General features: G+C 59.6%; 421 protein-coding genes, 12 tRNA genes, 11 pseudogenes and 1 riboswitch (2 of these 445 running past the window's edge). Of the genes and pseudogenes, 161 read left to right on the top strand and 283 right to left on the bottom strand.

The window, feature by feature from the left end; all coding sequences use genetic code 11:
* The 4 genes from NWV16_RS19855 to NWV16_RS19870 all read right to left on the bottom strand — a co-directional run.
* Positions 1-300 carry the 5' portion of a universal stress protein gene (locus NWV16_RS19855; protein WP_260520441.1) on the bottom strand. The gene continues 204 nt to the left of window position 1, outside the view, so the window shows 300 of its 504 coding nt (coding positions 1-300); it begins with the start codon at positions 298-300; the stop codon falls past the left edge of the window.
* A gap of 98 nt (positions 301-398) precedes the next feature.
* Complete coding sequence (locus NWV16_RS19860) at positions 399-1304, bottom strand: 5'-nucleotidase (protein ID WP_260520442.1); 906 nt, start codon at positions 1302-1304, stop codon at positions 399-401.
* Positions 1305-1335: 31 nt separating this feature from the next.
* Positions 1336-2289: a putative 2-dehydropantoate 2-reductase gene (locus NWV16_RS19865; RefSeq protein ID WP_260520443.1), complete on the bottom strand. Its 954-nt coding sequence runs from the start codon at positions 2287-2289 to the stop codon at positions 1336-1338.
* Positions 2289-2675, bottom strand: coding sequence for a co-chaperone YbbN (locus NWV16_RS19870; protein ID WP_260520444.1), 387 nt, complete (start codon positions 2673-2675; stop codon positions 2289-2291). Before NWV16_RS19870 ends, NWV16_RS19865 begins: the two co-directional genes overlap by 1 nt.
* On the opposite strand from NWV16_RS19870, the gene NWV16_RS19875 reads away from it, so the two are divergent.
* Both NWV16_RS19875 and NWV16_RS19880 read left to right on the top strand, forming a co-directional pair.
* The gene (locus NWV16_RS19875) at positions 2674-3117 is read left to right on the top strand and encodes a PilZ domain-containing protein (RefSeq protein ID WP_260520445.1); all 444 of its coding nucleotides are present in this window, start codon (positions 2674-2676) and stop codon (positions 3115-3117) included. The genes NWV16_RS19870 and NWV16_RS19875 overlap by 2 nt on opposite strands.
* Positions 3118-3246: 129 nt before the next feature.
* Entirely contained in the window at positions 3247-4323 is a 1077-nt protein-coding gene (locus NWV16_RS19880) for a 3-deoxy-7-phosphoheptulonate synthase (protein WP_260520446.1), read from the top strand.
* Between the two features lie 69 nt (positions 4324-4392).
* Here the strand turns inward: NWV16_RS19880 and NWV16_RS19885 are convergent, their stop codons facing one another.
* Complete coding sequence (locus NWV16_RS19885; RefSeq protein ID WP_007955658.1) at positions 4393-4674, bottom strand: GNAT family N-acetyltransferase; 282 nt, start codon at positions 4672-4674, stop codon at positions 4393-4395.
* A gap of 636 nt (positions 4675-5310) precedes the next feature.
* Between NWV16_RS19885 and oprI the strand changes: the two genes are divergently transcribed.
* On the top strand, positions 5311-5562 hold the full coding sequence (gene oprI / locus NWV16_RS19890) for an outer membrane lipoprotei OprI (protein ID WP_025113130.1): 252 nt from the start codon (positions 5311-5313) through the stop codon (positions 5560-5562).
* A 124-nt stretch (positions 5563-5686) separates the two neighbouring features.
* Here oprI and NWV16_RS19895 read toward each other — a convergent pair whose 3' ends face one another.
* From NWV16_RS19895 to NWV16_RS19905, 3 genes are all read right to left on the bottom strand, one after another.
* On the bottom strand, positions 5687-6658 hold the full coding sequence (locus tag NWV16_RS19895) for a L,D-transpeptidase family protein (RefSeq protein WP_260520447.1): 972 nt from the start codon (positions 6656-6658) through the stop codon (positions 5687-5689).
* A gap of 135 nt (positions 6659-6793) precedes the next feature.
* Positions 6794-7087 carry a hypothetical protein gene (locus tag NWV16_RS19900; RefSeq protein WP_065257112.1) on the bottom strand — a complete coding sequence of 98 codons (294 nt, stop codon included), beginning with the start codon at positions 7085-7087 and terminating at the stop codon, positions 6794-6796.
* A 57-nt stretch (positions 7088-7144) separates the two neighbouring features.
* Complete coding sequence (locus NWV16_RS19905) at positions 7145-7750, bottom strand: arylesterase (protein ID WP_260520448.1); 606 nt, start codon at positions 7748-7750, stop codon at positions 7145-7147.
* A gap of 10 nt (positions 7751-7760) precedes the next feature.
* Here NWV16_RS19905 and NWV16_RS19910 point away from each other — a divergent pair, with 10 nt between their 5' ends.
* Genes NWV16_RS19910 through greB form a run of 3 tightly spaced genes read left to right on the top strand, consistent with a single transcriptional unit; the run spans position 7761 to position 11480 of the window.
* A complete protein-coding gene (locus NWV16_RS19910; RefSeq protein WP_260520449.1) occupies positions 7761-8444 on the top strand; it encodes an ABC transporter ATP-binding protein in 684 nt (227 codons plus the stop codon).
* On the top strand, positions 8444-10948 hold the full coding sequence (locus tag NWV16_RS19915; protein ID WP_260520450.1) for an ABC transporter permease: 2505 nt from the start codon (positions 8444-8446) through the stop codon (positions 10946-10948). Before NWV16_RS19910 ends, NWV16_RS19915 begins: the two co-directional genes overlap by 1 nt.
* Before the next feature lie 34 nt (positions 10949-10982).
* Entirely contained in the window at positions 10983-11480 is a 498-nt protein-coding gene (gene greB / locus NWV16_RS19920; RefSeq protein WP_007964774.1) for a transcription elongation factor GreB, read from the top strand.
* 3 nt (positions 11481-11483) lie between these two features.
* Here greB and NWV16_RS19925 read toward each other — a convergent pair whose 3' ends face one another.
* The 3 genes from NWV16_RS19925 to NWV16_RS19935 all read right to left on the bottom strand — a co-directional run bounded on the left by NWV16_RS19925 (position 11484) and on the right by NWV16_RS19935 (position 14003).
* Entirely contained in the window at positions 11484-11792 is a 309-nt protein-coding gene (locus NWV16_RS19925) for a class I SAM-dependent methyltransferase (protein ID WP_260520451.1), read from the bottom strand.
* Between the two features lie 250 nt (positions 11793-12042).
* Positions 12043-12477 carry a DoxX family protein gene (locus tag NWV16_RS19930; RefSeq protein ID WP_260520452.1) on the bottom strand — a complete coding sequence of 145 codons (435 nt, stop codon included), beginning with the start codon at positions 12475-12477 and terminating at the stop codon, positions 12043-12045.
* A 107-nt stretch (positions 12478-12584) separates the two neighbouring features.
* The gene (locus tag NWV16_RS19935; RefSeq protein WP_260520453.1) at positions 12585-14003 is read right to left on the bottom strand and encodes a transglycosylase SLT domain-containing protein; all 1419 of its coding nucleotides are present in this window, start codon (positions 14001-14003) and stop codon (positions 12585-12587) included.
* Between the two features lie 236 nt (positions 14004-14239).
* Between NWV16_RS19935 and NWV16_RS19940 the strand changes: the two genes are divergently transcribed.
* The 3 genes from NWV16_RS19940 to NWV16_RS19950 all read left to right on the top strand — a co-directional run bounded on the left by NWV16_RS19940 (position 14240) and on the right by NWV16_RS19950 (position 17131).
* Positions 14240-15046 carry a TatD family hydrolase gene (locus NWV16_RS19940; protein WP_260520454.1) on the top strand — a complete coding sequence of 269 codons (807 nt, stop codon included), beginning with the start codon at positions 14240-14242 and terminating at the stop codon, positions 15044-15046.
* A gap of 118 nt (positions 15047-15164) precedes the next feature.
* Positions 15165-16646: a methyl-accepting chemotaxis protein gene (locus tag NWV16_RS19945; RefSeq protein ID WP_260520455.1), complete on the top strand. Its 1482-nt coding sequence runs from the start codon at positions 15165-15167 to the stop codon at positions 16644-16646.
* Between the two features lie 119 nt (positions 16647-16765).
* Positions 16766-17131 carry an Mpo1-like protein gene (locus tag NWV16_RS19950; protein ID WP_260520456.1) on the top strand — a complete coding sequence of 122 codons (366 nt, stop codon included), beginning with the start codon at positions 16766-16768 and terminating at the stop codon, positions 17129-17131.
* Between the two features lies 1 nt (position 17132).
* Here the strand turns inward: NWV16_RS19950 and NWV16_RS19955 are convergent, their stop codons facing one another.
* The 3 genes from NWV16_RS19955 to NWV16_RS19965 form a co-directional block, all read right to left on the bottom strand.
* Positions 17133-17927, bottom strand: coding sequence for an acyl-CoA thioesterase (locus NWV16_RS19955; RefSeq protein WP_260520457.1), 795 nt, complete (start codon positions 17925-17927; stop codon positions 17133-17135).
* 121 nt (positions 17928-18048) lie between these two features.
* Positions 18049-18816: a CHAD domain-containing protein gene (locus NWV16_RS19960; protein ID WP_260520458.1), complete on the bottom strand. Its 768-nt coding sequence runs from the start codon at positions 18814-18816 to the stop codon at positions 18049-18051.
* A 76-nt stretch (positions 18817-18892) separates the two neighbouring features.
* Positions 18893-19171, bottom strand: a complete 279-nt coding sequence (locus NWV16_RS19965) for a hypothetical protein (protein ID WP_041069470.1) — start codon at positions 19169-19171, stop codon at positions 18893-18895.
* A 218-nt stretch (positions 19172-19389) separates the two neighbouring features.
* On the opposite strand from NWV16_RS19965, the gene NWV16_RS19970 reads away from it, so the two are divergent.
* On the top strand, positions 19390-20427 hold the full coding sequence (locus NWV16_RS19970; RefSeq protein WP_065257124.1) for a patatin-like phospholipase family protein: 1038 nt from the start codon (positions 19390-19392) through the stop codon (positions 20425-20427).
* Here the strand turns inward: NWV16_RS19970 and NWV16_RS19975 are convergent.
* Genes NWV16_RS19975 through kdpF form a run of 6 tightly spaced genes read right to left on the bottom strand, consistent with a single transcriptional unit; the run spans position 20424 to position 28323 of the window.
* Positions 20424-21122 (bottom strand): response regulator, encoded by a 699-nt coding sequence (locus NWV16_RS19975; RefSeq protein ID WP_260520459.1) that lies wholly within the window; start codon positions 21120-21122, stop codon positions 20424-20426. The genes NWV16_RS19970 and NWV16_RS19975 overlap by 4 nt on opposite strands.
* A gap of 48 nt (positions 21123-21170) precedes the next feature.
* Positions 21171-23822: a sensor histidine kinase KdpD gene (locus NWV16_RS19980; protein ID WP_260520460.1), complete on the bottom strand. Its 2652-nt coding sequence runs from the start codon at positions 23820-23822 to the stop codon at positions 21171-21173.
* A gap of 28 nt (positions 23823-23850) precedes the next feature.
* Positions 23851-24396, bottom strand: a complete 546-nt coding sequence (gene kdpC / locus NWV16_RS19985; RefSeq protein WP_260520461.1) for a potassium-transporting ATPase subunit KdpC — start codon at positions 24394-24396, stop codon at positions 23851-23853.
* Positions 24397-24453: 57 nt separating this feature from the next.
* Positions 24454-26520: a potassium-transporting ATPase subunit KdpB gene (kdpB, locus tag NWV16_RS19990; protein ID WP_260520462.1), complete on the bottom strand. Its 2067-nt coding sequence runs from the start codon at positions 26518-26520 to the stop codon at positions 24454-24456.
* A 10-nt stretch (positions 26521-26530) separates the two neighbouring features.
* Complete coding sequence (gene kdpA / locus NWV16_RS19995) at positions 26531-28225, bottom strand: potassium-transporting ATPase subunit KdpA (RefSeq protein ID WP_260520463.1); 1695 nt, start codon at positions 28223-28225, stop codon at positions 26531-26533.
* 8 nt (positions 28226-28233) lie between these two features.
* Positions 28234-28323, bottom strand: coding sequence for a K(+)-transporting ATPase subunit F (gene kdpF, locus NWV16_RS20000; protein ID WP_007963673.1), 90 nt, complete (start codon positions 28321-28323; stop codon positions 28234-28236).
* A 365-nt stretch (positions 28324-28688) separates the two neighbouring features.
* Here kdpF and eat point away from each other — a divergent pair, with 365 nt between their 5' ends.
* Entirely contained in the window at positions 28689-30053 is a 1365-nt protein-coding gene (eat, locus tag NWV16_RS20005; protein ID WP_260520464.1) for an ethanolamine permease, read from the top strand.
* Positions 30054-30171: 118 nt separating this feature from the next.
* Complete coding sequence (locus NWV16_RS20010; RefSeq protein WP_065257130.1) at positions 30172-30339, top strand: DUF2897 family protein; 168 nt, start codon at positions 30172-30174, stop codon at positions 30337-30339.
* Between the two features lie 45 nt (positions 30340-30384).
* On the opposite strand, the gene NWV16_RS20015 is transcribed toward NWV16_RS20010, so the two are convergent.
* Positions 30385-31236 (bottom strand): urea carboxylase-associated family protein, encoded by an 852-nt coding sequence (locus NWV16_RS20015; RefSeq protein ID WP_260520465.1) that lies wholly within the window; start codon positions 31234-31236, stop codon positions 30385-30387.
* 176 nt (positions 31237-31412) lie between these two features.
* Between NWV16_RS20015 and NWV16_RS20020 the strand changes: the two genes are divergently transcribed.
* The gene (locus NWV16_RS20020; RefSeq protein WP_260520466.1) at positions 31413-31970 is read left to right on the top strand and encodes a TetR/AcrR family transcriptional regulator; all 558 of its coding nucleotides are present in this window, start codon (positions 31413-31415) and stop codon (positions 31968-31970) included.
* On the opposite strand, the gene fabF (NWV16_RS20025) is transcribed toward NWV16_RS20020, so the two are convergent.
* The 4 genes from fabF (NWV16_RS20025) to NWV16_RS20040 all read right to left on the bottom strand — a co-directional run bounded on the left by fabF (NWV16_RS20025) (position 31967) and on the right by NWV16_RS20040 (position 36725).
* Positions 31967-33241 (bottom strand): beta-ketoacyl-ACP synthase II, encoded by a 1275-nt coding sequence (gene fabF / locus NWV16_RS20025; RefSeq protein WP_260520467.1) that lies wholly within the window; start codon positions 33239-33241, stop codon positions 31967-31969. The genes NWV16_RS20020 and fabF (NWV16_RS20025) overlap by 4 nt on opposite strands.
* A 32-nt stretch (positions 33242-33273) precedes the next feature.
* Positions 33274-34068 carry an SDR family oxidoreductase gene (locus NWV16_RS20030; RefSeq protein ID WP_260520468.1) on the bottom strand — a complete coding sequence of 265 codons (795 nt, stop codon included), beginning with the start codon at positions 34066-34068 and terminating at the stop codon, positions 33274-33276.
* 216 nt (positions 34069-34284) lie between these two features.
* Positions 34285-34620, bottom strand: coding sequence for a ComEA family DNA-binding protein (locus NWV16_RS20035; RefSeq protein ID WP_260520469.1), 336 nt, complete (start codon positions 34618-34620; stop codon positions 34285-34287).
* A 110-nt stretch (positions 34621-34730) separates the two neighbouring features.
* Complete coding sequence (locus NWV16_RS20040) at positions 34731-36725, bottom strand: polysaccharide biosynthesis protein (RefSeq protein WP_260523556.1); 1995 nt, start codon at positions 36723-36725, stop codon at positions 34731-34733.
* A gap of 416 nt (positions 36726-37141) precedes the next feature.
* On the opposite strand from NWV16_RS20040, the gene NWV16_RS20045 reads away from it, so the two are divergent.
* From NWV16_RS20045 to NWV16_RS20080, 8 genes are all read left to right on the top strand, one after another.
* On the top strand, positions 37142-38119 hold the full coding sequence (locus NWV16_RS20045) for a glycosyltransferase family 2 protein (RefSeq protein WP_260520470.1): 978 nt from the start codon (positions 37142-37144) through the stop codon (positions 38117-38119).
* Positions 38120-38227: 108 nt separating this feature from the next.
* The gene (locus NWV16_RS20050) at positions 38228-39064 is read left to right on the top strand and encodes an ABC transporter permease (protein WP_260523557.1); all 837 of its coding nucleotides are present in this window, start codon (positions 38228-38230) and stop codon (positions 39062-39064) included.
* A complete protein-coding gene (locus NWV16_RS20055) occupies positions 39054-40466 on the top strand; it encodes an ABC transporter ATP-binding protein (RefSeq protein WP_260520471.1) in 1413 nt (470 codons plus the stop codon). Before NWV16_RS20050 ends, NWV16_RS20055 begins: the two co-directional genes overlap by 11 nt.
* A 4-nt stretch (positions 40467-40470) precedes the next feature.
* On the top strand, positions 40471-44352 hold the full coding sequence (locus NWV16_RS20060; RefSeq protein ID WP_260520472.1) for a glycosyltransferase: 3882 nt from the start codon (positions 40471-40473) through the stop codon (positions 44350-44352).
* 15 nt (positions 44353-44367) lie between these two features.
* Positions 44368-46827: a rhamnan synthesis F family protein gene (locus tag NWV16_RS20065; protein ID WP_260520473.1), complete on the top strand. Its 2460-nt coding sequence runs from the start codon at positions 44368-44370 to the stop codon at positions 46825-46827.
* A gap of 1 nt (position 46828) precedes the next feature.
* Positions 46829-47761: an NAD-dependent epimerase/dehydratase family protein gene (locus NWV16_RS20070; RefSeq protein ID WP_260520474.1), complete on the top strand. Its 933-nt coding sequence runs from the start codon at positions 46829-46831 to the stop codon at positions 47759-47761.
* On the top strand, positions 47758-48744 hold the full coding sequence (locus tag NWV16_RS20075) for a glycosyltransferase family 2 protein (protein ID WP_260520475.1): 987 nt from the start codon (positions 47758-47760) through the stop codon (positions 48742-48744). The genes NWV16_RS20070 and NWV16_RS20075 overlap by 4 nt, the downstream gene beginning before the upstream one ends.
* Positions 48745-48746: 2 nt before the next feature.
* Positions 48747-49976: a glycosyltransferase gene (locus tag NWV16_RS20080; protein ID WP_260520476.1), complete on the top strand. Its 1230-nt coding sequence runs from the start codon at positions 48747-48749 to the stop codon at positions 49974-49976.
* 98 nt (positions 49977-50074) lie between these two features.
* Here the strand turns inward: NWV16_RS20080 and NWV16_RS20085 are convergent, their stop codons facing one another.
* The 27 genes from NWV16_RS20085 to mtnA all read right to left on the bottom strand — a co-directional run bounded on the left by NWV16_RS20085 (position 50075) and on the right by mtnA (position 80782).
* Positions 50075-51151: an acyltransferase gene (locus NWV16_RS20085; protein WP_260520477.1), complete on the bottom strand. Its 1077-nt coding sequence runs from the start codon at positions 51149-51151 to the stop codon at positions 50075-50077.
* 135 nt (positions 51152-51286) lie between these two features.
* Complete coding sequence (locus tag NWV16_RS20090; protein WP_260520478.1) at positions 51287-53611, bottom strand: hypothetical protein; 2325 nt, start codon at positions 53609-53611, stop codon at positions 51287-51289.
* Positions 53608-54435, bottom strand: coding sequence for a glycosyltransferase family 2 protein (locus tag NWV16_RS20095; RefSeq protein WP_260520479.1), 828 nt, complete (start codon positions 54433-54435; stop codon positions 53608-53610). The genes NWV16_RS20090 and NWV16_RS20095 overlap by 4 nt, the downstream gene beginning before the upstream one ends.
* An 11-nt stretch (positions 54436-54446) precedes the next feature.
* On the bottom strand, positions 54447-54803 hold the full coding sequence (locus tag NWV16_RS20100) for an EamA family transporter (protein ID WP_312846908.1): 357 nt from the start codon (positions 54801-54803) through the stop codon (positions 54447-54449).
* A gap of 2 nt (positions 54804-54805) precedes the next feature.
* Positions 54806-55642 (bottom strand): sugar phosphate isomerase/epimerase family protein, encoded by an 837-nt coding sequence (locus NWV16_RS20105; protein ID WP_260520481.1) that lies wholly within the window; start codon positions 55640-55642, stop codon positions 54806-54808.
* Positions 55639-56433, bottom strand: a complete 795-nt coding sequence (locus NWV16_RS20110) for a pyridine nucleotide transhydrogenase (protein WP_260520482.1) — start codon at positions 56431-56433, stop codon at positions 55639-55641. Before NWV16_RS20110 ends, NWV16_RS20105 begins: the two co-directional genes overlap by 4 nt.
* A complete protein-coding gene (locus NWV16_RS20115; RefSeq protein WP_260520483.1) occupies positions 56426-57607 on the bottom strand; it encodes an FAD-dependent oxidoreductase in 1182 nt (393 codons plus the stop codon). The genes NWV16_RS20110 and NWV16_RS20115 overlap by 8 nt, the downstream gene beginning before the upstream one ends.
* Positions 57607-58632, bottom strand: coding sequence for a glycosyltransferase (locus tag NWV16_RS20120; RefSeq protein WP_260520484.1), 1026 nt, complete (start codon positions 58630-58632; stop codon positions 57607-57609). The genes NWV16_RS20115 and NWV16_RS20120 overlap by 1 nt, the downstream gene beginning before the upstream one ends.
* Positions 58633-59248: 616 nt before the next feature.
* Positions 59249-60631 (bottom strand): FAD/NAD(P)-binding protein, encoded by a 1383-nt coding sequence (locus NWV16_RS20125; RefSeq protein WP_260520485.1) that lies wholly within the window; start codon positions 60629-60631, stop codon positions 59249-59251.
* Positions 60628-61221 carry an adenylyl-sulfate kinase gene (gene cysC / locus NWV16_RS20130; protein ID WP_260520486.1) on the bottom strand — a complete coding sequence of 198 codons (594 nt, stop codon included), beginning with the start codon at positions 61219-61221 and terminating at the stop codon, positions 60628-60630. Before cysC ends, NWV16_RS20125 begins: the two co-directional genes overlap by 4 nt.
* Positions 61222-61327: 106 nt before the next feature.
* A complete protein-coding gene (locus NWV16_RS20135; RefSeq protein WP_260520487.1) occupies positions 61328-62341 on the bottom strand; it encodes a glycosyltransferase family 4 protein in 1014 nt (337 codons plus the stop codon).
* The gene (locus NWV16_RS20140; RefSeq protein ID WP_260520488.1) at positions 62338-63297 is read right to left on the bottom strand and encodes a UDP-glucose 4-epimerase family protein; all 960 of its coding nucleotides are present in this window, start codon (positions 63295-63297) and stop codon (positions 62338-62340) included. Before NWV16_RS20140 ends, NWV16_RS20135 begins: the two co-directional genes overlap by 4 nt.
* Positions 63294-64214: a glycosyltransferase gene (locus tag NWV16_RS20145; RefSeq protein ID WP_260520489.1), complete on the bottom strand. Its 921-nt coding sequence runs from the start codon at positions 64212-64214 to the stop codon at positions 63294-63296. Before NWV16_RS20145 ends, NWV16_RS20140 begins: the two co-directional genes overlap by 4 nt.
* Before the next feature lie 56 nt (positions 64215-64270).
* On the bottom strand, positions 64271-65161 hold the full coding sequence (gene rfbA / locus NWV16_RS20150; protein WP_260520490.1) for a glucose-1-phosphate thymidylyltransferase RfbA: 891 nt from the start codon (positions 65159-65161) through the stop codon (positions 64271-64273).
* Complete coding sequence (gene rfbD, locus NWV16_RS20155; protein ID WP_260520491.1) at positions 65158-66051, bottom strand: dTDP-4-dehydrorhamnose reductase; 894 nt, start codon at positions 66049-66051, stop codon at positions 65158-65160. The genes rfbA and rfbD overlap by 4 nt, the downstream gene beginning before the upstream one ends.
* Complete coding sequence (rfbB, locus tag NWV16_RS20160; RefSeq protein WP_260520492.1) at positions 66048-67124, bottom strand: dTDP-glucose 4,6-dehydratase; 1077 nt, start codon at positions 67122-67124, stop codon at positions 66048-66050. The genes rfbD and rfbB overlap by 4 nt, the downstream gene beginning before the upstream one ends.
* A 219-nt stretch (positions 67125-67343) precedes the next feature.
* Positions 67344-67583, bottom strand: coding sequence for a lipopolysaccharide assembly protein LapA domain-containing protein (locus NWV16_RS20165; RefSeq protein ID WP_065257155.1), 240 nt, complete (start codon positions 67581-67583; stop codon positions 67344-67346).
* A gap of 27 nt (positions 67584-67610) precedes the next feature.
* A complete protein-coding gene (ihfB, locus tag NWV16_RS20170; protein WP_003189779.1) occupies positions 67611-67907 on the bottom strand; it encodes an integration host factor subunit beta in 297 nt (98 codons plus the stop codon).
* A 139-nt stretch (positions 67908-68046) separates the two neighbouring features.
* Positions 68047-68325 (bottom strand): hypothetical protein, encoded by a 279-nt coding sequence (locus tag NWV16_RS20175; RefSeq protein ID WP_260520493.1) that lies wholly within the window; start codon positions 68323-68325, stop codon positions 68047-68049.
* 210 nt (positions 68326-68535) lie between these two features.
* Positions 68536-70218, bottom strand: a complete 1683-nt coding sequence (gene rpsA / locus NWV16_RS20180; protein ID WP_260520494.1) for a 30S ribosomal protein S1 — start codon at positions 70216-70218, stop codon at positions 68536-68538.
* A 120-nt stretch (positions 70219-70338) separates the two neighbouring features.
* Entirely contained in the window at positions 70339-71028 is a 690-nt protein-coding gene (cmk, locus tag NWV16_RS20185) for a (d)CMP kinase (RefSeq protein WP_260520495.1), read from the bottom strand.
* A complete protein-coding gene (locus NWV16_RS20190) occupies positions 71025-73232 on the bottom strand; it encodes a bifunctional prephenate dehydrogenase/3-phosphoshikimate 1-carboxyvinyltransferase (protein WP_260523558.1) in 2208 nt (735 codons plus the stop codon). Before NWV16_RS20190 ends, cmk begins: the two co-directional genes overlap by 4 nt.
* A 28-nt stretch (positions 73233-73260) precedes the next feature.
* A complete protein-coding gene (hisC, locus tag NWV16_RS20195) occupies positions 73261-74373 on the bottom strand; it encodes a histidinol-phosphate transaminase (protein ID WP_260520496.1) in 1113 nt (370 codons plus the stop codon).
* Positions 74374-74385: 12 nt separating this feature from the next.
* Entirely contained in the window at positions 74386-75480 is a 1095-nt protein-coding gene (gene pheA, locus NWV16_RS20200) for a prephenate dehydratase (protein WP_065257160.1), read from the bottom strand.
* Positions 75480-76565 carry a 3-phosphoserine/phosphohydroxythreonine transaminase gene (serC, locus tag NWV16_RS20205; RefSeq protein ID WP_260520497.1) on the bottom strand — a complete coding sequence of 362 codons (1086 nt, stop codon included), beginning with the start codon at positions 76563-76565 and terminating at the stop codon, positions 75480-75482. The genes pheA and serC overlap by 1 nt, the downstream gene beginning before the upstream one ends.
* Positions 76566-76628: 63 nt before the next feature.
* Positions 76629-79292: a DNA gyrase subunit A gene (gyrA, locus tag NWV16_RS20210; protein ID WP_260520498.1), complete on the bottom strand. Its 2664-nt coding sequence runs from the start codon at positions 79290-79292 to the stop codon at positions 76629-76631.
* Between the two features lie 413 nt (positions 79293-79705).
* Positions 79706-80782: an S-methyl-5-thioribose-1-phosphate isomerase gene (mtnA, locus tag NWV16_RS20215; protein WP_260520499.1), complete on the bottom strand. Its 1077-nt coding sequence runs from the start codon at positions 80780-80782 to the stop codon at positions 79706-79708.
* A 107-nt stretch (positions 80783-80889) separates the two neighbouring features.
* Between mtnA and NWV16_RS20220 the strand changes: the two genes are divergently transcribed.
* The 5 genes from NWV16_RS20220 (at position 80890) to NWV16_RS20240 (ending at position 85768) form a co-directional block, all read left to right on the top strand.
* A complete protein-coding gene (locus NWV16_RS20220) occupies positions 80890-82224 on the top strand; it encodes a TRZ/ATZ family hydrolase (protein WP_260520500.1) in 1335 nt (444 codons plus the stop codon).
* A gap of 58 nt (positions 82225-82282) precedes the next feature.
* Positions 82283-82981 (top strand): bifunctional 2-polyprenyl-6-hydroxyphenol methylase/3-demethylubiquinol 3-O-methyltransferase UbiG, encoded by a 699-nt coding sequence (ubiG, locus tag NWV16_RS20225; RefSeq protein WP_065257165.1) that lies wholly within the window; start codon positions 82283-82285, stop codon positions 82979-82981.
* Positions 82982-82985: 4 nt separating this feature from the next.
* Complete coding sequence (gene mupP, locus NWV16_RS20230) at positions 82986-83657, top strand: N-acetylmuramic acid 6-phosphate phosphatase MupP (protein ID WP_260520501.1); 672 nt, start codon at positions 82986-82988, stop codon at positions 83655-83657.
* 80 nt (positions 83658-83737) lie between these two features.
* Positions 83738-84478: a YciK family oxidoreductase gene (locus tag NWV16_RS20235; RefSeq protein WP_065257167.1), complete on the top strand. Its 741-nt coding sequence runs from the start codon at positions 83738-83740 to the stop codon at positions 84476-84478.
* A gap of 363 nt (positions 84479-84841) precedes the next feature.
* On the top strand, positions 84842-85768 hold the full coding sequence (locus NWV16_RS20240; RefSeq protein WP_260520502.1) for a GGDEF domain-containing protein: 927 nt from the start codon (positions 84842-84844) through the stop codon (positions 85766-85768).
* Positions 85769-85835: 67 nt separating this feature from the next.
* Here NWV16_RS20240 and NWV16_RS20245 read toward each other — a convergent pair whose 3' ends face one another.
* A complete protein-coding gene (locus NWV16_RS20245) occupies positions 85836-86630 on the bottom strand; it encodes a TenA family transcriptional regulator (protein WP_260520503.1) in 795 nt (264 codons plus the stop codon).
* Between the two features lie 46 nt (positions 86631-86676).
* A complete protein-coding gene (locus tag NWV16_RS20250) occupies positions 86677-89139 on the bottom strand; it encodes an EAL domain-containing protein (RefSeq protein ID WP_260520504.1) in 2463 nt (820 codons plus the stop codon).
* Positions 89140-89349: 210 nt separating this feature from the next.
* Here NWV16_RS20250 and NWV16_RS20255 point away from each other — a divergent pair, with 210 nt between their 5' ends.
* Complete coding sequence (locus NWV16_RS20255; protein ID WP_260520505.1) at positions 89350-93516, top strand: hypothetical protein; 4167 nt, start codon at positions 89350-89352, stop codon at positions 93514-93516.
* Here the strand turns inward: NWV16_RS20255 and NWV16_RS20260 are convergent.
* The 5 genes from NWV16_RS20260 to NWV16_RS20280 form a co-directional block, all read right to left on the bottom strand.
* Positions 93490-95319, bottom strand: a complete 1830-nt coding sequence (locus NWV16_RS20260) for an ABC transporter ATP-binding protein (protein ID WP_260520506.1) — start codon at positions 95317-95319, stop codon at positions 93490-93492. The genes NWV16_RS20255 and NWV16_RS20260 overlap by 27 nt on opposite strands.
* Positions 95312-95914, bottom strand: coding sequence for a DsbA family protein (locus NWV16_RS20265; RefSeq protein WP_260523559.1), 603 nt, complete (start codon positions 95912-95914; stop codon positions 95312-95314). The genes NWV16_RS20260 and NWV16_RS20265 overlap by 8 nt, the downstream gene beginning before the upstream one ends.
* A 35-nt stretch (positions 95915-95949) precedes the next feature.
* Positions 95950-96891, bottom strand: coding sequence for a rhodanese-related sulfurtransferase (locus NWV16_RS20270; RefSeq protein WP_260520507.1), 942 nt, complete (start codon positions 96889-96891; stop codon positions 95950-95952).
* A 116-nt stretch (positions 96892-97007) separates the two neighbouring features.
* Complete coding sequence (locus tag NWV16_RS20275; protein ID WP_065257175.1) at positions 97008-97307, bottom strand: BolA family protein; 300 nt, start codon at positions 97305-97307, stop codon at positions 97008-97010.
* A 12-nt stretch (positions 97308-97319) separates the two neighbouring features.
* Positions 97320-97838 (bottom strand): DUF2059 domain-containing protein, encoded by a 519-nt coding sequence (locus NWV16_RS20280; protein ID WP_260520508.1) that lies wholly within the window; start codon positions 97836-97838, stop codon positions 97320-97322.
* A 193-nt stretch (positions 97839-98031) separates the two neighbouring features.
* Between NWV16_RS20280 and NWV16_RS20285 the strand changes: the two genes are divergently transcribed.
* Positions 98032-99426 carry a class II fumarate hydratase gene (locus NWV16_RS20285; protein WP_260520509.1) on the top strand — a complete coding sequence of 465 codons (1395 nt, stop codon included), beginning with the start codon at positions 98032-98034 and terminating at the stop codon, positions 99424-99426.
* 122 nt (positions 99427-99548) lie between these two features.
* Here NWV16_RS20285 and NWV16_RS20290 read toward each other — a convergent pair whose 3' ends face one another.
* Positions 99549-100508, bottom strand: a complete 960-nt coding sequence (locus NWV16_RS20290; RefSeq protein ID WP_260520510.1) for a DMT family transporter — start codon at positions 100506-100508, stop codon at positions 99549-99551.
* 210 nt (positions 100509-100718) lie between these two features.
* Here NWV16_RS20290 and NWV16_RS20295 point away from each other — a divergent pair, with 210 nt between their 5' ends.
* A complete protein-coding gene (locus NWV16_RS20295) occupies positions 100719-100913 on the top strand; it encodes a DUF6316 family protein (RefSeq protein WP_260520511.1) in 195 nt (64 codons plus the stop codon).
* A gap of 136 nt (positions 100914-101049) precedes the next feature.
* Here the strand turns inward: NWV16_RS20295 and NWV16_RS20300 are convergent, their stop codons facing one another.
* Positions 101050-102234 carry a thiolase family protein gene (locus NWV16_RS20300; RefSeq protein WP_260520512.1) on the bottom strand — a complete coding sequence of 395 codons (1185 nt, stop codon included), beginning with the start codon at positions 102232-102234 and terminating at the stop codon, positions 101050-101052.
* 101 nt (positions 102235-102335) lie between these two features.
* Positions 102336-103850, bottom strand: a complete 1515-nt coding sequence (gene pap, locus NWV16_RS20305) for a polyphosphate:AMP phosphotransferase (RefSeq protein WP_260520513.1) — start codon at positions 103848-103850, stop codon at positions 102336-102338.
* Between the two features lie 173 nt (positions 103851-104023).
* Here pap and mnmC point away from each other — a divergent pair, with 173 nt between their 5' ends.
* On the top strand, positions 104024-106003 hold the full coding sequence (mnmC, locus tag NWV16_RS20310; RefSeq protein ID WP_260520514.1) for a bifunctional tRNA (5-methylaminomethyl-2-thiouridine)(34)-methyltransferase MnmD/FAD-dependent 5-carboxymethylaminomethyl-2-thiouridine(34) oxidoreductase MnmC: 1980 nt from the start codon (positions 104024-104026) through the stop codon (positions 106001-106003).
* Positions 106004-106023: 20 nt separating this feature from the next.
* On the opposite strand, the gene NWV16_RS20315 is transcribed toward mnmC, so the two are convergent.
* A complete protein-coding gene (locus tag NWV16_RS20315; protein ID WP_260520515.1) occupies positions 106024-110859 on the bottom strand; it encodes an NEL-type E3 ubiquitin ligase domain-containing protein in 4836 nt (1611 codons plus the stop codon).
* Positions 110860-111157: 298 nt separating this feature from the next.
* Between NWV16_RS20315 and NWV16_RS20320 the strand changes: the two genes are divergently transcribed.
* The 4 genes from NWV16_RS20320 to NWV16_RS20335 are packed head-to-tail and all read left to right on the top strand — an operon-like array spanning position 111158 to position 116208.
* Positions 111158-112930, top strand: coding sequence for an N-acetylglutaminylglutamine amidotransferase (locus NWV16_RS20320; protein WP_260520516.1), 1773 nt, complete (start codon positions 111158-111160; stop codon positions 112928-112930).
* Positions 112931-112933: 3 nt separating this feature from the next.
* Positions 112934-114676: an N-acetylglutaminylglutamine synthetase gene (ngg, locus tag NWV16_RS20325; protein ID WP_260520517.1), complete on the top strand. Its 1743-nt coding sequence runs from the start codon at positions 112934-112936 to the stop codon at positions 114674-114676.
* 60 nt (positions 114677-114736) lie between these two features.
* Complete coding sequence (locus tag NWV16_RS20330) at positions 114737-115921, top strand: osmoprotectant NAGGN system M42 family peptidase (RefSeq protein ID WP_260520518.1); 1185 nt, start codon at positions 114737-114739, stop codon at positions 115919-115921.
* A 59-nt stretch (positions 115922-115980) separates the two neighbouring features.
* Positions 115981-116208, top strand: a complete 228-nt coding sequence (locus tag NWV16_RS20335) for a YheU family protein (RefSeq protein ID WP_065257186.1) — start codon at positions 115981-115983, stop codon at positions 116206-116208.
* Between the two features lie 3 nt (positions 116209-116211).
* Here NWV16_RS20335 and csrA (NWV16_RS20340) read toward each other — a convergent pair whose 3' ends face one another.
* The 3 genes from csrA (NWV16_RS20340) to NWV16_RS20350 all read right to left on the bottom strand — a co-directional run bounded on the left by csrA (NWV16_RS20340) (position 116212) and on the right by NWV16_RS20350 (position 117747).
* Positions 116212-116397 carry a carbon storage regulator CsrA gene (gene csrA / locus NWV16_RS20340; RefSeq protein ID WP_065257187.1) on the bottom strand — a complete coding sequence of 62 codons (186 nt, stop codon included), beginning with the start codon at positions 116395-116397 and terminating at the stop codon, positions 116212-116214.
* Positions 116398-116534: 137 nt separating this feature from the next.
* Positions 116535-116867 carry a YnfA family protein gene (locus tag NWV16_RS20345; protein ID WP_260520519.1) on the bottom strand — a complete coding sequence of 111 codons (333 nt, stop codon included), beginning with the start codon at positions 116865-116867 and terminating at the stop codon, positions 116535-116537.
* A 64-nt stretch (positions 116868-116931) separates the two neighbouring features.
* Positions 116932-117747 carry an SDR family oxidoreductase gene (locus NWV16_RS20350; RefSeq protein ID WP_260520520.1) on the bottom strand — a complete coding sequence of 272 codons (816 nt, stop codon included), beginning with the start codon at positions 117745-117747 and terminating at the stop codon, positions 116932-116934.
* A 256-nt stretch (positions 117748-118003) separates the two neighbouring features.
* Here NWV16_RS20350 and NWV16_RS20355 point away from each other — a divergent pair, with 256 nt between their 5' ends.
* A complete protein-coding gene (locus NWV16_RS20355; RefSeq protein ID WP_169432680.1) occupies positions 118004-118162 on the top strand; it encodes a DUF3309 family protein in 159 nt (52 codons plus the stop codon).
* A gap of 59 nt (positions 118163-118221) precedes the next feature.
* On the opposite strand, the gene NWV16_RS20360 is transcribed toward NWV16_RS20355, so the two are convergent.
* The 10 genes from NWV16_RS20360 to NWV16_RS20405 form a co-directional block, all read right to left on the bottom strand.
* Positions 118222-120315 carry an LTA synthase family protein gene (locus NWV16_RS20360; protein WP_065257190.1) on the bottom strand — a complete coding sequence of 698 codons (2094 nt, stop codon included), beginning with the start codon at positions 120313-120315 and terminating at the stop codon, positions 118222-118224.
* A 314-nt stretch (positions 120316-120629) separates the two neighbouring features.
* On the bottom strand, positions 120630-121235 hold the full coding sequence (locus NWV16_RS20365; protein ID WP_085710898.1) for an START domain-containing protein: 606 nt from the start codon (positions 121233-121235) through the stop codon (positions 120630-120632).
* 41 nt (positions 121236-121276) lie between these two features.
* On the bottom strand, positions 121277-121531 hold the full coding sequence (locus NWV16_RS20370; RefSeq protein ID WP_260520521.1) for a YkgJ family cysteine cluster protein: 255 nt from the start codon (positions 121529-121531) through the stop codon (positions 121277-121279).
* A 165-nt stretch (positions 121532-121696) separates the two neighbouring features.
* Positions 121697-122176 carry a translation initiation factor 2 gene (locus tag NWV16_RS20375; RefSeq protein ID WP_260520522.1) on the bottom strand — a complete coding sequence of 160 codons (480 nt, stop codon included), beginning with the start codon at positions 122174-122176 and terminating at the stop codon, positions 121697-121699.
* 78 nt (positions 122177-122254) lie between these two features.
* Positions 122255-123694 (bottom strand): PLP-dependent aminotransferase family protein, encoded by a 1440-nt coding sequence (locus tag NWV16_RS20380; protein WP_065257194.1) that lies wholly within the window; start codon positions 123692-123694, stop codon positions 122255-122257.
* Positions 123695-123895: 201 nt separating this feature from the next.
* Positions 123896-124708: an OmpA family protein gene (locus NWV16_RS20385; RefSeq protein WP_065257195.1), complete on the bottom strand. Its 813-nt coding sequence runs from the start codon at positions 124706-124708 to the stop codon at positions 123896-123898.
* On the bottom strand, positions 124705-125034 hold the full coding sequence (locus NWV16_RS20390) for a DUF4398 domain-containing protein (protein WP_409519392.1): 330 nt from the start codon (positions 125032-125034) through the stop codon (positions 124705-124707). Before NWV16_RS20390 ends, NWV16_RS20385 begins: the two co-directional genes overlap by 4 nt.
* 36 nt (positions 125035-125070) lie before the next feature.
* Positions 125071-125907 (bottom strand): ABC transporter substrate-binding protein, encoded by an 837-nt coding sequence (locus NWV16_RS20395; protein ID WP_260520524.1) that lies wholly within the window; start codon positions 125905-125907, stop codon positions 125071-125073.
* A gap of 80 nt (positions 125908-125987) precedes the next feature.
* Complete coding sequence (locus NWV16_RS20400; RefSeq protein WP_260520525.1) at positions 125988-126917, bottom strand: electron transfer flavoprotein subunit alpha/FixB family protein; 930 nt, start codon at positions 126915-126917, stop codon at positions 125988-125990.
* A 2-nt stretch (positions 126918-126919) separates the two neighbouring features.
* Positions 126920-127669 carry an electron transfer flavoprotein subunit beta/FixA family protein gene (locus NWV16_RS20405; RefSeq protein ID WP_065257198.1) on the bottom strand — a complete coding sequence of 250 codons (750 nt, stop codon included), beginning with the start codon at positions 127667-127669 and terminating at the stop codon, positions 126920-126922.
* A gap of 525 nt (positions 127670-128194) precedes the next feature.
* On the opposite strand from NWV16_RS20405, the gene NWV16_RS20410 reads away from it, so the two are divergent.
* Positions 128195-129859 carry an electron transfer flavoprotein-ubiquinone oxidoreductase gene (locus tag NWV16_RS20410; RefSeq protein WP_065257199.1) on the top strand — a complete coding sequence of 555 codons (1665 nt, stop codon included), beginning with the start codon at positions 128195-128197 and terminating at the stop codon, positions 129857-129859.
* Positions 129860-129915: 56 nt separating this feature from the next.
* On the opposite strand, the gene NWV16_RS20415 is transcribed toward NWV16_RS20410, so the two are convergent.
* Positions 129916-130806 (bottom strand): AraC family transcriptional regulator, encoded by an 891-nt coding sequence (locus NWV16_RS20415; protein WP_074688074.1) that lies wholly within the window; start codon positions 130804-130806, stop codon positions 129916-129918.
* 190 nt (positions 130807-130996) lie between these two features.
* Between NWV16_RS20415 and NWV16_RS20420 the strand changes: the two genes are divergently transcribed.
* Complete coding sequence (locus tag NWV16_RS20420) at positions 130997-132049, top strand: NAD(P)-dependent alcohol dehydrogenase (protein WP_260520526.1); 1053 nt, start codon at positions 130997-130999, stop codon at positions 132047-132049.
* A 4-nt stretch (positions 132050-132053) separates the two neighbouring features.
* Here NWV16_RS20420 and NWV16_RS20425 read toward each other — a convergent pair whose 3' ends face one another.
* The 6 genes from NWV16_RS20425 to NWV16_RS20450 all read right to left on the bottom strand — a co-directional run bounded on the left by NWV16_RS20425 (position 132054) and on the right by NWV16_RS20450 (position 137877).
* Entirely contained in the window at positions 132054-132863 is an 810-nt protein-coding gene (locus NWV16_RS20425; RefSeq protein ID WP_065257202.1) for an IclR family transcriptional regulator, read from the bottom strand.
* A 60-nt stretch (positions 132864-132923) separates the two neighbouring features.
* Positions 132924-134234: an MFS transporter gene (locus NWV16_RS20430; RefSeq protein ID WP_260520527.1), complete on the bottom strand. Its 1311-nt coding sequence runs from the start codon at positions 134232-134234 to the stop codon at positions 132924-132926.
* A 180-nt stretch (positions 134235-134414) separates the two neighbouring features.
* Positions 134415-135563 (bottom strand): galactonate dehydratase, encoded by a 1149-nt coding sequence (dgoD, locus tag NWV16_RS20435; protein WP_007950849.1) that lies wholly within the window; start codon positions 135561-135563, stop codon positions 134415-134417.
* 48 nt (positions 135564-135611) lie between these two features.
* A complete protein-coding gene (locus NWV16_RS20440; RefSeq protein WP_260520528.1) occupies positions 135612-136232 on the bottom strand; it encodes a 2-dehydro-3-deoxy-6-phosphogalactonate aldolase in 621 nt (206 codons plus the stop codon).
* 19 nt (positions 136233-136251) lie between these two features.
* Complete coding sequence (locus NWV16_RS20445; RefSeq protein WP_260520529.1) at positions 136252-137241, bottom strand: 2-dehydro-3-deoxygalactonokinase; 990 nt, start codon at positions 137239-137241, stop codon at positions 136252-136254.
* A 153-nt stretch (positions 137242-137394) separates the two neighbouring features.
* A complete protein-coding gene (locus NWV16_RS20450; protein WP_039770630.1) occupies positions 137395-137877 on the bottom strand; it encodes a GNAT family N-acetyltransferase in 483 nt (160 codons plus the stop codon).
* 112 nt (positions 137878-137989) lie between these two features.
* Here NWV16_RS20450 and NWV16_RS20455 point away from each other — a divergent pair.
* From NWV16_RS20455 to NWV16_RS20470, 4 genes and pseudogenes are all read left to right on the top strand, one after another.
* Positions 137990-138642, top strand: a pseudogene (locus NWV16_RS20455) (HD domain-containing protein).
* 111 nt (positions 138643-138753) lie between these two features.
* On the top strand, positions 138754-139950 hold the full coding sequence (locus tag NWV16_RS20460) for an MFS transporter (protein WP_260520530.1): 1197 nt from the start codon (positions 138754-138756) through the stop codon (positions 139948-139950).
* An 82-nt stretch (positions 139951-140032) separates the two neighbouring features.
* Positions 140033-140371, top strand: coding sequence for a hypothetical protein (locus NWV16_RS20465; RefSeq protein ID WP_260520531.1), 339 nt, complete (start codon positions 140033-140035; stop codon positions 140369-140371).
* Positions 140372-140389: 18 nt separating this feature from the next.
* The gene (locus NWV16_RS20470) at positions 140390-140770 is read left to right on the top strand and encodes a Rho termination factor N-terminal domain-containing protein (RefSeq protein WP_260520532.1); all 381 of its coding nucleotides are present in this window, start codon (positions 140390-140392) and stop codon (positions 140768-140770) included.
* 96 nt (positions 140771-140866) lie between these two features.
* On the opposite strand, the gene NWV16_RS20475 is transcribed toward NWV16_RS20470, so the two are convergent.
* The 27 genes from NWV16_RS20475 to NWV16_RS20605 all read right to left on the bottom strand — a co-directional run bounded on the left by NWV16_RS20475 (position 140867) and on the right by NWV16_RS20605 (position 165292).
* Positions 140867-141796: a PfkB family carbohydrate kinase gene (locus NWV16_RS20475; protein ID WP_260520533.1), complete on the bottom strand. Its 930-nt coding sequence runs from the start codon at positions 141794-141796 to the stop codon at positions 140867-140869.
* The gene (locus tag NWV16_RS20480) at positions 141789-143255 is read right to left on the bottom strand and encodes a purine-cytosine permease family protein (protein WP_260520534.1); all 1467 of its coding nucleotides are present in this window, start codon (positions 143253-143255) and stop codon (positions 141789-141791) included. The genes NWV16_RS20475 and NWV16_RS20480 overlap by 8 nt, the downstream gene beginning before the upstream one ends.
* Positions 143256-143325: 70 nt before the next feature.
* The gene (locus tag NWV16_RS20485; RefSeq protein WP_260520535.1) at positions 143326-144324 is read right to left on the bottom strand and encodes an ADP-ribosylglycohydrolase family protein; all 999 of its coding nucleotides are present in this window, start codon (positions 144322-144324) and stop codon (positions 143326-143328) included.
* Positions 144321-145034: a GntR family transcriptional regulator gene (locus NWV16_RS20490; protein WP_260520536.1), complete on the bottom strand. Its 714-nt coding sequence runs from the start codon at positions 145032-145034 to the stop codon at positions 144321-144323. Before NWV16_RS20490 ends, NWV16_RS20485 begins: the two co-directional genes overlap by 4 nt.
* A gap of 185 nt (positions 145035-145219) precedes the next feature.
* Positions 145220-146188 (bottom strand): L-arabinose ABC transporter permease AraH, encoded by a 969-nt coding sequence (araH, locus tag NWV16_RS20495; RefSeq protein WP_260520537.1) that lies wholly within the window; start codon positions 146186-146188, stop codon positions 145220-145222.
* Between the two features lie 12 nt (positions 146189-146200).
* The gene (gene araG / locus NWV16_RS20500; protein WP_260520538.1) at positions 146201-147739 is read right to left on the bottom strand and encodes an L-arabinose ABC transporter ATP-binding protein AraG; all 1539 of its coding nucleotides are present in this window, start codon (positions 147737-147739) and stop codon (positions 146201-146203) included.
* Positions 147740-147771: 32 nt separating this feature from the next.
* Entirely contained in the window at positions 147772-148776 is a 1005-nt protein-coding gene (locus NWV16_RS20505) for a substrate-binding domain-containing protein (protein WP_065257217.1), read from the bottom strand.
* 143 nt (positions 148777-148919) lie between these two features.
* Positions 148920-149738, bottom strand: a complete 819-nt coding sequence (locus NWV16_RS20510; RefSeq protein WP_260520539.1) for an SDR family oxidoreductase — start codon at positions 149736-149738, stop codon at positions 148920-148922.
* Positions 149739-150008: 270 nt separating this feature from the next.
* The gene (locus tag NWV16_RS20515; protein WP_260520540.1) at positions 150009-150884 is read right to left on the bottom strand and encodes an SMP-30/gluconolactonase/LRE family protein; all 876 of its coding nucleotides are present in this window, start codon (positions 150882-150884) and stop codon (positions 150009-150011) included.
* Between the two features lie 25 nt (positions 150885-150909).
* On the bottom strand, positions 150910-151626 hold the full coding sequence (locus tag NWV16_RS20520; RefSeq protein ID WP_260520541.1) for a FadR/GntR family transcriptional regulator: 717 nt from the start codon (positions 151624-151626) through the stop codon (positions 150910-150912).
* 101 nt (positions 151627-151727) lie between these two features.
* Positions 151728-152288: a DUF1285 domain-containing protein gene (locus NWV16_RS20525; RefSeq protein ID WP_260520542.1), complete on the bottom strand. Its 561-nt coding sequence runs from the start codon at positions 152286-152288 to the stop codon at positions 151728-151730.
* A gap of 15 nt (positions 152289-152303) precedes the next feature.
* Positions 152304-152909, bottom strand: a complete 606-nt coding sequence (locus NWV16_RS20530) for a DUF4823 domain-containing protein (RefSeq protein ID WP_007950810.1) — start codon at positions 152907-152909, stop codon at positions 152304-152306.
* Between the two features lie 121 nt (positions 152910-153030).
* Positions 153031-153999 carry a GTP 3',8-cyclase MoaA gene (locus tag NWV16_RS20535; RefSeq protein WP_260520543.1) on the bottom strand — a complete coding sequence of 323 codons (969 nt, stop codon included), beginning with the start codon at positions 153997-153999 and terminating at the stop codon, positions 153031-153033.
* 137 nt (positions 154000-154136) lie between these two features.
* Complete coding sequence (locus NWV16_RS20540; RefSeq protein WP_007950805.1) at positions 154137-154775, bottom strand: TetR/AcrR family transcriptional regulator; 639 nt, start codon at positions 154773-154775, stop codon at positions 154137-154139.
* Between the two features lie 341 nt (positions 154776-155116).
* Entirely contained in the window at positions 155117-155902 is a 786-nt protein-coding gene (locus NWV16_RS20545) for a TatD family hydrolase (RefSeq protein ID WP_260520544.1), read from the bottom strand.
* Between the two features lie 14 nt (positions 155903-155916).
* The gene (locus NWV16_RS20550) at positions 155917-156273 is read right to left on the bottom strand and encodes a PilZ domain-containing protein (protein ID WP_085710925.1); all 357 of its coding nucleotides are present in this window, start codon (positions 156271-156273) and stop codon (positions 155917-155919) included.
* 42 nt (positions 156274-156315) lie between these two features.
* Entirely contained in the window at positions 156316-157299 is a 984-nt protein-coding gene (locus NWV16_RS20555) for a DNA polymerase III subunit delta' (RefSeq protein WP_260520545.1), read from the bottom strand.
* A complete protein-coding gene (tmk, locus tag NWV16_RS20560; RefSeq protein ID WP_260520546.1) occupies positions 157292-157924 on the bottom strand; it encodes a dTMP kinase in 633 nt (210 codons plus the stop codon). Before tmk ends, NWV16_RS20555 begins: the two co-directional genes overlap by 8 nt.
* A 19-nt stretch (positions 157925-157943) precedes the next feature.
* Positions 157944-159125: an endolytic transglycosylase MltG gene (gene mltG / locus NWV16_RS20565; RefSeq protein WP_260520547.1), complete on the bottom strand. Its 1182-nt coding sequence runs from the start codon at positions 159123-159125 to the stop codon at positions 157944-157946.
* Positions 159126-159128: 3 nt separating this feature from the next.
* A complete protein-coding gene (gene pabC / locus NWV16_RS20570; protein ID WP_260520548.1) occupies positions 159129-159944 on the bottom strand; it encodes an aminodeoxychorismate lyase in 816 nt (271 codons plus the stop codon).
* Entirely contained in the window at positions 159944-161188 is a 1245-nt protein-coding gene (fabF, locus tag NWV16_RS20575; RefSeq protein ID WP_065257229.1) for a beta-ketoacyl-ACP synthase II, read from the bottom strand. The genes pabC and fabF (NWV16_RS20575) overlap by 1 nt, the downstream gene beginning before the upstream one ends.
* Positions 161189-161296: 108 nt before the next feature.
* On the bottom strand, positions 161297-161533 hold the full coding sequence (gene acpP / locus NWV16_RS20580) for an acyl carrier protein (RefSeq protein WP_260520549.1): 237 nt from the start codon (positions 161531-161533) through the stop codon (positions 161297-161299).
* A gap of 196 nt (positions 161534-161729) precedes the next feature.
* Entirely contained in the window at positions 161730-162473 is a 744-nt protein-coding gene (gene fabG, locus NWV16_RS20585; RefSeq protein ID WP_085710930.1) for a 3-oxoacyl-ACP reductase FabG, read from the bottom strand.
* A 16-nt stretch (positions 162474-162489) separates the two neighbouring features.
* Positions 162490-163428 carry an ACP S-malonyltransferase gene (gene fabD, locus NWV16_RS20590; RefSeq protein ID WP_260520550.1) on the bottom strand — a complete coding sequence of 313 codons (939 nt, stop codon included), beginning with the start codon at positions 163426-163428 and terminating at the stop codon, positions 162490-162492.
* A 125-nt stretch (positions 163429-163553) separates the two neighbouring features.
* Entirely contained in the window at positions 163554-164564 is a 1011-nt protein-coding gene (gene plsX / locus NWV16_RS20595; protein ID WP_260520551.1) for a phosphate acyltransferase PlsX, read from the bottom strand.
* Between the two features lie 4 nt (positions 164565-164568).
* Complete coding sequence (rpmF, locus tag NWV16_RS20600) at positions 164569-164751, bottom strand: 50S ribosomal protein L32 (protein ID WP_003179396.1); 183 nt, start codon at positions 164749-164751, stop codon at positions 164569-164571.
* A gap of 13 nt (positions 164752-164764) precedes the next feature.
* Complete coding sequence (locus NWV16_RS20605; RefSeq protein ID WP_003204262.1) at positions 164765-165292, bottom strand: YceD family protein; 528 nt, start codon at positions 165290-165292, stop codon at positions 164765-164767.
* 106 nt (positions 165293-165398) lie between these two features.
* On the opposite strand from NWV16_RS20605, the gene NWV16_RS20610 reads away from it, so the two are divergent.
* Complete coding sequence (locus NWV16_RS20610) at positions 165399-165977, top strand: nucleoside triphosphate pyrophosphatase (protein WP_260520552.1); 579 nt, start codon at positions 165399-165401, stop codon at positions 165975-165977.
* Between the two features lie 48 nt (positions 165978-166025).
* Here NWV16_RS20610 and sppA read toward each other — a convergent pair whose 3' ends face one another.
* From sppA to rluC, 3 genes are read right to left on the bottom strand one after another with little or no spacing between them, the layout of a single operon-like run.
* On the bottom strand, positions 166026-167015 hold the full coding sequence (gene sppA / locus NWV16_RS20615) for a signal peptide peptidase SppA (RefSeq protein ID WP_260520553.1): 990 nt from the start codon (positions 167013-167015) through the stop codon (positions 166026-166028).
* Positions 167016-167039: 24 nt separating this feature from the next.
* Positions 167040-167702 carry an HAD-IA family hydrolase gene (locus NWV16_RS20620; RefSeq protein WP_260520554.1) on the bottom strand — a complete coding sequence of 221 codons (663 nt, stop codon included), beginning with the start codon at positions 167700-167702 and terminating at the stop codon, positions 167040-167042.
* On the bottom strand, positions 167689-168648 hold the full coding sequence (rluC, locus tag NWV16_RS20625; protein WP_260520555.1) for a 23S rRNA pseudouridine(955/2504/2580) synthase RluC: 960 nt from the start codon (positions 168646-168648) through the stop codon (positions 167689-167691). Before rluC ends, NWV16_RS20620 begins: the two co-directional genes overlap by 14 nt.
* 697 nt (positions 168649-169345) lie before the next feature.
* Here rluC and rne point away from each other — a divergent pair.
* Entirely contained in the window at positions 169346-172555 is a 3210-nt protein-coding gene (gene rne / locus NWV16_RS20630; RefSeq protein WP_260520556.1) for a ribonuclease E, read from the top strand.
* Between the two features lie 66 nt (positions 172556-172621).
* On the opposite strand, the gene NWV16_RS20635 is transcribed toward rne, so the two are convergent.
* The 12 genes and pseudogenes from NWV16_RS20635 to NWV16_RS20690 form a co-directional block, all read right to left on the bottom strand.
* A complete protein-coding gene (locus NWV16_RS20635) occupies positions 172622-173218 on the bottom strand; it encodes a nucleotidyltransferase family protein (RefSeq protein ID WP_260520557.1) in 597 nt (198 codons plus the stop codon).
* Entirely contained in the window at positions 173215-174192 is a 978-nt protein-coding gene (locus NWV16_RS20640) for an XdhC family protein (protein WP_260520558.1), read from the bottom strand. The genes NWV16_RS20635 and NWV16_RS20640 overlap by 4 nt, the downstream gene beginning before the upstream one ends.
* On the bottom strand, positions 174192-176513 hold the full coding sequence (locus NWV16_RS20645; protein ID WP_260520559.1) for a xanthine dehydrogenase family protein molybdopterin-binding subunit: 2322 nt from the start codon (positions 176511-176513) through the stop codon (positions 174192-174194). Before NWV16_RS20645 ends, NWV16_RS20640 begins: the two co-directional genes overlap by 1 nt.
* Complete coding sequence (locus NWV16_RS20650) at positions 176510-176980, bottom strand: (2Fe-2S)-binding protein (RefSeq protein ID WP_065257242.1); 471 nt, start codon at positions 176978-176980, stop codon at positions 176510-176512. Before NWV16_RS20650 ends, NWV16_RS20645 begins: the two co-directional genes overlap by 4 nt.
* Positions 176981-177225: 245 nt before the next feature.
* Positions 177226-178245 carry a UDP-N-acetylmuramate dehydrogenase gene (gene murB / locus NWV16_RS20655; protein ID WP_260520560.1) on the bottom strand — a complete coding sequence of 340 codons (1020 nt, stop codon included), beginning with the start codon at positions 178243-178245 and terminating at the stop codon, positions 177226-177228.
* The gene (locus tag NWV16_RS20660; RefSeq protein WP_260520561.1) at positions 178242-178706 is read right to left on the bottom strand and encodes a low molecular weight protein-tyrosine-phosphatase; all 465 of its coding nucleotides are present in this window, start codon (positions 178704-178706) and stop codon (positions 178242-178244) included. The genes murB and NWV16_RS20660 overlap by 4 nt, the downstream gene beginning before the upstream one ends.
* Complete coding sequence (gene kdsB, locus NWV16_RS20665) at positions 178706-179470, bottom strand: 3-deoxy-manno-octulosonate cytidylyltransferase (RefSeq protein WP_260520562.1); 765 nt, start codon at positions 179468-179470, stop codon at positions 178706-178708. Before kdsB ends, NWV16_RS20660 begins: the two co-directional genes overlap by 1 nt.
* The gene (locus NWV16_RS20670) at positions 179467-179652 is read right to left on the bottom strand and encodes a Trm112 family protein (RefSeq protein WP_003179363.1); all 186 of its coding nucleotides are present in this window, start codon (positions 179650-179652) and stop codon (positions 179467-179469) included. Before NWV16_RS20670 ends, kdsB begins: the two co-directional genes overlap by 4 nt.
* A gap of 24 nt (positions 179653-179676) precedes the next feature.
* The gene (gene lpxK, locus NWV16_RS20675) at positions 179677-180687 is read right to left on the bottom strand and encodes a tetraacyldisaccharide 4'-kinase (RefSeq protein WP_260520563.1); all 1011 of its coding nucleotides are present in this window, start codon (positions 180685-180687) and stop codon (positions 179677-179679) included.
* A complete protein-coding gene (locus tag NWV16_RS20680; protein WP_260520564.1) occupies positions 180687-181115 on the bottom strand; it encodes an ExbD/TolR family protein in 429 nt (142 codons plus the stop codon). Before NWV16_RS20680 ends, lpxK begins: the two co-directional genes overlap by 1 nt.
* Positions 181112-181747: a MotA/TolQ/ExbB proton channel family protein gene (locus NWV16_RS20685; protein ID WP_176704393.1), complete on the bottom strand. Its 636-nt coding sequence runs from the start codon at positions 181745-181747 to the stop codon at positions 181112-181114. Before NWV16_RS20685 ends, NWV16_RS20680 begins: the two co-directional genes overlap by 4 nt.
* A gap of 78 nt (positions 181748-181825) precedes the next feature.
* Positions 181826-184069: pseudogene (locus NWV16_RS20690) on the bottom strand (DNA internalization-related competence protein ComEC/Rec2).
* 135 nt (positions 184070-184204) lie between these two features.
* Here NWV16_RS20690 and NWV16_RS20695 point away from each other — a divergent pair.
* Positions 184205-184723, top strand: coding sequence for a DUF2062 domain-containing protein (locus NWV16_RS20695; protein WP_260520565.1), 519 nt, complete (start codon positions 184205-184207; stop codon positions 184721-184723).
* 54 nt (positions 184724-184777) lie between these two features.
* Here NWV16_RS20695 and NWV16_RS20700 read toward each other — a convergent pair whose 3' ends face one another.
* The 4 genes from NWV16_RS20700 to NWV16_RS20715 all read right to left on the bottom strand — a co-directional run bounded on the left by NWV16_RS20700 (position 184778) and on the right by NWV16_RS20715 (position 187944).
* Positions 184778-185557, bottom strand: a complete 780-nt coding sequence (locus NWV16_RS20700; RefSeq protein WP_065257251.1) for an ABC transporter permease — start codon at positions 185555-185557, stop codon at positions 184778-184780.
* Positions 185554-186486, bottom strand: coding sequence for an ABC transporter ATP-binding protein (locus NWV16_RS20705; protein WP_065257252.1), 933 nt, complete (start codon positions 186484-186486; stop codon positions 185554-185556). Before NWV16_RS20705 ends, NWV16_RS20700 begins: the two co-directional genes overlap by 4 nt.
* A 131-nt stretch (positions 186487-186617) precedes the next feature.
* Positions 186618-187241: a glutathione S-transferase gene (locus NWV16_RS20710; RefSeq protein ID WP_260520566.1), complete on the bottom strand. Its 624-nt coding sequence runs from the start codon at positions 187239-187241 to the stop codon at positions 186618-186620.
* A gap of 43 nt (positions 187242-187284) precedes the next feature.
* Complete coding sequence (locus NWV16_RS20715) at positions 187285-187944, bottom strand: transglutaminase family protein (RefSeq protein WP_260520567.1); 660 nt, start codon at positions 187942-187944, stop codon at positions 187285-187287.
* A 247-nt stretch (positions 187945-188191) separates the two neighbouring features.
* Between NWV16_RS20715 and NWV16_RS20720 the strand changes: the two genes are divergently transcribed.
* Both NWV16_RS20720 and NWV16_RS20725 read left to right on the top strand, forming a co-directional pair.
* The gene (locus tag NWV16_RS20720) at positions 188192-190639 is read left to right on the top strand and encodes an acyl-CoA dehydrogenase (RefSeq protein WP_260520568.1); all 2448 of its coding nucleotides are present in this window, start codon (positions 188192-188194) and stop codon (positions 190637-190639) included.
* Between the two features lie 74 nt (positions 190640-190713).
* Positions 190714-191121 carry a PA2817 family protein gene (locus tag NWV16_RS20725; RefSeq protein WP_039770706.1) on the top strand — a complete coding sequence of 136 codons (408 nt, stop codon included), beginning with the start codon at positions 190714-190716 and terminating at the stop codon, positions 191119-191121.
* A gap of 56 nt (positions 191122-191177) precedes the next feature.
* Here NWV16_RS20725 and NWV16_RS20730 read toward each other — a convergent pair whose 3' ends face one another.
* Entirely contained in the window at positions 191178-192173 is a 996-nt protein-coding gene (locus NWV16_RS20730) for a LysR family transcriptional regulator (RefSeq protein WP_065257256.1), read from the bottom strand.
* A gap of 90 nt (positions 192174-192263) precedes the next feature.
* Between NWV16_RS20730 and NWV16_RS20735 the strand changes: the two genes are divergently transcribed.
* From NWV16_RS20735 to NWV16_RS20750, 4 genes are all read left to right on the top strand, one after another.
* Positions 192264-192890 (top strand): alanyl-tRNA editing protein, encoded by a 627-nt coding sequence (locus tag NWV16_RS20735; protein ID WP_260520569.1) that lies wholly within the window; start codon positions 192264-192266, stop codon positions 192888-192890.
* Positions 192891-192979: 89 nt separating this feature from the next.
* Entirely contained in the window at positions 192980-193750 is a 771-nt protein-coding gene (locus NWV16_RS20740; protein WP_065257258.1) for a 2OG-Fe(II) oxygenase, read from the top strand.
* Position 193751: 1 nt separating this feature from the next.
* A complete protein-coding gene (locus NWV16_RS20745; RefSeq protein ID WP_260520570.1) occupies positions 193752-194390 on the top strand; it encodes a LysE family translocator in 639 nt (212 codons plus the stop codon).
* 195 nt (positions 194391-194585) lie between these two features.
* Complete coding sequence (locus NWV16_RS20750; protein ID WP_260520571.1) at positions 194586-196325, top strand: dipeptidase; 1740 nt, start codon at positions 194586-194588, stop codon at positions 196323-196325.
* A gap of 125 nt (positions 196326-196450) precedes the next feature.
* On the opposite strand, the gene NWV16_RS20755 is transcribed toward NWV16_RS20750, so the two are convergent.
* The 6 genes from NWV16_RS20755 to NWV16_RS20780 all read right to left on the bottom strand — a co-directional run bounded on the left by NWV16_RS20755 (position 196451) and on the right by NWV16_RS20780 (position 197075).
* Positions 196451-196526, bottom strand: a tRNA-Gly gene (locus NWV16_RS20755).
* 2 nt (positions 196527-196528) lie between these two features.
* A tRNA-Glu gene (locus NWV16_RS20760) sits at positions 196529-196604 on the bottom strand.
* 58 nt (positions 196605-196662) lie between these two features.
* Positions 196663-196738, bottom strand: a tRNA-Gly gene (locus NWV16_RS20765).
* A gap of 3 nt (positions 196739-196741) precedes the next feature.
* Positions 196742-196817 (bottom strand) — tRNA-Glu (locus NWV16_RS20770).
* Positions 196818-196921: 104 nt separating this feature from the next.
* A tRNA-Gly gene (locus tag NWV16_RS20775) sits at positions 196922-196997 on the bottom strand.
* Positions 196998-196999: 2 nt separating this feature from the next.
* A tRNA-Glu gene (locus tag NWV16_RS20780) sits at positions 197000-197075 on the bottom strand.
* Between the two features lie 388 nt (positions 197076-197463).
* Here NWV16_RS20780 and NWV16_RS20785 point away from each other — a divergent pair.
* The gene (locus NWV16_RS20785) at positions 197464-198222 is read left to right on the top strand and encodes a hypothetical protein (RefSeq protein WP_065261849.1); all 759 of its coding nucleotides are present in this window, start codon (positions 197464-197466) and stop codon (positions 198220-198222) included.
* A 461-nt stretch (positions 198223-198683) separates the two neighbouring features.
* Here the strand turns inward: NWV16_RS20785 and NWV16_RS27855 are convergent, their stop codons facing one another.
* From NWV16_RS27855 to NWV16_RS20800, 4 genes and pseudogenes are all read right to left on the bottom strand, one after another.
* Positions 198684-199565 (bottom strand): methyl-accepting chemotaxis protein, encoded by an 882-nt coding sequence (locus NWV16_RS27855; RefSeq protein ID WP_409519393.1) that lies wholly within the window; start codon positions 199563-199565, stop codon positions 198684-198686.
* A gap of 27 nt (positions 199566-199592) precedes the next feature.
* Positions 199593-200645 (bottom strand): annotated as a pseudogene (locus tag NWV16_RS27860) (methyl-accepting chemotaxis protein); the annotation flags it as partial.
* A 108-nt stretch (positions 200646-200753) separates the two neighbouring features.
* The gene (locus NWV16_RS20795; protein ID WP_260520573.1) at positions 200754-202154 is read right to left on the bottom strand and encodes a PLP-dependent aminotransferase family protein; all 1401 of its coding nucleotides are present in this window, start codon (positions 202152-202154) and stop codon (positions 200754-200756) included.
* A 194-nt stretch (positions 202155-202348) separates the two neighbouring features.
* Positions 202349-203110, bottom strand: a complete 762-nt coding sequence (locus NWV16_RS20800; RefSeq protein ID WP_260520574.1) for an SDR family oxidoreductase — start codon at positions 203108-203110, stop codon at positions 202349-202351.
* 223 nt (positions 203111-203333) lie between these two features.
* On the opposite strand from NWV16_RS20800, the gene NWV16_RS20805 reads away from it, so the two are divergent.
* Entirely contained in the window at positions 203334-204338 is a 1005-nt protein-coding gene (locus NWV16_RS20805; RefSeq protein WP_260520575.1) for an NADP-dependent oxidoreductase, read from the top strand.
* Between the two features lie 52 nt (positions 204339-204390).
* On the opposite strand, the gene pyrF is transcribed toward NWV16_RS20805, so the two are convergent.
* The gene (gene pyrF / locus NWV16_RS20810; RefSeq protein WP_260520576.1) at positions 204391-205089 is read right to left on the bottom strand and encodes an orotidine-5'-phosphate decarboxylase; all 699 of its coding nucleotides are present in this window, start codon (positions 205087-205089) and stop codon (positions 204391-204393) included.
* A 283-nt stretch (positions 205090-205372) separates the two neighbouring features.
* Between pyrF and NWV16_RS20815 the strand changes: the two genes are divergently transcribed.
* Both NWV16_RS20815 and NWV16_RS20820 read left to right on the top strand, forming a co-directional pair.
* Positions 205373-206134 carry a response regulator gene (locus tag NWV16_RS20815; protein ID WP_409519306.1) on the top strand — a complete coding sequence of 254 codons (762 nt, stop codon included), beginning with the start codon at positions 205373-205375 and terminating at the stop codon, positions 206132-206134.
* Positions 206134-207180, top strand: coding sequence for a cell wall metabolism sensor histidine kinase WalK (locus tag NWV16_RS20820; protein WP_260520578.1), 1047 nt, complete (start codon positions 206134-206136; stop codon positions 207178-207180). The genes NWV16_RS20815 and NWV16_RS20820 overlap by 1 nt, the downstream gene beginning before the upstream one ends.
* A gap of 78 nt (positions 207181-207258) precedes the next feature.
* Here NWV16_RS20820 and NWV16_RS20825 read toward each other — a convergent pair whose 3' ends face one another.
* The 9 genes from NWV16_RS20825 to NWV16_RS20865 all read right to left on the bottom strand — a co-directional run bounded on the left by NWV16_RS20825 (position 207259) and on the right by NWV16_RS20865 (position 215158).
* Entirely contained in the window at positions 207259-208314 is a 1056-nt protein-coding gene (locus NWV16_RS20825; protein WP_260520579.1) for an AI-2E family transporter, read from the bottom strand.
* Positions 208315-208383: 69 nt separating this feature from the next.
* The gene (locus NWV16_RS20830; RefSeq protein WP_260520580.1) at positions 208384-209190 is read right to left on the bottom strand and encodes a DUF4892 domain-containing protein; all 807 of its coding nucleotides are present in this window, start codon (positions 209188-209190) and stop codon (positions 208384-208386) included.
* 127 nt (positions 209191-209317) lie between these two features.
* A complete protein-coding gene (locus NWV16_RS20835; protein ID WP_260520581.1) occupies positions 209318-210172 on the bottom strand; it encodes an alpha/beta hydrolase in 855 nt (284 codons plus the stop codon).
* Positions 210169-210975 carry an alpha/beta fold hydrolase gene (locus tag NWV16_RS20840; protein ID WP_260520582.1) on the bottom strand — a complete coding sequence of 269 codons (807 nt, stop codon included), beginning with the start codon at positions 210973-210975 and terminating at the stop codon, positions 210169-210171. Before NWV16_RS20840 ends, NWV16_RS20835 begins: the two co-directional genes overlap by 4 nt.
* 116 nt (positions 210976-211091) lie before the next feature.
* Entirely contained in the window at positions 211092-211535 is a 444-nt protein-coding gene (locus NWV16_RS20845) for a hotdog fold thioesterase (protein ID WP_260520583.1), read from the bottom strand.
* Positions 211536-211566: 31 nt separating this feature from the next.
* Positions 211567-213222 carry an AMP-binding protein gene (locus tag NWV16_RS20850; RefSeq protein WP_260520584.1) on the bottom strand — a complete coding sequence of 552 codons (1656 nt, stop codon included), beginning with the start codon at positions 213220-213222 and terminating at the stop codon, positions 211567-211569.
* A gap of 81 nt (positions 213223-213303) precedes the next feature.
* Positions 213304-213756 (bottom strand): phosphohistidine phosphatase SixA, encoded by a 453-nt coding sequence (gene sixA, locus NWV16_RS20855; RefSeq protein ID WP_260520585.1) that lies wholly within the window; start codon positions 213754-213756, stop codon positions 213304-213306.
* On the bottom strand, positions 213753-214100 hold the full coding sequence (locus NWV16_RS20860; protein WP_065258876.1) for a DUF4389 domain-containing protein: 348 nt from the start codon (positions 214098-214100) through the stop codon (positions 213753-213755). The genes sixA and NWV16_RS20860 overlap by 4 nt, the downstream gene beginning before the upstream one ends.
* A 32-nt stretch (positions 214101-214132) precedes the next feature.
* Positions 214133-215158, bottom strand: a complete 1026-nt coding sequence (locus NWV16_RS20865) for an NAD(P)H-dependent glycerol-3-phosphate dehydrogenase (RefSeq protein ID WP_065258877.1) — start codon at positions 215156-215158, stop codon at positions 214133-214135.
* 256 nt (positions 215159-215414) lie between these two features.
* Here NWV16_RS20865 and NWV16_RS20870 point away from each other — a divergent pair, with 256 nt between their 5' ends.
* From NWV16_RS20870 to NWV16_RS20895, 6 genes are all read left to right on the top strand, one after another.
* The gene (locus tag NWV16_RS20870) at positions 215415-217478 is read left to right on the top strand and encodes a TonB-dependent siderophore receptor (protein WP_260523560.1); all 2064 of its coding nucleotides are present in this window, start codon (positions 215415-215417) and stop codon (positions 217476-217478) included.
* 1 nt (position 217479) lies between these two features.
* Positions 217480-218412, top strand: a complete 933-nt coding sequence (locus NWV16_RS20875; protein ID WP_260520586.1) for an ABC transporter substrate-binding protein — start codon at positions 217480-217482, stop codon at positions 218410-218412.
* Positions 218409-220313, top strand: a complete 1905-nt coding sequence (locus tag NWV16_RS20880; protein ID WP_260520587.1) for an ATP-binding protein — start codon at positions 218409-218411, stop codon at positions 220311-220313. The genes NWV16_RS20875 and NWV16_RS20880 overlap by 4 nt, the downstream gene beginning before the upstream one ends.
* 247 nt (positions 220314-220560) lie before the next feature.
* Positions 220561-221076, top strand: coding sequence for a 3-hydroxyacyl-[acyl-carrier-protein] dehydratase FabA (gene fabA, locus NWV16_RS20885; protein ID WP_065258881.1), 516 nt, complete (start codon positions 220561-220563; stop codon positions 221074-221076).
* 11 nt (positions 221077-221087) lie between these two features.
* The gene (gene fabB / locus NWV16_RS20890; RefSeq protein WP_260520588.1) at positions 221088-222308 is read left to right on the top strand and encodes a beta-ketoacyl-ACP synthase I; all 1221 of its coding nucleotides are present in this window, start codon (positions 221088-221090) and stop codon (positions 222306-222308) included.
* Positions 222309-222584: 276 nt separating this feature from the next.
* Positions 222585-222773, top strand: a complete 189-nt coding sequence (locus NWV16_RS20895; RefSeq protein ID WP_260520589.1) for a hypothetical protein — start codon at positions 222585-222587, stop codon at positions 222771-222773.
* Positions 222774-222889: 116 nt separating this feature from the next.
* Here the strand turns inward: NWV16_RS20895 and NWV16_RS20900 are convergent, their stop codons facing one another.
* The 7 genes from NWV16_RS20900 to NWV16_RS20930 form a co-directional block, all read right to left on the bottom strand.
* Positions 222890-223432: a DUF2058 domain-containing protein gene (locus NWV16_RS20900; protein ID WP_260520590.1), complete on the bottom strand. Its 543-nt coding sequence runs from the start codon at positions 223430-223432 to the stop codon at positions 222890-222892.
* A gap of 26 nt (positions 223433-223458) precedes the next feature.
* Positions 223459-224301, bottom strand: coding sequence for a nucleoside triphosphate pyrophosphohydrolase (mazG, locus tag NWV16_RS20905; protein ID WP_260520591.1), 843 nt, complete (start codon positions 224299-224301; stop codon positions 223459-223461).
* A complete protein-coding gene (gene relA, locus NWV16_RS20910) occupies positions 224298-226541 on the bottom strand; it encodes a GTP diphosphokinase (protein WP_260520592.1) in 2244 nt (747 codons plus the stop codon). Before relA ends, mazG begins: the two co-directional genes overlap by 4 nt.
* A 124-nt stretch (positions 226542-226665) precedes the next feature.
* Positions 226666-228018, bottom strand: coding sequence for a 23S rRNA (uracil(1939)-C(5))-methyltransferase RlmD (gene rlmD / locus NWV16_RS20915; protein ID WP_260520593.1), 1353 nt, complete (start codon positions 228016-228018; stop codon positions 226666-226668).
* Positions 228018-228920, bottom strand: coding sequence for a cysteine synthase CysM (gene cysM, locus NWV16_RS20920; protein WP_260523561.1), 903 nt, complete (start codon positions 228918-228920; stop codon positions 228018-228020). The genes rlmD and cysM overlap by 1 nt, the downstream gene beginning before the upstream one ends.
* A 139-nt stretch (positions 228921-229059) precedes the next feature.
* Positions 229060-230484: a sensor histidine kinase gene (locus NWV16_RS20925; protein ID WP_260520594.1), complete on the bottom strand. Its 1425-nt coding sequence runs from the start codon at positions 230482-230484 to the stop codon at positions 229060-229062.
* Positions 230471-231193, bottom strand: a complete 723-nt coding sequence (locus NWV16_RS20930) for a response regulator transcription factor (protein WP_260520595.1) — start codon at positions 231191-231193, stop codon at positions 230471-230473. Before NWV16_RS20930 ends, NWV16_RS20925 begins: the two co-directional genes overlap by 14 nt.
* 217 nt (positions 231194-231410) lie before the next feature.
* Between NWV16_RS20930 and NWV16_RS20935 the strand changes: the two genes are divergently transcribed.
* Complete coding sequence (locus NWV16_RS20935; RefSeq protein ID WP_065261674.1) at positions 231411-234164, top strand: response regulator; 2754 nt, start codon at positions 231411-231413, stop codon at positions 234162-234164.
* 83 nt (positions 234165-234247) lie between these two features.
* On the top strand, positions 234248-235237 hold the full coding sequence (locus NWV16_RS20940) for a 2-hydroxyacid dehydrogenase (protein WP_260520596.1): 990 nt from the start codon (positions 234248-234250) through the stop codon (positions 235235-235237).
* 4 nt (positions 235238-235241) lie between these two features.
* On the opposite strand, the gene NWV16_RS20945 is transcribed toward NWV16_RS20940, so the two are convergent.
* The gene (locus NWV16_RS20945) at positions 235242-235694 is read right to left on the bottom strand and encodes a hypothetical protein (protein WP_260523562.1); all 453 of its coding nucleotides are present in this window, start codon (positions 235692-235694) and stop codon (positions 235242-235244) included.
* A 133-nt stretch (positions 235695-235827) separates the two neighbouring features.
* On the opposite strand from NWV16_RS20945, the gene NWV16_RS20950 reads away from it, so the two are divergent.
* The gene (locus tag NWV16_RS20950; protein WP_260520597.1) at positions 235828-236262 is read left to right on the top strand and encodes a hypothetical protein; all 435 of its coding nucleotides are present in this window, start codon (positions 235828-235830) and stop codon (positions 236260-236262) included.
* A complete protein-coding gene (locus tag NWV16_RS20955; protein ID WP_260520598.1) occupies positions 236262-236666 on the top strand; it encodes an META domain-containing protein in 405 nt (134 codons plus the stop codon). Before NWV16_RS20950 ends, NWV16_RS20955 begins: the two co-directional genes overlap by 1 nt.
* Before the next feature lie 45 nt (positions 236667-236711).
* Here NWV16_RS20955 and NWV16_RS20960 read toward each other — a convergent pair whose 3' ends face one another.
* Positions 236712-237179, bottom strand: a complete 468-nt coding sequence (locus NWV16_RS20960) for a TlpA disulfide reductase family protein (RefSeq protein WP_260520599.1) — start codon at positions 237177-237179, stop codon at positions 236712-236714.
* A 114-nt stretch (positions 237180-237293) separates the two neighbouring features.
* Here NWV16_RS20960 and arsC point away from each other — a divergent pair, with 114 nt between their 5' ends.
* The 3 genes from arsC to NWV16_RS20975 are packed head-to-tail and all read left to right on the top strand — an operon-like array spanning position 237294 to position 238667.
* Positions 237294-237647, top strand: a complete 354-nt coding sequence (arsC, locus tag NWV16_RS20965; protein ID WP_260520600.1) for an arsenate reductase (glutaredoxin) — start codon at positions 237294-237296, stop codon at positions 237645-237647.
* Positions 237644-238240 carry an NAD(P)H:quinone oxidoreductase gene (wrbA, locus tag NWV16_RS20970; protein ID WP_260520601.1) on the top strand — a complete coding sequence of 199 codons (597 nt, stop codon included), beginning with the start codon at positions 237644-237646 and terminating at the stop codon, positions 238238-238240. The genes arsC and wrbA overlap by 4 nt, the downstream gene beginning before the upstream one ends.
* A 1-nt stretch (position 238241) precedes the next feature.
* Positions 238242-238667 carry a DUF2069 domain-containing protein gene (locus NWV16_RS20975; protein ID WP_260520602.1) on the top strand — a complete coding sequence of 142 codons (426 nt, stop codon included), beginning with the start codon at positions 238242-238244 and terminating at the stop codon, positions 238665-238667.
* Between the two features lie 51 nt (positions 238668-238718).
* On the opposite strand, the gene NWV16_RS20980 is transcribed toward NWV16_RS20975, so the two are convergent.
* Entirely contained in the window at positions 238719-239393 is a 675-nt protein-coding gene (locus NWV16_RS20980) for a DNA-3-methyladenine glycosylase I (protein WP_065261658.1), read from the bottom strand.
* Positions 239394-239539: 146 nt separating this feature from the next.
* The gene (gene ttcA, locus NWV16_RS20985) at positions 239540-240364 is read right to left on the bottom strand and encodes a tRNA 2-thiocytidine(32) synthetase TtcA (RefSeq protein WP_260520603.1); all 825 of its coding nucleotides are present in this window, start codon (positions 240362-240364) and stop codon (positions 239540-239542) included.
* 289 nt (positions 240365-240653) lie between these two features.
* Here ttcA and NWV16_RS20990 point away from each other — a divergent pair, with 289 nt between their 5' ends.
* Positions 240654-241256 (top strand): Yip1 family protein, encoded by a 603-nt coding sequence (locus tag NWV16_RS20990; protein WP_260520604.1) that lies wholly within the window; start codon positions 240654-240656, stop codon positions 241254-241256.
* Between the two features lie 157 nt (positions 241257-241413).
* Positions 241414-241908, top strand: coding sequence for a SprT family zinc-dependent metalloprotease (locus NWV16_RS20995; protein WP_007957760.1), 495 nt, complete (start codon positions 241414-241416; stop codon positions 241906-241908).
* 37 nt (positions 241909-241945) lie between these two features.
* Here NWV16_RS20995 and NWV16_RS21000 read toward each other — a convergent pair whose 3' ends face one another.
* Both NWV16_RS21000 and NWV16_RS21005 read right to left on the bottom strand, forming a co-directional pair.
* Positions 241946-243127 (bottom strand): CaiB/BaiF CoA transferase family protein, encoded by a 1182-nt coding sequence (locus NWV16_RS21000; protein WP_260520605.1) that lies wholly within the window; start codon positions 243125-243127, stop codon positions 241946-241948.
* A gap of 145 nt (positions 243128-243272) precedes the next feature.
* Entirely contained in the window at positions 243273-244607 is a 1335-nt protein-coding gene (locus NWV16_RS21005) for a dicarboxylate/amino acid:cation symporter (protein WP_260520606.1), read from the bottom strand.
* A gap of 353 nt (positions 244608-244960) precedes the next feature.
* On the opposite strand from NWV16_RS21005, the gene NWV16_RS21010 reads away from it, so the two are divergent.
* The gene (locus NWV16_RS21010; RefSeq protein WP_260520607.1) at positions 244961-245959 is read left to right on the top strand and encodes an AraC family transcriptional regulator; all 999 of its coding nucleotides are present in this window, start codon (positions 244961-244963) and stop codon (positions 245957-245959) included.
* Here the strand turns inward: NWV16_RS21010 and NWV16_RS21015 are convergent.
* The 3 genes from NWV16_RS21015 to NWV16_RS21025 all read right to left on the bottom strand — a co-directional run bounded on the left by NWV16_RS21015 (position 245907) and on the right by NWV16_RS21025 (position 249182).
* The gene (locus NWV16_RS21015; RefSeq protein ID WP_260520608.1) at positions 245907-247013 is read right to left on the bottom strand and encodes a hypothetical protein; all 1107 of its coding nucleotides are present in this window, start codon (positions 247011-247013) and stop codon (positions 245907-245909) included. The genes NWV16_RS21010 and NWV16_RS21015 overlap by 53 nt on opposite strands.
* A gap of 148 nt (positions 247014-247161) precedes the next feature.
* Entirely contained in the window at positions 247162-248508 is a 1347-nt protein-coding gene (locus NWV16_RS21020) for an ATP-binding protein (protein WP_260520609.1), read from the bottom strand.
* Positions 248505-249182: a response regulator transcription factor gene (locus NWV16_RS21025; protein WP_065261650.1), complete on the bottom strand. Its 678-nt coding sequence runs from the start codon at positions 249180-249182 to the stop codon at positions 248505-248507. Before NWV16_RS21025 ends, NWV16_RS21020 begins: the two co-directional genes overlap by 4 nt.
* A gap of 205 nt (positions 249183-249387) precedes the next feature.
* Here NWV16_RS21025 and NWV16_RS21030 point away from each other — a divergent pair, with 205 nt between their 5' ends.
* Together NWV16_RS21030 and NWV16_RS21035 are read left to right on the top strand one after the other, a co-directional pair.
* Positions 249388-250179 (top strand): dienelactone hydrolase family protein, encoded by a 792-nt coding sequence (locus tag NWV16_RS21030; RefSeq protein ID WP_260520610.1) that lies wholly within the window; start codon positions 249388-249390, stop codon positions 250177-250179.
* Positions 250180-250345: 166 nt separating this feature from the next.
* Positions 250346-251071, top strand: a complete 726-nt coding sequence (locus NWV16_RS21035) for a 4'-phosphopantetheinyl transferase (RefSeq protein ID WP_260520611.1) — start codon at positions 250346-250348, stop codon at positions 251069-251071.
* Positions 251072-251077: 6 nt separating this feature from the next.
* Here NWV16_RS21035 and NWV16_RS21040 read toward each other — a convergent pair whose 3' ends face one another.
* Together NWV16_RS21040 and NWV16_RS21045 are read right to left on the bottom strand one after the other, a co-directional pair.
* The gene (locus NWV16_RS21040) at positions 251078-252688 is read right to left on the bottom strand and encodes an ATP-binding protein (RefSeq protein WP_260520612.1); all 1611 of its coding nucleotides are present in this window, start codon (positions 252686-252688) and stop codon (positions 251078-251080) included.
* Positions 252685-253407, bottom strand: a complete 723-nt coding sequence (locus NWV16_RS21045) for a response regulator (protein ID WP_260520613.1) — start codon at positions 253405-253407, stop codon at positions 252685-252687. The genes NWV16_RS21040 and NWV16_RS21045 overlap by 4 nt, the downstream gene beginning before the upstream one ends.
* A gap of 771 nt (positions 253408-254178) precedes the next feature.
* On the opposite strand from NWV16_RS21045, the gene NWV16_RS21050 reads away from it, so the two are divergent.
* Complete coding sequence (locus NWV16_RS21050; RefSeq protein ID WP_260520614.1) at positions 254179-257073, top strand: ribonucleoside-diphosphate reductase subunit alpha; 2895 nt, start codon at positions 254179-254181, stop codon at positions 257071-257073.
* A 659-nt stretch (positions 257074-257732) separates the two neighbouring features.
* Here the strand turns inward: NWV16_RS21050 and flgE are convergent.
* The 6 genes from flgE to NWV16_RS21080 form a co-directional block, all read right to left on the bottom strand.
* Positions 257733-259064, bottom strand: a complete 1332-nt coding sequence (flgE, locus tag NWV16_RS21055; RefSeq protein WP_260520615.1) for a flagellar hook protein FlgE — start codon at positions 259062-259064, stop codon at positions 257733-257735.
* A 30-nt stretch (positions 259065-259094) separates the two neighbouring features.
* Positions 259095-259823 (bottom strand): flagellar hook assembly protein FlgD, encoded by a 729-nt coding sequence (gene flgD, locus NWV16_RS21060; protein ID WP_065258840.1) that lies wholly within the window; start codon positions 259821-259823, stop codon positions 259095-259097.
* 15 nt (positions 259824-259838) lie between these two features.
* Complete coding sequence (flgC, locus tag NWV16_RS21065) at positions 259839-260282, bottom strand: flagellar basal body rod protein FlgC (RefSeq protein ID WP_065258841.1); 444 nt, start codon at positions 260280-260282, stop codon at positions 259839-259841.
* Positions 260283-260285: 3 nt separating this feature from the next.
* A complete protein-coding gene (gene flgB, locus NWV16_RS21070) occupies positions 260286-260693 on the bottom strand; it encodes a flagellar basal body rod protein FlgB (protein WP_065258842.1) in 408 nt (135 codons plus the stop codon).
* A 240-nt stretch (positions 260694-260933) separates the two neighbouring features.
* Positions 260934-261761, bottom strand: a complete 828-nt coding sequence (gene cheR, locus NWV16_RS21075; RefSeq protein ID WP_065258843.1) for a protein-glutamate O-methyltransferase CheR — start codon at positions 261759-261761, stop codon at positions 260934-260936.
* Between the two features lie 47 nt (positions 261762-261808).
* On the bottom strand, positions 261809-262741 hold the full coding sequence (locus NWV16_RS21080; protein ID WP_065258844.1) for a chemotaxis protein CheV: 933 nt from the start codon (positions 262739-262741) through the stop codon (positions 261809-261811).
* Between the two features lie 82 nt (positions 262742-262823).
* On the opposite strand from NWV16_RS21080, the gene flgA reads away from it, so the two are divergent.
* From flgA to NWV16_RS21100, 4 genes are all read left to right on the top strand, one after another.
* Positions 262824-263585, top strand: coding sequence for a flagellar basal body P-ring formation chaperone FlgA (gene flgA / locus NWV16_RS21085; protein ID WP_260520616.1), 762 nt, complete (start codon positions 262824-262826; stop codon positions 263583-263585).
* Between the two features lie 160 nt (positions 263586-263745).
* Positions 263746-264072, top strand: a complete 327-nt coding sequence (gene flgM, locus NWV16_RS21090; RefSeq protein ID WP_065258846.1) for a flagellar biosynthesis anti-sigma factor FlgM — start codon at positions 263746-263748, stop codon at positions 264070-264072.
* 48 nt (positions 264073-264120) lie between these two features.
* Complete coding sequence (locus NWV16_RS21095; RefSeq protein WP_260520617.1) at positions 264121-264588, top strand: flagella synthesis protein FlgN; 468 nt, start codon at positions 264121-264123, stop codon at positions 264586-264588.
* A 95-nt stretch (positions 264589-264683) separates the two neighbouring features.
* Positions 264684-265430 carry a flagellar brake protein gene (locus NWV16_RS21100; RefSeq protein ID WP_260520618.1) on the top strand — a complete coding sequence of 249 codons (747 nt, stop codon included), beginning with the start codon at positions 264684-264686 and terminating at the stop codon, positions 265428-265430.
* Between the two features lie 75 nt (positions 265431-265505).
* Here NWV16_RS21100 and NWV16_RS21105 read toward each other — a convergent pair whose 3' ends face one another.
* The 4 genes from NWV16_RS21105 to NWV16_RS21120 all read right to left on the bottom strand — a co-directional run bounded on the left by NWV16_RS21105 (position 265506) and on the right by NWV16_RS21120 (position 270693).
* Positions 265506-266870 (bottom strand): MFS transporter, encoded by a 1365-nt coding sequence (locus NWV16_RS21105; RefSeq protein ID WP_065258849.1) that lies wholly within the window; start codon positions 266868-266870, stop codon positions 265506-265508.
* A 68-nt stretch (positions 266871-266938) separates the two neighbouring features.
* Positions 266939-268180, bottom strand: coding sequence for a glutamine synthetase family protein (locus NWV16_RS21110; RefSeq protein WP_260523563.1), 1242 nt, complete (start codon positions 268178-268180; stop codon positions 266939-266941).
* Positions 268181-268399: 219 nt separating this feature from the next.
* Entirely contained in the window at positions 268400-269092 is a 693-nt protein-coding gene (locus tag NWV16_RS21115) for a sensor histidine kinase (protein WP_065258851.1), read from the bottom strand.
* Positions 269089-270693 (bottom strand): tetratricopeptide repeat-containing response regulator, encoded by a 1605-nt coding sequence (locus NWV16_RS21120; protein ID WP_260520619.1) that lies wholly within the window; start codon positions 270691-270693, stop codon positions 269089-269091. Before NWV16_RS21120 ends, NWV16_RS21115 begins: the two co-directional genes overlap by 4 nt.
* A 222-nt stretch (positions 270694-270915) precedes the next feature.
* Here NWV16_RS21120 and NWV16_RS21125 point away from each other — a divergent pair, with 222 nt between their 5' ends.
* Positions 270916-272286 carry a lysozyme inhibitor LprI family protein gene (locus tag NWV16_RS21125; RefSeq protein WP_260520620.1) on the top strand — a complete coding sequence of 457 codons (1371 nt, stop codon included), beginning with the start codon at positions 270916-270918 and terminating at the stop codon, positions 272284-272286.
* 62 nt (positions 272287-272348) lie between these two features.
* Here NWV16_RS21125 and NWV16_RS21130 read toward each other — a convergent pair.
* Positions 272349-272425 (bottom strand) — tRNA-Arg (locus NWV16_RS21130).
* A 282-nt stretch (positions 272426-272707) separates the two neighbouring features.
* Here NWV16_RS21130 and NWV16_RS21135 point away from each other — a divergent pair.
* Together NWV16_RS21135 and NWV16_RS21140 are read left to right on the top strand one after the other, a co-directional pair.
* Entirely contained in the window at positions 272708-272938 is a 231-nt protein-coding gene (locus NWV16_RS21135) for a hypothetical protein (RefSeq protein WP_065258853.1), read from the top strand.
* Between the two features lie 20 nt (positions 272939-272958).
* Positions 272959-273138, top strand: a complete 180-nt coding sequence (locus tag NWV16_RS21140; RefSeq protein WP_065258854.1) for a PA3371 family protein — start codon at positions 272959-272961, stop codon at positions 273136-273138.
* Here the strand turns inward: NWV16_RS21140 and phnN are convergent.
* On the bottom strand, positions 273113-273682 hold the full coding sequence (gene phnN / locus NWV16_RS21145; protein ID WP_260520621.1) for a phosphonate metabolism protein/1,5-bisphosphokinase (PRPP-forming) PhnN: 570 nt from the start codon (positions 273680-273682) through the stop codon (positions 273113-273115). The genes NWV16_RS21140 and phnN overlap by 26 nt on opposite strands.
* A gap of 390 nt (positions 273683-274072) precedes the next feature.
* On the opposite strand from phnN, the gene NWV16_RS21150 reads away from it, so the two are divergent.
* Entirely contained in the window at positions 274073-274399 is a 327-nt protein-coding gene (locus NWV16_RS21150; RefSeq protein ID WP_003178899.1) for an Arc family DNA-binding protein, read from the top strand.
* A 115-nt stretch (positions 274400-274514) separates the two neighbouring features.
* Here NWV16_RS21150 and mgtE read toward each other — a convergent pair whose 3' ends face one another.
* Positions 274515-275957, bottom strand: coding sequence for a magnesium transporter (gene mgtE / locus NWV16_RS21155; protein ID WP_065258856.1), 1443 nt, complete (start codon positions 275955-275957; stop codon positions 274515-274517).
* A gap of 320 nt (positions 275958-276277) precedes the next feature.
* Between mgtE and NWV16_RS21160 the strand changes: the two genes are divergently transcribed.
* Positions 276278-276796, top strand: coding sequence for a cell envelope protein SmpA (locus NWV16_RS21160; RefSeq protein WP_260520622.1), 519 nt, complete (start codon positions 276278-276280; stop codon positions 276794-276796).
* A gap of 19 nt (positions 276797-276815) precedes the next feature.
* On the opposite strand, the gene NWV16_RS21165 is transcribed toward NWV16_RS21160, so the two are convergent.
* The 8 genes from NWV16_RS21165 to ltaE all read right to left on the bottom strand — a co-directional run bounded on the left by NWV16_RS21165 (position 276816) and on the right by ltaE (position 282934).
* Positions 276816-276892 (bottom strand) — tRNA-Arg (locus tag NWV16_RS21165).
* 72 nt (positions 276893-276964) lie between these two features.
* A tRNA-Arg gene (locus NWV16_RS21170) sits at positions 276965-277041 on the bottom strand.
* A gap of 72 nt (positions 277042-277113) precedes the next feature.
* Positions 277114-277190, bottom strand: a tRNA-Arg gene (locus NWV16_RS21175).
* Between the two features lie 107 nt (positions 277191-277297).
* A tRNA-Ser gene (locus NWV16_RS21180) sits at positions 277298-277388 on the bottom strand.
* 62 nt (positions 277389-277450) lie between these two features.
* Positions 277451-277639, bottom strand: coding sequence for a carbon storage regulator CsrA (gene csrA / locus NWV16_RS21185; protein ID WP_002554426.1), 189 nt, complete (start codon positions 277637-277639; stop codon positions 277451-277453).
* A 187-nt stretch (positions 277640-277826) separates the two neighbouring features.
* Positions 277827-279068, bottom strand: a complete 1242-nt coding sequence (locus NWV16_RS21190) for an aspartate kinase (RefSeq protein ID WP_065258858.1) — start codon at positions 279066-279068, stop codon at positions 277827-277829.
* Positions 279069-279158: 90 nt separating this feature from the next.
* The gene (gene alaS / locus NWV16_RS21195) at positions 279159-281783 is read right to left on the bottom strand and encodes an alanine--tRNA ligase (RefSeq protein ID WP_260520623.1); all 2625 of its coding nucleotides are present in this window, start codon (positions 281781-281783) and stop codon (positions 279159-279161) included.
* A gap of 146 nt (positions 281784-281929) precedes the next feature.
* Positions 281930-282934 carry a low-specificity L-threonine aldolase gene (gene ltaE, locus NWV16_RS21200; RefSeq protein WP_260520624.1) on the bottom strand — a complete coding sequence of 335 codons (1005 nt, stop codon included), beginning with the start codon at positions 282932-282934 and terminating at the stop codon, positions 281930-281932.
* Between the two features lie 197 nt (positions 282935-283131).
* Positions 283132-283303: riboswitch (FMN riboswitch) on the top strand.
* 102 nt (positions 283304-283405) lie between these two features.
* Here ltaE and NWV16_RS21205 point away from each other — a divergent pair.
* Entirely contained in the window at positions 283406-283915 is a 510-nt protein-coding gene (locus tag NWV16_RS21205) for a 6,7-dimethyl-8-ribityllumazine synthase (RefSeq protein WP_260520625.1), read from the top strand.
* A gap of 153 nt (positions 283916-284068) precedes the next feature.
* Here the strand turns inward: NWV16_RS21205 and astE are convergent, their stop codons facing one another.
* From astE to NWV16_RS21240, 7 genes are all read right to left on the bottom strand, one after another.
* A complete protein-coding gene (astE, locus tag NWV16_RS21210) occupies positions 284069-285079 on the bottom strand; it encodes a succinylglutamate desuccinylase (RefSeq protein ID WP_260520626.1) in 1011 nt (336 codons plus the stop codon).
* A 12-nt stretch (positions 285080-285091) separates the two neighbouring features.
* On the bottom strand, positions 285092-285382 hold the full coding sequence (locus NWV16_RS21215; RefSeq protein ID WP_065261776.1) for a topoisomerase II: 291 nt from the start codon (positions 285380-285382) through the stop codon (positions 285092-285094).
* A 62-nt stretch (positions 285383-285444) separates the two neighbouring features.
* On the bottom strand, positions 285445-286791 hold the full coding sequence (gene astB, locus NWV16_RS21220) for an N-succinylarginine dihydrolase (RefSeq protein WP_065261777.1): 1347 nt from the start codon (positions 286789-286791) through the stop codon (positions 285445-285447).
* Positions 286792-286955: 164 nt separating this feature from the next.
* Complete coding sequence (gene astD, locus NWV16_RS21225) at positions 286956-288425, bottom strand: succinylglutamate-semialdehyde dehydrogenase (RefSeq protein ID WP_260523564.1); 1470 nt, start codon at positions 288423-288425, stop codon at positions 286956-286958.
* Positions 288422-289447: an arginine N-succinyltransferase gene (gene astA / locus NWV16_RS21230; protein ID WP_065261779.1), complete on the bottom strand. Its 1026-nt coding sequence runs from the start codon at positions 289445-289447 to the stop codon at positions 288422-288424. The genes astD and astA overlap by 4 nt, the downstream gene beginning before the upstream one ends.
* A 51-nt stretch (positions 289448-289498) precedes the next feature.
* Positions 289499-290518, bottom strand: coding sequence for an arginine/ornithine succinyltransferase subunit alpha (aruF, locus tag NWV16_RS21235; protein WP_065261780.1), 1020 nt, complete (start codon positions 290516-290518; stop codon positions 289499-289501).
* A gap of 201 nt (positions 290519-290719) precedes the next feature.
* Entirely contained in the window at positions 290720-291940 is a 1221-nt protein-coding gene (locus NWV16_RS21240; protein WP_260520627.1) for an aspartate aminotransferase family protein, read from the bottom strand.
* Positions 291941-292244: 304 nt separating this feature from the next.
* Between NWV16_RS21240 and NWV16_RS21245 the strand changes: the two genes are divergently transcribed.
* Positions 292245-299975 carry a dermonecrotic toxin domain-containing protein gene (locus NWV16_RS21245; protein ID WP_260520628.1) on the top strand — a complete coding sequence of 2577 codons (7731 nt, stop codon included), beginning with the start codon at positions 292245-292247 and terminating at the stop codon, positions 299973-299975.
* A 50-nt stretch (positions 299976-300025) separates the two neighbouring features.
* On the opposite strand, the gene argR is transcribed toward NWV16_RS21245, so the two are convergent.
* The 7 genes from argR to acs all read right to left on the bottom strand — a co-directional run bounded on the left by argR (position 300026) and on the right by acs (position 307836).
* Positions 300026-301006, bottom strand: a complete 981-nt coding sequence (gene argR, locus NWV16_RS21250) for a transcriptional regulator ArgR (RefSeq protein ID WP_065261787.1) — start codon at positions 301004-301006, stop codon at positions 300026-300028.
* A 110-nt stretch (positions 301007-301116) separates the two neighbouring features.
* Positions 301117-301881, bottom strand: a complete 765-nt coding sequence (locus tag NWV16_RS21255; protein WP_003227281.1) for an ABC transporter ATP-binding protein — start codon at positions 301879-301881, stop codon at positions 301117-301119.
* Positions 301882-301904: 23 nt separating this feature from the next.
* Positions 301905-303017: a succinylglutamate desuccinylase/aspartoacylase family protein gene (locus tag NWV16_RS21260; protein ID WP_260520629.1), complete on the bottom strand. Its 1113-nt coding sequence runs from the start codon at positions 303015-303017 to the stop codon at positions 301905-301907.
* 1 nt (position 303018) lies between these two features.
* Positions 303019-303717, bottom strand: a complete 699-nt coding sequence (locus NWV16_RS21265; RefSeq protein ID WP_260520630.1) for an ABC transporter permease — start codon at positions 303715-303717, stop codon at positions 303019-303021.
* Positions 303714-304403, bottom strand: coding sequence for an ABC transporter permease (locus NWV16_RS21270; protein ID WP_065261785.1), 690 nt, complete (start codon positions 304401-304403; stop codon positions 303714-303716). The genes NWV16_RS21265 and NWV16_RS21270 overlap by 4 nt, the downstream gene beginning before the upstream one ends.
* Positions 304404-304494: 91 nt before the next feature.
* A complete protein-coding gene (locus NWV16_RS21275) occupies positions 304495-305268 on the bottom strand; it encodes an ABC transporter substrate-binding protein (RefSeq protein ID WP_065261786.1) in 774 nt (257 codons plus the stop codon).
* 612 nt (positions 305269-305880) lie between these two features.
* Positions 305881-307836: an acetate--CoA ligase gene (gene acs, locus NWV16_RS21280; protein WP_260520631.1), complete on the bottom strand. Its 1956-nt coding sequence runs from the start codon at positions 307834-307836 to the stop codon at positions 305881-305883.
* 393 nt (positions 307837-308229) lie between these two features.
* On the opposite strand from acs, the gene NWV16_RS21285 reads away from it, so the two are divergent.
* The 5 genes from NWV16_RS21285 to NWV16_RS21305 all read left to right on the top strand — a co-directional run bounded on the left by NWV16_RS21285 (position 308230) and on the right by NWV16_RS21305 (position 313145).
* Positions 308230-308490 (top strand): DUF2790 domain-containing protein, encoded by a 261-nt coding sequence (locus NWV16_RS21285; RefSeq protein WP_260520632.1) that lies wholly within the window; start codon positions 308230-308232, stop codon positions 308488-308490.
* A 542-nt stretch (positions 308491-309032) separates the two neighbouring features.
* Complete coding sequence (locus NWV16_RS21290; RefSeq protein WP_065259282.1) at positions 309033-310283, top strand: ribonucleotide-diphosphate reductase subunit beta; 1251 nt, start codon at positions 309033-309035, stop codon at positions 310281-310283.
* A gap of 347 nt (positions 310284-310630) precedes the next feature.
* Positions 310631-311161, top strand: a complete 531-nt coding sequence (locus tag NWV16_RS21295) for a Bro-N domain-containing protein (RefSeq protein ID WP_260523565.1) — start codon at positions 310631-310633, stop codon at positions 311159-311161.
* A gap of 114 nt (positions 311162-311275) precedes the next feature.
* Complete coding sequence (locus tag NWV16_RS21300) at positions 311276-311989, top strand: HNH endonuclease signature motif containing protein (protein WP_260520633.1); 714 nt, start codon at positions 311276-311278, stop codon at positions 311987-311989.
* A 169-nt stretch (positions 311990-312158) separates the two neighbouring features.
* Entirely contained in the window at positions 312159-313145 is a 987-nt protein-coding gene (locus NWV16_RS21305; protein ID WP_260520634.1) for a hypothetical protein, read from the top strand.
* A 3-nt stretch (positions 313146-313148) separates the two neighbouring features.
* Here the strand turns inward: NWV16_RS21305 and NWV16_RS21310 are convergent, their stop codons facing one another.
* A complete protein-coding gene (locus tag NWV16_RS21310) occupies positions 313149-314282 on the bottom strand; it encodes a hypothetical protein (RefSeq protein ID WP_260520635.1) in 1134 nt (377 codons plus the stop codon).
* Between the two features lie 63 nt (positions 314283-314345).
* Positions 314346-315161 carry a sulfite exporter TauE/SafE family protein gene (locus NWV16_RS21315; protein WP_260520636.1) on the bottom strand — a complete coding sequence of 272 codons (816 nt, stop codon included), beginning with the start codon at positions 315159-315161 and terminating at the stop codon, positions 314346-314348.
* Between the two features lie 110 nt (positions 315162-315271).
* Between NWV16_RS21315 and NWV16_RS21320 the strand changes: the two genes are divergently transcribed.
* Together NWV16_RS21320 and NWV16_RS21325 are read left to right on the top strand one after the other, a co-directional pair.
* The gene (locus NWV16_RS21320; RefSeq protein WP_260520637.1) at positions 315272-316072 is read left to right on the top strand and encodes a helix-turn-helix domain-containing protein; all 801 of its coding nucleotides are present in this window, start codon (positions 315272-315274) and stop codon (positions 316070-316072) included.
* A 60-nt stretch (positions 316073-316132) separates the two neighbouring features.
* Entirely contained in the window at positions 316133-316444 is a 312-nt protein-coding gene (locus NWV16_RS21325; protein WP_260520638.1) for a multiprotein-bridging factor 1 family protein, read from the top strand.
* Positions 316445-316483: 39 nt separating this feature from the next.
* On the opposite strand, the gene NWV16_RS21330 is transcribed toward NWV16_RS21325, so the two are convergent.
* On the bottom strand, positions 316484-317536 hold the full coding sequence (locus NWV16_RS21330; protein ID WP_260520639.1) for an MBL fold metallo-hydrolase: 1053 nt from the start codon (positions 317534-317536) through the stop codon (positions 316484-316486).
* 215 nt (positions 317537-317751) lie between these two features.
* On the opposite strand from NWV16_RS21330, the gene NWV16_RS21335 reads away from it, so the two are divergent.
* The 5 genes and pseudogenes from NWV16_RS21335 (at position 317752) to NWV16_RS21350 (ending at position 321689) form a co-directional block, all read left to right on the top strand.
* On the top strand, positions 317752-318360 hold the full coding sequence (locus NWV16_RS21335) for a TetR/AcrR family transcriptional regulator (protein WP_260520640.1): 609 nt from the start codon (positions 317752-317754) through the stop codon (positions 318358-318360).
* 145 nt (positions 318361-318505) lie between these two features.
* On the top strand, positions 318506-319558 hold the full coding sequence (locus NWV16_RS21340; RefSeq protein ID WP_260523566.1) for a diguanylate cyclase: 1053 nt from the start codon (positions 318506-318508) through the stop codon (positions 319556-319558).
* 265 nt (positions 319559-319823) lie between these two features.
* A pseudogene (locus tag NWV16_RS27865) lies at positions 319824-320507 on the top strand (PAS domain-containing protein); the annotation flags it as partial.
* Positions 320508-320615: 108 nt separating this feature from the next.
* A pseudogene (locus NWV16_RS27870) lies at positions 320616-321053 on the top strand (methyl-accepting chemotaxis protein); the annotation flags it as partial.
* Between the two features lie 93 nt (positions 321054-321146).
* Positions 321147-321689 carry a DUF1003 domain-containing protein gene (locus tag NWV16_RS21350; RefSeq protein WP_260520642.1) on the top strand — a complete coding sequence of 181 codons (543 nt, stop codon included), beginning with the start codon at positions 321147-321149 and terminating at the stop codon, positions 321687-321689.
* A gap of 7 nt (positions 321690-321696) precedes the next feature.
* Here NWV16_RS21350 and NWV16_RS21355 read toward each other — a convergent pair whose 3' ends face one another.
* Positions 321697-322638: a LysR family transcriptional regulator gene (locus NWV16_RS21355; protein WP_260523567.1), complete on the bottom strand. Its 942-nt coding sequence runs from the start codon at positions 322636-322638 to the stop codon at positions 321697-321699.
* A gap of 15 nt (positions 322639-322653) precedes the next feature.
* Here NWV16_RS21355 and NWV16_RS21360 point away from each other — a divergent pair, with 15 nt between their 5' ends.
* Together NWV16_RS21360 and NWV16_RS21365 are read left to right on the top strand one after the other, a co-directional pair.
* Positions 322654-323361 carry a CTP synthase gene (locus NWV16_RS21360; RefSeq protein ID WP_260520643.1) on the top strand — a complete coding sequence of 236 codons (708 nt, stop codon included), beginning with the start codon at positions 322654-322656 and terminating at the stop codon, positions 323359-323361.
* Positions 323358-323672 carry an antibiotic biosynthesis monooxygenase gene (locus NWV16_RS21365; protein ID WP_260520644.1) on the top strand — a complete coding sequence of 105 codons (315 nt, stop codon included), beginning with the start codon at positions 323358-323360 and terminating at the stop codon, positions 323670-323672. The genes NWV16_RS21360 and NWV16_RS21365 overlap by 4 nt, the downstream gene beginning before the upstream one ends.
* Positions 323673-323819: 147 nt before the next feature.
* Here the strand turns inward: NWV16_RS21365 and NWV16_RS21370 are convergent, their stop codons facing one another.
* Positions 323820-324146: a DUF2025 family protein gene (locus tag NWV16_RS21370; RefSeq protein WP_260520645.1), complete on the bottom strand. Its 327-nt coding sequence runs from the start codon at positions 324144-324146 to the stop codon at positions 323820-323822.
* Positions 324147-324361: 215 nt separating this feature from the next.
* On the opposite strand from NWV16_RS21370, the gene NWV16_RS21375 reads away from it, so the two are divergent.
* Together NWV16_RS21375 and NWV16_RS21380 are read left to right on the top strand one after the other, a co-directional pair.
* Positions 324362-325489 (top strand): glycerophosphodiester phosphodiesterase, encoded by a 1128-nt coding sequence (locus NWV16_RS21375; RefSeq protein ID WP_260520646.1) that lies wholly within the window; start codon positions 324362-324364, stop codon positions 325487-325489.
* A gap of 138 nt (positions 325490-325627) precedes the next feature.
* Positions 325628-325933 carry a PepSY domain-containing protein gene (locus NWV16_RS21380; protein ID WP_065259299.1) on the top strand — a complete coding sequence of 102 codons (306 nt, stop codon included), beginning with the start codon at positions 325628-325630 and terminating at the stop codon, positions 325931-325933.
* A 123-nt stretch (positions 325934-326056) separates the two neighbouring features.
* On the opposite strand, the gene NWV16_RS21385 is transcribed toward NWV16_RS21380, so the two are convergent.
* A complete protein-coding gene (locus NWV16_RS21385) occupies positions 326057-326500 on the bottom strand; it encodes a hypothetical protein (protein WP_260520647.1) in 444 nt (147 codons plus the stop codon).
* Positions 326501-326612: 112 nt separating this feature from the next.
* On the bottom strand, positions 326613-328415 hold the full coding sequence (locus NWV16_RS21390) for a methyl-accepting chemotaxis protein (protein ID WP_409519307.1): 1803 nt from the start codon (positions 328413-328415) through the stop codon (positions 326613-326615).
* 94 nt (positions 328416-328509) lie between these two features.
* Between NWV16_RS21390 and NWV16_RS21395 the strand changes: the two genes are divergently transcribed.
* From NWV16_RS21395 to NWV16_RS21410, 4 genes are all read left to right on the top strand, one after another.
* Positions 328510-329532, top strand: coding sequence for a transporter (locus tag NWV16_RS21395; protein ID WP_065259346.1), 1023 nt, complete (start codon positions 328510-328512; stop codon positions 329530-329532).
* Between the two features lie 217 nt (positions 329533-329749).
* On the top strand, positions 329750-331363 hold the full coding sequence (locus NWV16_RS21400; protein WP_260520649.1) for an inorganic phosphate transporter: 1614 nt from the start codon (positions 329750-329752) through the stop codon (positions 331361-331363).
* 178 nt (positions 331364-331541) lie between these two features.
* On the top strand, positions 331542-332408 hold the full coding sequence (locus NWV16_RS21405) for a hypothetical protein (RefSeq protein ID WP_260520650.1): 867 nt from the start codon (positions 331542-331544) through the stop codon (positions 332406-332408).
* A complete protein-coding gene (locus NWV16_RS21410; protein WP_065259304.1) occupies positions 332405-333127 on the top strand; it encodes a TylF/MycF/NovP-related O-methyltransferase in 723 nt (240 codons plus the stop codon). Before NWV16_RS21405 ends, NWV16_RS21410 begins: the two co-directional genes overlap by 4 nt.
* A gap of 67 nt (positions 333128-333194) precedes the next feature.
* Here NWV16_RS21410 and NWV16_RS21415 read toward each other — a convergent pair whose 3' ends face one another.
* Positions 333195-334091, bottom strand: coding sequence for a LysR family transcriptional regulator (locus NWV16_RS21415; RefSeq protein ID WP_260520651.1), 897 nt, complete (start codon positions 334089-334091; stop codon positions 333195-333197).
* A 120-nt stretch (positions 334092-334211) separates the two neighbouring features.
* Here NWV16_RS21415 and NWV16_RS21420 point away from each other — a divergent pair, with 120 nt between their 5' ends.
* A complete protein-coding gene (locus NWV16_RS21420; protein WP_085709691.1) occupies positions 334212-334967 on the top strand; it encodes an SDR family NAD(P)-dependent oxidoreductase in 756 nt (251 codons plus the stop codon).
* Between the two features lie 46 nt (positions 334968-335013).
* Here NWV16_RS21420 and NWV16_RS21425 read toward each other — a convergent pair whose 3' ends face one another.
* On the bottom strand, positions 335014-335451 hold the full coding sequence (locus tag NWV16_RS21425; RefSeq protein WP_260520652.1) for a multidrug/biocide efflux PACE transporter: 438 nt from the start codon (positions 335449-335451) through the stop codon (positions 335014-335016).
* An 88-nt stretch (positions 335452-335539) separates the two neighbouring features.
* Here NWV16_RS21425 and NWV16_RS21430 point away from each other — a divergent pair, with 88 nt between their 5' ends.
* Positions 335540-336394 carry a LysR family transcriptional regulator gene (locus NWV16_RS21430; protein WP_260520653.1) on the top strand — a complete coding sequence of 285 codons (855 nt, stop codon included), beginning with the start codon at positions 335540-335542 and terminating at the stop codon, positions 336392-336394.
* Between the two features lie 4 nt (positions 336395-336398).
* Here NWV16_RS21430 and NWV16_RS21435 read toward each other — a convergent pair whose 3' ends face one another.
* Complete coding sequence (locus tag NWV16_RS21435) at positions 336399-337235, bottom strand: LysR family transcriptional regulator (protein ID WP_260520654.1); 837 nt, start codon at positions 337233-337235, stop codon at positions 336399-336401.
* Between the two features lie 111 nt (positions 337236-337346).
* Here NWV16_RS21435 and NWV16_RS21440 point away from each other — a divergent pair, with 111 nt between their 5' ends.
* Positions 337347-338072, top strand: a complete 726-nt coding sequence (locus tag NWV16_RS21440; RefSeq protein ID WP_260520655.1) for an SDR family oxidoreductase — start codon at positions 337347-337349, stop codon at positions 338070-338072.
* A gap of 122 nt (positions 338073-338194) precedes the next feature.
* On the opposite strand, the gene NWV16_RS21445 is transcribed toward NWV16_RS21440, so the two are convergent.
* From NWV16_RS21445 to NWV16_RS21455, 3 genes are read right to left on the bottom strand one after another with little or no spacing between them, the layout of a single operon-like run.
* The gene (locus NWV16_RS21445; RefSeq protein ID WP_260520656.1) at positions 338195-339424 is read right to left on the bottom strand and encodes an RNA polymerase sigma factor; all 1230 of its coding nucleotides are present in this window, start codon (positions 339422-339424) and stop codon (positions 338195-338197) included.
* Complete coding sequence (locus tag NWV16_RS21450) at positions 339417-339761, bottom strand: YciI family protein (protein ID WP_065259310.1); 345 nt, start codon at positions 339759-339761, stop codon at positions 339417-339419. Before NWV16_RS21450 ends, NWV16_RS21445 begins: the two co-directional genes overlap by 8 nt.
* A 40-nt stretch (positions 339762-339801) precedes the next feature.
* Positions 339802-340227: an SgcJ/EcaC family oxidoreductase gene (locus tag NWV16_RS21455; protein WP_260520657.1), complete on the bottom strand. Its 426-nt coding sequence runs from the start codon at positions 340225-340227 to the stop codon at positions 339802-339804.
* Between the two features lie 141 nt (positions 340228-340368).
* On the opposite strand from NWV16_RS21455, the gene NWV16_RS21460 reads away from it, so the two are divergent.
* The 3 genes from NWV16_RS21460 to NWV16_RS21470 all read left to right on the top strand — a co-directional run bounded on the left by NWV16_RS21460 (position 340369) and on the right by NWV16_RS21470 (position 342758).
* A complete protein-coding gene (locus tag NWV16_RS21460; RefSeq protein ID WP_260520658.1) occupies positions 340369-340875 on the top strand; it encodes an N-acetyltransferase in 507 nt (168 codons plus the stop codon).
* Entirely contained in the window at positions 340872-341477 is a 606-nt protein-coding gene (locus tag NWV16_RS21465) for a pyridoxamine 5'-phosphate oxidase family protein (protein ID WP_260520659.1), read from the top strand. Before NWV16_RS21460 ends, NWV16_RS21465 begins: the two co-directional genes overlap by 4 nt.
* Before the next feature lie 222 nt (positions 341478-341699).
* The gene (locus tag NWV16_RS21470; protein WP_260520660.1) at positions 341700-342758 is read left to right on the top strand and encodes a hypothetical protein; all 1059 of its coding nucleotides are present in this window, start codon (positions 341700-341702) and stop codon (positions 342756-342758) included.
* 123 nt (positions 342759-342881) lie between these two features.
* Here the strand turns inward: NWV16_RS21470 and NWV16_RS21475 are convergent, their stop codons facing one another.
* Positions 342882-343163 (bottom strand): hypothetical protein, encoded by a 282-nt coding sequence (locus NWV16_RS21475; RefSeq protein ID WP_260520661.1) that lies wholly within the window; start codon positions 343161-343163, stop codon positions 342882-342884.
* Positions 343164-343500: 337 nt separating this feature from the next.
* Between NWV16_RS21475 and NWV16_RS21480 the strand changes: the two genes are divergently transcribed.
* The 5 genes from NWV16_RS21480 (at position 343501) to NWV16_RS21500 (ending at position 347927) form a co-directional block, all read left to right on the top strand.
* The gene (locus NWV16_RS21480) at positions 343501-344121 is read left to right on the top strand and encodes an MATE family efflux transporter (protein ID WP_260520662.1); all 621 of its coding nucleotides are present in this window, start codon (positions 343501-343503) and stop codon (positions 344119-344121) included.
* A gap of 77 nt (positions 344122-344198) precedes the next feature.
* A complete protein-coding gene (locus NWV16_RS21485; protein ID WP_260520663.1) occupies positions 344199-345251 on the top strand; it encodes a hypothetical protein in 1053 nt (350 codons plus the stop codon).
* A complete protein-coding gene (locus tag NWV16_RS21490; RefSeq protein ID WP_260520664.1) occupies positions 345248-346084 on the top strand; it encodes an inositol monophosphatase family protein in 837 nt (278 codons plus the stop codon). The genes NWV16_RS21485 and NWV16_RS21490 overlap by 4 nt, the downstream gene beginning before the upstream one ends.
* 23 nt (positions 346085-346107) lie before the next feature.
* On the top strand, positions 346108-347244 hold the full coding sequence (locus tag NWV16_RS21495; RefSeq protein WP_260520665.1) for a radical SAM protein: 1137 nt from the start codon (positions 346108-346110) through the stop codon (positions 347242-347244).
* The gene (locus NWV16_RS21500) at positions 347241-347927 is read left to right on the top strand and encodes a dTMP kinase (protein ID WP_260520666.1); all 687 of its coding nucleotides are present in this window, start codon (positions 347241-347243) and stop codon (positions 347925-347927) included. The genes NWV16_RS21495 and NWV16_RS21500 overlap by 4 nt, the downstream gene beginning before the upstream one ends.
* A 75-nt stretch (positions 347928-348002) precedes the next feature.
* Here NWV16_RS21500 and NWV16_RS21505 read toward each other — a convergent pair whose 3' ends face one another.
* The 3 genes and pseudogenes from NWV16_RS21505 to NWV16_RS21515 all read right to left on the bottom strand — a co-directional run bounded on the left by NWV16_RS21505 (position 348003) and on the right by NWV16_RS21515 (position 349980).
* Complete coding sequence (locus tag NWV16_RS21505; protein WP_085709682.1) at positions 348003-348491, bottom strand: GNAT family N-acetyltransferase; 489 nt, start codon at positions 348489-348491, stop codon at positions 348003-348005.
* 271 nt (positions 348492-348762) lie between these two features.
* Positions 348763-349248: pseudogene (locus tag NWV16_RS21510) on the bottom strand (GyrI-like domain-containing protein); the annotation flags it as partial.
* 69 nt (positions 349249-349317) lie between these two features.
* A complete protein-coding gene (locus NWV16_RS21515) occupies positions 349318-349980 on the bottom strand; it encodes a LysE family translocator (protein ID WP_260520667.1) in 663 nt (220 codons plus the stop codon).
* Positions 349981-350119: 139 nt separating this feature from the next.
* Between NWV16_RS21515 and alaC the strand changes: the two genes are divergently transcribed.
* The gene (alaC, locus tag NWV16_RS21520; protein ID WP_260520668.1) at positions 350120-351337 is read left to right on the top strand and encodes an alanine transaminase; all 1218 of its coding nucleotides are present in this window, start codon (positions 350120-350122) and stop codon (positions 351335-351337) included.
* A 178-nt stretch (positions 351338-351515) separates the two neighbouring features.
* On the opposite strand, the gene NWV16_RS21525 is transcribed toward alaC, so the two are convergent.
* Both NWV16_RS21525 and NWV16_RS21530 read right to left on the bottom strand, forming a co-directional pair.
* Positions 351516-352868: a GntP family permease gene (locus NWV16_RS21525; protein WP_065259318.1), complete on the bottom strand. Its 1353-nt coding sequence runs from the start codon at positions 352866-352868 to the stop codon at positions 351516-351518.
* Between the two features lie 82 nt (positions 352869-352950).
* Positions 352951-353484 (bottom strand): gluconokinase, encoded by a 534-nt coding sequence (locus tag NWV16_RS21530; protein ID WP_065259319.1) that lies wholly within the window; start codon positions 353482-353484, stop codon positions 352951-352953.
* A 216-nt stretch (positions 353485-353700) separates the two neighbouring features.
* On the opposite strand from NWV16_RS21530, the gene NWV16_RS21535 reads away from it, so the two are divergent.
* On the top strand, positions 353701-354732 hold the full coding sequence (locus NWV16_RS21535; RefSeq protein WP_065259320.1) for a LacI family DNA-binding transcriptional regulator: 1032 nt from the start codon (positions 353701-353703) through the stop codon (positions 354730-354732).
* 1 nt (position 354733) lies between these two features.
* On the opposite strand, the gene NWV16_RS21540 is transcribed toward NWV16_RS21535, so the two are convergent.
* Positions 354734-355606: a LysR family transcriptional regulator gene (locus tag NWV16_RS21540; RefSeq protein ID WP_260520669.1), complete on the bottom strand. Its 873-nt coding sequence runs from the start codon at positions 355604-355606 to the stop codon at positions 354734-354736.
* A 121-nt stretch (positions 355607-355727) separates the two neighbouring features.
* Between NWV16_RS21540 and NWV16_RS21545 the strand changes: the two genes are divergently transcribed.
* The 3 genes from NWV16_RS21545 to NWV16_RS21555 all read left to right on the top strand — a co-directional run bounded on the left by NWV16_RS21545 (position 355728) and on the right by NWV16_RS21555 (position 358437).
* The gene (locus tag NWV16_RS21545; protein WP_260520670.1) at positions 355728-356168 is read left to right on the top strand and encodes a PACE efflux transporter; all 441 of its coding nucleotides are present in this window, start codon (positions 355728-355730) and stop codon (positions 356166-356168) included.
* A gap of 125 nt (positions 356169-356293) precedes the next feature.
* Positions 356294-357718, top strand: a complete 1425-nt coding sequence (locus NWV16_RS21550) for an MFS transporter (protein WP_260520671.1) — start codon at positions 356294-356296, stop codon at positions 357716-357718.
* A 152-nt stretch (positions 357719-357870) separates the two neighbouring features.
* Complete coding sequence (locus NWV16_RS21555; RefSeq protein ID WP_260520672.1) at positions 357871-358437, top strand: hypothetical protein; 567 nt, start codon at positions 357871-357873, stop codon at positions 358435-358437.
* 61 nt (positions 358438-358498) lie between these two features.
* Here the strand turns inward: NWV16_RS21555 and NWV16_RS27875 are convergent, their stop codons facing one another.
* The 6 genes and pseudogenes from NWV16_RS27875 to NWV16_RS21580 form a co-directional block, all read right to left on the bottom strand.
* Positions 358499-359038, bottom strand: a complete 540-nt coding sequence (locus NWV16_RS27875; protein ID WP_371320920.1) for a methyl-accepting chemotaxis protein — start codon at positions 359036-359038, stop codon at positions 358499-358501.
* Positions 359039-359047: 9 nt separating this feature from the next.
* Positions 359048-359818 (bottom strand): annotated as a pseudogene (locus NWV16_RS27880) (PAS domain-containing protein); the annotation flags it as partial.
* Between the two features lie 515 nt (positions 359819-360333).
* On the bottom strand, positions 360334-361347 hold the full coding sequence (locus NWV16_RS21565; RefSeq protein WP_260520674.1) for an ABC transporter substrate-binding protein: 1014 nt from the start codon (positions 361345-361347) through the stop codon (positions 360334-360336).
* The gene (locus NWV16_RS21570) at positions 361344-361889 is read right to left on the bottom strand and encodes a sigma-70 family RNA polymerase sigma factor (protein WP_260520675.1); all 546 of its coding nucleotides are present in this window, start codon (positions 361887-361889) and stop codon (positions 361344-361346) included. Before NWV16_RS21570 ends, NWV16_RS21565 begins: the two co-directional genes overlap by 4 nt.
* A gap of 127 nt (positions 361890-362016) precedes the next feature.
* Positions 362017-362808 (bottom strand): phosphate/phosphite/phosphonate ABC transporter substrate-binding protein, encoded by a 792-nt coding sequence (locus NWV16_RS21575; protein ID WP_260520676.1) that lies wholly within the window; start codon positions 362806-362808, stop codon positions 362017-362019.
* 7 nt (positions 362809-362815) lie between these two features.
* A complete protein-coding gene (locus NWV16_RS21580; protein WP_260520677.1) occupies positions 362816-363757 on the bottom strand; it encodes a fatty acid desaturase in 942 nt (313 codons plus the stop codon).
* Positions 363758-363877: 120 nt separating this feature from the next.
* On the opposite strand from NWV16_RS21580, the gene NWV16_RS21585 reads away from it, so the two are divergent.
* Complete coding sequence (locus tag NWV16_RS21585) at positions 363878-364297, top strand: GNAT family N-acetyltransferase (RefSeq protein WP_260520678.1); 420 nt, start codon at positions 363878-363880, stop codon at positions 364295-364297.
* Here the strand turns inward: NWV16_RS21585 and def are convergent, their stop codons facing one another.
* From def to NWV16_RS21600, 3 genes are all read right to left on the bottom strand, one after another.
* Entirely contained in the window at positions 364298-364837 is a 540-nt protein-coding gene (gene def, locus NWV16_RS21590; protein ID WP_260520679.1) for a peptide deformylase, read from the bottom strand.
* 2 nt (positions 364838-364839) lie between these two features.
* Entirely contained in the window at positions 364840-365790 is a 951-nt protein-coding gene (locus NWV16_RS21595; protein ID WP_260520680.1) for a YihY/virulence factor BrkB family protein, read from the bottom strand.
* A 176-nt stretch (positions 365791-365966) separates the two neighbouring features.
* Entirely contained in the window at positions 365967-366158 is a 192-nt protein-coding gene (locus NWV16_RS21600) for a CsbD family protein (protein WP_260520681.1), read from the bottom strand.
* 196 nt (positions 366159-366354) lie between these two features.
* Between NWV16_RS21600 and NWV16_RS21605 the strand changes: the two genes are divergently transcribed.
* Positions 366355-366732: a hypothetical protein gene (locus tag NWV16_RS21605; RefSeq protein WP_065259334.1), complete on the top strand. Its 378-nt coding sequence runs from the start codon at positions 366355-366357 to the stop codon at positions 366730-366732.
* Between the two features lie 52 nt (positions 366733-366784).
* Here the strand turns inward: NWV16_RS21605 and fadD1 are convergent, their stop codons facing one another.
* Together fadD1 and fadD2 are read right to left on the bottom strand one after the other, a co-directional pair.
* The gene (gene fadD1, locus NWV16_RS21610; RefSeq protein WP_260520682.1) at positions 366785-368482 is read right to left on the bottom strand and encodes a long-chain-fatty-acid--CoA ligase FadD1; all 1698 of its coding nucleotides are present in this window, start codon (positions 368480-368482) and stop codon (positions 366785-366787) included.
* A 332-nt stretch (positions 368483-368814) separates the two neighbouring features.
* The gene (gene fadD2, locus NWV16_RS21615) at positions 368815-370503 is read right to left on the bottom strand and encodes a long-chain-fatty-acid--CoA ligase FadD2 (RefSeq protein ID WP_260520683.1); all 1689 of its coding nucleotides are present in this window, start codon (positions 370501-370503) and stop codon (positions 368815-368817) included.
* A gap of 249 nt (positions 370504-370752) precedes the next feature.
* On the opposite strand from fadD2, the gene NWV16_RS21620 reads away from it, so the two are divergent.
* Positions 370753-371697 carry an alpha/beta hydrolase gene (locus NWV16_RS21620; RefSeq protein WP_260520684.1) on the top strand — a complete coding sequence of 315 codons (945 nt, stop codon included), beginning with the start codon at positions 370753-370755 and terminating at the stop codon, positions 371695-371697.
* A 43-nt stretch (positions 371698-371740) separates the two neighbouring features.
* The gene (locus tag NWV16_RS21625; protein WP_003227420.1) at positions 371741-372211 is read left to right on the top strand and encodes a MaoC family dehydratase; all 471 of its coding nucleotides are present in this window, start codon (positions 371741-371743) and stop codon (positions 372209-372211) included.
* 68 nt (positions 372212-372279) lie between these two features.
* Here NWV16_RS21625 and NWV16_RS21630 read toward each other — a convergent pair whose 3' ends face one another.
* Positions 372280-372747 (bottom strand): ferritin-like domain-containing protein, encoded by a 468-nt coding sequence (locus NWV16_RS21630; RefSeq protein ID WP_065259338.1) that lies wholly within the window; start codon positions 372745-372747, stop codon positions 372280-372282.
* A gap of 206 nt (positions 372748-372953) precedes the next feature.
* Between NWV16_RS21630 and NWV16_RS21635 the strand changes: the two genes are divergently transcribed.
* Positions 372954-373190, top strand: coding sequence for a DUF3820 family protein (locus NWV16_RS21635; protein WP_260520685.1), 237 nt, complete (start codon positions 372954-372956; stop codon positions 373188-373190).
* Between the two features lie 24 nt (positions 373191-373214).
* Positions 373215-374396 (top strand): aminotransferase class V-fold PLP-dependent enzyme, encoded by a 1182-nt coding sequence (locus NWV16_RS21640; RefSeq protein WP_260520686.1) that lies wholly within the window; start codon positions 373215-373217, stop codon positions 374394-374396.
* Here the strand turns inward: NWV16_RS21640 and NWV16_RS21645 are convergent.
* From NWV16_RS21645 to zwf, 4 genes are all read right to left on the bottom strand, one after another.
* Positions 374393-375109 carry an intradiol ring-cleavage dioxygenase gene (locus NWV16_RS21645; protein WP_260520687.1) on the bottom strand — a complete coding sequence of 239 codons (717 nt, stop codon included), beginning with the start codon at positions 375107-375109 and terminating at the stop codon, positions 374393-374395. The genes NWV16_RS21640 and NWV16_RS21645 overlap by 4 nt on opposite strands.
* A gap of 176 nt (positions 375110-375285) precedes the next feature.
* Complete coding sequence (locus tag NWV16_RS21650) at positions 375286-375951, bottom strand: bifunctional 4-hydroxy-2-oxoglutarate aldolase/2-dehydro-3-deoxy-phosphogluconate aldolase (RefSeq protein ID WP_011335602.1); 666 nt, start codon at positions 375949-375951, stop codon at positions 375286-375288.
* 17 nt (positions 375952-375968) lie between these two features.
* Entirely contained in the window at positions 375969-376682 is a 714-nt protein-coding gene (gene pgl / locus NWV16_RS21655) for a 6-phosphogluconolactonase (protein ID WP_260520688.1), read from the bottom strand.
* Entirely contained in the window at positions 376669-378135 is a 1467-nt protein-coding gene (zwf, locus tag NWV16_RS21660; RefSeq protein WP_260520689.1) for a glucose-6-phosphate dehydrogenase, read from the bottom strand. Before zwf ends, pgl begins: the two co-directional genes overlap by 14 nt.
* A 228-nt stretch (positions 378136-378363) precedes the next feature.
* On the opposite strand from zwf, the gene NWV16_RS21665 reads away from it, so the two are divergent.
* On the top strand, positions 378364-379224 hold the full coding sequence (locus tag NWV16_RS21665) for a MurR/RpiR family transcriptional regulator (RefSeq protein WP_169842436.1): 861 nt from the start codon (positions 378364-378366) through the stop codon (positions 379222-379224).
* A 76-nt stretch (positions 379225-379300) separates the two neighbouring features.
* Here NWV16_RS21665 and NWV16_RS21670 read toward each other — a convergent pair whose 3' ends face one another.
* The 11 genes from NWV16_RS21670 to edd form a co-directional block, all read right to left on the bottom strand.
* The gene (locus NWV16_RS21670) at positions 379301-380155 is read right to left on the bottom strand and encodes a D-hexose-6-phosphate mutarotase (protein WP_260520690.1); all 855 of its coding nucleotides are present in this window, start codon (positions 380153-380155) and stop codon (positions 379301-379303) included.
* A 113-nt stretch (positions 380156-380268) separates the two neighbouring features.
* Positions 380269-381618 carry a carbohydrate porin gene (locus NWV16_RS21675; protein ID WP_260520691.1) on the bottom strand — a complete coding sequence of 450 codons (1350 nt, stop codon included), beginning with the start codon at positions 381616-381618 and terminating at the stop codon, positions 380269-380271.
* Positions 381619-381720: 102 nt separating this feature from the next.
* Positions 381721-382881: an ABC transporter ATP-binding protein gene (locus tag NWV16_RS21680; protein WP_260520692.1), complete on the bottom strand. Its 1161-nt coding sequence runs from the start codon at positions 382879-382881 to the stop codon at positions 381721-381723.
* 2 nt (positions 382882-382883) lie between these two features.
* Positions 382884-383729 carry a carbohydrate ABC transporter permease gene (locus NWV16_RS21685; protein WP_260520693.1) on the bottom strand — a complete coding sequence of 282 codons (846 nt, stop codon included), beginning with the start codon at positions 383727-383729 and terminating at the stop codon, positions 382884-382886.
* Entirely contained in the window at positions 383722-384630 is a 909-nt protein-coding gene (locus tag NWV16_RS21690) for a carbohydrate ABC transporter permease (protein ID WP_065258491.1), read from the bottom strand. The genes NWV16_RS21685 and NWV16_RS21690 overlap by 8 nt, the downstream gene beginning before the upstream one ends.
* A gap of 142 nt (positions 384631-384772) precedes the next feature.
* Positions 384773-386074: an ABC transporter substrate-binding protein gene (locus NWV16_RS21695; RefSeq protein WP_260520694.1), complete on the bottom strand. Its 1302-nt coding sequence runs from the start codon at positions 386072-386074 to the stop codon at positions 384773-384775.
* 118 nt (positions 386075-386192) lie between these two features.
* Positions 386193-387452, bottom strand: coding sequence for an AGE family epimerase/isomerase (locus NWV16_RS21700; RefSeq protein WP_260520695.1), 1260 nt, complete (start codon positions 387450-387452; stop codon positions 386193-386195).
* Positions 387453-387556: 104 nt separating this feature from the next.
* Positions 387557-388984, bottom strand: a complete 1428-nt coding sequence (locus NWV16_RS21705; protein WP_162803532.1) for an ATP-binding protein — start codon at positions 388982-388984, stop codon at positions 387557-387559.
* 31 nt (positions 388985-389015) lie between these two features.
* Positions 389016-389747: a response regulator gene (locus NWV16_RS21710; protein WP_260520696.1), complete on the bottom strand. Its 732-nt coding sequence runs from the start codon at positions 389745-389747 to the stop codon at positions 389016-389018.
* Between the two features lie 176 nt (positions 389748-389923).
* A complete protein-coding gene (locus NWV16_RS21715) occupies positions 389924-390874 on the bottom strand; it encodes a glucokinase (protein WP_260520697.1) in 951 nt (316 codons plus the stop codon).
* Positions 390871-392697: a phosphogluconate dehydratase gene (gene edd, locus NWV16_RS21720; protein WP_065258496.1), complete on the bottom strand. Its 1827-nt coding sequence runs from the start codon at positions 392695-392697 to the stop codon at positions 390871-390873. Before edd ends, NWV16_RS21715 begins: the two co-directional genes overlap by 4 nt.
* 221 nt (positions 392698-392918) lie before the next feature.
* Here edd and gap point away from each other — a divergent pair, with 221 nt between their 5' ends.
* From gap to NWV16_RS21760, 9 genes and pseudogenes are all read left to right on the top strand, one after another.
* On the top strand, positions 392919-393920 hold the full coding sequence (gene gap, locus NWV16_RS21725; RefSeq protein ID WP_260520698.1) for a type I glyceraldehyde-3-phosphate dehydrogenase: 1002 nt from the start codon (positions 392919-392921) through the stop codon (positions 393918-393920).
* 108 nt (positions 393921-394028) lie between these two features.
* The gene (locus NWV16_RS21730) at positions 394029-394547 is read left to right on the top strand and encodes an RNA polymerase sigma factor (RefSeq protein ID WP_260520699.1); all 519 of its coding nucleotides are present in this window, start codon (positions 394029-394031) and stop codon (positions 394545-394547) included.
* A gap of 123 nt (positions 394548-394670) precedes the next feature.
* On the top strand, positions 394671-395636 hold the full coding sequence (locus tag NWV16_RS21735) for a FecR domain-containing protein (RefSeq protein WP_260520700.1): 966 nt from the start codon (positions 394671-394673) through the stop codon (positions 395634-395636).
* A gap of 122 nt (positions 395637-395758) precedes the next feature.
* Entirely contained in the window at positions 395759-398344 is a 2586-nt protein-coding gene (locus NWV16_RS21740) for a TonB-dependent receptor (RefSeq protein WP_260520701.1), read from the top strand.
* A gap of 110 nt (positions 398345-398454) precedes the next feature.
* On the top strand, positions 398455-399051 hold the full coding sequence (locus NWV16_RS21745; RefSeq protein ID WP_260520702.1) for a biliverdin-producing heme oxygenase: 597 nt from the start codon (positions 398455-398457) through the stop codon (positions 399049-399051).
* 170 nt (positions 399052-399221) lie between these two features.
* A complete protein-coding gene (locus NWV16_RS21750; protein WP_260520703.1) occupies positions 399222-399617 on the top strand; it encodes a YbaN family protein in 396 nt (131 codons plus the stop codon).
* Between the two features lie 453 nt (positions 399618-400070).
* A pseudogene (locus NWV16_RS27885) lies at positions 400071-401078 on the top strand (HAMP domain-containing protein); the annotation flags it as partial.
* 333 nt (positions 401079-401411) lie between these two features.
* Positions 401412-401936: pseudogene (locus tag NWV16_RS27890) on the top strand (methyl-accepting chemotaxis protein); the annotation flags it as partial.
* Positions 401937-402118: 182 nt separating this feature from the next.
* Positions 402119-403465, top strand: a complete 1347-nt coding sequence (locus NWV16_RS21760) for a CoA transferase (RefSeq protein WP_260520705.1) — start codon at positions 402119-402121, stop codon at positions 403463-403465.
* Positions 403466-403597: 132 nt separating this feature from the next.
* Here the strand turns inward: NWV16_RS21760 and NWV16_RS21765 are convergent.
* Both NWV16_RS21765 and arcD (NWV16_RS21770) read right to left on the bottom strand, forming a co-directional pair.
* Positions 403598-403744 (bottom strand): annotated as a pseudogene (locus NWV16_RS21765) (DNA-3-methyladenine glycosylase 2 family protein); the annotation flags it as partial.
* Between the two features lie 27 nt (positions 403745-403771).
* Positions 403772-405199 carry an arginine-ornithine antiporter gene (arcD, locus tag NWV16_RS21770; RefSeq protein ID WP_260520706.1) on the bottom strand — a complete coding sequence of 476 codons (1428 nt, stop codon included), beginning with the start codon at positions 405197-405199 and terminating at the stop codon, positions 403772-403774.
* A gap of 437 nt (positions 405200-405636) precedes the next feature.
* Between arcD (NWV16_RS21770) and arcD (NWV16_RS21775) the strand changes: the two genes are divergently transcribed.
* The 12 genes from arcD (NWV16_RS21775) (at position 405637) to NWV16_RS21830 (ending at position 420145) form a co-directional block, all read left to right on the top strand.
* Positions 405637-407064: an arginine-ornithine antiporter gene (arcD, locus tag NWV16_RS21775; protein WP_260520707.1), complete on the top strand. Its 1428-nt coding sequence runs from the start codon at positions 405637-405639 to the stop codon at positions 407062-407064.
* Positions 407065-407098: 34 nt separating this feature from the next.
* Positions 407099-408355, top strand: coding sequence for an arginine deiminase (gene arcA, locus NWV16_RS21780; RefSeq protein WP_065258506.1), 1257 nt, complete (start codon positions 407099-407101; stop codon positions 408353-408355).
* Between the two features lie 84 nt (positions 408356-408439).
* Entirely contained in the window at positions 408440-409450 is a 1011-nt protein-coding gene (locus tag NWV16_RS21785) for an ornithine carbamoyltransferase (RefSeq protein ID WP_065258507.1), read from the top strand.
* Positions 409451-409657: 207 nt separating this feature from the next.
* Positions 409658-410587 (top strand): carbamate kinase, encoded by a 930-nt coding sequence (arcC, locus tag NWV16_RS21790; RefSeq protein ID WP_260520708.1) that lies wholly within the window; start codon positions 409658-409660, stop codon positions 410585-410587.
* A 64-nt stretch (positions 410588-410651) separates the two neighbouring features.
* Entirely contained in the window at positions 410652-411014 is a 363-nt protein-coding gene (locus NWV16_RS21795) for a DUF5064 family protein (RefSeq protein ID WP_065258509.1), read from the top strand.
* 199 nt (positions 411015-411213) lie between these two features.
* The gene (locus NWV16_RS21800) at positions 411214-412722 is read left to right on the top strand and encodes a sigma-54-dependent transcriptional regulator (protein WP_260520709.1); all 1509 of its coding nucleotides are present in this window, start codon (positions 411214-411216) and stop codon (positions 412720-412722) included.
* Positions 412723-413025: 303 nt separating this feature from the next.
* Positions 413026-413409 (top strand): glycine cleavage system protein GcvH, encoded by a 384-nt coding sequence (gene gcvH / locus NWV16_RS21805; protein WP_260520710.1) that lies wholly within the window; start codon positions 413026-413028, stop codon positions 413407-413409.
* Between the two features lie 10 nt (positions 413410-413419).
* Positions 413420-416272 (top strand): aminomethyl-transferring glycine dehydrogenase, encoded by a 2853-nt coding sequence (gene gcvP, locus NWV16_RS21810; protein WP_260520711.1) that lies wholly within the window; start codon positions 413420-413422, stop codon positions 416270-416272.
* Positions 416273-416347: 75 nt separating this feature from the next.
* Complete coding sequence (locus NWV16_RS21815; RefSeq protein WP_260520712.1) at positions 416348-417724, top strand: L-serine ammonia-lyase; 1377 nt, start codon at positions 416348-416350, stop codon at positions 417722-417724.
* Between the two features lie 93 nt (positions 417725-417817).
* On the top strand, positions 417818-418942 hold the full coding sequence (gene gcvT, locus NWV16_RS21820; RefSeq protein ID WP_260520713.1) for a glycine cleavage system aminomethyltransferase GcvT: 1125 nt from the start codon (positions 417818-417820) through the stop codon (positions 418940-418942).
* Between the two features lie 404 nt (positions 418943-419346).
* Positions 419347-419559, top strand: a complete 213-nt coding sequence (locus NWV16_RS21825) for a cold-shock protein (RefSeq protein WP_007951194.1) — start codon at positions 419347-419349, stop codon at positions 419557-419559.
* Between the two features lie 97 nt (positions 419560-419656).
* On the top strand, positions 419657-420145 hold the full coding sequence (locus tag NWV16_RS21830) for an RDD family protein (RefSeq protein ID WP_260520714.1): 489 nt from the start codon (positions 419657-419659) through the stop codon (positions 420143-420145).
* A 58-nt stretch (positions 420146-420203) separates the two neighbouring features.
* Here NWV16_RS21830 and nadA read toward each other — a convergent pair whose 3' ends face one another.
* The 19 genes from nadA to NWV16_RS21925 all read right to left on the bottom strand — a co-directional run bounded on the left by nadA (position 420204) and on the right by NWV16_RS21925 (position 435319).
* Entirely contained in the window at positions 420204-421262 is a 1059-nt protein-coding gene (gene nadA / locus NWV16_RS21835; RefSeq protein WP_260520715.1) for a quinolinate synthase NadA, read from the bottom strand.
* A gap of 267 nt (positions 421263-421529) precedes the next feature.
* Positions 421530-421605, bottom strand: a tRNA-Lys gene (locus NWV16_RS21840).
* 63 nt (positions 421606-421668) lie between these two features.
* Positions 421669-422361, bottom strand: coding sequence for a 7-cyano-7-deazaguanine synthase QueC (gene queC, locus NWV16_RS21845; protein WP_260520716.1), 693 nt, complete (start codon positions 422359-422361; stop codon positions 421669-421671).
* Between the two features lies 1 nt (position 422362).
* A complete protein-coding gene (queE, locus tag NWV16_RS21850) occupies positions 422363-423010 on the bottom strand; it encodes a 7-carboxy-7-deazaguanine synthase QueE (RefSeq protein WP_260520717.1) in 648 nt (215 codons plus the stop codon).
* A gap of 164 nt (positions 423011-423174) precedes the next feature.
* Positions 423175-424011, bottom strand: a complete 837-nt coding sequence (ybgF, locus tag NWV16_RS21855; protein ID WP_260520718.1) for a tol-pal system protein YbgF — start codon at positions 424009-424011, stop codon at positions 423175-423177.
* Between the two features lie 6 nt (positions 424012-424017).
* The gene (pal, locus tag NWV16_RS21860; RefSeq protein WP_003178634.1) at positions 424018-424515 is read right to left on the bottom strand and encodes a peptidoglycan-associated lipoprotein Pal; all 498 of its coding nucleotides are present in this window, start codon (positions 424513-424515) and stop codon (positions 424018-424020) included.
* 52 nt (positions 424516-424567) lie between these two features.
* Positions 424568-425848: a Tol-Pal system beta propeller repeat protein TolB gene (gene tolB / locus NWV16_RS21865; RefSeq protein ID WP_260523568.1), complete on the bottom strand. Its 1281-nt coding sequence runs from the start codon at positions 425846-425848 to the stop codon at positions 424568-424570.
* 17 nt (positions 425849-425865) lie between these two features.
* The gene (tolA, locus tag NWV16_RS21870) at positions 425866-426945 is read right to left on the bottom strand and encodes a cell envelope integrity protein TolA (protein WP_260520719.1); all 1080 of its coding nucleotides are present in this window, start codon (positions 426943-426945) and stop codon (positions 425866-425868) included.
* Complete coding sequence (gene tolR / locus NWV16_RS21875) at positions 426945-427397, bottom strand: protein TolR (protein WP_169432690.1); 453 nt, start codon at positions 427395-427397, stop codon at positions 426945-426947. The genes tolA and tolR overlap by 1 nt, the downstream gene beginning before the upstream one ends.
* A gap of 23 nt (positions 427398-427420) precedes the next feature.
* Positions 427421-428116, bottom strand: coding sequence for a protein TolQ (tolQ, locus tag NWV16_RS21880; RefSeq protein ID WP_065258522.1), 696 nt, complete (start codon positions 428114-428116; stop codon positions 427421-427423).
* Positions 428106-428573, bottom strand: coding sequence for a tol-pal system-associated acyl-CoA thioesterase (gene ybgC / locus NWV16_RS21885; RefSeq protein ID WP_065258523.1), 468 nt, complete (start codon positions 428571-428573; stop codon positions 428106-428108). Before ybgC ends, tolQ begins: the two co-directional genes overlap by 11 nt.
* Before the next feature lie 127 nt (positions 428574-428700).
* Positions 428701-429762 carry a Holliday junction branch migration DNA helicase RuvB gene (ruvB, locus tag NWV16_RS21890; protein ID WP_260520720.1) on the bottom strand — a complete coding sequence of 354 codons (1062 nt, stop codon included), beginning with the start codon at positions 429760-429762 and terminating at the stop codon, positions 428701-428703.
* Positions 429763-430371 carry a Holliday junction branch migration protein RuvA gene (gene ruvA / locus NWV16_RS21895; protein ID WP_007951205.1) on the bottom strand — a complete coding sequence of 203 codons (609 nt, stop codon included), beginning with the start codon at positions 430369-430371 and terminating at the stop codon, positions 429763-429765.
* A 114-nt stretch (positions 430372-430485) separates the two neighbouring features.
* Positions 430486-431010, bottom strand: coding sequence for a crossover junction endodeoxyribonuclease RuvC (gene ruvC / locus NWV16_RS21900; protein ID WP_065258525.1), 525 nt, complete (start codon positions 431008-431010; stop codon positions 430486-430488).
* A 158-nt stretch (positions 431011-431168) separates the two neighbouring features.
* On the bottom strand, positions 431169-431915 hold the full coding sequence (locus NWV16_RS21905; protein WP_260520721.1) for a YebC/PmpR family DNA-binding transcriptional regulator: 747 nt from the start codon (positions 431913-431915) through the stop codon (positions 431169-431171).
* 128 nt (positions 431916-432043) lie between these two features.
* Positions 432044-433819, bottom strand: a complete 1776-nt coding sequence (aspS, locus tag NWV16_RS21910) for an aspartate--tRNA ligase (RefSeq protein ID WP_260520722.1) — start codon at positions 433817-433819, stop codon at positions 432044-432046.
* A gap of 108 nt (positions 433820-433927) precedes the next feature.
* On the bottom strand, positions 433928-434149 hold the full coding sequence (locus tag NWV16_RS21915; RefSeq protein WP_065258528.1) for an FmdB family zinc ribbon protein: 222 nt from the start codon (positions 434147-434149) through the stop codon (positions 433928-433930).
* A 113-nt stretch (positions 434150-434262) separates the two neighbouring features.
* Positions 434263-434607 (bottom strand): ribbon-helix-helix domain-containing protein, encoded by a 345-nt coding sequence (locus NWV16_RS21920; protein WP_409519308.1) that lies wholly within the window; start codon positions 434605-434607, stop codon positions 434263-434265.
* A 241-nt stretch (positions 434608-434848) separates the two neighbouring features.
* Positions 434849-435319, bottom strand: coding sequence for a Dps family protein (locus NWV16_RS21925; RefSeq protein ID WP_065258530.1), 471 nt, complete (start codon positions 435317-435319; stop codon positions 434849-434851).
* Between the two features lie 307 nt (positions 435320-435626).
* On the opposite strand from NWV16_RS21925, the gene NWV16_RS27745 reads away from it, so the two are divergent.
* Positions 435627-436229, top strand: coding sequence for a cold-shock protein (locus NWV16_RS27745; protein ID WP_312846909.1), 603 nt, complete (start codon positions 435627-435629; stop codon positions 436227-436229).
* 69 nt (positions 436230-436298) lie between these two features.
* On the opposite strand, the gene NWV16_RS21935 is transcribed toward NWV16_RS27745, so the two are convergent.
* Together NWV16_RS21935 and NWV16_RS21940 are read right to left on the bottom strand one after the other, a co-directional pair.
* Positions 436299-436505, bottom strand: a complete 207-nt coding sequence (locus NWV16_RS21935) for a SlyX family protein (RefSeq protein ID WP_065258532.1) — start codon at positions 436503-436505, stop codon at positions 436299-436301.
* A gap of 3 nt (positions 436506-436508) precedes the next feature.
* A complete protein-coding gene (locus NWV16_RS21940; RefSeq protein WP_260520723.1) occupies positions 436509-436934 on the bottom strand; it encodes an HIT family protein in 426 nt (141 codons plus the stop codon).
* A gap of 879 nt (positions 436935-437813) precedes the next feature.
* Between NWV16_RS21940 and NWV16_RS21945 the strand changes: the two genes are divergently transcribed.
* Entirely contained in the window at positions 437814-439160 is a 1347-nt protein-coding gene (locus tag NWV16_RS21945; protein ID WP_260520724.1) for an OprD family porin, read from the top strand.
* A gap of 121 nt (positions 439161-439281) precedes the next feature.
* On the opposite strand, the gene NWV16_RS21950 is transcribed toward NWV16_RS21945, so the two are convergent.
* Positions 439282-440121 (bottom strand): mechanosensitive ion channel family protein, encoded by an 840-nt coding sequence (locus tag NWV16_RS21950; protein ID WP_260520725.1) that lies wholly within the window; start codon positions 440119-440121, stop codon positions 439282-439284.
* A gap of 139 nt (positions 440122-440260) precedes the next feature.
* On the bottom strand, positions 440261-440746 hold the full coding sequence (locus NWV16_RS21955; RefSeq protein WP_065258535.1) for a YajQ family cyclic di-GMP-binding protein: 486 nt from the start codon (positions 440744-440746) through the stop codon (positions 440261-440263).
* 140 nt (positions 440747-440886) lie between these two features.
* Between NWV16_RS21955 and NWV16_RS21960 the strand changes: the two genes are divergently transcribed.
* Genes NWV16_RS21960 through NWV16_RS21970 form a run of 3 tightly spaced genes read left to right on the top strand, consistent with a single transcriptional unit; the run spans position 440887 to position 444474 of the window.
* The gene (locus tag NWV16_RS21960; RefSeq protein ID WP_260520726.1) at positions 440887-441804 is read left to right on the top strand and encodes a putative 2-dehydropantoate 2-reductase; all 918 of its coding nucleotides are present in this window, start codon (positions 440887-440889) and stop codon (positions 441802-441804) included.
* 45 nt (positions 441805-441849) lie between these two features.
* Complete coding sequence (locus NWV16_RS21965; RefSeq protein ID WP_260520727.1) at positions 441850-443886, top strand: ATP-binding protein; 2037 nt, start codon at positions 441850-441852, stop codon at positions 443884-443886.
* 3 nt (positions 443887-443889) lie between these two features.
* Positions 443890-444474: a cob(I)yrinic acid a,c-diamide adenosyltransferase gene (locus tag NWV16_RS21970; RefSeq protein ID WP_260520728.1), complete on the top strand. Its 585-nt coding sequence runs from the start codon at positions 443890-443892 to the stop codon at positions 444472-444474.
* A gap of 137 nt (positions 444475-444611) precedes the next feature.
* Here NWV16_RS21970 and NWV16_RS21975 read toward each other — a convergent pair whose 3' ends face one another.
* The 4 genes from NWV16_RS21975 to secA all read right to left on the bottom strand — a co-directional run bounded on the left by NWV16_RS21975 (position 444612) and on the right by secA (position 450326).
* The gene (locus NWV16_RS21975) at positions 444612-445556 is read right to left on the bottom strand and encodes a Nudix family hydrolase (RefSeq protein WP_260520729.1); all 945 of its coding nucleotides are present in this window, start codon (positions 445554-445556) and stop codon (positions 444612-444614) included.
* Entirely contained in the window at positions 445553-446185 is a 633-nt protein-coding gene (locus tag NWV16_RS21980) for a glutathione S-transferase family protein (protein ID WP_260520730.1), read from the bottom strand. Before NWV16_RS21980 ends, NWV16_RS21975 begins: the two co-directional genes overlap by 4 nt.
* A 62-nt stretch (positions 446186-446247) precedes the next feature.
* Positions 446248-447465 carry a bifunctional glutamate N-acetyltransferase/amino-acid acetyltransferase ArgJ gene (gene argJ, locus NWV16_RS21985; RefSeq protein ID WP_260520731.1) on the bottom strand — a complete coding sequence of 406 codons (1218 nt, stop codon included), beginning with the start codon at positions 447463-447465 and terminating at the stop codon, positions 446248-446250.
* 122 nt (positions 447466-447587) lie between these two features.
* Positions 447588-450326, bottom strand: a complete 2739-nt coding sequence (gene secA, locus NWV16_RS21990) for a preprotein translocase subunit SecA (RefSeq protein ID WP_260520732.1) — start codon at positions 450324-450326, stop codon at positions 447588-447590.
* A gap of 309 nt (positions 450327-450635) precedes the next feature.
* On the opposite strand from secA, the gene NWV16_RS21995 reads away from it, so the two are divergent.
* Positions 450636-451091, top strand: coding sequence for a DUF721 domain-containing protein (locus NWV16_RS21995; protein ID WP_260520733.1), 456 nt, complete (start codon positions 450636-450638; stop codon positions 451089-451091).
* Between the two features lie 9 nt (positions 451092-451100).
* Here the strand turns inward: NWV16_RS21995 and NWV16_RS22000 are convergent, their stop codons facing one another.
* Complete coding sequence (locus tag NWV16_RS22000; RefSeq protein ID WP_260520734.1) at positions 451101-452588, bottom strand: DUF853 domain-containing protein; 1488 nt, start codon at positions 452586-452588, stop codon at positions 451101-451103.
* 188 nt (positions 452589-452776) lie between these two features.
* Between NWV16_RS22000 and NWV16_RS27895 the strand changes: the two are divergent.
* The 5 genes and pseudogenes from NWV16_RS27895 to NWV16_RS22020 all read left to right on the top strand — a co-directional run.
* Positions 452777-453808: pseudogene (locus NWV16_RS27895) on the top strand (cache domain-containing protein); the annotation flags it as partial.
* A 93-nt stretch (positions 453809-453901) separates the two neighbouring features.
* Positions 453902-454666 (top strand): methyl-accepting chemotaxis protein, encoded by a 765-nt coding sequence (locus NWV16_RS27900; protein WP_409519394.1) that lies wholly within the window; start codon positions 453902-453904, stop codon positions 454664-454666.
* A gap of 128 nt (positions 454667-454794) precedes the next feature.
* Entirely contained in the window at positions 454795-455907 is a 1113-nt protein-coding gene (locus tag NWV16_RS22010) for a glycosyltransferase family 4 protein (RefSeq protein ID WP_260520736.1), read from the top strand.
* Positions 455900-456676, top strand: coding sequence for a polysaccharide deacetylase family protein (locus tag NWV16_RS22015; protein WP_260520737.1), 777 nt, complete (start codon positions 455900-455902; stop codon positions 456674-456676). Before NWV16_RS22010 ends, NWV16_RS22015 begins: the two co-directional genes overlap by 8 nt.
* Positions 456673-457671 (top strand): lysylphosphatidylglycerol synthase transmembrane domain-containing protein, encoded by a 999-nt coding sequence (locus NWV16_RS22020; RefSeq protein ID WP_260520738.1) that lies wholly within the window; start codon positions 456673-456675, stop codon positions 457669-457671. The genes NWV16_RS22015 and NWV16_RS22020 overlap by 4 nt, the downstream gene beginning before the upstream one ends.
* On the opposite strand, the gene NWV16_RS22025 is transcribed toward NWV16_RS22020, so the two are convergent.
* On the bottom strand, positions 457655-457831 hold the full coding sequence (locus NWV16_RS22025; RefSeq protein WP_260520739.1) for a hypothetical protein: 177 nt from the start codon (positions 457829-457831) through the stop codon (positions 457655-457657). The genes NWV16_RS22020 and NWV16_RS22025 overlap by 17 nt on opposite strands.
* Before the next feature lie 87 nt (positions 457832-457918).
* Positions 457919-458767 carry a formyltetrahydrofolate deformylase gene (gene purU, locus NWV16_RS22030; protein ID WP_065258548.1) on the bottom strand — a complete coding sequence of 283 codons (849 nt, stop codon included), beginning with the start codon at positions 458765-458767 and terminating at the stop codon, positions 457919-457921.
* Positions 458768-459106: 339 nt separating this feature from the next.
* Between purU and mvaT the strand changes: the two genes are divergently transcribed.
* Positions 459107-459484, top strand: coding sequence for a histone-like nucleoid-structuring protein MvaT (gene mvaT / locus NWV16_RS22035; protein ID WP_260520740.1), 378 nt, complete (start codon positions 459107-459109; stop codon positions 459482-459484).
* Positions 459485-459583: 99 nt separating this feature from the next.
* Here the strand turns inward: mvaT and sbcB are convergent, their stop codons facing one another.
* Positions 459584-461014 carry an exodeoxyribonuclease I gene (gene sbcB, locus NWV16_RS22040; RefSeq protein WP_260520741.1) on the bottom strand — a complete coding sequence of 477 codons (1431 nt, stop codon included), beginning with the start codon at positions 461012-461014 and terminating at the stop codon, positions 459584-459586.
* A 180-nt stretch (positions 461015-461194) separates the two neighbouring features.
* Between sbcB and NWV16_RS22045 the strand changes: the two genes are divergently transcribed.
* On the top strand, positions 461195-461373 hold the 5' portion of the coding sequence (locus NWV16_RS22045; RefSeq protein ID WP_260520742.1) for an RDD family protein. The gene runs 547 nt beyond the window's last position; only the first 179 of its 726 coding nucleotides appear in the window; its start codon is at positions 461195-461197; its stop codon lies off the right edge, out of view.

Genomic DNA, 461373 nt, shown 5'->3' on the forward strand with positions numbered 1-461373 from the left:
CACTGAACAAATCCTTTGCAGATCCTGCTCGCCCTCATCCCCCAGTTCTTCGCGAAAGCTGTCGAGCACCCGCTGCTCGATATTGGCGATTACGGTCTGCAGCCCCTGACGTTGAAACTCGTTCAACGACTGCTCGTCGAGATAACTCTGCAATACCGATTCGGCGAACAACCCCAAGGGCTCCACCGCGTGCACCACATGCAAGTCGGCATCGAACGTTCGAGCCATCGCCAGGGCATGCTGCATCACTAACGGTGCGTACAGACCGAGGTCAGTGGCATACAGCATCGAACGAATCATATGACCTCCTTGCAAGCCAACATGGCGGAGATTTGATTCAGCTTAGCAGTGCCGAGACGAGTGCGACGGTCAGCGCAATGTCTTGAAGCACGAGGGCTTCAGACCGCCGATTCGTTGCTGATGCCATGGGGGACATGGCCGGTGGCGACCACTTCACGAGCCAGTTCGCAATGGCCGGCCTGATCGTCGAAGAACACATCGGCGGCAAAGGCTTCGAGGAAGGCGGATTTGGTCAGACCGCCCAGAAACAGCGATTCGTCCAGCCGGATGTCCCACTCACGCAAGGTGCGGATCACCCGCTCGTGGGCCGGTGCCGAGCGTGCGGTGACCAGTGCGGTGCGGATAGGACAGTTATCGTCCGGGAACTCACGCTGCAACAGATTGAGCGCCGCCAGGAAGCCCTTGAACGGTCCACCGCGCAACGGCTCGCGAGCGGACTCACGCTCTTTGGCCTGAAAGGCTTCCAGGCCACCGGACTGATAGACCCGCTCCGACTCGTCGGAAAACAGCACCGCGTCGCCGTCGAACGCGATGCGTAACTCATCGCTGGCGGCACGGCTGGCGCCACCGGAAAGAATCGTCGCCGCTGCGAAACCGTTGTCCAGCGCCGATCGCACGTCTTCGGCATGGGTGGAAAGAAACAGGTCGCAGCCGAACGCCTTGAGATACGGATAAGGACTGCGCCCGCCGACAAACGCCGCTCGGGAAATCGCCAGGCCGTAATGATCGATGGAGTTGAACACCCGCAGACCGGTATCGGCACTGTTGCGCGACACCAGAATCACCTCGACCCTGGCACGGCCGAGGTGAGCGTTGAGTTTCAGGAGTTTCTCTACCAGCGCAAAGGCATCGCCCGGCGCCAGGACTTCATCTTCGTGTTCGATCTGATATTGCCGATAGGCCTCAACGCCACTCGACAGGTACACCTTGTGGCTCTCGCTCAGGTCGAACAGGGCACGGGACGAAATCGCCAGCACCAGTTTGTCATCGATGTTCTTGGCCATGTCTTTCCCCCAATTCCCTCAACGAATCGACTCAGGTGTTACGCCGGTCAATGAATCCCAACGTGCGATACAGCGCCTCGATACGCGGCAGTTCACAGCCTGCCGCTTTTGCCGCCGCTAGAGGTCGAGCGTAGATGGCGTCCAGCTCCAGCGGTCGCTTGTGCAGAAAATCGTGATACATGCTCGGCCAATAGTCAGGCATCTTCTCGGTCATCATGAACAGGTATTCGGCGTAACCGGGCGGCATGTCATGCCCGCAGGCCTTGGCGCCCTGCACCACTTCAGCCATCAGCGCCTGGATCAATGCGCGGCTGTCAGCGTCGGCCATCAGCGGTGTCGTGCTTGCCCCGAGCAGCACCGAAAGACCGTTGTAAGGAATGTTCCAGACCAGTTTCTGCCACCGCGCCTGATGCAGGTTCGGCATCGCCTGAGAGTCGATACCGGCGGTGCGGAACAGGCCGGCGCCCTCTTCGACAATTGCAAAGCGCGCCGATTCATCGGTTGCGGGACCGCTGTGATAACCGACGTTGACTGCACCGAGCGCCTGATGGGTGATCTGCCCCGGGCCGTCGCGATGAACGCAAATCAGGCACAACCCGCCCAGCAAATGCAGGGACTCGGGCAGCAACGCGCGCAAACTGTCTTCGACATCCAGACCATTCTGCAACACCAGCACTCTGGCACCGGATTTCGCCGCCTGAATGATCGATGGCGCTAGCCCCGCATTACTGGTGGTCTTGGCGCCGACCAGCAACCAGTCGCAGGGTGGCATGTCCTCAGCGGACGAATACGCTTGCACCGGGTTCAGCGTCAGTGCGCCATGCACCGCGCTGTTCACCTGCAAGCCCCGCTCGGCGACTGCGGAAAATTCGCTGCGCAGCAAAAAGTGCACATCAAACCCGGCCCGCGCCAGCATCAAGCCGTAAAACCCTCCGATTGCACCGGTGCCGATAATCCCCACCACCGGTTTATTCGCTGCTCCCATCACGGCAACTCCTCTGCAATTCGACCCAGCGCTTGAGCCACCGCTGCATTCAGATCAGTGGCATTCAGGCGCGTGTGTACTGCCCCAAAGAACTCGCCGTCGCGCACCACGAACAGCGCCGGCAAATGAAAGACCTGATAACGCTCCACCAGACCGCCGTTGTTGCCGGCGTCGATCCAGCACAGACGATCGATTGCCAGATCCAGTCCGGGCAAGATTTCGCGGGCATAACGGCAACTGGCGCAACCGACACTGGTGAAAATCACCAGCGAAACGCCGCTCATCGCCAGCAGCCGTTGGTCGGCGTCGAAATCGGTCAGCTGCGATTCGAGCACTATACTGGGGGAAAAAATGTCAGATGGCCGACACAGGGAGTCTGTGCTCATGGGACGGTTTATTCCTCATCCGGATGATGTGCCCGTCGAATTGACGTTGCTCAAACCTGAGTGTATTTCGCGGCAACAGCTGCACACTATCAGCCTCGGCGGCATCGCTTGCAATTATCACCGTGCCTGGCGCCACGGCACTGCGCTGCAGGTGCGCATGCCGACCCTCAATGCCGATATCTGCTACCCGGGCTATGTGGCCTGGTGCCTGCGGCGCAAGAGAGGCTATCTGGTGGGCATCGCCTTCACCGACGAACAGTCCCTGTTCAGTGCGAGAATGGGTGAGCAGGTATGCCAGATCGAGCGCTACTGCCGCCTCAACGACGCCCATGACGATCTTCAGGACATTCAGGCGCTGGCGCTGCAATGGGTCGAACAGCACGCCGACGAGTTCTCCCACGACACTGTCCGCAAGGCTTTTGCACAACCTGTGCTGGACTGAACAGTTACTTGCCCATTGTCGACAGGCGCCCGACGCGCTAAGGTTCGGCTCCCCGACGCGCTCAAATCTGCTGTGCTCCGCCGCGCGGGGATCGCTGGCGGCCGGCATCCGTGACCTGACGAGTAAACGATGGCTGATTTACCGATCAACGACCTAAACGTCGCCTCCAACGAGACCCTGATCACTCCCGATCAGCTCAAGCGTGATATCCCTCTGAGCGACGCTGCCCTGCGCACCGTCACCAAGGGTCGCGAAGTCATCCGCAACATTCTCGATGGCACCGACCACCGCCTGTTCGTGGTCATCGGGCCCTGCTCGATTCACGACATCAAGGCCGCTCACGAGTACGCCGACCGCCTGAAAGCACTGGCGGCGGAAGTCTCGGACACCCTGTATCTGGTCATGCGCGTGTATTTCGAAAAACCGCGCACCACGGTCGGCTGGAAAGGCCTGATCAACGACCCGTACCTGGACGACTCGTTCAAGATCCAGGACGGTCTGCACATCGGTCGCCAGTTGTTGCTGGACCTGGCCGAGAAAGGCCTGCCCACCGCCACCGAAGCCCTCGATCCGATCTCCCCGCAATATCTGCAGGACCTGATCAGCTGGTCGGCCATCGGCGCCCGCACCACCGAATCCCAGACCCACCGCGAAATGGCTTCCGGCCTGTCCTCGGCGGTCGGTTTCAAGAACGGCACCGACGGCGGCCTGACCGTAGCGATCAACGCCTTGCAGTCGGTTTCCAGCCCGCACCGATTCCTGGGTATCAACCAGGAAGGTGGCGTGTCTATCGTCACCACCAAAGGCAACGCCTACGGCCACGTGGTATTGCGCGGCGGCAACGGCAAGCCGAACTATGACTCGGTCAGTGTCGCCCTGTGCGAGCAGGCGCTGAACAAGGCCAAGATCAAGCCGAACATCATGGTCGATTGCAGCCACGCCAATTCCAACAAGGATCCTGCGTTGCAACCGCTGGTGATGGAGAACGTCGCCAACCAGATCCTCGAAGGCAATCAGTCGATCATTGGTCTGATGGTCGAGAGCCACCTGAACTGGGGCTGCCAGGCGATCCCGAAAGACCTCGCCGACCTGCAATACGGCGTTTCGATCACCGATGCCTGCATCGACTGGTCGGCCACCGAAACCACCTTGCGCAGCATGCACGCCAAGCTCAAGGATGTTCTGCCGAAACGTCAGCGCAGCTGATCACGGTTTCGCGGGCATAAAAAAACGCCGGGCATTGCCCGGCGTTTTTCATGTGTGCTGCGAAATCATTCAGATCTTGGCGGTGCGCCGCTGATGACGCTCCATGTAGCGCTCCACATAGGAGCAGGAGGGGATGACCGTGTAGCCCATTTCATCGGCGTATTGAAGTGCCCGCTCGGTCAGGGCTGCCGCGATGCCTCGGCCACGCAGCGCATTGGGCACGAATGTGCGGTAGATATCCAGAGTCTGTTTCCCCAGATCCATATAGGTCAGGTAGGCACGATGACCGTCCACATTGGTCTCGAACTGATGACCAGCCTGGTCATGGTGGATGGACAACGCCTCGCTCATCACTACTCCTCGCGGGTCTCGAATCTGACCCCTACCTTACCGATGTTTTCCCGGCGAAGGAACATCTACGCCACCCCGTGCCTGATGGACACCGAGAAGAACCGCACCGATCTCGCGCAACCCGAGCACGTATCAAATAGTAGGCACCAATGCCGAAAATGCTCAAGGCACACTCGTCATCAGGCTGATTGACGGGGCAGTTCCGGTGGATTCACGACCGGTTCGGGAGAAGCTCCTCCCGCGTCGAAAGGTTGAACATCGCCGGATGTTGAGACTTAAGACGTACCGCCAGTTTTAAAGTCACCTGAACATGGACAAAGATAGGTGAACTGTCACGCAAAACCGGAACAAAAGTGTAGACGAATCCATATAGACGGGCACTCGCCAAGATGGGCGAAAGAGCACCAGGCAACGGGAACTTTTTCTCAATAACTCGCTCACGTCGGACCTTACAGTTGAATATTTTTTATACAACTGCGCCAAAAGTTGCTCGAAAAAGAATCAACGCCTACAATTTTTTTTGCTTCTTGCCTTACGTCAGTTTACTTACTACAAGTAATGGGTAGTATGTACGCCGGCTATTTCCTCAATCGGAGGAGACAGCCACTTAATTGAAAGTCCTTGAAGGGGAACACGATGAACAACGTTCTGAAATTCTCTGCTCTGGCTCTGGCCGCAGTTCTGGCTACCGGTTGCAGCAGCGCATCGAAAGAAACCGAAGCACGTCTGACCGCTACTGAAGACGCAGCTGCTCGCGCTCAAGCTCGTGCAGACGAAGCATACCGTAAAGCTGATGAAGCTCTGGCTGCTGCTCAAAAAGCACAGCAGACTGCTGACGAAGCAAACGAGCGTGCTCTGCGTATGCTGGACAAAGCCAGCCGCAAGTAATAATCCTTCGGGATTGTTATCAAGCCGACCCGTTTTTACGGGTCGGTTTTTTTTTGCCTGAAATTTTCTTCATGCAATAAAAAACCCGCCGACGCGCAAGCATCGGCGGGTTCTGTTCCCGGGCTTACTGTTGCAGGTCGAACGGTGCGCTCGACGCGACAGGTGCCGAGGTATTCGGGCTGCCGATCTCCGTAGGCAAGCCGTCTTCCGCCGCCACCACATCACGCACCACATCCCAGTTCATGCGCAGGTTGTTGGTGATGTCGTCACGCTTGAGCATCGCGTTGATCACTGCGGTGTGCTTGTCGACCACCGACGGGTTGCCCTTGTCGTCGATCGGCGTGTGCGCCTCCAGATAAACCTTGCCGCCGCTGCGACCGAACTTGTACGCATCGTTGATGATCCGCACCGAAGTCCCCACCGGCACCATGCTGGCCATCTCCAGCACGTTGTTGTTGAACATGCGGAAGCAGCCGTGGCTGGTGCGCATGCCGATGCCGAACTTCTTGTTCGAACCGTGGATCAGGTAGCCCGGCGTGCCCAGTGTGAACTTGAACGGCCCCAGCGGATTGTCCGGACCGGCCGGTACGACGTTGGGCAGCGGATCGCCATCGGCGGCGTGCTCGGCCTTGATCGAGGCCGGCGGCGTCCAGGTCGGATTCGGCGTCTTGGCGGTGATCGTGGTGTGGGCGATCGGTGAACCCCAGCCTTCACGACCGATACCCAGCGGGAAGGTGTACACCACGTTCTTGCCTTTCGGGAAGTAGTAGAGACGGTATTCGGCCAGGTTGATCACAATGCCTTCGCGCGGGCCCGGCGGCAGGATGAAACGGGTCGGCAGGATCACCTCGGTACCGGCGCCCGGCAACCACGCGTCGACACCCGGGTTGGCCGCGACCATTTCCGAATAACCCAGATCATAAGTGGTGCCCAGATCGGCAAAGGTGTCTTCGTACTTGGCCTTGATTACTTGCACCTGGCCGATGATGTCCTCACCAGGCGGTGGCAGGGGAAACTCCAATGCGGCAACGGGACCGGCCACACACAGGGCGGCAAGAGACAGGCAGCGGGTGACGGCAGGAAAGCGCGGCAACATCCGGAAAATCCTTCGCAGATCGACAAGGGTATAGGAGCGCGATTGTACACCGCGCCCCGGGAATTCGGGGAGATGCGCCGATGGACAGACGGCACTCTTCATGTTCGAGTCGCGACTGACTGCGAACCTGTGAACCTAGAGCTCGAAACGCAGCTCAGGCCAGATCGGTGAGGTCCCGCGCTTCTGCGATTCGAGAATCGCCCGGCACAGCGAACACAGGCGCTGATCCTGGAACACCCGGCGGTCCACGCTCGACCAGCGCGGTTGCGCCGGCAACAGACTGCCGCACAGGGTCCGGTCAACCGAACCACCGAGTTCCAGTTGACGAGTCACCAGATGCACCCGCACTTCCTGGCAGGCGAACAGATCCAACTGCTCATCAGGCTCGATCAGTTGGTAGGCAAACAGGGACCAGGCAGGGCGCGGCATCGGGTGCTCCATTTAGGGGGGCGCAACATTAGCCGAAAGCCTGCCGCTAGAAAAGCCTCACAGCAGCGGTTTCAGTGTCGGCCAGACATTTTCCAGCAACTTGCCCTGGGCCCCGGCTGCCGGGTGCAGACCATCGGCCTGCATCAACTCCGGGTGTCCGCCCACGCCCTCGAGGAAAAACGGCACCAGCGGGATCTTTTTTTCCTCGGCAAGTTTGCCGTAGACCTGAGCGAAGGCATCGGTGTAACGCTTGCCGTAATTGGGCGGTAACTGCATGCCGAGCAGCAACACCTTGGCACCGGTCTGGCGGGAGCTGTCGATCATCGAAGCAAGATTTTGTTGCAATTGCGCAGGCGGCATTCCGCGCAGGCCATCGTTGCCTCCCAGTTCGAGTATCACCAGCTCGGGCTTGTGCTCTGCAAGCAGCGCCGGCAGCCGCGCCTGGCCTCCGGCACTGGTGTCGCCACTGATGGAGGCGTTGATCACTTTATCGTCAAAACCTTCGGACTTGAGCCGCTGCTCGAGCAACGACACCCACCCCGAGCGGGTATCCAGTCCGAAACCGGCGCTGATACTATCGCCAACGATCAGGACTGTACCCGCCGCTGCGTTCTGGGCCATGCACATCAAGGCCAGGCCAGCACTCAAAAACCACACACGCATCGGATTCTCCATGGGCGCAAGCATTCTCACCGCGAAGAACCTTAGCAAAGTGGTTCCCAGCGCGGAAGGTGAACTGACCATCCTGCACGAACTCGGTCTGGAACTGAACAAGGGCGACAGCCTGGCCATCGTCGGCGCATCCGGCTCCGGTAAATCCACCCTGCTCGGCCTGCTTGCCGGCCTCGATCTGCCAAGCAGCGGCGAAGTCATCCTCGCCGGCCAGTCCCTGGGCAATCTCGACGAAGACCAGCGTGCGCGCATTCGCGCCGAACACGTGGGGTTCGTCTTTCAGTCATTCCAGTTGCTCGACAGTCTCAACGCCCTGGAAAACGTCATGCTGCCGCTGGAACTCGAAGGCCGCAAAGACGCCCGCAGTCGCGCCACCGAACTGTTGCAGCGCGTCGGCCTCGGCCAGCGTCTGACCCACTCGCCGCGCCAACTCTCCGGCGGCGAGCAACAGCGGGTGGCGATTGCCCGGGCCTTCGCCGCCGAGCCGGATGTACTGTTCGCCGACGAGCCCACCGGCAACCTCGACAGCCACACTGGCGAGCGCATCAGCGACTTGCTGTTCGAGATGAACAAGGAGCGCGGCACGACACTGGTGCTGGTGACCCACGACGAACGCCTGGCCCATCGCTGCCGGCGCCTGATCCGACTTGAAGCCGGCCTGCTGGTCGCCCCCCTGGAGCTTTGATGGCACGCCTGCCGCTGTTGCGCCTGCTCAGTCTCGCCCTGCGCCAACTCATGCGCGATGCCCGCGCCGGAGAGTTGCGAGTGCTGTTTTTTGCTTTGCTGGTGGCCGTGGCGGCAAGTACCGCCATCGGCTACTTCGGCGCCCGCCTGAATGGCGCGATGACGTTGCGCGCTACCGAGTTTCTCGGTGCGGATCTGGTCCTCGAAGGCAGCTCCCCCGCACGGCCGGAACAAATCAGGAGCGGCACCGAGCTACACCTCGACCATGCGCAGATCGTTGAATTCTCCAGCGTCATCGCCACCGACAACGGCATTCAGCTGGCGAGCATCAAGGCTGTCGACCGTGCCTATCCACTGCGCGGCGAACTGAAAAGTGCCCCGGCACAGTTTGCTGCCGAAGCGGCGGGTGGCGAACCGCAACCGGGCGAGGCCTGGGTCGAATCGCGCCTGCTCACGGCGCTGGACCTGAAGATCGGCGACAGCATCGACGTCGGTATGAAAACGCTGAAGCTGACCAGGGTGCTGACGTACGAGCCGGATCGCGCCGGCAACTTTTACAGCCTGACGCCACGGGTGCTGATCAACCTCGACGACCTCGCGGCAACCGGCGTGGTCCAGCCCGGCAGCCGCGTGAGCTATCGCGAACTGTGGCGAGGCGAACCCGGTGCGCTGGAAACCTATCGCCAACTGATCAAGCCGGGGCTCGCAGCCAACCAGCGGATTCAGGATGCCCGCGATGGCAACCGGCAGATTGGCGGCGCACTGGGCAAGGCCGAACGCTATCTGAACATGGCGAGTCTGGTCGCCGTGCTGTTGGCTGGCGTGGCGGTGGCACTGTCGGCGAATCGCTTCGCCAGCCGTCGCTTCGATGCCAGCGCCCTGCTTCGCTGCCTGGGACTGTCCCGTCGGGAAACCATGGTTCTGTTCAGCCTGCAACTGGCGGTGCTTGGCCTCTTCGCCAGCCTCGGCGGCGCCTTGCTTGGCTGGCTGGCTCAATTGGGTCTGTTCGCGCTACTGCATGACTTGCTGCCGACCGACGTACCACCGGGCGGCTTGCTCCCGGCGCTGGCGGGGATCGGCACCGGGCTGGTGGCGCTGGCCGGTTTCGCCCTGCCGCCACTGGCCGCATTGGGGCGCGTGCCGCCGCTACGGGTCTTGCGCCGGGACATGCTGCCGATCCCGTCCAGCACCTGGATGGTCTACGGCGCAGCGCTCGGTGCGCTCGGACTGATCATGTGGCGCCTGAGCCTGGATCTGTTGCTGACGTTTGCCTTGCTCGGTGGTGGCGTGGTCGCCGCCCTGATACTGGGCAGTCTGCTGCTATTGCTGCTCAATAGCCTGCGTCGACTGCTGGCGCGTGCCTCGCTGCCATGGCGACTTGGCCTGGGTCAGTTGCTGCGCCACCCGCTGGCGGCTGCCGGACAGTCACTGGCGTTCGGTCTGATCCTGCTGTCCATGGCGCTGATCGCCTTGTTGCGCGGCGAACTGCTCGACACCTGGCAGAACCAGTTGCCGAAAAACGCCCCGAACTATTTCGCCCTGAACATCCTGCCGGCAGACAAACAGGCCTTCACCGATCACCTGATCGACGTCTCGGCCCAGGCCGCGCCGCTGTACCCGGTGGTGCCGGGGCGGCTGATCAGTATCAACGGCGAAGCGGTGCAGCAGATCGTCAGCAAGGACTCGGCCGGCGACCGGGCGATACAGCGCGATTTGAGCCTGACCTGGGCCGCTGACTTGCCAGCAGGCAACAAGATCACAGCAGGTTCGTGGTGGAGCGGACAACCCTCGGACGAGATTCCAGGGGTCTCGGTGGAAAGCAAGGTCGCCGAAAGCCTCAAGCTCAAACTGGGCGATCACCTGGTGTTTAGCGTTGGCGGAGTCAACCGCGAAGCGAAAGTCACCAGCCTGCGCGAGATCAACTGGGACAACTTTCAGCCGAACTTCTTCATGATCTTCCAGCCCGGCACCCTGAAGGATTTGCCGGCGACCTACCTCACCAGCTTCTATCTGGCCCCCGGTCACGACCAGCAGATTGTCGAGTTGTCGCGAGCGTTTCCGGCCGTGACCATCCTGCAGGTCGAAGCCCTGCTCGAACAACTGCGCAGCATCCTCGCCCAGGTCACCCTGGCCGTGGAGTACGTGTTGTTGTTTGTGTTGGCGGCCGGGATGGCCGTACTGTTTTCCGGGTTGCAGTCGACGCTTGATGAACGTATCCGCCAGGGCGCGCTATTACGTGCACTGGGGGCGGAACGGCAGTTGCTGGTCAAGGCCCGTCGGATCGAGTTCGGTCTGTTGGGCGCGGTCAGCGGGTTGCTGGCGGCCATCGGTTCGGAGGTGGTGAGTCTGGTGTTGTATCGCTTCGCGTTCGACCTGCCCTGGCACCCGCATCCATGGTTGCTGGTGCTGCCGCTGATCGGTGCGGCCCTGATCGGTGGTGCCGGCGTGTTCGGCACCCGTCGGGCACTGAATGCGAGCCCGCTGACAGTGTTGCGCGAGGGTTGATAGACTCCGGCCCTCACTACCACATGAAGTTGCCATGAGCCGTTATCGCCCTCCCCGCACCGCTGGCACCGCGCTGATCACCCCTGAAGGTGAAGCGCGGATGCGCGCCGAATTCCATGAGCTGTGGCATGTACGCCGCCCCCAGGTGACCCAGGCCGTCAGTGAAGCGGCAGCACAGGGTGACCGCTCGGAAAATGCCGAGTACACCTACGGCAAGAAAATGCTCCGCGAAATCGACAGTCGCGTGCGTTTTCTCACCAAGCGTCTTGAAGCACTGAAGGTCGTCAGTGAAAAACCGAGCGATCCGAACAAGGTCTACTTCGGCGCCTGGGTGACCATCGAGGACGAGGACGGCAAACAGTCACGCTATCGAATTGTCGGACCGGATGAACTTGATCTGAAACTGGGTCTGATCAGTATCGACTCGCCGCTGGCCCGCGCCCTGATCGGCAAGGCGCTGGACGCTGAAGTTCGGGTCCAGACGCCAACCGGCGAGCAATTCGTTTACATCGTGGCGATCGACTATCCCTGAGGCTCAGCGTCGGGCAATCAGGCCCTGACGCGCAACGCGGGTCAGTTGACGGATCATTTCCGGGGCTTCTTCAGCGCTGGGCGATTGAATCACCGCCAGGTCGAAGCTGTCATCGGCAAACCGCGCCAGCGACTCACCGTCTTCTACAAACTGGATCAGGAACGCGGCAGGACCGCCGCTGCGACGCGGCCAGCCATCGAGATAACGCAACAGCGTCGGCTGGTGTTTGCCGCCAAGCAGGATCTTTGGGTTGCGCTGGGTGATATGTGCCGTGATCGGCGCGGGACGTGCTGGAGGGCGTAGTGCATTCATCGTGTCGTGTCTCTGCCTCAAAAGTCTGCATGGCAGGTGAGAGGCAACACCGAACCAGCGCTTTAGCGGTATTTCGAAGCCCTGTCCCGGCTTCTGACGGCAACTGAAGAATAGTCACCTGGCGCCCCGCAAGTAGCTGTTTAAATCGGCGCATGAGCGGCATCCTAGAGAACGTGACCGGCCAGTGTCAAGAATCGGCCGCAACAAAAAAGGCCCGCATGTTGCGGGCCTTTTGCTTGAGCCAGAGCGGTCAGCCGGCGATGGCGCGATCCACCGAAAGCTTGCCGGCACCTTCGATCAGCACCGCGATGCTGCCGCCGAGCAGCGCCAGGGCGAACTCGTATCCGTTGTTGGCCATGAACAGGCCGTTGCTGATGTGCACGGTGAAGATCGCCACCAGCGACAGGAAGGTCAGACCCAGAGCCGCCGGGCGAACCAGCAGACCGATGATCAATGCCAGACCGGCGAAAAACTCGGTACCGCCCGCCAGCGTCGCCATCAGGTAACCGGGAGTCAGGCCGACGCTTTCCATGTATTGGGCAGTGCCCGCCAGACCGTAGCCACCGAACAGACCGAAAAGTTTCTGCGAGCCGTGGGCCGCGAAGATCACACCGACGGCAATGCGCAGAAGGGTCAGGCCATAGCCGGCACGGGTAAACAGAACCTTGTTGATCAGAGTGCTCATGTTGCGTTTCCTTGTTGTCAGAAGTGCTTGTTGGTTGGCCGCCATATTAATCAGTTAAATTCATGTTAAAAGCGCAAATATTCCGCCATAACGATCAATTTATTTGATCATTTGCGTGAGACAACTTTCTGTCCCCGGGGCTCCAACGACTCCCGCTCCCGGTCGAACGCCAAGTAATACTTGTTCACACTATTAACATAGCTGACGGCGCCCATCCCCACCTGCTCCATGGCAATGCGCTCGACCTGGAAAAACCACTGATTAGGGTTCAAACCGCGGCGCCGGGCATCGGCGCGCATCCCTTGCACACGCTCCGGGCCGATGTTGTAGGCAGCCAGCGTGAACGCCATGCGCTCTCGCTCATTGAGCTTGGGACTGTTGAAGAACTTGCGGCGGATCATCGCCAGGTATTTGGCCCCGGCCTGCACATTCGCATCGAGATTCTGGATGTTGTTGACACCGACCCGTTGCGCGGCGGACGGCGTGATCTGCATCAGCCCGGTCGGCCCGGCACCGCTGCGGGCTGCGGGTTGCAAAGCCGATTCCTTGAACGCCAGCGCGGCCAGGTTGAGCCAGTCCATGTTCTGCGCCTCGGCATGTTTTTGCAGGGTCGGACGCAGTTTTTCCAGACGCTGTCGGTCAGCCTTGGCCAGCGGGTAGTGGACCTGATAGAGGCGACGATAGATTCGCAGAAACGCCGCATCTTCGTTTGACGGCGTCTTGTAGCCGGTGAGAAAGCGGTCGATGCTGGCCCGCAGCATCGAAGCATCGCGACGTACGAACCAGTACTCCTCGCCCGGTTCACTGATCGCCAACTGCCGGTCAAAACGCAGCTTGGGCAGGATCTTGCCCCAGCGCTCGGCAATCGGTTGCTCGACAATGGTCAGGTGGAAAATCCCGCCCTGGACCATTTCCAGCACGTCCTCGACCGCGAGCGTAGGGTCGACCCATTCGATCTTGATCGGCGCCAGTTTGTGCAGCGCCAGTTTCTGGTTGAGCTGGCTGACCGCCTCCCCTGCCGCACTGCCGGTGGGCAGGGCCAGAGTCTTGCCGGCCAGTTGCTCGACTTTGGTGTAGCGCTTCTCGCCCTTGATGCCCACCAGCACCAGCGGCACATTGCTGGCGATCGGTTCACTGCTGGCAACCGCGTGCCCCGGTTGCAGATCGAGCAGCTCGCCTGGCGCCACCAGATCACCTTCGCCCCGCTGTAATGCGCCGAGCAGTTGATCCTTGGCTTTGGGGATGATCTTGAGCGTGATTTCCTGGCCGTCGCGGGCGTGGCCGTTGAGGTATTGCTCGAACGCGCGCAAGCGGTGGTACTCGACGCCGATGGTCTGCCCCTGGACTTCACCGGAGCTGTTGCGGCTCTGGTTGACCAATACCCGCAGAACACGACTGCTGCGGATCTCGCTCAGGTCGCGAACCTTGGCGGACGGTACGGCTTGCAGCGGCCCGGGCAGCCGCGCGACCGCCGATACCGGCAGCAGCGACCCACACAGCAAGAGCAAAACCGAGGGACGAACCATCCACTCTCCGGAAAGAATACGGGGCGTTTTCACCGCTGAACGGTCGAAAAACACCGACGAAAACAGAGCGCCAGGAGCGCTGATAAAGTGCGAGGGACTGGCACAATGATTGCGATCGCGCCAATCCGTCCTGCCTCGCGGCCTCAACAGACAGTCATAAGCCGTTGTAGTTCTTGGCTTTTCTGATAAATCTACAGCTCTGATATGCTTTCCGGCCTTCGGCCCGAGGTAGCACCATGCAACTCATCGATATCGGCGTCAACCTGACCAACTCCAGTTTCGACGACAAACATCAAGCTGTGCTTGACCGCGCCTACGCCGCCGGAGTCTGCCAATTGGTGCTGACCGGCACCGCCGTCGACAGCAGTGAGCAGGCGCTGGAGTTATGCCGACAGCTGGATCCGGACGGTCAGCGACTGTTCGCCACCGCCGGCATCCATCCGCATTCGGCCAGTGACTGGAACGCTGACAGCGCACGGCGTCTGCGCAGTCTGCTGCAGGAGTCGAATGTGGTGGCCGTGGGTGAATGCGGGCTGGACTTCAACAGAGATTTCTCGCCGCGTCCACAGCAGGAAAGAGTCCTCGAAGAGCATCTGGCCCTGGCCGCCGAGCTGCAATTGCCGGTGTTCCTGCACGAACGTGACGCCAGCCAGCGTCTGCTGGACATCCTCCGAGACTTCCGCGACCGGTTGCCGGCCGCCGTGGTGCATTGCTTCACCGGCGATCAGAAAGCGTTGTTCAGCTACCTCGATCTTGACCTGCACATCGGCATCACTGGCTGGATCTGCGATGAGCGTCGCGGCACCCATCTGCATCCGTTGGTGAAGGAAATCAAACGCGGTCGCCTGATGCTGGAAAGCGATGCGCCCTATTTGCTGCCACGGACACTGCGGCCAAAACCGAAGAACGGGCGAAACGAGCCGGCGTACCTGACCGAAGTGTTGCGCGAAGTGGCGTTGCATCGGAGGGAGACAGAAGAAGATCTGGCGGCCCACACCACCGCCTGCGCCCGGGCATTCTACGGTTTGCCTGCCCTGCCCTGAATCGCTTCTGCACCAGGGAACGCGTCACTGGTTGACGCAAATCAAGATTCGGGCAACCGAGTAGCGGCACAATGCTGGCACCTTGCCAAAACTGTTTCCGCTATCAGAGAAGACCTCCATGGGTGCCTGGCTTAGCAATATCTCGCTGAAATACAAATTCTGGGCGGTCAACGCGGTCGCCTTCGTCACCACCCTGTTGTTGGTCCTGTATGCCGTGCAGCTCGAACAACAGGCCCGCAGCCACGTCGCGCAAACCTCGGCCCAGGCCCAGGCGCAGCTGCTCAAGGCCTGGCCGGCCGGACAGGCGCTGCCCAAATCCGATCAGGTGCTGACGTTCAAACGCGGTGAAGCCCCGCGCCTCAACGATCAGCCGCTGCTGGAGATCACCGATAGCAACGGCTGGATCGAGATCAACCACCTGCCGTTGTTCGGCGAAAACCCGCTGCTCGGCGCCGAGGTCTTCAGCCGTGCCGATGGCCAGCAGGTCGCCGCGATCGCCTACGCCCCCAGCCTCAGCCAGGTGTTCAGCGAACGCTTCGCCAACTACGCGGTGGCGGTGTTCATCCTGATGCTGGCAATGCTCGGCGCTTCGCAGTTGCTGATCCGCTTCCTGCTCAGCCAGCTCAATACGCTCAAGGACGTGATGCTGCATGTCGAAAAAACCGGCGACCTTTCGGCCCGGGTGCCGCTGGCCTGCAAGGATGAAGTCGGTCAGATGGCCAACGCCTTCAACGCGATGCAGGCCGGCTACCAGCGCGTGGTCACCACCGTGGCCAACACCGCACGGCAGCTGGACATCGGCGCGGCGCGACTGGCATCGAGCATGAACGAGGTGCGCCACGGCATGCTCGGCCAGCAGAGCGAAACCGATCAGGCAGCCACGGCCATCAATGAAATGACCGCCACCGTCTACCACATCGCCCAACACGCCGGCGCCACCCGTGACCTGTCACAGACCGCCGACGGGCTGGCCGGCAGCGGTCAGCAAGTGGTTACCCGCGTGCAGCATTCGATCGCCGGCCTGTCCAGCGGCGTGCAGCAGACTGCCGAAATGATCCAGCGCCTGGCCGAAGACAGTCAGAAGATCAACGGCGTGGTCAGCGTGATCCACAGCATCGCCGAACAAACCAATCTGCTGGCGCTCAATGCCGCCATCGAAGCGGCCCGCGCCGGGGAGATGGGTCGAGGATTCGCGGTGGTCGCCGACGAGGTGCGCAACCTTGCCAAGCGCGTGCAGACGTCTACCGATGAAATCACCACCATGGTGTCAGCGTTGCAGGCCGGTACCCGCGATGCAGTGGATTTCATGCAGGAGAGTTCGTACAAGGCCGACGACTGTGTACAGCAGGCTCAAGAGGCCGGCGAAGCACTGGCTGAAATCACCGGGGCGGTGGCGCAGATGCGCGAGAGCAATACACAGATTGCCGTGGCCGCAGAGCAGCAAAGTCAGGTGGCGGAGGAAATGAACCGCGCGGTGGTGAGCATCCGCGATGTGACCGAGAACACCGTGCAGCAGACGGTGGACTCAGCGACCACCAGTAATGAGCTGGCGACCCTGGCCGGTGAACTCAACAAGGCGATAGGTCAGTTGAAACTCTAGGGACACCATCAGGAATGGCCATTGTCCCTATCGGCGCAATAGCCAACCTTGATTCGCCGCCCTGTCCGCCCGGGCCTATTCTTCAACCATGAATCGAACATGGATTGAGGAGCAACAACATGGGCAAACGTCACCCCAACCTTCCCGCATGGCAATGGCGCGCGTACCCGGACAATCACCGGCACCCGACCAATCTGGTGCTGCACCTGATCGCCGTGCCGCTGTTCATTGTCGCGTTTCTGCTGATCGTCTCGGGCGTGTTCAGCCTCAGCCTGGCGAGCGTGGCGATTGGCGTGATCGGGATCGTCGCAGCGCTGGGTCTGCAGCGTCACGGCCACAGCCTGGAGGCGCAAGCCTCCGAGCCGTTCAGCGATCGCAAGGACGCCGTGTCACGCCTGCTGGTCGAGCAGTTTCTGACCTTCCCGCGCTTTCTGCTCGGCGGCGGCTGGTACCGCGCCTGGCGCGAGCGTCACCGCCGTCATTGAGTCAGGCGAAAATCGTCACTGTCTGCCGACTCATCGCAATCAGCTCACCTTGAGCGCTCCACAGTTTCGCGGCGACATGACCATAACCGTCGGCGGCATATTCGATGTCCGCCAGATACTGGCACCAGTCCAGCGTACTCAACGCCCGTAACGGCTGAACGAATTCGATGGTCCAGGTCAGCGTGCTGCCCGGCGCCGGCTTCTTCAGATACGGCAACAACGCAGGCGGCCAGGCATCGACCAGCGCCAGCAGGTGCGCCTCGTTGACCGGCTCTTCCTTCACATCCCCACGCAGCCGCACCCAGCCGCCCATCAACCGCGATCGGTTGCCGGTGAACGGCATGCCACCGACACTCCAGCGCATGGCCAGATGACGCATGAATTCCGGGGTGACGCCTTTGAGGTAAGGCAGCTCCGGGCACTCGTCCCAATGCTTCATCTCGGGTGCCGGATAGGCTTCGACCGCCACTTCCGAGGGGCGCGAAGCACCGAAGCTGCCTTGCACCATGGTCACCACCTGACCATTCTGCACGGCCCGCCCCAGCACCTGAATGACCGCTTTGCCTTCACGCAGGATTTCCACTTCAAAGCTCACCGGTACTCCGGGCTCGACGGGACCGACAAAGGTGATTGCCAGCGAGCGCACCGGCCGCTCCGTCGGCACCCGCGCGCGCATCACCTCGTATTGCAGCGCCGCCACCAGCCCGCCAAACGTCGCACGCCCCTGCCCCCATTCGGCCGGAATGACGACCTCCGGTTGGCGATGGACAGCATCGATCAGATCGCAAAAACGCATGGAAACCTCGGACACGAAAAAGGGAATGACCGGATCTTAACCAGCGCGGCAGAGCGGCGCAGCGTCCATTCCGGTCAAAGAGACTGACAGATAAGACACCTCACCGGGGCGTGAGATGGATTCAGGACTTGAAGCAGGTTGCGCTGAGTTTTTCCAGCACCCGATCAGCCTTGATCTCGGCCTTGATCATGGTCGCCTGCCAGGTGGCGACGCAGGGCTGCAGATCGGCCTCCTGCCCGGCTTTCGCCAGCCATTGCCAGCAATCATGCCAATCGCCCAGCGCGCCCTGCGCGGACTTCAAACGCGCCAGCGCCGGCTTCGGCAGACGATCGAGTTCGGGATAGGCTTCGATGCCATAACGCACACGCTTGATCAACAGACGCAGGCGGTGGCGGTCGTGGGCCGGGTCGTGCAATGCCACATCGAGATTTTTCCACTGTTTGCCCAGGCGCTTTTCGATGCGTTTGCCCAGTTTATCGAGCAAACCCTGACGCTGGGAGGCCCGCAGGAAACGCGGAAAGGCATCGAGGATCATCAGCAGCGCGGCCACTTCGGCGCTGGCCGCCAAGCTGGGGTACGCCTCGGCCATCTGCGCCATCCGCCGCTGTGCAGTCGCTGGCTGACCATGCTCGGTCAGCCAGGCCGCCAGCACTTCACGGTCACGCCAGGGCGTGGTCAGTTGCCCCACCGCAGCCGCCGCATCTTCCAGCTGTTCGACACCGGGCAAACCACGCAACGGCCGCAACAGGCTGCGCAAACGGCGCACGGTGGTGCGCAAATCATGCAGCGCTTCCGGATCGGTGCGCGCGGCCAGACGCGCCTGACAGGCCAGCAGCCTGACTTCCAGGCTCAGGACGTGAGCCACCAACCGGTCGACCAACGCAGACATGACTTGCTCCTGACTTCAATCCGTTACATGAGTGTGCGCCGGCATGGCTGGCCTGCCATTGCGCCACGTCAGCAGCTTAGCGCCCGGCGCGGGATTCGCGAATGTAGAAACGCGCTTTCTCGGCTTTTTTGCTGCAACCCTCAAAGCCCTCGAATTGTTGCTGGGTCTTGGCCGCAGTCAGCAACGACAGGGCCTTGGAGTAACTCACGGTACCGGCAAATCCCTCGGCCTTGGCCAGATCCAGTTCATGCCACGCCGCATCGAGCTGACTGCCACAGCTGTCGCGGTAGGCGGTCTTGCCGGCGCAACCGGCCAATGCCAGGGCAATCAGGGGCACACAGATCCAGGCTTTCATCATTTACACCTCAAGATAGGTCAACAGTCGTGCAGTTAAGACGTTCGGGCGCGGGAAAAGTGCCTTGTGCCCCGTGAATCCACCGCATGGCAAAAGATAACGCCAGCGGGTCACGAAGTATCGAAAAAACGACGCCAGCGCCGTCCCGGACGACTGCGGCGATTGTAGCCCGACCCTCGATGGGTGCATTGTGGAAACCTGTCGGGGGAGGAAGTCTGATGAAAAAACGTGTCGCACTCGTACTGGGTTCCGGTGGCGCCCGGGGCTATGCCCATATCGGGGTCATCGAAGAGCTCGAACGACGGGGTTACGACATTGCCTGCATCGCCGGTTGTTCGATGGGCGCGGTGGTCGGCGGAATCTACGCTGCCGGAAAGCTCGACGAGTACCGCAGCTGGATCGAAGGCCTGGATTACCTCGACGTGTTGCGACTGGTGGACGTGAGTTTCCGCCTCGGGGCGATCCGTGGCGAAAAGGTCTTCGGGCAGATCCGCAAGATCGTCGGAGAAATCAATATCGAAGAACTGCGCATCCCCTACACGGCGGTCGCCGCCGACCTCACGAACCAGCAGGAAATCTGGTTTCAGGAAGGCTGTCTGCATCAGGCCATGCGCGCCTCGGCGGCGATTCCCAGCCTGTTCACCCCGGTGATGCAGGGTAACCGGATGCTGGTGGACGGCGGCATTCTCAACCCGTTGCCGATCGTGCCGGTAGTGTCGAGCCACTGCGATCTGATCATCGCGGTCAACCTCAACTCGACCAACCAGCGTCATTACAAGCTGCCAGTGATCCAGCGCCCCGCCGCATTCCGTACGCGCTTCGACAGCCTGATCAATTCATTGGGATCGAAGATGCCGTTCCGTCGCAAACAGGCCGAGCAACTGTTGTTGCTGGAACAGGAAGCCTTGCGAGCAGAAGCGGCGGATATCAATCCGTGGGTAGAAGGTGCGGAACCGGAAACCCAGCAACCCGCCGCCGCTCCCGAGCGTGACGGCGCACCGAAATCCGCCACCGGATCGTTCATCGTCGACAACGTCGGGCCTGCGTCATTGCTGGATCTGATCAACCAGAGTTTCGAGGTGATGCAGACGTCCCTGGCGCAATACAAGATCGCCGGGTATCCGCCGGACATTCTGATCAACGTGCCGAAGCGGGTGTGCCGGTTCTTCGAGTTCTACAAGGCTCCCGAACTCATCGCACTGGGTCGCGAAATTGCCCGGGACACCCTCGACCGTTATGAGAGCGAGCAGAGCTAAACGCTGCTCTCGCTCAACAACCGATAACCGACACCTGCCTCGGTCACGATGAAACGTGGCCGGGTCGGATCATCCGCCAGTTTCTGCCGCAGATGGCCGACGACGATCCGCAGGTAGTGACTGTCCTCGGTATGGGTCGGCCCCCAGATGTCCTTGAGCAATTGCTGCTGGGTAATCACCCGGCCCGGATGCCGCGCCAGTTGCGCCAGCACCGCGTATTCCTTGCGGGTCAAGGCGACTTCGACGCCGTCAAGCAACACCCGGCGATAGGCCAGGTCCACGGTCAGCGGGCCGAAACTCAACGCGGCCTGCTGCGCTTCGCCGGCCGGCGCCTGACGCAACAACGCTCGCACCCGGGCGAGAAACTCCTGGATGCCGAACGGCTTGGTCACGTAGTCATTGGCACCGCCATCCAGCGCCTGGACCTTCTGCCCTTCGCCGGCACGCACCGACAGCACCAGTACCGGCGCCGTGGCCCACTCGCGAAACTCGCGCAGCACTTGCTGGCCATCCATGTCCGGCAGGCCGAGGTCAAGCACCAGCAAGTCAGGCTTGTTCAGCGCCGCCTGGGCCAGGCCCTCGGCACCGGTGCCGGCTTCCAGCACCTTGTAGCCTTGTGAAGCGAGGCTGATGCGCAGGAATTTGCGAATCTGCGGTTCATCGTCGATGACCAAAATGGTCGCAGTCTGGCTCATGGGTTCACATCAATACAAAAGAGTGGCAAGAGAGTAGCGCAGGCAGGATCAGGCTTCACCGTCCATCCCCGGTTGCGTCTGCAAAGGCAGGTGCAGGGTGATGCAGGTGCCGCGACCGTCGATGCCCTCGCCGACACTGATCCGCCCGCCATGGGCACCGACCATACCCTGACAGATCGCCAGCCCCAGGCCGGTGCCCTGTCCGCCACGATCACCCCGGGCGGCGGTGTAGAACATGTCGAAAATCTTCGCCCGCTCATCGACGGGAATCCCCGGCCCTTCATCGCTGACCGAGAAAAACACCTCGCTGTCATCCGCTCCGGCACGCAACTGCAGACGGCCATGGGACGGCGAGAAACGTGCGGCATTTTCCAGCACATTGACCAGCGCCTGCTCGATCAGTGCGGCATGGACAAACAACAAGGGCAATTCGGCCGGCACATCGGTGCTCACCTGCAGCGACGACAACACGGCGCGCAGACGATTGAGGGCACTGCCGACGATGTCCGCCGGCGACACCCAGTCCCGCGCCAGCTTCAGGGCGCCATGGCCGAGGCGGGTCATGTCCAGCAAGTTCTGGATGTAGCGGTCCAGGCGCTCGGCTTCATCGCGGGTGCCTTCCAGCAATTCACGGCGATCCTCCAGCGGGATCGCTTCGCCGAGCGCCAGCAGGCTGTCGATGCTGCCGCGCATTGACGTCAGTGGCGTGCGCAGGTCGTGGGACACCGAGGCCAGCAAGGCACTGCGCAGTTGTTCGGTTTCGCCGTGCAGACGCGCAGCTTCGAGATCGTCGGCCAGTTGCGCCCGGGCCAGTGCCTGAGCCAGCGGCTGGCTCAATGCAGTCAGCAAGCGGCGGCGTTGCCCGCTCAATGTCTGGCCCTCTTTGGCGCACACACCGAGCAGCGCCAGCGGCCCGTCCTCCACCGACAGCGGCCACCACCACCAGCGCCCGAACGGCAATGTACCGGTGCCCACACCCGCCGGTTGATCGTGTTGCCAGGCCCAGTCAGCGGCGGCGCGCTCGGATTCGGTGAATTGCAGCGGCCCACCGGTCTCGACTTTCCAGCCCCCCTGCCCGTCGCGATCGAGCAGGCACACTTGCAGGTCGCTCCAGCCATTGAGGTGCTGTGCGGCAGCGCTGACCACGGCCTGACGGTCGGTGGCGGCGGTGAGCTTGCGCGACAGGTCGAGCAGCTCGGTGGTCTCTTCCTGGGTATCGCGCAACGCCTGCAATTGCCGACGCTGACGCGCCGCCAGATTACCGGTGAGTGCCGCCATCAGCAGGAAGAACAGCAAGGTCAGCACGTCTTCTTCGCGCTGAATGGCAAAGGAAAAATTCGGCGGGATGAACAGAAAGTCGTAGGTCAGGAACGACAACGCTGCACAGGCCAGCGAAGGTCCCAGGCTGCTGCGCACCGCGACCAGCAGCACGGCGGCAAGGAACACCAGCGAGATGTTCGGCAGCGGCAATACGCTCGACACCGCCCACGCCAATGCGCTGGCCAGAACCGTGGCCACCAGCGCCAGCGCATAGTCGAACCACACCAGTGTCGGCGTGGTCCGCAGGCGAGGCGCGTGCTGCTCGTGATCGCTGTCCAGCACGTTGATTTCCAGGCCGTGGGACTGGCGCAGCAACCGTGCCGCCAGACCACCGCCGAACAAGCGTCGGCGCAGGCTCGGACGCGACTGACCGACCAGTACCAGGCTGGCGCGGCGCTCGGTGGCATGCTGGATCAGGGTCTTGGCCACTTCGCCGGCCCGCAGCAGCACCACTTCACCGCCAAGCCGTTCAGCCAGTTGCTGGGCGCTTTGCAGACGCAGACGCGATTGCTCATCGCGCACGCTGCCGTTGTCGACGTGCACCAGGCTCCACGGCAAATGCCGACGTTGGGCGACACGGCTGGCGTGACGCACCAGTCGTTCGGCATCGGCATTGCCGTCGACGCCGACCAGCAGGCGTCCGCGTACTGCCGGCGCCGCCTGGCCGAGCTTGCGGTAGCCCTGAGCCAGATCGTTATCGACCTGCGCCGCCGCGGTCTGCATTGCCAGTTCACGCAGGGCGGTGAGGTTGGTCTGGGTGAAAAACGCATCGATTGCAGCCCTGGCCTGCTCCGGCACGTAGACCTTGCCTTCGCGCAAGCGCTCCAGCAGTTCCCGGGGCGGCAGGTCGATCAGCAGCAGTTCGTAGGCTTCCTGCAAGACCCAGTCCGGCAGGGTTTCACGTACCTGCACACCCGTGATGCCGCGCACCTGATCGTTGAGGCTTTCCAGGTGCTGGACATTGACGGTGGTGTAGACGTCGATGCCGGCGGCGAGCAGTTCCTGAATATCCTGCCAGCGTTTGGCGTGACGGCTGCCGGGGGCGTTGCTGTGGGCGAGCTCGTCCACCAGCACCAGTTTGGGTTTGGCGGCGAGCAGGCCGTCAAGGTCCATTTCCTCCAGCGTCACGCCACGGTATTGCGAACGCACCAACGGCAGTTGCGGCAGGCCGCCGAGCAGCGCTTCGGTTTCGGCGCGGCCGTGGGTTTCGACCACACCCGCAATGACTTTCACGCCCTGGCGCAGCTGGCTGTGAGCGGCCTGCAGCATTGCGTAGGTCTTGCCAACGCCCGGCGCAGCGCCGAGGAAGACCTTGAGCCGGCCGCGTCCGTCGCGGGGCAGTTCTGCTAACAGCGCGTCGGCGCGGCCGGAGTCACTCATGCCTGAAACTCTCTTCCTGAAGGATTCATTACAGTTTTTCCAGCGCCATGTTCAACGCCAGCACATTCACCACCGGTGGGCCCACCAGCGGCTGTTCGATGTGCGCTTCGAGCAACTGCTGCAAGGTCGCCACCGGTACATTGCGCGCGGCGGCAACACGCGCCAGTTGATAGGCAATCGCCGCCGGTGGCAAGTGCGGATCGAGACCGCTGCCGGAGGTAGTCAGCAACGCCAGCGGCACCGGGCCCTGACCGGGTACCTGCAGCTTGTGGGCGTCATCGATCACCCGAGTCGCCAGCGCCGGATTGCTCGGCGACAGGTTGCTCGCGCTGCTGGAAACGGTGGCAAAGGCACCGGCCGAAGGACGTGGATGAAACCACGCATCGCCGACAAAATCCTGAGCGATCAGCGACGAGCCGCGCACCTTGCCTTCGGCGTCGCGCACCAGACTGCCGTTGGCCTGCTCGGGGAAGGCGACCTGGGCAACGCCAGTCACCACCAGCGGATACGCAACGCCGGTGACCAGGGTCATCAGCACCAGCAGGCTCAGGGCCGGACGTAACATTGTGGACATTTCAAAATCCTCGAATTCGTGCTTGAAGCGGTGTGCCCGGCACACCGCTGTTCAGGTTCAAACCAGATGCAACGCCGTCAACAACATGTCGATCGCCTTGATCCCCACGAACGGCACCAGAATCCCGCCCAGGCCATAGATCAGCAGATTGCGTCGCAGCAGCGCCGCCGCACTCGCCGCCTGCACCCGCACGCCACGCAGGGCCAGCGGAATCAGCACGACGATAATCAGGGCGTTGAAGACGATGGCCGACAGGATCGCGCTCTGCGGGCTGTTCAAGTGCATGATGTTCAGCACGCCCAGTTGCGGGTAGATCGCCGCGAACAGTGCCGGCAGGATCGCAAAGTACTTGGCCACGTCGTTGGCAATGGAAAAGGTCGTCAGCGCGCCACGGGTCACCAGCAGTTCCTTGCCGATCTGCACCACGTCCAGCAGCTTGGTCGGATCGCTGTCGAGGTCGACCATGTTGGCCGCTTCGCGCGCGGCTTGCGTACCGTCGTTCATCGCCATGCCGACGTCGGCCTGAGCCAGCGCCGGGGCATCGTTGGCACCGTCGCCGCACATCGCGACCAGGCGACCGTCGTTCTGCTCGTGACGGATGCGTGCCAGTTTTTTCTCCGGAGTCGCTTCGGCCAGTACGTCGTCCACACCGGCTTCGGCGGCAATCGCGGCGGCGGTCAACGGGTTGTCACCCGTGACCATCACGGTGCGAATCCCCAGCTTGCGCAGCTCGGCGAAACGCTCGCGGATGCCCGGCTTGACCACGTCTTTCAAATGGATGACACCGAGCAGTCTGCCGTCGGCGCAGACCAGCAACGGCGTGCCGCCGCTCTGGGCGATCTTGTCGATTTCACGGGACAGCGCCGGCGCCAGATCCTTGCGTTGTTGACCGAGGAACGCCAGCAGCGAATCCACCGCGCCCTTGCGGAATACACGGCCCTGATAGTCGACACCGGACAAGCGGGTTTCCGCGCTGAACGGAACGGCAGTCAACGCTTCAGGTGCAGGCTCCGGCTGCGGATTGGAACCGCGCAAATATTCGACGATGGACTTGCCCTCGGCGGTTTCATCGGCAAGCGAAGCGAACAGTGCACCTTCGGCCAGCTCTCGGGCATTCACGCCCGGCGCGGCATACACCGCACTGCAACGACGGTTGCCGAAGGTGATGGTGCCGGTCTTGTCCAGCAGCAGTACATGCACATCACCCGCCGCTTCCACGGCACGACCGGACTTGGCAATCACGTTCAGACGCACCAGACGATCCATCCCGGCGATACCGATGGCCGACAGCAGACCGCCGATGGTGGTCGGAATCAGCGTAACCAACAGCGCCACCAGGAACACCAGCGGCAGGCTGCCGTTGGCGAAGTGGGCGAAAGGTTGCAGGGTCACGACCACCAACAGAAAGATCAGGGTCAGGCCGATCAGCAGGATGTCCAGCGCCACTTCGTTCGGGGTCTTCTGACGTTTGGCACCTTCGACCAGTGCGATCATGCGGTCGAGGGTCGATTCCCCCGGGTTGGCGGTGATCTTCACCAGCAGCCAGTCGGACACCAGCCGGGTGTTGCCGGTGACAGCGGAACGGTCGCCACCGGATTCGCGAATCACCGGCGCCGATTCACCGGTAATCGCCGCTTCGTTGACTGCCGCGATCCCTTCAATGACTTCGCCGTCACCGGGAATCATCTCCCCGGCTTCGACGCGCACCACATCACCCTTGCGCAGGCTGGCAGCCGGCACTACCTGAAAGCTGCCGTTGGCCAGTTTGCGCCGGGCGCTCAGCCCTTCGCTGCCGGCCTTGAGACTGTCGGCGCGGGCCTTGCCGCGACCTTCGGCCAGTGCTTCGGCGAAGTTGGCGAAGAGCACGGTGAACCAAAGCCACAGCGCGATTTGCGCCGCAACGAAGGTCGGCACGATGGTGTCCGGAATAAAGCACAGCACGGTGGTGAAAATCGCGGTCAGCTCAACCACCAGCATCACCGGCGAGCGTACCAGTTGACGCGGGTCAAGCTTGACGAATGCTTGCACCAGCGCCGGACGCCACAGGGCGCTGATCGCGGTTTTGGGGGCTTCTGCCGACTTGGCGGCTACCGCCGGTTTTGAAGCGGGAACATGCATATTCATGATGAATTCCTTAGAAGCCCATGCTCAGGTGTTCAGCGATCGGGCCCGAAGCCAGGGTCGGCAGGAAAGTCAGGCCGCCGACCAGCAAAATGGTCACGGTCAGCAGGGTCACGAACAGCGGGCCGTGGGTCGGAAAGCTGTTCTGGCCGATCGGTGCGGTTTTCTTCATTGCCAGGCTGCCGGCCAGGGCCAGTACCGGAAGGATGTAGCCGAAACGTCCGATCAACATGCCCAGACCGAGCATCAGGTTGTGGAACGGGGTGTTTGCACTCAGGCCACCGAATGCCGAGCCGTTGTTGGCACTGGCCGAGGTGTAGGCGTACAGCAACTGGCTGAAGCCATGAGGACCGGGGTTGCTGATGGTGGCCGCCGGGCCAGGCAGGGCCGCGGCAATCGCGCCCAGTACCAGCACGCCGACCGGCATCACCAGCAAGGTCACGACCAGCAGTTGCACCTCACGGGCCTGGAGTTTCTTGCCGAGGTATTCCGGCGTCCGACCGATCATCAGACCGGCGAGGAACACCGCGATCAGCACGTTGAGCAACATGCCGTAGAGACCGGCACCGACGCCGCCGAAGATCACTTCGCCGACCATCATGTTGACCAGCGCCACCATGCCGCTGAGCGGGTTCAGGCTGTCATGCATGCCATTGACCGACCCGTTCGATGCAGCGGTGGTGGTCACCGACCAGAGCACGGTGGCGGTAGTGCCGAAGCGCGATTCCTTGCCTTCCAGCGGTGCAGTCTGTTCGACGGCCACGTTGTTCAGCGCAGGGTTTGGCTGATACTCGGCCCACAGCGAAGTGGCGCCGCCGATCAGGAACAGCGCGAGCATGCAACCGATGATGGCGCGGCTCTGACGCAGATCCTTGACGTAGTGGCCGAAGGTGAACACCAGCGCCACCGGGATCAGGATGATCGAAGACACTTCAAACAAATTGCTCCACGCGGTCGGGTTCTCGAACGGATGCGCCGAGTTGACGCCGAAGAAACCACCGCCGTTGGTGCCCAGTTGCTTGATCGCAATCTGGCTGGCCGCAGGGCCGAGCGGGATCACCTGATCGACGCCTTGCAGCGTCACCGCGTTCACGTATTGCGCGAAGGTCTGCGGCACGCCCTGCCACACCAGATACAGCGCCAGCACCAGGCACAGCGGCAGCAGACCGTAGAGGGTGGCACGGGTCATGTCGGCCCAGAAGTTGCCGAGGGTCTTGGCGGATTTGCGACCGATGCCGCGGCACAACGCGACCAGCACGGCGAGGCCGGTGGCGGCACTGACGAAGTTCTGCACCGTGAGGCCGACCATCTGGCTCAGGTAACTGAGGGTCGCTTCACCGCTGTAGGACTGCCAGTTGGTGTTGGTCATGAAGCTGACAGCGGTGTTGAACGCCTGGGTCCACTCCTGGCCCGGCAGGTTTTGCGGGTTCAGCGGCAAGTGATCCTGGAACAACAGGATCGCGAACAACAGCAGAAAACCCGCGAGGTTGAACGCCAGCAGCGCCAGCGTGTACTTCTGCCAGCCCTGCTCGTCCTGCGGATCGACCCCGGCAATGCGGTAACAGCCGCGCTCGACCGGGCCAAGAATCGGCGTCAGCCAGGTGCGCTGACCTTCCATCACCTTGTAGTAGAAGCGCCCGAGGAACGGCGCCGGCAGCAACACCAACGCGAAAAACGCGAGGATCTGCCAATAGTCATAACTGTGCATAACCGCTCCTAGTTCCGATCCGCGCGCAACAGCGCAACCAACAGATAAATGAACAGCCCCGCTGCCAGCAGCAGGGACACCCCGTCCAGAACGCTCATGGAAGATCTCCGTGTTACGGCGTATTGCCGCGTGTGGAGGCATTGTCGGAAAGGAGGCTGTAAAGGAACGAGACCGAGGGTGCGGGCGGCGCATAAAGAAAGCGTAAAGAGTGGCTTTACGCGGGCGTTACAGCAGAGTTTTGCGTCGTGTGGACGAGTGCATTTCTAAATGTGGGAGCGGGCTTGCCCGCGAAGACGGCAGCACAGACAACAGCGCACCCAACTGGCGCACAATTTTGTGGGCATTGAGCCGCGAACATCCCCGATACGACAGCTTTCAGCCCATTGCGACCCGACAATACAAAATGGCACGCGCACTGCACACGCCCTCCCCGGGCTTTCCAAACCGTTCAGGGAGCAAACGCATGAACACACAACTCAAACCCACGCTGGGTACGTTGCACCTGTGGGGCATCGCGGTGGGGCTGGTGATTTCCGGGGAGTATTTCGGCTGGAGTTACGGCTGGGGCGTCGCTGGAACACTGGGCTTTCTGGTGACCTCGTTCATGGTCGCGACCATGTACACCTGCTTCATTTTCAGCTTCACCGAACTGACCACAGCGATCCCGCACGCGGGCGGGCCGTTTGCCTACAGCCGTCGGGCATTCGGTGAAAAAGGCGGATTGATCGCAGGACTGGCGACGCTGATCGAATTTGTCTTCGCCCCACCTGCCATTGCCTTGGCAATTGGCGCCTACCTCAACGTGCAGTTTCCGGCCCTCGATCCGAAACACGCCGCTGTCGGCGCGTATATCGTGTTCATGGGGCTGAACATTCTTGGTGTGAAATTGGCCGCCACCTTCGAGTTGATGGTCTGCGTGCTGGCCGTCGCCGAGTTGCTGGTGTTCATGGGCGTGGTCGCTCCGGCCTTCAGTTTCAGCAACTTCGCCCTAAATGGCTGGGCCGGCGCAGACGTGTTCGGTGCACCGGCGATTGCCGGAATGTTCGCAGCCATTCCGTTTGCGATCTGGTTTTTCCTTGCGATTGAAGGTGCGGCCATGGCGGCCGAAGAAGCCAAGGATCCGAAACGCACGATTCCCAAGGCTTACATCAGCGGCATCCTGACTCTGGTGCTGCTGGCGATGGGCGTGATGTTCTTTGCCGGTGGCGTCGGCGACTGGCGCGCCCTGTCGAACATCAACGACCCGCTGCCACAAGCAATGAAAGCCGTGGTCGGCGACAACTCCGGCTGGCTGCACATGCTGGTGTGGATCGGCCTGTTCGGTCTGGTGGCGAGTTTTCACGGGATCATTCTCGGCTACTCGCGCCAGTTCTTCGCCCTCGCCCGCGCCGGTTACCTGCCCGCCTCGCTGGCGAAACTGTCGCGCTTCCAGACACCGCACCGGGCGATCATTGCCGGCGGCGTGATCGGCATCGCGGCGATCTACAGTGACGGCCTGATCAACCTCGGCGGCATGACGCTCACTGCCGCAATGATCACAATGGCCGTGTTCGGCGCCATCGTGATGTACATCATGAGCATGCTCAGCCTGTTCAAGCTGCGCAAAAGTGAACCGAACCTTGAGCGGACTTTCCGTGCGCCGTGCTACCCGTTGATCCCGTTCATCGCGCTGGTGCTGGCTGTGGTGTGCCTGATAGCGATGGCCTGGTTCAACGCACTGATCGGCTTGATTTTCCTGGGTTTCATGGCCGTCGGCTTCGGCTACTTCTTGCTCACGGGGCAATTGCGCGCGAACGCGCCGGCGGACGCCATGCTGACCGGGCTTTGACCGCCCCGGGCATAAGCGGCCTAGAATGGAACCACTGCGATTTCCCATCGCTCAAACGTGGTAAGCAGCATCGCCGGCAAAATCCTCGCCGACCGAGCTGTCATTAAGGAGAGCCGCTATGCCCTGGTATGCCTGGTTGATTCTGGTCGTTGCAATCGGCTCGATCGTGGGGGGGCTGATGATGCTGCGCGACACCGCCAACAAGGTCGAACTGACCGAAGAACAACGTCAACGCGTTGCCGAGCGCAATGCCGAAGCGGATATCAAGGACGCGCAGGACCGCTGAACGAAAAACCCCGCCAGAATCGGCGGGGTTTGTTTTTGACGGCGGTTATTGTTCCCACTCGGCCTTGGCAATGTGTAAACCATGCAGGCCTTTGTATGCCGCGCGTTCCGGTTGGCTCCAGCCTTCGAGCAGCTCATTGTCCAGACGATAGATCTCCACACCGAGCGGACGGCACACACTGAGCGGATCCTGCGCATCCGGCCCCCACATCGCCAGCGACAGATCACCGCCGGGACACGTCGACAATGCACACAGCAAGTCGATTTCCGCGAAGAACTCCAGGTAGTCGCCCTTCTGTGCCGGACAGGCCTTCATGAAATACAGGTCGTCGTGATTCAGGCCCGTGCACTGGAAGATGTTCAACACGTCGTGCACGTCGAATTCGGTCAGACCATGCGGTAGCACGGCACGGGTCAGATTGGAATGGCAATGATGATGGAAGTCTTCGCCGGTGAGCATTTTGTTCACGTACGGATCGCATCGTGTGCCGAGCAAGTCGTGCAGACGCCCACCGTGCTCGTCGATGCCGTAATCGGCCAGGCTGTCGTCGGTGATGGTCACCAGTGGCCGCAGAAACGGCAGATTCGACCAGAGGCGATCATGAGTGCTGACATGCGCACCTTGCAGTTGGCGGGTGCGCGCCGCCCACATCCGTTCGCAGGGATCGTGGGCATTCCACACATTGAAGTCGCCCACCTGCGGCCCCACCGGTGTGGTGACACGAAACACATGGCCCGCCGGAACATGCCAGGCGCGGCCGGTGCGGATCGGCACTTCGAATTGTTCGATCAGGGTTCGCGCCTCCTTTCTGTCGCGAATCTGTTCGTAGAACGGTGCATTGACCTGCAAGGCCGAGCCTTTACTGACCTGATAGGCGGCCGGATAGTCTTTGAACATGGTTCTCCTGCTCCTTCGGTGATGGCAACTTTGTGAGCTGCAACCACTATCCGTGCCAACCCGTTGCTGGCTGTTAGGAACTTGTTGGGTTCACCGGCAGGTTTTTTAGAAGTAGAAGTACAGTCACCATTCAATTTGCATTGGTTAAGATGGCGGTCTTGTTGCGGAGAGTCTAAATGCGTTACTCGCAAGATCATAAAGCCCAGACCCATCAGCGCATCATCAAGGAAGCGTCCGAGCGGTTTCGCAAGGACGGCATCGGCGCGACCGGCCTGCAACCCTTGATGAAAGCGCTGGGGCTGACCCACGGCGGCTTTTATTCGCATTTCAAATCCAAGGACGATCTGGTTGAAAAAGCCCTGCAAGCGGCCGGTGACCAGGTTGCAGGTTTGTGCGAGGAGCTGTTCGCTCAGGAGAAACCGCTGGAAGCCTTCATCGATACCTACCTCTCCGAGTGGCACCAGACCTCGCCTCATGAAGGCTGCCCGCTGCTGACCATTTCTTCGGAGCTGGGATTGCGCGGCCAACCGAGCCCGACCAGCGACGCCGTGCTCAAGGCGCGTCTGGATCAGATCCAGAACACTCTAGATGGCGAGAACGCGGCCGAGCGCAGCATCGTCATCATGGCAACACTGGCGGGCGCGCTCCTGCTCTCACGTAGCGTCGCGGATGCCGGGTTCGCCGAACAGATCCTCGACGTCACCCGCGAACACCTCAAGCGCTCCGAAGACTAAGCCTGCCAGCGCTTGAACAGCACGCTGGCATTGACCCCACCGAAACCGAAGCCGTTGGACAGCGCGTATTCGATCGGCATCGACCGCGCCTGACCGTGGACGATATCCACGCCCACGCTGGCCGGATCGGGGTTGTCCAGATTGAGGGTCGGCGGCACCGCCTGGTCGCGGATCGCCAACAGCGTGAAGATTGCTTCCAGGCCTCCCGCCGCACCCAGCAAATGCCCGGTCGCAGATTTGGTCGAGGTCACGGCGATTGAGTTTTTCGCTCCAAACACCGACTTGATTGCAGCCAGTTCACCCAGGTCGCCAACCGGCGTCGAGGTCGCATGCGCATTCAGATGCTGCACCTGATCCGGCGCGATGCCGGCCTGAGCCAGCGCCAACGTCATGGCTCGCCGGGCACCGCTGCCGTCTTCCGGCCCGGCGGTCAGATGATAGGCATCGGCGCTGGTGCCGTAACCGACCAGCTCGGCCAGTGGTTGCGCACCGCGTGCCAGTGCATGCTCCAGCGACTCGATCACCAGCAGACCGGCACCCTCGCCCATCACGAAACCGTCACGCCCGCTGTCGAACGGGCGCGATGCACGTTCGGGTGTATCGTTGTAGCCACTGGAGAGCGCCCGCGCCGCTGCAAATCCGGCAAGGCTGACCCGGTCGATGCATGCTTCCGCACCGCCGCACACGGCAATGTCGGCCTCGCCGGTACGAATCAGCCGAGCGGCATCACCGATCGCCTGCACACCTGCAGCACACGCGGTGACCGGTGCACCAAGCGGCCCCTTGAGTGCGTGCTGGATCGACACATGACCCGCCGCGAGATTGACCAGAAACGATGGAATGGTGAACGGCGACAAGCGTCGCGGACCACGGCTGTCAGTTGTGCGCACGGCATCGGCAATCGCGCCGAAGCCGCCGACACCTGAACCGATGATGGTGGCCGTGCGTTCCTGAGCTTGAGATTCCGTCGGGTGCCAGCCCGCCTGTTCAAGCGCCTGCCGTGCAGCCTCCATCGCGAACAGAATGAAACGATCCATTTTCTTCTGTTCTTTGGGCGGCGTGGCGCGATCCGGATCGAAACCCGCTTCGGCGTCCTCCTCCACCGTTGGCACCACGCCGCCGACCCGGGTCGGCAGATCGGCAATGACCGCTTCCGGCAGATTTCGCAATCCTGAACGCCCGGCCAGCAAGCGCTGCCAGACGACTTCAACATCACTGCCCAGGGGCGACACCAGGCCCATACCCGTGACAACTACTCGACGCTGATCCATATCGGGTTGACCTCTCACGACTCAAAAGTCTTTTACTTGTATCGGCTGGCCGCCGAGCTGTGGGACAGATTGGGCGCCATCACATGACGTGCAGCAACAAAGGCTTGCCATTCACCGGCATCGGGCAGCGAAGGAATCGTCACGAGTTCGCCCTGATCCAGACCCGAAAGCGCCGCATCCACCATCTCACCCGCCTCCATGACCATCTCCGCCGGAATACCGCTGGCATCGAAACCGGAGCGATCCCAGATTTCAGTGCGGGTTACCCCCGGCAATACTGCTTGAACCTTGACACCCGTACCTTCGAGCTCGGTATTGAGCGACTGAGTGAGGCTCAACACGTAGGCCTTGCTTGCACTGTAGGTGGCATTGAAGCGCTCGGGGAACAAGGCGACCACCGACGCGATATTGATGATCGTGCCACGCCCGGCGGTGGTAAATGCCGACGCCGCGGCGGCGGCCAGGCGGGTCAGGGTTGTGACATTCAACTGAATCAGTTGCTCCAGTGCCTCGGGATCGGCATTGGCCAGCAAGCCATTGACTGCCACCCCCGCATTGTTGACCAGGAGGCTGATGCTGGAATCGCTGCGCAGTCGCTGCTCAAGCTTGAGCACTTCATCCTTCTGCGTCAGGTCGGCCTTCAGCACTTCAACCTGAACACCGTGTGCTTCTCGCAGTTTGCTAGCCGCGGACTCCAGACGCTCCTGGTCGCGAGCCACCAATAACAGGTCAAAACCACGTGCCGCCAACCGCTCGGCGTACACCGCACCGATGCCGGAAGAAGCGCCCGTGACAAGCGCTGTACCTTGGGATTTCGGGGAATTCATGACGATACTCCTGGAGTGCGTAAGAGATGAGCGACCGCTGAAAAGCAGGTGGCTTCAGTGGCGACTGAAATTATTATAGGCATAATCTGAAAGCAATATGATAGTCGTAATTTTACATGTTCCGACGGAAAGACCCCCTGCCCCCTTGCAGCCCTTCAGGACCAGGAAGCAAAAAGGGCCGGTCAATGACCGGCCCCTTGGCGTTGAACAATCAGCTTAGTTCACTTCCAGCTTGTCGCGATTGCGATCCAGGATCGCCTTGCCGATCCCCTTCACTTCCAGCAATTCATCCACCGACGCAAACGGCCCATTTGTTTCACGATAAGCAACAATTGCCTTCGCCTTGGCCTCGCCCACGCCTGCCAGTTCCTTTTGCAGAGTGGCCGCGTCGGCACTGTTCAGATCAACTTTCTGATTTTCAGAAGCGGCTGAAGCGTCCATCACCACAGGCGCCTTGTTCGCTTCGGAAGACGCCAGGGGCGCAGCAATAGCGGCAATCGAAGCGCTGGTCAGCAAGGCAAAAATCAGGGAATAGAAATATCCGGTACGCATAAGTGACGCTCCATCATCAATTGGGAAAGCAGCTTTTCCGAAGCTGCTCTCCAAACTTAGGCGATGATGGGAGCCTGTCAAAAACGCGTCCGTTACAGGATGTGAAACAATCAGGGTTCGAGACGGCGCTGCTGATGAATCCAGTCGACGATCTCGCCGTCGGGGGTATAGCCGCTGACGGTTTCACGCAGAAGCTGGCGGACGCGAGAATAATCATCCGCGTCGACTGCAGCGAGCAATTCACCCAACCGGGATTTGAGAACATCCCATGGCAAGTGGTCCTCACTGGCAGTCATGATCATCGGATGCGGCGTCGCGGCGACGTTGTCGCCGATCAGCAGTTCTTCATAGAGCTTCTCACCGGGACGCAACCCCGTAAACTCGATGGAAATATCGCCCTGTGGATTGCGCTCGGAACGGATGCTCAAACCGGAGAGATGAATCATTTTCTCGGCCAGCTCCACGATTCTTACCGGCTCCCCCATGTCCAGCACGAACACATCGCCGCCCTGCCCCATGGAACCCGCCTGAATCACCAGTTGGGCGGCTTCCGGGATCGTCATGAAGTAGCGGGTGATCTTCGGGTGGGTGACCGTCAGGGGACCACCGGATTTGATCTGGCTGTGAAACAGCGGGATCACTGATCCGGAAGAACCCAGCACATTGCCGAAACGGACCATGGTGAAGCGGGTCTTGTTGACACGGGAGACGTTCGACTTGTCACCGAACAATACCGGCGCGACTTCACGACTCAACGCCTGAAGCGTGAGCTCCGCCAGACGCTTGGTGCTGCCCATGACGTTGGTCGGACGAACGGCCTTGTCGGTCGAGATCAGCACGAAATTCGAAACGCCCGACTGCAACGCCGCTTGCGCCGTGTTGAGCGTACCGATCACGTTATTCAACACGCCCTCGGCGATGTTGTGCTCGACCATCGGCACATGCTTGTAGGCCGCCGCGTGGTAAACGGTGTCGACCTTCCAGGTTTTCATCACATCCAGCAGTTTGTCCTGATGGCGGATCGAGCCGAGAATCGGCAGCAAACGAACAGGGGTCGACTCGCGACTGCCACGTTGTTCGAGCTCAGACAGAATGCTGTAGAGATTGAACTCGCTATGTTCGAACAGGAGAAGCGTCGTCGGCTGCAGCGAAAATATCTGCCGGCACAGTTCGGAACCGATGGATCCTCCTGCGCCAGTGACCATTACCGTCTTGCCCTTGATACAGCGCTCGAGCAAATCCGGCTGAGCCGGCACTGCATCACGCCCCAGCAGGTCGGCAATATCGACCTCTTGAATGTCCTCGACTTTTACCCGACCACTGGCCAGGTCAGTAAAGTTGGGAACGCTGCGAACGTGCAGCGGGAAACCTTCCAGGAAGTTGAGAATTTCCCTACGGCGGGCGCGAGTAGAAGAAGGCAGCGCCAGCAGAATCTCCTGTGCTCCCGTTACATCAATCATCTGCTGAATATGTTTGGGTTTATAGACCTGCAGACCCGAGATGGATCGATCGACAATACTTGCATCATCATCAATAAACGCCACGGGCCGCATCACACGCCCCATACGTAAGGCGGCAACCAATTGATTACCCGCCACGCCAGCACCATAGATGGCAACCTTGGTCAGACCGTCGTCACGGTTTGTGAACGGTACATGCTGAACACCAGTGAACCAGTCGCCCATGAAGTATTGACGCATGCAAAGGCGCAGGCCACCGATGATGACCAGACTCAACCACCAGTAATTGAAAATGATGGATCGCGGGACTACGGCCTCGTGATTGCTGTACCAGAAGACGACGAGTGCAAGAATCAATGAAGACAGACTGACAGCCTTGATGATGGCTATCAGTGCATCATTGCCGAAATAACGCATCACGGCACGATACATGCCGAAACGGATAAAGAGAGGAATTGCAATGGCTGGTGCAGACGCGAAAAGCCACAGATGAATTTTGAACGGGTTGTACATGTCGTCTATCCCTAGACGCACGATGAACGCGAGCCACAAGGCAACCCAGACCAAAACGATGTCTGTGGCCACCTGCAACAAACGCTTTCGACGCCGGGGCAACCCCAGCAGCCGTGTCTTCACTCTATCCATAAACTCTTCGCTCAATAGGTTCTCTCCCTTACCTGAAACATCGCAGCCTGATCCTGCCAGAGACGGGTGCCCCGGGTGCGCAGAAATCGATGCCTTGAAAAGTGCCATACCCGAATCAAGGTTCGACAGCGATAACGAGCCAATAATTCATGTACCTGAATGATGGCATACAGCTCAACACCCCCCAAGCATCACGGTCAAAAGAATTGCGAGTATAGAAAGCCAGTCTGCAGGTCAAAGGCCTCGCGACAAATGGGAGGAAGCGCAGGATAAGGGTACCACCCGTTTTTCCCTGGCGCCCGACCCGATCCGCATGCGAATTCGCGCCGTGTAAAACCTTGATAAACCCGGTAAACTAATCAGCTTCGTGACGATGTCCAAACCAATTCGCCACCATGGAAAGAGCGCTCAAACTTGTGTCAAATCAACCGCTGCCCGCCACAGTAACAACGCTGAGCAGCCCTGCAGAAGATGTCGGGGATGTGGCCATATTACTCTGCACTTACAATGGCGGACGCTTTCTCAAGGAGCAACTCGACTCTATTGCTGCGCAGACCCATCCAGACTGGACTGTCTACGCTTCGGACGACGGTTCTACGGACGAGACACTTGAAATCCTGCAACATTACCGCGAGGCATGGGGTTCGCAGCGGCTGAAAATAAGCAAGGGACCCGAGCGCGGTTTCTCGATCAATTTCCTTTCTGTACTCGGACAGGCTTGTGGTGAGCATACGTATTACGCGTTTTGTGACCAGGATGATATCTGGCACCCTGCGAAGCTGCAAAACGCATTGGACTGGCAGCGCCACCAACCCAGTGAAGTCCCATCCCTGTATTGCGGCCGCACTCGGATCATTGATACCACGGGACGGGCTATCGGGCTTTCTCCATTGTTCGCCAAGCGTCCAAGTTTCGAAAATGCGCTGATGCAGAGTCTGGCGGGTGGCAACACGATGCTGATCAATCAGGCGGCGTGTTCCCTGCTGGCGGAAACCCCCATTGATGCGCAACTGGTTTGCCATGACTGGTGGGCTTATTTGCTTATCAGTGGCTGCGGGGGAAGCGTCTTCTACGATCCGGTTCCGACCTTGGACTATCGCCAGCATGCTCAAAACGTTATTGGTGCCAACACTTCGTTTATGAGTCGAATGCGTCGCCTGACAAGCATGCTCAAAGGCTCGCTGCACGACTGGAACAACACAAACATTGCCGCGTTGAACAGACTTCAAAAGCGATTGACCGATCACAATCTGACAGCCCTCCATCGCTTTGAACAGGCTCGCAGCGCGCCGTTGACAACCAGAATAACGTTGATGTTGAAAAGCCGGTTTTACCGGCAAACCCTACTCGGTAATCTCGGTCTGGTCATGGCCGTTCTGTTCAGGAAGATCTAGCGATGGATTCAATCACCTTTGACGAAACTTCGCATCCTGGAACTCCCTGCAGGTAGTGCGTCACTTTTGCCTTCCAGCGTTCACAAATTCATTCTTTTGGGTATTTTAATGAGTGTTCCGCAAAAGACATCGAGCCTGTACGGCCTGTCCAAAAATCTGTTTTTGCACCGCCACTTGATCTATCAGATGACCAAGCGTGAGGTTATCGGTCGATACAGGGGCTCAGTGCTAGGTCTGCTTTGGTCTTTTCTCAACCCATTGATGATGCTGAGTGTCTACACCTTTGTATTTGCTGTTGTATTCAAGTCGCGCTGGGGTATCACTCCGGCAGGTACCGAAGAAAGCAAAACCATGTTTGCGATCATGCTTTTCGCCGGTCTGATCGTGCACGCCGTTTTCGCAGAGGTCATCAATCGCTCACCCAGCGTTGTGTTGAGCAACGTCAACTATGTGAAAAAGGTAGTTTTCCCGTTGGAAGTTTTGCCCATCATAACTTTAGGCGCAGCGCTTTTTCATGGATTGATCAGCCTGACTGTCCTCGTCCTTGCGTACTGTATTTTCCAGGGCATGCCTCATCTGACTACACTACTGGTTCCGGTCGTCATGCTGCCTCTGCTGATACTGACGCTGGGCCTCGCATGGGTACTGGCATCGCTGGGGGTTTATCTGCAGGACGTGGGCCAGACGACCGGGATTATCACGACTGTAATGCTGTTCCTGTCGCCAGTCTTTTTCCCGTTGCATTCCTTGCCCGAGCAATATCAGACCCTCATTTTGCTCAACCCCCTCACGTTCATCATCGAACAAATGAGGGAAGTTGTGATTTGGGGAAGATTGCCTGATTTCATGGGGCTTGGTGTTTACCTGCTTATTGCTCTATTAGTCGCCGCAGCAGGTTATGCGTGGTTCCAGAAAACAAGATCGGGTTTTGCTGATGTCCTCTGAATTGCTAGCAACGAATCCAACTGAAGCATCGGTGCCCGCATCGAATCTGGCTATTCGTGTTGAAAATCTGAGCAAATGTTTTCACATCTACGAACGCCCTCGTCAGCGCCTTCAGCAATTGCTTCTGGCCCCGATCAGAAACCGGCTTCAGGACGCCCACGTCAAGTACTATCGCGAGTTCTGGGCACTCAAGAACATAAGTTTCGAAGTTTCTCGCGGCGAAACCGTGGGCATTATCGGAAAAAACGGCTCCGGAAAATCCACGTTGCTACAGATCATCTGTGGCACGCTCACCGCTTCCGGAGGCACGGTTGAAGTAAATGGACGAATTGCCGCCCTGTTGGAGCTGGGATCTGGATTCAACCCAGAGTTTACCGGTCGAGAAAACGTTTATCTAAATGGTTCGATTCTTGGACTAAGCCGCCAGGAAGTCGATCAACGCTTCGCTGAAATCGAAGCATTTGCAGACATCGGCGAGTTCATCGATCAACAGGTCAAATCCTATTCCAGCGGTATGGCGGTGCGACTTGCTTTCGCAGTAGCCATTAACGCCGACCCGGAAATCCTTATCGTCGACGAGGCACTTTCGGTTGGCGACGAATTGTTTCAACGCAAGTGCTTTTCCAGAATTGAGGCCATTCGACAACAAGGCGCGACGATTTTGTTCGTGTCCCACGCGGGCAGCGCCATCGTCGAACTTTGCGACCGGGCAATCCTGCTCGACAGCGGCGACAAACTGACCGAGGGCGCACCGAAACAGGTCGTGGGCAACTATCAGAAAATGTTGTATGCCGCCGCAGACCGCCGGGCAATCATTCGCCAGCAAATTATTTCGGGGCAGGCACCCACAGGTATCGACCCTCAGACAGAGGAACTGGCGCCGCCAGAGCCCGAACAAGAGATTGAGGAGAGCTTCGACCCCGATCTCAAGCCCAACAGCACAATCGAATATGAAGACAAGGGTGCGCGCATTCGAGACGCTGGCATTTTTACCGAATCTGGTATCAAAGTGAACAACCTGGTTCGCGGACGCAGCTATCTCTACCGCTACATCGTCGACTTTTCTACCATCGCAGAACGCGTTCGGTTCGGCATGCTGATCAAGACCGTGAGCGGCGCGGAACTCGGCGGTGCGGTTTCCGCCCCTTCGGTAGCAGACTCAGTCGAGTGGGTCGAGGCCGGCAGCAGCGTACAGGTCCAGTTTCGGTTTTCCTGCAACCTGACACCCGGTATGTATTTTCTCAACGCTGGCGTCACCGGCATCTCCGATCAGGTTGAAACATTTCTACATCGTGCCCTGGACGTAGCGGCTTTCCGTGTCATCACGGAGTCCGGCTGTCTGGCCACCAGCATCGTAGACTTCCATTGCGTGCCGACGCTGACAATTTCCCAAGGCATCTAAATCAATGAATACCAAAAAAATCATCATTGTCCTGGGCATGCATCGCAGTGGCACCAGCGCCCTCACCCGAGGCCTGAGCACCATAGGCGTCGCCTTGAGCGACGATCTACATCCTGCCGGCCCTGACAATCCCACCGGTTTTTGGGAAGACAGCGATGTCATTGCCATCAATAACCGGATTCTCGGCTTGCTGGGCTCGGCACATGATCGCATGGGCGTGATCGACGCCAATGTTTTCGAATTGCCCGGGATTCAGGAAATTTATAACGCCGCCAAATCGCTGGTGACGCAAAAAACAACATCGACTTCAATGTGGGGAATCAAGGATCCGCGCATTACACGATTGCTTCCATTCTGGCAAAAGCTGCTGAACGAACTCGGCTTCGAAATCGGTTATGTCATTGCCTTGCGCAACCCGTTGAATGTTGCAGCATCACTGACCGCACGCAACCAACTCCCGCCAGTCAAATCCTATATCCTCTGGCTGGAACACATGCTGCAAGCCGTGGCATGCACCCATTCTGAAAGTCGATTGATTGTAGGTTATGACTATCTGCTGAGTGATCCAGGCAAGCAGCTCCTGCGGATATCCAGCACTCTGGGCCTGCAGGCGCCCACCCCGGAAGAGCTGGCGAGCTACTCAAAAGAGTTTCTGGACACCAACCTGCGTCATGGCCGACACGACGATGATGAACTGCTGAAGAGCCATATCGAGCCCGCCATTCTCGCGCAAACTTATGAGTTGCTGCGTGAATGTGCACTTGACGAGCTGTCCATCAACAGCGATGAATTCGAACAACAGTTTCAACCTCTGATGTCGGCACTACGACGGATGCAGCCGATGTTGCAACTTGTATCCCAAGCCGAAGCTGCAACTGTCGCTGCCAACGAAGAAATTGTGGCCAGGGATCGCCAGATTGAAGCCCTGAACACGCACATCCAGCACCTGAATTATAACAACGAGATCTATCTGGCGACCGAGACCGAGAAGTCTTCCAGTTTCGCCGCTCTGAAACATGAACAATCCTTACTCGAAAGTGCTCTGTCGGAGCAGACTGCCCGCAATAATGAACTGACGTCCGAACTCGGGCAGTGCCAGTCGGCACTCGAACTGGCCACAGCCCGTGAGGTATCGCTCAAGCAACATGTCGCCGATCTGACGTTGTCGCTGAATACCGTTCACAGCAACTTGCTGACGACCACCGAACAGGTCGATACGCTGAGCAATGCCTGGGCGACGTTCTTCGTATCCAGAACCTGGAAGCTGTTTCGCGTTTTCAATAAAAAAGCCACCAGACCGGTCATCCCGCTGCCCAATGGCAATCAGTTCGACGACCACTTTTATTTGAGGACGTACCCAGACGTGGCCGCCTCGACTCTAAGTGCACGGGAACACTTTCTGGGCGCAGGCCTTCGTGAGGGTCGCCAGGCGTCAGCCAGCCCGGTCCCCTCTGCCCTCCATGAAGCAACAATATTGCAATCATCAGCGCTCGTGGAAGTAAGCGGTGAGGAAGAGCGAGAGGTAGAAAAAGAAGACGTCGCATTTGACCGCGACTTTTATCTTGCCATGTACCCTGACATTGCCGACTGTGGAATTGAACCGGAACAGCATTTCCTGTTGCACGGTCGACATGAAGGCCGGATCGGAACCGTGCCGCAGGTCAAACTGAGTCGCCCGCTCAATAATGACGAACACGGCAAGCCGACTGTATTGCTCGTCAGTCATGAAGCATCGCGTACCGGTGCGCCGATTCTCAGCCTCAACGTTGCACAGCACCTGACACAGCGCTTCAATGTCGTCGCACTGCTTCTGGGACCTGGCAACCTGACTGAGGCCTTCCTCGAATCAGGAGTGATCGTTGCGGGCCCATTGGACCGAAGCAGCGCGACGGGCGCGTCCCTGGCAGTCAGCGAGTTTTTGAACACCCATAAAATCGACTTTGCGATCGTCAACAGCCTGGAATCCAATGTGGTGCTCAAGCCGTTGGCCGACCGCTTCATTCCCGCAGTCAGTCTTATCCACGAGTTTGCGATCTACACCCGCCCGCAATCCGCCATTCAAAATGCATTGCTGTGGGCAAGTCAGACGGTGTTTTCCTCACGAGCAACGTTAGACAGTGCGGTGCAAGCACTGCCGCAACTCGGCGACTGCAGCATTCCAGTGTTGGCACAAGGCAAAAGTATCGTGCCGGGTGAAGCACAGGACGAGAAATTCGTCGTCGCTGAAAAACTTCGACTCCAGCATGCCATGCGACCAAAGGATCAGGACGCCGATACTATCGTCATCCTTGGCGCCGGCCGCGTTCAATTGCGCAAGGGTGTCGATATCTTCATCGAATGCGCCACGCGGGTCATCAACTCCGCGATCGGTCACAAATGCCGTTTTGTCTGGATCGGCGATAACTATAATCCCGAGACCGACATCGCTTATTCGGTTTACCTGCTGGATCAGATTCAGCGCAGCGGCATTGCTGAACAATTTACGATCATCACCGAAACTGCACAGATCGAGGAGGTTTATGCCATGAGCGATATGTTGCTGCTCAGCTCACGACTCGATCCGCTACCGAACGTCGCTATTGACGCCATGCTGCACCGCCTGCCCGTACTATGTTTTGACCGGACCACAGGTATCGCCGAAATACTCAAGCGCAACGATCTTGAATCGGCGTGCGTGGCGCCCTACCTCGACACTGGCGACATGGCGGACAAAATCATTCGTCTGGCTTCCTCCAATAGCGTCAGAGCGGACGTGGGCGAGCGAGTGAAGGCTATCGCCACCCGCGAGTTCAACATGCCTGACTACGTTGCAAAACTGGTAGACATCGCCACTCAACTGGAAGCGTCGAGCCGTCAGGAACAGCAGGACAGTGCCACGATTTCCGAGGCAGGTGTACTGGACATCGATTTTTACACGCCCGCCAACGTGCACTTGAAGAATGCGGATGAGGCCGTGCGTCGTTATGTTCGCTCATGGAGTCGAGGCATACTTCGTCGCAAGCCATTTCCAGGTTTTGATCCGAGGCTCTATCAGGAACTCAATGCAGACGCGGTCGGTCAGCAAGACCCTCTTGCCCATTACCTTCGCGCGGGTCGTCCGCAAGGGCCGTGGAACCAGACTCATTTCGACTGGAAAAAACCTCACTCGGTGTTGGGGGACCGTGCAGTTCTTTTGTACCTCAGTGTCGAATCGCCTCAACACCTGCTCAATGCACTGGACAAGATTACGGTCTCAGGTGTCCGCGTGACCTTGATCGTACTGACCAGCGATGAAGCAATGCGAGTTGCGCTGCACAATATGCTTGAGACCGAGCGTAACCTGACACTCGATATCCGGGTGTACGAGCGAGGAAGTCTTTGGGCAATGCTTGAGCATTTGACCGAAGCCCGCTATCAAGACTACGACCTGATCGGCCATATCGATCTGCAAACAGACCCGGTGAACCCGGAATTCACCAGCCGCTCGGCCTATCATCACTTCCTGATGGAGAACTTGATCGACGGCAAACATCTGGCATTGAGAACCATTGCCAGTCAGTTGTCTGACCCCGACAGCGCCCATCCGATCGGACTTGTGTTCCCTGACGATCCAAACATAAGCCACCTGGCATCAGATGAAGCACTGCTCGCCAGCCTCTGCAAAGTTCTAGACATTCAAAAGGCAGATTACGAGTATCAGCCGTATCCGGTAAACGGGGCGTTCCTTGGAACTCCTGCAGCACTATCGCCGCTTGTCAACTCCTTGTCGGCGCTGAAATCGGCAACGAAGCAGATGCGCCTTTCACCGCAAGTGGAAAGTCGGATCATGGCTCGTCTACTGCCGCAAGCCTGCGCCAGCAAACGAATGCACATGAAAACCACAGTCGTTGCCGGTGTCACTTACTAATCAAATGCTGATCGAATGAACAAGTTGAAGACAAAAATGCGTAATAAAGGTCGCCAGATCAAGCAATTGGCGCTAGGTGTGGCTCAGGGCCTGTATGCTCGTGCCTACGTAAAAGCCAAGGGAGACTCTCTTAACTTCGACCCGGTTTTTTACCTGAACCAATACCCGGACATCAAGAATTCCGGTACAGACCCTTTTTCCCATTATGTGTTTCACGGACGCAAAGAGGGTCGCGTCGGTCATTCACCGGTGTTGGGGCAGAGCGGCGCCGAGCTCGCTCAGCTTGATCCTGCACGCGAGACCGTGATCGTTGTCAGTCACGAGGCTTCCAGAACCGGAGCACCAATTCTCAGCCTCAATCTGATCATGATGCTCAAGCGTCGTTACAATGTGATTGCAATCGTATTGGGCGGAGGTGAATTGACAGACGAATTCAAAAACTCCGGTACAGTATTTATTGACGCCACAGGAATGCGGTTCAACCCGGATCACGCCCGGGTGCTGATTGACAAGATCTGCAGCCAGACTCAGATAAAGTTTGCCCTGGTCAACAGCATAGAATCCCGTGTAATGCTCCAGGGGCTGTCGGCCAACTTCGTTCCAGCCATAAGCCTGCTTCACGAGTTTTCCGCCTATACCCGCCCGAAAACCGCGTTTCTGGAGAGTATGTTCTGGTCGACGCGTACGGTTTTCTCCTCCAAGGTCATCCATAAAAGCGCCATACAGGATTTCCCGAACCTGGGCAGCTTTGCAGCGGATATCCTTCCCCAGGGTCGCTGCGAAGTTACTTTTGCGAACGTTGACGAACATGAAGTTGCTCGGGAAGAGACGCGCCTCAGAAACATCTTCACCACGCTGAAGAAAGGCAATAAACGAATCGTGCTCGGCGCAGGACTAGTGCAACTACGCAAAGGCGTTGATCTGTTCATTGATTGTGCTGCCCGCGTTCTGGAAAACGGTGAAATGAACGACCTGCACTTCGTGTGGGTTGGCAAAGGATACGATCCGGAAAACGACGTCCAGTACTCCGCCTACCTTTTCGATCAGATTCGACGAGCCGGCCTTGAAGATCATGTGACCTTCATTTCTGAAACATCGGCGATCCAGGTCGTTTACGACGAGGCCTCAGCCGTGCTGATCACCTCGCGCCTCGATCCATTGCCGAATGTGGCAATTGACGTCATGAGCCTTGGACTGCCTGTACTGTGCTTCGCCGAAACCACGGGCATCGTCGATTTTCTTGACGAGTGCGGCTTGCGCGAAGCGTGTGTGGCACGCTATTTGAACGTGTCGGACATGGCCCGCAAGCTGACAGCATTGATGACCGATCCAGCCAGCATGACGACCATCGGCGAAACCCTGAAGTCGGCATCGGCCCATCGTTTTGCGATGCAGACCTATATTGACGGTCTGGAGTCCATCGCGATCGAAGCGATTGCCCAAGCGGCTCAGGAAAAGCTCGACTTCACTACGATCGAACAGGCAGCCGTCTACCGCAGCGATTTCATTCCGCGGTATCACAGAACAATTTCCGATTTCGACACATTGCGCATGCATGGACGTTCCTGGGCCAACAACATCAAAGAAAGAAGGTTGTTTCCCGGTTTCCATCCAGCCATTTTTGCCGAGCAGTCCAGCGATTACCGGGCTGGCCAGAATCCACTTGCCTGCTATCTGCGGGCCGGAAAACCGGATGGCCCCTGGATTGATGAAGTACTTACCCCGTCCTCCCCCGTCACAGCTGATGTGCAGCAGGGCCGGGTTGCGCTGCATGTTCACGTCTTCTATGCCGACCTGTTCGACGAGGTCCTCGATTGCCTGTCCATCAACAAGGTGCGTCCCGACCTGTTCCTCAGCGCACCCAATGATCAGGTCAAGGCAGAACTCGAAACCCTGAAGTCCAGGTATACCGGCAATGTGGTCGCCATTGAGGTTGTGCCAAACAGGGGTCGCGACATCGGCCCGTTTCTGACGTCTTTCAACCGAAGCCATTTGCGGGACTACGACGTCGTCGGCCACTTTCACACCAAAAAAAGCAAGGATCAGAGCAATCCCGAAGTCGGCAGTGTCTGGTACGAATTCCTGCTTCAAAACCTGTTGGGACGGGCCCATCCCATGGCGGACGTCATCATTTCCAGATTGCTAAGTGATCAACGCGTAGGCATGGTGTTCGCTGATGATCCGCATATTGTCTGCTGGGGCAAGAATCGTAGCTACGCCGAGGAGCTTCAGGTACGTCTTGGCCTTTCTGAATTACCGGAAAACATTGTATTTCCGGTGGGCAGCATGTTCTGGGCGCGAACCGAAAGCCTTCGCTCGCTGGACGCATTGGAGTTGTCCTGGGACGACTACCCGGCCGAGCCACTTCCGTATGACGGAAGCATGCTGCACGCACTGGAGCGTTTGTTCCCCCTTATCGTACAAAGCAACGGCTATGACATCGCGTTGACCAACGTTCAAAGCATTACGAGATAACATGAAAATACTAATTTTTGGTGGTGGTGGTTTTATTGGCTCGGCGATTGCCGACCGTCTGCTGGCCGACGGTCACTCGCTGCGCATCTTCGAGCGACCGAGGGTTGAAGCCTACCGAAAATTCGAAACAACCGAATCCGTCGAATGGGTCACCGGCGACTTGATGAGCAAACATGACGTCACTGAAGCGATCGACGGAATGGACGCAGTGCTGCATCTGGTCTCCACCACACTGCCGAAAACCTCTAACGACGATCCGATCTACGACGTCCAGAGCAACCTGGTCGCGACGCTGCAAATGCTGGAAGCGATGGTGACAAAGGGCGTCTCGCGCATTGTATTCATCTCTTCGGGTGGCACGGTGTATGGCGCACCGAACTATTTGCCAGTGGACGAAAAGCACCCTACAGACCCTCAGGTTTCGTACGGCATCACAAAGCTGGCCATTGAAAAATACCTGCTGATGTATCAACACCTTCACGGCATAAAAGCTACCGTGCTGCGGGTGACCAACCCCTATGGAGAACGCCAGCGAGTAGAAACTGCACAGGGCGCCGTCGGTGTGTTCCTCAGCCGTGCCCTGAAAAATGAATCGATTCAGGTATGGGGAGATGGCAGCGTCACCCGCGATTACATTTACGTGTCGGACGTAGCCGAAGCATTCGCCCTGGCCCTTAAATACGAAGGTCCTCACAGCGTTTTCAATATCAGCTCGGGCAAGGGTGTTTCCATCAATGAGTTGATTGAGCGAATCGAGACCGTGCTCGGCGGTGCAATAGACAAGCTTTATCTGTCAGGCCGATCGTATGACGTTCCGATAAACGTGCTGGATAACACGCTGGCGGCACAGGAACTCAACTGGACGCCGAAGGTGGGTCTGGAAGAAGGGTTGAACCTGACAAGTGCCTGGATGAAGAGAACACTCGGCAAATGATGGACTCTTGCAATATCAAAGTGTCAGTCGTCATTCCCACAAAAAATGGTGGTAGTCGCTTCCGCTCGGTCTTGAGAGCTGTTCTGGAGCAGAAGACGAACTGGCCCTTTGAAGTCATTGTGATTGACTCCGGCTCAAGCGATGAAACTCTGGCAATTGCCAGGGAGAATCCTGACGTTCGTATCATTACCATTGAAGCGAAAGATTTTCAGCACGGACGCACGCGCAACACCGCCATTGAGAATGCAAAAGGCGAGTTCATCGCCATGATGACTCAGGACGCACAACCGGTGGCGAATGACTGGCTGCACTGCCTGGTGAGCACGATCGAAGCTGATGAACAGATCGCCGGCGTATTTGGTCGGCATATTGCCTACGATGATGCGTCAATTTTCACCCGGGATGAGTTGGTTCAACATTTCTCAGGATTCGAGTCCCGCCCCGTGGTCCAGCTGACAGATCCAGAACGATACGCGCAAGACGCCGGCTATCGTCAGTTTTTGTACTTCTTTTCTGATAACAACGCGCTTATCCGCCGCTCGGTCTGGACACTTCACCCTTACCCGGAAGTTGATTTTTCCGAAGACCAGGCCTGGGCACGGATCATCATTGAAGCGGGTTACAAAAAAGCCTATAGCCGGGAAGCCGTGGTTTACCACTCGCACAATTACGGTCTATGGGAGCGCTTCCAGCGAAGTTTCGATGAGAGCATGGCACTCGACCATTTGTTCCACTACGACCAGCCGAAGGGCTTTACTGTGCTGTTACGCAGCTGGGTGGGACTGACTCTGCGGGATCTCAAGGCAGTACGCCAACACCTCCCCGCAATGGGCTGGAAGTTGATACTTCCAACGATCAGGATGCCAATCGACAACTTCATGAGAGTGTCCGGGAGCTGGCTGGGTGTTCAACATGGATTCAAATCCCCAGCACTTATCGCCTTTTGCTCTCGCGACAAAAAACTCAGCCGGGTGAAACGTTAACCGTGAATGCTCATCTACTCGCAGCGCAGATTAAAAAATCCCTGAATCACATCAGACAGGAAGGGTTCTCTTCCTTCCTCAACATACTGTCACGCCGGCTCAAAAGTTCACGCTCGCTGTTCACCAAGCCCGACGTGATGCACGCTTATCGTTTTCTGAAATTTACTCCCATCGTTCAGAAACCCGATGATGCCTTAAGCAACGGCGAAAAGACTGTCAACTGGTATATTCCGCCGATCGGAAAAGGCTCTGGCGGCCACTTGAATCTATTCAGATTCATGCAGCACATCGGAAATATGGGGTTCATTAACCGCGTTGTCATCGTTGAAGACGATGGCGAACAGTCCGTTGCCAAGGCTAAATCAACCATCCGAGCATGGTTCGACATCGACAATGTAGAGGTTTATTACATCAATGCAGATATACCCTCGGCAGCAGTAACCATTGCGACGTCATGGCAAACCGCATATGCCGTAAAAAACGTCAGCGCAACGACACATAAATGCTACTTCGTTCAGGATTATGAGCCGTGGTTCTACCCGGCAGGCACCGAGTATGCACTGGCGGAGCAGACCTATCGCTTTGGTTTCCACGGGTTCACCGCGGGGAGTTGGCTGTCCACGCTGTTAAATCGGGAATTCGGCATGTCGTGCACGGCGTTAGGGTTTTCCTATGAACGGGCACTCTACAAGCCATATCCAAAAGCCGTCACGACAGGCAACAAACGTGTGTTTTTTTATGTACGCCCCCCTACTGCCCGTCGGGCTTTTGATCTTGGTGTCCTGGTACTGTCAGAGCTGGCTCAACGGATGCCTGCCGTCACCGTAGTCATGGCAGGCTGGGATGTTCATCACTACGCATTTCCATTTGATTGCGAGCATGCAGGCCTGAAAAACCCTGACCAACTTGCAGAACTCTACAGCTCATGTGATGTGGCGCTGGTGCTGTCCATGACCAACCTGTCGCTATTGCCGCTCGAAATCATGGCCTGCGGTGTACCCGTTGTCAGCAACAGAGCCGAGTGTACGCAATGGCTTCTCAATGATGACATCGCAATGCTTGCCGAACCCACCGTCGAGGGTCTGGCGGATGCATTGGAGGAGATCCTGCGCTCACCGGAGCGCGCAGAACAAATCAAGGAGAATGCCTTTGCCTTTGCTGCATCGGCTTCCTGGTCAGCGGAAGGCGACAAGATGGGGCGACGACTGATGGAGATTCTGTCCGAATCTTGATTCTCGCCCGTGCGCTTTTCGGCCAGGCCGATTGCTTGCTCTCAGAAAGCATCGCAAATAAAAAACACCCGCAACTGCGGGTATTTTTATGCTTGTTTTCAGCCTTGCACAGGCACCTCAAGTTTTACCTTTTTTGTTCCCGCCCCCAGATAACGTCTCAATCCCAACGCTGGCTTCTCGATAAATCTCCAGGACAAATAAGCCAAAGGGATAACTATAAGACTCGCGTACAGCGCATTGACATAAGCACTCTGAGCGGGTGCCCAGACGAGTTGCTGAATGGGCCAAGCGTAAATGTAGACTCCATAGGAAATATCGCCAAACTTGTCCATATCAAAGTGAGGGAGGCGATAGGCAAGCATCAGCAAGGTATACATGAGCGCCGCGGAACACGCGTATGGGAACCAGCTCGTGCCGGAAAAATAAAATACCGAATACACCAACACTGCACACAACAACCAATTCAGGGGGATGTAACTGCGATTCACCCAGAAAAAACTACCGACGATAAAGTAAAGCAAAGGCTCATGAAACTGAGTATTGCTCCCAAACAATGGAACCATGGCGTAGTTATTCTGGACAAGCAACAATGCAAGAATCAAAGATATATTGGCTACTTCCCTCATCTTGAACAACCCGAAAAGCCCCAAAAGAAAAACTGCAATATAGCAGCGAAGCTCAGCGGGCAACGTCCAGGTAGAACCATTCGTCGATCCTGCAAAGGGTCGATCGCCGAACACATACGGCAAATTGTACTTCCAATCCCAAAGCGTCGCATTCCACAAGTTATTCCAAGGTGTACTGTGAAAATACTGAGCAAGACTGACACTTGTCGCGATGGGGCCAATTACAAAAACAGCGACCAATGAATATACAATAACAGCGGGATACAAACGCAATGAACGAGATACAACGAAATCTCTCAAGCTTCTATTTGATATCGAAGCAGTCACCAGAAAACCACTGATTGCAAAAAAACCTCCAACAGCAAGACTTCCGATCCACGCATGAGGAAGGATGAGCATTGTGAGAGGATCACTACCATTACCACTGATGGGAAATGAGTGCCCGAAAAGCACCGTAAACGCGAGTAGAAAACGCAGCACAGTGAAGTTGTTATCCCTGTGCCCATCATAATCACACAAACGATCTGTTCGAAAAATTTCTCTCAGCATAATGCTTCCGCACCCTCTCTATACCATAAGATCTTTTACAGCCGCACCTCAGTGCAGCTGTAAACTGACCCGTCCTGCCTTTCCATGCAGATATATCGACAAGAAAGACCCGGGTGCCCGACGCAATCAAGTGAACTACGGCTCAATCGTTACCGGTATTTCAAACTGGCTGCAACTACTGAACTCAGCACCTTGCACACCTCCCAAGCCTAACTTATAGCGTCCACGCAATGTCGAGAGATCAAGCAAGCCATTGAACCCGGAAACATTCAGAGCAGGTTTTTGATAGGCTGCACCTACATCAGCACGAGTCTCACGATTGGTCTCAATGAAAAACCTGCCGCCCTTCTCATCCGTAAGCGTCAGATATGTTGCATCGAACAGCGTGCCACTCTTGGTGGAGCTGGCAAGCCAGCCCTGCAACTTCAACCGATCTGTCGCGTGCAAGGTAGTCGCTGTCGCGCCCGCACCGTTCATCAAATCAATACTGCCCTCACACGCCACGACTGCATTTTTCCGCACACCGGAAATGGCCGTCGTACTGCGATTGAAGGCTATAGGCTTATTGTGAACATTCGGAACTTGCGAAGCCACCCACCGAGCGGAAAATTCCGGTTTGAAGTAGTGTGAAGACTCTGAAGAAAACATGATAGATTCAACAGCTTCGCCGGAAAACTCGAAGTTATCGATCAATGGGCTCACCCAGACGCCACTCTTCGAATTCAAGATATTCAAACGGTATTCGCGAATATCACCAGACACAAGCTTATATCTAATCTTCAAAATATCGCCACGAAATAGAAGATTTTTCAGACGAGCGTAGGCCGTGAGTTCAAAATCGGGAATGATTTTAACAACGTTTCCAGAGTGCTTTGGAACCTTATACCACTCATCAAACTTCATGACCGTTTCAGTCAGCAATTGCTCAGCAGCGTCAGCTTTTACGCTGTTAGCTTCGAGAAGTATAAGTGGTACACCTCCCTTACCCTTTGAAACTTCGACGACATGATAATTGAGCAGGATCGCGCCTACAGTCAGCGGATCCTCATTCAATGAGTATTTTCGATCGAACGCATCGAATACGTTGCAGTTTTCAGACACGCATGCAATACCTGCGCTCCACAATACAAATTTCGGTCGCGCCGCAGATTCAAAAAACGACTTATTCATCAAATCCAGGACGGGTGTAAGGGTCATGTAGTTCTGGAATGACGGACGGTGCGAATAGTTCAAGTCATTGGCAAACATATACTCATTGTTGTATGGATAGACATCAATGGTAGACTTTTTAATTTTGCTCAACAGTGCATTATCCAACCTGTAGTCCGCATACAGACTTTTCATCCGGGTTGAATAATCAGAATTGAAGTCTACGCCCGAAACCAGCGCGTCCTTAGTAGGAGCACCGGGATAACTTGGATTGATTGACAGGTAGTAGAGCCCCGCCAGGGCAATTACAAACATCGCCCGACCCAGACGAGATTTGTCAAAGACCATGGCGAGTGCCAGTGCAGCCGTTGGAATGACAAAATAGCCCAGATAGTGATCTGTACGACTGAAGCCGAGTTTAAAAAGCAGCAACAACAGAACATTCAGCGTTAGCAGAAGCGACCTTCGCTTCACTACCAAATACACATTGAGGGCAGCTACAACCAAGAAAACGGCCACAAAAGTATTTGGCGAATTGGCACTTTCCAGGGTCATGTCGACCGAATTGCCAAAGCTCAGGTTTTTGTTAATTACGAGATAGTTAACAATGCTCGCGACATTGTGAAAAATAATCAAACCAACCGCTATATAACTTAATGCTACGGCCGCAACAAAACAGATCAATCGCGATATTTTTCGCTCATTGAAGAGCCGGATAAAAAAATAAGAGCCGATCGTTGCCACGCCCACAAGGCCGTAAAAAAAACGAACGTAAAACAGGAAGCCTACCACGGCACCAAGTACTGCCATTCCCCACACACCGACAACAACCGGCTTATCCCTGGAGAACTCCAGATAAGCGACTGTTGCAAACGGCAAAAGATAAAAGGCTGCTGGAAAGGCCAAGCCACTAAAAAACAAAAAGAAGGCGACTGCGAGATACAGGTAAGAGCGCGCCTTGTGAACAAGGCTGAAAATCAGAGCCCAAAAAATCGCATACATTACGCTTATATATGTTATCGAGCCCCAATAAGCATAAATATTGTATTGCGTGGAACTTCCACCCACTAACCAATACAGTGGACCGTAGCTGAAAAGAAAGTCTCGCCCTTCGTAAAAAATTTGATTGGTTAAATTTACCCACTGCTCGACATTTCCATTGGAAACCGCTGTCGAGTACATCTTAGTAGATGAAAATACAATTACGAAAACACTTAAGAAAACTAAAAGCTCCGTCTTATATTTCCCACACAACGACTTCAGGCCATTTTCTGTCGCTTTTATATTTAAAGCACTAAAGACCCCACTCACTTGTCGCCATCCCCCTTGACGTTATAGTGTCCAAAACAGCTTTTCAGAAGAATTTTCAGTACTGAAAGATTACCCTTCACGCTGCTGATTTTGGTTGGCACTTCGCCTTTTGGATAACGTCTGACTGTTGCCAGCTCAACACACCGATAGCCCAATTTCGGAACTCGATAAGAAAGGTAAGCAAGCAATTCGTAAGTCATGAACACATCGCGAAAAGGCGCTACTTTTGGATCAAGCAACATTTTCCGACTATACGCGCGAAAGCCCTGCGTGGTATCCGTCCAGCCAAAGCCGGAGAACAGGCTCAGCATGGGTGCGTGAATGAAGCGGATAGCGAAATCGCGTGATTTCGGTGTGTTTTCGGCTACACCACCTGCCACGAAACGCGAAGCCTGGACAAAGTCGACTCCTTCTTTCAACGCCTCGATAAAACGCTCAATGGCGTCAGGGTCATCCTTGTCATTGCCATCAATGGTGACAATGCCTTCGTATCCCTGATCAAGTGCAAAAGCGTATGCACAACGCAGTTGAGCGCTCAACTTGCCAGCAGAAGTTTTGAGCAAGAGCCCCTTCACACCAACCTGTTTCAACGCCGGCAGCTCAAGAGAACCATCCGTAGTTCCCCCGTCTACAATAATGATGTCGGCGATATTGGTGACATTCACCGCTGCCATTCTGGAAAGCAGGTTTTTGATCCGCTCTCCCTCATTGATTACCGGAATAACAACACAATAGGAATGCTGGCGACCTAGCCACATTTTTGTGTCATAGGAAGGCACTTGCCACGCCTGACGAGCAGCAGGAGAAATATCGAGAGAAGTCATCAAATTCACCATCAAGCCACGCGAGCTGTAATCAGCCCAACGCCAGCAATCACCAATACGATCCCTGCACCAGTAGTCCAGTGGAAGGATTCGCGAAAAATTACGACTGAAAAAAGAGCGACAGTTGCCACGGCACCTGCCGTCAGAACCGGATGCGCCACGTTGAGAGGCAGACGTGCCAATGCAGCGGCATAAAGCAGAAACGCGGCACCATAAAGTCCGAGCCCAAGCCAGAACGGCCAATTGCTTAGTGCTGCCACAGGATCGCCAAGCGACGGAAATTTACGAGGAGGTATCATTGCCATCTTCACCAGAACGCTGGCGGAGGCATTGGAAAGAATGCCCAGGATCAGGATCACCCATTTCATGCTCATCTGCCCACCTCAACTTCAGCCATTCGATAATGCTGCACCGCCATTTGCAGTGAACGCTCAATGGATATCAAATGAGGTTCATTTTTAGTCGCAACCATTTCGATGGAAACAACGTGGTTCGGCAGATAACGTGCCACTGCCGCAGCCATTTCAGCGTGCGCAGTACCACCCTCTCCCAACGGTAACAAGTCGGGCTCACTGGCATGAACATGTCCGATCAATTCGGCATGCTGCTCGAGAATGGCCTGCACCTCCTCCTTGTTAATTGTGACGGCCCCGGTATCGAGCTGCATACGAATGGCTGGATGTGCCACCTGAGTTACCACGCTGGCAGTTTCAGCAGTGGCGGTCATGAAATTGGCGCCATAGCATTCAGGATTGGGTTCAAGGCAAATCGTCACACCTCTGTGTTGGGCGATATCTCCCAATTGCCTGAAGAATGGAATCGCGACTTGCAACGCCTCTTCATCTTTCAGTCCGGAACGGTCACGGTTCTTTGGAGAACCAAAAACCACCCGAGTGGCTCCGAGTACTTCACCAATGCGGCAAACAGCATCAAGATGCTTGAGTAACGCAGCTTGAGTATCGGTAGAGCCGAACACGTTCAGTCCTGATGTACCAAACAACAGAGCCTGCATACCGGTTATTTCGATTCCGCGCTCCGCCCACCAGTCTTTCACCCGACATATGTCTTCATCTGTTGCCTGGGTCGGTTCAGGAAAGTACTTACCAGGCGCTATATCGATCGCGTTGACGCCAAAGCGATTCAGCAGCTTTGCAACGTCCTCATCTTCAACGACATCCCAGGCAATATTGGAAATGGCGAGCCTCATACCGAAGCACCCGGCTGGTCTTTTTTTGTCAGGGGCTCGGATTGGGCATAAGCCCTGACAGCTTGAACTGTTTCGCGAGCACTGTATTGATAACGGCCCACGCCTCCAAAAACCTTGGCATGGATGCTTTGCAAGTCATATAAACTTGGCGCATTGCCAAGCTCGTTATCAAACGGCTTCCCGAAACCTTGCAGGGAAACATTCGCCACACTGACAGGTTCGGCAGTGAAGTGAACCAGTTTCAACCCGGCATTGAGCGCGAGTTGAATATCAGACCAGAGATTTACCATTGGGTAGAACTGGAATACTCCACGACTATCAATTGCCTGAATATTATTGTCGTTGAGGAAATCGAAAATTACATTCTTGCGCAGACCGGGACCAACCAGACCTGGTAAACGAACTATGAGATAGTTCGAAAAATGACTTTCAACGAATTTCTCCAGCAAACGCCGATGTAAGCCATACGCATGCAAGTCCGACTCGTCGACTGCCGAGTTTTCATCAACACCTACGGGTTTCTTAAAAACATCCACTGTACTGATAAGAATAAATGTTTTGCACTGAACCGTTTTCAAGTGCGAAATAAGCTCTTCAATCTTTAGCCGATCCGCTTGAGGATCGCGATTGGCGATCCACTTCTGTGCAGGTGCGCCGGCACAAACTACTGTATCAAATGTTTCGTTATCGATTTCGGCAATATTGGTCGAACGATAAAGCGACGAAAACGCCTGCTGCTTCAGAAGAGTACTGCCCACGAAACCTGAAAAACCAATAAGAGAACTACGCATTCACTACTCCACCTTTCGATTCTTCTTGACCATCAATTCGCGAAATATGCTCTTTTTCAAGCGTCTCGATGACGTCGTAGATATTGTCTATTTTCCCACCAAGAATGGAATAACATCCTGGCAACTCCATATGCCGTTCAAAAAGAATCGGTCGGCCGTCGTCGCCCTCATTCTTTACAAGTACTGTTTTGACTTCAAACAAGGAGTCGACATGACGAGCTTGCAATACGGCTGGAATATACCTTCCAACATCTCTGACCATTCGATCAACGCGACTTTCCCGGACGTAATGGTCCAACCTTGCATAAGGGTCAAAATCAGGCTGATCATTCCAGTGCAAATGAGGCGTATAGCGAACATGGGAAAGGGTATGCACTCCTCGAGCAGGGAATGGCATCGTCGAAAAGAACGGGCCATCCATCACTGTAATTCCCAAGCCTTCTAGAGACTCCGGCATTTGCATCAGGGCCATCTCGGTGATTTCTTGCTTAAGCCCGGCGCTCACGCCTGGGAAGTCACCAGCGAATTGATTCAACCCGCTGTAGGTGCAGTTGAACACATAGCGGCAATTAATAGCCTCACAATGCCCCTGCGCATTTTCGGCAATTACTGTCAGTGGTGAGTGCAGACCTCGGGATATGGCTGTTACGCGGCTTTGATAGCGGATCTTCACTCCACTTTCGTCCAGCTCACGCTTCGCCCAACTCGCCAACGTGGTGGTATCGAAAGCATACTCCTCGACAATGAACACATCCTCAATCAGCCGAGGTTCGAAAAGCTCCCGCAGTTCGGAAGTTGCAGGTTTGATATCAGCGCCAATATCTCTGCAAAAACGTTCAAATTGTTTGGCGGTGACCTTCGAATTTCTGCGGGCTATTGCATAGAGCTTCGTAAAATCGCGCTTCACCGCAGCCGGCCAGTCCGTCACGAACTTAGGCAGGTTAATCCGGCTTCTGTAAGCGGTGGTGAAACTCCGGGGATAGTGATAGCCGTTATGCACGCGTGCCTGATTGTTATAGGAAGCCCGCATCAATAGTGCAGGCTCACGTTCTATTAACAGTACGCGTTTCAACCCGCGCTGTCGGGCCAGGTAGACAGCAATGGCAGCGCCATAAAATCCGCCACCGATGACCACAGCGTCTTGGCTAGCCGGGTCCGTTTCATGCACAACCATCAGGAGGTCCGTTCACAAGCCGGGGCTGAGGTACTGACGCCCTCTGAAACCACTTTTTCGATGTTCAGCTTTTCACGCCGTGTCATGCGTGCGCTAGTGAACTCCTGGCCAACATGATAAAGCGGCCCTTCATTAGATAAGCTGGCCATGTTTAGGATGTATTCACCCAACACCAGCAGCACCAGAGAAATAAGGAAAAACATGCCGGACTGTTGCAACGAAAAACTAACCCACCCCGGAGCTACATCGGTTTTCCAGATGCCGATCGCCAGAACATAAACGCTGTATATCAGGTTGGCGATTGCACCGAAAAGCGAGAGCGACGTTACCAGCCTCATCGGCGCCCGGGTCGTAGACACCAGCAAGCGCATCCCTCGATCGATACTCTCCCCCAACCGCTTGGGACTGGAGGCTTTCGGGGTTGCACTGTAATTGAGATAGGCGCGCGCAAAACCACCTGTTGCCGGCAGATGACGGTAGGTCATCGACGGTTGCGGGTGTTGCAGGATGAAATTGATAACGCGCTTACTGAGGATTCGAAACTGAGGAGCGTCTTTAGCCAGATGAACACCATTAAAATGGTTGTAGATGCTATGGAACACGAAATTCGCAGCACGATATGCAACGCTCTGTGCTGGCTTATGCGAGTTGTTGGCAAACACCACATCCGCACCAGCGACTGCCTGGTCAAGCATCTCAGGCACAAATCCGATATTGTCGATCAATGGATCAATGACAGCGACAAAATCACCCAAGGCATTCTCCAACCCGACCCAAGAAGCCGTATCTGCATCCACCTCTTTGGTCAAGGCATACACCTGCAGATTGGCGAGGCCGCTATCAGAGGTCAGGCGTTTGAGCTGTAGAATGCTGTCGTCTTCAGAAGCGTTGTCAACCACGATCAGCTCATAGTCGCTGACCGTCGAAGAGATAACGGAAGCCGCATCAGACAGAATCTTTTCGATTTGCTCTGACTGATTACGAACGACAAAAACGACAGACAAAAAACAGGGAAAAAAAGCCATCTTAAATTCTCATGAAATCAGCGGTCTGCAAACCATGAATCATACGGTTTAGCTAAGAGGCCTAGCTGAAAAGTGACACTGTGATGTCAGCGGTCGGTCAGACGCTTTGAAAGTGGAAAACAGGGCAAGAATTCGCTGCGTTCCACGTTTCCAGTACCGCCACTCAAGCCAAATTCGGCGGAAAACTGATAAAAATAATGCCTCGACAAAAGGCAATAATTGGCGCGCAAAGTAGCATAAGTGGGCTCTAGCTACCAGTACCGAATCCGCCTGTCGCCTGCCGTCCAGCCTCTCCTGCCGATAAAGCGATAATGCTTACCACTGATATCGACGGGAACGCTTGAACTCGAAGACACGCGAAGGATATTGGCACGATGACAGGCTTCGCCATCGTAGCTCTTTCGAAACTGGCTCCCATTATACAAAGTAATAACCGTCAATTGAGTCGACTACCAGTTCGATCAGTTTTAACACCAAACCTGAACCAAGAAACGGTTAAACCCTGATAAGCCCGAGCGCCACCTAATTCATCCAGCTTGGAATACAGACGCTGTATAAGCTCTGCAGGAGAAGGCAAACCACGCATGCTTCACGCACGCCCGAGCACAAGGGGGGATTACCCCTGCTCTGCCCGAGCGAAACTTTCAGCAACCCGAATAGCCAAGGCACGTGCATGCTGGCGAAGCTCCGGCACCGCCGTGGCTTCCCAAAAGCGAGCTTTGAGCATCGGCCCGACATAACTCAGCCACTCGACTCGCTCTCCCGACTCACTCATGACAGCGTAGTTTTCATCAACATTGATTCCGATACCCAAAGCATCAGGTGTGATGATCGAACTGGCTGACAAATACGAGATGAACGCATCGGAAATCTTCCCGATATCAGTACACGGCCCAGTGCAGTTGATCACCTGATCAAACTGTGACTCGACAACTTCCACGCCCCCTCGGATCCTGATACGCACCGCAATACTCTCGTCATTGGCATTCGCCGACAAGATCCGTCCGGCAATTGAGGTAACGGTCGACGCCGCAATTTCATCCTGGAAAATACTGAACGTTTGTGGCGCCATCCGATGCCGATAGACATCCCAATGAGGTTGAACGTGGCGCAGAAAGCGCCTGCGTTCGACAAGTGACAGGCGACTCCACAATTCAGAGGTGACAGGCCTCAAAGCGGCCACAACTTCACGCCAACGTTCTGGATATCTGGCAACCTCGCGACGAATTGACCTCATATAGGACAACACTGTCGCTGGAGCTGCCAGGATTTCTGCGACGATGCCTGTCTCGAATCCCTCTGCGGGCATTTTTTCGCGATGACTGGTTGGCAACAATCCTCGACGCGAAAGCAACGTAACCTTGGCCGCCAGATGAGTACGGCGCAGGGAGATCAATGTGTCGACAGCGGTCAAACCGCTACCGATCAGGAGAATTCGAGGTGCCGCTTTTTGTACCATCCAATTGTCCGCCGACCATGGATCCTCGATGTACAAATTGGATCGTGCAACCTCCCGCAGACCTGCCGGCGTGGCGGGCGGGAAATTGCCAAATGCAAGAATGACTTTATCGGCAGCAATGCACACTCCGGTATCGACCTTGATAATCGCACCTTTCCCTGTAGCGTCTGCCTGGATGGAATTGACCTCACCTACAATGCTTTCACACTCGACACATGAGTCTGCTTTCGCCCGGCTGAGCAACTGACTCAAGTATGCGCCGTACATCTGACGGGAAACGAAGCTGCCCGAATGGTGACCAGGATCCAACTGCTTGCAGAATTCGAGAAAAGAGTCGGATTGCTCCACCAGCGCTGACATATTCCCGGCAGGCACGTTCAACAAATGGTCCGGACTATCGGTTCCGTATGCCAGACCGCGCGCCATTTGGCCAGAGCGGTTGATAATAGTCAGCCGCGACCCTGCAGGCGCTCTGTTGAGAAACTCAATGGCGGTTACCGCCCCGCTAAAACCCAGACCAATAATAACTAAGTGCTTCACTTGGCATTCCATTGCTTCAAGTAATCAATGATGACCTCGACACTTGATCCAATCGAGTGATTCATCGTACTTATCGTAATTTGTGGAGCCAGAGGTTTTTCATAGGGCGAATCAATTCCTGTGAAGCTTTTTATCAATCCTTGACGTGCTTTTTTGTACAAGCCTTTGGGGTCACGTCGCTCACACTCACTGAGCGGGGTATCGATGAAAACTTCAATAAAGTTATCAGATCCAATCACACTTCGCGCCAGTGCGCGATCACGGTGGAAGGGAGAAATAAAGGATGTAATTGTGATAAGCCCTGCATCAACGAAGAGCTTAGCCACTTCAGCCACCCGACGAATGTTTTCTTCACGGTCGGAATTACTGAAGCCGAGATCCTTGCACAGCCCCATCCGGACATTGTCCCCATCCAGCAGGTAGGTATGGCTGCCTGCCATCACCAGCCGTTGTTCCAACGCATCGGCGATGGAGGATTTTCCCGAGCCGCTGAGACCGGTCAGCCAGATAACCACTGGACGTTGATTCTTTTGCTCGCCACGCACCTGACTGGTAGTCGAAATTTGCTGACTGGTGAGATTGTTATGCATAATTTTTTCACTTTGATGTAAAGGTCATCAGTGCGTGGCACGCCACATTCATTGATGAAAATATGAATGACCGAACCTGAATCGCAGATCGGCAGCACTGCTAAAGCTAAACAACTCTAGCCTGACCCGCTTTTAACACGATTGCCACGACAACCAATGGGGCGAAAGCAATCACCACCGCCCAAAATGCATCCAGATAATTCAAGACCAACAGAAGCGAAATTGGCAACAGAAACGCAATATTGATACCCACAACCGTTAATGTGACCTTCTTATGGCCAAATCGACGGGCTGCGTGCTGATAACCATGGTGACTGTGGGCTTGATACACTTTTTCACCTCGACTCAAACGCCGAACAAGTGTCCAGGTCGCATCGACAATAAACACGCCCGAAAGAATCACCCAGCTCCACAAAAACTCTGGCTGATGCCAGGCCGAACTCAGGGACATGGTCCCGGCGATGAGCCCCATGAAACCGCTTCCCGCATCGCCCATGAAAATCTTCGCAGGGGGAAAGTTCCAGCAGAGAAAACCTGCCACCGCCGCAGCCAGCGTCAGAGGAGCCCAGGCAAGATCACTGTGCATTCCGAATCCATAGACAAGACACATGCCCAGACAAACGCTGATCATCTCAGCACTGGCCAGACCATCGATACCGTCCATGAAGTTATAAAGATTAAGCATCCACACCAGATAAACCAAGGCCAGCACCTGACCGATCCAGCCCAGATCAACAAGAGTGTTCAACAAGCTTAACGGCGACAACCCCCCAATCCAGAAAAGTGCCCACGCTGCAGCGACGAAATGACCGAGCAAGCGCCATCTGGCTGCAATATGGCCATGATCATCAGCGAATCCAATGATTGCGACAAGCAGGCCGGCGCCCATCAGCGCGTAAAGGGTCGGCGCATCAATCCACTCAAAGTGAGCGAGAAACGGCAGTGCGACCAGAAAAGAAATAACGAACGCGACACCGCCGCCTCTCGGTGTTGGCACCGAATGCGCGCTACGTTCGTTGGGTATGTCCATCAAGCTTCGGGAGAGGGCATAACGTCGCAGCCCGAATGTCAGCCCAAAGGAAACGATAAATGCCGCAAGTAAAAACCACCCAACAATCATCCGTGTTCATCCTTATAGCGCTCAGCGGTTTGACGCAATGCCTTTTGCATACTTACAGGGGGTGTCCAGCCTAGTAGCTGAAAATTTTTTTCAATATCGACTTGCAACGAACCGCATATTCTTTGCGCGACATCACGCTTGCCCAGCAATCCCGCCCCCAGCTGTATCAACGATTCAGGGACAGGCAAAAGACGTGAGGGTTTACCCAGAGCCGTCGCTAGACGACGCAGCAATCGGGACGTGGATACATCATCACCGTCACTGACCAGAAACACCTGGTTGGCCGCTGCCGGATGATCAATGCATGCAACAATCAAACTGACTAGATTGGCGATGGCGACCAGACTTCGCTGATTACCGATAGTGCCCAATGGTAAAGGGATACCCTTGGAGAGCCAGTCCATCATGCTGAGAAAATTGGCTTTTACACCAGGGCCATAGACCAATGGTGGTCGAATGACCACCACCTCCATACCTGATTCGCGCCCCAATTGCATCAATGCCGTCTCGGCTTCGTGCTTCGAAACACCGTACGGATCCTGGGGGGCAACCGAATCATCCGCCTTGAAAGGCCTGCCGGGCAAGGTATTCTCGCCATTGACCTTGATCGAGCTGATATAGACAAATCGCCTTACGCCTGAGGCGACCGCCTGGCGCGCCAATTTGAGCGTCCCTTGAACATTGACCCTACGAAACTCGGTCAACGCGTCATCCGCCCTCTCATCCATAACATGTACGCGTGCGGCAGCATGAACGATTACTTCGATGCCTTCGAGCTGGGCAGAAGAATGCTCATCGAGCAAATCGAACATTTGCACCGAGCACAACCCACCCAGTCTTGTCTCGCTGCGTACAGCTGCAACCGGGCAGTATTTCTTTTCCACCAACAATCGAAAAACCAGCGCTTCTCCGACAAAACCACTGGCGCCTGTCACCAGTATCTTCGGACCTGTCATTGAGTATTCTTCCTTAATGCAGTTACCCAGCAGATACAGAAAAACAAGACCTTGTCTCTTCCTCGTCGCCGACAACTCCAGGCACTGAATGAGAGACGGAGCAGCTCAAAAGGGCGCAGTGTCACCCACTTGACTACAAAAGGATGAGTTTCCAGACCTATCAGCTTCACAATGGTCTGCACTTGACTGAACCACCAGCCATCTCGAATGGTTTTGTAGCGCGCAATCAGCGATTTCATGCCCTTATTGGCACCAACTTGATTACGCTCGTGCTGGCGGTAGTCCATTGAAGGCCTTGAATCGATGTACCAGCGAAAACCGTGACTGCGAGCAAAGGCATAGCAATACCAGTCATGCAGACTGACCGTCTGAAGCGGCTGCCAGGTCGCAAGCATCGACAATTTCAGCGCCGACACCAACGACTGGGTCATTACATAGGTACAGCCGGGGCCGGCGGCTTCAAACAGAAAGTCCCAAGCCACCTGTGGCTGAGCCTTGTCCAGCAGGTGCGTAGCGCCGTCAGGCCAGAATGCCAAGACATTAGTGGAACAAGCATCGACCTGTTCGGTTTGAATGATTTGAATGGCGCGTTGCAGCTTGTCCGCGTACCAAAAGTCATCCTGATCAGCGAAAGCAACATAGTCATAGACCGTCAGATTAACATCGCGGATCAGTCGGAAGAAATTGCGCGCTGCCCCTCCAAACGCACCCGCAGGAGGCAGAACGACGATCCGCGAATCCTCAAGGGCCCATGCTGAGCAATAGGCCTCAGTGCCGTCGGTGGAAGGATCGATGCTGATATAAACGTTTACTTCAACGTCTGACTGGCAAAGGATCGAAGCCAATTGCTCTTCGATCCACTGCATACCATTGTACGCTGCCAGTAAAACCGCAACCTTGGGAAGTTTCACTGGCATGCCATTCCTGCTTGCACCGTTAAACGCTTCTGAACGAAAGGGATTCGGCTATCGAATCAGTGAGCAGGTGAATCGACGAGTTTCTGCAGGTACTGGCCATACCCGGTCTTCTTCAGTGCGTCAGCCTGCTTGCTGAGTTGCTCTGCAGTGATCCAGCCATTGTGATAGGCGATCTCTTCGAGGCATGCCACTTTGAGACCCTGACGCTGTTCAATGGTATGTACGAAGTGGCTCGCCTCTAGAAGCGAATCATGAGTACCGGTGTCCAGCCATGCGAAGCCACGACCCAACATCTCGACGTTCAACGTCTTGCGGTCAAGATAAGCACGGTTGACGTCTGTGATTTCCAGCTCGCCCCGATCCGATGGCTTGATGTTCTTGGCAATTTCCACCACATCATTGTCGTAGAAATACAGGCCGGTCACTGCATAGTTGGACTTTGGCTTCAGTGGTTTCTCTTCAATACTCAAAGCACGGCCGGTTTTATCGAATTCGACAACACCAAAACGCTCCGGATCGGAAACGTGATACCCGAATACCGTTGCCCCCTTCTGTTGCGAACTTGCCGAACGGAGATTGTCCGAGAAATGCTGCCCGTAGAAGATGTTATCGCCCAGAATTAAGCAGCAAGGGTCCTTGCCAATGAATTCTTCGCCGATGATGAACGCCTGTGCGAGGCCGTCCGGAGTAGGCTGTTCGGCGTAAGTCAGCTTGATACCGTAAACACTGCCATCGCCCAGCAGCTTGCGAAAACATGGCAAGTCTTCCGGCGTGGAGATGATCAGGATTTCACGCATGCCCGCAAGCATCAGCACGGACAGCGGATAGAAGATCATCGGTTTGTCGTAGATCGGCAGCATCTGCTTCGAGACGCCGAGGGTTAGCGGATGCAGGCGAGTGCCCGAGCCACCGGCGAGAATGATGCCTTTACGATTTGTCGTGCTCATTTGTTCAGAACTTCCCTAAGCATTCGGGTTACACCACTTTGCCAATCCGGCAAGTGTAGAGAAAAATTGTCACGCAGCTTCTGAGTATTCAAACGTGAATTCAACGGCCGACGTGCAGGTGTCGGGTAAGCGGTCGTATTGATCGGGTTGACCGCCTTTACAGCAAGTTGCTCACCGTTTGCCTGGGCGAATGCAATCACATGTCCCGCATAACCGTGCCAGGACACTTCACCGCCGGCTGCAAGATGGTACAGCCCCAACAACTCCGGTCGGTGCAACACTTGGCGAATGGCCAACGCAGTGACATCAGCAATCAGGTCAGCCCCCGTCGGAGCTCCGATCTGATCATTGATCACGTTGAGCGTTTCGCGATCCAATGCCAGTCGCAACATGGTCTTGGCGAAGTTATTGCCGCGAGCACCGTAGACCCAGCTAGTACGGAAAATAAGGTACTTGCAGGCAGATGCAATGATTGCGTTTTCACCTTCAAGCTTGCTCGCACCGTATCGATTCACTGGTGAGACGGCGTCAGTCTCGAGCCATGGGCTGGAACCTTCACCGTTGAACACGTAATCCGTCGAGTAATGGACAAGCAAGGCGTCCAGGCGGCAAGCCTCTTCGGCCATGATCCGACTCGCCTGACCGTTCACGCGATCAGCCAGCTCCGTTTCGGATTCAGCCTTGTCGACTGCGGTATAGGCTGCGGCATTGACAATTACATCAGGCTTGACCTGACGGATTGTCGCTCGCAGGCCTTCCAGATCAGACAAATCGCCACACAAGCCATCGACCGCATTACGATCCAGCGCGATCAATTCGCCGAGCGGGGCAAGAGAGCGCTGCAGCTCCCATCCAACCTGGCCATTCTTACCCAGCAGGAGGATCTTCATGCCTTGTTCGAGCGATCTGCGTAATTCTGGTCAATCCACTGTTGGTAGCTTCCGCTTTTCACGTGAGCAACCCATTCAGTATTGTTGAGGTACCACTCCACTGTTTTACGGATACCCGTTTCGAACGTTTCTTCAGGCGTCCAGCCCAGCTCGCGCTGGATTTTGCTGGCGTCGATGGCATAACGCTGATCATGACCCGGGCGATCCTGAACATAGGTGATCAGGCTCGCGTGCGGGCGGTGTGCGGAATCCGGGCGCAATTCATCGAGTAGTGCGCAGAGCGTATTCACTACTTCAATGTTCTGTTTCTCGTTATGGCCGCCGATGTTGTAGGTCTCACCGATGACGCCTTCTGTAACAACCTTGTACAGCGCGCGAGCGTGATCTTCGACATACAGCCAATCGCGAACCTGATTTCCTTTTCCATAGACAGGCAGCGGCTTGCCTTCCAAGGCATTGAGAATGATCAGCGGGATCAACTTCTCAGGGAAGTGGCATGGACCATAGTTGTTCGAGCAGTTGGTGACCAGCGTCGGCAGACCGTAAGTACGGGCCCAGGCACGAACCAGGTGGTCGGAACTGGCCTTGCTCGCCGAATATGGCGAGCTTGGCTGATAAGGTGTGGTTTCAGTGAACAGATCTTCAGGACCTTCGAGGTCGCCGTACACTTCATCAGTGGAAATGTGGTGAAAGCGGAAAGCGGCTTTGCGGGTATCGTCCAGAGCTGACCAGTAGTGGCGCGCAGCTTCCAACAGCGTGTAAGTGCCGATGATGTTGGTCTGGATGAACTCGGACGGGCCGGAAATCGAGCGATCAACGTGAGACTCAGCAGCCAGATGCATGATCGAATCAGGCTGGTGCTCACGAAGTACCCGGTCGATCTGCTCACGATCGCAGATATCAACGCGCTCAAATACATATCGCGAGTCTTGGCTTACTTCGGCCAAAGACTCCAGATTACCGGCGTAAGTCAGCTTATCGACGTTAACGACAGAGTCGGTGGTCTTGGAAATGATGTGACGGATGACTGCCGAGCCAATAAACCCGGCACCGCCGGTAACTAGAATTTTCACGCGAAACCATACCCTTGAGCTGCGGACAGGGCCACCAAAGAGCGCTGTCTAATCCATAAATGCAAAAGCTGCAAGCCAGCTTCTGCCAGAGTCAGTCTGAATCGATATGGCAACAATGCCGCTACCGAACAAGAGCTGCATTTTACAGCTTAATGGACGTTTTACTAATGGATATAGACAAGTAGCGATGCAAATTCGATGGATGTCCTGCGTCTGCTCTTATACAAGTCGTTTGCGTGCAGCTCTGGACGATCGTCCCAGAAACCAGCCCAGTATTGGCCCGACAAGCATTCCAACCAGCAAAGCGAGAACCATTACCAGAGAGACTGGCAGCTGCGGCCCCACCCAGCCAAGAAACATCAACGAAATGGACTGCTGATTCTCCAGTACAAACGCCAGGATCACCAGCATCAACAAAAGAATGAAAACGCCAAGAAGCATGCGCTTGAGATTACGCATGGGCAACTCCCCGAAAAGTCGTGGCCGTCAAACCCCCTCCTCCTCTTCTTCGTTCACACGATCACGCAGCTCCTTGCCCGGCTTGAAATGCGGCACAAACTTGCCATCAAGGCTGACAGACTGACCAGTCTTCGGATTACGACCAACCCGAGGCGCACGATAGTGCAAGGAAAAGCTGCCAAAACCACGGATCTCGATACGATCCCCCGTAGCCAGACACTGGGACATTTGCTCAAGCATGGTCTTGATGGCCAACTCCACATCTTTGGATGAGAGCAGCCCTTGATGGGTGACAATTCGTTCGATCAACTCCGACTTCGTCATGTTTTTCCCTTCTTTTTCAAGCAGCTAGATCAGCGCTTGAAAGGTTTTAGCACGCCCGGAAGATTTTGAACAGCCCAGGGCTTGACATATCTTTCCTTGCAGCGAAATGCCCATTTTCAGGGCTTCAAGCCCCACCCGCTCACCGACAGATCACCAGCATGGTACGAGTGACGTAGCCCGCAGGATTGAAGCCGAAGGGAAACACATCCTCATCCTTGGCATCATCCGAACGGGTGACCACCTTGTAACCTGCCCCCTTGCATTCTTTGGCCGCACGCTTGTGACATTTCTCCCAGCCCGACCCCAAACCCGAGCAATCAACCTCGATGCCGCTGACGCCGCGCACCGCGTGTGTCTTGGCGCTGGTAGTACAACCCGCCAGCATCAGCACGGCCAACAGGACTATAAACTTGTTCATTCACTTCCTTATGCCGGGTTACACGCCCGACTACTGCGATCTTCAGACTAAGCCTAGACGCGAATAGACGATTGATCCGATTATAGAAACAGACCGCCTGACAAAGGGAATGGTTTCACCAGGAGCACACACTGCGTGACGCTTCGCCAAATCGCAGGCACAAAAAAGGGCGACCGAAGTCGCCCTTTTTCTTGCATGGTCAGACAGAACTTAGTTCTGCTTGGCCATTGCTTGCTTCAGCAGAGCTGCCATGGTGGTGTCAGCTGGAGCTTCCTGAGCCGCGTTCAGGCTCTGGATAGCTTCTTTCTCTTCAGCATCGTCTTTCGACTTGATGGAGAGGCTGATCTGACGGCTCTTACGATCAACGCTGATGATCTTGGCTTCTACTTCCTGGCCTTCTTTCAGCGCGTTGCGCGCGTCTTCAACGCGGTCACGGCTGATTTCGGAGGCTTTCAGAGTCGCTTCGATATCGTCGGCCAGTGTGATGATGGCGCCCTTGGCGTCAACTTCTTTCACAGTACCTTTAACGATTGCGCCTTTGTCGTTAACCGAGACGTACTCGGAGAACGGATCGCTTTCCAGTTGCTTGATACCCAGGGAAATACGCTCGCGCTCCGGGTCAACCGACAGGATAACGGTGTCCAGCTCGTCGCCCTTCTTGTAACGACGCACGGCCTCTTCGCCGGTTTCGTTCCAGGAAATGTCGGACAGGTGAACCAGACCGTCGATGCCGCCGTCCAGACCAATGAAGATACCGAAATCGGTGATCGACTTGATGGTGCCGGAGATCTTGTCGCCCTTGTTGAACTGGCCAGAGAAGTCTTCCCATGGGTTCGACTTGCACTGCTTGATGCCCAGGGAGATACGACGACGCTCTTCGTCGATGTCCAGAACCATGACTTCCACTTCGTCGCCGACTTGTACGACTTTCGAAGGATGGATGTTCTTGTTGGTCCAGTCCATTTCCGAAACGTGTACCAGACCTTCAACACCTTCTTCCAGCTCAGCGAAGCAGCCGTAGTCGGTCAGATTGGTTACACGAGCGGTAACGCGAGTGCTCTCTGGGTAACGAGCTTTGATAGCAACCCATGGATCTTCGCCCAGTTGCTTCAGGCCCAGGGAAACACGATTGCGCTCGCGATCGTATTTCAGAACCTTGACGTCGATCTCGTCGCCAACATTGACGATTTCGGAAGGATGCTTGATACGCTTCCACGCCATGTCGGTGATGTGCAGCAGGCCGTCCACGCCGCCCAGGTCGACGAATGCGCCGTAGTCGGTGAGGTTTTTGACGATACCTTTGACTTGCTGGCCTTCCTGCAGGGATTCCAGCAGAGCTTCACGCTCGGCGGAGTTCTCGGCTTCCAGGACGCTGCGACGGGAAACGACAACGTTGTTGCGCTTCTGGTCCAGCTTGATGACCTTGAATTCCAGCTCTTTGCCTTCCAGGTGCGTGGTGTCGCGCACTGGACGGACGTCAACCAGGGAACCTGGCAGGAACGCACGGATGCCGTTAACGTCGACAGTGAAGCCGCCCTTAACCTTACCGTTGATAACGCCCTTGACCACTTCCTCGGCTGCGAAGGCTGCTTCCAGAACGATCCAGCATTCAGCGCGCTTGGCTTTTTCACGGGACAGCTTGGTTTCACCGAAACCGTCTTCAACCGAGTCCAGAGCAACGTGAACTTCGTCACCGACATTGACAGTCAGCTCGCCAGCATCGTTGTAGAACTGCTCAAGCGGGATGAGCGCTTCAGACTTCAGGCCTGCGTGAACGGTGACCCAACCATTTTTGTAGTCGATATCAACGATAACGCCGGTGATGATGGAGCCTGTCTGAAGGTTCAGAGTCTTCAGGCTTTCTTCAAAGAGTTCCGCAAAGCTTTCGCTCATTTTAATTCCTGTTGATTAGGGCGAAAAATACGCCCATCTCCACATCCCAGACGATGCGGGTCAGTTTCAATTAAAGGAAGCCACCGCAGGGCTATGACTGGTCCCCTGCGGCCTTCCTGGTCACCCGGCGATATCGCGAATGGCGATCTCGCTCATGATGCGTTCCAGCACCTGATCGATGGACAACTCCGTGGAATCCAGCTGTATCGCGTCGGCCGCCGGCTTGAGCGGGGCCACCGCTCGCTGGGTATCACGCTCATCGCGCGCACGGATCTCATCTAGCAGACTCGACAGACTAACATCCTCGCCTTTGCCCTTCAACTGCAAATATCGGCGGCGCGCCCGCTCCTCGGCACTCGCAGTCAGAAATATTTTCAAGGGTGCATTCGGAAAAACCACCGTCCCCATGTCACGTCCGTCAGCCACCAGCCCCGGCGTTTCCTGGAATTCGCGCTGACGCTGCAGCAGGGCTTCGCGTACCGCCGGCAATGCGGCGACCTGAGAAGCACCCGATCCGACACTTTCGGTGCGAATGACATCACTGACTTCATCACCCTCAAGAATGATGCGCTGCAACTGACCTTCTGTCGCCGCAATGAATTGCACATCCAGATTGGCAGCCAGCTTTTTCAGCAGTTCCTCATTGGTCAGGTCAACACCATGGTTGTGCGCAGCAAACGCCAACAGGCGATACAGCGCACCGGAATCCAGCAGGTTCCAGCCCAGACGCCTGGCCAGAATGCCGGCTACGGTGCCTTTGCCCGAGCCGCTTGGCCCATCGATGGTAATGACCGGAGCAATGTTGTTCACGACTGAGCCTCTTGCGCCACACGAATGCCGACCTGCGCGCACAGCGCCAGGAAGTTCGGGAACGATGTCGCGACGTTGGCGCAATCATGGATGCGGATCGGTGCAGTGGCGCGCAACGAGGCCACGCTGAAAGCCATCGCGATACGGTGATCGCCATGACCGTGCACTTCGCCGCCGCCGATCTGGCCGCCGTCGATGATGATGCCGTCCGGGGTCGGTTCGCACTTGACGCCCAGCGCCAGCAAACCGTCCGCCATGACCTGGATACGATCCGATTCCTTGACACGCAGCTCTTCTGCACCGGTCAGCACGGTACGCCCTTCGGCACAGGCGGCCGCCACGAACAGCACCGGGAACTCGTCGATGGCCAGTGGAACCAGCGCTTCCGGAATCTCGATACCCTTGAGTTTAGCCGCTCGTACGCGCAGGTCGGCAACCGGTTCGCCACCCACTTCACGCTGGTTTTCCAGGGTGATGTCAGCCCCCATCAGACGCAGGATGTCGATCACACCGGTACGAGTCGGGTTGATGCCGACGTGTTCAAGCACCAGTTCGGAACCTTCGGCGATCGACGCCGCCACCAGGAAGAACGCCGACGACGAAATGTCACCCGGGACTTCGATGTGGGTTGCGGTCAGCTTGCCGCCGGACTCGACCGATGCCGTGGCACCGTTGACGCTGACCTGATAGCCGAAGCCGCGCAGCATGCGCTCGGTGTGGTCGCGAGTCGGGGCCGGCTCGGTGACAGTGGTCTTGCCTTCGGCATACAGCCCCGCCAGCAGCAGGCAGGATTTCACCTGGGCACTGGCCATCGGCATGGTGTAAGTCAGACCCTTGAGCTTGTGACCACCACGAATGGTCATCGGTGGACGACCGTCGGCAGCGGTTTCGATCACGGCGCCCATTTCCCGCAGCGGGTTGGCGACGCGATTCATCGGACGCTTGGACAGCGAGGCATCGCCGGTCAGGGTGCTGTCAAAGTCCTGCGCAGCCAGCAGGCCGGACAGCAGGCGCATCGAAGTACCGGAGTTGCCCAGATAGATCGGGCCCGGCGCAGGTTTCAGGCCGTGCAGGCCGACACCATGAATGGTCACGCGGCCATGATGCGGGCCTTCGATGACCACGCCCATGTCGCGGAACGCCTGCAAGGTCGCCAGGGCGTCTTCGCCCTCGAGGAAGCCTTCGACTTCGGTGACGCCTTCAGCCAGGGAGCCGAGCATGATCGAACGGTGGGAAATCGATTTGTCACCCGGTACGCGAATCCGACCGGACAGGCGGCCACCAGGTTGAGCCAGGAAGATCAGATCGTTGGAATTCATAGCGTCCACATAGGCCCTGCGGGCCAGGATTTTACTGAAATGCTCGCGGGCAACCCGGGCGCGCGTAAAGACGCCCAGCAATTGGTGCCCATCCCCTGCATCGACCGCGTCGCGCAAGGCGTCGAGGTCGCTGCGAAATGTATCGAGTGTGCGCAGGACAGCCTCGCGGTTGGCGAGAAAGATGTCATGCCACATGACCGGGTCGCTTCCGGCGATTCTTGTGAAATCGCGAAAACCGCCCGCAGCGTAACGGAAGATCTCCAGATTTTCATTGCGCTTGGCCAATGAATCGACCAGACCGAAGGCCAGCAAATGCGGCAGATGACTGGTCGCGGCCAGCACCTCGTCGTGACGCGCGACCTGCATGTGCTCCACATCGGCACCCAGCTCGCGCCACAGACGATCAACCACCGCCAGGGCAGCCGGATCGGTCTGTTCCAGCGGGGTGAGTATCACCTTGTGACGACGGAACAGCTCGGCATTGGAGGCTTCCACCCCGCTTTGCTCGGAGCCGGCAATCGGATGCCCCGGCACGAAACGCGCCGGCATGCCGCCAAACGCCTCGGTCGCCGCGCGCACCACATTGCCTTTGGCGCTGCCGACATCCGTCAGGATGGCCTGTCCCAGTTCCATGCCGGCCAGACGGGCCAGCACTTTCTCCATCGCCAGGATCGGCACCGCCAGCTGGATCACGTCCGCACCCTGGCAAGCCGTCACCAGATCGTCTTCGCAGCGATCCACCACGCCCAACTCGACCGCCAGCTTGCGCGATTGCGGGTCGAGATCGACACCAACCACCTCGCGGCACAAACCGCTTTCACGCAAGCCTTTGGCAAACGAACCGCCGATCAACCCCAGACCGACCACCACCAGGCGCCCGATAATAGGTGCAGCAGATTGCAGCGCAGTGACATCACCCACGAGCCAGAACCTTGCGCAGCGCTTCAAGGAAGCGGCTGTTTTCCGCCGGCAGACCGATGGTCACTCGCAGGTGGTTCGGCATGCCGTAGTTGGCCACCGGACGCACGATCACGCCTTCGCGCAGCAGACCCTGAAAGACCGGAGCTGCCACCCGACCGAGATCGACACAGATAAAGTTGCCCTTGGACGGAATCCAGCCCAGGCCCAGCTCGCGAAAACCTGCTTCCAGCTGTTGCATACCGGACTCGTTGAGCTGACGGCTCTGCGCCAGATATTCCTCATCCTTCAACGCCGCACAGGCAGCAGCCAGCGCGAGACTGTTGACGTTGAACGGCTGACGTACGCGGTTCAGCACATCCGCCACCACGGGTGTGGACAAACCGTAGCCAACGCGCAGCGCCGCCAGGCCATAGGCCTTGGAGAAGGTGCGCGAGACCAGCAGATTCGGGTAAGCCGCGAGGAAATCCAGGCCATCCGGCAGATCGCTGCCTTCGGCGTATTCGATGTAGGCCTCGTCCAGCACCACCAGCACATGCGCCGGCACGTCCTGCAGAAACTCGTCCAGCGCTTCGGCGCCGAACCAGGTGCCCGTCGGGTTGTTCGGGTTGGCAATGAACACGACGCGCGTGTTGGCGTCGATGGCCGCCAGCATCGCCGGCAGGTCATGTCCCCATTCCTTGGCCGGAACCACCTTGGCCTGAGCGCCGACCGCCTGTGTGGCGATCGGGTAGACGGCGAACGCGTGCTCGCTGAATACCGCATTCAGGCCCGGTGCCAGGTAGGCGCGCGCCACCAGCTCGAGAATGTCGTTGGAGCCGTTGCCCAGGGTCACCTGGTTCAGCTCCACGCGGCACTGCTCGGCCAGCAGGGATTTCAGTGCAAAGCCATTGCCGTCGGGATAGCGGGTCAGTTCGTCCAGCGCTTCGCGGATCGCGGCCAGCGCTTTCGGACTGGCGCCCAACGGGTTTTCGTTGCTCGCCAGTTTGACGATGCTGGCCGGATCCAGATCCAGCTCGCGCGCCAGCTCGTCCACGGGCTTGCCCGGAACGTATGGTGAAAGTTGTTGCACGCCCGGCTGCGCCAGAGCGAGGAAGTTGCCACTCATTGCTACCACCCCTTAAAGAACTGCTTTCGGGTAGGAACCCAGCACCTTGAGTGCTACTGCTTCCTGACTGATCTTTTCCAGCACACCTTTGATCAGCGGATCACGGTGATGACCGACAAAGTCGATGAAGAACACGTAGGTCCATTTACCGCTGCGCGACGGACGGGTTTCGATCCGGGTCAGGTCGATCCCGTTGTCATGGAACGGCACCAGCAGTTCGTGGAGCGCGCCCGGCTTGTTGCTCATCGACACGATGATCGAGGTCTTGTCATCACCGGTCGGCGGCACTTCCTGGTTACCGATCATCAAAAAGCGCGTGGAGTTGTCCGGACGGTCCTCGATCTTCTCGGCCAGACGGGTCAGGCCATACAACCCTGCCGCCATGTCACCGGCGATCGCCGCCGAGTTCCACTCACCCTTGACCCGCTTGGCCGCTTCGGCGTTGCTGGACACCGCCACACGCTCGACGTTCGGGTAATGGGCGTCCAGCCATTTGCGGCACTGGGCCAGCGACTGGGCGTGGGAATAGATGCGACTGATGCTGTCGGTCTTGGTGTTTTCGCCCACCAACAGGTGATGGTGAATCCGCAGCTCGACTTCGCCACAGATGACCATGTCATGCTCGAGAAAACTGTCGAGCGTGTGGTTGACCGCTCCCTCTGTGGAGTTTTCCACCGGCACCACGCCGAAATTCACCGCGCCGGCCGCCACTTCGCGGAACACTTCATCGATCGCCGCCATCGGCTTGCTGATCACGGCGTGACCGAAGTGCTTCATGGCCGCCGCTTGCGTGAAGGTACCTTCCGGGCCGAGATAAGCCACTTTCAGCGGATTTTCGAGGGCCAGGCATGAAGACATGATTTCGCGGAACAAGCGCGCCATCTCTTCGTTGCCCAGCGGCCCCTTGTTGCGCTCCATCACGCGCTTGAGGACCTGCGCCTCGCGCTCCGGACGATAGAACACCGGCTGCTCGCCTTCAGCCAGACTGGCCATCTTGACCCGGGCGACTTCTTCGGCGCAGCGCGCACGGTCACTGATCAGCTCGAGGATCTTTTCATCGAGGTTGTCGATGCGCACACGCAGCGCCTTGAGCTCCTGTTCGGACATCAGGCGTGCTCCTTCTCGAATTCAGCCATGTAGGCCACCAGGGCTTCGACAGCGTCCAGACCCAGCGCGTTGTAGATCGAGGCGCGCATGCCGCCCACCGAACGATGCCCCTTGAGATTGAGCAGGCCACGGGCGTCCGCGCCAGCCAGGAACGCTTTGTCCAGACGCTCGTCAGCCAGGCGGAACGGCACGTTCATCCAGGAGCGGGCATTGGTGCTGATCGGATTGGTGTAGAAATCGCTGCTGTCGATGAACCCGTACAGGCGATCTTTCTTCGCCTTGTTGCGCTGCTCCATCGCAGCGACACCGCCCTGCTCCTTCAGCCATTCGAAAACCAGGCCGGAGAGGTACCAGGAATAGGTCGCCGGAGTGTTGTACATCGAACCGTTGTCGGCCGAGATCTTGTAGTCGAGCATGGTCGGGCAGCTGCTGCGGGCATGACCCAGCAGATCTTCACGGACGATCACGACCACCAGACCGCTCGGACCGATGTTCTTCTGCGCGCCGGCGTAGATCAGGCCGTACTGCGACACATCGATCGGACGCGAGAGAATATCGGAAGACATGTCGACCACCAGCGGAACGTCACCGGTCTCGGGAACCCAGTCGAACTGCAGGCCGCCGATGGTTTCGTTGGACGCATAGTGCAGATAGGCCGCACCCGGGGTCAGCTGCCATTCGTTCTGGCCGGGAATGGCCAGGTAATCGTAAGGCTTGGCACTGGCGGCCACGTTGATATTGCCGAAGCGACGCGCTTCCTCGATGGCCTTCTTCGACCAGATGCCGGTCTCGACATAGTCGGCAGTGCCGTTCTCGGGCAGCAGGTTCAGCGGAATCTCGGCGAACTGCTGGCTCGCGCCGCCCTGCAGGAACAGCACTTTGTAGTTGGAGGGGATGGACAGCAAGTCACGCAGGTCCTGTTCGGCCTTCTCGGCGATGGCCACGTAGTCGTCGCTACGATGGCTCATTTCCATGACCGACAGACCCTTGCCATGCCAGTCGAGCATCTCGGACTGGGCACGCAACAGGACAGCTTCAGGCAGCGCAGCGGGACCTGCGCAGAAGTTAAAGGCTCGTTTGCTCACATCCACTCTCGCTATGAATCACGGTAGCGGACAGAGCAAACACTCTGCCCTGCTACGATTGGGTTAGTCTTGCGACTCTTCTTCGTCTGCGGCGTCCGCCTGCAGGTTGTCGACCGCATCGTCCGGTTCGGCGCCGATCACGCCTTCTTCCAGCCCGACACCCTCTTCACCTTCAAGCTCGTCACCTTCGACTTCCGACGGTTCCTGGACTCGCTCCAGGCCGACCAGGGTTTCATCCTTGGCCAGCTTGATCAGGGTCACGCCCTGGGTGTTGCGCCCCAGGCTCGAGACTTCGTCAACACGGGTACGCACCAGCGTGCCCTGGTCGGAAATCAGCATGATCTCCTCGCCGTCGAGCACCTGAACCGCGCCGACCAGACGGCCGTTACGCTCGTTGCTGACCATGGCGATCACGCCCTGGCCGCCACGCTTGTATTCAGGGAACTCAGTGATCGCGGTGCGCTTGCCGTAGCCACGTTCCGAAGCAGTGAGAATCTGGCTGCCTTCTTCCGGGATCAGCATCGAAATCAGCTTCTGGCCTTCCGGCAGACGCATGCCGCGCACACCGCGGGCGGTACGGCCCATGGCGCGAACGTCGGATTCCTTGAAGCGGGTCACCTTGCCGCCGTCGGAGAACAGCATCACTTCACGCTCGCCATCGGTGATGGCCGCAGAGATCAGCACGTCGCCTTCGTCCAGCTCCAGCGCGATCAGACCGACACTGCGCTGACGACTGAAGGATTCCAGCGGCGTCTTCTTCACGGTGCCGTTGGCGGTCGCCATGAAGATGTAGTGACCTTCGGTGTATTCCTCGACCGGCAGCATGGTGGTGATGTACTCGCCATCATCCAGCGGCAGCAGGTTGACCAGCGGACGGCCACGGGCGGCGCGGGACGCTTCCGGAATTTCGTAGGTCTTGAGCCAGTACACCTTGCCCTTGCTGGAGAACAGCAGCAGCGTGGTGTGACTGTTGGCAACCAGCAGGTGAGCGATATAGTCCTCATCCTTCACGCCGGTCGCCGACTTGCCTTTACCGCCACGACGCTGGGCCTGGTACGCCGCCAGCGGCTGGGTCTTGGCATAACCACCGTGGGAAATGGTCACGACACGCTCTTCTTCCGGGATCATGTCGCCCAGGGTGAGGTCGAGACGGGCATCAAGGATTTCGGTGCGGCGCACGTCGCCGTATTCGGCACGGATCACTTCCAGCTCTTCGCGGATCACTTCCATCAGGCGCGTGGCGCTGTTGAGGATGCGGATCAGCTCGCCGATCTGGTTGAGGATCTCTTGATACTCGGCCAGCAGCTTTTCGTGCTCCAGACCAGTCAGACGGTGCAGACGCAGTTCCAGAATGGCTTGCGCCTGCTCCGGCGACAGGAAGTATTTGCCATCGCGCAGACCGTACTGCGGATCGAGGTTTTCCGGACGGCACGAATCGGCACCGGCGCGCTCGACCATGGTCATCACCGCACTGGATTCCCACGGCGTGCTGACCAGCGCTTCCTTGGCTTCCGACGGCGTCGGCGAAGCCTTGATCAGGGCGATCACCGGGTCGATGTTCGACAGGGCAACGGCCTGACCTTCGAGGATGTGACCACGCTCGCGAGCCTTGCGCAGTTCGAACACGGTGCGACGGGTAACGACTTCGCGACGGTGACGGACGAAAGCTTCCAGCAGATCCTTGAGGTTCAGGATCCGCGGACGGCCATCGATCAGAGCAACGATGTTGATGCCGAATACCGATTGCAGTTGGGTCTGGGCGTAGAGGTTGTTGAGGATCACTTCAGGCACTTCGCCGCGACGCAGCTCGATCACGACGCGCATACCGTCCTTGTCGGACTCGTCGCGCAGTTCGGTGATGCCTTCGAGTTTCTTCTCTTTCACCAGCTCGGCGATCTTCTCGATCAGACGCGCCTTGTTCAGCTGATAAGGCAGTTCGGTGATGACGATCTGCTGACGGCCACCGACCTTGTCGATGTCCTCGATGATCGAACGGGCACGCATGTAAATGCGGCCACGACCGGTGCGATAGGCTTCGATGATGCCGGCGCGACCGTTGATGATCCCCGCCGTCGGGAAGTCCGGACCGGGGATGTGCTGCATCAGCTCGTCGACGGTCAGTTCGGGATTGTCGATCAGCGCCAGGCAACCGTCGATGACTTCACCGAGGTTGTGCGGCGGAATGTTGGTCGCCATGCCCACGGCGATACCGCTGGAACCGTTGACCAGCAGGTTCGGGACACGGGTCGGCATGACTGCCGGGATCAATTCGGTGCCGTCGTAGTTCGGCACCCAGTCCACGGTTTCCTTGTGCAGGTCGGCCAGCAGCTCGTGCGCCAGCTTGGTCATGCGCACTTCGGTGTATCGCATGGCCGCGGCATTGTCGCCGTCCACCGAACCGAAGTTGCCCTGACCGTCCACCAGCAGGTAGCGCAGCGAGAATGGCTGGGCCATGCGGACGATGGTGTCGTACACCGCGGTATCACCGTGTGGGTGATACTTACCGATCACGTCACCGACGACACGGGCAGACTTCTTGTACGGCTTGTTGAAGTCGTTGCCCAGCTCGCTCATCGCGAACAGTACGCGACGGTGCACAGGCTTCAAGCCATCACGCGCATCCGGCAGTGCACGGCCGACGATCACGCTCATCGCGTAGTCGAGATAGGACTGTTTCAGCTCGTCTTCGATATTGACCGGGAGGATTTCTTTGGCCAGTTCGCCCATGAGAAGCCTGATTCCTTTTTCTGGTGAAACTTCGTCATATCCATATGGGATGAACGAAGCTCGTCGGGGCCGGCCGAGTGCCATGCCGCGACTTACGACAAATCAACAAGTTGAACCATGGATTTGCGCAGTGAAGACAACCCCGCGGGGCTGCCTCGGAAAACGCCGGATGTTATCACAAGAGCCGCCACGCACCTATCCCCCAGATGCGCATGGAGCATAGTTAGATGACCGATGACAGGCCTGAAGGGGACGAGAGAGGCTTAGAGCTTCTGCGAATGCAAATTTCGAGTTGAAATTGCGGATGTTTATTGACTTTCAGGGCCTCATCGCTGGCAAGCCAGCTCCCACCGGGGCCATGTCTGGCACAAAACCTGTGGGAGTGATGGCAGCTTAACCGGCGATGAACACCCTTAATGCAGGCGTTTGCGGCACATCAACTGGGCCATTTTCGCGGTATCCGGGCGCTCGACGATGCCTTTTTCGGTGACGATCGCATCGATCAGGTCCGCCGGCGTTACGTCGAACACCGGGTTGAACGCCTCGACATCCGCCCCGACACGCTTGCCGCCGACGTCCAGCAGCTCGGTGCCATCGCGCTCTTCGATCGGAATGTCATCACCGCTGGCCAGATTCATGTCGATGGTCGAACTCGGCGCCACCACCATGAAGCGCACACCATGGTGCATGGCGTTGACCGCCAGTTGATAGGTGCCGATCTTGTTCGCCACGTCGCCATTGGCGGTAATCCGGTCCGCGCCGACGATCACCCAGGTCACGCCTTTGGTTTTCATGATGTGCGCGGCGGCGGAATCGGCATTGAGGGTCACCGGAACGCCTTCGTTGGCCAGCTCCCACGCCGTCAGACGCGAGCCTTGCAGCCACGGACGGGTTTCGTCGGCATAAACGCGCTCGACCATGCCTTCGATGAATGCGGCGCGAATCACGCCCAGAGCCGTACCGAAACCGCCGGTCGCCAGGGCGCCGGTGTTGCAATGTGTGAGAATCGCCTGAGCATTGCCCTGATGCTTGCGGATCAGGTCGACACCGAGCTGCGCCATGGTGAGATTGGCTTCACGATCGCTTTCATGAATGGCAATGGCTTCAGCCTCGAGCGCCACCAGCGGATCGGCATTGTCTTTCAGGCGATCCAGCCGATCGTGCATGCGGTTCAATGCCCAGAACAGATTGACCGCCGTCGGGCGGGAATCGGCCAGCAGCATGAAATCCTCCTCCAGCGCGGCGTACCAGTCTCCACCCTCGGCAATCCGGGCACGAGCGGCCAGCACGATGCCATACGCCGCACTGATGCCGATGGCCGGCGCACCGCGCACTACCATCGAGCGAATCGCTTCGGCCACGCCGGCGGCGCTGGTGTAGGCGATCCAGTTTTCCTCGAACGGCAAAACGCGCTGATCCAGCAGGTGGAGCGCGCCATCTCGCCAATCGATGGCCTTCACTTTCTCCGCAGCCAACAGTCGATCGCGCATCCCTCACCCCGCACTCATGAACAAAAGCCGCCGATTATAGCGATCCCCCCGCGAAGACGCTCGGGTATACTTCGCCATCCTTTACAAATGCACTGGAACCGACCTCGATGCCGAAACCTGCCATTGCGCTCGACTTATTATTGCTGCCGACCTGGCTGGTCCCCGTCGAACCCGCAGGCGTGGTGCTCAAAGAGCATGGCCTGGGCATCCGCGACGGTCGCATCGTGTTCATCGGCCCGCGCGCCGAAGCCTTGAAGTGCAATGCCGCCGAAACCCGCGAATTGCCGGATGTATTGCTCGCACCCGGTCTGATCAACGCCCATGGCCACGCGGCCATGACCCTGTTTCGCGGCCTGGCCGACGATCTGCCGCTGATGACCTGGCTGGAAAACCACATCTGGCCGGCCGAAGGCAAATGGGTCGATGAAGCCTTCGTGCGTGACGGCACCGACCTGGCCATCGCCGAGCAGATAAAAGGCGGCATCACCTGTTTCTCGGACATGTATTTCTTTCCGAAGGTTGCCTCCGAGCGCGTGCACAACAGCGGAATCCGTGCACAGATCGCCATACCGATCCTCGATTTCCCGATTCCAGGTGCCGCCAGCGCCGATGAAGCCATTCGTCAGGGCGTCGAGCTGTTCGGCGACCTGAAGCATCACGAACGCATCAAGATCACCTTCGGTCCTCATGCACCCTACACCGTGGGCGACGAGAACCTGGAAAAAATCCGCGTGATCGCCGAAGAGCTGGACGCCTCGATCCACATGCACGTCCACGAAACCGCCTTCGAAGTGCAACAGGCGCTCGAACAGCACGGCGAACGGCCACTGGCCCGTCTCGGCCGACTGGGCCTGCTCGGTCCGCGCTTCCAGGCCGTGCACATGACCCAGATCAGCGATGAGGACCTGGCGTTGCTGGTAGAAAGCAACACCAGCGTGATCCACTGCCCCGAGTCGAACCTGAAACTGGCCAGCGGCTTCTGCCCGGTGGAGCGCCTTTGGCAGGCCGGCGTCAACGTCGCGATCGGCACCGATGGCGCAGCCAGCAACAATGATCTGGACCTGCTGGGCGAAACCCGCACCGCAGCGTTGCTGGCCAAGGCTGTCGCCGGCTCGGCCACCGCACTGGATGCCCATCGGGCGCTGCGCATGGCCACGTTGAACGGTGCGCGGGCCCTGGGGATCGAAGCCGAAACCGGTTCCCTGGAGCTCGGCAAGGCCGCGGACATGGTCGCGTTCGACCTGTCCGGCCTGGCCCAGCAACCGGTCTATGACCCGGTCTCGCAACTTGTTTACGCCACTGGGCGGGACTGCGTGAAACACCTGTGGGTCGCCGGCAAGCAGTTGCTCGATGACCGCCGCCTGACGCGCCTGGACGAACAGCAGCTCGGCGAAACCGCCCGGGCCTGGGGACGGCGCATCAGCGGCCATACCGAATCGTAACAACCCCGGGACAAACGCCGGGGCTACAGCCTTTTTCAAGTTTTTCGAGGATTGAATCATGAGCAACGTCGACCACGCCGAAATCGCCAAATTCGAAGCACTGGCCCATCGCTGGTGGGACCGTGAAAGCGAATTCAAACCGCTGCACGACATCAACCCGCTGCGGGTCAACTGGATTGACGAGCGCGTCAATCTGGCCGGCAAGAAAGTCCTCGACGTCGGCTGCGGCGGCGGCATCCTCAGCGAAGCCATGGCCCAGCGCGGCGCGACCGTGACCGGCATCGACATGGGGGAAGCGCCGCTGGCGGTCGCACAGCTGCATCAGTTGGAATCCGGTGTGAACGTCGAATACCGACAAATCACCGCCGAAGCCCTGGCAGAGGAAATGCCCGAGCAGTTCGACGTGGTGACCTGCCTCGAAATGCTCGAACACGTGCCGGATCCATCCTCGGTGATCCGCGCCTGCTTCCGCATGGTCAAGCCCGGCGGCCAGGTGTTCTTCTCCACCATCAACCGCAACCCGAAGGCCTACCTGTTCGCCATCGTCGGCGCCGAATACATCATGAAGCTGCTGCCGCGCGGCACCCACGACTTCAAGAAATTCATCCGCCCGTCCGAACTGGGCGCCTGGAGCCGCATGGCCGGCCTGACCGTCAAGGACATCATCGGTCTGACCTACAACCCGCTGACCAAACACTACAAGCTGTCGGCGGACGTTGACGTCAACTACATGATCCAGACCCTGCGCGAGGAATAAGCCGATGGCCATCAGAGCAGTCCTTTTCGACATGGACGGCACTCTGCTCGACACCGCGCCGGACTTCATCGCCATTTGCCAGGCGATGCGCGCGGATCGCGGCTTGCCGCCCATGAACGACAAACACATCCGCGACGAGATTTCCGGCGGCGCCAGGGCCATGGTGGCGGTGACCTTTTCGATGGACCCGGAATCACCGGGCTTCGAGCCATTGCGCCTCGAATTCCTCGAACGCTACCTCGCCGGTTGCGCGGTTCACAGCAAGCTGTTCGACGGCATGGCCGAACTGCTGGCTGACATCGAGAAAGCCAATCTGGTCTGGGGCGTGGTCACCAACAAGCCGCTGCGCTTCGCCGAGCCGATCATGCAGCAACTGGGGCTGGCCGAGCGCTCGTCGTTGCTGATCTGCCCGGATCATGTCAAGAACAGCAAACCGGACCCCGAAATGCTGAACCTTGCCTGCAAGATGCTTGATCTGGATCCGTCGACCGTACTGTTTATCGGCGATGATCTGCGCGATATCGAGTCCGGCCGTGACGCCGGCACCCGGACTGTCGCCGTGACTTACGGTTATATCCATCCGGACGACAACCCACGGCATTGGGGCGCGGACGTGGTGGTGGATCACCCGCTGGAGTTGCGCAAGGTGCTGGATAACGCACTCTGCAGTTGCTGACCCGCACCGCAGCGCGGTCATGGCCGCATTCCCGGGCAATGCACGGGAATGACCGGACGTTTACGGATTAGAGGTTTTTTATGTTTGATTACACCGCTCGCCCCGAATTGCTCAAGGATCGGGTCATTCTGGTCACCGGCGCCGGCCGGGGCATCGGCGCCGCTGCAGCGAAAACCTACGCAGCCCACGGCGCAACCGTGCTGTTGCTGGGCAAGACCGAAGCCAACCTGACCCAGGTCTATGACGAGATCGAAGCGGCCGGACATCCGCAGCCTGCCGTGATCCCGTTCAACCTCGAAACCGCCCTGCCCCATCAATACGATGAGTTGGCAGCGATGATCGAAACCGAATTCGGCCACCTCGACGGTCTGCTGCACAATGCGTCGATCATTGGTCCACGCACGCCGATCGAACAATTGTCCGGTGAAAACTTCATGCGCGTCATGCAGGTCAACGTCAACGCGATGTTCATGCTGACCAGCACCCTGCTGCCGCTGCTCAAACTGTCGCAGGATGCCTCGGTGGTGTTCACCTCCAGCAGCGTTGGCCGCAAGGGCCGTGCCTACTGGGGTGCCTATGGCGTGTCGAAGTTCGCCACTGAAGGCCTGATGCAGACGCTGGCCGATGAAGTCGACGGCGTGGCGCCGGTACGCTCCAACAGCATCAACCCGGGCGGCACCCGCACCAGCATGCGCGCCCAGGCGTACCCGGGGGAAAATCCGCTGAACAACCCGACTCCGGAAGAGATCATGCCGGTCTATCTGTACCTGATGGGCCCCGACAGCGCGGGCATCAATGGCCAGGCGTTCAACGCCCAGTAATGCCATACGTCGCTTTTGTGGCCGTGGCGGGTTCCCGTCACGGCATACATTTGCCGCTTTGCGCAGGCCGTTTTCAGTCAAATAACCACCGCCCCTTCCAGCACCCAGATTACAACTCTTTGATTCACAAAGGTTTTGATAAAACCTGAACTGAATGGCACGACTTTCGCTCTACATTCCCTCAAAGCACGCCGGTTGAAGGCAGTCGGGCAAGGCCTGATTTCGATAGCTGACTAATTGTCATCGGGCAGACTAAACTTACACCAAATGTCCTACGGGACTGATGGATCAGTATGACGCGCCGCCCATAGCCGCTCTCACCCAGCCTGTAAGACAGACTTACTGCTTAGGGGCTCAATCCATATGAAATCACCTTCCCAGACCACTGCAATTGACTTCGACAGTGCCAAATTGCAACGCCTGGGCTTCGGTCAGCTGCCTCCGCTGTTGCAGCGACCTGTCAGCCTGGCGCAATTGCGCCAGCAAATGAGCCTGCAACTGCAAACCAGCCTCGAACCTCAACGTATCCTCGGTCTGTTCTTCCGTGAAGTTCAGCGTCTGGTGCCGCTGGACGCCATGACCTACGTGCACAATGGCAGCGATTTGCGCCTGGAGTTTGGCGCCCGCGGCCACCACTCCGTCAGCTACAGCCTCAGCCACGAAGGCGAGCATATGGGTGAGCTGGTGTTCCGCCGCAATCAACGGTTCAGTGAACACGAACTGGGCAATTTCGAATCGCTCCTGTCGTCCCTGCTGTATCCCATGCGCAACGCTCTGCTCTATCGCGTCGCCACGCAAACGGCCCTGCGCGATCCGCTGACCGGCACCGGTAACCGCATCGCCATGGAGCAGACCCTGCAACGGGAGATCGAGATGTCCCGGCGTCACCTGCAGCCTCTGTCGGTGCTGATGCTGGACATCGACCACTTCAAGCAGGTCAATGACCATCATGGCCACGGCGCCGGCGATGAGGTGCTCAAAGCCGTTGCGGCATCGATCAAGGACCAGTTGCGCAACGTCGACATGGTGTTCCGTTACGGCGGGGAAGAGTTTCTGATTCTGCTGTCCAACACCAGCCGCGAAGCCGCAGCGATGGTCGGCGAGCGTCTGCGTTATGCAACGCAGGCCCAGGACTATTACGCCGACGGCCAATTGATCGAGCTGACCGTGAGCCTCGGCTGCGCAACCCTGCTGCCGGGCGAATCGGCCGACAGCCTGCTGCGTCGCGCCGACAGCGCGTTGTATGTGGCCAAGCGCGAAGGGCGCAACCGCCTGACAATGGCCGGCTAGAAAAACCGTCCGACAGACAAAAAACGGGAGTCCATGGGACTCCCGCTTTGTATGGGTGCTGCCGAAACTAGCTTTCGACCAGTGCCCGCCGCTCGCGACCGACCATTACCCGCTCCGCCAGCTCAAGTTGCATGCAGCGTTCGAGGAACAGGTACATGTAGTCGTAGCTCTTGCAGATGGCCTGACGCAGCTCCGTCTGCAATGCCCGGCTCGGGTTCATCCCCGCCAGGGTGCAGATGATTTCCAGCGCCTCCCAGGGATGAGCATCATCATACTGGGCGTGCATCTTCAGCCACTTCATTGCCCGCTTGCGGTCTTCTTCCGGGAACGCGGCGGCATATACACCGGTCGAGCAGACCAGCGCCGACCACTCCCCGGTCGCGCCTTCGATTGCATAGTTGGTGGCGGCGATGGCGACGATCAGCGAATCCGCCGAGCTGGTGTGCCAGCACCAGTGACTCAGGGCATGCAGTTCCGGCGGTACTTGCTGGGCCTGCAGGTCTTCCAGGCTTACACCGTGGGCACGACTCCAGTTCAGCCAGTAGTCGGCATGGTTGAGTTCGACGCGGATGTTGCGCATCAGCCAGCGCCGCGCCATGTCTTCCCCGGGATGGCGGGCAAATTTGGTCTTGGTGAGATTCTGCGCCATGTACAACGCGAATTGCTCAACCACGGGCCAGCCCCCGATCAGGTACTGACGCATGGTTCTGGCGCTGAGCTTGTTATCACGCATGCGCAGGTAAAGTTCATGTTCGACAACCCGGCGCTTGCTCTCGCTGCAGTCCTGGATCAGTTGTTGCGCCCAGGCAGGATAACTTGCAGCTTCCATGAGTGGTCCGGTTCGGTTGAATGTGTCGATCACTGTTCGGCTCCTTTTGATTTGTGATTTTAAGGATCGGCGAGAGATTTCAACGGAACGTGCCAGGCGCCTTGAACAACAGCGGCTGCGGCCTGGCGGGCCGACTTTGCAAACTGTCACAGGTAAACAATTGCGGGCGTTCGATGACATAACCCTGAGCGTAATCCACACCGATTTCAAGCAATGCCTGCTCGATCTGCGCTGTTTCTACAAACTCGGCAATTGTCTGCTTACCCATGACATGCCCGATGTGATTGATCACTTCGACCATGGCGCGGTTAATCGGGTCGTCCAGCATATCCTTTACGAAACTCCCGTCGATCTTCAGGAAGTCTACAGGCAAATGTTTCAGATAAGCGAATGAAGACATTCCGGCACAAAAATCATCAAGCGAGAAATAACAACCCAAGCCTTTGAGTTCATTGATAAATCGGATTGCACTACCCAAATTCGCAATGGCGCTGGTTTCTGTAATTTCAAAACAAATCATTTCAGGCGGAACGCCATAGTTATCAAACTGCTCTCGAAGAAAGTGCAAGAAAGCGTCATCTCCGATAGTAATGCCTGAAAGATTAATCGCACACATTGCCAAAGGTCGTTCGCACTTATCATTAATACATTGAGCAATAACCCTGAATACATTCTGCACGACCCAACGATCGAGCGATGACATCAAACCGTAGCGCTCGGCCGCCGGAATGAAACTGTCCGGAAGAATCATCCGCCCCGCTTCATCGTGCAGACGCAGGAGGATCTCGATGTGCCCGCCGGTACCGCCGACAGCCGAGCCCAGCGGGGCGATTTCCTGGGCATAGAGACAAAAGCGGTTTTCTTCCAGAGCCATGTGCAGACGCTGCACCCAGGCCATCTCGCCAAAGCGCAAAGACAGTTCCGAATCGTCGGCATGGTAGACCTGCACCCGGTTGCGGCCTTTTTCCTTGGCCATGTAGCAGGCCATGTCGGCCGCCCGCAGCGAGGCTTCCAATGTGGTCGGAGTCTGCGCGACATGCACCAGACCAATACTGACGGTGGTCAGGAACGGTCGCCCTTTCCAGACGAAATGCAGGTTCTGCACCGTCTGACGCAGCCCTTCGGCAATTTTCTCGGCCGCTTCCGGCGCACAGTTTTCCAGCAGGATGCCGAACTCGTCGCCTCCCAGCCGGGCCAGCGTGTCCCCCTCGCGCAGACCTGACTGCAGCAAGGCGCAGATATGACGCAGCAACTCGTCACCTGCAGCATGCCCGCAGGTATCGTTGACCAGCTTGAACTGGTCCAGATCGAGGAACATCAGCGCATGCCGGCCGGGCTGGCGGGCGAGGTTGTGCAACGCCTGTTCCAGGCGATATTCAAATTCGCGGCGATTGGCCAGGCCGGTCAGCGCATCGTGGGTCGCCTGCCACGACAGATTGGCGATGTATTGCCGCTCCTGGGTCATGTCATGCAGCACCAGCACCGTACCGCTGACCTTGTCGGCATTGCGGATCGGTGCTCCCACCAGTGTCACCGATACGGTGCTGCCATCCAGACGCTGAATCAGTTTGGAATGTTCGCTGCCGCCAATGAGTCGACCGCTGAGAATATGCTCGATCAGGGTCTGCCCTTCGGTCTGCGCATTGTCGTCCAGAAGATTGAACAGCGCCGCCAATGGCAGCCCGGCCGCCTGCTCGGCCTTCCAGTGCGTCAAGGCTTCGGCGGCAGGGTTCATGTATTCGATGGCGCCGCTGACATCGGTGGTGATCACCCCGTCGCCAATCGACTGCAAGGTGATGTGGGCCCGGTCCTTTTCCAGCTGCAGGGCCTCGGCAAAGGCATGCCGCTGCTTGAGCAGTTTGCGGGTTCGCAGCAGCGCCAGCACGATCAGGCCCAGCGCCGTGGCTAAGTTGGTGAACAGCAGCAGGCGCAGGATGACCCGTGAGCCTTCGCCCAGAGCATCGCTGAAGGCCTTTGCCGCCGGAGTCACGCCATCGTTTATCGCAAAGATCCGGTCCTTCCAGCGCCGGATATCGGCCTCGGTGGCAGCGTTGGCGGTGATACGCCGATGCATCTCCTGCGCCACGTCGTCGAGTTCTACCAGATAGGCGTCCCCCAGCGTCCAGCGGTCAATGGCGGTTTCCAGATAACTGAAGTGACGGAAATTGAGGTACAGCCAGATCAGGCTGGAGACGTCGTCCGGATGGTTGCCGCCCTTGAGAATACCCTCGCGGGCCGCCTGCAGGTCGGGTGGCTGTCGGTCCAGCGCGAGACGCAACTGGTGGCCGCCCTGCGGCACGGCGATTGCGCCCTGATATTTGAGATAGATCGCCTCGTCACGGCTGTCGGCATACAGATTGAGGTAATAGATGGCGTCCTTCTGGCCCTTGGACCATAGGCTCTCGCCCGCCACATAGCCACGAACGGCTGACAAGACGTAAAGACTCACGCCCCCCAGCAACGCCTGAAACAACACGACGGCGATGAATGGCCAGACGATGCCCAGCAACCGAGGCGTTCCGAGAGTCCGCTTTTGCTTCATGGGATTCCTTGCATGAGCACTGCCTGGTCGTCCTTCTCTTTGCGAGCATCCCCCCAAGACTAGGAGGCGATCCCGGTTCCGGCAAGCGGCGGATCAGCCTCAGTACAGCACAAGCGACACGCATAGATATGTACCGCCAACACAGGGCATCCGATCGTTTTACTGCGTATTCCCATTTCCGTAACAGGAACCCATGCGAAGGAGTGCGACGTGACAGAGACTACTACTGATGCAACCGAGACGTCAGCCGCCAGGGAACTGCGTGCCCGCCAGGCACTGGGGCTCGACAACGGCCCGGATATAGAGGGTTTCGTGCAACCCACGGCCAGGGAGCGGAAACGCTTCAATGCCTTGCGCCGCGCGTCCCCCGGTGCTGCCCCCACCGATACCCTGGAAAGTTACAAGGCAAAACTCATCAATGCGCAAATCACGGCCACCGTAAAAAGCTTCATGTCCGGCAGCCCCATGCTGATTCGTCGTCTGGGTGCCGAAGTACTGTTTCCTCCCTCCACCGAAGAAGTTCGCGCGACACCTTCGGTATTTCTTCAGCAGATGCTGGACGCGGTACCGGCACAAGACCTGGCAGACCGGCTGCTGAAGGCCCTCAAGTGGTACGGCGCGCGCCCCGGAGAACAAACGCCTGCTTCAGTACGCAACCAACTGCTGTGCAAGGCCATCTGCCTTTACCTGCATGCACCATCATCCGTTGAATCTCCAGAACTCGCCGGCTTCCGCTGGCAGGATCCGGTGCATTGGGGCAAAAGCTACCAGACCCTGCGCGATGATTTCGCCCGGCACCTGCTGCAAACAAAGCGAGTCGCCACCACCAACGAGTCGATAGTACTGGCACACATTTACCAGACCCGGCTGTCGAAAGACTTCCAGGTCGCCGATGTCCCACCCGATCTTCGCTACAAGAGCTCGGTGGTGTGGGTCAATTTCATGCACGGCGTGCTGCTGGCTGACGAACTCGACCTTGGCAGTCCGCAACCGCTGTCTTTTCAACAGCTTGTCAATCTGCCTCTGGAACACAGCATCAACGCTTCGACCGAGGAGCTTGAAAGGATTACGCGTCTGAGATTGAGCCCTGCGCTCGATTGGGCAGTCTGCATGGGCATCGTTCAACCACGAGCAGCGGCCGATTACAACGAAGAGGAAATCAAACGGGCATTGGCGGCGCTGGAAAGCCAGAATGAAAGCCTGAACAAGGCGGTGCAGTCACTGGAACTACGCCCGCCGGACAGATTGCAGATGGCTAAACGAATGAAAGATGATGCCCTGGGCAGCCATGTTCTGGAGACCGACGGGCGCAAGCTCCTGCGGGACGACACACCAGCCGCACTGGGTTTCAGAGACATGCCGTCACTGAAACGGGAGGGGTACGGTTTTCTCGATCTCTATGCCGATGGACAGCTCGATGATGGCAAACGATATTTTTTAACCGAACCGGATGGAAAGACCCGGACCCCCGAAACATTCCGAATCGATGAAAACCGGCGTTTTTACTCGGAGCGCAAAGTCCACGGCATTTACCGGCAGATGTTTACCGGCGGAACCATTCGAAGCCACACCGGTAAAACGCTACCGGATGTCAACGAGCAATTCGAAGCCGATTTCAAGAATCATCTGGCAACTATCAGATCGGCCTATCAGACCTTGATCCTGAGCCTGCTCACGTCGTTGCCATCGGCTGAGCGCCAAACGCTGGAAAGAGGATCCATCAAAGTACTGGGTCTGCGTCAGACCCTCATAAAAGAAGGAAAGTCAGACGATGTCCGGGCGAGAAAGGGCTTCGTTCTACAAGCGACCTGCGATGATGAAATCAGCTATTACGAACTCATCCCGAGTGCCGGCGTCATTCGTCGCCGAATCGGCCTGAGATCTTCGACTGTCAATGGCGTACGCACCGAATTTCCCCTGCACGCATCGATCCCCGGGCAAACCTATTCCCCCGAACGGAATCTCTCCACGACCCTTCTCCTCGACTGGCTTGCCCACTTGAATGGCAAGACGCCCTCTGACCAGCAGTACTACATTGGCTTTCTCGATACAGTGGGTCAGATGCCCGCAGCCTTGCCGTCCAGTGAAACAACGGCTCCGACATCCTCTCGCCTTAATGCGGTGGCTGAGTACATTGCGGCGAACTACCTCTATGTCGATGAAAAGCATTTGCACACCCAGGCCCGAGGCATGACGGTCTTCGATACCCTGAGGGCCAGAAGCGAACAACGACTGAATACATTTCTGACCATCGTCAAAGGATTCGTACCATTCTGGGGCAGCATTGAGGATCTTCTGTCGGACGACACCACCCAAAAGGTCATGGGCGGAGGCGGACTTCTGCTGGACCTCGCTTCTTTCCTCTTTCCCGTCGGGAAGTTCATTTCGGGAACAGTACGACTGATCCGCGTAGCGAACTCAGCCTCCCGCATGGCCGTCAAAGCGAGCCTGCCGTCCTTTTCGACGCTGACTCACAAGCTCCTGACGGCGACGGTGAGCAATCTGAACCCGTTGAGCGGCGTTCCGACGTTGCTCAAGTCGACTGTCAGCGGCGTTGGCCGAGGGCTGCTGGGGGTGGGACGTCTGACTGTGAGCGGAATAAAAAAGCTGGCGAGCCATGCTGACAGCTACCGACTGGTCAATAACTTGCCGCAGACCATCGATCCGGGGAGCTGGAAAGCACTGAATCAGGGAGATCGACTGGCATCTGTCAGAGGTATCGATGATGTGCTGGTACGACACACAAGCTCGACAGACCTGAAGCGGCTCCACCTCGTCGACCCGGTGACGTCCCTTCCTTACGGACCGCGCCTGTTCAACCATCGAAAGCAACTCATGCCAGGTCGATCCGGCTTCACCACGCTCCCCCCCGGCAAACTTCATGTGCGCGCTGAAATCCCTGAACAGGCCAGCGTCCGTGAAATACTCGAAATCGACGGGCGCACCACCCTGCTGATCGATGATATTCCCTATCGTCTGGACGGCGATCAACTGCGCCGCGCGGACCTGATCGATGAAAAGTCGATGTTCAAATCCATACCTTGCCGGGCGCGACGAACACCGGGCAGCGATGTATGCAGAACGAGTTATGTCACCCGGACTCCAGCACCGACGCCTGCCCCGAACAGTCAGGACACAAGCAAGGGATGGGCGCCATGGTTCGGCGATACCATTTACACACCGGCCATCTCCTCGCAGCCATTACTGACAAGCGCCATCAAGACCTACAAGCAACTCAATGCATCATTGGAATTTCAAAAGGGAATCTACGCACGCATCAAGGTTCGCCTGCCCTACGATCACTCAAATAAGTTCGATATGCTTGAAGTCGGAGCGATCATCGTTCCCGCGATAGATGACTCGAAGCACTATGTATTCACCCGCCTCAACGCCGGGGATTTTTACGTCGCCGAACGCTTGCCCGGACAGGCTTTTTCCGACCCACTGGTGTTGCGCCAATCACAAACCTTACCCACAGAACTCGCCGATGAGCTGAAGAAGGTTTATACCGGGTCGCTCAATGCCAACAACACAGCGCGGATCCACACGGTTCCCGAGGTCGAGCGCGCTCTGAGAACCATGGATGAGATCGCTATTCCACTCGGCACGACTGCCAATCCGCCTGCCGAAATGAAATGGCTGAAAGTGGACACCAGCCCCGGTGAAGCACTGATGTTCGACCACTCAACGCGAATGGTCATAGCAAGGCGCGCCGAAGGTGCCACAACGTGGGCACGAAGCAAGAACGCTCCTGAGGTTTTGCGGCAGCGAACGGCGGAGATTTTCGACATTCTGTTTCTATCACCGACAATCAACCCGCCGGTTACCAATGCGTCGTTGCGCATCGATGCCGCGATGCAAAGACTTCAACATCTACTGAGCCGATTCGACCGTACACGCTATCCCCGCAACATTGCGTATGCCGAGGTCATCAACGCAAAAGACGTGCGAGAAGTTTACGTCAGTGTTTCCGGCGCTCAAGGCACAACCAAACACCTGCCCCTGTTTCGGCACCTGGGCGCCAATCAGGCGAAGATCGGCGACACGATTTACGTCAACGTCGACTTCAACCTGATTGTTGACAAGACGGATCTGCAATTGACAGATACAGGGCGCCTGGCAGCAATCCCACGGACCATCGAGAACATCGATTCTTACACACCGAGACTGGCAACCAAGCCCACCTCCCTGGACAGCGAAAGCAAGTTGATTCGCGTGATCCGCGATAAATACCCCGACCCACAAGAGTTGAGATCAGTGACCATCGCTACCACGATGCCCCCATGCGGATCATGCTCGCTCGTCATGAAGGAGTTCGGGCATAGAGGCGAAGCAAACGCACTGCAAGTGCTATGGGATGGCCGAGAGAGACTGTAGATGCCCATACAGCTTGGCGTACAACCCACCATCGGCAATCAGTTGCTGATGGTCGCCATCCTCGGCAACCTGTCCGCCGTCGAACACCAGCACCCGGTCCGCCTGTTTCACCGCTGACAGGCGGTGGGCAATGATCAGCGTGGTACGACCATGGAGGAACTGCGCCATGGCCTGATGCAGGTTGTATTCGGTGGCGGCGTCGAGGGCCGAGGTGGCTTCGTCGAGGATCACCACCTTCGGCTCGGCGAGGATCATCCGTGCAATCGCCAGCCTTTGCCGCTGACCACCGGACAGGCGCACCCCGGAACGACCGACGATGCTGTCCAGTCCGTCCGGCAGCGCGCGGATGGCAGGCTCGAGCTGGGCGATTTCCAGGGCCTGCCAGCACGCTTCGTCGCTGCGGGTGCGGCCCATGGTCAGGTTGGCGCGCACGGTATCGTTGAACAGTGCCGGGTGTTGCAGCACGACTGCGACGTTTTCCCGGACCGTTTCCAGGCCTATTTCCTGCTGGGTCGATCCGCCGAAACGAATGGTACCGGCCAGCGGCGTGTACAGGCCCAGCAGCAATTGCACGAGGGTGCTCTTGCCGCCGCCGCTGGCGCCGACGATTGCCACTTTCTCGCCCGGCGCGATGGACAGGTTCATCTGATCCAGCACCAGCTCATCGCCGTAACCAAAGCTCAGGCCCTGCACTTCGATGCCGACGGTCTCGCGGCCCTTGAACGGGTCGACGCCGCCCGGATATTGCGGCTCGTCGGCACGGGCCAGCAGTTCGTTGATCCGCGAAAGCGCACCGCCCGCCGCGTAATACGCGTATTGCAGGTTCAGCAGTTGCTCGACCGGGCCGATCATGAACCACAGGTAGCTGAATACCGCGAGCATCTGGCCGATGGACAGGTCGGAGAACAACACCGTGAGCATCGCCGCCGCGCGGAAAATATCGATGCCGAACTGGAACAGCAGACCACTGGCGCGGTTCGAGGCATCGGTCTTCCACTGCGAATTGACTGCGTAGTTGCGCACTTCCTGGGCCCGCAGACCGAGACGCCCGAGAAAGTAACCCTGACGATTGCCGGCCCGTACTTCCTGAATCGAGTCGAGGGTTTCGCTCAAGGCCTGGGTGAAACGCGAGGTGCTGTCGTTTTCCAGTTTCTTCAGGTGCTTGACCCGTTTGCCCAGTTGCACGGTGGCGTAGATCACCAGCGGGTTGAACAGCAGGATCAGCAGTGCCAGTTTCCAGTGCATCCACATCAGGATGCTGGCGGTGCCGACCAGGGTCAGCATCGCCACCAGGAAACGACTGAGGGTTTCGCCGACAAACTTGTCGAGGGTATCGAGATCGGTCACCAGGTGCGTGGTCACCGTGCCGCTGCCCAGGCTTTCGTATTCGCCAAGGGAGATGCGCTTGAGTCTTTCGATCAGGCGTACGCGAATGCGATAGACGATGTCCTTGGCCAGCCGCGCAAACAGCCGGGCCTGCAACACGCCAAAACACAGGGCGCTGCAACGCAGAGTCAGGGTCACCACCAGCATCAGGCCGATGTAGCCTGCCGCCTGCTGCCACGGGGTCGGCAGCACATGGTTCATGACTTTCAGCGCCGCATCGCCACGACCGAGCAGGACTTCGTCCACCAGCAACGGCAACAGGAGTGGAATCGGCACGCTGCACAGCGTCGCCAGTACGGCCACGCCGTTGGCGATCCACAGGGATTTTTTGTGATGAAGTGCCAGACGCCGGACTTCTGCCCAGCTCAGCCGGTCGACACGCTTGACGGCTGGCGTGTCCTCGGCGGGGTCAGACACAGGCGGCGCGCTCCAGCCATCGACCGAGTAACGGTGACAACTCACTGAGCGGCTGGTAGCCGTTGGTCAGCAACGCGAGTTGGCCATTGCGTTCGGCGAGCAGGGTCGGAAATCCGGCAATGCCCAGATCCTGAACCCAGTTGAAGTCGGCCAATGTGGCCTCGTGCTGTTCGGCACGATCGAACAACGCAGCGAATTCGATGCGTGGCACGCCTGCCTTTTCCGCCAGCTCCACCAGCACGCTGGCGCGGGTGACATCGCGACCTTCGGCGTAGAAGGCGTGCTGGATCAGGCCAAGCAGTGTCCATGCGCAATCCGGCGCGAGGCTGCGCGCGGTGACGATGGCCCGGCAGGCAGGCTCGGTGTCGTAGACAAAACCGTCCGGCAACGCACCTTCGAACTTGAACGGCTGGCCGGTGGCCTTGGTGACCGCCTGCCAGTGTTCGAGAATGTAGCGCCGGGTCGTCGGCTCCAGCGCCGCACCACTGCCGGTGCGCAACCCGCCGACCACCAGATGCAGTTCCACGCCGGCGGCCTGCGCCTGCTCCACCAATGCCTTGGCGACCGGGGCAAATCCCCAGCACCAGGAACACATCGGATCCATTACGTAGAGCAGGCGTGCAGACATGATCAAGCCTCGGTGGATGCTTGCTTATAGTTGTAGCCGATCGGGTGCGGCATGTTGCGTGCCTTGGCCAGTTCGATCTGTTTTTGACGGTCGATGGCGCTGCGGCGGGTCTTCTCGCTCAGCGTGTTCCAGCAGTGCGGGCAGCTGATGCCGGGCACGTAATGCTCGGAGGCGCGATCCTCGACACTGACCGGGGTACGGCAGGCGTGACACTGATCGTAGTCGCCCTCGCTCAGGTCGTGGCGCACGGTCACGCGGTTGTCGAACACGAAGCAGTCGCCCTGCCACTTGGTTTCTTCCTGCGGCACCTCTTCGAGGTACTTCAGGATGCCGCCCTTGAGGTGGTAAACCTCTTCGAAGCCTTCGCCCAGCATGTAGCTCGACGCCTTTTCGCAACGAATGCCACCGGTACAGAACATCGCGACCTTCTTGTGCACCGCCGGATCGAAGTTGGCTTTGATGTAGTCGGGGAATTCGCGAAAACTGGTGGTTTTCGGATCGATGGCGCCTTCAAACGTCCCGATCGACACTTCGTAATCGTTGCGGGTGTCGATCAGCAGCACTTCAGGGTCGCTGATCAGCGCATTCCAGTCCTGCGGCTCGACGTAGGTACCGACCTGCTTGTTCGGATCGACGCCTTCGACGCCCAGGGTCACGATTTCTTTCTTGAGCTTGACCTTGGTGCGATAGAACGGCTGCTCGTCGCAGTACGATTCCTTGTGGTCGATGTCGACCAGGCGCGGATCGTTGCGCAGCCAGGCGAGCAGGCCGTCGATGCCTTCGCGACTGCCCGAAACCGTGCCGTTGATGCCTTCTTCGGCAATCAGCAGGGTGCCCTTGATGCCGTTGTCGAGCATCGCTTGCAGCAGCGGTTCACGCAGGTTGACGTAATCTTCGAGGGTGACGAACTTGTACAGTGCCGCCACGACAATCGGTTGTGTCATGGGTGTTTCTCCAGGTGGCTACCCTCGTAAAGGGTGAACCGGATGAAAAAAAAACGCGCCGGGTGAGCGGCGCGTTGCGGATTCTAGCAAAAAACCTCAGCTCATTGCTGCAAGGCTCAATGCTTGCTGCCGCCGGCACAGGTCGGCGACGCCGGAGCGGCGCCCACCTCTGCCCATTCCTGCGGGGTGTAGGTGTGCAGTGCCAACGCATGGAACTCGCCCATCAGCTCGCCGAGCGTGCCGTAGACTTTCTGGTGGCGCTTGACCCGGTTCAGGCCTTCGAACTGCGCGCTGACCACCACAGCCTTGAAGTGGGTCTGCAACCCGCGACTGTGCATGTGGCTTTCGTCCAGCACCTGCAGATGCTCAGGCTGAAGCAGCGCCAGCGTCGATTCGATGCGTTGTTGCATGGTCATCACGAACTCCGCTTACTTCTTCTTGGCCGCAGCAGCGCCTTTCGGTGCCAGCTCGTTGGTCATGTCGTCCAGCAATTTGTTGACGACCGGTACTGCGGGTTCCAGTTTGGCCTGGGTCATCTGGGCCGACTGCTGGGTCAGCTGCGGCATTTTTTCCAGGACTTTCTTGCCCAGTGGCGACTGGTAGAACGCGACCAGGTCTTTCAATTCCTGCTCGGTGAAGTTGCTGGTGTAGAGCTTGACCATGTCCGGCTTCAGCTTGTTCCAGCCGATGGCCTGGTCCAGGGCGGCGTTGGCCTTGGCCTGGTAGGTATCCAGTACGGCTTTCTTGGATTCCGGAGCCTTGGTCTGTTCAAAACGCTGGGCGAACATCTGCTGCACTTGCATGTACACCGGAGTACCCAGTTTGTCAGCGTGCGCCAGGGTCAGGAAAGCTTCGGCACTGGCGTTGTGGCTGGCGGTATCGGCAAGCACCTGGCCGCTGGCGCAAACCAGTGCAACCGCGGTGCAGATGGCACGAAGACGAGTCATCGAGTTTCCTTTTCAGCTAGGCGAGGTTAAACCCCAAGGGCGACCATTCTGCGCCTGAATAACGCTGCGGCTCAACCCCCGGGCCTTGCCGCGCTTGATTGGCGGGGATTTGCCGGTCAACAATCGACTGGAGGGAACCACCCGGGCCGACACCGGCCTAAACTGCGCAAACAGACCAACAGGAGTGTGCACGATGAGCCGTATCGAAACCGACAGCCTGGGCCAGATCGAAGTCCCGGACGACGCTTACTGGGGTGCTCAGACGCAACGCTCGCTGATCAACTTTGCCATCGGTCAGGAACGCATGCCCTTGCCGGTCCTGCACGCCCTGGCCCTGATCAAGAAAGCCGCCGCCCGGGTCAATGACCGCAACGGCGACCTGCCCGCGGACATCGCCCGCCTGATCGAACAGGCCGCCGACGAAGTGCTCGACGGTCAGCATGACGACCAGTTCCCGCTGGTGGTCTGGCAGACCGGCAGCGGCACCCAAAGCAACATGAACGTCAACGAAGTGATCGCCGGCCGCGCCAACGAACTGGCCGGCAACCCGCGCGGCGGCAAGACGCCGGTGCATCCCAACGATCACGTCAACCGCTCGCAGAGCTCCAACGACTGCTTCCCCACGGCCATGAGCATCGCCACCGCCCAGGCGGTGCAGACCCAACTGCTGCCGGCCATCGCCGAGCTGTCGGGCGGTCTGGCCGAACTGTCGGCTCGGCACATGAAGCTGGTGAAAACCGGTCGCACCCACATGATGGACGCCACGCCGATTACCTTCGGCCAGGAACTCTCCGGTTTCATAGCGCAGCTGGATTATGCCGAGCGGGCGATCCGCGCCGCGTTGCCGGCGGTGTGCGAACTGGCCCAGGGGGGCACCGCCGTCGGCACCGGGCTCAACTCGCCCCACGGTTTCGGCGAAGCGATTGCGGCTGAACTGGCCGCGCTGTCGGGTCTGCCGTTCGTCACCGCGCCCAACAAGTTCGCCGCCCTCGCCGGCCATGAGCCGCTGACCACCCTCTCCGGTGCCCTGAAAACCCTCGCCGTGGCGCTGATGAAAATCGCCAACGACCTGCGCCTGTTGGGCTCCGGTCCCCGCGCAGGTTTTGCCGAGGTGAAGTTGCCGGCCAACGAACCGGGCAGCTCGATCATGCCCGGCAAGGTCAACCCGACCCAGTGCGAGGCGCTGTCGATGCTGGCGTGCCAGGTGTTGGGCAATGACGTCGCGATCGGCTTCGCCGCGAGCCAGGGTCACCTGCAGTTGAACGTGTTCAAACCGGTGATCATCCACAACCTGCTGCAATCGATCCGTCTGCTGGCCGATGGCTGCAGCAACTTCCAGCAGCATTGCATCGCCGGGCTTGAGCCGGATGCCGAAGTCATGGCCAGACACCTGGAACGCGGTCTGATGCTGGTGACAGCGCTGAACCCGCACATCGGCTACGACAAGTCGGCAGAGATTGCCAAGAAGGCCTACAGCGAAGGCACGACCTTGCGCGAGGCAGCGCTCGAGCTGGGCTATCTGACCGATGAAGAGTTCGATGCCTGGGTGCGGCCGGAAAACATGATCGAGGCCGGGGCCAAGGGCTGAGATCTTCAGCGCCTGACAGTCCGTCTTCGCGAGCGAGCCCGCTCCCACTTTTGGCCGCAAACCCATGTGAGGAATGCGGTCGAGTGCGGGAGCGGGCTTGCTCGCGAAGAACGATTACTCGGTTAACCTGCTGCCATGCGCATCCGCCGCGCCTTGAGCCCGGCAATCAGTGACGGCCCCAGTGCCACCAGCGCCGACCCCAGCACCACCAGCACCGCCCCGCCATAACCGAGACCGTTGATCTGCTCGGCATGTACGTAGTCCGGCCAGATCCACGCTGCCAGCGCGACGGCACCGAAGGTCACCAACGGTGTGATCGCCAGGGTCGCGCTGACCCGCGAAGCTTCCCAATGGGCCAGCGCCTCGGCAAACGCGCCATAGGCAATCAGGGTATTCATGCAACACGCCAGCAGCAGCCAGCCCTGTAACGGGCTCAACTGCAGCGTTTCCAGCGGATGCACCCACGGCGTCAACAGCAAGGCGCAGAAGAGGTAGATCACCATCATCACCTGCAACGAGTTCCACACCGTCAGCAGCTGCTTCTGCCCCAGTGCATAGAACGTCCAGACCGTCGATGCCAGCAGCACCAGCAACACACCGGCGGTGTAATCGGATAAAGACGTGAGCAACTCCGCCAGACGCTGATTGAAAAACAGCGTAAAGCCGATCAGCAACACCGCCAGGCCAATGCCCTGACCGATGCTGAAGCGCTCCTTGAACACGAACAGACTGGCGATCAGCAACATGATCGGCCCCATCTGCACCACCAGTTGCGCGGTGCCCGGGCTGAGCAGGTTCAGGCCCATCAGGTACAGCACGTAGTTGCCCACCAGCCCGAGCACCGCCATCAGCACCAGCCAGCCGCCCTTCGGCCCGAGCACCTTGCGACTCGGCAACCGTCGGGTCGCCGCCAGATAAATGAACAGGCAGCCGCCGGACACCAGCAGGCGAAACCAGGTCACCGTGATCGGGTCCATCACCTGCAGCACCTGCTTGAGCTTGATCGGCAGGATTCCCCACAGAAACGCCGTCAACAAGGCGAGGAACATGCCGTACACCCAGCGACCCGACGAAATGTGCATGGGAACCCCGAAAGCCAAAGACAGGAACGCACATTCTAGGCGCTGCGGCAGGCATGACACAGGGACAGTTGCGATCGGGCCGCAAATGGAACTGTACAGGTCGCAGCAGTAAATTGACGCGCTGCCGTTGATCGGCTGACGAAGCGCCGCAAATGGTTCAGGCATAAGCTCTTCGGATCCCATCCAGCGCAGCGCTCAAGGAGATCGACCATGTTCGGAATGCGCGCCCAGGACAGCGCCCCCGCCATGCACTTTCGCAGCGACCGGGTATGTCGGGTCAATGGCGAACTGTTTTTCAGCACCCGGGAGAACACCCTCGAAGGGCCGTTCGACAGCCTCGAGGAAGCCGAGCAGGAAATAAAGGCTTACATCGCGCGGATGCAATTGATGAATTCCGGCAGATAGGCCGTGCTGAGCCCAATCGCGGGCAAGCCCGCTCCCACAGGTTCAGTGTTGGCCACTTAATTGTGAGCACACTCAAACAGTGTGGGAGCGGGCTTGCCCGCGATTACGATGTGCCAGTCAACGTATCGTTCAAGGCCTAACGCACGGCCTCAAACAACCCGGTCGCCCCCATCCCGCCACCCACGCACATTGTCACGATCCCATAACGCAGATTACGTCGCTGCAACTCGCGCACCAGATGCCCGACCTGGCGCGAACCGGTCATGCCGAACGGGTGACCAATGGAAATCGAACCGCCGTTGACGTTGTATTTTTCGTTGTCGATTTCCAGCCGGTCACGGGCGTACAGGCACTGCGAGGCGAACGCTTCGTTCAGCTCCCACAGATCGATGTCGGCTACCTGCAAACCTTTGGCCTTGAGCAGTTTCGGCACGGAGAACACCGGGCCGATGCCCATTTCGTCCGGCTCGCAACCGGCCACGGTGAAACCGCGGAAAAACGCCTTTGGTTTGAGCCCCAGTTGCAGCGCTTTGTCCAGACTCATCACCAGCGTCATCGAGGCGCCATCGGACAACTGCGAGGAGTTGCCTGCCGTTACCGAACCATCCTCGGCGAACACCGGTTTCAGTCCGGCGAGGCTTTCATAAGTGGTGTCCGGGCGGTTGCAGTCGTCGCGATCGACGATGCCGTCGAGGATCTGCACCTCGCCGCTGTTCTTGTCCTCGACCCGGTATTTCACCGCCATCGGCACGATTTCGTCACTGAACAGCCCTGCTGCCTGCGCCTGAGCGGTGCGGATCTGGCTTTGCAGCGAGTAACGATCCTGGGCCTCGCGGCTGACGCCATAACGACGCGCCACCACTTCGGCGGTCTGGCCCATGGTGTAGTAGATGCCGGGGGTGTGCTGCTTGAGCAACGGGTTGATCAAGTGATCGGTGTTGACGCTTTTCAGGGTCAGGCTGATCGACTCGACGCCGCCGGCAACGATGATGTCGCTGCAACCGGAAGCAATCTGGTTGGCCGCAATCGCAATCGCCTGCAAGCCCGAAGAGCAGAAACGGTTGAGGGTCATGCCTGCCGTGCCGGTGCCCAGTCGTGAAAGCACCGCCACGTTGCGCCCGATGTTGTAGCCCTGAGCGCCTTCGTTGGAACCGGCACCGACAATGCAGTCCTCGACGCTGGCCGGGTCCACATCGTTGCGCGACAGCAAGGCGTTGACACAATGGGCCGCCATGTCATCCGGGCGGGTCTGGTTGAACTTGCCGCGAAAGGACTTGGCCAGGCCGGTCCGTACGCTGTCGACGATCACCACTTCACACATGGCATACCTCATTGCTGCAGTCGGTTGAGAGTGAACCGAGCATAAGTCCACCTCATCGCCCGTCGCGACAATCATTCACCTCGCGTATGCGGGTTCATCGCTCAGTCCTTGTGCTTCTTTTCCTTCTTGCCGGATTTCTCGAAGGCGTCTTCCAGCGCACGATTGATCGTGCGCAGCACCTTGACCCGGGCCCAGCGCTTGTCATTGGCCTCGACCAGCGTCCATGGCGAGATTTCGGTACTGGTTCGGTCGACCATGTCGCCCACGGCGGCGCGATACGCGTCCCATTTGTCGCGGTTGCGCCAGTCGTCTTCGGTAATCTTGAAGCGCTTGAACGGGATCTCTTCACGGGCCTGGAAACGCTCCATTTGCGTATCCTTGTCGATGGCCAGCCAGAACTTGACCACGATCACCCCGGCATCGGCGAGCTGTTCTTCGAAATCGTTGATTTCGCCGTAGGCGCGCATCCAGTCGGCGGTGCTGCAAAAGCCCTCGATCCGCTCCACCAGCACCCGGCCATACCACGAACGATCGAACACGGTGAACTTGCCCCGGGCCGGGATGTGTCGCCAGAAGCGCCACAGATAAGGCTGTGCCCGCTCCTCTTCGGTCGGCGCGGCAATCGGCACGATGTTGTACTGACGCGGATCGAGCGCCGCCGCCACCCGCCGGATCGCCCCGCCCTTGCCCGCCGCATCGTTGCCTTCGAACACCGCCACCAGTGCATGGCGGCGCATGCGTTTGTCGCGCATCAGTCCGGACAGTCGCGCCTGTTCGGTGATCAACTGCTCTTCGTAGTCTTTCTTGTCCAGACCCTGGGCAAGGTCGAGGCTGTCGAGCAGATTCAACTGATCCACCGACGTACCCAGCGGTTGCGCACTGACCGTGCTCGAATGCACATCGGGGCGCTTCAATGCGTTTTGCAGGCCCTCAAGCAGAATCTTGCCGACGGTCAGGCTGCGGTAGTTGGCGTCCACCCCTTCGATGACATGCCACGGCGCATAGTCGCGGCTGGTACGGCGCAGGACCCGCTCGCCATATTTGACGAATTTGTCGTAGGTCTCCGATTGCTGCCAGTCCAGCGGACTGATCCGCCAGCTGTGCAACGGATCGTCGGCCAGCGCCTTGAGCCGCGCCTTCATCTGCTTCTTGGACAGGTGAAACCAGAACTTGAAGATCAGCGCGCCTTCGTCGCAGAGCATCTTTTCCAGACGTTCGGCCCCGGCGATGGCCTGGTCCAGCCGCGGATCCTTGAACAAGCCGTGCACCCGGCCCTGCAGCATCTGGCTGTACCAGTTGCCGAAAAAAATCCCCATCCGTCCCTTGGCCGGCAACATTCGCCAGTAACGCCAGGCCGGTGGCCGCGCCAGCTCTTCATCGGTCTGCTGGTCAAAGGTACGCACTTCGATCAGGCGCGGGTCCATCCACTCGTTGAGCAGCTTGACCGTCTCGCCCTTGCCGGCACCTTCGATGCCATTGATCAGGATGATCACCGGAAAACGCTTTTGCTGCTGCAATTCGAACTGGGCTTCAAGCAAGGCTTCACGCAGGGCCGGCACGGCGGCGTCGTAGGTGTCTTTGTCGATGGCGTGACCGATTTCAGCGGATTCGAACATGGGGACGGCTCCTTCCAGGATTCAGCAAGACTAGCGGATTGGGCACGGGCGCGGCACAGAAATTCCCGCGGGTGGCGGATTGTCCGCGAGTCATCCGCAGCAAGGTTTGCCATGGATCAAGCGCGACCCGCGTGATCGGCTAGAATGGCCGCCTTGTCGTTGCCGAGCCTGCCATGAAACCTGTAATGCCCCACGCCCAACTCGACTGGGATGACCAGGGACGCCCGCGTTCGCGAGTGTTCGACGATGTGTATTTTTCCGATCAGTCGGGGCTGGATGAAACCCGCTACGTATTCCTTGAGCAGAATCGACTGGCCGAACGCTTTGCCGCTCTGCCGGCGGGCGGACGACTGGTGATCGGTGAAACCGGCTTTGGCACCGGGTTGAATTTTCTCTGCGCCTGGCAACTGTTCGAACAACACGCGGTGGCCGGTGCGCGGCTGCATTTCGTCAGCGTCGAAAAGTTTCCATTGAGCCCCGTCGACCTCCAGCGTGCGCTGGCGTTATGGCCTGACCTGAAGCACCTCAGCGATCAACTGCTCAAGCATTACGTGGCAATCCATCAGGGCTTTCAGCGCATGGTGCTGGACAACGGGCGGGTCACCCTGACGCTGTTGATCGGCGATGCGCTCGAACAGTTGCCGCAACTGGACGGCCGGATCGATGCGTGGTTCCTCGATGGTTTCGCCCCGGCGAAAAACCCCGAGATGTGGACCGCCGAACTGTTCGCCGAACTGGCACGGCTGGCGGCGCCCGGCTCGACCATCAGCACGTTCACCAGCACCGGTTGGGTGCGTCGCCTGCTCAACGCCGCCGGGTTCAAGATGAAGCGCACGCCGGGCATCGGCCACAAATGGGAAATCCTGCGTGGCGAGTTTCTCGGCTGGCCAGAGAATGTGCCGTTACCCGTTGCGGACAAACCGTGGTTCGCCCGCCCGACGCCTGTCACTGAAGATCGCCGTACCCTGGTGATCGGCGCCGGCCTGGCCGGTTGCGCCACGGCCGCCAGTCTCGCGGCCCGGGGTTGGCAGGTCAGTCTGCTGGAGCGTCATGCAGCGGTGGCGCAGGAAGCCTCGGGCAATCCCCAGGGCGTGCTGTATCTGAAACTGTCTGCTCACGGCACGGCACTTTCGCAGTTGATCGTCAGCGGCTTCGGCTACACCCGTCGCCTGCTGGAAAGCCTGCAGCGGGGCACCGACTGGGATGACTGCGGCGTGCTGCAACTGGCGTTCAATGAAAAGGAACGCGAGCGTCAGGCACAACTGGCGGCAGTGTTTCCCGAAGACCTTCTGCAATGGCTCGATCAACCCCAGGCGCAGGCCCGTGCCGGGGTCGGTCTGGCCCAAGGCGGCTTGTATTATCCCGAGGGCGGTTGGGTGCACCCGCCTGCGTTGTGTCAGGCGCAATCGGCACAGCCGGGCGTCACGCTGCTCACCCATCAGGAAGCCGTGGAACTGCGCAAGGTCGACGGCCAGTGGCAGGCCTTCGAAGGTGATCGATTGATCGCAACAGCACCCGTCGTGGTGTTGGCGGGTGCCGCCGAAATCAAGCGTTTCCCCCAGAGTGCCGACCTGCCCCTCAAACGCATTCGCGGACAAATCACCCGACTGCCGCAGACTACACAAAGTCAGGCACTGGCCACCGTGGTGTGCGCCGAAGGTTATGTCGCACCGGCGCGCTTGGGCGAGCACACCCTCGGCGCCAGTTTCGATTTCAACAACGACGACCTGACCCCGACCATCACCGAACACCTGGGCAATCTGGCAATGCTCGAAGAAATTTCCAGTGACCTGGTTTCGCGTCTGCATATTGAGGAGCTGGAGCCCGAGCGTCTTGAAGGACGGGCGGCGTTCCGCTGTACCAGCCCCGATTACCTGCCGATCGTCGGCCCGCTCGCCGACCGCAAAGCCTTCGATCAAACCTATGCAGTGCTGAGCAAGGATGCCCGGCAAGTGCCAGACATCGTCTGCCCGTGGCTGGACGGCCTGTACGTCAATAGCGGCCACGGTTCACGCGGCTTGATCACCGCACCACTGTCGGGCGAGTTGCTGGCGGCCTGGCTGGACGACGAACCGCTGCCTTTGCCCAGAAGCGTGGCGCAAGCCTGCCATCCGAACCGGTTTGCCTTGCGACGACTGATACGGGGTCAATGACTTGTTGTCACGGACCTTTATCAACTGGCGGGCAACATGCAGGCACTGCCCTCGACCAACCGCAGCACTTGGTCGGTCACTCGCTCGAGCAAGGCCTTTTCAGCTTGCTCCAGCCGTGCAGCACAACCGTTCATTTCACTCAGATAGTCGACCGAGCTCAGCTCTTCGGAGCGTTCGAACAACGCCTGAGCCTCTTCATGAAAAGGCGCCCGGGCGTCGTCGAACTGCGTTGCGAAGCTGCTTTTCACGTAATCGTTCCAGAAGGGCTGGCGAACCAGAAACGTCAGCCACTCGGGAGACAGCTCGGCGGTCTGTACTCGATTGATGGCCTCCAGCAAATCCGCCCCGGTCACTTGCGCGATCGATGTATACAGCATGTGCGAAGGCTGCCCGGGCAACTCGAGCGCCTCTGCGAGCCCCGAGCGATAGGCAAGGGCTACCTCCAGAGGATCGGGTGCCGAGCGGGTCGCGGCATGCTCCGCGGCAATATTGTCCAGTTGTTCAAGCCGAAACAGCCCTCTCGCCAGCTTGATCAGCGACGGCGCCGAAGGTTTCCGGCCACCGGACGCACGGGTCACGCGACGGACCTGTACCGCCACCTCCAGATGACTGAAATTCAGTGCCGCATTATCCGTACAGTTGATCGGATTGGCCGCCAGATCGTAGATCTGTCGGCGCAACTCGGCATCGGCTTGCGTGGCCTCAAGCACATTCCAGACCCGTCGCGACATGTCCTTGCGCACATGCACGGATTCGGCAGAGTTGCCCAGTTCCGCCAATAACTGAAACAGACCTTCCGCCATCGGATCGTCCTTGATCGCGTTCCATGTCTGCAGATGTCGAGAGCCCACCGTCCCTCCCGTTTCAGTCAACCAGATCGAGCGTGCCAGGTTTTCGTCCATTCGCGCGAGGTCGTTTTCCAGATACCCCATCCCCACACCCACCGACTTGCGATAGGAATCAAGATGAACTCTGCTTGCGTCGGAAATAGGGTTATTGCGCAAGTTGATCGTTTCACTGAAGCGTCGGGAGGTTTCAAAGAGCCAGTCGGGCAGATCCCGGATATCGTTGTCCCGCAGATCCACCTTTTTCAGATTGGGCAAAAACCTCAATCCCTTGGGCAGTTCTGTGGCACGCGTGTTACGCAGGTAAAGGTGATTGAGATCGAACAGGTTTCCGACATCCACCGTGGCACCCAGACGGTTCCCGCTCAGATTCAGACTTTGCAACGTACGTAAACGGGACAATTTCACCAGCGCCTGCTCTGTCAGCTGTATCCGGTTGTTTTCCAGGCTCAGGTGTATGAGGTTCGGCATGTGCGAAATGACCTCGGGCAGCCGGGTCAACTGATTGCTGTCCAGGCTGAGGGACTCGACATTTTTGAAGGCTTTGAGGAAGTAGGCGACATCGTTGTCCACTTGCATGTTCTGCAGGGACAAATACCTGACATGTTCGAAAGTCAAACCGGGTGGCAACATCGGCAGCTTGCCGCATCGCATGCCATCAAGGTTCAGACCGTACACCGGGCGCTCGAACTCATCACGCTGGAAAACCAGCCGGCAAAAGCAATCCTCGATCTCGAAAGCCACGACCTGGCGGCTCTCACGCACCTCGGTCAACGGCCCCCCCAACGCTTTCATGGCTGCCTGATCTTCCATCCAGACATCCACGACATCGCGCAGTCGCCTGAGATATTCCTGCTGCTCTCTGACCCGAAGCGACCGAGTGAGAGGGTCGCCGCCTGCCTGATCAAGAAACTCATTGGCCTGCCGGTCGGTAAACAGCGGGAAAAGTTTTTTTACCTTGCGCAGCAAGCGTCGCGAGTGAGCCGGTGCCTCGACCGGCGAGTCGGCGAGGGTGCAGGAAGACTCTTCAACCGGTAACTCGAAGGGCTCCCCTCTCAACAAACGGGCGCAGCCTTCACGCTCGTCCATGGCGACGTCCAAGAGTCTGCTGCGCAAGCGTGCGCCATCCTCCGCTCTCGCGTCGGCAAAACCCAGCGCCTTGCGCGGCCCCGCTGGAAGACTCTCGAGAATGGCCTGATAAAGGCTGTCGGGGCCCGATGCGATGCGCCCCAGCGATCTGTTCTGACTGTCGAATACTTCATAGCCGTTTTTCAGTCTGACCAGTGTGCCTGCATTGGCCGATGTGAACGGATGCGGGCCAACGGATTCCAGCACTGCGCCCTTCAGTGTCAGCTCCCGCATCTGAAGTGACAGCATCGAGTCCCAGCCGCTGAGCTGCGGCAATAAACGGATCGCCAGTTTCTGTGTATCGGCATTCGCGATGTCCGCCAGATAGAAACCGGTCAATGCCCGCTCCACACGCACGGCATCCGAGGCCTGTCGAAAGCGCTGCGCCAGTCCCATCGGGATCCGTCCGGTGGTACGCAGATGCAGGCGCTCGACACTGGCCGATTGCCTGAGCATTTCTTCCAGATGACGTGCCGGTACCTCGGGATAGGCATTACGAGCCTTCATCACTTCGCCGGAGTCGGTCTGATCCAGACGTCGATATATGTGCTCGAATACCGACATCCGGTCGGCCCCGACCTCGGCACCCAGTTTTTTTGCCAGTTGGCTTCTCTCATTGGCAACGCTGACGCCGCCCCCCAGCAGAGAAGTCTTTTCCTCTGCCGACATGCCTGCCAGGACCGTTTGCAGCAACTCCCCTTTTTCCAGTTGGTCCTGACGCACGATCAAGCTGACGGTGTCATCGTCGATGGCGTTGGCAGGATAGGTCGCCGAGATCCTGCCGTTGTCATCGATGACCTTGATGTAACGATCGGCCGGCCAGTGGGTGAGTCGGGGCAACGCATGCAGTTGTTCCTGAACGTATCGCGTGTCGCTCGCTTCACCTCCTTTCATCGCGGCAATGAACTCGCGCAACCTGCGCTCGAGCCGGAAGCGTTCGACAGTGTCCTGAAAGCGCGCAGGGAGCGACCGGTTGCTTTCACAGAGACGATACAACTGCTGAGCTCCGAGACCGCTCAGCCGACGCATCATGTCCAGGTCAGCGTCCTCGAACTCGGCCAGCATCGGGTCGATACGCTTGAGCATATAGGTACTGCTCCATTGATCCGTACGCTCCGATGCATGACGCCAGCCGCCGTGCCTGCTGCGCTCGAGCCGAGGGGCATAGGCTGTCGTTCGGCGCGGATGCCGGATGTGCCAGGCACCGGATGCAGGATTCTGTTCCACGGCGAATTCCCGGTCCCCCATGCGGATGAACACTTCGTCGTTGATCCGATAAAATCCTGCGGCATCAGGTTTCATGTCGATCCCTGCCGACAAGGATTGACGGTAACTGCCGAGTTCCGGTTTCCAGAGGCGGGACCGACCATCACGGTCAAGAATGGAGATGAACGGTTCAAAGAAATCCGGATGCTTGCGCACCGTCTTGATCGCCAGTGATTTCAAGCCCTTGATTCCGGCACCGACGCCTGTCATGAGCACGATGTTTTCCGCCACACTGAGCATGTGTGTCAGTGCCTCCTGCCGGTCGCCGCGACTCCAGTCCTCGACCCCCTCATAGACTTCGGCGAGCAATTGACCCACGGCAACCCCCATCATCAGTTGCCCGAGCACCGGTACGACCAGACCGGCCAGGTTCGCCACCGTCATGCCGATTTCCAGATAGTGCAGCAGTCGCTTCTCGCGCTCTTCTTCATCCACATCTGCGGTGGGAACCGCCAGCGCCCTGGCATCGAATTGCAGCTTGGCAACGTGGCTCTTGAGCAAGTAGTCGAACAGTGGACCGGCCATGGCCAGTTGCTTGACGTGTCCAAGGCTTCGGCTGCTTGCAAATGCGCTGAAGAAGTCCGCCTTGTCGGCTCCACCGAGACAATGGGTGAAATAGGCCTTGTAGCTTTCAATACCCAGTTTGAAACCCAGATACTCCAGAAACGCAGTGAAACTGGCGTATTCGTACAACGGCTGATCAGGTTCGCCCGGCATGTACACCAGGCACCACTCTGCGGGGTACAACTCGACGTTCCGCTCGGAAAACACCACGACGCTCCAGATACAACAACCATGAATCTCGATGCCCTGCATGATCAGCGGGCGCCCCTGATACCGCAGGCTCTCGGCGTTCACTGAGCCGCCTGCGCCGATCAGGCGCTGCACGGTCTGGAATCCATCCTGAGTAATGTGCTCTTTGGCCAGTGCCAGATACAGGTCGAACTGCAACAACAGTTTTTTCAGCGTGGTGATGTCGCGAATCATCGGGCTGGCAATCAAGGTCTTGCCATCGACCTCCTTCAATCCGAAGACCTGCTGGAAATGTCGCTGATAGCTCCGTCCGAGATCCAGTTCGCGACAGAAAGCGGCAAATGTTGACGGCGTCAGGCCCGGAATGCCGTCGGGTTCGTTGGCGATACGGATTACGCTCCCCTCGGGCAAGCCGCCAGGCTGTGCTTCCTCTTCCGTGAAGTTCTGCATGGCCGCTTCCAGCAGCGTAACCCTGGCAGGCTCGTAGACGGGCTGACCGCCCCCGGGCGAGATCGCGGGCTCGCAGCCGCAAGCGGCTCCCGGCAGCTCCAGAAAATCCTTTTCGACGTCAATGTGCCCTGGCCATCGAGCCGCGATGGCGTTGCTCAACCTGACAAAGCAAAAGTCATTCAACGGGCTCAGCAGATTCAGATCGACTTCGACCTTCGCCTGGGCGGCATGCAGATCGCGCGCCGTCTGTTCCAGGGCTGCCAGGGTCGTGACCGAGGCGTTCAGCAGCCGGTGAGGCAGGCTTTTTTGCAAGGTCTGGGCGGTGTCCAGATCGCCGGTGGCTTCCAGCAAATAACTCAATATCTGCTTTTGGGTCGGTGGAGACGGCGAAACGACGTTATTGATACTCGACACGGGCAATAGTCCTTTATTGCAGATTCGGACCTTTACCCTATCCGTACCGCGCAGGGATGAAAAACATGAATAACTGCACGGTCCGCCCATCGAACCAGCAGCATTTCCCATGTTTCATATAAATATTTACCGCAACCGAGAACGACCTTTGCGCTATGGCACCCGCCGGTCTGGCCACTGCGTTTATAACTTATCGATCTAAAACTCCCCCATCTTGACCGGGTCAGTTTCTGGGTAGCGCCCATTTTCGGCGCGCTACGGCGACATCTTCCCCAACGGAAAAACCGGTAAGGACTTTATGTGCGGATTAGCTGGCGAGTTACGTTTTGATCAACAACCTGCAGACCTTGCAGCCATCGAGCGAATCACCCATCACCTGGCCCCTCGCGGCCCCGACGCCTGGGGCTTCCATGCCCAGGGACCGATTGCCCTGGGCCATCGGCGCCTGAAGATCATGGACCTGTCGGACGGCTCGGCGCAGCCCATGGTCGACAGTCAACTGGGCCTGTCCCTGGCCTTCAATGGCGCGATCTACAACTTCCCGGAGCTGCGCGCTGAACTCGAAGCACTCGGCTATGCGTTCTACTCCGACGGCGATACCGAAGTGCTGCTCAAGGGCTATCACGCCTGGGGCGAAGCACTGCTGCCCAAACTCAACGGCATGTTTGCCTTCGCCATCTGGGAACGCGATACCAAACGCCTGTTCATCGCCCGCGACCGTCTCGGTGTGAAGCCGCTGTACCTGTCGCGCACCGGCCAGCGCCTGCGTTTTGCCTCGGCGCTGCCGGCTTTGCTCAAGGGCGGTGACATCAACCCGATCCTCGATCCGGTGGCGCTCAACCATTACCTGAATTTCCATGCGGTGGTACCCGCACCGCGTACCTTGCTGGCCGGTGTCGAGAAGCTGCCTCCGGCGAGCTGGATGCGCATTGAAGCGGACGGCACCACCGAGCAGAAAATCTGGTGGACGCTGCCTTATGGCCCACAGGACGACGAGAAAAACCTGACCCTGGAGGACTGGCGCGACCGCGTGCTGGACAGCACTCGCGAAGCGGTGGCGATCCGTCAACGGGCAGCGGTGGATGTCGGCGTGCTGCTTTCCGGCGGTGTCGATTCGAGCATGCTCGTCGGCCTGCTGCGGGAAGTCGGCGTGGAAAACCTGTCGACCTTTTCCATCGGTTTCCAGGATGCCGGCGGTGAGCGTGGTGACGAATTCCAGTATTCCGATCTGATCGCCAGGCATTACGGCACTCACCATCACCAACTGCGTATCGACGAAAAAGAAATCATCGAGCAACTGCCTGCCGCGTTCCGCGCCATGAGCGAGCCGATGGTCAGCCACGACTGCATCGCCTTCTATTTGCTGTCGCGGGAAGTGGCCAGACACTGCAAGGTGGTGCAAAGCGGCCAGGGCGCCGACGAGCTGTTCGCCGGTTACCACTGGTACCCGCAAGTCGACGGCGCGGCCGATCCGTTCGCGGCCTATCGTGAAGCGTTCTTCGACCGCAGCTACGAGGACTACGCCGCCACCGTGCAACCGAAGTGGCTGACGGCCAATGACGCTGCCGGCGACTTCGTGAAGGCACATTTCGCACAACCCGGCGCCGATGCAGCGGTCGACAAAGCCTTGCGCCTGGACAGCACGGTGATGCTGGTGGAGGACCCGGTCAAACGCGTCGACAACATGACCATGGCCTGGGGCCTGGAAGCGCGCACGCCGTTTCTCGACTATCGCCTGGTGGAGTTGTCGGCCCGCATTCCGGGCAGGTTCAAACTGCCCGACGGCGGCAAGCAGGTCCTGAAAGAGGCCGCACGACAGGTCATCCCGAGCGAGGTCATCGACCGCAAGAAAGGTTATTTTCCGGTGCCCGGCCTCAAGCACCTGGAGGGTGACACCCTGAACTGGGTGCGCGAACTGTTGCTGGATCCGAGCCAGGATCGCGGCCTGTTCAACCCCGCCATGCTCGACAAACTGCTGACTGATCCGCATGGCCAGTTGACCCCGCTGCGCGGCTCCAGACTTTGGCAACTGGCGGCTCTGAACCTGTGGCTCAGCGAACAAGGAATCTGATCGATGAAACCTCATACGGCGTACAGCCAACGGTTGCTGCGCGGTCAGACGCCCTCCTACGAACGTTTGCAGGCACGTCTGGCCGAGGATGGCAACCAACCGAATGCCGAGCCGATTGCCGTGCATTGCGGTTGGGGCCGATTGCTGATCGGCCATACTTTTCCGGACCCGGCGAGCCTCGCCCAGGAATTGCTCAACGAACAACCGGGCGAGCGCGATATCGCGTTATACGTGGCTGCGCCGCAGCAGGTACTCGGTCTGGAACCGACCCAACTGTTTCTCGACCCCTCCGACACCTTGCGCCTCTGGTTCAGCGATTACCGTCAGGCCACTCGGGTGTTTCGCGGCTTCCGCATTCGTCGCGCACAAAGCGAAGAAGACTGGCAGGCGATCAATCAGCTGTATCAGGCACGCGCAATGCTGCCGATCGACGCCACTCTGCTCACCCCGCATCATCAGGGTGGACCGGTGTACTGGCTGGCCGAAGACGAGGACAGCGGCGCGGTGATCGGCAGTGTCATGGGCCTCAATCATCACAAGGCCTACAACGACCCGGAGAACGGCAGCAGCCTGTGGTGCCTGGCGGTCGACCCGAAATGTTCGCGTCCCGGCGTCGGCGAAGTGCTGGTGCGACATCTGGTCGAGCACTTCATGAGCCGCGGCTTGAGCTATCTCGACCTGTCGGTGTTGCACGACAACCGTCAGGCAAAAAACCTCTACGCCAAACTCGGCTTTCGCAATCTCTCGACCTTCGCCATCAAGCGCAAGAATGGTATCAATCAGCCGTTGTTTCTCGGTCCCGGACCGGAAGCCGATTTCAATCCCTATGCGCGGATCATTGTCGAGGAAGCCCATCGACGTGGCATCGATGTGCAGGTGGACGATGCCGACGCCGGAATGTTCACCCTCAGCCACGGCGGGCGCCGGGTGCGCTGCCGCGAATCCCTGAGCGATCTGACCAGCGCCATCAGCATGAATCTGTGCCAGGACAAAAGCCTGACCCACAAGGTACTGAAAAACGCCGGGTTGAACGTGCCGTCGCAGCAGTTGGCCGCGAACGCGGACGATAATCTGGCGTTTCTCGATGAGCATCGGCGGATCGTCGTCAAACCGCTGGATGGCGAGCAAGGTCAGGGCGTGGCGGTGGATCTGCAAAGTATCGAAGAGGTGCAGAAGGCCATCGAAACCGCGAAGCAATTCGACAGCCGGGTGCTGCTCGAAAGCTTCCATGAAGGCCTTGATCTGCGGATTCTGGTGATCGGATTCGAAGTGGTCGCCGCTGCGATCCGCCGACCGGCCGAGGTGATCGGCAACGGCCATCATTCCATCGGCGCACTGATCGAGGCGCAGAGCCGGCGTCGACAAGCCGCGACCGGAGGCGAAAGCAAAATTCCGCTGGATCACGAAACCCAACGCACCCTGCACGCGGCGGGTTACGACTACAGCAGCATCCTGCCGGCCGGCGAGCATCTGTTCGTGCGGCGCACGGCGAACCTGCACACCGGCGGCACCCTGGAAGACGTCACGGCGATTCTGCACCCGACCCTGGTCGATGCCGCCGTGCGTGCGGCGCGAGCACTGGACATTCCGATGGTCGGGCTCGACCTGATGGTGCCCGCCGCCGATCAGCCGGAGTACGTGTTCATCGAAGCCAACGAACGGGCCGGCCTGGCCAATCATGAGCCGCAGCCGACGGCCGAACGCTTTGTGGATCTGTTGTTTCCGCACAGTCAGCCGGCCGTTTGATCGTCCTTCGGCGTCATTCCCGCCCGCAGGCGGGAATGACGCCCCGCAACAGGAGTTTTCATGAACATTCCCGAACCGGATCTGAACTACCTGCAGAAAGTCCTGCTGGAAATGCTCGCCATTCCCAGCCCCACCGGGTTCACCGATACCATCGTGCGTTATGTCGCCGAGCGTCTTGAAGAACTCGGCATTCCTTTCGAGATGACCCGTCGCGGCACTATCCGCGCCACCCTCAAGGGCAAGCAAAACAGCCCCGACCGTGCAGTCTCGGCTCACCTGGACACCATCGGCGCCACCGTACGCGCCGTGAAAGACAACGGGCGTCTGACCCTCGCGCCGGTCGGCTGCTGGTCGAGCCGTTTCGCCGAGGGCAGCCGTGTCAGCCTGTTCACCGACAACGGCGTGATCCGCGGCAGCGTATTGCCGCTGATGGCCTCCGGGCATGCGTTCAACACCGCCGTCGACGAGCTGCCGATCAGTTGGGATCACGTTGAACTGCGCCTTGATGCCTACTGCGCGACCCGCGCCGATTGCGACTCGCTGGGTATCGGCGTCGGTGATGTGGTGGCATTCGATCCGCTGCCGGAGTTCACCGAAAGCGGCCATATCAGTGCCCGTCATCTGGATGACAAGGCTGGCGTCGCGGCACTGCTCGCCGCACTGAAAGCCATCGTCGACAGCGGTCGGGAACTGATGATCGACTGCCATCCGCTGTTCACCATCACCGAGGAAACCGGCAGCGGAGCGGCGGCGGCCCTACCGTGGGACGTCAGCGAATTCGTCGGCATCGACATCGCCCCGGTCGCGCCCGGCCAGCACTCCAGCGAACACGCGGTGAGCGTGGCGATGCAGGATTCCGGCGGACCTTATGACTATCACCTGTCGCGACATCTGCTGCGCCTGGCCGGTGAGCATGAATTGCCGGTGCGCCGCGACCTGTTCCGCTACTACTTCAGCGACGCCCATTCGGCGGTGACCGCCGGCCACGACATCCGCACCGCCCTGCTCGCCTTCGGCTGCGACGCGACCCACGGCTACGAACGCACGCACATCGACAGCCTGGCGGCCCTCAGCCGACTGTTGGGCGCGTATATCCTGAGCCCGCCGGTGTTCGCCAGCGATGCGCAACCGGCCAACACGTCACTGGACCGCTTCAGTCACCAGATCGAGCACGAGACACAAATGGAAAGCGACACCCGTGTGCCCTCGGTGGACAGCCTGGTGGGGCAACGCACGGACAGTTGAGTCTGGCCCTCGGCGATCATTCGCCGTAGCATCCGGACATTGATTTAGCCGAGGTGCCCATGCTGATCCCCTACGACGCGCTGGAAGTCGACACCCTTACCCGACTGATCGAGGACTTCGTCACCCGCGACGGTACCGACAACGGTGACGAAACCCCGCTGGAAACCCGCGTACTGCGGGTTCGCCAGGCTCTGATCAAGGGGCAGGCGCTGATCGTTTTCGATCCGCAAAGCGAGCAATGTCAGCTGATGCTCAAGCACGATGTGCCCAGGCATCTTTTCGATTGAGGTTCAACGGCCCTTGCCGCTGGCCTGTTTGCGCTGAATCCGCTCATAGACTTCGGCGCGATGCACATTGACCTGCTGCGGCGCCTCGACGCCGAATCGCACGCTGGAGCCGTTGACCGCCAATACGCGCAAGGTGATGTTGTCGCCGATGGAAATCATTTCACCGACGACACGGCTGAGTACAAGCATGTAGAGCGTCCTTCAAGGTTTTCGAGCCTTGAAGATGCGCGGCTTTGGAGCGCCCTACAATGCGTGGCGGGCAAATCAGTCAAACCCTACGCACTTGCGTGCGACAGGCCTTCAGACGTTTCCTTCAAAACCCTGTTTCAGCTCGCCGAAAACCTGGGGCCCAGCAGAATCACGCTGGCCCCGATCACGCACAACGCGACACCGATCCAGTCCGAACCCAGCGGCCTGATCCGCTCGACCACCGCCAGCCAGCCAATCGAAGCAATGATGTAAATGCCCCCGTAGGCGGCATAGGCACGACCGGCATACGCGGCTTCGACCCTGGTCAACAACAACGCAAACAGCGTCAGGCTGATCAGCGCCGGGATCACCCAAAAGGCACTTTTGCCCTGGCGTAACCACATCCAGAAAGCGAAACAACCGGCGATTTCAAATAGCGCGGCGAGGAAAAACCACAAGTAGTTGAGCATGCAGATGACTCGTCATGGGGAACTTTGGCGGTCACCCTAACGACCGGGCTCCAGCGCTGCAAGTTCAGCCATTGCTCTGTCTGGCCTTGGCTCGCATCTTCTCTGCCATCGAGGTCATTTCCTTGTACAACAGTTGCGGGTTCTGCTGTTTGATCGCCCAGGCCATGCGCCCTTGCTCGTGGGGCAGGATCATGAATTCGCCGGCCGCTACTTGCCGGTAGATGTAGTCGGCAATATCGGCAGCGGTGATCGGCGAGCTTTCCAGCAACTTGCCGACCTGCGCTTTCATGGCCGGTGTCGGGCCACGGAACGAATCCAGCAGATTGGTCTGGAAGAACGACGGGCAGACCACATGCACGCCAACTTCCTGTTGAGCCAGCTCGACCAGCAGACTTTCGGACAAGGCCACCACACCGGCCTTGGCCACGTTGTAGTTGCTCATTGCCGGGCCCTGCATCAACGCCGCCATCGAGGCGATGTTGATGATCTTGCCCTTGCTCTGTTCCAGCAGCGGCAGGAACGCTTTGCAGCCCTTGACCACGCCCATCAGATTGATCGCGATCTGCCAGTCCCAGTCCTCCAGCGACAGCTCGCTGAAGAAGCCTCCCGAGGCCACACCGGCGTTGTTGACGATAATGTCGATGCCGCCGAGCTTCTCTTCACAAGCCTGAGCAAACGCAGTGAGCTGGCTGTAGTCACGCACGTCGCAGCGCTGGACGAAACCATCACCGCCCGCTTCGCGAACGAGTTTCAGCGTCTCCTGCAAACCGGGCTCGCTGACATCGGACAACGCCAGCCGCCAGCCTTCACGCGCCCAGCGCAGCGCGATTTCGCGACCCAGACCGGAGCCCGCGCCAGTGATCATCATGCGATTTTGCATAGCAAACAGCCTTGTTGTTCCGGGGAAGATGCGCGCAGTGTAGCGAAGGAAGCGGAGTGACCCACGCTCAATCAGATTGCTGAATGGCCGGTTCAAACTGCGACATCGAACGAAATAAGACCGCGAACCAAATGCACTGAAAAAACTTTGAATTTTCTTTCATCCGCGCCAGTCGGAATCTGTAAGCCGTCTGGATTCATTGCAACTTCCAGCCGCCCTTGAAGTTCAAGACTCTTGAGCCACTATCAACAAGGAAATCGACATGGGCACAATTCTTATCATTATCCTGATCCTGTTGCTGATCGGTGGTCTGCCGGTCTTTCCACACTCCAGAAGTTGGGGTTACGGTCCTTCGGGCATTATCGGTGTAGTGCTGGTTGTACTGTTGGTGTTGTTGTTACTCGGTCGGATATGACGTTTTGACCGACAAAAAAAGAGGCCCTGAAAAGGGCCTCTTTTTATTGCGCCGAATGATCAGTCCGGCTTGCCGTTGATCACACCGGCGGTGTTGTCGAGCAGACTCTTGGTCGCCGTCTGCAGGAACGCTTCAAGCTTGAGTTTCAACTCCGCAGTACGCGGCGCGTCCGGAATGATTTCCGCAGAAGGATTCGCGCCCAGTTGGTACTGGTACATCTTCGGTGCCATTTCCTTCTCTTTCGGCAGCACCAGAATCTGGTCGGCAGTCACGATCGCAGTGGTCTGCTCGCTGCCCGACGGCTTGATCACACCGAAACCGGTGTCGCCTGCCGGCAGGTTCAGCAGGTCACGCCCCCAGCATTGATGACGCACTTCGCCACCCAGACGCCCCATGATGGTCGGCACGATGTCGATCTGGGTGCCCACGGTATGGTCACGGGTACCGAATTTTTCCTGGATGCCCGGCGCGATCATCAGCATCGGTACGTTGAAGCGGCCCAGGTCCATTTCGGTGATCTGGCGTTCGTTGCCAAAACCATGGTCGCCGACGATGACGAACAGGGTTTCCTTGAAGTAAGGCTCCTTGCGGGCCTTCTCGAAGAACTGACCCAGCGCCCAGTCTGCATAACGCATGGCGGTCAGGTGCTCGTTGAGCGTGCCGCGGTCGGTCACGCGCTCCACCGGCAATGGCGTCGGCAGGGCGTAAGGCGTGTGGTTGGACAGGGTCTGCAACAATGCGTAGAACGGCTTGCCGTTTTCCCGCGCCTTCAACTCCACCAGACCACGGTCGAACATGTCCTGGTCGGATACACCCCAGGTCGGATCGGAGAACACCGGGTTGACGAAGTCATTGCGGCCGACGAAGTTGGTCATGCCCTGGTTGCTGAAGAAACCGGACTGGTTGTCCCAGGCGAAGTCACCGTTGTAGACGTAGACGTCGTCATACTTGCGCGCACTGAGCAGCTGCGGCAGGCCGGACAGTTTGTGGCTGCCTTCCGGGGTCTGCATCAGGTACTCGAAACCCGGCAGGTTCGGGAAGCAGGCCATGGTGGCGAACATGCCCTGGTGGGTATGGGTGCCGTTGGAGAAGAAGCGATCGAACAGCAGGCCTTCCTTCGACAGTTTGTCGAGGTTCGGCGTGATGTTGCCCGGTGCGCCCAGCGCGCCCACCGAGTGGCCGGCCATGCTTTCCATGAGGATCACGACAACGTTCTTGATCGGCAGGGTCTTGTCGGCCGGCGGTGTGTAGTCGCGTCGCACGGCGGCGATGTCGCTGTCGACCAGCTTGTCGTCCGGCATCACCAGCATGTCGCGCACCACCTTCTGCGCCTGATCCTGCGGCAGCGTGGCTTTCCAGATGTTGTTGCGGTCTTCGCCCATGCGGTCCTTGGCCGCCGCGATCAGCGACAGCGTGCCATTGAGTCCGAGCTGGTTGGCGAAGTTCGATTCGGTCGTGTACACGTCACCCCAGCGCAACGGCGGGCCCTGACGCAGGGTGCCGCGCACGGCGACCACGCAGATCAGCAGGCACACCACGAACACCGCCAGACGTGCATACCATGGCGCCACCTGACGGGTGCCGACATTGCCACCGCTGAACGGGCCACGCGGACGAGTCAGACGGTCGGCGCCCTTGAACGCGAGGGTCAGGATCAGCGTACCCACAGCCCAGGCGAGCAGATAACGCACCACCGGGAAACCGTACCAGAGCATGCTCATCACGGTTTTCGGGTCTTCCTTCACGTACTGGAACACCAGGCCGTTGAGGCGCTGGTGGAACTCACGGTAGAAGTCCATCTCCATCAGGCCGAGGAACAGCGCGATGCTCGATGTAATGGTCAGCCACAGGCGGAAAAAACCGCGTGCGGCCATGGCCCGGGCACTGAACAGGGCCAGCACCATCGGAACGCAGAGGTAGACCACCAGGCGCAGGTCGAAACGCAGGCCGTTGGCGAAGGCTTCGAGGAAAGTCGAAGCCGGGGTGTCGAGGATCATCTCGCGGTTGTAGACCAGCAGCGCGAGGCGCAGCACGGAAAACATCACCATCATGACCAGCGCGCACAAGAGCGTGTAGGCCAGATGCGATTTGACGGTCGGTTGCAGCAGGCGACTGGAAGATCGCTGCTGATTCAGGGCGTCCGGGTTTGCCATGTCGTTTTAGGACCCATTGGAAGTTGAAGTTGCAAAAAATACAGCGGCGCCCTGCCCTCTGTTGGCCATTCCAGGCCCCGGGGCTTGCGCGGTGCGCAAATGTTGCACGATCACCGGCGGCATTGCCATTGATTACTGCCCCGCTGCCGTACTCTTTCATTAAAGGCACGGCATTCCCGGACAGATATAAATTGCGCGGGCGAATTGTCTTGAAGACTTTGTGAAAATTTCGTTCAACGCATATCCGGAAACACAATATCGCTACAAAACAAAACGCCCCGAGTTCTTCGGGGCGTTTGCAGAGCACGCGGCGCTTACTTCTCGGCGCGTTCTTTCAGGGCTTTCAAGGTGTTGAACGGTGCATCGACCACGAACTTGTTGGCGATCATCGATGGAACGCTACCGCCCGGCTCGGTGTGGACCTGATAGGTCACTTCAACCTGATCGCCTTTTGGCACGAACTTCCAGAAGCCTTTGACCTGAGCTACACGCACAAAGCCTTTTTCTTCCGGCAGGTATTTCGGCACGCCTTCCAGATTGCGGGTCAGGCTGCCATCGGCGCCTTCAACGGTGGTGACATGCAGAATCGAATCGCGCGGGGTCACCGGCCATGGCGTATTGAACTGGGTGTAAGTCCAGCTCTGGTCACCTTCGTGCTTGAGCAATTTCTGGGTCTTGCATTCGTGAATCCAGGCACAGGCACCGGACACGTCTTCTTGCAGTGCGCGCAGTTTGGCGACGGTGGTTTTCATCAAGGTCACGCCTTGATACGACTTGTAATCCGAGCCCGGCACCTCGCTCAGGGAAACCTTGATGCCATCTTCGTTCTTGGCCACTTTCCAGTCTTCCGCCTGCGCTGCCGAAGTAGCCAGCACGGCAGTCAAACCACACAACACAGCGATACGATGCAGCGAACCCATAGTCTTATTCCTTATTGTTGAAGTTCCGTACGTTTGACACATCACGCCGCGGTCATCTGCTCCCACCAGCCAATCAGCCTGATCGCCTCTTCCTGGCTGCTTCCGCAGACTTCGACATCCGCCTGGAATCCGGAGCAGACTGCGGGACGTTCCGGCTGGCCGAAAATGCTGCACAGGTTTTCGACCGAGAGCTGAACGCAACGTTCACCGGCGGGTTTGCCCTCGGGCATGCCCGGAATCGGCGAACTGATCGAAGGGGCAATGCAACAGGCACCACAGCCTTCACGGCATTTCATGACAACGAATTCCTCGCGACGGGCAATGTGTCAAAGGGACGCGGACAGGGTAACCGCTAAAACGGTTGTTTCAAATTCCCTTGACCGGGGTTTTTACGCAGAAACGAAAGTGACTGACCAGTCTCCGACAAAGCGTCTGGTCTGGGGGTCACGCCCGGATTGAATTTACTGCTTGAATTCGAAGTCCAGCGCGGCGCCTTCGACGTCTCGACGTTCATCGTTACGCAGCTGCAACTGCATTTCGTTGCTCAGCAGTCGACCGTTAAGCTGAAACCCGCTGCTCTTTTCACCGAACATCTGCGGAAGAATCGCATCATGCCGAGGCAATGGCACCGCGCCCGCAGGTTTCAATTGCTGGACCATTTCCCGGGGCAGGCTGAGGTCGAGTCTGGCCGGTGGCAACGGCTTCTTCGCCACTTCACTGGCCGATTTCGACTTGGAAGCGATTGGAGCACGGTTCTTCGCCGGGGCGGCTTTCTTTGCCTGCTTATCTTTCGCAGGCACCGCTTTCTTGCTGGACACCGGCTTTTTCACCGTGGATGTGGCTGTCGGTTTTTCCGAAACGGCAGCGGCCATGGCAGCGGGCGCCTGTCCGATCATCAACAGACCCAGCAAAACCCAGGCGGCAGGAAAAATCGCTTTCATGGAACCTACGACACAAGCGGCAGAGGGCCATATGCTCGCCTGTTGAACGCCTCATGACAAGCGCTCCACGCCGTCCCTTCAGAAACCGCCGGCCATTTCCTGACACAGTTGAGTCGCCAGCAGACCGAGCGTCATCAGCGCCCGTTCCGCCTCGCGATTCCACGGAGTGCCGCAGTTCAGGCGAATACAGTGGTTGAACTGCTCGGTATTACTGAAGATCAGACCCGGCGCGATGCTGATGCCCTGCTGCAACGCGCGGACATGCAACTCCTGGGTGTTGACCCGTCCCGGCAGACTCACCCACAGGATGAAACCGCCCGTGGGCCGGGTCATTTGCGTGCCTTCAGGGAAGTACTGCTGCACCGCCAGCTGGAACGCGCTGAGGTTTTTTCGATATTCCTGGCGTATGTACCGTAAATGCCGGTCATAACCGCCATTTTCCAGATAAGCGGCAATCGCCATTTGCGTGACACTGCAGGCCGAATGCGTGGTGAAGGTCTGCAGACGCTGTATCTCCTGCTGATATTTACCTGCAATCATCCAGCCGACGCGCACACCCGGCGACAATGTCTTGGAGAAGCTCGAACAGTAAATGACCCGATCCAGCCGGTCATAGGCCTTGAGCGCTTTGGTGCGTCCCTGCTCGAACATCAGCTCGCCATAGATGTCGTCTTCGACGATCTGGATATCGAAATCCGATGCGAGACGCAGCAACTGTTTCTGTCGGTCTTCAGGCATGGTGCCGCCCAGCGGATTGCTCAGCCGGGTCGTCAACACCAGGGCTTTGATCGACCACTGATTGGCCGCCAGTTGAAGAGCTTCCAGGCTCATGCCGGTGGCCGGGTCGCTGGGGATTTCGATGACTTTCAGGCCCAGCAGGTCGGCCAGTTGCAAGAGGCCGTAATAAGTCGGCGATTCGGCGGCGATCAGGTCGCCCGGGCGCGTCAGCACCCGCAATGACATCTGCAGGGCATCGACACAACCGTGGGTGATCACCACTTCCGACGGATCGACCACAACCCCGGCGTCGCGCATGCGGATCGCCACTTGTCGGCGCAATGGCTCGAAGCCGGGACTGAACATGTAGCTGAAAGCGCGCGGGCTATGGAATCGGGTGACCTTGGCCAATTGCTGATGCAGCGCACGCACCGGCAAGTAATCGACGCTCGGTACAGCTGCGCCCAGCGGGAACACGCCTTCGCGACGCGACTCGACCAACACCTGCTGGATGATGCTGGCGCGGGTAACCAGGCCTGGCCGTTCGACCCGGGCAATGTCCGGGGTCGGTGCGGTCAGCGCCGGTGTCTGGTGCACGTAATAACCGGACTGCGGCCGCGCACGGATCAGCCCCTGATCTTCAAGATTGGCGTAAGCCTGCAACACCGTCGCATGGCTGACATTGAGCTGCGAACTCATCTTGCGTACCGAGGGTACGCGCTCGCCGGGTTGATAGACACCACGTCGGATGTCTTCGGCCAGCTGTTGAGCAATACGTTGGTAGAGCAAGAGATTGGTCATGACGCAGCACTCGATTTCACGGGCGTTTTATTCTTGTGTGAAACAATACCGGAACAGTTTTGAAGTGTACTGGGACAGTTGCCATATTAGTCAACCATACAGTGCAGTGTCGGTTAAATCTGTACTGCTTTGTGAGGCAATCGACAGACGTAAAAAAGCCCGGCGCTGCAGGACAGCCCGGGCTTTCCAGTAACGCCAGCCTCAGCGGGCGGCGCCGAGCTGGCCTTTTTCGTCGGAGAAGACGATTTCAACCCGACGGTTCTGCGCGCGCCCACGCTCGGAAGCGTTGGCGTCCACCGGGTACTCGTCGCCATAGCCTTCGACCTGAATGCGTTTTTCGTCGATGCCCAGATCTGTCAGCACGTCGGCCACCGATTGTGCGCGATCACGGGACAGCTTGAGGTTTTCCTGCTTGCCGCCGGTACTATCGGTGTAGCCCTCGATACGCACCACGCGTTTTGGATTGAGTTGCAGGAACTGGACGATCTTCAGGACCACGCGATTGGCCGAGTTCTTCAGTTCGGCTTCACCGGTATCGAACAGCACGTCACCCAACGTCATCACCAGACCGCGATCCGTCTGGGTGGTCGCCAGTGCAACGATCTGCTCCTCGAGCCACTTGCCCTGCTGCTGCACACTCAACAGCTTGGATTCGCGAAGTGCCAGTTGCAGGCGTTGGCGCTCGAGCTCCAGTTTCGCGGCGCGCTCCTCGTTGAGCACCAGATTGGTGTGTTCCCGGGCGATCTGACTGTAACGCTGGCTCAGGTAGGAATAATGCACCACGTCCGCACCGCTTCCCCAGTACGAGGAAAGCCGATCGGCACGAGCCAGGGACTCACCGGCCCGAATCACGTCTTTCGGTGCGATTCGCAGCACATTGGAGTCTTCCTTGACCTTCTGAAAGTCAGCACTGGCCTCCTGCAAGGCGCCCTCGCTGTGTTGACCTGCACAGCCAAAGAGGCTGGTGCAACCGACGAGTACCAGTGCGCCGAACATGTTGGACGTCAGACTCATTGGGCATCCCCCAGTTGCTTGCGCAGACGGATGATGCGGGCATTGAGCACGTTCAGTTGCTCCTCGCTTTTCTGTGTCAGCACCTTGGCTTCGGCCAGACGGGCATCCAGCTCGGCCTGTTCGGCGCGCACCCGCGCATTCTTGTAGGATTCGCCGGCCATGCTGCCCTTGGCCCGATTGAACTTGTCTTCGGCCAGTTTCATTTCCGGCACTTCGTCAGCAGTGGCGCCGACAGCCTTGGCTTGTTCAAGCGCTCGCTCGGTCAAACGCATTTGTTCATGGGGTGCCGGATCACTGGCGCAACCGGCCAGAGCCAGGACGGCCAGGGCCGCGAAAGGAAGTTTGTTACTCACTGAGAATCCCTACTGTTTTGGGGCACTGACAGGTTGTTGCGGCGCCTGTTGCTGCTGCGCCTTCCAGCGCTCGATATTGCGTTGCAGCGTGGTTTCCGTCAGGCCGGACGCGGGCAATTCTGTCATCTTTTTGGCCAGCTGTCCGCGCAACCAGGGATCGTTGCAGGCGGAGTTGTGAGAAATCGCCAGGAACAGACCTGGCCGGTCAATCGGCTGTTCAAAGGCCAGCAGATCACTGGCCATACCCAATGCCTGGGCGGCTGCCATCCCCGAGTAACGTCCGGCGAGTACATATTCCACCTCGCCCAACAGAAGTTTCTGAAATGCCTGGGTCAGGTTTGCCGTACGTACGAGAGTCAATTGCTGCTCGGCGAAAGTGCTGAATGCCGACGTCATTCGAGACTTTTCCGACAGGCCTCCGGTATGTCCATGCAAGTCTTTGGCTTCGCTGTAGACGAGTGTCGACCCTTTACGGGTCCACACCAGATAATCATTTTCCAGCAGTGGTGGATGGATATAGTCGAAATTTTCCAGCTCGCTGACATTCAGGGGGGCGTCGGCCAGCATGTCCATGCGCCCACTGCGAACCTCATCGAGGGCCTGTGAGCGTTTGCCGGCATAAAGCAGTTCCACCTTGATGCCCAGGTCCTTGGCCACTTGCTGCAGCAGGTCAGCGCTGGCACCGATCAACTGTTTGGGATTCTGCGGATCCTGCCAGAGATACGGCGGTGCATCCGGGCTGCCGGTGACGACCAGCCGCTCGCACTTGCCCGCCGCTACCGACAAGCCTGGCAGCAATGCCAGTCCCAACCATAACGAGAAGCCCAACCGGCGATGCAGATCCATGGCGACACGCTCCCACTCAAATCCGAAACAAAAAAAAGCCCGACCAAAAGGCCGGGCTCTTTATAAGTGAAGCTGCCGGATTAGACCAGCTTCTCCAGCTCAGGTACGGCTTCGAACAGATCCGCCACCAGGCCGTAGTCCGCCACCTGGAAGATCGGCGCCTCTTCGTCCTTGTTGATCGCAACGATCACTTTGGAGTCTTTCATGCCGGCCAGGTGCTGGATCGCGCCGGAGATACCGACAGCGATGTAGAGTTGTGGCGCAACGATCTTGCCGGTCTGACCGACCTGCATGTCGTTCGGTACGAAACCTGCGTCGACCGCGGCGCGGGAAGCACCGACGGCGGCGCCCAGCTTGTCGGCCAGCGCATACAGGTGTTTGAAGTTGTCACCGTTCTGCATGCCGCGGCCGCCGGAAACGACGATCTTGGCAGCGGTCAGCTCAGGACGATCGGACTTGGCCAGTTCTTCGTTGACGAAGCTGGAAATGCCGGAGTCGTGAGCGGCGGCAACCGATTCAACGGCAGCCGAACCACCTTCTGCTGCAACCGGATCGAAACCGGTGGCACGTACGGTGATCACTTTGATCGCAGCGGTCGATTGCACGGTAGCGATGGCGTTACCGGCGTAGATCGGACGCTTGAAGGTGTCGGCGCTTTCTACCGAGATGATTTCGGAGATCTGGTCAACGTCCAGCTGAGCGGCAACGCGCGGCAGAATGTTTTTGCCGTTGGAAGTGGCGGCAGCCAGGATGTGGCTGTAGCCCTTGCCCAGTTCGGCCGCCAGCGGAGCAACGTTTTCCGGCAGCTGATGCGCGTAGGCAGCATTGTCAGCGTTCAGGACCTTGCTCACGCCAGCGATTTTCGCAGCGGCTTCAGCCACGGCACCAGCGCCCTGGCCGGCAACCAGAACGTGGATGTCGCCACCGATTTTGGCGGCGGCAGCCACGGTGTTCAGGGTGGCCGGGGCCAGCACCTTGTTGTCGTGTTCGGCGATTACCAAGATAGTCATGTTCAGATTACCTTCGCTTCGTTTTTCAGTTTCTCGACCAGTTCAGCCACCGACTTGACCTTGATGCCCGCGCTGCGTGCCGCTGGCGCTTCGACTTTCAGGGTCTTGTTGGTGGAGGCGGTGGAAACGCCCAAAGCGTCCGGAGTCAGCGTCTCGAGAGGCTTCTTCTTGGCTTTCATGATGTTTGGCAGGGACGCATAGCGCGGCTCGTTCAAACGCAGGTCGGTGGTGACGATGGCCGGCAGCTTCAGGGAAACGGTCTGCGCACCGCCGTCGATTTCGCGGGTCACGGCAACGCTGTCGCCGGAGACTTCGACTTTCGAGGCGAACGTGCCCTGGCCGTAGCCGCTCAGTGCTGCGAGCATCTGGCCGGTCTGGTTGTTGTCGCTGTCGATGGCCTGTTTGCCCAGGATCACCAGCTGAGGCTGTTCCTTGTCGACCACGGCCTTGAGCAGCTTGGCCACGGCCAGGGAAGTCAATTCTTCAGCGGATTCGACGAGGATGGCGCGGTCGGCACCCAGAGCCAGCGCAGTACGCAGTTGCTCCTGAGCGGTGGACGGGCCGATGGAGACGACGACGATCTCGCTCGCAACGCCTTTCTCTTTCAGGCGTACGGCTTCTTCCACTGCGATTTCGCAGAAAGGGTTCATCGACATCTTGACGTTGGCGAGGTCTACGCCGGAATTGTCCGCCTTGACGCGAACCTTGACGTTGTAATCCACAACGCGTTTGACAGCTACAAGAACCTTCATGGATTCCTCGTTACTCTCCGGTGAAAAGAAAGTCGCCTAGGCGAACCTGGCGGTTGATGCTCATCGGGCACAAGGGCACCTCCAAAAACGCCGGCCGAGCGGGGTGACCGTTCGTCAGTCGTGACTGACAAGTCATGCCGCTTCGCGGTGTGTAAACTGCGCGCCGAACCTGCGCTGCGCATCACCGGATACCGCCTTCGCCCTGTCTTTAGAGGTGCTCTTGAAACCACCATTCAGCCTACGGCGAGCGCAAAACCGACCGTATCTTGACCGGAACGCCCATTCTGGTCAATACGCCAAAATGCCCTGTCATAAGCCGCGCTTCTTTGATTTCTCTGGGCTAGAGCCAATTCAAACAAACGTTTGTATTGGACGCTAAGAGTGGTGTAGATATAATGCGCCGCCTAGAGAGAAAGGTGGTTTGCCCATTATTACCCTTGACGTTAACGTAAAGGCAATAACGGATACGACACCGAACCTCCAAATTAGAAAAAAAACTGTTGAGCCTTGAGTAGGAGATAGCCTGTGGAACGCGAATACATGGAATTCGACGTGGTCATCGTCGGTGCCGGCCCCGCTGGCCTGTCCGCCGCCTGCCGTCTGAAGCAGAAGGCCGCCGAAGCCGGTAAGGAAATCAGCGTCTGCGTGGTCGAAAAAGGCTCCGAAGTCGGCGCGCACATCCTGTCCGGTGCCGTATTCGAACCACGGGCCCTGAACGAACTGTTCCCGGACTGGAAAGAACTCGGCGCGCCGCTGAACACGCCCGTCACCCGCGATGACATTTTCGTGCTGAAAAACGCCGAAAGCGCGCAGAAGATTCCTGACTTCTTTGTGCCCAAGACCATGCACAACGAAGGCAACTACATTATTTCCCTCGGTAACCTGTGCCGCTGGCTGGCCCAGCAGGCCGAGAATCTGGGCGTGGAAATCTACCCGGGCTTCGCCGCTCAGGAAGCGCTGATCGATGAAAACGGCATCGTGCGCGGGATCATCACCGGCGACCTCGGTGTCGACCGCGAGGGCAACCCGAAGGAAGGCCTGTACACCCCTGGCATGGAACTGCGTGGCAAATACACGCTGTTCGCCGAGGGCTGCCGTGGCCACATCGGCAAGCAACTGATCAAGCGCTACAACCTCGACAGCGATGCCGACGCCCAACACTATGGCATCGGCCTGAAAGAAATCTGGGAAATCGACCCGGCCAAACACCAGCCAGGCCTGGTGGTGCACACCGCCGGTTGGCCGCTGGACATCATGGGCACCGAGAACACCGGCGGCTCGTTCCTCTATCACCTGGAAAACAACCAGGTTGTCGTCGGCCTGATCGTCGATCTGTCCTACAGCAACACTTACCTGTCGCCATTCGACGAATTCCAGCGCCTCAAGCATCATCCGGTGCTCAAGCAGTACCTGGAAGGCGGCAAGCGCGTCAGCTACGGTGCACGCGCCATCTGCAAGGGCGGCCTGAACTCGCTGCCGAAAATGGTGTTCAAGGGCGGCGCGCTGATCGGTTGCGACCTCGGCACCCTGAACTTCGCCAAGATCAAGGGCAGCCACACCGCGATGAAGTCCGGCATGCTCGCCGCCGAATCCGTGGCCGATGCGCTGTTCGCCGACAAGGACGGCACCGAAGAGCTGACCACCTACGTCGACGCCTTCAAGAAGAGCTGGCTCTACGAAGAACTGTTCGCCAGCCGCAACTTCGGCCCGGCGATCCACAAGTTCGGCGCCATCGTCGGCGGCGGCTTCAACTGGCTGGACCAGAACATCTTCGGCGGCAAACTGCCGTTCACCCTGCACGACACCAAGCCGGACTACGCCTGCCTCAAGCTCGCGGCCGACTGCAAGAAGATCGACTATCCGAAACCCGACGGCAAGATCAGCTTCGACAAGCTGAGCTCGGTGTTCATCTCCGGTACCAACCACGAAGAAGAACAGCCGTGCCACCTGAAACTGACCGACCCGAGCATCCCGCTGAGCCGCAACCTGCCGATGTACGACGAACCGGCGCAGCGCTACTGCCCGGCCGGCGTGTATGAAGTGATCACCCAGGAAGACGGCGAGAAACGCTTCCAGATCAACGCCCAGAACTGCGTGCACTGCAAGACCTGTGACATCAAGGACCCTTCGCAGAACATCACCTGGGTGACGCCGGAAGGCGCCGGCGGCCCGACCTATCCAAACATGTAAGTCGATCCGCTGAACATCAAGGCTCCCTGTATGGGGGCCTTTTTGTTGCCTGCGGATCAGGCCGCGCGCTCATCCCCCGGACTGCGCTCGAAATAGCGTTTGTACTCACGGCTGAACTGCGATGTGCTTTGATACCCCACTCGATGCGCCACCTGCGCCACCCCAAGCCCCTCGGCAATCAGCAGCGTCTGCGCTTTCAACAAGCGCAATCGCTTCAGGTACTGCACCGGCGACAGCAACGTGCTGCGTTTGAAGTGCTCGTGAAAGGTTGAAACGCTCATGTTCGCGCACCCGGCCAGCGTCTCGACGTTCAACGGCTCGGTGTAGTGCGCATGCAGATGACTGATCGACGCTGCCACCCGCGCAAACTGCCCCTGCTGTTCGACCAACGCCCGCAGCACATCAGCCTGGGGACCGCGCAACGCCACGAACAATAACTCTCGAACACGCGCCGGTCCGAGAATCTGGCACTCCAGCGGATCATGCAGACAACGCAACAAGCGTTCGACGCAACCGCGCATGTCATCGTCGAGTACCACCGACGTCATCGACTCCGGTGTCTGGGCCGGAATATGGCGTCCCGGCGCCAGCCCCATGGCCAGTACCAGCTCCCCGAGCAGTACCCGGTCGATCGCTACCGACACCCCGAGCAACGGTGCGTCCGGCAAAGCATAGGTTTCGCATTCGAATGGCACCGGCAGCGCCTGGATCAGGTAATGCCCCGCGCCGTATTCCATGGTGCGTGGCCCCAGGTACGCCAGTTTGCTGCCCTGGGCGATGATCATCAGGCTCGGTTCGTAAATGTGCGGGCCACGGGCGACGTCGCAACTGGCGCGCAGCACCTGCACGCCCGGCAGCCCGGTCTGGCTGTAACCATCGCGCAGCGCCAGCGGTTCGATCAGCGAAACCAGGGTGGCGTTGGCATCAAGATGACGGGTCAATTGCATCGGCTGGCTCTACAGAAAAAAACGCGGAAAAAGGGACAAAAACATCATCGCAGATCCTTCTGCCAATGCGGCCGATCCACCCCGCATGCCGGAGGATTAGGCATGACACCCGGAGGATTCGCCATGGCCGGACCAGCGGACGGCGCCCAGAATGCGCCGCCTCATTTGTCACTGTTTTGCGAGGTTGCTCATGTACACCGCCATCGGTTATGCCGCTCAAACGGCCACCACTCCCCTCGCCCCGATGAGGTTCGAACGCCGCAGCCCTCGGGTCGACGACGTCGCCATCGACATTCTGTACTGCGGTGTCTGCCATTCCGACATCCACCAGGCCCGCAACGAATGGGGCATCGCCGTATACCCGTTGATGCCCGGTCACGAGATCGTCGGAAAAGTCACCGCCGTCGGTGCGAATGTCACCAAGCACAAAGTAGGCGACCTGGTGGGTGTCGGCTGCATGGTCGACTCCTGCCGCACCTGCGAAGCCTGCCAGTCGAACCTGGAGCAATACTGCCTCGAAGGCCCGACCATGACCTATGCCACGCCGGACCGGGTCGACGGCAGCAACACCATGGGCGGCTATTCGGACAGCATCGTGGTCAGCGAACACTTCGTGGTGCGCATCCCCGAGAAACTGGAACCGGCGACTGCCGCGCCGATTCTCTGCGCGGGCATCACCACTTACTCGCCGCTCAAGCACTACGGCGTGAAGGCCGGCGACAAGGTCGGGATTCTCGGCATGGGCGGCCTCGGCCACATGGGCATCAAGTTCGCCAAAGCCATGGGCGCCGAAGTGACGCTGTTCACCCGCTCGGCAAGCAAGGCCGAGGAAGGTCGTCGCCAGGGCGCCGATCATGTGATCGTCTCCACCGACGAAGAGCAGATGAAAGCTGCGGCCGGTCGCTTCGATTTCCTGCTGGACACCATTCCGGTGCAGCACGATCTCAACCCCTACCTCGACACCCTGCGCTTCGACGGCGTGCACATTCTGGTGGGCCTGATCGAACCGATCGATCCGCCGGTCCACGCCGCCAGACTGGTGCTGGGTCGCCGGGTGCTGGCCGGTTCGTTGATCGGCGGCGTCGCCGAAACCCAGGAAGTGCTGGATTTCTGCGCCGAGCACAACATCCGCTGCGACATCGAAATGCTCGATATCCGCCAGATCAACGAAGCCTACGCCCGCATGATCGCCGGTGACGTGAAGTATCGCTTTGTGATCGATATGGCGACCCTGAAGCTCTAAACCTTCAAACCTGCACTTTTAAACCAAGTTCTGCCGAGAGCCGGGCCGTGACCCCTTTGATCAGGGGAATCAGCTCGGCCATCTTCTCCAGCGGCATGTACGGCACGGTGCTGGCGATGCTGATCGCTGCGACGATGCGCTTGCTCGCGTCGCGGATCGGTGCCGCCACGCAGCGGATCGACGGCTCGTTGTCTTCCAGATCGAATGCATAGCCACCGGCCACGTATTCCACCATCCGCTGTTCGAGCTGCTCCCACGACTGCTGGGGATGCTGCGGCCAGAACTGACTTTTCCCGCCCGCCGGCAGACTGATGTCGTACAGACGCTGCCAATCCTGCGGCGCGTCATCGAGCATCAGGGCCTTGCCGATTCCGGTCCGCGCCAGCGGCATGCGGTGGCCGACCCGCGAGCGCATTTCCGGGCCGTTGCGCCCCGGGTTCTTCAACAGATAAAGCACTTCGTCGCCTTCGCGGATCCCCAGGTGAACGGTGTCACCGGTCAACGCTGACAACTCGTCCAGATACGGCCCGGCCAATGTCGCCAGCGGCAACTCTTCACGCGCCTGGAAACCCAGTTCGATCAGTTTCGGCCCCAGCAGATAACCGACTTGCGGCACCACACGCAGGTAGCGCTCATCCACCAGACAACTGGCCAGACGATGGGTGGTGCTGCGCGTGGTGCCGATCAGGCGGGCAATCTCTTTGAGATCGCGGGCGCCACTGGCGACGGCCTGCACCACCCCCAGCCCGCGAAGCAGTGTCTGGGTGCCGGTCGGCGCGGCGTCCTTGGCATTTTTCGGGGCGTCTTCCTGCATATCCAGCCTTTAGCGTTGAGCGAGGGAACGGGCGGCATTATGGTCGCCCGACAGGGACGACTACAACTCGATGCGCTCGACCTTGCCCACCAGCAACACATAGGACAAGGCTCCGATCAGGGCCAGAATCGCGATGTAGGTAATGGCCGGTGCGAACGAATCGCCACTGGCCAGAAAGCCGATGACAATCGGCGTGGCAATCGCCGACAGGTTGCCGATGAAGTTGAACACTCCGCCGGTCAAGCCCAGCAACCGCGCCGGTGCCAGGGTCGAGACCAGTGACCAGGTAATCGACGCCAGACCGTTGCCGAAGAACGCCAGGGCCAGGAAAGCAATCACCAGCGGTGTCGACTCGACGAAGTTGGCGCCGATGATCGAGGTGGAAATCAGCAACCCGCCAATGATCGGCAACTTGCGCGCAAAACCGACGGTGCAGCCACGACGGATGAGTAAGTCGGAAAAGAACCCGGAGCACAGCACGCCGATGAACGCGGCGAGAAACGGCAGCGATGCCAGCAGGCCGGACTTGATGAAGTCCATGCCGCGATATTTCACCAGGTAAGTCGGGAACCACGTCAGGAAAAACCACAGCGTCGAGTTCAGGCAGAACTGGCCGAGATAGATCCCCCACAACTTGCGCTTGCTGAGGACGATGCCGAGATCGGTCCAGCTGAATGTCGCCTTTACTTTGGCGGTTTCGACGGCGATATCCACCAGCCCGCCGCCCTCACGGATCAGGTCGATTTCGCCTTCGTTGGCACCTTTGAAATCCCGTGGCTCGCGATACACCGCGTACCAGATCGCCGCCCAGACAATGCCCACCGCACCGGTCACGACAAACACCATGTGCCAGCCAAATTCATGTTGCAGCCACGCCAGCACCGGGGTCAGGAACGCCAGCCCGACAAACTGCCCGGAGGTGTAGAAACCGATGGCCGTGGCCCGCTCACGCTCGGGGAACCAGGTGGTCACTACGCGGCTGTTGATCGGATATGCCGGCGCTTCCAGCGCACCGACCGCCATGCGCAGCACGAACAGCGCGATGAAACTGGCGGCGAAACCGAGCATCACCGTGGCCAGCGACCACAACAGCAGCGCGGCGCTGTAAAGGATGCGCGGCGGCACCCGGTCCACCAGCCAGCCGCCGGGGATCTGCATGGCGGCGTAGGTCCAGCCGAACGCGGAAAAGACCAGCCCGACGTGCACCGGGTCGATGCCCAGTTCAGTGGTAAGTGCCGGGGCGGCAATCGACAGGTTGCTGCGATCGAGATAGTTGATGACCACGGTGATGAACAGCAACACCATGATGAAAAACCGCTTGCGGCTGGGCGCGACTGACGTCGCTTGCCCGGTGAGGGTTTGCGGTTGCATGGGGAGCGCCTCTTCTTGTGTTTATTTGAGGTCATTGATGCAAATCTCCCATCCTGGAGATCAAACCGGTGGGAGCGAGCCTGCTCGCGAAAGTGCCGGATCAGTCACATTGAAGTCGGATGTGACATAGCATTCGCGAGCAGGCTCGCTCCCACGGGGGGATGCAGGTGGGTCAGCGACTCACCACTCGGCAAAACTGCCATCGGCATGCCGCCAGATCGGGTTGCGCCAGCGATGGCCGACCGCCGCACGTTCGATCACGTACTCCTCGTTGATCTCGATCCCCAGCCCCGGGCCGTTCGGGATCTTCACGAAGCCTTTGTCGTAGTCGAACACCCGTGGATCCTTCACATAATCGAGCAGGTCATTGCTCTCGTTGTAATGGATGCCCAGGCTCTGCTCCTGAATGAACGCGTTGTAACAAGCGGCGTCCAGTTGCAGACACGCCGCCAGCGCGATCGGCCCCAGCGGGCAATGCAGCGCCAGCGCCACGTCGTAGGCTTCGGCCATGTTGGCGATCTTGCGGGTCTCGGTGATGCCGCCGGCGTGGGACGCATCCGGCTGGATGATGTCGACGTAACCTTCGCTCAACACACGTTTGAAGTCCCACCGCGAAAACAGTCGCTCACCGAGGGCAATGGGTGTGCTGGTCAGCGGCGCCAATTCTTTCAGCGCTTCGTAGTTTTCGCTGAGCACCGGCTCTTCGATGAACATCAGTTTGTACGGATCAAGTTCCTTCATCAGCACCTTGGCCATGGGTTTGTGCACCCGGCCATGGAAGTCGACGCCGATGCCGACGTTCGGCCCGACCGCATCACGCACGGCGGCGACGTTGGCCAGCGCCAGATCGACTTTCTCGAAGGTATCGAGAAATTGCAGTTCTTCCGTGCCGTTCATTTTCACCGCGGTGAAACCACGGCCCACCGCCTCTTTCGCCGCCCGCGCGGTGTCCGCCGGACGGTCGCCGCCGATCCACGAATACACGCGGATCTTGTCGCGCACCTGACCACCAAGCAGATCGCTGACCGACACACCGAGGGCCTTGCCCTTGATGTCCCAAAGCGCCTGGTCGATGCCGGCCAGTGCGCTCATATGGATTGCGCCGCCCCGGTAGAAGCCGCCGCGGTACAGCACGGTCCAGATGTCTTCAATGTTGCGTGGGTCCTTGCCGATCAGGTAGTCGGACAATTCCTCAACCGCTGCGGCGACCGTATGGGCGCGGCCCTCGACCACGGGCTCGCCCCAACCGGTCACGCCCTCGTCGGTTTCGACCTTGAGGAAGCACCAGCGCGGCGGGACGATGAAGGTGGTGAGTTTGGTGATTTTCATCTGCTTGTCTCTCTTGTTGGATGCAGCGCACGCAGCGCCGGAAAAGTCTTAGCGAAGGGCTTTCCAGGCCGCCACATAGGCCCTGGCATTGGCCGCCACTTGCTCGGTCGTCATGCCCGGCTTGAACAGCCCGGAACCAAGACCGAAGCCTTTGACGCCGGCGTCGATGAACGCCTGCATGTTGTCCGGGGTGATGCCGCCGACGGGGGCCAGAATCGTCCCGGCGGGCAGCACCGCCAGCCAGGCTTTCACCACCGCCGGCCCCATCTGCTCGGCCGGGAACAGCTTGAGAATGTCCGCGCCCTCCTCCAGCGCTGCAAAGGCTTCGGTCGGTGTCGCAACGCCGGGCGACAGGTACAGCCCCGCCGCTTTCGCCGCGCGCAATACCTTCGCATCGCTGTGGGGCATGACGATCACCTGGCCGCCGGCCTCCTTCACCCGTTCGACCTGTTCCGGAGTCAGCACCGTACCGGCGCCGATCAGGCAATCGGCGGGCAGGGTCTTACGCAGGATGCGAATGCTTTCGTACGGCGCAGGGGAATTGAGCGGTACTTCGATGACGCGAAATCCGGTCGCGTACAGGATTTCTCCGACAGCAGCGGCTTCCCGCGGATGCAGGCCGCGCAGGATCGCGATCAGACCGTTTTGTGCCAGTGCTTGCTTGAGCATGTCAGGCCTCCAGTCAGGGTTAACGGGATGAGGAATCGATCAGTCCGGCGGCGAGGGCCAGTTGCCACAACCCACGCTCGGTGGCCTGTTCGGCCAGAGTCACCCGAGCGAAACCGCAGGCATCAAGGGCGCGGCTGTAGCGGGCGCACAACTGCGTGTTGCCGATGAGGATGATCGAAGGAAGAGGTGCGCTGTTGCGCCGGCGTCGTTGCACGGTGGCCAATGCTGTCAGTTCATGACCGATCAGCAGCCCGGACAGATAGTCCGGTTGTGCGGTGGCGCTGAGTTCACCGGTCAGGCCGAGGCTGCGGGCGCTGAACAATGTCGATAGCACGCCGATCTCGCCTTCCTCCGACAACGCTACCTGCACGCCGCGATCAAAGGCCTCGGCGTCGAACGTCGCGCTGTGCTGTTGGGTACGGCCAAGAATGCTGTGTTCGCTGAGCACGGCGAACACTTCGCCGGTCATGAAGGTGTCGAAGCGAGTGATGCAGCCGTCGGCCACTTCCACCCATTTCGAATGACTGCCCGGCAGGCCGATCAATAGATCATGGCCAGCCTCGGTCGGCAGGTTTTGCAGGACGCCGAGGACCTGGGTTTCTTCGCCGCGCATCACATTCGGCAACGTTGAGCGCTGAATCACACCCGGCACGATATGCACATCGACACCGCGAAGGCTGTGGACGGTCCGCAGGGATTTTCCGAGATCGGCCACGTTGGCCGGCGTATCGCGGTAGGTTGCTTCGCGCCAGCCCTGGGCGCTGCCGACCATGCCGCAGGCGATCACCGGCAATTGCGGTTGTGCGTCGAGCCAGTCACCGCACGCCTCATCGAATGCCAGTTCAAATCCATCGGCGCATTCACGACCGTTAAGGGGTCGCGGGGTCTTCGGCAACTGCATGATCCCGAACGACAGCGACCGCTGCGCCAGTACCTGTCCGCCCGTCCCGAGTTTGTAAGCACGCAGGGAGGTCGTCCCCCAATCGAGCGCGATCAATTGCGCCAGCATCGCTTCACCTGTTTTGTTATTGGCAGTGAGTGAGCCGGACTATAAACCTGGGCGCAGCAAAATCTCAATATATAAATATCATTCCCATATTATGGGATTAAGACAAAAAAATACTGCAGGCTGAAACAGCGTCTGCAGTATTGTCGGTGCGGCTCAATTGCCCTCGGCAAACTCCCGCAGCACCTTGCCATCCATGCGATACCTCACCCACTCTTCCTGCGGCTGGGCACCGAGGGATTTGTAGAATTCGATGGCCGGGGTGTTCCAGTCCAGAACGCTCCACTCGAAGCGGCCACAGTCGTTGGCGCAGGCGATTTTCGCGAGGTGGCGCAACAAGGTTTTGCCGGCGCCGCCGCCCCGTTGCTCCGGGGTGATGTAGAGGTCTTCGAGGTACAGGCAGTTGCTGCCCAGCCAGGTCGAATAACTGAAGAAGAACACCGCAAAGCCGATCGGCAGCCCATCACGCAGGCAGATCAGGCCGTGGGCGGTGGCGCCTTCGCTGAACAGGCTGCGCTCGATGTCGGCGACGCTGGCGATGACTTCGTGACGGGCCTTTTCGAAGTCTGCAAGTTCAGTGATGAACGCGAGGATTTGCGGCGCATCGCTGGGGGTCGCCGGGCGGATTTCGATCGTCATGGACGGGCCTTGTCGGAAAAAGGAAAACGCCATACTAAGGCGGCGCGCAGCGCTCGTCACATGGCAATCCACAGATTAGGCTAGTGCCGCCGGTCACTCGAAAGGACGCCCAATGGACAACATCGCTTTTTCACCCCTGCGGAACTCGCCGCCGAACTGCTGCCCCACGCGCTGGAGCCATCGGAGGACGGCGCCCATGACCTGTCGCACCTGCAGCGGGTCTGGCACAACGCACGCACCTTGCAGACTGAAGAAGGTGGCGACCTTGAGGTGCTGCTTGCAGCGGTGTTGCTGCACGATTGCGTGGCCGTGGAAAAGAACTCTCCCCTGCGTTCACAGGCATCGCGTCTGGCGGCGGAAAAGGCGTCAAAGGTGCTGGCAAGCCTGAACTGGCCAGAAGAGAAAGTCAGCGCCGTCACCCACGCCATCGAAGCCCACAGTTTTTCCGCCAACATCACACCGACAACCCTCGAAGCGCGGCTTATGCAGGACGCCGACCGTCTCGACTCCCTCGGGATGCTCGGCGTCGCCCGCACGTTCTACACCGCCGGACGCATGGGCAGCGCACTGTACGACCCACACGATCCCGAAGCCCGTGCAAGGGACTACGATGACAAGCGATTCTGCCTCGATCATTTCCAGACCAAACTGCTTCATCTGGCCGAGGGCTTCCAGACCGCTGCCGGCCAGCGTCTGGCGCAGATCCGCCATCAACGCCTGAAAGGCTTCATGGAGCAATTCAAGGAAGAGATCGGCGTCGTTTGAAAGCCTTACTCCGGTCAATCACGATCCTGAGATCACCAAGCTCAGACCTAAACCACGGGCCTGACGTGTTAGATAGATGACGCTCTATTTTTCCGGTCAAGGAACCGCGTCATGCCTCAAGCAACACCCCAGGTCCCGGGCAAACTGTTCGGCCTGTTCTGCCTCGCCAGTTACCTGTTGTCGCTGTCATACGGCGCGACGTTTCTGCTCTCGCTGCTGATCGGTTCGCGCGGCGGCAACGAGCACGATGCCGGCAGCGTAATCAGTGTGGCGATGCTCAGCACCTTCGTTGCGGTGCTGATGTCCGGGCACCTGTCCGACTGGCTGGGTGCGGCGCGTTCGATTGCATTGTTCGGGCTGTTGCTGATGGCGGCGAGCCTGGGATTTGCGATGACGCCGGGCTTCGGCCATCTGCTGCTGTTTTTCGGTTTGCTGCTGGGGCTGGGCTGGGGCGTGTTCTACACGCTGGGGCCGATCATTGTCGCCAGCCTGGTCAACCCGGCGCAGCGGGCGAAATACTTTGCGCTGCTGTCCGGCAGCATGATGACCGGGATCGGCAGCGGCCCGCTGCTCGGGCGCGCCGCCAGTGCACTGGGTTTGCCAGTGACGTCGGCGTTCTATCTGGCGGCTGCAGCGAGCCTGATCGGCGTGCTGTTGTTCTGGCGTCTCGGCGCCCGTCTGAAAAGTACACAAGCGGCGTCAGCGGCAAAAATCAGCTGGCAGGCGACAACGCGAGTGCTGGGTTCACGCGCGGTGTTTCCGATCATCATGGTCGGCCTCGGCGGGTGCGTGTTCGGCGGTCTGTCGAGTTTCCAGACCAGCTACGCCGCTGCCCGTTCGCTGGACTATTCACTGTTCTTCCTGGGCTTCATGAGCGCCGCCATCAGCAGCCGGATGTTGATCGCAGGCCACGTAGTCAAGCGTGATCCGCTGCGGGCGTCGTGTCTGTTATCGGGGTTGATGCTGGGTTCGATCGTGCTGTTCGCGTTCGGCGTGCAGAGCGGTTTCAGTTATCTGCTGGCGGCGGTGATGCTCGGTGTCGGATATGGCCTCACCTACTCCGTCATCAACGGACTGGCGGACAACGAAGCGCCGCCCGGCACGACATCGCAAGCGCTGCTGTTATTCAGCCTTTCGTACTTCATCGGGGTCTTCGGCTTCCCGCTGCTGGCCGGGAAAATCATCGTCGAGCACGGCATGGCGACCCTGTTGCTGACGGTGCTGGCCGTGGCGGTGCTGAACTGGTCGATCACCATCGGCCGCTTGTTCTGGCGTAAGATCTCGGCAGAACGCGCTCTGACGAACTGAACCGTTCGTCATTCGATCGGCACCTATGCCACGGGCGGGCAGACCAAGTTCAGGTAAGGATTCCAATCACTGGAGACATACCATGATCTCGTCAAGGTTGACCGCTTTCGTTTTTGCCACCCTGATCGGCCCCGTGGCGTTCGCTGCAACCGCCACCGGCACCGGTCCCACCGACCCTGTCACGCCGCCGCACGCCCCGGCGATCAACAGCGCGCCGGGAATGAACACCGATGGCTCGGGTGTTCCACTGATCAATCAGCCGCCGGCCACCGGAACCGATCCGCGCACCCAGGGCAATGATCCCGGTCGCCAGGGCGGTGTGAACACGCCGGATGCCCCGACCACTCCCGACAACTCCGGCTCCGGTATCGGTTCGAAAACCACGACAGGTGGTTCGGGCTCCGAGGGCACCGGTCAGTAATGATCAAGGAGAAATACCATGCCTCGTGGAAGCAAAGCCAAGTACACCGCCGAACAGAAACGCAAGGCCGAACACATCGAAGACAGCTACGAAAAGAAAGGTGTCTCGAAGGATGAAGCCGAGGCACGCGCCTGGGCGACGGTCAACAAACAGTCCGGCGGCGGCGAGAAGGCCGGAGGTTCCGGACGCCGGAAACCGGCCAGTGCCAAATCCGAAGACCGCAAGGAATCGGCGCGGCGCGCAGCGGTGAGCCGTGAGGGACACTCGCGCAGCAGCAAGGCTTCGCGGGAAGCGCAGACGGTCGAGAGCCTGCGCAAGGAAGCCCGGGAACGGAAGATTCCCGGGCGCTCCTCGATGCGCAAGGACGAGCTGATAGCGGCGCTGCGCAAGGCGAGTTGAATCAGGCTTTGTCCTTCGCGAGCAGGCTCGCTCCCACTCCCCAGGTGAGCACACCGCAGTCCCTGTGGGAGCGAGCCTGCTCGCGAAAGCAATCGATCAGTGATCTGAACGCTCACGGATCAATGCATCGACTTCATCGCCCCCCGGCGCCGTCGCCGGCCCCCAGCGAGTGACGGCCAACGCAGCCGCAGCATTGGCGCGCCTGGCGGATTCGTGAGCCGTCAACCCGTGTGCCAGGCCGGCCACGAATACGCCTGCATGAGCATCGCCCGCGCCGTTGCTGTCAACGGCCTGCACCTTGAAGCCGGGCACATGCCGACGCTCACCGTGCTGATGAATCCAGCAACCCTGCGGCCCGTCGCGCACCACCATCAGCGCGCCCGCCGGCAGGTGTACGGCCAGGCGGTCGAGTGCCGTTTCGATGTCCGCTGCGCCCGTGAAACGTAACGCCTCGACTCTGTTGCTGGTCCACACGTCGATTCGCGGCAACAGCGCCTGCATCATCGGTGAGTCCGGTGACTCCACCAGCGGACCCGGATCGAACACCACGTTGATTGCCTTCGGCAGCGCCAGCGTCCAGTCCAGCAACGACTGAGCCTTGCCGCTATGCAGCAGGCTGTAGCCACTGACGTAGACATAATCCCCCGCCTCTGCGGCAACGCTGTTCAGCTCTGCTGCCGTCACTTCACCTTCAGCACCGATACAGGAAATGAAACTGCGCTCCGCCGACGCATCGGTCAGTGCCACGCAGATGCCGGTGTCGCGCTCGGCAGGTTGTTCGATGCCGATGCCGATGCCCTCGGCATTCATCGCTTGCCGCGCCAGATCGCCGAATCGACCGCTGCCGTGGCGACCCAGATAGACCACCGGCAAACCGTTACGCACGGCGGCAGCCATCACATTGAAGCCGCCGCCGGCTTCGAAACTGGCGGACTGCGCCAACACGTCGCCGCCGATTTGCGGCAGCGCCTCCACGGCCATGACCAGGTCGATGATGACCTGGCCGGTGTGCAACATCTTAGGCATGTGCATTCTCGGTTTGCGCGGCGCGACGGTCTTTCGCACCGCCGAGCAGGAAGTAAATGCCGCCGGCCACCACGAAGGTCACGATCCAGCCGAGGCCGTTATGGCCCAGCCAGGAATCGGACAGGAAACCCTTGAACCAGATGTTTTCGGCGGTGGTGCCGATGGTGGTGAAACTGAAGCCCAGCACGATGGCAATCGCCCACGCGCCAAATGCACGCCACTCGATGCCGCCGCTGTACCAGTAGGCGCTGCTCGGGCTGACGTCGAGCAAGTCTTTGGGGCTGTAGTAGTGACGGTGAATCAGGTCGACCACGAAGATCCCGACCCACGCGGTGATCGGCACCGCCAGCAGCGAGATGAAGGTGATGAACGGGCCATAGAAACTGTCGGCGATCAGCATGAAGTAGATCGAACCGGCGAAGATCGCGACGATGTCGACCACCACGGCGTACACGCGCTTGACCTTCAGGCCGAGGGTCAACGTGGTCAGTCCGGCGGAGTACACCGACAGGTTGTTCGACAGCAGCAGACCGCCGAACGCGGTGATCAGGTACGGCACGGCCATCCAGGTCGGCAGCATGTCGCGGATCGCCACGATCGGGTCAGTGGCCGAGGCCAGATCGTTGTTGCCCACCGACAGCAGACCGCCGAGGGTGATCAGCAACACCAGCGGAATCCCCGCGCCGAATGCCGCCGAAGCCACCAGTCGCACAGCCTTGACGCTGCGATGCTGATAGCGCGACATGTCCGCCCCGGCGTTGGCCCAGCCGATCCCTGTGCCGGCGGCCATGGTGCCGATGCCGATGATCATCGCGCTCATCGGCGCCGGCGTGGCGTTGAACACGGCGCTCCAGTCGATGGTCGCGCAAAGGAAGCCACCGACCAGAATGTTCAGCGCGCCGAACACGTAGGTCGCCCACTTCTGGATCACCAGCAATGTGGCGTGACCAAGGCCCGACACCGACAGGGTCAGCAGCACGAAAATCGCGATGAAAATCAGGGTCAGCACCGGCGCGCTTTTGGCTTCCACCGGCGAGCCGAACAGGATCGAGCATAGCGACAAAAGCACGAACGCCGCCGTGGTGGTGTTGACGGTCTCCCAGCCCAGACGCGACATCAGTGACACCAGCGTCGGGCCGATATTGCCGCGCACACCGAAGATCGCCCGTGACAAGGTCAGACTCGGCGCACGACCGCGACGGCCGGCAATCGAGATGATCCCCACCACTGCGAACGAACCGGCAGCACCGAGGATCGCGACGATGATCGCCTGCCAGATCGCCAGTCCGCGAAACGCCACCAGCGTGGCGCCCAGCGGCAGGCCGAGAATGGAAATATTGGCCGCGAACCAGACCCAGAACAGTTGCAGCGGATGGCCGTTGCACTCGCCTTCCGGCACTGGCTCGATGCCCCGGGTTTCCAGTTGCCCGGCACTTTGCCCGGCGTTCGATGAACTCATGAGAGATGCTCCTGTTGCCCTTGTTGTGGTTGTCGGCAAGACGGATGGTTGAAGTGTGGCGGGCGGCGTTTCAGCGCAGCGCGAGGAGTCCTTTCACCAACGGTTCCAGCTCCAGATCGTTGACGGTTTTGATGGTTTCAATCATCGCCGCCGGCCAGCTCTCAAGGCCCAGGCAGGCCCCGAGCATGGCGCCGAGAATCGCGGCGATGGTGTCAGTGTCGCCACCCAGGCTGGCGGCCAGGCACAGTGCGTCGAACGGCGTCATTTCACCGACCGCGACTTGCTGCGCGAGGGCGAACGACACCACCACCGATTCCTGTGAGGCGACCGAAGTGCCGATCACGTCGTACAGCAGATCCGCGAGCAGCACCGGGTCGCTCTCGACACTGATGCTGCGCGCCCAACTGATCCTTGAGGCGATGCGCCCGCCGGCCACCCAGTGCCCGTGTGTTTCCGCTTGCTGGGCGATCTGCTGGCCGAGGTTGAGCGCCTCGCCCAGATCCAGGCCGTTGATGCCCGCCGAAACCACGGCCGCCACCGCTGCCGCGCTGGCAATCCCCAGCGTGGTGTTGTGAGTGACCTGACAGGCCTGCACCACCGCCGCGATAAACCGCTCGGGGTCGGCAACATTCGCCGCGATCCCCACCGGAGTGATGCGCATCGCCGCGCCGTTGGTGGTGCCATAGCGTCCGGCCTCTTCCGGCGAATGGCCGGCGAGGATCATTTCGATCGCGCGTTTGGTCGACGGACCGAGCAAGTCCTGCGAACCCTTGGCCTGCATCTGCGCTTCCCACTCGATCAGTCGTTGCGCCAGCACCGCCGGCTCGATCCGCCCCGAGCCTTCGACCAGCAGCTCGCCGACCAGAATCGCCTGTTCGGTGTCATCAGTGATCGAGCCCTTGGGCATGTTCGCGGCGATCGGTTGCAAGGGGCCGGCGTCTTGCAGATCGGTGATCCGGCCGAAGCGCTGCCTGATGGTTTCGCGGTTCAGGGATTGCGTCGGCATGCCCAGCGCATCGCCGAGGGCCAGGCCGTAAAACGCGCCGAGGGCACGGTCGAGTGCGGTCATTTCGATTCTCCGAACTGCAGGTGCAGACGAAAATGCACCGGATCGAGCAGGCTTTCGACCTGTTCCATGAAACGGTTCTGCCGGTCGTAGGTGGTACGCAGTGCCTTGAGGAACACCGTGCCTTCGGGACGACCCAGCAGTTCGGCGTCCACGGCATTGAGCGGTTCGGCGCCGATCCACTGGTCGCCGCGCTCGCCGATATAGCCGTAAGCGGCCAGGGTGATGGTCAGGGAATTGTCGATCAGGCCGACCCGCGGCAGGCTTTCCAGGCCTCCGGAGGCGGGCATCAGAGAGCGTTCAAGGGACACCGCCGTGCCATCGTTGGAACGGCGGCGACGTTCGAGAAGAATGAATTGATCGGAGCCGAAACGCGCAAGCAGATCCACGCGAGTCACGGCTTCCAGACGCAACACGTCGGTATTGATCATCGCCCCGCTGTCGGCCAGGGCCTGGGCCCAGCCGCTGCGCTGGTCGAGCACCATCCCGTCAAATGTGACGATCGAGCCGACCCCGCTTTGCGTGGCGATGTAATTGCGCCGCTTCAGTTCGGCCAGCGCTTCGCGCAACGTGCCACGGCTGACGTTGAATTCCTGAGCCAACTGATGCTCGCCAGGCAACAGAAAGCCGTCCTCCATGAGACCGCTTTCGATGCGTCGGACGAGCTCGTCGACCACCCGTTGTTTCTTGTCAAATCGTACCTGTCTAATCATGTACAAAGTGATAACCGAAACAGGCTGAAACGAGCAAGGGAAATTTAAGGGAAGTGACAGAAGGCGGGAAGTTGGTGCGATGCCTCTAGGAGCGCCTGCTCGCGAAAACGGTATCTCTGACACACTGATATTGAATGTGCCGAAGCCTTCGCGAGCAGGCTCGCTCCCACAAGGGAGTGGTGGTGTCAGCGTTGTTTGAGGCGGTCGATGACCACAGCCAGCAGCAGAATCGAACCCCGGATCACATACTGATAAAACGTGTCGATGTTCTTCAGGTTCATCGCATTCTCGATAATCGCCAGAATCAGGACCCCGGCAATCACATGGCGGATCATCCCGATCCCGCCGCTCAGCGACACCCCGCCCAGCACGCAAGCCGAAATCACCGTCAGTTCGAACCCCTGCCCGATCATCGGCTGCCCGGACGTCATCCGCGACGCCAGAATCACCCCCGCCAGCGCACCGATCACACCATGCACCGCGAAGATGATGATCTTCGTGCGATCAACATTTACCCCCGCCAGCAGCGCCGCTTCCTGGTTGCCACCGATGGCCATGGTGTTGCGCCCGTAGGTTGTGTAGTTCAGCAGCCAGCCGAAAAACAGGAAGCAGACAATGGTGATCAGGATCGGCACCGGCACGCCGAACAACTGGCCGTTGCCAAATACAAAGAACGACTCCTGAGACACGCCCACCGCTTTACCGTTGGCAAAAATGTAGGCCAGCCCACGGACGATCTGCATGGTCGCCAGCGTCGTGATCAGCGCATTGACCCGCAACTTGGCAATCACGATGCCGTTGATCAGCCCGACGATCAGCCCCATCACCAGTGCCGCGCTGACGCCGAGAAACACGCTGTTGGTGTCGCGCATCACCACGGCCGCGACCACGCCGGCGCAGGCAATCACCGAACCCACCGACAAGTCGAAATGCCCCGATGCCAGGCAATACAGCATGGTGCACGCGGCAATCCCGGTGGTGGAGATCGCCAGGCCCAGGCCGCGCATGTTCAGCGGCGACAGGAAGTTGTCGATCAGCAAGGTACAGGCGAGGAAGATCCCGATCGCCGCCAGCAACATGACCCAGTCATCGAGGAAGCGCCGCATATCCAGAGGTTTGCGCTCGGTCGGCAGGGTTTCGTTTTGGGTTGTCATCATAGTCACCTCTCAGTTCGCCACGCCGCCGGCGCGATGGCGCGGCAAAGCCAGTTGCAGCAGGTTGGATTCATTGGCCTGGTCGCGGCTGACTTCGCCGCGCAGGGCGCCCTCGCACAGCACCAGAATGCGGTCGGAAATGCCCATCACTTCCATGAGGTCGCTGGACACCACGATCACCGAAATGCCGTCGGCGGCCAGGTTAAGAATGATTTGATAGATCTCGGCCTTGGCACCGATATCGATGCCCCGGGTCGGCTCGTCGAGCAGCAGGACTTTCATCGGCATCGACAGCCAGCGGCCGAGAATCGCCTTCTGCTGATTGCCGCCGGAGAGAAACTTGATCGGCTGCCCGGCGTGTGGGGTTTTCACTTTCAGGGCCTTGATCTGTTTGTCGGCGTTGCCCTTTTCCCAGATCCCGCGCAGCAGGCAACCGAGGCCGGAGTTGGCGCCACGCGCACTGATGTTGATGTTCTCGGCGACGCTGGCCAGCGGAATGATGCCTTCCTTCTTGCGATCCTCCGGGCACAGCAGAATCCCGGCGGCAATCGCATCCCGGGGCGAACGCAATTTCAGTTCGTGGCCGCGCAACTCCAGGCGTCCGGCGGTGCTGCGTTCCAGGCCGCTGAGCAGGCGAAACAGCTCGGTGCGCCCGGCCCCGACAAGTCCGAACAACCCGAGAATCTCGCCTTTGTGCGCATCGAAACTGATCGGCTCACGCAGCCCCGGGCCGAGCAATCCATCGACTCTCAGCGCCACTGCACCACGGGGGCGTCCGCGATAATCGTAGATGTCCTGAATGTCACGCCCGACCATGCAGGTCACCAGTTGATCGTGGGTCAACTGGCTCATGTCGTCGAAGGTGCGCACGTAGCGACCGTCCTTGAACACCGTCACCGCGTCGCAGATGCGGAACACTTCTTCCATGCGATGAGAAACGTAGAGTACGACTTTGCCCTCATCGCGCAGCCGACCGATGATCGCCATCAGACGGTCGATCTCCCGCGCCGACAGGCTGCTGGTCGGCTCATCGAACGCGATCACATGGGCACCTCGGGACAGCGCCTTGGCAATTTCCACCAGTTGCCGCTGACCAAGGGACAGGCGCCCGACTTTGGTCTGCGGGTCGATTTCATCGGCCAGGCCTTTGAGGCAAGCCAATGCCTGCTGGCGCAGCCCCCCACGATTGATCAGGCCGAAACTGGCCGGCAGGTGACCGAGGAACAGGTTCTCGGCCACGGTCATTTCCGGCACCAGATGCAATTCCTGGTGAATCACCGCCACGCCGCTGCCGATGCTGTCGGCGGTGGACTTGAAGGCCATCGTCCGCTCACCGATCTGCAGTTCGCCGCTGCTGGGAATGTAGGCGCCGCCGAGGATTTTCAGCAGGGTCGATTTGCCGGCGCCGTTCTCGCCCATCAGGGCGTGAACCTGCCCGGGATGAGCGACGAAGCTGATGCCGTCAAGCGCCTTCACGCCGGGAAAGGTCTTGCCGATCCTGTTGAAACGCAGGCTGCCGCCGCTGTGTTGTGTCTGTACTTGCGCGTGCATATCGCCACCTCTTCACACCGATCGAGCAGCCATCAATTCCACAGGCCGATTTTTTCCAGCTCTTGCTTGAAGTTGTCGCGGGTGATCAGGGTGACGTCGTCCATCGCGGTGTACTTCGGCGGTTCTTTGCCGGTGGTGACCCACTCGTACATCATCTCGGCGGTCTTGTAGCCCTCGATATGCGGGCTTGGCAGCATCGAACCGTAGAAGCCGCTGTTGGGCTTTTTCAGCTCGCCGATCGCATCGGTGCCGTTGATGCCGATGCCGATCACGTTGGCCGCAGCAAACCCGGCGGCTTCGGTGGCGCGCACGCCGCCCAGCACGGTGTTGTCGTTCATGCCGCCGATGATCAGGTTTTTCGCCGCGCCCGGCAGTTTGACCAGCGCCGAGTTGGTGGCGTCCATGCTGCCCGGTACATCGAGGGTTTTCAGGGCGGCCGTCAAAATGTGCTCTTTCGGCAGACCGGCGTCTTCGAGGGCTTTCATCGAACCGTCGGTGCGCTTCTTGCCGGTGTCGAGTTCGTTGTAGGTGTTGACCACCGCGTAGGTGTCTTTCCAGTCCCAGTTACGCTTTTTCGCCTCGGCCACCATGGCGGCGCCCTGCTTCTGGCCGACTTCGAACGCGGCCATGCCGAGGTACGGCACGTCCTCCATGAACTTGCCGCTGGCGTCGACGAAACGGTCGTCCACCGCGATCACTTTCAGGTCATTGAGTTTGGCCTTGGCCATGATCGCCGGTCCGAGGGAAACGTCCGGCGGGCAGATCACGAAACCCTTGGCGCCATTGGCCGCGAGACTGTCGATGGCCGAGAGGGTTTTCTCGCCATCCGGCACGGCAATCTTGATCAGCTCGAAGCCTTTGTCCTTGGCCGCTTTTTCGGCGAAAGCCCATTCGGTCTGGAACCACGGCTCTTCGGCCTGCTTGACCAGGAAACCGATCTTCACCGGATCGGCGGCCAGCAGTGAAGCGCTCAGGCTAAACGCAGTGACCGCCAGCGCGGCACTGCACAGGGTACGAATCCCGAAACGACGTTTCATAAGCAGACTCCTTGTTATTTTTCTTGAGCGTTATTTGAAAAGCGTTACAGCGGTCGAAGCGTTTGCCGCCAATCAGGCCAACAATAGTCATATCGTATGATGATTGGATTTCAGGCGAACTATTCCACCCGAAATCCGGTTTTTCAGTCGTGGTACATCACCGAGCGACCACCGTCGATGGTGATGCACGAGGCATTGATGAACGGCGCTTCGTCGCTGGCCAGGAACACGGCGGTCATCGCCACTTCAATCGGCTGACCGATGCGTTTGGGCGGATGCAGATCGAAGGCCCGCTGGCGTTCGGCGTGCGGGTCGGCAAACCCGTTCCAGTAATCGACGTTGAGCTGGGTTTCGATGTAGCCCGGGGCGATGGCGTTGACGCGAATGCCCTTCGGCGCGTATTCGATGCCCAGCGCGCGGGTCAGGCCGAGCAAGCCGTGCTTGGCCACCGGATACGGGAAGCAACCGGGAATGATGTGGGTGGAATGGGTCGAGGCAATGTTGATAATGCTGCCGATGCCTTGCTCGATCATTTGCGGCAACACGGCCTTGCAGCCATACCAGGCGCCGTCGAGATCGATGGCGAAGCAACGTTTCCAGTCTTCTTCAGTCATTTGCAGCGGATCGCGGAACACGTTGACCCCGGCGCAGTTGACCAGCACGTCGATGCGACCGTGCAGATCGATGGCCAGTCTGGCCATGGCGTGCAGGTCCTGCTGGCGCGACACATCGGCCTTGATCGCTTGCACATCGGCGCCCTGCTCGCGCCAGTGCGCAGCGACTTTCTCGACTTTTTCAGCCTGGATATCGCTGATCACCAGTTTGGCCTGCTGCGAGGCGAAGGCCGCGACGATGGCTTCGCCGATGCCTTGGGCGGCGCCGGTCAGCAGCACGACCTTGTTGTTCAGACGCTCGCCTTTGGGCGGCTCGGGCACCGGCGGCAGGGACAGAGGTTCAGCCATGAATCAGGACTCCTGTTCGAAAGCATAAAAAAACCGGGCATCTGACGATGTCCGGTCCGGAAGGCTTTTTGAACGAAACAGGCAAGCGCCGCTGACGGCATCGGGCCGTTGCGAAACGCTGACTCCGCTTGGGAGTGCGAGAGAAATTCGCTGCATCACTTCACCTGTTTTGTTCTTTTTAAGTGTGAGTGCGTGTTACTGCTGGAGCCGACTATAAACCCGACCGCCAAATAATCTCAATATATAATTTTGCATCCCATATTTTGGGATTTAATCAGCAAAACGTGTACAGAGTTTTCCGGCGACGTCCACTTGCAACGACAGCACGGCGCCGTCCAGCGGCTGGTTCAACGGACTCTTGGCGCTGGTGATGTACAGGGTTTTCAGGTCGGCACCGCCGAATACACAACTGGTGGGGCGACTGATCGGCAGGTCGATCTTGCGGTCGATCTTGCCATCCGGCGTCAGGCGCAGCAGGCAACTGCCATCCCAGCGGGCATTCCACACAAAGCCTTCGGCATCCATCGCCGAACCGTCCGGGTCGCCGTTCCGATCGGCGTCGTACCAGGGCCGGGCCGTGTCGAGGTTGCCATCGGTGTGAATGAAATAGCGGTATAACGTGCTGTCGAGGCTGTCACCGAACAACAGCGTGGTGCCGTCGTCGCTCCACAGCAGCGTGTTGGGAATGCCCAGGCCGCGCAGCAACGGCGTGACTCTTTTATCCGGATCAATCCGGAACAATCCACCGGAGCGACGGGTGACCGGCAGATCCTCGCCCCGCTCGCCGATATTGTTTTGCATGGTGCCGAGCCACAAGCGACCCAGGTCATCGCAACGGGCTTCGTTGGCGCGATTGCCTGGCTGCGGATCGGCGACGCAGAACAGCGTCAGTCGTGGCTCAAGCCCGGGGGAATCCAGATCGAGTCGGTAAACGCCGCTGGTCAGGGTCACCAGCGCATCGCCGCTGGCGCAGGGGATGAAAGCCGAGACGTGCTCCGGCATCTGCCAGATCTGCACGTTCTGCCCGATCAGCCGTAGCGCCTGCCTGCCGGCGATGTCCACCCAGTACAGCGCCTGTGTCGGTGCGTCCCAGAAGGGTCCTTCGCCCAGTTGCGCCCGATGCTCTGTCACCGCAGTCCACGTCATGCAACCCCCTGTCTTGTTGTTTTGGTCAGCTGGCTTTTTTGTCGGCCATCACCTGCGGGTAAAACCGCTTGATGACCAGGTCGGCGTTGTCGATCAGCGTCATGCAGGCCCACACCCCGCGCGCGGCATCCCGGGCGGCGATGGCGTCGGCCATGTCTTTGTGGATGGGCAAGGTGCGGCGCAACTCGTCGGGGTCGGCCGCGGACACTTCGAAGGACACGGCAAGCAGCGCGCCGAGGGCCGGCACCATCTGCTCGATGAATTGATTGTGGCTGGCAGCGAGGATGCATTCGTGGAAGAACTGGTCGGCGCGGTTGTAATCGATGCCGCTGTGCACGGCCCTCTCCAGGGCTTTGCAGGCCTGCTGGATGGCTTGCACCTGTTCGACGGTCGCCCGCTCGCAGGCCCAGCGCACCGCCATCGGTTCGATGGTGCGGCGCAGGTCAAGCAGGTCATCGACGAAGTTCTCCGGCAGACCGCTGCGTGACAGCCAGCCCACGACTTGCGGATCGAACAGATTCCAACGCTTGATCGGCAACACGCGGGTGCCGACTTTCGGCCCGACCTCGAGCATGCCTTTGGCGACAAGGGTCTTGATGGCTTCGCGAATGACGGTGCGGCTGACGCCGAGCTGCTCGCCCAGCTCAGCCTCGACCTTGATCGCCTGGCCCGGCTTTACCTGGCCGGCGGCAATCCAGGCACCCAGCCAGTCAACCGTTGATGCGTGAAAACTGCTCGACATGGACACCCCGACGCCGTTCGCTGTGGGTGTCTACGCTAATGATCATATGATTGGGAGTCAACGACAAAAAAACGCAGCCTGTTTTCACAGACTGCGGTTTTTCAGGGTTCGAGACCGATGCGGAAGAATTCGCCACCACTCCAGACGCCGAGCCAGCGCTGGCCATCGATGTCACGACTGACGGCCAGCTCCACCAATTGGTAGAACACATTGCGGTGGATCAGCGCTTCGAGGTTGGTACGCACATGCACATAGGGCGCAGGCTCTTGCGTCGTCGGATCGATCTCGACGCGGATCGGATGTTCAGCGCCGGCCTCGGTGGTTTCATCGACATTGGTGGTAAAGCGCAACACTTGTGCCTCACCCTCGCCTTCCACCTCGACGGCAATCGCCACGAATGGCGCATCATCGACCTTGATCCCGACTTTCTCGACCGGAGTAATCAGGAAGTAGTCATCACCATCGCGGCGGATGATGGTGGAAAACAGCTTGACCATCGGCTTGCGCCCGATCGGCGTACCCATATAAAACCAGGTGCCGTCCCGGGCGATGCGCATATCGATGTCGCCGCAGAAATCCGGATTCCACAAGTGCACCGGCGGCAAGCCTTTGGTTTTGGGGATTTGCCCCAGCAGATCATTGGCTTTTTGCGGGCCACTCATGGCGTACTCCTTGAATTACTGGTCCCCGACGCCCAGCAGGCTGCGTGCGTATTGCGCCAGCGGCGGGCCGATCAGGTCTTCGGGCTTGTTGTCGTGGAACGTCAGTAAACCGCCACGACTCTTGATCCGTGCAGTATCGATCAAATACTGAGTGCTGGTCTCGATCAACATGATCTGAATCACGCCGCCGTCGATACCGAGGCGATCCACGGCTTCCTGATCCAGCCACTCGTCGGAGTTGCCGATGCGATCGTCAGCCTTGGCAAAACGGGTGTAAAGCAAGTAATGAGCACCTGCGTCGCGGGCTTCGCCCATCGCCTGGTCGAGGCCCTCCGGCGCACGGGCGCGGCGGACCATCGGGAAGTATTCGACGAAGCCTTTGAAGGCCTCTTCGGCCACCACGTTGGGACGCGGATAAGAACCACCCGGCGGAGCGAACGAGCCTTGCGCGATGTAGATGAACGAATCCGGCTGAATGCGGAAATTGTTCACGCGGCGGCTGTCGCTGTGATCCAGCAGACCCGCGTCGCTCATCTGGTAGCGAGTCCCTTCGGCCATGTCACTGACAGTCATACAGCCGCCCAGCGCCAAAACGGCCAGCAGCAAAACCAGGCTACGCATTCCTAATCCTCCAGAAGCCGGTGACGGAAAACCGGCGAATGGCCGTAGGATGCAGCTTTTGCGCCAGTCCTTGGAAATGAACGGGTATCCGTTTTGAAACAAGGCTTTTGCGGCGGGAGATTCAACCGCCGATGATCTTCATGACGGTGGCGCCGCCGGAGAACGCGACTTCCTGCTTGTCGCCCAAGGCCTTGACCAACAGCCGTTGCAACGCCGGCAACGCCTCGTGGCGCGGCTTGTCGAGCAGATCGCCGACATAGTGACGGTTGCTCGACGACAGGCAGCCATGCAGCCACCCGGTGGATGACAGGCGCAGTCGTGAGCAGGTCCGGCAGAACGGCACGCTCTCGTTAGCGATCACGCCGAAAGTACCCAGACCGGGAATCGCATAGCGAACGGCCGTGGCGTCCACAGGCGCATCGGTTTGTGCGTACTCATAACGCTCGCCGATCAGTTCGAGCAGCTGTTGCAGACTGACGAACTGCTGCAGAAACGCATTGGAGTCCCTGGCCAGGTGGCCCATGCGCATCAACTCGATGAAGCGCAGCTCGTAGCCACGCTCGAGGCAGTAATCGAGCAGCGGCATGACCTGATCGAGGTTCTGCCCGCGCAACGGCACCATGTTGACCTTGATCTTCATGCCCGCCGCTTTGGCTCGATCCATGCCGTCAAGCACCGTTGCCAGATCACCGCCACGGGCAATGCTGCGGAATGCGCCGGCGTCCAGGGTATCGAGGGAAACGTTGATCCGGCGCAGACCGGCATCGACCAGCAGTGGAAGTTTCTTCGCCAGGAGCTGGCCGTTGGTCGTCAGGCTGATGTCTTCCAGGCCCATCTTGCCGACGGCGCTCATGAAGGATTCGAGTTTGGGGCTGACCAGCGGCTCGCCGCCGGTAATGCGCAGGCGCTCGATGCCGGCGGCTTCGATCAGGTAGGCAACGCCGCGCGCCATGGCCTCGGCCGACAGTTCATCCTGCGCAGCCACCAGCCGCTTGCCGTTGGGCACGCAGTAGGTACAGGCGTAATTGCAGGCTGAGGTCAGACTGATCCGCAAATTGCGAAAACGCCTGCCTTGACGGTCAACGATCATGGAGCACTCCGGCAATGGAAAATCGAGCGACTAAAACTTGACTCACAATTCAAGTTTTAGCAAGCCCCATACCTGAGTATATTCCTGCGGTACTGCGCCATGTAGCGAAAACATGGCGCATAAGGCGACTGAATGATTCAGCTGCTGGGTGTTTCAGGGTCACGCTTGCGCTTGTTGCCCATGCGCACGCCGATGTCCATCAGGAACTGGAAGAAGCCTTCCTGATCTTCCAGCACATTGCTCCAGAACGGCGAGTGATACAGCGCCACCGCGCCATGCACCAGCGCCCAGGACGCGCAGTAGTGGAAATACGGCGGCACGTCTTCGAGCTTGCCTTCGCTGATGCGACCCTTGATGAGCAGGGTCAGGCGTTCGAAGTTCGAGGCGCGGATCTTGTGCAGTTCCTCGACCATCTCGGGCACCTGATTGCCCTTGACCACCTTCTCTTCCAGGCGATCGAACAGGCGATAACGCTGCGGGTCGCGCATGCGGAATTCAAAGTAGGCGCGGGACAGCGCTTCCTTGTCCTTGTCGACATCGGCCGAATGCAACAGCTCGTTCAAGTCACGCTCGTAATCGAGCATCAGGCGCAGGTAGATCTCGGCCTTGGACTTGAAGTGCTTGTAGATCGTGCCTTTGCCGATACCCACGGCATCAGCAATCATCTCGACGGTGACGCTGTCTTCACCTTGTTCGAGGAACAGCTTGAGCGCGGTATCGAGAATTTCTTGCTCGCGGCGACGAAACTCACGGACCTTACGAGGTTCTTTGTGCATAAGAAAAGGTCTGTAGGGGTCAAAATTCGAAGCCGCGTATTATGCCTAAATTGCGCAAAAATGCACGGAACATCCGACCATATCTGTGTTTCTCGTTCATTTTACGAACGCTTCAGGAGCGATGAGAACATAACCGAAGCGCACGTATTCCAAATTTGTTTAAAAACCCCGACCGGCCAACTGGACTGAACGCCAGACTGATCAATACTTGAACTGTCGGGCGGCATATCCCCCAAGTGCCGTGCCGGTAAAGGTACCAAGGGACCGCGTGCCTTTGTTTTACTCCTAATGGTCTTAACCCGGATTCACCCCCCAGAACCCGGGTTTTTTTTGCCTGCGATTCAGGCTTTTACGTGCGCCAGCGGAAACAGACGCTTGAAGTTCTCGGTGGTCTGCTCAGCAAAACGCTCGTAGTTCTCGCCCCGCAGCATCGCCAGAAACTCTGCCACTTCCCGCACGTATTGCGGCAGATTGGGCTTGCCGCGATAAGGGATGGGTGCCAGATACGGCGAATCGGTTTCTACCAGCAGGCGATCGGCCGGCACCCTGCTCGCCACATCTCGCAGGGCATCGGCATTGCGGAAGGTGACGATGCCCGACAGGGAAATGTAATAACCCATGTCCAGCGCCGCCTTGGCCATGTCCCAGTCTTCGGTGAAGCAATGCAGTACACCGGCCTGAGGCAACGCGGCTTCGCGCAGCAATTCAAGGGTGTCGGCACGGGCGCCACGGGTATGGATGATCACCGGCTTGCCGGTCTGCTGTGCGGCTTGCAGGTGCAGACGGAACGACTCCTGCTGCAACTCTGCCGCTTCCGGCTCGTAGTGGTAGTCCAGACCGGTTTCACCGATGGCCACCACTTTCGGGTGATTAAGCTCATGCAGCAGCCAGTCCAGTGCCGGCGCGGCGCCCGGCTGGACATCCAGCGGATGCACGCCGACCGAACAATCGACGTCGTCGTAACGCTCGGCCAGCGCTTTGACGTCGGCCGCGTTATCGGCACTGACGCCGATGCAGAGGAAATGCCCGACGCCGCGCTGGCGAGCCGCTTCCAGCGCGGCATCCAGGGAACCATCATGAACAGCAAGGTCGAGGCGATCGAGGTGACAATGGGAATCTACGAGCATAAAAAGACTGCAACTTACATCGTATGAGTGGGACGGTCGGACTTCAGCGCTCCGGCCAGATGGGTTTCGATGCGACTGCGCGCGGTGTTGTCGCCATCGTTGAATTGCACGCCGACGCCGGCGGCGCGGTTGCCTTGGGCGCCTTTTGGAGTGATCCAGGCCACCTTGCCGGCCACCGGAATCTTTTCCGCTTCATCCATCAGGTGCAGCAGCATGAACACCTCGTCGCCCAACTTGTAGCTCTTGTTGGTCGGGATGAACAGGCCGCCGTTCCTGATGAACGGCATGTAGGCGGCGTAGAGGACTGATTTGTCCTTGATGGTCAGGGACAGGATGCCATTGCGCGGTCCCGGGCTGACGGGTTCATTCATGTTGACCTCCACTGCTGATGTTCAGAGTCTAGGTACACATTCTTATCTTTGACCAGGCAAGCCCGCCCATTGCACCAACAATGCTTCGAGCAGCAACGCTCCATTAAGGTTGGCCTTGCTCAGGACTTTCTGGCGCTGGGCGAGAATCCAGTCCTGGATATCGAGAACTTTACCCTGTGCGCTTTTCTGCGCCAGATACTGCACGACCTTGCGCATGTCGGTCAGGCCCAGTCCCGTTTCATCCTGGGTCAGTTGGTAGCGCAGGATCAGACTCGACCAGTCGCAGAACCAGTCGAACAGACGCAGCATCGGAATGTTTTTCCATTCTTCGGCCAGTTGTGTCGGCGATTGCTGCTGCTTGAGCAGCTTCTTCACGCCGTCCACCACCTGCGCCCGCTGTTCGCGCACGCCCTGCCCCTGCAAGGTGACGGCGGCCAACGGCGAGCCGGCGGCCAGGGTCAACAGTTCGACACGCTCGTCTTCGGAGCATTCCGGCAATGCCTGAGCCAGCCATTGCAGGCTCATGGCCTCGCTCGGCAGCGGGCAGGCCTGCTGTACACAGCGGCTCTTGATCGTCGGCAACAATCGGCTCGGCTGGTGACTGACCAGCAACAACACGGTATCGCCGGACGGCTCCTCGAGGCTTTTGAGCAAGGCGTTGGCGGCGTTGATGTTCATCGATTCCACCGGCTCGATCAGCACCACCTTGCGCCCGCCCAGTTGCGCAGTCTGCACCACGAAACTGACCAGTTCGCGCACCTGGTCGACCTTGATCGCCTTGTCCGCCTCTTCCGGCTCCAGGATGTAATTGTCCGGGTGACTGCCGGCCTTGAGCAGCAGGCAGGATTTGCACTCGCCGCAGGCTTCAGGTGTCGGATGCTGGCACAGCAGGCTGGCCATCAGCCGCTCGGCCAGTGCCCGCTTTCCGATCCCGGCGGGTCCGTGCAGCAAATAGGCGTGAGCGTGTTGGGTACGCCCGGCCAGTTGCTGCCAGAGGCTGTCCTGCCACGGATAGGCCTCAGCCACGGGTCAGCTCCAGCAAACGCGGAAGCAAGCCGTCCAGCGACTGCTGGACCTGCGTCAGCGGTTGCCCGGCGTCGATCCGCACATAACGCGCCGGGTCAGCCTCGGCGCGTTTGAGGAACGCACTGCGCACGGCCTCGAAAAACGCCCGGCCCTCCAGCTCGAAACGATCCAGACGCCCCCGGGCGCTGGCCCGGGCCAGGCCGATTTCCACCGGCAGATCGAAAATCAGCGTCAGGTCAGGGCGCAGGTCACCTTGAACGAAAGTCTCCAGCGCAGCGATCCGATCCAGAGACAAACCGCGACCGCCGCCCTGATAGGCGTAAGTCGAATCAGTGAACCGGTCGCACAGCACCACAGCGCCGCGTGCCAGTGCCGGGCGAATGACTTCGGCCAGATGCTGGGCACGGGCGGCGAACACCAGCAACAGTTCGGTGTCCGGATTCATCACTTCGTCGACCGGTGCCAGCAACACCTCACGAATTCGCTCGGCCAGCGGTGTGCCGCCTGGCTCGCGGGTCAGCACCACTTCGATACCGGCGGCGCGCAGGCGCTCTGCGAGGTATTCGCGGTTGGTGCTCTTGCCGGCGCCTTCCGGGCCTTCCAGTGTAATAAACAAGCCAGTCACAGGCAGTCCTTAATCAAAGTCATTGCGCGTTTTGCGGTGCGGCCGCTTCGGGGGACGGCGTCGGTGCGGGTTCTTGGACAGGCGGTTGCGGCAACGATTCCGGTGCGGTATCGGGCGAGGCCGCCGGGATTGCTTCCTCGGCTGCCGGAGCAGCCCCGGGCGCTGCCGCCGGGGCCGGGCTCGAGCGGTAATCCGCGCGCCGCTTGAGCTGGTACTCGCGCACAGCATTGTTGTGCGCCTCCAGATCATCGGAGAAAACATGACTGCCATCGCCACGGGCAACGAAGTAGAGACTGGTGCCATCCACCGGATTGAGCGCAGCATGAATGGCTTCGCGCCCGACCATGGCGATCGGCGTCGGCGGCAGGCCCGGAATCATGTACGTGTTGTAAGGCGTGGCCTCCTTGAGATGCGCACGGGTCAATTTGCCGTTGTACCGCTCACCCAGACCGTAGATGACGGTCGGATCGGTCTGCAACTGCATGCCCAGCGCCATCCGACGCACGAACACGCCGGCAATCTGGCCTCGTTCCTGGGGCACTCCGGTTTCCTTCTCCACCAGAGAAGCCATGATCAATGCCTGATAAGGCTCGGAATACGGCGCATCGGCGGAGCGATTTTCCCACTCTTTGGCCAACACCTCGTCGAGGCGATCAAACGCCTTTTTCAGCAGCTCGGTGTCGGATACCCCGCGCACGAACCGGTAGGTATCGGGAAAGAATCGACCCTCAGGAAAAAGGCCTTTGTGGCCAATTCGGGCCATCACCTCGCTGTCGCTCAGACCGGTCAGGGTCTGCTCGATCTTTTCGTCTTTCGCCAGCGCGGCACGTACCTGATGGAAGTTCCAGCCCTCGACCAGAGTCAGGCTGTACTGAACCACATCGCCGCGCTTCCACAGTTCGATCAGGCCCTTGACGGTCATGCCCGGCTGCATGCGGTACTCGCCCGTGTGGATCGGTGTGCCCGCCAGGTTGAAGCGCCAATAAATGCGCAGCCAGAAAGCGTCCTTGATCACCCCGTCGGCTTCAAGTCCGAGAATAGTGCGGGTCGGCGTGGACCCCTTGGGCACATCCAGCAGTTCTTCCTGCGTGATGTTCAGGGGCTGTTCCAGTGCCGAATGAATCTTCCAGGCGCTGGCGCCCAGCAGCAGCCCTGCCAGAACCAGTCCGGTTTCCAGCAGCAGCAAAAGTTTACGTCTCACAAATCAGGCATCCAGTAGCGTGCGGGCAATGGTTTGCAGTTTACGGGTGAGCGGCCCAACCGGCCAGCTCAGTGCAGCGTACGCGCGTACCGGCCAGACGCCATACACGCTGTTGCAGACAAAGACTTCATCGGCCCATTGCAGCTGCTCAAGGTTGATATCGGTGATTTGCACGGCAATACCCGCTGAAGCTGCCTGATACAGCAGCTCGGCGCGCATCACACCCGCCACGCCGCAGCGTTTCAGATCCGCCGTGACCAGCACGCCGTCGCGTACCAGAAACAGATTGCTGAACACACCTTCGATCACACGACCTGCCTGATCGAGCATCAAGCCTTCGGCGTGCTCGCTGTCCTGCCACTCGGCGCGGGCGAGAACCTGTTCCAGACGATTGAGGTGCTTGAGCCCGGCCAGCAAGGGCTGAGCAGATAAACGCGTCGAACAAGGGAACAGGCGAATGCCTTTCTCGGCATTCACGGCAGGATAGGCAACCGGGGGATTGCCTTGCAAAATGCGTCGGCCCCGAGCCGAAGGGTCCGGCGCATAACCGCGCAAGCCGTCGCCACGGGTGAGGATAAGCTTGAGCACCCCCTCGCCCATGGCCCCTGCACAGGATTGCAGTTCGCTGCGGATCAACTCGATATCGGCAGCGATGGCCAGCCGCGTACAACCTTCGGCCAGGCGCAGCATGTGACGATCCAGCAGCAGTGGCTGGCCGCCACGTACGGCGATGGTTTCGAACAGACCATCACCGTAAGCCAGGCCGCGATCTTTCAGCGACAGAGCGTCAGCCGGTTGACCGTCGACCCAGCAGTCCATCAGCCGGCGAACCGACGGAACGCCAACGTACCGTTGGTGCCGCCAAACCCGAACGAGTTGGACAGCACGACGTCGATGTCCATGTTGCGCGCCGTGTGGGGCACGAAATCGAGATCGCAACCCTCATCCGGTTCATCGAGGTTGATGGTCGGCGGCGCCACCTGGCTGTTGATGGCCAGCACACTGAAGATCGCCTCGACCGCGCCAGCCGCACCCAACAGGTGTCCGGTCATGGACTTGGTGGAGCTGACCGCCAGTTTATAGGCGTGATCACCGAACACCGACTTGATCGCATTGGCTTCGGCGAGATCGCCGGCCGGGGTCGAGGTGCCGTGAGCGTTGATGTACTGCACCTGATCGATGTTGATCTTCGCATCGCGCAACGCATTGGTGATGCAGCGTGCTGCACCGGCACCATCGGCGGGCGGCGAAGTCATGTGGAACGCATCGCCACTGGTGCCGAAGCCGATCAGCTCGGCGTAAATGGTCGCACCACGGGCCTTGGCATGCTCGAGTTCCTCGAGCACCAGGGCACCGGCACCGTCCGACAGGACGAAACCGTCACGGCCCTTGTCCCATGGGCGGCTGGCACGGGTCGGCTCGTCGTTGCGGGTCGACAGCGCACGGGAAGCACCGAAGCCGCCCATGCCCAGACCGCACGCAGCCATTTCGGCACCGCCGGCAATCATCACGTCGGCTTCGTCGTACATGATGTTGCGGGCCGCCATGCCGATGCAGTGCGTACCGGTGGTACACGCTGTGGCGATGGCATAGTTGGGCCCCTGTGCACCCAGATGGATGGACAGGAAGCCGGAAATCATATTGATGATCGAGCCAGGCACGAAGAACGGAGAAATCCGGCGCGGGCCGGTCTCGTGCAGGGTGCGACTGGTTTCTTCGATGTTGGTCAGACCGCCGATACCCGAACCCATGGCCACGCCGATGCGCTCACGGTTGGCATCGGTGACTTCCAGACCGGCATTGCGTACGGCCTGGAAGCCGGCCGCCAGACCGTACTGAATGAACAGGTCGAGCTTGCGCGCTTCCTTGACCGAAAGGTATTCCTCGACATTGAAGCCCTTTACCGAGCCGCCAAAGCGGGTGGAATAGGCAGAAAGGTCGGTGTGTTCGATCAGACCAATGCCACTGCGGCCAGCCAGAATGCCCTGCCAACTGCTCGGCACATCGGTGCCCAGTGGCGACAACATACCCATACCGGTGACTACGACGCGTCTACGCGACACAGCACTCTCCTTTTTCAAATGACGATTTTGTTTCAGGCCTAAAGAAAAAACCGCACGCCATGATGGCAGTGCGGTTTTTCCATGACAGCGAGCAACGATTACAAACTATTACGCCTGATGAGCGTTAATGTAGTCGATTGCAGCTTGTACAGTAGTGATCTTCTCAGCTTCTTCGTCAGGGATTTCGGTCTCGAATTCCTCTTCCAGAGCCATCACCAGCTCAACGGTGTCAAGGGAGTCGGCACCCAGGTCGTCAACGAAGGAAGATTCGTTCTTCACTTCTTCTTCTTTAACACCCAGTTGCTCGGCAACGATTTTCTTGACGCGCTCTTCGATGGTGCTCATACCTTGTTTTCACTCCTAATGGACAAATTCAGGCAGCTGGCCAGTGGGTAAGTGTATAGAAAGGCTTTTCAGCTTTTCAACCGAAAGCTTCACTCCTCGAACCCTGCAGCCCTCTGCCTATAAATAGATTGCAGCTTTATAACGGATTTTAGACAGCTCGTATGACATTTTTTTGAAGCAATCCGTCACATTTTACTTACATGTACATCCCGCCGTTCACCGGGATTGTAGCCCCGGTCACGTATGCCGCACCGTCGGATGCAAGAAAAGCGACCACGGACGCGATCTCTTGAGCTTGTCCCAGACGGCCCAGCGGAATCTGTGTCTGCAAGGCTTCACGCTGTGCCTCAGGCAGTTCACGAGTCATATCGGTGTCGATGAACCCCGGGGTTACCGAGTTGACCGTAATCGAACGCGAACCGACTTCACGCGCCATGGCACGACTGAAACCTTCCAGACCGGCCTTGGCGGCTGCGTAGTTTACTTGGCCAGCGTTGCCCATGGCACCCACCACCGAGCCAATACTGATAATTCGACCCCAGCGCGCCTTGGTCATGCCGCGCAGAACGCCCTTGGACAGGCGATACAGACTGTTCAGGTTGGTATCGATCACGTCGTACCACTCGTCGTCTTTCATGCGCATCATCAGGTTATCGCGAGTGATACCGGCATTGTTGACCAGGATCGCGACCGGAGCACCGAATTGTTCCTGAATGCTCGCCAGCACTGCGGTGACCGATTCGTCACTGGTGACGTTGAGTTCGAAACCTGCACCCTGAATGCCATTTTCTTTCAGGGTCGCAGCAATGCGCTCGGCGCCCGAAGCGGAAGTCGCGGTGCCGACAACGATGGCGCCCTGACGACCCAGTTCCAGTGCGATAGCCTGGCCGATACCACGGCTTGCGCCGGTGACCAGTGCAACTTTACCTTGCAGACTCATGCAAGCTTCTCCTGATTCAGACAGCCGCTGCGCGAGCAGCAGCGAAAGCGTCTGGGGTATTGAGGTTGGAAGTCGAAACGCCTTCGGCGCAACGTTTGTTCAGACCGGCCAGCACTTTGCCAGGACCGCACTCGACCAGGCTGGTAGCGCCTTTCGCAGCCAGAGTCTGTACGGACTCGACCCAGCGAACCGGCTTGTAGAGTTGTTCGAGCAGATCACGCTTGAGCGTTTCCAGATCCACCGGCACCTGAGCGCTGACGTTCTGCACCACAGGAATCTGCGGCGCCTGCCAGTCAATGGCCGCGATGGATTCGGCGAAACGCTCGGCAGCCGGGCGCATCAGCTCGCAGTGGGATGGCACGCTGACCGGCAGCGGCATGGCACGCTTGGCGCCACGAGCCTTGCAACCTTCAATGGCGCGCTCGACGGCTGCCTTGGCACCGGCAATCACCACCTGGCCCGGAGAGTTGAAGTTCACCGCACTGACCACTTCGCCTTGCGCCGCTTCGGCACAGGCCGCCAACACATCGGCGTCCTCCAGACCAAGGATGGCAGCCATGCCGCCCTGCCCGGCCGGAACGGCTTCCTGCATGAGCTGGCCACGGCGCTCGACGAGCTTTACCGCGTCCGCCAGGCTCAGGCTGCCGGCAGCGACCAGAGCACTGTATTCACCCAGGCTGTGACCGGCAACGAAGGCCGGGCGCACACCACCTTCCGCCAGCCACAGGCGCCACAGGGCGATCGAAGCGGTCAGAATGGCCGGTTGGGTTTTGTCGGTTTGGTTGAGCAGCTCTTCCGGCCCCTGCTGGGTCAGCGCCCACAGGTCGTAGCCCAGAGCATCGGATGCTTCTTTGAAAGTTTCGAGGATCAGCGGATGTTGCGCGCCCAGCTCGGCCAGCATGCCGAGGGACTGCGAACCCTGTCCTGGAAAGACGAATGCGAGGGAAGCAGACATGTAACAAGCCCCTAATGATCTTGTCGTCGGAAAAATGGCATCCCGATAGAGGGACGCAAGAAACTGACAGTTGGATGGCCCTTTGAACCGGGCGGTCACATTTAAGCATTGTCCGACGAAAACGCCTAAGACAACAAATCCTCCAGACGGCCGTGCAGACGCTCGGGAAGATTCTCCTGAATCTCGATCAACGCCCGCTGAATGGCACTCTGAAACCCCTGAACCCCGGCTGAACCGTGACTTTTCACCACAATGCCCTGCAAGCCGAGGAAGCTTGCGCCGTTATGTCGCGCCGGTGCCAGTTCAGCCTGCAATCGTTTCATCAATGGCAGCGCCAAGGCCCCCACTGCACGGGATGCAAGGTTTTTTTTGAACAAGGCTTCGATACGCGCAGCGATCATCGTCGCAAGACCTTCGCTGGACTTGAGCAGGATATTGCCGACAAAACCGTCGCAAACCACTACGTCCGCCTCACCGCGATACAAACCATCGCCCTCGATAAAGCCGATGTAGTTGATCCCCCGGGCAGCCTGCAACAACGTTGCAGCCAGCTTGACCTGCTGGTTGCCCTTGATGTCTTCGGTGCCGATGTTCAGCAGCGCTACGCGAGGCCGGACAATACCCAGCGTCTGCGCCGCCACCGACCCCATCACCGCAAACTGCAGCAGATGCTCGGCGCTGCAATCGACATTGGCACCCAGATCAAGCAACTGACAGTAGCCCTTCTGAGTAGGGATCGCAGCAACCATGGCCGGACGATCAATCCCCGGCAGGGTCTTGAGCACAAATCGCGAAAGCGCCATCAGCGCACCGGTGTTACCGGCACTGACACAAGCCTGAACCTTGCCGTCACGCAGCAATTCAAGGGCGACACGCATCGACGAGTCCGGCTTGCCGCGCAGGGCCTGGGCAGGTTTTTCGTCCATGGTGATGACTTCGGACGCCGGAACAATCGTCAGGCGCGCGCGATCGGCAGCCGATTGGCCAGTGATCAATTCTTCAAGGAGGGAGGGTTGACCGACAAGGGTCAGGTGTAGCGAGGGCGTAGCAGAAAGGCAAGCAAGGCTGGCCTGAACAATGCTGCGGGGACCGAAGTCCCCGCCCATTGCGTCAATCGCGATGACTTGAGCGGACAAGTGATTACTCGTCAGCGCCCTTGTCGATCACTTTACGGCCACGGTATACGCCTTCTGGCGATACGTGGTGACGCAGGTGAACTTCACCGGTGGTTTTTTCTACGGACAGGGTGCTAGCCTCGAGAGCGTCGTGCGAACGGCGCATGTCACGGGCAGAGCGGGATTTTTTGTTCTGCTGAACAGCCATAATTGATTAACTCCTAAACGTTTGGGTCACGCTTTAACTGCGCCAATACACTGAACGGGTTGGACCGCGTTACCTCGTCCTCGCTCGGTTCGGGTTCATCTGCTCCCGCCGGCTGCTGGCATTCTTCCGGATGATGAGCAGGCACAATGGGCAAGGCGAGCAAAAGCTCCTCCTCGATCAGTGACTGCAGATCCAAAGGATCTTCGCCCAGTTCCAGCACGTCATAACCTTTCGGTAACGACTGGGTATTCGCACCCTCCTTCACCACGGCGTAACTGCATTCGCTGTGGATCGGCAGGGTGACCAGCTCAAGACAACGCTGGCAAACCATTTTGACTTCGGTGTCGATAAAGCTGTGGATCACCACAGATTTACGTTCATCTCGTTCAAAAACGAATTTGGCCTGCACCGTACCGACATCGTCGGAAAGCGGGTCGCAGAGTCTCTTCAAATCGGCCAGCAGCAGTTCACCTTGAAGGGTGGTGCCACGATCAGCCAATTTGCGCGGGTCAACGTGAGGTGGAATCGGGTCATTCAACATAGGCGCAGCATTATAGGGATGCACCCGCCCATGTCAAAGGAAATTCCGCCCTGTCCGTCACTTACGCGGCTCCGCTAGAATCTGCAGCCTGCCTCTGGAGATGCGAATGCTGCCTTTATTACTCGCTTCAAGCTCGACCTATCGTCGGGAATTGCTCAACCGCCTGCGCCTGCCGTTCGTCTGCAGCTCGCCGGACATCGATGAAAGTCATCGCCCGGGCGAATCAGCCATCGAACTGGTCAAACGCCTCGCCGAACAGAAAGCCCGGGCGCTAGCCGACAGCCACCCCGCTCACCTGATCATCGGCTCCGATCAGGTCGCCGTACTCGGCGAGCGCATCATCGGCAAGCCACATACTTTCGACAAAGCCCGCGAACAACTACTGGCCGCCAGCGGCGCCAGCGTGACCTTTCTGACCGGCCTGGCATTGCTCAACAGCCAGACGGATCACTGCCAGGTCGACTACGTGCCTTTCACCGTCCATATGCGCACACTGGATCAGGCACGCGTCGAGCGCTACCTGCATGCAGAACAACCTTACGACTGCGCCGGCAGTTTCAAGGCCGAAGGCCTGGGCGTAAGCCTGTTCCAGTCCACCGAAGGCCCTGATGCCACCAGCCTGATCGGATTGCCGCTGATTCGCCTGATCGACATGCTGCTGGCGGAAGGCGTTCAGATTCCCTGAGCCACAAAAAACCGGCCACGAAGGCCGGTTCCCTTATGCTGCAATCAATCAGCGCAACGACGGACCGTTGAATCCCATCCACATTGCCAACTGCTCGGCCACACTGGCGCCCAGCTTTTTCGAGAAGCGATCGAACGGCGATTCCTGAACGGTGAAATCCACCAGCTCCTTTTCGCCAATCACGTCACGCGCCACAGAACTGGCATTACCCAGACCATCGATCAATCCCAGCGGCAGCGCCTGCTCGCCGGACCAGACCAACCCGGAGAACAGCTCCGGATGCTCTTTATCTTTCAGGCGATCACCACGACCCTGCTTGACGCTATTGATGAACTGATTGTGCGTGGTATCCAGCACACTCTGCCAGAAGGCCGTTTCATCAGGCTTCTGCGGCTGGAACGGATCGAGGAAGGACTTGTGCTCACCGGAGGTGTAAGTACGACGCTCGACACCCAGCTTCTCCATGGTGCCGACAAAACCGTAACCCGCCGCCGTCACACCGATAGAGCCCACCAGACTGGCCTTGTCGGCATAGATCTGATCCGCCGCACTGGCGATGTAGTAGGCTCCGGACGCACCAAGATCGGAGATTACCGCATACACCTTGGTATCCGGGTGCAGAACGCGCAGACGCTTGATCTCGTCATACACATAACCCGACTGCACCGGACTGCCGCCCGGGCTGTTGATGCGCAGGATCACGCCCTTGACCTTCTTGTCCTCGAACGCCGCTCGCAGACTGCCGACAATATTGTCGGCACTGGCCGGTTCCTTGTCGGCAATCATGCCGGTGACATCGATCAACGCGGTGTAGCTGGAGCCGCGCGTAGCGCTCTTTTCCATATCCATCAACGGCGTGAACAGGATCAGCGCAACAAAAAGATAAACAAACGTCAGCAACTTGAAGAAGATGCCCCAGCGCCTGGAGCGACGCTGCTCCTGCACACTGGCCAGCAACGTCTTTTCCAGCAGCTTCCAGCTTTTCGCATCACCCTCGTCGGCAGTTGCCTTGGCCGGTGCTTTCCATTCGTCGGTCATGCCATCCACCCCAGCAAAAACGTATCAAGCCTGCTGACCCAGCCAGGCATGCAATTCAGAAAACCGATCAATCGACAGTCGTGGCTCAAACTGCTGCAACGACTCGATTGACTGCGCCCCATAACTGACCGCCACCGAGCCCATGCCGGCATTACGCGCCATCTGCAGATCAAAGGACGAATCCCCGACCATCAGCGCCTGGCCTGCAGATACACCGCAGTGCGCCAGGATCTGCTCCAGCATCAGAGGATGCGGTTTGCTCGCGGTTTCATCGGCAGCACGGGTGATATCGAAATAGTCCTCCCAGCCATGCGCCTTGAGCACCCGATCCAGCCCGCGACGATTCTTGCCGGTCGCGACCGCCAGGTGATAACCATCCTCGCGAAACGACGTCATCGACTCGAGCACACCTTCGAACAATGGTGAGGGCACCGTCTCCGCCGCGATGTAGTGCTCGGCATAAAACTCCCGAAACGCGATCATTTCGCCATCGCTGATTTCCGGGTACAACGTGCGGATCGCCTCGGGCAGACCCAGACCGATGATGCCCTTGACGGCAAAATCGTCACGCAACTCGAACCCCGAACACCCCGATGCCGCATGCATCGCCTCGACGATCCGACCAATGGAATCGGCCAGGGTGCCGTCCCAATCGAAAATCAGCAGTTTGTAATCAGGGTGCCGCACTCAGACGCTCCACAGTCTTGGCCCACATCTCATCGACAGGGGCCTGCAAATTCAGCTTGCCACCATCGGGCAACGGCACGGTGAGCATGTAGGCATGCAGAAACAGACGCTTGCCGCCCAGATCGCGAATTTCCCTGGTGAAATTGTCATCGCCGTACTTGCTGTCGCCGGCAATGCAATGCCCTGCGTGCAGGGTATGAACGCGAATCTGGTGGGTACGACCGGTCACCGGCTTGGCCTCGACCATGGTCGCAAACTCGCCGAAACGACGCAGGACCTTGAACACGGTCAGCGCCTCCTTGCCTTCGTCATTGACTTCGACCATACGCTCGCCGGAACGCAGGTTGCTCTTGAGCAGCGGCGCACGGACCTGCTTGATGGAAGTCGCCCAGTGGCCGCGCACCAGCGCCATGTAGCGCTTGTCGACGCCATCACCGCGCAACTGCTCGTGCAAGTGGCGCAGCATGCTGCGCTTCTTGGCGATCATCAGCAGACCGGAAGTGTCGCGGTCGAGGCGATGCACCAGTTCCAGCTCCTTGGCGTCGGGGCGCAACTGACGAAAGGCTTCGATCACGCCGAAATCCAGGCCGCTGCCACCGTGAACTGCAATGCCCGCGGGCTTGTTGATCACGATCAGCGCCTTGTCTTCGTACACAATCGACGCTTCCAGGCGCTGCAACAACCCCTGAGCCACTGGAACGGGTTCGTCACGCTCCGGCACGCGAACCGGCGGCACGCGCACGATATCACCGGCCTGCAGCTTGTATTCGGGCTTGATCCGACCTTTGTTAACCCGCACTTCGCCTTTGCGCAAAATGCGATAAATCAAGGTCTTGGGCACGCCTTTGAGCCGGGCGAGGAGAAAATTGTCGATTCGTTGGCCGGCATATTCCGGCGAGACCTCAAGCAATTGAACGCCTGGAGTCGAAGGGGCAGTAGTCGTCATGCGGCGGATAATAACAATTTTTATGGATTTGAAGCACTTAATCATTGCTGCTATAGTCGCGAACGCCGCCAAAAGCGGCCTGGACAGCGGAACCACGGTCAACAACCGGCCCTGACCAACGCAATTCACCAGGACGCAAGGCCGTCCTACGGGGCTTTCGCTACGTAACGGTGGAGTTTGCAGCTGTAACAAGCGCAGGTGACATGAGGCCTGAATCACGCCGCAAAGCAGAGTTCTGACTCGCCACGCGAGCCATATTCACGGCCAGTTCACAAAGTGCGGTCAGCCGCGGATGACCCCGAGCGAAAACGCCGGAAACACCGCCTGAATTAGCCATGATGCGTGACCTCCCCTTCCGGAGCTCACGGTAAATGCCAACCCGCTGCGGATTCTGCGCGCGGCAGCACCCGAATTATCAGGGATACGTGTAGGGTGGAGATGCACAACCGCTGGACTGTGTAGCAACAGGTTTTATCAAGACGCTTCATCTCGTCCACAGCCGCGGTTGATTCCTCCTCCTGACTGAGTGCTTAAGTAGCCACAGCAAGCAGGACGCGTACGTCGCGATAACGGCCCAATTGGCCGGACATCGCTGGACACGGGAATGGCCAGCCACTCCCGACGCACCTGACACCGACCGTGAGAAGTCGTGTGTGCCGAACGCCGTTTCCGGCAGCCCGGAAACCGACGGTACTACATGAAAAGAATGCTGATTAACGCAACTCAACCCGAAGAGTTGCGTGTTGCACTGGTAGATGGCCAGCGCCTCTACGACCTGGACATCGAATCCGGTGCACGCGAGCAGAAAAAGGCCAACATCTATAAAGGCCGTATCACTCGCATCGAACCAAGCCTTGAGGCTGCCTTTGTCGATTTCGGCTCCGAGCGCCACGGCTTCCTGCCCCTCAAGGAAATCTCCCGCGAATACTTCAAGAAAGCCCCTGAAGGCCGCGTCAATATCAAGGACGTCCTGAGCGAAGGCCAGGAAGTCATCGTTCAGGTCGAAAAAGAAGAACGTGGCAACAAGGGCGCAGCCCTGACCACCTTCATCAGCCTGGCCGGTCGTTATCTGGTCCTGATGCCGAACAACCCGCGTGCCGGCGGCATCTCCCGTCGCATCGAAGGCGAAGAGCGCAACGAACTGCGTGAAGCGCTGAACGGTCTGGTCGCTCCGGCCGACATGGGCCTGATCGTGCGCACTGCCGGCCTGGGCCGCAGCAGCGAAGAAATGCAGTGGGACCTCGACTACCTGCTGCAACTCTGGACCGCGATCAAGGAAGCCTCCCTGGATCGTTCCGCGCCGTTCCTGATCTACCAGGAAAGCAACGTCATCATCCGCGCCATCCGCGATTACCTGCGCCAGGACATCGGCGAAGTACTGATCGACAGCGTTGAAGCCCAGGACGAAGCCCTGACCTTCATCCGCCAGGTAATGCCGCAGTACGCCAGCAAGATCAAGCTGTACGAAGACAGCGTCCCGCTGTTCAACCGTTTCCAGATCGAAAGCCAGATCGAGACCGCTTTCCAGCGCGTGGTCGAACTGCCTTCCGGCGGCTCCATCGTCATCGATCCGACCGAGGCCCTGGTGTCCATCGACATCAACTCGGCGCGCGCCACCAAAGGCAGCGACATCGAAGAAACCGCCCTGCAGACCAACCTTGAAGCCGCCGAAGAAATCGCCCGTCAGTTGCGCCTGCGCGACATCGGCGGCCTGATTGTCATCGACTTCATCGACATGACCCCTGCCAAAAACCAGCGCGCCGTGGAAGAGAAAGTCCGCGAATGCCTGGAAGCCGACCGTGCCCGCGTGCAGATCGGCCGCATTTCGCGCTTCGGCCTGCTGGAAATGTCCCGTCAGCGCCTGCGCCCTTCGCTCGGCGAAAGCAGCGGCATCGTCTGCCCGCGCTGCAGCGGCACCGGCATCATCCGTGATGTCGAATCGCTGTCCCTGGCGATCCTGCGCCTGATCGAAGAAGAAGCCCTGAAAGATCGCACCGCCGAAGTCCGCGCCCAGGTGCCGATCCCGGTAGCAGCATTCCTGCTGAACGAAAAACGCAACTCGATCACCAAGATCGAACTGCGCACCCGGGCCCGCATCGTCATTCTGCCGAACGATCATCTCGAAACCCCGCATTTCGAAGTTCAGCGTCTGCGTGACGACAACCCGGAAGCCGCCAACAATCAGTCCAGCTACGAAATCGCTGCTGCCGCTGCCGAAGTCGAAGAGGCTCAACCCGCTGCGGCAACCCGCACCCTGGTTCGCCAGGAAGCTGCGGTCAAGACCGCTCCTGCCCGCGCCAACGCTCCGGCTCCGACCGAAGTCGCCGCTCCGGCGCCAGCCCCGGTTGCCGCACCAGAGCCAAGCCTGTTCAAAGGTCTGGTGAAGTCGCTGGTCAGCCTGTTCGCCACCAAGGAAGAGCCTGTTGCTCCGGTTGTGGTTGAAAAGCCTGCCGCCGAGCGTCCGGTCCGCAACGAAGAGCGTCGCAACGGTCGTCAGCAGAGCCGCAACCGCAACGGTCGCCGCGATGAAGAACGCAAGCCGCGCGAAGAGCGTGCTCCACGTGAAGAACGCGCACCGCGTGAGCCACGTGAAGAGCGTCAGCCTCGTGAAGCCCGCGAACTGCGTGAGCCACGCGAGTCCCGTGACGAAGCGCCGGCAGCCCGCGAAGAACGCGCACCACGCGCCCCTCGTGAAGAACGTGCACCACGTGCTCCGCGTGAAGACCGCAAGCCGCGTGGCGAGCGCGAAGAACGCGTACGTGAACTGCGTGAACCTCTGGATGCTGCACCGGCCGCCGCTGCCGCTGTTGCTGCCACCGCTGACGAGCGTCCGGCCCGTCAGCCGCGTGAGGAGCGTGCGCCACGCCCTCCGCGTGAAGAGCGCCAACCACGTGCCGAACAGGCCGCTGCTGCCGTGGTTGAAGAAGACATCACCACCAACGAAGAGCAACTGCCGGAAGACGGTTCGGAAAACGCCGAAGGCGACCGTCCACGCCGCCGCTCCCGTGGTCAGCGTCGTCGCAGCAACCGTCGCGAGCGTCAGCGTGATGCCAACGGCAACGTGATCGAAGGTTCGGAAGAGTCCGCCGAGAACGCTGAAACCACCGAGCCGAGCACTGCCGACCTGGCCGCTGGCCTGGCTGTTACTGCGGCCGTTGCCAGCACCGTGATCAGCGCGCCGGCCGAAGCTCAGGCCCATCAGCAAGCCGAACGCGCCACCGCTGCAACGCTGGAAACCGCTTCGGTAGAGGCTCCGGTTGTTGAAGCCACCACTCCGGTCGAAGTGGTTGCTGCTCCGGAAGTCGAAGTGGCGCCGGTTCGCGAAGCTCAGCCTCAGGTTGAAGTCGCCGCCGAACCTGCTTTCGTCACCCAGGCGCCTGTTGCAGTCGCAGAGCCGGTGGTCGAAACCGTCGCTGAAACCGTGACCGAAACCGTGCGCGAGGTTCGTGAAGAGCAGACCGCTTTCAACTGGGTGGCCGAGCCGGCTGTCGCCGAAACGCCAGCGCCAGCGGTTGAAGCGCCTGTCGTGGAAGAAGCCAGGGCCGCTGAACCCGTGGTTATTGCCGAACCGGCACCTGTCATGGAAGCGCCGGCAGCAGAAGCACCAGCGCCAGTCGCTGCGCCTGCTCCGGTCAGCGCTCTGACCCCAAGTGGCCGCGCACCGAACGACCCGCGTGAAGTGCGTCGTCGCAAGCGTGAAGAAGAGCGTCTGCAGAAGGAAGCCGAACTGGCTGCCGCAGCCGCTGCCGCTCCTGCCGCTGCCGAAGTGGTCGAGGCAGCCCCTGCCCCGGTCGCTGAAGAAACTGCCGTAGAAGTGATTGCCGAAGCACCACGCTCCGTTCAGGACGCGGTCGAGCACCACGAACAGGCCCAGGAAAAAGAACACGAGACCAAACCTCTCGTCTGATTCCGAGCGCCAATGAAAAGCCCCGCCTGGTGATCCAGGCGGGGCTTTTTCATGTCTCGTGGTTTGTCAGGCTTGCGGAAAAACCAGCGCCTGAGGCACATCGATATCCCACAGCACTCCGGGATCATCCACCGCCACTTCCACCACCCGCCCCTGTTTGAACAAAGCCCTGGCTCCGCGATCACCGGACAATGCCATCAACCCCGGCCCGAATGAACGACCGAATCCGACCGGATGCCCAAACTCGCCACTTTGCACCGGCACACTGACCGTATCGTCGGCAATCGCCGCCACTACCTGTTCAATGCTCGATGGCAGGATGAACGGCATGTCACCCAGCACAATCAGCCAGCCATCGACATCCGTGCAAGCCGAGACACCCGCCGCGATGCTGTCGCCCATGCCCGCAGACTCGATCGAAACAATGTCACACTCGTATGCCTGTGCCATACGCATTGCCTGCGGCCGCGCTTCGGTCGTTACCAATACGCGTTTGTCGAGACTCGTCGGCAGGTTAACCAGTACCTGCTCGATCACCGAACGCACGGCACCGTCGCGCCCGGCGCAGTCGGCCAGCAACTTGTCCTTGTCAGCACCCGCCACTTCGCGAAAGCGGCTGCCCTCGCCTGCCGCCAGCACAATCACTCCAATGGATCGACTCATGCCCGTTCCGCCTTCTTGCGTTCCAATTCGACACCATTCTTGATCGCCACGATTTCCGCCAGCAGCGACAACGCGATCTCTGCCGGGGCGTGACTGCCGATCGGCAAACCGATCGGCCCATGCAATCGAGCGATGGCCGCTTGCGACAAGCCTAGCTCAGCCAGGTATTCCCGGCGCTTGAGGCTGTTGGCACGTGAACCCAGGGCGCCGACGTAAAACGCCCTGGAGTCCAGCGCCGTCAGCAGCGCCATGTCGTCCAGACGCGGATCGTGAGTCAGGGCAACAATGGCGGTGCGTTCGTCGGTTTGAATGCTCAGCACGGCCTCGTCCGGCATCCCCGGGACAAAACGGCCATGCTGTTCTTCCCAGTCATACACGAACTCGGTGCGGGGATCACAGATCAGCACTTCGAAATCCAGCAACCGCGCCATCTCGGCCACATAACGCGACAACTGCCCGGCACCGATCAGCAGCAAACGCCAGCGCGGGCCGTAAACGGCGCGAAGGGTCTTGCCATCGAAGACCAGTGAGTCCGTTTTGTTTGCTGGCGAAACAATCACTTCCCCGCTTTCCAGATTCAGCTCACGAGCAACGATTTCGTGAGCCTCACAACGAGCCAGCAGTTCGGCGACCCACGCCGGATTACCGACCCGTTCCTCGGTCAGGCGCAAAGTGCCGCCGCAAGGCAGGCCGAACCGCGCCGCCTCCTCCCGCGTCACGCCGTAGGTGATCAACTGCACCGGTGGCCCGTCGGCGGGAATCCGCCCATCGTGCAGGCGGGCGATCAGATCGTCCTCGACACAACCGCCGGACACCGAACCGATCACTACGCCATCCTCGCGCAACGCCAGCATCGCGCCGGGCGCCCGGGGCGCGGTGCCCCAGGTCTGCACGACAGTGAACAGCACTACCCGCTGCCCGGCACGGCGCCACTCGAGCACGCTGCGCAGGACATTGAGATCGGCGCTGTCCATCACGCTCGCGCCTTTTGCCAGCCCTGCAACTGGTAGCGCACCGGCAGGTTGCGAATGCGCTGGCCGGTCGCGGCGAAGATCGCGTTACACAGCGCCGGCGCAATCGGCGGCACACCCGGCTCGCCCACACCACCCAACGGCACCTCGCCCGGCGGCGTCACCAGATGCACCGCCACTTCCTTTGGCGCCAACGACATGCGCGCCACTTCATACATATGGAAGTTATCCTGTTGCACCTTGCCGTCCTTGAAGCTGATTTCGCCCCACACGGCATTGCCCAGGCCCATCACACAGGCGCCTTCGAACTGCGAACGGATCCGCTCGGGGTTGATCTGCGACCCGCAATCCACGGCGATGTCAGCCTTGTGCACGATCAGCGTACCGTCGTCCTTGACCTCGACTTCGATCACCGCCGCCACATAAGTCACGAAGCTGTAATGCACTGCCAGGCCGAGTCCACGGCCCTTGGGTAATTTCCGCCCCCAACCGGCCGCCTTGGCCGCCGTTTCCAGCACCGTGCGCATGCGCCCGGTGTCGATCGGATAACGCTCGGGGGATTCGCCGTAGTTCCACTCTTCGCTGAGCGTGCGCGGGTCGATCTGCCGATCCGGGCCGAGCAATTTGATCTGATACTTGAGCGGGTCTTCCTTGGCCTTGTGCGCGAGCTCGTCGACAAAACTCTGGATCGCAAAACCATGGGGTATGTTCGACACCGAGCGATACCAGCCGACTCGCGTATGAACTGCGGCTTCAGGATTCTCCAGACGCACGTTGGGAACCGCATAGGCCATGTTGGTGAACCCCATGCCCAGCTCGAACGCGGCTTCGTGATTCATGCCCGGCGCGAACAGCGCGGAGATGCTCGGCGCCACCGTGCGATGCAGCCAGGCAGACGGCAAACCGTCCCTGCCCACGCCGGCCTTGAGGTACTCGGCCGACACAGTGTGGAAATACGAATTGTGGATGTCGTCTTCCCGCGTCCACTGGACCCGCACAGCCTTGCCGGGAAACTCTTTGGCCAGAATGGCGGCTTCGACAACGAAATCCGGCTTGGACTTGCGACCGAAACCACCGCCGAGCAGGGTCACGTTGAAGGTCACGCTATCGAACGGCAGACCGAGGCGCTCGGCAATTCGCTCACGGGTGACCTGCGGCGCCTGGCTTGGCGCCCACGCTTCGCACACGCCCTCTTGATAGCGGGCGATGGCCACCATCGGCTCCATCGGCGCCTGTGCAAGATGCGGCAAGTAATAGGACGCTTCCAGCGTGCTGGCAGCGCTGCCGATGGCTTTGTCGATGTCACCGGTGTTGCGCACGACCTTGCCCGGTTTCAGCGATGCGGCTTCCAGCTCCTTGCGATAGGCAATCGAGTCGTAGCTGGCGTTCGGGCCGTCGTCCCACTCGATCTTCAGCGCCTCGCGGCCCTTGAGCGCCGCCCAGGTGTTACTGGCCACCACGGCCACGCCACCCAACGGCTGGAATTCCGAAGGCAATGGGCGGGGTTCGATCTGGATGACTTTCAGCACGCCCGGCACTTTCAGCGCGGCGCTGTCGTCCACCGACTTGACCTTGCCGCCGTATACCGCAGGACGGGCGATCACCGCGTACAGCATGCCGTCGAAATGCACGTCGGCCCCGTACACGGCGCGGCCATTGACGATGTCTTCGCCGTCGATGGCCTTCGTCCCTTCCTTGCCGATGTAGCGAAATTCCGACGGTTGCTTGAGCCGCAGGCTGTCACGGGCCGGCACTGTCAGCGCACTGGCCGCGGCGGCGAGTTCACCGTAACCCAGCTCGCGCCCGGACGGTGCGTGAATGACTTTGTGCAGTTGCGCGCGGCACTCGCCGACCGGCACCTTCCACTGCGCAGCGGCCGCCTGCTCCAGCATGGTACGGGCAGCGGCGCCACAGCGACGCATCGGCTCGTACCAGTGACGCATGCTGCGCGATCCGTCAGTGTCCTGGTTGCCGAAACGCACTTCATCGCCCGGCGCCTGTTGCACTTTGACGTGGGCCCAATCGGCTTCCAGCTCATCGGCGACTACCATGGTCAGGCTGGTCCGCACGCCCTGGCCCATTTCCGAACGGTTGCAGACCACGGTCACCGTGCCGTCGGCGGCAATGCTGACGTAAACCTTCGGATCGTCGATCCAGCCATTGGGCATACCATCGGCGCCGAATTTCTTCGGTTTGTCTTCAGCCAATGCATCCTGCCAGCCCCAGCTCGCGGCCAGCACCAGCGCACCGGTGGCACCGACACCCTTGAGGAAACCCCGGCGGCTCAAGTTGCTCAGGGCAAAATCGTTCGGCAAACGGCTCATGCCTTGGCCTCCTTCAGGTGAGTGGAGGCCTGGCGGATGGCGGTCTTGATCCGGTTGTAGGTGCCGCAGCGGCAAATGTTGCCGACCATCGCCTCTTCGATCTGCTCATCGCTCGGGTTCGGGTTGGTCTTGAGCAGCGCGGTGGCAGACATGATCTGCCCACCCTGACAGAAACCGCACTGGGCCACGGCAGTGTCGAGCCAGGCTTGCTGAACGATCTGGCCAATCGGATCGGCATGCAGATTGTCGATGGTGGTGACATTCTGGCCGGTCACCGAACCGACTGGCGTAATGCAGCTGCGTACCGGCAATCCGTCGATATGAATGGTGCACGCACCGCACAGGCCCATGCCGCAGCCGAACTTGGTGCCGTTGTAACCGGCGACGTCACGGATCGCCCACAACAGCGGCATGTCCTCGGTGACATCGAGTGGATGGTCTTGGCCATTGAGTTTCAGGGTAATCATGGGCACGCCCGCATATTCAGGGAGGTTATGGGGTCGAGCAATCTGCCGCCGGAAAATCGGCGGTGGGTTCACGCAGATCGACTCAGGCTAATGAGGCTCTCTTGTGCCGACCAAAACGTCTGCACCGGGCCTTTGGTGGAGCAAAGGGTTTATCGTTAGCTGGCTAAGTTAACCCGGGATTAACAAAAAAGCCCTGCACTTTTTAAATAGTGCAGGGCTTTGGATTGCGCCTTGAAAGCGTAGTCTCAATAACGGTTGGGCTCCATTTCCAGCTCGACATTGAAACGTTCTGCAATGTCTTTCTGGATACGCTGCGCCAGATCCAGCAGTTGCAACCCGGTCGCTGCGCCGTAGTTGACCAGTACCAGCGCCTGCAACTTATGCACACCGGCATCGGCTTCACGGAAGCCTTTCCAGCCCGCCCGCTCGATCAGCCACCCCGCCGCCAGTTTCATCTGCCCGTCCGGTTGCGCGTAGGCCACCAGATCCGGGTGCTGCGCCTTGATCTGCGCCACAACGGCTGCCGACACCAGCGGGTTCTTGAAGAAACTGCCGGCATTGCCCAGCACCGCCGGGTCCGGCAGCTTCTCGCTGCGGATGCTGCAAATGGCGCGACTGACATCCGTCGGCGTCGGCTGCTCGATGCCCTGCTCGGTCAGGCGCTGACGCACCGGGCCGTATTCCAGATGCAGATGGGCGACTCGATCCAGTGCAAAGCGCACCCGCAAGATCAACCAGCGCCCAGGCTGCTGCTTGAACACGCTGTCGCGGTAAGCGAAGTGGCACTCCTCCAGACTGAAGTCGCGCAACTCGCCGGTCTGACGATCCAGCGCCGTCAGGCCGGCGAACACGTCCTTGATCTCGACCCCATAGGCACCGATGTTCTGCATCGGTGCGGCGCCGACGGTGCCGGGGATCAGGCTGAGGTTTTCCAGCCCGGAAAAACCCAGCGCCAGGGTGTGCAGGACGAACGGATGCCACGGTTCTCCAGCTTCGGCCTCGATTACCACGCGATTGCCATCGTCGCTGATGACGCGGATGCCACGACTGGCCATGCGCAGCACCAGTGCCGGGATGTCCGCTGTCAGCAGCAGGTTGCTGCCGCCGCCGATCACCAGCAACGGCACATCGTGGGCAGTCGCATAAGCCAGCGCTTCGCGCACATCCGCATCACTGCGGGCCTCGGCAAACAGTTGCGCACGAACGTCGACGCCGAAGGTGTTGAACGGTTTCAGGGAAACCTGAGGATGTACCTGCAAACTCATAACCGGCCCTTCACTTCGATCAACAACCGGTCGCAGGCGCTCTCGATCAGATCCAGCACCTGCTCGAACCCCTGATCGCCGTCGTAATACGGATCCGGCACCTCATCGATTTCGCCCTCATAGCGACGCAGGAACAGGTCCAGCTCGGCCTTGCCGGTGGACGGTTGCAGCGCCTTGAGGTTGCGCAGGTTGCTGTTGTCCATGGCGAGGATCAGGTCGTAGCTGGCGAAATCGGCGCGACTGACTTGTTGCGCCCGTTGCGCCGACAGGTCGTAACCCCGCAATCTGGCCGCGGCCTGGCTGCGCTTGTCCGGCGGATTGCCGACGTGCCAGTCGCCGGTGCCGGCGGAAGCCACTTCGACCTGAGCATCCAGGCCGGCCTCTCGCAGTTTGGCACGCAGGACGCCTTCGGCGGTGGGCGAACGGCAGATGTTGCCCAGGCACACGAACAGAACGCGCATCAGGCCTCCAGCAGGCGACGGACGCGCTCGAGGTCTTCGGCGGTGTCGACTCCGGTTGGCGGCGCGATCAACGCGTCAGCCACATGAATCCGCACGCCGTGCCACAAGGCACGCAACTGTTCGAGGGATTCGGTGTTTTCCAGCCAGCACGGCCCCCAGCTCACGAAGTCCTGAAGGAAACCGGCGCGGTAGGCGTAGATGCCGATGTGGCGGCGATACGGCACGCCTTCCGGCAGCACGTCGCGGCTCTTGGCAAATGCGTCGCGGGCCCATGGCAGGGTCGCACGACTGAAGGTCAGCGCCAGACCGTTAAGGTCACTCACAACCTTGACCACGTTCGGGTTGAACAGGGTGTCCACGTCTTCGATCGGTTCGGCCAGGGTGGCCATCCGCGCTTCGGTGTGGGCCGCGAGGTTGGCCGCGACCTGATCGATCACGCTTGGCGGGATCAGCGGTTCGTCACCCTGGACGTTGACCACGATGGCATCCGGCTCCAGGCCCAGCTTTGCAGCCACTTCAGCCAGGCGATCGGTGCCGGAGTTGTGATCTTCACGGGTCAGCACCACTTCGGCGCCGAAAGCCTTGCAGGCCTCGACGATACGCGCATCGTCGGTAGCCACGACCACACGGCTGGCGCTGCTTTTGCTCGCCTGCTCCCAGACATGCTGGATCATCGGCTTGCCGGCGATATCCAGCAGCGGTTTGCCCGGCAGGCGGGTCGAGGCATAGCGCGACGGGATGACAACGGTGAAGGCTGTGGTCATTTATCCAGACGCTCGTCGGTGGTCAGGGTGCGGGCTTCGCTTTCCAGCATGACCGGGATGCCGTCACGGATCGGGTACGCCAGGCCGGCGCCCTTGCTGATCAGTTCGGTCTTGTCGGCGCTGAGCTTGAGCGGGCCTTTGCAGACCGGGCAGGCGAGGATGTCGAGCAGTTTGGTGTCCATGAACATTCCCTGGATAAAAACGGTTTAAGGCAAAAGACGATCCGGCAACAGGCGCATCAGTTGCGTGTCGAACCAGGCCACGAAGGCTGGCGACGGCACGGCATCGACCGCCAGGTACCACCAGTCGGCGGCAGCAAAGGCGCGGCACTTCACCGCGTCCTTTTCGGTCATCACCACCGGCAATGACGGCGTGAAACTCAAGGCCTGCACACTGTATTCGGCGTGGTCGGCAAACGCGTGGGGCACAGGCCGCCAGTCTAGCGCTTCGAGGGTATTGAAGAAACGTTGCGGATTGCCGATGCCGGCGACTGCGTGCAGTGCCTGGCCGGCTGGAAAATGTTCGAGGGGCCGGCGTTCGCCGCTTTGCAGATTGACCAGCGCCGTGGGTTGCAGACGGAAAGCAAACCCGTCCTCGCGATCCTCAGGGGCACCATTGAACAGCACGCCGTCGACGCTTTGCAGACGCTCGACCGGCTCACGCAAGGGGCCTGCGGGCAGACAGCGCCTGTTGCCCAATCCGCGGGCGGCATCGATCAGCACCAGCTCAAGGTCACGGGCAAGACGATAATGCTGCATGCCGTCGTCGGAGAGGATCAGATCCAGCGGCTCACTGACCAGCAAGGCTTTGACGGCAGCGCTGCGGTTCGGGTCGATCATCAATGGCACACCGGTGCGCTGCACGATCAGCAGCGGCTCGTCGCCAGCGACGTCGGCAGGCTGATCGGCTTCGACCCGCCATGGCAATTGCGGCGGCCTGGCGCCGTAACCGCGACTGACCACCCCGACTCGCAACCCGCTGCGCCGACAGTGTTCGATCAGCCACAGGATCATCGGTGTCTTGCCGGTGCCGCCGACAGTAATGTTGCCGACCACGATCACCGGCACCGGTGACTGATAGATCTCGCCTTCACCCTCGAGAAAACGCTGGCGCTTGCCGGCCACCACGCGGCGATACAGCCACTCCAGCGGCCGCAACAGGGTCAGGGCCGGGTGCCCCTGATACCACGCGGCGAGCAGACGATCGGACATGGCCATCAGGATTTGGGCGCCGCCTCGACCGTGGTCATGCGCAGATGGCTGAAACCGAGCTTGCCGGCCGCGTCCATGGCGGTGATCACGGATTGGTGCTGTGTCTTGCCATCGGCACTGATCGACAACGGCATGCTGGTGTCGCCGTTGGATTCTTTCTGCATGGCTTCCATCAGGGTGGCCAGATCGTTCTTCGGCAGAATTTTGTTGTTCACCGAGAACACGCCTTCAGCGCTGATGGCGACGTCCAGTTGCTTGAGCTGCTGATCCTCGGCCGGCGAGCCACTGACCGCTTCCGGCAGATCGACGCGCAGCTGGGTTTCGCGGGTGAAGGTGGTGGTCACAACGAAAAACAGCAGCAGAATGAACACCACGTCGATCAGCGACGCGAGGTTGATATCGATGGTTTCCCGGGGCTTGCGACGGAATTTCACGCTTTGCCCCCGGCCAGATCGACGTCACGGTCGCCCTGCACCACTTCCACCAGTTTGATCGCTTCCTGCTCCATGCCCACCACCAGTTCATCGATGCGGCGTTGCAGGAAACGGTGGAAGAACACCGACGGGATACCGACCATCAGACCCGCCGCCGTGGTGATCAGCGCCTTGGAGATACCACCGGCCAATACCGAAGCGTTGGTGGTCATGCCGGAACCGGTGAAGGCGCTGAAAATGTCGATCATGCCCAGCACCGTGCCCAGCAGCCCGAGCAGCGGCGACATGGCGGCGATGGTGCCCAGCGCATTGACGTAGCGCTCCAGCTCGTGGATGACCCGGGCGGCCGCTTCTTCAATGCATTCTTTCATGATCTCGCGACCATGCTTGGAGTTGGCCAGGCCCGCGGCGAGGATTTCACCCAGCGGCGAGTTGGCGCGCAGTTCCTTGAGTTTTTCCGTGTTGAGCTGCTTGTCCTTGATCCAGACCCAGACCTGACCCAGCAGATGCTCAGGGGTGACGCGACTGGCGCGCAGCGTCCACAGGCGTTCGGCGACGATCGCCATGGCGGCGATGGAACTCAGAATGATCGGCAACATCATCCAGCCGCCGGATTTGACCAATTCCCACACAGTGACAGCCCCCTCGAAAAAGTGCGCCACTTTACCATACCGGTTCGCGATAAAGACCCGTCGCTCCGACGACCGTGCTCAACGGTTCTCTGCTCCCGACAATGGCGGGGCGCGCCAGAACCGGCGTTGCTGACGCATCGACCGGGCCGGTTGAAACCGGCCCAGTTGCAGATGAATGGCGCCCTGCTCGGCGCTGTCATGGATGTGTATTCCCTGTTTGCGGTAGCGGGCGACGACCGTCGGGTGCGGATGGCCGAACGAATTGCCCTGTCCACGGGAAATCAGCACAGCCTGCGGCTGCAGAACCTTGAGCAAGGCCATCGAGGAAGAACTGCGGCTGCCATGGTGCGGGGCCTGCAATCACTGGGTGGGAACCGCCAGCGCGCTGTCGAGCAGATCCCGTTCGGCAGCGCTGTCGATGTCGCCTGTCAGCAGCAACCGCTCGCCGTTGGCTTCGATCTGCAATACGCAGGAACGCTGATTGCTGTCATGGGCGTCGGACCGCTGCCATTGATGAAAGGCAACACCGTCCCACTGCCATTGCCGGCCGCTTTCACAAGCCTCGGCATTCAGCGCTTCGGGCAACCCTGGCGGATCGCCGCTGATCACCCGGCTGACCGGCAAGCCGTTTGCCACGGCCAGCGCTCCACCAGCATGGTCGGCGTCGGCATGACTGAGCATCATCAAATCGATTCGCTCCACACCCAGTTTGCGCAAGGCCGGCAGCACCACTCGCTCACCCACATCGAAATCACCGAAGCGTGGGCCGCTGTCGTACAACAATGTGTAGTGGCGGGTGCGGATCAGAATCGCCAGCCCCTGGCCGACGTCCAGCTGCCAGACATCGGCCACGCCTTCGGCGAGGCGCTCCCGAGGCGGCAATGCCAGCACCAGCAGCAACGGCCAGCCCAAAGGCCGCAATGGAACACCCCGGGGGAGCAACAGCAGCACGGCACCGATGCAGCCCAGCAACAGAATCCAACCGGGCATCGATGCGGCGACCCATGCCGGCCAGCGCCCGGCAATCAGGACCAGAACCCTGAACAATCCATCGATCAACCCGCCAGCCAGCCATAACAGACCTTCGCCGACACCGGAAATCGGCAACAGCAAGGTGCCAAGCAATGCCGTAGGGAGCACCGCAAAACTGATCCACGGCACCGCCAGCAGATTGGCCAATGGCCCACTGAGGCTGATCGGCAGGTCCAGGATCAATAACAACGGGCACAAGCCGATCGCGATCAGCCATTGCGCCCGGGTCCAGGCCTGCCACCAGCGCCAGGGCCCCAGACGACCGCCAAAGGTGAAAATCAATATCGCCACTGCCGTAAAGGACAACCACAATCCCGGACGCAGACTGGCCAGCGGTTCCATCAGCAGCACACCGTTGAAGGCCAGCAACAACGGCCACCAGGCACCGAGATGGCGAAAACGCAATCGCCACAGCAGGACCAGCGCGACCATCACGCAGGCCCGCCGCACCGGTACGTCGAACCCGGCCAGCAGGCCATATCCCAATGCCGCCATGAATGCCAGTCCACAGGCCCACGGCAGCCAGGGCCAACGCAGTGGCCACACACCGAAGCGTGCCAGCCCCGCGACCAAGCCATACATCACGGCCGCCAGCAGACCGATGTGCTGCCCGGAAATCACCAGCAGGTGCACGGTGCCGGTGTCCTGCAGGATCTGCCAGTCCTCGCGACTGAGCCCCGAGCCATCGCCCAGCACCAACGCCGCCAGCGCAGCACCCCGGCCCTGAGTGTCCACCGCCAGCAGACGCTGTCGGATGCCGTCCCGCCAGGCCCATTGCGCCGCCGCCAGCCGGTTGCCGTCCTTCACCGTGCCGGTGGCACCGATGCGTTGCGCCAGCAGCCAGGCCTCGTAATCGAAGGCATCGGGATTGAGCAGCCCGCCGGGACGTTTGAGTTTGACCGCCAACCGCCAGCGCTCGCCGCTGTTGACCGGTGGCCCGTCGTACCAGGCCAGGCGCATCAGCGATGTCAGTTTCCCGTGACGCGAACGGGCATCGGCCAACTCGAAGCGCACAACCCCGTCGCTGTTCTGGGGCAGACCAACGACCCGCCCTTCGACCCAGCGCGTTTCGCCATCCAGTTCCACCGACAGCCGATCATCCAGCGCCCACTGCGCACCGATGCACGACCAGGCAACGCCAAACAGCAAAAACGCCAGCGGATAGCTGCGAAACGGCAACAGCGTCAGTGCCATCACCGGCAGCCACAGCATCCACCCGACCGGCGGCAAGGCCGGCAAAAAAACCGGGGCCAGCAGACCGACTGCCAGCGCCATCATCCCTGTGCGCATACGCCCGTCCTTGAGAGTCCCTCTTCAGACATAGCGCTTATGGAGCGCAGGCGTCGTCAACAATTGTCACAAAGTCTGAATGGGCGCTTCGTAGAATCCAGACATACTTGCCGCCTTAACCGACCGAGAAGCCTTATGCCCCGGCGCTTATTCAAACGCTACATGCCCGACCCGACGAGCATCAGGGAACACAAATCCTTACGCTTTCTCGGTACGTTGCTGCATGACCCGAACCTCTGGCACCTCAATCGGCATTCGGTGGCCCGGGCCATGGCGGTTGGCATTTTTGCGGCTTTCCTGCCAATTCCCGCGCAGATGCTGGTGGCCGCCGCACTGGCCATCACCGTGCGCGGCAACATGCCGATTGCCGTCAGCCTGGTCTGGCTGACCAATCCGGTCACCATGCCGCCGGTGTTCTACTGCACCTACAAAGTCGGTGCGTGGCTGATGGACATCCCGGCCCGCACCCTTCCGGATTCACTGACCTGGGAATGGATCAGCGGCGAACTCTCCACCCTGTGGCAACCGTTCCTGCTCGGTTCGGTGGTGGTCGGAGTGACGCTGGGCGCCCTCGCCTATTGCCTGGTGATGTTGTACTGGCGCTGGTGGGTCGCCCGACAGTGGGCACGGCGCAGGAAAAGTCGCCAGTCATGAATGCAGAACGGCCTCCACTGTGGGAGGCCGTTTCAGGTTGCAGCGCCGATTGAATCAGGTACGCATGCCGCGCCCGCTCACCAGTAACCGCGCACAACCGAAATACAACACCACGGTCGCCACCAGCATGAAGGTGATCGCAATGCCGATACGGATGTCCGACACACCGAGGATGCCGTAACGGAAGGCGTTGACCATATGCAGCACCGGGTTGGCCAGTGATACGGTCTGCCAGAACGGCGGCAGCAAGGTGATCGAATAGAACACGCCACCCAGGTAGGTCAGCGGCGTCAACACGAACGTCGGGATGATCGAAATGTCATCGAAGTTGCGTGCAAACACGGCATTGATGAACCCCAGCAGCGAGAAAATCGTGGCCGTCAGCACCACCACCAGCACGGTGATGCCCAGGTGATGCACCTGCAGGCTGGTGAAGAACAGCGACAGAATGGTCACGATGATGCCTACCATCAGGCCCCGCAGCACGCCGCCGAGGGTGTAGCCGATCAGAATCGTGTGTGGCGACACCGGCGACACCATCAGTTCTTCGATGGAGCGCTGGAACTTGCTGCCGAAGAAACTCGACACCACGTTGCCGTATGAGTTGGTGATCACCGACATCATGATCAAACCCGGCACGATGTACTCCATATAGGAGAAACCGCCCATACCGCCGATCTGCTTGCCGATCAGGTTGCCGAAGATCACGAAGTACAGAACCATGGTGATCGCAGGCGGCAGCAGGGTTTGCGGCCAGATCCGCATGAATCGCCGGACTTCGCGGTACACGATGGTATTGAGGGCGACGAGGTTGGGGCGCAGCTCGGAACTCATACCGCCACCTTCGACAGGTTTTTTTCCACCAGGGACACGAACAGCTCCTCGAGGCGATTGGTTTTATTGCGCAGGCTCAACACCTCGATGTTCTGCAGGGCCAACTGGCCGAACAGCGCGGTGATGCCCATGGACTTGTCGACCTGGACTTCCAGGGTATGCGCATCCACCAGCCGGGCGGGATAACCGGCCAATTGTGGCGCGACACTCAAGTCGTTCTTCAGGTCGAGCAGAAAGGTTTCCACATGCAGCTGCCCAAGCAACTGCCGCATGCTGGTGTTCTCGACGATGGAGCCGTGGTCGATGATGCCGATGTTGCGGCACAACTGCTCGGCCTCCTCCAGATAATGCGTGGTGAGGATGATGGTGATGCCTTTCTGGTTCAGTTCGGTGAGGAACGTCCACATCGAACGGCGCAGCTCGATGTCCACCCCGGCGGTCGGTTCGTCAAGGATCAGCAGACGTGGCTCGTGCACCAGTGCCCGGGCAATCATCAGACGCCGCTTCATGCCACCGGACAGTGAACGCGACGGGACATCGCGCTTGTCCCACAGGCCGAGCTGGGTCAGGTACAGCTCGGCGCGTTCCTTGGCGATCTTCGCCGGAATGCCGTAGTAGCCGGCCTGGGTCACGACGATGTCGAAGGTCTTTTCGAACTGGTTGAAGTTGAATTCCTGGGGCACCACGCCGATCGAGCGTTTGAGCGCCGCGGGGTTCTTGTCCAGGTCATGACCGAAGATATTCACCGTACCGCTGGTCTTGTTCACCAGGGTGGAGAGAATGCCGATGGTCGTGGACTTGCCGGCGCCGTTGGGGCCGAGCAAGGCGAAGAAATCACCTTCGGCGACGTCCAGATCGATACCACTCAAGGCCTGGAACCCGTTGCCGTAGGTTTTGGTTAGCTGCCGGATGGACAGAGCGGAACTCATATCGGATTACGCACCAAGAAGAGAAAAAGGACTGTATGACGGCGGGCGGCGAGGGAAACAACCGCGGCGCACATGCGCAATGGTGCTTGCCGTCGCCGCACAAGTACAGTCAAGTGTGTCGATAGTAGGTATTAAGTCAACGCGGTCATGACGGCCTTGCGATAGGCCGGGCGCTGCTTCAGTCGCGCATACCAGGCCTCCAGATGCGGCATCGGCGCACGTTCTATCGGCATCTCGAACCAGGCATAAATGAAACTGCCGAGGGGAATGTCGCCCATGCCGATTTCACTGCCGGACAGGAACGGCTGGTTTTTCAAGGCCTGATCGGCCATGACCAGCAAGCCTTCGCATTCCTTGATCGCGGCATGAATCGCCGGCCAGTCCTGCTTTTCGGCAGGGGTGCGCAGAACGCCCCAGAACACCGTACGAAACGGCCCGGCAAAACTGGACGTGGTCCAGTCCATCCACTTGTCGGCGATCGCGCGGGTTTGCAGGTCCGCCGGATACCACGACGTGTTGGCTGCGTGCCTGGCCAGCAGGTAGCGGACGATGGCGTTGGATTCCCACAACACGAAACCGTCGTCCTCGATCACCGGCACCCGACCGTTCGGGTTCATGGCCCGGTACTGCGGCGTGTCGACCACCCCGAACGCACCACCGGCATCGATCGCCTCGTAGCCCAGTTTGAGCTCTTCGGCAGCCCACAACGCTTTCCTGACATTCGACGAATTCTTGCGACCCCAGATCTTCAGCATGACCGCCTCTTTTCCATTGAGTGGGCGAGCAGCATACGCCGGATCAGCGGCTGCCGACATCACCGTGCACGTCGCTGGCCAGTGGCGTCTGCTGATCGTTGAACAGATGCGGATAACATTTCTGCAGGTGCTCGAAGAAAAAGGATTCCGGTACATCGGCGAACTGGCCGTGATCGACCAGGTATTCCATCAGCAGCGCACCATCGCTGTTGTACGGGTGGAAAACGCTGTCGTTCATGCCGTCGAATTCCAGCGGCGCAACGTTGAACATTTCGCAGAGTTTCCGGTTGAACGCGGGTGTGGCCTTGACCCAGCGATCATTGAGAAACAGCTCGGTGTAACCATGCATGGCAAACACTTCGCTTCTGAGCAGTTCAAGCAGACGCGGCGTCGACAGATGATTTTTCACATCCGCCAGACCGATGCGTGCCGGGATCCCGCAATGGCGCGCACAACCGGCGAGCAGCGTTGCCTTGGGCACGCAATAACTTTCCCCCGCCGCCAGCGCGTGACTGCCGCGCAAGGTCTGCGGGTCGCGACTGAAGGTGTACATGTTGTAACGCACCGCCTCACGCACCGCGTAATAAAGACTGATCGCCTGCGCGCGCGGGTCACGGCTGGCACCACGGTGCTGTTCTGCGAACTCCACCACCGAGGGGTGGTCACTATCGATGAAGCGGCCGGGGCTCAGATATTCGCGCATGACGTTGTTCTCCTCGATGAAATCCGAGTCTAGCGAGAGGTTCAGCACAGAGATAACGACGTTTCGGCCAAACATGGACGCAAAGCCGCGGAGTCGGCGAACGATTTCCCACGGATGTTGCCCACCTGACTTACAAAAGATATCCAGGCATTCCCACGATTCAGATCACCTTGCTCTGACCACCCTGATTCGCAGATGCCGTCTAAGCTCTGGAGGGTCGTTTGCCCTGGTTCACGGAGGATTACATATGCTGTTGTTGTGGATACTGGTTCTGATCGTCGGCGTGGCGTATCTGGCCCACCGACGCATCGCCCCGCTGCCGGCACTGGGCATCGTCGCGGCTTATCTGCTGGCGATGGGGATCTTCAGCCACGCACCGGGCTGGCTGCTGCTGATCTTCTGGGTCGTACTGGCCATCGTCGCGGCTGCGTTGCTGCTGCCGGATCTGCGCCGCAAACACTTCAGCGCGCCGCTGTTCAGCTGGTTCCAGAAAACCCTGCCACCGATGTCGCAAACCGAGCGCGATGCCATCGATGCCGGCACGGTGTGGTGGGACGGCGAACTGTTCAGCGGCCGCCCGGACTGGGAAAAACTGCTGTCCTATCCCAAGGCGCAGCTGACCGAAGAAGAGCAGGCTTTTATCGACGGCCCGACCGAAGAGCTCTGCGCCATGGTCACCGACTGGCAGATCGGCCAGACGATGGACCTGCCCGCCGACGCCTGGAACCACATCAAGGAACACGGTTTTTTCGCCCTGATCATTCCCAGGGAATTCGGCGGTAAAGGCTTCTCCGCCTATGCCCACTCCCAAGTGGCGATGAAACTGGCAACCCGCAGCGGCGATCTTGCCTCCACCGTGATGGTGCCCAACTCCCTCGGTCCGGCCGAACTGCTGCTGCACTACGGCACCGACGAACAGCGAAACCACTACCTGCCGCGCCTGGCCCGGGGTGACGATATCCCGTGCTTTGCCCTCACCGGCCCCCTCGCCGGTTCCGATGCCGGAGCGATGCCCGACACCGGGATCATCTGCAAGGGTCAGTGGGAAGGCAAGGAAACCCTCGGCCTGCGCCTGAACTGGGAGAAACGCTACATCACCCTCGGTCCGGTCGCGACCCTGCTGGGCCTCGCGTTCAAGGCCTATGACCCGGACCACTTGCTCGGCGACAGGGAAGACCTGGGCATCAGCCTCGCGCTGATTCCGACCGACACCCCCGGTGTGGAAATCGGCCGCCGCCATCTGCCGCTGGGCGCAGCATTCATGAACGGCCCCAACTCCGGCAAGGATGTGTTCATTCCGCTGGATTTCCTGATCGGCGGCCAGGACATGCTCGGCAAGGGCTGGATGATGCTGATGAACTGCCTGTCGGTCGGCCGTTCGATCTCCCTGCCGGCAGTCGGCACCGGTGCGGCCAAGTTCACCAGTCTGGTCACTGGGCAGTACGCGCAGATTCGTGAGCAGTTCAACGTTCCGCTGTCCGCCTTCGAAGGCATTCAGGAAGCCATGGCCCGCATCGGCGGCAACGCGTGGATGATGGACGCCGCACGCATGTTGACCGCCAACGCGGTGGATCTGGGCGAGAAGCCGTCGGTGCTGTCGGCCATTCTCAAGTATCACCTCACCGAACGCGGCCGCGAGTGCATCAGCCACGCCATGGACGTGCACGGCGGCAAGGCGATCATCATGGGCCCGAACAACTACCTGGGCCGCAGCTGGAACGGCGCGCCGATCTTCATCACCGTGGAAGGCGCGAACATTCTTTCGCGCAACCTGATGATTTTCGGCCAGGGCGCGATCCGCTGCCATCCGTTCGTTCTCAAGGAAATGGCCCTCGCCGGCCGCGAGGACAAGGATCAGGCGCTCAAGGAGTTCGATGGCCTGCTGCTCAAGCACATCGGATTTGCCGTGAGCAACGCCGCCAGCACGCTGGTATTGAACCTGGGACTCGGGCACTTCGAACATGCCCCGGGTGACAGGCTCAGCCAGGGGTATTTCCGCGCACTCAACCGTCAGGCTGCGGCATTTGCCATGCTCGCCGACCTGAGCATGATGCTGCTGGGCGGTGAACTGAAACGTCGCGAACGTCTTTCGGCACGGCTGGGCGATGTGCTGAGCAACCTGTATCTGGCCTCGGCAGCGCTCAAGCGCTATCACGACCTTGATTCCCCGGCCTATATGGAACCGCTGTTCAGATGGGCCATGGAAGAAAGCCTCGGGCAGTCGGAAAAGGCCCTGGATGAGCTGCTGACCAATTTCCCGAACCGGGTTTTCGGCTGCCTGTTGCGCGTGATCGTGTTCCCGTTCGGTCGCCGCCACAAAGGTCCGTCGGACCGACTCGGTGCCGAAGTGGCAGCGGTTATCGGTCGGGCCAAAGGCGATCCGGCGCTGGAAGAGTTGCTCGCCGGCTGCTATCGCCCCCAATCGGCGGACGATGCCGTGGGTGCACTGCAACATGCCTGCGATCAACTGAATGCCGCGCAACCGTTGCACAAAAAACTGCACACCTCGCTCAAAAGCGGTCAGGTCAAACCGGTTGCCGGCGAACACGTCATCGATGCGGCGCTGGAGGCGGGCGTGCTGCAAGCGGCGCAAGCCCAGACCCTGCGTGATGCCGAAGCCGCACGGCGCAAGGTGATCGATGTCGATGACTTCGACAAAGAGCAACTGAAACCGGCGGAAGGGAAAATCCGCTGATCCCTTCAATCAGTGAAAAACGGGCGCAGGGGCTTTATACTCCCGCGCCCGTTTTGCTCTTGAGGACTTATCTCGTGTCCAATGTCGTTGCCGATCATCTGGTTTTGCTCGACCACCTGCGCAGTATCCTGGTCGCCGTAGGTGAGGCCGATCAGGTTCCCGAAGAAAGCCATGCCCTGTTCCTGGAGCGTTTCGACGAACTGCTGGCGTCACTGCCGATCGAGCCGATCGAAAGCCAGTACCTGGGCCAGGACATCCTGACTCAAGTGATTACCCGCTACCCACAAATTGCCCACCTGATCCCTCGGGATCTGCTGTGGTTCTTCGCCGGCGACTGCCTGCACTACCTGTCGGACGAAGAAATCGACCTGTATCAGGCACTGGAAGAGCGTCGCTACGAAGCCGAACAGAACGACGAACCGTTCGACTGGAACCAGGAAAAACAACTGCTGGCGATGTCCGCCCAGGACAGCAAGCACTGATTTTCACCGCACAATGAAAAGGCCCGCATGATGCTTCATGCGGGCCTTTTTTCTGCTTAGAGCAACCCTTCCCCCTCGGGCAATTCGTATTCGGCCAACACCTTCGCACTGCCGGATTTTCCCCGTTTGCTCAAAGTCGGCTCTTTCTCCAGACACTCCACCAGATAGTCGATGAATACCCGCAACTTCGGTGGCAGGTAGCGCGTCGGCGAGTGCAACAACCACAAGCCGCCATGATAGGACGCCAGGAATGTCCAGTCCGGCAGCACCTGCACGACCAGCCCCTGCTCAAGGGCATAGCGCGCCGTGAAATACGGCAGGCTGCCGATTCCGATGTGCTGCAGCACCGCGCCCAGGCGCACGCCGGTGTGATTGGCGGCATACCGGCCACGCACGCCGACCGTCACTGCCTTGCTGCCCTTCTTGAACTTCCAGCGCGCATCGCTCGGGGTTTCGCCCAGATAGATACAACTGTGATTGAGCAAGTCATGGGGATGAGTGGGCGTGCCATGTTCGGCCAGGTATTGCGGCGTTGCGCAGAGCAAATGGTCGATGGTCAGCAACTGTCGCCCGACCAGCCCCGCCGGCGGCCGCTCCGTGATGCGAATCGCCAGATCGACATGATCGTCGATCAGATCCACCTGCCGGTCTTCCAGCAGCAACTCCACATCGACCTTCGGATAACGGCGCAGAAACTCCGGCATGTGCGGATGAATCACGAAACGCCCCACCGCTTTAGGCACGCTGACCCGCACCAGTCCCTCGGCTTCGTGGGTGAACTGGCCGCTGATTTCCATCACCGACCGGGCGGCGCTGACCATCTCCTGACAGCGTTTGAATACCTCTTCCCCGCCGTCACTCAGGCGCAACTTGCGCGTAGTGCGTTGCAGCAACCGCGTTGCCAGCGCTTTCTCCAATCGGGAAATGCTGCGGCTGACCGCCGAGGGTGACGAGCCCAGCTGGCGAGCCGCTTCGGAGAAGCTGCCGGTTTCCACGACCTTGACGAAAATGGCCATTTCACCGAGCAGTGGCAAGGGAAGATTTATGCTCACAGCGCAACAGTCCTTTGATGTTTGAACGGATTATCACGTTATTGCACGATTCATATAATTAAAAAAGAAACTTTAATAAGGGCATGGAATATGACGCTTCGCCTCTTTTTCCATAGTGATGACCTCAAGGCCAATGTGGAAGTCCTCGACTGCACGCCCCATGAGAACGAATTCGCCGTGGTGCTGCGCGCCACGCTGTTTCACCCGCAAGGCGGCGGGCAACCATGCGACACCGGCTGGATCGGCGACGCTCGGGTTTTGCGAGTGGTGCAGGAAACGGAACGAATCATCCACTTCGTCGATCGGCCTGTGCCGCTGGGCATGACCCAGATCCGCATCGATGAAGAACGCCGGCAATTCAACACCCGCATGCATTCCGCCGGTCACTTGATCGGCCATTTCATTCAAGCCATGGGCTGGATGCCGATCAAGGGGCACCACTGGCCCGATGAAGGCCGGGTGCAGTTCAAACCCGGGGATTCGGCTCAGGAAGTCGATGCGCAAATCGTCCAGTACGGCATCGGACAATGGATCGAACACGATCTCCCACGCCTGACATCCCTGCGCGAGGGCGCGCGGGAAATCGGCTTTGGTGAACTGCCGGCCTATGGCTGCGGTGGCACCCATGTACGCAGCCTGAAGGATCTGGGCACAGTCACGATCGCGTCCCTTTCGCAGAAAAAGGGCACGTTGTCCGTCCACTACACCGTGGATTGAGGATATCGGGCACTGCCAGATGCAGTGCCCGACGCCGTGGAACCGCGCTCGCCGGTTCCGTTGACTACTCGTTAGATGGACCTGAAACCATGATGCTTGACGTCGAGCGTCTCGATGAGACGTGCATAAAAAAACTGGCCAACGAAGAAGTCCTTGCCATTCGCCTCAAAGGTTTTTTGCCTGAAGACCAGGCGATCCGGATTGGCGACAAGATTCTCGCCCCCGGCTTCGAGGGTTATATCAACGCACCCAGCATCGGTCGCATCGGCATGGCGTTCTATGAGGCGGAAAACCAGCCGTTGCTTATCGAGGATTACTTCGAACGCGCCACCGGCAACATTGCCGAACTGCGCAATCGTTGCGCACCCTACTCCTCGCCGATCGACACTCTGCGCTGCATGCTCGACGAATCCTGGCCCGCAGGCGCGCATCTGGAGAACCTGTACGGGCGCAAGATGTATGTCGGTCTGTCACGGGTGGTCAAACCCGGTGTCTGCTTTCTCGCTCACCATGACATCTTCGCCAAGGATGCTCCGGAAAGCTTTCAGGCCCGCAGCCTGGAGGCGCAATTCGCCTGCAACGTTTACCTGAACATGCCGACCGAGGGCGGCGCGTTGCAGATGTGGGAGGACGACATCTCACCGGATCGCTTCGACGAAATGCGTGGCGACAGCTACGGCATCGACCCGGCACTGCTCGGCCCGCCAGCCCTGGAAGTGCGACCGGAACCCGGGGATTTCATCATGTTCAACTCCCGTCGCATGCACTCGGTCACGCCGGGCGTGGCAGATCCGCGCCTGAGCCTTTCGTTTTTTGTCGGCTATCGCGGCAATGCATCACCCCTGACTTTCTGGAGCTGAAATGACATCGAATTACCTGGGCGAGTTTCTGGCGCTGGCCACCATCCACTTTCTGGCCGTGGTCGCTCCCGGCCCGGATTTCGCCGTGACCATTCGTCAGAGTGTGCGCTTCGGTCGATTGGTCGGCATCTGCACGGCACTGGGCATCGGCGCGGGGATTTCCGTGCACGTGCTGTACACCCTGCTGGGCGTCGGCGCCTTGATGCACACCACGCCCTGGCTGCTGACGGTGGCCAAGGTGGTGGGCGGCGCTTACATTTTCTACCTCGGTATAAGCCTGATCCGCAGCAAACCCAAGACAACGCTGGAAGGCGAAAAAAACAGCGACGAACCACTGGTCGAGCAATCACTGTTCAAGGCGTTTACCACCGGTTTCCTGACCAACGCCACCAACCCCAAGGCCACACTGTTCTTCCTGGCGATCTTCACCACGATCATCAGCGCCAGCACGCCGCTGGAAATCCAGGCCCTGTACGGACTGTGGATGTGCAGCGTGAACGCACTGTGGTTCGTGATCGTTGCGTTGTTCTTTTCAAGCAGCAAGGTGCGGCTGTTGTTTATGCGCATGGGCCATTGGTTCGAGCGCAGCATGGGGGTGATTTTGATCCTGTTTGCCGGACGACTGGTGCTGTCGATGTAAATACGCTGATCGGAGAAGCCCGGCCCAGACAGATTGGACGGGCTTTTTCGATTCTGCGCCGCTTTTGCATTTCTGTGCGACGCGTCCCACTTCGGGGGCTCCCCTGTCACGCGCTTGTGGTGTTAGTTTGCGAAACCGTCTGAACAATCAATCAGACACTTCCTACTCACCACCTGCAAAGGAATGCCCTTAGCAATGGATTTTTCCCTCAAGCAACTGGCCGCGTCGACCCTGATCCTGGCCAGCCTTTCATCCGTGACACTGCCCGCTCACGCCAATATCACACCGCAGCAAAGCGCGACCATCCTCAAGAGTTTCAGCGATGCCAAGGTCAGTGATTTCCGCCAGTTCCTCGGCGAGCTGGCCAAGAGCGACCTGAGCAAGACCGACGACCTGCGCCCGTCCATCAACGCGTTTCTCGACAACAAGACGCTGACTACCGAGCAACAAAACGAGATCTATCGCCTGCTGGGCCTCTACACCCGGGCGAAATACGGCAAAGCCGCTCTGGAAACCCTGCGCGAACTGGTCGAGATCCCGACTGATCGCAAAGAAGGCGTTGCCCAGCACGAAAACCCTGAATTCATCAAGATCGCGGCCAGGATCAAGGACCTGGCCGAGTCCTTTGGCCTGAACTTCCGGAACATCGATAACCGTGTCTACGAAATCTCCCTCGACGGCAGCGGCAAGGAAGTCGTGGGCATTCACGCGCACGCCGACGTGGTGCCGGTGACACCGGAAAACTGGGTGCTGAAGGACGGCACCAAACTCGACCCGTTCAAGGTCACGCTGATCGGCGACCGCATGTACGGTCGTGGCACAGAGGATGACAAGAATGGGATCGTGGTGACGCTGTATGCCATGAAGGTGATCAAGGAAGAAAAACTTCCGCTGGCCCGCAATTTCAAACTGCTGGTGGACACCACCGAAGAAACCACCGGCGACGCGATTCCTTACTACTTCGAACGCAACCCGACGCCGGAGTACAACCTGGCGCTGGATGGCGGCTACCCGGTAGTGATCGCCGAGAAAGGCTACGGCACAGTCATGGCCAAGTTCGCCAAGCGCAAGGCCGAGGGCAAAGGCGCGGAACTGGTCTCGATGACCGGCGGCATGGCGACCAACCAGATTCCATCGGTTTCAGTCGTCACTCTGGTCACAGACAAACCCGCCGAACTGGCCGCCAGCCTGCAAAAGGCCGGTCGCGAATACGCGAAGCGCAATGGCGGCGATTTCGAAGTGAATGCCAAGGTCGATGGCAAGGACGTGAAACTCAGCGTAACCGGCGTTTCCGCTCACTCATCCGAACCGGAATCCGGCGTCAACCCGGTGGCTCGCATGCTCGACTTCATCCACAGCGTGGATGGCAAGATTGCGCTCAAACACAACCACATCACCGACGCCGCCCGTTACGCCGCCGACAACTGGGGCCTGGACTACAAGGGTGGCAAGCTGGGCGTCGGTTTTGCCGATGATTTCATGGGGCCGCTGACCACCTCGCTGACTTACGTCGGCATGGATGACAAGACCTTCAAACTGGCGGTCAACCTGCGCGTGCCGAAGGGCAAGTCGCCGCAAGTGCTCAAGACCGAAATCGCCGACAAACTGGCGGCCTGGAGCAAGAAAAGCCATGTCGCGGTCAACTTCGATTACTCGATCGCCGAGCCGATGTACCGCAACCCTGAAGGCGAGTGGGTCAAGGCGCTGCTGGCCGTGTCCACCGAAAACCTGGGCATGAAACACGAGTTCGGTACCTCTGCCGGCGCCACCTCGGTGCATGAACTGCCGAACGGGGTGCAATTCGGTCTGGCTCGACCTGAAGTCAAATACACCGGCCACACCGACGGCGAGTTCAAGACCGTTGACCAGTTCCTGCTGGATCTGCAGATCGTCACGGAGATGATGGGGCGTATCGGGCAACTGCCGAAACTTTGATCGCACTTCAAGCCTGCCACCCAGGCGGGCCTGCAAAAAAGGACCTCACGGTCCTTTTTTGTGGCGCTGCAAATCACGCACAAACAAAAACGCCGCTCATCTCTGAGCGGCGTTTTTATTGAATATGGAGCGGGAAACGAGACTCGAACTCGCGACCCCGACCTTGGCAAGGTCGTGCTCTACCAACTGAGCTATTCCCGCAATGGCGTCCCCTAGGGGACTCGAACCCCTGTTACCGCCGTGAAAGGGCGGTGTCCTAGGCCACTAGACGAAGGGGACAGGCTACAACTTTCACTAATAAAAACGCCGCTCTTTGCAAAGCGGCGCTTCTTGAATTTGGAGCGGGAAACGAGACTCGAACTCGCGACCCCGACCTTGGCAAGGTCGTGCTCTACCAACTGAGCTATTCCCGCAAATGGCGTCCCCTAGGGGACTCGAACCCCTGTTACCGCCGTGAAAGGGCGGTGTCCTAGGCCACTAGACGAAGGGGACACACTACCCGGAACACATGGTTTGTGTTTCGGTGTCCAGATCCATATCCGAAGACTTGGTTCTGGTTTCACTCGGCAACGCCCGAAAGCACTGCCGTTTAAAATTGGAGCGGGAAACGAGACTCGAACTCGCGACCCCGACCTTGGCAAGGTCGTGCTCTACCAACTGAGCTATTCCCGCATTGGCGTCCCCTAGGGGACTCGAACCCCTGTTACCGCCGTGAAAGGGCGGTGTCCTAGGCCACTAGACGAAGGGGACACACTACAACATTCACTCCCTGCCGCGTTTCGCTGTGTGCTTTACGCTGCAAGTGGCGCGCATTCTATGGATGGATTGGAGGGTCGTCAACCCCCTGATATAAATTTATTTAAATCAATGACTTCGGGTCGCATGACGGGCCAAATCGGACTTTTCGGCCGCCCGACGATTGGCGCCTATATTCCGACACTCGCCAAGGCGTTATAGTCCACGCCACAGGTGATGGCAATCTGTACCCCAAGGGCCAGTATTTATATAAGCAGGCTTGCGGCCGATACAGATGAAACTTCGCTGATCCAACCCGTCGAGCGGCGCTAGGCTCTTCATGGGCCAAGCCACTACACTCGCACGCGAACCCTATAAAGAGGTCTTACCGGTGACACCACTCATGATCACCCTGCTAGTCATAGCCGGGATCGCAATCTTGATCGCCATTGGCTACATGAACCATGTGGTGGAAAACACCAAACTGGAGAAGGCCCGCACCAAGGTCGAACTCAACGATCGCCTGCGCCGTTGTGGCGAACTGACGGAAACCTTCCCCGGCCAGTTCATGACCCCGGCCCTCAAGCTGTTGATGACCCGTCTGGAACTGAACGTCTGCCAGCGCCTGCTGAACCTGGAAAAGACCAGTGCCACCACCAAGGCCCGCATCACCGAACTGAGCGCCCTCGTCGCCCAGGGTGAATCGATTCCGGTCAACAACCCGCCGGCGCCGATTCAGACTGAAGCCAAAGCCAAGGACGTCCGCTTCCTCCTCGAAGCCCTGCACGGCCAGATCACCCGCGCCGCCCAGGACGGTTTCCTGCCTCCGAACGAAGCCAAGCACTGGATTCGCGAAGTACGCCATATCCTGGTGTTGCTGCACATCGAGTTCTTCAACAACCTCGGCCAGCACGCCCTGCAACAAAACCAGCCCGGCCAGGCCCGCCTCGCCTTCGAGCGCGGCGTGCAATACCTGCGCAAACAGCAGGACCCGCAGATCTACGCCGAACAACTCCAGTACCTGGAAAAACTCCTGGCCCGCGCCAACGCCCAGGTCATGGACAAAATCGCCCCGGTCGAAGGCGAAGAAAACCAGCTGACCGCCGGCCTCAAGGATGTCGAGGCGGATGCGGACTGGAAGAAGAAAGTGATTTACGACTGAGTGCAGATGTTGAGAGAAGCCACCGAGAGGTGGCTTTTTTATTGGCTTCAAAGCAGAAGATCAAAAGCCCCCCTAACCCTGGCTTTGGCTCTCCACCACTCAACACGATGAGCGTTAGCTCGAGTACCGCTCTTGACGTGCCGGCCCCATCGGAAGGCTGAGTGGAGGGATTGATCCGGGGGCAGGCGCGCAGCGCCGTTTGGCGAAGCCAAACACATCGAGAGGAGGTGCAGCGAAGCAAACCGTAGGCGATGCCCCCGGATCAATCCCGGAGCGAAGGAACGCCGAGCCAAAGCGAGGTGCCGAACGCAGGGGCCAAGCCTTTTGCTTACTTTTCGGCGTTTGGAAAAGTGAGCCGCTGTAAGAGCGGAACCGCCAGCGGCAACACCCGAAGCAACGGATATTCACCCAAAACAACCTCAAACCTGGTCGGCCCAAAGGCCGCCAAGGTCAATCCCGGATCAAAGCCGAAAATGCCCAACCATCCCCCTCAGCTCACTCCCCAACTGCGCCAGCTCAACACTCGAAGCCGCATTCCCGCGCATCGCAATCGAAGACTGATCCGCACTCGCCCGAATGCTGGTCACGCTACGATTGATCTCCTCGGCCACCGAGCTCTGCTCCTCGGCCGCCGCCGCGATCTGCTGATTCATCTGCTGGATCAACGAAACCGCCGCCGCAATACTCCCCAGCGCACTTTCGGTCTGCAACGCATCGCTCACCGCCAGTTTCACCAGTTCGCCACTGCTCTGAATCTGCTGCACCGATGAATAAGCCGCCGAACGCAAGGCACTGACCAGCCGCTCGATCTCTTCGGTCGACTGCTGCGTGCGCCGGGCCAGCGCCCGCACCTCATCGGCGACCACCGCAAAGCCCCTGCCCTGCTCTCCTGCCCGCGCCGCTTCGATCGCCGCGTTGAGCGCCAGCAGATTGGTCTGTTCGGCGACGCTCTTGATCACTTCGAGCACTGTGCCGATGTTCTGGATTTCCGCGCTCAGGCTTTCGATGCTCGAACTGGCCGACGTCGCCGAATCCGCCAGTTGCTCGATCCGCGCCATGCTCTGGCGCACCACTTGCTGACCAGTCTCGACCTTGTCGTCTGCAGTCTGAGCCGCAAGCGCCGCCTCTTCAGCATTGCGCGCCACGTCATGAACGGTGGCGGTCATCTGGTTCATGGCCGTGGCAACCTGCTCGGTTTCCTCTTTCTGGCTGCTCACTTCAAGATTGGTCTGCTCGGTCACCGCCGACAGCGATTGTGCGGAACTGGCCAACTGTTCGATACCGGCCTGCAATCCGCTGACAATGGCACTCAGGCCTGCGCCCATCTGCTGCATGGACTGCATCAACTGCCCGATCTCGTCACGACGGGTCACTTCCACCGTTGCACTCAAGTCACCGGCGGCGATCCGTTGAGCAACCTGCATCACGCTGCGCAACGGAGCGACGATCAGGCGGGTGATCACCCAGGCCGCAATCAGACCGACCAGCAAAGCCAGCGCCGAGGACCCGATGATCAGCACAGAGTTTTTCTTCAGCTCCCCCTGCATGGCGACGTCCTGAGCGACGTAGGCCTGATCGACCCGCTCCACCACTTGCGCAGCACGTTGATGCAATTGCTCGGATACGGTTTTTTCCTGGGCCAGCAGCCCGGTGTACTCGGCAAGTTTGTCATTGAAACCGGCGATGTGGCCTGACACCTCATTGAGTACCGTCAGATACCCCTCGTCCTTGACCGTGGATTTCAATTGCTCGGCCTGCGCCTGGGCCTGGGCGGCCTGTTCGATGTTGCCTTTGGCGCTGTCGTCCCCCTTGCGGCTCTGGTCCAGGCGCACACGTGCTTCGTTCATGGCCTGCAGCATCAGGCGCGAAACCTGGCTGACCTGACTGGCCTGCTCGATGAACTGCGCCCCATCCTTGCCTTCGCTGTCCTTGAGCGTGTAGGCGCCGTCATCGGCAAGCCCGGCCTGGAGGACATCAAGATTATTGGCGACGCTGGATACCGACCAACTGGCCATTTCCAGCGCCAGATCCTTGGCCTGAGTCAGTGAGACGAATTCATCGAAGGCCTTGCGGTAGGCAGCCAGCGACTGCTCGACATCGCTCATCACCGCGACGTTGGCCGGCGCTTGCGCTTTCAGCCTGTTGGCCTGCGCGATCAGGGCATCCACCCCTTCATGCAGGGCATCGACGGTTTTCGGATTGCCGTGCAGGGCATAGTCCCGCTCCAGCAAGCGCAGATTGAGCAAATCGCTGTTGAGCGAGGACATCTGCTTGAGCCCGTCGAAGCGCTGACTGATGGTTTGCAGGGACCAGACGCCAATGGCCGCCACCAGCGCAGTCAACAGCAAGACCAGCACAAACCCGATACCCAGTTTTTTTGCCATACCGAGGTTGGCAAAACGTCCTTGCACGGCCGAAATCATTGCGCGTAGCCCCTTGCCGAAGTCTGTTGCCGAAGAGTCGCAACGGCCTTGAACCAGCACAAGACTCTGACGTCGGAATAATGGCAAAAAGCTAGGCTCGCGTCGTTTTCAGAACACTTGAGGTCGATCCACGGCTGTACTGCGAAAGAACTGTCGCGCCCTTGGATCGCAGGCATAAGCCACATTGATCCGCTGCCAGTCACAGGCTTCGCCGCCAGGATTGAATGATGTTCCGAAGGACAATTGCACACCATGGTGCAAGGCCTGCCTGCGCAAGCGCTCCGCATTCGCCCATGGAACGCGTGCCCAGATGAACAGGCCGCCCGTCGGTTTGCCGAATACTTCCCAATCCGCGTCCTCCAGCGCCTCAAGGGCTGCCGCACGATCGGTATTGAGCCGCTGGCGTTGACGCTGTACCAGCTTGCGATAGGCGCCACTGGACAACAGCGTTGCCAATACGGCCTCGTTGAAGCCGGAGGTCCCCATGCAACTGATCGCCTTGACCCGTGCCAGTTGCTCGATCACCTCAAGCCCTGCCGACACGAAGCCGACCCGCAACGAACTGCTCAGCGTCTTGGAATAGCTGCCGACATAGATCACCCGCCTGTCATCGTCCAGTGCGGCCAACCGCGTACCGCTGCCATTGTGCAGATCGGCGTAGACGTCGTCTTCGATCAACCGCAGGTCGTAGGTTTCGCTCAATTGCAGAATCCGCCGGGCCACTGCTGGTGCCAGACAACTCCCGGTAGGGTTGTGGTGATGACTGTTGATGAACATCGCCACGGGCCGGAACTGCTGCAACAACGCCTCCAGTGCCTCGATGTCCGGGCCGTCCGGCAACCGGCGGACTTCCAGCATGCGCACCCCCTGCAGTCGCAGAAGGTCGAACAGCGGTGCGTAACCCGGTGATTCGACCACCACACAATCGCCGGCCCGAAACAGGGTCCGCACGATCAGATCCAGTCCGTGGCTGGCACCGGCCGTGGTCAAAACCCGCGCTTCATCGGCCTCTATGTCGAGCAATCCGAGTCGTTTGACGATTTGCTCGCGCAGCGTGGGGAGCCCCAAGGGTGTGCTGTAATTGAACAGGCTGGCCATGTCCGTGCGGGCCACCTGACGGATGGCATAACTGAGATCGTCGGGTTCTCGCCAGCTCGAGGGCAACACACCGTCACCCAGTTTCAGCCGGGCGCGCGATTGCGGTACGGTCTCGCAGCCGTAGCTCTCGTCCGCCAAAACCTGGCTGCCAAAGGCCTTGCAACACTTCGGCAATGTACTTGCGACCATGAAACCGGCACCTTGCCGGGAGGCCAGAACACCTTGCGCCACCAGACGCTCGCAGGCTTCCGCGACGCTCGACTGGCTGAGCAGGTTAGACCGCGCGATTTGCCGTATGGAAGGCAGGCGCGTCGCCGGTGGCACCTGGCTCTGCTCGATCCACTCGGTCAAGCCATCCACAATCTGCTGTACGACCGGCACCATTGCCTGTCGGTCAATTCTCAATTCCATGAGTAGCCAAACTCCTGTCGGTTTTACTCGCGGCAGTAAATCACAGCCGCGCCGGTCAGGCTGTGCGACAACGCCGTCAAAAGCCACCGTTCTAACCATTTGAAACACATTGTTTATCAATGACATGGAACCAAAACAGGCGAAAAAAAACCCGCCTGCAGGGCGGGTCCGTTCCTGTGTCGACCATGGCTTTCTCAGAATGCGGTGACACCGCCGTCCACTGCCAGTGAATGGCCGGTGGTGAAGGCTGCACCATCACTGCACAGATACAGCACGGCACTGGCGATTTCCTCGACCTTGCCGATGCGACCGACCGGGTGCATGGCGTTGGCGAATTCGCCCTTCTTCGGATCGGCCTCGTAGGCACGACGGAACATGTCGGTATCGATCACGGCCGGGCAAACGGCATTGACGCGGATTTTCTTCTTGGCGTACTCGATCGCAGCAGACTTGGTGAGACCGATCACCGCATGTTTGGAAGCGGCATAGATGCTCATCTTCGGCGCGGCGCCCAGCCCGGCCACCGACGCCGTGTTGACGATCGCCCCGCCCCCCTGTGCCAGCAGCAGCGGCAACTGGTACTTCATGCACAGCCAGACGCCCTTGACGTTGACACCCATGATCGCGTCGAACTCATCCATCGAGCCCTCGGCCAGTTTGCCCTTCTCGATTTCGATCCCGGCATTGTTGAAGGCATAGTCGAGACGACCGTAGGTCTTGATCACCTCATCCATGAGATTTTTCACGTCGCTCTCGACAGTGACGTTGCAGCGTACGAAGGTCGCTTCACCACCGGCTGTACGAATCAGCGCCACCGTCCCCTCGCCCCCGGCGGCATCCAGGTCGGCCACCACCACTTTCAGACCCTCGGCGGCAAACGCCTGCGCGGTCGCGCGGCCAATGCCATTGGCTGCCCCGGTGACTACGGCGACCTGACCGGAAAACGTCATGCTCATTGTTATGTCCTCGAATGCGGGATGAATGAAGGCAGCATAGCCACGGCCATCTCATCAGCGGCAGCACTATCAGAAGGCCGTTTGACCACCCATGAATCGCAGTGATGAAACTGTGCCTGCCACTATCACCCTGTCTGATCGGGCTGTATTCGCCTCGTCAGCCAACCTTGCAGCATCGCCGGTGACGGTCTATCAACAAGGTTTCATCCGTCGAGTGCCCGTCATGACTAACCAGACCAATCGTCAGTTCCTGCTCGCCAAACGCCCGGTAGGCGCAGCCACCCGCGAGACCTTCACCTATCAGCAAGTGCCGGTGGGCGAGCCGGCGGCGGGACAGATCCTGGTGAAGAACGAATACCTGTCCCTGGATCCGGCCATGCGCGGCTGGATGAACGAGGGCAAGTCCTACATCCCGCCGGTGGGCATCGGTGAGGTGATGCGTGCGTTGGGTGTAGGCAAGGTCATCGCATCGAACAACCCGGGGTTTGCGGTCGGGGACTATGTCAACGGCGCCCTGGGCGTGCAGGATTATTTCCTTGGCGAGCCAAAAGGTTTCTACAAGGTCGATCCGAAACTGGCACCGTTGCCGCGTTATCTGTCGGCATTGGGCATGACCGGCATGACCGCCTACTTCGCGCTGCTCGATGTCGGCGCACCGAAGGCCGGGGACACCGTCGTGCTGTCCGGCGCAGCGGGCGCAGTCGGCAGCATTGCCGGACAGATCGCCAAGATCAAAGGCTGCCGGGTGGTCGGTATTGCCGGCGGCGCGGACAAGTGCAAGTTCCTGATCGATGAACTGGGCTTCGACGGTGCCATCGACTACAAGAGCGAAGACGTGCTGGCCGGCCTTAAACGGGAATGCCCGACGGGCGTGGACGTTTATTTCGACAACGTCGGCGGCGATATCCTCGACGCCGTACTGAGCCGTCTGAACTTCAAGGCCCGCGTGGTGATCTGCGGCGCCATCAGCCAATACAACAACAAGGAAGCGGTCAAAGGCCCGGCCAATTATCTGTCGCTGCTGGTCAACCGTGCTCGGATGGAGGGTTTCGTGGTGATGGATTACGCCGCGCAGTACGCCAGTGCCGCCCAGGAAATGGCCGGCTGGATGGCCAAGGGGCAGCTCAAGAGCAAGGAAGACGTCGTCGAAGGACTGGAAACCTTCCCGGAAACCCTGGGCAAACTGTTCAGCGGCGAGAACTTCGGCAAGCTGGTGTTGAAGGTCTGAAAACAATGAAGGGAGCCATCGGGCTCCCTTCATTGAATCTGCAGATACTGGATCAGGCCAGTTCGGCGACCACCGAGGCCAGGGCCTTGGCCGGATCCGCCGCCTGGCTGATCGGACGGCCGATCACCAGATAATCGGAACCGGCATCCAGTGCCTCGCGCGGGGTCAGGATGCGACGCTGATCGTCCTGCGCGCTGCCGGCCGGACGAATCCCCGGGGTCACCAGTTGCAGCGACGGGTGCGCGGTTTTCAGTGCAGTGGCTTCCAGCGCCGAGCACACCAGACCGTCCATCCCGGCCTTTTCGGCCAGCGCCGCCAGGCGCAGCACCTGCTCCTGTGGCTCGATGTCCAGACCGATACCGGCCAGATCCTCACGCTCCATGCTGGTCAGCACGGTCACGCCGATCAGCAAGGGTTGCGGGCCGCTGCGCTTGTCCAGCTCTTCACGGCAGGCCGCCATCATGCGCAGACCGCCAGAGCAGTGAACGTTGACCATCCACACACCCATTTCGGCGGCGGCCTTGACCGCCATCGCCGTGGTGTTGGGAATATCGTGGAATTTCAGGTCGAGGAACACTTCAAACCCCTTGTCACGCAAGGTGCCGACGATTTCCGAGGCACAGCTGGTGAACAGTTCCTTGCCCACTTTGACCCGGCACAGTTTCGGGTCCAACTGGTCGGCCAGCTTCAGTGCGGCGTCACGGGTGGGGAAATCCAGGGCGACGATGATAGGAGTCTGGCAGGCGGACATGGATGGGCTCTCAGGCAAGTCGAAATCGGCGCGCATTGTAGCGGAACCGGCGGCAGCGCGGCACCCGATGATCGGTAAATCATCGCGCCGGACGTGATCAGCATAGCCTTGCAGGGTATTGTGTCGAAGCCGATACACAACCGACACGCCGACAACATGCGTCCGCGCTAGCCTCGCCGGCCGCAACATGTCCTTACAGCAGCCCTTCCCGCCTCACGGCCGGACGCCTATGCTGAAACCACAACCTCGCAGCCTATCTTTGTGGTTGGCGGCCTACTGGCAGATGAACAGCCTCATGCACAACCCTCAAGCCTCCGTGAATGAAGAGCAGAAAGACGACAAGCGCTGGAGCATCCGGGCACTGATCGTCGACGACGATGTGCCGATCCGCGAACTGATGATCGACTACCTGGCCCGTTTCAACATTCACGCCAGCGGCGTCACCGACGGCGCGGCGATGCGCCAGGCGATGCAGGCCGAACACTTCGACGTGGTGGTGCTCGACCTGATGCTGCCCGGTGAAGACGGCCTGTCGCTGTGCCGCTGGCTGCGCGTCGAATCGGATATCCCGATCCTGATGCTGACCGCCCGTTGCGAACCCACCGACCGCATCATCGGCCTCGAACTGGGCGCTGACGACTACATGGCCAAGCCGTTCGAACCTCGGGAGCTGGTGGCGCGGATACAGACGATTCTGCGCCGGGTGCGCGACGACCGCACCGAACAACGTGCGAACATTCGCTTTGACAACTGGCGCCTGAACAGCGTCCTGCGCCAGTTGATCGCCGACGATGGCCTCGTGGTACCGCTGTCCAACGCCGAATTCCGCCTGCTCTGGGTGTTCATCGAACGTCCGCGCCGGGTACTCAGCCGCGAACAGCTGCTGGACGCCGCCCGTGGTCGCTCCATCGAAGCCTTCGACCGCAGCATCGACTTGCTGGTCTCGCGTCTGCGGCAAAAACTGGGCGACGACCCCAAGGCCCCTCAATTGATCAAGACCGTGCGTGGCGAAGGCTATCTGTTCGACGCCAGGGACATCGGCTGATGCGGGCGCGCTTCGACACGCTGTTCGGACGCCTGTTTGGCGTGCTGTTCGTGGCGATCGTCCTGGCGCACCTGCTGGCTTTCGCCTGGTTCCACCATTACGGCCCGCCTCCGCCCCCTCCGCCGCCGGAGTTTTCCCAGGGAGCCGAGGGGCAAGGCCCGCCAGCGGATCCGCGCTTCCCCCATCGCCCGCGCCCCTGGTTCGGCGGACCGCTGGTGCCGCTGACCTTTCAGTTCATTTCATTGATGATCGCCGCGTGGTACGGCGCCAAACTCCTGAGCCGCCCGATCCAGCGCCTGAGCGACGCCGCCGAACGCCTCAGTGAAAACCTCGACAGCCCGCCGCTGGATGAATCGGGCCCGCGAGAAGCCCGGCAGGCGGCGCATACCTTCAACCTGATGCAGCAACGGATTCGCGAACAGGTTCAGCAACGCGCGCGCATGCTCGGCGCCGTTTCCCATGACCTGCGCACACCGTTGTCGCGATTGAAACTGCGTCTGGAACAGATCGACGACGACAGGTTGCAGGGACAGATGCGTCAGGACCTGAACGACATGATCGGCATGCTCGATGCCACCCTTACCTACCTGCACGAACAACGCACCAGCGAAGCGCTGCAGATGATGGACGTGCAGGCGCTGGTCGAATCCCTGTGCGAGAACGCACAGGATCAGGGGGCTGACGTGCAGGTCAGCGGCCATTGCGCACCACTGGCGGTTCAGCCAATGGCCCTGCGCTCCTGCATCAACAACCTGATGGACAACGCCTTGCGCTACGCCGGGCAAGCGCACATAGAGCTGCAGGATCAGCGCGAACACCTGCTGATCCGCGTCATCGACCACGGCCCGGGCATCGCCGAGGACAAACGCGAAGCCGTGTTCGAGCCGTTTTTCCGCCTGGAAGGCTCGCGCAACCGCAACTCCGGCGGCGTCGGCCTGGGCATGACCATCGCCCGAGAAGCCGCCCAGCGCCAGGGCGGCCAATTGAACCTGGAAGAAACGCCGGGCGGCGGCCTTACCGCCGTGATTCGCCTGCCTCGACTCTAGGCCGGTACCGGCCGGTACAAAATCCCAATACCTGCGACACCTCAAACGATGAGCGTCAGCTCGACTCGGGTAGCGGCTTTATCCACGCCGATCCTCAACCCGCCCCTGACTCTTGCTCCAATCCGTCAACAAACTGTAAGCAACAGCCAAAAGCGTCGGCCCGATAAACAACCCGATAAACCCGAACGCAATCAATCCGCCAAACACCCCGAGCAACACGATCACCAGCGGCAGATTCCCGCCACGGCTGATCAGGTACGGTTTGAGCACGTTGTCCACGCCGCTGATGATGAACGTTCCCCAGATCCCGAGAAACACCGCCATCCCGTACTCGCCCTTCCAGGCCAGCCACGCCGTGGCCGGAATCCATACCAGCGGCGGGCCCATCGGAATCAGGCTGAGCAGGAATGTCACGATACCCAGCACCAGCGCCCCCGGAATTCCGGCTATCAGAAACCCGATCAATGCCAGTATCGCCTGCGCTGCCGCGGTACCGATCACACCGTTGACCACCCGCTGCACCGTACCGGCCACCAACTCGATGTAATAGCCGGCACGATCACCGATCAAACGCTCCAGCAGACCATGAACAAATGCCGCCAGCCGCGGCCCGTCACGGTAGAAAAAGAAAACGAAGACTATGCTCAGGGTCAGCTCGAGAATCCCGCCACCGATCTGTGCACTGCGCGCCAGCAGCCAGTTACCGACCTGTCCCAGATAAGGCTTGAGCGACACCATCAGCGCCGCGCCCTGCTGATCGACGCTGTTCCAGAACCCGACCAGTCGCTCCCCCACCAACGGAATGGTGCCAAGCCAGGCCGGTGCTTCCGGCAACCCGTCAACTTGAACGTCCTTGATGAACGCCGTGGCATCGCGTACATGATCGGCCAGGTTGAACCCCAGCCATACCAGCGGCGCGGCCACCAACAGCATCCAGCCCAGGGTCAGGATGCCTGCCGCCAGCGACTCGCGGCCGTTGAGCCAGCGCGTCAGCAGACGCATCAACGGCCAACTGGCGAACGCCAGCACCGCCCCCCAGAACAGCGCCGACCAGAACGGCGCCATCACCCAGAAACTGGCACCGAACAGCACAAGCAACAGGATCTGCACCAGCAGACGATCATTATTGGGCATGTGAAATCTCGAAAAAATCAGTCAGGCAAAGCGTAGGCGAACACGCCGGGCGTGTCCGCCGCAGACACCTTATCGCAACAGATCGATGCGCAGGCCATTGCCTTCGACACTACCGGTCTCCATACGTGCTGCGCGCACGCCCTGGGTGATCAGCGCCTGACGCCAGACCTCGGCCTTTGGCCCGGACACCGCCACTCGCAACGTGGTATCGAGGTTCAGGCCACGGGACAGCAGACGCAACCAGGTGTCGTCGGGATCACCGGTCAGTTTTGGCAACTTCAGCTCGCCGGTGTCCTTCAACTGGCGTAACAGGGTCGCGGAGGTCGGCAATAACTCACCCAAGGGTGTGACGGCCTCGAACTGCTCCACATGCAGATAGGCTTTGCGATTGCCGCGAGTGATGCCGTACAGCGCCACCAGCGTGTTGTCGCGAGGCGCCGCCAGCCTCAGCAGCAGATAGGCCTGCTGCTCGTCGGCACCGTACAGCTTGGCATTGCCGAAGACTTCGTTGGCCCACAGGCTGCTTTCGCCGCAATCCCTGGCCTGACACCAGAACAACAGCTCGGCATCCTGCTTTTGCAAGGCTTCGCGAGCGAGCGTGAAGGCTTCGGTGGCGGAGTGTTCCGGCGGTAGTTCATAGGTGACCGAGGTGGTTTGTCCACGGGCACCGACCTGACCGTCGAAACGCAGCTGGCCGCTGATCTTGCGGATCGAACCCAGCGGGTAAATCCGCTCCTGGGTCGCGGCCGGACGATAGTCGACGATCTGCGCATCGGCCAGTCGCGGCACGATCGGCAGATCCTGACTGCCCGGCAGGTCGGCAGCGAGCGACAAGGGACTGAAACAGCACAGCGCCAGCAGACTGAAGAATCGCATCGGCAGGCTCATCGGATCAGCATGCCCGGGGCGAGTTGATGGCCATCGAGTTTCGCTGCAGTGTAGAAATCCATTGTGGTCGTCTCCCATTTCAACCCGCCCAGCCTCGACAGTTGCCAAAGGCAAGTCAAGGAATGGCGAAGAACCGATTGAAACAGTCTGCGACAAGCACCGCGCCCGACTCGTCGTTCAGGTGCAGATGGTGCCCGCCCGGCAGCTGTTCCCGGCTGAAAGGCAGACGTTCAAGCAGCTCGGTATGTCTGGCCAGCATGCCGTCAGCCGCTACCACCAGATGTGCAGGACAGGCCAGGCGCTGGATGAACGCCATGGCTTGCTCCTGGGTCAGACGCAGCGGCGATGGCAGGGTCAGGCGGTTGTCGGTGCGCCAGGTGTAACCGCCAGGCACCGGCATCAGACCTCGTTGCGCCAACAGTTCGGCAGCCTCGCGACTGACGGCCACCAGGCCTTTCATGCGTGCTTCGATGGCCCGATCAAGCGTGTTGTAGACCGGTTTGCGTTTTTCCCGCAAATCAAGCTGTGCCTGCAGCGCCATGCCCATGCGTTCGGCAGCGTTTTCGCCATTATCTGTGGGAGGAATCACCCCATCGATCAATGCCAGATGGGTGATGCGCTCCGGCAACGAGCCCGCCAGTACCAGCGAAACAATCGCCCCCAGCGAGTGCCCGAGCAGGCCGAAGCGCTGCCAGCCCAGTTGTTGCGCGACTTGCAGCACATCATGGGCGTAATCCCACAACGCATAACCCGCACCGACCGGGCGGTGGCCGGAGTGGCCATGACCGGCCATGTCCAGCGCAACAATTCGCAAGCCGTTGAGTCGAGGGGCCAGACGAGCGAAGCTGTTGGCGTTGTCCAGCCAGCCGTGCAGGGCAATCACCGGCACCCCGTCTTCCGGGCCGAAAATGTGCGCCGCCAGCTCGATATGCGGCAGGCTCAGGCGAATTTCTTCGACCGCCGGGCTCATGCGCAGGCCTTCTGCTGGCGGCTTTCCCAGCGAGCGAACAGGTTTTTCAGCAACTGTGCGGTGTCCTGCGGACGCTCAAGGGGAAACATATGACCGCCCGGCACCGTCAGCGATTCGCCCTGAGGCAGACGACCGACGAACCGGGTGTGATGGTTCATCACCACGCGACTCTTGTGCCCGCGCACCACCGCCAGCGGCACCTGAAGCTGTCGGGTTCGCCCCGGACTGGTGTGCGGCACGCCGCGATAGATGCTGATTTCCGTGGCCGGATCGAAGCGCAGGCGCAGCTTGTCGCCGACCTGGTGCAGACCATGTTGCAGGTAGGCATCGAAGCAGTCGGGATCGAAACCGCGAAACAGGGTCTTGCCGGCAAAGTAGCTGCGGGCACTGTCGAGGTCGGCGAATTCTTCGCGCCGTCCCAGCGTGCGACCGGCCGGGGTCAGTTTGTCGATGAAACCAAACCGCTTGGCAGCGCGGATTACCCAGCGGTCGGTGCGGGTGAGCACCGGGGAGTCGAGCATCACCACCCCGCGATACAGCTCAGGGCAACGCAGCGCGGCGTGCAGGTGCAGCATCCCGCCGAATGAATGGCCAACGCCCCACACCGGCTCCTCTTGCTGCTGCAGGTGATGGATCAGTTCGTCGACCAGGTGATACCAGTTGTCACCTGCCGGAAAACGCGGATCGTGGGCATGCTGCTCCAGATGCGTCACCCGGAACTCCGGCGCCAGCGCCGAGAACAGCTTGCCGTAGGTACCGGAAGGGAAACCGTTGGCGTGGGCGAAGAAAATCGGTTGCGACATACGGGTAAATCCATGGGCGGTAAACGTCGCGTTGATTGTCCGTAAGACCGCGCATCACGGCAATGACCGTAACTGCCAGGAATGATGACAGTACGGTCAGGGCCATGAAGGATCGGTCAGCGCGCCGGTGGCTGTTCGCCCAGCGGCACTACCGCCATGGTCAGCCGCGACACACAGCTGGCCTTGCCCTCATCGCTGGTCAGGCGGATGTCCCAGACATGGGTGGTACGACCGATGTGAATCGGCTTGGCCACCGCCGTCACCCGTCCGCTGCGCAGGCCACGCAGATGGTTGGCGTTGATCTCCAGGCCCACGCAATAGAATTTGCTGGCGTCGATGCACAGGTAGCTGGCCATCGAACCGACCGTCTCGGCCAACACCACCGATGCACCACCGTGCAGCAGGCCATAAGGCTGATGGGTGCGGTGGTCGATCACCATGCTGGCGGTCAGGGACTCTTCGTCGAAGGACTCGAAACGGACGTCCAGCACTTCGCCGATGGTGTTTTTCTGGATGGCGTTCAACTGCTCGATGTCGGGGGTGGTGCGCCACAAGGTCATCGCAGGCTTCCTTTGTTGTTTTGATCGTCGCTCAATCCTGCCACAGCACCGCCTCGCTGCGCTCGCTCCATTCTTCGAAGCGCGCGCCGTAGGTGTCTTCGATGACGTTGCGCTTGATCTTCAGGGTCGGCGTGAGAAAGCCGTTCTCCACCGCCCAACTGTCCTTGACCACCACCAGACGCCGCAGCCGTTCGTGCTTGTCGAGCACGGCGTTGACCTCCTCCAGCAGCTTTTCCAGGCTCGAATGCAGTTGCGGTCGTGCGTCTTCATGCCCGGCTGCCGAGATTACACACAACCCCAGCGGTGCGCTCAGACCATCGCCGACCACGCAAACCTGCTCGATCCGGGTATGTACGGCCAGGCGATTTTCAATCGGCGCCGGGGCGACATATTTGCCTTTGCTGGTCTTGAAAATCTCCTTGAGCCGGCCTGTCAGACGCAAGCGCCCGTCGATGTCCTGTTCGCCCTTGTCGCCGGTACGCAGGAAGCCGTCGGCGGTCAGGGCCTCGGCGGTTTTCTGCGGCTCCTTGAAATAGCCCAGCATGGTGGCCTGGCTGCGCACTTGCACTTCACCGGACTCGTCGATTCGCACCTCGACGTCAGGACATGGCCGGCCGATCCAGCCTTCCTTGTATTGCCCCGGCAGACAGATGTGCGAATAGCCGCAACTCTCGGTCATGCCATAGACCTCCAGCACTTCCAGCCCGAGTTTCTGATACCAGCGCAGCAGGGACAGCGGCACCGGCGCGGCGCCGGACAACGCCACGCGCAGGGCATCCAGCCCCAGCCCGGCCAGCACCTTGTGACCGATCCGTTTACCGATGAAGGGCAGCCCGAGGAGGAAATCCAGGCGTTTTGCCGGGATCTTGCTGTAGACCCCCATCTGGAACTTGGTCCAGATCCTTGGTACGCCGAACATCGCCGTCGGCCGCGCCCGTCTCAGATCATCGAGAAAAGTATCGAGACTCTCGGCAAAAAACACCGTCTGCCCGGTATAGATCGACGCCAGTTCGACGAACATCCGCTCGGCCACATGACACAGCGGCAAATAGGACAGCAGACGATCGTTTTCATTGAGACCGAACAACTGCGTGCCGCGCGTGGCGGCAAAACCCAGGTTGGCAAAGCTGTGCATCACGCCCTTGGGCAGGCCGGTGGTGCCGGAGGTGTAGATGATGGTCGCCAGTTGCTCGGCGCCGGGGCGCGGATCGTCCAGGATCGGTGAACAGCGTTGCAGGTCGCCCCAGTTGAAATCGAACTCGCCCGGCGGATGCAGCGGCAGACTGATGGTCGGCAGATCCGCCGGCATACCGCTCGACATGCCCGGCCAGTCATCCAGTTTGCCGATGAACGCCAGGACGCTTTCAGAGTGAGTGAGGACCTGATTGACCGAATCGGCAGTGAGGTTGGGATAGAGCGGCACCGAAACATGCCCGGCCATCCAGATCGCCAGGTCGGCAATGATCCAGTGGGCGCAGTTTTTCGAGATCAGCGCGATGTGGCTGCCCGGCGGCAACTCCCGGGAGCGCAGCCAGTGTGCGGCACAGCGGGCCTGATGGCCGACATCGGCCCAGGTCAGCATCTCGACCTGCCCGGCGCCGATGGGCTGCACCAGGTAGCGTTGGCGCGGGTGCCGGGCCTCGCGTTCGTAAAACACGTCCAGCGGCAATCGAAAAGCAGCAGACATGCGACTCGCTCCTTTCTTTTGGAATGGAGCAAGCGTAGTCAACCAAGCAAGTGCTTGGTTGACTATTTCATACAAAAAATTTCAAGGATGTTTAAGGCTGTTGAGCGTCATCGAGCCGATCAGCAATTCGCTGTGCTCAAGCTCGGCCAGTCCGGCGGTGCTGACCTTTTCCGGTGGATAGCCGGCGCCATGCTGCAAGTAACTCAGCAGATTGCCCACCAACGGATTGTGGCTGACCAGCAGCACATTGCTCACCGAGACCAGTTGCTCGGCGACACGATCCGGATCGACCTCCGGGGTCAGCCATTCGACCGTGCGGATTTCCGGCTCGAAGCCCAGCGCGTCACGCACCAGCTGTGCGGTCTGCTGTGCCCGCAAGTAGGGACTTGCGTAGATCGCCGTCAGTGGTTGCCCCATCAAACGGGCCGCGCTGCTGAGCACTTCCTTGCGACCGTGAGCGGTCAGTTCCCGCTCCGAATCGGGGCGCGAGCCATAGGGCTCGGCCTCGCCGTGACGCAATACCCAGAGTTTCATGGTTTGGGTTCCTCATCCCGGGCCGGATGCGGTGCCGGCGCGACAACGTGTGGCGCCTCACCCTCCGGAGTACGCGGCGCCGGCCAGTCGGCGAACGGCCAGGGTTTCTGGTCGCTGTGGAAAGTGCCGAACCGGCCGATCTGGGCCAGGAACTGGCTCAGGCTGTCGCCGAAATTCATCAGACCGGCGCTCGGGGCGCCGTAGATCAGTCTATACACAAGCTGCACCAGCACCACCGCGCCGAGGATGAACTGCGCCACCTGCCAGACCACGATGTAAACGATCATCCACAGCACCCGCAGCAGGATGGATTCGTACGCGGCTTCGGTTTTCGGATCGTTCATGTCTAGCTCCCCTGCTCTGAAATCAGTAGCAATCAGTTGAAACCACTGGTGGAAATAAAATCGACGTCGGTCTTGGGCTCGGCACGCATCAACAGGCCGATCACCTGCTCCAGGGTGCGCCCTTCGAACAGGATCGCGTGCAACCCGGCGACCAGCGGCATATACACACCGACCTCCTGGGCCTTGGCCTTGAGCACTTTCAGGGTGTTGACCCCTTCGGCGACCTCACCGAGACGCGATACGGCTTCATCGAGGCTCAACCCCTGGCCGAGGGCGAAACCGACCTGATAGTTGCGACTTTTCGGCGACGAACAAGTAACGATCAGGTCACCGACCCCGGCCAGACCGAGAAAGGTCATCGGGTTGGCGCCCTGATTCACCGCAAACCGGGTCATCTCGGCCAAGGCGCGGGTGATCAGCATGCTCTTGGTGTTCTCGCCCATTTCCAGCGCCACTGCCATGCCGGCGATGATCGCATAGACGTTTTTCAGTGCGCCGCCCAGCTCCACGCCGAAGCGGTCGGCACTGGCATAGACACGGAAGGTGCGACCATGCAACGCAGCCTGCACGGCTTTGCACAGTTCTTCGTCCTCACTGGCGACCACCGTGGCGGTGAGCGCGTGCTCGGCGATTTCCCGCGCCAGGTTCGGCCCGGACAGCACGCCGATGCGCGCCTGCGGGGCGATCTCTTCGAGAATCTGGCTCATCAGTTTGAAGGTGTGGGCTTCGATGCCCTTGGTCAGGCTGACCAGCATCTTGCCGCTCAGACGCTCGGCATGCGCCGCCAATACCGTGCGCAGTGCGCTGGAGGGCAATGCCACAAAACACAATTCACAGGCATCGAGGGTTTCCTGCAGGTCGGTGACGGCCGTCACGCCCGGCAGAATCTTGATGCCTTTGAGATAACGCGGGTTTTCGCGATTGACCCGGATGGCCTCGGCCTGTTCGGGGTCACGCATCCACTGCCGGACTTGATGGCCGTTCCCGGCCAACAGATTGGCCACGGCGGTACCGAAACTTCCGCCTCCCAGGACCGCAATCGGGCGCTGTTCAGTCATATGTAATCCGTTAATCCATACCAGTGGCGATGCGGGCATTATACGGAGCGGCCCCTTCTCGGACAGCCCCGGCGTCATTTACCCGCACTTGTAGGAAGAAGACCAATAAAGCCGAGGAAAATGCCCGCAACGTGACTGGAAAAGTCACTGTCCTCGGTTAACATGCGCGCCAATTCTCTGCTATCAAGGCCGCGTCGTGTTTTCTGGCACTCCCTCCTCGCGCTCGTCCCTGCTTCTGGCGTTGCTGTTCAGCCCGATGCTGTTCGCGGACGACCTGTTTCTCGATAGCGAGGCCCTGCCCCGGATTCTCACGGCCACTCGCCTGAAACAGTCACCGGCGGAAATCCCCGGCAGCATGACCGTGCTTGACAGCGAACTGATCAACGCCAGCGGTGCCCGAGACATCAGTGAGTTACTGCGGCTGGTGCCGGGGATGATGGTCGGCAACATCAGCGGCAATCAGGCGGTGGTGAACTATCACGGCACCAACGCCAGCGAAGCCCGGCGCATGCAAGTGTTGATCGACGGCCGCTCGGTGTACCGCGCCGGCCTGGCCACGGTGGACTGGAGCGACATTCCGGTGGCCATGGAGGACATCGAGCGCATCGAGGTTTTTCGCGGCCCGAACACCGTCAGTTATGGCGCCAATGCGCTGATGGCGGTAGTCAATATCATCACCCGCAACCCGGCCGACAGCCACGGCACACGCCTGAAAATCACCCGTGGCCAACGGGGCATCAACGACTTCTACGCCAGTCAGGGCACGGGCTGGAGCGGCGGCGACCTGCGCCTGTCATTGTCCGGCCAGGAGGACGACGGCTTCGACAGCGACCGTACCGGCGCCGACTACCGTGACAGCCGTCGCTTGAACCGCTTCAGCCTTGCGGTCAGCCAGATGCTGAGCGACAACCAGAGCGTGGACTGGCAGCTCAACGCCAAGGACGGGACCAACCAGCGACCCTATACCTACCGACCAGTGTTCTCCGGGATTACCGCTGCCGGTAACAACTCCGACGTGGTCGCCAAGGATTACGCCGGTTCTGTGCGCTGGAATCTGGACATCAACCCCGATCACAGCCTTTACGTACAAGGCTCGGCACAACACTGGGACCGTCAGCAAACCTGGCGCGCCTGCGACGCCGAAGTCTCGTTCAGTCCGCAACTGACGCAGCTGTGGCAACTCAACCCCAATTACACCGAGCAACTGGCACGCAACATCACCCGGTTCATCGGGCCCGGTGCTGCGCCCGGCACGCCAACGGAAATGGCCCTGGCCAATCAAGTGCTTGATCAATGGCGCAACGGCGCCAGCCGGACCCTGTGTGGCGACATCGACCAGAGCGCCCGGGAATCGCGTTATGACCTGGAATTGCAGGACACCCTCAGCCTGTCCGACAGTCTGCGTCTGGTCAGCGGCCTGAACTATCGTTACGACCGGGCCGATTCCGAGACCTATTTCAACGGCACGCTGGACGACACCACCTGGCGCGCGTTCGGCCAACTGGAATGGCGTGCCAGCGAACACTGGCTGTTGCAGGGCGGCGCCATGTTTGAAAACACTCAACTGATCGGCAGTTCGCTGACGCCCAGGTTTGCTGTCAATTATCTGATCAACCCGCGCCACAGCCTGCGCGCGGTGTACTCGGAAGCGATCCGCTCGCCCGACATGTTCGAAAACAGCGTCAACTGGAGCTATCAGGTGACCAACCTGCGCCCCTCCGCCTATGGCCAGACGTCGGCCCGCTACTTCGTCAAGACTCGGGGGCCGGGTGATCTTGACCAGGAGCACATGCGCTCGAGGGAATTGGGCTACAACGGCTTTTTCCCGGAATGGGGCCTGGCGCTGGACGTGAAACTGTTCTACGACGAAATCACCGGGATGATCAGCGAGCCGCTGCGCAATAACCAGTTCATCGCCAGCAACGCCAACGATTCACGCTTTCGCGGCACCGAAACCCAGTTGGATTGGCGTCTTGGCGCGATCGACCGATTGCGCCTGACCTACGCCTTCGTCGACGCCGAAGCCAGCAACCCGCTGGATCAGCAGTTCACGGCACGCAACAGCGGTTCGGCGGGCTGGCTGCGCGACTGGGGCCAGGGCTGGAACAGCGCCCTCTTCTATTACGGCGACAACGCACTCAACGGATATCGCTTCGAACGGGTCGACACGCGAATCGCCAAAAACATTCCACTGGGCAAGGCTCAACTGCAATTGGCCGCCGTGCTGCAACAGCGTCTGGATCATGAGCCGACCACTTTCGTCGACAACAACTACGACGAACGCCGGGTGATGTACTTCAGCGCCGAGCTGGAGTTCTAGGATGCGCTACGCCCTGTCACGGAAGATGCCAACCGCCCGCCAATGGCTGGCCGGGCTGTGCCTTTTCGTGACTGCCTGGCTGTACGGCGTGGCAGTGCAGGCCGCCGATATTCTGCTGACCGGCGCCGAGGAAAGCCCCGGCGTGCAATCGTTCGTCCAGGCGCTGAGCGAGCTGAGGCCCACCGACCGGGTGCATTTCCAGCCACTGGCAAGCCTGCCGGCGCCGGGCAAACTACCGTCCAGCCTGCGCCTGATTCTGCTCGATCTGCCAAGCCTCGACTGGCGCATGCAGGAAAGCCAGGGCCCGGCGACGCTGGTTCTGCGGATCAGCCGCCTGCAGGCGCGGCAACGCTTCGGCACCGCGCAGCCATCCCACTTGAGCCTGCTGTGGAGCGATCCGCCACTGAGTCGCCAACTGCAGTTGATCCGCCGAATCCTGCCTCAGGCGCAACGCGTCGGCGTGCTGTTCGATCAGCACAGCGAATTCCTCCTCAAGGAACTGCAATCGGCCGCCAACCCGCTGAATCTGCACATCGTTCCACAGCGCTGGGACAATACCCACGACAACCGTCCCTTGCAGACCGTACTGAAAAACAGCGATGTGCTGCTGGGCCTCGACGATCCCGACCTGTACAACCCGAGAACCGCGAAAAACCTGCTGCTCAGCAGTTATGCGCGGCAGTTGGCTTTGGTAGGCCCGAACGTTTCGTTCGTACGTGCCGGCAGCCTCGCCAGTACCTACAGCGATCAGAGCGACTGGCTGACCGTACTCGACGAACTGCTCGACCACCCGCCGACCGCCTGGCCGCGATCGCTCTACCCCGGGCGTTTCAAAGTTTCAAGCAATGCGCAGGTGGCTCGTTCATTAGGGATAGAGCCGATGAATGAAGCGTCTGTTGCCGCAGAGCTGGCCGAAGGAGAGCGCCACCCATGATTTTCCGCCGTTGGGACATCAATACCCGAACCCAATTGATCAGCCTGGGCCCTGCGCTGTTGCTGACCTTGCTACTGATCAGTTTTTTCACCTTCGTGCGCATTCAGGATTTGCGCCAGGAGCTGAACCACACGGGCCAACTGATCGCCAACCAACTCGCGCCGGCTACCGAATACGGGGTCATTTCCGGTAATAACGAAGTATTGGAAAGCCTGCTCAAAGCCACTCTGGCTACGCCCAATGTGCGGTTTCTCGAAATCCAGGACAGCGCCAACCGGATTCTGGCATACGTCGAGCAGCCCTCGGGTGCGCACAAGCGCCCACATCAGGTCGAAGTGTTCCAGTCGCCGGTGCGATTGCAACGGATTGCCTTGCACAATGATTTCTTTCAGGACGGAAAAAGCAGCAACGGCACTGCCGGCGAGGATTATCTGGGGCGGGTGATCGTCGGTCTGTCGAACGATGCGTTCAGTCAACGCCAACAGGAAATCCTGTTCAAAGCCGGGATTCTGGCGCTCTTCGCCCTGCTCTTCACGTTTGTTCTGGCACGGCGGCTGGCCGGAAGCCTGTCGCAGCCGATCCGCGATATCAGCGATGCGGTCAAGGCGATTCAGGAGGGCGACTACAGGACCCCGCTGCCGATTGTCGATGACACCGAGCTGGGGGCCTTGTCGCAACACATCAACAACCTGGCCCAGGCGCTGGAGCAAGCCAGCCGCGAACAGCACCAGGCCATGGCGCAACTGATCCAGACTCGCGAAGAGGCGGAAAAGGCCAACAACGCCAAGTCGGACTTCCTGGCCATGATGAGCCATGAACTGCGTACTCCGATGAACGGTGTCCTGGGCATGCTGCAACTGCTGGAAACCACCGACATGACCGAGGAGCAGATCGAGTACGCTGCCCTGGCCTCCGAATCCACCGAGCACTTGCTCAAGGTGATCAACGACATTCTGGATTTCTCACGCATCGAACGCTCGGAACTGGAGCTGGAACACATACCGTTCAATCTCGCCGACCTGATCGGCGCGTGCGCCCAATCGTTCCAGCACAGTGCGGCACAGCGAGGGCTGGCCTTGCAACTGCGGATCCCCGAGGATCTGCGAGGCCTGCAGGTACAGGGGGACCCGACAAGGATCCGGCAGATTCTGGTCAATCTGGTGGGCAACGCGCTGAAGTTTACGGAACAGGGTCGCGTCAGCATCGAGGCGCAGTGGCAGTCGCTGGATCACGAACTGCTGTGGTTCACCTGCTCGGTGCGCGACAGCGGCATCGGGATTTCTTCCGAGAGCCTGGAACTGATGTTCAATGCGTTCCAGCAGGCCGACAGCTCGATTTCACGCCGTTATGGCGGTACCGGCCTGGGTCTGCCGATCGCCCGCACCCTGGCCGAACGCATGGGTGGCACCTTGCGCGCGCAAAGCGAAGAAGGTCGTGGCTCGGTGTTCACCCTGGAAATTCCGCTGGCGCTATATAAGCAGGACCTGCCGACACTGGCGGCGGCGCCACGCGCAATCGATGGCAATCCTCATGGAGAAGGCCGCAACGTGCTGCTGGTGGAAGACAACCCGGTCAATCAAACCGTGATCGAAGCGATGCTGCGCAGCCTGGGCTTTACCGTCAATGTCGCCACCGATGGCATGCAGGCCGTGCGAAGCGCAAGCGCAAACCGCTACGAGGCGATCCTGATGGATTGCCGCCTGCCGATCATCGACGGTTACGAGGCCACCCGTCAGATTCGCCGGCTGCCCGGCGGCGGCCAGGTTCCGATCATCGCCCTGACCGCCAACGCCTTGCAGGGTGACCGGGAGAACTGCCTGTCGGCGGGCATGAATGACTATCTGGCCAAGCCATTCAAACGCAATGACCTGCAGCTGATTCTGCAGCGCTGGGTGCAGTAGAGAGGGCCTTTCGAGCATCTGCGACTGGCGTGAAAAGCGAAAGTGCGGCAGTCTTAGGCACCCGAACGAGCCCCAAAAGGGGCTTGAATAAAAATTTCAGTGCACAAGTGTACATTCATGTCCTTGGTGCTGTGACTTTCACTACAACGCAATAGTCTATGAGTAGGCTGCCGGTTCGAGGCATGAACGCATCGATCGGCCGGGAAGATCTGCCCCACCTGCCGCATGGGATTATTGAGGAGCTCGCATGACCAAACAAAACGCCTTTACTCGGGAAGACCTGCTGCGCTGCAGTCGCGGTGAGCTGTTCGGCCCAGGTAACGCGCAACTGCCCGCCCCGAACATGCTGATGGTGGATCGCATCACCCTGATCAGCGAAGACGGCGGCAAGTACGGCAAAGGTGAATTGGTCGCCGAGCTGGATATCACCCCTGACCTGTGGTTCTTCGCCTGCCACTTCGAAGGCGATCCGGTGATGCCGGGCTGCCTGGGTCTGGACGCCATGTGGCAACTGGTCGGCTTCTTCCTGGGCTGGCAAGGCCTGCCGGGCCGCGGCCGTGCGCTGGGTTCGGGCGAAGTGAAGTTCTTCGGTCAGGTTCTGCCGACCGCCAAGAAGGTCACCTACAACATTCATATCAAACGCGTCCTCAAGGGCAAGCTGAACCTGGCCATCGCCGACGGTTCGGTGACTGTCGACGGTCGCGAAATCTACACCGCCGAAGGCCTCCGGGTCGGCGTGTTTACCTCCACTGACAACTTCTAAGGGTTATCCGCATGCGCCGCGTCGTTATCACTGGTCTGGGCATTGTTTCTTGCCTGGGCAATGACAAAGAGACCGTCTCCGCTAACCTGCGTGCAAGCCGCCCGGGCATCCGGTTCAACCCGGAATACGCCGAAATGGGTCTGCGTAGCCAGGTTTCCGGCTCCATCGACCTCAACCTTGAAGAGCTGATCGATCGCAAGATCTATCGTTTCGTCGGCCACGCAGCGGCTTATGCCTACCTGGCCATGAAGGACGCCATCGCCGATTCCGGTCTGACCGAAGAGCAGGTGTCCAACCCGCGCACCGGCCTGATCGCAGGTTCGGGCGGTGCCTCGACCCTGAACCAGATGGAAGCGCTGGACATCCTGCGCGAGAAAGGCGTCAAGCGCGTCGGCCCATACCGTGTAACGCGGACCATGAGCAGCACCGTTTCGGCGTGTCTGGCCACTCCGTTCAAGATCAAGGGCCTGAACTACTCCATCGCTTCCGCCTGCGCCACCAGTGCTCACTGCATCGGTACCGCCATGGAACAGATCCAGATGGGCAAGCAGGACATCGTGTTCGCCGGTGGCGGTGAAGAGGAGCACTGGAGCCAGTCGTTCCTGTTCGATGCCATGGGCGCCCTGTCCAGCAAGCGCAACGACACCCCGGAGCAAGCCTCCCGCGCCTACGACGCCGACCGTGACGGTTTCGTCATCGCCGGTGGCGGCGGCATGGTGGTGGTCGAGGAGCTGGAGCACGCTCTGGCCCGCGGCGCGAAGATCTACGCGGAAATCGTCGGCTACGGCGCGACTTCCGACGGTTACGACATGGTGGCGCCGAGCGGCGAAGGCGCAATCCGCTGCATGCAGCAGGCGCTGTCCACCGTCGACACTCCGATCGACTACCTGAACACCCACGGCACCTCGACCCCGGTCGGCGACGTCGCGGAAATGAAAGGCGTGCGTGAAGTGTTCGGCGACAAGGCTCCGGCCATCAGCTCCACCAAGAGCCTGTCGGGTCACTCCCTGGGCGCCGCCGGCGTTCACGAAGCGATCTACTGCATGCTGATGATGGAAGGCAACTTCATCGCAGGTTCCGCCAACATCGACGAGCTGGATCCGGAAGTGGCCGACCTGCCGGTTCTGACCAAGACTCAGGAAAACGCGAAGATCGACACCGTAATGAGCAACAGCTTCGGTTTCGGTGGCACCAACGCCACGCTGGTCCTGAAGCGCTGGGCAGGCAAGTAATTTCCTCCTGCCAGGCCGTACATGAAAACGCCCCGACTGGTTCGGGGCGTTTTTTTTGCCCTGAAAAAAGTACTTTTCAGCGAGGCCAAAATGAAACTTCTGTCATGCAACTTACCGCCCTGCGACCGAATGTCGCGTATTTGGCGGGCTCCAGGACTGTTGCAGATTTCGCAAGGATACGTTGCACGAATCAAGCGTTTACTTAGCAGGCTAACAAAATCTATAAAAGAGCCCTGCACACGCCTTGCTGCAGATAACAGAGATTGGAGCTAGCAGATGACTGTAAAAGTAACTGAACGCGACGATTCACACATGTCCCATGAAGGCGTAGCCGCCGGCGTACGGATCTGGGATGTGCATCAACAAGACTTGCTGGTCGGCATGTTCCACAACGAGATCGATGCCCACAACTACAAGGCTGAACTGGAACTGCTGGAACAGCAGCGGGATCTGAAATCCGCCTGACCCGAAACCACAGCATTGAAAACGACGAACCCCGCCATTGGCGGGGTTCGTCGTTATCGGGCTTCATCAGGGCCGCTTTTCGACCCGACGGGAGCAAGCGCTCTCGCCACAGACAATTACCACATCAGGTCGTCAGGAATCACGTACGCCGCGTACGGATCATCCTCGGCTGCGACCTCTTCGACCTTCTCGTTCAACTGCACGATGCGCTGCGGGTCGCGCTCCTGAATTTTCAGGGCCGCCTCACGGGGGATCACTTCGTAGCCGCCGGCATGATGCACGATGGCCAGCGAACCATTGCTGAGCTTGTTGCGCATCAGCGTGTTGACCGAGATGCGCTTGACCTTCTTGTCGTCGACGAAGTTGTAGTAGTCCTCGGTGGTCAGCTTCGGCAGACGCGAGACTTCGATCAACTGCTTGACCTGCGCGGCGCGAGCCTTGGCCTCGGCCTTCTCCTGTTGCTGGCGGTTCAGCTCCTGGTCGCGCTTGACCTTCTCGGCCATGGCTTCCTGGGCTGCGCGCTGCTGGGAGTCGTCCAGCTCGATCTGGCCTTTGTGGGCCAGTCGCTGTTGCTTCTGTTTTTCCTTGCTGACCTGCTTGGCCTGCTTTTGGTTGACCAGTCCTGCCTTGAGCAACTGGTCGCGAAGGGAAAGGCTCATTGATGCTTACTCACTTGGGCTACGGCTCAGCCGCAGCTGGGCAAATTCTTTTCCTGACGTTTGGCTTCGCCCCACAGGGCGTCCAACTCTTCGAGGGTGCAATCTTCCATGGGGCGATGGGTGTCGCGCAATGCCTGTTCGATAAAACGGAAGCGTCGTTCGAACTTGCCATTGGCGCCGCGTAACGCGGTTTCCGGATCGACCTTCAGATGCCGGGCCAGATTGACCACGGAAAACAGCAGGTCACCGATCTCGTCGGCCACCGCTTCAGGATCATTCTCGGACATGGCTTCGAGCACTTCATCGAGCTCCTCGCGCACCTTGTCCAGCACCGGCAACGCGTCCGGCCAGTCAAAACCGACCTGCCCCGCGCGCTTTTGCAACTTGGCCGAGCGGGACAAGGCCGGCAACGCAGCGGGAACATCATCGAGCAGCGACAGTTGCTGCGGCTCGGCGGATTTCTCGGCACGCTCTTCGGCCTTGATCTCCTCCCAGCGCTGCTTGACCTGATCTTCGCTCAGGCGCGGTACATCCAGCGGCGCATACAGATCGCCGGTCGGGAAGACGTGCGGATGACGGCGAATCAGCTTGCGGGTGATGCTGTCGACCACCCCGGCGAATTCGAACCGCCCTTCTTCCCGGGCCAGTTGGCTGTAATACACCACCTGAAACAACAGATCGCCCAATTCGCCCTGCAAGTGATCGAAGTCGCCGCGCTCGATGGCGTCGGCGACTTCATAGGCTTCCTCGAGGGTGTGCGGGACGATGGTTGCGTAGGTCTGCTTGATGTCCCACGGGCAACCGTACTGCGGGTCGCGCAGACGGTTCATCAGGTGCAACAGGTCTTCAAGGCTGTAGGTCGATTTCATGGAGTCCGGTTACGCCGCGTCTCGATGATGTTCGGCAACTGGGAGATCCGCCCCAGCAACCGCCCCAGTGCGTCCAGTCCCGGAATCTCGATGGTCAGGGACATCAGTGCAGTGTTGTCTTCCTTGTTCGAGCGGGTGTTGACCGCCAGCACATTGATCCGCTCGTTGAGCAGCACCTGCGAAACGTCTCGCAGCAGACCGGAACGGTCGTAGGCACGGATGACGATATCCACCGGATAGGTGAGCACCGGCACCGGCCCCCAGCTGACCTGGATGATCCGCTCCGGCTCACGCCCGGCCAGTTGCAGCACCGAGGCGCAGTCCTGACGGTGAATGCTCACGCCGCGGCCCTGGGTGATGTAGCCGACGATCGCATCGCCCGGCAACGGCTGGCAGCAGCCGGCCATCTGGGTCATCAGGTTGCCGACACCCTGGATCTGAATGTCGCCGCGCTTGCCCGGCTTGTAGCCCGTGGCCTTGCGCGGAATCAGTTCCAGCTGTTCGTTGCCGCGCTCCGGCTCGACCAGTTGCTGCGCCAGGTTGACCAGTTGCGCCAGTCGCAGGTCGCCGGCTCCGAGGGCGGCGAACATGTCTTCGGCGGTTTTCATGTTGGCCTTTTCGGCCAGCTTGTCGAAATCCACCGCCGGCAGACCGAGGCGATTCAGTTCGCGCTCGATCAGGGTCTTGCCTGCCGCGACGTTCTGGTCGCGTGCCTGCAACTTGAACCAGTGAACGATCTTCGCCCGCGCCCGGGACGTGGTGACGTAACCGAGGTTCGGGTTCAGCCAGTCGCGGCTCGGCGTGCCGTGCTTGCTGGTGATGATCTCGACCTGCTCACCGGTCTGCAGGCTGTAGTTGAGCGGCACGATCCGCCCGTTGATCTTGGCGCCACGGCAGTTGTGACCGATTTCGGTGTGCACGCGGTAGGCGAAGTCCAGCGGTGTCGCACCTTTCGGCAAGTCAATGGCGTGACCGTCCGGGGTAAAGATGTAGACCCGGTCCGGTTCGATATCGACCCGCAATTGTTCGGCCAGACCACCGATGTCGCCCAGCTCTTCGTGCCACTCGAGCACCTGACGCAACCAGGAGATTTTCTCTTCATAGTGGTTCGAGCCGGACTTGACGTCGGTGCCCTTGTAACGCCAGTGCGCGCAGACGCCGAGCTCGGCCTCTTCATGCATCGAATGGGTGCGGATCTGGACTTCCAGCACCTTGCCCTCAGGGCCGATCACCGCCGTATGCAGCGAGCGGTAGCCGTTCTCTTTCGGGTTGGCGATGTAGTCGTCGAACTCTTTCGGAATGTGCCGCCACAGGGTGTGGACGATGCCGAGCGCGGTGTAGCAGTCGCGCATTTCCGGCACCAGCACCCGCACGGCGCGCACGTCGTAGATCTGGCTGAATTCCAGACCCTTGCGCTGCATTTTGCGCCAGATCGAATAGATGTGCTTCGCCCGGCCGCTGATGTCGGCATCGACACCGGTGGCCTGCAATTCGTCCTTGAGCTGGGTCATCACATCAGAGATGAAACGCTCGCGGTCGAGCCGCCGTTCGTGCAGCAGCTTGGCAATCTGTTTGTATTGGTCGGGCTCCAGATAACGGAAGGACAGGTCCTCCAGTTCCCATTTGATATGACCGATGCCGAGCCGGTGGGCCAGTGGCGCATAGATGTCGAACACTTCCCGGGCAACCCGGTTGCGCTTCTCGTCGTCGGCAGTCTTCACCGCACGGATCGCGCAGGTGCGTTCGGCGAGCTTGATCAGCGCGACGCGCACGTCGTCGACCATCGCCACCAGCATCTTGCGCAGGTTTTCCACCTGACCCTGGGTGCCCATCACCATCGACTGGCGCGGGCTGAGGCTGGCACTGATCGCCGCCATGCGCTGCACGCCGTCGATCAGCTTGGCGACCACCGGCCCGAAGCGCTGGCTGACCGCCGACAGCTCGATCTGACCTTCGCGTACGCCACGGTAAAGCACCGCCGCGACCAGTGAATCCTGATCAAGCTTGAGGTCGGCGAGAATCTCGGCGATCTCAAGGCCCGTGCTGAAACTGCCGCTGCCTTCGGACCAGAGATTGTTCGCCGCATTGGACTGTTGCTCGGCCTGTCGAGCGTACTCACAGGCCTCCTTCAAGGCTTCGCGATCCAGTGCCAGATCGACACTGACCGCATGATCGAGCCAAGCCTCGAGATTGATACTGCCGTCGGTGTTGATCGGCTGGTGTGCTCTCACCTGTACCATCTTGCTTTACCTTCCCTACGACGCAGACTCAATGCGTCAAATCACTGACCTTGATTGCCCGTTCGCACTCGCGGGGCTCAGACGAGTGCTGCACGGGCGGATCAGTCGGATCAGACGAGCCATCCTAGCTCGCTTCAAATAACGCCATGGCCTCGACATGCGCCGTCTGAGGAAACATATCGAGAATCCCGGCACGTTTTAACCGGTAGCCCTGTTTGATCAATTCGACCGTATCGCGCGCCAGAGTTGCAGGGTTGCACGATACATACACCAACCGCTCGGCACCCAGGGTCGCGAGCTTGCGCACCACCTCGAAAGCACCGTCACGCGGTGGGTCCAAGAGTACCGCAGAAAAGCCGTTTCCGATCCATTCGGCATCGGTCAAAGGCTGGGATAAATCGGCCTGAAAAAACCTTGTGTTATGCAAATTGTTACTGGCGGCATTCAACGCCGCGCGATCGACCATGGTCTGCACGCCTTCGACCGCCACCACTTCACGTACGGATCCGGCCAGCGGCAAGGCAAAGTTGCCGAGACCGCAAAACAGATCGAGCACGCGCTCGCCCGCAGCCGGCTTCAGCCAGTCCAGAGCCTGGGCCACCATGGCTTCGTTGACACCGGCGTTGACCTGGATGAAATCCCCCGGGCGATACGCCAGATCCAGACCCCACTGTTGCAGACGGTAGCCCAGCGACTGGGCGGCATCGACCGGTTGCGGTTCGCCTTCGCCATGCAGCCACAGTTGCGCTTCATGGAATGCACAAAAATCCTTGAGGATCGTCAGATCGGTCTCGGACAGCGGCGCCATGTGGCGCAACAGAACGGCCAGGGATGAACCGCTGAACAATTCGACATGCCCCAGCGCCTGAGGCTTGCTCAAGCGACGAAGCATCTCCGGCAAACGGGTCATGATCGGTTGCAAGGGCTGTACCAGCACCGGGCATTCACTGATCGCAACGATGTCCTGACTGCCGGCGGCACGGAATCCGACCTCAAGCGTTTTGGCCTTGCTGTCCCAGCGCACGGCGACCCGGGCGCGGCGACGGTAGCCGAATTCAGGACCGGTCAGCGGCGCGGCCCATTCTTCGGGTTCGACACCGGCGACTCGCGACAATTGCTCGGCGAGCATGCGCTGTTTCAGGGCGAGCTGTTCGTCATGGGACAAATGCTGGACGCTGCAACCGCCGCAACGACCGGCATGCCGGCAAGGTGCCGGGCGACGCAATTCGCTGGCGGTGAACACACGCTCGGTGCGCGCCTCGACCACTTTGCCGTGGGCACCGAGCACGCGGGCCTCGACCTCTTCACCCGCCAGAGCGCCGAGGACGAACCAGGTTTTTCCTTCAAAAAACGCGATGCCGCGACCGTCGTTGGCCAGGCGCTCGATCTTCAAGCGCTGCTTTTTGCCGGTCGGGAGTTGCGGGGCCTTGCTGCCGCCGGTGGGCTGGAAGCGCAGGCCTCTATCGTGCTTTGCCATCAGTTGGCCGCGTCGAAAATGCCGGTCGACAGGTATCGGTCGCCACGGTCACAGATGATCGCGACGATCACCGCGTTCTCGACTTCTTTGGACAGACGCAGCATCGCCGCCACCGCACCGCCCGAGGACACACCGCAAAAGATGCCTTCTTCGCGGGCCAGACGTCGGGTGACGTCCTCGGCTTCGCTTTGCGCCATGTCGACGATACGGTCGACGCGGTCGGCCTGATAAATCTTCGGCAGGTATTCCTGCGGCCAGCGGCGGATACCGGGAATGGCCGAGCCTTCCATCGGTTGCAGGCCGATGATCTGTACCTTGTCGCTCTGCTCTTTCAGGTAGCGCGACACGCCCATGATGGTGCCGGTGGTCCCCATGGAGCTGACGAAATGGGTGATCGAGCCCTGGGTCTGACGCCAGATTTCCGGGCCGGTGGTGGTGTAGTGCGCTTCGGGATTGTCGCCGTTGGCGAACTGGTCCAGCACCTTGCCACGGCCTTCGGCTTCCATCCGCTGCGCCAGATCGCGAGCGCCTTCCATGCCTTCTTCCTGGCTGACCAGAATCAACTGAGCACCATAGGCGGTCATCGCCGCCTTGCGCTCGGCGCTGGAGTTGTCCGGCATGATCAGGATCATCTTGTAACCCTTGATCGCGGCAGCCATCGCCAGGGCGATGCCGGTATTGCCCGAGGTCGCCTCGATCAGGGTATCGCCGGGATGGATCTGCCCGCGCAATTCGGCACGGGTGATCATCGACAGCGCTGGACGGTCCTTGACCGAACCTGCCGGGTTGTTCCCTTCGAGCTTGAGCAACAGGGTGTTGCTGGTGACACCGGGCAGGCGCTGCAAACGCACCAGCGGCGTGTTGCCGACGCAATCGGCGATGGTTGGGTACTGCAAGGTCATGGCGTTTTTCGCAATCCGGACAGCGGGGGCGCCTATCATACCGGCAAACCTGCACGGCCCATATCACGCAAAGTGTGATGCTTATGGTTTCTTGGAATAAGCATTAAAAGTCGCGCCGGTGGTGCGACTTTTTTGCTGCTCACACAATTCGCGGGCGACTCATGTCCAGTGTGGGCGCTGGCTTGCCAGCCAAGGCGCCGGAATGGGCGGCGCTGTCATCCGCCACCAACCGCAAATTCAATCGTAATCCCGACTGGCCGTTCTCCGCCCACAAAGTCCCGCCCTGGCGCAGTACCGCATTCCTCGCAATGCTCAACCCCAGACCGAAACCACCATCTCCCGGCCGCGAGCCGTCGAGTCGGGTGAACGGCGAGAAGATCCGTTCCAGATCCTCTTCGGCCACACCACCGCCCTCGTCCTCCAGCCACAGATGCCAGTAGTCCCCGGCACGCCGGCCATTCAGACGGACGATACCGTGCGCTGGCGAATGACGGATGGCGTTACGCAGGATGTTCTCCAGCGCCTGGGCCAAGGTATTGAGGTTGCCGCGCACCCAGCACGATGAGTCCACCGTGCAGTGCAATTGCAGCGTCGGCCAGCCGGTTTCGTAGCAGGCGTCATCGGTGAGCATCTCCCACAACGCCTGGACCTGGATCGCTTCGTCCGGCAAGGGCGAACGCTCGGTTTCGAGCCAGGCCAGTTGCAGGGTGTCGTCCACCAGCCGCTGCATGCCATCGACTTCGCGACCGATGCGCTCGCGCAACGACAGCAGATCCTGCTCACTGTCACTGGCTACCCGCAGGCGACTCAGGGGCGTGCGCAGTTCGTGGGACAGGTCGCGCAACAATTGCTGTTGCAGGGCAACGGTCGATTGCAGGCGTTCGGACATCGAATCGAAGGCCCGGGCCAACTCGCCCAGTTCGTCCGGGCGCCGCGTGATGCCACCCGACAGACGCACACTCAATTGATCGGCACGCCACGCATTGGCCTGCTCGCGCAGATTGTTCAGTGGCACCACCAGCAAGCGATACAGCCCCACACACAGCAGCAACGTGAACAGGCCGGGAATCACACCGTTGGTGATCACTCGCCAGAACACCCGGTACTTGCCCGGCACGAATCGTTCAGGCAACTCGACGACCAGACTGCCGGCGGACGACTCCGTGGGAAATGGCACACGCAGCCATGGTCGACCCTTCTTGTGGATCGGCCAGTCCAGCCCGCGCAGAAAGGTCAGACGCTGGATTTCCTGCCCGCTCAAAGGATCGCTGCTCAGCGACTGCAAATTGCCGTCGATCACGCCGACCCACGCACGCTCGCGCAATTCCATGCCCTGCAACCAGCCATCGACACCTTTGCGCCCGCCCTGGCGCCAGGCTTGTTCGGCCTCGGCGGCATAACGGGTCAATGTGCCGCGCGCCTCGTCGGAGAGGAACTGGTTGCGCTGCTCCATATACCGACCCCAGGACCAGCTCAGCCAGATCATCAATAGACAGAACGCCACCAGCAGGCAGGCCAGTTTCCAGAACAGCGAATGCCGACCCGGCAGGTCAGACACTTTCATCGACGGCACTCAGCCTGTAGCCCTTGCCCCACACCGTGCGCACTTCCCGCTCGGTATAGCCGATCGATTTGAGTTTGCGGCGGATCTGGCTGATGTGCATGTCGAGGCTGCGGTCGTGGGCCGCGTAGCCACGCTGAAGAACGTGCTGATAAAGGAAGGCCTTGCTCAACACCTCTTCATCATTGCGATTGAGGGTTTCCAGCAGACGGAATTCGCTGCGAGTGAGGCCGGCCGGTTGATCGTGGTAGAACACTTCGCACCGCTGATCGTCGAAATGCAGCCCTCCCGCCATCACAGGCTCGGCGACCGCAGCCGGACGCCGATCGAGCGCGACCCGGCGCAGAATCGCTTCGATCCGTACATGCAGTTCGGCCATGCTGAAGGGTTTGGGCAGATAGTCGTCGGCCCCCAGGCGAAAACCGCTGATGCGATCGGCCTCCGCCCCCAGCGCCGACATCAGCAGCACCGGCGTGGAATGGCTCTGACGCAATTGAGTCAACAGGTTCAGGCCGTCAAGGCCCGGTAACAGGATGTCCATCAACACCACATCGAATGCCTGACGCCGGGCGACGCTCAAACCCTCGTTGCCGTTGCGGCACCAGGTCACCTGAAAGCCACTGCGCCCCAGTTGTTCATGGACATAGGCACCGAGTACGGGATCGTCCTCGATGGAAAGAATGCGTGGCTGGCCAACAGAGACAGGAGTCATGACTATCTGCAAATAGTTCTCAGTTGGGTGATTATTCAAGATTGACCGCTGCCGGGCAACCCAAGGTTGACCTGTCGGACAAATGACCCGCGCCGGAAAAGACCGGCCACGACATCATTTTTCCCGGGAATGCCCGCAAGCAAATCGCTACACTGCGCCCATGTCGCGTGCCGGAAGCACGTGTGAGTCAACGATCGGCGGGATGCGGGAGAAAGGCGTGCTCAAGAAACTGGGAATCAAAGGTCGCGTATTGTTGCTGACCCTGTTGCCGACCAGCCTGATGGCGCTGGTGCTGGGCGGCTATTTCACCTGGATGCAGCAGTCCGACCTGCAGTCCCAATTGATGCAGCGCGGGGAAATGATCGCCGAACAGCTCGCGCCGCTCGTGGCGCGGGCCATGGGTCATGGCGATGCCGAATGGCTTGAGCGTATTGCCACCCAGTCCCTTGAACAACCCGACGTGCGCGCGGTGACCTTCCTGGCGCCCGACCGCTCGCCACTGGCCCACGCCGGCCCGACCATGCTCAATCAGGCCCCCAGCGGCGACAGCACGCAATTGCTGCGCCGCAGCGGCAACGATGCCACTCGCTATCTGCTGCCGGTATTCGGCAAGCACCGCAATCTGGCCGGCGAGATGATCCCTGAAGAGTCCGACCGGCTGCTCGGCTGGGTCGAGCTGGAACTGTCGCATAACGGCATGTTGCTGCGCGGTTACCGCAGCCTGTTTGCCAGCCTGTTACTGATTGCTGCGGGGCTGGCCGGCGCCGCGCTGCTGGCGGTACGCATGGGCCGCACGATCAATCGCCCGATCAGCCAGATCAAGCAAGCGGTCGCCCAGCTCAAGGACGGTCACCTGGAAACCCGCCTGCCGCCGCTCGGCAGTCAGGAGCTGGATGAATTGGCGTCCGGCATCAACCGCATGGCCGGCACCTTGCAAAACGCCCGGGAAGAACTGCAGCACAGCGTCGACCAGGCCACCGAAGACGTACGCCAGAATCTGGAAACCATCGAGATCCAGAACATCGAACTGGACCTGGCCCGCAAGGAAGCCCTGGAAGCGAGCCGGATCAAATCCGAATTCCTCGCCAACATGAGTCACGAAATCCGCACGCCGCTCAACGGCATTCTCGGTTTCACCCACCTGTTGCAGAAAAGCGAACTCACCCCGCGCCAGCTCGACTATCTGGGCACCATCGAAAAATCCGCCGACAGCCTGCTGGGGATCATCAACGAAATCCTCGATTTCTCGAAAATCGAGGCCGGCAAACTGGTACTCGACCACATCCCGTTCAACCTGCGCGACCTGTTGCAGGACACCCTGACCATCCTCGCCCCTGCCGCCCACGCCAAGCAGCTGGAACTGGTGAGCCTGGTGTACCGCGACACACCACTGTCGCTGGTCGGCGACCCGCTGCGGCTCAAGCAGATCCTCACCAACCTGGTGAGCAACGCCATCAAGTTCACCCGCGAAGGCACCATCGTCGCCCGCGCCATGCTCGAAGAAGAACACGAAGACAGCGTGCAACTGCGCATCAGCATTCAGGACACCGGCATCGGTCTGTCGAACCAGGACGTGCGCGCGCTGTTCCAGGCCTTCAGCCAGGCCGACAATTCGCTGTCGCGTCAGCCCGGCGGCACCGGTCTGGGGCTGGTGATTTCCAAGCGTCTGATCGAACAGATGGGTGGCGAGATCGGGGTCGACAGTACGCCTGGCGAAGGTTCGGAATTCTGGATCAGCCTGAGCCTGCCCAAGACCCGCGACGATGCCGAAGACCTGCCCGCCGCACCGTTGCTCGGGCGCCGGGTTGCGGTGCTGGAGAACCACGAGCTGGCGCGTCAGGCCTTGCAGCATCAACTGGAAGACTGCGGCCTCGACGTCACGCCGTTCAATACCCTGGAAAGCCTGACCAATGGCGTCACCGGCGCCCACCAGACGGATCAGGCCATCGACCTCGCGGTGCTCGGCATCACCAGCAACGACATGCCGCCGGAACGGCTCAACCAGCACATCTGGGACCTGGAACATCTCGGTTGCCGGGTATTGGTGTTGTGCCCGACCACCGAGCTGACACTGTTCCATCTCTCGGTGCCCAATCCTCACAGCCAGCTCCAGGCCAAACCGGCCTGCACCCGCAAGTTGCGTCGAGCGTTGTCGGACATGGTCAATCCACGACCCATGCGCAGCGACCCCGGCGAACCCTTGTCGAGCCGTGCGCCGAAAGTGCTGTGCGTCGACGACAACCCCGCCAACCTGTTGCTGGTGCAAACCCTGCTCGAAGACATGGGCGCCAAGGTACTGGCCGTGGAAAGCGGTTATGCCGCCGTCAAGGCGGTGCAGAACGAATCCTTCGATCTGGTGCTGATGGACGTGCAGATGCCGGGCATGGACGGGCGTCAGAGCACCGAGACCATCCGCCAGTGGGAAAGCGAACGGCATTGCACGCCGCTGCCGATCGTCGCCCTTACCGCCCATGCCATGGCCAACGAAAAACGTGCCCTGCTGCAAAGCGGCATGGACGACTACCTGACCAAGCCGATCAGCGAGCGTCAACTGGCCCAGGTGGTGCTGAAGTGGACCGGCCTTGCGTTGCGCAATCAGGCCCCGGACCGCGGGGGCGAAAGCCTGACGGGACAGCAGGACCTGCCGGTCCTCGATCACGAAGAAGGCTTGCGCCTGGCTGCCGGCAAGGCGGATCTGGCGGCGGACATGCTCGCCATGCTGCTGGCCTCGCTCGAGGCCGACCGCGAAGCCATTCGCGCTGCCCGCGACAGTCAGGATCAGAACGCTCTGCTCGAGCGGGTCCACCGCCTGCATGGCGCGACCCGCTACTGTGGCGTGCCGCAATTGCGCGCAGCCTGCCAGCGCAGCGAAACCCTGCTCAAGCAGGAAGACCCCAAGGCTTCCAGCGCTCTGGATGAACTGGAGCGGGCGATCAATCGTCTGGCGGCACAAGCGAAGATCAGCGCCTGATCCACGGCAATGCCGATCCGCGCTGGCGCGGCTAAAGTTGACGCGGGTGAATCGCGCCCGCGTCGATGCTTCAGGAGAATTGCATGCGCACGATCGTTTTCAGCAGCCAGACCTACGACCGCGACAGCTTCCTCGCCGCCGACTGCCCGGCCGGCATCGAACTGCACTTCCAACCGGCCCGGCTCAGTCTGGATACTGCACCGCTGGCCGAGCGGCATGACGTGGTCTGTGCCTTCATCAATGATGACCTCGGCGCGCCTGTGCTGGAGCGTCTGGCAGCCGGCGGAACCCGGCTGATCGCGTTGCGCTCGGCCGGTTACAACCATGTCGATCTGGGCGCTGCCAAACGTCTGGGACTCGACGTCGTTCGGGTTCCAGCCTATTCGCCCCATGCGGTGGCCGAGCATGCGGTGGCGCTGATTCTTGCCCTCAACCGCCGGCTGCACCGGGCCTACAACCGCACCCGCGAAGGCGATTTCAGCCTGCACGGTCTGACCGGCTTCGATCTTGTCGGCAAAACCGTCGGCATTGTCGGCACCGGCCAGATCGGCGCGACGTTCGCGAAAATCATGCACGGCTTCGGCTGCGAACTGCTGGCCTTCGACCCGTTCCCGAACCCGGCCGTGGAAGCCTTGGGCGCGCGTTATCTGAGCTTGCCGCAACTGCTCGAACAATCGCAGATCATCAGTCTGCATTGCCCGCTCAACGAACAGAGCAAACACCTGATCAACCGCCATTCGCTGGCGCACATGCGGCCCGGGGCGATGTTGATCAACACCGGGCGCGGCGGCCTGGTGGACACACCGGCGCTGATCGAAGCCTTGAAGGACGGTCAGTTGGGCTATCTGGGGCTGGACGTTTATGAAGAAGAGGCGCAACTGTTTTTCGAGGACCGTTCCGACCTGCCGTTGCAGGACGATGTGCTGGCACGTTTGCTGACCTTCCCCAACGTGATCGTTACCGCGCACCAGGCATTCCTGACCCGCGAGGCGCTGGGCGCCATCGCCACGACCACGTTGCACAATATTGCGACCTGGGCGGCGGGATCACCGCAGAACCAGGTCGAAGGCTGAAACCTCAGTGAGGTCCGGTCGGGGATAGTGTGGACGCGAGGATCAGCAGCCCCAACCAGCCGAAACCGAAAAACCGCTGTTTGAGGGAGTGACCACTGCGCAACAGGAACCAGACAAAGACCATCGGCATCAGGAACGCCATGATCTTCAACCAGCCTTCAACCGGACGCACGCCGTCGGCATTCAACTGAGGTGTGGCCGCTCGTTCGGCCTGCTGTCGACGCCGGCGACCGGCCGCGGCGGGCATGACTTTGGGTTCGGGGGCAGACGCAGGGGCTGCGGCGAACGTTTCAGGGACAGCCTTGTTGCGCGGCAGGCTGCCGAAGGAAATCGTCGACGCAGAGGCCGGTCGTGCAGCCTGTGCCTGTTCCTCCGCCATTGGAGCGCCACAATGAATGCATGCTGTCGCTTCGGAACTGATGTTCCGCTTGCATTCATAACATTCGATCAATGCCATGTTCCGTTCCTTAGAAAAGTTGGCGGCAGTTTGCCACGACTGCACGGCCGATTTGAACCGGATCGAAGGTCGCAAGCCCGCGTCATCCTGCAATCGCGCCCGTGCTAGCATGTCGCGCATATTTGGAGGACCCATGGTCGAACACGATTTCCGCTACACCCTGATGAACCCGCAACACACCCTCACCGAATGCCGCGCCCTGGTTCCGGGCCGTTATCAGGTCACCGGCAACGGCGGCTCGATCCGTATCGGCGATGTGCTGTTGGTGACCCTCAAAGGCAGCAAGGACCTGTCCATGCGCCTGACCGTCGAAACCGTGCGCCACCTGATCAATCCGCCGGGACAATGGACCGCCATGACCTCCGGCCCGGTGTTCGGTGAACTGGCGATCCATACCTGGCAAGTCAACTGCGACAGCTGCGCCAAAGAACTGAGCTTCGAATTCGCGGTAGATGCCAGACTCGGCAAAACGGCTGAAAAACCGGCCGCCACGGCACGCATCGCCGAACTGGGCTGGAAGGCCGTCGGCGACCGGCACCTGTGCCCGAAATGCCAGGAGCCGGCGTGATGAAGCATCTGGCCCTGACCGCCGCTGTGAGCGCCGGCCTGATGGGTTGCGCCGCAGAACCTGTGCAACTGCAACAGGACCGCAGCTACATACTGGAATGGATCGGCGAACGACCGCTGATCGACTACAGCCACCTGACCGTGACCCTCGGCGAAGATGGCCGGGCCTATGGCAACGGTGGCTGCAATCACTGGTTCGCGCCCTATACCCTCGACGGCGACAGGCTCAGCTTCGGCAAGATCGGCAAGACCCGCAAATTGTGCGCGCCTGCTCTCATGGAGCAGGAACAGCGGTTCCTGCAGGCATTGGAGAAAGTGCAGCGCTGGGACGTTTCCCCTATCGAGCAGATGCGCTTCTGGCCTGCCGAAGGCAAGCCGTTACGCTGGTGGCTGGAAGAGGGTTGATCCTGTCGGACCGAAAGGCTCCCACGCAATGCGTGGGAGCGCTCCTCAGTTGGTCGCCTTCAACGCGTCAAGCTTCGCCATCACCCCCGCCGCCGTCTGCTCGCCCATCAACTGTTCACGCACCTTGCCCTTGTTGTCGATGATGTAGGTCACCGGCAAGGCTTCACTGCGCGGCAGCTCGAACACGTCCGCCGGATCCTGCGCCAGCACGGTGAACCTGATGCCGAGTTTCTCGCTGGCAGCTTTCAGCTCTTCACCCTGCACATTGTCGAAGTTGACCCCGAACACACCGATCTTCTTGCCCTTGAGCTCATCGGCCAGATGATTGAGTTCCGGAATTTCCGTGCGGCACGGACCGCACCATTCGGCCCAGTAATTGAGTACGACCCATTGCTTGTCCAGGCGCTCGGAGGCGACCTTCTGCCCGTTCTGATCGATGCCATAGTCGTTACCGCAGCCCCCCAGCATCAACGCTCCGATGAACGTCAATGCCGCTGCCAGTGCCCGTGTCATGTCGTGTTCCTTGTAAAAAATTGAATGCGCCTGCGACCCATCGCCTCCCAAGGTTCTGGATTGCGCGCTGCACAGTTAGAATAGCCGCCACTCTACGCAAGAAGCGACCCGCCCATGACCGATCTGACGCTTTATCACAACCCGCGCTGCTCGAAATCCCGCGGCGCGCTCGAACTGCTCGAAGCCCGCGGCCTCACGCCAAACGTGGTGCGCTACCTCGAAACGCCGCTGGACGCCGCGCAGATCAAGGCCCTGCTCGGCAAGCTGGGGATCAGCGCCCGGCAACTGCTGCGCACCGGCGAAGATGAGTACAAAACCCTGAATCTGGCAGATGCCAGTCTCACCGAGAAACAATTGATCGAGGCGGTCGCCGCGCATCCGAAGCTGATGGAGCGCCCGATTCTCGCAGTGGGCGACAAAGCCGTCATCGGCCGTCCGCCGGAGCGGATCCTGGAGCTGTTGCCGTGAGTGCGCCGTACATTCTGGTCCTCTATTACAGCCGCAGCGGCTCGACCAACGAGATGGCCCGACAGATCGCCCGTGGTGTCGAACAGGCCGGCCTCGAAGCCCGTCTGCGCACCGTGCCGGCAATCTCCACCGAGTGCGAAGCGGTTTCGCCGGACATTCCTGATGAAGGCGCCCTCTATGCCACGCTGGATGACCTGAAGAACTGCGCCGGCCTGGCCCTCGGCAGCCCGACCCGCTTCGGCAACATGGCCGCACCGCTCAAGTATTTCCTCGACGGCACCAGCAACCTGTGGCTGACCGGCGCGCTGGTCGGCAAACCGGCCGGGGTGTTCACCTCCACCGCCAGCCTGCACGGCGGGCAGGAAACCACGCTGCTGTCGATGATGCTGCCGCTGCTGCACCACGGCATGCTGATCACCGGCCTGCCCTACAGCGAGTCGGCGCTGCTGGAAACCCAGGGTGGCGGCACGCCGTATGGCGCCAGCCATCACGCCGGGGCTGACGGCAAAAGCGGTCTCGATCAGCACGAAGTGGCGCTCTGCCGTGCATTGGGCGCACGTCTGGCCAAAACGGCCCTGAAACTGGGGAGCTGAAATGGCCAGAAAGCCGAAAGTCCTGCCCGCCGTCGAATGGCTGGAGCCACGGGTGCGAGCGATGCGGGTGATCAGTCTGCTGTGCTTTTTCGGTCTGGCCGGACTGCTCGCCGCGTATTACCTGGTGTTCGCCGACCTGCATGGCGCACGGCCGTGGGTGATTCTGCTGATCGAGCTGATCCCGTGGCTGGTGCTGGCACCAGGGATGGTCATGGGCAGCGCCCGCGGGCATTCGTGGATGTGCTTTGTGGTGAACCTGTATTTCATCAAGGGCGCACTGGCGGCGTATGACCCGAGCCGCCAATTGTTCGGCGTACTGGAGATGATCGCCAGTCTGGCGGTGTTCTGCTCGGCGTTGCTGTTTGTGCGGTGGCGGTATCAGTTGAATCGCAAACTGGCGGGCGAAGGCGAAGTTTCCGTCGCCTGACAGCTGTCCCGAGATCGTTCCCACGTTTTGCGCAGGAACGATCACTCGGTCTCAATGATTGACGGTGTAAGCCAGCATCATCGAAATCTGGCTCATCGGCCGCCCGCCGCTTTCTTCGTGCCACTGATTGAATGCGTTCTGCACCGTCGCCAGATCCCGCAGACTGCTTGGCACCTTGTCGACGATCTTCTGTGCATTCAACGCCGCAACCACGTCATAGCTCGGGACGAAGGTGTCCTTGCCGACCATGCGCAGGAAGCGCGGCGCCGACAGCCCGCCCAATTGATGGCCGTGCTTTTTCAGATACGTCCACAAACCGACGATGTCGGTCACCGGCCAGTCGGCCAACAATGCGCCGAAACTGCCCTTCTCTTTCTCGACGTCCAGAATGAACTGCGCATTGCGCGGCACGCTTTTCAGTTTGCCCAGATGACGGATGATCCGCGCATCCTGCATCAGCCGCTCCAGGTGCTCGGCGCTCATCAGCACGACTTTTTCCGGATCGAACCTGAAGAACACTTCTTCGAAGGCCGGCCACTTGGCGTCCACCAGACTGTGTTTGAGTCCGGCCCGGAACACCCGCAGGGCCATGGTCGAGAGGTAGCGGTCATCGCTGACCTGGCGCAGTTGCGCCGGGGTCTTGGGGACGGGCAGATGGGCTTCCAGTTCAGCCGCCGAACCGAAGCGGTTCAGACAGTATTCGTGCAGCCACTTGTAGTCGCGCATGCCCTCTCCTTTTGAATGAAACGAGAAACCAATGTGGGAGCGGGCTTGCTCCGGGCGGCGATCCGACGAAGACTGAGTGTCAGTCGACTCATGCATCGACTGGTACACCACCTTCGCGAGCAAGCCCGCTCCTGCTTGGATTGTGTTTACAGGTTTACGACATTGACGAAACGCGAAGCGGCGGTTTCATCAATCTTCAGGCTGGTGAAGTCGAACAGGTTGCGGTCGGCCAGTTGCGACGGCACCACGTTCTGCAGGCTGCGGAAAATGCTTTCGGTGCGGCCCGGGGTCTTGCGCTCCCAGTCCTGAAGCATTTCCTTGACCACCTGACGCTGCAGGTTCTCCTGGGAACCGCAGAGGTTGCACGGGATGATCGGGAACTGCTTGAAGTCCGAGTAGGCCTGGATGTCTTTTTCGTTACAGTAGGCCAGCGGACGGATCACCACGTTACGGCCGTCGTCGGCACGCAGCTTCGGCGGCATCGCCTTCAGGGTGCCGTTGAAGAACATGTTGAGGAAGAACGTCTCGACGATGTCGTCGCGATGATGACCGAGGGCCATCTTGGTCGCGCCGATCTCGTCGGCAAAGGTGTACAGCGTGCCGCGACGCAGGCGCGAGCACAGCGAGCAGGTGGTCTTGCCTTCCGGCACCAGCTCCTTGACCACCGAGTAGGTGTCTTTCTCGACGATGTGGTACTCGATGCCCAGCTCTTTCAGATAGGCCGGCAGCACATGCTCGGGAAAGCCCGGCTGCTTCTGGTCCATGTTCACCGCGACGATGTCGAACTTGATCGGCGCAACCTTCTGCAGGTGCATCAGCACGTCGAGCATGGTGTAGCTGTCCTTGCCCCCGGACAGGCAGACCATGACCTTGTCGCCGTCTTCGATCATGTTGAAGTCGGTGACTGCTTCGCCGGCCAGGCGGCGCAGGCGCTTTTGCAGTTTGTTCTGGTTGACCGTAAGAGTGCCCATGACGCGAAATCCGTGAGGTGTGACGAAAGGCGGGCATTTTACGCAAAAACACCGGGGTTGTGGCCACAGGTTGTCGCCCCCGGCGATGCCCGCTCGCACAGACCTCACCGCGATTACCCCGCCGGTTTACAGCGCGATTTGCTCTAAGACCCTGATACCTGTGCGGTTAAGTCCTTCCTATACTGCGACATAAGGTCGCACACAATCTGAAGACCTGTATTTGCTCGGCCGCATTGGCCCGTAGGCGCTCCGCTGGGGGGCGATGGCAATAACGAGAGGAGTGACTGGCATGATCCATCACGTAGTGGGACTTTTTACCCACCCCGATCAGGAATGGAAGGAAATCCGTGGCGACCAAGAGGAAAGCATCAGCCACATGTACCTGACGCACACGCTGATCCTGGCGGCGATCCCCGCCGTCTCGGCGTTCATTGGAACGACACAGGTCGGCTGGGTGATCGGCAATCGCGCACCGGTGATGCTCACCGTCGAAAGCGCGTTGTGGATGACCATCATGTCGTATCTGGCCATGCTGGCGGGCGTCGCGGTGATGGGGGCCTTCGTGCACTGGATGGCCCGCACCTATGACGCCAACCCGAGCCTGGCCCGCTGCGTGGCATTCGCCACCTACACCGCGACACCGTTGTTCGTCGGCGGGCTGGCGGCGCTGTACCCCCACATGTGGCTGGGAATGATCGTCGGCACGGCAGCCATCTGCTACACGGTGTATCTGCTGTATGTGGGTCTGCCGACGTTCATGAACATTCCGTCCGACGAGGGCTTCCTGTTTTCCAGCTCGGTGCTGGCGGTGGGGCTGGTGGTGCTGGTCGCCATCATGGCGTTTACCGTGATTGTCTGGGGACTGGGCGTGGGGCCCGTCTATACGAACTAGCGCGTTTTACCGCCGAGAAGAACAAGATCCGCCAACACAGGCCGCCGCAAGGCGGCCTTCTCACGCCAGGGAAAAGCACCACGACCATTCGGCAGTTCGGCGATACGCAAGGCCGGACGGTTGCGGCATACTCCGACTCTCTGGAGATCCATCAAGCATGCCCGAGCAACTCAATACCCGCGTCGAAGACTGTTTCCAACTCGCTGAATCCTTTTTCAAACGTCCTTTCAAACGCCCCGTGGTGAGCCTCAAGCTGCGCGGGCAAAAAGCCGGCGTCGCGCATCTGCACGAGAACCTGCTGCGCTTCAATCCACAGCTGTACCGGGAAAACACCGAACATTTCCTCAAGCAGACCGTGGCCCATGAAGTCGCGCACCTGATCGCCCATCAACTGTTCGGCGACCGCATCCAGCCCCACGGCGAGGAGTGGCAACTGATCATGCGCGGCGTCTACGAATTGCCGCCGGACCGCTGCCATACCTATGAAGTCAAGCGCCGCAGCGTGACCCGCTACATCTACAAATGCCCGTGTGCCGATAGCGATTTTCCGTTTTCGGCCCAGCGTCACAGCCTGGTCAGGCAGGGGCGACGGTATCTGTGCCGCCGATGCCGAAATACATTGGTGTTCAGTGGCGAGATGCGGGTCGAGTAACCCTTCAGCTCGTTCTTACGCTCTGCGTTGGAACGAGCTATAAAACGACTTTCGCCGCACGCAATTCGGCAATCCGCTCAACACTCAAGCCCAACTCCCCCAACACCTGATCCGTATGCTGCCCCAGCGCCGCGCCGACATGCCGGGGCGGCGGCAACGCTTCAGAGAACTTCAGCGGACAAGCGATCTGCGCTTGCGTCGAGCCATCCTCGCGCGGTACCCGAGTCACCAGTTCCCGCGCCTGTAATTGCGGATGCTGCACCGCTTCGCCCAGTTTCAGCACGGGTTCCACGCAGGCATCGATACCGGCGAACCGTTCGCACAGCTCGGCAAAGTCATGCTTCTCGAATTCCACCTTCAAGGCCTCCTTGAGTGCACGTTGCTGCTCGGGTCTGGGTGACAACCCCTGCGCCGCCAGTTCAGGCCGGCCCAGCGCCGCACACAGGTGCTGCATGAAACCCGGCTCCAGACTGCCCACCGCCATCCAGCGCCCGTCCCGGGAGCGGTAATAGTCATAGAAACTGCCGCCGTTGAGCATCTGGTCCTCCCAACCCGGTTCTTCACCGCAGGCCAGATACCCGGCACCGGCCATGGCGTTCAGGCTGAATGCACAGTCGGTCATGCTCACATCCAGGTGCGTCCCCTGCCCGGTCTGTTGGCGGGCGATCACCGCCGCGAGCAGACCGATCACTCCGTGCAGCGAGCCACCGGCGACATCCGCCACCTGCATGCCCAGCGGCAACGGCCCGCTGTCGGCCCGCCCGGTGTAGCTGGAGAGCCCGGCCAGCGCCAGATAATTGATGTCGTGGCCGGCGCGATCCCTGTATGGCCCGGTCTGGCCATAACCGGTGATCGACACATAAATCAGCTTCGGATTGATCGCCTTCAGCGCCTCGTAACCCAGGCCCAGCCGTTCCATCACCCCGGGGCGGAACTGCTCCAGCACGATGTCGTAATCCGTCAGCAGCTGCTTGATCAGTTCCAGCGCTGCGGGCTGCTTGAGATCCAGTGCGAGACTGCGCTTGTTGCGATTCAGATAAGCATGGCTGGCCGAAATCCCCTGATCGTGAGGCGGCAGTACCCGCACAAGGTCAAGCCGGGTCGGCGATTCGATGCGCAGCACCTCGGCGCCCATGTCCGCCAGCAACAGCGAGGCGAACGGGCCCGGCAGCAGGGTCGAGAAATCCAGAATCTTCAGTGAGGCCAGCGGTGCAGACATGGGCGATCTCCATCAACGATGCTTGCAGCCTAGGCAGCCGTCGACGATGGGGCAATTACCGGATGCATCAGTTGTGCTGACTGTTTTGCTCAAACCGCAGTCAAGAAAAAACCCGCCGAAGCGGGTTTTTCCATTCAAGCGATGCTTATTTCACGTTGCTCGGGGTCGGGCCCTCGGCCACACCCAGGTCGTCTTCGTGACGCTGATCAACGATACCGCGACCGCCCGAGGCCAGCTCGGCGTCCAGTACGTCGGTGTCCAGTTCCTTGACCCACTTGGCCACAACGATGGTGGCAACGGCGTTGCCGACAAGGTTGGTCAGGGCACGGGCTTCGGACATGAAGCGGTCGATACCCAGGATCAGTGCCAGACCGGCCACCGGCAGGTGACCGACCGCCGACAGGGTGGCGGCCAGCACGATGAAGCCCGAACCGGTCACACCGGCGGCACCTTTGGAGGACAGCAGCAACACCACCAGCAGGGTGATCTGGTGAGTGATGTCCATGTGGGTGTCGGTCGCCTGAGCGATGAACACGGCCGCCATGGTCAGGTAGATCGCGGTACCGTCGAGGTTGAACGAGTAACCGGTCGGGATCACCAGACCCACTACCGATTTCTTCGCGCCCAGACGCTCCATTTTGATCAGCATGCGTGGCAGTACCGATTCCGACGAGGAAGTGCCGAGTACGATCAGCAGTTCTTCACGGATGTAGCGGATCATCTTCAGCACGCTGAAGCCGTGCATGCGGGCGATGGCACCCAGCACGATCAGGATGAACGCCAGGCAAGTGATGTAGAAGCAGGCCATCAGTTGACCCAGCTGCACCAGCGAGCCGACACCGTAGGCGCCGATGGTGAAGGCCATCGCACCGAAGGCACCGATCGGCGCGAGCTTCATGATCATGTTGATGATGTTGAACATCACGTGAGCGAAACGATCGATGAAGTCCAGGATCGGCTTGCCGTAGGCACCCAGGCGATGCAGGGCGAAACCGAAGATCACCGAGAACATCAGCACTTGCAGGATGTCACCGGTGGCGAACGCGCCGACGATGGTGGTCGGGATCACGTTGAGCAGGAAGCCGACAACGCTCTGGTCAGCGCCTTGCTGCACGTAGGTGGCGACTTTCGAGGCGTCGAGAGTGGCAACGTCGATGTGCATGCCGTTGCCCGGCTGCACGATGTTGACCACGATCAGGCCGACCAGCAGGGCGATGGTCGAAACGATTTCGAAGTACAGGAGTGCGTAACCGCCGGTCTTGCCCACCGATTTCATGCTCTGCATGCCAGCGATGCCGCTGACCACGGTGCAGAAGATGATAGGGGCGATGATCATTTTGATCAGTTTGATGAACCCGTCACCCAGCGGCTTCACGGCCACACCGAGCTGCGGGTAGTAGTGGCCGAGCGCAATACCGATACAGATTGCGACGATCACCTGGAAATACAGGGATTTGTACAGTGGCTGACGAGTCGTCATTGCAAAGTTCCTCAAGAGTCCCGCGTGGCAACATCCATCTGTTGTACGCGACACTTGAATTGCGAACCCTCCTGCACTGGAGGGATTTGTTGTGTCGAACGACGCTTGCCCGGACCGGCTCGGCGCACGTTTCTGTCGCTCTTATCGCAAACGTCGTGCCACTTTGGTGCAAATCGCTGCAAGCCTTTTGATATCAGGGGATGCAGGTTTTTTTGTGTCACCATCCGGTTACTCAAGTGTGGCGGATTTCCGCCAACACACCCGGTCTCGTCCTACAATTTGGCGGAAATCCGCCTTGTTGCCGATCAGAGCCGCCGGCTACCATCGGTCGCCAGAGGAAGGATTTGCCGCCCATGCGCGAACGCACCATCGCCAGTCATTTCGCCCGTGCCGCCCTCGGCGGTGCACGTCGTCGCGGATTCGATTATTCGGACCTGCTGTTGCAACTGGGCATCAGTCCCGAGCTGCTCGACGAACCCCGTGCGCGGATCGCTCCTGAACTGTTCACCCGATTGATCCAGAACCTGTGGCAGGCCCTGGACGACGAGTGTCTGGGTTTCGGCGACGCGCCCAGCAAGACCGGCAGTTTCGCCATGATGTGCCACGCCATCATTCATTGCCGCAGCCTGGAGAAGGCTCTGCAACGCGGCTTATTGTTTTATAGCCTATTCCCGCAAGCGCCGCGCCTGACCTTGACGCGCGAAGACGAATGGGTACGTTTGAGCCTCGACGACAGGCATTGGTGGGATCCGGATCATTTTCTCTCCGAGAGCTTGCTGGTGATCTGGCATCGCCTCGGCAGCTGGTTGATCGGCCAGCGGATTCGCCTGGAGCAGGCAAGCTTCAGCTACCCGAAACCGGCCCACGGTGCCGAATATGAGTTGCTGTTTTCCTGCCCGCTGGAATTCTCGGCCACACAAACCAGCCTGGTGTTTCACAGCCGTTATTTGCACATGCCGCTGTTGCAGGACGAACGCACCCTCAAACACTTTCTCGAACGCTCCCCGGCCGACCTGCTGTCACGTCCGGATGAAGGCAACAGTCTCAGCAGCCGATTGCGCCGCCTGCTCAGCCATGACAGCGCGCGCTGGCCGGACCTGGAAGCCGTCGCGGCGCATCTGCACATCAGCCCGCAAACCCTGCGCCGGCATTTGCGGGAGGAAGGCACCAGTTTTCAGGAGTTGAAGGATCAGTTGCGCCGGGACATCGCAATCTATCACCTCGGGCGGGCCAATCTGTCATTGCAACAGATCGCCGAACAGCTCGGTTTTTCCGAGCCGTCGGCGTTTCATCGGGCGTTCAAGAAGTGGACAGGGCTGACGCCGGGGGCTTATCGGGCGCAGGGGCACTAGCCCTCAACTTAGGTAACCAAGTGTCGAAATTGCGCAATGTCGACCCTAAAGTTTCCCCGGTTATACGCTCGACAATAGTCATCACCTGACCTCCATACCCCAACTCCGAATGCATAAATGGCACAAGGATTTTCAGGTCCCGACCGACCTGATGAGGCGCCAATGTTTGGCGCAAGATAAATGAGGTACCGAGTGTTTTGCCCGCAAAGATAAAAGTCAGCGTGTCCCCCTCAACCATCCCCTTAGTGCTTTGGAGAAAGGGAATACGTCCGTCCTCGTCTAAATGCTCAAGATAATCCGCATAGACTCGCCCTTCAGTCATGTAAACAGGTTCAGGACTCTTGAGGTCACCTTCGACTTTCAGCTCGATAACAGGCGTGATCCATCTGCGACCTGCTCTCTCCACCGTATAAATGAATCTGACAGTGCCATATTTATTCGGCTGCAAATACCGCGGCTCGATCCTCAACACCACATCCTTGCTGTCGTCATGCCCCTCAAGCTGAAAATGCTTGACCAGACAAGCGTCACAGTCGCTTCCGTGCATATACACCGATACCAGCGCCTCGCTCGAAAGAGACGCTGAAGCTCTCAGGCGAAGATTGATGCCGCCATTGACCGCGGGCAGAGGGATGACATCTTGCTCTGCCTCGTCCACTACCGGAATGTAAATCTCGTCTTCCGCAAAATATTTAGCCTGGGGCGCGGGGTGTTGAAGATCGTATAAGTAGTCAAGTTCCAAGTTTTGCCCCCTGAATCTAATGGCTTCACTGCCAGGGATCAGGATAAGCGTGTCTGAGTCATCACTTTCCAAGTTCAGGCGTTTTGCCCAAGAGGTTTCGCGAAAATCACCGTAAACTTTCACAATCAGATCTGCCCCGACTCGCTGTCCTTCAAAGTGAGGAATGCGAATGGTTAATCCCTCGCCCAACCGATCGAAGCTGATGCGATTTCCCACTACTCCATCAAAGGACGCGAGAGGCAAATCCATTTGCGCGTTTAATGTCATATCAGCAATCTGCTGTCTTTCATTTACCGTAAGAAACTTAAGCATTTCCAACTCCTTGTTCCTATGCCGCTGGTGATATCCGTTCGTAATGCAGGCAAGCCAAAAGGGTCGGCTCGCTAATCTCATGGATACGCCAAGATAGTAAGGAACAAGAAACACAACGACTGGCAGATCTGACAGTCGTGACCAACGGTCACACCGCCGGAAAATGAATCCTGAACGCCGCCCCGCCCATCGGCGAATCGCCCAAGGTCAATTTGGCGTTGTAGCTCTCGATGATGTCCTTGACCACCGCCAGCCCGATCCCCTGCCCCGGGTGCTGGCGATCCAGACGCTCACCGCGCTCAAGGATCCGCGCCCGCTGATGTTGCGGTACACCGGGGCCGTCGTCTTCGATGCACAATTCGCTCCCGGCCAGGCTCTCGCGCACGCTGATACGCACTTCACCCAGGCACAGGCGATAGGCGTTTTCCAGCAGATTGCCCATCATTTCCAGCAAGGCGCCCTGCTCGATCGGCACGTAACACTGCTCCGGCAGGTCGAACGCCACACGAACGTGTTTATCGCGGTAAACCTTGTCCAGGGTGTCACACAGACTTTTGAGCACTGGCCGCAGGCGTACCTGATGGCGTACCAGCCCGCTTTTGCGCAGGCTGGCGCGTTGCAACTGGTAGCTGATCTGCTGGCTCATGCGTTCGATCTGGGCTTGCAGCACCCAGGCCTGATCGCGATCTTCCGGGCGCTGAGCCATGTCTTCACTGACCCCCTGCAACACCGCCAGCGGGGTTTTCAGGCTGTGGGCCAGATCGTCGAGGGAATCGCGGTAACGGCTGCGCTGCTGGCGCTCGCTGTGCAGCAGGCGGTTGAGCGAGCCGGTCAGGCGCAGCAGTTCACGGGGGTGCTGTTCGGAGAGGCTTTCGCGGGTGCCGCTTTCGATTTCGTCCAGCTCCTGGCTGAGCCGGCGCAGGGCTTTCAGGCCCCAGGTCAGGCCGATCCACAGCAGCGAGAGCAGCACCAGCAATGCCGCGCCGAAGCCGAGGTAGAGGTTTTCCCGCAGTCCTTCGAGGGTGGTTTCGTATTCGCGCACCGGTTGCAGCGCAACGATGCTGAACGCCGCATTCTTGCCGCCGAGCAGTTTGACTTCGACGTCGTAGACGAAGAACTCCTGGCCACTGGCTTCGCGAATCCGCGCAAACTCGCTGCCCATCCCGTCGTAACGCGGCTTGTAGTTGATCTGTTCTTCCTGGGTCGCTTTCGAGCGCCAGACCAGATGACCTTCGCGGTCGTAGATGTAGCCGAGCAGACGGAAGTCAGCGAGGTTGAAACGCTCGTCGGGCAACTGCACCGGCATCACCAGCCGACCGTTTTCGATCCGGGCGGCGGAAATCAGTGTGGTGACATCCGAAGCCAGGCGCTGCTCGATGGAATCCTGCAGCGCCAGGCTGAACGCCCCTTGCATCGCCGGAAGCAGGGCGAGCATGAAGAACACCGCCAGCGTCGTGGCGGCCAGCATCAAGCGAACACGTAGCGAACGGATCAAGTGCAGCGCTCATTGAACAGATAGCCGAGCCCGCGCACCGTGTCGATCGGCTTGAACCCGCCCGGGCCTTCGAGCTTGCGCCGCAGGCGCCCGACCAGCACTTCGATCACGTTCGGATCACGCTCGTCGTCGTCTGGGTACAGCTGTTCCATCAGGCGATCCTTGGGCACCACTTGCTGGTGGTGGCGCATCAGGTATTCGAGAATCCGGTATTCGTAGGCGGTCAGTGCCAGCGGCTGTTCATCGAGGGTCGCCTGCTTGCGGTTGAGGTCGAGCAACAGCGGCCCGGCGACGATGGACGACTGGGTGAAGCCGCTGGAGCGACGCAGCAGCGCATTGAGCCGTGCTTCCAGCTCTTCGAACTGAAACGGTTTGACCAGATAGTCGTCGGCACCGGCGGCCAGGCCTTCGACCTTGTCCTGCCAGTTGCCACGGGCGGTGAGGATCAGAATCGGAAAACTCTTGCCGTCCTGACGCAACTGGCGGATCAGATCGAGCCCGCCCATGCCCGGCAAACCCAGGTCGATCACCGCCAGGTCAAAGTTGAATTGCCCGGCCTGGTACAGCGCCTCTTCGGCATTGGCCACGGACTCGACCACGTGACCGCTTTCCGTCAGGCGGGTTTGCAGGTGATGGCGCAACAGCGCTTCATCTTCGACGACCAACAGCTTCATGACACTCTCCCGGGCCAATCAGAATCTCCGACAGCATACCTGCGACAACGGTGTACTGCCGCTTTTGAGGGGCCTGTTCATTTCATCCCTCGCACGTGGTTCAAGATTACTGAACCCGGCCTGTACCTGCCCTGAACGCACCCTGAACCCGGTGCAGGCAAATGAACTAGGCTGTCCTGACCTTTTATTGTCAGGAGACCCGATCATGCGCCTGTTCCTTGCCCTCACCCTGCTCGTCTTCAGCAGCCTCAGCGCGGCGGCGATCAAGACTCAGGAAATACCTTACCAGAGCGCCGACGGCACGAAACTGATCGGTTATTTCGCCTACGATGATGCGATCAAGGGCCCTCGCCCCGGCGTGGTGGTGGTCCATGAATGGTGGGGCCTGAACGACTACGCCAAGCGCCGCGCCCGGGATCTCGCCGGGCTCGGCTACAGCGCATTGGCCATCGACATGTACGGCGACGGCAAGCACACCGAGCACCCGAAAGATGCGATGGCGTTCATGCAGGCCGCCACACAGGATGCCGACGCCGCCAGCAAACGCTTCCAGGCCGGCCTCGACCTGCTGAAGAAACAATCGCAGACCGACACCGGCAAACTGGCAGCCATCGGTTACTGCTTCGGTGGCGGGGTCGTGCTCAATGCAGCCCGTCAGGGTGTACCACTGGCGGGCGTGGTGAGTTTCCACGGTGCTCTCGCCACCAAGACCCCGGCGACACCCGGCAGTGTCAAAGCCAAAATCCTCGTCGAGCACGGTGCACTGGACAGCATGGTCACTGCCGACAACGTGACGGCCTTCAAGGCGGAAATGGACAAGGCCGGCGCCGACTACAGGTTCGTCAGCCTAGACGGCGCCAAACACGGTTTCACCAACCCCGACGCGGATCGCCTGAGCCACGGCGAGCATGGTGGCCCGGATATCGGTTACAACAAGGCTGCGGATGAAAAATCCTGGTCGGACATGCAGGCCTTCTTCAAGAATATCTTTGGCTGACTGGATGCCGTGTGGCGGGGGCGCCTGCTCCCGCTCAGCGGTAACGCCGTCACAAATCCGATGCAGGTTCAGAGGCGCTTCGCGCCCCGGCGGGAGCAAGCGCCCTCACCACAATGGCACTGATGCCTACTATCCAGCCCTGACGCTTATCGGCAAAATGCCCGTCATGAATTCCAGCCCTCTCCTCCCCGCCTGCTGCACCCCGCTCGATGCCCACTGGCCATTGCCGACCGTGCTGCCGGACACGGTGCTGCTGAGCACCCACTTCGATCCGTCGCAGTTGCTCGGCGATGACTTCCGCCGCAGCGCCATCGAGCCTCCACCGAGCATCCAACGCTCGGTGGCCAAGCGTCAGGCGGAATATCTCGCCGGACGGATCTGCGCCCGGGCCGCGCTGCAACAACTGGAAGGTTCAGGCAGCGTTCCGGCCATCGGCGAAGATCGTGCGCCGGTGTGGCCGGCGCACATCTGCGGTTCGATCACCCACAGCACCGGCCGCGCGGCGGCGATAGTCGCCAACAAACAGCACTGGCGCGGACTGGGCATGGACCTGGAAAACCTGCTCAACGCCGAACGGGCCGAGCGGCTGGCCGGGGAAATCCTCACACCAGCAGAGATGCAGCGCCTGGCGGCCGGCGCCCGCGATCAACTGGCGTTGTGGGTGACGCTGACGTTTTCGGTGAAGGAAAGCCTGTTCAAGGCGCTGTACCCGATCGTCCAGAAGCGCTTCTATTTCGAGCACGCCGAAATGCTCGAGTGGACCGAACAGGGTCAGGTACGGCTGCGACTGCTGACGGACCTGTCCGGCGAATGGCGCAACGGCACGGAACTGGATGCGCAGTTCAGTGTGCAGGACGGGCAGTTGCTGAGCCTGGTCAGCATCCGGGCTTGAGCGATTTCAGCGCCGTTCCTGATTCCTCGGCCAGCTCAGGCTGAAACACGCCCCGCCCAGACTCTTGCTCTTGCCGATCAGCGCCCGACCGTCATGCCAGTGAATGATCCGCCGCACGATGGACAAGCCCAGGCCGTGGCCACCGGAGGCACGGGTCCGGCTGTCGTCCAGCCGCAGGAACGGCGTGAAGATTTTCTCCCAGGCACTTTCCGGCACACCGGGACCATCGTCCTCGACGTCCACCCGACAGCGCATCTGACCGACCTGATAACTCACCGTGACCTTCGAGCGCGCATGGCGCATGGCGTTGCCCACCAGGTTCTGCAAGGCACGATGCAGGTAACGCGGCTCGGCCTCGACCCAGGCATCGTCGCAATCAGCCGCCGACAAACACAAGCCGCGTTGCACCGTGACGTCGGCACGCAGCGGCGCCAGTTCTTCGATTACCTGACTGACCAGTGCATCAAGGTCGATGCGCTGGAACGTCAGCGCCGGCGAGCCCTGCTCCAGCCGCGCATAAGTGAGCATTTCATCGACCAGCTTGTCGAGGTCCTCGATGTCGTGGTCCATGCCTTCGCGGTATTTCTCCAGGGCTTGCGGGGTGGTGGCCGAACCGATCATTTCCAGACCGAAACGCAGGCGCGCCACCGGTGTGCGCAACTCATGGGACACCGCGCGCACCAGCTCACGCTGGATCGCCAGCAACTGTTGCAGGTGCTCGGCCATGCCGTTGAACGCTGCCGCCAGTTTGCCCACCGAGTCGGCACCACGGGCCGGCACACGGGTTTCCAGACTGCCCTTGGCTATGCGCGTGGCCGCGGCTTCAAGACCGCGCAAACGTCGTTCGAGCTGACGCACCAATAAATAGACGATGAGACCGATCAGGGTCAGCCCCAGCGCTGCAATCAACACCAGCCATTGCGGCGGGTACGGATTCATCTGATAGAGCGGACCGATTTCCAGTACCCACGGCGTGCCGACCATCCCGGCGAACACCCGGATCGAATCACCGCCCTTGCCCAGTGCCATCACCGTATCGCCCTCCGACACGCGACGGCTCTGGTCTTCATCCATGTCGGCCTCGTTCACGGTGACCAGCCGCAGGTCGAAGCCGAACCCCTTCTCTTCCTTTAATTGCGCCAGACGTCTGGGCTGCTCACCCACCGGCACCCGCACCAGTTCATCGGCCAGCAGATAGATGGTTGCCCGTGCCAGTTGCTCGCTGATCTGCTGCACCTCGCCCACCAGCACAAGCTGCTCCTTTTCGCTGACCATCCGATAGACCTTCGCTGCGTGCGGCCCGGTCTGCTCGACCAGGGCCTGCCCGCGCTGTACACGGGTGCGCTGGGTGAGATCGAGATCGGTCTGGGAGAAAGTCTTCAGCGTCAGCGGAATCCCCAGCAGCCGCTCCCACACCAGCAACGCCCGGTGTCGTTCGGTGTCGTTCATCGGTTGCAGGTTGTCGGCCATCAGCGAAAACGTGCCATGGGCCAGACGCTCGCGGTATTGCTCGCTGCGCACCTGATTGAGCAGGTGCAACGCCAGTACCCCGAGCACCGCCACCAGAATCAGCGCCGCGCACATGCCGCCATAAATACGCAGGAAGATCGAATTCACAGCGGCAGTTCTGCGCAGGCTTCCGGCACGAAGAGATAGCCCTTGCTGCGCACGGTCTTGATCAGGCGCGGGTGATCGGGGTCGTCGCCGATCTTCGGACGGATGCGCGAGATACGTACATCGATCGAGCGGTCCTGTCCGTCGTATCCGATGCCGCGCAACGCGGTGAAGATTTCTTCCCGGGACAGGATGCGCCCGGCGTTGGACACCAGCAGCCACAGCAGATCGAACTCGGCGCTGGTCAACTCGATACCGCTGTCGCTCAGCCAGGCTTCGCGCAAGGCGTTGTCCACCACCAGCGGGCCGAACTGCAGACGACGGGGATTGCCCGATCCCGGTTCCGGTGTGTCACTGCGTCGCAACAACGCCTGGATGCGCGCCAGCAACAGACGTGGGCGCACCGGTTTGCACACGTAGTCATCGGCGCCGATGTCGAGGCCGAGAATCTGGTCGGCATCGTCGGTGCGCGCGGTCAGCATGAGGATCGGCCCGTCATACCGGTCGCGCACCTTGCGGCAGATGCTCAGGCCGTCTTCACCGGGGAGCATCAGGTCGAGTATCACCAGATCCGGCTGTTCCTTGATGATCCGCGCCGCCGCCAGCGCACCGTTGCCTTCGATCTCCACGCGCAATCCGTTGGCTTGCAGGTATTCGCGGGTCAGTTCGGCCAGACGCTGGTCGTCCTCGACTATCAATACCTGCCAGGCTTCTTGCTCCACGGGTGACCTCTGCTTGCCATTGTTATTAGTAAAGGAAGGATCTTGTGGCGAGGGAGCTTGCTCCCGCCGACTGCATGGCAGTCCTTCATTTGTCATGTTTTTGGTGCATAAGAATGCAAGTGTTCGTGCCGATTGTATAAACGGCGTACAGCGAGAACACAAGTCGGTAAATGCGTTCGGACAAGGCCGTTTTTTGTGATAGGGTTCGCGCCCTTAAAAATCCGCTGAAGCGTTTTTTCCGAAGAAAAAACAGTGACAGACGGTCTAGCTCAACGGGTCTGCGGCCTACATGCGAATTCGACATTTCGCACACAAATTACGCACAGGGTTATCCACAGGCTGTGCGTTGCAATCGCCCCCCAAAACGCATTATCTTGTAGCCCGCGCCTGAAAAACCCCTACATGTAGGGGTTTGCGCCAAAAACCAAACACAAACCGGACAGTGAATTCAAGGCTTTTTATTGCCATTGTCGGGTTGAACCAAACGTATTTTCAGAAGCCCAAACCGCGCCTGCGGATGGCGACCGTTTTTCAGCCGATCACGGCGTAAACGGTACGGGTGTTGCAGTGGCGAAACTGCTCCCCGAACGGAATGCGGTTTCACGCGTATTGCGCGAACCGAAGACTTCGGCATGGAAGCGGCGCCCACAAGGCCCCCTTCCTGAACTGTCCCGAAGTCGTTACCCGGCGCTGGCCGGTCGTAGTGCTTCAGGACGGAACGGTGGGCACCGTGATGGTGCCCAAACAAACATAGAGAACGTGGAGACACCCATGCAAACCGACACAACTCGCGAGAACCCGCAGGGCACCTTGCCGCAGGCCGCCGATTCGAATCCGGATCTGGCAGCCACCGCGCCTGGTCAACTGCGCGTGATCAAGCGTAATGGCACTGTCGTTCCTTACACCGATGACAAGATCACCGTCGCTATCACCAAAGCGTTTCTCGCAGTTGAGGGCGGCACCGCTGCCGCTTCGTCGCGAATCCACGACACCGTTGCCCGTCTGACCGAACAGGTCACCGCGACCTTCAAGCGTCGCATGCCGTCGGGCGGCACCATCCACATCGAAGAAATCCAGGACCAGGTCGAACTGGCCCTGATGCGTGCCGGCGAGCAGAAAGTGGCTCGCGACTACGTAATCTACCGCGATGCCCGCTCCAAGGAGCGCGCCACCCGCACCACCGCCGAAACACCGGTCCAGGCACACCCGTCGATCCGCATCACCCGCGCCGACGGAAGCCTCGCGCCGCTGGACATGGGCCGTCTGAACACCATCGTCACCGAAGCCTGCGAAGGCCTGGCCGAGGTCGACGGCGACCTGATCCAACGCGAAACCCTGAAGAACCTGTACGACGGCGTGGCCCTGAACGACGTCAACACCGCACTGGTGATGACCGCCCGTACCCTGGTCGAGCGCGAGCCGAACTACTCGTTCGTGACTGCCCGCCTGCTGATGGACACCCTGCGTGCCGAAGGTCTGGGCTTCCTGGGCGTCGCCGAGAGCGCGACCCACCACGAAATGGCCGACCTGTACGCCAAGGCCCTGCCGGCCTACGTTGCCAAAGGTATCGAGTTCGAACTGCTGAACCCTGTGCTGGCCGACTTCGACCTGGAGAAACTGGGCAAGGCGATCAACCACGAGCGCGACCAGCAATTCACCTACCTGGGCCTGCAGACCCTGTACGACCGTTACTTCATCCACAAGGATGGCGTGCGCTTCGAACTGCCGCAGATCTTCTTCATGCGCGTGGCCATGGGCCTGGCGATCGAAGAGAAGCAGAAAGAAGACCGTGCGATCGAGTTCTACAACCTGCTGTCCTCGTTCGACTACATGGCTTCGACCCCGACCCTGTTCAACGCCGGCACCCTGCGTCCACAGCTGTCGAGCTGCTACCTGACCACCGTTCCGGATGACCTGTCGGGCATCTACCACGCGATCCACGACAACGCCATGCTGTCGAAATTCGCCGGTGGCCTGGGCAACGACTGGACGCCGGTTCGCGCGCTGGGTTCGTACATCAAGGGCACCAACGGCAAGTCCCAGGGCGTGGTTCCGTTCCTGAAAGTGGTGAACGACACCGCCGTCGCCGTTAACCAGGGTGGCAAGCGCAAAGGCGCTGTGTGTGCCTACCTGGAAACCTGGCACATGGACATCGAAGAGTTCATCGAGCTGCGCAAGAACACCGGTGATGATCGTCGTCGTACCCACGACATGAACACCGCCAACTGGATCCCTGACCTGTTCATGAAGCGTGTCTTCGACGACGGCAAGTGGACCCTGTTCTCGCCATCCGAAGTACCGGACCTGCACGACCTGACCGGCAAGGCCTTCGAAGAGCGCTACGAGTACTACGAAGCCCTGACCGAATACCCGGGCAAGATCAAGCTGTTCAAGACCATCCAGGCCAAGGATCTGTGGCGCAAGATGCTCTCGATGCTGTTCGAAACCGGCCACCCTTGGCTGACCTTCAAGGACCCGTGCAACCTGCGCAGCCCGCAGCAGCACGTCGGTGTGGTCCACAGCTCGAACCTGTGCACCGAGATCACCCTGAACACCAACAAGGACGAGATCGCGGTCTGCAACCTGGGCTCGATCAACCTGCCGAACCACATCGTCGACGGCCAGCTGGACACCGCCAAGCTCAAGCGCACCATCGACGTGGCCGTGCGCATGCTCGACAACGTGATCGACATCAACTACTACTCGGTGCCGCAGGCGAAGAACTCCAACTTCCGTCACCGTCCGGTCGGCCTGGGCATCATGGGCTTCCAGGACGCGCTGTACCTGCAGCACATCCCTTACGGTTCCGACGCTGCCGTCGAGTTCGCCGACAAGTCGATGGAAGCGGTCAGCTACTACGCGATCCAGGCTTCCTGTGACCTGGCCGACGAGCGCGGCTCGTACGAGACGTTCCAGGGTTCGCTGTGGTCCAAGGGCGTACTGCCACTGGATTCGCAACAGATCCTGATCCAGGCTCGCGGCGAGAAGTACATCGACGTCGACCTGAAGGAAACCCTGGACTGGGCACCGGTTCGCGCCCGTGTACAGAAAGGCATCCGTAACTCGAACATCATGGCCATCGCACCGACCGCGACCATCGCCAACATCACCGGCGTATCGCAGTCGATCGAACCGACCTACCAGAACCTGTACGTGAAATCGAACCTGTCGGGCGAGTTCACCGTGATCAACCCGTACCTGGTTCGCGACCTCAAGGCTCGCGGTCTGTGGGACTCGGTCATGATCAACGACCTGAAGTACTACGACGGTTCGGTGCAGCAGATCGAGCGCATCCCGCAAGAACTCAAGGCGCTCTACGCGACCGCGTTCGAAGTGGACACCAAGTGGATCGTCGACGCCGCCAGCCGTCGCCAGAAGTGGATCGACCAGGCTCAGTCGCTGAACCTGTACATCGCCGGCGCATCGGGCAAGAAACTCGACGTGACCTACCGCATGGCCTGGTACCGCGGTCTGAAAACCACCTACTACCTCCGTGCCCTGGCCGCGACCAGCACCGAGAAGTCGACCATCAACACCGGCAAACTGAACGCGGTTTCCGCGGGCGGCAACCACGGTGACGATTCGGTCCTGGCAGCGCCTGCCGGCCCTGCTCCGGTACCGAAGGCCTGCGCCATCGACGAACCGGATTGCGAAGCTTGCCAATAAACTGAGCTGAATCGGGCGTTGCGAAACGCCTGAGCCGAGACCCCCGACAGACTTCTGGTTTGTCGGGGGTTTTCTTTTGCCTGCGGGAAAAGCTAAAGCGCCCTCACCCTGGATGGGAGCAAGAACCGATCAAGTCGCCAGGAAGATGTATGCCGAAGTGAAATACCGAGATGAACTCGAGTTATAAAAAAGAATATCCCCAACCCAGCTTTGGCTTTGGCTTCGGCTTTGGCTTTGGCTTTCTACCACTCAACACGATGAGCGTTAGCTCAAGTACCGCTTTTGATCTTCGGGCGACGTCGGAAGGCTGAGTGGAGGGATTTATTCGGGGGTGGGAGCGCAGCGACTGTTTGGCGAAGCCAAACACATCGAGAGGAGGTGCAGCGAAGCAAACCGTAGGCGATGCCCCCCGGATGATCCCGGAGCGAAGGACCCCCGAGCCCCAGCGAGCGGGCCGAACGCAGGAGCAAGCGCTTTTTTGCTTACTTTTTTGAGGCGTTTGTCAAAAAAGTGAGTCGCCGTAAGGGCGAAACCGCCAGCCGCCACACCCGAAGCAACGGATACTCACCCAATCCCCCCACAGCATGGCCGTCCACCAGGACGCCACGACAAACAAAAAAAAGCCCCTCAAAAAGAGGGGCTCCTTGAACAACCAAAAATCAGGTCATCTGAATGATGGTCTGCATGATGGTGCTCTGGGTAGAAATAGTCTTGGCGTTCGCCTGATAGTTGCTCTGGCCCTTAATCAGGTCCACCAGCTCGTTGGTCAGGTTAACGTTCGACTCTTCCAGCGAGTTGGACACGACCGAACCCAGAGTACCGGTTTCCGGTGCGTCGTAGCCCGGGATACCCGAAGCGAAGGTTTCCTTCCAGGCAGTGCCGCCCACAGGCTGCAGACCCTGTTCGTTGGTAAAGCTGGCCAGTGCAACCTGGCCGATGGCCTTGCTCTGGTTGTTGCTGAAGTTGGCGAACAGCGTACCGGTACCGTCGATGGTCAGGTTGGTGATCTGGCCGGTGGCGTAACCGTCCTGAGTCGGGATGGAACGCGCGGTGTCGGCGTTGAACTGAGTGGTCTTGGCCATCGAGATGGTGATGCCGGCCGGGTTGGCCGAAGCGCCGTTGGCCTTCCACACACCGTTGGTGACAGTGCCTGGCACCCAGCCAGTGAGTTTCAGGTCACTGCTGATGATCGGCGTACCAGGGTTCGCAGGATCCGGGGTGCTGACCTGAGTCAGTTTGCCGGTGCTGTCGAAGCTCATGGTCGAGGCCACCGGTGCAGTGGTTTTCGGATCGCTGCCGGTGGCATCCGGGTTACGACCGTCCACCAGGGTGTAGACCTTCCAGGTGTTGGCCCCGGTTTTCACCATGTACTGATCCATGACGTGGGAGTTGCCCTGGCTGTCATAGATCGGGGTACTGAACGACTTGGTGTAGGTGGCAGTGTTGGTTGGATCGAATTTGCCTGCCGCCACGGTGTCGTCGATCACCGGAGCCGTCGAGTTCAGGTTGATGGTCGAAGTCACCAGCGAAGTGGACTTCGGCGCCAGGTTCGAGGTGTCGATCTTCAGGTCGGTCAACACACCGTTGATGATCTTGCCGTTGGCGTCCACACCATAACCTTGCAGGCGCGAGGTGTAGTCGGTGTTGGTGATGAAGCCGTCCTTGTCGACCTTGAACGTACCGGCACGGGTGTAGGTGATCGAACCATTGTCGCTCAGGGTGAAGAAGCCCGAGCCGTTGATGCCCATGTCGAGCACGTTGCCGGTGTTGTTGATGTCGCCCTGGGTGAACTGCTGGGACACGTTGGCCAGGCGCACACCGTTACCGATGACCTTGCTGCCGCTGCCCAGACGAGTCGCCGAATAGACGTCCGCAAACTCGGCACGGGACGATTTGAAACCGGCGGTCGCGACGTTGGCGATGTTGTTACCGGTCACGTCCAGTTGTTTGTTGGCTGCATAGAGACCGCTAAGGCCGATATTGAAAGACATATTCCACTCCTTTGTGCCGGTTAGTCGGCTCTATATACCAATGGTTTGTACTTTGGACAGGGCGACGGTGCCCTTGCCGGACAGATTGAGCATCAGCTCGCCGCCGGTCTGGCTGATGGTCACGCTGGTGACGGTGGCCGGCAGGTAGGTCGCCATGTCCGTCGAGGTGCCATTGATCGAGGCGTTGGCCTTGACGGTATAGTTACCGGTCTTCACCAGGTTGCCGTCCTTGTCCTTGCCGTCCCAGGTGAAGCTCGCACTGCCCGCGGCGCGGCTGCCCAGATCGATGGTACGAACGACCGCACCGCTGCTGTCGCTGATGGTGACGGTGCCGCCGGCAATCGACGATGGCACGGTGACCGAACCGGTCATGCCTTTGCTCGGATCGTCGAGCTGGACCGAGTTGGTCTGCACGATCACGTTACGGCCGACCAGCGACGAAGCCTGCAGGGCTTGCGACGAGTTGTAGTTGCCGGCCAGCGAGCTGACGGTGCTGTTGAGGGTGGTAATCCCCTCGAGGCTGCTGAACTGCGCCAACTGGGCAACGAATGCACTGTTGTCCTGAGGATCGAGCGGGTTCTGGTTTTTCAGCTGGGTGACCAGCAGTTGCAGGAACGCATCCTTGCCCAGGGTCTGGCCGCCGGTGGAGCTGTTGGTGGCCGAAGCGATGCCGTCACCGGTGGTCGAACTGGTCTTTTTCGACGAGTTCGCCAGGATGTCCTTCATCGTCAGGCTGCTGGTGGTATCGGTCACACTCATGGCAGTCGCCCCTTATCACTGACCGAGGGTCAGTACCTTCTGCATCATGGTCTTGGCGGTGTTCATCATTTCGGCGTTGGTCTGGAAGGACCGGCTCGCGGAAATCATGTCAGCCATTTCTTCCACCACGTTGACGTTCGGGTAGTAAACGTAGCCCTTGGCGTCGGCGGCCGGATGATTCGGCTCGTAGCGCGCCTCGAGGTTGCTCTGGTCTTCGACCACGCCGAGCACCTGTACACCCTGACCTGCGGCGTCCTGGTTCTGGAACAGCGAGTCGCTGCCACCGCTCTGGCCGCCCTGGAACATGGTGGCGAACACCGGGTGACGGGCGCGATAGGTCTGGTCGATGCTCGACGAGACGGTTTCGGCGTTGGCGATGTTCGACGCGACGGTGTTGAGACGGGTGTTCTGTGCGCTCATGCCGCTGCCGGCAATGTTGAAAACGCTGGACAGGGACATGGATTATTCTCCGCGCAAGGCTGAAACCAGCCCTTTGAATTTACTGTTGAGCAGCGTGAAGCTGGCCTGGAAGCCGATGGCGTTTTGCGCGTAGTTCGACTGCTCAAGCTGGGCATCGACGGTGTTCTGGTCGATCGATGGCTGCATCGGTGTGCGATACATCAGCGACTCGTCGCCGTTGCCCAGGCCTTCAGCTTCGATGTGACGGCTGTTGGTCATGTTCAGGGCGATGGTGCCGTTGGCGTTCTTCTGACTCTGTGCTTCGAGCACTTTGGAGAAGTCCAGATCCCGAGCCTTGTAGTTCGGGGTGTCGGCGTTCGCGATGTTGTTGGCCAGGACTTCAGCACGCTGGGCGCGGAAGCCCAAGGCTTGTTCGTGAATTCCGAGCGCTTTATCGAAGCTGATGCTCATGTCGGGAACCTTCAGGTGTCCGGTTTTTCGTAATCGGGTTATAGCAAGCTGCGTGCCAGCTTGAAAAAACCCCGGTTTCCGGGGCTTTGCAGGGCCTCGGCCAGGCGGCAATGCCAGAAAAGCGGCAACGGGTTTCCGCCGGCTGCCGCTTTTCTGCCGCTTGCCCTCACCCTGAAAACGGTCAGGCATAAAAAAACGGGAGCCCTGAGGACTCCCGTTTTTTTGAATCGCCGCTGCCAGTCACTTCGCCTGGTAAATGATCCCCGGATTGCACTGGACCATCTGGTAATGATCCGGCAGACCGTTCAGCGCTTCGGAAGCGCCGAGGAACAGATAACCACCCGGCTTCAACGTACTGTGAATGCGCAACAGGATGTCCTTCTTCACCTCGGCGGAGAAGTAGATCAGCACGTTGCGGCAGAACACGATGTCGAACTTGCCCAGGCTGGCGTAGCTGTCGAGCAGGTTGAACGAGCGGAATTCCACCCGGTTCTTGATCGGCGCCTTGACCACCCAGCGTCCCGGCCCTTTCGGATCGAAATAGCGCTGCAGACGATCGGCAGACAGACCGCGACCGATCGCCAGGCTGTCGTACTCGCCGGTCTTGCAGTTGGTCAGCATGCTGCCGGACAGATCGGTGGCAACGATCTGTACGCCCATCTTCAACTGACCGATATTGGTCCGCTCGAATTCGTCGATCGACATCGACAGCGAATACGGCTCCTGCCCCGAAGAACAGGCCGCCGACCAGATCCGCAGACGCTGGTTGGGGCTGGCCTTGATTGCCTCGGGCAGCACCTTGTTCTTCAAGACCTCAAACGGATAGGTGTCGCGAAACCACAGGGTTTCGTTGGTCGTCATGGCATCGACCACCTGCTCGCGCAAACCGCTGCGCGGCTGGGTCTGGATGCGCTGTACCAGCTCACCCAGCGTCTTGATGCCCTGCTGCTCCATCAGTTTGTTGAGACGGCTCGACACCAGGTACTGCTTGTTTTCACCGAGCAAAATGCCACAGGCTTTTTCCAGGAACACCCGGAACTGTTCGAAATCCAAATTACCCGTAGACAAATGATGCCGCCTCTTAAATCGTGTTGACCGCCAGGGGCAGAAGGCCCCTAGCTGATATCTGCTGCTTTGATCCGGTCGACTACCCGGGATGCCAGGTCATCAGGACGGAATTTGGCCAGGAAGTCATCGGCGCCGACCTTCTTGACCATCGCCTGGTTGAACACACCCGACAACGAAGTATGCAGGATGATATGAAGCTTTTGCATGCGTGGATCGCCGCGGATTTCCGCCGTCAGGGTGTACCCGTCCATTTCCGGCATCTCGATGTCGGAAATCATCATCAGGAACTCTTCTTCCGGCTTCTTGCCCTCGTCGACCAGCTTGCGCAGGTAATCCAGCGCCTGCTTGCCGTCGTTCAGCGCCACCACTTCGACACCCACCGTCTGCAGGCAACGCGTCACCTGCTTGCGCGCCACCGACGAGTCATCGACCGTCAGCACCCGCAACGACAGCGCCTTGCTCTGGGTCTCGACATCCACCACGCCGACCGAAATCGCTTCCGGTGTCGGGGCCACTTCCGCCAGCACCTTCTCGACGTCGATGATTTCGACTAATTGATTGTCCACCCGAGTCACAGCGGTCAAGTAGTGATCGCGACCGGTGCCCTTGGGTGGCGGATGGATCTCCTCCCAGTTCATGTTGACGATACGTTCCACCGAGCGCACCAGGAAACCCTGGGTCTTGGTGTTGTATTCCGTGATGATCACGAACGGACTGTTCTTGTCTTTCAACGCCCCGGAGCCGGTCGCCATTGCCAGATCGAGGATCGGAATGGTTGCCCCCCGTATATTCGCCACCCCGCACACGACAGGACTGGACTTGGGCATCAGCGTCAGTTGCGGGCATTGCAGCACTTCCCGAACCTTGAACACGTTGATCCCGTAGAGCTGCTGTCCGTCGAGACGGAACAACAACAGCTCCAGGCGATTCTGCCCTACCAGTTGCGTGCGCTGGTTCACCGAATCCATTACACCAGCCATGCCCAGACTCCTACACCAACGCCAAGTGTTGTTGCGACGCACATTCATTGCTAAACGGCACGGCGCTTGCTTTTTAACTCGTATGAACACTCAAACGACATTTTTCCGACGTCTGACATCCCCCCTCCGCAGAGGGCTTTGCGCGATGTCCGCCGTTTGCCTGTTTTTTGCGGGCAGCCCTGCCAGTGCTGATGCGGTTACCTTGCCTGACATGCTTATCGGCGTCACTCAGGGCTTTCTTGAATTCACCGTAGAAGACTATCTGGCGACCAGTCAAACGGAAGGGCGTTATGAAATCGAGGTCAAGCAGCTCGATCCGCGCATGCGCATGCCCATGTGCGACAAGGAATTGACAGCCTCCCTGGAGAGCCCGGGCCGCCCTCTGGGCCGTGTAACGGTGAAGGTCCGCTGTGAAGGCGCATCCCCCTGGACCGTGTTCGTGCCCGCTCAAGTCCGCCTGTTTCGCGAGGTCGTGACGACCACTCGTCCACTCAAGCGCGCCGGCATCATCGAACCTCAGGATGTGACGTTGCGCGAGCATGATGTCAGCCAGATCAACCAGGGGTTCCTGACGTCGGTAGACGAAGCCGTCGGGCAAAAATTAACCCGACCAACGGTCGCCGACCAGGTGCTGACCCTGGTGCACCTGGAACAGGCGGAAGTCGTTCGCAAGGGCGATCAGGTGGTGATTACCGCCCGCAGCGGCACGCTCGCCGTGCGCATGCCAGGCGAAGCCCTGTCCAACGGCGGCCTGAAAGAACAGATTCGAGTGAAAAACCTCAACTCCCAACGGGTCATCAAGGCGCAGGTCATGGCGCCGGGCCAAGTGGAAGTAGCCATGTAAAACAGGCAAGGAGAAAACTGGCGCCGACCCCGGCTGTTCCCTAAACTGTGCCGCAGCAGGTTCTGTACGGCGCATGCAGGCTCATTGGTAAAAGAGCCTAAAGTTTTCCATGGGATGGCCGAGAACATGGCAAGCGTCCAAATTCCCAGAGGTTTTTAACATGGTCATCGATTTCAGCCGTTTGAACAGCTCCTCGTCACTTACGGGCAGTACACGTACCAGCGCGCCCAAGGAAACCGCCGAATCCGGCACCTCCGCGCCGCTGAATACCCCGGCCGAACAGGCCAGTACCGCAAAAAGCGGGGAATCGGTACACCTCAGCAATGAGGCTCAACAGTTGCAGAAGGTCACTGACAAGCTGCGCGATCAACCTGCCGTCGACAAAGCCCGCGTGGCCGAGTTGAAAGCAGCGATTGCCGATGGCAGCTATAAAGTCGACAGCAACCGTGTAGCCAGCAAACTGCTCAACTTCGAAGCCCAGCGCTAGGCCTTGGCCTGCGCCAGGCTTTTGGACGCTTAAAACCCAAGGCCAGCCATGCACGACACTACTTTATTGCAACTGATCACCGACGACTTTGCTCCAGCTCAACAACTGCTGGAGTTGCTGCATACCGAGTCCCTCGCCTTGCACGGTCGCGACATGCCCCTGCTGGAAGAAATTCTGGCGCGCAAACAGGCATTGATCATTCTGCTCGAGCAGCATGGCCGCAAACGCAGCGAAATCCTCTCCAGCCTCAATCTGTCGCTTGATCGCCAGGGCCTGGAGCAACTGGCCAGCCAGTCGAGCATCGGCGAACAACTGCTGAGCCAAAGCGATGTACTGACCGACCTGATCGCCCAGTGCCAGGCCGCCAACGCAAAAAATGGCCAATCGATCGTGGTGCAGCAGGCCGCCACGGCCAATCAGCTGAAAATCCTCACCGGTGGCGAGCCTCCAGCGCTCTACGATGCCAGCGGCACTTTCTCCAAACTGCAGAAACCGCGCGCGCTCAGCCAGGCGTGATGCTTTCTTCCATGCGTGCGCCCTATCAACGCGCGAAACATGCTGGCAAAATACTGGCCAGCCGTAGTCAAATTTTGTCTGGAGATTGATTCAACGTGTCCAACGTCCTCAGCGCGGATGATTCTCCGCAGCCACCAAAGGTGCTCACCACGCCTCTGGAAATCTCCAGCAACCTGCGCCAGCTGCAAGAGAGCCACGATCCGCTGATCATCACCTTTCACGAGCGCAGCCAGCGCTTTCAGAGCTATCTGATCAAGGTCGACCGGGAAACCGCCACCATTGCCCTGGATGAAATGATTCCCCGTGACGGTGAGCGCTTCCTGCTGGCCGGCGAGCCGTTCAAGGTCGAGGGTTTTCATGACGGCGTGCGGATTGCCTGGGAATACAACGGCACACTGGACATCAAGGAGTCGGACGGCGACCGCTACTATATCGGCCAGATGCCCAGCGAGGTGGTTTATCACCAGCGCCGCAACGCCTTCCGTGCTGCACTGAAGCTGACTGACCTGGTGAGCGTCGAACTGGGCGGCGAAAAACTCAAGTCGCCTCTCGGTGGCAAACTGCTGGACATCTCCGCCACCGGTTGCAAGCTGCGCTTCGAAGGCGACATCACCGAGCGCCTGCAGCTGGGCCAGGTCTACGACCGCCTGATCGCCGCGCCGCTATTCGGCAACCAGCCGGCCGCCGTGGAGCTGCGCTACCTGCATTTCGAAGAAAAGCTCAACATCACCTTCGCCGGCCTGCGCTTTCATAACATCAGCGGCCCGGCCGCGCGCAACGTCGAGCGTTTCGTCTACCAGTTGCAACGCGAAGCGCGGCGTTTCGACAAAGACGATCTCTGATCCGTCCGCACCATTAAAAAACGGGCAGCACCTTGTGGTGACTGCCCGTTTTTTATGCCTTGCACCTTTCCGGGATCAAGGCTTGGCGCCACTGATGTCAGGCGCAGGATTGTCGTTGCCGGTATCCGTCTCTACCGCCGATTCCGGCTCGGGATCAGGTACCGGTTCGGTAGCGACCGTTGCCTGCATCTGCTCCTGCACCACCTGTTCATCGACCCGCGGATCGAGCGCGGCTACCAAGGGTGAACTGGACATGCTGTCCGGCATCGCCACGTGATGCAGCGGTGCATCGTCGACCTGATGCAGATTGGTCACGGCCTTCGGCCGGATCCGCCAGACCAGCACCAGAGCGAAGAACGTAAAGAACGCATACAGGCTCTGACTGCCGAACAGCTTCATCAATACGCCGGCAAGCAACGGCCCGACACTGGCGCCGACCCCGTAAGTCACCAGCAACATCGCTGTCAGCGACACTCTCCGCTCACCTTCGACATGGTCGTTGGAAAACGCCACCGCCAGCGGATACAGACAGAACTGCACCAGAGAACACAGGAAGCCGACGACGAAAAGAATCTCCAGCGGCACCTGCGGCAGGATCGCCAACGGTAACGCAGCCAGTGCCAGAAACCCGGCAAAACAGCGGATCAACAAGGCCCGGTCATAACGGTCGGACAACCAGCCCAGCGGCCACTGCACCAGCAGCCCGGCAAAGATGCACGTACCCATGAACAGACCGACCTGTTCGGTCGTCAACCCCTGCTGCGACGCATAGAGCGGCGCCAGACCGTAGAACGAACCGATGATCAACCCGGCCCCAAGCACTGTGCTCAGCGACTGGGGCACGCGCTTGATGAAAAAGCGTGGCTCCATCGGCGCCGGATGCAGTGGCGCCGGGTGAATCCGCCGGGTCAGGGCCACCGGCACCAGACACAAGGCAAAACACAGGGCGACCAGCATCAGCAGTTCCAGGCCCAGCCCCGGGTGCATGACCAGAATCAACTGGCCGAGCACCAGCCCCAGATACGAGGCAATCATGTAACCGCTGAATACCATGCCACGCTGGCTGGCGTCGGCCTGTTCGTTCAGCCAACTCTCGATCACCATGTACTGGCACATCATGCCGAGGCCAACGACGGTCCGCAGCACCAGCCAGGCCGGCAGCCAGTCCACCAGACCATGGCCCAGCACCGCCGCACCGACGATCCCGGCACAGGCCGAGTAGGCACGAATATGGCCGACCCTGGCGATCAGGCGGTGGCCGATCTTGCCGCCCAGCACCAGGCCGAAATAGTTGGCCGCCATCAAGGCACCGACCCACAGGCCGTCGACGTGATCGGCTGCCAGGCGCAACGCCAGATAAGTAGAAAGAAGGCCCGAGCCGATCAACATCATCAGCGAGGCGAAATACAACGCTCGAAAGGATTTCCAGATTTGGCGCATCGGCGTTCCGAGCGGCTCCTTGCGGTGAGTGTCGGGCTATCGAACGATAGCCCGATGACGACATTTCGTCAGGCCTGGGCTGCCAGAACGCGCCGTTCCCAGGGAGTGATCTCATCAAAGAAACTGGTCAGTTCCATGGTCTTCGAAGCGACGTAGCCTTCGATGAACTCGTTGCCGAACAGTTCCCGCGCCAGTTGGCTACGCTTGAGGCGATCGATCGCAGCGTGCAACGTACACGGCAGCGAAAGATTGTCCGGCACCTCGAACTCACCCTGGATCGGCGCACTCGGCTCCAGCTCATGCTCGATGCCATACAGGCCGGCTGCCAGACTCGCAGCGATGGCCAGATAAGGGTTGGCATCGGCGCCCGGCAAACGGTTTTCGACCCGACGAGCAACCGGCGAACTGGCCGGAATCCGCAGACCCGCCGCTCGATTGTCGTGGGACCAGCAGGCATTGTTCGGCGATGCAAACGGGTGGCACAGGCGCTGGTAAGAGTTGACGTTCGGCGCAAACAACGCCGTGAAGTCGGCCATGCCAGCCTGCTGTCCGCCGATGAAGTGACGGAACATCGAAGTCGGCTGACCGTTCTCATCGCTGAACACATTCTTGCCGCTGCCGGTCTCGACGACGCTCTGGTGGATATGCATCGAACTGCCCGGCGTGTGCGCCAGCGGCTTGGCCATGCAGACCACAGTCAGGCCATGCTTGAGCGCGACTTCCTTGAGCAGATGCTTGAACAGGAAAGTCTGGTCGGCCAGCAACAGTGGGTCACCGTGCAACAGGTTGATCTCGAACTGGCTGACGCCCATTTCGTGCATGAAGGTATCGCGCGGCAAGCCCAGGGCCGCCATGCATCTATAGACTTCACTGAAGAACGGCCGCAGACCGTTGTTGGAACTGACGCTGAACGCCGAGTGACCATCCTCGCGCCGACCATCGAGGCCGACTGGCGGCTGGAAGGGCTGGTTCGGATCGGTGTTGGGTGCGAACACAAAGAATTCGAGCTCGGTCGCCACCACCGGCGCCAGGCCACGGGCCGCATAACGGGCGATGACTTTTTTGAGCTGACCACGGGTCGACAGGTTGGAGCTTTCGCCGCTCAGCTCGTCGGCGTCACAGATGGCCAGCGCGCGCGGCTCCTGGCTCCACGGTAGAGGATGGATCTGCGCAGGATCGGCGACCAGCGCCAGGTCACCGTCATCGCTGCCGTAGAACCGTGCAGCGGGATAGCCCCCCATGATGCATTGCAGCAGCACCCCCCGGGCCATCTGCAAACGCCGCCCCTCGAGGAAACCCTCGGCGGTCATCACCTTGCCCCGTGGCACGCCGTTCAAATCCGGCGTGACACATTCAATCTCATCAATGCCCGTCAATCGCTGCGCGAGTGAACGCTGGCCATCGGTTGTCATGACGCAATCCTTGTTATTGTGCGAGCCGCGAACGGCGACTCGGACAACATAGGCTTCGCCTGTTCGGAATTTCAAGCAGCGGCCAACAAAAAGACCTCAGGACGACGAATCCACGCCTCAGGGCAGGTAAATGCTGAACACGCCACCGCCCAGCGGCCCGCCATTGCGGATCTCGGTGCGACCGCCGACACCGTTGCGCTGATGCAGCGCCGCAATACGCCCGGCGAAGTACAGACCCAGGCCGGTACTCCCGCTGCTGTGGTTGATGCCCTGCACATAATCGGCCTGGCGCTCGAGCATTTCGGCAGGATAACCGGGGCCATCGTCATGGATGCTCAGCACCAGTTGCCCGGCCTCATCGCTGACCGTGATCAACAACGATTCACGGGCATAGCGGATCGCGTTGTTGATGCAGTTGCCCAGCACCGAAGCAATCAGTTCACGATCGAAGAACCCCAAGGGACTGAGCGGATCGACCTCGTAAGTTGCGATGATTCCACGACTGGCGAACACCTCTTGATGGGACGCCAGTTGCGCCTCGATGAAATCGTCCAGTTCGTGATAGGCCGGCTGCAACGGCATCTGGTTGACCCCGAGTTTGTATAACCCGAGCAGCTGCACCAGCATGCCGTTGAGGTGGGCGAACTCGAAATCGATCACGCCTTGTTCCGGCACCTGCCGTTCGGCTTCGGGCAGGCGCGCCAGCCATTGGCTGTGGGCCTGCATCAACATCGCCAGAGAGTTCTTCATGTCGTGCACGGTGGAGGCGATCACCGTGGAAAAATCCAGTGCCTGCTCGTCTTGATTCATTCGCCAAACGCCTTGCTTTTCAGCTTCTGATAACGCGGATAACGCGCGTCGGTGTCGGGCATCAGGCCGACCATTTTCAGGCAGGCCCGACATTCTTCCAGCTCCGCCGACGGCACACTGGTGTCGGTGCCGTGCAACAGCGACTGCGCCATGTTCAGCGCGATGCTGATGTTCTTCGGTTGCATCTTCAGCGCCTTGCGGAAGACCTCGCGGGCCTCCGCCAGATTGCCGGTCTTGTACACGCGCACGCCCTGTCGGTTGAGGTCGGCGGCAGCGTTGCTGGAACTGAGAATAGTCGGGTCGTCGGTAAGCTTGGCGATGTCTTTCATCACCGCCGGGTCATCGCCGTAAATCTCCGCGCAACTCTTGAGCATCGACGTGCCCGCCTCGGCCTGACCGAGCATCTGCAATTGTTTGGCCACCAGCAGTGCCGCTTCCGGGCTCATGAACTGCTCCATGCCGTCAAGACGCATCAGTGCTTGCTCGGTGAGTTTTTCGGCGGTTTCGGCGTCGTTGAGCAGCAGACTGGTGGCCTTCATCAGACGCGCGCGGATCTGCAAACCGGGATCGCTCGGGTTTTCCTTGGCCACGGCACTGAGGGTGGTGTTGATCTCCAGCCGCGTACGGGTATCCAGGCCCTTTTCGCTGCCCTTGCTGATCAGCGCGTGGGCCAGCCCCAGGTTGCTTTCCGGATCCTTGAAGCGCGACTGCGCGCCCTGCGCCACCGCCTGACGATAGGCACGCGAGGCCGTGTCGAAATCTTCGTTGGTCATCGCCAGCTTGCCGAGCAGCGCCTGACGGCGAACCGCCAGCGGCGACAGACGAATAGCCTCTTCCAGCACCTTCTGCGCACCTTTGGTATCGCCCTCTGCCACCAACACATCGGCCATGCCGTCGTACAGCGCCGGCATCATCGGGAACACCTTCAGGGCTTTTTCATACACGCCTTTGGCCTGGGCCACCTGACCACGCTTGAACAGCAGCTTGCCCAGCCCGGCAAATGCCCACGGCAACGGCCGGTCGGCGATGATGCTGTCATACAGGCGCTCAAGCGCTTCGTTCTGATTCATGTCGCGCAAGGCGTCGGCACGGTAGCGCAGGCACAGCGGCGAATAGCGGATATCCTGCTTGCACAGGGCGATACAGGCGTTGAGCACCTCCACCGGCTTGCCACGGTCGAGGGCTTGCAGAATCGGCTTGAGCAGGGTCTTGCGCTGCTCCAGACGTTCCAGGCGCTGGGCCAGACCGACGCGATTGAAGGGCTTGGTCAGGTAAGCGTCCGGCTCATGCTCCAGAGCACTGAGCACCATGGCCTGACTGGTCTCGGCGGTGACCATCACGAATACCGCTTCGTGACTGATCAGCTTCTCCATCATCAGGTCTTCCAACACCTGCTGACCGTTTTTCTTGCCGTCACCGAGGTGGAAGTCCTGAAGAATGAAATCGTAGGACTTCTGCGCGCACATTTTCAGCGCCTGCTCACCGCTGTCGGCAGTGTCCACGTCCTTGACGCCCAACTCGCGCAACATCGAGCGCACAGAACTGCGGAAATCCGAGAAATCATCGACGATCAGAAAACTCTTTTGGTGATACGACAGCATCGAAGATTTCCAGGCAATTGAAGAGGATGGACCGAGGGCACATTTCAGGCGCGCTGATGATAGCTGCCGGCCAAATGCTATCAAGCGATTTCGTGCGACTCTGAAGTCACCGAACGGGTTATCGGCCGGATCAGCGGTTCTCTTGAAGCGGGGGTTCAAGATTCATTGCACAGCGATTACCCTGCGCGCCTGTTTTCACCCTCTGCTTTCAAGGTTTTTATCGTGTACATCAAAGGACGCTACATCGTGTCGACCTGTGCGCTGCTGTTTTTCCAGCAGGCACTGGCGACCGGAATGGACTGCACAAAAGCGGCAAGTGCTGTGGAACATGCGATTTGCGCAGAAAAATCACTGTATGAGCTGGATGAACGGATGGGGGCGACTTACCGGAAATTGATGTCGGCCACTGCGATGCAGAGCGAAGTAAAAAAAGCTCAGCACCAGTGGCTGAAGGAGCGCAATCAATGTGCCGACAACATCGGTTGCCTGAACCAGCGCTATCAGGATCGGTTGCAGGTATTGCACGCGCAGTGGATCGAAGCCGTTGCCTATAAGCCGGACGACGTCGACAGGCAGGTTATGGAGGATCTGCAACTGCGGGTTCGGGAGATGAGCAAGGGGCATCCGGAGTTTGCGCTGGAGCGTGCGCTGGATTCTCTGACGCTTGGCGAAGTCGGCAACTCGTTTTCAGCTGAGCTGGACGAAGACGAGCAACCGCTATTTCCCACGACCATCCCCAAAGGCGTCACGCAAGCCGAGTGGAAAGCACTGCAAGCATCCGACATCAAGGGAGCAGCGGAGTCAGGTCCAACCTCCTACACCCTGATGGATCTGGATGGCGACGGTCAGCGCGACCTTGTCGTGGAAACCTACGCGGGCGGCACCGGGATGTTTCGCTACACGGAAACCTGGCGCCGGGTCGACAGCAGATTTATCAGGAGAGCCGCTGAAATTGCCCCTCAGACCAGCAACGACAGCGTTCTTTTCTATACCAATGATCGCGGTGCCAATCAGTCCGCCTACCTGATCGGCAGTCATGGAAGAATCTATTTCGCCTATCGAAACGGCAGTTACGGCGAAGATCAGGTCTTCCTGCTCAATCCCCTTAAAATCAACAGGCAAGTGCCGACTGTCAGCGTCCGCTACGACTATCAATTAACCGTTCCACACACTCAGCACCTTGAGGACGGCAGTAAAGCCTACGAACTGGAGCCGTCCCTGCAGAAAGTACTCGCCAACGCCGTGACAAACGTGAACGCAACGGCCGGGATGACAGGCCGGCACACACAACCGCTCTGCCCCATTCCCCCATCCGCCAGGGACAGTGAGGAGTACTACAGCTACGGTGCGAGCTACTACGCGATCGAGCCTGTCGCTGACTTCCCCGTGATCATTGGTGAAGATTGTTTCGTCGCCAGACTGATCAACTGGTTCGGCAGCTACGATGAAAAGACCGGGCTTTTTGCCCAGCTGACCCTGCGCAAACCAGAAGCTGAAGGCCAGGAGCGAGGCTATACGGTCAACGGACGTCGACATATTACCCGGATCAGCACTTCGGTCGGCAAAGCCGAAGGTGGCGCCGAGACGTTATAGGTGATTTGGCAAACCCAGCAAAAAGCCCCACCAGATCACTCTGCGCGGGGCTTTCGAATATATGGTGTCCCAGGGCAGGTTCGAACTGCCAACCTTCCCCTTAGGAGGGGGATGCTCTATCCAATTGAGCTACTGAGACACGGAACTGCCGGTACGACAGACGGCGTGCATGTTAACGGCCAGGCCCTGATTTGTCATGTCATCCGCTGGTTTTTTAAAGTGTAGGCAGGCGCCTTGCAATAGCGTGGGATGTTTTGCCGTGCAATTTGCACACCTCAAAAAAGCCACCATTGCAGAATGCAATTCCCACTTCGTTAAAAACCCTTCCAAATGCTTGTTTTTAAAGGACTTAACAGCGGTTAGACTGTTGGCACGACGGCTGCTTCCGGTTCTTGCGACAGAACAAACGGAGCATCGCCTCATGAACCGCTTCCTCTTGCTCGCAAATGCAATGGCTCTGATGACTCTGGTGGGTTTTCATTTTATCCCCCAGCACAACGAAACCGTGACTCAGCGTATGCCGCATTACCTGCAAGTGCAGAAGGCGCCACAATGGGCGGTGATGAACGATCAACATGACTTTGCTGCGCATGACGTCAGCGAGTCAGATCAGGTACCGACCGCTCAGTTGTCCGAACGTCTGGTGTTTTGAATCATTTTCGGGAGTACCGCATGTCCAGATCCGCCCTGGGATTATTGATCCTCGCTGTCTTGAGCGGTGTTTTGCATTTCTCGCTGTTCGAAAAGACAGAAATTTCTCTGCCACTGATTGGCTGCGGTGTGTTCGCCGTTCTGTTTGCGCTGGCTTTGGTGGCCGGGCGCAAGATCAAGTTTGATCCTGTCCTGCGCTGAGCCTGACCAGTTCCAGCAAATGACCGACGGCATCCGCCAAGTCACCCGAATTGTCGATCAGATGCACAGGCTTGTCGGTTGAACGTCTTTCCTTGAACAGCGTATTGCGGGCAAGCCTCGCATCGATCTGTGCAAGTGTCTCCCGACCACGTCTGAGCAGGCGCTCACGCAAGACATCATTCCGGACCGTCAGCAGCACAGGCACCAGGGACGGATAGCTTTCAAGCGCTTGCCTGAGATTCCCACGAGAGCCATTTACCAGCACGTGTCTCCCGGCCTTCAACCACTCATCCATCTCGACAGGGATGCCGTAGGCAAGGCCGTTGGCCCACCACGCCAGCGAAAATTCACCCGCGCGCTCACGCTGCTCGAACTCTTGCGGCGTTACACCGATCGCATCTTCACCCACCGATTCAGCCGAACGCGTGATCACCCGCCGCATCACTTCGCAGTTCAGCGCACGTAAAGGCCCTCGCGCCGCCTCGATCAGACTGTCCTTGCCGGAGCCGGACGGACCCATGAGATAAATCAGTCTGCCATCCATCCTGAAAACGCCCTCCGGCGGGCATTTGCCCCTGGTAAATCGGCCATTTGCCACTATCCTGTACAAGGTAAGGAACAAGGATTTTATCCCGCATAGCATGCACGGTCTGACGCCTTCGGGCATCCGCTCGTGCGCTTCAGGACGCGGTCAGCGATACGGGCCGGCGCATTCTTTTCAAACCAGTCCGCATTTCTGATAATTGGTGCTGGCATTACGCCTTTACCCGGATCAATATTTGTCACAGAATTGACGCCAATGATCTGGCAATTTTGAGGCAAGATGCGAGCCTCTTAACAATTCAGGTTGAACCATTTGGCGCGGATGCATGTCCTACAACTCATCCTGCGGCCAATCCCGAGAACCGCTCCCCTGAACTAACCGGTTAAATATATGCGCCCATTGAAACAGGCAATTTATTCCAGCCGTACGGCTGACAAGTTCGTCGTACGTCTGCCAGACGGAATGCGTGAACGCATTGCCGAGGTGGCTCGCAATCATCATCGCAGCATGAACTCCGAGATCATTGCACGCCTTGAGCAGAGTCTCATTCAGGAAGGCGCACTGGGCGAAGAGCTGAGCATGCGTCTGGACAGCCCTGAACTGTCGCTGCACGAACGCGAGCTGCTGCAACGCTTCCGCCAACTCTCCCATCGCCAGCAGAACGCGCTGGTTTCTCTGATCGCCCACGACGCCGAAATGGCCGCAGACGCATCCTGAGTAAAACCGAACACCTCAAGCCAGCATGAATGCTGGCTTTTTTTTGCTCGCAATCCGAGCTTTTCAAGGACGAAAAAAAGCCCGCCAATCGGCGGGCTGTTCTATATATGGAAAATCAAAGAAGAAAAATCGTCGCCAATCCCAGGAAGATGAAGAAGCCGCCACTGTCAGTCATGGCCGTGATCATCACGCTCGCCCCCATTGCCGGGTCGCGCCCCATTTTGGCCAGGGTCATAGGGATCAAAACCCCCATCAGCGCCGCCAGCAACAGGTTAAGCGTCATTGCAGCCGTCATCACCACACCCAATGACCAACTGCCGTACAACATGTACGCCACCACACCGATCACACCGCCCCAAACCAGGCCGTTGATCAGCGCTACAGCAAGCTCCTTGCGCATCAGGCGCGACGTATTGCCGGTGCTGACCTGATCGAGCGCCATGGCCCGAACGATCATGGTGATCGTCTGGTTACCGGAGTTGCCACCAATACCTGCCACGATCGGCATAAGTGCTGCCAGCGCCACCAGTTTCTCGATCGAACCTTCGAACAGACCAATCACACGGGATGCGACGAAAGCGGTGATCAGATTGATCGCCAGCCAGGCCCAACGGTTACGCAGAGATTTCCAGACCGAGGCAAAAATATCTTCCTCTTCACGCAGACCCGCCATGCTGAGGACTTCGCTTTCGCTCTCCTCACGAATCAGGTCGACCATTTCGTCGATGGTCAGACGACCGATCAGCTTGCCGTTCTTGTCGACCACCGGAGCCGAGATCAAGTCATAACGCTCGAACGCCTGAGCGGCGTCGTAGGCATCTTCGTCCGGATGGAAACTCACCGGATCGCTGGCCATTACTTCGGAAACCTGTTTCTCCGGGTCATTGACCAGCAAACGCTTGATCGGCAACACCCCCTTGAGCACGCCGTCGTAATCAACCACGAACAGCTTGTCGGTATGACCAGGCAACTCTTTGAGACGACGCAGGTAACGCAAAACCACCTCGAGACTGACATCCTCACGGATAGTCACCATCTCGAAGTCCATCAGCGCACCGACTTGCTCCTCATCGTAGGACAGAGCCGAACGCACGCGCTCGCGTTGTTGCTGATCCAGAGTCTCCATCAGTTCATGGACGACGTCTCGCGGCAGCTCGGAGGCCAGGTCAGCAAGTTCGTCGGCATCCATGTCCTTGGCGGCGGCCAGGAGCTCGTGATCGTCCATGTCGGCGATCAGCGTTTCACGGACGGAGTCGGACACTTCGAGAAGAATGTCGCCGTCGCGATCAGCCTTGACCAGCTGCCAGAGCGTCAGACGATCGTCCAGCGGCAAAGCTTCAAGAATGTAAGCAACGTCGGCGGAGTGCAGATCATCGAGCTTGCGTTGCAGCTCGACGAGATTTTGCCGGTGAACCAGGTTCTCGACCCGGTCATGATGTGCGCCTTCCTGGCGGTGAGTCAGGTCTTCGACGACTCGCTGGCGCTGCAGCAGCTCTACGACCTGAGCCAGGCGATCCTGCAGGCTTTCCTGTGTTTTCTTTACTTCGATTTCTGACATAGGCGAACTCCACTCCCAGCAGCGGGGCACGCCGGAAGGATCAATCAGTCAATTCATGATTGGTAAAACTGAGTATTGAGTAACTACTGGGTAAGTCCATGGAGGTTTTCCATAAGCCCCGGCGGGGCTGACGGGCGCAATGATACACCGCCTGACGGTTTTAAACGTTAAAAAATCCAGCCTGAAACAAGCGCTTGCGAGACAAAGCTGAGCGCTGTCCCGATTCTCCAGAGTGCGACGACTCATCCTGAAAAGAAAACACAACAGCGGTGAAAAAACTGCCGGCTACGCTTGATAAGGATCGTCATGGAGGACGCCGAATGCCATCAAGAACATCCCGACTCATGCTGACCACCCTGCTCTGCCTCCCCACCACAGGGAACACAACGACACTTCATCGCTGCGAAGCCCCTGACGGCAGCCTTACGTTCACCACGTTGAGCTGCGCGAACGATGAACATCTTTCATTTCAAGAGGTGCATCCCTACTCACCCGGCTCGACCGTGGCCCTGATACCCGAAGCCCGGCACGAAGAAATATCCGGGATGAATACCAGAAAGCGAGAAATGGCCATCGTGGGGCGCACATTCGACAAATGTGGAGATCTGATCGATGCAAGACAAAAGCGCGAAGCAATCATCAATCAGCGAATCATCGCAGGCATGAACCAGCAGGACGTCGAAAGCGCACTAGGCAAGCCCGACAAGATCAGCATCCGAAATTCTTCAACAAGCTATAGCTATAACCTCAAGCGAGGCCGGAGTGCGCAAATCGATTTCGATGAGAAAGGATGTGTGACAGGAAAACTCAAATCCCGGACAGCAAAAAGCCCGCGTTAAACGCGGGCTTTTTGGTATATGGTGCACTCGACAGGATTCGAACCTGTGACCGCTCGGTTCGTAGCCGAGTACTCTATCCAGCTGAGCTACGAGTGCATTTTGTGTTTTTAGACCAGACCACAACTGGCTGAAACCAAGTTATTTACATTGCTGCAACTAACCCTTAAATGGTGCACTCGACAGGATTCGAACCTGTGACCGCTCGGTTCGTAGCCGAGTACTCTATCCAGCTGAGCTACGAGTGCATTTGTGTTTGTTAGACCAGATCACACCTGGTTGAAGCCGAGTCATTTACATTGCAGTAACTGACTCTTAAATGGTGCACTCGACAGGATTCGAACCTGTGACCGCTCGGTTCGTAGCCGAGTACTCTATCCAGCTGAGCTACGAGTGCATTTGTTGCGCCGCATTATAGCCCGTCTAATCTCTATTCCAACCACTTTTTCTAATAAATTCAACAACTTACAGAAAAAGCCAGATTACAACGTACTAAGCAAATAATGGCGGAGAACGGGGGATTCGAACCCCCGACACCCTTGTGAGGTGTACTCCCTTAGCAGGGGAGCGCCTTCGGCCACTCGGCCAGCTCTCCGCAACACGGGGCGTATATTAACCAGCTTCTTCCCCGTTTGCAAACAAAAAAATCGATAAAAATTAATGGCTTGGTTCTTCGTCCTTTTCTTTCTTTATACGCAGGTAGATTTCTTCACGGTGCACGGCCACCTCTTTCGGTGCATTGACGCCGATACGCACTTGATTTCCTTTGACGCCGAGCACGGTCACGGTGATTTCGCCATCACCGATAATCAGGCTTTCTGCGCACCGACGAGTCAGAATCAGCATACCTTTCTCCTCACGCGAATCATTTCAGGAACAACAGTCTGCAAAAAAAAGGCACTCGACCTACAACCGGAGCGATCGTAGCCCTACATGCCTGAGTATTGACCAGCACGAGCAAAAGAACAGTTCAGGGCTCGCGCCATTCAAAAAATAAAGGGCGCGGTCAGACCGCGCCCTTTATTGATCAGGATTACTCGCCCTGACGGGCCGGAGCATCCAGTTCGAAAGCCGTGTGCAGGGCGCGCACGGCCAATTCCAGGTACTTCTCTTCGATCACCACGGAAACCTTGATTTCCGAAGTCGAGATCATCTGGATGTTGATGCTTTCCTTTGCCAGGGATTCGAACATGCGGCTGGCCACGCCTGCGTGGGAACGCATGCCGACGCCGACGATCGAGACCTTGGCAATTTTGGTATCGCCGACGACTTCACGGGCACCGATCTCGCGAGCGGTGTTTTCCAGCACGGTCTGCGCGGACTGGTAGTCGTTGCGGTGCACGGTGAACGTGAAGTCGGTGGTGTTATCGTGCGCGACGTTCTGCACGATCATGTCGACTTCGATGTTCGCGGCACTGATCGGGCCGAGAATCTTGAACGCCACGCCCGGGGTGTCTGGCACGCCACGGATGGTCAGCTTGGCTTCATCGCGGTTGAAGGCGATGCCGGAAATGATCGGCTGTTCCATGGTTTCCTCTTCATCAATAGTAATGAGGGTGCCCGGACCCTCCTTGAAGCTGTGCAGTACGCGCAGCGGAACGTTGTACTTGCCGGCGAACTCAACCGCACGGATCTGCAGCACCTTGGAGCCGAGGCTGGCCATTTCCAGCATCTCTTCGAAGGTGATCTTGTCCAGGCGCTGAGCGACCGATACCACGCGTGGGTCAGTGGTGTAGACACCGTCGACATCGGTGTAGATCTGGCACTCGTCAGCCTTCAATGCAGCAGCCAATGCCACGCCAGTGGTGTCGGAACCGCCACGGCCCAGAGTCGTGATGTTGCCGTGTTCGTCTACGCCCTGGAAACCGGCGACCACAACCACACGCCCGGCCTTCAGATCACCACGAATCTTCTGGTCATCAATCTGCAAGATACGCGCTTTATTATGCGCACTGTCTGTCAGGATCCGTACCTGGTTACCGGTGTACGACACCGCCGGCACACCGCGCTTGATCAGCGCCATGGCCAACAGGGCGATCGTCACCTGCTCACCGGTGGATACGATCACGTCCAGCTCACGCGGAACCGGTTGATCTTCGCCACTGATTTGCTTGGCCAGATCGATCAGACGGTTGGTCTCGCCGCTCATTGCAGACAGCACAACCACCAGGTCATCGCCCGCATCGCGGAATTTCTTAACCTTGTCGGCGACCTGCTCGATTCTCTCGACACTGCCGACCGAGGTGCCTCCAAATTTCTGTACGATCAAAGCCATTTCAAAGCCGCCTCTGCCCATGAAGGGCGCCCAATAATCACTCGAACAGCCGCCGGGCCCGCCACTAGACTGCGGGCCTGACAGACCGTCTTATAAACCCTGCTCGACGAATGGAACGGTCAGCGCCAGTGCGCTATCCAGTGCGCCGGCGTCGACACCGCCGCCCTGCGCCATGTCCGGACGACCACCGCCCTTCCCGCCCACCGCCGCAGCAGCCTGCTTCATCAAATCACCGGCTTTGAGTTGGCCAGTCAGGTCCTTGGTTACGCCTGCAACCAGTACGACCTTTTCCTCATGGACACTGCCGAGCAGGATCACTGCGCGGCCGAGTTTGTTTTTCAGCTGATCGACCAGCGCCAGCAGCGCCTTGCCGTCCTGACCATCCAGACGCACGGCCAGAACCTTCACGCCCTTGACGTCCACTGCCGAAGCAGACAGATCGTCGCCGGCAGCGGCGGCTGCCTTGGCCTGCAATTGTTCGAGCTGTTTTTCAAGCGCACGGTTACGCTCCAGTACAGCCGACAGCTTGTCGATCAGGTTATCGCGGCTGCCCTTGACCAGGCTGGCCGCTTCCTTGAGTTGTTCTTCGGCAGCGTTCAAGTAAGCCAGCGCCGCAGCGCCGGTGACTGCCTCGATACGACGCACACCCGATGCCACACCGCCTTCGCTGATGATCTTCAGCAGGCCGATGTCACCGGTACGGCTGGCGTGGATACCACCACACAGCTCGACGGAGAAATCGCCGCCCATGCTCAGCACGCGCACGTTGTCGCCGTACTTCTCGCCGAACAGAGCCATGGCGCCTTTCTGCTTGGCGGTTTCGATGTCGGTTTCTTCGGTTTCAACCGCGGAGTTCTTGCGGATCTCGGCGTTGACGATGTCTTCCAGCGCCTTCAGTTGCTCCGGCTTGATCGCTTCAAAGTGGCTGAAGTCGAAACGCAGGCGCTGACTGTCGACCAGCGAACCCTTCTGTTGAACGTGATCGCCCAGCACTTTGCGCAAGGCGGCGTGCAGCAGGTGCGTGGCCGAGTGGTTCAGCGAAGTGGCGTGACGCACCGTGGCTTCGACGTGGGCTTCCACTGGCGCGCCAACGATCAGACTGCCAGACGCCAACACACCGTGATGCAGGAACGCACCACCGGTCTTGGTGGTATCACGCACATCGAAACGGCTGTCGCCGGCCTGCAGGTAACCGCAATCACCGACCTGGCCGCCGGATTCGGCGTAGAACGGCGTCTGGTTCAGCACCACAACGCCTTCCTGACCTTCGCTCAGAACGTCCACGGACTGGCCGTCTTTATAGAGCGCAACCACTTTCGCCGTACCGCTGGTGGCGTGGTAGCCGGTGAACTCGGTGTCGACATCAACCTTGACCAGGCTGTTGTAGTCCAGGCCGAAGGAGCTGGCAGAACGCGCGCGGACGCGCTGAGCTTCCATTTCACGCTCGAAACCGACTTCGTCGATGGTCAGGCTTCGCTCGCGGGCGATATCCGCAGTCAGGTCCATCGGGAAACCGTAGGTGTCGTAGAGTTTGAACACCACGTCGCCCGGTACCACATCGCCTTTGAGTTCGGCCAGATCCTGCTCGAGAATCTTCAGGCCCTGCTCCAGGGTCTTGGCGAACTGCTCTTCTTCGGCTTTCAGAACGCGCTCGATGTGCGCCTGCTGGGATTTCAGCTCAGGGAAGGCGTCGCCCATCTCGGCCACGAGAGCGGCAACGATCTGGTAGAAGAAGCTGCCCTTGGCGCCCAGTTTGTTGCCGTGACGGCAGGCACGACGAATGATGCGACGCAGCACGTAGCCGCGGCCTTCGTTGGACGGCAGCACGCCATCGGCGATCAGGAAACCGCAGGAGCGGATGTGGTCAGCCACGACTTTCAGGGAAGCCTGATTGTCGTTGCTGCAGCCGATGGCCTTGGCGGAAGCGGCCAGCAGGCTCTGGAACAGGTCGATTTCATAGTTCGAGTGAACGTGCTGCAGCACGGCACTGATCCGCTCAAGCCCCATGCCGGTGTCCACCGACGGGGCTGGCAGCGGGTGCAGCACGCCATCGGCGGTGCGGTTGAACTGCATGAACACGTTGTTCCAGATTTCGATGTAGCGGTCGCCGTCTTCTTCCGGCGAGCCCGGTGGGCCGCCCCAGATGTCGGCGCCGTGATCGTAGAAAATCTCGGTGCAAGGACCGCACGGGCCGGTATCGCCCATGGTCCAGAAGTTGTCGGAGGCGTATGGCGCGCCCTTGTTGTCGCCGATACGCACCATGCGCTCGGCCGGCACACCGACTTCCTTGGTCCAGATGTCGTAGGCCTCGTCATCGCTGGCGTAGACAGTGACCCACAGTTTTTCCTTCGGCAGGTTCAGCCATTTCTCCGAGGTCAGGAAATTCCAGGCGTAGGTGATGGCGTCACGCTTGAAGTAGTCGCCGAAGCTGAAGTTACCCAGCATTTCGAAGAAAGTGTGGTGACGGGCGGTATAACCGACGTTTTCCAGGTCGTTGTGCTTGCCGCCGGCGCGCACGCATTTCTGGCTGGAGACGGCGCGGGTGTACGCGCGCTTTTCCTGGCCCAGGAAGCAGTCCTTGAACTGGTTCATCCCCGCGTTGGTGAACAGCAGGGTTGGGTCATTGCCCGGAATCAAAGAGCTGGAGGCTACACGGGTGTGGCCTTGCTCTTCGAAGAAGCGAAGGAAGGCTTCACGGATTTCTGCGCTTTTCATTAGGTTCTTCCACGGAGGCTGCGGCCAAAGGCCTGTACGAAACGTCAACAGACGAAACGACGGCAAAGGGCCGCATTATATCGGCCCTGCGCGCGGGGTACAGCGTGTTTATACGATAGAAACGGTCAATTGGGTGGCTAACACTGTCACTTGCGCGAAAACTCGACGAATGTCGCGATCACTTGCTCGATTTGCGAACGATTGACGTCCATGTGCGTGACCATCCGCAGACGGGCGGCAGCGCTCAGTTTGATGCCGCGTTCGGCGGCAAACGCCTTGATCGCCTCGGCACGGTCACCCATCTGTACGTAAACCATGTTGGTCTGCACCGGCTCGACACTGAAGCCAGCTGCGCGCAGGCCTTCGGCCAGAAACTGCGCATTGGCATGGTCATCCGCCAAACGCTCGACGTTGTGATCCAGCGCATACAAACCTGCCGCCGCCAGCAATCCGGCCTGACGCATCCCGCCGCCGACCATTTTGCGCAGGCGCCGCGCCTTGCCGATCAACTCGGCCGAACCGCAGAGCACCGAGCCGACCGGCGCACCGAGGCCTTTGGACAGGCACACCGAGACCGAATCGAAGTGTTGCGTGATCTCCCGGGCATCGACCCCAAGCTTCACCGCCGCGTTGTACAGCCGCGCGCCGTCCAGATGCAGGGCCAGGCCCTTGTCCTGAGTGAACCGGCGGGCACGGGCCAGATACTCCAGCGGCAACACCTTGCCTTGCATGGTGTTTTCCAGGGCCAGCAGTCGGGTGCGGGCGAAGTGGAAATCGTCTGGCTTGATCGCTGCGGCCACCTGATCCAGATCCAGCGAGCCATCGGCCTGTACCTCCAGCGGCTGCGGCTGGATAGAACCGAGCACTGCGGCACCCCCGCCCTCGTACTTATAGGTATGTGCCTGCTGACCGACAATGTACTCGTCACCGCGCTCACAGTGCGCCATCAAGCCCAGGAGGTTGCTCATGGTACCCGTCGGGACGAACAGCGCCGCGGCGAAACCCAGCCGTTTTGCCAGTTCGGTTTCCAGACGATTGACCGTCGGGTCTTCGCCATACACATCATCACCGGTCGCTGCGGCGGTCATCGCGTCCAGCATGGCGGGAGTCGGTTGGGTGACGGTGTCGCTGCGAAGATCGATAACGCTCATGAACCTGGCCTCAAGTCAGCAGGGGAAATCCCTTTTCGAAGAGGAATTACTGCGGGCATGGCGCGGATTAATCAACCCTTGCGCAAGGAAAAGTCGTTTCGTGCTTCGAAAAATCCGATGGCAATCATCACAAAGGCGCAATGCACAGCCCGTCGATCTGTGTTAAAAACGCTGCGCCGCCCGACAAAAGGGCGGCGAAACGTTCTCAGGGCGGGGTGCAATTCCCCACCGGCGGTAATTGCGCGCAATGCGCATAGCCCGCGAGCGCTTGGTGATCGGCACGGCAATGGCTGTGATCGGCGGCAAGGTCAGCAGACCCGGTGTGATTCCGGGGCCGACGGTCACAGTCCGGATGAAGAGAGAACGGGATTGACGCCAAAGGGCCGTCCGCCGTGCTTGCGCGAGCGTGCGTACCCTTGAATCCCTTTCGATTCATAACGCCCTGTTTTTCACACAAACAGGAGTCAGAACATGCAACCCACCGCTATCGACAGCAAAAACAAACATCCTCACGGCGAGCGCGTCGCGTTCATCCAGGCCTGCTGGCACAAGGAAATCGTCGACCAGAGCCGTAAAGGTTTCGTCGCGGAAATGATCGCCCTGGGCTATCAGGAATCGGACATCGACTTCTTCGAAGTCGGCGGCGCCTTTGAAATGCCCCTGCACGCCAAGCTGCTGGCCAGGACCGGTCGTTATGCCGGCATCGTCGCGGCCGCTCTAGTGGTGGACGGCGGGATCTACCGCCACGAATTCGTCGCCCAGTCGGTCGTCAGCGGCCTGATGCAGGTTCAACTGGAAACCGAAGTGCCGGTGTTCTCGGTATCCCTGACCCCGCACCACTTCCACGCTGGCGAAGAACACCAGAAGTTCTTCTTCGAGCATTTCGTGCACAAGGGTCAGGAAGCGGCGAGAACCTGCGCCGACACGCTGCAGAAAGTACGTGCATTGCGCCGCACCGAGCCGCGTGCCGTAGCGGTCTGACACCAGGCCCGTGACGAGTGAGGCTTCACGCCTCACTCAAATCAAATGTGGGAGCGGGCTTGCTCGCGAATGCAGTGCATCAGTAACAATCAAGTTGACTGACACACCGCATTCGCGAGCAAGCCCGCTCCCACAATGGGTGATGCGCTGGTATCAGGCGAGATTTTCGTCGGTGGCCGGCACGATCAGAATGCCCGCCCGCAGGCCGTTCCTGACCTTGGGATTGGGAAAGATGATCCGCGCGCCCTGCTCTTCGATGATCCAGCGGGTATTGGCCAGATCCTCGGCCAGCAGATAGCCCGCATCCAGTTCCGAAAAGTTTTCGATGTCCGCCGGCAGGTTCAGGCGGAACGCATCGCTGTGCTTGATGATTTCCCGGGCCACGCTGAAAAGTTGCAGGCCGTCCAGGCCCGCTTCGGCCATGTCCGGCTCGGTGCCTTCGATGATCTGTTTCAGACGGTTTTCCAGGCGCGACACATTGACCCCGGCGTTCTGCCCGAACGGCCGCGCCTTGCCCAGCTCCAGCGTAAAGGCCTCGGCACCCAGCTTGTCGTAGGTGTAAGAGCTGAACACGATCGACGGCTTGTTCTGCAGCAGGACCGCCTCCATGCCGGCGGCGCGCAGGCGGGCCAGTTCCAGACGGGAATGCCGGCGACCCTCCTTCCACGGATACAGGGCGAACTGCTCGATCTTCGAACCGCGAATCGCCGTGTGCAGGTCATAGTGCAGGCGCTGACGATCCGGCACGCTGAAGAAACTCGCGGCCAGGCGCTCCAGCTCACAGGCGCGCAGGGCTTCGTAACCGCTGCTTTGCTCATGACGGCCATTGAACAGCCGATTGACATCCTGCTCGATGAAACGCTCGCCCTTGCGAATCGCTTCCGGGTTGCCGAACAGGAACAGAATGCGTGCGCGCGGCTTGAGGTCGCCGCGGGCAATGTCATGCAGCAACCGGTCGAGCAATTCGATCGGTGCCGTTTCGTTGCCGTGGATGCCTGCCGACAGCAGCAGGTCCAGGCCGTTGTCGCGCGCTTCGGGTGGCCGGACTTCCAGCGCACCCTCGCTCAGCCAGCGCATGCGCACGCCTTCGACAGTCAGTTGAGTCTTCTCCGCCGGTTCGCGGCCGGCGAGGGTCAGTTCAAGCAATTTGCCGAGGGCGAGCATAGAGCGGTTTCCTTAGTGGTCGTGGTTGCAATCCGGGCCGTGTACGTGGCCGTCATCGTCGCCGAGGTCAGCCGGTTCCATCTCCAGTTGCAGACTTACCAGATTAGTCGCCAATGGACGCAACAGCAGGTTGGCGTATTCTTCGTCGCCTTCTTCGACGTCCACGCCGATCAGCAACTGGCCACGACCATCCTGCTGAATCCAGACTTCCTTGCCTTGCCACATGACCGCGAAGCGGGTGCAGGAAGTTTCCAGTTGCTTGCCGTCGGTGTCTTCAAGGATCAGCCGCAGGGAATCGCTCATGTCTTTCTTACGCTCTGTTGGGGAGACAAGCCGCGCGCCGCGCTCAGGCAGCGCGCCGGCCATCAATTGATCTGGAATGGATAAACCGCGCCCAGTTTAAGGATTTGCGTCAGTTCATCCAGTGCCGTCCGGCATTCAATCAGCAATTGCGGATCCGCCAGATCGCTTTCGGTCAGGCGGTCGCGGTAGTGCTTTTCGACCCAGGCAGTCAGCGAGCCATACAACGGGGCCGTCATGATAACGCCCGGGTTGACGGCCGCCAGCTCGGTCTCGTTGAGCGCGACACGCAGGCGCAGGCACGCCGGACCACCGCCGTTCTGCATGCTCTGTTTGAGGTCGAAGACCTTCACTTCGCGGATCACGCCACCGGAGCCGGTGAGGCCTTGCAGGTAATTCCACACGCGCTCGTTGCCACGGCACTCTTCCGGCACGATCAGCAGCATCGAACCGTCAGGACGCGACAGCAACTGGCTGTTGAACAGGTAGGATCGCACCGCGTCGTCCACGCTGACCGCCGAACGCGGCACACACACCGACTGGAACTTGCCGCCGACCCTGGCCAGTTTGGCTTGCAGTTCGGCCAGCATCTGTTCGGTGTCGAGGAACGCGTCCTCGTGATAGAACAGCACCTCGCCGTTGCCCACCGCGATCACATCGTTGTGGAACACGCCCTGATCGATCACTGCCGGATTCTGCTGCGCGTAGACCACGCCGTCGTCACGCAGGCCGTGCAGGCGGGCAACCGCTTGCGACGCTTCGAGGGTCTGGCGCGCCGGGTACTTCTGCGGCGCCGGATAGCGGGTGTCGAAAGCGCTGCGACCGAACACGAAGAATTCGACGCCAGCCTCGCCGTATTCGCGGCAGAAACGCGTGTGGTTGGCCGCACCTTCATCGCCGAACTGCGCCACCGCCGGCAACGCCGCGTGGTGAGCGAAGTGCTGCTGATCGGCAAACATCGCACCCAGCACGCGACTGGTGGTCGGGTGCTCGATGCTGCGGTGGTATTTGCAGTTCAGGTTGGCGGCAGTGAAATGCACGCGACCGTCAGCGGTGTCGGCACTCGGGCTGACCGTGGCGGCGTTGGCCACCCACATGCTCGACGCCGAGCAACTGGCAACCAGCAGCGGCATCGCGTCTTTCGCGGCGCGCTCTATCACCTGGGCGTCGCTGCCACTGAAACCCAGACGGCGCAGAGCCGCCACGTCCGGGCGCTCCTGCGGAGCGAGGACGCCCTGCTGAAAGCCCATTTCCATCAGCGCTTTCATTTTCGCCAGGCCTTGCAGCGCCGCTTCCTTCGGATTCGAAGACTGCTGGCTGTTGCTCTGGGACGCAACGTTGCCGTAGGACAGACCACCGTAGTTATGGGTCGGCCCCACCAGACCGTCAAAATTGACTTCAAAGGATTTCATCAGCGAGGCTCCACGAGAATCTGTTTGTTATAGGCTTCAGTAGGTATTCAGTGCGACCGCGGCGCGGCCTTCGCGGGCAAGCCCGGCTCCCACAGGTTCGGAGGTGTCCACACATTTTGTGGGCCACTCAATCACTGTGGGAGCGGGCTTGCTCGCGATTGGCATCACGCCATCTTCACGCCAGGCGTCAGGGCCGCCGGCAACACCAGGCTCGGGGTTTCCAGCGAGGCCACCGGATACGCGCAGTAATCCGCCGCGTAGTAGGCGCTGGCGCGGTGGTTGCCCGAAGCGCCGACACCGCCGAACGGCGCACTGCTCGCGGCGCCCGTCAGTTGTTTGTTCCAGTTGACGATCCCGGCGCGGCTTTCCAGCCAGAACTGCTGGTAGCGCTCTTCGGAATCCGACAACAGACCTGCGGCCAGACCGAATGCCGTGTCGTTGGCTTCGGCAATCGCCGCCGCGAAATCGGTGTAGCGGATCACTTGCAGCAACGGGCCGAACAGTTCTTCGTCGGAACGCTCGGCGACCGCCGTCACATCAATGATGCCCGGGGTCAGCAACGCCGACTGCGCCTGCGGCTGAGTCATGGCCAGCAGCGACACGGCGCCGTTGGCCAACAGATGCGCCTGGGCATCCATCAATGCTTTCGCCGCGCCGAGGGAAACCACCGACCCCATGAACGGCGCCGGTTGCTGGTCGAACGCGCCGACCTCGATGGTCGAGCTGACATCCACCAGACGCTTGATCAGGCTGTCACCCCACGCGCCTTGCGGCACCAGCAGACGACGGGCGCAGGTGCAGCGCTGGCCGGCGGAAATGAATGCCGATTGAATGATGGTGTAAACCGCAGCGTCGAGGTCTGCGACCTGATCGACCACCAACGGGTTGTTGCCGCCCATTTCCAGCGCGAGGATCTTGTCCGGACGACCGGCGAACTGCTGGTGCAGATGGTTGCCGGTACGGCTGGAACCGGTGAAGAACAGACCGTCGATACCCGGATTCGCCGCCAGGGCGATACCGGTTTCGCGAGCGCCCTGCAGCAGGTTCAACACGCCGGCCGGCAGACCGGCTTCGATCCAGCACTTGACCGTGAGCTCGGCAACTTTCGGGGTCAGCTCGCTCGGCTTGAACAGCACGCTGTTACCGGCCAGCAGCGCCGGCACGATGTGACCGTTCGGCAAATGGCCGGGAAAGTTGTAAGGGCCGAACACGGCGACCACACCGTGAGGCTTGTGGCGCAACACGGCGGTGGCGTCGCCCAGCGGGCCGCTCTTCTCGCCGGTACGTTCGCGGTAGCTCTGTACCGAAATCGCGACCTTGTTGACCATGCTGGTGACTTCGGTCGCGGCTTCCCACAGCGGTTTGCCGGTTTCCTCACCGATGGTGCGGGCCAGTTCGTCGGCATGTTTTTTCAACGTGGCGGCGAAAGCTTCAAGCACACCAATGCGTTCTTCCAGAGTACGCCGGGCCCAGCCCGGAAACGCCTGACGTGCAGCCTGCACGGCGGACTCCACCTGAGCGGCGGTGGCGCCCTCCCCCGACCACAGCACTTGCTGGGTCACCGGGTTCAGCGATTGAAAGGCCTCGCCCTGACCGGCCAGCCACTCACCTGCGATGTATAGCGAATTCATTATTTCGACTCCCGGGCAGCAGACAACGCCACGGCGCGAACCTGATCGCCAGCGTTGAGTTGAAGACGTTTGGCGGTCAGCGGATCGACCACCAGCGTGCCGGCGGCCAGACGGGCCGGCGCGGCCGTGATGCGGCAGTCTTCGCGTTTGCGGTTATGGATGATGAATGGCGTGGCGTCGTCGCCCGGCGTGCCGATGGCCAGCACCAGCGCCTCGCTGTCGCGCACCGCGCGGATCTTGCCGGTTTCGCACTCGATGGCGGGACCTGCGTCGAAGATGTCGACGTAGCCTTGATAGCTGAACCCTTCGCTCTTGAGCATCGCCAGCGCCGGCTCGGTGTCCGGATGCACCTGACCGATGACGTTGCGCGCGTCCGGCGACAGGAAGCAGGTGTACAACGGGAATTTCGGCATCAGTTCGGCGATGAACGCCTTGTTGCCGACGCCGGTCAGGTAATCGGCCTGGCTGAATTCCATCTTGAAGAAATGCCGGCCCAGGCTTTCCCAGAACGGCGAGCGACCGGCTTCATCGGACACACCGCGCATCTCGGCGATGATCTTGTTGCCGAACAGTTCCGGGAACTCGGCAATGAACAGCATTCGCGCCTTGGACAGCATGCGACCGTTGAGGCCGGTGCGGTAGTCGGCGTGCAGGAACAGCGAGCACAGTTCGGAATTGCCGGTCAGGTCGTTGGCCAGGAACAGCGTCGGGATCTCGCGATAAATGTTCAGCTCCTGCGAGGCACTGACCGTCAGACCCACACGGAAGTTGTACCAGGGTTCACGCAGACCGACGGCGCCGGCGATGGCGGAAATCCCCACCACCCGACCGTTGTCGTCCTCAAGCACGAACAGGTAATCCGCGTCGCCACGGCCGGCTTCGCCGCGAAAGGTCTTCTCGGCCCAGCCGACCCGATGGGTCAGGCGCTCTTCGTTGGCCGGCAAGGTGGTCAGGCCGGTGCCGGTGCTGCGGGCCAGGTCGATCAGAGCGGACAAATCGCTGCTGCGTACGGGACGAACAATCATGCTATCTCCTCAAACGGGCCGCCGCGGCCACCCGTGAAACTCGCTAAGGCGTTAAACCGCCACCAGGCGCACGCTGGCACCTTCACCGACGCCCAGGGCTTCGGCCGCTTCCAGATCCAGTGTCACCGGTTTGCCCGGTGCGTAATCCAACTCCAGCAATACCGCGCGGTAATCCTGCAACTGGGCATTGGCCACCAGATACTGGCGACCGGCACCCTTGACCGGCTCGCCGATCTTCACCGGCACCACACGGCTCTGGGCGATCGAACGGATCCCGGAAACGCGCGCATGCAGGGTCGGGCCGCCGTCGAAAATGTCGATGTAGTGATCGGTCTCGAAGCCTTCGCGCATCAGGATGTCGAAGGTGATCTGCGCACGCGGGTGCACCTGGCCCATCGCTTCCTGAGCGGAATCCGGCAGCAGCGGCACGTAGATCGGGTAATGCGGCATCAGCTCGGCGAGGAAGGTCCGGCTTTTCAGACCGCACAGACGCTCGGCTTCGGCGTAGTTCAGATCGAAGAAGTTGCGACCGATGGCGTCCCAGAATGGCGAGTCGCCGTTTTCATCGCTGTAGCCAACGATCTCGGTCACCACCGAATCGGCGAAACGCTCCGGATGACTGGCGACGAACAACAGACGACCACGGGAGTTGAGCTCCGCCCAGGGCGAACCGACCAGATCTCGCTGCACGTAGAAACTGGTCAGGAGGCTGTTGCCGGTCAGGTCGTGACATTGCGAGAGGACGTGGATCTTGTTGTGGATCTTCAGCTCGCGGGAAGCATGCACGAAGGTCTCGTTGCGAAAGCTGTAGAACGGCTCGGAGTAACCGGCCGAAGCGACGATCGCCGAGCAGCCCACCAGTTTGCCGGTGGCGGTGTCTTCAAGGACGAAGAAGTAACTCTCCTCGCCGTTGAAGCTCACTTCGGCGGCAAACGAGGCTTCGCTCGCCGCGATCTTGTCGCTCAGGCGTTCAACGTCATCCGGCAAGGAAGTGACACCGATCGGACTGTCCGCAGCCAGACGCTGTACCTCGCCCAGATCAGCCATTTGCGCAGGGCGCATCACCAGCATGGTGTCACTCCTTTCTCTCATAAACTCACAGAAAAAACGCCGGACACCGTGGGAGCGAGCCTGCTCGCGAAAGCTGTCTATCCGTCAGCAAAAATGTTGACTGACACGCCCTCTTCGCGAGCAGGCTCGCTCCCACAATGGAACTCGCCCGGCATCAAAATTGGGTTCGGCGCCTGAAAGTACCGGGCGCCGAAGGGTCTATCAGGCTTGGGTCAGCTTGGCCACGGCGCGCTCGAAGCGGTCCAGGCCTGCGTCGATATCCGCCTCTTCAATCACCAGGCTCGGGGCGAAGCGAATGACGTCCGGACCGGCCTGCAGGATCATCAGGCCTTCTTTTTCGGCGGCGTTGAAGATGTCCTTGGCCTTGCCTTTCCAGGCATCGCTCAGCACGCAACCGATCAGCAGACCCAGACCGCGCACCTGGGTGAACAGGCCGGACTTCTCGCCGATCTGTTGCAGGCGGGTCTTGAATTTGTCGTGCCTGGCGTTGACGCCGTTCAGCACTTCAGGGGTGTTGATCACGTCGATCACCGCTTCAGCCACGGCGCATGCCAGCGGGTTGCCGCCATAGGTAGTACCGTGAGTACCGACGACCAGATGCTTGGCCAGCGCTTCGGTGGTCAGCATCGCGGCAATCGGGAAACCGCCGCCCAGGCTCTTGGCGCTGGTCAGGATGTCCGGGGTCACGCCGAAATGCTGGTAGGCGAACAGGTTGCCGGTGCGGCCCATGCCGGTCTGCACTTCGTCGAACACCAGCAACGCGTTGTGTGCGTCGCACAGTTCACGGGCGCCTTGCAGGTAAGCCTGTTCGGCCGGCAGTACGCCGCCCTCGCCCTGGATCGGTTCCAGAACGATCGCGCAGGTCTTGTCCGAAACAGCGGCTTTCAAGGCCGCCAGGTCGTTGTATGGCACATGGGTGATGCCGGTGATTTTCGGGCCGAAACCGTCGGAGTACTTCGACTGGCCACCGACGTTCACGGTGAACAGGGTGCGACCGTGGAAGCTGTTGAGCGCGGCGATGATTTCGTATTTTTCGCTGCCGAAACGGTCGAATGCGACACGACGGGCCAGCTTGAAGGCGGCCTCGTTGGCTTCGGCGCCGGAGTTGCAGAAGAACACGCGCTCGGCAAAGGTAGCGTCGATCAGCTTGTGAGCCAGACGCAGCGCCGGCTCGTTGGTGAACACGTTGGACACGTGCCACAGCTTGTTCGCCTGTTCGGTCAGCGCACCGACCAGCGCCGGATGCGCGTGGCCCAATACGTTGACGGCGATGCCGCCAGCGAAGTCGATCAGCTCGCGGCCGGCCTGATCCCAGACGCGGGAACCGGCGCCACGCACCGGAATGAAAGCGGCAGGCGCGTAGTTGGGAACCATAACCTGGTCGAAATCGGCGCGTTGTACCGCAGCGTGCTCAACGGACATCGGAGTCTCCTGATGAGGGCCACCCGCCTGAAACTGGCGAGCGATGGGGGGATTGTAAGGACAGTTTTGTGCCCGGCCTTGTCGCCAAGCGACAACTTCTTATAGCGCAAACCCCGGATTTTCCCGGGTTTACGGCAATGCGACATATAGCGTCGCAAAGGCGCAGTTTAAACCGTCGTCGACAATTGCAGCAGGCCTGTGAGCATATCAATTGGCAGGCGCTGGTCTGTCATATCTATGTACCGCATCCGCCGCAGCGTTCTCTGGTCTGCTGGCGGCTTCCCGACGTACATGGACAGACCCGATGCAGGCATCCACCGGACAAATTGCAGCCCACACACCGCTCAATCCCCCCGAACACTATGAACCCCTCAGAAATGCCTTTCCCGAATGGCTCGGCAAGGCGTCGGCCGCCCGACGCCAGGCCTTGAAACACAACCGCCGCCCGCTCACCGACGCCCTGAAGCAAGCATCGAAGGCACAGCATGAGGAACTCAGAGCCCTGATCGGCCGGCGCATGAGTGCACAGAACAGCATTGACCGGACACTGGAGCCGCTGCAGGATGCCGCCGCCTACGGCGAGCCGGTCCTGACCGAGGCACTCAAGAGCCGATTCCGTCTCGACCTGAATGTCAGGAATACCTTCCTGCGCCTCCACATCCCGGTGAAAACATCCGGTTTCCCGATAACCACCGGCAGCCGGACCTGGACGGTGTCGCTGCTCGATGCCGCGCTGCACAACTTCGACGAAGACGAAACCGAATCCGACGCGTACTCCAGCGAGTCGACCTTCATTACCCGACCCGATCCGTCGGGACGCTTCGAAAACCTGCCGCAGATAAAGGCGCAAATCGGCATCGCAGCGTTCGCCAGACTGTGTCGGGAACTGGACATCGGCGCCCGCTACAAAAAATATCTGGAAGAAAACCTGGGCCTCAACGACCCGGCTGCCGGCTCGGCGCTGCGCCTGCGAATCGACGCCAGCGAAAAGACTGCGATGCAGACCGCCATACAAATGGCGCGAATGAATGGCGATGTGAGCGAGCTGTACGCACGCCTGATCGGCGGTTTGCTCGACGGTTTGCAAGGCATGCGTGTCGAAGGCCGGCCGCTGCTTTGCCATGACCTGACCATGATGTCGTCGAAGCTGACCGGCATCGTTCTGTTCGCACCGGATCTGCAGCAGGCTCGCACCCCGGTCAGAGTGGTGGCCTATGTACCGGATGATCCCGAGCATCCGGTCAAGGAATACGCCTCGACGGCAGACTTGATGCGCGAGCTGACACGTCAGCTGCGCCGCCCGGAATATCAGAATTTTTTCAGCCGTTTCGTGGCCCATGACCAACGCGGGCATTTCTTCGCCGACCTGGGGCAACGACTGAGCCGGGTGAAATGGCACATCCAGGAACCCGGCAGCTCATTGCCGGCGTGGCGGGATACCCCCATCGACACCCCCAATCTGCAATTCACCGCCACCCCGATCGAAGGCCCGTTGCTGGATCACCTTTATGAGCGAAAGCTGGACAAGATCCTGAATGACGCTGCAACGATCGCAGTCCCGACCGCCACCGTCGATCGCAACGCACGTTGGGCGATATGGGATTCCTTCACCCGCATCGCCTCTTCAGTTCTCGAGTTTGCCTCGTTCGTACTGATGCCCTTCGTACCCTTTCTGGGCGAAATGATGATGGCGTACATGGCCTATCAATTTCTCGACGAAGTATTCGAGGGTGTCGTTGACTGGGCCGAAGGTCTGAGCACCGAAGTGGCCGAACACATGTTCGGCGCACTGGAATCGTTGATCCAGCTCGGGGCCTTCGGCATCGGCGGCGCCATCGCTATCAAGGAGCTGCCAAAAATATTGCCGGCCGAGCTCGTATCCCTGATCGACCGGTTCCAGCCGGTGAGATTGCGCAATGGCAGGACGCTGTACTGGAAGCCCGATCTGCGACCGTACGCGCGCCAGGTTCAGCCCTCCAATGGCGTCGTGACCGAGCCGCCAGGGTTGCTCTTGCATCAGGGCAAAAAACTGCTTCCGATCGACCCGGCCCATTACGCAGTCAGTGAACACGAACATCCCGGCAAACTGTATATCGAGCATCCGACCCGCACGGATGCCTACCGCCCCATCGTGCGCCATAACGATGAAGGGGCCTTTTACACCGAGCTCGAGCGACCGCTCGAATGGGACGCCGCCACGGCGTTGCAACGCATTGGAAACAGCGTCGAGTCGTTCTCTCCCGCCCGACGCGAGCGGATCCTCGAGGTCAGCGGCTGTCCGGAAGAGGCATTGCGCAAAATGCATGTCGAGCAGGAACGCCTGCCACCGCTGCTGGCTGACAGCATCCAGCGCTTCAGGATCGATCAGCAGTTGCAAGACTTCATCGACCGGATCGCCAGCGACAGGCCCGAGGATTACCTGAAGGCGGACCCACTGCTCCAGCTCGAGCTTCTCAAGAGGCAGAAGCTGTGGCCGGACACCCGAAGACTGCGCTTGATCGACGAACAAGGCGGGATCGTCTGGCAGTCCTCCGCCAATGAACAGCTCCCGCTGACAGAGATCCGTCAGGACAGGCTTTCCGGGGGCGACTTGCTCAAGACATTGCTGCAAACCTTCAGCGAACCGGAAATCAACACGCTGCTGGAAGAGGAATTCGGCGAGAGGCTGGCCCTCGAGGCGCGCACCCGCAAGCTGAGGAGCAGACTCGCGCAGATCGCCCGCCAGCATCGCACCTCACTTTTCGAGGCACGCTATCAGGCACTCCAGCATCGCGACGAGACCATGGTCAGGCAGGCGACCCTGCACGAACCGCAACTGCCGGCCAGAATCACCGAAGAACTGCTGCACACGGCAACCGGCGCGGAGCTGGTGGAAATCAGCAGAGGACACTGGCCTGAACGGCAACGGCTTCTGGCAGCGCACGCCAGGCAGGAACTGCGCATCACCCGCGCCTATGAAGGACTGGAACTCGACTCGGTGCGCAATCCCGATTCCGACACCCTGGCGTTGCACAGTCTTCAACTGTTGCCGGGGTGGTCCGGGGATGTGCGGCTTGAAGTCCGCGCGCAATCCCGAGAGGGGCGGACACTCGACAGTACCGGCCCCGTGGAGGCGTCGATCCGCAAAGTGCTGGTGCTCGGACCCGACAATCGATGGCAACCTTTTGACGAACAGGGATTGGAGCTGTCCGGCGCCACCGACCTTTACACAGCCGTCCTGCAAGCCCTGCCGGACGCACAGCGGCAAGCGTTGAACCTGCAGATCGGCGAAGGAGAAAAACTCAGGCAGGCCATCCGCGACAACCCGCTGGCCCGCACCGAACTCAGGCTGGCCATTCTGCCCGATCCGGTACCGCCTCCTGTCATCGATACCTTGAGATTGCTGGGCACCGATGGTTATTCACGCAACCCGCCTGCCAGCCAGCGAATGCCCCATACACTGGCGAACCGGATCAGACAGGTCTATCCGAGAATATCCGAAGCGGAACAGGCCACCCTGGCCAGACGACTCGAAAGCCACCCAAATGGTGCGTTCGCCGAGCTGTCGCGCCTTCAACTTGAATACGCTCAACTCGACAGCGACCTCAATCAATGGATGCTCGACCTCCCGGAAATCAACCCGGCGGACGACAACCGACTGTCGGCCGAACAACGAATGGCTGCCATCCGTGATCGACAGACATTTGCCCACGCCCTGCGCAGATGCTGGCGCCGGGAAATGCGAGGCCCCCACGGCTACCAGATGCGCTTTTCACAACCGGTGGTGGGCGACTTGCCGGTGCTCACGGCTGACTTCAGCCACGTTGGCGATCTGGAACTGATCGGCAGCGGCGCATCGGCTGCGCTGAACGCCTTTCTCGAACGTTTTTCAGGGTTGATCCGTGTGGATCTGCGTGATTTCGACCTGCACAGGCTGCCGCCGCGCCTGACAGGCCTCACGGAGCTGAAGCAGCTGACGTTGCACAGTTGCGGCATCGTCCTTACTCCGCAGAACCAGGCACTGTTGTCCTCCCTCAACGGGCTGAACGCGCTGGACCTGGAAGGTAATCCGTTGGGCACGCTGTTCGATGTCAGCTTCCTGCCGGACCTGACGCATCTGAATCTGTCCAGCACGGGAATCTCCGATATTCCGCCAGGCCTGCTGGATCATCCCCGACTCACCAGTGCCTGGTTCACCGACAACCGGATCACCGCACTGCCTGATTCATTGTTCGAACGGGGGGCTTCCGCCACAGCAGGCTTCGACTTTTTCGGCAATCCGCTTTCCGTTGCCACACGTGAAAAAGTGAAGGTCTATTTCAATCGGACCGGCAGCGACCTGGGCGTGCGTCCCGAGCAAGCGGATATCAACCGGGTCAGGGCAATGTTCACTGACCTGAACGATCGTCAATCCAGTGAACTGATCTACGAGTTGCCCGGCTCCCTGGCACAAGGCAGCCTGCAGCTGGATCGCTGGGAGAACGAACTGACCCGACTGACCACCGACCTGGCCACCTGGGCCCGAGACACACCGAACCGCGATCCGCTGACGGGCGCGCTGCTGACGCCCAACGAACACTTCAACCAGTTCTACGAGCGAGAGATATTTGCCGGAAGGATCGAGCGGCTTTGGCGCCACCGATCGACCGCACATCCATCGACAAGAGCGGACGTGTTTTCGGCACAGGCCTCGTTCATCGGTGACATGCCTGCTCTGTCTGCCGATTTCAGTCATATCACGGCGCTGTTCCTGAGCGGCAACAAGCAAATACAGGCCACCGCACCGCTCCTCAAGAGTTTTCCCCGATTGAAGCGCCTGATCCTCCACGACTTTGCACTGGATCGGTTGCCGGAAACACTCACCAGCCTGCCCGCCCTGGATACTTTGCTGCTCAATAACTGCGGTGTTGCACTCACCGGCGAACTACAGGCCGCGCTGGCGGCGATGCGTCAACTCGAATCCCTCGAGCTGCCGAACAACGCTCTGGGCCGCGCCCCCGATGTCAGCAGCCTGACCGCGCTGCATTACCTGGATCTGTCTCATACCGGTATCAGTGATGTGCCGGCAGGTTTGTCCGGTCACGCGACATTGCGAACAGCCATTGTCAGCGACAATCAGATCCGTGAGCTGCCCGAAACCTTGTTTGAAATGCCCGCATCGGCCAGCGAAGGATTCGACTTTTCCGGCAATCCACTAACCCTCGACACACTTGAAAGGATCAAACGCTACAGCCGTGAAACCGGGCTGGATTTCGGGGTGCTTGCCGAACAGGCAGACATCGATGCCACCCAGGCGCTGTTCCCCGCTCTGGACAATGAGGAAGCCAGCGATGTCTTCTATGACTTGCCGGGTGACCTGGAGCATGGCCGGGCGCAGCTCAGGCACTGGAAAGCGGAGATCGAGCAGCTATCGGCGGACCTTGAACAATGGAAAACCGCCGTTCCCCGGACTCATCCTCTCAACGCCCGACCACTGGACCCTCCACAATTATTCGCAGAACACTCGGCCAGGACGGTTTTTGCCGACCAACTGCAAGCGCTGTGGCGAGCGCGATCGCCAGAAAACCCCAGGCAGCGCGAAGGCTCGCTGGTTGCCAGCCTGACATTCATCGGTGAACTCCCTGAGCTGACCACAGACTTCAGCCACATCCGCGAAATGTCACTGACAGGCAACGCGGCTCTGACCAACATCAATGCGTTCCTTCAACCTTTTTCCACGCTGCGTCATCTGGAACTGCGCGACTTCGGTCTCGGGCAAAACCCGCTGACCTTCCTGCGAACGCCTTCGCTGGAGCGACTGGTACTGGAAAACTGCCGATTGACACTGACACCCGAGAGCCGGACCAACCTGGCCTCCCTGAGCAACCTTCAATACCTGAGCCTGAGTGCAAACCCGCTGGGGACACCACCCGGACTCGAAACGCTTGCGGCCCTGACACAACTGCGCATGATCGATGGAGGGCTTTCGAGTTTGCCCGACGGCCTGTTCGATCATCCCCGTCTTGTTGTCGCGCACTTCGAACGCAACCGGTTGCGCGAATTGCCCGAGATCCTCTTCGATATCCCGTCCCGTACGCCCAGGCAGTTCAGTTTTGCCGACAATCCACTGTCAGTCGTCACACGCGAACGCATCAAGTTGTGCTATCGGCAGTTCAGGCAGAACTTCGGCGTTTCGATGCCCCCCGAAGACATCGATCGTCTCCGCGAGCTGTTCCCGTCCCTGGACAAGGATGACGCCAATCGGGTGCTGTATCTGCTGCCCGGATCCCTCGAGGACGGTCGACTACAGATCCAGCGCTGGGAGACCGAGCTGCGGCAACTTGAAGGTGACCTTGAACGATGGGAGGCCGATGTCCCTGAACGATACCCTGCCAGTGGCATTCTCCTGACCGAGAGCGAGCGCAATATCGAGCGGGCCAGTCGCATCATGTTCAGGCTGGAAATCGAATCGCTCTGGCGCGAAAGATCTGCGGAAACCCCCGAATCCAGAACCTCCTCCCTCGACCTGAATCCGGCGTTCATCGGTGACCTGCCCGCCTTGCAAGCAGACTTCGCGCATGTCACGACACTGTCGATCACCGGCCATCTTCAGTTGCGGGTCGACACGGGTTTTCTGCGCGGATTTACCGGGCTCGAGTCCCTTGAGTTACGGGATCTGGCACTGGCAGAAATTCCGCCAGCACTCAGGGGAATGCCGGATCTGCAGCAATTGGTGTTGAGCAACTGCCAGATCGTGCTGGATGACAACGGGATAGCAACGCTCTCGTCACTGAAAGATCTGGTGAGGCTCGACCTTTACAACAACCCGCTGGGCCGGCCATTCGATCTGCGCATGCTGCCGAATCTTGAATTCCTCGACCTCGCGAACACCGGGATCTCGGCATTGCCTCCAGGCTTGCTGGATCCGCCCTGGCTCGAAACAGCCATTCTCAGCGGCAATCGCCTGACTGAATTACCCCCGGAGATCTTCGATCTGCCCGCTGCGGCCAGCAAAGGTTTTGACTTCGGCAACAATCCTTTCGATGCCACCACCCGTGAGCAGATAAAGGCCTGCTACCACAGAACCGGGGAAGACCTTGGCGTGTTGGCCGAGCCGGCAGACATCGCACGCGCCCGCACACTTTATCCTGCGCTGAACGACGAACAGGCCAGCGCCTTCATTTATCGACTCGAAGGCACACTGATCGACGGGCGGACCGAACTGGCGCGTCGGGAGGCCGAACTCGTCAGATTGCTGGGAGATCTGGCAACCTGGGAAGCCGACATTCCCGACCATCATCCGACCGGTCTCCCCCTCACACCCGAAGAGCGCCTTCTGGAGGAACAGAACAGGTCGACGTTCAAAGAGACATTGTTGACTTGCTGGCGCAAAACGCCGGTGGAGGGGGCGGACGCGCGTGAACACCACTTCGTCTTCAGGCTACCGATCCGCGGTGAGTTGCCGACACTGAGTGCCGACTTCGGCCACGTTTCGGACCTGCATCTGGTTTGCACCAGTGATGACTCGCCAAGGATCGGCCGATTCCTCGAGGCATTTCGCAACCTTGAAAGCGTCGACATTCAAGGCTACGAACTGAACCATATCCCCGAGGTCATCTTCCAGATGAGACGGCTCAACACGCTAAGCCTCCCAGCGTGCGAACTCACCCTGTCGGCGCGCGATGTGGAAGGGCTGGCTACACTGGAGAACCTTGATCTGTTGCATCTGCACGACAACCCGCTCGGTCTGACGCCTGACCTCAGCAACCTGCAAGGGCTTACCGACCTGGACCTGAGCAACACGGGCATCCGCGACATGCCGAAAGGCGTGCTCGACAACTTCAACTGGGTGGAGCTGGATCTGTCAGGCAACGAAATCAGCGAAATGCCGGACAAGCTGATGGAAGTACCGGCCTATGTCGGTGATCGCTACGACTTGCGCGGCAACCCCTTTTCCGCCCGGGCGATGGAGCGGATTCGGGCTTATTACCAGGAGACGGGCATGACGTTGAACGTCGACGGCGTGCTGGAACATCCGACGACGCCAGCTCGCCCCGGTGTCGAGATGGAAGATTGAACAGCGCCTGAAACAACAGCGCCATGAATGATGGCGCTGTGATCGAAGGATCAGCCGCGCTCCGGTGGCACCGAAGACAACTCGAACGGACTGCTGCTGCGCCGCTGGTTGCGGTCTTCCCGCGGCGTGGCCCCGAAGAAGTTGCGATAGGCGCTGGAGAAATGCGGCCCCGAGGAGAAACCGCAGGACAGGCCGATCTGGATGATCGACTTGCTGGTCTGCATCAACATTTGCCGGGCCTTGTTCAGGCGCAGTTCCAGATAGTACTGGCTCGGCACACGGTTGAGGTATTGCTTGAAGATCCGCTCCAGCTGACGTCGGGACACGCACACATGCTGGGCGATTTCGTCGGTGGTCAGCGGCTCTTCGATGTTGGCTTCCATCAGCAGCACGGCTTGCGTCAGCTTCGGATGACTGGACCCCAGGCGGTTCTGCAACGGAATGCGCTGCCGCTCGCCGCCTTCGCGGATGCGCTCGACCACCAGCTCTTCGGAAACCGCACCGGCCAGTTCCGCTCCGTGATCACGGGCCAGAACGGCCAACAACAGATCGAGCACCGACATGCCGCCGCACGCGGTCAGGCGATCACGATCCCAGTCGAACAAATGGCTGGTGGCGATGACTTTCGGAAAGCGCTCGGCGAAGTCGTCCTGCCAGCGCCAGTGCACGGCGGCGCGGTAACCGTCGAGCAGACCGAGTTGCGCCAGTGGGTACACACCGGCCGAAAGACCGCCGATCACGCAACCGGTGCGTACCAGTTGCTTGAGTGCGCTGCTGAGGGCAGGCGCCAGGGCAGTCGGCGGCTCATCGGCAAGCAGGAACAGTTTCTGGAAGTTCTCCAGCTTGCCGGCCCATGGCTCACCCGGCAGTTGCCACTCGCCTTCGAGCGGCGGTTCGGCCTGCAGGAACGAGAGTTCGTAAACCACCTCCGGATGCACACGCTGGGCAACACGCAAGGCCTCCTCTGCCAGCGCCAAAGTCAGAGCTTTAGTGCTGGGCCAAATCAGGAAACCAATTCGATGGGCAGTCATGGTGGGCGATCCGAAACGTAAACAGAGGAAAAACCGAAATCGGCTGCAACCAAATTAGACCATCTGGCGCGCTGCGCAGCATGACCTAATTTGGTGCATAACGGGAACGATTACTTGAGGCTGCCCGAGAGGAACTGCTGCAAACGTTCCGATTGCGGATTGACCAGCACTTCACGCGGGTTGCCGCTTTCTTCCACGACGCCTTTGTGCAGGAACACCAACTGGTTGGACACTTCACGGGCGAAGCCCATTTCGTGGGTCACCACCACCATGGTGCGGCCTTCCTGAGCCAGGGCCTGCATGACTTTCAGCACGTCACCGACCAGTTCCGGGTCGAGGGCCGATGTCGGTTCGTCGAACAGCATCACTTCCGGTTCCATCGCCAGCGCACGGGCAATCGCCACACGCTGCTGCTCGCCACCGGACATGTGGCCCGGGAACGCGTCCTTACGATGGGCCACGCCGACCTTGTTCAGGTAGTGCTCGGCTTTCTCGCGGGCTTCGGCCTTGGACACGCCCAGTACGTGAACCGGCGCTTCCATGATGTTTTCCAGTGCGGTCATGTGCGACCACAGGTTGAAATGCTGGAACACCATCGACAGGCGCGAACGCATGCGTTGCAGTTGCTTCGGATCAGCGGCTTTCAGCGCGCCGTCCTTGTTGGCAACCAGTTTCAGCTCTTCGTTGTTGAGCAGGATCTTGCCCGCGTGCGGCTGCTCGAGCAGGTTGATGCAGCGCAGGAAAGTACTTTTGCCGGAGCCACTGGAGCCGATGATGCTGATCACATCGCCGGCGGCCGCTTTCAGGGAAACGCCCTTGAGCACTTCGTGACTGCCATAGCGTTTATGCAGGTCTTGGACTTCAAGTTTGTACATGCGGTCGGTTCTCACAAAAACAGTCAGTCGTTGAGCAAAGGGCCGTCGCGCAGCGCATCGCGCCCCGCCACTTTGGCCAGCCAGAAACCGGGTTGGGCGTAACGCAGCCGCTCAATGGCAAACAGCACCCCGGACGTACCAGCACACACCGTGCTGACCCGATCCGACAGCGGATCGATCACTTCGAAAATCTTGTCACCGGCTTCAACCCACTCGCCGGGCTTGCGCAGAAAACTCACCACGCCCGGATGCGGTGGCAGGAGCAGTTCCGTGCCTTCGAACGGCATGCCTTCGCACGGTTCGCGCCCGGCGCCCGGCCACTCGCCAGGGATCAGGCCCTGCTCGGCAAGGAACGCCAGAATCCCTTCGGCCCAGGCTTCAGCCTGCGCGGGTGTGGTATCAGCCTGACCGCCGAGTTCAACGGTGGTCGCCAGGCACGCCAGCGGAATCTGCACATCCGGGAACAGACGCGACAGACGCAGCCATGGCAGCGAACAGGCTTCGTCGAACGAACTGCCGCCGGAATCTTCCGCCAGCAGGCCCACCTTCACGTCCAGGTGCGCGGCGAGCGAACGCCACTGCGGCCAGTGCTGCGGCAACGCATACATGTGCAGCGCGGCTTCGCAGTCGCAATGCAGATCCAGCACCACGTCGGCGGTGGCGGCATGTTGCAGCAGGATGCGCTGCATGCCTTGCAACTGGCTGCTCGCCTCGGGCAATGCGGCCAGATGATCGGCCATCGCCTGACGGATCAGGCGAATGTTGGCGTGCGGATCATCACCGAGCAGCCCTTGAACCTTCGCCGCCACCGGCGCGCTGAGTTCGACGAAATCACGGTTGAAATTCTTGCCGCTACCGGCCTCGAAACGGCCCTGATGGTTGCCTTGCAGCAACTGGCCGAGACCCAGCGGGTTGGCCACCGGCACCAGCTCGATGACGCCATTGAGCAGGCCTTTGGCTTCGAGTTCGCCGAGGCGTTTTTTCAGTTCCCAGGCGGTGCGCATGCCGGGCAGTTCGTCAGCGTGGAGGCTGGCCTGAATGTAGGCCTTGCGCTCACCGCTACCGTAGCGGAACACCGAAATCCGGCGCTCGCTGCCCAGATGGCTCCACGGCAGAACGTGGTCGATGCGTTCCATATCAGTGCTTCCTCGGGGCCAGGTAGCTCAGCCAGCGACGCTCGGCCAGCTTGAACAGGCGCACCAGAATGAAGGTCAGGCACAGGTAGAACACGCCGGCAGTGATGTACGCCTCGAACGGCAGGTAGAACTGCGCGTTGACGGTACGGGCCGCACCGGTGATGTCGATCAGGGTCACGATGGACGCCAGACTGGTGGTCTGCAGCATCATGATCACTTCGTTGCTGTACTGCGGCAGCGCCCGGCGCAGGGCCGACGGCAGCAGGATGCGCTTGTACATCATGACACGGGACATGCCCATGGCCTTGGCCGCTTCGATCTCGCCGTTCGGCGTGGCCTTCAGGCTGCCGGCGATGATTTCGGCGGTGTAGGCGCTGGTGTTGATCGCGAACGCCAGGCACGCACAGAACGTGGCGCTGGACAGCCATGGCCAGAGGAAGCTTTCACGTACGGTTTCGAACTGCGCCAGACCGTAGTAGATCAGGAACAGCTGCACCAGCATCGGCGTGCCACGGATCACGTAGGTGTAAAGCCACGCCACACCGTTGACCACGGCATTCTTGGACACGCGCATCAACCCCAGGGGAAGCGCCGCCAGCAGACCGAAGAACAGCGACAATGCAAGCAACTTGAGGGTGGTGACCAGACCGCCGAGGTACAGCGGCAGAGCCTCCCAAATGACGTTGTAGTCGAAGATCATAGATCAGCCGCCCTTACGCCTACCGAGTAGCGCTTCTCAAGGTGACGCAGCGCCAGCAACGAGACACTGGTAATCACCAGGTACATCGCCGCCACTGCGAGGAAGAAGGTAAAAGGCTCACGGGTGGCGTCGGCCGCCTGCTTGGCCTTGAACATCATGTCTTGCAGACCGACCACGGAAATCAGCGCGGTGGCCTTGGTCAACACCAGCCAGTTGTTGGTGAAGCCCGGAATCGCCAGACGGATCATCTGCGGCACCAGCACCCGGAAAAACACCTGGAAGCTGCTCATGCCGTAGGCCATGCCGGCTTCGGCCTGACCCTTGGGGATCGCCATGAATGCGCCACGGAAGGTCTCCGACAGGTACGCCCCGAAGATGAAACCAAGGGTGCCGATACCGGCGGCCAGCGGATTCAGGTCGATGTACTCGTCATAGCCCAGCATCGGGGCGACACGGTTGAGCAGGTCCTGACCGCCGTAGAAGATCAGCAGGATCAGCACCAGATCGGGAATTCCGCGAATCACCGTGGAATACAGATCGCCCAGCCAGGCCAGCCAGCGCACTGGCGACAGGCGCAACGCGACGCCGATCAGCCCGAGAACGATGGCCAGGGCCATGGACGACAAGGCGAGCTGAAGCGTCAGCCAAGCGCCATCGAGGATGACAGCCCCGTAGCCTTTCAACATGATTCAGGTCCTCGAAAGTTGGGATGAAAAAATGGCGCAAACCGCAGAGATCCTGTTGCTTGCGCCATTTCGGACGGGTCGAGCGACGTCTTTACTTGCCGTAAATATCGAAGTCGAAGTATTTGTCCTGGATTTGCTTGTACTTGCCGTTTTCGCGAATGGCCGCGATGGCAGTATTGATCTTGTCTTTCAGGGCGTCGCCCTTGCGCACCGCGATGCCTACGCCGTCACCGAAGTATTTTTCATCGGTGAACTGCGGGCCGACGAACGCAAAGCCTTTGCCGGCGTCGGTTTTCAGGAAGCCGTCGTTCAGCAGGGTGGCGTCCGCCACGGTGCCGTCGAGGCGACCGGCGGCCACGTCGAGGTAGATTTCGTTCTGCGAGCCGTACGGCTTGATCTCGGCACCCAGCGGCGCCAGGACTTCGCGGGCGAAACGCTCGTGGATCGAACCACGCTGCACGCCGATGTTCTTGCCCTTGAGCTCGGTCAGCTTGTCGCTGACTACGGTGCCTTCCTTCATGACCAGGCGGGCCGGAGTGTTGTAGTACTTGTTGGTGAAGTCCACGGACTTCTTGCGATCTTCAGTGATCGACATGGACGACAGGATCGCGTCGATCTTGCGCACTTTCAGTGCCGGGATCAGACCGTCGAATTCTTGCTCGACCCACTGGCACTTGACCTTCATTTCTTCGCACAGGGCGTTGCCGATGTCGTAGTCGAAACCGACGATGCTGCCGTCCGGGGCTTTGGATGCGAATGGAGGGTAAGCCGCTTCGATACCGATCTTCAGAGGCTTTTCATCGGCGAATGTCGGCAGGGACAGCACGGACAGTGCCAGGGCGCCAAGCAGCACAAGTTTCTTCATCTTGGGACTCCATCGGTAAAGGGCAAAAACGGCAGAGTGAGCGACAGCCCAATATGCGAATGGGTGGAACGGAAAAGCGCTGCTGCGTCCGTAGGATTTCTCCCATTGAAACCCGAAGCGATTTCAACACGAGCCACGACGAGCGAGTGATCGGCATTCTAACGACAGGCCTGAAGCCGATATTTCTTCAATGCGACAACAAATTACAGAAGCACCGAGAAGCTCGCCTGAGCACATTGACAGCCCCGCAATTTCATGCAAGAGCAAAAGACAGTGAACCGACCCATGCTGCAAATTGCGGGCCTATTATTCGCAAACCCTTCTAATCCGGCAAGCGCGGGGTGATGTCTTATTTTTCACCGGGGATTTTGAGGCGCCAAAACGGGGCGATACGTTTCTCATTGCCCCGTTGCGGGGCCGGCGGTTACACATTCGGTTACTTGAAGGCTGGCGGGTAACAACAGGAATGGGCTGACGGAGCAATTCGATAATTATTGGCCGAAAATCCCCCCTTCACTGATCGTTCCCACGCTCCACGTGGTAACAATCGAAAACAAAAAGCCCCGCCCGGCGCGATGCCAGGCGGGGCTTTTCAGCCTTCAGCCCCTTCGCTTACGCGACGTTCATGGTCTTGTGCGTGTCGATCAGATGCTGCACCACACTCGGGTCGGCCAGCGTCGAGATGTCGCCCAGGCCTTCGTACTCGGCGGTAGCGATCTTGCGCAGGATGCGGCGCATGATCTTGCCCGAACGGGTTTTCGGCAGCCCCGGCGCCCACTGAATCACGTCCGGCGAAGCGATCGGGCCGATCTCCCTGCGCACCCAGTTCTTCAGTTCCAGGCGCAACTGCTCGCTCGGCTCTTCACCGTTCTTCAGCGTGACATAGACATAAATGCCCTGACCCTTGATGTCGTGCGGCACACCCACCACCGCCGCTTCGGCGACTTTCGGGTGAGCGACCATCGCGCTTTCGATCTCGGCGGTGCCCATGCGATGGCCGGACACGTTGAGCACGTCGTCCACGCGACCGGTGATCCAGTAGTAACCGTCGGCATCGCGACGGGCGCCGTCGCCGGTGAAGTACATGCCACGGAAGGTCTTGAAGTAGGTGTCGACGAAACGGTCATGGTCGCCGTACAGAGTACGGGCCTGGCCAGGCCACGAATCAAGAATCACCAGATTGCCCTCGGCCTCGCCCTCAATGATGTTGCCGAGGTTGTCCACCAGCGCCGGCACCACACCGAAGAACGGACGTGCCGCCGAACCCGGCTTCAGGGCATGAGCGCCCGGCAGCGGACTCATCATGTTGCCGCCGGTTTCGGTCTGCCACCAGGTGTCGACGATCGGGCAACGGGACTTGCCGACGTTCTTGTAGTACCAGTCCCAGGCCTCCGGGTTGATCGGCTCGCCCACCGAACCGAGCAGACGCAGGCTGCTGCCGTCCGCGCCGTCGACAGCCGCGGTGCCGGAAGCCATCATCGCGCGGATTGCGGTCGGCGCGGTGTAGAGGATGTTGACCTTGTGCTTGTCGACGATCTTCGCGACCCGGGTGATGTCCGGGTAGTTCGGCACGCCTTCGAACAGCAGCGTGGTCGCACCGTTGGCCAGCGGACCGTAAACAATATAGGAGTGACCGGTGACCCAGCCGACGTCGGCGGTGCACCAGTAGATTTCGCCCGGACGGTAGTCGAAGACGCGCTCGTGAGTCATCGCCGCGTACAGCAGGTAACCGCCGGTGGTGTGCTGCACGCCCTTCGGCTTGCCGGTGGAGCCGGAGGTATAAAGGATGAACAGCGCTTCTTCGGCGCCCATCTCTTTCGGCGCGCAAACGGTGCCCGCCACTTTCATCAGGTCTTCGTACCAGATGTCGCGATGCTGGTTCCACTTGATGTCGCCGCCGGTGCGCTTGCACACGATGACTTTCTGGATGCTGCTGGTTTCCGGGTTGGTCAGGGCGTCGTCGACGTTGGCCTTGAGGGAAATCTTCTTGCCGGCACGAACGCCTTCGTCAGCGGTGATCACCACTTTCGAGCGGCAGTCGATGATGCGACCGGCCAGGGCTTCCGGCGAGAAGCCGCCGAACACCACCGAGTGAATCGCACCGATCCGGGCACAGGCCAGCATGGCGACCACGGCTTCGGGAATCATCGGCATATAGATAGTGACAACATCACCGCGGTGCACGTCCTGGCCACGCAGGGCGTTGGCGAACTTGCAGACCTGTTCGTGCAGTTCGCGGTAGGTGATGTCGCGGCTTTCGGAAGGATCGTCGCCTTCCCAGATGATGGCGACCTGATCGCCACGCTCGGCCAGATGACGGTCGAGGCAGTTGTAGGAAACGTTCAGGGTGCCGTCGGCAAACCACTTGATGTCGACATGGTGATCGTCGAACGAAGTCTGTTTCACCGTGGTGAAAGGCTTGATCCAGTCGAGACGCTTGGCTTGCTCGCGCCAGAAACCGTCAGGGTTGACGACCGACTGCTGGTACATGGCTTTGTAGGTCGCCTCATCGGTCAGCGTATTGGCCAGAACCTCGGGACGAACGGGATACAGAGAAGCCGCACTCATCTTTCCTACCTCGGTGTAATAGTTGTTTTTGTATGACCCTGTTGTAGCCGGGGCGTCCGTATAGAACCATTCGACGATGGTAGTAACAAGCCCCTACAGGTCGTGGCGATAATCCCGATGTTTCCCCTTGAGCACCCCGCAAGCCTTGATTCCTGTGGCTCGGCGGCGATTGTTACCAAATCTGCCAAAGGTGTTTATCAAAACCGTATCTGTTTACCCCCACCCCGCCTCCTTAAAATCTGCCTCGCCGACAAGGCAAAGTGATTAACAAGGTTACAGCCCCCACGAAGGCCGTTAATCCAGCTCTGAAGTAACAAACCAAACGATGAAGTTCCACACGCAACCCCAAAAAGGTTGCGTGACCCCACTCGACCTCAAGAAGGTAAATTTCAAATGAAAGCTTTATTGGTTCTGGCCCTCAGCAGTCTGTGCGCAACCGCCATGGCAGACGAGGTCCCGACTGATGTCGCACAGCAACAACCGGCCATCGAGGAATACACTTACTCCACTCACCTGGACATCGCCAAAGTTGTATCGATGAGCGAAGTTCCGAATGTCTGCGAAGTGGTACCGATGAAAATGGAGTACGACGACTCCACCGGCCGGCGCCACATCCTGCGTTACAGCATCATGGGCAACGGCTGCACCAATTGATGGTTCGAGACTGCACCGGATCGGACCGCTCGGCGCACCATCGAGGGTCGATTCCAGCCCGGCTTCGGTCGGGCTCAGTTGTGTCTGGAGCTGCAAAAAGCGCTTGCAAAACACAACATGTAGTGAAAACGGTGTTTTTTTGTTCGTTTTTTGAGCAAATCCACCATTGCGAGATTTTTTCGAAAAAAATTCTAACCCCGGCAAAGCCCTGTAAACCCTCGCTCTCGTCGAAAAACCACCCTCCCCGACCGCGCCATGCGCGGATTCGCCTCAGCACAGCCGTGTTTTTTTCCCTATAATGCCGCCCCATCGGGTCAGCAATATTCCCTTACAGGGATCAAAGCCATTCTGAAGCCCCGCAGCAGCGTCAACGCTGACTCGCGCCCGTCAGAGGCTCTCGGAAACCCGAAAAAATTTTCTGTTTATTGCCTGCGTAGCACCGCTGCAAAAAACGACATCCAACGCGGCCTGTACGGCCGTGTGAAAAACCAACCCATCAGTTTTCACACGGGCACAGGCCCTCACGCAGGAGACGACACGTCATGCTGAGCTGGGACGAATTCGACAAAGAAGACAGTGAAGAAGCAGTAGTGAAAGGCGCCAACGCCGGCCGCGCTGCCGAAGCCACCATGGACCGCCTCGACAGCGCCGGCGGTGCCGCCGCCCTCGAAGCCCGCGCCGTGACCGCCAACGACTCGGCTGCCGTTGCCCGCGCCAAGGCTGCACTGGATTCGCTCGACGTCGCCGAAGGCCTCGCCGAACTCGAAGGCTCCGCCGCCCGTGTCGCCGTTGACGAAAAGCGCATGATCAACTGCCGCGCCGACCTCAACCAGCTCGTGCCATTCAAGTACGACTGGGCCTGGCAGAAATACCTGGACGGCTGCGCAAACCACTGGATGCCGCAAGAAGTCAACATGACCGCCGACATCGCCCTCTGGAAAAACCCGGAAGGCCTGACCGACGACGAGCGCCGCATCGTGATGCGCAACCTCGGCTTCTTCTCCACCGCCGACTCCCTGGTGGCCAACAACCTGGCCCTGGCCGTGTACCGCCTGATCACCAACCCGGAATGCCGCCAGTACATCCTGCGCCAGGCGTTCGAAGAGGCGATCCACACCCACGCCTACCAGTACTGCATCGAATCGCTGGGCATGGATGAAGGCGAGATCTTCAACATGTACCACGAGATCCCGTCGGTCGCGAAAAAAGCCGCCTGGGGCCTGAAATACACCCGCGCCATCTCCGACCCGGAATTCAACACCGGCACCGTCGAAACCGACAAGGAACTGCTGCGCAACCTGATCGCCTACTACTGCGTGCTGGAAGGCATCTTCTTCTACTGCGGCTTCACCCAGATCCTCTCCATGGGCCGCCGCAACAAAATGACCGGTGTCGCCGAGCAGTTCCAGTACATCCTGCGCGACGAATCCATGCACCTGAACTTCGGCATCGACGTGATCAACCAGATCAAAATCGAAAACCCACACCTGTGGGACGCCGAAATGAAGGAAGAAGCCTCGCAAATGATCCTGCAAGGCACCCAGCTGGAAATCGAATACGCCCGCGACACCATGCCTCGCGGCGTACTGGGCATGAACGCAGCGATGATGGAGGACTACCTGAAGTTCATCGCCAACCGTCGTCTGTCGCAGATCGGTTTGAAGGAAGAATACCCAGGGACTACCAACCCGTTCCCTTGGATGAGCGAGATCATGGACTTGAAGAAAGAGAAGAATTTCTTTGAGACTCGTGTGATCGAATACCAGACTGGTGGTGCGTTGAGCTGGGATTAATCGTCTCGCTCGCCATGGTTTGACGATTGCTGCTTGAGTCGTCGAATTGAGAAAGCAAAAAGCCCCGATTATATCGGGGCTTTTTTATGGGCAGCTGTTTGTACTTTTCCGTCCCTACGTTACAGCCCTCAATCTCCTACAGCACTTACAGCTGCTTCGCATTGAAGCCAAATGCAGGCACCTCTAAGCTCAATTACAGGTGCCTAAGAAACACCCAACGTAGAAAGCTTGATCAGTCACACAGACGCATATGCCGTCAGTGGAGCTGCCTCGCTCGTTGGGATTTCTTCAGTCCACTCTACGTTGGGGCCAGGCCCTCCAAAAATCTAAACGTAGAGGTAATGGATATGCCCGATCCTTTTTCTGTAACAGTCTTCTCGCGTCACAACCTCGCACTACACGCCCTTCTACTCGAAAACCAAACGTGGTTCTGCGCCCGCGATGTCGGCCGCTTGATGGGTTTCCATCTATGCGAACGCATGGTCAACAAGCTAGATAAGGATCAACGTCGCGTTTTGTGGATTGAGTATTTTCGGCAACCCGAAGAGCAACTGATGCTCAGCGAGTCCGGTGTGTATGCGCTGCTGGTGTATCACTACATCCCGGGGAACCGGTTGTTGCGGGAGTGGTTGACTCAACAGGTGGTGCCAGCCTTGCGCGATGCAGAGCACTCAGGACATTCAGAACGACCGATGTTGAGTTTGTTGGATTGGCCGGAAATGTCGTTGAGTCTGCTGCATTGGCAGGACGAAAGCTGGATTCGCCTGCGGGATATGCCTTATCTGCTGAATGATCAGACGCATCGGCAGAGACCGGGGAAGCTCTGGTGGCGAAAGGTTGCGCAGGTGTTTCAGTCTTCGGGACATTCCATGGGCTAGTGATGGCGGTTGTAGGATTTCGCAAGATCCGTCGATATTTTCTGTAGGAATTTTCGTAGACAGCAGTGATAGCCACTCAGTATCGTCCGAGGGTTTTCAACCCTCGGCGATTGTATGGATACGGAAAAAACTAATAGCGATTGGAGTGACGTAGAGATTCAGGCTGCGGTCGATGCCTACCTCAAGATGCTGGCGCGTGAGCAGAGCGGCCAGAAATTCGTCAAGACTGAGGAAAATCGCATTCTGCGTGAAGGCCCACTCGCCGGCCGGACGAAGGGTTCTGTCGAATTTCGGATGCAGAACATTTCTACCGTGTTGGTAGAAATGGGTCGAAAGCGAATTGAAGGCTACAAACCTGCCAAGAATGTTGGTGCGAATGTAGCGCGTAGCATCCGTAAAGCACTTGATGATTCCACCATTCCGACGCTTGAAGATTCTGATCCAACTGCGGACGAAGCGTTACTGGAACAACGCGCAGACAAATTTGAGCGAACGCAATTTGATTATGTCCCCAAAGGGATAAAGACACCTCTCCAAACGACGTCCACCAGAAAGGTTTACTTTCGTGATCCCGAATTGAGGGGCTGGGTTCGTCAGGAAGCCAATGGGAAGTGCGAAGGTTGTGGCGAAGAAGCGCCATTTAAGAAAAATGGAAAACCGTTTCTTGAAGTTCATCACGTAAAGCATATGTCGCAAGAAGGATCGGACCAGCCTTCGAATGTCGTAGCGCTATGTCCCAACTGTCACCAACGTTGCCACCATTCGGACGACAGAGAGGCTTTCACTGCTTGGCTATATGACAACGTTGGAAGACTCGAAAGGGAATAATCGCGGTTTATCTGACTAATCGCGTTTGCTAACTTTTGGGCTGCTTCGCAGTCCAGCGGGAGCTGGCTCACTCAAACAGGTTTTGCATCATCCCGAAAACAATCAGTGCAACCCACCCCACCACCCGCTATTAATACCCCTCCCCCCACTCAAGGACCCGAGCCCCACCATGAAATTCGACCTCGCCTACTGCCTCAGTCTCGACGACAAACTGTCGATCTATGACGTTCGCGATCTCAATTTCGATGAGACGGTGGCGTTCGATTCTGCCAAGGAGCATTTCCAGTGCCCCAACGACGTCTGTCGTGCGGCGTTCGATGCTTCCAACGAATTGGGGACGTTCAACGCCAAGAACGTGAATTACGTGCGCACGCCGCACTTCAAGAATCTGCCCGGTACGCAGCATGTGGCGGGTTGTCCGTATGTGAGTTTGAAGACGTCGACGTCGGGGGTTGAGGCGGCGGATGGGGAAGCGGATGACGGGCGGGAGGAGCATTTCCCGTCGGAGTTGTTGCTGACGCGCCGTGAGTATGTGCGCAAGCCTGCCACGCCAGCGGGGGCGGCGGATGTGTTGCGGGATGATCCGGTGCGGGTGGCGGCTACCGCCTCGAAAGAGTCGCCCAGTCGTGAGACGGCGCCGGACAAGACCAGTGTCTTCGCTCACCCCGTGGAGTGTTTTGTGTCGAACTTCGCGGACAAGGATTTGCTCAAGCGCATGCCGCTGAAGATTGGCGAGCATACGGCGCCGTACAGTTCGTTCTTCAAGAAGATCGAGTACTTGATGGACAACAAGGGACTGATTTACTGGGGCCGGATCAAGAAAATCGAGGACTTCCACAGCGCCAGTTTCCGGATCGATTTCGAGGACAAGGTCTGGTTCAAGAAGCCGGATGAGAGCAAGAAGAAGCCTTATCCGGTCAGTGTCTATCTCAACAAAAAGCTGATCGACAACTACCGCAAGCGCAAGGCGTTTCTGGAAGAAATCAAACACGCGATCGACAGCGACAAGGCGTTGTTCTGCTTCTTTTATGGCGTGACGCCGGAGTTGAAACAGGTGCCGGGCAAGAAGAACCCCGAAAAGCCTTTCGAGGTCTTCAATGCCAATATCGAGAACCTGGATCACTTCATCATTCGTGAAGCGCCGGGTCTGGCGTGAGAGTCAGCCCTGGGGCAGTTGCAGTTTGACGGCGCCGGGGTGTTGTTTGATAACTGAGTACGGCAGCACTGACCACTCGGGGTTATCACAATTGCGCTGGTAACGGGCGAAGTAGGCGCCCAGGTAAATACCCTTCGGCGTGAAGTGCCAGTTGGAATAACCCCAGACACTCTCATCGGTGTAGTCGCAACTGCCATCGTCTTCGGCCGGCTTCTTCATTTCATCCGGGTACAACGTGGTGAACTGTTTGACCAGCCACGGCGCCAGGACTTTCACTTGCTCGTCCTCGCTTGCCGCGTCAGCGGGATTACCGATCCACAGCACATCCTTGAGTTTCAACAACTCGCCCGTGTGTACGTCGAGATTGATCGGCGAACTGCCAAAGTCCGGGTGGGCACCGCCGCAACTGTAGCCGGTGGAGATATCCAGGCTGACCACGTCGGGCGAGAGAAACTCAGGGACAGCGCCTTGTTCGAACTCGGCGTATTCCCCGCCATCCATCATGCAGCGGTGATAGTCGATGACTTCCGTCCACAGCCGCCCGAGCAGGTGGTTGTTGATGCGCTGCTGCTCTTCTTTCGTGTAACCGGACTCGACACTGAACAGCGAAAGTTTCGACTCAGGCTCCGTCCACCATTGCAGGTCGTAGCCCATGAAGTTCTCTTTCTTCCCCGGTTTGAGCTTGAGCCCCTGCAGGCGCAGATACTCGTAGGGATCACTCTTCGGCAAGGTGGCAATAAAAGGCAACATCGTTGCAGTCGGCGCGGGAAGTCTGGCCTCGACCAGTTGCACCGGCAGTTTCTTGCCCTTCGGGTCCTGCCATTCGCCCTGCCAGCCGGTGGCGGTGGATTTCAGCCTTAGAGCCGGCAGCGGCTTGTCGTCGTAGCGATTGTTGCCCTCGACCAGCGTCAACGTGGTCTCCTGCAACACACCACTGAGGGCCAGGTCGCGGTGATACTTCTCGTAGAAGTAACGACCGGTCACTTCGTCCGGCTGCCGGGTGTTGAGCTCGACCACAATCGGCATCTTGCCCAACGTGCCGGTGAATACGCGCCGGCCTTCTTCTGCATGGGCGGTGGAAGTCAGTGTAAACAGCGCCACGGCGAATGGTGCCAGACGTGACAGTCCTTTGAACATGGATCGATCCCTGAGTCATTAAGGCTGCGGAGTATGAAGAGGATGCTCAAAGGAATCGAGGGTCTACTTCACTATCATTCCAAAGAAAACGGTAATGAGCAGAGCGATATACACCCACGCATGAACCCGATCCGGTATCCGCCCGATCCACGGCGTGGCCAAGCGAATCCCCACCATCGAACCCAGCGTCAGCACCGCAAACGCCAGCAGATCCACATATCCGACAAACCATGGCCCGAGGTCTGTCTCGCTGAACCGCGCCATCACCATGTAGGTCAGCGTGCCCGCCAGCGCCACCGGCACGCTCAACGGATTGGCCATCGACGTCGCCTGGGACATGCTCAACCCGCAACGGCGCAGCAATGGCACGGTCATGACGCTTCCTCCTACGCCGAGGAAGGTCGCGATGGCGCCAATGCCTACACCACTGCCGGACGTTTCCAGTGTTCCCAATCGCCGTGGGACGACACCTTCGGACTGCGTAAGAAATCCCCTTCGCAGCAAGCAGTCGACAATCGTCACGCCGAGGTAGGCGATGAAGGCATAGCGAATGACTTCGCCGCTGACCCACACGGCTGCGATGGCACCCACGATGGCGCCTGATCCAATGAAGCCGCCCAAGGGCCACAGATACTCACGGATCAGGTTGCCGGCGCGGCGGTGTTTGTCGGTGGCGACCAGGCCGTTGACGATCATCACGCAGGTCGAGGTGGCGACGGCGATGTGCATGGCCGATTGGCTGATCGGGTCGTCGGCGCCGTGACTGGCGGTGAGCATGCGATACAGCAACGGCACAACGACGAAGCCGCCGCCGAATCCGAAAAGTACGGCGGTGACGCCGGTCAGGCAGCCGAAGAGTGTCAGCAGGAGGTAGAACATGGTGCGCCGTCCGTTGTTTGTAAGCGGTCGACGATAGAGCCGCAGCGCTTGGCCCGCTTCAGCAAGTCAGCCAATAATGTTTGCGTTTACGCCAATCGCCGGGGCCGCTCATGCGCAATGTTTCGATCAATCTGCTGGATGACACACCGCGCACGGTGGTGGCGATCGGAACGGATTATTCCTACGGCTATCTGTTGCCACGTCATACGCATCGGCGGGCGCAATTGTTGTACGGCGCGACCGGGGTGATGCAGGTCAGCACCCATGACGGCAACTGGGTGGTGCCGCCGCAGCGGGCGGTGTGGATCCCGCCGGGAGTGGCGCATGAGGTGTTGATGCTGGGGGTCAGCACTCGCAGTGTGTATATCGAACCGGGTGCGGTGGATCTGGGCGAGTGCTGTCAGGTGATCAGTGTGTCGCCGTTGATGCGGCATTTGCTGATGGAAGCGGTGGAGCTGCCGCTGACCTATGACGTGGCCGGGCGTGACGGCGTGCTGATCGATCTGTTGCTGCATGAATTGCAGCGGAGTGCGCCACTTCCCTTGCATATCCCGCTGCCGTCTGACGGAAGACTGCTCGAACTGTGTCAGACCTTTCTGCATCAGCCGAATGTCCACCAATCCCCCCAGCAATGGGCCGATCAATTGCACATAAGCTTGCGCACCTTCAACAGACTGTTCCGCCAGCAAACCGGCCTGAGTTTCAGTCAATGGCGCCAGCGCGCCTGTGTGGTTCTGGCGCTGGCACGACTGGCGGCAGGTGAAGCGGTGACGCGGATTGCCCTGGACTTCGGCTACGACAGCCCGGCAGCGTTCTCGACGATGTTCCGACGTCTTCTTGGTCAGGCACCGTCCGTCTGGTTGGAGGCGTCGAAGCGGGGAAAATCAAAAAATGCGTTTGATCCCGGCTGAAAACAACTGTACAAAAACACAGTACATTTTCCATCAGCACCCTCGAGCCCGGAGCACACCATGGCCTCTTCAGCGATGAACCTCATCCTCGAACGTATCGCCCTTTTCCAGTTCACCCCGACCCATTGCGTCCAGGCCCGAGAGATCCTGGGCTGGAGCGTCGAGCAACTGTCGCGGGAAGCCAGGGTTTCGGTTGACGACATTCAGCGGTTCGAAGCGCAGCAGGACGTGGCGGATGCGGCACGGCTGGCGTTGACGTATCGGCTCGAGGCGCAGGGGTTGGTGTTTTTTCCGGGGTTTGCGCCGGGGCGTTCGACAAGCAATGGCTCGACAGTTGAGTCAGTGCGTGGGGACTATGCGATGGCGGACTGATCCAGGTTCGCCTCTTTGAGGCGAACCTGGATCAGGGAGTCAGGCCTCCTGCACCACCGCCTCACTCTCCCCTTCAACCGCCAACCACCATGCATCCCCGCGTTGCGGTTGTGCCAGGTTGAACGCCTCGCCCATTTGCGGGGTGGTGATGGACACACTGCGCTCCCAGGCCAGTGCGAGGATGCGGTCAAACGGTTCATGCCACGCATGCATCGCCAGATCGAACGTACCGTTGTGGATCGGAAACAGCCAACGGCCCTTGAGGTCGATGTGGGCCTGCAGGGTTTCTTCCGGTTGCATGTGCACGTGGGGCCATTCGACGTTGTAGGCACCGGTTTCCATCAGGGTCAGGTCGAACGGGCCGAACTGTTCGCCGATGCGTTTGAAGCCGTCGAAGTAACCGCTGTCGCCGCTGAAGAAAATCCGTGTGTCGCCGTGGATGATCACCCAGGAAGCCCACAGGGTCTGGTTGCCATCGAACAGACCGCGACCGGAAAAATGCTGCGACGGGGTGGCGATGAAGCGGATGCCGGCCACTTCGGTGCCCTGCCACCAGTCGAACTGGCGGACCTTGTCGGCATCGATGCCCCATTTTATCAGCGTGTCACCGACACCCAGCGGGGTCAGGAAGACATTGACCTTGTCGGCCAGTTTCAACACCGCTTCGTAGTCGAGGTGATCGTAGTGGTTGTGCGACAGGATCACGGCCTCGATCGGCGGCAACTCGTCAATGCTGATCGGTGGCTGGTGGAAGCGTTTCGGGCCGGCCCATTGCACGGGCGAGGCGCGCTCGGCGAAGACCGGGTCGGTGATCCAGAATTTGTCTTGCAGCTTCAGCAGCAAAGTCGAGTGGCCAAGGCGATAAACGCTGTGGTTCGGCGCGGCAATCAGGTCGGCACGGGTCAGAGGCTGCACAGGAATGGCCGCCGCCGGACGGGTGTTGTGCGGTTTGTGGAAGATCATGTTCCACATGATGCGCAACATCTTGCGCACACCTTCGCGCTGTACCGGCGCGTGGTTGCGGAATGTCCCTTCGGCCTGGCGCGAAGCTTCAGGTACAGGACTGACCGCGGAGGAAATTGATTTGGCCATGACTGAATGACTCCAGAGAAACCGCACAATTCACGGTTTTCCAAGGTGGGACGATAAATGGCCAAGGCACGCACGCATCAGCCGGACATCTGGTTTTAGGTGGCACCGATTAACGCAACATTACACTGATCGGTGTACTTTCTAGGTTGCATGAATCCGGATGACAAGTAAACTGCCGAGTGTAATTTCCTCCACATTCCTGCCGAATCGAATTTATGACAGCTCCAACGCGCCTCACCGACCGTAAACGCGAAGCCATCATCCTGGCGGCCATTTCCGAATTTCGGGCCAATGGCTTCGAGGTCACCAGCATGGACAAAATCGCGGCCAGCGCCGGTGTGTCGAAGCGCACGGTGTACAACCATTTTCCGAGCAAGGAAGAGCTGTTCGCCGAAATTCTCAACCAGTTATGGGCACGGATCAGCACCGAGCAAGCCGTGTCATATCAACACGATCAGCCCTTGCGTGATCAATTGCGAACGATGCTGCTGGCCAAACTGCAGATGATGGCGGACGACAATTTCATGGATCTGGCCCGGGTCGCCATCGCCGCCACGATCCACTCGCCCGAGCGCGCTCAGAACATGGTGACGCGCATGAGTGAACGCGAGGAAAGCGTGACCGTGTGGATTCGCGCCGCCCAGGCGGATGGCCGGTTGAAACCGGTCGACCCGGAGTTTGCCGCGCATCAGTTACAAGGCTTGCTCAAAACCTTCGCGTTCTGGCCGCAGATTTCCATGGGCCAGCCCTCTCTCGACAATGCCACGCAAAAAGCCGTGGTCGATTCCGCGCTCGACATGTTCCTGGCCTGCTACCAGCTCTAGAACACGTCTGCGCCGCGTAATTGGCTCACAAGGACACTGAATTTTCCCGCTGGAATAAATGACAATGTCTGTCATTGACCGATGAACGGTCGCTCTGAAGAATTACACTGCAAAGTGTTTCAGAATGAATCTGGCGCAGAACATCATGGAAAACCGACGCGGCAAAGGCTTGTCATTCGCCAGACGTATCTATCTGCCACGTGCCATTGGATTAGGCATCGGTTTTTTCAGTGTCGGCGCCGCGCTGTACCCACTGAACATGCCGGCGTGGCTCTGGGCGCTGCTGCTGTTCAATGGCTTTCTCTGGCCCCACGTCGCCTATCAATGGTCGATCCGCTCGGCTTTCCCCTACCGCGCCGAGCGCCGCAATCTGCTGTATGACTCGGTGTTCGGTGGTTTCTGGACCGCGTGTTTCCAGTTCAATCCACTGGTTACCGTGACCATTCTATCGATGATGACCATGAACAACGTCGCCGCCGGCGGTCGACGGTTGTTCCTGCTTGGCGCCCTTGCCCAGGTGATTGGCGTGCTGCTGGGGTGGTCGCTGTTCGGAGTCAGATTCACCCTGACGGCCACACAGACCCAAGTCTGGGCGTGCCTGCCGATGCTCACTCTTTATCCGCTGGCGCTGGGCATGGTCTGCTATCGGCTGGCGATCAAACTCGCCGAACACAAGCGCACCTTGAGTGCCCTGAGCCGCACCGACAGCCTGACCGGCCTGCTCAACCACGGCGCCTGGAAAGACCTGCTGCACCTCAAGTTCCAGCAGTGCCGCGAACACAACCATCAGGCCACCCTCGCGCTGATCGATGTCGACCACTTCAAGGTGATCAACGACAGTTACGGACACATCGTCGGCGACGCCGTGCTTCAGCAACTGAGTCAAGAACTCAAATCCCTGCTGGGTGAAAACGCACTGGCCGGCCGTTACGGCGGCGACGAGTTTTGCGTGATCTTGCCCAACCTTCCGCTGAACAAAGCCGAAGCGCTGATGGAACAATTGCGTCAGACCCTGCATCACTACCGCCACCCCGATGTACCGCAAATGCGGGTCAGCCTGAGCATCGGTCTGGCGCGTTTTCAATCGACCTACCCGGATGCGTTGCATTGGCTGGACGACACTGACAAGGCGCTGTACACCGCCAAGCACACGGGACGTAACACGATCAGCGTAGCGTTGAGCCGATCCAGCGCCTGAAAAAACTTGTACAAAATTGCAAAAAATCGATTTCTTGTACAAGTTTATAAAGTTTTGTATAAGTGAACCCGCCAGCCTGGATGCTGGCACACTGCTGCCAGCCATCGACATGTCTGGCTGACTGGCGCGGAAACAGGGAACCCACTATCAGCCCTATTTCCAGAGTGCCTCCAGCATGTTTTCCAATCGCCACAAGACCGTCCTCGCCGATCTCCAAAACACCATTACCGAACAGTCCGGTCTGCTGGAAGCGATCAACCGCTCCATGGCGGTGATTGAATTCGATCTCGACGGCGTCGTGCTCAGTGCCAACGACAACCTCCTGAAAACCATGGGCTACACGGCTGAACAGGCGATCGGCCAGCCCCATCGCCGCTTCTGCCCGCCAGCGTTTGCCAATGGCCATCAATACACCGAGTTGTGGTCGCGATTGAAAAGCGGCCAGTTCCAGTCCGGTACCTTTGAACGAATCGACAGCCAAGGCCGACCGATCTGGCTCGAGGCCAGCTACAACCCGATCAAGGATGCCTCGGGCCGGGTAGTGAAAGTGGTCAAATACGCCATGGATGTCACCACCAAAGTCCAGCAGGAAAGTGAAGCCAACGCCAAATTGCAGGCCATCGATCGCGCCATGGCAGTGATCGAATTCGATCTCGACGGCAATATCCTCACTGCCAATCAGAATTTTCTGACGCGCATGGGTTACACACTCGCCGAGCTGAAGGGCAAGCATCATCGGCTGTTCTGCCCGGCGGATCTGGTCAACAGCAGCGACTATCAGGACTTCTGGCGCCGGTTGAACCAGGGCGAGTTGTTTCAGGGGCAGTTCGAACGCATCGACAAACGCGGCCAGACCGTGTGGCTGGAAGCCAACTACAACCCGGTCTACGACGCCGCCGGCCGCTTGTGCAAAGTCGTAAAATTCGCGTCCGACGTAACCGCCCGGGTCGAGCAGCATGAGCAGGATGCACGCAGCGCCAGTGCCGCTTATCACATCTCCGTCGCCACCCGAAAAGTCGCCGAGCAAGGCACGCAAGTGATCCAGCAAGCGGCCAGTGAAATGCGCGAAATCGCCGACGACATTGCCGAGTCATCCACACTGATTGCGCAACTGGGCGAGCGCTCCGAACAGATCACCGCCATCGTCAACACCATCCGCGCGATTGCCGACCAGACCAACCTTTTGGCCCTGAACGCCGCCATCGAAGCCGCCCGTGCGGGCGAGCAGGGTCGCGGCTTTGCGGTGGTGGCCGATGAAGTGCGGCAGTTGGCGGCGCGCACCAGCGGCTCGACGGCAGAGATTTCCAATATGATCGGCCTGATCCAGAGTGAAACCCGTCAGGCGATCAAGAGCATGGACGGCACCCGGGGTCGCGCAGCGCAGGGTGTTGAACTGGCAGATCAGGCCGGCACGGTAATCCTGCAGATTCGTGACGGCGCCAGCGAGGCGGTGGAAGCCGTGAGCATGTTCGCCAATGAGCGGGCGCGAGGATGAAATCCGCAACCATCGTCTGGCCCCCAGCGTTGAGCACAAGCTCCACGGCGCGGGACTATAGTGTCTTCAGTCCCAAGCGTCACCGAGCCCATCATGACTACACAACATCCCGAATCGCCTTCCCCTGCCGCCGCCGATCACCTGCGCTTTCACCGCCCCCACGCCCATCTCAACACGACCTTCGGCAACGACAAGTTCGCCTTGCGTGCCGAGGCGTTTGCGCGATTCTTCGGCACGCCGACCTTTCTCGGCGCACAGACTCTGATTGTGGTGCTCTGGATGGGGCTCAACGTCAGCGGCGTAACCGGGTTCGACGCTTACCCGTTCATCCTGTTGAATCTGGCGTTCAGTCTGCAGGCCGCCTATGCCGCGCCGCTGATTCTGCTGGCCCAGACCCGTCAGGCCGCACGGGACAAAGCGCAATCAGAGGCCGACGCACAGCACCGTGAGGCGCTGGCAGTGGCCAACAGCGAACGCCAGGCGGAAGCGGCGAAAAACACTGCGCAACTGCTCGAATTACTGCAGCAGAACACACACCTGACCGAGATGACCAAGGACCTGACCGAGCGCATCGAAATCCTCACACGCGAAGTCCATCAGCACATACTGCAGCAGGAACAACGCCCTTCGTCATGATTCCTCTTCAAGCCAGACGCAGCGCCCGCCCCAATTCATTGAACAACGTGACCACCGAGCGCAATGCGCGGCAGTCCGGGCGGGTCAGCAACCACAGCGCGGTGTCATAACCGTGCAAGGGTTCGCTCAGCGCTTGCAGCCCTTCGTTGATGAGAAAGTCCGGCAACGCCGCCACGCCCAGTCCAGCGCGGACCAGTTCGGTTACAGACAGCATGCTGTTGCAGCGATAGCTCGGCGTCACACCCGGCAACTGCTGACGGCGCCATGCAACGGTCGGGTGATCGGGCAGAAAGTCGTCCGGAGCGATCCAGGTCAGCGCTGCCAGATCGGCCGCTTCAACCTTTTGTAGATAACGTGGACTGGCACAGACCCGGTAGGAAATCTTCGCCAGCTCCCGTCCGACCAGATGTTCCGGTGGTGTACGAGTCAATCGCAGGGCGATGTCGGCATCGCGACGGCTGAGGTTGGCGAAATCGTTGGAGGTGCTCAATTCGATGGTCAGCGCCGGGTAGTTCGGCATGAACTGCGCCAGCGCCGGCAGCAACAAGCCTTGCAGCACCGAGTCGGTACAGGTCAGGCGCACCGTACCGCTGATCACTTCGCCGCCCTGCTCCACGCCGATGCGCGCGGCTTCCAGCGCCTGCTCGGCACGCTCGGCCTGCTCCGCCAATGATTGCGCGAGGGTGGTGGGCAGATAGCCGGCACGGCTTTTTTCGAACAGTTGCTGACCGAGTGCGGCCTCCAGTCGGCGCACGGCGCGAAACACCGTCGACACATCGACCTTCAACAGCTGCGAAGCCCGGGCCAGAGAGCCGCCACGTACCAGGGCGAGAATCAGTGTCAGATCCGGGAAGTCGAGTCGATAGTGCGTCGCTGCATTGATCACTTGGGAAAGCGCCCATATGGAGTGCGTGAACGCCAATCTATAGTGAGCGCCATCCCTCAACAAGCACAGCGAACACTCATGGAATCCAGAGCCCTGCGCATCGCCCTGATCGGTGACTACGACCCGCAAGTCACCGCTCATCAAGCCATCCCCGTCGCCCTCGGGCTGGCGGCGGAACACCTTCGCCGTCCCGTGGATTTCGAATGGCTGGCCACGGACGCCATTCACCTCGATACACCGTTCGACGGCTTCGACGGTTTCTGGTGCGTCCCGGCCAGTCCTTACAAAAGCGAAGCGGGCGCGCTACGGGCCATTCGTTTTGCTCGCGAACAGCAGCGTCCGTTTCTCGGCACCTGCGGCGGTTTTCAACACGCGGTGCTGGAGTTTGCTCGCAACGTGCTCGGATGGGCCGATGCCGAGCATGGCGAAACCTCGCCCGATGCCAGCCGCGCCGTGCTCTCGCCGCTGACCTGCTCGCTGGTGGAAGCGGTGGACGGCATTCATCTGGTGCCCGGTTCGTTGATCGCCAAGGCGTACGAAACGTCCGAGATTCGTGAAGGGTATCGCTGCCGTTATGGAGTGAATCCGCAGTTCGAACGAGATTTGCTGACCCATGACCTGCATGCCGTGGGCCACGATTCAGCCGGTGACTTGCGCGCCATCGAACTGAAAAACCATGTGTTCTTCGTCGCGACGTTGTTCCAGCCGGAACGCGCCGCGCTCAAAGGGCAATTGCCGCCGCTGGTGCGAGCGTTTGTCGAAGCCTGCGCGGAGCAACCTCGATGAAACCGGACACTGAGTGTTTCGCGGTGATCTTCACCTCGACCCGCACCGAGGGCGACAACGGCTACGCCGAAGCCTCCAGGCGCATGATGCAACTGGTGGCCGGGCAACCGGGGTTTCTCGGCATTGATTCGATCCGGGGCGCGGACGGCGTGGGGATTACGATTTCGTACTGGGAGAGCGAGGCGGCTATTCTGGCCTGGCGTGAGCATCCGGAGCACCGGGTGATTCAGGCGCGTGGGCGGGCCGAGTGGTATTCGGCGTTTCATACGCGGGTATGTCGGGTTGAGCGGGAGTATCGGTTTGCTCTGTGAGTATTGAGGCGGGCTCACTGGCCTCTTCGTCGGATCGCCGCCCGGACCAAGCCCGCTCCCACAGGGGAGTGCGCTGTTCTCAAAATCACGCCGTACCTGTGGGAGCGGGCTTGCCCGCGATAAGGCTTGCATGTCAACACAAGACCTTCAGCCCTTCACCAGATGGCGCACCGCCACAATCTCCGGCACTTCGCGTTTTTGCATGTACACCCGCAACGGCTCGGTGATGTTGATCCGGTCGTCGATGTGCTGATCGAGCAGCAACTGGATCGACTCGCGCTTGAGGGTCATGGTCTGTCCGGAGGCCGGTGACCAGACAAATTCGCTGGCGGGCATGATGCCGTCATCGGCCACGTCCATGCCGAACGAGTCTTCGCTGAATCGCACGATGTACTGACCGGTCTTGCGGTTGAGGCCGACAAAACCCTTGAGGTCGTCGGCGGCCTGGCAGATGAGTTGGGATGTGATGCGCATGGTAAACCTCACGAAAAGGATCGATGGTCTACACGCAGGGCGTTGAGGCACCCCCTCTGCCGGGGTGGTTGCCGTGGCCAAGCGTACTGCAAACGAACGCACAAAAGTGCGGAAATTTTCGCTTTCAGTACGTTTATGTCGGTCTTGCGATAGCAGGTTTTCGTTTGAGTTGCTAAAAGGGACATCTTTGAAAATCCCTGCGAAAGGACCTCGATATGCCCGCCACGTTTACCAAGAGCGCTCTGCTGCTGAGCCTGATGCTCGGCCTCGGCCAGGCGCACGCTGCCAACCCGCCGAGCCCCGCTGCGCTTGCTGCATCGGAGGGCATTCCGCACCCGGCAGTGATCGCCCACCGTGGCGCCTCCTTCGACGCACCGGAATCCACCGCAGCCTCCTACAAACTGGCCCGCGACCTCGGCGCCGACTACCTGGAAATGGACCTGCAGCGCAGCAAGGACGGCGTGCTGTTCGCCCTGCACGACAACAACCTGCAACGCACCACCGACGTCGCCACCAAATTCCCGGACCGCAAGGACAGCCCGGCCAATGCTTTCACCATGGCCGAACTGAAAACCCTGGATGCCGGCAGCTGGTACAACAAGGCCTACCCGGATCGCGCCCGTCCTTCCTACGCCGGCCTGAAGATTCTGACCCTGGATGAAATCATCGACATCGCCCAGGCCAATCCGCAGCACAAACCTGGCCTGTACATCGAGACCAAGGAGCCGCAACTGTTCCCGGGCATCGAGCACGACCTGAAGGAAAAACTTCAGGCCCGTGGCTGGCTGATTCCGGCCGGCGCCAAACCGGCCAAAAACGTTGCCAGCGTCGGTGAGAGCAACGGCAAGGTGATCCTGCAGACCTTCGAGAAGAACAGCCTGGAACTGCTGCAAAAGGAAATGCCGCAAGTGCCGAAGATCCTGTTGCTGTGGGTCGGTGAGGGCAGCATCGAACCGAAATCGAAAGTGACCTTTGCCGAATCCGGCGAGAAGGACAAGAACGTTTTCTACGGCAAGCAGGAGCCGAAATCCGAAGCTGAATTCAAGCAGTGGATCGACTACGCCAAGGCTCAGGGCGCCATCGGCACCGGCCCGTCGGCCAGGCTGACCCACGGCGGCGATCAGAGCTATTCGGACCTGGTACAGCCGTGGATGAACAAATACACCCACGACAAGGGAATGCTGGTGCACGTCTACACCGTCGATGAACCCGTGGACTTCCAGAAGGTCATGGCCGCCGGCGTCGACGGTATCTTCACCAACCGCGCCAGCGAACTGCTGAAGTTCTACAAACGCCCGGCCACCGCCAGTGTGGATCAGGTGTTGAAGAACAACGGTTTCTGATCTTTCAATCGGGCGTCAGTAACGCGAGCAGGCTCGCTCCTGCAGGGAGTCCGGCCTGCTCGCTGTTTTTTAAGGGTGAATTAAGTTGCGGTGATTAACCTGAACTCACTTGAACGAATCACCCCAAAGGAATAACCGATGAAAACTTTGACTGCCCTGTTTACCGCTGCCGCCCTGACCCTCACCGCTGGCCTGGCCCAGGCTGACGTTCGTGTCGATCAGATCCCTGAGCTGGTGAAATCCGGCAAGATCAAGCCGCTGGAAGAGCTGAACAAAATTGCCCTGGCCCTGCACCCGGGCGCGACCATCGTCGACACCGACCTGGACAACCATTTCAACGGCTATGAGTACGAAGTCGAGCTGCGTACCGCCGATGGCAAGGAATGGGACGTGGATCTGGACGCGGCCACCGGCAAGGTGCTGAGCAACAAACAGGATCACTGATAACCCCCGGCACTACCCTGTGGGAGCGAGCTTGCTCGCGATAGCGGTGGATCAGTCAACATTGAGTTGTCTGACCGAATGCCATCGCGAGCAAGCTCGCTCCCACAGTGCTTTGTGTTGAGTTTAAGCGCTAGTGCTGACCAACGAGCCCGATGTGCTGCTGTCGGACTCCTGCAACGCCGCCAACAACGCCGCCGTCGCCGTCTGCAACGAAGCCGACGTCGTCGCGATCTGCGACTGCGCAGCCGCAACATCCGCCGCTTTGGCATCCTGACTTTCCTGCCTTGCCTGAGCCGCTTGCAGCGCTTGTTGCTGTTCCTGCAATTGCTTTTGCAGTTCGGCGATCCGCTTGCGCAGTTCTTTCACGGTATCCGATTCATCACTGCTGGAACTGCTGTCGCCCGACGGTGCCGCACCACCGCCCGCCGCCACTTTGCCGGTGTCGGCCTTCACACCGGTGCTGGCCGCCGCAGTGGTGGACGTGTCGTCGCCCGCCTCGGTAATCGAGGTTTTGCCGGTGGACGTGGTGACGGTCTGATTGATCGAAACGGACGTGATGCTGACCATGGAAAATCTCCAATGACGGTTATGGTTAACCGGCCATCGGCGACGGCATGCACGATTTGAGATCGACTGTGTACCGACTCGGTAACCGGGCCGGTACACAGTCGCTGGCGGGTCAGACGCACAGGCGAGCGGTGACGTCGTTGAGTTGCCCGGACAGACCGTGCAGGTTCTGGCTGGCGCTTTCGGTGCGCTGCACGTTGTCGAGGTTGGTGCTGGCGATCGAGGTGATCTCGGTCAGGTTGCGCGAGATGTCTTCAGCCACCGAGGTCTGCTCTTCGGCGGCGGTGGCGATCTGGCGGTTCATGTCGCGGATCGCTTCAACCGCATGGGTGATGCGCTCGAGCATCGCGCCGGCCTGGGTCACTTGCTCGACGCTTTCATCGCTTCGGGTCTGGCCGCTGTCGATGGCCTGGGCCGCATCCACCGCGCCGGTCTGCACGCTCTGGATAATCTGGTTGATCTCGATGATCGACTCCGCCGTGCGCTGCGCGAGGTTGCGCACCTCATCGGCCACCACCGCAAAACCACGCCCGGCTTCACCGGCACGAGCCGCTTCGATGGCCGCGTTGAGCGCCAGCAGGTTGGTCTGTTCGGCGATGCCGCGAATCACTTCCAGCACCTTGCCGATACGACCGCTGTCGGCTTCCAGACGACGGATGACCGTGGCGGTGTTGGCGATTTCGCCACGCATCTGGGTGATGCTGTGGATGGTGCTCTGCATGACCTTCTCGCCCTGCTGGGCGGACTGGTCGGCATCGTCCGCCGCACGCGCCGCGTCGGCGGCATGACGGGCGACTTCCTGGGCGGTGGCGGACATTTCGTTCATCGCCGTGGCCACCTGATCGGTACGGTTGAACTGCTCGTTGGTGCCGCCGGCCATCAGCGTGGCGATGGCGTTCAATTCGCCACTGGCACTGTCCAGATCCTTGGCGCTGCGTTGCAGGTGATTGAAGGTTTCGGCGAGGAAATCGCGCAGAGTGTTGGCCGCAGCGGCCAGGTTACCCAATTCGTCCTGACGATTGCTGACGACACGCTCGACCAGACGGCCCTTGCTCAACTGGGTGACGTAGTCGATGAGGTTGCGGATCGGCTCGACCAGGTTGCGGTTCACCAGCCACAGGCTCAGCAGGCCGATCAAAAGACCGGAGGCAAGCATCACCACAATCCCCAGCATCACGGTGCGATCGGCACTGGCGCTGATCAGCGCCGACTGTTCGGTGCCCTGCTTGCGCAGTTCGGCCACCAGTTCACTCATCTGGTCGCTGGCGGCGCGGTCGACGCCTTTGACGGCCACGTCGCCCGCAGCCGGATCGGCACCGGCAGCCACGTAGGCATCACGCCCCTTCTGATACGCAGCACCGAGCAGGCGGTGTTCTTCACGCAGGCGTTCGATGCGGGTTTTCAACGAAGGCTCGAGGCCTTTCTGATTGGCCAGCTCACCGAGGATGTTCTGCACATCACGCTGACGGTCTTCAAACTGGGCCCAGTACTTGGCCAGGTCCGCCGGTTGCTTGCCGCGCAGCAGAACGTTTTTCCACTCCTGGACCTGCACCTTGAATTGCAGGTTGGCTTCGTCGATCAGTTGCGACGTGTGCAAGGGGCCGGCGATCAACTGGCTGTAGCTTTGCACGCCATTGGACAGGAAATGAAAGCAGGCCAGCGCGATCAACAGCATCGCCAAAAGGCTGCCGCTCAGCAGGGCAAGAATTTGCGCTCTCAAGGATTTTTGCAGCATCGCAGGTACTCGGGACAGGAATGAGGCACGCCCGACAAGGCGTGAATTGTGGCCGGACATCCGTGTCGCCGAACCTTGGCTCATGGCCGAAGGCGCGCAACCTAACTCATGCGTGATCGGCGTGCCAGAGCCCTTCTTTAGAAATATCCGACCGCCGGTAACACGTTGATTTGACATCATTTTGCTGTCACACAAACGTCATGTGACATTGCGATGATGCGGCTCAGGTGAATCTGCAAATCCCGCGACAGACGCCTCCTCGCAGCGAGCCTTCATGAACCACAGCCTCGATATCAGCCATCGCGATCCTGATCTGTTCGGCCTGCTTTACGGCTTCCGTTTTCGCCCGGGCGAGCGCGGGCGCGAAGTGGATTCGGCGACCGCCCTGCGCTGCCTGCAGGACGACAGCGACAGCGACGAATTCCTCTGGCTGCACCTGAATCTGGCCCATGCCGCGTGTGAGCGCTGGATGAAAAGTCATCTGCAACTGCCACAGGAATTTTTCGAGGCGCTGCACGAAGGTTCGCGCTCGACCCGTATCGAGCATGTCGATTCGGCGTTGCTGGCGGTGGTCAACGACGTGGTGTTCAACCTCAGCAGCATGGTCTCGTCGGACGTGTCGACGCTGTGGGTCTGCGTGCGCAGCAAACTGATCGTCAGTGCCCGCCTGCAACCGTTGCACTCGGTGGACAAACTGCGTTCATCGGTGAAGGCCGGCGAGTGCTTTCGCTCGCCATCGGAGTTGCTTGTGCACTTGCTGCGCGACCAGGGCGAAGTGCTGACCCAGATCGTGCGCAAGACCAGCCTGAGCGTCGATCAGGTCGAGGACGAGTTGCTGTCGTCGCGACTGTCGACCAACCGCGCCGAACTCGGTGCCAACCGCCGGGTGCTGGTACGCCTGCAACGGCTGCTGGCGCTGGAGCCGGGCTCGCTGCTGCGCCTGCTGAACCGGCCGCCGTCCTGGTTGCAGAAGGAGGACGTCAAGGAGCTGCGCAAATCCACCGAAGAGTTCGCGCTGATCATCAACGACCTCACCGCCCTCGGCGAGCGGATCAAGCTGTTGCAGGAAGAAATCGCCGCCAACGTCAACGAACAGAGCAACCGCACGCTGTTCACCCTGACCGTGGTGACGGTGCTGGCGTTGCCGATCAACATCATCGCCGGTTTCTTCGGCATGAACGTCGGCGGCGTGCCGCTGGCCACCGATCCGGAAGGGTTCTGGATTCTGGTGGCGCTGGTGGCCACGTTCACCGCGATTGCCGGACGCTGGGCGTTTCGCAAGCGCGGGGATTACTGATCCACCTGTGGCGAGGGAGCTTGCTCCCGCTCGGCTGCACAGCCGTCGCAGAGTTCTTGGGGGCGCTTCGCACCCCGGCGGGAGCAAGCTCCCTCGCCACCGTGCATTCCTATCAATGCGGGGCTAATCCACCGAACACTGATCTGCCGCAGTCTCTCTGTAATATTTAGCAACGATCATGGGCGACACTCCTTCCCTCGCTCAGGATTGTCCTGCCATGGCTACTCCCTCCCTGACCGCCAGCCCGGCCTCCGCTTCCAGCGGCAGGCCGGCGCTCGACAAGAAACCCGGCCCCTTCACGTACGTGGTGTTCTTCGCCGTGCTGGCCATGGGGATGCTGTTCACCGCCTACAGCCTGATGCACGACATGCACGAACTCGGCACGGTGGTCACCACCTGGACGCCGTTCCTGCTGCTCGGCGTAGCGCTGTTGATTGCCCTGGGCTTCGAGTTCGTCAACGGTTTCCACGACACCGCCAACGCCGTGGCCACGGTGATCTACACCCATTCGCTGCCGCCGAATGTGGCTGTCGTGTGGTCCGGGTTCTTCAACTTCCTCGGTGTGTTGCTTTCGAGTGGCGCGGTGGCGTTCGGCATCATCGCGTTGCTGCCGGTGGAGCTGATTCTGCAGGTCGGCTCGTCCGCCGGTTTCGCGATGATCTTCGCCCTGCTGATTGCGGCGATCCTGTGGAACCTCGGCACCTGGTGGCTGGGCCTGCCGGCCTCGTCGTCGCACACACTGATCGGTTCGATCATCGGTGTCGGCGTGGCCAATGCCCTGATGCACGGCCGCGACGGCACCAGCGGCGTGGACTGGGCCCAGGCCATCAAGATCGGTTACGCGCTTTTGCTGTCGCCGTTGGTGGGCTTCGGTTGTGCTGCGCTGTTACTGCTGGCCCTGCGCGCCTTCGTGAAGAATCGTTCGCTGTACAAGGCGCCGGACGGCAACACCCCGCCGCCGTGGTGGATTCGCGGCCTGCTGATCGCCACCTGCACCGGCGTGTCCTTCGCCCACGGCTCCAATGACGGCCAGAAAGGCATGGGCCTGATCATGCTGATTCTGGTCGGCACCCTGCCGATGGCCTATGCCCTGAACCGCACCATGCCCGCCGATCAGACCTTGCAGTTCGCAGCGGTAGCCGAAGTCACCCAGCAGGCACTGGTGAAAAGCGCCCCGCTGCCGGCCCCGGCCGATTCGCGCCCGGTGCTGGCCGATTACGTGCGCAGCAAGCAGGCCACACCGCAACTGGTTCCGGCCCTCGCCGCGCTGACCGGGCACATTGGCGACGAGGTGAAAGGCTACGGTTCGCTGGCGAAAGTGCCGGCGGAGGCCATGGGCAACGTGCGCAACGACATGTACCTGGCCAGCGAAACCATTCGCTTGATGGACAAGCACAAGGTCGGTTCCTTTGATGCCGACACCAGCAACAAACTGCAACTGTTCAAACAGCAGATCGACAACGCCACGCGGTTCATTCCGCTGTGGGTGAAGATCGCCGTGGCGATTGCATTGGGACTGGGCACCATGGTCGGCTGGAAGCGGATCGTGGTCACGGTCGGCGAGAAGATCGGCAAGACTCACCTGACTTACGCCCAAGGCGCGTCGGCGGAAACCGTGGCGATGCTGACCATCGGCGCCGCCGACATGTTCGGTCTGCCGGTGTCCACCACCCATGTGTTGTCCTCCGGTGTGGCCGGGACCATGGTCGCCAACGGAGGCGGCCTGCAGATGAAGACCATCCGCAATTTGCTGATGGCCTGGGTGTTGACGCTGCCGGCGGCCATTGTGTTGTCGGGCAGCCTGTATTGGCTGTTGACTCAACTCTTCTGAAGCCGACGTATCGATTCAAGAATCCCGGCCCGATGCGCGCCGGGATTTTTCATTCCGCCCGACTCATTCCATCCGTCGGCCTCCGGGCTTGAGCCATCCTCGATCTGTCAGATTTCACTTCAGTTTGCCGGTGCAGTGCCGACTCTTAAGAAACTCGATGCATTGAGGAAACGTGTCCGTGAACCTGTATATCAATCAGCTACAACAAAAAGCTGACTTCAAGGAAGCCATCTACGCTGGCGACATCTTCTTGAACACGCAACTGCGCGCCGCCCATGAACTGTGTGCCTTTGCCCAGGAAAGCATCACCGCTGCATTCAATGGCGAAACCAATCACCAGGCTTTGCACACACTGATGCCGGTGGAAGAGTTCGTGGTGCTGGTGACACGCCTCAAGGGCCAGTTCACCAACAGCCTGCGCGCCAAGGAACTGATTCTGAGCTTTATCGACGAAGTCGGCCTCGACCCGCACGAATACATTTTCGACGTGCCACGCATTCGCGTCGTGCCCAACTATGACTACCTGCATGCCGGCGTGAGCTATGCCTACAAGCCGCACCGCGACACCTGGTACGGCAGCGTCGATTGCCAGATCAACACATGGATGCCGGTGCACACCATTTCCCCGGATCAGACCATGATGATCAACACGGGCTACTTCGACGTGCCGGTGAAGAACTCCTCGGCCCAGTGGAGCCTCAACGACTGGATCAACAACCAGCGGCACAAGGCCAAGGACAACCTCAAGGAAGAGGTCCGGGTGCACCCGGTGCCTCTGGAAGAGATCAACGATGCGGCCGAATTGCGCATCGCCGGCAACACCGGCGAGATGCTGATTTTCTCGGGCTCGCACCTGCACGGTACGGTCGCCAACCACACGCAGCAAACCCGTTTCAGCGTCGACTTCCGTCTGATGCACCTCGATGACCTCAAACACAATCGTGGCGCAATCAACGTCGACAGTGCCTGCCCCGATGTCGGCGCGGGCTTCAAAGATTATTTCCACGCACACGACTTCTCGAATTTTCAAGGAATCCAGCCATGACCAAGCGCCGCATCACGCCTGCCGAAGCTCAGTACAACGAAACCCGCGCCGGTGTCCTCAAGCGTGTTGACGCCGAATACGTGGCCGACGCCCCGTTCGTGTTCGCCAACCGCATCGGTGTCACCGCTGCGCTGTCGCGAATGGAGCTGTTCAAGAAAGTCGCCGAAATCCCGGGCGCGATCATTGAGTGCGGCGTGTACAAGGGCAACTCGCTGATGCTGTACATGCACCTGTCGATGATTCTCGAACCGTACGCGATCAACCGCTCGATCGTCGGCTTCGACACCTTCGAAGGGTTCCAGAGCATCAGCAAGACCGATGACCCGGCCGACGTCAACGAAACCATGTTTTCCGACACCGACCAGTCGTTGATCCAGGACATGATCGACGCCAACGACCTGTTGCGTCCGGTCAATCGCATCCCGCGTTGCGAACTGGTGAAGGGCGATATCGTCAAGACCGTACCGGAGTGGGTGAAAACCCGCCCTGACCTGGTGGTGGCGATGCTGATCCTCGACACCGACCTCTACGAGTCGACCAAAGTCGCGCTGGAAACCTTCCTGCCGTACATGCCCAAAGGCGCCATCGTGGTCCTGGACGAAGTCGCCTACCGCAACTTCCCGGGCGAAACCAAGGCCCTGCGCGAAGTGCTGGACCTGAACAAGATCGAACTCAAGCGTTTGCCGTTCGATTCTTGCGTGGGTTACTTCCACGTCTGATCCCGCTGCAATCCACACCTGCGGGAGCGAACCTGTTCGCTCCCGCATTTGATCCGCCCGCAGACTGTCAAAGTGTCGAGCGGATCAATGCCCCCAGCCAGTCCATGAACACCCGCACCCGCAACGGCAGGTGCCGCTGCCGGGCGTACAGCAGTGAGATGCCCATCGCCGGCGCGGTGTACTGCGGCAACACGGTCACAATCTCGCCGCTGTCCAGATAGCTGTTCATGCCGGTACGCGGCACCTGAATCAGTCCGAAACCACCCAGGCACGCCGACTCGTAGGCATCGGTGCTGTTGACCGTGACACTGCCGGCCATCGGCACGCGGTGGACCTGGCCGCCCTGCTCGTAGACAAACCCTTCCGAACGCGACCCCAGCACCCCGACGTAGTGCACCAGTCGGTGCTGCGCCAGGTCTTCAAGTGATTGCGGCACACCGTAGCGTTGCAGATACGCAGGGCTGGCGCAGTTGATCATGCTGAAATCCCCCAGGTGCCGCGCCACCACCGACTGATCGGGCTGCGCGCCGATGCGCACCACACAATCGAAGCCTTCGGCGAGCAGGTCGACGCGACGGTCGGTGCTGCTGATTTCCAGTTCCAGATTCGGATGCCGCGCCATGAATTCCGGCAGCTTCGGCATGATCAGCCGTCGCGACAGAATGTTCGGCATATCGACCCGGATCCGCCCGGTCAGCGACGCTTCGTCCTGACGGAACAGGTTCTCGATTTCGTCCATGTGCGACAGCAGATCCTTGCTGCGCTCGTACAGCGCGAGGCCGTCCTGAGTCGCCTGCACCCGCCGGGTGGTGCGTTGCAGCAGGCGCGTACCGAGCAGGGTTTCCAGGGCCTGCACTTGCTCGGAAACCGTCGAGCGGGGCAGTCCCAGGCTCTCCCCCGCCATTGTAAAGCTCGACAATTCGCTGACCCGGACGAAGGTGCGCAGCAGTTCCAGTTTGTTCATGGGTGACCTATTGATTGTTCGGAATGACCGACCAGTGATTCCGGCTTCAGTCTGTTTATCACCTCAGGGCGGATAAATAAACTTTGCTGCATCAACCGTCACCGCTCTCGAGGAAGACCCATGAACCGCAAAATCGCATTGATCACCGGTGCCAGCCGTGGCCTCGGCAAGAACGCCGCCCTGCATCTTGCCGCGCAAGGCGTGGACATCATCGGCACCTACAACAGCCGCGCCGATGAAGCGCAATCGCTGGTCGAGGAACTGAAAACACTCGGCGCCAACGCCGTGATGCTGCAACTGGATGTCGGTCGCAGCGAAGGTTTTGCCGACTTCGCCGTGCGGGTCGAACAAGCGCTGCAACAACTCGGGCAACCACGCTTTGATTTCCTGATCAACAACGCCGGGATTGGCGTGCATGCCTCCTTCGCCGACACCACGCCGGAGCAGTTCGACCTGCTGATGAATGTGCAGTTGAAAGGGCCGTTCTTCCTGACTCAGCAACTGCTGCCGCTGATCAACGATGGCGGCCGGATCATCAATATCTCCAGCGGTCTGGCCCGCTTCACCCTGCCGGGTTATGCGGCCTACGCGGCGATGAAAGGTGCGATGGAAGTGCTGACCCGTTATCAGGCCAAGGAGCTGGGCGCGCGGCAGATCGCCGTGAACATCCTGGCACCGGGTGCCATCGAAACCGACTTCGGCGGCGGCGCCGTGCGCGACAACTCGGCGCTGAACGCCATGGTCGCCAGCAACACCGCGCTGGGCCGCGCCGGACAGCCGGATGACATTGGTGGCGCGCTGGCGCTGTTGCTGTCGCCGGGGGCGCAGTGGATCAACGGTCAGCGCATTGAGGCGTCGGGCGGGATGTTTCTCTGATCCCGAAAAAGTGGCGAGGGAGCAGGCTCCCTCGCCACAGCTGTGTTTATCCCTGGCAAGCGTTGCGCATCACCAGCCGCTCGCGCACCAGGTCATAACCCCAGTGGTAAACGTAGGTGTACGGCAGGAAGAACAGCAACACGCCGATGTCGAGCAGGAACGCCTGCCACAGGCTGACCGACAGCCATCCGGCAATCAGCGGCACGCCCATCAAGATCAGCCCGCCCTCGAACAGCAACGCGTGCAGCACCCGCACCCAGGCATTGCGGGCGATGTTCCAGCGCTTGAGCATCCGGTCGAAAAAGCCGTTGAACACCACGTTCCAGCCCAGAGCCAGCAATGCGATGGCGAAAGTAACGGCGCCCATTTCCACCATCGGCTTGCCCATGATCCACGCCAGCAACGGGGTGCAGATCAGGATCGCCAGCAGTTCGAAACCGATGGCCTGGAAAATACGTTCAGTGATGGATTTGTTGGCAGTCATGGCCGAAGTCCTCTGTGAAGATGGTTGCCATGATCCAGCACCCCACCGATACTTCATAATCAATAACCATCGATCAAGGCGATAGTTCATGGCCTCTCAGGAAGTGTTGCTGGCGTTTGTCCAGGCGGCGACTCAAGGCTCGTTTTCGGCGGCGGCGCGCAAACTCGGGCGCAGTCAGTCCACCGTCAGTGCAGCGGTGGCCAGTCTGGAAATCGATCTGGATCTGATTCTGTTCGACCGCAGCAGCCGCAAGCCGACCCTGACCCCGGCCGGCCACGTGATGCTGCAACGGGCCGAGGCGATCCTGTCGGCCACCAGCCAGATGGAAATGACCGCCCGGCAATTGGCCCAGGGCGTCGAGCCGAAACTTACGGTGGCGATTTCCGACACTTATCAGTCCGACCGCTTCGAAGCGGCGCTGGTGGGTTTCGAACGGCGCTATCCGGATCTGGAACTGGAGTGTCTGATCGCCGAGTGCGATGACCTGATCGAACTGGTACAACGCGGTCGCGCGCACCTGGCGTTCGCCGAGATGCAGGACAATTACCCGCCGGATCTGGCGACCGCGACCGTCGCCGAGCGCACTGAAATCGCCCTGTTTGTCGGCCGTAATCATCCGTTGGCGACACTGGAATCCGTCGATCAGACTGTTCTTGAACAGCATCGCGAGCTACGCCTGGCGACCATCGTCAATCCCTATGACAATCGCGGTAAAGGCCGGGTGTGGTCGGCGCCGAGTTATCTGATGCTGCTGGAAATGGCCCAGAAAGGTTTTGGCTGGTCACCCTTGCCACGCTGGCTGGTGGCGCATTTCGGCAACGACTCGCTGGTTGAACTGAACGTGCGCGGCTGGCCGAAACCGGTGTTCGTCGATGCGTTGTGGTCGCGGCTGTACCCGCCGGGGCCGGCGGGGAGCTGGTTGCTCGGCAAGATGCTTGAGTGAAGGTTCAGGCAGCGTCAATGACCGGTGGCCGGTTGTGCTGAAAAAACTCATGCAACCCGCGCAGCGCCGGCAATTCCAGCGCCTGCGCCGCATAACACAACCCCACCCGGCGGGTCGGTGCCGGCAGATGCAGCGCCCGCACGATGATCCGCTCATGCCCACGAACCAGCGACTGCGGCAGCATCGCCACCCCGACACCCGCCGCCACCATGTGCAACGCCTGTTGCAGTGACCCGGCATGCCCCGCCACCGCTTCCGGCGAACGCCCGTAAAGCGCCATCAATCGCTGATGGGACGGATGCTGCGGGCAGGTGATCCAGTCCTCGATCGGCGCCCAGCCGGCTTGCGCGTTGGCCATTGGATGGTCGAGTGGAAGCGCCATCACATAGGACTCTTCCCACAGCGGCAGGAACAACTCGTCCTCGCAGCACATTTCCTCAACCGCCAACCGACCGTCTCCATGACAGCCCTCCTCCAGCGTCAGCAGCAGGTTGGGCAATGCCTGATGAGCCATGCGCACGAAAGCTTCGATGTGGCTGGCGGCGATGTCGCCCTCGATGCCGAGGGTCAGCGGCGTACGGTTTTCGCGACCGCGAAACATCCGGCTCAACGCCTCGGATTCGGCCACCATCCGTCGCGCCTGCGGGTATAGCAACCGCGCTTGGTCGCTGACCTCCACACCACGGGGCTGGCGCATGAACAGCGTCGCCCCGAGATCTTCTTCCAGCTGTTTGATGGTCACCGACAACGTGGGCTGGCTGATGAACAGCCGTTGCGCGGCGGCGGTGATGTTGCGTTCCTCGAACACGGCGAGGAAGGCTTTGAGATGGCGGATATCCATAGGAAATTCCGATAGCAGACAGAGGAATAAGGCATTTTTCAGCCTTCAGCGGGCTAAATATACTGCGGCCCGAATCTGGTTATTTGTTTTTCTTATTTCAGGAGTTCAACCATGAGCAAGCCATTGATCATCATCACCGGCGCCAGCTCGGGCATCGGCGAAGCCACCGCCCGCCGCTTGAGCGCTGCCGGTCACCCGCTGCTGTTGCTGGCCCGGCGCATCGAACGCCTGGAAGCACTGGCCCTGCCGAACACCCTGAACCGCCGCGTCGACATCACCGACCGCAACGCCTTGCTGGCCGCTGTGGCCGAGGCGCAAGCGCAGTTCGGCCCGGCCGACGCGCTGATCAACAACGCCGGGGTGATGCTGCTGGGCGAGATGAGCAAACAGGACCCGGCACAGTGGGACCAGATGCTCGACGTCAACGTGAAGGGCCTGCTCAACGGTGTGCATGCGGTGGTGGCCGGGATGATCGAGCGCAAGCACGGCACCATCATCAACGTCAGCTCGGTGGCCGGGCGCAAGACCTTCCCGAACCACGTGGCGTATGTCGGCACCAAGTTTGCGGTGCATGGGTTGTCGGAAAACCTGCGTGAAGAATTGGCACCACACAACGTGCGGGTGACCACGATTGCGCCAGGCGCGGTCGAGACCGAGTTGTTGAGCCACACCACGGATGAGGCGATCAAGGCCGGGTATCAGGCGTGGAAGCAGGACATGGGTGGGACGGTGCTGAGCGCCGAAGATGTGGCGACGGCGATTGCCTATGCGTATGGGCAGCCGCAGGGGGTTTGTATTCGGGAGATTGTGATGGCTGCTACACGTCAGCAGGCCTGATCCATTGTTACAGACCTAAATAGCCCCTTCGCGGGCAAGCCCGCTCCCACATTTGATCGCATTCCAATTGTGGGAGCGGGCTTGCCCGCGAAGAGGCCAATATTGCCAATGATCCTTTCGGATCACTCCAGTGCTTTAAGCCGCCCTTCAATAAACCGCCGCTCCGGCTCCTGCCGCGTCAACGCCAGCGCCCGCGAATAAGCCGCCCGAGCCTCCCCGACCCGCCCCAATTGCCGACAGAACTCCGCCCGCGCCGAATGCGCCAAGTGGTAATCCTGCAAGTCCCCGCGCTCCAGAATCCCTTCGATCAAGGTCAACCCGGCCAGCGCACCGTCACGCTTGGCCACCGCCACTGCCCTGTTGAGTTCGATCACAGGCGACGGCACAGCCCGCAGTAATACGTCATACAGCCCGACGATCTGTTCCCAGTCCGTCTCCCCTGCTGTCGGCGCTTCGGCGTGCACCGCCGCAATCGCCGCTTGCAGGCAATACGGCCCGAAGCGTCCGGTGGTCAGCGCCCGCTCCACCAGATCGCAGCCCTCGGCAATCAGCCCGGCATTCCACAGTTCGCGATCCTGATCATCCAGCAGAATCAGTTCCCCCTCCGGCGATGAGCGCGCCGACCGTCGCGACTCGTGCAGCAGCATCAACGCCAGCAGGCCCATGACTTCCGGGTCGGGCAACAACTCCAGCAACAACCGCCCCAGACGAATCGCCTCGCGAGTCAAATCCTCGCGGGTCACCTGGGCGCCGCCGGATGCCGAGTAGCCTTCGTTGAACACCAGGTAAATCACCCGCAGCACACTGTCGAGACGCTCGGGCAATTCGTTCAGGCCCGGAACTTGATAAGGGATTTTTGCGTCGCGGATCTTTGCCTTGGCGCGCACGATGCGCTGGGCAATGGTCGCCGGAGCCGAGAGGAACGCCCGGGCGATTTCTTCAGTGGTGAGGTCGCAGACTTCACGCAAGGTCAGCGGCACCTGTGCATCCGACGCCAGCGCCGGGTGGCAGCAGGTGAAAATCAGCCGCAGCCGATCGTCTTCCACGTCTTCGGCGTCCCATTCGGCCTGTTCCAGCTCTTCCAGTTGTGCCAGCAACAGCGGTTGCGACGCCTTGAACCGTGCACGGCGGCGCAATACGTCGATGGCCTTGAAGCGCCCGGCGGACACCAGCCATGCTCGTGGATTGTCCGGAACGCCATCCCGCTGCCAGCGCTCGACCGCGACGAAGAACGCCTCGTGCAAGGCTTCTTCGGCGAGGTCGAAATCGCCGAGCAGGCGGATCAGGGTCGCGAGAATCCGCCGCGAATCTTCGCGATAGACCTGCTCGACCCGGGCCTTGACCTCAGACATTCAACTGCCGCACGGGACGCACTTCGACACTGCCGACCCGGGCCGCCGGAATGTGGCCGGCGACCTGGATGGCTTCATTGAGGTCCCGTGCGTCGATCAGGTAGAAACCGGCCAGTTGCTCCTTGGTCTCGGCGAACGGACCGTCGGTGATCGACAATTTGCCGTTACGCATGCGCACCGTGGTGGCGGTCTGCACCGACTCCAGCGCTTCGGCGGCGACCATCCGGCCGCTGCCCTGGATCGACTCGGCATAGGCCCAACACTCGGCGTCTTCCGGGCTGTCGGGCGACGAATGCAGCAGGCGCTCATCGCTGTAGACCAGACATAAATACTTCATGGCGTTCTCCTGAATCGGACGGATCAACTATGGCTGAAGATCAGGGTTTCGCATCGAACAGGGTCGAGCCGGTCATCGGATCGAACGGTGCCGACCAGTGTTCGTGGGCAATTTTCCACGCTCCGTCGACCAGCCGGTAGCAGGCGGTGGCGCGCATCCAGCAACTCTGGGTTTCGCCCTTGTCATTGGTTCCGCCGCAGTTAGCGACCCAGTGGGCGAAGGCGATGCTGTCCCCGGTCTCGATGGCGATTTCGTGGAATTCGAAGATGTGCGGGCCGGGGCACATTTCCATGCAGGCGATCCAGTGGGCGCGGTAGGCCTCCTTGCCCTTGAATTGCAGAGCGTTGATCGCATCGAACGAGAGGATGTCGTCGGCGTACAGGGTCATGACCTTGTCTACATCCTTGGTCATGACGGCCTGACGGTAGGTGTCGATGATGGCTTGAATCTGCGCTTGCGTGCTCATGGGGTTTCTCCGTGCTTTTTGTTGTGAAGACACCCTTTGTCGTTCGGCAATCGGCCGGATCGACAACGTGAACAAAAAAATTCGCGCGCCAACAAAATCGCTAGAATCCGGGATTCATCTTTGCTGGAAAAGGAAATTCCCGTGTCCGCCCGACTGGTGCCTTACGAAAGCCTGAACGCCACCCAACGCCAACAGGTCGAGGCCATTGAAATCCACCCGGAGCAAATCAAGTTCTCCGGCGACATCCACGGCGCCCTGCACACCCTGCTGTCGAAACCCGGCCCCGGCGTGAAAGGTTTTGCATTGCTCGCTGACGAGGTGCCGGTGGCATTCCTGCTGCTCAAACGTCCGCCGGTGTTGCCGGCCTGGGCCAATGAACACAGCGCCACCTTGCATGCCTTGCAGGTCGATCACCGGGCTCAGGGCAAGGGTTACGGCAAGGCCTGCCTGTTGGCACTGCCTGACGTTGCACGGCAGACCTGGCCAGAGATCAAAGGACTGGAATTGTCAGTGGACGCCGACAACGACGCCGCGATTGCGCTGTACGCCAAGTACGGCTTCGTCGACAGTGGCGAAGCGTACAAGGGTCGCATCGGTTACGAGCGGCGCATGGGCCTGTTCTTCCAATCGTCGAGGGATCAACGATGATCGATTCAATCGAAGCGCTGGAAGCCATTTACGGCTTGCCCCACGAACGTGCCGTACGCAAGCAGATCGATTTTCTCAACGAGGACTATCAGGCGATGGTCCGGGTCTCGCCGCTGGTGATTGTCAGCTCGGTGGGCGCCGATGGCATCGACGGCTCTCCGCGTGGCGATACGCCGGGGTTTGTGCGGATCATCGACGAGCGCACCCTGGCCCTGCCCGACCGACCGGGCAACAACCGCATCGATACCTTGCGCAACGTGCTGCACGATCCACGGGTGTCGCTGTTGTTCATCATCCCGGGGATCGGCGAGACGCTGAGGGTCAATGGCACTGCGACCATCAGCGCTGATCCTGAGTTGCTGGAAAGCTTTGCGGTCAAAGGCAAACCGGCGCGTACTGTGTTGCTGGTGACGGTGGAGGCGGCGTTCTTCCATTGCTCGAAAGCGTTTGTGCGTTCGGATGCGTGGAATCCGCAAACCCATCTGCCGCGCTCGGCGCTGCCGACGGCGGGCGCGTTTCACAAGCGTCTGAACGGCGGGCAGTTTGATGCCGAGGCTTATGATCGCGAGGCTCCGATCAGAGTGCGCGATAGTCTCTATTAAGAAAACATCTCAGCCAAAGCTCCTACTGACTCTGCGGAAGCTATCTATAGGAGTTCAATTATCTAAAAAAGAATTTTCCTTCACTAAAAATACTCTCGCCCTTCATTAACTTGTAGGGCGTTTCTGATTTTGGATCCAAATATTGACGAAAGACCTAAGTAAAAACTAGGGTTTCCTCATGAGCGAGGTTTACAGAAAATTTAAATATACGGAATATCCAAAATGGAAACGTTAATAAAAACATCAAAATCTTCTATTACGGAAAACAACGTAACAATTTTAGATGGGCAATTATCACTACCAAAAAGCTATTTACTCGAAAAAGCGTATCTAGAACCCACAAGCACACTGATTGTATCGGGCTCTTTAATTGAGGGAATCGGAACGATTCATTCTGATATCGACTGCATCATCATTTGCGAAAAACGCCCAAAAGCGCAAAACATGAAACACATCGGACATGCATTTGTTACCGATATTAATTATCGCCACATCACTAAAGATGAAGAAGTCCACAATACAACAGACTTCTACGGTGATACCAGCATTCACATTGATGCCGACTATGTAACATACTCAGAAATAGATAATATATTTTTCAAAATCGAACAAACATTTGAAGAAATCGCCTCCGACCAGCGTTTTCTTTACGCTCCCGCTTTGACAAACACAGAAAACAATGTCATTCATAGACTAATAATCGGACATGCTCTGAATAATGATGAAAAATTCCTTAAACTTAAATCAAGAATACCCGTGGAGAAACATATTTACTTAGCTCACCGAGAAAAACTTCCAGTATTTTATGCCTTCCAGGATGTTCAAGGTTGCTGGCAATCAGAAAATCTATGGATGGGTTGCGAGATAGCTCGAGACATGATGTTTAAAACCACAATGAGTTTCACCTACCTTACGGGCACAACAAACAAACATTATAAGTGGGCATACTCAAACATGCACCGAATCGAAGGATTTGATGAGATCAAGAGTAAATTCTTCGCACTAGCCAGACAAGGTGCCAGCACAAGAGACGAATGCAGATCGTACATTCAAGAAACCCTCAAATATATGGATCTGCTATTTTTAGAAATTGAAAAAATTCTGAACAGTTCTAAAATCTACCCAACTGCAGAACAGTCTCTTGCCGTCCTCGACAATGAATTCAATGAGCGCAAGCAGACCACGCACAAAGTTTCAATGTGCGAATACCATTTCAGAAAAAAATACTTTGCCGCAAAGGACACTCCGCCGCTTCTGAGTTTACTGAAAGAGTGGGAATAAAGCGCTTCTACAACACTATGCTTGTTAATTGGTGCTACTCGCTGGCGGCCAGCTTATGGAAATTTATAAAATAGCAATTCCGCTCATATTCTCTAGATTGGGCGACATGACAGCTTCACTAATCTACTTTTCCTTCGCTGGCCATTTTATTGTCGACTCACTTGATTCCGCTTCATTTGCCTTGGCATCAATATCATTCATTACTGTCATCGGTATCGGATTTTTTTCTCCAACACTAATTAAGATAGCAGGATCAAATGATCTAAACACAAACAACATAAAATCCGAAATAACAATATCGTTCAGGCTTTCGATTTTATTTGGATTCTTGATCATATCTATGATTTTTTTTGCGCACACAATCGCGCTTACGTCAATGACAAACCTAACCAACACGGAGGACATCCAAGCACTGTTGCTGATATCCCTATCAATTCCAGCGATATATCTACAGGTTACAATATTCAATTTTTTTAATGGAGTTCAAAAAACACACTATGAAGTAATTTATACGTGGACATTTAACATCTGCCTCACTTCCGCCTGCATAGGCTTGATTAACACGAGCTCGGCAATCACGCTACCTGACTTCATACTCATATATTCTTGCTTACGATGTGCTTTCGCAACTCTCGCACTCTTCTACTTCAACTCTAAAATCCACCTATACATCAACAACTTTCAAAAATCCATACAAATACCGAAAGAACGGTATCTTAAATATATAGCTCAAGGCTTGCCAATGGCCTTATGCTTTGGAGGTGAAAGCTTTCTATTTTTCATCTTATCATTCATTTCGAAAAATTTAGGTGAAAACAATTTATCCGCCTACCAAGCCTCACTACACTTTATAAGCATCATATATATGATATCAATTGGAATAGGGAATGCGACGGGGCTTATAGCCGCCCGTCACTTTACCAGGAGGGATTTAGGCTTACTAAAAAAAACTTATATCCAAGGTCTAAAATCAGGCCTATTAGCACTAGCGCCTTTTTTGCTAGCCAGTGTCCTTTGGAAAGAAAACATTTCCATGACCTATACATCAGATTCAACGATCAGGAAATTAATTGAAACCAATACCCTTTACTCGATTCCTTTTTTAGCTTTTGAATTCATCTATGTTTTAACCAGAACAATTCTGAGGAGCATGGACGATTTCTGGGTTCCCACTCTTCTAACCATTCTGACGTTGAACATTTTTGGCATCACCCTTTGCGCAACGCTTCTACACTTTTACCGCACCATACATTCTATATTTATAGCCTTAATAATCTGCTCACTCATTCTGATGCTGACAATGTTTTGGCGGTTGATATTTTTATTGAAAACACACAGCAGCCAGCCAATAGATAAACTTTAGATACTTGATCGCGCTTTTACTAATTGACAACGCACGTCAAAACACCTAACCGATTGCATTTTCGTGAGACTCCAAACATGAATCATGCTAGCGCGTTACCTTTGTTTTACAACTCGCACTTAAATTCAACGACCATTATCAGCGAACATCATGCATGGAGAACTCTGACCGGGTTACAAACCAGTGATTATTACGCTTACCGCAAAGCACTACTGAACGGGTGCCATCTCCAGAGAGCCTCCTTTGAGCTCCGTCACCCCGAAGTCATGGTTTGCGACTTGAGCAACCTCGACCCAATTTATGATGGCATGTCAGACGAAGAGATAATACGAATATGGGATTACTTAAATTCAAGGACAACCCAATTACAATCATCTGACATTTGCAAGATAAAGGGAGATGGTCTCTCACCAGAACTAGCCGTGTCAGGGCCTTCCAAAGCCAAACTACTAGATTTCAAGAGTGCCCTGATTAAAGAAGCACTCGCGACATCCCACAAGCCTTCCCCCTGCGTAGAACCAACGAATAGAGGCCTTACAAAAACCAGACTGCTAATAGATACTGATAATGAAACCTTGGATTTCCACAATAAATTCTGCGCCTTCTACAGTAAATATATTTCCCATGAACACTGGGATAGCAGTCTTGCTCTCAATACCAGATACATCTATGACGACCACTCTATCTGGCTAAAAATCAAAGACATATCAAAAAACAAGCTATTTTTATTATCAGCCGGCCTACCGCTTGCACTTGGATATTTGGCAGCTACCAAAGATACAGAAATATTTTTTTCTGAAATTCATCGCCAAAATGACCCGAGCCTTCTAACTAGAGATGACAATTTTCTAGACATATTCCCTCATACAACTTCGTCGAATAATTCATGGCTGGTTATAGACAAGGCCTATACCGGCGGAAGCCTCAGGCAAGCGGCGAACATGATCAGAAAGAAACTTGGTTATAATTTCGAAGTTAAAACACTAGCACTTTTCCCCAAAACCTTCAGCGCCTTTATGAGTGCAGACTACGCCGTTTACGCAGGAAAACTTTTCGACGTGAAAGTCTACTCATCTAAACTCAATCGGGAAAACTGGCACACGCAATTAATATCTGAGAAGTCGGTATGAGAGCACTCTTCAAGCGCGAATACATTCCAGAACTGGAAGTAACTCTTTATGAAGCCAGAAAGCAGTTACGGCGGTATTGGGCCGGCACATTGTCCAGTCTTCCAGACTTTAACAAAGCCAATGCAAATCAGCATCTCAGCCAAACACAATACGACATAGATTGCCAAAACATACTCCTTAGTTGCCTGTCAAAATCTCGTATCAAAATGACAATTTACTCAGAAGAAAGCGCTTCCCCAATAAAATTTGGAGTTCACGGTGACCTTTACGCTCTGATTGATCCCCTAGATGGTACACACAATGCGCTTATGGGTTTCCCGAACTACACATCTAGTGTTGCTATTTATCATGGTAATGAGTACGTATTCGGATGGATTTATGACATTTCTAGAGATTTAGTCTACACCGCTGCACTTGGTGAAGGAGCGTATCTTCAGTCCGCAATAATTGTGAAACGGCTAAACACTCGAAAAACCGAATCACTAGAACAAATGCGACTTTCATTTCACCGCCCTCGTGGCAGTAAAGAAAAACATAAAATAGAACGGCTTTTATGGGCAGCGGACAAGGTTCGTGTTTACTCTTGCTCTTCGTTAGAAATCTGCCTGATTGCTGCTGGGGTTCTTGATGCGTTTATTGATATCGGCTCACCTGGACATGAGAGAAGCTGTGATATTGCGGCAGCTGAACTCATTTTGAGAGAGTCAGGCGGAGCTTTATTCGATGACAAAGGCCACTCAAGGCATTGCTTATCGCCATCCGTAGAAGCCCTGAAGGATAACGGAACATTGATTGCCTTATCTTCAAAAAATCTAATAAAAATACTCTTGTAGTCCAACTAACTGGAGGACGAATCATGATATTCGATACAGTAAAATTGAAACTCGCCCTACTAGCTAACGGTGTTAATTTCAGCCGGGATTTTTTAGAGCGTTTTCAAACCGAGGTGAATCATATTGAAAAAAGACGTGCATATGGTACAGGTGACAGCGTCATAATCAACCCAACAATCCGAACCCCACAAGAAATTATTCTTGATGGAGATATCATTACTGCCATCAACTACAACCCACACTCAAAATACAAAATCATCTTACAACGAAACAAACCCGCACTAAGCTACAACAAAAACACCATTAACATTACATTTCCAGCGAGGCCTAAATCTTACGGAAAGTTTTTAAGCAATGGCGAGTTATTTGAAAAACATCTGACTATATACGGAAACTCTACGCTTGGAATTTTCTCCCCTGGCCATTGCTACTACTTCAATGACGGTCATGAGTGTAAATTTTGCTCTCTGGGTTCAGCTCGAGAAAGTCTGTCAGATCATAGAATGCGAATTAAAGGCGACATTGCTGGAGAAGCAGTAGCGATGGCTGTCAAAGATGAGAGTCGCCGATACCGCAGGGTCTTATTAAATGGAGGTACAATCCCTAACTATGACAAAGGGTATGGGATGCATATCGATTTGCTGAATAGAGTAAAAGAAAAGAATGCACATAACAACTTGGACTACCACCTGATTTCTATGCCACCCAAAGACTTCCGTCTTTTCGAAAAATTCAAGGCTGTCGGCAATAATATGTCAATGAGCCTGGAAGTATTCGACCCTGGCCTTTTTTCAGAAGTATGCCCAGGCAAATCTCGTGACTACACTCGGGATCGGTTCCTCGCAGCTTTTGAAGCCGCTGTAGAAACTCTCGGGCGCGGCAACGTATATGCCGGATTCGTTGCCGGAATGGAGCCATTAGATTCAATCATAGAGGGCATCGAATACTTTGGTCAGATGGGCGTAGTTCCAGCAGTGGCAGCATTTCACCCAGATGCTGGCTCGCAATACATTGCGAGAGAACGACCTTCCGTAGAGTTTCTGAGTGCAATTGGTAAAAAGATGTCAGAAATTTATCAAAGAGAAGGATTTCGACCATTGATAGAGGGTAGCGGTAGAAACTCTCTAGATACTGAGGCTTACCTAGGAGCGTTCGCATGAACTACACCTCCGAGCAAGGAATATTTATCGCATTTGAAGGAACGGATGGCGCAGGAAAATCGACTATCGCAAGAGCAACTTACGAAATCCTCTCCCAATCTAATATAGATTTGCACTACGTCGACAAAAACCGCCCACCCGTTTCTTCGGGATATACCGAATTCCACATGTCACGACTCCGGGAAGTTCTTTGGGACTATCCGGACAACGCCCCTCTTGAGCAATTAGGCGACAAACACTGGATGAGCCTTATAACTGCATGGTTTCAAGCGACAGACCATGCTGCTATATCTCCAATAGTTAGCTCTGGCGAAAATTGCATCGCAGATGGCTGGTACCACAAATACCTAGCGCGCTTCTTGCTTAAAAGTACAGATTTAGCAGAAGAAGCCCTAACAGTATTTTCGACAATTAGAAAGCCAAACTTCGTGATTTTTCTCGATGTTGACCCGGCTCTCGCGGCACAAAGAAAAGGATCGTTCCGTCTTAGCGAGAGCGGAGCTTATGACGGCGGCAATGAGGATCGCCTTAAAAGTTTCATTGCATATCAGAACCGAGTCCGATCCAGTTATGAGCGCTGTGGTTTGGCAAATTGGGTGGTGATTGACACCACCGATTTAAGTGAAGAGGCAGTACTTGATAGAGCAGTAGGCGCGGTACAAAAAATCCTTATTAAAAACTAGAAATCCCGCCTGCCCGGGTGAGTGCATGACACTTACAAATGCGTAACCAATTTCCCACAGGGGTTTAGTGTTGGCTCACAGAGTGAGGATCATCTCATGCCACGCCATTCCGCCGTGATCGGACTCGGACGGTTTGATGTAGGCAAAACCGAATCCGGCGTACAGCGGTATGTGCCGTTCCTTGCACATCAGGTGAATCGTCGCCTTGCCCTGGGCGCGCATGCGCTCGATGAACTCGCCCAGCAGACGTTTGGCCAGACCGAGGCCCTGATAATCCGGGTGCACCACCACCGACATGATCACCACGTTCGGCCCGGCCGGGTCGTGGCCGATCAGTTCCTTGAACGCCTCGTCCGACATCTGCACATCAAACGCCGCGCCGGAATTGATGAACCCGGCCACCTGCCCGTCCACTTCGGCGACGATGAAACCGTCCGGCCAGGTGGCGATGCGCGTGGCGATCTTCTCGCGGGTCGCGGCTTCGTCGCCTTCGTAGGCGAGGGTTTCGATGGCGTAGCAGCGATCCAGATCGGCGGCGGTGACGTGGCGGATGACGGTGTTCATGGCGGCTCGAAATCAGTGAAAACGGGGCTGCCAAGGATAAAGGAATAAGGTGTTCATATCGATCCGCACGGGCAGCGTAAAGCCTGCGTATAAGCGCTTTTCTTCGCAATCGGGACGGTCTATTCCTGAGCAGTGTCTCTGATCACCCGAGGGGGGAACAGTTTATGAGCAGCGTGGAAATCGGTTTGTTGATGGTGTTGGGCATCAGCGTCTTCGGCTTCATCACCCTGGGCATCGACCTGTTGCGGGCGCGACGGATCAAGGGCAAGTAAGACTCGACCGGGACGCAGATTTCCAGCTTTCCGGTGTTGAGCCTTGGATTGAAGTCGGCGCTGTAGCGCTCCAGCTCCGGGGCGTTCAGCCCTTTGTACTCGGACGCCGGCAGCCAGGTGTTGTAGATGTAATCAATGGTTTTCGGCAACTGATCCAGCGAACCCTTGTGTTCGAACACCGCGTACTGACGCGGGAGAATTTCGATCCACGGATACTTTTCCTGCGGGAACTCATCGAGCTTGCTGATCTCGACGCCAGCCATGTAATCGAAACCGCCGTTGCCGTCGAAATTGCTGCAGACACCGTAGGTGACTTCGCCTTTCTGGCCGGGAATGTTTCCGATGTGCGGGATCAGCTTTTCCCACAGCGCCGAGATGTCCTGAACGGTCTCTTTGGTGAAACGGTCGCGAAAACCTGCAATCAGCAGGAAGTGTCCATGTTCGAAGCGAGGTTCAGCCACTTCGACGCGTTTTTGCTCATCCATGACTCGACTCCTTGGAACGAAAAAAGTGGGTTCGGCTGGGAGTATAGAAGCCAAACCCGATTCGCACATTTACAGCGTATGCAGGGCCTCGGCGGCGCCTGAGCCGACGAATTCGTTATAACCGGATACGATCACGTAGACCGCGAAATAGCAGAAGATCGCTGCAGATGCCAGGTAGGAATAGCGCAGCAGTTTGTCGCCCAGCAGCTTGCCGCCATGGCTTGCGGCGAAGCACAGGCCCGCCGACCACAACAGCCCGGCACACAGGAAGCCGCCGAGGAACAGCGCCGAGCTCAAGGGGCCGCCGCCACCGGAACGGGCGATCAAGGTGCCGCCCACTGCCGCGAACCAGAGGATGGCGCTCGGCGACGACATGGCGAGAAAGATCCCCCGAAAGAATTCCTTGCGATGGGAGTTCTGGCCGACCTCCGCTGCCTGCGCCAGCTGCGCTTCATGATGGATGGCCGAATAAATCATCTTCGCCGCGAAGTAGATCAACAGCGCCGAGCCACCGATCCACAGCACCCAGCGCACGGTTTCGTATTGCAGCAGAACGGTCATCCCGGCCAGGGCCAGCACCGCGTAGATCAGGTCACCGACACAGGTCCCGAGACCCAGCGCGAAGCCCTGAAAATAGCCGCGCTGCATGGCCAGAGTGATCATCGCGATGTTGGCCACGCCGATGTCCAGGCACAGCGAAAGGCTCAGCAAGAAGCCGCTGGTGAATTCCATTGACCGTTTTCCTTGGGAAAAAATTGTTGTCGTGCACGCTGGACAGTCTGCCACTGCTGCCCTTATCTTCCGCCACAGGTCACCGCAGTGACCAGCGTCGCTCGGACGGTTCCGGGCGCTTACGTTATCCGAGGCAACAATGGCTGAACAAGGTTCGCCGCGCCGCTTTGCGCGCATCGATCGACTCCCCCCTTACGTTTTCAACATCACCGCCGAGCTGAAGATGGCCGCCCGACGTCGTGGCGAAGACATCATCGACTTGAGCATGGGCAACCCCGACGGCGCCACGCCGCCGCACATCGTTGAAAAACTGGTGCAGGTTGCACAACGCGAAGACACCCACGGTTACTCCACATCCAAAGGCATTCCGCGCCTGCGCCGGGCGATTTCCAACTGGTACAGGGAACGCTACGAGGTCGATATCGACCCGGAAAGCGAAGCCATCGTCACCATCGGTTCCAAGGAAGGCCTGGCGCACCTGATGCTGGCGACCCTGGATCAGGGCGACACCGTGCTGGTGCCGAACCCGAGCTACCCGATTCACATCTACGGTGCCGTGATTGCCGGCGCCCAGGTGCGATCGGTGCCGCTGGTGCCGGGCGTGGACTTCTTCGATGAGCTGGAACGGGCGATTCGCGGCTCGATCCCGAAACCGAAGATGATGATCCTCGGCTTCCCGTCCAACCCCACGGCGCAGTGCGTGGAGCTGGATTTCTTCGAACGGGTGATCGCCCTCGCCAAACAGTACGACGTGCTGGTGGTGCACGACCTGGCCTACGCCGACATCGTCTACGACGGCTGGAAGGCCCCGTCGATCATGCAGGTGCCGGGTGCGAAGGACATTGCGGTGGAGTTCTTCACCCTGTCCAAGAGCTACAACATGGCGGGCTGGCGGATCGGTTTCATGGTCGGCAACCCGGAACTGGTCAGCGCCCTGGCGCGGATCAAGAGCTACCACGACTACGGCACCTTCACCCCGCTGCAGGTGGCCGCGATTGCGGCGCTGGAAGGCGATCAACAGTGCGTGCGCGACATCGCCGAACAGTACCGTCAGCGCCGCAACGTGCTGGTCAAAGGCCTGCATGAACTGGGCTGGATGGTCGAGAACCCGAAAGCCTCGATGTACGTCTGGGCGAAGATTCCCGAGGCCTATGCGCACCTCGGTTCGCTGGAGTTCGCCAAGAAGCTGCTTTCCGAGGCCAAGGTCTGCGTCTCGCCGGGTGTCGGTTTTGGCGAGTACGGCGACGATCACGTGCGCTTCGCGCTGATCGAGAACCAGGACCGGATTCGTCAGGCGGTGCGCGGGATTCGCGGGATGTTCCGGGCCGATGGCCTGACACCGAAAACAAGTGGCTGACGCAAAACCTGTGGGAGCGAGCTTGCTCGCGATGAGGCCGTCACTGCAACAAAGATGTCGACTGGACCACCGCTATCGCGAGCAAGCTCGCTCCCACAAAGATTTGTGGATTCCGTGAAAAGTCATCACCCACAAAAAAACCGCATCGCTGCGGTTTTTTTGTGTCTTGCGTTCGAGGTTAGACGAACAGCGACAGCAACAGAATGAAACCCAGGCCCACCACCGACAGGATGGTTTCCATCGCTGTCCAGGTCTTGAAGGTCTCGGCCACGGTCATGTTGAAGTACTGCTTCACCAGCCAGAAACCGGCGTCGTTGACGTGGGACAGGATCAGCGAACCGGCACCGGTCGCCAGTACCAGCAGCTCACGGTTCACGCCCGGGATCATCCCGACCACCGGCACCACAATGCCCGCGCCGGTGATGGTCGCCACGGTGGCCGAACCGGTCGCGATGCGGATCACCGCCGCCACCAGCCATGCCAGCAGGATCGGCGAGATCTGCGCGCTGACCGCCATGTGGCCGATCACGTCACCCACACCGCTGGTCACCAGCATCTGCTTGAAGCCACCGCCGGCACCGATGATCAGGATGATAGCGGCGGTCGGCGCCAGGCTCGCATCCAGCCACTTGAGCATTTGCTGGGAACCGATGCCCTGCTTACGGCCGAAGGTGTACAGCGACAGCAACAGTGCCAGCAACAGCGCCGAGATCGGGTGACCGATCATGTCCATCCAGGTGCGGAAGAAATGACCGTCCGGCAGCGCCACGTCGGCGAAGGTTTTCAGCAGCATCAGGAACACCGGCAGCAGCACGGTGACCAGGGTGATGCCGAAGCTGGGCAGATTGGTCGAATCGGTTTCACGGGCCAGTTGATCGACCAGTTCCTGATTCGGCGTGCCCGGAATGTGTTTGGCGATGAACGTACCGAAGATCGGGCCAGCAATGATGGCAGTCGGCAGCGCGACGATCAGACCGTAGAGAATGGTCTTGCCGATGTCGGCACCGAACACGCCGATGGCCAGCAGCGGGCCCGGGTGCGGCGGTACCAGACCGTGCACGGCGGACAGGCCGGCGAGCAGCGGAATACCGATCTTGATGATCGATACGCCGGTGCGACGGGCGACGATGAACACCAGCGGAATCAACAGCACGAAGCCGATTTCGAAGAACAGCGGAATGCCCACCAGGAAGGCGGCGAACATCATCGCCCATTGCACCTTGTCCTTGCCGAAGGCGCGGATCAGGGTCTGGGCGATCTGATCGGCACCGCCGGACTCGGCCATCATCTTGCCGAGCATGGTGCCCAGCGCGAGGATGATGCCGACGAAACCGAGCACGCCACCGAAGCCGTCCTGGAACGCCTTGATGATGGTGCCGATCGGCATGCCGGACGTCAGGCCGAGGAACGCGGCGGCGATGGTCAGAGCAATGAAGGGATGGAGCTTGAACTTGGTGATCAGGACGATAAGTCCGATCACCGTGACCACTGCATCGAGCAGCAGATAGGCGTCATGGGACATGCCAAACATTGGGGGTGTCTCCTGGTTTGTTGTTGTTATTAAAGCGGGTTAATCAGAAGCCGAAAGGACAGCGCTGTCTTCACAATCACACTCATACCGCCTGCTTCAGGCCATGGGCCTGCCACCAGACGTGAGCTTGCGACGCCAGTTCTTCAACGCTGTGGATCGAAGCGTTCAGGGCCAGGGTCAACGGTTCGCCGACCGGTGATTCAAGCGTGGCGAACTGGCTTTCGATCAAGGTGGCCGGCATGAAGTGCCCCGGGCGATGGGACACGCGGTCGGCGGCGACTTCAGGCGTCAATTCGAGGAACACGAAACCCAGGCCCGGCAAGGCGCTGCGCAGACGTTCGCGGTAAATGTGTTTGAGGGCCGAGCAGGTCAGCACAGGGCGCTCGCCCTTGGCGTCGACACGGCGCAGTTCGTCGCACAGGCTGTCGAGCCAGCCGGCACGGTCTTCGTCGTTCAGGGGAATCCCCGCGCTCATCTTTTCGATGTTCGCGGCCGGATGGAAAGTATCGCCTTCAATGGCAGTGGCGCCGCTCAATCGGCACAGGGCCTCGCTGACGCACGTCTTGCCGCAACCGGCAACGCCCATGATGACCAGGGCGGTGATGGGATGATTCATTTAACACCTCAGCGCGCAGACAGCGCTACCTTCGCTAGCTATGACTCTAGTGCACAGGCAGAAGTTGCCGACGCCTTCTTGTCGTTTTTTTGGGTTGCAGCAGGTTTTGTCCCCACGCCAAAAAGCGAGGATCAGGCAGGACCTCGCTCACGCATTTGCAGCTGCATAAGGACAGCGCTACCTTAGTGCCTTGATTTTTGTTTGGCAAGCCGCCCGATGACCACCCCCAAAAACGATAAAAACACTCGCACCACCGGCCGTCCCACCCTCAATGAAGTCGCCCGGCTGGCCGGCGTCAGTCCGATTACCGCCTCCCGCGCCCTGCGCGGGGTCAGCACCGTCGCCACCGAACTGGTGGAGAAAGTCCAGAAGGCCGCGCTGGAACTCAACTATGTGGTCAACCCTGCTGCCCGCGCCCTGGCTTCGGCCCAGAGCCATTCGGTGGTGGTCCTGGTGCCTTCGCTGGCCAACCTGTTGTTCATCGATACGCTGGAAGCCATTCATCGGGTGCTCACGCCCAAAGGCTTCGAAGTGCTGATCGGCAACTTCCACTATTCCCGGGATGAAGAAGAAAACCTGCTGCGCAACTACATGGCTTATCAGCCACGCGGCCTTCTGCTGACCGGTTTCGACCGTACCGAAACCTCGCGGCGGATGATCGAGGCCAGCAACATTCCCTGCGTGTACATGATGGAACTGGACAGCGCCGCCGGGGTGAACTGCGTCGGCTTCTCGCAACTCAGCGCCGGGGAAACCGCCGCCGAACATTTGCTGTCCCGGGGTCGCAAGCGTCTGGCCTACATCGGCGCGCAACTCGATCAGCGCACCCTGCTGCGCGGTGAAGGTTTCCGTAAGGCACTGCAGAAGGCCGGTCGCTACGACCCGGATCTGGAAGTGCTGACCCCGCGTTCTTCCTCCGTGGGCCTGGGCGGCGAGTTGTTCCTGCAACTGCTGGCGGCACATCCGGATGTCGATGCGATCTTCTTCGGCAACGACGACCTGGCTCAGGGTGCCCTGCTCGAAGCGCTGCGCAACGGGATCAGGATCCCCGAGCAAGTGGCGATCCTCGGCTTCAACGACCTGCCAATGTCGGAGCACATGGTGCCGCGTCTGAGCAGCATCAACACCCCGCGTGAAGCCATCGGCCGGCGTGCGGCGGAGCAGATGCTGACGCTGATGGCCGGCAACAGCGTGGCGCGACCGGTAGAGGACATGGGCTTCGAACTGAAAATCCGCGAAAGCACCTGACTCAACCGCCCAGCAACTCCACAAGAGCCAGCGCGCCTTTCTGCAACGGCTGGCTCTTGAGCCACACCGCGTGCACCGGCAGCACCAGGCCGTTTTCGATGTTGCGAAAGTTCAGCCGTTTCAATCGCCCCGCGTCCAGCCACGGCTGCACCACCGACAACGGGAAATTGCCCCAGCCCAGCCCCGCTTCCACCATCTCCAGCGCCGTCTCCAGGCTGTCGGTGCGCCAGTGGGATTCGGCCACCAGTGGCCGGGTTTCGCTGATCGGCAGATCGCGGCTGCCGACGACAATCTGCCGCACCTGCACCAAATCCTCGAGAAACAGATCCTGCCCCTGCAACAACGGACTGTCCGCCGCCAGCGTCGCGATCATCCGCTCGCTGCCGACAAACTGAAAGCGCTCCAGCACGTTCACGCTCAACCCGGCGAACGCCAGACATACGCTGACCCGACCGCTGTGGAGCATCGCCAGCACATCATCCTGCGGCGCGGTCAGCACTTCGATGTCGAGCAGCGGATGACGCTCGCTGATCTGCTTGATTGCCGCCAGCAACCGCCGACGATCGATATCCGTCGCCACGCCGATCGACAATTTGCTTTCCAGCCCCAACGACAACTGCACCGCGTGCACCTGCAACTGCTTGAGCTGATCGGCGATCAGTCGCGCATGAGGCACCAGCGACAGCGCCATCGCCGTCGGTTGCGGTTCGCGGCTGCTGCGGTCGAACAACGCATAACCGAGTTCGGCCTCCAGATTGCCGATGGCCATGCTCACCGCCGACGGCACTTTGCCCAAGGCCCTGGCCGCCGCGGAAAACGAACCGCGCTCGATCACGGCGAGAAACAGCTCGATGCTTTCGCTGTTGAAATTCAATTTATGGACCTGTCAATAAAACTGAAAGCTGATGACTTTTTCTGTCATCGTCATTGAAGCTATCTTTCGTCGCCTTCGCCAGCCCGGCTGGCCACAAGTCGCAAGAAAGAGGCAATTCCCCATGCAAGGCGTCAAACGCAAACTGGTCTACGTGTCGCTCTATGAAGTCATCGGCATGACCTTCTCGGCCCTCGGCCTGGCGCTGCTGTCCGGCACCTCCCCCGGCAGTACCGGCCCGTTGGCGGTGATCATCACCACCATCGCCGTGACCTGGAACTTCATTTACACCTCGCTGTTCGAGCACTGGGAAAGTCGTCAGGCCTCGCGTACCCGCACAGTCAAACGCCGCATCGCCCACGCCGTCGGCTTTCAACTGACGCTGATCGTATTTCTGATTCCGCTGATCGCGTGGTGGATGAACATCAGCCTGGTGCAGGCCTTTCTGCTGGATCTGGCGCTGATCGTGTTCATTCCTTGCTACACCTTCGTCTTCAACTGGCTGTTCGATAAGGTGTTCGGCCTGCCGGCCTCGGCGCTGCCGGATCCGGCACCCGCAGCATGAATCGCTGATTGGTAAGCGGATATTGCAAGAAATCGGCGGTTTTCCTGCTCAAGACGCCGATATAAGCAATCCTTGATTTCCGATAGCAGGCTAAGCTTTTCCATCATAAAAAAATGGATCAGCCCATGACTGCACACGCCCCCGCCGCCGCGCAACGCGACGGCACCGACCCGATACGCGCCGCCCGGATTTCCGCCCGCATCGACCGCCTGCCGGCAGTCGCCACGATCTGGCGGCTGGTGGCGCTGCTGTCGATCGGAGGTTTCTTCGAACTCTACGACCTGTTCCAGACTGCCTACATCAGCCCCGGCCTGATCCGCGACGGCATTTTCGCCACCGGCAATCAGGGCGTGTTCGGTTTCTCCGATCAAGCGGCCTTCGCCTCGGTGACCTTCCTTGGCCTGTTTCTCGGCGCCAGCCTGCTGAGCCCGATGGCGGATCGTTTCGGGCGACGGGCGATCTTCACCTTCGCGCTGGTCTGGTACACCGTCGCCACGGTGCTGATGGGCCTGCAGAGTTCGGCGCTGGGGATCATCTGCATGCGTTTTCTGGTGGGCATCGGCCTCGGCATCGAGCTGGTGACCATCGACGCCTACCTCTCGGAACTGGTCCCCAAACGCATGCGCAGTTCAGCGTTCGCCTTCGCGTTTTTCGTGCAGTTTCTGTCGGTACCGGCGGTGGCGCTGATGTCCTGGTGGCTGGTACCGCAGGCGCCGTTCGGGGTGTCCGGCTGGCGTTGGGTCGTGTTGGCCAGCGCGGTGTTTGCGCTGTTTATCTGGTGGCTGCGCAAGCGCTTGCCGGAATCGCCGCGCTGGCTGGCCCAGCATGGACGCTTCGATGAGGCCAACCGGATTCTGGAAGCCATTGAGGCACGTTGCGAAAAAGATCACCTTCAGCCTCTGGATGCGCCGGAAACCGTGGCCATCGACGTCGAAGGCAAGGGTCGTTTCGCCGATATCTGGCAACCACCGTACCGCCGCCGCGCACTGATGCTGATCGTCTTCCACATCTTCCAGGCCATCGGTTTCTTCGGCTTCGGCAACTGGTTGCCGGCGCTGCTGTCCGGCCAGGGTGTCAGCGTCACTCACAGCCTGATGTACGCGTTCATCATCACCCTCGCCTACCCGCTCGGGCCGCTGCTGTTCGTCAAATTCGCCAACCGTTTCGAAAACAAGTGGCAGATCGTCGGTTCGGCCCTGGGCGCCATGACTTTCGGCACTTTGTTCGCGTTGCAGACCAGCGCCTTCGGCCTGATCTTCTGCGGGGTGATGATCACCTTCTGCAACGCCTGGCTGAGCTTCAGTTATCACTCCTATCAGAGCGAACTGTTCCCCACCAACATCCGCGCCCGGGCGGTGGGGTTCTGTTATTCGTTCAGTCGTTTGTCGACGGTGTTCAGCAGCCTGTTGATCGGTCTGTTTCTCGACCACTTCGGCACGCCGGGCGTGCTGGCGTTCATCGTCGCCAGCATGTTGATCGTGATGCTGACCATCGGCTATTTCGGTCCACGCACACGCAATCTGGCGCTGGAAAATATCGCCCATCGCTGACGGACAACGGTCATCTTCTGCCGCCCTCCGGCAAGGGATGACCGCTTAGCCTGCCTACGAAAAACACAAGCCATTGAAATAAAAGAACTTATTGGGTGGGCACGGTATTTGCTGCCAAGGACTGACAGCCATTACCTACAGGTTCTTTCATCATGTTGGTCAGTGCAAAACAACAGCAAATCATCCACCTGCCCAAGCAGCTGAATGACGATGCAACTGCCACGGCAGCGGCCGGTCTGCAAGGCGGGCTCCACGGCGCCATGCTGCAAACCCTGCAAAACCAGGCACAGGCGCAAACCGCCGAAGCCACCAATCAGGTGCAAACCTCGGCCACGCAACTCGCTACCCAGCAGGTCAACGAAGCCACACGCATCAGCGACAACGTCGACGAGGCGTTCGCCAAGACCCGTGTTGCCCTGCAAACTTCCGATACTTCGCCGACCAAATCCTCCGGATCTTCGGCGCTGGACGAGTTCAAGGACTACATGAGCAAGTCGCCGGAACAGCGCCTGCGCGACAGCATCCTGAAGGAAATGGGTCTGACCGAAGATGACATCGCAGCGATGCCGCCGGAAAAACAACAGGCCATCAACAAAGAGATCGCCGACCGTCTGCAGGACAAGGTGAAACTGGCCGAAGCCGAGAAGCAGAACAAGCAGGACGCCAACTCGGTCAAGCTCAGCGACCAGTCGGCCGACAAGTTCCTTGCTTCGCTCTGAAGCTGAAAAACGACGCAAAGAAAAAGGATCCCCGCGGGGATCCTTTTTTATCTCCAGGCCGTCAGTTCAATTGCAACGTCTCGTTGAACTGGCTGATCGCATCCACCACATGCCGGGAGCCCTGCTGAATCTCGCGGATCGCGTCCCCCGCTTCGTTCGCCAGCTCCACCCCAAGCCCGGTGCGGCTCAGGCTCGACTGCATGCTCGACACCGCACTCAGTGACAACTCGTGGTTCTTGCGCACCACATCGACGATCTCCAGGGTCGCCTGACTGGTCCGCGCCGCGAGGCTGCGCACCTCGTCCGCCACCACCGCAAATCCTCGTCCGTGTTCACCGGCCCGCGCCGCTTCGATGGCCGCGTTGAGTGCCAGCAGGTTGGTCTGGTCGGCGATCCCGCGAATGGTCTGGACGATGGTACCGATGATGTCCGACTGCTTGCTCACTGCATCGATGCTCAGCGCCGCTTCGTTGAGGTCGCGGGAAATGTCCTGAATGATCTGCACCGTCTGCTGCACGACCTGTGAGCCTTTTTGCGCACAGGCATCGTTTTGTACCGAGGTGCTGTGGGCCGATTCCGCAGCGGTCTGTAAGGTGGTCATCTGATGGGTGATGTCGCTGGCGAATTTCACCACTTTGTACAGCCGGCCCTTGGCGTCGAACAGCGGGTTGTAGGAGGCTTCGAGGTAGACGGTCTGCCCGGACTTGTTCTTGCGCTCGAAGCGGTGCGAGTGATATTCGCCGCGATTGAGCGAGGCCCAGAACGCCTTGTATTGTGCCGACTCGGCTTCGGCACGGTGACAGAACAGACTGTGATGGTGACCGACGATTTCGTTGAGCGAGTACTGCATGGTCTTGAGGAAATTGTCGTTGGCCGAGATCACATTGCCTTCCGGGGTGAACTCGATGACGGCCATCGAACGGCTGATGGCGGCGAGCATGCTTTCCTCTTCGTTTTCCTTGTTCACCCGCGCGGTAATGTCCGAGGCCACTTTGATCACACTTCGAACCTGTTTGTCGGGGCCGTACACCGGCATGTAACTGGCTTCCAGCCAGATCTCCTGACCGCGTTTGTTCAAACGCAGGAAAGTCCCGCTGAGCGGTTCGCCACGGGCCAGGTCACGCCACAATTTCGCGTATTCCTCGCTGCGATAAAACGCTTCTTCACAAAAGATCCGGTGATGCTTGCCCCGTACTTCCTCGGCGCTGTAGCCCATGGTCTTGCAGAAGTTTTCATTGGCATCCAGCACGATGCCGTCGGGGGTGAATTCGATCATCGCCATGGAACGGCTGATCGCCTCCAGCTTGGCGTTGGCTTCGGTCAGGGCACAGCTGAAACGTTCGATTTCCTGCAGGTCAGCCTTGTGATGTAGGTTGAACATGTTTGTATCACCTTCGGCGCGGTCTTTTGATTTGATGAAAGTTCAGCTCTTTCAGAATCCACCACTACGTTCCACAGAACAGGCACACGCATTCCTCCACGGGAGGAAGTTGTCAGGTGATAAATGATGATTAATCAAAGAGTCCATGCAGCGACGCTCTAATCAAGACATCCTTCTCTTGATAGCCCGCGAACGGGCCACTCCTAACGCGTAAAAGAACTTCCATTTAAAAAACATGCTCCTTGCCGGTTAAGTGTCGGTGCCTTGGATTGCGCACTCTGGCAGCTTTGTTCTCGGCTAACCGGTTGCCGTCGAGGCGCTTTGATTGCGGTCGACATAGTTAGTTACGTGTGAGCATAGACAGCGCAAAGCCTTGCGCAAGGCCACTAGTCGGCCAGCATCCGGCGACTCCGGACAAGATAAGGACAAGAAACGGTTCAGCGGGCGGAAGGTTTGTTGCCATTGCGACAGACTCGCAATGGTAACTTTAAAACAACTTAATGACCGGAAAAGAACTACAGACCCGCACTGACTTTATTCGCCACCTCTCCCGGAACCCACGATTTCCATACTTGCGATTGATCGCGCAGAAATGCCTCGGCGACCTGGCGTGGCTGCTGACGTTTTTCGCTCATTCCGGCCAGGGTCCGGTTCAGCAGATCGATCGGAAAGTCGACCTTCTCAAAGAACGTCACCAGCTCCGGGTACTGCGCCTTGAACGGCGCCGACACGCCAATCGCCAGACTCGCCGGCATCGAGCGGGTACCTTTCGGGTTGGGGTTGTTGGCGTCGGCCAGGGTTTTCCAGGCTTCGGCATCGAACGGTGGCTCTTCCAGCTTCACCAGTTTGAAACGACCGAGCAGCGGCGTCGGCGACCAGTAGTAGAACAGCACCGGTTTGCCGCGCTTGATCGACGACGCCACCTCGGCATCCAGCGCCGCGCCGGAACCGGTGCGGAAGTTGACGAAGCTGTCGTTCAGCGCATAGGCCTTGAGCTTCTGACTATTGACGATCTCCGAGGTCCAGCCGGTCGGGCTGTTGAGGAAGCGCCCACGACTCGGGTCTTCGGGGTCCTTGAATACATCCTTGTAGCGCGGCAGGTCGGCCACCGATTTCAGTTCCGGCGCCAGCGGTTTGATCCCGCGCTCGGGGTCACCCTTGATCACGTACTCCGGCACCCACCAGCCTTCGGTGGCGCCCTTCACCGTGTCGCCGAGGCCGAACACCTTGCCTTCGGCCGCAGCCTTGACCCAGGCCGGACTGCGCCCGGCCCACTCTTCACCGATCACCTGGATGTCGTTTTTCGCCAGCGCCGCTTCGAGGCTGACGGTGCTGCCCGGCAGTGTGTCGGTCGGGTAGCCGTAGCCTTTCTCGACAATCAGGCGCAGCACTTCGGTGATGAAACTGCCGCTTTCCCAAGTGATGTCACCGAAGTGGATCGGCGCCGTGTTTTCCGCTGCCACGGCGTGCCCGGCCGTCAGGGTCAGGGCCAGCAGCGAACTGCCGAGCAGGTTTTTGATCGATCTCATGCGGACCTCTTGTTCTGGGAGGAAATCAGGGTTTGGTTGGCGCTGTGGCGGTTGCACAGGGCTTGGGAACGGGTCATGTACAGGCTCACCGAACGCTGGGAGATGCCCAGTTCGGCGGCGATTTGCGGGTAGGTCAGGCCGTCGATGCGGGCCAGCAGAAAGGTCGAGCGCACCTTGCCCGGCAGACGCTGCAGCGTCCGGTCCAGATGTTTGAGACTTTGCGCCAGGTGTGCCAGGTCTTCGGGAGATGGCGCGTGATCATGGTCGCCCTGTTGAAGCTGATGCAGATACCGACGCTCCAGATCGCCCCGCCGCCAGCGCTCATACAGCAGGCGCCGGGCGATAGTGGTGAGCAAGGCGCGGGGCTCGCGGATGGCGGTCAGGGTCGACGCTTCGAGCAGCTGTGCGAAGGTTTCGGCGGCGAGGTCTTCGGCGGTGGCTGCGTCGTTCGAATGCCGATGCAGACGTGTGCACAACCATTGGTAATGGTCGCGAAACAACGTGTTCACATGATTTCGATGAGATGAGTCGGCGCCGGACATGGGGGCTCCTTGGTCAAGGGTCGCTGAATGTCCGGTCGTCCGGTGGCGCGATCCTAGCAAGGCGCCTTATGCGTTAAAAATACTTAAAAAGAATTTTTATATTCAATTAAAGAATTATTCAAAACCGCTAGCGCAAGCGGTCATAACCCAGTTCTACGGCCTCGCGCTGATAATCCAGCAGGACGAGGTAATCGCTTTCACTGGCGGGCAGGACTTGTGCCAATCCCAAGATGCGAGCTACGTCCGGCAAGTCTTGCAGGCCACGATTCATCGCCCGACGCAGTTGTTCGATCTGCGCGTGCGAAGCACTGGCAGCCGTGATGAAGGGCAAGGTCGGACTGAGCGCACTGCGCGCCACCACCCGCAAGCCGCTGACCTCTTCGGCGGCGTGTTGCGCCAGGTATGCAAAGGTCACGCTGTCGATGGCCGCCAGGTCGGCACGGTCTTCACGCAACCAGCGCAGGCTCTGGCGATGGCCGCCACTGAGGCTCACCGAGGCGAAAAAACGGCCGTCCCGATGCAGCGGCGCCAGACGCTGGCGCAACAGGTTCATGCCGCTGTTGGAATCCTCGCTGTTGATCACCCCGCGACTGTCGAAGAACGCCGCCAGGTTCTGGCGCGGATCATCGGCCCGGGCCAGGATCAGGCTGCAATGATTGCCGGCCGTCGCATCCGGCAACTCGTAGCGTGGACGACCGACAATCCTCACCTGCCCGCGCAGCGCGGTCATCAGTGGATAGCCGCAGGTCTGGGTCAGCAGCAATTGCGGCGACAGCCAGAGTTCAGGCAGCGAAAGGCCTTCGGCACTGAGCCGCGAGCCGTCCAGGTGATCGAGCATTCGCGCCAGCCACTGCTCATTCGCCGCCCGGATCGGCTCCGGTGCGATGTACATCAACAGCTCTGCGTAACCTGACGTCATGGTTTCCTCAACTGAAGGGATGCTGCGGACTGTCGATCGGTTTGAGGCCATGCTCGCGCCACAATTGCCCGTAACCCTGCACCAGAAAGCCGCCGCTGCGTTCGACCCATTGCTCGCGACGCATGCGGTAGGCCTTGGGCAAGTCGTACCACGCCAGCTTCGGCAAATCGTGGTGCACCAGATGGAAATTCAGGTTCAGGAACAGCCAGCGCCACGGCCATCCGGCCTCGTTGAGCACCGTGCGCTGCTGCGGTTGTGCGTGTGGCCGGTGTTCATAGTAAGAGCGGACCATTGCAATCGACAGCGCCGGCACACTGATCAAAAACAGGTAATGCCACACCGGCAGCAAGCTGTAGCAAGCGATAAAAATCAGCATCAGCACAGTCAAGGCACCGTGGGTCAGCCACATCAGCCACGCCTGACGCTGCCCGTTTTTCAGGCGTTGCAGTTCCTCACCGGCCAGCGCCAGCAATGCCAGCGGCGCGCCGAGAATGAATCGACCGAGCACAGTCTTGTTCAGCCAGTGCAGGTTGCGCTCGAATCGCGAGCAGCCCTGCCAACGCCCGGCACTCAGGTAACGGCTTTCCGGGTCAAGACCGGGGATCGTCAGGTCTTCATCGCGATGGTGCTGCAAATGGCTGTCGCGATAGAGCGTGTAGGGATACCACACGGCGAACGGCGCATAACCGAGGACTTTGTTCACCACAATCCAGCGCGTCGGATGGCCATGCAGCAGTTCGTGTTGTACCGACAGCCACAGCACCAGCAATGGAATCAGCAGCAACGTGCTCCACCAAAGGCCCAGCCACTCACTGCCCGCCACAAGGGCGAACCAGCCGGCATAAACACCGAACAGCAACAACCAGGTCGGCCAGTCGGTACGGGCGGTGAAGCGTCGGCTCAGGGTCTCGATCTGTTGGCGATGGGCATCGTCGAAATAATGGGGCATGGCGTGGCTCGGAACGAGGGTCTGATCGTTCTGTGCAACACCTGCGAGAAATCTTGCAGATTATTTTTGCGAGCCGGGATCCTTATAATCCCGCCTCTTTTTGAACCGGCAGCCCGAGTGATGACCGATACCCGATATAGCCAGCTCGATGAATTGTCCTGGCCCTTGATGAACAAGTTCTACCGCCAGCATCAATCGTCGATGAAAGCGGTGCGCGAGGCGCAATTATGGGTGGCGCGGCGCGAGGAGATCGTGGCGGCGCTGTGTCTGCGACCGGTGTTCGGCGGGCACTGGCTCACCGGGCTGTTCGTTGATCCGGCCTGTCGTGAACAAGGCATCGCCGCGCAATTGATCGCGGCCGCGGTGAAAGATGTGAAGGCGCCGGTCTGGCTGTTCTGCCACCCGGACCTGCGCGGATTCTACGAGCGGCGCGGTTTTACCTTCGATCCCGCCCTGCCCCAGGCCATGGCCGAACGCTTGAGCCGTTACGCGCGGAGCAAGCCGATGATTGCCATGGAGCGGGTGCCGCCGGCGGGCTGATCAGTCGTCGGCGTCGGGGTCGAGATCCGGGAACATCACCTCGGTGAAACCGAACTTGCTGAAATCGGTGATGCGCGACGGGTACAGCCGCCCGATCAGGTGATCGCACTCGTGCTGCACGACTCGCGCATGAAAACCCGAGGCCATACGCACGATCGGCTCGCCCTTGGGATCGAAACCTTCGTAACGGATCTGCTGGTAGCGATCCACCGCGCCCCGCAGCCCGGGGACCGACAGGCAGCCTTCAAAGCCCTCTTCCATCAGCGGGCTCAACGGCGTGATCAATGGATTGATCAGAATGGTCTGTGGCACGGCTTCGGCGTCCGGGTAACGTTCGCTGTGCTCGAAGCCGAAGATCACCAGTTGCAGGTCGACACCGATCTGCGGCGCGGCGAGGCCGACGCCGCCGACGCTTTCCATGGTCTGGAACATGTCGTCGATCAGTTGCCACAGCTGCGGGCTGTCGAACATCTCGGCCGGCACCGGCGGGGCAATGCGCAACAGGCGTTCGTCGCCCATCTTCAGGATGTCACGGATCATGATCAGGCTTCGTCTGTGTTCGGCTTGAGCGACGGATAGCGCCCCAGGCCGGAAACGTGTTGTTTGGGATGTTCGTCGAGTTCGCCGGGGACTTTCTCGCCCGGGTCCTTGCCCTCGCTGGACATGTGTTCGATCACCGCGTTCATCTCCGCCCCCAGCAACAAAACGGCAGCAGAAATGTAGAAATACAGCAACAGCACGATAATCGCACCGATGCTGCCATACATGGCGTTGTAGTTGGCGAACGTCTTGACGTAAAACGCAAAGCCCAGGGACGCGACGATCCACACCACCACCGCCAGCACCGAGCCCGGCGTGATGAAACGGAACTCCTGTTTGACGTCAGGCATCACGTAGTAGATCACCGCCACGGCCACCATCATCAGGATCACGATCACCGGCCAGCGGGCAATGGTCCACACCGTGACGATGAAGTCTTCCAGACCGACCTGCCCGGCGATCCACGTCATTACCTGCGGCCCCAGCACCATCAGCGCGGCGGCCACCAGCAACATGCCGGCGATGCCGACCGTGTAGAAAATCGACAGCGGAAAGCGCTTCCAGATCGGCCTGCCCTCGACCACGTCATAGGCCGCGTTCATCGCGCTCATCATCAGGCGCACACCGGCGGACGCGGTGTACAGGGCAATGACGATACCCACGGAAAGCAGGCCGCCCTTGGATTGCTGCAACTGGTCTATCACCGGGTTGACCTGCTCCAGCGCCTGGGGCGGCAACACCAGCTCCGATTGCAGACGCAGCCAGGAGAAGAAGTCCGGCAGGTGCAGGAAACCGATCAGGGCAATCAGGAACAGAATGAACGGGAACAACGAGAACAGCATCTGGTAGGCCAGTGCCGAGGCATAGGTCGACATCTCGTCATCCATGAACTCGGTGACGGTACGCACGATGACCCGGTGCAGGGGCAGGCCTTTCATGTCGGGGAAAATCATTCGCGTCTCCTTTCGCCGCAAAACAGGTTGAAGTCGTGGCGACTCAGGGGCCGTGTTCTCTCATCAAAGTAGCCTACTTGGCGACTCTGAAACACTGTGATCCGTGACGGCATGTGAACGGCACACAAAAACGGCCATCCTTGGATGGCCGCTTCAGTGTTTCGTTCAAGGCGCAATCAAGCTTTGTCGACGCCTTTCTTGATCGCGTCCTTGGCTTTGCCCACCGCTTGCTGGGCCTCGCCTTTCTTCTCTTGCAGTTTGCCTTCGGCTTGCAGCTTGGTGTTGTCGGTGGCTTTACCGACGCCTTGCTTGATGTTGCCGACAGCTTCGTTGGCCATGCCTTTCACTTTATCGCCTGTGCCGCTCATGGTGTTTCTCCTGGGTGCATTGAAGGGGAAAAGTCAGTGCGTAACGATTGACTGGCCGGGTTTACGCCAAGTTTCATTTATTTTCAGGCTTCATTTCGTCGTGGCGCGCAGGTTGGGCTTTATGTTTGCGAGCGTTGCCCCGAGAATGCCCACCATAAGGCGTCAGGCGCCACAGAACCGATCCCGCAGGAATGTTATGAAACTCGATAAAAAGCAGGCCATCGCCCGTCGCAACCAGGAACTGGGCGGTGCCGTGCTCGGCACCAACAATTGCCACTTCGCCGAACTGAACCGCAACCGCAACATCTGGTGGTTCGATCTGCCGGTGAAGCGTCTGGCCATCGGTCAGTACGAGTGGATTCACCTGTTGATGCACACCCCGGCCACCGACGAACTGCTGCACCTGAAAGTGCCGACCGCGTTCCTGCGGGAAAAGCTCGACGGCCTGGTGATCCGCAACGAAGGCAAACGCAAGGCGGCCCTGAGTCTGGAACTGAGCGCCGACAAGGACTCGTACCTGCAGGACATGCGTCCGGCGGGCACCAACGTGAACTTTGCGGCGTTCCGTCAGTAACCGATCAAGCCCCACACCAACAAAAAGCCCCGCATCTGCGGGGCTTTTTGCTTTACGCGGCGCTCTTGGCCTTGATCTTCTTCAGCTCTTCGTCGCGCAATTCGCGGCGCAGGATCTTGCCGACGTTGGTGGTCGGCAGCGCATCGCGGAACTCCACCGAACGCGGCACCTTGTAGCCGGTGACGTTGGCGCGCATGTGCTCCATCACCGTTTCCTTGGTCAGCGTGACGCCTGGCCTGGCCACGATGAAAATCTTGATCGCCTCGCCCGACTTCTCGTCCGGAATGCCGATCGCCGCGCACTGCAACACGCCCGGCAGGGTCGCCAGCACGTCTTCCAGCTCGTTCGGGTACACGTTGAAACCGGAGACCAGGATCATGTCTTTCTTGCGATCGACAATGCGCATGTAGCCGTCCGGCTGAATCAGCGCGATGTCGCCGGTTTTCAACCAGCCTTCGCTGTCCAGGATCTCGTCGGTGGCTTCCTGACGCTGCCAGTAGCCCTTCATCACTTGTGGCCCCTTGACGCACAGTTCACCGATTTGCCCCAGCGGCTGTTCGACACCGGCGTCATCGATGACCTTGCACAAGGTCGACGGCACCGGAATGCCGATGGTGCCGATCTGGATGTTCTGGATCGGGTTGACCGTGGCTACCGGGCTGGTTTCAGTCATGCCGTAGCCTTCGCAGATCGGGCAACCGGTGACTGCTTTCCAGCGTTCGGCGGCGGCCAGTTGCAGGGCCATGCCGCCGGACAGGGTGACTTTCAGCGCCGAGAAGTCCAGCTTGCGGAAACCTTCGTTGTTGCACAGGGCCACGAACAGCGTGTTGAGGCCGACAAAACCGCTGAACTTCCACTTCGACAGTTCCTTGACCATGGCCGGCAGGTCGCGCGGGTTGCTGATCAGGATGTTGTGGTTGCCGATCAGCATCATCGCCATGCAATGAAAGGTGAACGCGTAGATGTGGTACAGCGGCAGCGGTGTGATCAGGATTTCGCAACCTTCATTGAGGTTGGAGCCCATCAGCGCCTTGCACTGCAGCATGTTGGCGACGAGGTTGCGATGAGTGAGCATCGCGCCCTTGGCCACGCCCGTGGTACCGCCAGTGTATTGCAGCACGGCGACGTCGCCGCTGTCCGGGTTGGCTTCGGCGACCGGCTGGCCCTGGCCTTTGCTCAGCACGTCGTTGAACTTGACGGCTTTGGGCAGGTGATAGGCCGGCACCATTTTCTTCACGTACTTGATGACGCTGTTGATCAGCAGACGCTTGAGCGGCGGCAACAGGTCGGCGACTTCGGTGACGATGACGTGTTTGACCCCGGTTTTCGGCACCACGGCTTCGGCCAGGTGCGCCATGTTGGCCAGGCACACCAGTGCCTTGGCGCCGGAATCGTTGAACTGATGTTCCATTTCCCGCGCGGTGTACAACGGGTTGGTGTTGACCACGATCAGCCCGGCACGGATGGCACCGAAGACGGCGACCGGGTACTGCAACACGTTGGGCAGTTGCACGGCGATTCGATCACCGGGCTGCAAATCGGTATGCTGTTGCAGATAAGCGGCAAACGCACCGGACAATTCGTACAGTTCACCGTAGGTGAGGGTCTTGCCCAGGTTGCTGAACGCCGGTTTGTCGGCGAAGCGTTGGCAGGATTGCTTCAACACTGCCTGAATATTCGGGTACTCATCTGGATTGATGTCGGCAGCAATTCCAGCGGGGTACTTATCCTTCCAAAAGTCTTCGATCATGGAAGCCCACTCCTCAGCAACGCGAATTCAGCACCGCATTTGATGCGATTATTATTGGTGTTTGTCTTGTATTGGTGAATCTGGCTTTTTGCAGGCCGAGAAGTCACAAAGCGCGCCGAGAGTAGCAGCTTTGCCGAGGGTCGACTAGAGCCAAAAGCGGCCCCTACAGTCATTTTAATGACTCAAGAACTATTGGCAGTCATTTTAGAGCAAAAATCCTATAACACCCTGAAAGTCCCGAATTTCGGGGTCATACGCCCAAAAATATCGCGGGCAAGTCGGTGCTACGACTCGACTTGCCCGCGAACGCGCGAAGCGCGGCCATTCACCGATCAGGCTATATCGCGCAGCTCCCGCCGCAGAATCTTCCCGACAGGCGTCATCGGCAGCGACTCACGCAGCACGATGTGTTTTGGCACCTTGTACGCGGTGAAATTTTCCTTGCAGTAGGCCTTCAGCTCTTCCAGGCTGACCCCGGTTTCCCGGGCCACCACAAACAGCTTCACCGCCTCGCCCGAGCGCTCGTCCGGCACACCGATCACCGCGCAGTTCGCGACTTTCGGGTGGGCCATCACCACGTCTTCGATTTCGTTCGGATACACGTTGAAACCGGAGACGATGATCATGTCTTTCTTGCGATCGACGATGCGTACGAAACCGTCCGGGTCGATCACCGCAATGTCTCCGGACTTGAACCAGCCCTCGGCGTCCAGCACCTCGGCGGTGGCTTCGGGTTTGTGCCAGTAACCCTTCATGATCTGCGGGCCCTTGATGCACAGTTCGCCGCGCTCTCCCAAGGGTTGCTCGACGCCCTCGTCATTGATGACCTTCAGCCGGGTGCCCGGCACCGGCAGGCCGACCGTACCGATCCGCGACAGTTCGCCGTAGGGGTTGGTGCAGGCGACCGGCGAGGTTTCGGTCAACCCGTAGCCTTCGGTGATCCGACAACCGGTGAGCTGCTCCCAGCGCTCGGCGGTGGCCTTGACCAGTGCGGTGCCGCCGGAGTTGGTGAGCTTGAGCGTGGAGAAATCCAGAGTCTTGAAGTCCGGGTGATCCATCAGCGCGACGAACAGGGTGTTGAGCCCCAGCAGCGCCGAGAACTTCCAGTTCTTCAGCTCCTTGATGAAGCCGCCGATGTCACGCGGGTTGGTGATCAGCACGTTGTGGTTGCCGGAGACCATCATGCACATGCAGTTCGCGGTGAAGGCGTAGATGTGGTACAGCGGCAGTGGCGCGATCATCACCTCCTGCCCTTCGCGCAACAGTGGCTGGCCATCGCTGCCGAACTGACCGAGGCAGGCGCGAACCTGCTGCATGTTGGCCACCAGATTGCCGTGAGTGAGCATCGCGCCCTTGGCCAGGCCGGTGGTGCCGCCGGTGTATTGCAGAACGGCGATGTCGTCCAGGCCAACCTTCAAAGGCTGGATGCCCAGGCCCCGGCCCATACGCAACGCGCTCTTGAAGGAAAGCGCCTGGGGCAACGAGTAGTCCGGGACCATTTTCTTCACTTTGCTGACCACGGTGTTGACCAGCCAGCCCTTGGCAGCGGGCATCAGGTCCCCCATCTTCGCTTCGATCAGGTACTGGATGTCAGTATCCGGCAGCACTTCCTGGACCTTCTGGCCGAACATGTTCAGATACACCAGCGCCCGGGCACCGGAATCCTTGAACTGATGGCGCATTTCTCGCGCGGTGTACAGCGGGTTCGTGTTGACCACGATCAGCCCGGCGCGCAAGGCGCCGAACACGGCAATCGGATACTGCAGGACGTTGGGCATCTGCACGGCGATGCGATCGCCCGGCACCAGGTCGGTGTGGGCTTGCAGGTAACCGGTGAACGCGGCGCTCTGACGCTCGAGTTCGGCGTAGGTCAGGGTCACGCCCATGTTGCTGAACGCCGGGCGATCAGCGAATTTCTTGCAGGAACGCTCGAACACCTCGATCACCGACTTGAATTCATTCACGTCGATGTCCAGGGGTACGCCCGCCGGGCGTTTGTCATTCCAGAAATCAGGTTGCATTGTTCTTGTCCTCTTTACCTGAGCCGATCCGGGACCGCGTCGCTGTCACTCCTCTCCCGTCCATGGAAAAGCACACAGCAAAAAGCGGGGCTTCACGGACACTAGCAGCTATGGTCAATCAGGCAAATACGGGCAAGGTCCTCATTGATCGTATGAATCTTCCTGCCGTGGCGTGACCGGATCGGACGCGCTATACAATGCAACGTCTTCGAGCCCCTTCAGCAAAAGCAGGCAGCAAAAGGAAGCGCCATGATCCACGACACCTTCTGGCTGGACGCCAGTGACCGCAGCCGTCTGTTCGTCAACCAGTGGCTGCCGTCTGCGCCGCTGAAAGCGGTGATTCTGCTGGCCCACGGCATGGCCGAGCACAGCGGCCGCTACGGGCGACTGGCAGCGTCGTTTTGCGCTGCAGACTACGGTGTGTACGCGCCGGATCAGCGCGGTCATGGCAAAACGGCCGATCACGGGACGCTGGGGCATTTTGCCGACGACGATGGCTGGTGCAAGGTGGTCGGCGATCTGGCGAGCCTCAACCAGTGCATCGGCCAGCGTCATCCCGGCGTGCCGATCATATTGCTCGGGCACAGCATGGGCAGCTACATCGTCCAGGCGTATCTGCTGCATCACAGCGCCAGCCTGCACGGCGCGATTCTCAGCGGCTCGAATTTCCAGCCGGTGGCGCTGTATCGAACGGCGCGGCAGATCGCCCGTTTCGAAAAATTGCGCCAGGGCCCCAAGGGGCGCAGTGCCCTGATCGAGTGGCTGTCGTTCGGTTCATTCAACAAAAAATTCAAGCCGACACGTACCGCGTTCGACTGGCTGAGTCGCGATCCGGCCGAAGTCGATAAATATGCCGCTGACCCGCTGTGCGGCTTTCGCTGCACCAATCAGCTGTGGATCGACCTGCTCGGTGGCTTGCAGCAAATCAGTAAAGCGTCCAATCTCGCCCAGATCGACCCGGGCCTGCCACTGCTGGTGATCGGCGGCGAATGTGATCCGGTGAGCGAAGGCAAGCGTCTGACTGATCTGGCCAACGCCTTGCGCTCGGCCGGCAGCCAGAACCTGCAATTGAAGATTTACCCCCAGGCTCGGCACGAATTGTTCAACGAGAGCAACCGCGACGAAGTGACCGCCGATGTCCTGGCCTGGATCGACCAGGCCTTGAGCCATCCCCGCCCGCACCGCAGCGAATAGCTTTTTTGTGTATTCATTTCATCCGTCACAGGAATTCAGACCCATGACCCAGGTTACCAACATCCCTTACGAAGCCCTTGAAGTGGGCCAGACCGCCAGCTACAGCAAGACTGTCGAGGAGCGCGACATCCAGCTGTTCGCCGCGATGTCCGGCGACCACAACCCGGTGCACCTGGATGCCGAGTTCGCCGCCGCCAGCATGTTCAAGGAGCGCATCGCCCATGGCATGTTCAGTGGCGCGCTGATCAGTGCCGCAGTGGCCTGCGAGCTGCCTGGGCCGGGGACCATTTATATCGGTCAGCAGATGAGTTTTCAGAAACCGGTGAAGATCGGCGACACGCTTACCGTGCGCCTGGAAATCCTCGAAAAACTGCCTAAATTCCGCGTACGCATCGCCACCCGAGTTTTCAATCAGCGCGACGAGCTGGTGGTCGATGGTGAGGCCGAGATCCTGGCGCCGCGCAAACAGCAGACCGTGACCTTGCCGACCTTGCCGGCCATCAGCATTGGCTGATGATCCCCGGTTAAATCCGGACACAAAAAAACGCCAGACCAGCTGGCGTTTTTTTTGGCCTCAAACGCTCAAGAGCGTGCGCGGGCCTGGTTACGCAGCGCTTTCACCTGATCGTGATTGCGTTGCACGCCATGGTACTGACGCTCGACCAGATCACGAATACCCACCAGGTTGTGCTTGTTGATCTTCTCGATCGCTTCACGGTAAGCCTTCAACGCGTGATCTTCACCGCGCTCGGCTTCGTTGAGCACGGCCTCTTCGTCCTTGCCGGTGAACATCGCTTTGACGTCGACCCAACGACGGTGCAGATCACCGCTTACGCTGGTGGAGGTTTCCGGATCGCCGCCCATCGAGCGCACGGTCGCCTGCAATTCAGCCGCCGCCGTGGCGCAGTCGGCAGAGCGTTTCGCGAACAGGGCTTTGAGTTCAGGATGCTTGATGTCCTCGGCGCAAGTCTTGAACCCTTCCTGGCCGTCCTTGCTGGTTTCAATCAGATCATTGAGGACAGAGATGGCTTCTTTATTGAGGTCAGTCATTTTCCAGTTCCTTGCGTTTTGGTTGAAGTTGCAAGGACTGTTGCAGCGGCCGTGCCATTTTCCAGAATTACAATTAATCTTTAATTTTCAATACGTTATGAATAAATAAAAAATCTGTATGCCTGTTTTTTGCATGATCTGTCATTTGGCCTGCATGCAGAATGCCTGTATTTTCCAGACTGTTTCGAATCCAGACGATCCCTTTGATGAATCCTGAAAAACTCGAGTTGCTGATCACCCGCGAAATGCCCTTCGGCAAGTACAAAGGGCGGATCATTGCCGACCTCCCGGGGCCTTACCTGAACTGGTTCGCCCGAGAAGGATTTCCCCAGGGTGAACTCGGCGGCCTGCTCGCACTGATGCATGAGATCGATCACAACGGATTGTCGGAGCTGCTTGAACCGTTACGCGCCAAACACGGCAAACCCGCCCCGCGCCACTGAGGCGCCTCCTGAGCCGAGCCGACCATGCCCGATAACACCCGCCGTGCCCGAGACGAAGCCTTCTGGCAAACGTTCGCCGACCGATACGACCGCCACCCCGGCCCCGTGAATCTGGAAAACGGTTACTTCGGACGCATGTCACGCACAGTGGTCGAGGATTATCAGCGCCACATCGAACTGATCAACAACAGCAACTCGGTCTACGCACGCCAGCGATTCGAACAGCACGACAGCTTCGACATCCGCGCGCAACTCGCCGAGATGATTGGCGTGCGCGCGCAAAGCATCGCTTTCACCCAGAACGCCACCGCCGGCCTGCAATCGCTGATCCGCAACTACAACCGCCTGCAACCAGGCGATCAGCTGCTGATCTGCGACCTGGAATATGACACGGTCAAGAGCGCCATGCGCTGGCTGGCCCGCCATCGCGGGGTCGAACTGATCGAGATCGAGCACTCGCACCCGGCCAGTTTCGAAAGTCTGCTGGCGACTTACCGAGAAACATTCACTCGTTATCCGAAGCTCAAGCTGATGGCGCTGACCCACGTCACCCACCGTACCGGACTGGTGATGCCGGTGCGGGCCATCGCCGCACTGGCCAGGGAACATGGCGTAGACATCATCCTTGATGGCGCCCATGCCCTCGGCCAGATCGAGTTTGATCTGGAGACGCTGGGCATCGCCTTCGCCGGGTACAACCTGCACAAATGGATCGGTTCGCCGCTGACCCTGGGCTTTATCTACATCGCCCCTCAACGTCTGGCCGACATCGACCCGGACATGGGCGAAATGCATTCCCCGCTCAACGATATCCGCTCCCGCACGCCCCACAGCACACCGAACATTCCGGCGCTGATGACCCTGCCGCTGGTGTTCGAGGAACACCGTGCACTGGGCGGTGCGGCGGCCAAGGGCGCACGGCTGAACTACCTGCGCAACCTGTGGGTCAGCGCCGTACGCAACCTGCCGGGCATCGAAGTCACCACCCCGGACGATCCGCGTCTGTACTGCGGCATCACCTCGATGCGCTTTACCCGGCATGCCGACCAGCAGGCGATGGTCGAGCGCCTGCTCGGCGAGTACAACCTGTTTACCGTCGTACGCCACGGGGCCGCATGCGGGCCGTGCATCCGCATCACACCGGCGCTGACCACCACGGCCGCGGAAATCCAATTGCTGATTCGGGCACTCGACGAACTGCGCTAAACCGTGTACTTGTCGAAGTCCTCGGGTTTGATCTGCGACGACACCGCAAAGGTGTCGATGCCGATCGTGAGATGACCGAAGAAACCGTCCTCATGGGAATCGCGGCTGATCGGCCAGACCGTCAGCGTCGAGGCTTCTCCGCCCATCCGGGTGTAGTAATGGTCCTGGCAGTTGTTCAGTGGCGAGGACGCCCGCCCGCGATACGCCCTGGCGTTGAGTACCGAACGTGAGACGACTTCGGGAAAGTACAGCTGCCCGACCCAGGCCACATTGCGTTCGTCCAGATATTCGCTGCCGACAACGATGCGCACCGCCACATGAATATGCAACGCCCGGCCGGCATAGAACCCCGGATAGATCGTGGTGAATCGCACCCTGCCCTTGTGATCGCTGAACTGGCCGCCGCGCAGGTAGGTGTCATCGTCGGTTCGCGGGATGGAACCGATGTCCTCGACATCGACTTCCTGATCCGGGTTGATCCGGCTCCAGCCCGAATAAGTCCCTCGAGCATTGCAGTGCCAGATATCCACCAGCGCGCCGCTGACCGGTTCGCCGGTCATGGCATCGACGATGGTCAGGCGCAACAGCAAAGGCAGTCCCTCGGCGCCTTCGCTGATGTTGCGGCGCAACAGTCTGGGATTGCGAAAATATGGCCCGGCGACTTGCTCGGGCGCCAGCTGATAAACGGGTGGCAATGACGGCTGGTGATCCATGATGCGTTCTCTCTTCCATAAGAAAAACGCAGGTTAGCGCCATGAAAAAGACGTCGTGCGATAACTATGTATCGCGCAATGTCGCCACGGATTTTTCCCCGGCAAAAAAAAAACGGTGCGCCGACCAAGCGCACCGTAAAGCCGTAGAACACACAACGAAGTGTCGGGTGAAGCGATCAGTCCAGCAACGCCAGCGCCTCGGCGGTGCATTCCTGAATGCGGGCCCAGTCGCCGTTCTTGATCCACTCGGGATCGAGCATCCAGCTACCGCCCACGCACATGACGTTTTTCAGCGCCATGTAGCTCTTGATATTGGCAGGTCCCACGCCACCGGTCGGGCAGAATTTCACTTCGCCGAACGGACCGCCGAGGGCCTTGATGGCCGCCACGCCGCCGCTGACTTCAGCCGGGAACAGCTTGAAGCGGCGATAACCCAGACCATAGCCTTCCATGATGCCGGAGGCGTTGCTGATGCCGGGCAACAGGGGGATCGGGCTTTCAACGCTGGCTTCCAGCAGGTCACGGGTGATGCCCGGGGTGACGATGAATTGCGAACCGGCCGCTTCGGCAGCGGCCAGCATGTTGCGGTCGAGTACGGTGCCGGCGCCGGTCACCAGCTCCGGGCGCTGTTCGCGCAGGATCTGGATCGCCTTGAGGCCGAACTGCGATCGCAGGGTCACTTCCAGCGCGGTGAGGCCACCGGCGGCCAGGGCATCGGCCAGCGGCAGCACGTCCTGTTCACGGGCGATGGTGATCACCGGCAGGATCCGCGCCTTGGCGCAGAGGCTGTCGATCAGGGCAACTTTGTCCGCCATGGAAACGGTCGGGGATGGGGTTGTCATAGCGGCTGTTCCTTGGCTCATGGGCACCAGTAAATCTCTAGCGTGGGTTGCAGAAACGCGCGAACCGGCATGGCGGCGACGTCGGTGGATGCCAGTGCGGCATTCAGGGTGGTCAGTTTCGACTGACCGGAAATCGACAGAATCTTGTGCCTGGCCGAAGCCAGCAGCGCCCGGCTCATGGTCAGGCGTTGACGCGGCACACTCGGCGCCAGCATCGGCCAGCAACGACGGGTGCCATCGGCTTGCAGGGCTTGCGTCAGGTTCGGACTGTCCGGGAACAGCGATGCGGTATGGCCGTCATCGCCCATGCCCAGCACGAGCACGTCGATGGGTGGCAACTCGGCGAGCAACCGATCGGCGTGCTCGGCAGCCTGCTCGACGTTGGCCGCCGCACTGTAGAGGCTGAGGAACTGCGCCTTGGCTGCCGGGCCCTTGAGCAGATACTGCTTGAGCAGACCGGCGTTGCTGTCGGCGTGCTCAACCGGCACCCAGCGCTCGTCGGCCAGGGTCACGACAACCTTCGACCAGTCCAGCTCCTGCCTGGCCAGGTGCTGGAAAAACGCCACCGGGCTGCGGCCGCCGGACACCACCAGTACGGCGCTGCCGCGTGCGGCCAGTGCCTCGCTCAACTGCTTGGCGACACTCAGCGCCAGGCCTTCGGCGAGCAGCACCGGGCTCTTGAATTCATGGACATTCACGCCCTCGGGCAGCTTCACATCAGATATCGCCATACCACGACCTCCCGTCCCGCGTGATCAGTGCAATGGAACTCATCGGCCCCCACGACCCGGCCGCATACGGCTTGGGCGCATCACCGGATTTCTTCCACCCGGCGATCAACTGGTCACACCATTTCCACGCGGCTTCGATTTCATCTTTACGGACAAACAGGTTCTGATTGCCGTTCATCACTTCCAGCAACAACCGCTCGTAGGCATCGGGAATCCGCGCGCTGCGCCAGGTGTCGGAGAAATTCAGTTGCAACGGACCGCTGCGCAACTGCATGCCCTTGTCGAGGCCCTGATCCTTGGTCATCACCCGCAGGGAAATCCCTTCGTCCGGTTGCAGGCGGATGATCAGTTTGTTGCTGATCTGCAGACGCTGCTCCGGAGCGAAGATGTAGTGCGACGGTTCCTTGAAGTGAATGACAATCTGCGACAGCTTCTGCGGCATGCGCTTGCCGGTGCGCAGGTAGAACGGCACACCGGCCCAGCGCCAGTTGCGGATGTCGGCACGCAGGGCAACGAAGGTTTCGGTATCGCTCTGGGTATTGGAATTCGGCTCTTCGAGGTAGCCCGGTACGGATTTGCCTTCGCTGTGCCCGGCGATGTACTGCCCGCGCACCACCTGAGTGGTCAGGCCTTCCGGGCTGATCGGCGCCAGGGCCTTGAGCACTTTGACTTTTTCATCACGGATGCTGTCGGCGGACAGGTCGGCCGGCGGGTCCATGGCGATCAGGCAAAGCAGTTGCAGCAGGTGGTTCTGGATCATGTCACGCAGTTGGCCGGCCTTGTCGAAATAGCCCCAGCGACCTTCGATGCCGACCTTCTCGGCCACGGTGATTTCCACGTGGGAAATGTAATGCTGGTTCCACTGGGTTTCGAACAGGCTGTTGGCGAACCGCAGGGCGATCAGGTTTTGTACCGTCTCTTTGCCCAGGTAATGGTCGATGCGGTAGGTGCGATTCTCCGGGAAGTATTGCGCCACGGCGTCGTTGACCTTGCGCGAGGATTCCAGGTCCGAGCCGATCGGTTTTTCCAGCACCACGCGGGTGTTTTCCGCCAGACCGACGTTCGCCAGGTTCTCGCAGATCGCGCCGTAAACCGCCGCCGGGGTGGCGAAGTAGGCAATCATGCGTTGCGTATTGCCGGCCAGCTCGGCCAGCGCCGCGTAATCTTCAGCCTTGAGGAAGTCGACGTGCAGGTAGGTCAGGCGCGCCAGAAAGCGCTCGGCCACGGCCTCGTCCAGTTCCTTGCCCACGTAGCGGCGCAGCTCGGCAGCAATGAATGCCAGGTGCTGCTGCTCGGTGCCCGCTTCACGGGCCAGCGCGATAATACGTGTGTCCTCATGCAGCAGGCTGGCGCCATCGAGGTGGTAAAGGGCAGGAAACAGCTTGCGCAGGGCCAGATCGCCCAAGGCGCCGAACAAGGCGAAGGTGCACGGTTCAACCGTAATCGAAGGCATGATGTTTGTTCTTTTATCAAGTTAAGCTACAAATACCTTTTTTCAAGGTATCACTCAAGGGAAAATGTAGTAATAACCACAACATTTTCGCAAAATACAGATTCCGAGTGGTGGTCGATCGGAGCCATCAGTAGGATAGGCCACCGTCACGGGCCCCATCAAAGGCCCAATTTGCATGGCCGCGCGCTTATCGGCGCCGGTGAATCTCAGGAAATCCATATGGACCGCGTGCGAAATTTACTGGAACAGATCCAGAGTCGCCTTGAAGAGCTGAACAAGGCCGAACGCAAAGTCGCCGAAGTGATCCTGCTCAACCCACAGCAGGCCACCCGCTTCAGCATCGCCGCCCTCGCCCAGGCCGCTTCTGTCAGTGAACCGACCGTCAACCGCTTCTGCCGTTCGTTCGGCGTCAGCGGCTACCCCGAACTCAAGCTGCAACTGGCCCAGAGCCTGGCCAGTGGCGCGGCTTACGTCAGCCGCGCAGTGGAAGCCGACGACAATCCCGAGGCTTACACACAAAAGATTTTCGGCAGCGCCATTGCCTCGCTGGACAGCGCCTGCCAGGCGCTCGACCCGAACCTGATCAGCCGCGCCGTCGACCTGTTGATCCAGGCCCGGCAGATTCACTTCTTCGGTCTCGGCGCCTCGGCTCCGGTGGCTCTGGATGCGCAGCACAAATTCTTCCGCTTCAACCTGGCGGTCACCGCCCATGCCGACGTGCTGATGCAACGCATGATTGCTTCGGTGGCGCACACTGGCGAGCTGTTCGTGATCATTTCCTACACCGGGCGTACCCGAGAGCTGGTGGAAGTGGCGCGCATCGCCCGGGAGAACGGCGCCTCGGTGCTGGGCCTGACCGCCGAGAACTCGCCGCTGGCCAAGGCCAGCACCCTGAGCCTGAACATTCCGCTGCCGGAAGACACCGACATCTACATGCCGATGACTTCGCGGATCATTCAGTTGACGGTGCTGGATGTACTGGCGACGGGGATGACCTTGCGTCGCGGGGTGGATTTCCAGCCGCATCTGCGCAAGATCAAAGAGAGCCTGAATGCGAGCCGGTATCCGGTGGGTGACGAGTTCAACTAACTAGGGCCTGATAAATTTTTATTGGATGAGCCGGCCTCATCGCTGGCGAGCCAGCGATGAGGCCGGCAGCAACAAACTAAACTCCAGCCCAAGCCTGCAAACTCAAATGCGCCTTCTCCCCCGGCGCCAGATGCAGGCTGTCGGTGCCCCCCGCCGCCGCTTCGACACAGACAAATTCCGAGACTTCATCCCAGGTCACGCCCAGCAACGGCCGCGCCCCCGGATGCCACACCACCGTGTCCGCACTGTCACCGGTATCGATGCACAATTCACGCTGCCAGGCGTGATCCTTGAGTTGCAATTCGCCGTCGTGCTGGAACACGCGCTGACAGCCGCCATCGACCCGCAACTCACCTTCCTGTTGGCAGACTTCACGGTTCAACTGATCGTATCCGTGCGCCCCTTCGAGCCCAGACAGCGCTATCTCGCTCACGTCGCCAATACGCCAGTAAGCGTGCAAAGCCTGGCTCAACTGGCACGGCATGTCGTCCTGATGCTCGGTACTCAGGCGCAATTCCATGCGTTCGCCCAGGTGCGCGTGCAGATCCACCTGCCAGTCACACAGCTGCAATTGCCAATGCAGGCGTACGCCGTCGTCGGCGGTGCTGCTGTCGAGCAGTTTCCAGTCCAGCAGTCGCGCCCAGCCATGGGACGGCCAAGCGTTTTCACTCGGATGGCGGCCGTACCACGGCCAACAGACGGGTACGCCACCACGGATTGCGCCGACATGCGGCCACTTCGCCGCGCACCATAACCACGGCTTTTGCCCGCGCGGCTGAAAGTGCAGCAATTGCGCCCCCTGACGACTGAACACCGCCTGACACAACGGATGGTCGATCACCAGCACATCGCGCATCTGATAGCGCTCCCAGGCGAACACCGGTCGTTCGCGCAAGGATTTGAAAAAGCGTTGCAGCGGATGCTCATGCATTTGCCACGGTCCTGAACTCGTCTTTCACAGGGCTGCGCCGCCCTCAAAAAAAAGCGGACAGCCTTGGCCGTCCGCAAATATGCGCACATGGAGAGGAGCTTATCGCAACAGCGTTAGAACGTAGACTGAATTTTCAGGCCGGCGACCAAAGCGTTGTCCACTTCATCCACACCACCCGGATGAGTGATGTATTGCAGGTTAGGACGCACGGTCAGCCAGTTGGTGACGTGGAAGCCGTAGTTGATCTCGTAGTTGTATTCGGTCTCGCGAATCGGCGAGAACACCGGATTGTCGTAGTCCGAAACACCGTTGGAGACGTTCAGCAGCTCGGCGTTCTTCTTCACGTCGTCGTTGACGTGGATACGCGCCGCACCGATACCGATGTCATCCTTCGGACGGGCGTCGAACGGGCCTTTGTAGACAAACATCACCGACTGATAGTTATCGATGAAGTTGGTGTCCTTGTCGTGGAACGTGGCGTTGGCCGCGATGTTCAGACCACGGGAAGCGTCACCGTTGTGGCTGGTGAGTTGCTGTTGCGCTACGAACCAGTAGCCGTGCTTGCTGCTGTGGGTGCGGTAGGCATTACCGGTGGTTGCCGCGTCGTTGCCGTTGATGTCTTCACGAACATCGGCGGCATCGGCCGTGCTCTTGTAGTAACCCACACGGTATTCGCCGGGCAGGCTGTTGACTTTCGGCGACCAGACCAGCTCGACCGGCAGCACGGTACCTTTGGTGCCGCTGCCGCTGAGCTTGAAGCCGTTACCGTGTTCCAGCTGCGACGGGTTCTGGTTGTACGCGCCGATCTGCGCGTAGAGCTCGTCGTTGATGTTGTACTTCACGCGGATCGCGGCCTGACTGACAGGCCAGTTGTACCAGATGTTGGTGGCCCAGTTACCGACCTGCGAGCCGCAGAACGCCAGGTTCTGGAAGTCGCACGGGAAGGTATTGAAGTCTTCGCCTTCACCGAAGTAACCGGCCTTGACGTCGAGCTTGTTGTCGAAGAACTGGTGCTGAATCCACAGTTGGGTCAGGCGCACCATGTGGCCACGACCGTAGACTTCCTGCGAGGAAGACAGGGTGCCGGCACGCGGATCGCCAACGCGATCATTGGAGATGTTCTGACCGTTACGGTTGGTCAGCTGGATCTTGGCCTGAGTGTTGTCCCAGCCCCAGAGTTTCTGCAGGTCCAGAGCCACGCCCAGACCGAACTGGTCGCTGTAGCGGCCGGTCTTGTCGTCGTTGTAGCCGCCATGCAGGTTGGCGCCCATCTCACCGACGTAGTCAGCCTTGATGTCGATGCCTTGCTCGATCAATTTGGTCCGCTCGCCACCCCAGTCACCCGTCATCCATTTGGAATCGGAGCTGAATGCATCGGCGGCCATGGCATTGCCGGCCATGACCAATGCGGCCGCGGCTGACACTTGGCAGATCAACCGGGCATTGACGTGTTTCTTTTTCATCCCTACATCCTCGTCTTTATTGTTATTAACTGTTTTTTTCCAACGCGGTTTACATTCCCTGCAGAAATGAGCCTGTTGCAGGCTCACCCCCACATTGATTTCTTACCGACCTTTGAACTGAGCGACATTGGCGCTGTGCGCTTCGGTCTTCGGCAGACCCGCCACACCCAGGCGCTCGCCGCTCTTGGCATCGAACAGCAGCACTTTCGACGGATCGAATTGCAGGGTCAGGGTCTCGCCCACCTGCGGTGCCACGTCCGGCGCCAGTCGGCAGCAAACCTTGGTCTCGTTGAGGTTGACGAACACCAGGGTGTCCGGACCGGTCGGTTCGGTAACCTGCACTTCAGCCTTGATGCCCGGCAGGCCGTTGCCTTCGCCATTGGCCAGCGCGATCTGCTCCGGACGCAGGCCGAGGATCACTTCGCGGTCTTCGAGACCGGCATCCTGCATCGCCATCGGCAGTTCGCAACGGGCCTGGCCGCTGTCAAGCAGCGCCACCAGACGACCGTCCTTGCGTTGCAGGCGCAGCGGGATGAAGTTCATCGGCGGCGAACCGATGAAGCTCGCCACGAACAGGTTGGCCGGGTCGTTGTAGATCTCCTTCGGCGTACCGAACTGCTGGATGATCCCGTCCTTCATCACCGCCACCTTGTCGCCCAGGGTCATCGCTTCGATCTGGTCGTGGGTCACGTAGACGGTGGTGGTTTTCAGACGCTGGTGCATCAGTTTCATTTCGGTGCGCATCTCGACCCGCAGCTTGGCGTCGAGGTTGGACAGCGGTTCGTCGAACAGATAGATCTTCGGTCGACGCGCCAGGGCACGGCCCATGGCGACGCGCTGTTGCTGGCCACCGGAGAGCTGGCCCGGCTTGCGATTGAGCAGGTGCTCGATCTGCAACAGCTTGGCCACCCGGGCGACTTCTTCGTCGATGGCCGATTGAGGCATCTTGCGGATCTTCAGACCGAACTCGATGTTCTCGCGCACGCTCATGGTCGGGTACAGCGCGTAAGACTGGAACACCATGGCGATGTCACGATCTTTCGGGCTCATGCCGCTGACGTCCTGGTCGCCGATCATGATCGCGCCGCCGGTGATGGTTTCCAGGCCGGCGATGCAGTTCATCAGGGTCGACTTGCCGCAGCCCGAAGGCCCGACAAGGATCAGGAACTCACCGTCCTTGATCGACAGTTCGATGTTCTTCAGGGTGTCCGGCAGACCGGCACCGTAGGTCTTGTTTACATTGCGAAGTTCGAGCGTAGCCATGATTACCCCTTGACTGCGCCGGCTGTCAGCCCGCGCACGAAATACTTGCCTGCGACCACATAGACCAGCAGGGTCGGCAGCCCGGCGATCATCGCCGCCGCCATGTCCACGTTGTATTCCTTGGCCCCGGTGCTGGTGTTGACCAGGTTGTTCAGCGCCACCGTGATCGGTTGCGAGTCCCCGCTGGAGAACACCACGCCGAACAGGAAGTCGTTCCAGATCTGGGTGAACTGCCAGATCAGGCAGACCATGATGATCGGGGTCGACATCGGCAGGATGATCCGGCGGAAGATCGTGAAGAACCCCGCACCGTCCAGGCGTGCGGCCTTGATCAGTGCATCCGGAATGCTCACGTAGTAGTTACGGAAAAACAGCGTGGTGAACGCCAGCCCGTAGACCACGTGCACGAACACAAGGCCGGTGGTGGTGCTCGCCAGGCCCATCTTGCCGAGGGTGAACGACGCAGGCAGCAGCACGGTCTGGAACGGCAGGAAGCAGCCGAACAGCAACAGGCCGAAGAACAGCTGCGAACCCTTGAAGCGCCAGAACGACAGCACATAGCCGTTCAACGCACCGATGGCGGTGGAGATGATCACGGCCGGAACGGTGATCTTGATCGAGTTCCAGAAGTAGCCGTCAACGGTCGCCCAGGCTTTCACCCAGCCGATGCCGCTGACCACGGTCGGCCAGCTCAGCAGGTTGCCGGTGGAGATGTCTTCCGGGGTCTTGAAGCTGGTCAGCAGCATGACCACCAGCGGCACCAGATACAGCAGGACCGCAAGGATCAGCACCGCGTAGATCGCGATGCGACTCAGGCTGATGGAAGGTTTGACAGCGAGACTAGTCATGACGCTTGGTCCTCAGCTCGGAGTACAGGTAAGGCACGATGATCGCCAGGATCGCACCGAGCATCAGGATTGCACTGGCCGAGCCCATGCCCATCTGCCCACGGCTGAAGGTGAACGAGTACATGAACATCGCCGGCAAATCGGAGGAGTAACCCGGGCCGCCGGCCGTCATGGCCGCCACCAGGTCGAAGCTCTTGATCGCGATGTGCGCCAGAATCATCACCGCACTGAAGAACACCGGACGCAGGCTTGGCAGCACCACTTTCCAGTAAATGTGCGGCATGCTCGCGCCGTCGATCTGGGCGGCACGGATGATCGACTGATCAACGCCACGCAGACCGGCGAGGAACATCGCCATGATGAAGCCCGAGGCTTGCCAGACCGCCGCGATCACCAGGCAATACACCACACGATCCGGGTCGATCAGCCAATCGAGACGGAAGCCTTCCCAGCCCCAGTCCCGCAGCAATTTGTCCAGGCCCATGCCCGGGTTGAGCAGCCATTTCCACGCGGTACCGGTGACGATCATCGAGAGCGCCATCGGGTACAGGTAAATGGTGCGGATAAAGCCTTCGCGACGGATTCTCTGGTCGAGGAAAATCGCCAGCGTCACGCCGATCACCAGGGTGATGGCGATGAACATGCCGCCGAACACGGCCAGGTTCTTGCTCGCCACCCACCAGCGGTCGTTGTCGAACAGCCGTGCGTACTGCGCCAGCCCTGCCCACTTGTAGTTCGGCAGGAAGGTCGACGAGGTGAACGACAGGACAAACGTCCAGAGGATATAGCCATAGAAGCCCACCAGAACGATGAACATGCTCGGCGCCAGTACCAGTTTCGGTAGCCAGCGCTGCAATGCGTCGAACGGCGAGGCCTTGCTGAACACAGCAACAGAACTCATGGGAAGATCCAGTAGAAGGATTAAGAATTACGGATGCGATCCCTGTGGGAGCCAGCCTGCTGGCGATTGCGTTGTGTCAGCTCACACTTTCAGTGGCTGACAGTCCGCTATCGCGAGCAGGCTCGCTCCTACAGGCCAAGCATTACTTGGCAGCCTTGACGGCAGTGCCGAGTTTTTTGGCCGCGTCGGCCGGGTCGGCTTTCGGGTCGTTGATGTAGTTGGTCACGACATCGAAGAACGCACCCTGTACGGCCAGCGTGGTCGCCATGTTGTGCGCCATGCTCGGCTGCAGGCCGCCGGTCTTGGCGTCTGCCAGGAAGTCCTTGGCAGCGGTCTGGGCGCAGGAGTCGAAACCGTACTTGCCCATGTCGGCGAGCATGTCGTTGCGCACAGGGATCGAACCCTTGTTGATGCTGAAGACTTTCTGGAAGTTTTCACCCAGCACGACTTTGGCGATGTCCTGCTGACCGGCCGCGGTGCCCGCGTCCTTCTGCTTGAACACGGCCAGGGAGTCGATGTTGTAGGTGAACGCCTTGTCGGTGCCCGGGAAGGCTACGCACTCGTAATCCTTGCCGGCGACTTTCTTGGCGGCGGTCCATTCGGACTTGGCCCAGTCGCCCATGATCTGCATGCCGGCCTTGCCGTTGATGACCTTGGCCGCTTCCAGATTCCAGTCCTGGCCTTTGCCGTCGACGTCCATGTAGGTCGCGACTTTCTTCAGCTCGGTCAGGGCCTTGACCATTTCCGGACCGGTCAGGGCAGCGTTGTCCAGATCGACCAGGGCTTTCTTGTAACCATCAACGCCCATCACCGACAGCACGACCGCTTCGAACACAGTGCTGTCCTGCCAAGGCTGACCGCCGTGAGCCAGCGGAATGAAGCCCGCAGCCTTGAGCTTGTCACCGGCGGCGTAGAATTCTTCAAGGGTGGTCGGGGCTTTGGCGATACCGGCCTTTTTGAAGACTTCCGGGTTGATCCACAGCCAGTTCACGCGGTGAATGTTCACCGGCACGGCCACGTAATCACCGTCGTACTTCACGGTATCGGAGACTTTCTTGTCGAGCAGGCTGTCCCACTTCTCGGACTTGGAAACGTCCTTCAGCACGTCCGTGTCGAGCAGACCGGTCGAGGCCCATTCCTGGATGTCGGGGCCTTTGATCTGGGCCACGCCTGGCGGGTTGCCGGCGACGGCACGGCTTTTCAGCACGGTCATGGCAGTCGCACCGCCACCGCCGGCGACAGCGCCGTCTTTCCAGGTGAAACCGTCTTTTTCCACTTGTGCCTTGAGCACATCGACGGCGGCTTTTTCGCCACCGGAAGTCCACCAATGCACGACTTCCACCGAACCTTTGGATTCGGCAGCGGAAACACTCAGGGGCAGCACAGCGAGCGGGAACAGGGAGGCGACAGAAATGACAGTAGCGAGGCGAGAAATCGCATTCATCTGAGATGTACCTTTCTTGTTGTTATGCATGCAAGTCTGGTGCTTGCGCTGCACACGAGTTTAAACAGAGCGTTTCCCCTCGCAGGTAACGAAGGGACGCGCAAATGTCACCGCATGGTTACACAGGAACGGGCCGGGACGACTGCGCCAGCGCCGTCGCCATGCTCGGCGCCAGCGGCAGCCGCGGAATCAGCACCGCCTGCCAGGCGTGATACAGATCGGGTTTGCCCGCCCAGATATCGGCACTTGGACGGTTCTGCGGATCGAGTTCGTGGTGCCAGCTGCCGTCGCAGCGGTCGATGAAATTCGCTTCGCAGAATTCCCAGAATAGCCGGTACCAGGCTTCGTACTGCGCATCGCCGGTGCGCTTGAGCAAGGCACTGGCGGCGGCGCTGGCTTCGGCGTGGGTCCAGTGCAAGCGATGGCGCACCACGGCTTTGTTGTTCCAGTCGAGGGTGTAGACAATGCCCGGGGCGCCATCGACATCCCAGCCATGACGGCAGTTGTGCTCGAACAGCTTCTGCGCATCGGTGACCAGCCAGCCGGGCGTGAGCATGCCGGCCTGCACCCGCGCCGCTTCGAGGTGCAGCAACAGCCGCGCCCACTCGAAACCGTGGCCCGGCGTGGTGCCGTAGGGGCGGAAGCCGTCGGCGGGATTGTCATGGTTGTAATCGCGCAGCGGCTGCCAGTTTCGGTCGAAATGTTCGATCACCAGGTAATCGTTGGCGGCGGCATGACCGTGGATCACCCGCTCGACGATACGCTGTGCACGCACCAGCCAGCGCGGGTCTTCGGTGGCATCGGCCAGCGCGAGGAACGCTTCGGTGGCGTGCATGTTGCTGTTGGCGCCGCGGTAGGCTTCTTCTTCGCGCCAGTCACGGTTGAAGAATTCGCGCATGGCGCCCTCTTCTTCGCTCCAGAAATACGTGTCAATGATGTCGATGGCATCGTCCAGCAATGCCTGCGCGCCGGGACGCTGGGCGACCACGGCGGAGCTCGCCGCGAGGGCCACGAAAGCATGCAGATAAGCATTCTTGCCGGTGTTGCCGTCGCGGTGTTCGGCGACGGCGAACCAGCCACCGTGCAGCGCATCACGCAACGGACCGCGCAATGCCGCAATGCCGTGATCAACCAGGTCGGCGAATCCCGGCAGGCCCTGAATGTGGGCCATGGCGAAGCTGTGGGTCATGCGCGCGGTGTTCATGGTTTCGGCTTGCGCGCCGGCCTGGAGCTGACCGCGCTCATCGAGGTTGCCGAAGCCTTCGGGCAATCGTGAAGCCTTGGCAAACGCCAGCAGGCGCAGGCCTTCATCGGCGAGCCATTGCTGGTGGGCAGGGGCGTTCAGCCAACTGCTGAAGCCCGGATTGAAGAGATCCATGGAAGGCCTTTTTTGTTGTTATGACTGCGGGCAGTCTAAACAACGGGGCGGGGCTGGCTTGTAACGAAGGGGACGGGTTTTGTCACCATCCGGTGACATTCGGATCAATCCGCCGAGCGCGGCAATTGCAGGGTCACGCGCAATCCGCCTTCACGCAGATTTTGCAACGTCACTTCACCGCCATGACTATGGGCAATGTTGCGGGCGATCCCCAACCCGAGCCCATACCCCTGCTGCTGTCCCGCCAAGCGGAAGTGCGGCTCGAACACCTGCTCCAGCCGCTGCTCCGGCACGCCAGGCCCTTCGTCATCGACGTGCAGCACGAAAGCGCTTTCGTCGTCGTCAATGTGCAGGTGTGCGTTCTGCCCGTACTTCAATGCATTGTCGATCAGGTTGCCGATGCAGCGCTTGAGCGCCAATGGCTTGCCCGGATACGCCGCCAGCGCCCGTCCCTGCTGGGTTACGCGGCCATTGCCGTTGGGCGCCAGATAGGGTTCCACCAGACAGTCGAGCACATGGTTCAGATCCACCGGCTCGATGTTTTCGTGAATATCGGTGTCCTTCACGCATTGCAGCGCGCCTTTGACCAGCAGTTCCAGCTCGTCCAGATCGCGGCCGAACTTGGTTTGCAGTTGTTCGTCTTCGAGCAGTTCGACCCGCAGTCGCAGGCGGGTGATCGGCGTGCGCAGGTCATGGGAAATCGCGCTGAACAACTGACTGCGCTCGGTGAGGTAACGACTGATGCGTTCGCGCATGGTGTTGAACGCACGACCCACTTCCACCACCTCACTGCCACCGCCCTCGGCCACCGGCTCGACGTCCGCGCCCAGCGACAAGTCCCGGGCCGCCCGCGCCAGACGCTTGAGCGGCCGGCTCTGCCAATGCACCAGCAAGCCGATGAACAACAACAGAAAACCGCTGGTGAAGACAATGAACCACACCTGCTGCGTCGGCAGGCCTTGCTCTTCGAGACTGGTGTAGGGCTCGGGCAACAGCGAGGCGATGTACAGCCATTCACCGGGCGCCAACTGGATCTGAGTCACCAGGACCGGCGGATTCACCGGTTCCAGGGTCAGTGCGTAATGCGCCCAGGAGCGTGGCAACTCATCGAGCTTCAAACCGGCGTTGAAGATCCGCAGATCATCGGGGCTGACGAAGGTCACCAGAATGTCGGTGTCCTGGCCCAATGACTGACGCAGCACTTCATCCACCGCCTGGAGCACCGCTGCCTTGCGCGGTGTGACCGGCAGCACTTCCATGCCCAGCGGTTTGTCGTTCAGTGTCACCACAAATCGCGTGCCACCCATGCTGCGCAACTGATCGAGCACCAATGGCCGGTAGGCCACCGGTAGCGAACGGAAGTAACTGACGCTGGCGGTCATCGAGTGGGCGAGGCTGCGGGCGCTGGTGACCAGGCCTTCGAGCTGGGTCGCGCGCAACTGGGACACCCAGATCACGCTGGACAACGTCTGCGCAAACAACACCGCCAGCAACGTCAGCAGCAACATCCGCCCGAGCAGCGAGCGCGGCATCGGCACTTTGCTTGCGATGTTGCGCAGAAACTCAGTGGCCATTGCCGGCAACCACATTGGCCGCCAGTTGGTAGCCGCTGCCGCGCACGGTACGGATCAATCGTGGCGGCTTTTCGGTGTCGCGCAGGCGCTGACGCAAACGGCTGACGGCCATATCGACGATCCGATCGAGAGGCATCAGATCCCGGCCACGGGTGGCATTGCCGATGGTGTCGCGATCGAGGATTTCCTGGGGGTGATCGAGGAACAGCTTGAGCAGTGCGAAGTCGGCGCCGGACAGAATCACTTCCTCGCCGTCGTTGTGGAACAGTCGATGACTGACCATGTCCAGTCGCCACTCATCGAAGGCCAGCACTTCACTGCCGCTGCGCTCCTGACCGAACTGGGCGCGGCGCAGCAAGGCCTTGATTCGCGCTTGCAGTTCGCGAGGGCTGAAAGGTTTGCCGAGGTAGTCGTCGGCGCCCAGCTCCAGACCGATCACCCGATCGGCCTCGTCGGAGCTGGCGGTGAGCATGATGATCGGCACCTGGGCCTGACGCGGATGCTGACGCACCCAGCGGCACAGGCTGAAGCCGTCTTCATCGGGGAGCATGACATCAAGGATCACCAGATCGCTCGGTGCCTCGTTCAGCGCCTGGCGAAAACCGGCGCCGTCGGCCGTGGCCCGTACCTGAAAACCCGCGCGGGTCAGGTAGGTTTCCAGCAACTCGCGTATCTCCTGGTCGTCATCGACCAACAAAATCGACTTGTTGACTGAACTCACTTCGAAGGCATCCTTGTTGTTGGAATTGGGCGGATTATGCCTTAAGAACCTTGGTTTTTTGTTGTCTGTTCTGGCCTCTTCGCTGGCAAGCCAGCTCCCACAGGAATGCAGACATTTTCAGAATGTGAACAAGACCTTGTGGGAGCTGGCTTGCCAGCGATGAAAGCGACTCGGCTTCAAGCCTGTTCGAGCGCCACTCCCGCACCGACGAGCCCCGAGTACGGCGCCGTCACCAGCCACACCGGAATGCCCTTGAAGTAATCGCTCATGCAGCCCTTGTCGGCAAAGCTGCGGGCGAAACCGCTTTCGAGGAAGAAATCGGCAAAGCGCGGAATCACGCCGCCAACGATGTACACGCCGCCGCGACCGCCAGTGGTCAGGACATTATTGCCGGCCACACGACCGAGCCAGCAGCAGAACTGCTCCAGCACTTCCAGGGCAATCGGATCGCCCGCAAGGCCCGCTGCAGTGATGGCTTCCGGCGTATCGAATTTGGGCTCATGGCCATCCACCGCGCAGATCGCCCGGTACACCCGAGGCAGGCCAGCGCCGCTCAACGCCGTTTCCGCGCTGACGTGGCCGATTTCATTATGGATGTGTTGCCAGAGCTGGGTTTCACGCGGGCTGCTCAGCGGCAGGTCGACGTGACCACCTTCCCCCGGCAACGCGGCAAACCGGCCTTCGCCCAGATCGAGCAGGGTGCCGACACCCAGACCGGTGCCCGGGCCGATCACCACCGCCGGACGCAACGGCTCTGGCTCGCCTTCGCAGACCACACGGAATTCGCCGGGCTGCAAACGGGTCATGCCCAGCGCCATGGCCGAGAAGTCGTTGATCAGCAGCAATTGCTCGACCTGCAACGCCTGGCAGAACGCCTTGCGGCTCAGGCGCCAATGGTTGTTGGTGAACTTGAATTCGTCGCCGCTGACAGGACCTGCCACCGACAGGCATACCGAACCGATGGCGCCCGGCGCCAGGCCGAGCCCGCTCAGGTAGAGGCTGATTGCCTCTTCCGGGCTGGCGTGGTCGGCTGTGGCCAGCACCTGTACCGATTCGAGCTGTTGATCTTTCCACAACGCGAACCGCGCGTTGGTGCCTCCGATGTCACCGACCAAAGCCAGTTTCAATTAAGCGTCTCCAGGGCAGAAGTGAAGGCGCTGGCGCCCTGCTCTGCCGAGCTGAAGGCCAGACGCATGAAGCCAAACAGTTCGCGACCGCTGCCGATGTTGTTGCCCAACAGGCCTTTGGCGGGTTCGCGCGCTGCAAATTCGGCGGCGTCCACCTTGAGTTCCAAAGTACCTTTGACGCCATCGACGCGGATGATATCGCCCTCTTGCACGCGCGCCAAAGCGCCACCCACATAAGCTTCCGGACTGACGTGGATCGCCGCCGGGATTTTCCCCGACGCGCCGGACATACGCCCGTCGGTGACCAGCGCCACCTTGAAACCGCGATCCTGCAGCACGCCGAGGAACGGCGTCATCTTGTGCAGTTCCGGCATGCCGTTGGATCGCGGACCCTGGAAGCGCATCACCGCGACAAAATCCTTTTCCAGCAGACCGGCCTTGAAAGCGTCGGCCAGATCCTGTTGATCCTGAAACACCATCGCCGGCGCTTCGACGATCTGGTTTTCCAGTGCCACCGCAGACACCTTCATCACACCACGACCGAGGTTGCCTTCCATCACCCGCAAGCCGCCCTCTGCCGAAAACGCACGGGCCACCGGACGCAGGATGTTTTCGTCGAGGCTTTCGGTCGGGCCTTCGCGCCACACCAACTTGCCGTTATCCAGGAACGGCTCTTTGGTGTACTGGCTCAGGCCATGGCCGAGCACGGTGTTGACGTCTTCGTGCAGCAGCCCGGCCTCGAGCAGTTCGCGGATCAGGAACGACATGCCGCCCGCCGCCTGGAAGTGGTTGATATCGGCCTTGCCGTTCGGATAAACGTGGCTCAGGGTCGGCACGACTTCGGAGAGGTCGGCCATGTCCTGCCAGGTCAGTTGAATGCCCGCCGCCATGGCGATGGCCGGCATGTGCAGGGTGTGGTTGGTCGAGCCGCCGGTGGCATGCAGCGCGACGATCGAGTTGACCAGCGCCTTCTCGTCGACGATTTCGCCGATCGGCAGGAAGTTGCCGTTCTGTTTGGTCAGACGCGTGACCTGATGCGCGGCTTCGCGGGTCAGGGCCTCGCGCAGCGGCGTGTTCGGATTGACGAAGGACGCGCCCGGCAGGTGCAGGCCCATGACTTCCATCAGCAACTGGTTGGTGTTGGCGGTGCCGTAGAAGGTGCAGGTGCCGGGGCTGTGGTAGGACTTCATTTCCGATTCCAGCAGCTCTTCACGGGTCGCCTTGCCTTCGGCGTACTTCTGCCGCACGTCGGCTTTTTCCTTGTTGGAAATCCCCGAGACCATCGGCCCGCCCGGCACGAAGATCGTCGGCAGGTGACCGAAACGCAGCGAGCCCATCATCAGGCCCGGCACGATCTTGTCGCAGATGCCGAGCATCAGCGCGCCGTCGAACATGTTGTGGGACAGCGCCACCGCCGTCGACATCGCGATCACTTCACGGCTCGGCAGGCTCAGTTCCATGCCCGGCTCGCCCTGGGTAACGCCGTCGCACATGGCCGGGGTACCGCCGGCGAACTGGCCGACCGAACCGATTTCGCGCAGCGCGTTCTTGATCTGTTGCGGGAAGACTTCGTACGGCTGGTGTGCCGAGAGCATGTCGTTATACGACGACACAATGGCGATGTTCGCCGAGTTCATCATCCGCAGACTGTGCTTGTCTTCGCTGCCGCATCCGGCCACGCCGTGGGCGAAGTTGGCGCACTGCAGCTTGCCGCGCATCGGCCCGTCGGTTGCAGCGCCGCGAATCAGCGCAAGGTAAGCCTGACGCGTGGCGCGGCTGCGGGCGATAAGCCGTTCGGTGACCTCAAGAACGCGGGGATGCATGTGTAGAACTCCAGGCTAACGGATGTGGCGACCTGATTGTCTATGCTGACCAAGGCGCCCGCACGCGTGGGATGACGGGCGGTTTCCTTGACCATTCGGACCAGTTGATTCAGGTCACTCGTTGTAGATAAAACAAAATACTGCCACCAAAAAGGCTTGTTTTCTATTTTTTTGCGAATAATCTTGTAATTCCAACAACAAAACGACGGTGGCGCTGCTCAATGACTCTTCGAATCGCAATCAATGGTTTTGGCCGCATCGGCCGTAATGTCCTGCGCGCACTGTATACCCAGGGCTATCGTCAGGATTTGCAGATCGTCGCCATCAACGATCTGGGCGACAGCGCGATCAATGCGCATTTGCTCAAATACGATACCGTTCACGGCACGTTCGATGCTGAAGTTGCGCATGACAACGAAAGTCTGACCGTCAACGGCGACCGCATTTCTGTCAGCGCCATCCGCAACCCCGCCGAACTGCCATGGGCGGCGGAAAAGATTGATGTGGTGTTCGAATGCACCGGCCTGTTCACCGACCGGGCCAAAGCCGCCGCGCATATTACTGCCGGTGCGCGCAAAGTCATCATCTCGGCCCCGGCCAAGGGCGCCGATGCCACCGTGGTTTATGGTGTGAACCACGACATTCTGCGCCAGTCGCACCAGATCATTTCCAACGCCTCGTGCACCACCAACTGCCTGGCCCCGGTGGCCCAGGTGCTGCACCGGGAACTGGGTATCGAAAGCGGTCTGATGACCACCATCCATGCCTACACCAACGACCAGAACCTGACCGACGTCTATCACACCGACCCGTACCGCGCCCGTTCCGCCACGCAGAACATGATCCCGAGCAAGACCGGCGCCGCCGAAGCCGTGGGCCTGGTGCTGCCGGAACTGGCCGGCAAGCTGACCGGCATGGCCGTGCGCGTGCCGGTGATCAATGTGTCGCTGGTGGACCTTACCGTGCAACTCAAGCGCGAAGCCTCGGCCGACGAAGTGAACGCCTTGATGAAAGCCGCGAGCCAGCATTCGAAAATCCTCGGCTACAACGCCCTGCCGCTGGTCTCGAGCGACTTCAACCATAACCCGCTGTCGTCGATCTTCGACGCCAACCACACCAAATCCAGCGGCAAACTGCTGAAGGTGCTGGCCTGGTACGACAACGAATGGGGCTTCTCCAACCGCATGCTCGATAACTGCCTGGCGCTGTGCAACGCGGAATAAAACGCCTGCCCCCTCCCACAGGTTTTTGATTTCAATCCGAAATCAACACTTGACCACTCGAGCGGATGATAAGCATTATCATTCGCTCGAAATGGATCAGGCCCTCCCGTGAGTCAGTCGCAGTTCAATCACGTTTTCCTCGCCCAGCGCACGTCACTGCTGCGTACGCTGGAACGCATGGTCAACAATCACAGCACCGCCGAAGACCTGTTGCAGGAAACCTACCTACGGGTCACGCGGGCGCTGAGCGAACGAGCCATCGATCACCTTGAACCCTTCGTCTTCCAGACCGCACGCAACCTGGCGCTGGACCATTTGCGTGCCCGCAAGATTCATTCGCGAACCATGGTCGACGACGTGCCGCAGGACGTGGTGCAAAGTGTCGCCGCCCCCGCCAGCAGCGCCGAAGACGCCGCCCATGCCGAACAATTGCTGGAGCGCCTGAACGTGAGCCTTGGTGAACTCAGCCCTCGACAGCAGCAAATCTTCATCCTCAGCCGTCTGCACGGTCACAGTTACCAGGAGATCGCCGAAGAGCTGAGCGTTTCTCTCAGCACGGTACAGAAAGAACTCAAACTGATCATGACCATCTGCATCGGTGTCGCCGAGCGTTTGAATGACGCCTGATGCTGTAGGGCTTTTCTGTATACCTCAGGATCGACTGCACTGATCATCGGGCTTTGTTACCCTTGCCCGACTTTTACGCTTCACTAAAAAACAGCCGTGCACAGACACTGCCGAGGAAAAACCGTGACGGACATCCACCGCCCTCCTTCGCCCGACACGGCGCAGGACGCTGCCAATGCAATGGACCAAGCTCTGGATTGGCTCATTGTGCTCGGCAGCCCGGACGAGGAGCAGTCCCGGCAGTTTCATGCCTGGCTGGCGGCCGATCCGTTGAACGCCCAGGCATTCGCCAAGGCCCAAGCGATCTGGGACGGCCCGCAGATCGCCCAGTGCGCGCAAGACCTCGCGACCAAACCAAAGAAAGTCACCGTCCTCACACGCCTGCGACCGCACTGGAAACCGCTGGCCACCGCAGCGGTGCTGATTCTCGGACTGTTCAGTTTCAGCAACCTGCCGATGCGTCTGCAGGCCGATCACCTGACGGTGGTCGGCGAGCGTCAACGCTTGCAGCTTGAGGACGGTTCGAAAGTCCTGCTCAACACCAATTCCGCCTTTTCCAGCACGATCAACGATCGTCAGCGGGTGGCACGCCTGTATCAAGGCGAAGCGTTTTTCGAGATTCCGGCCAGCCGCAGCCAACCGCTGGAAATCGACGCCGGGCCGGTGAAAGCCAGCGTGCAAGACACCGCGTTCGCCGTGCGCTATCTGGATGGCGTGGCGCAGGTGCAAGTGCAACGTGGCGACGTCGATCTGCGTACGACCCGTGACGATGCCCGCGTGCGTCTGTCCGCCGGGGAAAGCATCCGCATCGGCCCGAATGGTTTCGACCGTCCGGCCAAGGCCGATGCCGCCACCGATCTGGCGTGGGTGCAAGGGCGGCTGATCTTCGAGAACTGTCCGCTGAGCCAGGTGCTGGCGGAGCTGCGCCGCTATTATCCGGGCTTCATCATCAACACCAATGAACACTTGGCCGACGTCGCCGTCACCGGCAATTACCGTCTCGACCAGCCGCTGGATGTGGTGCGTTCGCTTGCTCACATCACCTCAGCCAGGCTTCAGGAATTCCCGGCGTTGGTGATCCTGAACTAAATGAGAATTATTTTTACTCGATAGCCGAAGCTCGTTCGTCTCGTTATAGCCAATGCAATTGATTCGCATCTTTGGACGTGAATCAGCACCTATAAAGATTCGTGCGACACGGAGCGCTATCGATGTCCTCACGCCTTACCCGCCAGACTTCCTCCCCTTCCCGCGTACTGTCGCTGCTGACCGCCGCCATCCTGATGGCCGGCACCGCGCCGCTGATGGCCGCCAACGAGCAGCCGGTACGTAACATGGGCGATTACGCGTTCGCCATCGGCCAGCAACCGCTGGTGTCGGCGCTCAACGCGTTCACTGCCGTCACCGGCTGGCAGGTCGGCTTGCCGGCTGAATTGGGTAAAGGCGTGTCGTCGCCGGGCGTGCGTGGTTCGCTGCCACCGGAAAAAGCCCTGGAGCGCTTGTTGGTGGGGACCAACCTGAGCTTCCGTAAAATCAGCCACAACAATGTCGTGCTGGAAAAACGCATCAACAGCGGCGCACTCAACCTCGAGCAGGTAACCATCAGCGCCACCCGTCAGGAACAGTCAGTCAACAGCGTACCGGCCACCGTCACCGTGCAGACCCGACAGGATCTGGACCGCAACAACGTCAACACCATCAAGGATCTGGTGCGCTACGAGCCGGGCGTCTCCGTGGGCGGCGCCGGCCAGCGCGGCGGGATCAGCGGCTACAACATTCGCGGCATCGACGGTGACCGCATTCTGACTCAAGTAGATGGTGTGGAGGTACCGGACGGCTTCTTCAACGGCCCGTACGCCAAGACCCAGCGCAACTACGTCGACCCGGAAATCGTCAAACGTGTGGAAATCCTCCGCGGCCCGGCCTCGGTGCTGTACGGCAGCAACGCCATCGGCGGCGCGGTGAGCTATTACACCCTCGACCCGGACGACATCATCAAGCCCGGCAAAGATGTCGGCGCCCGCCTGAAGACCGGCTACAGCTCCGCCGACGACAGTTGGCTGAAATCCGCCACCGTCGCCGGTCGCGCCGACCAGTTCGACGGTTTGCTGCACTACAGCCGGCGCGACGGCCATGAAACCGATTCCTACGGCAGCAATAACGGCACCGGCCTGGAGCGCACCGCCGCCAACCCGGAAGACGTGAAAGCCACCAACGTTCTGGCCAAGATCGGCTGGAACTACAACGAAGGTTCGCGTCTGGGCCTGACCTACGAAAAGTACAAGGATGATCGCGACACCGATCAGAAAAGTGCTTACGGCGGCCCGTTCTTCAACGGTGCCCCGACCATTTCCAACAGCGTGCTGCCCGGCGGCATGTACCAGTGGCGCACCGGCAACGACACCGTCACCCGTGAGCGTTTCGGCCTGGAACACAGCTTCGCCCTCGACAGCCTGCTGGCCGACAACGTGAAGTGGAGCCTCAACCACCAGACCGCCAAGACCGACCAGAGCACCGACGAGTTTTACTACCCGATGACCCGTAAAGTGCTGCGTACCCGCGACACGATCTACGAAGAAAAACAATGGGTGTTCGATGCGCAACTGGACAAGGCATTCGCCATCGGTGACACCGATCACGTGCTGACCTACGGCACCACGATCAAACAGCAAAAGGTCACCGGTTCACGCAGCGGCGACGGCAAGTGCCTGGCAGTCGGTCGCGGTTGCACCGCCATCGGCGCCACCAGTGCGACCGACGTGCTGAAGAAGTCCAGCGACTTCCCTGACCCGACCATCAACACCTACAGCCTGTTCGCCCAGGATCAGATCAGCTGGAACAAATGGACCTTCCTGCCGGGCCTGCGCTACGACTACACCCAGCTCAAGCCACATATCACTCAGGAGTTCCTCAACACCGTGGCCGCCGACGGCAAGGGCACGGTCAGCGATCAAAACAAGACCTGGCATAAAGTCTCGCCGAAATTCGGCCTGACCTACGCCCTGACCGACAACTACACCTGGTACGGTCAATACGCCGAAGGCTTCCGCACCCCGACCGCGAAAGCGCTGTACGGTCGCTTCGAGAACAGCACCACCGGCTACAACGTGGCGCCGAACCCGAACCTGGAACCGGAAAAGAGCAAAAGCTATGAAACCGGTCTGCGCGGCAACTTCGAGCAAGGCTCGTTCGACGTGGCGGTGTTCTATAACAAGTACCGCGACTTCATCAACGAAGACGCCGTCACCCCGGGCTACAGCGAGCTGACCTTCCAGTCCAGCAACATCAAGCACGCCACCATCAAGGGTGCCGAAGTCAAAGGTCGCCTGAACCTGGATTCCTTCGGCGCGCCGCAAGGTCTGTACACCCAGGGTTCGATTTCCTACGCCTACGGACGCAACAACGACAACGGCGAGCCGCTCAATAGCGTCAATCCTCTGACCGGCGTATTCGGTCTGGGTTACGACCAGGACAACTACGGCGGCCTGCTGAGCTGGACCGTTGTGAAGAAAAAGGATCGCGTCGACGACACCAACTTCAAGTCGCCGGACGGTGTCAGCAGTCAATTCAAATCCCCGGGCTTCGGCATTCTCGATCTGGCCGGCTACTACAAGGTCACCGACGACGTCACCGTCAGCGGCGGCATCTACAACCTGACCGACAAGAAATACTGGTTGTGGGATGACGTGCGCGGTTACGACAGCGTCGGCGAAGCTTCGGTGACACAACCGGCCAACCTCGATCGCCTGACCCAGCCGGGTCGCAACTTCGCGATCAATCTGGTCTGGGATATCTGATCCGCCCCACCTCACTGCGTGTGTGAATCAGCACGCAGTGAGGTTTTTTTACGTTCCCGTGACTTCTTGTTCGTCTCGTTATCAAGCGCCTCTTTTATCAAGGACATCCCATGAGCACCCCGGAAAAAGCCCTGCGTTCGCAACGCTTGAACCAGATCACCCATGAGCCGCACAGCAAGCTCGATGCACTGGTCAAGGCCCACGCGCCGTTCGAGACCCGCGCCAGTTTCGCCCGCTTCGTGGTCGCGCAGTACCTGTTCCAGTCGGAACTGGTCTCGCTGTACAACGATGCCGAATTGACCGCCATCGTCCCTGATCTGCCGGCCCGCTGCCGCGCCGAAGCGGCCAGGGCCGACCTCGCCGACCTCGACACCGAAGTGCCGGCGCCCGTTGCCGGTGCGGTGAAAAACCCGAGCAAGGCCCGCGCGCTGGGCTGGATCTTCGTGTCCGAGGGTTCCAAGCTCGGCGCTGCGTTCCTGATCAAACGCGCGGTGGCGCTGGACCTGAGTGAAACCTTCGGCGCACGTCACCTCGGCGAGCCTGAAGGTGGCCGGGCCGAAGGCTGGAAAAGCTTCGTGCGCACCCTCGACTCGCTGCCGTTCAGTGCCGAGGAAGAAGCCGAAGTGGAGCAAGGCGCGCTCGATGCGTTCAACCGCTTCACCGTGCTGCTGGAACAGGCTTACGCCACGGAAGCTGAGCCGGCCTGACCCTGATCACACCGCAAAACCCTGTGGGAGCTGGCTTGCCAGCGATGACGGCGTGTCAGACAACATCAATGTCGACTGACCGGACGCTATCGCTGGCAAGCCAGCTCCCACAAGGAATTGCGTAAGTCTGTAAGATTCCTGCCCTGTCTCATAAGCCACTCGCTGAGCCCATGCCCCGACCCGCCTCCTCCCGACTCGCCCGCCTGCTGTTCGGCCTGCTGGCCTACGTCAGCCTCGGCATCGGCCTGATCGCCATCGTCGTGCCCGGCCTGCCGACCACCGAGTTCATCCTGCTCGCCGCCTGGGCCGCGACCCGCAGCTCGCCGCGCCTGAGTGCCTGGCTGGAAAACCACCGGCTGTTCGGGCCGATCCTGAGCAACTGGCGCAATGGCAAGATCATCGCCCGCAAGGCCAAGGTCAGCGCCACCGTCAGCATGCTGCTGTGCGCGACCCTGATGCTGGTGATGCTCGATCACGGCTGGCCGGTCTACCTGGCGATTGCCGGCATGACGCTGGGCAACCTTTGGATCTGGTCGCGCCCGGAATCCCGGCCAGAGATTTCCTGATTTTTCATCGCTTTCCAGGGCATTTCCCCGCGCAAACGTTTTGCCGCGACCGTTCGTCGGCAGACGGCTCATGCCGCCTCGCCTCGCGCCGATGAGCATTGAATGGCGCTGAATGGATTTGGCGAACCGGGCAATTCCGTGCCCCGTAGCCAACAGCTCATTCATTCGCGAGAACGTCCCATGTTCGACTCCCTGTCCATTCGCCTGAAAATCGTCCTGCTGTCCGGGCTTTGCCTGCTCGGCGTGGTGGCGCTGATCGTCGGCATCAACATCTACCAGACCAACCAGAACGACGAACTGGTCAGTGAATCGAGCAGCAAGATGCTCACCGCCAGCGTGCAGAATCTGCTGCAGGCCAAGGCTGCCGAACAGGCGGTTCAAGTGCAGAAGACCTTCGGCGAGAGCCTGGTGGTGATCACCGCACTGGCCGATCAGATCAAGGACATGCGCGTCATGGCCGCCAAGCGTTCGCTGGACGCCGGAGCCTTGCGTGAAGAGTTGAACCTGAGCCTGAAAACCGCGTTCGAGCGCAACAGCAAGGTGCTCGGCATCTGGCTGGCCTTCGAACCCAATGGCCTCGACGGCAAGGACAGCGAGTTCGTCAATGACGCCGCGCGCCAGTCCAACGAAGCCGGGCGCTTCGCCACGTACTGGAGCCGCGCCGCCGGTTCTGCGCTGAACACGATCATGGTCGAAGAGGACATGACCAAGACCACCCTCAGCCTCAGCGGTACGCCCTATAACAGTTGGTACACCTGCCCTCGCGACAACAAGCGCACCTGCCTGCTCGATCCTTACGCCGACACCGTGGGCGGCAAGGAAATGCTCATGACCACCATTGCCGTGCCGCTGCTGGTGGACGGCAAAGCCATCGGCGTGGTCGGCATCGACATCGCCCTCGACGCCCTGCAAGCGGCGGCCGTGGGTTCCCAACGCGAACTGTTCAACGGTGCAGGACACATGCTGATCGTCTCCGGCAGCGGCGTGCTCGGTGCCTACAGCACCGACGCGACCAAGGTCGGCAAAGGCATCGCCGAAACCCTGGGTGCCGAAGGCAAGGACATCCTGCAACTGCTGAGCGCCGGCACGCCGAAGATCCTCGAACAGGGCGACCTGATCCGCGCCGTGTATCCGGTTGATCCTATCGGTAACTCCCGCGCCTGGGGCGTGGTCATCGACCTGCCGAAACAAGTGCTGCTGGCCGACTCGGTCAAGCTGCAAGCGGTGCTCGATGACGCTCAGCAAACCGGCGTAATGACCGCGTTGGCGGTGGCCGTGATCGCCGGCCTGATCGGCCTGGTGCTGATCTGGCTCACTGCCTCGGGCGTGACCCGGCCGATCAACAGCGTCGCCGAGATGCTGAAGAACATCGCCAGCGGCGAAGGAGACCTGACCCAGCGCCTGAACTACAGCAAGAAGGATGAACTGGGCGAACTGGTGAACTGGTTCAACCGTTTTCTCGACAAGCTGCAACCGACCATCGCGCAGATCAAACAAAGCATCACCGAGGCCCGTGGCACCGCCGATCAATCGTCGGAAATCGCCCGCCAGACCAGCGAAGGCATGCAGGTGCAGTTCCGCGAGATCGATCAGGTGGCGACCGCCTCCAACGAAATGAGCGCCACGGCCCACGACGTCGCCAACAGCGCCTCGAACGCCGCCAGCGCGGCGAAAGGCGCCGACCAGTCGGCCAGGGACGGCCTGTCGATCATCGAGCGCAGCACCCGTGACATCAACCAGTTGGCCGATGAAGTCAGCAAAGCGGTGACCGAAGTCGAAGAACTGGCGGTCAACAGCGAACAGATCGGCTCGGTGCTGGAAGTGATCCGCAGCATCGCCGAACAGACCAACCTGCTGGCGCTGAACGCCGCCATCGAAGCCGCCCGGGCCGGTGAAAGCGGTCGTGGTTTCGCGGTGGTCGCCGATGAGGTCCGCAACCTGGCCAAGCGCACCCAGGATTCGGTTGAAGAAATCCGCGTGGTGATCGAACGCATCCAGACCGGCACCCGTGGCGTGGTCGCCACCATGCATTCGAGCCAGGCCCAGGCCCACAACAACGCCGGCCAGATCCGCCAGGCCGTGGACGCCCTCGGCAAGATCAGCGATGCGGTCACCGTCATCAGCGACATGAACTTGCAGATCGCCAGCGCCGCCGAACAGCAAAGTGCGGTGGCCGAAGAGGTCAACCGCAACGTCTCGGCGATCCGCACGGTCACCGAAACCCTGACCGGACAGGCCACCGAGTCGGCAGCGATCAGCAGCCAGTTGAATGCCCTGGCCAGCCAGCAGATGAAATTGATGGATCAGTTCCGCGTGTAATTGCGGTCGTCCTGAATCCCTGTGGGAGCTGGCTTGCCAGCGATGACGGTAGATCAGTCGATACATTGCTGACTGACACTCCGTAATCGCTGGCGAGCCAGCTCCCACAGGGGACAGTGTGTGTTTCATCTAAGCCAACAGCGTTTTGCACTATTCTGCCCTCTCGTTCCGGAGGGCCTTCGATGACTGATTTGCTCACGTCCGTTCAAGCCGCACTCGGTTTGCCCGGCACACCGATTCCGTTCACCGGCAAGGGCGCCCTGCCCTCGGCGTTTGCCGTCACCGACCTGGCCTGCGCGAGCATTGCCGCAGCCGGGCAGGCGATCAGCGAATTGCTCCGGCAGCAAACCGGACATTTACCTACCCTTGAAGTGGACCGCCGCCTCGCCTCGTTCTGGTTCGCCACCTCACTACGGCCAACAGGTTGGGAAGTGCCGCCGCTATGGGATCCGGTAGCCGGCGATTACGCGACCCGGGACGGCTGGATTCGTCTGCACACCAACGCCCCGCATCACCGCGCCGCTGCTGAAAGCGTGCTCGGTGCCTGTACCGATCGCGCAACGATGGCGGCGAAAGTCGCGCATTGGACCAGTGCCGATCTGGAGCAGGCGGTGGTCGATGCCAAGGGTTGCGCTGCCCGGATGCGCAGCTGGGAACAGTGGCAAAAACATCCCCAGGGACTGGCGGTGAATGCCGAACCCCTGGTGCATTTCAGTGATGGGAAAGACGAACGTCATCAACCCTGGCAAGGCTCGTTGGCGCAACCATTGGCCGGACTCAAGGTGCTCGACCTGACCCGCGTCCTCGCCGGCCCGACCGCCAGCCGCTTTCTCGCGGGCATGGGCGCGAATGTCCTGCGCATCGACCCGCCGACCTGGAACGAACCCGGCGTGGTGCCGGAAGTCACCCTCGGCAAACGCTGCGCACGGCTGGACCTGCAGCAACCGGCAGATCGTGCAGTGTTTGAAGGCTTGCTCAAGGATGCCGACATTCTGCTGCACGGCTATCGCGCCGATGCGCTCGAACACCTCGGCTATGGCGTCGAACGCCGCCGGCACCTGAGACCGGGGCTGATCGACGTCTGCCTCAACGCCTACGGCTGGAGCGGCCCGTGGCAGAACCGCCGGGGCTTCGACAGCCTGGTGCAGATGAGCAGCGGGATTGCCGAGGCCGGGCAGCGCTGGAAGCAGGCGGACAAACCGACGCCGCTGCCGGTGCAGGCCCTGGACCATGCGACCGGGTATCTGATGGCGGCGAGTGCGATCAGGTTGCTGACCAAAAGGCTGCGCAGTGGTCAAGGTGGGAGCGCGCGATTGTCGCTGGCGCGGACGGCGAAGTTGTTGATCGAGCATGGCGCGGGGACGGACGAAGCGTTGCGTCCGGAAAATGAACAGGATCAGAACTCGCAGGTGGAACAGACACCCTGGGGGTTGGCACATCGCCTCCAGGCGCCGCTGAGTATTGCTGGAACGCCGTTGCAATGGTCGTTGCCGGCAACTGAATTGGGATCACATCGAGCGCAGTGGTGAATTTCAGACCGCCATCGCTGGCAAGCCAGCTCCCACAGGTCCAACGGTGTCAGCGGATTTTTTGTACGGCCCGGATACTGTGGGAGCTGGCTTGCCAGCGATGGGGCCAATAATGCCCCCCTATCAGCAGGATCAGTCTGCCCTGCTCAAAGACGTCCACAGCAACTGCGCCGCATAACCGCGGAACGGGCGCCAGGCATCGGCGCGGGCTGACAATTCCCGCGCCGTTACCCGCTCGCCCTCCAGCACCTCCAGTGCTCGCAGCAATCCCGTATCCCCGGTCCGGCCCACGTCCATGTCGCAACCTCACAACGACAGCAGACCGCTGTACAAACCGTAAGCCGCCAGCCCGGCCCCGGCGATCACACAGGTGAAAATCCCCTTCTCGATCGTGGTGAACAGCGGCTCGCCCTGTTCATGCTTGGCCTTGGCGAACAGGATCACGCCCGGTGCATAGAGCAACGCCGACAACAGCAGGTATTTCACCCCGCCGGCGTACAGCAACCACACCGCGTAGCAGAGGGCGATACCGCCGATCAGCAGATCCTTGGTGCGTTCGGCCGAGGCATGTTCATAGGTTTCGCCGCGCCCGCTCAACAGCACCGCGTACGCCGCCGACCACAGGTACGGCACCAGAATCATCGACGAGGCGAGGTAGATAAGGCTGGTGTAGGTGCCGGCGGAAAACAGTGTGATCAGCAGGAAAATCTGGATCATCACGTTGGTCAGCCACAGCGCATTGACCGGCACGTGGTTGGCATTTTCCTTTTTCAGGAACGCCGGCATGGTGTTGTCCCTGGCCGTGGCGAAGAGGATTTCGGCGCACAGCAACGCCCATGACAACAGTGCACCAAGCAATGAAATCGCCAGGCCGATACTGATTGCCAGCGCCCCCCAGGGCCCGACGATGTGTTCCAGCACCGCCGCCAGCGAAGGGTTCTGCAGGGTCGCCAGTTCCGGTTGGCTCATGATCCCCAGCGACAACACATTGACCAGCACCAGCAGTGCCAACACACCAATGAAGCCGATCACCGTGGCGCGGCCGACATCCGAACGTTTCTCGGCCCGCGCCGAGTAAACGCTGGCGCCCTCGATACCGATGAACACGAACACCGTCACCAGCATCATGTTGCGCACCTGATCCATCACCCCGCCGAAGTTCGGGTTGCTGCGGCCCCAGATGTCACGGGTAAAGATGTCGGCCTTGAACGCCACGGCGGCGATGACGATGAACATGATCAACGGCACGATCTTGGCCACGGTGGTCAGTTGATTGATGAACGCGGCCTCCTTGATTCCGCGCATCACCAGAAAATGCACGGCCCACAGCAGCACCGAAGCGCAACCGATGGCGATCGGCGTGTTGCCCTGGCCGAACACCGGAAAAAAGTAGCCAAGGGTGCTGAACAGCAACACGAAATACCCGACGTTGCCCAGCCAGGCACTGATCCAGTAACCCCACGCCGAAGAAAAACCCATGTAGTCGCCAAACCCGGCCTTGGCGTAGGCATAGACGCCGGAGTCCAGTTCCGGCTTGCGGTTGGCCAGGGTCTGGAACACGAAGGCCAACGTAAGCATGCCGATGGCGGTGATCCCCCAGCCGATGAGGATCGCCCCGGCATCGGCCCGCGCCGCCATGTTCTGCGGCAAAGAGAAAATCCCCCCGCCGATCATCGACCCCACCACCAGGGCGATCAGTGCGCCAAGGCGCAGCTTTTGCGTCGGTTGCGACATTCAAATCTCCTTGAAATATGTGGCGAGGTTCTATTTGTAACAACTATTAACCAAGCGGATAAAACTGGGCGGCGTTTATCAGGGATTACCGAACAACATCCACTTATATATAGCGAATGACGCTAACGCATAGCACAGGAAGTTAGTTTTGTGCGCTGATCCTGATAAATCAATTCTGTGCTGAAAACAGATGTGAAAAATTTGCCAAAAGTCCAAAAGCAACTAGCGTGATAACTCGAAAGCAATAGGATCCATTCCCAACCGCACCATCGAAAGGCCTCTGGGACGGGCCTTCCAGACACAAGCCTTATGCCAGCATCGGCTTCATAAGTCATTCATTAACAATGGAATGTGAGCATGCACTGATCTACGTCAGCTGTTTGAAAAGCCAACAGAACTACGCTGTGAACTCTTCTCTCCTGCAATGGAGTCATGCAATGTCTGAAGCTCCCGGAAAACTACGACTAGGTGCACTGGTTGCATTGGTAGTCGGTTCAATGATCGGTGGCGGAATATTCTCTTTGCCACAGAACATGGCAGCCAGCGCCGACGTCGGCGCGGTGCTGATCGGTTGGGCCATCACCGCCGTCGGCATGCTCACGCTGGCTTTCGTCTTCCAGACCCTGGCCAATCGCAAACCTGACCTGGACGGCGGTGTGTACGCCTACGCCAAGGCCGGTTTCGGCGACTACATGGGTTTCTCGTCCGCCTGGGGTTACTGGATCAGTGCCTGGCTGGGCAACGTCGGCTACTTCGTGCTGCTGTTCAGTACGCTCGGTTATTTCTTTCCCGTGTTCGGTGAAGGCAACACGGTCGCGGCCGTCGTCGGTGCCTCGGTGTTGCTGTGGGCCGTGCACTTTCTGGTGCTGCGCGGGATCAAGGAAGCGGCGTTCATCAACCTGGTGACCACCGTCGCCAAGGTCGTCCCCCTGCTGCTGTTCGTCCTGATCGCACTGTTCGCCTTCAAACTGGACATCTTCACCGCTGACATCTGGGGCGTGAAAAACCCGGATCTGGGCAGCGTGATGAACCAGGTGCGCAACATGATGCTGGTCACCGTGTGGGTGTTCATCGGCATCGAGGGCGCGAGCATCTTCTCGGCCCGGGCGGAAAAACGTTCGGACGTCGGCAAGGCCACCGTCATCGGTTTCATCACCGTGCTGCTGTTCCTGGTGCTGGTGAACGTGCTGTCGCTGGGCATCATGACCCAGCCGGAACTGGCCAAACTGCAGAACCCGTCAATGGCTGCCGTGCTCGAACATGTGGTCGGTCACTGGGGCGCGGTACTGATCAGCGTCGGTCTGATCATCTCGCTGCTGGGGGCATTGCTGTCGTGGGTGCTGCTGTGCGCGGAGATCATGTTCGCCGCCGCCAAAGACCACACCATGCCGGAGTTTCTGCGCAAGGAAAACGCCAACCACGTACCGGCCAACGCCCTGTGGCTCACCAACGCCATGGTGCAGCTGTTCCTGGTCATTACCCTGTTCTCGGCCAGCACCTACCTGTCGCTGATCTACCTCGCCACCTCGATGATCCTGGTGCCGTACCTGTGGTCGGCGGCCTACGCGCTGCTGCTGGCAGTGCGCGGCGAAACCTATGAAGGTTTTGCCGCCGAACGGCGCAAGGACCTGATCATCGGCGCCATCGCCCTCGTCTACGCGATCTGGCTGCTGTATGCCGGCGGCGTGAAGTACCTGTTGCTGTCGGCCCTGCTCTATGCCCCCGGCGCGATCCTGTTCGCCAAGGCCAAGCTTGAAGTTCACAAACCGGTTTTCACCCACGTCGAGAAGCTGATTTTCGCCGCGGTGGTCGTGGGTGCCCTGGTGGCGGCCTACGGTCTCTACGACGGCTTCCTGACTCTGTAACTGCCAAACGTTTTGTCTCTGGAGGATCACTGAAATGACCACGGAAAAAGTTAAGTACGGCGTCCATTCCGAAGCCGGCAAACTGCGCAAAGTCATGGTTTGTTCCCCAGGCCTGGCCCACCAGCGGCTGACCCCGAGCAACTGCGACGAACTGCTGTTCGACGACGTCATCTGGGTCAATCAGGCCAAGCGCGACCACTTCGACTTCGTCACCAAGATGCGCGAGCGCGGGATCGAAGTGCTGGAAATGCACAACCTGCTGACCGACATCGTCGGCAATCCCGAAGCGCTGAAATGGATTCTGGATCGCAAGATCACCCCGGACACCGTCGGTGTCGGCCTGACCAACGAAGTGCGCAGCTGGCTCGAAGGCCTGGAGCCGCGCAAGCTCGCCGAATTCCTGATCGGCGGTGTGGCCGGCGAGGATCTGCCGGACAGCGAAGGCGCCAGCGTGATCAAGATGTACCGCGATTACCTGGGACACTCCAGCTTCCTGCTGCCGCCACTGCCCAACACTCAGTTCACCCGCGACACCACTTGCTGGATCTACGGCGGCGTGACCCTCAATCCGATGTACTGGCCGGCCCGTCGTCAGGAAACCCTGTTGACCACCGCCATCTACAAATTCCATCCGGAGTTCACCAACGCCGACTTCGAAGTCTGGTACGGCGACCCGGACAAGGGCCACGGCCAGGCCACCCTCGAAGGCGGCGACGTGATGCCGATCGGCAACGGTGTGGTGTTGATCGGTATGGGCGAGCGCACCTCGCGCCAGGCCATCGGTCAACTGGCACAGTCGCTGTTCGCCAAAGGCGCGGCGGACAAAGTCGTGGTTGCCGGCCTGCCGAAATCCCGCGCAGCGATGCACCTGGACACCGTGTTCAGCTTCTGCGACCGCGACCTGGTTACCGTTTTCCCGGAAGTGGTCAAGGAAATCGTGCCGTTCATCATCCGTCCTGACGAAAGCAAACCTTACGGCATGGACGTACGCCGGGAGAACAAAACCTTCCTCGAAGTGGTGGCCAGCTCGCTCAATCTGCCGAACCTGCGCGTGGTGGAAACCGGCGGCAACAGCTTCGCCGCCGAACGCGAACAATGGGATGACGGCAACAACGTGGTGGCCCTGGAGCCCGGGGTCGTCATCGGTTACGACCGCAACACTTACACCAATACGCTGCTGCGCAAGGCCGGGGTCGAGGTCATCACCATCAGCGCCGGCGAACTGGGCCGTGGTCGCGGCGGCGGCCACTGCATGACCTGCCCGATCGTGCGCGACCCGATCGATTACTAAAACGCTGAGCCCTGGCCGCGACTCACCTTCTTTCAACAGAAAGTCGCGGCCAGGGGGACAACCGAGTACGCAAGGAGATCCATCATGGCTTTCAACATCCACAACCGTAACCTGCTCAGTCTCGAACATCACAGCACCCGCGAGCTGCGTTATCTGCTGGACCTGTCCCGTGACCTCAAGCGCGCCAAGTACACCGGCACCGAGCAGCAACACCTCAAGGGCAACAACATCGCCCTGATCTTCGAAAAAACCTCGACCCGCACTCGCTGCGCGTTCGAAGTCGCCGCTTACGACCAAGGCGCCAACGTCACCTACATCGACCCGAATTCATCGCAGATCGGCCACAAGGAAAGCATGAAGGACACAGCCCGCGTGCTGGGTCGCATGTACGACGCCATCGAGTACCGTGGCTTCAAGCAGGAAATCGTCGAAGAGCTGGCCAAGTTCGCCGGCGTACCGGTGTTCAACGGCCTGACCGATGAATACCACCCGACCCAGATGATCGCCGACGTGCTGACCATGCGCGAACACAGCGACAAGCCATTGCATGACATCAGCTACGCCTACCTGGGCGATGCCCGCAACAACATGGGCAACTCGCTATTGCTGATCGGCGCCAAGCTTGGCATGGACGTGCGCATTGCCGCACCGAAGGCCCTGTGGCCCCATGACGATCTGGTGGAGCGCTGCCGCAAATACGCCGAAGAAAGCGGCGCCCGCATCACCCTGACCGAAGATCCGAAAGCGGCGGTCAAGGACGTGGACTTCGTGCATACCGACGTCTGGGTCTCGATGGGCGAGCCGGTCGATGCCTGGGGTGAACGCATCAAGCAACTGCTGCCGTATCAGGTCAACAAAGAGCTGATGAAAGCCACCGGCAACCCGCGCACCAAGTTCATGCACTGCCTGCCGGCGTTCCACAACAGCGATACCAAGGTCGGCAAACAGATCGCCGAACAGTACCCGCACCTGGCCAACGGCATCGAAGTGACCGACGACGTGTTCGAGTCGCCGGCCTGCATCGCCTTCGAGCAAGCGGAAAACCGCATGCACACCATCAAGGCGATTCTGGTCTCGACTTTGGCTGATCTGTAAACCGGCGCAGCTCTCACTGACACGACAAGGTCACTGTGGGAGCTGGCTTTTGTGGGAGCCGGGCTTGCCCGCGATGGCATCACCTCGTTGCAACTTAATAACCGAGGCGCCTGCATCGCTGGCAAGCCAGCTCCCACACAAGCCCGGCTCCCACAATGACCGCGTTCGCTCTGTCAGACCTGATTGTTCTTCAGAAGGACCAACACCATGCGTATCGTCGTAGCTCTGGGCGGTAACGCCCTGCTCCGCCGTGGCGAGCCGATGACCGCTGACAACCAGCGCGCCAACATCCGCATCGCCACCGAGCAAATCGCCAAGATCCATCCCGGCAATCAACTGGTCATCGCCCACGGCAACGGCCCGCAAGTCGGCCTGTTGTCGTTGCAAGGCCTCTCCTACAAACCCGATGAAGCCTACCCTCTGGACGTGCTCGGTGCCGAAACCGAAGGCATGATCGGCTACATCATCGAACAGGAACTGGGCAACCTGCTGGACTTCGAAGTCCCGTTCGCCACCCTGCTCACCCAGGTCGAAGTCGACCCCAAAGACCCGGCCTTTAAAGACCCGACCAAATTCATCGGCCCGGTCTATGCCAAAGAAGAAGCCGAGCGCCTGGCCAAAGAGAAAGGCTGGGTGGTCAAGGCCGACGGTGACAAATACCGTCGCGTGGTCGCCAGCCCGAAACCCAAGCGCATCTTCGAGATCCGCCCGATCAAGTGGCTGCTGGACAAGGGCAGCATCGTGATCTGCGCCGGCGGTGGCGGCATTCCGACCATGTATGACGAGCAGCGCAACCTCAAGGGCATCGAGGCCGTCATCGACAAGGACCTGTGCTCGGCATTGCTCGCCGAACAACTGGAAGCGGATCTGCTGGTGATCGCCACCGACGTCAACGCCGCCTACGTCGACTTCAACAAGCCGACCCAGAAAGCCATCGCCCAGGCCCACCCTGATGAACTGGAGCGCCTGGGCTTCGCCGCCGGCTCCATGGGGCCGAAGGTGCAGGCAGCCTGCGAATTTGCGCGCCATACTGGCAAGGTTGCGGTGATCGGTTCGCTGGCTGACATCGAAGCCATCGTCCAGGGCACCGCCGGCACTCGCGTCAGTACCGCGAAACCCGGCATCACCTACCGATAAAAATGAAATGCTGGGGCAGACTCCAGGTCTGCCCTTCTCCCATGCCTTGAAAGGAGAGAACACCATGGCCCAGTTCGAACCCGGTCATTTGCACATCGAGCGGCACGCGTTGACCCAGGATGACGTCAACTACAACATCCGCCTCGAATACGAGGTGTCGCAGGATCCGCAAAAAGGCAAAGGAATACAGTTCCGGCTGATTGGAAGCATCCAGGGCAAAGAGGTCAACGAACCGTTCTTTCTGCCCAAGGAAGAGGCCTACAACTTCGCTCGCAACGTGACGCAGATCGCCGAAAAGTACGGCATCCCCAAAAGCCATAGCCAGATCGGCTCGGTGCACAAGCATTACGACCTGATGTTTGAAGACATTCGTACGCAGCTGAATATGAAATCCGGGGATCCGGTCAATCCCGAGCATTTCGAGTGACCCTGCCCTACCTTGAACACCACAGATCTATTGTGGGAGCGAGCCTGCTCGCGATTGCGGTTTTTCTGTCGACATCTTCTTTGCTGACACACCGTTATCGCGAGCAGGCTCGCTCCCACATCGGTTGGCCGGATTTCACCATTTCCCCGCCCCAAGGCATACTTGCCCCCCTCCGTACTCCAGAACCCAGAACCACCCCATGCGTATCCACGTCAGCTTCATCGACCGCGTCGGCATCACCCAGGAAGTCCTGGCGATTCTCGGTGGACGCAACCTCAATCTGGATGCGGTGGAAATGGTCCCGCCGAACGTCTACATCGACGCCCCGACCCTCAGCCCGCAAGTGCTCGAAGAACTGAAAGATGCACTGTTCAGGGTGCGAGGTGTGGAGGCCGTGGTCGTCGTCGATATCCTCCCCGGCCAGCGTCGACACTTGCAGCTCGATGCCCTGCTCGCGGCGATGACCGATCCGGTGCTGGCGCTGGACAGCGCAGGCAAGGTGCTGCTGGCCAACCCGGCGCTGATCGCCCTGTACGGTCGCGAACCTGCGGGTGAAAGTGTCTCGGAGCTGTTCAACGATCCAGGCCTGCTCGAAACCCTGCTCGAACAGGGTTTCCGCCTGCCGCTGCGGGAAATCACCGTCAACGGCCAGACCCTGTTGCTGGACGCCACACCGATCACCGACGCCGGCGCCCTGCTGACGCTGTATCAACCGAACCGCATCGGCGAGCAGCTCTCGGCGCTGCATCACGATCACGCCGAAGGCTTCGACGCGCTGCTCGGCGAGTCCCCGCCGATCCGCACCCTCAAGGCCCGCGCACAACGGGTGGCGGCGCTCGATGCACCGCTGCTGATCCAGGGCGAAACCGGCACCGGCAAGGAGCTGGTGGCTCGCGCCTGTCACGCCAGCAGTGCTCGACACAACGCACCGTTTCTGGCACTGAACTGCGCGGCCCTGCCGGAGAACCTCGCCGAGAGCGAACTGTTCGGCTACGCCCCCGGCGCCTTCACCGGTGCACAACGGGGCGGCAAACCGGGGCTGATGGAACTGGCCAACCAGGGCACGGTGTTTCTCGACGAAATTGGCGAGATGTCGCCGTACCTGCAGGCCAAGCTGCTGCGATTCCTCAATGACGGCAGCTTCCGGCGAGTAGGCGGTGATCGCGAAGTGAAGGTCGATGTGCGAATCCTTAGCGCGACCCACCGCGATCTGGAGAAAATGGTCAGCGAAGGGCTGTTTCGCGAAGATCTCTTTTACCGCCTCAACGTGCTCAACGTCGAAGTGCCGCCGCTGCGCGAGCGCGGTCAGGACATTCTGTTGCTGGCCCGCTATTTCATGCAGCAGGCCTGCGCGCAGATCCAGCGCCCGGTCTGCCGCCTCGCCCCCGGCACTTACCCGGCGCTGCTCGGCAACCGCTGGCCGGGCAACGTGCGGCAATTGCAGAACGTGATCTTCCGCGCGGCGGCGATCTGCGAAAGCAGCCTGGTGGACATCGGCGACCTCGACATCGCCGGCACCGCGGTCGCACGCCAGACCGACACCGACGTCGACAGCCTGGAAGAAGCGGTGGAAGCCTTCGAGAAATCGCTGCTGGAGAAACTCTATGTCAGCTACCCCTCGACCCGCCAACTGGCCAGTCGTCTGCAGACCTCACACACCGCGATTGCCCATCGACTGCGCAAGTACGGGATTTCAGGAAAAGCCTGACCCCGACAAAAGCGACCTCCAACTGTACTGAAAGCGCTACAGCGGAACGATATCGCTACACCTCTCTCCGATCAGCGCCGTGCAAGGCTTTGATCCACTTCAGCTTTTTTCTTCGCTCCAAGCTGTAGCGATTTCGCTACAGCCAGCTCGATCACGCTCACCGCAAAGCTCATCAACCAATTGATTTATAAGGATATTTTAACTTTGGCCGCGTTCTTGCTAAGTCACCGCTCATAAATCAGGGCATTGCTGCCCGAGTATTCCACCGCGTCCACCAGACGAGTCTGGCCCTTAGGAGATTCCATGAGCGAGTTGCGTTTTACCGAAGATCACGAATGGCTGCGCGCTGAAGCCGATGGCTCTGTCACCGTTGGCATCACCGCTTTCGCGCAGAACGCCCTGGGCGACGTGGTGTTCGTGCAACTGCCTGAATTGCAGGCTTACGAGAAAGGCGCCGAAGCGGCCACCGTGGAATCGGTCAAAGCCGCGAGCGGCGTTTACATGCCGCTGAACGGCGAAGTCCTGGCGACCAACCCGGCGCTGGAAGACAGCCCGGAACTGGTCAACGAAGATCCGCTGGGCGAGGGCTGGTTCTTCCGCTTCAAGCCTGCCGACGCATCGGCTGTTGCGAAGCTGCTGGATCAGGACGCCTACGACCGTCTGATCAAAGCCCAAGCCGAAGCCTGAGGAACCTGACATGACCCAAGTAAATCTCGGCACCACCAACGAATTCATTACTCGTCACATCGGCCCTCGCGCCGGTGACGAGCAGGCCATGCTCAACAGCCTCGGCTTCGACTCGCTCGAAGCCCTGACCGCCAGTGTCATCCCGGAAAGCATCAAGGGCACCAGCGTACTCGGCCTCGACGACGGCCTGAGTGAAGCCGACGCCCTGGCGATGATCAAATCCATCGCCGGCAAGAACCAGCTGTTCAAGACCTACATCGGCCAGGGCTACTACAACTGCCATACGCCATCGCCGATCCTGCGCAACCTGCTGGAAAACCCGGCCTGGTACACCGCCTACACCCCTTACCAGCCGGAAATTTCCCAGGGCCGTCTCGAAGCGCTGCTGAACTTCCAGACCCTGATCAGCGACCTCACCGGTCTGCCGATCGCCAACGCCTCCTTGCTCGACGAAGCCACCGCCGCTGCCGAAGCCATGACCTTCTGCAAACGCCTGAGCAAGAACAAGGGCAGCCACCAGTTCTTCGCCTCGATCCACTGTCATCCGCAAACCCTCGACGTGCTGCGCACCCGTGCCGAGCCGCTGGGCATTGAAGTGGTGGTGGGCGACGAGCGCGAACTGACCGACGTGACGCCATTCTTCGGCGCCCTGCTGCAGTACCCGGCGAGCAACGGTGATGTGTTCGACTACCGCGAACTGACCGAACGCTTCCACGCTGCCAATGCCCTGGTTGCCGTGGCCGCCGACCTGCTGGCCCTGACCCTGCTGACCGCCCCGGGCGAGTTCGGTGCAGACGTTGCCATCGGTTCGGCACAACGCTTCGGCGTGCCGCTGGGCTTCGGTGGCCCGCACGCGGCTTACTTCTCCACCAAAGATGCGTTCAAGCGCGACATGCCGGGCCGTCTGGTCGGCGTTTCGGTTGACCGCTTCGGCAAGCCGGCCCTGCGTCTGGCGATGCAGACTCGCGAGCAGCACATCCGCCGCGAGAAGGCCACCTCGAACATTTGCACCGCACAAGTGCTGCTGGCCAACATCGCCAGCATGTACGCCGTGTACCACGGCCCGAAAGGCCTGACCCGGATCGCCAACCGCGTGCACCACTTGACCGCGATCCTGGCCAAGGGTCTGAGCGCACTGGGCGTGACCGTCGAGCAAGTCAGCTTCTTCGACACCCTGACCCTGGCCACAGGTGCGCAAACTGCTGCGCTGCACGACAAGGCTCGCACTCAACAGATCAACCTGCGCGTGATCGACGCCCAGCGTCTGGGCCTGTCGGTGGACGAAACCACCACCCAGGCCGACATCGAAACCCTGTGGGGGCTGTTCGCCGAAGGCAAGACTCTGCCGGATTTCGCCGCTCTCGCCGCCTCCGCTCAGAGCACCATTCCAGCCGCGCTGGCGCGTCAGTCGCCGATCCTCAGCCACCCGGTGTTCAACCGTTATCACTCGGAAACCGAGCTGATGCGCTACCTGCGCAAACTGGCGGACAAGGACCTGGCACTGGATCGCACCATGATCCCGCTGGGCTCGTGCACCATGAAGCTCAACGCCGCCAGCGAAATGATCCCGGTGACCTGGGCCGAATTCGGCGCCCTGCACCCGTTCGCCCCGGCCGAGCAAAGCGCCGGTTACCAGCAACTGACCGACGAACTGGAAGCGATGCTCTGCGCCGCCACCGGTTACGACGCGATCTCGCTGCAACCGAACGCCGGCTCCCAGGGGGAGTACGCCGGTCTGCTGGCGATCCGTGCCTACCACCAGAGCCGTGGCGAAGACCGTCGCGACATCTGCCTGATCCCGTCGTCCGCCCACGGCACCAACCCGGCCACCGCCAACATGGCCGGCATGCGCGTGGTCGTGACCGCGTGCGATGCTCGTGGCAACGTGGACATCGAAGACCTGCGCGCCAAGGCCATCGAGCATCGCGAACACCTTGCAGCGCTGATGATCACCTACCCGTCGACCCATGGCGTGTTTGAAGAAGGCATCCGCGAAATCTGCGGCATCATTCATGACAACGGCGGCCAGGTGTACATCGATGGCGCCAACATGAACGCGATGGTCGGCCTCTGCGCACCGGGCAAGTTCGGCGGCGACGTCTCGCACCTGAACCTGCACAAGACCTTCTGCATCCCCCACGGTGGTGGCGGCCCGGGCGTCGGCCCGATCGGCGTGAAATCGCACCTGGCTCCGTTCCTGCCGGGCCATGGTCACATGGAACGCAAGGAAGGCGCGGTCTGCGCGGCACCGTTCGGCAGCGCGAGCATTCTGCCGATCACCTGGATGTACATTCGCATGATGGGCGGCGCAGGCCTCAAGCGTGCTTCGCAACTGGCGATTCTTAATGCCAACTACATTTCCCGTCGCCTGGAAGAGCATTACCCGGTGCTGTACACCGGCAGCAATGGTCTGGTGGCGCACGAGTGCATTCTTGATCTGCGCCCGTTGAAAGACAGCAGCGGCATCAGCGTCGATGACGTCGCCAAACGCCTGATCGATTTCGGCTTCCACGCCCCGACCATGTCGTTCCCGGTGGCCGGCACGCTGATGATCGAGCCGACCGAAAGCGAATCCAGGGAAGAACTGGACCGTTTCTGCAACGCCATGATCCGCATCCGCGAAGAAATCCGCGCGGTGGAGAACGGCACGCTGGACAAGGACGACAACCCGCTGAAGAACGCACCGCACACCGCAGCGGAACTGGTGGGCGAGTGGACTCACCCGTACAGCCGCGAGCAGGCGGTGTACCCGGTGGCGTCGTTGATCGAAGGCAAGTACTGGCCGCCGGTCGGCCGCGTCGACAACGTGTTCGGCGACCGCAACCTGGTCTGCGCCTGCCCGTCGATCGAAAGCTACGCTTGACCTGTGAGGGGGCGGGTTCGCCCGCCCCTTTCACGCGTGCCTGATGTGCCCATAACAAGAAACCGGAGAACAACCATGTCGTTAAGCGTGTTCGACCTGTTCAAGATTGGCATCGGCCCTTCCAGCTCACACACCGTCGGCCCGATGCGCGCTGCTGCGCGTTTCGTCGAAGGCCTGCGCCGGGAAAACCTGCTGTCGGCCACCACTGGCGTGAGGGTCGAGCTGTATGGATCCCTCGGCGCCACTGGCAAGGGCCACGGCAGCGACAAGGCCGTGCTGCTGGGTCTGGAAGGCGAACATCCGGATACCGTGGACACTGAAACCGTCGCTGCCCGTCTGCAGGACATTCGCAGCAGCGGTCGTTTAAGCCTGCTCGGCGAACACAGCATCGTGTTCAACGAGAAAGAACACCTGGCCATGATCCGCAAGCCGCTGGCTTATCACCCCAACGGCATGATCTTCCGTGCCTTCGATGCAGCGGGATTACAGATCCGCAGCCGCGAGTACTACTCGGTCGGCGGTGGTTTTGTGGTCGACGAAGATGCAGCCGGAGCCGACCGTATCGTCGAAGACGCCACGCCGTTGACCTTCCCGTTCAAGAGTGCCAGGGATTTGCTCGGTCACTGCACCACTTATGGGCTGTCGATCAGCCAGGTGATGCTGACCAACGAAAGCGCCTGGCGCCCGGAAGCGGAAACCCGTGCCGGCCTGCTGAAAATCTGGCAAGTGATGCAGGACTGCGTGGCCGCCGGCTGTCGCAACGAGGGCATCCTGCCGGGTGGTTTGAAGGTCAAGCGACGGGCGGCGGCGTTGCACCGGCAACTGTGCAAGAACCCGGAATCGTCGCTGCGCGATCCGTTGTCGGTGCTCGACTGGGTCAATCTATACGCCCTCGCCGTCAATGAAGAAAACGCTCACGGCGGGCGCGTGGTCACGGCACCGACCAATGGCGCGGCGGGGATCATTCCCGCAGTACTGCATTACTACATGCGCTTCATTCCTGGTGCGAATGATGACGGCGTGGTGCGTTTCCTGCTGACCGCGGCAGCCATTGGCATTCTGTACAAGGAAAACGCCTCGATTTCCGGCGCCGAAGTCGGCTGTCAGGGCGAAGTGGGTGTGGCCTGTTCGATGGCGGCCGGTGCGTTGTGCGAAGTCCTCGGCGGCAGCGTGCAGCAAGTGGAAAACGCCGCCGAAATCGGCATGGAGCACAACCTCGGCCTGACCTGCGATCCGATCGGCGGGCTGGTGCAGGTGCCCTGCATCGAGCGCAACGCCATGGGCTCGGTCAAGGCGATCAATGCCGTGCGCATGGCCATGCGTGGAGACGGGCAGCACTTCGTCTCCCTCGACAAGGTCATCCGCACCATGCGCCAGACCGGCGCCGACATGAAAAGCAAATACAAGGAGACCGCCCGCGGCGGTCTGGCGGTCAACATTATCGAGTGCTGATCGCGTCATTAACTCACTCTCCCTGCGGGAGAGAACACAAAACCGGTCCCCTCTCCCTCCGGCAGAGGGTTGATGTGAATCAAGGAGTCACGCATGTCCACCGAACAACTGTCGAAAACCCCGTTGCACGCTCTGCATCTCGAACTCGGCGCCCGCATGGTGCCGTTCGCCGGCTACGACATGCCGGTGCAATATCCACTGGGGGTGATGAAAGAGCACCAGCACACCCGTGAGCAGGCCGGGCTGTTCGATGTGTCGCACATGGGCCAGATCCGCCTGAGCGGCGCCAATGCCGCCAAAGCCCTGGAAACCCTGGTGCCGGTGGACATCATCGACCTGCCGGCGGGTATGCAGCGCTACGCGATGTTCACCAACGAAACCGGCGGCATTCTCGATGACCTGATGGTCGCCAACCTTGGCAATGACGAGTTGTTCCTGGTGGTCAACGCTGCGTGCAAACATCAGGACCTGGCCCATCTGCAAAAACACATCGGCGATCAATGCACCATTACCGAGCTGTTCGAAGCCCGTGCTTTGCTCGCCCTGCAGGGCCCGGCAGCCGTCACAGTGCTTGCGCGCCTGGCGCCGGAAGTGGCGAAAATGACTTTCATGCAGTTCACCCGCGTGAAACTGCTGGGTGTGGATTGCTTCGTCAGCCGTTCGGGTTACACCGGTGAAGATGGTTTCGAAATCTCGGTTCCGGCAGCCGACGCGGAAAAACTCGCCCGTGCCCTGCTGGCCGAACCGGAAGTCGCCGCCATCGGCCTCGGTGCCCGTGACTCGCTGCGCCTGGAAGCCGGCCTGTGCCTGTACGGGCACGATATGAACACCGATACCACGCCGATCGAAGCAAGCCTGCTGTGGGCCATTTCCAAACCGCGCCGCGCCGATGGCGCGCGTGCCGGCGGTTTCCCGGGTGCAGAACAGGTATTCAACCAGCAGCAGAACGGTGTCGCACGCAAACGCGTCGGCCTGCTGCCGCAGGAACGCACACCGGTCCGTGAAGGTGCAGAAATCGTCAACGAAGCCGGCGAAATCATCGGCAGCGTGTGCAGCGGCGGCTTCGGCCCGACGTTGGGAGGGCCATTGGCGATGGGTTACCTCGACAGCACCTACGTCGCCCTGGACACGCCAGTCTGGGCCATTGTTCGTGGGAAAAAGGTGCAAATGCTTGTAAGCAAAATGCCATTCGTTCCACAACGCTACTATCGTGGATGATTGACTGTTTCTATAAGTAACGCGATTGCGTTATGCGTGCACTAATGTGTAACGCAATCGCCATAAAACAGTGCACTTTCCTTACATTCGATTCGAATATGAACTTGGCTTATAACGATCGAAAACAATTGAACAGGCTAATCGTATAAGCCCGACTAGTGAACTGACTAACAGCCGGCAAGCACAGGAAATCCGCGGCCTTCACAGGGCTTGTATTTCCTCATGTAGTTGGCGTAGAGTTTGCCCACTGTGTTTGCATGGGTCAGCTTGGAATCGTGACCTGGGCAGTAGCCTACAAGTTAGCTACATCCCGTTCGACGTCTTCTTACTCTCCTGCAACCAGCCCCAGTACTCTTTCATGAGGAAGAGACTGTCATCAATTTTTGCGTCAAAGGAAATAAGAAATGTCCACACGTCAGAGCGGTACCGTCAAGTGGTTTAACGACGAGAAAGGTTTTGGTTTTATCACTCCAGAAAGCGGTCCGGATCTGTTCGTGCATTTCCGCGCCATTCAGGGCAACGGCTTCAAGAGCCTGAAAGAAGGCCAGAAAGTGACCTTCGTTGCAGTGCAGGGCCAGAAAGGCATGCAAGCTGACGAAGTCATCGCTGAAGCCTGATTTTCTGAAACGAAAAAGCCCCTGATATTGATATCAGGGGCTTTTTTGTGCGCGCGAATCCGTAAAATGGCGCTTCACTTTCCATCCAGAGGCTGCCATGTCGAAACACCTGCTCAATCCCCAGGGCGAGTTCCCCGCCGTCGGCCTGGGCCGTCGTCTGGCAGCGATGTTCTATGATTTTCTGCTGTGCACCGCCCTGCTGATCGTGACTGGCGGCATCTACAAGATGATTCAGGCCGCAATCATCGGCGAGGAGCGTCTGCGGGTCCTGACCGATGCCGGCAAGCTGGATGGGGACCCCCTGTACTCCACAGTGCTGCTGCTGGTGCTGTTCGGCTTCTTCGCCAAGTTCTGGACTCACGCAGGCCAGACATTGGGCATGCAGGTGTGGGGCATTCGTGTGCAGAACGCCGATGGCACTGCGATCAGTCTGTGGCAGGCGCTGCTTCGATTCATGGTTTCGATCGCTTCGTGGCTGTGTCTGGGCCTGGGGTTCTTCTGGTCACTGTTCGATAAACAGAAACGCGCCTGGCACGACATCTATTCGGATACGCAACTGGTGCGGATTCCGAAGAAAGCGAAGTAATCCTGTGGATGCAAAAACGCCCCGATACGATCGGGGCGTTTTTTTGTGTAGCACAGAATCAGGCGTTGCCTGCCAGCTTCATCCGCGCAGCCTGAGTGAAATCCAGCATGCGCTTGAGCGGACGAATGGCCTGGGGAATCAGCGCCGGGTCGACGAAGATCTCGTTCGCCCCCTCCTTCAGGCACTTCAGCGTGCGCTCAAGGGTGTTCATGGCCATCCACGGGCAATGGGCGCAACTACGACACGCCGCGCCGTTACCGGCGGTTGGCGCCTCGATGAAGACCTTGTCCGGGCACAGCTGCTGCATCTTGTAGAAGATGCCACGATCGGTGGCCACGATCAGGGTCTTGTTCGGCAACGACTGTGCGGCAGCGATCAATTGACTGGTTGAACCAACAGCGTCCGCCAGTTCGATCACCGACGTCGGTGACTCCGGGTGCACCAGAATGGCCGCATCCGGGTACAGCGCTTTCATGTCTTCCAGTTGCCTGGACTTGAACTCTTCGTGAACGATGCATGCACCGTCCCACAGCAGCATGTCGGCGCCGGTCTTGCGCTGGATGTAGGTGCCCAGATGCTTGTCCGGCCCCCAGATGATGGTTTCGCCGTTATCCATCAGGCTTTCGACGATCTCCAGTGCGCAGCTCGACGTCACCACCCAGTCCGCCCGGGCCTTCACGGCTGCCGAAGTGTTGGCGTACACCACAACGGTACGTTCCGGATGTTGATCGCAGAACGCCGAAAACTCGTCCACCGGGCATCCCAGATCCAGCGAGCAGGTCGCCTCCAGGGTCGGCATCAGCACGCGTTTTTCCGGGTTGAGAATCTTCGCGGTCTCACCCATGAACTTCACACCGGCGACCACCACGGTCTTGGCCGGATGGGCATTGCCGAAACGGGCCATTTCCAGAGAATCGGAAACGCAACCGCCGGTTTCTTCGGCAAGGGCCTGGATGATCGGATCGCAATAAAAATGGGCGACCAGCACCGCGTCCTGAGCCTTGAGCTCGGCGGCGATGGCGGAACGGTAAAAAGCCTCCTCCTCGGCAGTCAGCGGTTTGGGCTGCTTGGCGTCGAGGTGGGCTTGTACCAGAAGGCGTTCGGAAATCTGCGTCATGTTCGCAAGACCTGCAGGCGCATTCGCGCGAAAGTCGAGTATACACCCGGCTCCGGACCGCATGAGGGTACCGCCGGGAGAGTGAGTGTTATCAGGCACGGACAGCGTTGAAGCTGCGCAAGGCTACAGAATATCCCGGTGATGCAAAAGATGATTCTGACCTGTGTCGGCGCAACGCCGCCAAAAGGAGAGGCCAGATCGCAGGCAAAAAAAAATCCGGAAATCCTCACTTTCGTGGGCCTTCCAGACTTTTAAAAACATCAAAAATGGTGGGTCGTGTAGGATTCGAACCTACGACCAATTGGTTAAAAGCCAACTGCTCTACCAACTGAGCTAACGACCCGCTGTGTGGTGGCGCGTATAATACTGATTTCTAAGGACTATTCAACACCTAATTTGAAAAAAATCAAAAATAACGTGTCGGATCGCTGATTCCGGCCGCTGCGAAGCCTTCTGCACGCAGTCGGCAGCTGTCGCATTTGCCGCAGGCACGGCCTTCATCGTCCGCCTGATAGCAGGAAACGGTCAGCCCGTAGTCGACACCGAGCTTCACACCCGCCTGGACGATCTGGGCCTTGCTCAGGTTCTGCAGTGGAGCCTGGATACGGAAACTGTTGCCCTCCACACCGGCCTTGGTCGCAAGGTTGGCCATGCGCTCGAAAGATTCAATGAACTCAGGACGGCAGTCCGGATAACCGGAGTAATCCACCGCGTTGACACCAATGAAGATGTCACGGGCACCCAGTACTTCAGCCCAACCCAGGGCAAGAGACAGGAACACGGTGTTGCGCGCCGGCACATAAGTCACCGGAATGCCTTCTCCCGGCTCCTGCGGTATATCGATATTGCTGTCGGTCAGGGCCGAACCACCCATGCCGTTGAGGTTCAGACCGATGACCTTGTGCTCGACCACACCCAGATCGCGGGCAACGCGTGCGGCAGCATGCAACTCGGCATGGGAGCGCTGGCCGTAATCGAAGCTCATGGTGTAGCAGCGATAACCTTCCGCGCGGGCCATGGCAACCACCGTTGCCGAGTCCAGACCGCCGGACAGCAAAATGACCGCACGTTTTTCAGGAGTGTTCAGTTGTTCTGCCATCTCAGCGCCCCGGCTCGTCATTCCACAGATACTTGTGCAGTTGCAATTGCAGGCGTACGGGCAAATTATCCGCCACCACCCAATCCGCCAGATCCCGAGCGTTCAGGTCGTGGTGACTGGGGGAAAACAGCACTTCGCCAGCGCGCCGCTCAAGACCGTACTGAATCAGCTTCGATACTGCCCAGTCATAGTCTTCCCGTGAACAGATGACAAACTTCACCTGATCGTTGGGCGTCAGCAGCTCGATGTTCTCATAACGGTTGCGATGCGCCTCTTTCGAGTCCGGGGTCTTCAAGTCGACAACTCGACTGACCCGTGGATCGACCGCCGAAATATCGAGAGCGCCGCTGGTTTCCAGCGAGACCTCGTAACCGGCATCACACAATCGCTTGAGCAAAGGAATGGCATTCGGTTGCGCCAACGGCTCACCGCCAGTGACGCAGACGTAGCGAGGACGATATCCGGCTACCTGCTCAAGGATATCGTCGAGCGTACGAATCGTGCCGCCGCTGAACGCGTAGGCACTGTCGCAGTATTGGCAACGCAATGGGCAACCGGTCAGGCGCACAAAAACAGTGGGCAGCCCGGCAGTCCGCGTTTCCCCCTGCAAAGAGTAGAAAACTTCGGTGATTCTCAATGTGTCTTGCATAGTCGCCACGGGCGTAACAGCTAAACAGGCTGTCCGCCTCCGTCAGGCACTTCAGGCAACCCCGCCAACGCGTAGATCACCAGAAGCGTGTTTCATAAAAGGGCGTGAATTCTAACGAAAAAACCCGCGACAGGCGCGGGTTTCTTCCAGACGGGCAAACACAGTTACATGCGTTGCAGATCGCGTTGTGCCAGTTGGGCTGCAGAGGTGCCCGGGTATTGGGAAACCACTTGCTGCAGAATCCCCTTGACCTTGTCGGTGTGACCGAGACGGCGCTCTACGTCAGCCAGCTTGTACAGCGAGTCCGGCACCTTGGCGTGCTTTGGATACAACTGCGAAACCTTGGCGAAAGCCTGACCTGCGCCCTGCAGGTCGCCCTTGGCCAGGTTCACCTCACCCAGCCAGTACTGGGCATTACCCGCATACTGACTGTTCGGGTATTTTCGCAGGAACGCAGAAAACGCCTGGCTGGCCTTGTCGAAGTCCTTGGCCTTGATCAGGTCGAAGGCAGCATCGTAATACAGCTTTTCCTTGGCCGGATCACCCGGCTCACTGCTCGCGGCGGGCGCCTGGGCTGCAGCAGCCCCGGCACCGGCGGCGGCACCGGCAGCAGCGCCTGCATCGCCACCGGCTGAAGAATTCTCTGGAGTCGCGGCAGGTGCAACACCCGACCCTATGCGCCGATCAAGATCCTGGTATCGCTCCAGGGATTCCTGCTTCATGCGCGCAACCTGATTCTGCAGTTCTTCGATCACACCCTGCTGGCGCGATATCTGATCCTGCATCTGTTGCAGTTGGTTGAACAGCATGCCTTGTGCCGAGGCAGGGGCCGTAGCCGCTCCCCCGGCATAGGCGCCGTTCGTACCGTAACCTGCAGGCGGATAACTGCTCCCGCTATTGTTATAACCGGAGTTGTCATCGACCACAGGAACCGCAGCCCACACCGCAAGCGGCGCGAGGCTGAGAGCCAGAACAGTTACAGCACGACGGCACGTTCGCATATCGAATTACTTACGCAGTTCGACGCGACGGTTTTGAGCCCAGGACTGCTCGTCGTTGCCGGTAGCAACTGGACGCTCTTCGCCGTAGGAAACCAGTTCCAGCTGAGCTGGGGAAACACCTTGCAGTACCAGGTAGCGCTGAACGGCTTTCGCACGACGCTCGCCCAGTGCCATGTTGTACTCACGAGTACCACGTTCGTCGGTGTTGCCTTCCAGAACAACGCGAGCGCCGTTTGCTTTCAGGTCTTTGGCGTGAACGTCCAGAGCGCGCATGGCTTCTGGCTTCAGGTCCGAGCTGTCGTATTCGAAGTAGAAGGTGGTGATTGCGCGCAGAGCAGCTTCTTCGCTCAGGGAACCGTCAACTGCACCAGTGTTTGCGCCGTAACCAGCGTTTGGATCAACAGCGCCTTCACCGGCGTTGTCGCCACCCTTGGACGAGCAACCTACAGCTACAGCCATGGCCAGAGCCAGCGCAGCAAATTTACCAAACTTCAGCATTTCCATCGTGAAACTCCTAATGAACCCCAGTGTGTTAAGTAAAACGTAAAGCGCCGCGTCAGTTCAGGTAAGGGGACCAGGACGGTTCTCTGACTTCGCCTTGAGCGGTAGGAAGCGGGAGCCTCACGCGTCCATTAATGGACACGAGCATCAAGACTCCCCGGCCCTGCTGGCGGGTGGCGTAGATTACCATGGTGCCGTTGGGCGCAACAGTAGGCGACTCGTCCAGAGTGCTATCAGTGAGGATTTTTACACTTCCGCGCTGCAAATCCTGAGCCGCCACTTTGAAATTGGTGAAACCGTCCTGACGATGGATCATCACCAGGGTCTTTTCGTCAGCCGACAGCTTCGGGTTGGCGTTGTAGTTGCCCACGAACGTCACACGCTCGGCACCCCCGCCATTGGCGCTGGTCTTGTAGATCTGCGGCTTGCCGCCACGGTCGGAAGTGAAGTAGATGGTCGAGCCATCCTTGCCCCAGTACGGTTCGGTGTTGATGCCGGGACCTGCAGTCACTCGGGTGATCTGGCGCGAGCCGAGGTTCATCACGTAGACGTCCGGGTTGCCGTCCTTCGACAGTACGAACGCCAGGCGATTGCCATCCGGCGACCAGGCCGGAGCACCGTTCAGGCCTTCGAAGTTGGTGATCTGCTCACGACGACCGGTGTCGATGTTCTGCATGAAGATGCGCGGACGCTTCTGTTCGAACGACACATAGGCGATGCGCTTGCCATCCGGTGCGAAACGCGGCGACAGGATAGGCTCGCGCGATTGCAGCAGGGTCACGGCACGGGCACCGTCGTAGTCCGAACGTTGCAGCGTGTAACGGGTGTTCTTTTCGGAGAAGCGCTCGGCCGTCACGTACAGCAGACGGGTCGAAAATGCTCCCTTGATACCGGTCAGCTTTTCAAACGACTGATCGGAGATGTAGTGCGCCATGTCACGCAGCTGCTCGGTCGTACCGGAAACACTGCCGTCCGCCACTTTCTGCTCGGTGGCGACGTTGAACAACGCCCATTGCACCTGCAGACGACCGCCCGCCGGAACAATATTGCCGACCATTATGTACTGGGCCCCCACCGCCTTCCAGTCACGGAAGATGATTTCGCTCGGCTGGCTTGGCTGGCTGATCATGTTCTGCTTCGGAATCGGCGAGTAATAGCCCGAGTTCCGCAAATCGTTGCCAATGATTTCAGCCATGTCATCCGGCAGCACGGCACCGCCCTGGAAGCCGAACGGTACGACGGCGATCGGGGTCGCCCGATCGCTGCCGCTAGTGACCAGAATGTTCTTTTCATCCGCCATCGCGATCCCTGCCATGCAGCAGATCACGACCAGCATTCCTCGAAGAAGGTTTCTCACAAGGCTAGATCCTCAGGTGTGAATGTCATCTTGAATGAACGATACGGAGCGAAATCGCTCGGCTTCATTCCCTGCATTTCCGTCAAACGTCCAATATTCTTGACCGCTGCCACTGCCGACGCATCGAACGGACCGTCGCCGCTGGACTTGGCCACGCTGACCGTGGTCACCGTACCGTCCGGCAACATGCCGATCTGCAGCACAACCGTCATGCCTTTGCGTGCCGAAGGAGGACGAGCCCAGCCTTCCGCCGCCCGCGCACGAATCAGATCATCGAAGCTGCCCGCGGTTTCGTCACCACGTTCATCCGCCAAAGCCTGCTGACGCTCGGTCTTGTCGGACAACAGGTCAGCGAGTGCCTGGGCCTTCTTTTCCTCGACCGATTTGCGTGCCGCTTCCTGCGCTTTCTTCTTCGCAGCATCGGCAGCCGCTTTCTTCTTGGCTTCGTCGGCGACTTTCTTTTTCGCCTCTTCAGCTTCGGCTTTCTTCTTGGCGTCTTCGGCGGCTTTCTTCTTCGCGTCCTCGACGATTTTCTTCTTGGCTTCTTCAGCGGCCTCTTTCTTGGCCTCTTCTTCAGCAGCCTTCTTGGCTTCTTCTTCAGCTTTCTTCTTGGCTATATCAGCCAATTGTTTCTCTTCTGCCTTCTTGGCTTCGGCGGCTTTCTTCGCGTCTTCGGCTTTCTTGGCTTCGTCAGCCTTCTTCGCCTGTTCCGCTTTCTTCGCCTCATCGGCCTTCTTGGCTTCCTCGGCCTTTTGAGCCGCTTCTTCTTTCTTTTGTTCCGCCGCCTTGATTGCCTCCTGCTCGACCTTTTTCTGCTCCATCTGTTCGACTTCGGTCTGGCGCGCGGCGGACTTCTTCGCCTCACCCGCAATCTTCTGATTGGTCTGGGTGGTCGCCTGACTTTTCGATTTCAGCTGGTAAAGGGTCGCCTGGACAATCGGCTTGGCCGGCGGCAGCTCAGGCGTCATGGCGAAACTGACGAACAGCATGCCGAACACCAGCACGTGCAAGCCAATCGCCCAGACGCTGGGCCAGAAGTAGCTTTCCGAGGCGGACGGCTCTCGCTGTTGCTGCATCAGGGGGCCTCGGTGATCAAACCAACATTACCGACCCCGGCTTTCTGCAACCCGCCCATGGCGCCCATGACGGAGCCATAATCGACGGACTTGTCGCCACGGATGAAGACCTGGGTACGCTTGCCGTTATCATTGCCGGCCGCGATGATCTTGGTCACCGCGCTGGTCATCTGCGGCAGGGTCATGGCCCGGTCCTGTTGCTTCTCGGTGTCGACTTCGCTGCCAAGGTTCCAGTAGTAGGTCTTGTCAGCCTTGATCGAAATGGTCAGCACCTGGGTGTTGTTGTCCTGCGGCAAGGCTTCGCTGGAAACCTTGGGCAGATCCACCTTCACGCCCTGATTGAGCATCGGCGCAGTCACCATGAAGATGACCAGCAGCACCAGCATCACGTCGATGTAAGGCACTACGTTCATCTCGGCGACCGGCTTGCGCTTGTGTCGGGCTCGAGTGATTAAAGCCATCGGGAAATACCTGCTTATTCTTCGCTGGTGTGCACTTTGCGGTGCAGGATCGCCTGGAACTCATCGGCGAAGGTGTAGTAGCGGCCCAGCAGGGTTTCGCTGCGGGCAGAGAAACGGTTGTAAGCGATAACGGCCGGGATCGCGGCGAACAGGCCGATCGCGGTAGCGACCAGGGCCTCGGCAATACCCGGGGCCACTGTGGCGAGAGTGGCCTGTTGTGCACTGGCCAGACCGCGGAAGGAGTTCATGATCCCCCAGACGGTACCGAACAGACCGATATACGGGCTGACCGAGCCGACAGTGGCCAGGAACGGCAGGCTCTGCTCGAGTTTTTCTTCCTCGCGGGAGATGGCCACACGCATGGCACGGGCCACGCCTTCCATCACCGCTTCAGGATCGACACCCGGCTGCTGGCGCAGACGCGAGAACTCCTTGAAACCGGCACGGAAGATCTGCTCGACGCCCGAGTCCGGATCCGGGTTGCTGCCGGCCTGACGGTAGAGTTTGGACAGATCGATACCCGACCAGAAGCGCTCCTCGAAGCTCTCCAGGGCACGTCGACCGGCGCGCAGCAGATTGCTGCGCTGAAAGATCATGATCCATGAGGTCACCGATGCGGCCACCAGGGTCAACATTACCAACTGCACCACGATGCTGGCATTGCTGACCAGGCTCCACATGGAGGAATGGTCGACGACGTTAGCTTCCACGCTTTATCTCCTGCTTCAAGTGTGTACCCGTGCCGACCGCCTCGGCGAAAGCCGTACGCAAGTCTTCGGGAAGGGCCCGGGGTTTCAAACTGTTAGTGCGCACACAGGCCACCAGAAACTGCCCCTCACAGAGCAGCACATTATCCGTTGCCCGCCTGACCTGCTGTCGAAAGCGCAGGCTGGCACGGTTCAATTCGATTACATCAGCGCTTACCAGCAGTTCGTCGTCCAATCGCGCCGGCGCGTGATAACGCGCTTCGCTGGAATGCACGACGAACAACAGGTCCTCACCTGCCAGCGCCGACTGGGCAAAGCCCAGCTCCCGGAGCCGCTCGGTTCGAGCCCGTTCCATAAACTTGAGGTAATTAACGTAATACACGATGCCGCCCGCATCGGTGTCCTCGTAATAAACGCGACAACGATGTGCGAACGGCTCAAGCCCGTTTTGCGCGCGCATACTCTAGTGCTTACTCCTCGGGTTGCCAATCCGGCCAGGCAACTGTTTTTCATTGTTCAAAGGCTTTACCGCAAAAGTACCGTCCTGAGACAGTACAAACGCTGAATAAATCGCCAATAAATGTGTATCAATCGTCCAAGGCATCGAGAAACTCGTCTGCCACGGGTGTTTCGCTCATTCGTGACGGAATGTTTAAACCAAAATGCAGATACGCATGCCGGGTCACCACCCTGCCTCGCGGCGTGCGCATGATGTAGCCCTGCTGAATCAGATACGGCTCCAGCACATCCTCGATGGTATGACGCTCCTCGCTGATCGCAGCGGCCAGACTATCAATGCCGACCGGTCCGCCATCGAACTTCTCGATCATGGTCAACAGCAGACGCCGGTCCTGATGATCGAAACCGTGCTCATCGACATCCAGCAGGTTGAGTGCCAGGTCGGCAACGGACTTGGTGATATGCCCCTTGGCCCGGACCTCGGCGAAATCCCGCACCCGACGCAACAGTCTGTTGGCGATTCGCGGCGTGCCACGGGCACGACGGGCGACCTCGAAAGAACCTTCAGGATCCAGCGGCAAACCGAGGATGTTCGCCGAGCGGCTGACAATCGTCGCCAGGTCCGCAGTGCTGTAGAACTCAAGACGCTGGACAATCCCGAAACGGTCGCGCAACGGGTTGGTCAGCATCCCCGCCCGCGTCGTCGCACCGACCAGGGTGAACGGCGGCAGATCAAGCTTGATCGAACGTGCCGCCGGGCCTTCACCGATCATGATGTCGAGCTGGAAATCCTCCATCGCCGGGTACAGCACTTCTTCCACGATCGGCGACAGACGATGGATTTCATCGATGAACAGCACATCGTGAGGCTCAAGATTGGTCAGCAGCGCCGCCAGATCGCCCGGTCGCTCGAGCACCGGCCCTGAGGTGCTCTTGATCGATACGCCCATTTCCTGGGCAATGATATTGGCCAGAGTGGTCTTGCCCAGCCCCGGCGGACCGAAGATCAGGGTGTGGTCGAGGGATTCGCCACGGCCCCGGGCGGCCTGGATAAACAGCTCCATCTGCTCGCGCACGGTCGGCTGGCCGATGTATTCGGCCAGGCTGACGGGACGTATCGCCCGATCCTGGACTTCTTCGCGCTCACGCGGACTGTGCGTGGCGGCGATCAGACGATCAGCTTCAATCACTTAAATCATTCCCTTCAGGGCGCGTCGGATCATGTCTTCGCTGCTCAAGCCTTTTTCCTTGATCGCGGAAATCGCCTTGCTGGCTTCCTGCGGCTTGTAGCCCAGGGAAATCAGCGCGCTGACCGCGTCGTTCTCGGCGGTGTTGACCGGCGCCGGGCCGTCCGGCTGGTTCGGCACCAGCGCAAACATGGCCGGCGAGGTTTCCCAGGCCTTGAAACGGTCCTTGAGCTCCACCAGCAAGCGCTCGGCGGTTTTCTTGCCCACGCCCGGCACCTTGGTCAGCGCCGAGGTGTCCTGGGATTGCACGCAACGGATCAGTTCGTCCACCTCCAGGCTCGACATCAAGGCCAGCGCCAGCTTCGGACCCACACCATTGAGACGGATCAGCTCGCGAAAAAAGTCTCGCTCACGCTTGCCGGCAAAACCATAGAGTAACTGCGCGTCTTCGCGTACGACCAAATGCGTGTGCAAGGTCAGCGGCTCCCCGACCGACGGCAGGCGATACAGGGTGGTCATGGGCACTTCCAGCTCGTACCCGAGGCCGTTTACATCCAGAATCAGATGCGGCGGCTGTTTTTCAGCGAGGGTGCCCCGCAGGCGTCCAATCACGTTTCAGATCCTTGAGCGTTGGCCAGCCGTGGGCTGGCGACTGTCGAAAAGCGGTTTTCGGGCCGACGACCCAGGCACGAGATCCGCCTTCCGGAAATTTGACTGCTGATGCTATCAGAGACGCAGGCGACCGCCACGACTGCGTGCGGTACCCAGACCGTGAGGCAGCAGGCTTGACCGGGTGTGCGCATGACAAATGGCGATTGCCAGGGCATCCGACGCATCGATCTGCGGTTTGCTGGTCAGCTTCAGCATATGCATGACCATCATCTGCACCTGCTCTTTATTGGCGGCGCCAGTGCCCACCACCGCTTGCTTGACCTGGGTTGCCGTGTACTCGGCGATCTCCAGACTTTCTTCAGCGCCAGCAACAATGGCGGCTCCCCGAGCCTGCCCCAGCTTCAGCGCGGAATCGGCGTTCTTCGCCATGAACACCTTCTCGATGCCCATGGTCACCGGGCCATAGGTCTGGATGATCTCCCGCACGCCGCGATAGACGATCTGCAGACGCTCGTGCAACTCGCCGGCGCCGGTGCGAATGCAGCCGGAAGCCACGTAGACGCAACCCCGTCCGGTATCGCGTACCACGCCATATCCGGTAATGCGCGAACCGGGGTCGATACCAAGAATTAAAGTCATAACGCCTGAGGATTCGGTAAAGGCAAAAGATCAAATACAACGAATAACGAATGTGGGAGCGAGCCTGCTCGCGAAAACGGTTTCATCCTCGGCAACGAGGCTGCATGAAAGTCCGCATTCGCGAGCAGGCTCGCTCCCACAGTGGAGAATAGTCGGTCTTAACCGAGCCGAGCCGCCACGTCTTCCGGAATGTCCGCGTTGGAATAGACGTTCTGCACGTCATCCAGATCCTCGAGCATGTCGATCAGCTTGAGCACCTTCTCCGCACCTTCCAGATCCAGCTCGGTGCTGGTGGTCGGCTGCATGACGATTTCCGCATCATCACCCTTGAAGCCCGCCACTTCCAACGCATTGCGCACCGCATAGAAGCTGGTGAACGAGGTGAACACGTCAATCGAGCCGTCTTCATGAGCAACCACATCGTCGGCGTCGGCTTCCAGCGCCGCTTCGGTCAGGGAGTCTTCATCAACACCCGGCGCGAAACTGATCTGCCCCTTGCGTTCGAACAGATAGGCCACAGAACCGTCAGTCCCGAGGTTGCCGCCACATTTGCTGAACGCATGGCGCACGGCTGCGGCAGTGCGGTTGCGGTTGTCGGTCATGCACTCGACCATCACCGCCACACCGCCGGGACCGTAACCTTCGTAGGTCAGCTCCTCAACGTTGTCCGCTTCGGTCGCACCGGCACCACGGGCCACGGCACGATCGATGATGTCACGACTCATGTTGGCGCCCAGCGCCTTGTCCAGGGCCAGTCGCAGACGCGGGTTGGAACCCGGATCGCCGCCGCCCTGACGGGCCGCGACGGTCAGTTCACGAATCCACTTGGTGAAGATCTTGCCTCTCTTGGCATCCTGACGTTCTTTGCGGTGCTTGATGTTCGCCCACTTGGAATGACCTGCCATAACTCGCTCCGAATTCTCTTTGAAACCTTGCCCGCTTGGCACATTGCGCAGCCGGCAAACAAAAAATCTCGACCTGTTCCTTGCAGAAAGAAAAAAGGCGCATCCGAAGATGCGCCTTCAGGCCCGTCTTACTCAGCCTTTGGCGTTTCGCGCAAACGAATGTGCAATTCGCGCAGTGCCTTGGCATCCACGACACCCGGCGCCTGCGTCATCACGTCGGCGGCACTCTGGGTTTTCGGGAAGGCGATCACTTCACGGATCGACTGGGCACCGGTCATCAACATCACCAGACGGTCCAGACCGAAGGCCAGACCACCGTGTGGCGGCGCACCGTATTTCAGGGCATCGAGCAGGAAGCCGAACTTCTCTTCCTGTTCCTCTTCGTTGATGCCCAGCAGACGGAATACCGCCTGTTGCATCTCTTTGCGGTGGATACGGATCGAACCGCCACCCAGCTCGGTGCCGTTCAGAACCATGTCGTAGGCACGGGACAGCGCGCCAGCCGGATTGGCTTCGAGCTCTTCCGGGGTGCACTTCGGCGCCGTGAACGGGTGGTGCAAGGCGGAGAAGCTGCCGTCATCGTTCTCTTCGAACATCGGGAAGTCGACGACCCACATCGGTGCCCATTCGCAGGTCAGCAGCTTCAGGTCGTGACCGAGCTTGATGCGCAGCGCGCCCAGGGCTTCGCTGACGATCTTGGCCTTGTCGGCGCCGAAGAACACGATATCGCCGTCGACTGCGCCAACGCGATCGAGGATCACGTTCAGGTTGGCTTCCGGGATGTTTTTCACGATCGGTGACTGCAGGCCTTCAACACCGGCAGCGCGCTCGTTGACCTTGATGTACGCCAGGCCCTTGGCACCGTAGATGCCGACGAACTTGGTGTAGTCGTCGATCTGCTTGCGCGGCATGCTCGCCCCGCCTGGCACGCGCAGTGCGGCGATACGGCATTTCGGGTCGTTGGCAGGGCCGCTGAAGACCTTGAAATCGACTTCTTTCAGTTGGTCGGCAACGTCCACCAGCTCCAGCGGGTTGCGCAGGTCCGGCTTGTCCGAACCGTAACGGCGCATGGCTTCTTCGAACGTCATGTGCGGGAATTCGCCGAACTCCAGATCCAGCACTTCCTTGAACAGGTTGCGGATCATGCCTTCGGTCAGGCCCATGATGTCTTTTTCGTCGAGGAAGCTGGTCTCGATGTCGATCTGAGTGAACTCAGGCTGACGGTCGGCACGCAGGTCTTCGTCGCGGAAGCACTTGGCGATCTGGTAGTAACGGTCGAAACCGGCCACCATCAGCAGCTGCTTGAACAGCTGTGGCGATTGCGGCAGGGCGAAGAACGAACCGGCGTGGGTACGGCTCGGCACGAGGTAGTCGCGCGCGCCTTCCGGAGTCGCACGGGTCAGGATCGGCGTTTCCACGTCGAGGAAGCCGTTCTCGTCGAGGTAGCGACGGATGCTGGTGGTCATGCGCGAACGCAGACGCAGCTTCTCGGCCATTTCCGGACGACGCAGGTCGAGGAAGCGGTAGCGCAGACGAGTTTCTTCACCGACGTCGGAGTACTCGTTCAGCGGGAACGGAGGCGTTTCGGCCTCATTCAACACTTCCAGCTCGTAACCCAGCACTTCGATTGCACCCGAAGCCATGTTGGCATTGACGGCACCGGCCGGACGCAGACGCACCTTGCCGGTGATCTTCACGACGTATTCGCTGCGAACGCGGTCGGCGGCGGCGAAGCTTTCGGCGCGATCCGGATCGAATACCACCTGGGCCAGACCGTCACGATCACGGATATCGAGGAAAATCACCCCGCCGTGGTCGCGGCGACGGTGAACCCATCCGCAAAGGGTAATTTCCTGGCCTTCCAGGCTTTCGTTCAGTTGGCCGCAATAATGGCTGCGCATCATGGTAGTGGTTTCGCTTCTCGTAATTCGAAATTCGGTGGAGATCCGCCGCACTCAGATTCCGTGCGACCGGTGGATGCTCTCGCGTGTCGTTGGACCCGGGCCTGAACCCTAGTCGGATTTGTCGCCACCGGCCAGATTCTTCTTCGCGCCGGTCTTGAAATCGGTTTCGTACCAACCGCTGCCGCTTAGACGAAAGCCTGGCATGGACAGCTGTTTCCTGAGTTCTGGTGCCTGACAGGCAGGGCAATCGACCAGCGGTGCGTCACTGATCTTTTGAATGGCTTCCAACTGATGACCACAGGAAGCACATTGGTAATCGTACATCGGCATGGAGTTGTCTCGGCGATCAGATTGCCAGCTCCCGCAGGGCGGTGTGGCGAAAGAGCGGGATTATATCCATTAAATGCGGCCTGTGCAGCCGGAAGACTGCACAGGCCGCCCCCTCACCGACAACTCCCGGCTGTCGCCGAGGCATCCCGCAGGCCGTGGACGACACAGACCACCCGCACAAGGCCGCTGAAGTTCTTGACCCCGCCATGGCGCAGATGCACTTCGCGATCCACACGAGACAACAGCGTCCCGACCGAACAGCTGTTGTTCTCAGCCATGCGGCCCAGAATATTCCAGTAAACCTGCTCCAGCCGCAGGCAGGTCGCAAAACCATTCAGCCGCACCGAACGGGCCAGCGGCCGGATCAATGTCATGTCGAACTCTTCAAGAAGCGGCGCCAGCCCCCTCTCCTGTCGCAAACCCATGACGAGGCCATCTCGCCTCTCTCCATCTTCCATATCGTTGACACTCCTTTGCCATCGCTGCCTCTTGTCGAGGCAACATCCTGTCAACTCATTAAATGCGCAGGGGCAACGGCATATCCAGACGACTTTTTGTCCGTCTGCGTAGGATAAGCCAACACAGTAGGGAGGATCATGGAGCGGCAGATCGCCTTCCGAATTTCTTACATCATTGGATGCCTTTTCACGTTTCAAAAAAGGCGCACGCCCCACAATTTGTGTCCGTGCGCCTGCCCGATCAGGCTTCGAGCAACGCCCTGAGCATCCAGGCGGTTTTCTCGTGAACCTGCATGCGCTGAGTCAGAAGATCAGCCGTCGGCTCATCACTGACCTTGTCCAGCAGTGGAAAAATGCCGCGAGCGGTACGAGTGACGGCTTCCTGGCCTTCGACCAACTGCCTGATCATGTCTTCGGCACTCGGCACACCCACTTCTTCTTTAATAGAAGAAAGACGCGCATAAGTCGCATAGGCGCCCGGTGCGGGGAAACCCAGTGCGCGGATGCGCTCGGCTATCGAGTCCACGGCCAGGGCCAGTTCGTTGTATTGCTCTTCAAACATCAGGTGCAGGGTGCGGAACATCGGTCCGGTGACGTTCCAGTGGAAGTTGTGGGTTTTCAGATACAGCACATAGGTGTCCGACAGCAGACGCGACAACCCTTCGACGATGGATTTGCGATCCTCTTCACTGATACCGATATCGATTGCCATGTTTACCCCCTGAGGCGATTGAGTTCATCCAGCAGATGCCGTTTCACTGTAGCAAGGGCACCCTCGCCCCGCAGCCCCCGTATCGAGCCCATAGAGGCGACAAATCGCCCCACACTCGCCGCTGGCCGGGGTGATTTGAGTCGTTACGGGCTTTGCTGTTAAATAGGCAATGTGTCGCTACGCCCCGTTTTCCGGGTGTTGCGCATAGGCTGATGCCGGGCACGTGTCCAACGCCTCTTATTGTTTCGAAGCGAACCGTGCGCCTTCAGCTCTTCCTTGTGAGCCGTCATAACGTGAGTCAATAAAAATGTTGAAAATCGTCCACCTGCTGATGGGCGCAGCGGCGTTGCTGCTGTCGTTCATACCCAGCTTGAAATCCGAAGCCGTTCCTTACCTGCAACAACCCGATGCACTTTACCTGGCCTTTTTCGGCCTGCTGAACCTGGTCATTGCTCCGGTGATCCCTAACTGGAACAAAGGCCCGCGCCAGCATCTGCAAAATCTGGTCAGCGCCCTTCTGGTTCTGACCGTCGTACTGCAAACCCTGACCCTGATCGCACCGATGCCGGTCATCGCCGGTCAGCCTGCGGTTCTGTTCAGCCTGGCAATCGCTCTGGTTGCCGTGGTCCTGCACCTGGCCGTCAGTTTCTACAAGTCCTCCCCGGCTGTCGCTCCAACCAGCTACGACATGAGCAACCGCGATACCGGCACCGTCAAGTGGTTCAACACCTCCAAGGGCTTCGGCTTTATCTCCCGGGACTCCGGCGATGATATTTTCGTGCACTTTCGCGCCATCCGCGGCGAAGGCCACCGCGTACTGGTCGAAGGCCAGCGCGTGGAGTTCTCGGTGATGAACCGTGACAAAGGCCTGCAGGCCGAAGACGTGATCGCCGCCCTGCCGCGTCGCTGATTCACAACGAAAAAACCGCGAACAGCCTGGCTGCTCGCGGTTTTTTATCGTCCGGAAAAAGGCTGAAACTCAGTAGTGCGGAGGCGGCGCATCTTCCTCGAAGGAGCCGATCTGGCCGACCATCTCTTCCTGACGCTTGAGCACTGCGGCCATCTGCAACTGCAGACGCTCAACCACACGCTGCTGCTCCACCAGCACATCGTTCAACGCCTGAATGGTGTCGTCCTGAAACGCCAGGCGACTTTCCAGATCGGTAACACGTTGTTCCAGGCTCATGATTCAGCCCTCCAGAAACTTGAAATCTTCATCCAGCACCAGGCGCAGACGTTCACGAATCGCCGCTACCTGCTCCTCGCTGTAAGGCTTGGCCGGATGCTTGCCCCAGACCGGCGCCGGCCACGCGGCATCGTCACGTTTGCGCACAATGACATGCATATGCAATTGACTGACGACGTTACCCAGGGTGGCAACGTTCATCTTGTCGGCATCGAACGAATCCTTGAGCACTTCGGCCAGCGCGGTGGTTTCCTGCCACAGACGCTGCTGGTCGGCGACATCCAACTGAAACAACTCCCTGATATCGTCGCGACGAGGCACCAGGATGAACCAGGGGTAGTTGGCGTCATTGGACAGCAGCAATCGGCAGAGCGGGAAATCGCCGATGGTCAGGCTGTCCTGTTGAAGTCGTGGATCTAAAGCAAACACTGCATGCACTCCCGGCTGATCGGCATTATTCAGCTTAGCGGGCCTCCTGCGGGGACGGCGCACCAAGCGACAGGACGGCAGCATACCTTTGATTGCCCGGCCCTTCACGGCGAAACGGTGCCCCGACATGGAACATTTCCGGTGATTGCGCACCAGTACGAGACCGATCAAGCCGTGCAAACCGCCGGAATGACCGCAGCGCGCTGCCGTGTTCAGGCTCATGACAGGACCCAGGTGTCTGAATTCAGCACAGCCGGAAAAAATTTTTGCACCAAAACCGTACAGCGCGTCTACGCTCAATGGCTTGAGTATCCGCCAAATACTCACTGACAGGGTGAACCGGTAACGTTTTTGATTGTCGCGGGCTGAAACACCTGTGACAGCACCAGGCAACAGGGGGGCGTCAACCCCCGTCAACTGCGTGCCAGAAACCCCGGTTTTACAAGGTTTTTACAGAGACAGGCGGGTACGAAAGAAAATAACCGCATCGATTCCGCGGTTTGTGCACGCTTGTTGCATTCATACTCAAATGGGCCATGAGTACCCCACGGGAAGTGGACACTCAAGACCCCAGAAAAACAGTGGCAGGGTTGCCCGATGGAGATTCAAGTGTTTTGCCAGGGACTCTTTTTTACCGATGCAGAAAGGCTCAGAAACAGCGATAAAGTTGTCAGCCCGGCTGCATGGGTACTGTGAATTTGCGACATCGACCCAGTCATTTGCGACAGCGTCGTAAAGAACATGAAAGGTTGTAGGCGCAAGTATCGCCAACATTGTCGGCGTGATATAAGTTTGCGCCGACACAAAAAGAAAGAGCCGCCCAGATAATAAAACAGGTGGGACGGCAGTACTCTTCTAAAACCAAAGGAGCAAATCACGATGCGCGTGATGAAGTGGAGCATGATCGCACTGGCCGTTACAGCAGCCAGTTCCCAGTTGGCTACGGCCGCGCCTTTTGTAAGTGACCAGGCAGAAGCCAAAGGCTTTGTTGAAGACGCCAAACTGACCGAGACGCTGAAGAACTACTACTTCAACCGGGACAACAAGAACGGCGGCCACGACCAGAAAGACTGGACCCAGGGTTTCCTCGGCAACTTCACCTCCGGTTACACCCAAGGCACCGTAGGCGTCGGTATCGATGCATTCGGTTACCTGGCTGTAAAACTGGACGGCGGTGACGGTACCAGCGGTACCGGTAACATGAGCCGCAGCAATGCTGTCAAAGCCAACGGTTACGCCCATGACGTCAACGACAGCCAGGGCAAGGCCGGCGCTGCCATCAAGTTCCGCATTTCCAAGACCGAGCTGAAAATCGGCGACCAGCAGCCAACCACGGCTCCAGTGTTCGCTATCGGCGGTTCCCGTATCCTTCCGCAAACTGCCAGCGGCTTCCAGCTGCAGAGCAGCGAGATCAAAGATCTTGATCTCGAAGCCGGTCACTTCTACTCGGCTACCAGCCAGGACAAAAACGCCCGTGAAGGCGGCCTTTACGCCACCTACGCTGGCGTCGAAGCAAAAAGCATCGACTACTTCGGCGGCAAATACGGCATCACCGACAACCTGACCGCATCGTTGTACGGCGCCAAGCTGCAAGACATCTGGAACCAGTACTACGCCAACGTGAACTACACCACGCCGTTCAGTGAAAACACTTCGTTGAACACTGACTTCAACATCTATCGCACCACCGATACCGGTAGCGCGAAAGCCGGCGACATCAGCAACACCACATACTCCCTGGCGACAGCCCTGTCGTTCCTGAAGGCACACACCTTCACCCTGGCCTTCCAGAAGGTCAACGGCGACACCCCGTTCGACTACATCGGCGTGGGCAAAAACAACCGTGGTGGCGACTCGATCTTCCTCGCCAACTCCATCCAGTACTCTGACTTCAACGGTGCAGGCGAGAAATCCCTGCAAGCCCGTTACGACCTGAAAATGGCCGAGTACGGCGTTCCTGGCCTGAGCTTCATGGTTCGTTACGTCAAGGGCTGGGACATCGACGGCACCCACACTCCAGCGGGTAGCGCTTATACCGGTCTCTATGGTGAAGACGGCAAACACCACGAAACCAACTTTGAAGCCAAGTACGTGGTTCAGAGCGGTCCGGCTAAAGATCTGTCCTTCCGTATTCGTCAAGCCTGGCACGTTGCCAACGCTGATGAAGGCGAAGGCGACATCAAAGAGTTCCGTCTGATCACCGAGTACCCACTGAACATCCTGTAATCGTCAGTGGTTAGTTTGGTTGAATGAAAAAGGCCCATCTTCGGATGGGCCTTTTTTTGTTATCGGTCACTTGTAATAACTGCCTGACCAACAAATCAGGCAATTAATTAGCAACCTATCATTACACCGCTGTTTCCTGAACCACACGAATCACTCGCTGTGGAAACGGAATATCGATACCGGCCGCCTTTAAACGATCACGGGACTGTTCGTTAAACATGAACATCACATCCCAGTAGTCTGCGGTTTTAACCCACACACGCAGAGAAACAGTGATCGAACTGTCACCCAATGTCGAAATAACGGCCTGCGGTGCCGGATCCTGCAGAACGCGATCATCCTTGGCCAGATCCAGCAGCACCTGACGGGCCTTTTGCAGATCGGCTTCGTAATCGACACCCACATCGAACACAACCTTGCGGGTCGGCTGACGGTTGGTATTGGTGATGATGCCGTTCGACAGATTGCCGTTCGGTACGATGATGGTCTTGTTGTCACCGGTGCGCAGCACCGTGTGGAAAATCTGGATGCTGTCGACAGTACCCGCCACGCCCTGCGCTTCGATCCAGTCACCGATACGGAACGGACGGAACAGCAGAATCAGCACGCCGCCGGCGAAGTTCGCCAGGCTGCCCTGCAACGCCAGACCGATGGCCAGGCCCGCCGCACCGATCGCCGCGACGAACGACGTGGTCTCGACACCGATCATCGACGCGACGCTGACGATCAGCAGCACCTTGAGCACGATGTTGGCCAGACTGCTGATGAAACCCTGCAGAGCCAGATCGGCATTGCGCAGGGCCAGCAGGCCGCCCAGCTTTTGCGTGACCTTGTTGATCAACCACCAGCCGATGGCCAGGGTAATCACCGCCAGCAGCACACGGCTGCCGTACTCCATGATCATCGGAATCCACGCCTGGGACACCTTGACCAGGTTGTCCACCTCAGCATTCAAATCCATCTTTTATCTCCTTATTTCCGGCTACCCGGGCTATGAAAGATCAACGGCAGAAAGACCGAGTCCCTTGAGGCTCAATCGTTTCTGCCGCTGCTTGGCCCTCGGACGCTGAAAACGCCGAGAGGTTCCCGACCGAGGTGGCTCAGTCGCGGAAGTTGTTGAACTGAAGTGGCATACCGAACTCCTTGGCACGCAGTGCTGCAATGGCTTCCTGCAGATCGTCACGCTTCTTGCCGGTCACGCGCACCTGCTCGCCCTGAATGGCGGCCTGCACCTTGAGCTTGGCGTCCTTGATATGAGCGACGATCTTCTTGGCCAGCTCCTTGTCGATGCCCTCCCGAAGTACGGCATCCTGCTTCATCACCTTGCCCGATGCGTAAGCATCCTTGACCTCGAGGCACTGCACATCGATCTTGCGCTTGACCAGTGCCAATTTGAGGATTTCGATCATCGCTTCCAGCTGAAATTCGGCTTCAGCGGTCAGGTTGACGGTCAGTTCCTTTTCCTTGTACTCGTAGCTGCCCTTGCCTTTCAGGTCATAACGACGATCGAGATCCTTCGCGGCGTTCTCGACCGCGTTGGTGAGCTCGTGTTTGTCCAGTTCGGATACCACGTCGAACGACGGCATGTAATCTCTCCAATAAAAAGGCGCGCTCGTTCAGGACGCGGCGCGCTTGGCTTGCGGTTAAAATCGGGCTCATTATAACGGCTCTTTACCCACCGACACGGCGAGCCTTGCATGCCTGTACCTTACCGAGTGAAAAACTGATGTCCACCCCCTGGCACATCCTCGGCGCCGGAAGTCTCGGCACCCTTTGGGCCACGCGACTGGCCCGGGCCGGATTGCCGGTGCGGCTGATCCTGCGTGACATCGACCGCCTGCATGACTATGCGACCGCTGGCGGGCTGACCCTCGTCGAACAAGGCATCGCCAGCACTTACGTCATCCCAGGCGAAACCCCGGACAGCCCCGGACCGATCCGCCGCCTGCTGGTGGCGTGCAAGGCCTACGACGCCGAAAGCGCCGTGGCCGCCGTGGCTCATCGCCTGGCGCCGGACGCCGAACTGATTCTTCTACAGAACGGCCTCGGCAGCCAGGAAGCCGTTGCGGCGCTCGTGCCGCTGGTACGCTGCATCAGCGCATCGAGCACCGAAGGCGCATTTCGCGACGGTGACTGGCGCGTGGTCTTCGCCGGCCATGGCTACACCTGGCTCGGTGATGCCGGCCATCCTGTGGCGCCGATCTGGCTCGACGATCTGGAAGCTGCAAAAATCCCCCACGAATGGAGCGCCGACATTCTCACCCGTCTGTGGCGAAAACTGGCGCTCAATTGTGCGATCAATCCTCTGACCGTATTACACGACTGCCGCAATGGCGGTCTGCAGCAACATCACTGCGAAGTCGCCACCCTGTGTGCCGAACTGACCGAATTGCTGGAGCGTTGCGGTCAGCCTGCGGCGGCCGACAACCTGCAACAGGAAGTCGAGCGGGTGATTCATGCCACCGCGGCCAACTTCTCTTCCATGTATCAGGACGTGGTCAACAGACGCCGCACAGAGATCAGTTACCTGTTGGGCCATGCCTGCAAAGTTGCGCAACGCCATCAAATCAGCCTGCCGCATCTTCAACAATTGCAGCAACGGCTGACAGCCCATCTGCACAGTCTCGGATTGCCCGTCGACTGAGCAGCGGCTACGCTGCCCACTTGTTCCTTTGCAGCGATAAAACTGATGCCATTGCGCCAGCGCCTCGAAAACCTGCCGGTCGGCCAGAAACTGCTGGCCGCCCTGCTGGTGCTGTTGACCACCGTATTACTGGTCGCCAACCTGACTTTCATCAGCGCGGCCTATTACATTTCCCAGGAAAGCATGGCACCCCAGGCGCTGCAGACCATCGGCCGCCTGGTCGCGAACCCGAGCCTGATCGCCGAAGCCTTGCAATCACCGCAAAGCGCCGAGCGCCTGCTCAAGGAGCTCGACAGCTACTCGCCGCTACGCGCCGCTGCACTGTATGACGGCAAAGGCGAGCGCATCGCTCAGGTGCAGCGCGGCGACAAGCTCAACCTGCCGGAACGCTACCGGCACATCGAAGCCTGGCAGCTCACCGAGTTTCGCAGCAATCAACTGATCACCCTGCCCCGCCCCGGCACTGCGCCAGGTCATCTGTTGCTGGTGGCCAGCAGCGAATTGCCGATGGCGTTCTACACCGGCACCCTGACCGCAAGCCTGGGGATCCTGATTTTCAGCGTGCTGCTGTGGCTGGTGATCGCCCGACAGATCAAACGCCTGATTACCCGGCCTATCCATGAACTCGAAGAACTCTCCCGTCAGGTAACCCGCGAAGAGAACTACGCCCTGCGCGCCTCCCGTGGCAACCACGATGAAATCGGCAGCCTGGCCGAGGCCTTCAACACCATGCTTTCGCGCATCGAAGCCCGGGAACAGCAGCTCAAGCGTGCCCGCGACGACTCGCAGGCGGCCTACGATCAGGCGCAAGGCCTGGCCGAAGAAACCCGCCACACCAATCGCAAACTGGAACTGGAAGTCCAGGTACGCAGCAAGATCGAGAAAAAGCTCACAGGCTTTCAGAACTACCTCAACAGCATCATCGACTCCATGCCTTCGGCGCTGATCGCCCTCGACGAGCAGCTCTACGTCACCCAGTGGAACCAGGAGGCCAGCGCCCTCTCCGGTACGCGGCTGGACGAAGCGTTGAACCAGCCGATCTTCCTCGCCTTCGAACCGCTCAAGCCGTTTCTGCCGCAACTCAAGCAAACGGTGGAAGAACACACCGTGGCGAAGATCGAGCGGGTGACCTGGTTCAAGGACGACGAACCCAAGCACTACGCCCTGACCTTCTACCCGTTGATGGGCGGTGCCGGGCGTGGCGTGGTGATCCGGATCGACGACATCACCCAGCGTCTGTCTCTGGAAGAAATGATGGTGCAGTCGGAAAAAATGCTTTCGGTCGGCGGCCTCGCGGCCGGCATGGCCCACGAAATCAATAACCCGCTGGGCGCGATCCTGCATAACGTACAAAACATTCGTCGACGCCTGTCGTCCGACCTGCCGAAGAACCTCGAACAGGCCGAACACCTGGGTATCGAGCTGGAGACTGTGAACCGCTACCTGCAAGCCCGGGAAGTCCCGCAACTGCTCGACGGCATCCAGCAGGCCGGCGCCCGGGCGGCGAAGATCGTCACCCACATGCTCAGTTTCAGCCGTCGCAGCACGCGACAGATGGCGCCGTGCGACCTGCCGGCCCTGATCGATCAAGCGGTGGAGATCGCCGGCAACGACTTCGATCTGGCCATCGGCTTCGATTTCAAAGGCCAGGCGATCATCCGCCAGTTCGATCCGGCACTCGGGCCGGTGCCGGGCACCGCCAACGAACTCGAACAGGTATTGCTCAATCTGCTGAAAAACGCTGCGCAAGCGATCCACCAGCGCGCAGACGACAGCGAACCGGGGCGGATCATCCTGCGTACCCGGCTCAATCCGCCCTGGGCGGAAATTCAGGTCGAGGACAACGGCATCGGCATGAGCGAGAACGTGCGCAAACGCACGTTCGAACCATTCTTCACCACCAAGGAAATCGGCCAGGGCACCGGGCTCGGGCTGTCGGTGTCGTATTTCATCATCACCAACAATCACAAGGGACAGATGGAAGTGCAGTCCACACCGGGGCAAGGCACTTGTTTCACCCTGCGCCTGCCGCTCGCGCAACCGGCGCCCATCGCTGCCCAAACCAATCAACTACCGAGGTAACCCATGGGCTTTCGCTTGTCGAAGATCTACACCCGCACCGGCGACAAAGGCGAGACCGGCCTCGGCGATGGTCGCCGCGTACCCAAGGATCACCCGCGCATCGAAGCCATTGGCGAAGTCGACACCCTGAACAGTCAGGTCGGCGTGCTGCTGGCCGGCTTGAGCGCCGAACGCGAGACCTGTCCCGGGCTCAACGAATTGATCGAGGTTCTGGCGCCTTGTCAGCATCGACTGTTCGATCTCGGTGGCGAGTTGGCGATGCCGGAATACCAGGCCTTGAACGCAACAGAAATCGAAAGGCTGGAAGCCGCCATCGATGTGTGGAACGAAGAATTGGGGCCGCTGGAGAATTTCATTCTGCCCGGCGGTTCGATGCTGATTGCCCAGGCCCACGTCTGTCGCAGCCTGGCGCGCAGCGCAGAACGGCGCTGTCAGCATTTGAACGCCATTGAACCGCTGGCCGGGGTTGGGCTGGCTTATATAAATCGCTTGTCGGATCTGTTGTTTGTGGCGGCGAGGCTGATTGCACGGCGCCAGGGTGTTGCCGAGATTCTGTGGCAGCCGGCGGCGAAACCTTCAGATCAGTAGCGACTGTCAGGACGCCTTCGTCGGAACGCCGCCCGGAGCAAGCCCGCTCCCACAGGAAAATGTATTCCTACAGTTGGAATGCAATCAAATGTGGGAGCGGGCTTGCCCGCGAAGGGGACAACAGCCTCAATAAAGAATCAAGCCTCAGGCCAGAACGCCCGAATCCCCGCCACACCCTGAGCCCCGGCATTCCACGCTTTCTCGCGCTCCGCCGGGCCGACTCCACCCAGCAGGAATACCGGTTTGCTGAAACCTTCGATCAATGTCGAAGCCTGCTCCCAGCCCAGCGGCTGTGCGTCCGGGTGAGTCAGGGTCGGTTGCACCGGCGACAGGGTGACGAAATCCACGCCCATTTGCTCGGCCAGCGCCAGTTCTTCAGCACTGTGACAAGACGCCGCCAACCAGCGCTCCGCCGGCAGCGGTCGTCCGGCGGCGGCGTACTTGCGCAGCTGCGCCGAAGTAATGTGCCAACCGGCGGACGGAAAATCCCCAAGCCACTCGAACGGCCCCTTGATCATCAACTGCGCCTTGCCGGCACACAAACCGACCGCGTCCACCGCCAGGTCGCGGTACTTCGGGTCATAACCATTGGGCGCACGCAGCTGGATCAGCTTGATCCCGCCGGCAATCGCCTTCTGGATGCCGCGCAGCAAGGCCGGGGCTTCCAGGCCTTCCGGGGTGATCAGATATTCAGCGGGCAGACGCGCAGCCGCCACGATGGGCTGGTTGGCTGCCGGAAATTCGTAGTTCGTCAGTTCCTTCGCCGAAACCCAGGCCAGCGGTTGGCCTTCGGCGCCGTGAGGCTCGCCGGTAAAACTCGAAACCTCCCAGACATCCAGCAACACCTGTTTGTCCGGGTAATCGTGACGAACCTTGATCAACGGACGGGCGGCGCCGACAACTATGCCCAACTCTTCCTGCAGCTCACGGGCCAGCGCAGTCTGCACCGACTCGTCGGCCTCGACCTTGCCACCGGGGAACTCCCACAGACCACCCTGGTGCTGAGTATCGGCACGACGGGCGATAAGGATTTTGCCGCTGTCGTCACGAATGACGGCGGCGGCGACGTGTACGCGTTTCACGGCTGCAATTCCTCCAGTCCGGCCTTTTGCCAGGCCTGGAAGGCTGGCCATTGGTAGACGGTTTCAACATAGGCTTCATCTTCCGCCGGCAGCTTCACCTGATAGGTTCGCAGGCGCACGGCAATCGGCGCGAAGAACGCATCGGCCAGCGACACGCGACCAAACAGGAACGGCCCCTCTTCGGTCGCCGCCGCACGGCATTCGGCCCACAGTGCGAGCATGCGTTCGACATCGACTTTCACCTCCGGCGGTACCGGATTGAGCGGTGCGTCATGGCTCAGGTTGAACGGCATGTGATTGCGCATGGCGAAGAAACCGCTGTGCATTTGCGCGCAGGCAGAACGCGCCTGGGCGCGAGCCGCGATATCGGTTGGCCAGAGTTGTTCGGATGGATACTGCTCGGCCAGGTATTCGGCAATCGCCAGAGAGTCGGCGATGGTGCCTCGAGCGGTTTTCAGCAGCGGCACCTTGGCGGTCGGCGAATGCTTGAGCAGTCGCTCGCGGGTGTCGGGCTTGCCGAGCTTGACCAGTTCTTCGGTGTAGGGTGCACCGGTCAGTTCAAGCGCCAGTGCGGCGCGCAGGGACCAGGAGGAAAGCAGTTTGTCGCCGATGATCAGGTGAAGGCTCATGTTCGGGTCCTTTCATGGGACAGCAGAAAAGGAGGTCCGCGGACCTCCCTCTTTGGCAGGGATCAGGTGCGGTATTCGGCGTTGATCTTCACGTATTCGTGGGACAGGTCGGTGGTCCAGATGGTTTCGCTGCAATCGCCGCGACCCAGTTCGATACGGATGGTGATTTCTTCCTGCTGCATCACCGCCGCGCCCTGGGCTTCAGTGTAGGTCGCTGCACGCGCACCACGGCTGGCGATGCACACGTCGCCGAGGAACACGTCGATCTTGCTCACGTCCAGATCCGGCACGCCGGCACGACCGACAGCGGCGAGAATCCGGCCCCAGTTCGGGTCGGACGCAAACAGGGCAGTCTTGATCAGCGGCGAGTGGGCCACGGTGTAGCCGACGTCCAGGCATTCCTGGTGATTGCCGCCGCCGTTGACTTCAACGGTCACGAACTTGGTCGCGCCCTCGCCGTCACGCACGATGGCCTGGGCCACGTCCATGCACACCTCGAACACCGCCCGTTTCAGCTTGGCGAACAGCTCGCCTTCGGCCCGGGTGATTTCCGGCAGTGCAGCCTTGCCGGTGGCGATCAGCATGCAGCAGTCGTTGGTCGAGGTGTCGCCGTCGATGGTGATGCGGTTGAACGATTTATTGGCGCCGTCCAGCATCAGGTTGTGCAGCACGTCGCGGGAGACTTTGGCGTCGGTGGCGATGTAGCCGAGCATGGTCGCCATGTTCGGACGGATCATGCCCGCGCCCTTGCTGATGCCGGTGACGGTGATGGTCACGCCGTCATGCTGGAACTGGCGGCTGGCACCCTTTGGCAAGGTGTCGGTGGTCATGATGCCGGTGGCGGCGGCTTCCCAGTTGTTTTCCGACAGATCGTCCAGTGCAGCCTGCAAGGCGCCTTCGATCTTCTCGACCGGCAGCGGCTCGCCGATCACGCCGGTGGAATACGGCAGGATCTGGCTGGCATCCACGCCGGTCAGTTCGGCCAGTTTCGCAGTGGTGCGCTCGGCGGCGGCCAGACCCGGCTCGCCGGTGCCGGCGTTGGCGTTGCCGGTGTTGGTCAGCAGGTAGCGTACAGCGTTCTGCACACGTTTTTTGGCCAGGATCACCGGCGCTGCGCAGAAAGCGTTCAATGTGAACACGCCCGCCACGGTAGAACCTTCGGCACAGCGCATCACGACGACATCCTTGCGCCCAGGGCGCTTGATGCCGGCCGAAGCGATACCGAGTTCAAAACCGGCAACCGGGTGCAACGTTGGCAAAGGACCAAGACCAACAGCCATGAATGCGCTCCTTACTCAATGATGTCAGCACCGCCAGACATAGTGACGGTGGTGTAAATGGCAAAACGCCGCGACGGCTGATGCCGGTCGCGGCGCGGGTATTTCAGCGATTGAAACGGGGTTTACTGGATCTGCCCGTGGCAATGCTTGAATTTCTTGCCCGAACCGCAGTAGCACAGTTCGTTGCGGCCCAGCTTCTGCTCGTTGCGAACCGGTGCGGTGGCCAGGGCCACATCGACCTCTTCACCGACCAGTGCTTCCGGCTGCTCCAGCCCCGGGGCTTCGGCGTGTTCGAACTGCATGCGAGCGGCCAGTGCCTCGGCTTCCTGACGCAGGCGCGCCTCTTCCTCGGCCGGATCTTCGCGGCGCACCTGAACGTGCGACAGCACACGGATCGAGTCGCGCTTGATCGAATCCAGCAGCTCGGAGAACAGCGTGAAGGACTCGCGCTTGTATTCCTGCTTCGGGTTCTTCTGCGCATAACCGCGCAGGTGGATGCCGTGACGCAGGTGGTCCATGGTCGACAGGTGGTCTTTCCACAGGTCGTCCAGCACGCGCAGCACGATCTGTTTCTCGAAGGTGCGCAGTGCTTCGGCGCCGGCCTGGTCTTCTTTCTCGTTGTACGCGGCGACCAGCTCGTTCATCAGCTTCTCGCGCAGGGTTTCCTCGTACAGGTGATCGTCTTCGTCGAGCCATTGCTGGATCGGCAGCTTCACGCCGAAGTCGCTGGCAATCGCGGCTTCCAGACCGGCCACATCCCACTGCTCCGGCAGCGACTGCGGCGGAATGTGGGCGCTGACGGTGGCGTTCAGTACGTCCTGGCGGAAGTCGGCAATGGTTTCACCAATGTTGTCGGCGGCCAGCAACGTGTTGCGCATGTGATAGATCACTTTACGCTGCTCGTTGTTGACGTCGTCGAATTCCAGCAGTTGTTTACGAATGTCGAAGTTGCGGCCTTCAACCTTGCGCTGGGCCTTTTCGATGGCGTTGGTCACCATGCGGTGCTCGATCGCTTCGCCAGGCTGCATGCCCAAGGCCTTCATGAAGTTTTTCACCCGGTCGGAGGCGAAAATGCGCATAAGGCTGTCTTCCAGCGACAGGTAGAAGCGGCTGGAACCGGCATCGCCCTGACGGCCGGCACGGCCACGCAGCTGGTTGTCGATACGACGGGATTCGTGACGCTCGGACGCGATCACCTGCAGGCCGCCGGATTCCAGCACTTGCTGGTGACGTTTCTGCCAGTCGGCCTTGATCTGGGCGATCTGCTCAGGGGTCGGGTTTTCCAGCGAGGCCACTTCCACTTCCCAGTTGCCGCCCAACAGGATGTCGGTACCACGACCGGCCATGTTGGTGGCGATGGTCAGGGCGCCCGGACGACCGGCCTGAGCAATGATCTCGGCTTCCTTTTCGTGGAACTTGGCGTTCAGGACCTTGTGTTCGATACCTTCCTTCACGAGCAAAGCGGACATGTGCTCGGAGGTTTCGATGGTCGCCGTGCCCACCAGCACCGGACGGCCGGCGGCCATGCTTTCCTTGATGTCATTGACGATCGCCGCGTATTTCTCTTCGGCGGTCAGGAACACCAGGTCGTTGTAGTCCTTGCGGGCCAACGGCTTGTTGGTCGGAATGACGACAACCTGCAGACCATAGATCTGATGGAATTCGAACGCTTCGGTGTCGGCCGTACCGGTCATGCCGGACAGTTTGGTGTACAGACGGAAGTAGTTCTGGAACGTGGTCGAAGCCAGGGTCTGGCTTTCGGCCTGGATGTTCAGGTTTTCCTTGGCTTCGATGGCCTGGTGCAGGCCTTCGGACAGACGACGACCCGGCATGGTACGGCCGGTGTGTTCGTCGACCAGAACGACCTGGCCGTCCTGCACGATGTATTCGACGTTGCGGTTGAACAGTTTGTGCGCACGCAGGCCGGCATAGACGTGGGTCAGCAGGCTCAGGTTGTGCGCCGAGTACAGGCTCTCGCCCTCGGCCAGCAGGCCGATACTGGTCAGCTGGTCTTCGATGAACTGGTGCCCGGCTTCGTTGAGTTCGACCTGACGGGTCTTCTCGTCGACCGTGAAATGACCTTCCTGGGTGACTACGCCTTCGACTTCTTCAACGTGCTGCTTGAGTTTCGGGATCAGTTTGTTGATCTCGATGTACAGCTTCGAGCTGTCCTCGGCCTGACCGGAAATGATCAGCGGGGTACGCGCTTCGTCGATGAGGATGGAGTCGACTTCGTCAATCACGGCAAAGTTGAGTTCGCGCTGGAATTTCTCTTCCATGCTGAACGCCATGTTGTCGCGCAGGTAGTCGAACCCGAATTCGTTGTTGGTGCCGTAGGTGATGTCGGCGGCGTAGGCGGCGCGCTTCTCCTCCGGCGGCTGGAACGGCGTCACGATGCCGACGCTCAGGCCGAGGAATTCGTACAGCGGACGCATCCAGTTGGCGTCTCGGCGGGCCAGGTAGTCGTTCACGGTCACAACGTGCACGCCCTTGCCGGACAGCGCGTTGAGGTAAACCCCCAGGGTCCCCACCAGCGTCTTGCCTTCACCGGTGCGCATTTCGGCGATCTTGCCTTCATGCAGGGTCATGCCGCCGATCAGCTGGACGTCGAAGTGGCGCATGCCCATGACGCGCTTGCCGGCTTCGCGGGCGACCGCGAAGGCTTCGGGCAACAGCTTGTCGAGGGTCTCCCCCTTGGCGATGCGGTCCTTGAACTCTGCGGTCTTGGCGCGCAGTTGATCGTCCGAGAGGGCGACCATCTTCTCTTCGAAGGCATTGACGAGCTGCACCGTCTTGAGCATGCGTTTGACTTCACGCTCGTTCTTGCTTCCAAAAAGTTTCTTTAACAAAGGCGCAAACATATCGGCAGGATCTTCCACACTAAAGGGATGGAGGGCGGCCCCGTGAGCGTCGCCCGTGCAGCCCTCATGGCCGCATGCGAACGAGCATTCTACCCGGAAACGGAAGTGAGGAAAGTGGGGATATTCCACGATGCTGGCACTGCGCTTTGACGGGGCTCACTTAAAATAGGGACGTTTTGCTCAACTTCAAGCCTTTGGCGACAGAAGTTAATCGTTGATTTAATGGGCAAAGCAGGGACAAAAGCAATGGGCGATTGAAATGGCAGCCGTCTGCTACCATGGCGCCTCAGTCAGATAAGGTGTTGGATCATGGCATTTCGCCCACTCACGGCCAAGGCGCCCGCCGTTCTGTTACGCGAAGCCAGGCCTTTGAAAGCCATCCTCGGCCAGGCCCAACGCCTGGCCCACCTGCAACGCCTGCTCGAAAGCCAGTTGCAACCCGCCGCCCGCGAACACTGCCATGTGGCCAGGTGGCGCGAAGGCGAACTGTCGCTGGTGGTCACCGACGGCCACTGGGCCACGCGCCTGCGCTACCAGCAGAAACGCCTGCTGCGGCAATTGCAGATGTTCGACGAGTTCACCAGCCTGACGCGGATCAAGTTCTCGGTGCGCCCTCCCGTCACCCGGCCCGCAACAACCGGACACACGCTGGACCTGTCGACGGATGCCGCCGCGACCATTCAGTCGACCGCCGAAGGGATCAGCGATCCGAACCTGCGGGCGGCCCTGGAGCGCCTCGCGGCGCACGCCAGGACCAAACCCTGACGCTCCCGATCAGCGGCGTTTGCTGCCACCGAGCAACGATCCCATCAACCCACGCACCAACTGCCGGCCCAACTGGTTCGCCGCCTGACGCATCGCCGATTTCAGCGCTTGCCCTGCGGCAGTGCCGAGGAACTCCCCGGCCTTGTCCGCCAGACTCGGCTCCTCTGGCGCCGGTTTGCCAGGGATCGCCTCGGTTTCAGGCCCCAGGTTCTTGCGTCCCGTCAGGATTTCATACGCCGACTCACGGTCGATCGGCTTGTCATACCGCCCCTTGAACGGCGATCCGGCAATCAGCACCGTGCGTTCGGTCTCGGTCAAAGGCCCGATCCGCGATTGCGGCGGTGCCACCAGTACGCGCTGGACCATCTCCGGCGTGCCCTTTTCCTGCAAGGTGCCGACCAGCGCCTCGCCGATCCCGAGCTCGGTCAACACCGATAACGTATCGAACGCCGGATTCGGCCGGAACCCGTCCGCCACCGCCCGCAAGGATTTCTGCTCCTTGGCGGTGAACGCCCGCAGTCCGTGCTGCACCCGCAAGCCCAACTGCGCCAGCACGCTATCCGGCAGATCGCTTGGCGACTGAGTGACAAAATACACTCCGACACCTTTGGAACGGATCAACCGCACCACTTGCTCCAGACGCTCCTGCAAGGCCTTGGGCGTATCACCGAACAACAAGTGCGCTTCGTCGAAAAACAGCGCCAGCAGCGGTTTGTCGGCATCGCCCCGCTCCGGCAACTGCTCGAACAGCTCGGCGAGCAGCCACAGCAGGAACGTTGCGTAGACTTTTGGCGCTTCGTGCACCAGACGACTGGCATCAAGCAAATGAATCCGCCCACGACCGTCGGCAGTCGGTTGCAGGATGTCTTCCAGTTGCAGCGCCGGTTCGCCGAACAGCGCTTCGGCCCCCTGCTGTTCGAGGACTGCCAGGCGCCGCAACAACGCCTGACTGGAGCCGGCAGTGAACAACGCCGCGTCTTCGCCGAGCAGTTGCGGGTTGTCCTTGAGGTGGTTGAGCAGCGCTTTCAGGTCTTTCAGATCCAGCAGCAACAAGCCTTCGCGGTCCGCGACCTTGAACGCCGCGTACAGCGCCGACTGCTGGCTGTCGGTCAGTTCCAGCAACGCGCCGATCAGCAACGGCCCCATTTCGCTCAGCGTGGTGCGCAGCGGATGACCGGACTCACCGTGAATGTCCCACAAGGTGACGGGATAAGCCCTGGACTGGAAATTGAGCCACGGCATGCCGGCGATGCGCTCGGCGACCGTGCCCTGAGGGTTGCCGGCAGCGCCGAGGCCGCACAGATCACCCTTGATGTCGGCGGCGAACACCGCGACGCCGGCATCGCTGAAGGCTTCGGCCAGCCTTTGCAGGGTAACGGTCTTGCCGGTGCCGGTCGCGCCGGCCACCAATCCGTGACGGTTGGCCAGGCGCATCGCCTGGGCGATCGGTTGCCCGGAAAGATCGGCACCGATAACGAGTTGCGAAGAGTCAGGCATTTGGTCACCCAATAGTTAATCTTTGTCGAGCATGGCCGATAGAGAGAAATGAGAGACCCGATCAAAAATCCGGTCTGAGATTTCCCTAAGGAGAGACGGAAATATCAGTGAGCTTTCACCCCTGCCCATTTTGCGCGCTCTTATAAAAGCACGCGCTGGACATTAAGACCTTAGCGGAACCCCAAGCCATGAACAAAAATCTACGCTTCAGCCATAAAATCCTGCTTGCCGCCGCCCTCATCGTCATTGCCGCCTTCGCCTCGTTCACGCTGTACAACGACTGGCTGCAGCGCAATGCGATTCGCGATGACCTGAACAACTACCTCAACGAAATGGGCGAGGTCACTGCCGACAACATCCAGACCTGGCTCAGCGGGCGCATCCTGCTGATCGAGAACGCGGCACAGAACATCGCCATCAATCCCGAGCCGGCCGCCGTCGCCAGCCTGCTGGAACAGAAAGCCCTGACTTCGACATTCATGGCGTCCTACCTCGGCGACGCCACCGGGCACTTCACCATCCGTCCGGACGCGAAGATGCCGGACGGTTTCGATCCACGGGTTCGCCCCTGGTACAAAGGTGCCGAAAGCAGCAGCACCTCGACCCTGACCGAACCCTACATCGACGCGGCCACCGGCCAGACCATCATTTCCATCGCCACCGCCGCGAAAAAAGCCGGCCAGAGCGTCGGTGTGGTGGGCGGCGACCTGAGCCTGCAAACCCTGATCGACACCCTCAGCGCCCGGGATTTCTCCGGTATGGGCTACGCATTCCTGGTCAGCGCCGACGGCAAGATCCTGGTGCACCCGGACAAAGCGCTGGTGATGAAGTCGCTCAAGGAAGCCTACCCGCAGGACACGCCGCGCATCAGCAGCGATTTCAGTGAAGTCACTGTCGACGGCAAGACCCGCATCGTCACGTTCGCCCCGATCAAGGGCCTGCCGTCGGTGAACTGGTACATCGGCCTGTCGGTGGACAAGGACAAAGCCTTCTCGATGCTCAGCCAGTTCCGTACCTCGGCCGTTATCGCGACCGTGATTGCGGTGGCGATCATCATCGCCCTGCTCGGCATGCTGATCCGTATCCTGATCCAGCCGCTGCATGTCATGACCCGCGCCATGGAAGACATTGCCGACGGCGAAGGCGACCTGACCAAGCGTCTGACCATTCAGAACCAGGATGAATTCGGTGTGCTCGGCACGGCATTCAACCGTTTCGTCGAGCGAATTCACGGTTCGATCCGCGAAGTGTCGTCGGCCACCGGACAAGTCAACGAAGTCGCGCTGCGAGTCGTCGCGGCGTCCAACTCGTCGATGTACAACTCCGACCAGCAAGCTTCGCGCACCAACAGCGTGGCGGCGGCGATCAATCAGCTCGGTGCCGCGGCCCAGGAAATCGCCCGCAACGCCGCCCAGGCCTCGACTCAGGCGAGCGACGCCCGTGGCCTGGCCGAAGACGGCCAGCAAGTGGTGGATCGCAGCATCAAGGCCATGAACCAACTGTCGAGCATGCTCAGCGCCTCCAGCAGCAACATCGAATCGCTGAACAGCAAGACCGTGAACATCGGCCAGATCCTGGAAGTGATCACCAGCATTTCCCAGCAGACCAACCTGCTGGCGCTCAACGCCGCCATCGAAGCCGCCCGGGCCGGTGAAGCCGGTCGCGGTTTTGCGGTGGTAGCGGACGAAGTGCGCAACCTCGCGCACCGCACTCAGGAATCGGCGCAACAGGTGCAGACCATGATCGAGGAGCTGCAGGTCGGCGCCCGGGAATCCGTCAGCACCATGAGCGACAGCCAGCGCCACAGCCAGGACAGCGTCGAAATCGCCAATCTCGCCGGCGAGCGCCTGAACAGCGTGACCCAACGTATCAGCGAAATCGACGGCATGAACCAGTCGGTGGCCACCGCGACCGAGGAACAGACCGCCGTGGTCGAGTCGATCAACGTCGATATCACCGAGATCAACACGCTGAACCAGGAAGGCGTCGAGAACCTGCAGGCGACCTTGCGTGCCTGTTCGGATCTGGAACAGCAGGCTTCGCGCCTGAAGCAACTGGTCGGCAGCTTCCGCATTTAAGTCCGATAACCTGCCCTCTCCTCCCCGGAGAGGGTCAGGCGCTTTTCGCCCCCTGCTCGATCCCGACCGAACATCTATTCTTGATAAAGGTCAACCGAGGGAGATCAACGAGCGGAGGGCCGTTCCACGTGCACATCGCCGACATCACCATGTTTTACGCCCCGGCCAGCGGCGGCGTACGCACCTATCTGGATGCCAAGCACCGTCGTCTGGGGCTCAAACCCGGCATTCATCACAGCCTGCTGATCCCTGGCGCGCGTTACGGCGAGCAGGATGGCGTTTACAAGGTTCCCGCCCCGGCCCTGCCCTTTGGCAAGGGCTACCGTTTTCCGCTGCGACTGGCGCCGTGGCGCAACGTCCTGCACGACTTGCAACCGGATCTGATCGAAGTCGGTGATCCCTATCTCACCGCCTGGGCGGCGCTGGATGCACGCCGGCAACTGGACGTACCGGTGATCGGCTTTTACCACTCCGATCTGCCGCTGCTGGCGAGCAACCGCGTGGGCCACTGGGTCACACCGAATGTCGAGGCGTATGTCAGCCGGTTATACGGCAACTTTGACCGGGTGCTGGCGCCAAGCCGGGTGATGGCCGACAAGCTGCGCGGTCTGGGCGTGAGCAATGTTTTCGTCCAGCCCCTGGGCGTGGATCTGCAAACCTTTCATCCTGAGGCTCGTGACCCTGGGCTGAAAGCAGAACTGGGCATTGCCGAAGACGCCCGCCTGCTGATTTTCGCCGGACGCGGCTCCAAAGAGAAAAACCTGCCGGTGCTGCTCAAATGCATGCAGCGCCTCGGCCCGCGCTATCACTTGCTGCTGGTCGGCTCGGCAATGCCGGCGACAGTTCCCGACAACGTCAGTGTGATCGATGATTTCTGCCCGGCAGCGCAAGTCGCACGCTTGCTGGCCAGTGCCGACGCTCTGGTGCATGCCGGCGATCAGGAAACCTTCGGTCTGGTGATTCTGGAGGCGATGGCCTGCGGCACACCGGTGGTCGCAGTGGCGGCCGGGGCCTTCGAGGAAATCGTCAACGACGCCTGCGGCCTGCTCTGTGCACCGAACAATCCACACGCCATGGCCAATGCCGTACGCGAGCTGTTCAGCAGAGATCCCGCACGCCTGGGTCGACAGGCGCGTCAGCATGTCGAACGGCATTACGCCTGGGACAGAGTGGTCGACAGCCTGCTGGGCCACTATCACGCCGTGCTCGGTGATTCGGCTGCGCAGGTGGCCAATGGCTGAGCGCCTCGAGCGGCCTGCCGTGTTGTTGGTGCTGCACGACGTGGCGCCTTCAACATGGGCCGACTATCAAGCCTTCGTCGAAGCCGTTGACGGGTTGGGCAACATCCCGATGACGTGGCTGGTGGTACCGGACTTCCATCGACAGGCTGCCGTGGATGCCCATCCCCGGTTTTACCGGATGCTCGACGAACGTGTGGCCCGCGGTGACGAACTGGCCCTGCACGGCTGTTTCCATGAAGACATCGAGCCCGGTCCGCGAACCCCGCGAGACTGGTTCATGCGCCGGGTCTACACCCATGAAGGCGAATTTTTTCAGCTGTCCCGGGAAGCCGCGCTGTCCCGCATTCGCCCGGGCATCGAGCTGTTCCGGCGCCACGACTGGCCGCTGCACGGTTTCGTCGCCCCGGCCTGGCTGATGAGCGAAGGCACTCGTCAGGCACTGGGTGAATTGCCGTTGCGCTACACCAGTGATGCACAACACCTTTATCACTTGCCGGACTTCATCCCGGTCGAGGCTCCGGGGCTGGTCTGGAGCGCACGCAGTCCCTGGCGTCGCGGCCTGTCGAAACGGGTCAGCGAATGGCGTGAACAACGCTGGCGCCAGGCACCGGTGATTCGACTAGGCTTGCATCCGGTGGACATGCGCCACCGGTTTTCCCGGGATTACTGGTGGCAAACCCTTGAACGCCTGCTGGCGGACGGACGACAACCAATGACCAAGATCGACTGGCTGGGGCGACAAGGCACGCAACCGGAATTCCCCGCGTGAATCGCGGCATGCTGTTATTGATCGGCCTGCTGGCCGCAGTGCTGATTCCGGTTCTGCTGGGCGGCGGCGAAACCTGGGGACGCCTGCAAGCCTTTCCGCTGCACTGGCTGTTGCTCATGTTCGCCATGGTCCTGCTGTGCTGGGGCATCAACACCTTGCGCCTGCGGCTGTTGCTTGGCGATCAGCGAGACCGGGTCACGCCGCTGAAAAGCCTGGGCGTGGTGATGGCCGCCGAATTCGCCTGGTGCGCCACGCCCGGCGGCAGTGGCGGGCCACTGACCATCATGGCGCTGCTGGCTCGCAACGGTGTACGCCCGGCCAGGGGCAGCGCGGTATTCGCCATGGACCAGTTGAGCGATCTGCTGTTTTTCCTCTGTGCCCTGAGCGGGATTCTGATTTATGCCTTGTTTCAGCATCTGAGCGACCGAATGGAATGGCTGCTGACGGTCAGCGCCGTGTCGTTGTTCGGCGGTCTGTTCAGTTGTGTGTTGGTGGCGCGCTATCACCGCCTGCTGATTCGCTGGAGTGGCCGTCTGCTGGCCCGCCTGAACGTTCAACCGGGCACGCGGCGACGCTGGGCACGCAAGCTGCTGCATTTTCTCGCGGCCTTCACCGACGCTCTGAAATTGCCATGGCCGACCCTGATCAAGGTTTTTGCCCTGGCGTGCGTGCATTGGCTGCTGCGTTACAGCGTGCTGTATCTGGCGTTGCGCGGTTTGGGGGCGGACTTGCAGTGGGCCTGGACCTTTCTGATCCAGATGCTTTCGCTGGGAGCCGGCCAGTTCAGCCTGCTGCCGGGTGGCGCCGGCGCAGCAGAGTTGACCTCGGCGGCATTGCTGACTCCGATGGTCGGCAAATCCACCGCCGCCGCGGCGATCCTGATCTGGCGCGTGGTGACCTATTATTTCTATCTGCTTGTCGGTGGCCCGGTGTTTGTGTTGATGCTGGGCCGACCGCTGCTCAAGAAGCTGCTGAGCGTCAGACAGGCTTCCTGACGTCGTCCTGTTCTTCCTGAAGCTGTTCCCACAACTCGGCCGCGCCGGGAAACTCCGTGCCGTCCTCGGGCGTCATGTCATCCGGGTCATAGCGGCTCAGGCAGCCCTCACCCAAAGTGGCGGGTGCTTTGGAAGTGGCTTTGTCCAGTGGATCGCTCATCGACGTTTTCTCCGGGGCTGAGACAAAAAAAAGGGCCTGGAGCGATTGAACGCCCAGGCCCCTGACTTTTCAACCGCAAAGCTGCGATCAGAACACCACGGTCTTGTTGCCGTGCACCAGCACGCGGTCTTCCAGGTGATAGCGCAGACCACGGGCCAGCACCATTTTCTCGACGTCACGGCCGAAACGCACCATGTCTTCGATGCTGTCGCTGTGGCTGACACGCACCACGTCCTGCTCGATGATCGGACCGGCGTCCAGCTCTTCGGTCACGTAGTGGCAGGTCGCGCCGATCAGCTTCACGCCGCGCAGCGACGCCTGATGATACGGTTTGGCGCCGACGAACGACGGCAGGAAGCTGTGGTGAATGTTGATGACCTTGTGCGCATATTCGCGGCACATGTCCGGCGGCAGGATCTGCATGTAGCGCGCCAGCACCACCACGTCGGCATCGTGCTGCTTGACCAGGCGCGACACTTCATCAAAAGCCGGTTGCTTGTCCTGCGGATTGACCGGGACGTGGTAATAAGGAATGCCGTGCCACTCGACCATGCTGCGCAGGTCATCGTGGTTGGAAATCACACAGGAGATCTCGCAATCCAGCTCATCGCTGTGCCAGCGGTGCAACAAATCGGCCAGGCAGTGGGATTCGCGGCTGGCCATCAGCACCACACGTTTTTTCTGCTCGGTGTCGGTGATGCGCCAGTCCATCGAGAACTCTTCGGCGATCGGCGCAAACTTCTCGCGCAATACTTCGATACCGAAAGGCAGGGAGTCGGCACGGATTTCGTGACGCATGAAGAACCAGCCGACCTGATTGTCCGAGTGGTGGCTCGCTTCGGTGATCCAGCCATTGTGGGCTGCCAGAAAATTACTGACTTTGGCAACGATGCCAACGCGGTCCGGGCAAGAAATCACCAGCCGAAAAGTGCGCATGAGGGGGAAACTCCAGAACTTCGCAAAGGCGGCCATTCTAGCGACTGCGCCACAAAACTGCAGTATTCATGAGCTCCAGCCCCCGCCGGGACTCGCCTCAGATTTTTTTGACACAACCAAACGTCAGGATCCTGGCGCGACAAACGTCATGTACGAACAGGCGACTGTGAATATTCGTGAAGAATGCATCACATTATTTAACTGAACATTCAAACCAGCGCTTTTCGACGTAACTAATTCAAATAAAAAGCCTGGCTAAATGTTTACTTGATGAAACAGCCTGACTATTATTGCCGCACTGTCCCCTGCCATCGTGCACTCCTACATAAGGTAGTAATCATGTCCTTGATCAACGAATATCGCGCCACAGAAGAAGCAATCAAAGAGCTGCAAGCCCGTTTGAAGAACCTGTCGCAAGACGACAAACTGCAAGCGGAGCTGGAATTCGAAGGCAAACTGCGCACCCTGATGGGTGAATATTCCAAGTCCCTGCGCGACATCATCGCGCTGCTGGATCCGGATTCCAAAACCAAAGCCCCACGTGGCGCTGCGGTAAAAACTACCGGCACCAAGCGTGCACGCAAAGTTAAACAATACAAAAACCCGCACAACGGCGAAGTCATCGAAACCAAAGGCGGCAACCACAAGACTCTGAAAGAGTGGAAAGCCAAGTGGGGCGCTGAAGCGGTTGAAGGCTGGGCTACCCTGCTGGGCTAAGCCGCAGCTCCCGTCGCAGAGCACCTGCGACAAGAGGAAACGCCAGCATTCGCTGGCGTTTTTTTATGCCTGTCATTCATGTGGCAGACATGTTCGATTTCAAAGATTCAAACGTTTGCGTAATGCCTGGGCATAGTTCTGCCATTCAACAAGCACCTCACTCTGCATCGGCGTCGCATTTAGCAACCATTGCTCCACCGTCTCTGCAAAAGATTCCAGGGTATTAGGGGCGCCCCATTCAGGGTCGGACAAGCGTTGCCGGCAAAAGATTTTCCAGCGTTCTTGCTCTTCGAAATTCAACGTATCCGGAAAGTTACGCGCTCGATATCGAAACAACAATTCAGGCAAACGTTCATCATCGAACGGCCAATGTTCTCGTGCCAATTGCGCCGGATCTGCCGTCCTCACTTGCTCACATAGTCGCCGGTCACGATCACCGATAAATCCGTCGTACAACTGTTGTTCGGGATCTTCACTCGGGGTGAAATCTTCGCTGGCATAAATCGCCGGGATCTTATCTTTCCAAACTTGCTGTGCGTCACTTAGTCGCAATGCTCGGGCCTGATAAAGCGCCATGTCCAGCCCCAGACGCTGCTGATCTTCGACACGCAGCACCGACAGCGGCGCGACCACCGGGCACTTGTTGATGTGAATCAGCTTGAGCGGCACCGGCAGTTCGCCCTCGGCCAACTCGTCGCGACGGGTATACAGGCGCTGACGCAAGGTCTGCGCATCCAGGTCGAGCAGGCCCTGCGGGTCCAGATACAGATCACAGACAATCAGCGCGTTCTTGTTGCGCGGGTGCCAGGCCAGCGGCAGCACCACACCGACAAAACTGCGCGCCGCCGAGAACCGTCCGGAAATGTGCACCATCGGTTGCAACAGACGAATCTGGTCCAGGACCTTCTGTTTGCTGCGCAGCTGAAACAGCCAGTCGTACAAACGGGGCTGCTTCTCGCGGATCAATCGGGCCAGGGCGATGGTGGCGCGCACGTCCGACAAGGCTTCGTGGGCGTTGCCGTGATCGATGCCATTGGCGGCGGTCAGGCGTTCGAGCTTGAGCGTGACCCTGCCTTCGTCATCGGTGGGCCAGACCAGTCCGTCGGGACGCAACGCACAGGCGGCACGCACCACATCGATCAGGTCCCAGCGACTGTTGCCGCCCTGCCATTCACGGGCGTAGGGATCGAAAAAATTCCGGTACAGGCTGTAGCGGGTCATCTCGTCGTCGAAGCGCAAGGTGTTGTAGCCAGCACCGCAAGTGCCGGGAGCGGCGAGTTGGGCGTGGACCCGGGTCATGAAGTCGGCTTCGCTCAAACCCTGTTCGGCAAGACGGCTCGGGGTGATGCCGGTGATTGCACACGCTGCCGGGTGCGGCAGGATATCTTCGCTGGGCCGGCAGTAGAGATTGACCGGCGCGTCGATTTCGTTGAGATCGTGGTCGGTGCGGATACCCGCCACCTGCAACGGGCGGTCACATCGGGGATTGATGCCGGTGGTTTCGTAGTCGTACCAGAAGATGGAAGTCACGGGCGGTTCCTGAACTGAAGATCGGCAAAGTCTAGGCGTTCGACCGTCGTCGCGGCCAGCACGGCATCATTCAGGCACATTTGCCTGAGCGAAGGGCGATACATAGTTATGTCGTTTCCCCCCGTGAGGCTGCTAGCATCGGATTCACTCGCATCCCGATCCGGCAACATCAGGTAGCCCATGCTCGAGACCACAGCACCGCCAGGGAAAGCAACGCTGACACCGCCGCTGGACACACGGCATCAGGTCGAAACGCCGGAAGGCATCGACCTGCCGCTGCGTCCCGCCGGCCTGATGGTGCGCGCCGTGGCGTTCACCATCGATCTGGTGTTGCGCGGACTGATCCTGGGGCTGCTGTT

It is taken from the genome of Pseudomonas sp. BW7P1, assembly GCF_024981055.1.
Classification (GTDB): Bacteria; Pseudomonadota; Gammaproteobacteria; order Pseudomonadales; family Pseudomonadaceae; genus Aquipseudomonas; species Aquipseudomonas bananamidigenes.

What these genes read in the sequence shown, in the direction of transcription:
- NWV16_RS19860 (WP_260520442.1), bottom strand. Translation starts at nt 1,304, where the DNA reads ATGGCCAAGAACATCGATGACAAACTGGTGCTGGCGATTTCGTCCCGT.
- NWV16_RS19865 (WP_260520443.1), bottom strand. Translation starts at nt 2,289, where the DNA reads ATGGGAGCAGCGAATAAACCGGTGGTGGGGATTATCGGCACCGGTGCA.
- NWV16_RS19875 (WP_260520445.1), top strand. Translation starts at nt 2,674, where the DNA reads ATGGGACGGTTTATTCCTCATCCGGATGATGTGCCCGTCGAATTGACG.
- NWV16_RS19870 (WP_260520444.1), bottom strand. Translation starts at nt 2,675, where the DNA reads ATGAGCACAGACTCCCTGTGTCGGCCATCTGACATTTTTTCCCCCAGT.
- NWV16_RS19880 (WP_260520446.1), top strand. Translation starts at nt 3,247, where the DNA reads ATGGCTGATTTACCGATCAACGACCTAAACGTCGCCTCCAACGAGACC.
- NWV16_RS19885 (WP_007955658.1), bottom strand. Translation starts at nt 4,674, where the DNA reads ATGAGCGAGGCGTTGTCCATCCACCATGACCAGGCTGGTCATCAGTTC.
- oprI (WP_025113130.1), top strand. Translation starts at nt 5,311, where the DNA reads ATGAACAACGTTCTGAAATTCTCTGCTCTGGCTCTGGCCGCAGTTCTG.
- NWV16_RS19895 (WP_260520447.1), bottom strand. Translation starts at nt 6,658, where the DNA reads ATGTTGCCGCGCTTTCCTGCCGTCACCCGCTGCCTGTCTCTTGCCGCC.
- NWV16_RS19900 (WP_065257112.1), bottom strand. Translation starts at nt 7,087, where the DNA reads ATGCCGCGCCCTGCCTGGTCCCTGTTTGCCTACCAACTGATCGAGCCT.
- NWV16_RS19905 (WP_260520448.1), bottom strand. Translation starts at nt 7,750, where the DNA reads ATGCGTGTGTGGTTTTTGAGTGCTGGCCTGGCCTTGATGTGCATGGCC.
- NWV16_RS19910 (WP_260520449.1), top strand. Translation starts at nt 7,761, where the DNA reads ATGGGCGCAAGCATTCTCACCGCGAAGAACCTTAGCAAAGTGGTTCCC.
- NWV16_RS19915 (WP_260520450.1), top strand. Translation starts at nt 8,444, where the DNA reads ATGGCACGCCTGCCGCTGTTGCGCCTGCTCAGTCTCGCCCTGCGCCAA.
- greB (WP_007964774.1), top strand. Translation starts at nt 10,983, where the DNA reads ATGAGCCGTTATCGCCCTCCCCGCACCGCTGGCACCGCGCTGATCACC.
- NWV16_RS19925 (WP_260520451.1), bottom strand. Translation starts at nt 11,792, where the DNA reads ATGAATGCACTACGCCCTCCAGCACGTCCCGCGCCGATCACGGCACAT.
- NWV16_RS19930 (WP_260520452.1), bottom strand. Translation starts at nt 12,477, where the DNA reads ATGAGCACTCTGATCAACAAGGTTCTGTTTACCCGTGCCGGCTATGGC.
- NWV16_RS19935 (WP_260520453.1), bottom strand. Translation starts at nt 14,003, where the DNA reads ATGGTTCGTCCCTCGGTTTTGCTCTTGCTGTGTGGGTCGCTGCTGCCG.
- NWV16_RS19940 (WP_260520454.1), top strand. Translation starts at nt 14,240, where the DNA reads ATGCAACTCATCGATATCGGCGTCAACCTGACCAACTCCAGTTTCGAC.
- NWV16_RS19945 (WP_260520455.1), top strand. Translation starts at nt 15,165, where the DNA reads ATGGGTGCCTGGCTTAGCAATATCTCGCTGAAATACAAATTCTGGGCG.
- NWV16_RS19950 (WP_260520456.1), top strand. Translation starts at nt 16,766, where the DNA reads ATGGGCAAACGTCACCCCAACCTTCCCGCATGGCAATGGCGCGCGTAC.
- NWV16_RS19955 (WP_260520457.1), bottom strand. Translation starts at nt 17,927, where the DNA reads ATGCGTTTTTGCGATCTGATCGATGCTGTCCATCGCCAACCGGAGGTC.
- NWV16_RS19960 (WP_260520458.1), bottom strand. Translation starts at nt 18,816, where the DNA reads ATGTCTGCGTTGGTCGACCGGTTGGTGGCTCACGTCCTGAGCCTGGAA.
- NWV16_RS19965 (WP_041069470.1), bottom strand. Translation starts at nt 19,171, where the DNA reads ATGAAAGCCTGGATCTGTGTGCCCCTGATTGCCCTGGCATTGGCCGGT.
- NWV16_RS19970 (WP_065257124.1), top strand. Translation starts at nt 19,390, where the DNA reads ATGAAAAAACGTGTCGCACTCGTACTGGGTTCCGGTGGCGCCCGGGGC.
- NWV16_RS19975 (WP_260520459.1), bottom strand. Translation starts at nt 21,122, where the DNA reads ATGAGCCAGACTGCGACCATTTTGGTCATCGACGATGAACCGCAGATT.
- NWV16_RS19980 (WP_260520460.1), bottom strand. Translation starts at nt 23,822, where the DNA reads ATGAGTGACTCCGGCCGCGCCGACGCGCTGTTAGCAGAACTGCCCCGC.
- kdpC (WP_260520461.1), bottom strand. Translation starts at nt 24,396, where the DNA reads ATGTCCACAATGTTACGTCCGGCCCTGAGCCTGCTGGTGCTGATGACC.
- kdpB (WP_260520462.1), bottom strand. Translation starts at nt 26,520, where the DNA reads ATGAATATGCATGTTCCCGCTTCAAAACCGGCGGTAGCCGCCAAGTCG.
- kdpA (WP_260520463.1), bottom strand. Translation starts at nt 28,225, where the DNA reads ATGCACAGTTATGACTATTGGCAGATCCTCGCGTTTTTCGCGTTGGTG.
- kdpF (WP_007963673.1), bottom strand. Translation starts at nt 28,323, where the DNA reads ATGAGCGTTCTGGACGGGGTGTCCCTGCTGCTGGCAGCGGGGCTGTTC.
- eat (WP_260520464.1), top strand. Translation starts at nt 28,689, where the DNA reads ATGAACACACAACTCAAACCCACGCTGGGTACGTTGCACCTGTGGGGC.
- NWV16_RS20010 (WP_065257130.1), top strand. Translation starts at nt 30,172, where the DNA reads ATGCCCTGGTATGCCTGGTTGATTCTGGTCGTTGCAATCGGCTCGATC.
- NWV16_RS20015 (WP_260520465.1), bottom strand. Translation starts at nt 31,236, where the DNA reads ATGTTCAAAGACTATCCGGCCGCCTATCAGGTCAGTAAAGGCTCGGCC.
- NWV16_RS20020 (WP_260520466.1), top strand. Translation starts at nt 31,413, where the DNA reads ATGCGTTACTCGCAAGATCATAAAGCCCAGACCCATCAGCGCATCATC.
- fabF (WP_260520467.1), bottom strand. Translation starts at nt 33,241, where the DNA reads ATGGATCAGCGTCGAGTAGTTGTCACGGGTATGGGCCTGGTGTCGCCC.
- NWV16_RS20030 (WP_260520468.1), bottom strand. Translation starts at nt 34,068, where the DNA reads ATGAATTCCCCGAAATCCCAAGGTACAGCGCTTGTCACGGGCGCTTCT.
- NWV16_RS20035 (WP_260520469.1), bottom strand. Translation starts at nt 34,620, where the DNA reads ATGCGTACCGGATATTTCTATTCCCTGATTTTTGCCTTGCTGACCAGC.
- NWV16_RS20040 (WP_260523556.1), bottom strand. Translation starts at nt 36,725, where the DNA reads ATGGATAGAGTGAAGACACGGCTGCTGGGGTTGCCCCGGCGTCGAAAG.
- NWV16_RS20050 (WP_260523557.1), top strand. Translation starts at nt 38,228, where the DNA reads ATGAGTGTTCCGCAAAAGACATCGAGCCTGTACGGCCTGTCCAAAAAT.
- NWV16_RS20055 (WP_260520471.1), top strand. Translation starts at nt 39,054, where the DNA reads ATGTCCTCTGAATTGCTAGCAACGAATCCAACTGAAGCATCGGTGCCC.
- NWV16_RS20060 (WP_260520472.1), top strand. Translation starts at nt 40,471, where the DNA reads ATGAATACCAAAAAAATCATCATTGTCCTGGGCATGCATCGCAGTGGC.
- NWV16_RS20065 (WP_260520473.1), top strand. Translation starts at nt 44,368, where the DNA reads ATGAACAAGTTGAAGACAAAAATGCGTAATAAAGGTCGCCAGATCAAG.
- NWV16_RS20070 (WP_260520474.1), top strand. Translation starts at nt 46,829, where the DNA reads ATGAAAATACTAATTTTTGGTGGTGGTGGTTTTATTGGCTCGGCGATT.
- NWV16_RS20075 (WP_260520475.1), top strand. Translation starts at nt 47,758, where the DNA reads ATGATGGACTCTTGCAATATCAAAGTGTCAGTCGTCATTCCCACAAAA.
- NWV16_RS20085 (WP_260520477.1), bottom strand. Translation starts at nt 51,151, where the DNA reads ATGCTGAGAGAAATTTTTCGAACAGATCGTTTGTGTGATTATGATGGG.
- NWV16_RS20095 (WP_260520479.1), bottom strand. Translation starts at nt 54,435, where the DNA reads ATGACTTCTCTCGATATTTCTCCTGCTGCTCGTCAGGCGTGGCAAGTG.
- NWV16_RS20100 (WP_312846908.1), bottom strand. Translation starts at nt 54,803, where the DNA reads ATGAAATGGGTGATCCTGATCCTGGGCATTCTTTCCAATGCCTCCGCC.
- NWV16_RS20105 (WP_260520481.1), bottom strand. Translation starts at nt 55,642, where the DNA reads ATGAGGCTCGCCATTTCCAATATTGCCTGGGATGTCGTTGAAGATGAG.
- NWV16_RS20110 (WP_260520482.1), bottom strand. Translation starts at nt 56,433, where the DNA reads ATGCGTAGTTCTCTTATTGGTTTTTCAGGTTTCGTGGGCAGTACTCTT.
- NWV16_RS20115 (WP_260520483.1), bottom strand. Translation starts at nt 57,607, where the DNA reads ATGGTTGTGCATGAAACGGACCCGGCTAGCCAAGACGCTGTGGTCATC.
- NWV16_RS20120 (WP_260520484.1), bottom strand. Translation starts at nt 58,632, where the DNA reads ATGGCTTTTTTTCCCTGTTTTTTGTCTGTCGTTTTTGTCGTTCGTAAT.
- cysC (WP_260520486.1), bottom strand. Translation starts at nt 61,221, where the DNA reads ATGCATAACAATCTCACCAGTCAGCAAATTTCGACTACCAGTCAGGTG.
- NWV16_RS20135 (WP_260520487.1), bottom strand. Translation starts at nt 62,341, where the DNA reads ATGATTGTTGGGTGGTTTTTACTTGCGGCATTTATCGTTTCCTTTGGG.
- NWV16_RS20140 (WP_260520488.1), bottom strand. Translation starts at nt 63,297, where the DNA reads ATGACAGGTCCGAAGATACTGGTGACAGGCGCCAGTGGTTTTGTCGGA.
- NWV16_RS20145 (WP_260520489.1), bottom strand. Translation starts at nt 64,214, where the DNA reads ATGCCAGTGAAACTTCCCAAGGTTGCGGTTTTACTGGCAGCGTACAAT.
- rfbA (WP_260520490.1), bottom strand. Translation starts at nt 65,161, where the DNA reads ATGAGCACGACAAATCGTAAAGGCATCATTCTCGCCGGTGGCTCGGGC.
- rfbD (WP_260520491.1), bottom strand. Translation starts at nt 66,051, where the DNA reads ATGAAGATCCTCCTGCTGGGTAAGAATGGCCAGGTTGGATGGGAGCTG.
- NWV16_RS20165 (WP_065257155.1), bottom strand. Translation starts at nt 67,583, where the DNA reads ATGCGTAATCTCAAGCGCATGCTTCTTGGCGTTTTCATTCTTTTGTTG.
- ihfB (WP_003189779.1), bottom strand. Translation starts at nt 67,907, where the DNA reads ATGACGAAGTCGGAGTTGATCGAACGAATTGTCACCCATCAAGGGCTG.
- NWV16_RS20175 (WP_260520493.1), bottom strand. Translation starts at nt 68,325, where the DNA reads ATGAACAAGTTTATAGTCCTGTTGGCCGTGCTGATGCTGGCGGGTTGT.
- rpsA (WP_260520494.1), bottom strand. Translation starts at nt 70,218, where the DNA reads ATGAGCGAAAGCTTTGCGGAACTCTTTGAAGAAAGCCTGAAGACTCTG.
- hisC (WP_260520496.1), bottom strand. Translation starts at nt 74,373, where the DNA reads ATGAGTGGCAACTTCCTCGCTCTGGCGCAGCCGGGCGTGCAACAACTT.
- pheA (WP_065257160.1), bottom strand. Translation starts at nt 75,480, where the DNA reads ATGTCCGAACAGGAGCTCAAGGCGCTGCGTGTGCGCATCGACAACCTC.
- gyrA (WP_260520498.1), bottom strand. Translation starts at nt 79,292, where the DNA reads ATGGGCGAACTGGCCAAAGAAATCCTCCCGGTCAATATCGAAGACGAG.
- mtnA (WP_260520499.1), bottom strand. Translation starts at nt 80,782, where the DNA reads ATGCGCGATCGACTGTTGGCTGCGGAGAAAGTGAAGGCCATCGATTGG.
- NWV16_RS20220 (WP_260520500.1), top strand. Translation starts at nt 80,890, where the DNA reads ATGCCGAAACCTGCCATTGCGCTCGACTTATTATTGCTGCCGACCTGG.
- ubiG (WP_065257165.1), top strand. Translation starts at nt 82,283, where the DNA reads ATGAGCAACGTCGACCACGCCGAAATCGCCAAATTCGAAGCACTGGCC.
- mupP (WP_260520501.1), top strand. Translation starts at nt 82,986, where the DNA reads ATGGCCATCAGAGCAGTCCTTTTCGACATGGACGGCACTCTGCTCGAC.
- NWV16_RS20235 (WP_065257167.1), top strand. Translation starts at nt 83,738, where the DNA reads ATGTTTGATTACACCGCTCGCCCCGAATTGCTCAAGGATCGGGTCATT.
- NWV16_RS20240 (WP_260520502.1), top strand. Translation starts at nt 84,842, where the DNA reads ATGAAATCACCTTCCCAGACCACTGCAATTGACTTCGACAGTGCCAAA.
- NWV16_RS20250 (WP_260520504.1), bottom strand. Translation starts at nt 89,139, where the DNA reads ATGAAGCAAAAGCGGACTCTCGGAACGCCTCGGTTGCTGGGCATCGTC.
- NWV16_RS20265 (WP_260523559.1), bottom strand. Translation starts at nt 95,914, where the DNA reads ATGTGTTCCTGGTGCTGGGGATTTGCCCCGGTCGCCAAGGCATTGGTG.
- NWV16_RS20270 (WP_260520507.1), bottom strand. Translation starts at nt 96,891, where the DNA reads ATGACACAACCGATTGTCGTGGCGGCACTGTACAAGTTCGTCACCCTC.
- NWV16_RS20275 (WP_065257175.1), bottom strand. Translation starts at nt 97,307, where the DNA reads ATGACCATGCAACAACGCATCGAATCGACGCTGGCGCTGCTTCAGCCT.
- NWV16_RS20280 (WP_260520508.1), bottom strand. Translation starts at nt 97,838, where the DNA reads ATGACTCGTCTTCGTGCCATCTGCACCGCGGTTGCACTGGTTTGCGCC.
- NWV16_RS20285 (WP_260520509.1), top strand. Translation starts at nt 98,032, where the DNA reads ATGAGCCGTATCGAAACCGACAGCCTGGGCCAGATCGAAGTCCCGGAC.
- NWV16_RS20290 (WP_260520510.1), bottom strand. Translation starts at nt 100,508, where the DNA reads ATGCACATTTCGTCGGGTCGCTGGGTGTACGGCATGTTCCTCGCCTTG.
- NWV16_RS20295 (WP_260520511.1), top strand. Translation starts at nt 100,719, where the DNA reads ATGTTCGGAATGCGCGCCCAGGACAGCGCCCCCGCCATGCACTTTCGC.
- NWV16_RS20300 (WP_260520512.1), bottom strand. Translation starts at nt 102,234, where the DNA reads ATGTGTGAAGTGGTGATCGTCGACAGCGTACGGACCGGCCTGGCCAAG.
- pap (WP_260520513.1), bottom strand. Translation starts at nt 103,850, where the DNA reads ATGTTCGAATCCGCTGAAATCGGTCACGCCATCGACAAAGACACCTAC.
- mnmC (WP_260520514.1), top strand. Translation starts at nt 104,024, where the DNA reads ATGAAACCTGTAATGCCCCACGCCCAACTCGACTGGGATGACCAGGGA.
- NWV16_RS20320 (WP_260520516.1), top strand. Translation starts at nt 111,158, where the DNA reads ATGTGCGGATTAGCTGGCGAGTTACGTTTTGATCAACAACCTGCAGAC.
- ngg (WP_260520517.1), top strand. Translation starts at nt 112,934, where the DNA reads ATGAAACCTCATACGGCGTACAGCCAACGGTTGCTGCGCGGTCAGACG.
- NWV16_RS20330 (WP_260520518.1), top strand. Translation starts at nt 114,737, where the DNA reads ATGAACATTCCCGAACCGGATCTGAACTACCTGCAGAAAGTCCTGCTG.
- NWV16_RS20335 (WP_065257186.1), top strand. Translation starts at nt 115,981, where the DNA reads ATGCTGATCCCCTACGACGCGCTGGAAGTCGACACCCTTACCCGACTG.
- csrA (WP_065257187.1), bottom strand. Translation starts at nt 116,397, where the DNA reads ATGCTTGTACTCAGCCGTGTCGTCGGTGAAATGATTTCCATCGGCGAC.
- NWV16_RS20345 (WP_260520519.1), bottom strand. Translation starts at nt 116,867, where the DNA reads ATGCTCAACTACTTGTGGTTTTTCCTCGCCGCGCTATTTGAAATCGCC.
- NWV16_RS20350 (WP_260520520.1), bottom strand. Translation starts at nt 117,747, where the DNA reads ATGCAAAATCGCATGATGATCACTGGCGCGGGCTCCGGTCTGGGTCGC.
- NWV16_RS20360 (WP_065257190.1), bottom strand. Translation starts at nt 120,315, where the DNA reads ATGGCAAACCCGGACGCCCTGAATCAGCAGCGATCTTCCAGTCGCCTG.
- NWV16_RS20365 (WP_085710898.1), bottom strand. Translation starts at nt 121,235, where the DNA reads ATGGGTTCGCTGCATCGTATCGCTGTGTTGTGTGGTTTGACTGCCGTG.
- NWV16_RS20370 (WP_260520521.1), bottom strand. Translation starts at nt 121,531, where the DNA reads ATGAAATGCCGTGAAGGCTGTGGTGCCTGTTGCATTGCCCCTTCGATC.
- NWV16_RS20375 (WP_260520522.1), bottom strand. Translation starts at nt 122,176, where the DNA reads ATGAAAGCGATTTTTCCTGCCGCCTGGGTTTTGCTGGGTCTGTTGATG.
- NWV16_RS20380 (WP_065257194.1), bottom strand. Translation starts at nt 123,694, where the DNA reads ATGACCAATCTCTTGCTCTACCAACGTATTGCTCAACAGCTGGCCGAA.
- NWV16_RS20385 (WP_065257195.1), bottom strand. Translation starts at nt 124,708, where the DNA reads ATGAGTCTGACGTCCAACATGTTCGGCGCACTGGTACTCGTCGGTTGC.
- NWV16_RS20395 (WP_260520524.1), bottom strand. Translation starts at nt 125,907, where the DNA reads ATGGATCTGCATCGCCGGTTGGGCTTCTCGTTATGGTTGGGACTGGCA.
- NWV16_RS20400 (WP_260520525.1), bottom strand. Translation starts at nt 126,917, where the DNA reads ATGACTATCTTGGTAATCGCCGAACACGACAACAAGGTGCTGGCCCCG.
- NWV16_RS20405 (WP_065257198.1), bottom strand. Translation starts at nt 127,669, where the DNA reads ATGAAGGTTCTTGTAGCTGTCAAACGCGTTGTGGATTACAACGTCAAG.
- NWV16_RS20415 (WP_074688074.1), bottom strand. Translation starts at nt 130,806, where the DNA reads ATGCAATTGACCCGTCATCTTGATGCCAACGCCACCCTGGTTTCGCTG.
- NWV16_RS20420 (WP_260520526.1), top strand. Translation starts at nt 130,997, where the DNA reads ATGTACACCGCCATCGGTTATGCCGCTCAAACGGCCACCACTCCCCTC.
- NWV16_RS20425 (WP_065257202.1), bottom strand. Translation starts at nt 132,863, where the DNA reads ATGCAGGAAGACGCCCCGAAAAATGCCAAGGACGCCGCGCCGACCGGC.
- NWV16_RS20430 (WP_260520527.1), bottom strand. Translation starts at nt 134,234, where the DNA reads ATGCAACCGCAAACCCTCACCGGGCAAGCGACGTCAGTCGCGCCCAGC.
- dgoD (WP_007950849.1), bottom strand. Translation starts at nt 135,563, where the DNA reads ATGAAAATCACCAAACTCACCACCTTCATCGTCCCGCCGCGCTGGTGC.
- NWV16_RS20440 (WP_260520528.1), bottom strand. Translation starts at nt 136,232, where the DNA reads ATGCTCAAGCAAGCACTGGCACAAAACGGTCTGATCGCGATCCTGCGC.
- NWV16_RS20445 (WP_260520529.1), bottom strand. Translation starts at nt 137,241, where the DNA reads ATGCTGGCGCAATTGATCGCGCTCGATTGGGGGACGACCTCCCTGCGT.
- NWV16_RS20450 (WP_039770630.1), bottom strand. Translation starts at nt 137,877, where the DNA reads ATGACGATCGAAATCCGCCCGGCGACCCCCAGCGATGCGCCGCAAATC.
- NWV16_RS20460 (WP_260520530.1), top strand. Translation starts at nt 138,754, where the DNA reads ATGCCTCAAGCAACACCCCAGGTCCCGGGCAAACTGTTCGGCCTGTTC.
- NWV16_RS20465 (WP_260520531.1), top strand. Translation starts at nt 140,033, where the DNA reads ATGATCTCGTCAAGGTTGACCGCTTTCGTTTTTGCCACCCTGATCGGC.
- NWV16_RS20470 (WP_260520532.1), top strand. Translation starts at nt 140,390, where the DNA reads ATGCCTCGTGGAAGCAAAGCCAAGTACACCGCCGAACAGAAACGCAAG.
- NWV16_RS20475 (WP_260520533.1), bottom strand. Translation starts at nt 141,796, where the DNA reads ATGCCTAAGATGTTGCACACCGGCCAGGTCATCATCGACCTGGTCATG.
- NWV16_RS20480 (WP_260520534.1), bottom strand. Translation starts at nt 143,255, where the DNA reads ATGAGTTCATCGAACGCCGGGCAAAGTGCCGGGCAACTGGAAACCCGG.
- NWV16_RS20485 (WP_260520535.1), bottom strand. Translation starts at nt 144,324, where the DNA reads ATGACCGCACTCGACCGTGCCCTCGGCGCGTTTTACGGCCTGGCCCTC.
- NWV16_RS20490 (WP_260520536.1), bottom strand. Translation starts at nt 145,034, where the DNA reads ATGATTAGACAGGTACGATTTGACAAGAAACAACGGGTGGTCGACGAG.
- araH (WP_260520537.1), bottom strand. Translation starts at nt 146,188, where the DNA reads ATGACAACCCAAAACGAAACCCTGCCGACCGAGCGCAAACCTCTGGAT.
- araG (WP_260520538.1), bottom strand. Translation starts at nt 147,739, where the DNA reads ATGCACGCGCAAGTACAGACACAACACAGCGGCGGCAGCCTGCGTTTC.
- NWV16_RS20505 (WP_065257217.1), bottom strand. Translation starts at nt 148,776, where the DNA reads ATGAAACGTCGTTTCGGGATTCGTACCCTGTGCAGTGCCGCGCTGGCG.
- NWV16_RS20510 (WP_260520539.1), bottom strand. Translation starts at nt 149,738, where the DNA reads ATGGCTGAACCTCTGTCCCTGCCGCCGGTGCCCGAGCCGCCCAAAGGC.
- NWV16_RS20515 (WP_260520540.1), bottom strand. Translation starts at nt 150,884, where the DNA reads ATGACGTGGACTGCGGTGACAGAGCATCGGGCGCAACTGGGCGAAGGA.
- NWV16_RS20520 (WP_260520541.1), bottom strand. Translation starts at nt 151,626, where the DNA reads ATGTCGAGCAGTTTTCACGCATCAACGGTTGACTGGCTGGGTGCCTGG.
- NWV16_RS20525 (WP_260520542.1), bottom strand. Translation starts at nt 152,288, where the DNA reads ATGAGTGGCCCGCAAAAAGCCAATGATCTGCTGGGGCAAATCCCCAAA.
- NWV16_RS20530 (WP_007950810.1), bottom strand. Translation starts at nt 152,909, where the DNA reads ATGCGTAGCCTGGTTTTGCTGCTGGCCGTTTTGGCGCTGGGCGGCTGT.
- NWV16_RS20535 (WP_260520543.1), bottom strand. Translation starts at nt 153,999, where the DNA reads ATGATCGTTGACCGTCAAGGCAGGCGTTTTCGCAATTTGCGGATCAGT.
- NWV16_RS20540 (WP_007950805.1), bottom strand. Translation starts at nt 154,775, where the DNA reads ATGCACAAAGAACCTCGTAAGGTCCGTGAGTTTCGTCGCCGCGAGCAA.
- NWV16_RS20545 (WP_260520544.1), bottom strand. Translation starts at nt 155,902, where the DNA reads ATGCTCGTAGATTCCCATTGTCACCTCGATCGCCTCGACCTTGCTGTT.
- NWV16_RS20550 (WP_085710925.1), bottom strand. Translation starts at nt 156,273, where the DNA reads ATGAATGAACCCGTCAGCCCGGGACCGCGCAATGGCATCCTGTCCCTG.
- pabC (WP_260520548.1), bottom strand. Translation starts at nt 159,944, where the DNA reads ATGGACTGCTGGGTCGACGGTCAACCGGCTGACGCTCTGTCGCTGAAA.
- acpP (WP_260520549.1), bottom strand. Translation starts at nt 161,533, where the DNA reads ATGAGCACCATCGAAGAGCGCGTCAAGAAAATCGTTGCCGAGCAACTG.
- fabG (WP_085710930.1), bottom strand. Translation starts at nt 162,473, where the DNA reads ATGAGTCTGCAAGGTAAAGTTGCACTGGTCACCGGCGCAAGCCGTGGT.
- fabD (WP_260520550.1), bottom strand. Translation starts at nt 163,428, where the DNA reads ATGTCTGCTTCCCTCGCATTCGTCTTTCCAGGACAGGGTTCGCAGTCC.
- rpmF (WP_003179396.1), bottom strand. Translation starts at nt 164,751, where the DNA reads ATGGCTGTTCAGCAGAACAAAAAATCCCGCTCTGCCCGTGACATGCGC.
- NWV16_RS20605 (WP_003204262.1), bottom strand. Translation starts at nt 165,292, where the DNA reads ATGTTGAATGACCCGATTCCACCTCACGTTGACCCGCGCAAATTGGCT.
- NWV16_RS20610 (WP_260520552.1), top strand. Translation starts at nt 165,399, where the DNA reads ATGCTGCCTTTATTACTCGCTTCAAGCTCGACCTATCGTCGGGAATTG.
- sppA (WP_260520553.1), bottom strand. Translation starts at nt 167,015, where the DNA reads ATGACCGACGAATGGAAAGCACCGGCCAAGGCAACTGCCGACGAGGGT.
- rluC (WP_260520555.1), bottom strand. Translation starts at nt 168,648, where the DNA reads ATGACGACTACTGCCCCTTCGACTCCAGGCGTTCAATTGCTTGAGGTC.
- rne (WP_260520556.1), top strand. Translation starts at nt 169,346, where the DNA reads ATGAAAAGAATGCTGATTAACGCAACTCAACCCGAAGAGTTGCGTGTT.
- NWV16_RS20635 (WP_260520557.1), bottom strand. Translation starts at nt 173,218, where the DNA reads ATGAGTCGATCCATTGGAGTGATTGTGCTGGCGGCAGGCGAGGGCAGC.
- NWV16_RS20640 (WP_260520558.1), bottom strand. Translation starts at nt 174,192, where the DNA reads ATGGACAGCGCCGATCTCAATGTCCTGCGCAGCGTGCTCGAGTGGCGC.
- NWV16_RS20645 (WP_260520559.1), bottom strand. Translation starts at nt 176,513, where the DNA reads ATGAGCCGTTTGCCGAACGATTTTGCCCTGAGCAACTTGAGCCGCCGG.
- NWV16_RS20650 (WP_065257242.1), bottom strand. Translation starts at nt 176,980, where the DNA reads ATGATTACCCTGAAACTCAATGGCCAAGACCATCCACTCGATGTCACC.
- murB (WP_260520560.1), bottom strand. Translation starts at nt 178,245, where the DNA reads ATGAGTTTGCAGGTACATCCTCAGGTTTCCCTGAAACCGTTCAACACC.
- NWV16_RS20660 (WP_260520561.1), bottom strand. Translation starts at nt 178,706, where the DNA reads ATGCGCGTTCTGTTCGTGTGCCTGGGCAACATCTGCCGTTCGCCCACC.
- kdsB (WP_260520562.1), bottom strand. Translation starts at nt 179,470, where the DNA reads ATGACCACAGCCTTCACCGTTGTCATCCCGTCGCGCTATGCCTCGACC.
- NWV16_RS20670 (WP_003179363.1), bottom strand. Translation starts at nt 179,652, where the DNA reads ATGGACACCAAACTGCTCGACATCCTCGCCTGCCCGGTCTGCAAAGGC.
- lpxK (WP_260520563.1), bottom strand. Translation starts at nt 180,687, where the DNA reads ATGGCCATGTCCGATCGTCTGCTCGCCGCGTGGTATCAGGGGCACCCG.
- NWV16_RS20695 (WP_260520565.1), top strand. Translation starts at nt 184,205, where the DNA reads ATGCCCCGGCGCTTATTCAAACGCTACATGCCCGACCCGACGAGCATC.
- NWV16_RS20700 (WP_065257251.1), bottom strand. Translation starts at nt 185,557, where the DNA reads ATGAGTTCCGAGCTGCGCCCCAACCTCGTCGCCCTCAATACCATCGTG.
- NWV16_RS20705 (WP_065257252.1), bottom strand. Translation starts at nt 186,486, where the DNA reads ATGAGTTCCGCTCTGTCCATCCGGCAGCTAACCAAAACCTACGGCAAC.
- NWV16_RS20710 (WP_260520566.1), bottom strand. Translation starts at nt 187,241, where the DNA reads ATGCTGAAGATCTGGGGTCGCAAGAATTCGTCGAATGTCAGGAAAGCG.
- NWV16_RS20715 (WP_260520567.1), bottom strand. Translation starts at nt 187,944, where the DNA reads ATGCGCGAATATCTGAGCCCCGGCCGCTTCATCGATAGTGACCACCCC.
- NWV16_RS20720 (WP_260520568.1), top strand. Translation starts at nt 188,192, where the DNA reads ATGCTGTTGTTGTGGATACTGGTTCTGATCGTCGGCGTGGCGTATCTG.
- NWV16_RS20735 (WP_260520569.1), top strand. Translation starts at nt 192,264, where the DNA reads ATGACGCTTCGCCTCTTTTTCCATAGTGATGACCTCAAGGCCAATGTG.
- NWV16_RS20740 (WP_065257258.1), top strand. Translation starts at nt 192,980, where the DNA reads ATGATGCTTGACGTCGAGCGTCTCGATGAGACGTGCATAAAAAAACTG.
- NWV16_RS20745 (WP_260520570.1), top strand. Translation starts at nt 193,752, where the DNA reads ATGACATCGAATTACCTGGGCGAGTTTCTGGCGCTGGCCACCATCCAC.
- NWV16_RS20750 (WP_260520571.1), top strand. Translation starts at nt 194,586, where the DNA reads ATGGATTTTTCCCTCAAGCAACTGGCCGCGTCGACCCTGATCCTGGCC.
- NWV16_RS20785 (WP_065261849.1), top strand. Translation starts at nt 197,464, where the DNA reads ATGATCACCCTGCTAGTCATAGCCGGGATCGCAATCTTGATCGCCATT.
- NWV16_RS27855 (WP_409519393.1), bottom strand. Translation starts at nt 199,565, where the DNA reads ATGCAGTCCATGCAGCAGATGGGCGCAGGCCTGAGTGCCATTGTCAGC.
- NWV16_RS20795 (WP_260520573.1), bottom strand. Translation starts at nt 202,154, where the DNA reads ATGGAATTGAGAATTGACCGACAGGCAATGGTGCCGGTCGTACAGCAG.
- NWV16_RS20800 (WP_260520574.1), bottom strand. Translation starts at nt 203,110, where the DNA reads ATGAGCATGACGTTTTCCGGTCAGGTCGCCGTAGTCACCGGGGCAGCC.
- NWV16_RS20805 (WP_260520575.1), top strand. Translation starts at nt 203,334, where the DNA reads ATGACTAACCAGACCAATCGTCAGTTCCTGCTCGCCAAACGCCCGGTA.
- pyrF (WP_260520576.1), bottom strand. Translation starts at nt 205,089, where the DNA reads ATGTCCGCCTGCCAGACTCCTATCATCGTCGCCCTGGATTTCCCCACC.
- NWV16_RS20815 (WP_409519306.1), top strand. Translation starts at nt 205,373, where the DNA reads ATGAACAGCCTCATGCACAACCCTCAAGCCTCCGTGAATGAAGAGCAG.
- NWV16_RS20820 (WP_260520578.1), top strand. Translation starts at nt 206,134, where the DNA reads ATGCGGGCGCGCTTCGACACGCTGTTCGGACGCCTGTTTGGCGTGCTG.
- NWV16_RS20825 (WP_260520579.1), bottom strand. Translation starts at nt 208,314, where the DNA reads ATGCCCAATAATGATCGTCTGCTGGTGCAGATCCTGTTGCTTGTGCTG.
- NWV16_RS20830 (WP_260520580.1), bottom strand. Translation starts at nt 209,190, where the DNA reads ATGCGATTCTTCAGTCTGCTGGCGCTGTGCTGTTTCAGTCCCTTGTCG.
- NWV16_RS20835 (WP_260520581.1), bottom strand. Translation starts at nt 210,172, where the DNA reads ATGAGCCCGGCGGTCGAAGAAATTCGCCTGAGCCTGCCGCATATCGAG.
- NWV16_RS20840 (WP_260520582.1), bottom strand. Translation starts at nt 210,975, where the DNA reads ATGTCGCAACCGATTTTCTTCGCCCACGCCAACGGTTTCCCTTCCGGT.
- NWV16_RS20845 (WP_260520583.1), bottom strand. Translation starts at nt 211,535, where the DNA reads ATGACCTTGTGGCGCACCACCCCCGACATCGAGCAGTTGAACGCCATC.
- NWV16_RS20850 (WP_260520584.1), bottom strand. Translation starts at nt 213,222, where the DNA reads ATGTCTGCTGCTTTTCGATTGCCGCTGGACGTGTTTTACGAACGCGAG.
- sixA (WP_260520585.1), bottom strand. Translation starts at nt 213,756, where the DNA reads ATGAAACTCTGGGTATTGCGTCACGGCGAGGCCGAGCCCTATGGCTCG.
- NWV16_RS20860 (WP_065258876.1), bottom strand. Translation starts at nt 214,100, where the DNA reads ATGAACGATCCGAAAACCGAAGCCGCGTACGAATCCATCCTGCTGCGG.
- NWV16_RS20865 (WP_065258877.1), bottom strand. Translation starts at nt 215,158, where the DNA reads ATGACTGAACAGCGCCCGATTGCGGTCCTGGGAGGCGGAAGTTTCGGT.
- NWV16_RS20870 (WP_260523560.1), top strand. Translation starts at nt 215,415, where the DNA reads ATGCTGTTCGCGGACGACCTGTTTCTCGATAGCGAGGCCCTGCCCCGG.
- NWV16_RS20875 (WP_260520586.1), top strand. Translation starts at nt 217,480, where the DNA reads ATGCGCTACGCCCTGTCACGGAAGATGCCAACCGCCCGCCAATGGCTG.
- NWV16_RS20880 (WP_260520587.1), top strand. Translation starts at nt 218,409, where the DNA reads ATGATTTTCCGCCGTTGGGACATCAATACCCGAACCCAATTGATCAGC.
- fabA (WP_065258881.1), top strand. Translation starts at nt 220,561, where the DNA reads ATGACCAAACAAAACGCCTTTACTCGGGAAGACCTGCTGCGCTGCAGT.
- fabB (WP_260520588.1), top strand. Translation starts at nt 221,088, where the DNA reads ATGCGCCGCGTCGTTATCACTGGTCTGGGCATTGTTTCTTGCCTGGGC.
- NWV16_RS20895 (WP_260520589.1), top strand. Translation starts at nt 222,585, where the DNA reads ATGACTGTAAAAGTAACTGAACGCGACGATTCACACATGTCCCATGAA.
- NWV16_RS20900 (WP_260520590.1), bottom strand. Translation starts at nt 223,432, where the DNA reads ATGAGCCTTTCCCTTCGCGACCAGTTGCTCAAGGCAGGACTGGTCAAC.
- mazG (WP_260520591.1), bottom strand. Translation starts at nt 224,301, where the DNA reads ATGAAATCGACCTACAGCCTTGAAGACCTGTTGCACCTGATGAACCGT.
- relA (WP_260520592.1), bottom strand. Translation starts at nt 226,541, where the DNA reads ATGGTACAGGTGAGAGCACACCAGCCGATCAACACCGACGGCAGTATC.
- rlmD (WP_260520593.1), bottom strand. Translation starts at nt 228,018, where the DNA reads ATGGCAAAGCACGATAGAGGCCTGCGCTTCCAGCCCACCGGCGGCAGC.
- cysM (WP_260523561.1), bottom strand. Translation starts at nt 228,920, where the DNA reads ATGACCTTGCAGTACCCAACCATCGCCGATTGCGTCGGCAACACGCCG.
- NWV16_RS20925 (WP_260520594.1), bottom strand. Translation starts at nt 230,484, where the DNA reads ATGAAAGTGTCTGACCTGCCGGGTCGGCATTCGCTGTTCTGGAAACTG.
- NWV16_RS20930 (WP_260520595.1), bottom strand. Translation starts at nt 231,193, where the DNA reads ATGACTCCTGTCTCTGTTGGCCAGCCACGCATTCTTTCCATCGAGGAC.
- NWV16_RS20940 (WP_260520596.1), top strand. Translation starts at nt 234,248, where the DNA reads ATGCGCACGATCGTTTTCAGCAGCCAGACCTACGACCGCGACAGCTTC.
- NWV16_RS20945 (WP_260523562.1), bottom strand. Translation starts at nt 235,694, where the DNA reads ATGGCATTGATCGAATGTTATGAATGCAAGCGGAACATCAGTTCCGAA.
- NWV16_RS20950 (WP_260520597.1), top strand. Translation starts at nt 235,828, where the DNA reads ATGGTCGAACACGATTTCCGCTACACCCTGATGAACCCGCAACACACC.
- NWV16_RS20955 (WP_260520598.1), top strand. Translation starts at nt 236,262, where the DNA reads ATGAAGCATCTGGCCCTGACCGCCGCTGTGAGCGCCGGCCTGATGGGT.
- NWV16_RS20960 (WP_260520599.1), bottom strand. Translation starts at nt 237,179, where the DNA reads ATGACACGGGCACTGGCAGCGGCATTGACGTTCATCGGAGCGTTGATG.
- arsC (WP_260520600.1), top strand. Translation starts at nt 237,294, where the DNA reads ATGACCGATCTGACGCTTTATCACAACCCGCGCTGCTCGAAATCCCGC.
- NWV16_RS20975 (WP_260520602.1), top strand. Translation starts at nt 238,242, where the DNA reads ATGGCCAGAAAGCCGAAAGTCCTGCCCGCCGTCGAATGGCTGGAGCCA.
- NWV16_RS20980 (WP_065261658.1), bottom strand. Translation starts at nt 239,393, where the DNA reads ATGCGCGACTACAAGTGGCTGCACGAATACTGTCTGAACCGCTTCGGT.
- ttcA (WP_260520603.1), bottom strand. Translation starts at nt 240,364, where the DNA reads ATGGGCACTCTTACGGTCAACCAGAACAAACTGCAAAAGCGCCTGCGC.
- NWV16_RS20990 (WP_260520604.1), top strand. Translation starts at nt 240,654, where the DNA reads ATGATCCATCACGTAGTGGGACTTTTTACCCACCCCGATCAGGAATGG.
- NWV16_RS20995 (WP_007957760.1), top strand. Translation starts at nt 241,414, where the DNA reads ATGCCCGAGCAACTCAATACCCGCGTCGAAGACTGTTTCCAACTCGCT.
- NWV16_RS21000 (WP_260520605.1), bottom strand. Translation starts at nt 243,127, where the DNA reads ATGTCTGCACCGCTGGCCTCACTGAAGATTCTGGATTTCTCGACCCTG.
- NWV16_RS21005 (WP_260520606.1), bottom strand. Translation starts at nt 244,607, where the DNA reads ATGACGACTCGTCAGCCACTGTACAAATCCCTGTATTTCCAGGTGATC.
- NWV16_RS21010 (WP_260520607.1), top strand. Translation starts at nt 244,961, where the DNA reads ATGCGCGAACGCACCATCGCCAGTCATTTCGCCCGTGCCGCCCTCGGC.
- NWV16_RS21015 (WP_260520608.1), bottom strand. Translation starts at nt 247,013, where the DNA reads ATGCTTAAGTTTCTTACGGTAAATGAAAGACAGCAGATTGCTGATATG.
- NWV16_RS21025 (WP_065261650.1), bottom strand. Translation starts at nt 249,182, where the DNA reads ATGAAGCTGTTGGTCGTCGAAGATGAAGCGCTGTTGCGCCATCACCTG.
- NWV16_RS21030 (WP_260520610.1), top strand. Translation starts at nt 249,388, where the DNA reads ATGCGCCTGTTCCTTGCCCTCACCCTGCTCGTCTTCAGCAGCCTCAGC.
- NWV16_RS21035 (WP_260520611.1), top strand. Translation starts at nt 250,346, where the DNA reads ATGAATTCCAGCCCTCTCCTCCCCGCCTGCTGCACCCCGCTCGATGCC.
- NWV16_RS21050 (WP_260520614.1), top strand. Translation starts at nt 254,179, where the DNA reads ATGCAAACCGACACAACTCGCGAGAACCCGCAGGGCACCTTGCCGCAG.
- flgE (WP_260520615.1), bottom strand. Translation starts at nt 259,064, where the DNA reads ATGTCTTTCAATATCGGCCTTAGCGGTCTCTATGCAGCCAACAAACAA.
- flgD (WP_065258840.1), bottom strand. Translation starts at nt 259,823, where the DNA reads ATGAGTGTGACCGATACCACCAGCAGCCTGACGATGAAGGACATCCTG.
- flgC (WP_065258841.1), bottom strand. Translation starts at nt 260,282, where the DNA reads ATGTCCCTGTCCAGCGTTTTCAACATTGCCGGCAGCGGCATGAGCGCA.
- flgB (WP_065258842.1), bottom strand. Translation starts at nt 260,693, where the DNA reads ATGAGCATCAGCTTCGATAAAGCGCTCGGAATTCACGAACAAGCCTTG.
- NWV16_RS21080 (WP_065258844.1), bottom strand. Translation starts at nt 262,741, where the DNA reads ATGGCTGGTGTAATGGATTCGGTGAACCAGCGCACGCAACTGGTAGGG.
- flgA (WP_260520616.1), top strand. Translation starts at nt 262,824, where the DNA reads ATGAACACTCAAACGACATTTTTCCGACGTCTGACATCCCCCCTCCGC.
- flgM (WP_065258846.1), top strand. Translation starts at nt 263,746, where the DNA reads ATGGTCATCGATTTCAGCCGTTTGAACAGCTCCTCGTCACTTACGGGC.
- NWV16_RS21095 (WP_260520617.1), top strand. Translation starts at nt 264,121, where the DNA reads ATGCACGACACTACTTTATTGCAACTGATCACCGACGACTTTGCTCCA.
- NWV16_RS21105 (WP_065258849.1), bottom strand. Translation starts at nt 266,870, where the DNA reads ATGCGCCAAATCTGGAAATCCTTTCGAGCGTTGTATTTCGCCTCGCTG.
- NWV16_RS21110 (WP_260523563.1), bottom strand. Translation starts at nt 268,180, where the DNA reads ATGACCGCCGAGGGTTTCCTCGAGGGGCGGCGTTTGCAGATGGCCCGG.
- NWV16_RS21115 (WP_065258851.1), bottom strand. Translation starts at nt 269,092, where the DNA reads ATGAATCAAGACGAGCAGGCACTGGATTTTTCCACGGTGATCGCCTCC.
- NWV16_RS21120 (WP_260520619.1), bottom strand. Translation starts at nt 270,693, where the DNA reads ATGCTGTCGTATCACCAAAAGAGTTTTCTGATCGTCGATGATTTCTCG.
- NWV16_RS21135 (WP_065258853.1), top strand. Translation starts at nt 272,708, where the DNA reads ATGAACCGCTTCCTCTTGCTCGCAAATGCAATGGCTCTGATGACTCTG.
- NWV16_RS21140 (WP_065258854.1), top strand. Translation starts at nt 272,959, where the DNA reads ATGTCCAGATCCGCCCTGGGATTATTGATCCTCGCTGTCTTGAGCGGT.
- phnN (WP_260520621.1), bottom strand. Translation starts at nt 273,682, where the DNA reads ATGGATGGCAGACTGATTTATCTCATGGGTCCGTCCGGCTCCGGCAAG.
- NWV16_RS21150 (WP_003178899.1), top strand. Translation starts at nt 274,073, where the DNA reads ATGCGCCCATTGAAACAGGCAATTTATTCCAGCCGTACGGCTGACAAG.
- mgtE (WP_065258856.1), bottom strand. Translation starts at nt 275,957, where the DNA reads ATGTCAGAAATCGAAGTAAAGAAAACACAGGAAAGCCTGCAGGATCGC.
- NWV16_RS21160 (WP_260520622.1), top strand. Translation starts at nt 276,278, where the DNA reads ATGCCATCAAGAACATCCCGACTCATGCTGACCACCCTGCTCTGCCTC.
- csrA (WP_002554426.1), bottom strand. Translation starts at nt 277,639, where the DNA reads ATGCTGATTCTGACTCGTCGGTGCGCAGAAAGCCTGATTATCGGTGAT.
- NWV16_RS21190 (WP_065258858.1), bottom strand. Translation starts at nt 279,068, where the DNA reads ATGGCTTTGATCGTACAGAAATTTGGAGGCACCTCGGTCGGCAGTGTC.
- alaS (WP_260520623.1), bottom strand. Translation starts at nt 281,783, where the DNA reads ATGAAAAGCGCAGAAATCCGTGAAGCCTTCCTTCGCTTCTTCGAAGAG.
- ltaE (WP_260520624.1), bottom strand. Translation starts at nt 282,934, where the DNA reads ATGAGCGTTATCGATCTTCGCAGCGACACCGTCACCCAACCGACTCCC.
- NWV16_RS21205 (WP_260520625.1), top strand. Translation starts at nt 283,406, where the DNA reads ATGCAACCCACCGCTATCGACAGCAAAAACAAACATCCTCACGGCGAG.
- astE (WP_260520626.1), bottom strand. Translation starts at nt 285,079, where the DNA reads ATGCTCGCCCTCGGCAAATTGCTTGAACTGACCCTCGCCGGCCGCGAA.
- NWV16_RS21215 (WP_065261776.1), bottom strand. Translation starts at nt 285,382, where the DNA reads ATGAGCGATTCCCTGCGGCTGATCCTTGAAGACACCGACGGCAAGCAA.
- astB (WP_065261777.1), bottom strand. Translation starts at nt 286,791, where the DNA reads ATGAAATCCTTTGAAGTCAATTTTGACGGTCTGGTGGGGCCGACCCAT.
- astA (WP_065261779.1), bottom strand. Translation starts at nt 289,447, where the DNA reads ATGATTGTTCGTCCCGTACGCAGCAGCGATTTGTCCGCTCTGATCGAC.
- aruF (WP_065261780.1), bottom strand. Translation starts at nt 290,518, where the DNA reads ATGCTGGTGATGCGCCCTGCGCAAATGGCTGATCTGGGCGAGGTACAG.
- NWV16_RS21240 (WP_260520627.1), bottom strand. Translation starts at nt 291,940, where the DNA reads ATGTCCGTTGAGCACGCTGCGGTACAACGCGCCGATTTCGACCAGGTT.
- NWV16_RS21245 (WP_260520628.1), top strand. Translation starts at nt 292,245, where the DNA reads ATGCAGGCATCCACCGGACAAATTGCAGCCCACACACCGCTCAATCCC.
- argR (WP_065261787.1), bottom strand. Translation starts at nt 301,006, where the DNA reads ATGACTGCCCATCGAATTGGTTTCCTGATTTGGCCCAGCACTAAAGCT.
- NWV16_RS21255 (WP_003227281.1), bottom strand. Translation starts at nt 301,881, where the DNA reads ATGTACAAACTTGAAGTCCAAGACCTGCATAAACGCTATGGCAGTCAC.
- NWV16_RS21260 (WP_260520629.1), bottom strand. Translation starts at nt 303,017, where the DNA reads ATGGAACGCATCGACCACGTTCTGCCGTGGAGCCATCTGGGCAGCGAG.
- NWV16_RS21265 (WP_260520630.1), bottom strand. Translation starts at nt 303,717, where the DNA reads ATGATCTTCGACTACAACGTCATTTGGGAGGCTCTGCCGCTGTACCTC.
- NWV16_RS21270 (WP_065261785.1), bottom strand. Translation starts at nt 304,403, where the DNA reads ATGTTGAAAGGCTACGGGGCTGTCATCCTCGATGGCGCTTGGCTGACG.
- NWV16_RS21275 (WP_065261786.1), bottom strand. Translation starts at nt 305,268, where the DNA reads ATGAAGAAACTTGTGCTGCTTGGCGCCCTGGCACTGTCCGTGCTGTCC.
- acs (WP_260520631.1), bottom strand. Translation starts at nt 307,836, where the DNA reads ATGAGTGCGGCTTCTCTGTATCCCGTTCGTCCCGAGGTTCTGGCCAAT.
- NWV16_RS21285 (WP_260520632.1), top strand. Translation starts at nt 308,230, where the DNA reads ATGAAAGCTTTATTGGTTCTGGCCCTCAGCAGTCTGTGCGCAACCGCC.
- NWV16_RS21290 (WP_065259282.1), top strand. Translation starts at nt 309,033, where the DNA reads ATGCTGAGCTGGGACGAATTCGACAAAGAAGACAGTGAAGAAGCAGTA.
- NWV16_RS21295 (WP_260523565.1), top strand. Translation starts at nt 310,631, where the DNA reads ATGCCCGATCCTTTTTCTGTAACAGTCTTCTCGCGTCACAACCTCGCA.
- NWV16_RS21300 (WP_260520633.1), top strand. Translation starts at nt 311,276, where the DNA reads ATGGATACGGAAAAAACTAATAGCGATTGGAGTGACGTAGAGATTCAG.
- NWV16_RS21305 (WP_260520634.1), top strand. Translation starts at nt 312,159, where the DNA reads ATGAAATTCGACCTCGCCTACTGCCTCAGTCTCGACGACAAACTGTCG.
- NWV16_RS21310 (WP_260520635.1), bottom strand. Translation starts at nt 314,282, where the DNA reads ATGTTCAAAGGACTGTCACGTCTGGCACCATTCGCCGTGGCGCTGTTT.
- NWV16_RS21315 (WP_260520636.1), bottom strand. Translation starts at nt 315,161, where the DNA reads ATGTTCTACCTCCTGCTGACACTCTTCGGCTGCCTGACCGGCGTCACC.
- NWV16_RS21320 (WP_260520637.1), top strand. Translation starts at nt 315,272, where the DNA reads ATGCGCAATGTTTCGATCAATCTGCTGGATGACACACCGCGCACGGTG.
- NWV16_RS21325 (WP_260520638.1), top strand. Translation starts at nt 316,133, where the DNA reads ATGGCCTCTTCAGCGATGAACCTCATCCTCGAACGTATCGCCCTTTTC.
- NWV16_RS21330 (WP_260520639.1), bottom strand. Translation starts at nt 317,536, where the DNA reads ATGGCCAAATCAATTTCCTCCGCGGTCAGTCCTGTACCTGAAGCTTCG.
- NWV16_RS21335 (WP_260520640.1), top strand. Translation starts at nt 317,752, where the DNA reads ATGACAGCTCCAACGCGCCTCACCGACCGTAAACGCGAAGCCATCATC.
- NWV16_RS21340 (WP_260523566.1), top strand. Translation starts at nt 318,506, where the DNA reads ATGGAAAACCGACGCGGCAAAGGCTTGTCATTCGCCAGACGTATCTAT.
- NWV16_RS21350 (WP_260520642.1), top strand. Translation starts at nt 321,147, where the DNA reads ATGACTACACAACATCCCGAATCGCCTTCCCCTGCCGCCGCCGATCAC.
- NWV16_RS21360 (WP_260520643.1), top strand. Translation starts at nt 322,654, where the DNA reads ATGGAATCCAGAGCCCTGCGCATCGCCCTGATCGGTGACTACGACCCG.
- NWV16_RS21365 (WP_260520644.1), top strand. Translation starts at nt 323,358, where the DNA reads ATGAAACCGGACACTGAGTGTTTCGCGGTGATCTTCACCTCGACCCGC.
- NWV16_RS21370 (WP_260520645.1), bottom strand. Translation starts at nt 324,146, where the DNA reads ATGCGCATCACATCCCAACTCATCTGCCAGGCCGCCGACGACCTCAAG.
- NWV16_RS21375 (WP_260520646.1), top strand. Translation starts at nt 324,362, where the DNA reads ATGCCCGCCACGTTTACCAAGAGCGCTCTGCTGCTGAGCCTGATGCTC.
- NWV16_RS21380 (WP_065259299.1), top strand. Translation starts at nt 325,628, where the DNA reads ATGAAAACTTTGACTGCCCTGTTTACCGCTGCCGCCCTGACCCTCACC.
- NWV16_RS21385 (WP_260520647.1), bottom strand. Translation starts at nt 326,500, where the DNA reads ATGGTCAGCATCACGTCCGTTTCGATCAATCAGACCGTCACCACGTCC.
- NWV16_RS21390 (WP_409519307.1), bottom strand. Translation starts at nt 328,415, where the DNA reads ATGATGTCAAATCAACGTGTTACCGGCGGTCGGATATTTCTAAAGAAG.
- NWV16_RS21395 (WP_065259346.1), top strand. Translation starts at nt 328,510, where the DNA reads ATGAACCACAGCCTCGATATCAGCCATCGCGATCCTGATCTGTTCGGC.
- NWV16_RS21400 (WP_260520649.1), top strand. Translation starts at nt 329,750, where the DNA reads ATGGCTACTCCCTCCCTGACCGCCAGCCCGGCCTCCGCTTCCAGCGGC.
- NWV16_RS21410 (WP_065259304.1), top strand. Translation starts at nt 332,405, where the DNA reads ATGACCAAGCGCCGCATCACGCCTGCCGAAGCTCAGTACAACGAAACC.
- NWV16_RS21415 (WP_260520651.1), bottom strand. Translation starts at nt 334,091, where the DNA reads ATGAACAAACTGGAACTGCTGCGCACCTTCGTCCGGGTCAGCGAATTG.
- NWV16_RS21420 (WP_085709691.1), top strand. Translation starts at nt 334,212, where the DNA reads ATGAACCGCAAAATCGCATTGATCACCGGTGCCAGCCGTGGCCTCGGC.
- NWV16_RS21425 (WP_260520652.1), bottom strand. Translation starts at nt 335,451, where the DNA reads ATGACTGCCAACAAATCCATCACTGAACGTATTTTCCAGGCCATCGGT.
- NWV16_RS21430 (WP_260520653.1), top strand. Translation starts at nt 335,540, where the DNA reads ATGGCCTCTCAGGAAGTGTTGCTGGCGTTTGTCCAGGCGGCGACTCAA.
- NWV16_RS21435 (WP_260520654.1), bottom strand. Translation starts at nt 337,235, where the DNA reads ATGGATATCCGCCATCTCAAAGCCTTCCTCGCCGTGTTCGAGGAACGC.
- NWV16_RS21440 (WP_260520655.1), top strand. Translation starts at nt 337,347, where the DNA reads ATGAGCAAGCCATTGATCATCATCACCGGCGCCAGCTCGGGCATCGGC.
- NWV16_RS21445 (WP_260520656.1), bottom strand. Translation starts at nt 339,424, where the DNA reads ATGTCTGAGGTCAAGGCCCGGGTCGAGCAGGTCTATCGCGAAGATTCG.
- NWV16_RS21450 (WP_065259310.1), bottom strand. Translation starts at nt 339,761, where the DNA reads ATGAAGTATTTATGTCTGGTCTACAGCGATGAGCGCCTGCTGCATTCG.
- NWV16_RS21455 (WP_260520657.1), bottom strand. Translation starts at nt 340,227, where the DNA reads ATGAGCACGCAAGCGCAGATTCAAGCCATCATCGACACCTACCGTCAG.
- NWV16_RS21465 (WP_260520659.1), top strand. Translation starts at nt 340,872, where the DNA reads ATGATCGATTCAATCGAAGCGCTGGAAGCCATTTACGGCTTGCCCCAC.
- NWV16_RS21470 (WP_260520660.1), top strand. Translation starts at nt 341,700, where the DNA reads ATGGAAACGTTAATAAAAACATCAAAATCTTCTATTACGGAAAACAAC.
- NWV16_RS21475 (WP_260520661.1), bottom strand. Translation starts at nt 343,163, where the DNA reads ATGTCCTCCGTGTTGGTTAGGTTTGTCATTGACGTAAGCGCGATTGTG.
- NWV16_RS21480 (WP_260520662.1), top strand. Translation starts at nt 343,501, where the DNA reads ATGGCCTTATGCTTTGGAGGTGAAAGCTTTCTATTTTTCATCTTATCA.
- NWV16_RS21485 (WP_260520663.1), top strand. Translation starts at nt 344,199, where the DNA reads ATGAATCATGCTAGCGCGTTACCTTTGTTTTACAACTCGCACTTAAAT.
- NWV16_RS21490 (WP_260520664.1), top strand. Translation starts at nt 345,248, where the DNA reads ATGAGAGCACTCTTCAAGCGCGAATACATTCCAGAACTGGAAGTAACT.
- NWV16_RS21495 (WP_260520665.1), top strand. Translation starts at nt 346,108, where the DNA reads ATGATATTCGATACAGTAAAATTGAAACTCGCCCTACTAGCTAACGGT.
- NWV16_RS21500 (WP_260520666.1), top strand. Translation starts at nt 347,241, where the DNA reads ATGAACTACACCTCCGAGCAAGGAATATTTATCGCATTTGAAGGAACG.
- NWV16_RS21505 (WP_085709682.1), bottom strand. Translation starts at nt 348,491, where the DNA reads ATGAACACCGTCATCCGCCACGTCACCGCCGCCGATCTGGATCGCTGC.
- NWV16_RS21515 (WP_260520667.1), bottom strand. Translation starts at nt 349,980, where the DNA reads ATGGAATTCACCAGCGGCTTCTTGCTGAGCCTTTCGCTGTGCCTGGAC.
- alaC (WP_260520668.1), top strand. Translation starts at nt 350,120, where the DNA reads ATGGCTGAACAAGGTTCGCCGCGCCGCTTTGCGCGCATCGATCGACTC.
- NWV16_RS21525 (WP_065259318.1), bottom strand. Translation starts at nt 352,868, where the DNA reads ATGTTTGGCATGTCCCATGACGCCTATCTGCTGCTCGATGCAGTGGTC.
- NWV16_RS21530 (WP_065259319.1), bottom strand. Translation starts at nt 353,484, where the DNA reads ATGAATCATCCCATCACCGCCCTGGTCATCATGGGCGTTGCCGGTTGC.
- NWV16_RS21535 (WP_065259320.1), top strand. Translation starts at nt 353,701, where the DNA reads ATGACCACCCCCAAAAACGATAAAAACACTCGCACCACCGGCCGTCCC.
- NWV16_RS21545 (WP_260520670.1), top strand. Translation starts at nt 355,728, where the DNA reads ATGCAAGGCGTCAAACGCAAACTGGTCTACGTGTCGCTCTATGAAGTC.
- NWV16_RS21550 (WP_260520671.1), top strand. Translation starts at nt 356,294, where the DNA reads ATGACTGCACACGCCCCCGCCGCCGCGCAACGCGACGGCACCGACCCG.
- NWV16_RS21555 (WP_260520672.1), top strand. Translation starts at nt 357,871, where the DNA reads ATGTTGGTCAGTGCAAAACAACAGCAAATCATCCACCTGCCCAAGCAG.
- NWV16_RS27875 (WP_371320920.1), bottom strand. Translation starts at nt 359,038, where the DNA reads ATGACCACCTTACAGACCGCTGCGGAATCGGCCCACAGCACCTCGGTA.
- NWV16_RS21565 (WP_260520674.1), bottom strand. Translation starts at nt 361,347, where the DNA reads ATGAGATCGATCAAAAACCTGCTCGGCAGTTCGCTGCTGGCCCTGACC.
- NWV16_RS21570 (WP_260520675.1), bottom strand. Translation starts at nt 361,889, where the DNA reads ATGTCCGGCGCCGACTCATCTCATCGAAATCATGTGAACACGTTGTTT.
- NWV16_RS21575 (WP_260520676.1), bottom strand. Translation starts at nt 362,808, where the DNA reads ATGACGTCAGGTTACGCAGAGCTGTTGATGTACATCGCACCGGAGCCG.
- NWV16_RS21580 (WP_260520677.1), bottom strand. Translation starts at nt 363,757, where the DNA reads ATGCCCCATTATTTCGACGATGCCCATCGCCAACAGATCGAGACCCTG.
- NWV16_RS21585 (WP_260520678.1), top strand. Translation starts at nt 363,878, where the DNA reads ATGACCGATACCCGATATAGCCAGCTCGATGAATTGTCCTGGCCCTTG.
- def (WP_260520679.1), bottom strand. Translation starts at nt 364,837, where the DNA reads ATGATCCGTGACATCCTGAAGATGGGCGACGAACGCCTGTTGCGCATT.
- NWV16_RS21595 (WP_260520680.1), bottom strand. Translation starts at nt 365,790, where the DNA reads ATGATTTTCCCCGACATGAAAGGCCTGCCCCTGCACCGGGTCATCGTG.
- NWV16_RS21600 (WP_260520681.1), bottom strand. Translation starts at nt 366,158, where the DNA reads ATGAGCGGCACAGGCGATAAAGTGAAAGGCATGGCCAACGAAGCTGTC.
- NWV16_RS21605 (WP_065259334.1), top strand. Translation starts at nt 366,355, where the DNA reads ATGAAACTCGATAAAAAGCAGGCCATCGCCCGTCGCAACCAGGAACTG.
- fadD1 (WP_260520682.1), bottom strand. Translation starts at nt 368,482, where the DNA reads ATGATCGAAGACTTTTGGAAGGATAAGTACCCCGCTGGAATTGCTGCC.
- fadD2 (WP_260520683.1), bottom strand. Translation starts at nt 370,503, where the DNA reads ATGCAACCTGATTTCTGGAATGACAAACGCCCGGCGGGCGTACCCCTG.
- NWV16_RS21620 (WP_260520684.1), top strand. Translation starts at nt 370,753, where the DNA reads ATGATCCACGACACCTTCTGGCTGGACGCCAGTGACCGCAGCCGTCTG.
- NWV16_RS21625 (WP_003227420.1), top strand. Translation starts at nt 371,741, where the DNA reads ATGACCCAGGTTACCAACATCCCTTACGAAGCCCTTGAAGTGGGCCAG.
- NWV16_RS21630 (WP_065259338.1), bottom strand. Translation starts at nt 372,747, where the DNA reads ATGACTGACCTCAATAAAGAAGCCATCTCTGTCCTCAATGATCTGATT.
- NWV16_RS21635 (WP_260520685.1), top strand. Translation starts at nt 372,954, where the DNA reads ATGAATCCTGAAAAACTCGAGTTGCTGATCACCCGCGAAATGCCCTTC.
- NWV16_RS21640 (WP_260520686.1), top strand. Translation starts at nt 373,215, where the DNA reads ATGCCCGATAACACCCGCCGTGCCCGAGACGAAGCCTTCTGGCAAACG.
- NWV16_RS21645 (WP_260520687.1), bottom strand. Translation starts at nt 375,109, where the DNA reads ATGGATCACCAGCCGTCATTGCCACCCGTTTATCAGCTGGCGCCCGAG.
- NWV16_RS21650 (WP_011335602.1), bottom strand. Translation starts at nt 375,951, where the DNA reads ATGACAACCCCATCCCCGACCGTTTCCATGGCGGACAAAGTTGCCCTG.
- pgl (WP_260520688.1), bottom strand. Translation starts at nt 376,682, where the DNA reads ATGGCGATATCTGATGTGAAGCTGCCCGAGGGCGTGAATGTCCATGAA.
- zwf (WP_260520689.1), bottom strand. Translation starts at nt 378,135, where the DNA reads ATGCCTTCGATTACGGTTGAACCGTGCACCTTCGCCTTGTTCGGCGCC.
- NWV16_RS21670 (WP_260520690.1), bottom strand. Translation starts at nt 380,155, where the DNA reads ATGCATGAGCATCCGCTGCAACGCTTTTTCAAATCCTTGCGCGAACGA.
- NWV16_RS21675 (WP_260520691.1), bottom strand. Translation starts at nt 381,618, where the DNA reads ATGAAAAAGAAACACGTCAATGCCCGGTTGATCTGCCAAGTGTCAGCC.
- NWV16_RS21680 (WP_260520692.1), bottom strand. Translation starts at nt 382,881, where the DNA reads ATGGCTACGCTCGAACTTCGCAATGTAAACAAGACCTACGGTGCCGGT.
- NWV16_RS21685 (WP_260520693.1), bottom strand. Translation starts at nt 383,729, where the DNA reads ATGACTAGTCTCGCTGTCAAACCTTCCATCAGCCTGAGTCGCATCGCG.
- NWV16_RS21690 (WP_065258491.1), bottom strand. Translation starts at nt 384,630, where the DNA reads ATGAGTTCTGTTGCTGTGTTCAGCAAGGCCTCGCCGTTCGACGCATTG.
- NWV16_RS21695 (WP_260520694.1), bottom strand. Translation starts at nt 386,074, where the DNA reads ATGAATGCGATTTCTCGCCTCGCTACTGTCATTTCTGTCGCCTCCCTG.
- NWV16_RS21700 (WP_260520695.1), bottom strand. Translation starts at nt 387,452, where the DNA reads ATGGATCTCTTCAATCCGGGCTTCAGCAGTTGGCTGAACGCCCCTGCC.
- NWV16_RS21705 (WP_162803532.1), bottom strand. Translation starts at nt 388,984, where the DNA reads ATGCCGCGCTCGCTGCTCGGGCGGATGTTGCTGCTGACGTTGCTGGCG.
- edd (WP_065258496.1), bottom strand. Translation starts at nt 392,697, where the DNA reads ATGCATCCCCGCGTTCTTGAGGTCACCGAACGGCTTATCGCCCGCAGC.
- gap (WP_260520698.1), top strand. Translation starts at nt 392,919, where the DNA reads ATGACTCTTCGAATCGCAATCAATGGTTTTGGCCGCATCGGCCGTAAT.
- NWV16_RS21740 (WP_260520701.1), top strand. Translation starts at nt 395,759, where the DNA reads ATGTCCTCACGCCTTACCCGCCAGACTTCCTCCCCTTCCCGCGTACTG.
- NWV16_RS21745 (WP_260520702.1), top strand. Translation starts at nt 398,455, where the DNA reads ATGAGCACCCCGGAAAAAGCCCTGCGTTCGCAACGCTTGAACCAGATC.
- NWV16_RS21750 (WP_260520703.1), top strand. Translation starts at nt 399,222, where the DNA reads ATGCCCCGACCCGCCTCCTCCCGACTCGCCCGCCTGCTGTTCGGCCTG.
- NWV16_RS21760 (WP_260520705.1), top strand. Translation starts at nt 402,119, where the DNA reads ATGACTGATTTGCTCACGTCCGTTCAAGCCGCACTCGGTTTGCCCGGC.
- arcD (WP_260520706.1), bottom strand. Translation starts at nt 405,199, where the DNA reads ATGTCGCAACCGACGCAAAAGCTGCGCCTTGGCGCACTGATCGCCCTG.
- arcD (WP_260520707.1), top strand. Translation starts at nt 405,637, where the DNA reads ATGTCTGAAGCTCCCGGAAAACTACGACTAGGTGCACTGGTTGCATTG.
- arcA (WP_065258506.1), top strand. Translation starts at nt 407,099, where the DNA reads ATGACCACGGAAAAAGTTAAGTACGGCGTCCATTCCGAAGCCGGCAAA.
- NWV16_RS21785 (WP_065258507.1), top strand. Translation starts at nt 408,440, where the DNA reads ATGGCTTTCAACATCCACAACCGTAACCTGCTCAGTCTCGAACATCAC.
- arcC (WP_260520708.1), top strand. Translation starts at nt 409,658, where the DNA reads ATGCGTATCGTCGTAGCTCTGGGCGGTAACGCCCTGCTCCGCCGTGGC.
- NWV16_RS21795 (WP_065258509.1), top strand. Translation starts at nt 410,652, where the DNA reads ATGGCCCAGTTCGAACCCGGTCATTTGCACATCGAGCGGCACGCGTTG.
- NWV16_RS21800 (WP_260520709.1), top strand. Translation starts at nt 411,214, where the DNA reads ATGCGTATCCACGTCAGCTTCATCGACCGCGTCGGCATCACCCAGGAA.
- gcvH (WP_260520710.1), top strand. Translation starts at nt 413,026, where the DNA reads ATGAGCGAGTTGCGTTTTACCGAAGATCACGAATGGCTGCGCGCTGAA.
- gcvP (WP_260520711.1), top strand. Translation starts at nt 413,420, where the DNA reads ATGACCCAAGTAAATCTCGGCACCACCAACGAATTCATTACTCGTCAC.
- NWV16_RS21815 (WP_260520712.1), top strand. Translation starts at nt 416,348, where the DNA reads ATGTCGTTAAGCGTGTTCGACCTGTTCAAGATTGGCATCGGCCCTTCC.
- gcvT (WP_260520713.1), top strand. Translation starts at nt 417,818, where the DNA reads ATGTCCACCGAACAACTGTCGAAAACCCCGTTGCACGCTCTGCATCTC.
- NWV16_RS21825 (WP_007951194.1), top strand. Translation starts at nt 419,347, where the DNA reads ATGTCCACACGTCAGAGCGGTACCGTCAAGTGGTTTAACGACGAGAAA.
- NWV16_RS21830 (WP_260520714.1), top strand. Translation starts at nt 419,657, where the DNA reads ATGTCGAAACACCTGCTCAATCCCCAGGGCGAGTTCCCCGCCGTCGGC.
- nadA (WP_260520715.1), bottom strand. Translation starts at nt 421,262, where the DNA reads ATGACGCAGATTTCCGAACGCCTTCTGGTACAAGCCCACCTCGACGCC.
- queC (WP_260520716.1), bottom strand. Translation starts at nt 422,361, where the DNA reads ATGGCAGAACAACTGAACACTCCTGAAAAACGTGCGGTCATTTTGCTG.
- queE (WP_260520717.1), bottom strand. Translation starts at nt 423,010, where the DNA reads ATGCAAGACACATTGAGAATCACCGAAGTTTTCTACTCTTTGCAGGGG.
- ybgF (WP_260520718.1), bottom strand. Translation starts at nt 424,011, where the DNA reads ATGCGAACGTGCCGTCGTGCTGTAACTGTTCTGGCTCTCAGCCTCGCG.
- pal (WP_003178634.1), bottom strand. Translation starts at nt 424,515, where the DNA reads ATGGAAATGCTGAAGTTTGGTAAATTTGCTGCGCTGGCTCTGGCCATG.
- tolB (WP_260523568.1), bottom strand. Translation starts at nt 425,848, where the DNA reads ATGCTGGTCGTGATCTGCTGCATGGCAGGGATCGCGATGGCGGATGAA.
- tolA (WP_260520719.1), bottom strand. Translation starts at nt 426,945, where the DNA reads ATGCAGCAACAGCGAGAGCCGTCCGCCTCGGAAAGCTACTTCTGGCCC.
- ybgC (WP_065258523.1), bottom strand. Translation starts at nt 428,573, where the DNA reads ATGCGCGCGCAAAACGGGCTTGAGCCGTTCGCACATCGTTGTCGCGTT.
- ruvC (WP_065258525.1), bottom strand. Translation starts at nt 431,010, where the DNA reads ATGACTTTAATTCTTGGTATCGACCCCGGTTCGCGCATTACCGGATAT.
- NWV16_RS21905 (WP_260520721.1), bottom strand. Translation starts at nt 431,915, where the DNA reads ATGGCAGGTCATTCCAAGTGGGCGAACATCAAGCACCGCAAAGAACGT.
- aspS (WP_260520722.1), bottom strand. Translation starts at nt 433,819, where the DNA reads ATGATGCGCAGCCATTATTGCGGCCAACTGAACGAAAGCCTGGAAGGC.
- NWV16_RS21915 (WP_065258528.1), bottom strand. Translation starts at nt 434,149, where the DNA reads ATGCCGATGTACGATTACCAATGTGCTTCCTGTGGTCATCAGTTGGAA.
- NWV16_RS21920 (WP_409519308.1), bottom strand. Translation starts at nt 434,607, where the DNA reads ATGGAAGATGGAGAGAGGCGAGATGGCCTCGTCATGGGTTTGCGACAG.
- NWV16_RS21925 (WP_065258530.1), bottom strand. Translation starts at nt 435,319, where the DNA reads ATGGCAATCGATATCGGTATCAGTGAAGAGGATCGCAAATCCATCGTC.
- NWV16_RS27745 (WP_312846909.1), top strand. Translation starts at nt 435,627, where the DNA reads ATGTTGAAAATCGTCCACCTGCTGATGGGCGCAGCGGCGTTGCTGCTG.
- NWV16_RS21935 (WP_065258532.1), bottom strand. Translation starts at nt 436,505, where the DNA reads ATGAGCCTGGAACAACGTGTTACCGATCTGGAAAGTCGCCTGGCGTTT.
- NWV16_RS21945 (WP_260520724.1), top strand. Translation starts at nt 437,814, where the DNA reads ATGCGCGTGATGAAGTGGAGCATGATCGCACTGGCCGTTACAGCAGCC.
- NWV16_RS21950 (WP_260520725.1), bottom strand. Translation starts at nt 440,121, where the DNA reads ATGGATTTGAATGCTGAGGTGGACAACCTGGTCAAGGTGTCCCAGGCG.
- NWV16_RS21955 (WP_065258535.1), bottom strand. Translation starts at nt 440,746, where the DNA reads ATGCCGTCGTTCGACGTGGTATCCGAACTGGACAAACACGAGCTCACC.
- NWV16_RS21960 (WP_260520726.1), top strand. Translation starts at nt 440,887, where the DNA reads ATGTCCACCCCCTGGCACATCCTCGGCGCCGGAAGTCTCGGCACCCTT.
- NWV16_RS21965 (WP_260520727.1), top strand. Translation starts at nt 441,850, where the DNA reads ATGCCATTGCGCCAGCGCCTCGAAAACCTGCCGGTCGGCCAGAAACTG.
- NWV16_RS21970 (WP_260520728.1), top strand. Translation starts at nt 443,890, where the DNA reads ATGGGCTTTCGCTTGTCGAAGATCTACACCCGCACCGGCGACAAAGGC.
- NWV16_RS21980 (WP_260520730.1), bottom strand. Translation starts at nt 446,185, where the DNA reads ATGAGCCTTCACCTGATCATCGGCGACAAACTGCTTTCCTCCTGGTCC.
- argJ (WP_260520731.1), bottom strand. Translation starts at nt 447,465, where the DNA reads ATGGCTGTTGGTCTTGGTCCTTTGCCAACGTTGCACCCGGTTGCCGGT.
- secA (WP_260520732.1), bottom strand. Translation starts at nt 450,326, where the DNA reads ATGTTTGCGCCTTTGTTAAAGAAACTTTTTGGAAGCAAGAACGAGCGT.
- NWV16_RS21995 (WP_260520733.1), top strand. Translation starts at nt 450,636, where the DNA reads ATGGCATTTCGCCCACTCACGGCCAAGGCGCCCGCCGTTCTGTTACGC.
- NWV16_RS22000 (WP_260520734.1), bottom strand. Translation starts at nt 452,588, where the DNA reads ATGCCTGACTCTTCGCAACTCGTTATCGGTGCCGATCTTTCCGGGCAA.
- NWV16_RS27900 (WP_409519394.1), top strand. Translation starts at nt 453,902, where the DNA reads ATGTACAACTCCGACCAGCAAGCTTCGCGCACCAACAGCGTGGCGGCG.
- NWV16_RS22015 (WP_260520737.1), top strand. Translation starts at nt 455,900, where the DNA reads ATGGCTGAGCGCCTCGAGCGGCCTGCCGTGTTGTTGGTGCTGCACGAC.
- NWV16_RS22025 (WP_260520739.1), bottom strand. Translation starts at nt 457,831, where the DNA reads ATGAGCGATCCACTGGACAAAGCCACTTCCAAAGCACCCGCCACTTTG.
- purU (WP_065258548.1), bottom strand. Translation starts at nt 458,767, where the DNA reads ATGCGCACTTTTCGGCTGGTGATTTCTTGCCCGGACCGCGTTGGCATC.
- mvaT (WP_260520740.1), top strand. Translation starts at nt 459,107, where the DNA reads ATGTCCTTGATCAACGAATATCGCGCCACAGAAGAAGCAATCAAAGAG.